This window comes from Egicoccus halophilus (assembly GCF_004300825.1).
GTDB classification, from domain to species: Bacteria; Actinomycetota; Nitriliruptoria; order Nitriliruptorales; family Nitriliruptoraceae; genus Egicoccus; species Egicoccus halophilus.
Genome location: NZ_CP036250.1, coordinates 3,155,687 through 3,612,983, shown reverse-complemented (window position 1 = coordinate 3,612,983; position 457,297 = coordinate 3,155,687). Strand labels below are relative to the sequence as shown.

The following is a 457,297-nucleotide window of genomic DNA, read 5'->3' as shown; positions in this document are numbered from 1 at the left end:
GTCGACTGGCTCTCGGGCTGTGCACTCGGGCTGCGGCGGGCCGCCTTCGACGCGATCGGGGGCTTCGATCCCGCCTACTTCCTCTACGTCGAGGACGTCGACCTCGGCGTGCGCCTGCGGCGGGCCGGCTGGCGGCTGCGCTACGAGCCCTCGGCCTCGGTCGTCCACGGCGTCGGTGCCTCCACCTCCCGGCGACGGCGGACCTGGTCGCTGGTCACCCACGCCCGCAGCCTGGACCGCTTCTACGGCCGCCATCTCGCGACCACCCGGCCGCGACGGCTGGCGCGGCCACTGGTGCGGGCCGGGCTCGTCGGGTGGGTCGTCGCGACCCTCGTCCTCGAGCGCCTGCTCGGGCGGGGGCGCAGCACCACCGGGGAGTGAGGGCCCGGGTACGGTTCGACGCCCGTGTCCCCTCTCTCGGCAAGCGAGCGACATCGGTGACCGCAGTCCGTGAGGCCATGATCGTCGCCGGGGGCGCCGGCTCGCGGCTGCGGCCGTTGACCGAGACGACGCCCAAGCCCCTGCTGCCCTTCTGCGGCGGGCCGTTCCTCGAGGGGGTCGTGCTGCGACTCGCCGCGGTCGGCGTCGACCGGGTCCTGCTGGTGGTCGGTGCCGACACGGCGCCGTTCGAGACCTTCGCCGGCAGCTTCCGCGACCGTGGGGTGCAGGTCGAGGTCGTCCCCGAACCCGAGCCGCTCGACACCGCCGGTGGGGTGCGCAGCGCGCTGGACCGGGTGAGTGGCACCTTCCTCGTCCTCAACGGCGACATCCTCACCGACGTGGACCTGGCGGCGGCGATGACGACCCACCGACGTACGGACGCCGATGCGACGCTGGTGCTGACGCGGGTCGAGGACACCTCCTCGTTCGGGGTGTGTGTGCTGGACGGCGACCGCATCACCGACTTCGTCGAGAAGCCGACCCCCGGTTCGCTTCCCGGGCAGGACACGGTCAACGCCGGCACCTACGTGCTCGAGCCGGATGCCCTGGCACGCTTCCCCGACGGTCGTCTCAGCTTCGAGCGCACCGTGTTCCCGGACCTGGTGGCCACCGGTGCGGCGGTGCACGGCCACGTCGGCGAGGCGGTGTGGGCCGACCTCGGCACACCGGAACGGTTCCTCGCCGGGCAGCGCCTGGCGTTGCGGGGGGCGCTCGCGTGGCCGACGTTGCAGGCCGTCGACGACGACGGGCACGGGGTGCGCGTCGCTGCGGGGGCCGTGGTCGAGCCCGGCGCGCAGCTCGAGGGGCCGGTGCTCGTGCAGACCGGCGCCCGCGTCGAGACCGGTGCCCAGGTCGGGCCCGACGTCGTGCTCGGCCCGGGGGTGCAGGTGGCTGCCGGCGCCCGGCTGCGGGACACGGCCTTGTTCGCCAGCAGTGTGGTCGAGGCGGACGTGCACGCCGAGGGGCTGCTCGCCGGCACCGGGGTCCGGCTCGGGCGGGGGGTTCGCGCCGGCCGAGGGGTCGTGCTCGGCGACGGTCAACGCATCGCCGCGCACACCGAACTGACGCCGGGCCTGCGACGTCCCGCGCCCGGAGCGTGAGCACGCGGCCGTGGTAGAACCGCCCCTCGAACACCGGACGCCGACCGTCGTCGACGGGGCTGGCGGGGCGTCCCTGCTCGCCGGTCGGCGTCCCGGACCGGTCGATCCGTCGTGGCGGTGCACTCGATGACCCTGCATCCCCCGTTCGACGAGCCCGCCGCTCGCCGCGCGGCGCGCGCGGCCTCGGGCAAGCTCATCGAGCTGTGGCGGGCACGTGAGCTGCTGTTCCAGCTGGTGCGCAAGGAGCTCAAGGTCCGCTACAAGAACTCGACGCTCGGGTTCCTGTGGTCGATGATCACCCCGGTGCTGATGACCATCGTCTTCAGCGTCGTGTTCACCCTGGTGGTGCCGATCCCCGTCGACGACTTCCCGGCCTTCTTCGTGGCCGGCTACCTGCTGTGGCAGTTCTTCCAGAACTCCTGCCGGGGGGGCACCGACTCGATCGTCGGCAACGGCGACCTCGTCAAGAAGGTCTACTTCCCGCGCGAGGTGCTGCCGCTGTCGCACGTGCTGAGCCAGCTCGTCCACCTGCTGCTGGCGCTGCTCGTCATCAGCCCGTTCCTGATCTACACCCGTGGCCTCGGCGTGCTCACGCACCTGCCGGCGACGCTGCTCGCGGTGGTGCTGCTGGCGGTCTTCACCAGCGGTGCGGCGATGTGGTTCGCCGGCGTCAACGTCGCCTTCCGCGACCTGCAGGAGCTGTTCATCGTCATCTTCCAGGTGTGGTTCTACGCCACCCCGGTGCTCTACCCGCTGGCCCTGGTGCAGGCGTCACCGGCCCTGGACCGGCAGTCACTGGGGTGGGTCCCGACCGCGCTGCAGTTCAACCCGATGACGTGGTTCGTGGAGGTGTTCCGCGAGCCGCTGTACGGACCGGTCGTGCGGCGCGGGGTCGACGACATCGCCTCGTCCGCCCCCGGATGGCCGTCGCTGACCGCCCTGGGCATCGCGGCGGCGTACGCCGTCGCCGCGTTCGCCATCGGTTACGCGGTGTTCCTGCGTCGTTCGCGCACCTTCGCCAAGGAGGTGTGAGATGCGCCGCAGCATCGGCCAACTGGCCGGCATCCAGGTCGATCCGTCGCGTCCCGCGGTCGTCGTCGACGGCGTCTCGGAGACGTTCCGGCTGTTCCACGAGCGGCCCGGAGGACTCAAGGAGCGGCTCTACCGGCTGCGGCGGACGTCCTACACCGACTTCAACGCGGTCGAGGACGTCAGCTTCTCGATCGACCACGGCGAGTCGGTGGCCGTCGTCGGCCACAACGGGTCGGGCAAGTCGACGCTGCTGAAGCTGCTCGCGCGCATCCTGCCGCCCGACGAGGGCACGGTGGTCACCAACGGTCGGGTGGCCTCCCTGCTTGAGCTCGGTGCCGGCTTCCACGGCGACCTGACGGGCCGGGAGAACATCTACCTCAACGGGGCCATCCTGGGGCTCAACCGCGCCGAGATCGACGAGCGCTTCGACGAGATCGTCGACTTCGCCGGCATCCGTCCGTTGCTCGACACCGCGGTGCGCACCTACTCGTCCGGGCTCTACGTGCGTCTCGGCTTCGCCATCGCGGTCACCGTCGACCCGGACATCCTGCTGGTCGACGAGGTGCTGGCCGTCGGCGACGCGGAGTTCCAGGACCGCTCGCTCGAGCGCATGCGCACCTTCCGCGACGCGGGCAAGACGTTCGTGCTGGTCAGCCACGACCTCGACGCGGTCCGGGAGATGTGCGACCGGGCACTGGTCATGGAACACGGCCGGGTGGTGTTCGACGGCCCGGTCGCCGAAGGCGTCGAGCTGTACCGGCAGCGGGTCGCGTCCGCCTCGGCGCCGCCCGGACCGCGGCGTCGCGACGCGCGCCGGGTCCGCGTCGACGAGGTCGCGCTGGTCGGGCCCGACGGCCAGGTCGCCGACGAGATCGCACCCTCGACGCAGCTCACCGCCCGGGTGCGTCTGTGTGCCATCGCCGAGGTCGACGTGTGCAGTGTGGGGCTGATCGTCACCCGCGGTGACGGCACCCATCTCTACGAACTGCACACCACCTGGCAGGGCGTGGGCGTCGGTCCGCTCAGCGAGGGGCAGGAGGCGGTCGTGGACATGCGCTTCACCGCGCACCTGCTCGCCGGCCACTACGCCATCACGGTCTCCGTCACCGACGTCGCCGGCCGGGAGACCTGGGCCGTGCAACCCGACGCCGCCCGGTTCTCGGTCGCGCCGGCGCCCGGCGGCGCGGGGCTGGTCGACCTCGCGGCGACCACGTCGGTGTCGGAGGGGCCGGCGCGCCGGCTCAACGACGCGACCCAGACGGCACCGATCCCGCTGGCGCGCCTGGAGCGTCGCCGGCGCCTGAACCCGTGACCGACCGGTGAGGGTCGTCGCGCTGGTCGTCAGCTGGAACGCCGCCACGCAGCTGTCGGACTGCCTCGCGTCGCTCGACGCCCAGACCCATCGCGACCTCGAGGTGGTGGTGGTCGACAACGCCAGCGCGGACGGCACCGACGAGGTGCTCCGCGCGGCGATCGCCGCACCCCGTCGACATCCCTTGCGGGTCGTGCGCAATCACGCCAACCGCGGCTTCGCGGGAGCGGTGAACGACGGGCTCGACGCCACCGGGGACGTCGATGCCGTCCTGCTGTGCAACGTCGACGTGGACGCCGACCCGACCTTGGTCGAACGGTGTGTCGCCGTGCTCGCGGCCGACGAGCGGGTCGGGTCGGTGCAACCCAAGCTGCGGCGGTTCGTCGCGGCCGCCGACGGCACCGCCGTGCTCGACACCACCGGTCACGTGCTGACCGACGCCCGACTCGTGCGCAACCGCGGCGAGGGCGAGCGTGACGTCGGGCAGTACGACACTCCCGGCGAGGTCTTCGGCGCGTCCGGGGCGTTGGTCCTGCACCGACGGGCCATGCTGGACGACGTCGCCTGGCGGCGGCCCGACGGGCGCCGCGAGGTCCTCACCGAGGACCTGTTCGCCTACTTCGACGACGTGGAGCTCGACTGGCGGGCGCGGCTGCTCGGCTGGCGGGCCTGGTACGAGCCGGCGGCCGTCGGCCGACACGAGCGCGGCGGGTCCGGTGTGCGCCGGACGCCGACGGTCGAGGCCCTCAACTGGGCCAACCGGGTGCTGGTGGTCGCGACCTGCGACGACGCCCGCGCCCTGCGGCGCGTCGCGCCGCTGGTGACCGTCACCACGCTGCTCAAGACGCTCGAGCTGGCGCTGAGTGTGCCCTCGGCGCTCGGGCCGGCGCTGGGGCGACTGCGGTACCTGCGTGCCTGCGTCTGGCGGCGGCGGCAACTGCAGGCCCGGGCGCGCGTGCCGGCGGCCGCGGTCGTGTCCCGCTGGGTCGAGCCGTTCCGCTGGCGCCCGTGGGTGCGGACCTGGTGGCGGCGGGTCACCGGACGCGCGCTCGGGGTCTGACGCGACGCGGCCCGGACCGTCGCCGGTCCGGGCCGCGTCGCCGTGCGGGCGCGTCCTACTCGTCGGTCGCGTCGGCGTCGGTGTCCGCCGCGTCGTCCGCGTCGGTGTCCGGCGCGTCCGGAGCGGTGTCCTGCGCGGTGTCCTCGTCGGGCTGCTCGGCACCACCGGTGTCGATCTCGCCCTCCTCGGCCGAGTCGGTGGCGTCCTCGTCGGTCTCGACGCCGCCGTCGCTGGGCACACCCTCCATCAACTGGTCGTCGATCGGGGCCTCGACGTTGTCGCCGACCTCGATGTCCTCGTACTCGAGCACGTCCTCGGGGAACGGCCCGAACACCCGCTCGGGGGCGATGCCGTGCATGCCGAAGTGGTCGATGACGAACGCGTTGGCGACGTCCTCGTCCCAGGTGTCGCAGTCCATGGCGACGCCCCAGGCACGGAAGGCGATCGCCTGACCGGAGCTGATGCCCGGTTCGGTGTAGGGCGAGACGAAGATGCCGACGCCACCGCGGTCGACGCGGAAGCCGTTGGCGTTGAGGGTCTCGCTCCAGGTGCCCATCTCGTCGGTGACGCCCCCCTCGACCTGGTCCGGGTCGTACCAGGCGATGACGGACCCGTGCTCGAGGTTGTGGGTGGTCGAGCGCTCGTCGAGCTGGCTGCCGGCACCGGCGGTCACGAGCGGGTGGAACTGGACGGTGTGGGGACCCGAGTGGGTCGGACGCACGTCGCCGTAGATCGCGTCGGCGGCCGGCGCGGCGTTGGCCTCGAAGTGCGTGCGGTCGGGCAGCGGCTCCCGGTCGACGAGGACCTCGCACCCGGCGGCGGCGCGGGCGTCGGCGACCTCCTCGGAGTTGATCAGGATCGCCTCGTCGATGGCGGTGGGCCCGCCGAGGAAGGCCTGGAGCACCACGGCGCCCACGACACCGACGATCACGGCGGTGATGAGGCCGTTGCGGATCGTGGAGGTCTTGCGCTTCTTGGCGGCCTCGGCCTCCTGGCGCTTGCGCTCCTCGCGCGCCTGGTTGCGGCGCTCCTTGTTGGTGAGACGTTCGCGTTCGGCCACGGGGGCAACACCTCGTCGAGCGGGGAAGGACACACGGGGGGGAGCCTACCCGCCGAACGGCCGTGGCCCCCGGCGGACGGTTGGCCCGCGCACAGGTGTCGCGTGTCCGGGCCGGTGCGGGTCAGCGCTCGAGCAGCAGCCCGTCGCTGGAGCCCGGTTCGCGCGGTCGGGGTGGCGGGCCGGCCGGGTACCCGACCGCCACCATCCCGACCGGCTGCCAGCTGTCGGGCAGGTCGAGCACGTCCCGGACCGTCGGGGCGCAGAACGCGGTCGAGGAGATCCAGGCGGCACCGAGCCCGTGACCGGCCAGCACCACCTGCAGGTTCTGCAGCGCCGCGCCGGTGGACAGCACGAACAGGTCGCGTTCGGCCGTGCGCCGGCGTCGGTCGGGATAGTCGTGGGCACCGTCGAGGAGCACGAAGGGCGCCAGCAGCTCCGGTGCGGCCCGCAGGACCGCGTCGGAGCGGGCGATGCGCCGCTCGACGGCGTCCGCGGCGACGCCGTCGGCGGCGAGGTCGGCGCGCCAGCGCCGGGCCATGGCGTCCAGCAACCGTGCGCGCGTGGACGAGCGCAGGCGGACGATGCGCCATGGCCGGGTGCCGTGGGGGGCTGGCGCGCGCGACGCGGCGACGACGGCGGCGTGCAGGGCCTGCGGTGGCACCGACCGGTCGGGGTCGAGACGGCGCACCGTGCGTCGGGCGGCGACGGCCTCCTCGGCCGCGGTCGGCCCGCCGGTGCGGAAGGCGTCCTGGGCGGCCGGCCGCACCAGGTCGCGTCCGGTGCCCACCGGAGCCGGCGGCAGACCGCGCACGAGCACGAACGGGGTGCCGCTGGCCTTGGAGCGCACGAGGTCCGCGGCGCCGGCGACCTCGTCGGCGACGGCGGCCTCGGTCACCTGCAGCGGGCGGCCGTCGAGATCGACGCCACCGCGTTCGTCGCGCAGGGCGGCGGTCCCCGCGACGCCGAGCGCGACCTCGGTCTGGCCCAGCCGCCACGGGCGGCCGAAGGTGTCGGTCACCACGATCCCGACCCGGATGCCGGCGCGGTCGCGCACCTGTCGGCGCAGACGTGCGGCGGAGGCGTCCGGATCGGCCGGCAGCAGCAGGGCGAGGTCGTCGCCGGACACGTTGGACGCGTCGATGCCGCCGTTGGCGGCGACGAACCCGTGCGGCGTCTGCGTGACCAGGACCCCCGGCGTGTCGGCGACGACCCGGTCGGCGAGCCGGCGGGCCAGCTCGCGACGTGCCTGGCGGGGGTCGGCCGCCGGCGGCAGCGGTTCGGAGGCGTCCTCGACCAGGCTGACCACCTTCGAGGCGACGCACACCACGTCCCCGTCGCGCAGTTCCACGCCGGCCGAGGCCGCGGCGTCGAGCAGCGCGCCGGCGAGGTCGTCGCCGGCGGCGAAGCGTTGGCTCGTCGGCAGTGCCACGATCTCGACGCGCGGGGTCATCGGCCCACCTCCTCGGCCAGTTCGAGACAGGTGCGCGCGAGCGCGGCGGCCACCTCGACGTCGTCCATCAGCGTGGGACACGCGACACACCGCACGCCGGTGGCGGACACGCTCGCCACGGCGTCCGCGTCCCGGGTGTCGACGACCCACCCGTCGAGCAACGTGCCGTAGTGGGCGGCGACCCCGGCGGCGCTGACCTCCGCGCCGACCGTCGGCAGCAGCCGGTCGGCCATGCCGCGCACGACCCGTCCACCGATCACGGGGGAGACCCCGATCACCGGGGCCGTGGTCGCCCGCAGGGCGGCGGCGACCGCCGGGACGGCCAGCACCGGTCCGACCGACACCACCGGGTTGGAGGGGGCGAGCAGCACCGCGTCGGCGTCGAGGAGCGCCTCGACGACGCCGGGCGCGGGCTCGGCCGCCGCTGCCCCGGCGAAGACGACCTCGGCGACCCGGGGTTCGGCCCGCTCGCGCACCCAGTACTCCTGGAAGTGCAGGTCTCGACCGTCCCGCGTGCGGATGCGGGTCTCGAGCGGGTCGTCGGTCGCCGGCAGCAGGCGCACCTCGACGCCGAAGGCGCGGCGGATCTCGTCGGTGACGACCGACAGGGGCGCGCCGGTCGCGAGCCGGGAGGTCCGGTGCAGATGGGTGGCGAGATCCCGGTCACCGAGCGTGAACCAGGCCTCGGTGCCGAAGCGGCGCAGTTCCTCGGACACGGTGGAACGCTCGTCGGCCCGCCCCCACTGCTGCTCGGGATGGACCACGCCCCCGAGCCAGTAGGTGATCGAGTCGAGGTCGGGACAGATCCGCAGCCCGTGCAGCGTGAGGTCGTCGCCGACGTTGACGATCGCCACGACCTCGTCGGCGGGTACCGCCGCGGTCAGCCCCCGCAGGAACCGCGCGCCGCCCACGCCTCCGGCCACCACCGCGTACACGCCGAGTCCTCGTTCGCGAGCCGAGCACCGTAGTGGGCAGCGGGCGGCGCACCGCACCGGGGTCCGGGAGCGATTGGTCGCGGGTGGCGGAGGGAGATCGCCGTCCCGCGACTCGCCCGCGCGAGGAACCTGTACACCCTGTCCGTCAGAACCTATACACAGCCCTTGACGAAACCTGTACAGATTGCTTCGCTGCCGAGGCGCTCGGTTCCGGCGAGCGCCACGCGAGACGGACACGCCAGCGCCCCGCAGCGGGCAGGAAGTCGGACCCATGTCGAGCACGACCGCCGTCGCCAGCACCAGGACGCACGATCGCCGCGCCGTGGTTCCGACCGTCGACATCTCGGCGGCCACGAGCGAGGAACTGCTCGTCCGCAGCGCCGAGGGGGACCAGCCGGCGTTCGCGGCCCTCTACGACCGGGTGTGTCCGCAGGTGCTCGGTGTCGCCCTGCGGGTGCTGCGCGACCGTGCCCTCGCCGAGGAGGTGACCCAGGAGGTCCTGGTCGAGGTGTGGCGCAAGGCCGACCGCTTCGACCCGAACCGGGGGACCGCGTCCGGATGGATCACCACGCTCGCCCACCGTCGCGCGGTCGACCGGGTGCGTTCGGAGCAGGCGAGCCGCGATCGTGATCAGCGGGTCTCCCGGCGTGACCAGGTCCGCGCCTTCGACGAGGTCGCCGCAGAGGTGGAGGTCCGCCTCGAGCACTGGCAGGTCCGCCGCGCGCTCGCGGAGCTGAGCGAACGGCAACGCGAGGCGATCGAGCTCGCGTACTTCGCCGGCCACACCTACCGCGACGTGGCCCGGGTGCTCGGCATTCCGGAAGGCACCGCCAAGAGCCGACTCCGCGACGGTCTGCTGCGGCTGCGCCAGGCGTTGGAAGGGCACGTCTAGGCGTCGGCGCGCCGACGCCCGCGCCGGAGCAGTCAGTCCTCGCCACGACCCCGCCGTCCTCGGACGGCGGGGTCGTCGGTGTCGCCACGCACGACCGTGCATGGCGCGCGGTCGACGCCGCGAACGTGCGCACGGCGCGCCGCACCCCACGGATGGGGCCGCTGAAGGCGGTCGAGCCCAACCGGTGGTGGTCTCCGGCTTGACACGGCGGGAGATCTGCGAAGAATGACGTCCGTGTAGTTCACCGGTTGTCGTCGAGATCAGGAGCCAGCGTATGGGGGCCATCGCGGAGCTGAGCGCTCGGCTGGCGTTCGACGCCGACGACCGCGAGTGGATGCTCGAGGCGAAGTGTCTCGACGCCGATCCGGAAGCCTTCTTCCCGGAGAAGGGCGGGTCGACCCGGGAGGCCAAGCGCATCTGCACAGCCTGCCCGGTGCGCGACGAGTGCCTCGAGTTCGCCCTGAGTAACGACGAGCGGTTCGGGATCTGGGGCGGTCTGTCGGAACGGGAACGTCGACGGGCCAAGCGCCTGACCGCGTGAGGGCCTGATCGCGCGAGGACATGACCGCGCGGGGACGTGAGCTTGATGACCGGCGTCGTGGCGCGCTCACGGCGCCGGTAGCGGCGTGCCACGGGTCCCAAGGACCCGTCGGTCGGCCTGTGGTACCGTTCCGCCGCGCTCCGAACCGGGGCGCGGAAGACGGCTGGATCCGGCCACCGCACGACGTCGACGTCGTGGCGACGGCCGCCCGCCGACCGGTTCCCCCGCCCGGCCGCGCCGTGGCACGCCCCGCCGTGTCGACGGCGACGCGGCCCGTCCGACGGATTCAGGAGCGCCCGCGATCGTGCCGGCTTCCTCCACGTCCCCCGCCGTGCTCGTCGTGCTCGTCACGCACGACGGCGCGAGCTGGCTGCCGCGAACCCTGGCGGCCCTGGCCGAGCAGACCCACCCGAGCGTGGACATGGTCGCGGTCGACAACGGCAGTACGGACCACACCCGGGAGATCCTGCTCGATTCCCTGCGCCCCGAGCAGGTCCTGGTCGCCGAGCGCGACCTCGGTTTCGGGGCCGCGGTCTCGATGGCGCTGGACGCCCGGCCGGCCGCGACGCGGACCGGCGGGGCGCCGTACGTGCTGTTCCTCCACGACGACACCGCCCTGGCCCCCGACGCCGTCGAGCGGTTGGTCGTGGCGATGGAGGCCGACCCGCGGCTCGCGATCGTCGGACCCAAGCAGCGGATCTGGGGTCGGGAGGACGAGCTGCAGGCGGTCGGGTGGACCGTCGACCTCACCGGGCGGGCCGACTCCGGGGTCGACGAGGGTGAGCTGGACCAGGGGCAGCGGGACAACGAGCGGCGCACCCTGTACGTGTCGACCAGCGGCATGCTGGTCCGGCGCGAGGTCTTCGACGCGCTCGGGCGATTCGATCGCCGCTACCACCTCTTCCGTGACGACCTCGACCTGTGCTGGCGGGCCTGGCTGGCCGGTCACGACGTCGAGGTGGTCCCCGACGCCGTCAGCGCCCACGTCGCGGCGGCGACCAATTACCTGCGTCTGGGACAGACCCGGTTCATCGGCCCGCGGTACTTCGCCGAGCGGAACACGCTGGCGACGCTGCTGAAGAACTACGGACCGGCCCGCCTGGCCCTGGTCGTACCGCTGTACTTCCTGGTCGGCATCGCCAAGGTCTTCGGCTTCCTGCTCACGCGGCGGGTGTCGGACGCGTGGCAGACGGTGCGGGCGTGGCTGTGGAACGTCTGGCACCTGCGCGAGACGCTGCGGCTGCGCCGGGAGGTGCAGTCCGCCAGACGTCGCGCCGACGGCGAGCTGCGCGAGCTGTTCGGTCGCGTCATCCCGCGCGTGCGGGCCTACGCCGAGGCGATCGGGGAATGGGTCGCCGGCGGGGACGTCGACAGCGGCGGATCCCTCGCCGGTACGCGTCCGCCGGCCGACGGCCCGCGGCGATCCGCCCCCCGTCGGTTGGCAGCGGCCGTCAAGCGCCGACCGGTGCTGGCGGTCGGCACGGTGTTGAGCCTGGTGGTGCTCGTCGGCGCGTGGCCGCTGCTGCTCCCGGGGGAGTTGCGTGGCGGCGAGCTCGCTCCCTGGCCGGTGACGCCGGCGGCGTTCCTGACCGACTACGCCGCCGGCTGGCACACGGCCGGGGCGTTCGGGACCGCGGAGGCGCCCTCGCCCGCGCAGGCGCTGCTGGGGCTGTTGCACCTGCTCGTGTTCGGCAGCTCCTACGCGGCCCCGCGCCTGCTGCTGCTCGGGCTGCCGCTGGTGGCGTGGCTGTTCGCCCTGCGGGCCGCACAGGGGTTCTCCCGACGGCGCCTGCCGCGGGTCGTCGCTGCCACGGCGTACGTGTTGTCGCCGCCGGCGCTGGCCGCGCTGTCCACGGGACGCGTCGGGGCGCTGGTCGTGCTGGCCGCGCTGCCCGGCATCGTGGCGGCGGGCACGGTCCTGGCCCGCCGGTCCTCGTCGCCGTCGCGCGCGTGGCGGGCCGTGGCCGCCGCAGCCCTGCTGTCGGCGATCGCCGCGGCCTTCGTACCGCTGGTCCTGCCGGCCGTGGTGCTGGCGGGTGCGCTCGTGGTCGCGATCGGATGGGCGCGACCAGGGGCCGCCGAGCCCGGGTGGCGACGTGCACTCGCGCTGCGCGCCCTCACCGCCGCACTGACCCCCGTGGTGCTGCTGCTGCCGTGGAGCTGGCAGGCCTTCGTCGACGGTTCGGTGTTCGCCGGCGGAGGGCCGTCGGGTGTCGGTGGCGGGCTGGAGGCGACCGACCCGCTGTGGCGCTGGCTCAGCCTCACACCGCAGCTCCCGGGCATCGTCCCCTACGTCGGTGGCGCGTTCGTCCTGGCCGGGCTGCTCGGTCTGGTGCTGGGTACGCCCCGACGACCGGGGCTGGTCGCCGGGCTGTGGACCGTCGCCCTCGTCGGCGCGGGAACCGCCTGGCAGCTGGCCCGCGACGGCGCCACGACGTGGCCGGGGGTGCCCCTGCTGCTCACCGCGCTCGCCTTCGCCGGACTGCTCGCCCTGGCCTTCGCGACCGCGGAGGCGCAGCTCACCAGCCATGCGTTCGGGTGGCGTCAGCTCGCAGCGTTGACGACCGGCCTGGCCGTCGCCGTCGGACTCGCCGTGATCGCCGCCGAACTCGCCCGCGGACCGTGGGGGGCGTACGTGGTCGACGAGCCGGCGCTACCGGCGTTCGTGGCCTCGGCGGCGGAGGAGGAGGGCAGCTTCCGCGTCCTGGTGCTGGCCGACGGCGACGACGGCGTGCGCTGGGAGGTCGTCGAGGCGTCCGGTCCGACCATGGCGGCGTACGGCGTCGACGACGCGGCCGTTGCCCGCACGCTGGTCGGTCCGGTCGTCGAGGCGACCCTCGGAGGCGCCGATCCGACCGCCACCCGCGCGCTCGGGCCGCTCAACGTCCGCTACGTGCTGGTCCCGGCGGGAGCGGTCACCGAGCGCCTCGACGCCGTCCTGCAGGCCCAGCTCGGGCTGGAGCCGCGGCCCATCGGCGAGGGACGCCTGTTCGCGGTGCCGGACTGGTTGCCGCGGGCGGCGCTCGTCGGTGGGGTCGACGCGGAGACGTTGCTCGCCGGGGAGCTGCCCGCGACCGCCACGGTGACGCCGCTGCAGGCCCGCCCCGACGGCAGCTGGCGTGGCAGCGGTCAGGACGGTGATCTCGTCGTCCTCGCCGAGCCCGACCACGGCGACTGGTCGGCACGTCAGCTCGGCGCGGGCCGGTTGTCGCCGGTGACCGACGGCGACGGTCCACTCGTGTTCGAGCAGCTCGACGGGGACGGGATCGTGGAGCTGACCCACCTCGGTGACGGTCCGCGCGCCGTGGCCGTCGCCGGCCAGCTGCTCGTGCTGCTGCTCGTGATCTCGTTGGCGTTGCGCCCGCCGCGCTTCGCCCGACGCCGGCAGCCGGGAACCCCACCACCGACCGCACCGCCGAGCACGCCGAGCCGGACCCCGGAGGTGGTCGCGTGAATCGCCGACGTACGTGGACCGCCGCGGTGCTCTCGATCGTCACGGCCGCAGCCGTCGTCCTCGCCGACCGGGTCCTGCCACCGCCGGAGCCCGCCCCGGCAGCCGTCCCGTCGGTCGCCGAGGTGGCCACTGCGGGGGCCTGGACCTGCGCCGTCGGTGACGCCCGCGCGGGCACGGAGCTGGCCGTGACCGCCGCCCGTCCGGGCGAACTCGGCGCGGGTCCCGGCGTCGTCGAGCTGTACGCGCTGGCCGCGGACGAGGCCGATCCGGTGTCCCTGCCACCGGTCTTCCCCGGGGCGCACGTGCGCACGGGGCTCGAGGGTGACCAGGACACGGCGACCTTCGCCCGCTGGCGTGAGGCGCCCGTCGCGGTGGCCCGGGAGTGGCGGCTGGACGAGGGCGACGACCTGCCGCCGGCCACGGTCGCCGGACCCTGCGCGTCGGCATGGTCCGACCGGTGGGTGCTCCCGGGGATGAGCACCGACGGCGGCAACGACGCCCGCCTGCGGATCGCGAACCCCTTCCCGACCGACGCCACCGTGGCGGTCGGTTTCGTGACCCCGCAGGGCCCGCAGGAACCCCTGGCACTGCAGAACCTCACCGTTCCCGCCGACGGCACCCTCGAGTTGCCGGTGACCGAGTCGATGCCCGAGCAGCCCGACCTCAGCGCGGTCGTGCGCGTGCTCTCCGGCCGCGCCGTGGTCGAGGGCTACCAGCTCGCCAGCAGCGAGATCGGCGGCATCGACGGCGCGTCGTTGCTGGGCGCGAGCCCGGCATCGGCCGAGACGTGGACGGTGCCGTGGGTGTCGGGTCGGGAGGGCGACGCCTCCTGGCTCTGGATCGTCAATCTCGGGGACCGACCGGCTCCGGTGGAGCTGACGCTGCACACCGCCGAAGGTGGCGTCCCGCCCGAAGGGCTGCCCGAGGTGACCGTGGCCCCGGGGCAGCTGCGGCGGGTCGACCTGCGCGGCACCTTCCCGGAGGGGGTGACCGCCGGGGCCCTCACGGCCCGGTCCGACGGCACCCCGATCCACGTCGCGGGCGCGGTGCAGCGTTCGGACGAGGATCCGGCCCGCACCGGATTCGCGGTCCAGCTCGGCGCCCCCGAGGCCGACGATACGTGGGTGGCCTCGGGCGGAGACACGACCGGTCGCCTCGAGCGGCTCGACGTGGTCAACACCGGCAGCGAAACGTCCCGGTTCACCGTGACCCTGTTCAACGGCTCGACCGTGCTGCGGCCCGCGGAGCTCGCCGAGCTGGAGGTCGCGCCCGGTCAGCACCTGTCGGTACCGCTGTCCGAGGCGCTGGGTGAGGTGGGGGACTGGTCGGCGCAGCTGGCGGTGGACGAGGGGGCGCCGGTCGTGGTCGGTCGGGTCGGCATCCGCCGTGCCGACGCCCTGCACCTGGTGGCGCATGCGGCGACTCCCGAGGCCGCCTGGTCTCCGTCCAACGTGCCCGTGCCCGTGCGTGCGGAGCCCGGGATCGTGCAACGGCTGGGCGCCGACGGCGACCCGTCGGTCCCCGACGCGCCGTCCTTGGACGCGCCGCCCGCCGCCGACGGAGCTGCCGGTTAACCGAACCCGAGCTCGTCGAGCCGGTCGTCGTCGATGCCGAAGTGGTCGGCGAGCTCCTGCACGACCACCAGTTGGACCAGGTCGACGAGGTCGTCCCGGCTCGTGGCGCGGGCCTCGAGCGGACGTCGGTACAGCGTCAGGCGGGCCCTGGCGGAGCTGCCGCGACGACGTGCCCGCCCGGGATGCAGCCGGCGCAGGTCACTGAGGCTGACCGCTGCGTCTCCGTCGCGGACCACGGGGACCTCGGCGACCGCCAGCTCCACGTCATCGAGGTACGACCGCAGGGCCTCGGGCAGGGCCCCGATGGCGTCGTCGAGCAGGCGGTCGAAGCGCTCGACCCCGGCCACGCGGAAGCCCTCGACCGGACGACGTCGGCGGTCGGCGGGAGAGCGGCGGGAGCGGGCGTGACGGTCGGACACCGGGCGATCCTAGCGGCGCCCGGGAGCGCCGACGTCGGCTGGTCGGGGCCACCGGCAGATCGGGCGACCGGTGTGCTTCGGGGAATTCCAGTCGTGTGATTCACTACGCGACGTGTCTTCCTCCGGAGAGCTCCGTGCCGGCGTCCAGCGAGGCGCCGTCGTCCGCCCCCTCGCCCTGGCGGCCGAACGAGCATGCTCGCGGCCGAGTTGTCCCGCGCCGGCCAGCGCCACGCTGACCTTCAACTACGCCGAGCGTGAGGCCTGGATCACGGACCTGGCCGCGTCGCGTCTCCCGCAGTCCTACGACCTGTGTGCTCCTCACGCCGAACGGACCCAGCCGCCGCACGGCTGGGACCTGCGTGACCGGCGGGAGGACGAGGACGGGTCGTCGTCGGGGGCAGGTGCCGGCGCCCTCGGTGGACCCGACACCGTCGCCGTCCTGGCCGCCGCCCTGCGAGCCGTTCCCGACCTGCCCGTCGCCGACGTGTCGTCGTCCGGGCGCACCGGCGACGTCGACGCCGCCGAGGGCAGCACTTCCCCGGTCCTCGGGGCGTCGACGACGTCGCAGGAGGATTCGACGACGTCGCAGGAGGATTCGACGACGTCGCAGGAGGATTCGACGACGTCGCGCACGGGATCGACGGCCCTGCCGACGCCGGCACCGGCGACGCGTGCGGGATCGACGGCCCTGCCGGCTCAGGCACCGGCACCACGGGAGGATGCGGACGGCGGTGCCGAGTCGGCCGCACGGCCGCGTCCGGTGCTCGCCGCGCGTCGGCGCACGGCGCCGTCCGGGGACCCCGCCACCGACTGGTGACGTTCGGGCGGGGACCACGCGCCTGGGAAGTAGGCTCGCGGCTCCCCGACGACAGGATCCCGCCCGTGCCGGTCGACCCGGACGTACTGCACGCCATCGTCAAGGCCTACGACGTCCGTGGTCTGGTCGGTGAGCAGCTCGACGCGCCGCTGGCCCGGGCGCTGGGAGCGGCCACGGCGCACGTGCTGCTGCCCGACGGCGGGCGTCTGGTCGTGGGGCACGACATGCGGCCCTCCTCGCCGTCGCTCGCGCACGCGTTCACCGACGGTGCGACCGCACGCGGTGTCGACGTGGTCGACATCGGCCTGGCCTCCACCGACCAGCTGTACTTCGCCTCCGGGATCCTCGACGCGGCGGGAGCGATGTTCACGGCCAGCCACAACCCGGCCGGCTACAACGGGCTCAAGCTGTGCCGGCCGGGGGCCGTCCCGGTGGCGATCGACACCGGGCTCGGCGACATCCGCGACCTCGCGCCGACGGTGGACGACCTGCCGCCCGCCGAGCGTGCGGGGCAGCGCTCCGAGCAGGATCTCACCGACCGGTTCGCCGCCCACGTGCGCTCGTTCGTCGACCTCGACGCCCTGGGGGCCGTGCGGGTCGCCGTCGACGCCGGCAACGGCATGGCCGGACACGTGTGGCCGGCCGTCGTCGAGGGACTGCCGTTCGAGACCACGCCCCTGTTCTTCGCGCTCGACGGCAGCTTTCCCAACCATCCGGCCAATCCGCTCGAACCCGAGAACCTGCGGGATCTGCAGGCCGCGGTGGTCGCCGGGGACCATGCGGTCGGCCTCGCCTTCGACGGCGACGCCGACCGGGTCTTCGCCGTCGACGAGCGGGGGCGGCCGGTGTCCTCGTCGTTGATCGGCGCGGTCGTGGCCGACCGGCTGCTCGCGCGGCATCCGGGCGCGACGGTGCTGTACAACCTGATCTGCTCCGACACCGTGCCCGAGACCATCGAGGCGGCCGGTGGCCGGGCGGTGCGCACGCGCGTGGGGCACTCGTTCATCAAGCGACGCATGGCGGAGACCGACGCCATCTTCGCCGTCGAGCATTCGGGGCACTACTACTTCCGGGACAACTTCCGGGCGGACTCCGGCATGATCGCGGCGCTGGTGCTGCTCGAGGCGGTGGCCGACGCCGGAGCCCCGCTGTCCGAGGTCGTCGCTCCCTACGACCGCTACGCCGCCTCGGGGGAGCGCAACTACGCCGTGGCCGACCAGGCGGGCGCGCTCGAACGGGTGGCGGCAGCGTTCGCCGACCGCGGTAGCGTCGACACCGAGGACGGTCTGACGGTGGTCACCGACCGCGGTTGGTTCAACCTGCGGCCGAGCAACACCGAGCCGCTGCTGCGCCTCAACGTCGAGGCGGCCGACGAGCAGGGCATGGCCGCCCTGCGCGACGAGGTCGCCGAGCTCGTGCACTGACGACGACGGTGCCTGAGGCACCGTCGTCGGCCCGTCCGTCCCGCCGCCCGCCGGCACGCATTCCAGGAGAGATTCGTGGCCCTCGACGAGCGCCTGCTCGACATCCTCGTGTGTCCGGCCTGTCAGGCCGGTGTCGAGTACAAGGAACGCCGGCACGTGGTGGTGTGCACCGGTTGCGGCCTGCAGTACCCGGAGCGGGAGGGCATCCCCGTCATGCTCGTCGACGAGGCCACCCGCGGCCGCCGCACGGAGGGCTGACGCCGGCGCCACGGCGAGGGCGCCTGTCCGCCGTCCACAGGCCGGACGGTCGCGGACGGGCGTGCCGGCCGCGCTCCTGCTCGGCTGGGTGTCGTGTCCGCCCGCGACGTCCTCGAGCTGCTCGTGCCCAGTCGATGTCTGGGTTGTCGGGCGCGCGCTGCGCTGCCCTGGTGCGCCCGTTGTGCGGCGGTGGTCCGACCGCTGGGCGCCGGCTGCGAGCGGTGTGCGGGGGCGAGGACGGCCGGTCATGCGTGCTGGCCGACCGGCGCGCCCATCGCCACCACGACGGCGGTGTTCGACTACCGCGGTCCGGTCGCGGCGGCCGTGGTCACGGCGAAGCTGGCCGGCGCCCGGCGCGGTTGGCGACCGCTGGGACGGTTGCTGGCCGAACGGGTCGCGACGTGCCCACCGGAGCTCGACGCGGTCACCTGGGTGGCCACCGCCGCGGCGCGACGTCGTGCGCGCGGCGTCGACCACGCCCGGTTGCTGGCCGCCGAGGTCGCCGACCGCCTCGAGGTGCCGCTGCTCGACACCCTGCACGCGCGGGCGCCGCGCCACGGTCCGGACCGGTTCACCGCCCGCCTGCGCCTGCCCGGAAGTGACCTGCTGCTCGTCGACGACGTGCTGACCACGGGGGCGACGGCGTCCCGCGTGGCGGGCGTGCTGCGCGATGCGGGCGCGGGACGCATCCACCTGGCGGTCCTGGCCCGGGCGGGAAGTCACGCCCTGGTCGACGTCGGCGCCACGGTGCCACCCGGTGCGCCCGGGCCGGACGGCGGTGTGCGCCGGGTCCTTGGACCCCGGTGAACGCGGCGGACCGACTGCTAGCGTCGGCCGGGCACGGACGGGAACGTCGAGTCCCGCCGAAGACGCCGACGGCCCCGACGTGGCACCGCGGCCCCACGCCGCGGTGGATCGACACCGCGCGCGGTGCGGCCGGACGGCCCAGTCGCTCGTCGTACCCGGGTGGTGACCCATCCGCACCCTGCCGGGTGCGGCCCAGTCACCCCGACCGGGGTGCGAACGAGGAGGAGCCGTGCGGATCACCGTCAAGGGCAAGAACCTCGATGTCCCGGAGCACGTGCGGGATCACGCGATCACGAAGCTGTCGCGTGTCCGGCGCCTGTTCGACCGGTTCATCGACATGGAGGTCGTCTTCCGCGAGGAGACCAACCCCCGTATCGAGGACCGGGTGCGTTGTGAGGTGGTGCTCCACGCCAAGGGCAAGTACCTGCGGGCGGCGGCTGCGGCGCCCGATCCCCTGACGGCAGTCGACCGGGTGGAGGCGAAGCTCACCCGGCAGGTGCGCAAGCTCAAGACCCGCCGGGTCACCCGACCCCGGCAGCAGACGCCGGCGGTCGAGTTGGCCGGCGTCGCGCCGATCCGCGAGCAGTCGCGGGAGGACGAACGGCTCACCTGAACGAGCCAGGTTGCGGGTCGCGACGGGCGTGGCCGTCGCGACCCCGGGCCGACCCTGACCGGCTCCGACGAGAACGCGGACACGCGGTCTGCGCGCCCGTACGGGCGGGTGGCGCCCGAATCATCCCGCCGGAGCAGGGGCTAGACTCGGAAAACTGCAATCCCGCTATCCCGGTGCGCGCGCCGGCCGTCGAGGGACGAGGACGGTCCCTCCGCTCGGCGGGACGCGCGCGGCGAAAGCACAACGAGGACACCGTGGCCGACGACCGTATCCGCATCCTCATCGCGGACGACCACGAGCTGTTCCGTCGTGGCCTGCGCATGGTGCTCGAGGACGAGGAGGACATCGAGGTCCTCGCCGAGGCCGGCGACGGCGCGGCCGCCGTCGAGCTCGCCCGCGAACACGCGCCCGACGTCGTCGTCATGGACGTGCGCATGCCGGCGCTCTCGGGCATCGAGGCGGCCAGCCGCATCAAGGAGGAGGAGCCGGGCGCCAAGATCCTCGTGCTGACCATCAGCGACGAGGAGGACGACCTCTACGAGGCGATCAAGGCCGGTGCCAACGGCTACCTGCTCAAGGAGATCTCGATCGACGAGATCGGCAACGCCGTGCGCTCCGTCCACGGTGGGCAGTCGCTGATCTCGCCCTCGATGGCCAGCAAGCTCCTCGACGAGTTCGCGGCCATGATCAAGAAGGACGAGGAGAAGGAGCAGGTCCCCGCGCCGCGGCTGACGCCGCGCGAGATGGAGGTCCTGCAGCACGTCGCCCAGGGCATGAACAACCGCGAGATCGCCAAGGCGCTGTTCATCTCGGAGAACACGGTCAAGAACCACGTGCGCAACATCCTCGAGAAGCTGCACCTGCACTCGCGCATGGAGGCGGTCGTCTACGCCGTGCGGGAGAAGCTGCTCGAGATCAAGTGATCCGGGCAGACCGGGCCGATCCCGGCCCGGGCTGCCGTGCGGGCCGCCACGACCGGATCTGCGCCGCCTCCCACCACGGCCCGCGTGCACCCGCGGGCCGTCGCGTACCATCGCCGGGGGTCTCCTCGGCATGCGCGTCGGCGCCCGCCGGGGACCCACGTAGCTCGAGCCGCGATCGAGGAAAGCCGCCGGCATGGTGATGGACAAGCTCCTGCGCATGGGGGAGGGCCGCAAGGCCAAGCAGACCCAGAAGATCGTCGACCAGGTCAATGCCCTGTCCGACGACATGGCGGCCCTGTCCGACGGGGATCTGCAGGCCAAGACCGACGAGTTCCGGGCCCGGCTCGCCGACGGCGCCGATCTCGACGACCTCCAGGTCGAGGCCTTCGCCGTGGTCCGCGAAGCCGCCTGGCGCGTGCTCAAGCAGCGGCCCTACGACGTCCAGGTGTTCGGCGGTGTCGCGCTGCACAACGGCAACATCGCCGAGATGCGCACCGGTGAGGGCAAGACCCTGACCTCGACGATGCCGGTCTACCTCAACGCGCTGGCCGGCGAGGGCGTCCACGTCGTCACCGTGAACGAGTACCTGGCCAAGCGTGACGCCGAGTGGATGGGTCGCGTGCACCACTGGCTCGGGATCACCGTCGGCGTGGTGCACTCCGGGCAGACCCGGGACGCCAAGCGTGCCGCCTACGGCTGTGACGTCACCTACGGCACCAACAACGAGTTCGGTTTCGACTACCTGCGCGACAACATGGCGCTGGACAAGCGGCTGCAGGTGCAGCGCGGTCACTTCATGGCGTTGGTGGACGAGGTCGACTCGATCCTGGTCGACGAGGCCCGCACCCCCTTGATCATCTCCGGTCCGGCCGAGCAGTCGGCCGACCTCTACCAGGTCTTCGCGCGCCGGGTGGCACCCAACCTCACCAAGGGTGAGGAGGGCGACCGGCCGGGCGAGGCCACCGGCGACTACGTCGTGGACGAGGCCAAGCGCACGGTCGCTGTCACCGAGGACGGGGTGTCGAAGGTCGAGCAGCTGCTCGGCATCGAGAACATGTACGAGTCGGTGAACACCCCGCTGATCCACCACCTGCAGAACGCGCTGAAGGCCAAGGAGCTGTTCAAGCGCGACCGCGAGTACATCGTGGTCGACGGCGAGGTGAAGATCGTCGACGAGAACACCGGCCGTGTCCTCGACGGGCGCCGCTACTCCGAGGGCCTGCACCAGTCGATCGAGGCCAAGGAGGGCGTGAAGGTCAAGGAGGAGAACCAGACCCTCGCGACCATCACGCTGCAGAACTACTACCGCACCTACGACAAGCTGGCCGGTATGACCGGTACGGCCAAGACCGAAGAGGTCGAGTTCCTCGAGATCTACGAGCTCGGGGTGGTCGAGGTCCCGACCAACCGTCCGGTGCAGCGCGACGACCGGGCCGACCTGATCTTCAAGACCGAGAAGGCCAAGTTCGCCGCGGTCGCGGAGGAGATCCAGGAGCGTCACGAGGCCGGTCAGCCGATCCTGATCGGCACCACGTCGGTCGAGAAGTCGGAGTACCTGGCGACGCTGCTGACCCGCATGGGCATCAGGCACGAGGTGCTCAACGCCAAGAACCATGCCCGTGAGGCGCACATCGTGGCGCAGGCGGGACGCCTCGGCGCGGTCACCGTGTCCACGAACATGGCCGGTCGTGGTACCGACATCGTGCTGGGCGGCAACGCCGAGGAGGTGGCGCGCCACGAGACCGCGCAGCTGCCCGACGACCTGCCGCCCGAGGAGCGTGACGCGGCCTACTTCGAGGCCATCGAGCGGCTCGAGGCCGAGTTCGGGGCCGAGGGCGAGAAGGTCAAGGAGCTCGGCGGGCTGTACGTGATCGGTACCGAGCGCCACGAGTCCCGACGCGTCGACAACCAGCTTCGCGGTCGTTCCGGCCGTCAGGGGGATCCGGGCACCAGCCGGTTCTTCCTCTCGCTCGAGGACGACCTGATGCGGCTGTTCAACGCCGCGGCGGTCGAGCGCATCATGACGCGGCTCAAGATCCCCGAGGACGTGCCGATCGAGCACAAGTGGGTCACCCGCGCGGTCGCCAACGCGCAGCGGCAGGTCGAGAGCCTCAACTTCGACCGCCGCAAGAACGTCCTCAAGTACGACGACGTCATGAACGAGCAGCGCAAGGTCGTCTACGGCCAGCGCCAGTCACTGCTCGAGGGCGACGTCGAGGCCATCAGCGAGCTGTCGCAGAAGTACGTCGAGGACACCGTCGAAGGGCTCGTCGACGAGCACTGCCCGCCGGGCGTCTACCCGGAGGAGTGGGACCTCGACGGCCTGGCCGAGCGCCTGCAGATGGTCTACGACACGACGTTCGACTTCGGCGGGCTCGACCTCGAGACCGTCGACCGGGACAAGCTGGTCGAACTCCTGATCGACGACGCCTTCGACGCCTACGAGCGTCGCGAGGCGGAGGTCGGCGGCGAGGAGGTCATGCGCGAGATCGAGCGGCGCGTGATCCTGTCGGTCGTCGACCGCAAGTGGCGCGAGCACCTCTACGAGATGGACGCCCTGCGCGACGGCATCGGCCTGCGGGCGGTCGGTCAGCGCGACCCGCTCACCGAGTACCAGCGCGAGGCGTACGACTCCTTCGTCGCGATGATGTCGGGGGTGAAGGAGGAGGCGACGACCTACTTCTTCCGCCTGCCGATCCGTCAGGAGGCCGAGGGCGGCGAGGGCGGCGAGGGCGGCGAGGTCGAGTCCCGACCCGCCGGCGGAGCCGCCGGAGCCCCGACCGAGGGTGACGTCTCCGGCAACGGCGGTGCGCCGTCCAACGGTGACGCGGGCGGCGACGCACCCGACGGCGACGCGGCCCACGGCGACGCACCGGCGAGCCCCACCGAGCGCGTCGAGCAGGCGATCCCGTTGGGTGAGCAGCGCCGTTCGGCCGCGCGACTGACCTACACCGCGGGTGCGCCCGCCGGCTCGGCCAGCTACGCCGTCTCCGCCGGGTCGACGACCGCGTCGGTGCGGACGGACGACGCCGGCCGGTCGGTGGAGCAGAAGTCCGACGGTTCCACCGTGCGCCGGGTGGCCGCCGGAGACACCTACCGAGCCTCGGAGAAGGTCGGTCGCAACGACCCGTGCCCGTGCGGCAGCGGCAAGAAGTTCAAGAAGTGCCACGGGGCCGAGGAAGGCTGAGCCGGTGGGGAGGACGCCTGACGCGGTGCGTCAGGCGTCCTCGCCGGCCAGGACCTCGTCGAAGCTGTCACGCGGCCGCCAGTCGGGCGGCAGTGTCGCCGTCGTCAGCGGAGCGAGTCCGGACTCCGGGGCGGTGAGCTCCACCGCGCGCCACTGACCGAGGTGTCGCTCGATGCGCACGGCGACGGCGGTCGTGCGGGGTCCGCAGCGCACGAGCACCGCGGCCTCGCAGACCCGTGGGGTCGGGGAGGTGGCCCGGACGCGGACGACGCGGCCCAACGGCGCCCGCCTCGGCGCGGGCGGCAGCTGGTCGGCCAGGCGCTGGTAGACGCTCGGAGACACCAGCGGCTCGAGCTGTCGCAGCGTGCGCCGCCCGGCGCGAACCTCGAGCCAGGCGCGCACCAGCAGGCCGGCGAGCCGCTGCGGGTCGGGCGCCGCGGGGCGTCGAGGGCCGCGACCGGGCCGCCCGGCGGGTGGACGGCCCGGTGCGGGTGCGGTGGGCTTCATCGTCGGTCCTCCTGCGCGTCGGGATCGATGCCGTAGGTGGTGTCGGGCCCACGCCCGAAGCGGGAGGGCAGGGCCTCCGAGAGGGGCAGCCCGGCCACGACGTACTCGTGCTGGTGTCGTCGCAGCCAGACGACGTGGTCCTCGTTCCCCTCGGCGGTGGTACGCCGGATCGAGGCCAGGACCGGCCAGCCCGCGGTCTGCTGCAGTCCGCGTAGTTCGGCGTCGACGAAGCCGGCCGTGTGCAGGGCGGCCTGCGCTGCCGGCCAGTGCTCCCGGTCGATCTCTTCGGTGACGGGCGGCGAGGTCGGGGTCAGCTCGGGCGGCGGCAGGTCCCACGGGGCGCCGGCCGGCCGCGGCTGGTCGCCGGACTCGTCGACCGGGACCGCCAGCCGGCGCAACGTCACGCGGTGCGGGTCGCCGGTCTCCAACACGGTGGCGACCAGGGTGACCACGGCGGCGCCCTCGCTCTCGCGCTCGATCGCCTCGACCACCAGGTGTTCGGCGTAGTGGCGTTCGTCGGGCGTGGCGGGCAGCGGCAACTCCAACACGGGTGCGACGCCGGTCAACCACGCCCGGGCCACCGCGAGCGCCACGACGACGGCACCACCGTCACCAGGCCGGTCGCGGTAGCCCCCCCACTGCTCGACGACCAGCTCGTCCAGCGCCAGCGCACCGGTGTGGTCGGTCTCCCCGGATCCGTCCGTCCCCGATCCGTCCGTCCCCGACCCGCCGTCGGCGCTCGTCGTCGGTGCGGTCGTCGCTCGCTCGTCGCCGGGGTCCGGCGCGGGAGCGGTCCCGGGCGGCTCGTCGATCGCCGGTGCGGTCGTGGTCGCGTCGGGGGTGGTGGACCGCTCGGGTGCCGTCGCAGCGTCGGGCTCCCCGGCGGCGCCACGCCAACCGACGAGGACGGCGACCAACACCCAGGGGACGGCCGCCATCATCAGCAGCCGGTGCACCCGTCGCCGTGGGGGCGGGTCGTCGGCGTCGGGCACGTCCATCCAGTCGGGCAGTTCGTCGCGCATCGGTGCAGGCCTCCTCGTCGCGCCGGCACGGCGTCTGGTGCGGGCGTCGGTGGGGGCGACGCGACGCCCGCACCGGGCCGCCGTCGGGGCGAGGACAACGTAGGCGGGGGAGCGATGGATGGCAACGAAAAGACGCGAAAAGATGTGAAGAGGACCGATGTGACATCGAGAACCGCCGTGGTACCCGGCGGTCGTGGCCAGTCGTCACCCGACCCGCGTTACGCTGGCGTACCCCGTCGCAGGAGCGCCGTCGCGCGTGAGTGATCTCCCCGCTGCCGAGATCGGCGACGGCCGGCAGGCCGACGGCTCGATCGCCCGCGCCGAACTGTCGGAGAGCGAGCGCCGGGAGCGCTTCGAGTCCGAGGTCCTGCCGCACCTCGACCGGCTGTACTCGGCCGCGCTCCGCTACACCCGCAACGGGGCCGACGCTGAGGACCTGGTGCAGGAGACGGTGGTCAAGGCCTACCGCTCGTTCCACCAGTACCGGCCGGGCACCAACCTCAAGGCCTGGCTGTACCGGGTGCTGCACACCACCTACATCTCGATGTACCGCAAGGCCCAGCGTCGGCCGCAGGAGGACCTGCAGGAGACGCTGGAGGACTACTCGTTCTACGACGAGATCGCGCGTTCGGGCGGACGCTCCGCCGAACGCGAGGTGCTCGAGTCGCTGACGGCGGACGAGGTCAAGCAGGCGCTGGCGGACCTGCCCGAGACCTTCCGGCTCGCCGTGTACCTCGCCGACGTCGAGGGCTTCGCCTACAAGGACATCGCCGAGATCATGGACACCCCGGTCGGCACGGTGATGTCGCGACTGCACCGGGGAAGGAAACAACTGCAGCGGGCGTTGTCCGGCTACGCCCTCCAGCGGGGCCTGATCGACGAAGCGGAGGTGGACGCGTGAGTGCCGGCAACGTCCCCGACTGCGGCGCGCCGTGCCAGGAGGCGCTCGCACAGCTCGAGCGCTATCTCGACGGCGAGCTCCCCGACACGACGCTCGAGCAGATCAAGACCCACCTGGTGGCCTGCTATCCCTGTACCGATCGGGCATCGTTCGAGGAGCAGTTGCGCGCGATCGTGCGCCGTGACTGCGTCGACGCCCCGCCGCCGTCGCTGCTCGTGCGCATCCGTGAGCACCTCGCCACCGTCGACGACGAGCGCTGACGACCGCCCGCGCGGACCGCGACGTCGGCTCACCGGGCCGGGCCACCGACGCCGCTAGGCTCCGGGGCCGTTGGCGTCTGGCAGTCGAGGGTTCGCCGTGTCCGATCGTCCCGTCGTGGTCACCGGCGCCGCCGGCTTCATCGGTTCCAACCTGGTGCTGCGGCTGCTCGAGGACGGTCACCGGGTCATCGGGGTGGACGACCTCTCGACGGGCGCGCTCGGCAACCTCGCGGTGGCGAGGGAACGCCACGCCGGGCGCTTCGAGTTCGATCGCCTCGACATCCGCCAGGGCGGTCTGCCCCGCCTGTTCGAGCGCCTCGACCCGGAGGTCGTGTTCCACCTCGCGGCGCAGGTCGACGTGCGTCGCAGCGTCGAGGACCCGGTCCACGACGCCTCGATCAACGTCCTGGGCACCCTGGCGGTGCTCGAGGCGTCCCGTGCGGTCGACGTGCGCAAGATCGTCTACGCGTCCTCCATCGGGTCCTACGGCGAGCCGAGCGAGCACGAACTGCCCGTCGACGAGTCGTTCGACCGGCCGGCACTCTCGCCGTACGGGGTGTCCAAGCGCGTGGCGATGGACTACCTGCGCTCCTACGAACTGCTCCACGGGATCGACTGGACCGCGCTGACGCTGGCCAACGTCTACGGCCCGCACCAGACCACCGCGGGCGAGGGCGGGGTCGTGGCGACCTTCGCCGGTCGCATGCTGGCCGGGCAGCCCTGCACCGTGTTCGGCGACGGCGAACAGACCCGGGACTTCGTCTACGTCGACGACGTCGTGCATGCGCTGGTGCTGGCCGCGGACCGGGCGCCCGGCCGACGCCTGTTGATCGGGACGGGGGAGCGCACCAGCGTGCTCCAGCTGTTCCGTGCCCTCGCCGCGGCGACCGGCTACCCGCACGAGCCGGTGCATGCGCCCGCTCGCGACGGCGAGGTCCACCACAGCTGTGTCGACGCCAGGGCGGCGGCGCGGGAGCTGGGCTGGAAGCCGTGGACCACCCTCGAGGAAGGGCTGGCCGCGACCCTGGCCTGGGCGGCTGGCACATCGCGCGCCTGACCTGCCCCGCCGCGCACGGTGGCCGGATACCTTTCGCGCTCGAACGGCGGAGGCAACGGTGACGTACACCCACGAGGTCGGCGAACGGTTGCGGCGTGTGCGCATCGACCGAGGGCTGTCACTGCAGGACGTCGAACGCCGCTCCGACGGCCGGTGGAAGGCCGCGGTCATCGGCTCCTACGAGCGCGGTGACCGCAACATCACGGCCACCCGCCTGCTCGAGCTGGCCGAGTTCTACGGCGTCGCGCCGGGCGAGATCCTGCCGGGCGAGGCCCCACCGCGGCATCCCGACGAGGCGGCGGGACTCGTGATCGACCTGGAGCGGCTCGACGCGCTGGGCGACGGCTGGCAGGCGTTGCGGCGCTACTGCGAGTCGATCCAGGTGCAGCGGGGCGACTTCAACCGCCGGGTGCTCTCGGTCCGCGGCGACGACCTGCGGGCGCTCGCGGTCATCCAGGACGTCCCGCCCGACGAGTTGGTCGAACGCCTGCGCGAGCTCGGGGTCCTGCAGGACGCCTGAGACGGCTCGCGGCGGTACCCGGTCCGCTCAGTTCTGCTCGCCGGCGACCTCGTCGCACAACGGGCTCTCGCTCACGGCGGGCTCGGTCGCGTCGTCGCACGCCTCGGCCAGGAACACGTGCGGCTCGACGTCCCCGAGCGCGTCGGGGTGCTCGGCGGACGCGGCCGTGAACGACGCGATGTCGTCACAGGCCGCCACGGCCGCCATCAGTGCGGCCTGCCCGTCCTCGGCCGTCTCGGCGTCGGCGAACGCCTGCTCGCAGGCCTCGCCGGCCGCAGCCGGGTCCTGTTCGGCCGTCTCGTCGTCCCGCGGCGGTGGCGCGTCGCTGGCGTCGGTCTCCTCCGGACCTCCCGAACAGGCCGCCAGGAGCAGGCCCGCGGCGCAGGTGGTGAGCAGTCGGGAACGGCGCAGGCGCATGGTCGCGATACCCCCGGGGGTCGGCGTGCGATCGGGCAGAGCCGCAGCATGGCCGCGCACGCGAGCGCGCGCAGCCGCCGGCAGCGTCCCGATGGTCGGGGTGGCGGTGCCCGGCTCGGCCATCGGTCGGTGCGGCTACCCTGCCCCGCATGGACGATTCCTCGAAGCGTGGATCCGGTTCCGGTGGCCGAAACGGTCGCCGGAACGCCGGCGACGGTGCCTCCCGCGGTGGTGGGGGCACGCGCGGCGGCGCCCGGGGTGGTGCCGGAGGCGGGCGTGGAGGTGCCGGTGGGCAGGGGGGTCGTCACGGCGCCCCCGCCGGCCGCCGCGGTGGCCGCTCCGCACCGACCGAGAACGAGACCGTCAGTCAGCTCGCCGGTCCGCTCGAGAAGGTGCTCAAGCGGCTCCCGGAGACCCAACGCCGGGTCCTCGAGCTGCGCATGGGGCTGACCGACGGGCACCCGCACGACCTCGCCGACACCGCCCGCACCCTGGGGCTGTCGATGAGCGAGGCCCGTGACATCGAGAAGCGCGCCTTCGAGCACATCCGCGAAGCCGTACCGCTGCAGCAGTTGCAGCGCTTCCTGCCGCGCTGACGTGTCGTCGCTCCAGGAGCTGGTCGAGAACCACGGTGGCCTCTTCGGCGCCGCGGTCGACACCCTGCAGGCGATCGTCTCCGACTGGCAGATCCTCGCCGACCTGTCGTTCGCGGACCTGCTGATGTTCTGTCGCGACCCGTCCAGCGGTGAGCTGACGGTCGTGGCGCAGATGCGCCCCTACACGGCGCAGACCATCTACTACGACGATCTGGTCGGGACCGTCTTCGGCCCGCAGGAGCGGTCGGCCGTCCAGCGCGCCTTCGACGGCGGACGGATCGTCCGTGACGGCGAGCCGGACTGGTCCACCGGGGTGCCGGTGCGCGAGGAGGCGATCCCGGTCCCCTTCGAGGGCGAGGTCATCGCCGTGGTCACCCGGGAGGCCAACCTCTCGATGGTGCGCGCGCCGTCCCAGCTCGAGCTGACCTATCTCCAGGTCGCCAACGAGCTGTCCAACATGCTCGCCGACGGTTCGTTCCCCTTCCCCGGCGAGGACCCCGAACGCGAGCTCGCCCCCCGGGTCGGTGACGGCCTGCTCCGGGTCGACCCGAGCGGGACGGTCGTCTACGCGTCCCCGAACGCGATCAGTGCCTACCGGCGACTCGGGGTCGTCGACAACATCCTGGGCCGCAACCTCGGGGACTTCGACCTCGACGACGTTGCCGTGCTCGAGGCGTTGGCGGACGGGGAACCGCTCGAGTCCGAGGTGGAGGCCAGGGGCGCGGTCGTCCTGCGGCGTCTGCTACCGCTCACGCGTGAGCACCACGTCCTGGGGGGCCTGATGCTCATCCGGGAGGTCACCGAGCTGCGGCGTCACGAGCGATTGCTGCTCTACAAGGACGCCACGATCCGCGAGATCCACCATCGCGTGAAGAACAATCTGCAGACGGTGGCGTCACTGCTCCGGCTGCAGTCGCGGCGGTTGACCTCCGACGAGGCCCGCGACGCGCTGGGGGAGTCGGTCCGCCGGATCTCCTCGATCGCCCTCGTGCACGAGACCCTCTCGCAGGACTCACGGCAGCGGGTCAGCTTCGACAAGGTCGCGCAGCGGCTGATCGACATGCTCTCGACCGGCCTGACCGATCCGGAGCGGCCCGTGCGCATGCTGCTGGACGGCGGTGCGGGTGAGCTGCCCGCCGAAGTGGCCACCCCGCTCGCCCTGGTGCTCTCGGAGCTGTTGCAGAACTCGGTCGAGCACGCGTTCCCGACCCGCGGTGGCGACATCGTCGTCGCACTCGAGCGACGTTCGGCGAGTCTGCACCTGGAGGTGTGTGACGACGGCGTCGGCGTCCCCGACGGCTGGTCGCTGGAGCGCGATGCCAACCTCGGGCTGCGGATCGCCGCGACCCTGGTGGAGTCCGAGCTCGGCGGGACGCTGGAGGTGCGCCGACGCACCGACGCGACGGGAACGGTCTGCGAGTCCCTGCTGCCCCTGCCCCGCTGAGGCCGCCCGGGCCGTCCGTCGCCGGACACGCGTCGACCCCGGTCCGCGTGGCGCCGTCGGGGCGCCGCACGGTTGCCGGGGTCGTCTCGCGTGCTGCGGGTGCGGGTGCATCGTGGGCCCGTCCTCGCGTCGTTCGCGCGGGGCCCGCGTCGTGTCAGCTCGCCATACGGCGGCGGCGCTGACGGGCACGCTTGAGGGTGCGGCGCTCGTCCTCGGTGAGGCCGCCCCAGATGCCGGCGTCCTGGTTGGTGCTCAGTGCCATCTCGAGGCACTGCTCACGGACGTCACAACGGGTGCAGACCCGCTTGGCAGCGTCGGCCTGCTCGACCGCCGGGCCGGTCGTCCCGATCGGGAAGAACAGCTCCGGGTCCTCGTCGATGCACGCGGCGCGGCTTCGCCAGTCCATGGGTCTTCTCCCTGTCGACGTCGCCGAGGTCCCCGGGCACGCCTCGGGGCCGGGCGACGGAGAACGTCAGGTGGGTGGGGTGGGTGGGGCCGGGCCCGAGCAGGAGGCGACCGCCAGGTGGCCTCCGCCGTGTGAACTCGCGAAGAACTCGCTCACCGAGGGGGACCTGCGGGGCACGGCCGTCGGCTTGTGAACGAATTCTCGAACCCGGAACGGGACCGTAACGTTCCTGGAGCACAAGTCAAGGGGTTGGTCGGAGGAGTGCTTGCCGTTGCGTGCAGGCGAGCGATGACCGCACGAGCCGGGCCGGGCGCCGAACGCGACGCGGGCCGCCTGTGCCGATTGGCCCGGAACGCGGCGTTGGGAGGGGCCAGGCAGCGGACAGCCGCGACTGCGGCGCGGACGACGACGCTCAGGCGAGCACGCGGAGCGCGTCCGGGACGGCCGCGAAGGTCACCTGGAGGTGCTCACCGGAGTAATCACCGTCCACCATCAGTGGCAACGGCTCGGGTGACGAGAGGGTGAACGCCGCCAGGTCGTGGACGTAGTCCAGGCCCTTGGCCCGCACGTGCTCGCCGTCGCGGAAGACCCGGTTGAGGATGCGCAGCAGCGCGACGGTGGACACCCGCCGGATGCCCACCAGGTCGAGGCCGAGATCGAACGACGCCCGGGGGTGGACGTGCATCGGCCGCGGCCCGAGGAAGGTGTAGGGATCGGTGTTGGCCACGACCGCCACCAGGTACGGACCCGCGACGCTGCCGTCGGCGTGGTGCAGGGTGATGCGCGGGCATCCGCGGCCTTCACCCACGAACCACTCGCGGGTCGTGGAGGCCACGAAGGCGGCCTGACGGAACACGCGTTTGACCTGCGGGTGCTGTTCGACGTGGCGGACGACCGCGGCGTCGAAGCCGAAGCCGGCGTTGAACCCGAACCAGCGCTCGTTGGCCCGTCCGAGCGTGATCCGGCGGGTGCGGTCGGCCCGCAGGTGCTCGAGCAGGACCGAGGTCGCCGCGACCGCGTCGTTGGGCAGCCCGAGCGAGCGCGCGAGCACGTTCGCGCCCCCGCCAGGGATGATCCCGAGCCGGACGTCGGTGCCCACCAGTGCCTGCAGGACCTCGTTGGCGGTGCCGTCGCCGCCGAGGGCGAACACCGCGTCGACCCCTTCGTGCACGGCGCCGGCGACGATGTGCGTCGCATGTCCGCGTTGCTTGGTCGGCTGCACGTCGAGCTCGACCGCCGACGCCAGCGCCGAGGCGATGACGTCACGGACCCGGTCGTCGGTCGTGGTCGCGTTCGGGTTGAACAGCAGCAGCGCGCGCACCGGGCCCGTCAGTCCAGGGCCGTGGCGAGGTCGGCGAGCAGGTCGTCGACCGACTCGATGCCCACCGAGATGCGCAGCAGGTCGTCGGCGACCTCGAGGTCGGTGCCCACCACCGAGGCGTGGGTCATGATGCCGGGGTGCTCGATCAGGCTCTCGACGCCGCCGAGCGACTCGGCCAGGAAGAACAGGCGCGTGCCCTCCGCGACACGGCGGGCGGCCTCGACCCCGCCGGCGACCCGGAAGCTGATCATGCCGCCGAACCCGGTCATCTGCCGGGCCGCGAGCTCGTGACCCGGGTGGTCGGACAGACCCGGGTAGAGGACCTGCTCGACCCGGTCGTGGTCGGCGAGGAACTCGGCGATGCGGCCGGCGTTGGCACAGTGGCGGTCCATGCGCACACCGAGCGTCTTGATGCCACGCAGGGTGAGCCACGAGTCGAACGGGCCGGGCACCGCGCCGACGGCGTTCTGCAGGAAGGCGAGGTCGGCGGCGGTCTGCGCGTCGGTGCACGCCGCGCCCCCGACCACGTCCGAGTGCCCGCCGAGGTACTTGGTGGTGGAGTGCACCACCAGGTCGGCACCGAGGTCGGTGGGGCGCTGCAGGTAGGGCGTGGCGAAGGTGTTGTCGGCGACCAGCCAGGCGTCCCGGTCATGGGCCAGCTCGGCCAGCGCGGCCAGGTCCAGCACCTTCAGCAGTGGGTTCGAGGGCGTCTCGGCCCACACGAACCGGGTGGTCGGCCGGAAGGCCGCCGCGACCGCGTCGAGGTCGGTCAGGTCGACCGCGGACACCTCGATGCCGTAGCGGGCGTGCACCTTGCTGATCAGGCGCCACGTGCCGCCGTAGACGTCGTTGGCCATGACGACGTGGTCGCCGGGAGCGAGCAGGCGCAGCACCGCGTCCTCGGCGGCGAGACCCGAGGCGAAGCACACCGCCTGCTCGGTTCCCTCGAGGCTGGCCAGGCACTCCTGCAGGGCGGTGCGCGTCGGGTTGCCGGTGCGGGCGTACTCGTAGCCGGTGTGCTCACCGACGCGGGGCTGGGCGAAGGTGGAGGTCTGGTAGATCGGGACCACCACCGCGCCGGTGCGCGGCTCGGGTTCCTGACCGACGTGGATGGCGCGGGTCTCGAACTGCATCGCGGAAGCCTTCAGCGGGTGGCGAGGAACGTCAGCAGGTCGGCGCGGGTGAGCACGCCGACGGCGCGGCCGGCGTCGTGCACGACCACCGCCGGCGCGCCCGTGGCCAGGCCCGCCAGCACGTGGTCGAGCGCGTCGTCGGTGGCGGCGGTCGCCAACGGGGGCTGCATGACCTCGATGACCGGCTTGCTCATCGCCTCCGGGTCGCGCAGCGCCGCGTCGAGCAGGGCGTTCTCGCGCACCGAGCCGAGGATGTCGTCGGCGGTCGCGTCGTCGTGGACCCCCTCGCGGAACACCGGCATCTGGCTCACGCCGTACTCCTTGAGCAGCGAGATCGCCTGGGACACCTGCTCGCCCGGGTGCAGGTGGACCAGGGGCGGCAGCTCGGCGCCCTTGGCGTGCAGCACGTCACCCACGGTGCCGGCACCCGAGGCGTGCTCGACGAACCCGTGCTCGGCGAGCCAGCGTTCGTCGTAGAACTTCGACAGATAGCCGCGGCCCGAGTCGGGCAGCAGGACGACGATGGTCGCGTCCTCGGGCTGGTCCCTGGCGTACTCGAGCCCGGCCCACAGCGCCGTCCCGCACGAGCCACCGACGAGGATCCCCTCCTCACGGGCGCAGCGGCGGGCGGTCAGGAACGAGTCGCGGTCGCTGACCCGGTACCAGTGGTCGACGATCGCCGGATCGAAGGTCTGCGGCCAGAAGTCCTCGCCGATGCCCTCGACGAGGTAGGTGTGGACCTCGTCACCGGAGTACAGCGAGCCCTCCGGGTCGGCACCGACGATCTGCACCGACGCGTTCCTGTCCTTCAGGTAGCGCCCCACGCCCGTGGCGGTCCCGCCGGTGCCGACGCCGCACACGAACGCGTCGATCAGCCCGTTGGTCTGTCGCCACAGCTCCGGGCCGGTGGAGAACACGTGGGTCTGCGGGTTGGCCTGGTTGAAGTACTGGTTGGGCTTGAACGCGTTGGGCTGGGCGGCGAGCCGGTCGGACACCGAGTAGTAGGAGCGCGGGTCGTCGGGTTCGACCGAGGTCGGGCAGACCACCACCTCGGCGCCGTAGGCCCGCATCAGCGAGATCTTGTCGGTCGAGACCTTGTCGGGCACCACGAACACGCACCGGTAGCCCTTGCGGGCGGAGGCGATCGCGAGGCCGACGCCGGTGTTGCCGGAGGTCGGCTCGACGATCGTGCCCCCGGGATGGAGCACCCCGGCCGCCTCCGCCGCCTCGATCATCGCGATGCCGATGCGGTCCTTGACGCTGCCGCCCGGATTGAGCATCTCGAGCTTGGCCAGCAGCGTCGGGCCGACGTCCTTCGACAGCCGGTCGAGGCGCACGAGCGGCGTGTCGCCCATGAGCGCGAGCAGGTCGGGTGCGACCTCCCGCCCGCGTTCGTCGACGTGCCGGCGCGGTCCTGCCAGCGGATCGTGGTCGATGCCGACCGTGCGGGAGTACAGGGAACGGTCGGACACGTCGAGGGGGGCGGACATGCAGGCCTCGCAGGCGGTCGGTGCGCCCGACGGCGCGACCCCGAGGGTCGACCCGTGCCGTCGCGAACCGTCGTGAGCGCGGTGGACACACCCGAGCGTAGTGCCCGGCCCGACCGCGACCGACACGCGGACGGGACGTGTGCCCGTGACCGGCCGGCCGGCCTCCTGCCGGTCCTGTGCTATCGATGCACCCGAATGCAGGAGGAGTGGCATGGCCAGTGCGACCGCGGCGGGAGGCCGGCGCAGCGTCGATCGCCTGGCGCGTGCCGGCTTCACCGCGAAGGGCGTGCTCTACGCCGTGCTGGGTGTGCTCGCCGTTCGGTTGGCGGCCGGTAGCGCGCCCGAGGAGGTGGACCAGCAGGGGGCCATCACCCTCGTGGCGCGGCAGCCCTTCGGTCGCGCGTTGGTGACGGTGCTCGCGCTCGGCCTGAGCGGCTACGCGCTGTTCCGTGCCTGGCAGAGCGTGCGGGGCGCCTCGGCGCGCGTCAGCTCGCTGCCGGGCTGGCTCGCGCGGCTGACGTTCGCCGCCCGGGCGGCGTTGTACGGGACCCTCGCGGTGCTGGCCTGGTGGGAGGCCTCGGGTCAGGGCCACGGGGCCGAGGGCGCCGAGGAGAGTCTGACCGCCCTCGCCCTGGCTCGACCGGGGGGACGGCTGGCCGTCGCGGCGGTCGGGTTCGGGGTGCTGGTGGTCGGGGTGGTCCAGCTGCGCGAGGCGTGGAGCGCGGCCTTCCGCGACCACGTCGACGTGCAGGCACTGGCGGGTCGCACCCGCCGTCGACTCGAGTTCGTCGGTCGCGTCGGCTACGCGGCCCGGGGGGTGGTGTTCCTGCTCGCCGGTGGCTTCGTGGGGCTGGCGGCCTGGCGGCACGACCCGGAGGCCGGCGTGGGTCTCGACAACACGCTGCAGCAGGTGGTCGAGGCGCCCTACGGCCGTCTCCTGCTCCCGTTGCTCGGCGTCGGCCTGGTCGTGTTCGGCGCGTTCTGCCTGGTCGAGGCCCGCTACCTGCGGCCCGTGCACGCGGACTGAGTTCCCGGTGTCCCGGCGGCACGGCCCGGTAGCGTGCGCGCCGGCCGTCGACCGCGGCCGCCGCGTCGTTGCGAGGGGGTCCCGGTGACGGATGTCGAGGTCACGCCGGACGGTTCGCCGGTACCGATCTACCTCGCGATCCCGGCGGAGCGCGACTTCGCCCCGGTGCTCGACGACCTCTACCCCGGCGCGAGCGTGCTCGACCTGGGATGCGGGGTCGGACGGCTCGCCAACGAGCTGGCGCGACGCGGCCACGAGGTGGTCGGGGTCGACGAGTCCGCCGAGATGCTCGCCCACCTCGCCCCGGGCGTCGAGGGCGTGCAGGCCCGCATCGAGCAACTCGACCTCGGCCGCCGCTTCTCGGCGGTGGTGCTGGCCAGCCACCTGGTCAACACCGCCGACCGCGACGAACGGCGCGCCCTGCTGCTGGCCGTCGCCCGACATCTGGCCCCGGGTGGGTCGGCCTACCTCGAGCACTGGAACCCGGCGGCGATCGACGACCTGCGTGACGGTGAGGGCACGGCCGGCGAGGTCACGCTGCGGTTCCGGCTGCTCGAGCAGCGCGGGGCGAGCTTCGACGCCGCAATCACCTACGTGCTCGGCGAGCGGGAGTGGACCCAGCACTTCACCGCGGAGGTCCTCGACGAGGACGGGCTCGACGCCTCGCTCGCGCAGGCCGGACTCGAGCGGTTCGGGCGGCTCGACGAGAAGTGGTTGCTCGCCACGCACTGACGCCACACACACGGACGCCACCAGCACGGACCGCTCGCCGTGGTTCCCGCCGACCCCCACCGACGACGGCGGCGCCGGAACGCACGAACGGCCGTCGAGCATCGCTCGGCGGCCGGCCGGTGGTACCCCCGGTAGGAATCGAACCTACGCTTCTGGCTCCGGAGGCCAGTGCTCTATCCACTGAGCTACGGGGGCGGGTCGTTCGCGACGGCGCGGGGCCGCACCGGCACCAGCGTTCGCGGACGCACACCGTAGCACGCACGCCAGACGGCCCGAACGCGCGGCCCGAGCGCACCGGCACGGCGGTCGGGGAGACGCGACCTGACACGCGTGTCGACGGGATAGCGTTCGCGCCCGGAGGTGAGGGGCCTTGGTGCGCGTGCTCGCTGTGGACGACGATCCCACCATCCTGCGTCTGCTCCAGGTGAACCTGGAGATGGAGGGGCACGAGGTGCTGCTCGCTGACAACGGGCGGGTGGCGCTGGACACCATCCGTGCCCAGCAGCCCGAGGTCGTCCTGCTCGACGTGATGATGCCGGAGATGGACGGGTTCCAGGTCTGCGAGGCCGTGCGCGCCGACCCCGAGCTGACCGCCACCCCGATCGTGTTCGTCTCGGCGCGGGCCCAGCAGGCGGACCTCGACCGCGGTTTCGCCAGCGGTGCGGACGCCTACATCACCAAGCCGTTCGACCCGGTGGACCTCGTCGAGACCATCGAGCGGCTCGCGGCCGGCCGCCGCTGACGGGCACACGGTGCACGTCGTGGCCGCCGACCCGTAGGCTGCCCGCCCGGTGCGTCCGCGGCGCGTCGCCGACGTCGGTGCCCGACGCCCGTCGTCGTCCTGCGGCGATCCCGAGTTCCTGTCCGTCCCCTCTCCCGCCGGAGCGTCGCCATGGCCCGCCCCGAACTGCTCGACCCCGTTCTCGCCGACCTCGCCGGCCGGATCCGATCGGCGCTGGGAGCGGCCGGCCTGCCCGAGGCGGACCCCGATCTCGAGCGCCCACGCCAGGCCGAGCACGGGGACTGGGCGACGACCGTTCCGCTGCGGCTGGCCAAGCCGGCCAAGCGCCCGCCGCGGGAGATCGCGCAGGCCATCGTCGACCACCTCGAACTGCCCGACGCCGTCGAGGCCGTCGAGATCGCCGGGCCCGGCTTCGTCAACTTCCGGCTCGCGCACCGCTACCACCAGGACCTGGTCCGGCACGTGATCGCGCAGGGGGAGGCGTTCGGTCGCCGCCACCGCGACGCCCGGGAGCGGGAGACGATCAACCTCGAGTTCGTCTCGGCGAACCCCACCGGCCCGCTGCACGTCGGCGCCGGTCGGTGGGCCGCCGTCGGCGACGCGATCGCCGCCCTGCTCGAGGCCGACGGGCACGAGGTGACGCGCGAGTACTACGTCAACGACGCGGGGGAGCAGATCCGGCGCTTCGGGGAGTCGGTCGTGCTCACCGCCCGCGGACTGCCGCTCGGCGAGGGCCACTACCGCGGCAGCTACCTGCCCGAGCTCGTCGAGCAGGTGCGGGCCGAGCACGGCGAGGACGTCTTCGAGCACGTGCCCGACGCCGACATCGAGCTCGGTGGTGGGGTCGAGCACGACGGTGCCGGCGAGGACGGGCTGGTCGAGGACGCCGCGACCGGCGCCGACCCGCGGATCGACCCTCGCATCGGCGCCCGGGTCGGGGTCCTGGCCGTCGAGGCGATGCGCCAGCGCATCGCCGGCCAGATGCACCAGCTCGGGGTCGACTTCGACGTGTGGTTCTCGGAGCGCACCCTGCACGACACCGGGTCGATCGACGCGGCGATCGCCCAGCTGACCGACGACGGACGCACCTACGAGTCCGAGGGCGCGACCTTCCTGCGCACCAGCGAGTTCGGGGACGACAAGGACCGCGTGATCGTGCGCTCCGACGGTCGCCCGACCTACTTCGCGGCCGACTGCGCCTATCTGCGCGACAAGTGGGCCCGCGTGACCGGCGGCGACGCCGGTGGGGGCGGGCGGCTGTACTACCTGCTCGGGGCCGACCACCACGGCTACGTGGGACGGCTGCTCGCCGCCGCGGAGTGCCTGGGCATCCCGCGCGAGCGGGTCGAGATCCGCATCGGCCAGCTGGTGAACCTGCTGCGCGGTGGGGAACCGGTGCGCATGTCCAAGCGCACCGGCGAGATGATCGCCCTCGACGAGGTCGTCGACGAGGTCGGCGCGGACGTGACCCGGTACCACTTCCTGCGCCAGGGCCTGGACACGATGGTCGACTTCGACCTCGAGGTGGTCGCGCAACAGTCGATGGAGAACCCGGTCTACTACGTGCAGTACGCCCACGCGCGCATCAACTCCCTGGTGCGCACCGCTGACGAACGCGGCTTCGAGGCGGGTGCGCCCGAGGACGCCGAACTGTCCCGGTTGACCCACCCGGCGGAGGTCGAGCTGCTGAGCGCCATGGCCCAGCTGCCGATCGTGGTCGACGACGCCGCCGAGCTGCGCGCCACCCAGCGCCTGGCCCGCTACGCCGAGGACCTGGCCGCGACCTTCCACCGCTTCTACACCGAGTGCCGGGTGCTGGTCGAGGGTGACGAGGCGCTGAGCCGGGCGCGCTACTGGCTGGCGGTCGCCGCCCGGCAGGTGCTGGCCAACGCGCTGGGCCTGCTGCGGGTCACCGCCCCGGAACGGATGTGACGATGACTGCCGGACCCTGGCCCCTGACGGCCGAACGGGACGCCGACGGGGGACTGCACGTCGGTGGTGTCGCCCTGTCCGAGCTCGCCCGCGAGCACGGCACCCCGCTGTGGGTCGTCGACGAGGCCGACCTGCGCGAGCGGTGCCGCACCTACCGCGCGGGGTTCCCGGGTGTCGAGGTCGCCTACGCGTCCAAGGCGTGGTGCACCACCGCCGTCCTGCAACTCGTCGACGAGGAGGGCCTGCTGGTCGACGTCGTCTCCGGTGGGGAGCTGCACACGGCGCTGGTCGCGGGGGTGGACCCGTCGAGGATCGTGCTGCACGGCAACAACAAGTCGCTGGTCGAGCTCGACCGGGCGCTCGAGGTCGGCGTCGGGCGCATCGTGGTCGACTCGTTCGAGGAGCTCGACCGGCTCGAGCGGCTCGCCGCCGCGCGCGACACGATCGCGTCTGTCTGGCTGCGCATCACGCCCGGCATCGACGCGCACACGCACGAGTACGTTCGTACCGGACACGACGACTCGAAGTTCGGGTTCACGCTGTCGCTCGGTCTGGCCGACCGCGCCGTCGCCCGCGCCCGGGACCTCGAGCACGTCGAGGTCGTCGGCCTGCACGCCCACATCGGCTCGCAGATCTTCGGTACCGATCCGTTCGTCGCCAACGCCGAGGTGATGCTCGACCTGCTCGCCCGCTGGCGCGACGAGCTCGGCGTGACGCTGGCCGAGCTCAACCTCGGCGGCGGCATGGGCATCCGCTACACCCACGAGGACCATCCGGTCGAGGTGGCGCGCTACGGCGAGGCGGTCCTGCACGCGGTGGACGAGCGGTGCCGGCGACGGGGACTCGAGCGGCCGCGGTTGGTGGTCGAACCCGGCCGCGCGATCGTCGGCCCGTCCACGCTCACCCTCTACGAGGTCGGGACCATCAAGGTGCTGCCCGGTCTACGGACCTACGTCAGCGTGGACGGGGGCATGTCCGACAACATCCGTCCGGCGCTCTACGACGCCGAGCACGAGGTGGCGCTCGCCAACCGGCTCGGGGCCGACGACCCGATCTCCACCACGGTGGTGGGCAAGCACTGCGAGTCCGGTGACCTCGTCCGCGAGCACGCGTCGTTGCCGGCCGACGTGGCCGTCGGGGACCTGCTCGCCGTCGCGGCCACCGGTGCCTACACCGAGTCGATGGCGTCCAACTACAACCGTCTCCCGCGCCCCGCCGCCGTGCTCGTCCGCGACGGCCAGGTCCGCACGATCATCCGACGCGAGACGCTCGACGACCTGGTCGCACGCGACGTCCCGTTGCGCTGAGCGGCGGGGACTCCGAGCTGGAAGGACGAGGCCGTGGGCGGCAGCGGAGGTCTGCGCCGGGTCGACGAGCGGTTGGGCCTGGCCGTGCTGCGCACGTCGCTGTCGGGTCGGTCGCTGGTCACCTACGCACGCGACCACGTCAGCGTCCGGACCCCGTCGCGTCCCGACTTCCGCGACGGCAACACCCTCGACCTGCTGGCGGTGCCGACCCCCGACGACCTCGAGCGCTGGACGACGCGCTTCGACGAGACGATCGGTGTCCTCGGTGCCCGGCAGGCCCGCCTGCGGTGGGAGGTGCCGCTGCCCGACGACGCGCCGCCGGCCGCTCCGACCCCGGACCCGGCGTTGCGACGCGCGGCCGACGTGCTGGGGTTGCACCTCGAACCCCTGACCGTGCTGCTGCTCGACGAGCTGCACGCCCCCCCGGCCGCGCCCGTCACGATCGCACCCGTCCCGCCGCCGTCGGCGGTGGACCCGCAGCCGACCGACCGTCGTTGGCACGCGGCGACGGTGCTGTACCGCTACGACGCCGACGACGTCGGTGATCCCGAGCGGTGGCGGGCCTGGGACGAGGAGTTCGTCGCCTGGAGCGTCGACGTGCAGCGGGAGCTCGCGACGGCCGAGCGCGCCCAGGTGTGGGTCGCGCAGCGGCACGGTGCTCCGGTCGCCCGCGCCACGCTCGTCCACGACCGCCAGGGGCTCGCGGCCGTCGAGGACGTGATCGTCCACCCCGTGCACCGGGGGCTCGGGGTCGCCGCCGCGCTGACCCACGCCGCGGTCACCGGCCATCTGCACCTCGAGCCCGACGCACGCGTCGGGGTCGGTGCCGAACCGGGCGGACGTGCCGAACAGATCTACCGCCGCCTCGGCTTCGTCCCGCACGCCACGGTCTGGACCGCGACCGGCCGTCACCTGCGCCCGTAGGCTCGGCGTGTCCCGCGGACGGGCACGGGCGGGCTGGTGCGCACGGATAGGCTCGCGTCCCTCTCGCACCGTCGACACGAGGCACGCCCCTTGGACCGTGTTCTGCGCATCGGCCTGCTCGGCTGTGGCACCGTCGGGGGCGGTGTCGTCACGCTGCTGTCCGGCGAGGTCGACGACATCACGGCCCGGACGGGCGCGCGTCTCGAGGTGGTCCGCATCGCGGTCCGCGACCTCGACAAGGCGAGCGCCCGGGGACTGCCGGTGTCCCGGGACGTCTTCACCACCGACCCCTCGGCCGTGGTCGAGGACCCGGACGTCGACGTGGTCGTCGAGGTGATGGGTGGGCTCGACCCCGCGGGGGGCCTGATCCGTCGGGCCCTCGAGCTGGGCAAGCCGGTCGTCACCGCGAACAAGGAACTGGTCGCCGACGCCGGGCCGGAGCTGTACGAGGCCGCACGGGCTGCCGGTGTCGACTTCGCCTACGAGGCCGCCGTCGCGGGGGCGATCCCCATCATCCGCCCCCTGAAGGAGTCGCTGGCGGGCGATCGCGTCACGCGGGTGGTCGGCATCCTCAACGGCACGACGAACTACATCCTCACGAAGATGAGCGAGGAGGGTGCCGACTACGCCGAGGTGCTGGCCGACGCGCAGAGGCTCGGGTACGCCGAGGCCGACCCGACCGCCGACGTCGGTGGCCACGACGCCGCCGCGAAGTGCGCGATCCTCGCCTCGTTGGCGTTCGACACCGTCGTGCATGCCTCCGACGTGTTCCGCGAGGGCATCGCCGCCATCACCGCCACCGACCTGCGCGTGGCCGACCGGCTCGGCTACGTCGTCAAGCTCGTCGGGATCGCCAGCGAGGTCGACGACCGGGTCGGCGCCCGCGTCCATCCGGTGTTCCTGCCCAAGGAGCACCCGCTGGCCAGCGTCCGTGACGCGTTCAACGCCGTGTACGTCGAGGCCGAGGCCGCCGGTCAGCTGATGTTCTACGGCCGTGGGGCCGGCGCGATGCCGACCGCCTCGGCCGTCGTCGGCGACGTCATCGACGTGGCGCGCAACCTGCTGCAGACCGCCCGCGGCGCCGCCGAGTCGGTGCACCGCGCGAAGGCGATCCGCCCCATCGAGGACCTGCAGACCCAGTACTACGTGCTGCTGGCCGTCGACGACCAGGCCGGCGTGCTGGCCGACGTGGCCCGGACCTTCGGTGACCACGGCGTGTCGATCGCGCAGGTGTGGCAGGAGGGTGCGGGCGACTCGGCCCAGCTGGTGCTGATCACCCACCGGGCGCGGGAGGGCGACCTGCAGCAGACCGTCGGTGCCCTGGCCGCGATGACCAACGTCCGCAGCGTCGCCAGCGTGCTGCGGGTCGAGTCGGAGGTGTTCGCGTCATGACCGGCCTGTCCGTCCCCGGATCCGGCGCCGAGCAGCGCGGCCCCCACGTCTGGCGGGGCATCATCGAGGAGTACCGCGACCGCATGCCGGTCACCGACGCCACGCCGGTCGTGACCCTGCGCGAGGGCGGCACCCCGCTGATCCACTCGGAGGCGCTCTCGGCGCTGACCGGGTGCGAGGTGCACCTGAAGTTCGACGGTTCCAACCCCACCGGTTCCTTCAAGGACCGGGGGATGACCATGGCCATCACCAAGGCCAAGGAGGAGGGGGCCGAGGCCGTCCTGTGTGCCTCGACGGGCAACACCTCGGCCTCCGCGGCCGCCTACGCCGGCAAGGCCGGGCTCACCTGCGGGGTGATCATCCCCAAGGGCAAGATCGCCATGGGCAAGCTCGCCCAGGCGTTGGTCCACGGTGCCAAGGTGATCCAGATCGAGGGCAACTTCGATCAGGCGCTGACGCTGTGCCGAAAGCTGGCCGACACCTATCCGGTCGGGCTCGTCAACTCGGTCAACCCCTACCGGATCGACGGCCAGCGCTCCGGTGCCTGGGAGATCGTCGACCAGCTCGGCCGGGCGCCCGACGTGCACTGCATGCCGGTCGGCAACGCCGGCAACATCACCGCCTACTGGCGTGGGTACCGCGAGTACGCCGCCGACGGGCTGACGGGGGGCCTGCCCGTGATGCGGGGCTACCAGGCCGCCGGAGCGGCACCGCTGGTGCTCGGCCACCCGGTCGAGAAGCCGCAGACGATCGCCACCGCGATCCGCATCGGCAACCCCGCCTCCTGGGAACCGGCCGTCGAGGCCGCCCGGGACTCGGGGGGCTCGATCCGCTCGGTGACCGACCGCGAGATCATCGCCGCCTTCCGTCAGCTCGCCCGCGCCGGCGTGTTCGCGGAGATGGCCTCGGCCTCGTCGGTCGCCGGACTGCTGCAGTTGCACGCCGCCGGGGAACTGGAGCCCGGGCAGACGGTCGTGTGCGTGCTGACCGGGCACGGGCTCAAGGACCCGGAGTGGGCGATCGCCGGGGCGGCCGACCCGGTGACCATCCCCGCGGAGCTCGACGCCGCAGCCCGCGAACTCGACCTCGTGTAGCCGCGGGCCGGCGGTCGACACCGCGTGACGGCAGGACCGGCGCTCGACGCTCCGGGCACGAAAGGGACAGCGGAGGTGCGAACTCGCCGCGCGCGGCTCGTGGTGGCCCTGGGGGCCGTGCTCGTGGTGTGGGGGGTCGCCGCGGGAGTCCTGGCCGGGACCGCGGCGCTCGAGTTGCGCGAGACCCGTGCACAGCTGTCGGCCACGGAGCGTGCGCTGCGCTCGACCGACCTCTCCGGTGCGCGCGCCTCGCTGGCACGGGCGACCGAGGGGGCCGGAACGGCCGCCTCCCGGCTCGGCTCCCCCCTGCTGGCGCCGGCCCGTGCGCTGCCGGTGGTCGGTGACGACCTGCGCTTCACGGTGCGCCTGAGCGAACGGCTGCACGAGGTCGGTGCACCGGCCACCGAACTGCTCGCGGTGGCGTCGGCGATCGTGCACGACGAGCGTGACTCGGGCGGCGTCGGGGTCGTCCCGGTGGCCTACGTGCAGGAGCTCACGCCGCCGTTGCGTGCCAGTGCGCTCGCCCTGCGACGGGCGGTCAACGACGTGGGAGCCACGGCGGAGCACGGGCTGCTCGGGCCGGTGCTCGACGTGCGCACCCAGTTCCTCGAGGTCGCCGGCCCGGCCGCCGAGCTGCTCGAGCAGGCCGCGGACGTCGCCGAGGTGGTTCCCGGATTCTTCGGCGCCGACGAGCCGCGTCGCTACCTGCTGGTGGCCTCGACGCTCTCGGAGCTGCGCGGGTCCTCGGGCCTGCTCGGTTCCTACGCGCTGCTCGAGGTCAGCGACGGGGCACTGCGTTTCGGGGAGTTCCACGACAGCGGCGACGACCCGTGGCTGGCGCGCGAGGTCGGGGGTCCGGCGGACTGGTACGTCGAGCGCTGGAGCCGCGTCGGCGCGTTGCGGCACTGGCACAGCGCCAACTTCACCGCCGACTTCCCGAGCGCCGCGCGCACCGTGCTCCAGCAGTGGGAGGCCCGCGGCAACGAGCCCGTCGACGGGGTGATCCTGGCCGACAGCCGGACGTTCGTCGGGGTCGCCGAGCGTTCTGGCGGGCTCGACGTGCCGGGGATCGGCACGCTCGAGCCCCATCGGGTGCAGGAGTTCGTCGGCGTCGAGGCGTACGGCGTGTTCGACGACCAGGAGCAGCGCAAGGCCGTGCTCGGCGCGGTCGCCGCCGCGACCTTCACCGAACTGCTCGCCCTGCTCGAGGACGAGGACGTGGTCGCGACCGCCGAGCTGCTGGCCGGGCTCGCCCGCGAGGGCAGCGTCCGGGTCTACTCGGTCGACGAGGACACCCAGCGGGTGTTCGACCAGGTCGGGGTCGGCGGCGCACTGGCTGCGGCGCCGCAGGAGTTCGCCGGGATCCTGGTCAACAACGTGGCCGGCAACAAGGTCGACTACTTCGGCGAGCGACGGGTCCACCACGAGGTGTCGCTCCGGCCCGACGGTGGAACGCGTGCGCGCATCGAGGCGACGTTCACCAACACCGCACCGACCGACGGGCTGCCGGACTACGTCCTCGGCCCGACCGTGGACCACCTCGGTCCTGGCGACAACGAGTCGCTGGTCACCTTGGTGTGCGGCACCGGCTGCCAGATCCTGCACGCACCGGGGGGTGCGCCCGCCCGCGGGAACGAGGCCGGTGCGACGGCCGTCGACGTGCGACTGCAGGTCCCCGCCGGCACGTCGCGCTCCCTGAGCTTCACGACCCAGACACCGCACGGCTGGCAGCGACGCGACGACGGCGGCATCGAGGTGCCCGTGCGGCACCTGCTGCAGACGACCGTCCCCGGGGTCACCTACACCATCGAGGTGCGGGTACCCCGCGGCTACTGGCCCGTGGACCTGCCCGAGGGTGCCGAGCACGCCGACGGGCGGGTCCGACTCGACGGGCACGGCGTGGGAGACCTCGAGGTTCCCGTGCGCTTCGCCCGGCTGGCGGCCGCCGGGGGGAGCTGAGGCCGGCCAGCGGCCTCGGCCGTTCGGTCATGCGGACAGGGACGGCGGCCGACGAGACGCACTGCTACGTTCCGGTCGGTCCGGACATGTTCTTCGCTGCGTTCCGGGTGGGTCCTCACGGACTCCAGAACGACTCAGAACGATGATCGGGGACGGCATGCGTCGACGGCTGACGGGGCTCGGAGTGGGGGCGGTCCTGCTGTCCTTCTCGGTGGCGCCAGCGGCCGTGGCACAGGTCGAGCCCTGCTATCCGGTGCCCGTCGAGGGTTGCCCGACCGACGACGGCGGGCTGGAGACCCCGCCCGAGGTCGACGACGAGGTGCTCGACGCACCTCCGCTCGAGGGCAGTTCCCCGGACGGTCCGGAAGGAATCGGTGACGGTGGGGTACCCGTCGCCGTCGGTGACGGTGAGCTGAGTCGGACCGGCGGGGACGCCGGCACGCTCACGGCCGTCGCGTTCCTCCTGCTGGCGGCAGGTGGCGTACTGCTGCGTCGGCTGACTCCCAGCCGCGTGCGCGGGAGCTGATCGCAAACCACGAGCTGACGCCGGAGCGTTCGATTCGAACCACGTGGCTGCTTCCGTCGGGATCCCGGCGGGTACCTCACCCACGCGTTCGTCTCGCACACGGGCCGGCTCTCGTACGGGGACGGGCGACATGCACCAGGAACGACGGTTCTTCGTCGACCCACCGGGTTCGCTCGGTGGCGTCCGCGACGACTACCCCCGGCTGGTCACCACCGACGACCTCGACCGGATCGAGGCGTCGGATCTGATCGAGGCACCGGAGGGCCCCGCCGCCGATCCTGCGGCGACGGAGCGGACCGAAGCCGAGGGGACCTCGCGAGCCCTGCCCCTGCGGCGCATCCTCGTGTTCGCCGACGCCGCGGCGTTGCTGGTGGGCTGGCTGGTCGCCCAGTTGGTCTTCGACCTGCGCACGGCGGGGGCGGAGACGGCGCCGGGCGGTCTGCGCGTGCTGGCCACCGTCGTCTTCGGGGTCGCGGCCGGGTTGTTCCTGTTCTCCGCCAACGGCCTGTACCGGCGCCGGGTCTGTCAGGTCCGCAGCGTCGAGGTGGCGCGGCTGCTCCGGGTCGTGGCCATGCTGACCGCACTGGCCGCCGTCGTCTCCGGCGGCGCCGGCACGGAGACGGCCATGCTCGTCGCCGGTACGGCTGCCGGCGTCTGGACCCTCGTGCTGCTGGTGGAACGCGGGTTCCTCCGGGAATGGATCCAGGGCTGTCGCGCGAGCGGCGAGTTCCGCGCGCCGGTCGTCGTGGTCGGCGCCGGCGACGACGCGCTGGCCACTGCGAGCTTCCTGGCCGAACATCCGGTACTCGGCTTCGACGTGTTGGGTGTGGTCGGACCGGTGCCACCTGGCACACCGGAGGGGCCGGCCTGGCTCGGCGACCACGAGGACGTCCGTGACGTCGCCCTGACGCACGGTGCCACCGGTGTGGTCGTCGATGGTGGCAGCCTCACGGGACGGCAGCTCAACGACACCCTGCGCCAGCTGGCCGACACCGACCTGCACGTGCACCTCTCGAGCGGTCTGCGTGGGGTGGACTGGCGGCGGATCACGGTCTCGCCGCTGGCCGACGAGACCTATCTCCACATCGCGCCCACCCGACTGAGCCAGGCGCAGCGGCTGGCCAAGCGGATCCTGGACGTCGGGGTGTCGGCGGGCGTGCTGCTGCTCGGTCTGCCGTTGCTCGCGGTGATCGCGCTCGCGGTCAAGGTCGCCGACGGCGGGCCCGTGTTGTTCCGTCAGACCCGGGTCGGTCAGGACGGCGAGCCGTTCACGGTGCTGAAGTTCCGCACGATGGCCGTGGACGCCGAGCGTCGCCTCGCCGAGCTGCAGGCGGGCAACGCCCGTTCCGGACCGTTGTTCAAGCTCGACCGGGATCCGCGGGTCACCCGCGTCGGACGGCTGCTGCGGGCGACCAGCCTCGACGAGATCCCGCAGCTGTTCAACGTGCTGGGCGGGTCGATGAGCCTGGTCGGGCCGCGTCCGGCGCTGCCGGAGGAGACCGTCCACTTCGACCCGGAGCTGGCCTCACGCACCCGGGTCAAGCCGGGCGTGACCGGGCTGTGGCAGGTCGAGGCACGGGACCTCGCGAGCTTCGACCTCTACCGGCGCTACGACCTGCTCTACGTGGAGAACTGGTCGCTCTCGCTCGATCTGGCGGTCATCGCCCGGACGGCGACCTCGGTCGTGGTCCGCGGCCTGCGTGCCCTGGTCCCGCAGCGGGGCGCGCCGCTCGAGTAGCCGGCGACCCCCGGGGGCGGTCGAGGACCGGTCCTCGGCGTCGGCTGGGTCGCGGTCTCGCGAGGACCACGCCGTCGCTACGCTCCGCGGCGCCGAGCGGCCGGAGGGGTTCGAGCATGCAGACGTCGACGGCTGGGGCGACGGGGGTCGCGGTCACGGCCCGGGTCCCCGCGACCACGGCCAACCTCGGCCCGGGCTTCGACGCCTTCGGGCTCGCGCTGGCGTGCGAGCTCGTGGTCCGTGCCGTGCCCGGCGGCGACGGCCCACGGGTGACCACGCGTGGCGAGGGCGCCGGTGAGGTCACCGAGGGCGACGACAACCTGGTGTGGCGCAGCCTGGAGCGGCTGTGCGTGGAGCAGGGTGTCGAGCCACCACCGGTGCGGCTCGAGGTGGTCAACGCCATTCCCCTGGAGCGTGGGCTGGGCTCGTCCTCGGCCGCGATCGTCGCCGGCCTCGTGCTGGGCCGAGCCCTGTGTGACGTCCGCGTCGGTGACCGTCAGCTGGTCGAGCTCGCCACCGAGATCGAGGGGCACCCCGACAACGTCGCGCCGGCGCTGCTCGGCGGCCTGGTCGCCTGCGCGCGCGACGACGACGGGAGCCTGGTCGTGCGTCGTCGCAACCCCGCACCCGGCCTGCGTCCGGTGGCGTTCGTGCCGCAGGCACGGCAGGCCACGACGGCGGCGCGCGCCGTGCTCCCGGCCACGCTGCCGCGCGCGCAGGTCGCCGAGCAGGCCGCCCGTGCCGGTCATGTGCTGGCAGGCCTGCTGGGTGCATGGCCCGTGGCTGCCGGGGCGGCCGGCGACCGACTCCACGAGCCCGCACGCCTCGAGGTGATGACCGCCACCGGCGCCGTGCTGGCGGCGCTGCGCGAGCGGGGTCTGCACGCCTTCCTGTCGGGCGCCGGCCCCACGGCGGTGTGCCTGCTCGACGGGACCGCGGGTGTCGAGCTCGCCGAACTGGAGGCGATCGGCCGGGCGCACGACGTCACCGTCCGGTCGTTGCGGCCGGATCTGCGGGGCGCCTTCGCCTGCGCGGACGGCGGCTGCGCGCTCTCCGGGGTCCAGCGGACCTGTGCGCACTGCCCTCGTCAGGGGTTATGATGCGCCCCGTCGCCGCACCGATCGGTTGCGGACCGATCTTCTGCGCAGATCACCTCCCCGGTCGACGGGCGTCGACGTCCTTGCATCCGCCGCCGTCGCGCGGCGCCATTCGCCGACGCGCCCCGGGTGGGGACGAGCGTCCGCGTCCTTCCTCGGGAGCCATTCGTGAAGCTCTTCCTCGACACGGCCAACCTCGACGAGATCGCACAGATCAACCGATGGGGTGTCCTCGACGGCGTGACGACCAATCCGACGCTCGCCGCCAAGGAGGGCAGGGACTTCGCGTCGATGATCAAGGACATCTGCGCGGAGGTGAGCGGTGACGTCAGCGCCGAGGTCGTCTCCACCGACACGTCGAGCATGCTCGACGAGGCCCACAAGCTCGCCGACATCGCCGACAACGTCGTGATCAAGCTGCCGCTGATCCCGGCCGGTCTCGCCGCCTGCTCGCAGCTGTCCAGCGAGGGGATCCGGACCAACGTCACGCTGTGCTTCTCGCCGACGCAGGCGATCCTGGCGGCCAAGGCGGGCGCGACCTACGTGTCGCCGTTTCTGGGCCGGCTCGACGACATCGCCAACGACGGCATCGCGCTGCTGACCGAGATCTGCGAGATCTTCCGCGTCCAGGGCTACGAGACGGAGGTACTGGCGGCCTCGCTGCGCAGTCCCCAGCACGTCGCCCAGGCCGCGCTGGCCGGCGCCGACATCGCGACCCTGCCCGCCAAGGTGTTCGAGCAGATGGTCAAGCATCCGCTGACCGACATCGGGCTCGAGCGCTTCCTCGCCGACTGGGACGCCTACCTGCAGGCGATGGGCTGACCCGCTGACGGCCCAGCCGCACCGCCGCTGCCCACGCCGCGGCGGTGTCGCCGCCCGCTGCTCGACCGTTCGAACACGGAGACCCGTATGGACCGCTCGACGCTGGAGCGCAAAGCGCTCGCCGAGCTCCGCCAGATCGCCTCGGCCCTGGAGCTCAAGGGCTTCCAGCGGATGAAGAAGGCCGACCTGGTCAGCCTCATCATCGACGCCGGCGGCGCCGCGGTCGCCGCAGCACCCGAGGCACCGGCCGCCGGTGAGAACGGCGAACCCTCGCAGCCGCAGCTGACGCCCGACGAGTCGGCGGCGGCGGACGAGCCCGTCACGGAAGGCCCTGAACGTGTCCGGGCCCGTGCCCGGACACCGGAGCGGCCGTTCCGCCCTCGCACCGAGCCGCGCCCCGCAGGCGACGACGACGCCCCCCAGGAGCGCACGGGCCGCACCGGCCGCGACGAGCGCGAGGACACCCGCGGACGTCACCGCGACGGTGACGACGGCCGCGACGGGCGCGAGCGCAACGGCGAGGGCGAGCGGGCCCGGGACGAGAGCGACGACGACGCGGGCCGGGGCAAGCGCGACCGCCGCCGCAAGGGACGCAACGGCCAGGACACCTCGGACGACGCCGAGGTCCGCGAGGGCATCCTCGACCTGCTCCCCGAGGGGTACGGCTTCCTGCGCTGCACCGGCTACCTGTCGGGCAGCCGGGACGTCTACGTCAGCCAGTCCTTCGTGCGCCGCTTCGAGTTGCGCCGCGGGGACCGGGTCGCCGGGCCGATCCGTCGCAACAAGAACAACGACAAGTTCCCCGCCCTGGCGCGCATCGACGCCATCGAGGGCGAGGCGATCGACGAGCGTTCCCTGCCGCGCAAGCGGGTCGAGTTCAAGGACCTCACGCCGCTGTTCCCCGACGACCGCCTGGTCCTCGAGACCGACGAGTCGTCGCCGATCTCGATGCGCATCGTCGACATGATGGCCCCGATCGGCAAGGGGCAGCGTGGGTTGATCGTGTCGCCGCCGAAGGCGGGCAAGACGACGATCCTCAAGCAGCTCGCCAAGGCGATCGAGACCAGCAATCCGGACGTCCACCTGATGGTGGTGCTGGTCGACGAGCGTCCCGAGGAGGTCACCGACTTCGAGCGCTCCACCGACGGTGAGGTCATCTCCTCCACGTTCGACCGGCCGGCCGAGGACCACACCCAGGTCGCCGAGCTCGCCATCGAACGGGCCAAGCGCCTGGTCGAGAGCGGTCGTGACGTGGTGGTGCTGCTCGACTCGATCACCCGGCTCGGTCGTGCCTACAACCTGGCCACGCCCGCCAGCGGGCGCGTGCTGTCGGGGGGGATCGACTCGGCGGCGCTGTACCCGCCCAAGAAGTTCTTCGGTGCGGCCCGCAACATCGAGGACGGCGGCAGCCTGACGATCATCGCGACGGCGCTGATCGAGACCGGTTCGAAGATGGACGAGGTGATCTTCGAGGAGTTCAAGGGCACCGGGAACATGGAGTTGCGGCTCGACCGGCGCATGGAGCAGAAGCGCGTCTTCCCCGCCGTGGACATCCAGGCGTCGGGCACCCGCCGCGAGGACCTGCTGCTCGGACGTGACCAGCTCGAGACGGTCTGGAAGCTGCGTCGTCTGCTGTCGTCGATGGACAACGAGGCCGCGCTGCACCTGCTGATCGAGAAGCTGCGCGCGACCAGGAACAACGCCCAGTTCCTGCAGATGATCTCGAAGTCCAACCTTTCCTGACGTCCGGTTCGCCCACCGGTGCGGCGCGTCCGATCGATCAGCGCACGGGTCGAGGGCACGCTACGGTGGTCGACGTCGCGTCCGAACGGGGCCTCAGGTTCCGCATCTCGTCGAACATCCGGTTCGGTGCGCGTGCAGATTGGAACTGGTACATGCCAGAAGGCACCGTCAAGTGGTTCAACGCCGACAAGGGCTTCGGGTTCATCAGCCCGAGCGACGGCGGCGATGACCTGTTCGTCCACTTCTCCGCGATCCAGTCCCAGGGATACAAGTCCCTGGACGACGGACAGCGCGTCAGCTTCAACGTCGGTCAGGGCCAGAAGGGCCCGCAGGCGACCGAGGTCGAAGCCATCTAGGCATTCGACCGACGCGCGAGCGATCCGGATGTTCGGGCAGGTCATCGACCTGCGAGGACGACGAGATCGAGACGAGCCCCGCTGGCTGACAGCGGGGCTCGACGCGTTCACGGCAGGTACCGGTCGGGAGAGGAAGCCTCATGGGAGCCGAACAGCCCACGGACGGCCTGCGGGAGCTGGCGAGTGCGGTGCACGCCCTCGCCAAGGCGGTCGAGGTGCTCGCGCGGGCACAGGGTGACGTCGAGGCCGCCAACCTCGCCGGGGAGGCGAAGCGCGAAGCGCACTACCTCTGCTGATGCCCGGGTGAGCGTGCACGTCCGACGTTTCGCAGGACGTCGACGGCGCTCGTGAGCCCGTCCACCTGCAGGCGGGCGACGGCAACGGTGTGCGCGAGGCGGGAGAGCAGTGCCAGATCGCGACCTGGCTGCTCCTGCCGGCTGAACGAGCATCCGAGCAGCAGCCGGACCGCGTCGAGCGGGGCCACCGGCACGAGTCGGGACGCCGCACCCGGTACGTGGCGGGGGAGCACGACGGCACGGACGGGACGGCGCTCGCGCACCGGGTCGGGGACGGGCAACTGCCACTGGTCGGGCAGCAGTGCGGTCACGGCCGGCGGCGGATCCGGCCGGTGCTGCGCGAACAGCTGCCACGATCCTGGATCGAGCGAGATCGGACGCGCATAGGGCTGCACGGTCAGGTCGTCGTGGACGATCGCGTACTCGTCGCTGAGGTAGCCCCACCCCGCGTCGACCAGCGCGCGGACCAGCGTGCTCTTCCCCGACTCGGACGCGGCGGCGAACACCACCGCGCCGTCGCCGCGGTCGGCGACGGCCGCGTGCAGGACGCAGGCGCTCGTCGACCGGCGCGCCGCCTCGTTGACGGCGTGCAGGAGGTGGGCGAGTGGACGGGACGGCTCGTCGGCGCGGATCAACAGCCGATCGTCGGCGTGCAACGTCGCGGGTCGGGCACGCACCGCCAGTCGGTAGTGCGACGTGGGCACCGTGGTGCTCGCCGTGGCCAGCGGCGCGAGCACGGTGTCGAGGTGGCGCGTCAGGGACGGTTCGTCGGTGACGACCGTGAACGCGTGGGCGACGGCCAGGAACGGTCCGATACGCGGCTCGCCGGTCGCCCCGCCCCCGGTCGCCTTCCCCGCGGTCACGGGTCCCCGGCCAGCAGGCCGGCGTCGCGCAGACCGTCGAGCGTCGCGAGGAGCCAGGCGCGAACCGCGTCGGCGTCGGAACCGTCGGCCGCGTCCTCGACGAGCTCGTCGAGCGTGGCGGCGCCGTCGAGTTGCGCGAGCAGCAGGCCGGCATCGCGACGCAGCAGCAGCAGCTCGCTGGTGCGTGTGTCGAGCACCAGCACACCGTCGGTCGTCTCGGTGAGGACGACCGACGGCGAGCGTCGGGGCCGCCGCTGGGACACCGACCGGGCTACGGGGTCGGCACCGGCACCCGCAGCAGGTAGGTGCCGTCGGCCTCGGCGACGACGGGCGCGGAGCAGGCAGCGGCGGGGCCGCCGCTGACGGCGGCGTCCTCGAGCGCCACGTGCAGGATCTCGAGTCCCGCGGGTGGGGTGAAGCGCAGGCCGTCGTCGACGCCGAGCGGGCTGATCGTGCCGTCGAAGCGCTGGCCGTACAGGCGCAGCCCTCCGGTCCGCCCGATGGTCTCGTTCAGGCCCAGGCAGTCGTCGCTGCGGCCGAGGTCCTGCCACGCACCGCCGTGGTGGCGGAGCGCATAGACGACCCGTCGCGGTGAGGGGTCACGGAAGGCGACCTGCACGGCGGACGGGGCGCGGTACACCGGCGGCAGCGGTTGCGGCGGGGCGGCGACGTCGCTGGCGGTCGCGAAGGCGGGGATCCGGCCGAGCCCCTGCACCAGCGGTGTGGCGACACTCAGCGACAGTCCCAGTCCGGCGGCGCGTTGCAGCACGTCACGTCGGGAGAGCCCGTTGCCGTCCATCTCGGTCATCGCGTGCTCCCTCGTCGTCGTCGGCCCCCACGGGTGGCGCGACCCCCGCCGGTCCACGCGGTCGCGTGGCCGTCTCGTGCGCCGCCGTGGCCGTCCCCGCCGAACGTCGACGCTCCGCGCTGTCTAGCACCTCGTCCCTCCGCACCGGGGCCGGTTCGGCGCGACGTGCGCCCGGTGTGGCCGAGGCCCGCCTGGACCCGGCGAGGTGCCGGAACGCGACGACGGGCACCGGTCGCCCGGTGCCCGTCGACGAAGGTGGTGCGGTCTCAGCGGCGCATCAGCAACTGCAGGACATACCAGAACAGCAGCGCGATGGAGCTGAACAGGTGCATCGCGGCGATCACCTCGGTCCCGGGGGGGAACGACCGGTAGATCTTCTGCGTGTCGTACAGGATCGCGCCGCCGGCGAAGCCGATCATGGCGACCACGAACAGCGTGCCGAGGCCCGAACCGGTCAGCACACCGGCCACGATGGCGACGAGCGCGAGGATGCCGCCCCACTTGAGCAGCGTGCCGAGGAAGCTGAAGTCCTTCGAGCTGCGCACGGCGACCAGTGACAGTCCACCGAACGCCAGCACGGAGAGCAGTGCGGCGGTGCCGACGGTGCCCTGCAGCTCCGGCCGCTGGGTGGCGATGTAGAGCGGCGTCGCGAACAGCAGCGCGTTGGCCAGCACCAACAGGCCGTACCCGGCCCACTGCTGTCCGGGCGTCCGGGCGCTGACGCTCAGGCGACTGGCGAGCCAGGACACCAGCATGAAACCGCCCAGGATCAGCAGCCAGTTCGTGCCGACGACGAGTTCGTAGATGACGGCGGCCGGCGGCGTCGCGAACAACACGTCGCTGAGCAGCACGAACGAGATGCCGATGAAGGCGACGATGCCGAGCACCAGGTTGGTGTAGACCCCGCGCATGAAGTCGGCGCGGACGTCGACGGACTGCTGGGCGATCGGCGCGTGCGGCAGAGCGGCGCCCGGCGGCGGGGGCGGCGTGAACGACTGGCTCATGAAGGTTCCGTGTCTCCTCGTCGTCGGCGCGTCCGCGCCGGAGAAAGGGGAAGTCAGGTTCCGTAAGGCTACCGTTCCCGGCCCCGTTCGGACAGGGAATGCGCCACGGGGACGCAGGCAGCGCCGCACGACCACGACGTCGCGGCGCAAGCGCGACGTGCCCGCCGGTGTGGCGCGCATCGCCGCGGGGAATGTCGGACCGGTGCCGGTCGTTGGGTCGCACGTCGGCTCGAACCCCTGGCGGGGTGGTGCCCCCGACTGCTAACCTGACCAGGTGCGCGCCTCGGGCGCGCTGTCGTGTGAGCGGGCCGACCTCGCACGCGGGACTCCAGCAGCGTCCCGACTCGCGAGACCAGCACGCGTCTTCGCGCGCCCCCACACGAGTCGACCACCCCCCACGCCGTCCACTCCCGCGGTACCCGTGCCGCACGGAGGAACCCATGAAGCAGGGCATCCACCCCGACTACTCGGTCGCGACCGTCACGTGTTCGTGCGGCAACTCGTTCGAGACCCGCGCCACCGTCGACAAGATCAGCGTCGAGCTGTGCAACCAGTGCCACCCGTTCTACACCGGCAAGCAGAAGCTGGTCGACACCGGTGGCCGCGTCGACCGGTTCAAGCGTCGCCTGGAGAAGGCGCAGGGCTGAAGCCTGGAGAAGGCGCAGGGCTGAAGCCTGGAGAAGGCGCAGGGCAGGCCTTCTGATGCACCCGTTCGAGAACGCCGTCGGCGAGTCGCCGACGGCGTTCTCGTGCGTGGAGACGAGCTCGTCCAGCGACCGGCACGGTCGCGGCCGGGCCGGGCGTCCATCCGACGGGGGTGGGGCGCTCCGGATTCCTGTCAGGCGGCGGACCGTCGTCCATGCGCGGTGGACGCCGTCATGAGGCGGTCGGGCCGGACGAGGTGAAGGAACGGGAACATGACGACGTTGGTGACGGGTGCGACCGGTTTCATCGGCCACGAGGTGGCCCGCCAGTTGGCCGCCGCCGGCGAACGGCCGCGACTCGTGGTGCGGCGGCGCGCCCGTGGGCCGCTGCTGCACGGTCTGGACGCGGACATCGTCCATGCCGACCTGCGGGCGCCGGAGACCCTCGCGCGGGCGGTGGCGGGTTGTGACCGCATCATCCATCTCGCCGGTCGGGCGGTGTTCGAGCCGGCCCGCAAGCTGGTCGACTCCTTCGTGCACGGGACCCGGCACCTGGCCGAGGCGGCGGCGGACGCCGGCGTGGAGCACCTGCTGTTCGCCTCGTCGCTGTTGGTGCACGCACCGACCGACGAGCCGATCACCGCGGACACGCCGCCGGATCCGGTGACCGACTACGGCCGCACGAAGTGGTTCGTGGAGCGCAAGCTGGCCGCCTTCGGGGCGCGAACCGGGTTGGCGGTCGGCAGTGTCCGGCTCCCGCACGTCTACGGACCCACCGACCAGCTGTTCGGCCGGGTGCACCGGCGGGTGCTGCTCGTCCCTGGCCGCACCTCACGGCCGTACGCGCACCTGCACGTCACGGACGCGGCACGGGCGCTGATCCGTGCCAGCGAGCAGCGCTGGCAGGGTGCGAGCGCCATCGGTGACGCCCAGCCGGCCGGCTGGGACGAGGTGCTCGGTCACCTGCAGGCGCGCATGCCCGACCTGCGGGTGGTCCGTGTCCCGGAGTCGCTGGCCCGCGTCGGAACGACGCTGCTCGCGCCGGCGGTCGCGCTCCGGCGCCAGCCGACCCTGCAGACGGTCGACGCCGTGCGCAGTTGGAACTTCTCGATGCCGGTGGCTCCGGATGCGCTGTGGCCGCAGCTCGGCATCACCCCGCGGTATCCCACCTACCGCGAGGGGATCGACGCGACGCTCGACAGCTACGTGGCCTTCCGCTGGCGCCATCCGGTCGAGGACCGCTCACGCTGACGACGCGGTCTCCGGTGTCGCGGTCGTCGGCCGGGGCGCCGTCGCCGCGGACGTCGGTGACGCCGGCTGGCGCGCCCCCCCGGCAGCGGCGAAGCTGGGGACATGGACACGCTCGAACTGCGACGGTTGCGCCTGCAACGCCAGGGGCTGACGGTCCTCGACGGCGTGGACCTCACGGTGGCGGCCGGAGAACGGCTCGCCCTGCTCGGCCCGTCGGGGGCCGGCAAGTCGACCCTGCTGCGGGTCGTCGCCGGACTCGAGCCGCCGAGCTCGGGCGCGGTGCTGCTCGGAGGCGTCGACGTCACCTCGGCGTCGCCGGGCGAGCGTGACGTGGTGTTCGTCGCCGAGGACGCGCCGCTGCTCGACCACCTCGACGTCGAACGCAACCTCGGGTTCCCGCTGCGCGTGCGGCGGCGTCCGGCCGAGGAGGTCGCGGACCGCACCCGCGCCGAGGGTCGCGCGTTCGGCATCACCCACCTGTTCCGGCGCCGACCCCGCCAGCTGGCCGCGGGCGAGCACAGCACGGTGACCCTCGCGCGTTCGCTGGTCCGGCGCGGACGGGTCCTGCTCCTCGACGAGCCGTTCTCCCGACTCGACGTGCACCGCCGTGACGAGCTGGCGCACGAGCTGGTCGCGGTGCAGCAGGGGTACGGGGTCACGACCGTGATCGCGACCCACGACCAGCGCACCGCCGGGGTGGTCGCCGACCGGGTCGCGGTGCTCGACGGGGGACGGCTGCGGCAGGTGGACCGTCTCCAGGCGCTGTTCGACCGGCCGGCGGACACCTTCGTGGCCCGCTTCGTCGGTGAGCCCCCGATGAACCTGCTGCCGGGTGTGCTGGGCGAGCGGGTCGATCCGGGCGCGTCCCGGGTCGCGGTCGTGCCGAGCCGGCCAGGGTGGCGGCCGTCGGGAACGCTGCTGGTCGGCGTGCGTCCGACGGCACTCGCGCCCTGGCGGGCGACCGACGCCTGCCAGCTCGCCGGGACGGTGCGCACGGCGGCGTTCGTCGGCGCGGCCGTCGAGGTGCGTCTCGACACCCCGGCCGGCGAGGTCGTGGCGGTGCTGGCGACCCCGGGGCCGCGCGTCGGTGATTCCCTGACCCTGGGTGCGCCGGCGCGCGCCGTGCACCTGTTCGACGCCGTCACCGGTCGTGCCCTGCGCCACGGGGTCTGAGGCACGCGGGGCGGTCTTCGAGCGACCGTCCGCGGGTTGTCGCGGTGGGCCGACCGGTACCGTGCCCGTCGCGGGCACCGGTCCGCCGACCGCGCCGCCCTCCGTCCCGCCAGGAACCCGTGTGAGCTCCGACGTCTCCCCGCTCCGGCCCGAGCCGCTCGCGGCGGCGCCGCACTACTACGGCGGTCAGGCGGTCATCGAGGGCGTCATGATGCGCGGCGCCGACCGCTGGGCCGTGGCGGTGCGCCGGCCGGCCGGGGACATCTGGCTCGAGTGCCACGCCGTGTCCGACCTGCCGCAGCGACGCCCGATCCTGGGCAAGCCGCTGGTGCGCGGTTGTTACGCGCTGGCGGACTCGCTGGCGGTGGGCATGCGGGCGCTCGGCATCTCGGCGACGCAGGCCTTCGACGACGAGGACGGCGAGGAGGAGCTCGGCGGCGGCGCGATCGGGGCGTCGCTGCTGGTCGCCCTGCTGCTGTTCGTCGGCATCTTCATCTTCCTGCCCTCGGCCGGGACCAAGGCGGTCGACGCGCTCGTCGGCGGCCACCTCGGCGACGGTGTGTGGTTCCACCTCGTCGAGTCGTTCGTTCGCATCGTGATCTTCCTCGGCTACCTGTGGTCGATCTCGCTGCTCGCCGACATCCGACGGGTGTTCCAGTACCACGGCGCCGAGCACAAGACCATCGCCGCCTGGGAGCACGGGGAGACGCTCGAGCCGGAGACGGTCGACCGCTACTCCACCCTGCACGTGCGCTGCGGCACGAACTTCCTGATCATGGTGATGCTGCTCGCCGTGGTGATCTACACGCTGGCCGGGGTGCTGGTGCCGCCGCCCGAGGGTGCGGGCCTGCTGGTCAGCATCCTCTACCACGTCGCGCTGCGGGTGGTGCTGCTGCCGGTGGTCGCGGGGCTGGCCTACGAGGGCTTGCGGCTCGGCGCCGCCAAGGGCGAGCACCCGCTCGTGCGGGCGTTGATGCAGCCCGGCCTGTGGCTGCAGCGGATCACGACCAAGCCGCCGACCCGCGACCAGATCGAGGTCGCCATCCGCTCGTTCGAAGCGGTCGTGCCGGCCGAGTTGCGCGAGGGCCGGGTCCCCCACACGCTGGACAGCCCCGTCGTGCTCGCCCGCGACGGCCTGCCGGTGACGCTGTCCGACGCCGACGTGCGCGTCGACGGCGCCCCGGCGGTGACCCCCGACCGTGGGACCGACCCGGCCGATGCGCCGTTCGACGAGGGCTGATCGACGTGTTCGACAAACTCGACCAGCTCGAGGCGCGCTTCCGCGACCTCGAGGCACAACTCGCCGACCCCGACGTGGTGTCGGACGGTCAGCGCTACACCGTGGCGGCCAAGCAGCACGCGGAGCTCGCCGAGGTCGTCGCGGCCTACCGTGCCTGGCGCGACACCGGTGGGGACGTCGACGCCGCGCTGGAGATGCTCGCCGAGTCCGAGGGTGACGACAAGGCCATGGTCAAGGCCGAGCTCGACGAGCTCACCCAGCGGCGGGGTGAGCTCGAGGACCGCCTCCGGCTGCTGCTGGTCCCGAAGGACCCCCACGACGACAAGGACGTCATCGTCGAGATCCGGGCTGCCGCCGGTGGTGACGAGGCCGGCCTGTTCGCCGCCGAGCTGCGCGACATGTACCTGCGCTACGCCCAGCGCCAGGGGTGGCGCACCAACGTGCTGTCGGCGTCGGCCTCCGGGATCGGCGGGGTCAAGGAGGCGATCCTCGAGATCGCCGGCGGGGACGCCTACGCCCACCTCAAGCACGAGTCGGGGGTGCACCGCGTCCAGCGGGTGCCGGCCACCGAGTCGCAGGGGCGCATCCACACCTCGACCGCGTCGGTGGCCGTGCTGCCCGCCGCCGAGGAGGTCGACGTCGAGGTCAACACCAACGACCTGCGCATCGACGTCTACCGCTCGTCGGGCCCGGGCGGGCAGAGCGTGAACACCACCGACTCGGCGGTGCGCATCACGCACGTGCCGACCGGGCTGGTGGTCGCGTGCCAGGACGAGAAGTCCCAGCACCAGAACCGCGACAAGGCCATGCGCATCCTGCGTTCACGGCTGCTGCAGGCCGAGCAGGAGCGCCAGGCCCGGGCCCGCGCCGACGATCGGGCCGGGCAGATCGGCACCGGGGACCGCTCCGAGAAGATCCGCACCTACAACTTTCCGCAGTCGCGGATCACCGACCACCGCATCGGGCTGACCGTGCACAACCTCGCCGACGTGCTCGGTGGGGAGCTCGACGCGGTCGTCGCGGCGCTGCGTCAGACCGAGCGCGAGCACCGGCTCGCCGCGCTCGAGGACGGCGACGGACACCCGGCATGACGCCGGTGGACCGCGCGACCGTCGAGGCGGTCGCCGCCCGTCTCACCGCTGCCGGCGTGCCCACCCCCGCCGTCGACGCGCGTTGGCTGGTCGAGCACGTGGTCGAGGTGGCCGGATCCTGCACCGGGTGCGGTGCGGCGCTGCTCGACGGACTGGTGGCGCGCCGGGCCGCACGCGAGCCGCTGCAGCTGGTGCTCGGCCGCAGCTGGTTCCGTGAGCTCGAACTGCTGGTCGCCCCCGGCGTGTTCGTGCCGCGACCGGAGACCGAGATCGTGGCCGGCGTGGCGATCGACGAGGCCCGTGGGCTGGACGCGCCCATCGTGGCCGAGCCGTGCACCGGTACCGGCGCGATCGCCCTGTCCGTGGCCGTGGAGGTACCCGGTGCGCGGGTGGTGGCCACCGACCTCGACGCGGCGGCGGTGGACCTGGCTCGCGACAACCTCGGGCGCGTGCTGGCCGGCGACGCCGGCCCGCCGCTCGTCGCCGACCAGGTGGAGGTCCTGCCCGGCGACCTGCTCGAACCCTTGGCACCCAAGCTGCGGGGGCGCCTGGACGTGCTGGTGTCCAACCCGCCGTACCTGCCGGCCGCCGACCGCGGCAGCTGGGAGCCCGAGGTGGGTGACCACGACCCCGACCGGGCACTGGTCGGTGGTGTGGACGGCCACGAGGTCGTCGACCGCCTGCTCGCCCTCGCCGTCGACTGGCTGCGGCCCGGGGGCCTGGTGGTGCTCGAGATCGACGACCGGCGCGGCGCCGACGCCCGCACGGCGGCCTCCGCGGTCGGACTGACCGACGTGGCACTGGTCCACGACCTCACCGGCGCCGAGCGGGCGGTCGTCGCCCGGCGCCGTCAGGAACGGCCCCCGACGTCGGGACACCCCACGCGCGGCTAGCGTGGGTGGCTGCCACGACACGAGGAGCGAGGTGCGCGTCGTCGTCACCGGGGCCGGGGGACAACTCGGTCTCGACCTGCTCGACGTCTTCGAGGACGCGGTCGGCCTGAGCGCCGCCGACCTCGACGTCGCCGACGAGCCGGCCGTGTGGGCCGCGGTCCGAGACCATGCGCCGGACCTGGTGGTCAACGCCGCCGCCTGGACCGACGTGGACGGTTGCGAGGCGGACCCGGCCCGCGCCCACCGGGTCAACGCGCTCGGGCCGTGGTGGCTGGCCCGGGCCTGTCGGGCGGCGGGTGCCGCGCTGGTGAGCGTCTCGACCGACTACGTCTTCGACGGCACCGCGCCCGACGGCGTCGACGGTCGTGGCCTGGCCGAGTTCGACCCGGTGTGCCCGATCAACGCCTACGGCCGCAGCAAGGCCGCGGGGGAACAGCTCGTGCGCGAGACGTTGCCCGAGCACTACCTCGTGCGCACGGCCTGGGTGTGTGGTGCCCGCGGTGCCAACTTCGTGCGCACGATGTTGCGCCTGGGCCGGGAACGCGAGGTGGTGCGCGTCGTCGACGACCAGGTCGGCTCGCCGACCTGCACCCGCGACCTCGCCGCTGCCATCCGTGAGCTGGCGGTCAGCGGCCGGTACGGGACCTACCACCGCACCAACGCGGGGCGGTGTTCCTGGTACGACCTCGCCGCGGTGACCTTCGAACTGGCCGGCATCGAGGTCGACCTGCAGCGGATGGGCAGCGACGAGCTCGACCGGCCGGCGCCGCGCCCCGGCTTCTCGGTGCTGGACAACCTGCACGCCGAGGCGAGCGGGCTGCTGGCGCTGCCCCACTGGCGCGACGGCCTGACCCGCCTGCTCGCCGAGATGGGGGAGCTCGCTGCGCCGGCCGACACCGTCGCCTCCCTGCCCGCCCCCACACGACAGGCCTGCCCGTGACCGTCCGGCGCACCGACATCGAGGGTCTGCTCGTCGTCTCCTGGCCCGTGCACGAGGACGGTCGCGGGTTCTTCCGGCAGACCTACCAACGCAGCGAGCTCGAGGAGGCGCTCGGTCGTCCGGTCGCGTTCCGACAGGGCAACCACGCCCGCTCGGCCCCCGGCGTGCTGCGCGGCTTCCACGCCGAGCCGTGGGACAAGCTCGTCCAGGTCGTGCGTGGCCGGGCGATGGCCGCCATCGCCGACATCCGGCCCGAGAGCCCCACGTTCGGCCAGGTCCGCACGTTCGAACTCGGTGACGGCGTGGAGCGGATCCGGCTGTTCGTCGCCGCCGGACTGGCCAACTCCTACTGCACCCACGGTGACGACGACGTCGACTACCTCTACGACGTGACCGAGGAGTGGTACCCGGGTGCGGACAAGCGCGCCGTCGCCTGGGACGATCCGGACCTGGCCGTGGCGTGGCCGGTCGCGCGTCCACAGGTCTCCGAGGCCGACCGGGCCAACCCGACCCTGCGTGAGCGGTTCCCCGACCATCCCGCCTTCGCGTCCGCGACGCCGCGACGCCGCGACCGGACCGGTGCAGGCGCGCACGTGGTCGGGCATGCGGGTGACGAACAGGAGTCCGTGCGATGAAGGCCCTCGTCCTCGCGGGCGGCGCCGGTACCCGGCTGCGTCCGCTGACCCACACCAGTGCCAAGCAGTTGGTCCCGGTGGCCAACAAGCCGATCCTGTTCTACGGGCTCGAGCAGATCCGCGACGCCGGCATCACCGACGTCGGCATCATCGTCGGGGACACCCGGGCGGAGATCGAGGCGGCCGTCGGTGACGGCACCGCGCTCGGGATCACCCCGACCTACCTCCCGCAACAGGCGCCGCTCGGGCTCGCGCACGCGCTGCTGACCGCGGCCGACTTCCTCGGCGACGACGACTTCGTGATGTTCCTCGGCGACAACCTCGTCGAGGGCGGTATCGCCGACGCGGTCGAGACCTTCCGGCGCGAGCGCCCCGACGCGCAACTGCTGCTCAAGCAGGTGCCCGACCCGGAACGCTTCGGCGTCGCCGAGCTCACGCCGTCGGGGGACATCGCCCGGTTGGTCGAGAAGCCCGCCGAGCCGCGCTCCGACCTCGCCCTGGTCGGCATCTACCTGTTCACGTCCAAGATCCTCGACGCCGCCCGCCGCATCGAACCCTCGGCGCGTGGTGAGCTCGAGATCACCGACGCGATCCAGCGGCTGCTCGACGACGGCGCACGCGTGCGCTCGTCGCTGCTCGAGGGGTGGTGGCTCGACACCGGCAAGAAGGACGAACTGCTCGACGCCAACCGGATCGTGCTCGGGTCGATCGGCCGGTCGGTCGCCGGCGAGGTCGACGCGGACTCGGAGGTGGTCGGTGAGGTGATGGTCGAGGCCGGTGCCTCGATCGTGCGCTCGACGGTGCGGGGGCCGGCGGTCATCGGCGCCGGCTGCCGGATCGTGGACAGCTTCGTCGGCCCGTTCACCTCCATCGGCGCACGCACCTGCATCGAGTCGAGCGAGGTCGACTTCTCCGTGGTGCTCGAGGACTGCCTGGTGCGGGGCATCTCCCGCCTCGAGGGGTCGCTGCTGGGCCGCAACGTCGAGCTCACCCGCACGCGGCGTCGACCGGCGGCGCACCGGTTCCTGCTCGGCGACCACAGCCAGGTCGAGATCGAGGGAGGCTCCTGAATGCACGTGCTCGTCACCGGCGGTGCCGGGTTCATCGGCAGCAACTTCGTCCGCCACGTGCTGTCGACGACCGACGACGTGCGCGTCACCAACCTCGACGCGCTCACCTATGCGGGCAACCTGGCCTCCCTGCGCGACGTCGAGGACGACCCGCGCTACGCCTTCGTCCGGGCCGACGTGTGCGACGCCGAGGCCATGGACGCGGCGATGCGTGACGTCGACGCGGTGGTGCACTTCGCGGCCGAGAGCCACGTCGACCGTTCCATCGACGGGCCCTCGGCGTTCCTGCGCACCAACGTGCTCGGTGCCGGCGTGGTGTTCGAGGCGGCGCGCCGTCACGGGATCGAACGCACGCTGCACATCTCGACCGACGAGGTCTACGGCTCGATCGACACCGGCTCGTTCGTCGAGTCCGACCCGCTGCACCCCAACAGCCCCTACTCGGTGTCCAAGGCGTCGGCGGACCTGCTCGCCCAGTCCTACGCGACCACCTACGACCACCCGATCACGATCACCCGCACGGCGAACAACTTCGGCCCGTACCACTACCCGGAGAAGCTGATCCCGTTGTTCGTGACCAACCTCATCGACGGCGGCACCGTGCCGTTGTACGGCGACGGCGGCAACGTGCGTGACTGGACCTACGTGCTCGACAACGCCGCCGCCCAGTGGCTGGTGCTCACCCAGGGCGCGCCCGGCGAGGTCTACAACGTCGGTGCCGACAACGAGCGCTCCAACAAGGAGCTGACCTACCGCCTGCTCGACCACTTCGGGCTGGGGGAGGACCACGTCGAGTTCGTCGCCGACCGACCCGGGCACGACCGCCGCTACAGCATCGACAGCAGCAAGGTCCGGGCCCTGGGCTGGGAGCCCGCCACCAGCCTCGACGAGGCGCTCGAGCGCACGATCGCCTGGTACCGCGCCAACGAGTCGTGGTGGCGGCCGCTCAAGCAGGCCGGTGCGTCGCAGCGCCGTGGCCGGGCCCAGTAGCGTTCGGCTGTCCACCCCGTCCGCCCGAAGGAGACCGAGGCCGTGACCGGCGAACTGCTCGACGTCACCGGCGACGGCCGCGAGGACGCCGTGCTGCGCGCCACGGAGGCCCTGCGGGCCGGTCAGCTCGCCGTCCTGCCGACCGACACCGCCTACGGGGTGGCGGCCGACGCCTTCAACACCCGGGGCACCGCCCGGATCTTCGGCACGCGCGACCAGCCGCGCCGGACACCGCTGCCGGTGCTGGTGCGCTCGCCCAAGCAATTGGCCGGCCTGACCACGGTCGTGCCCGAGGCGGCCGAGCGGCTGGTGGCCGCCTACTGGCCCGGCGCCCTGACCATCGTGCTGTTCGCCGAGCCGAACCTGCGCTGGGACCTCGGTCGCAACGAGGGCACCGTGGCGGTCCGCATGCCCCTCGACGACGTCGCCCTCGCCGTGGTGCGGGCGGTCGGGCCGGTCGCGATGACCGCGGCGTCGCGCTGCGGGGAGACGGCACCGGCCACCGCGGCCGCGGCGCGCGAGGCGTTGGGGGAGGCGGTCGAGGTCTACCTCGACGACGGGCCGCGCCCCGCAGCGGCGGCTTCCACGATCGTGGACCTCACCCGTCGGGAACCGGCGGTCCTGCGCGCCGGCCTGCTCGACGCCGACGAGGTGCTGGCCGTCGCCCGCGGGGAGCTCGACCCGTTCGCGGCCACGATGCCGCCGCCCGACGAGGACGCCGTCGGACCGGCGTCGACCGGTGCGAGCGACGTCGCGGCGGTGCCCGACGAGGACGGCGAGGACCCGCTCGACGACGCACGGCCGGTGTGAGGCGGGCACGCCCCACGGTCGCGACCGGTCCCCGGGGCGTCGGCGCCGGACTGTCCGCGGGCAGTCCCCGCGGGTAGATTGGTCGCGCCCTCCCGGCGCCGTCCCGCGCGCCCTGCACCCATCCGTCGAACGTGGAGCGATTGCGTTGACCACCTTCTGGGGTCCGGACTTCGACCAGCTGCGAGCCCTGGACCCCCAGGTCGCCGACGGGCTGATCACCGAGCTCGACCGGCAGCGCAGCAAGCTGCAGCTGATCGCGAGCGAGAACTTCGCCTCGCCGGCGGTGATGGCGGCGCAGGCGTCGGTGCTGACGAACAAGTACGCCGAGGGCTATCCGGGCAAGCGTTACTACGGCGGCTGCGAGGAAGCGGTCGACCCGCTCGAGCAGCTCGCCATCGACCGGGCCAAGCAGGTGTTCGGGGCGGCGCACGCCAACGTGCAGCCGCACTCCGGCGCGAGTGCCAACATCGCCGCCTACTTCGCCACGGTCGCCCCGGGCGACAAGGTGCTGGCGATGTCGTTGCCGCACGGTGGCCACCTCACCCACGGCATGCCGATCAACTTCTCCGGCAAGTGGTTCGACGTCGTGTCCTACGGGGTGCGCGAGGACGACCACCGCATCGACATGGACGAGGTGCGCCGGCTCGCGCGCGAACACCGTCCGAAGCTGATCATCGCCGGTTGGTCGGCCTACCCGCGTCAGCTCGACTTCGAGGCGTTCCGCTCGATCGCCGACGAGGTCGACGCCGTGCTGATGTGCGACGCCGCCCACTTCATCGGCCTGGTCGCCGCCGGCGTGCACCCGAGCCCGGTGCCCTACTGCGACATCGTGACCTTCACCACCCACAAGACGCTGCGTGGCCCGCGCGGGGCGATCATCCTGACCAACGAGCAGTGGGCCAGGAAGATCGACAAGGCGGTCTTCCCCGGCACGCAGGGCGGACCGCTGGAGCACGTGATCGCCGCCAAGGCCGTGGCCCTCAAGGAGGCCATGGACCCGGGCTTCAAGGAGTACGGCCAGCGCATCCTCGACGACGCCCGCGCCCTGGCGGCGGGGCTGGTCGAGCGTGGCTACCGGGTCACCTCCGGAGGCACCGACACGCACCTGTTCCTCGCCGACGTCACGCCGCGCGGGTTGACCGGGGCGGAGGCGGAGGCGCGCTGCGACGCGGCGGGGATCGTGCTCAACAAGAACGCGATCCCGTTCGACACCCACCCGCCCGCGGTGGCCTCGGGCATCCGGGCCGGTGCGTCGTGTGTGGCCACCCAGGGGATGGGCACCGCCGAGATGGCCCGGGTCGCCGAACTGATCGACCGGGCGTTGACGGGCGCGGAGTCCGAACTCGGCGCCGTGCGGGCCGAGGTGGGCGAACTCGTCACCGCCTTCCCGGCCTACCCGCAGGCCGGGCCGGTGCCCCCGACCTCGGCCTGAGCGTGGACAGCCCCCTGCTCCACCACCTGGTGGTGGCGCTCACGGCGTTCGTCGTCACCGCCGGGATCACCCCGGTGGTGGTCCGGCTGGCACGCCGGCTGGGGGCACTGGACCATCCCGGCGACGGGCGTCGGGTCCACACGCGCGCAGTGCCCACCCTCGGGGGCCTGGCGATGCTGGCCGGGGTGCTGGCCGCCCTCGCGGTCGCCTGGGCGCTCGGCGGCCCGTTCGCACCGCTGTTCGCCTCGACCTCCGAGCCGGTGGCCCTGCTGGTCGGAGCGCTGGTGATCGTGCTGGTCGGTGTCGCCGACGACCTCGTCGGCCTGCCGCCGACGGTGAAGCTGGCCGGGCAGATCGTGGCCGCGCTCGGTGTGGTGCTGTTCGGCATGCAGCTGGTCTACGTGTGGGTGCCGGGTGTGGAGATCGTCGCGCTGTCCAGCGACCTGGGGCTGGTGGTGACGATCCTCGCGCTGGTGGCGATGATCAACGCGGTCAACCTCATCGACGGGCTCGACGGGCTCGCCGCCGGCGTCTGCGTGATCGCCGCGCTGGCGTTCTTCGCCTTCAGCGTGGCGACCGAGGGCAGCGGGATCCGCGAGACCCTGGTCCCGTCCTCGGCCACGCTGATCGCGGCCGTGGTGGCCGGCATCGGGGCCGGCTTCCTGGTGCACAACTGGCACCCGGCACGGATCTTCATGGGCGACACCGGCGCGATGCTGCTCGGTCTGCTGCTCGGCGCGGCCGGGGTGTCCTACACCGCACGCTCCACCTCGCCGTCCAACACCGACTTCTACGGCTCGATCCCGCTGCTCGTGCCGGTGCTGGTGCTCGCGATCCCGTTCCTCGACTCGGCGTTCGCGGTCGTGCGCCGGGCGCTGCAACGCCGGCCGCTGGCGACCGGGGACCGCGGCCACCTGCACCACCTGCTGATCGCGTTCGGGCACTCGCACCGGCGGGCGGTGCTGGTGCTGTACTACTGGTCGGCGCTGCTGGCGTTCGGCTCGGTCGGCCCCACGTTCGTGCCCATGGTGCGTCTGCTGCCGTGGCTGCTCGTCGCCGCCGGCGTCGGGCTGGCGCTGACGGCACTGGGGACCCAGGCCCGTGGCGAGGACACCGCACCGGAGGCGGGGACCCGCCCCGGGACGCGCGACGACGGCGCGCCGCCGGCCCCGCCACGTCGACGGACCACCGCCTGAGCGACATCCGGTGCCGGCCGACGCACGCCACGTCGCGCCCTGTAGCGCACGGACGGGGACTGCCGCACGTCGCCTGCTCGTGCTTTGGCGCCCCTTCTCGTCCGCTGCTATCGTCCGGCCCGATCGCGCCCACCCCTTGGTGTGCGCCCGAGCCGTGACGCGTGTCGTTCCCGTCGTGGCGCATCCCACCGATCGGTCCCCGGCTGATGTCCCTGCTCTCCTCGTCTGCGCCCGAAGGCCGTCGCACCTCCGTGCGCCGGGACCTGGGTGAGTCGATGGTCGCCCTCGACCAGGGCTGGAGCATGGGCACCGAGTTGCTGTCGGGCATCCTGGTGCTCGCCGGCCTCGGCTGGCTGATCGATCGTGCGCTGGGGACCACGCCCTGGTTGTTCGCCATCGGTGCGCTCGCCGGCTTCGCGGCCGGCCTGTACCTCGTGTGGTTGCGTGCCCAGCGCATGGACGCCCGCGAGGCGGCAGGACGGGACGACCATGGTCGCTGACCCCACGCGCGCCAGCGCCTGGCGCCTGGCGGTTCGGACCTGGCGGTTGCTGGCGGTCCTCGCCGCGAGCGCGGCACTCGTCGGGGGCCTGACGGCCGGCGCGCCGGCCGCCTGGTCGGCCGTCGTGGGCGTCGCGCTGGCGGCCGTGCTGTTCGGGCTGTCGGTCCTGCTGCTGGTCTGGATCGTGTCGCGACCCTCGGACGCCAGTCTCGGTCTCCTCGTCGGAGGCCTGGGGATCCGCCTCGCGGCCTACCTCGTCATCCTCGACGCCGCCTCCGGCGCCACCTGGTTCCACGCCGAGGCGCTGGCGGTCGCGGTCGCGATCGCGCTGGCCGTGACGATGGTGGCCGAGTTCGTGTGGCTCACGCGTTCCCCGCAGTTGTTCAACGTCGACCCCGATGCCCGTCGCCTGCCGACGGTCTCGGCCGCTACCCGGAGCTGACGCTGTGACACCGTTCCTCGCTGTCGAGGTTGAGTACGGAGGCAACTTCGACGGGGCGCTGGATGACATCAACGCCCTGTTCGACATGCCCGCCATCTTCGACCTGGGCGTCTTCTCGATCAACCGCACCGTGTTGATCATGTGGCTGGCCACGGCGTTGGTCTTCGCGCTCTTCGCGGCGGCGTTCCGCGACTCCAAGGTCGTGCCGGGCAAGCTGCAGTCCGCCTGCGAGCTGGTCATCGACTTCGTCCGCAACATCGCGCTGGACATCATCGGTCCCAAGGGCGTGCGGTTCGTGCCGCTGCTGACGACGTTCTTCATCTTCATCTTCGCGATGAACCTGATGAAGATCACGCCCGGCATCATGCTCCCGCCGACCTCGCGCATGGCGGTGACCGGCTTCCTGGCCCTCACCGCGTGGGCGGTCTACGTCGGCGTCGGGATCAAGAACCACGGGTTCTTCGGCTACCTCAAGGAAGTGTCGGTCCCGCCGGGCACGCCGCTGGCGATCCTGCCGCTGCTCGCGATCATCGAGTTCGTGTCGAACCTGATCCTGCGCCCCTTCGCGCTGGCCATCCGGTTGTTCGCCAACATGGTCGCCGGCCACATCCTCGTGGTGATCACGCTGGTGACCGTCCACGTGTTCCTCTACCCGCGACCCGGCCTGCCGGTCGGCATCCTGGCGCTGGGGATCTCGCCGCTGGTGTTCGCCTTCGAGCTGTTCATCATCGGCCTCCAGGCCTACATCTTCACGCTGCTCACCGCGGTGTACATCAGCTCGTCGCTGGAATCGCACTGATCCCGGCGGCGTCCCACGCCCCACAACCACTCGTTCCACGACGCCGCGCCCCCAACGGGTTCGGCAAGGAGAAGCAACACGATGGAGAACCTCGGTAACGGGCTCGTCTTCGGTCTCGCGACCCTCGGTCCCGGCATCGGCCTCGGCATCCTGATCGGCAAGGCGATCGAGTCCATGGCGCGTCAGCCCGAGGCGGCCGGCATGGTCCGGACCACGATGTTCATCGGCATCGGCGTCGTCGAGGTCCTCGCGCTGCTGGGCTTCGTCCTCGCGTTCATCATCTGAACGTCGCACGCCACCGTCAGGAGTCAACGTGATCACGCTGCTCGCCGTCGCCGCAGAGGACGCCTCGGGGGCCCAGCTGCTGGTTCCGGCCGCACCGGAGCTGATCTGGGGTTTCGTCGCCTTCGCCCTGCTCATGCTCGGGATGATGAAGTTCGTCTTCCCGAAGGCCAACCAGGTGCTCGAGGAGCGGTCGGCCGCCATCCAGGGCAAGATGGAGGACGCGGACGCGAAGCTGGTCGAGGCCGAAGAGGCCCGGCGCAACTTCGACGCCCAGATCGCCGACGCCCGCGGTGAGGCCAACGCCATCATCGAGGACGCCAAGGCCACGGCCGAGTCCCTGCGCCGCGACATCGTCGCGAAGGCGGAGACCGAGGCCGCCGCGATCGTCTCGCGGGCGCAGGCCGACATCAACGCCGAACGCGACCGCGCCCTGCAGGAACTGCGCATGCAGGTCGGCGCCATCTCCGTCGAGCTCGCCTCGCGCATCGTCGAGCGCGAACTCGACCCCACGACCCACCAGTCGCTGGTGGACGACTACATCCAGCGACTCGCCAGCCAGAACTGACCCGACGTCGTCGCGCCCGGACCGGACCACCCGGCCGGGCCGCCCGCAACGCCGAACCGACCGGCTCCACGGTCGCCAGGCGACGGGCGCAGCCGACGCTCACCGGACCAACGAGGACCGGCCCATGACGACCCAACGGACGGGCGCCTACGCGCAGGCCGTCGTCGCCCTCGCCGAGGGCGAGGACGCCCTCGACGCCGTCGGCACCGAGCTGCGCACCATCGCCGCGGCGGTGGAGGGCAGCGAGGACCTGCGGCAGCGGCTCATCGACATCAACCTGCCTCTCGGGCAGCGGCTGAAGTTCGTCGAGTCCGACGTGCTGCGCGCCGCGCACCCGGCGACCCGCAGTGCGCTGGCGATGATCATCGCCGCCGAGCGCGCCTCCGAGCTGGGCGAGATCGCCGAGGCCGTCGCGACCCGCTCGGCCGAGCTCCGCTCGCGCGAGCTGGCCGAGGTCTACGTCGCCGCGCCGCTCGACGCGACCCGCCAGCGTGCGCTGGTCGAGGCGCTCGAGCGGGCCACCGGCAAGCGGCTGGACGTGCAGGTCCACGTCGACCCGACGGTCGTCGGTGGCGTGCGGGCCAAGATCGGTGACACCGTGATCGACGGGTCGGTCGCCCGCCGTCTGCAGGACCTGCGCACCCGCGTCGGGCGCTGACACGCGCCCCCGACGGCCCCGATCGCGGGCCGAGACACGCAAGGATCAACACATGGCTGACCTCACGATCCGCACGGAGGACATCACCTCCGCGATTCAGTCGATGCTGGAGGGCTACGAGCCGGGCCTGACCACCGAGCAGGTCGGCCGGGTGCTCGAGACGGGCGACGGCATCGCCCGCATCTCGGGCCTGCCCGGGACCCTGGCCAACGAGCTCCTCGACTTCGGCGGGGGCGTGTTCGGCATGGCCATGAACCTCGACGAGCACGAGATCGGCGCGGCCGTCTTCGCCGATGCCTCGCGCATCGAGGAGGGCATGTCGGTCCGGCGCACCGAGCGGGTGCTGTCCATCCCCGTCGGTGACGCGATGCTGGGCCGGGTCATCGACCCGCTGGGCCGCCCGCTGGACGGCAAGGGCCCGCTCGACGAGACCCGCCTCGACGGTCAGCGTCCGCTCGAGGTGCAGGCGCCCGGCGTCGTCGACCGCCAGCCGGTCGGCCAGCCGATGCAGACCGGCATCAAGGTCATCGACGTCATGACGCCGATCGGCCGCGGTCAGCGCGAGCTGATCATCGGCGACCGTCAGACCGGCAAGACGGCGATCGCGCTCGACACCATCATCAACCAGAAGCAGCTGTGGGGCACCCCCGACGCGGTCAAGTGCATCTACGTCGCCATCGGGCAGAAGAACTCCACCGTCGCCGAGGTCGTCGCGACCCTCGAGCGCTACGGCGCGATGGAGTACACCACCGTCGTCACCGCTCCGGCCTCCTCGCCGGCGCCGTTCCAGTACATCGCCCCCTACGCCGGCGCCGCCATCGGTGCCAACTGGATGTACCGGGGCGAGCACTCGCTGATCATCTACGACGACCTGTCCAAGCAGGCCGACGCCTACCGTCAGCTGTCGCTGCTGCTGCGCCGTCCGCCGGGCCGTGAGGCCTACCCGGGTGACGTCTTCTACCTCCACAGCCGGCTGCTCGAGCGTGCGGCGAAGCTGTCCGACGAGCTCGGCGGCGGGTCGATGACCGCCCTGCCGATCGTCGAGACCAAGGCCAACGACGTCTCGGCCTACATCCCGACCAACGTGATCTCCATCACCGACGGGCAGATCTTCCTGGAGACCGACCTGTTCTTCCAGGGCCAGCGCCCGGCGATGAACGCCGGTGTCTCGGTCTCGCGGGTGGGTGGCTCGGCGCAGCGGCCGGCGATGAAGGCCGTGTCCGGCACCGTGCGGCTCGAGCTGGCGCAGTTCCGGGAGCTCGAGGCGTTCGCCCAGTTCGGCTCCGACCTGGACAAGGCCTCGCAGCAGCAGATCGCCCGTGGTCAGCGGGTCGTCGAGATCCTCAAGCAGCCGCAGTACCAGCCGCTGCCCGTCGAGCTCCAGGTCGCGTCGATCTTCGCGGTCACCAACGCCAAGCTCGACGACATCCCGGTCGGCGACGTCCGCCGGTTCGAGTCCGGGCTGCACGAGTTCCTGCAGTCGCGCCACGGCGAGCTGCTCGGCACCCTGCGGACCTCGAAGCTCAACGACGACCTCAAGGCGCAACTGTCGGACGCGATCGACACCTACAAGTCGACGTTCACGGCCACCGAGCAGGCACCCGAGGAGGAGCGCAACGACGGGTGGGACGCCATGGCGTCCACCAGCGAGGCGGTCACCGAGGACAGCGTGCCCGCGGGCGGCTCGAGCGCTGCCAGCTGACGACGGCACGGGTCGGACCCTCCCGCGGTCCGACCCGTCCCTCGACCCACCAGGAGACCCCAGTGGCAGGTAGCGGCCAGATCCGCCAGCTGCGACGGCGCATCCGCTCCGTCAAGAGCACGCAGAAGATCACGCGTGCCATGGAGATGATCGCCGCGTCGCGGATCCTCAAGGCGCAGCGGCGCGTGCAGGAGGCACGTCCCTACGCCGAGCAGATCACCGAGGTCATCAAGGGGCTCGCGCTCGCCAACGAGGTCCGCAACCACCCGTTGCTGCGTGCGCCCGAGAACCCGGTGGGACGCGTCGCGGTGCTGGTCAACACCTCCGACCGGGGGCTCGCCGGCGCCTACAACGCCAACGTCATCAAGGCCGCCGAACGGACCATCCGCCAGGAAGAGGCCGCCGGCAACACGGTCGAGCTCTACGTCGTGGGCAAGAAGGGCATCGGCTACTTCAGCTACCGCGGCCGCCGGGCGGCCGCGTCGTGGGAGGGCGTCTCCGACGAACCCCGCCTCGACGCCGCCGCCGGCATCGCCGAGGGGCTGATGAACCGGTACGCGACCGGCGAGGTCGACCGCGTCTGGGTGGTCTACACCGACTTCAAGTCCTCGATGACCCAGCAGCCGGTCCGCATGGAGCTGTTGCCGGTCAAGACCGAGGAGTTCGAGGGCGGCGAACAGATCGCCCCCGAGATCATGTTCGAGCCGAGCCCGGCGGAGCTGCTCGACGCGCTGATCCCGCGCTACGTGGACGCCAAGGTGTTCCACAGCCTGCTGGAGTCGTCCGCGTCCGAGCACGCCGCGCGCCAGCGCGCGATGAAGTCCGCGACCGACAACGCCGAAGAGGTCGCCGGCAAGCTCTCCCGGGTCATGAACCAGGCCCGCCAGGACCAGATCACCACCGAGATCTCCGAGATCGTCGGTGGTGCCGAGGCCCTGGGCCAGGCCAGCTGACCAACCCGCGTACCGATCGAAGTTTCGGTGGCCCGGCAGCAGCCGCGCCGGTCACCCAACAAGGAGCGAAGAGATGGCGACCCAGACCGTCGGGGTCAACGAAGGCCGCATCGTGCGGGTCATCGGGCCGGTCGTGGACGTGGAGTTCCCGCCCGGTGAGCTGCCCGAGATCTACAACGCGCTGACCTTCGAGCGCACCTACCAGGGGGAGACCCGCACGCTGACCGCCGAGGTCGCCCAGCACATCGGTGACCGGCGCGTGCGTGCGGTGTGCATGCAGCCGACCGACGGCGTCGCCCGTGGGTCGTCGGTGGCGGACACCGGTGCGCCGATCTCGGTCCCGGTCGGCACCGGCATCCTCGGGCACATCTACAACGTGCTCGGCGAGCCGCTCGACGCCCCGGTCGACTCGATCCAGGCCGACACCCGCTGGCCGATCCACCGCGACCCGCCGCCGTTCGACGAACTCGAGTCGCAGGCGACGATGTTCGAGACGGGCATCAAGGTCATCGACCTGATCGAGCCCTACGTCCAGGGCGGCAAGATCGGCATGTTCGGCGGCGCCGGCGTGGGCAAGACGGTCGTCATCCAGGAGATGATCAACCGGGTCGCCCAGCAGCACGGTGGTGTGTCGGTGTTCGCCGGGGTGGGGGAGCGCACCCGCGAGGGCAACGACCTCATGCTCGAGATGCGGGAGTCGGGCGTCCTCGACAAGGCGGCGCTCGTCTTCGGGCAGATGGACGAGCCGCCGGGCGTGCGTCTGCGCGTCGCGCTGTCCGCGCTGACCATGGCCGAGTACTTCCGCGACGAGATGCACCAGGACGTGCTGCTGTTCGTCGACAACGTGTTCCGGTTCGTCCAGGCCGGCTCCGAGGTGTCGACACTGCTCGGCCGCATGCCCTCCGCCGTGGGCTACCAGCCGACGCTGTCCAACGAGATGGGCCAGCTGCAGGAGCGGATCACCTCGACCAAGGGTCGTTCGATCACCTCGCTGCAGGCCGTGTACGTGCCCGCCGACGACATCACCGACCCGGCGCCGCACACCACCTTCGCCCACCTCGACGCGCAGACGGTGCTCTCGCGCGACATCGCCTCGCTGGGCATCTACCCGGCCGTCGACCCGCTCGACTCCACCTCGCGCATCCTCGACCCGGCCATCGTCGGCGAGGAGCACTACCGCGTGGCGACCGGCACCCAGGAGGTCCTGCAGCGCTACAAGGACCTGCAGGACATCATCGCCATCCTGGGTATCGACGAGTTGTCCGAGGAGGACAAGGTCGTCGTGTCCCGGGCCCGCAAGGCGCAGCGGTTCTTCTCGCAGAACTTCTACGTCGCCGAGCAGTTCACCGGCAACCCCGGCGTCTACGTGCCGGTGCAGGACACCATCCAGGGCTTCAAGGCCCTGATCGAGGGTGAGCTCGACGACGTGCCGGAGCAGGCCTTCCTGTACTCCGGCGGCGTCGACGACGTCCTGCGCAAGGCCAAGGAACTGGGCGCCTGATGGCCACCACCATGCACGTCGAGGTCGTGTCGGCGGAGCGCCACGTGCTCTCCGCCGACGCGGTCGAGCTCTACGCCCGCTCCGTCGAGGGCGAGATCGGCATCCTGCCGGGCCACCAGCCGGCACTGATCGAGCTCGACATCGCCCCGGTCCGCGTCAAGCTCGAGGACGGCACGTGGGAGACCATCGCGGTCCACCACGGGCTGCTCTACGTCGGGCGGGACGGCCTGATCGTCCTCGCCGACGTCGCCGAGCCCGCCAGTTCGATCGACGCCGCACGGGCCGAGACCGCACTGCGCGAGCTCGAGGGCCGTCAGGCCGCCGGTGACGACCCGGTGCTGCGCGCCTCGATCCAGCGCGCCCGTACCCGCTTGACGGTCGCCGACGGCTGACCGAGCGACGCCTTCCACGCCTCGACGGCGGCCCCGGGTCGGGGCCGCCGTCGTCGTCGATGCTGTTGGTCGCGTGCTCGCGACGGTCGGCGGGTCTGCGGCCGCGCGGTCGCAGCGTGCCGGATGCCGGGCCCGGGTAGTCTCGGCGGTCATGCTGGATCCCACCTCCTCCACCGACGTCTTCGTCGTCCGCGGCGGTGCCCCCCTGCGGGGCACCGTCCGACTGTCGGGCGCCAAGAACAGCGCGCTGAAGCTGATGGCCGCCGGCATCCTGTGCGACGGCACGCTCGAGCTCGGGGCCATCCCGCGTATCGCGGACGTGCCGGTCATGGCCGAGGTCCTGCGCGGCATCGGGCTCGGGGTCGACCTCGACCTCGCCAACGAGCGCTGCACGATCGACGCGTCGGTGGAGCCGGACTGGCGGCCGCCGCGCGACGCCGTCACCCGCATCCGGGCGTCGATCTCCTGTCTCGGCCCGCTGGTCGGCCGCACCCGTCGGGCCCGCATCGCCCTGCCCGGCGGGGACAAGATCGGTGCCCGCCGCATCGAGATGCACGTGCGGGGTCTGATGGCGATGGGTGCCGAGGTGGAGGAGCGCGCCGACGAGGTCGAGGTCGTCGCCCGCGAACTGCACGGCGCGATCCTGACGTTGGACTTCCCGAGCGTCGGCGCCACCGAGAACCTGGTGATGGCGGCCGTGCTCGCCGACGGCACCACCGTGCTCGACAACGCCGCCCGTGAACCCGAGATCCAGGACCTGTGCCGGATGCTGGTCGCGATGGGCGCCCGCATCGACGGCATCGGGTCGCCGACGCTGGAGATCGAGGGCGTCGACCGGCTCGCGCCGATCTCCTGGGAGACCTGCCCCGACCGCATCGAGGCCGGCACGTACGCCGTCGCCGCCGCGCTGACCGGCGGCGACGTGGTGATCGAACGGGTCCGTCCGGCCGATCTCACCCTGCCACTGCTGAAGCTGCGCTCCGCCGGTGTCGTGATCGAGGAGGGCGGCGACTCGTTGCGGGTCAAGGCCGGCGACCTCGACCCGGTCGACTTCGTGACCCTGCCCTACCCGGGGTTCCCGACCGACCTGCAACCGCAGATGATGGTGCTGCTCACCCAGGCCGAGGGCACCTCGCGCTGCACCGAGAACGTCTTCGAGTCGCGGTTCTCGTTCGTCGACGAGCTCGCGCGGATGGGCGCCGACATCCAGATCGACGGCCACCACGCGCTCATCCGCGGCCCCGCCCCGCTGGTCGGCGCGACGTTCACCGGCCTCGACGTGCGCGCCGGTGCGGCGGGCACGCTGGCCGGCCTGGTCGCCCGCGGCACCACGGTCGTCCGCGACGTCCACCACGTCGACCGCGGCTACGCCGACTGGATCCCACGTCTGCAGGCGCTGGGCGCCGACGTCGAACGCGTCCCCGCCAGCGATGTGGATGCCTGACCGCGACCTCCGGAGGACGCCCCGGCGGCACCGTCGGGCCGCGTTCGCCGTGCTGGCAACGGCGCTGGGCGTGCTGCTCGCCCCCGCCGGCGTGCTGCCCGAGGGCGCTGGCGTCACGGCAGCCACCCTCGCGGGTGACACCCTCGCGGGACAACCGTGGACCGGGACCGGTGTGCTCCGGGTCCAGGCCGCCGACGACGGCGTGGTGGGGGTCGGCGACGAGATGCGCGGGGTACGTCGTCACCTCGACACCCTCGAGTTCCGGGCCGGCTCGTCGGGAACGCTGCTCGTCAACGAGCTCGGGATGGAGGACTACGTCGCCGGTGTCGCCGAGATGCCCTCGCGGTGGCACCTCGAGGCGCTCCAGGCCCAGGCCGTCGCCGCCCGCACCTACGCCTGGTACTCGATCGAGCTCGGCACCTTCTCCCACTACGACATCTGCGCGACCGTCGCCTGCCAGGTGTTCCGCGGCGCCGAGGTGGTCCTCGACGACCTCGGGGACCGGTGGCGCGAGGCCGTGGACGCCACCGCCGGACAGGTCCTCGTCGACGACGCCGGCGCGCCGATCCTGGCCCGCTACTTCTCCACCTCGGGTGGTCGCACCTACCCGAACGAGCTCGTGTTCCCCGCCGAGGGGCCGCGTCCGTTCCTGGTCGGCACCGAGGACCCGGCCGACGCCGTGTCGCCCTACCACCGCTGGACGGTGCCCTTTACCCGCGCCCAGTTCGACGACATCGTCGCCCGCGGCGAGACCCTCGGACCGGCCGCGCCCGTCGTCGACGTCCGCCGTGAGGGCGACGTCCACGACCCGTTCGCCGACGTCGTGGTGACCGGAGCCGACGGCACCGAGGTCCGCGTCGGGGTGCGCACCTTCCGCGAGTTCGTCAGCCGCATCGCGGCCGAGCGCCACCCCGACGAGTTCCCCGGCGTCCGCGGCGACGGGCTGCGGCGACTGCCCGAGACGTTGCCCTCCAGCCGGTTCACGATCGACCTCGACGACGACCACGTCATCATCGAGGGGCGCGGCTGGGGCCACGGGGTCGGCATGGGGCAGTACGGCGCGCTCGGCCGCGCCGAACAGGGACAGGACCACGCCGAGATCCTCGCCGCCTACTACGACGGCCGTCGACCGACCTCCAGCGCCGCCCTGCCCGAACGCGTCCGTGTCGGCCTCGACGTCGCCGACACGTTCACGTTGCGGCCCTCGCAGACCATGCGGATAACGCTCGGCGACGAGGTGGTCGAGGAGACCGCCATCGGCACCTGGACCGTCACCCGCGTCGGTGAACAGTGGACGCTGACCCCTCCCGAGGGCCACGACGCCGCACTCGACGTGTCGGCCACCCGCCCCGCCGCCGGGATCGACCTCGGGGACGCCGTCGTGGTCGAGGTCGAGGTCAACCGGCCTGCGCTACTGCGTCTCTCGGTCCGCGACGCCGACGGGAACGAGGTCCTCTCGCGTGATCTCGGCGCCGCCGACCCCGGCTCGCACGCCGCCAGCTGGCGCTACGAGGACGCCGGCGGTGCGGCCGTGCCGGCCGGCGACTACGCCGTCGCCCTGCTCGCCCGCGACACCGACGGCTCGGAGGCCGGCAGTCCGCTGACCGTCACGGTCGGCGACGACCAGGCCGCGGCCGTTGCCGAGCGCATCGGCACCGGCGACGCGACCTCGGGTCCAGGCTCGCGGGTGGTCGCCCTGCTCGCGGCAGCCGTCCTCGCCGTCCTGCTCCTCCCGCTCGTCCTCCGCCGTTCCCGCAGGAGTCCGTCATGAGTCACCTCCCGCCACCACCCGGTCCGCCGCCGGCCGGCCCGTCGGGCCCTCCGCCGGCCGGCTCCCCCGGTGCGGACGGCGACCCGGCCTGGCCCGGCGGCGGCTACCGCGACGGTGCCCGCGCCGCCGACGCCTTCCCGGTGCCGTTCTCGGCCGTGGACGGTGCACTGCTGGTCGTGTGGATGATCCTGGCGCAGTTCCTCGTCATCCTGCCGGCGGCCGTGCTCGGCTTCGTCAGCCAGGACGACACCGCCACCATGATGCTGCTGGCGTTGGTGTCGCAGGCGGTCGGGCTCGCGGGCGCGCTGGCCTACCTGCAGGCCCGGGACCGGCTGTCGTGGCGGTTGCTCGGACCACGGCCACCGACCTGGACCCGGGCGGCCTACGGGATCGTGGTCGGCATCGCCGGTTTCCTCGGCGTCAACGCCGTCATCGCGCTGGTGCTGCAACTGATCGGCCCCGTCGACCCGCCCGAGCAGCAGCTGTTGACCGACCTGACCGCCGGCGGTGCGACGACCGTGCTGGCGGTCGTGGTGGCCGTGGTCATGGCCCCGGTCGTCGAGGAGGTCATCTTCCGCGGCGTGCTCTTCCAGGCGCTCAAGCGACGCCTCGGCCTGTGGCCCGGTGCGCTGGTGTCCGGCCTGGTCTTCGCCGCCGTCCATGTCGAGGTGCAGCAGCCCGTCTACAGCGCCGGGCTGCTCGCGTTGGGCGTGGCGCTGGCCTGGTCGCTGCACCGCTTCGGCAACCTCGTGGTCCCGATCGTCGCCCACGCCGCCTTCAACGCGGTCTCCGTGGGGCTGACGCTGCTCGGCGGCCAGTTCCTCGACACCGTCTGACCCCGTCTCGCCGCGCCGGGCGGGCACAAGGTCCTGCGGTCTCCCGGGTGTCGCGCCGTGCGGGTTCCCGCGCCCGCGACGAAGGACCGCGCGCAGCGCGCCGGCTCAGTGCCGGACGAGGCGTTCGGCGAGGGTGCGACCGGTGGGAGGACGGCCGGTGCGGGCGGCCTTCGCGTCGAGGCGGGCGAGGGAGTGCTGCAGGTAGCGGGCGGCGAGCCAGCGCAGCGGTTCGGGCTCCCAGCGGCGCGGGCGGTGGCCGACCATCGGCAGCTCGGCGTACTCGGTGGTGCCGGTGACGATCAGGTCGGCGAGCACCCGCCCGGCGAGGTTGGTCGCGGCGACGCCCTGGCCGGTGTAGCCGTTGGCGGTGGCGATGCCGGTGCGTGGATCGTGCCGGAACGCGGGCAGCCAGTCGCGCGGCATCGCCAGCGGCCCGCCCCACCGGTGCTCGACGCGCACGCCGGCGAGATCGGGGAACCAGGACGTGAGCTGCCGGGCGAGTTCGTCGTGCGTACGGTCGTGGCGGTCGAAGGCCGGGGCGACGGCCGAGCCGAAGTGGTACGGCGCCCCACGGCCACCGAACAGGATCCGGCCGTCGACGGTGCGCGACAGGTAGTCGACCGTGTAGCGGTGCGAGGACAGCGCCTCGTGGCCCTGCCAGCCGATGCGGGCCCACGTCGCGTCGTCGACCGGTTCGGTGAGCACGACCAGCGAGTAGATCGGCAGCACGTCCCGGGCGCGGCCGGGCAGCTGCGGCAGCCACGCCTCGGTGGCGAGGACGGCCGTGTCGGCGGTCACGACCCCGTGGTCGGTGACGACCTGGACCGCGGGCGGTCCGGGGCGCAGGTCGGTGACCCGGGTGCCCTCGACGATGCGCACGCCGGCGTCCTCGAGCCGGCGGGCGAGGCCGCGCACGAGCCGGCCCGGATGGTGGACGGCGCCGTACGGGTCGTGCAGCGCCCCGAGGGCGTCGGCGACCCGGACGCGGGCCGCCAGTGCGTCGGCGTCGAGCAGCGTGACCCCGTCGCCGAGCCCGAGCCGGACCAGCTCGTCGAGTCCGGCGTGCAGGGCGGGAACCTCGGCGCGGCCGCGGGCGATGCGCAGGATGCCCCCGCGACGCAGCTGCGCGTCGATGCCGGCGCGGTCGCAGACGGCCGCGATCTCGTCGATGCTGTCGCGCACCGCCCGCACGGTTGCGGCGGCGATGCCGGGGGAGGCGCGCCGGGCCAGCTCGCCCGGGGTGACGCCCACGCCGGGGGACAGCCAGGCGCCGTTGCGGCCGGACGCGCCGAACCCGACCGTCTCGGCCTCGATCACCACGACGTCGAGGGCCGGGTCGCGCTCGCGCAGGTACCAGGCGGTCCACAGGCCGGTGTAACCACCACCGACGACCGCGACGTCGGCGCGCCGGTCGCCCTCGAGTGGTGCGCGGGGCGTCAGGTCGTCCGCCGAGGTGGCGAGCCAGTAGTTGGTCACGTGGGCTCCCGGGCCGTCGTTCGGGCATGCAGCTCGAGGGCGAGGCCGTACTCGAGCAGGTGGTCGCCGCCGCGCGGGTCGCGGCCGGTGAGCTCCCGGATCCGGTCGAGCCGGTAGGTCAGGGTGTGCCGGTGCACGCACAGCTCCGCGGCGGCCGGGCCGGGTCGGCAGCCGTGCGCGAGGTAGGCGCGCAGGGTGTCGACGAGGCGGGTCGCCTCGCGGGCGTCGTGGTCGAGGACGGGGCCGAGCACCGAGGTGACGAAGTCGGTCGCGCCGAGGTCGTCGCGGATGCCGGCCAGCAGCCCGGACAGACCGAGCTGGTCCACGTCGTGCACGGCGGTGCCGTCGTCGACGCGCAGCGCCACGCTGGCTTCCCGGATGGCGGCACGCAACGCCTCGGCGCCCGTCTTCACCCGACTGCGCCCGACCCGCGGTCGCGGCCAGCCGCGGGCGCGCAGCGCCTCGACGATCCGGGTGGCCGCGTCGGGGTGGTCGCCGCCGGTGGGGCCGTCGTCGGTGTCCCGGCCGTCGTGGTCGTGGGCGCGGGCGTCGTGCCCCCCAGCATCGGTGTCGGCCGGAACGGGGACCAGGGCGAACCACGTCTCCGCGAGTCGGCCCACGACGGGGCGGCCGAACGGGAGCAGGGCGTCCTCGACCACGGCGGCCAGCTGGGCGTCGCCGACGCCGTCCGGGCGGGCGACGGCCAGCACCCGGTAGGCGGCCGGTGGTGGGACGCCGAGCCGTCGCAGCGCCCGGGCGACGAGGCCGGGGGTGTCACGTCCGGCGGCGACCTCCTCGAGCAGCTCGTCGACCCGGGCACGCTGTGCCTCGCGGACCGATCGGCGTCGGGCGCGCTCCAGCGACACGCCCGCGACACCCTGCTCGAAGAGCAGCGTCTGGTGCTCGATCAGCGACTCGGCGGTCACGACGGCGACGACCGCCTCGAGCTCCTGTCCGATGCGGACCGTGGCGCTGGTCACCAGCTGACCGTCGGGCAGCGTCGCGGCCGGTCCCTCGGCGGCCGCGGCCTTCCACAGCAGTTCGGGTGCAAGTCCGTCGAGTCGCCCGTCGGGGTCGTGGCGGGCGAGCTCCGCACCCGCGAAGTCGAAGGCGAGCAGGGCCGTCGTCGGCATCGCGCGACCGACCGTGGCCAGCACGCCCCGGAGCCCGTGGTCGGCGACGACCGCGGCCAGCACCTGCCGGTGCAACGTGACCGCGCTGCGCAGGGTGGCGAAGTGCTCCTCGAACACCGCGCGAGACACCCGGCGGGTGACGGCGAGGAAGGGCACCTCGTAGGGCACCGTGAACAGGGGCAGCGCGGCGCTGTCGCAGGCGGCCACCATGGTGGCCGGTACCTCCTCGAGGCTCACGCCGGTGCCGAACCCGACGGCGACCACACCACGTCCGGCGAGCCCGGCGATCAGGCGCTGTTGCAGCGACGGGCTGTCCTTCACCCCCAGACCGGTGGTGAGCAGCAGTTCCCCGCCCTCGAGCCAGGGGGTCGGGTCGGGCGTGTCGGCGATGTGGGCCCAGCGGATCGGGCCACGCCGGTCCAGTCCTGCCCGGCCGGCGACGAGCTCGAGCCCGAGACCGGGATCGGCCAGCAGTTCCGACGGCCAGAGCGGCACGGGACCCTTCGGGTCGAGGACCGCCGGAGCGTACTGCCCGGACCGTCGCGTTTCGGGCGCGGTCGCGCCGGATTCCGTCGTACCCACGTCGCGACATCTCCCTCGGCCGCTCGGCACACGCTACGGCGGTCCTCCCGGGGCGGCATCGGCCGAACCCACGACCGTGCGCGGGATGCGTACGACGATCGGCCAGGCGCCGCGACGATCCGTGCAACACTTCGCCAGGTGGCCAAGGCCACACCCGCGACCAGCGCCGGACGGCCAACGACATCGATCGCCGGCCGGTCCTACGGTTCGCGGCGCGAGATCGGAAGCCGGTGTGCGGCGGAGCCGGTGACGCGGACGAGGGAGACGTCCGTGGCAGGCATCGTGGCAGCGGGCAGGAGCGGACCGGGAGGTCGAGCCAGTGCGCAAGGTGCAGAACGTGATCGGTGGCGAGCTGCGCGATCCGGTCGCCGGCGAGACCATGGACCTGGTCGACCCGTCGACGGGACAGGTCTTCGGCAGCGCGCCGCGGTCGGGCCCACAGGACGTCGACGACGCCTGTCGTGCGGCCGCCGACGCCTTTCCCGGCTGGCGGGACGCGACGCCGTCCGAGCGCAGCCGCGCGCTGCTCAGGATCGCCGACGCGATCGAGGAGCGCGGCGAGGAGCTGGTCCGGCTCGAGTGCGAGAACACCGGCAAGCCGTTCCAGCTCACGATGGAGGAGGAGCTGCCGCCGGCCGTCGACCAGATCCGCTTCTTCGCCGGCGCCGCGCGGGTGCTGGAGGGCCGTTCCGCCGGCGAGTACCTGGCGGGGCACACCTCCTACGTCCGTCGGGAGCCGATCGGGGTCTGTGCGCAGGTGTCACCGTGGAACTACCCGATGATGATGGCGGTGTGGAAGTTCGCGCCGGCGCTCGCGGCCGGCAACGCGGTCGTGCTCAAGCCCAGCGACACCACGCCGGTCTCCACGGCCTGGATGGCCGAGCTCATGCAGGAGTTCCTGCCGCCGGGGGTGATGAACGTCGTCTGCGGGGACCGGGACACCGGCCGCAGTCTGGTCACCCACGAGATCCCACAGTTCGTGTCGGTCACCGGTTCGGTCCGTGCGGGCATGGAGGTCGCCGAGGCGGTCGCGCGTGACCTCAAGATCACCCATCTCGAGCTCGGCGGCAAGGCGCCGGTGATCGTGTTCGACGACGCCGACGTCGAACACGCGGCCGCCGGCATCGCCGGGGCCGGCTACTTCAACGCCGGGCAGGACTGCACCGCCGCGTCACGGGTCCTGGCCGGCCCGCGCATCCACGACGACCTCGTGGCGGCGCTGGCCGAGCAGGCCCGGGCGACCTCGACGGGCGCGCCGAACGACGACGAGGAACCCGACTACGGGCCGCTCAACAACGCCGACCAGCACGCACGCGTGCGGGGCTTCTTCGACCGGGCTCCCGGCCACCTCGAGGTCGTGGCCGGCGGCTCGCCGTTGGTCCGCGACGGCTTCTTCTTCGAGCCCACGGTCGTGGCCGGCCTGCGCCCCGACGACGAGATGAGCCAGACCGAGATCTTCGGTCCGGTGCTGACCGTGCAGCGCTTCGACGACGAGGACCAGGCGCTGCGCTGGGCGAACGGCGTCAAGTACGGCCTCGCCTCCAGTGTCTGGACCCGGGACCACGGGCGGGCCATGCGCATGGCCAGAGGGCTCGACTTCGGCGCGGTGTGGATCAACACCCACATCCCGATCGTGGCGGAGATGCCCCACGGCGGGTTCAAGCACTCCGGCCACGGCAAGGACCTGTCGATGTACGGCCTCGAGGACTACACGCGCATCAAGCACGTGATGTCCGACATCACGATCTGACAAGGACGCCGGTATGAGCACCGCGGAACTGGGCACGGGCAACCTGTGGCTGCACTTCACCCGCACCTCGGACTGGCTCGGCGACGCGCCGTCGATCCCGACGATGGACCGTGCCGAGGGCTGCTACGTCTGGGACACCGACGGCAAGCGCTACCTCGACGCACTCTCGGCGCTGTTCTGCGCCCAGATCGGCTACGGGCACCCGTCGATGGGGCAGGTCGCGCGGGCGCAGATGGACCGGCTGCCGTTCGCGACCAACTGGTCCTACGCCCATCAGCCCGCGATCGACCTCGCCGCGGCACTCGCGGAGCGCTTCCCGGGGGACCTGAACCACTTCTTCTTCGTCAACTCCGGCTCGGAGGCCGTGGAGTCGGCGGTGAAGATGGCCCAGCAGTACCACCGGCTCAACGGTGAACCCGAACGCACGCAGGTCATCAGCCGCAACTACGCCTACCACGGCACCACGCTCGGGGCGCTGGGCGTGACCGGGCTGGCAGGACTGCGCGAGCCGTTCGAACCGCTGCGTCCCGTGCACCACTACGTGCCCAACACCAACGCCTACCGCCCCCAGCACGACGACCCGGCCCAGGCGGTCGAGGACAAGATCCTCGAGATCGGCCCGGACCGGGTGTCGCTGGTGATCGCCGAGCCGGTGCAGAACGCCGGTGGTTGCTTCACCCCGCCGGCCGACTACTGGCCCCGGCTGCGCGAGATCTGTGACCGCTACGGCGTCCTGCTCGCCTGTGACGAGGTGATCACCGGCTTCGGGCGCCTCGGGTACTGGACCGGCGCGGAGAAGTACGGCGTGGTCCCCGACCTGCTCACCTTCGCCAAGGGCGTCACCAGCGCCTACCTGCCGCTCGGTGGCGTCGGCTTCAACGAGCGCATCAGCAAGCTGTTGCAGCTCGAGAAGACCACCATGTTCGTCCACGGCGCGACCTGGGGTGGTCACCCGGTCGCCGCCGCCGTCGCCCTGGAGAACCTGCGGCTGTTCGACGAGCTCGGGGTGCTCGACAACGTCCGCGCCAACGAGAGCTGGTTCGAGGAGCAGCTGCGTGGCCTGTACGAGCGCCACGAGATCGTCGGCGACGTCCGCGGCACCGGCTACTTCTGGGCGCTCGAGCTGGTCAAGGACCGCGAGCACAAGGTGATGTTCGACGCCGTCGAGTCCGAGCAGCTGCTACGCGGCTTCCTCTCGGCGCGTCTGCTCGAGCTCGGGATGATCTGCCGCGCCGACGACCGCGACGAACCCGTGCTCCAGCTGTCCCCCCCGTTGATCGCCGACCGGGAGACCCTCGGCGAGATCATCGGGATCCTCGACCAGGTGCTGGGCGAGGCAGCCAAGCGCATGGTGGCCCTGTGAGCACCGGACCGGTGGTGCAGGCGCCGTGCGGCCACGCAGGAGCGAGCGCATGAGCGAGACCCGCACGATCGGTGTGCCCAGCGAGACCAAGGACCGCGAACGTCGGGTGTCGTTGACGCCCTCGGCGGTCGCCTCGGTCGTCGACCGCGGTCACCGGGTCCTGGTCCAGGCCGGTGCCGGCACGGGCGCCGGGTTCGACGACGACGCCTACACCGACGCCGGCGCGGAGCTGGTCGCCGACGCCGGCGAGGTCTGGGCCGCGGAGGTGGTCGTCAAGGTCAAGGAACCGCAGCCGGACGAGTTCGCGTTCTTCCGCGACGACCTGACCCTGTTCACCTACCTGCACCTGGCGGCCGAGCCGGAGCTGACCCGCGCCCTGGTCGAGTCGGGGATCCACGCCTACGCCTACGAGACGCTCACCGACCGCACCGGGCTGCCGCTGCTCGCGCCGATGTCGGAGATCGCCGGGCGGGCTGCGGCCATCGTCGGCGCGGAGAAGCTCTCGGCCGCGCAGGGCGGTTCGGGGACGCTGATGGGTGGTGCCGCCGGCGTGCCGCCGGCCAAGGCAGTCGTGATCGGGCTCGGCGTGGCCGGCACGATGGCGGCCCGGGGCCTGCGTGGGCTCGACGCCCACGTGACCGGGGTGGACGTCGACCTGCAGCGTCTCTACGAGCACCACCTCGACGGCACGGTCGACGCGACCCAGATCAGCGAACCCGCCGCCGTGGCTGCGCACGTGCGCGAGGCCGACCTGGTGGTGGGGGCGGCGCTGGTGCCCGGTGCCCGGGCACCGGTCGTGGTCGACGAGCAGATGGTGGCCTCCATGCGGCCCGGGTCCGTCGTGGTCGACCTGGCCATCGACCAGGGCGGCTGCATCGCCACGGCCCGGCCCACGTCGCTGTCCGAGCCGACCTACGTCGAGCACGGCGTCGTCCACTACTGCGTGACCAACGTGCCGGGGCAGTTCCCGCGCACCGCTTCGGCCGCCCTGTCGGCCGCCGTCACCCCGCGGCTGCTGCAGCTGGTCACCGATCCCGACGACGCGTCGTTGTCCGGGGCGCTCAACGTCGCCGACGGTGCCCTGGTGCACCCGGTGGTCGCCGAGACCTTCCCCGACCTGCCGCGGGCCTGACCGCGTGACCCCGCCCGCGCCGACGGCCGCCCGCCACGCCAGCCACTGGCTGCGGGACGCCGACGGCGCGGCGGGTCCGCCGCTCACCGGCCGGCACCTCGCCGACGTCGTGATCGTCGGCGGGGGGTTCACCGGCCTGTGGACGGCGCTGTCCCTCACCGAGCGCGAACCGGGCCGGCGGGTCGTGCTGCTCGAGGCCGAGCGGGTCGGCCACGGTGCGTCGGGACGCAACGGCGGTTTCGTCGAGCCCTCGCTGACCCACGGCATCGCCAACGCCCGGCGTCACTTCCCCGACGAGGTGGCCGAGCTGACCCGACTCGGCCACGAGAACCTGCACGGGCTGCTCGCCGACGCGGCCCGCTTCGGGGTGGCCGACGCGGTCGAGCGCACCGGCCTCCTCGAGGTCGCCACCGCGCCCTGGCAGGTCGACGAGCTCGCCGAGGCCGCTGCCCTGCACGCCGAGGTGAAGGAGCACGCCGAGCTGCTCGGCGCCGACGCGGTCCGCGCCGAGGTGGACTCACCCACCTACCTGGGCGGACTGCACCTGCCCGACGGTGGTGCGCTGGTCGACCCGGGTCGACTGGTGCGGGCGCTGGCCGCCGAGGCGATGCGCCGGGGGGTGCAGGTCTGCGAGGGCAGCCCGGTCGTCGGGTTCACCCCCGCCGGTCCGGACGTCGTCGTGCGCACCCCGCAGGGACAGGTGCTGGCCGGTGCGGCGGTGCTGGCCACCAACGCCTACAGCCACCGGGTGCTGCGCCGCACCGCCCGCCACTTCGTGCCCGTCCACGACTACGTGCTGCTGACCGCGCCGCTGAACGCCGAGCAGCTGGCCAGGATCGGGTGGCGACGCCGCCAGGGCATCGCCGACGCCGGCAACCAGTTCCACTACTACCGGCTCACCGCCGACGACCGCATCCTGTGGGGCGGGTACGACGCGGTCTACCGGTTCGGCAACGGGGTCGGTCCGCGCTTCGACCATCGCCGAGCGACCTACGACCTGCTGGCCCGCCATTTCCGAGCGACCTTCCCGCAGCTGGCCGACGTGCGGTTCGAGCGCTGGTGGGGCGGGCCGATCGCGACCACCACCCGGTTCACCGTCACCTTCGGCGACGCGCTGGGTGGTCGGGTGCACTACGCGCTGGGCTACACGGGACTCGGTGTCGCGGCGACCCGGTTCGCCGGCCGGGTCCTGGCCGACCGGCTCACCGCGGCCGACTCGCCGCTGCTTCGCCTGGCCTTCACCAGCACCTCGCCGGTGCCCTTCCCGCCCGAGCCGTTGCGCTGGGTGGGGGTGCAGGCCACCCGTTCCGCGATGGCCCGGGCCGACCGTCGCGGCGGTCGGCGGGGTTCGTGGCTCGCACTCCTCGACCGTTTCGGCATCGGATTCGACTCGTGACGGGCAGACTGCCGCCTGCTCCGGTTCCCGCCCCGCGAAAGGACCGCCGTGTCTGACGTCTCGCTCGAGACCGGTCGCCCCCCGGTGGACGCGACCGCGTCCGCCACCGGTGTGGCCGTCGCCCTGCACGGGGTGACCAAGCGGTTCCCCGGACCGAAGGGTGCCGAGGCGGTGACCGCCGTGGACGCCATCGACCTCGACATCGCCGACGGCGAGTTCTTCAGTCTGCTGGGGCCCTCGGGGTGCGGCAAGACGACCACGCTGCGGATGATCGCCGGCTTCGAGTACCCGACGGCCGGCTCGATCCGCATCTTCGGCGACGAGGTCGGGCTGCTGCCGCCCAACCGCCGGCCGGTCAACACCGTGTTCCAGTCCTACGCGTTGTTCCCGCACCTGAGCGTGGCCCAGAACATCGCCTTCGGCCTCGAGATGCAGAAGGTCGACAAGCGCGAGGTGCGCCAGCGGGTCGCGGAGGTCATCGAGCTGGTGCAGCTGCAGGGTCGGGAGTCGCGGCGGCCCAAGCAGCTCTCGGGTGGGCAGCAGCAGCGGGTGGCGCTCGCCCGCGCACTGGTCAACCACCCCAAGGTGCTGCTGCTCGACGAGCCGCTCGGAGCGCTGGACCTCAAGCTGCGCCAGGCCATGCAGCTCGAGCTCAAGCAACTGCAGGAACGGGTCGGCATCACCTTCGTCTACGTCACCCACGACCAGGAGGAGGCGCTGACGATGTCCGACCGCATCGCGGTCATGGACGGTGGTCGCCTGCTCCAGGTCGGGGCACCCACCGAGATCTACGACCGCCCCCGCACCCGGTTCGTGGCCGACTTCATCGGGGACACCAACCTGATGCCGGCGACCGTGGTGGACACCGACACGGTGCGGTTGGTCGACGGCACACCGGTACGCGTGGCCTCGGGCCGACCGGAGGGTGCCACCTGCACGCTCGCGATCCGGCCCGAGCAGATCGGGTTGCGATCTCCCGAACACGACCGGGATCCGGCCCTCGACGCCGTGCACGGGCGGGTGCAGCGGGTGACCTTCCTCGGCAACGCCACCAGCTACGAGGTGGTGGCCGACGGCGACGCGGACCTGCACGTCCGGGTCCGACAGGGCAATGCGCCCGGCATCGAGCACTTCGCCGTCGGTGACCGGGTGCGGGTGCGCTGGCTGCCGGCCAGCGCGACCGTGCTCGAGGACTGAACGGAGCCGGACCATGTCGACGACCGTTCCTCCCCCCGACGTCCAGCCCGACCTGCACGACGAGCCGCCTCCGCCGGGGCCCGGGCTGGAACGCGACGCCGAGAAGGCCGCCTCCCGACGCGGCTTCCTGATCGGGCTTCCGGGGCTCGCCTATCTCGTGGCGTTCTTCGCGGCCCCGCTGCTGATCGTGGTCGTCTACTCGTTCGCGAGCCGCTCGCCGCGGGGCGCCACCGTGCTGGCCGGCTGGAACCTCGACTCCTACGCGCGGCTGACCGATTCGCTGGTGCTCACCATCGCGTGGCGCTCGTTGTGGATCGCCGTCGTGACGACGCTGATCTGTCTGGTGCTGGCCTATCCGTTCGCGTACTACCTGGCGACCCGGCCCGTCAGGGTCCGGGCGCTGTTGCTCGTGCTGGTCATGATCCCGTTCTGGTCGAACTTCCTCGTGCGCACCTACGCCTGGCGGATGTTGCTGGGCAGCGACGGACCTCTGACCCGGCTGCTGCAGACGGTCGGCATCGACGCGACGCTGCTGTTCACGCCGACCGGCGTGATGATCGGGCTGGTGTACGGCTACCTGCCGTTCATGATCCTGCCGCTGTACGCCGCGGTCGAACGCCTCGACCACTCGCTGGTGGAGGCGGCCCGGGACCTGTACGCCAGCGGCTGGCAGGCGTTCTGGAAGGTGACCTGGCCCCTGTCGCGGCCGGGGGTGATCGCCGGATCGATCCTGGTGTTCATCCCGTCGTTCGGGGCCTACGTCACGCCGGAGATCCTCGGCGGGCGCGGCTCGACGATGCTCGGCAGCTACATCGCCCGCCAGTTCATCGGGACCGCGAGCGACTGGCCCTTCGGCTCGGCGCTGTCGGTCGCGATCCTGGTCGTGATGCTGGCCGCCGCGACGGCCTACTTCCGCGCCGGAGGAAAGAACCTATGAGCGGCGGTGAAGGCCCCCTGTGGGGTTTGGAGGGGCCTTCAGCGGTCTCGGAGGATGGACGGAGCGGCGGGAAAGGCCCCCTGTGGGGTTTGGAGGGGCCTTCAGCGGTCTCGGAGGATGGACGGAGCGGCGGGAAAGGCCCCCTGTGGGGTTTGGAGGGGCCTTCAGCGGTCTCGGAGGATGGACGGAGCGGCGGGAAAGGCCCCCTGTGGGGTTTGGAGGGGCCTTCAGCGGTCTCGGAGGGGGCAGCATGAGTGTGCTGGAGATGCCGGGTGGGGCGGGGGCGGAGGTCGCCGACGACTCGCTCGCCAGGCCGCGCCGGGGGGTCGATCGGGTGCTGGCCGGCAACGCGTGGCTGGTGTTCGCCTTCCTGTACCTGCCGATCCTGGTCCTGATCGTCTACTCGTTCAACGACAACGAGCGGGTGGGTGTGTGGACCGAGCCGTCGTTGCGCTGGTACGGCGAACTGGTCGGCAACACCCGCGTGATGGACGCGCTGCGCAACTCGCTGGTCGTCGCGGCGGTCTCGACGGTGGTGGCGACGGTGCTGGGAACGCTCGCCGGTCTGTCGATGGAGCGCTTCCGTTACCGCGGGCAGCGCATGTTCGACGGGCTGCTGTACCTGCCGGTGATCATCCCGGACATCACGATGGCCGTGATGCTGCTGCTGTTCTTCGTGCAGGCGTTCGATCTGATCTTCCTGGCCACCGGCGTGCAGTTCAGCCGTGGGCTCGGGACGATCATGCTGGCCCACGTCGCGTTCAACGTCTCCTTCGTGGCGCTGGTGGTGCGTGCGCGGCTCGCCGGGTTGGACGGGGCGTTGGAGGAGGCTGCGGCCGACCTGTACGCCAGCCGCTGGCAGGCGTTCCGGCGGGTGACCCTGCCGCTGATCGCCCCAGGGGTCGCCGGTGGTGCGCTGCTGGCGCTGACGTTGTCGCTCGACGACGTGGTGATCACCGAGTTCGTGAGCGGCGCGGGGGCAACGACCCTGCCGGTGTACGTGTTCGGTTCGCTGCGCCGGGGGGTCACGCCGCTCATCAACGCGGTGTCGGTCCTGATGTTGGTCGGGTCGATCCTGCTCGTGCTGTTGTCACTGGCGGTGTCGCGGCGTCGGGAGGACGCGGGGGAGTGAGGCCGGGGCGGCCCACGCCGCCCCGGGGACGAGTCAACGGTTGCGAGAAGAGGGAAGGGAACGTCGTATGAGGATTCGCCTGCTGGCAACGCTGCTGGCCAGCGCCCTGGTCCTGGCCGCCTGCGGTCGCGAAGTCGGTGGTGAGACCGCCGACGGGGCCCCCGAGGGCTCCGAGACGGCCGCCGAGGACGGCGACGACTCCTCCGGTGGCGGTGACGCGTCCGCGGCCGGCGCCGAGTGCGAGGTCGACGAGGTCGACGGGGACCTGCTGTTCTACAACTGGTCGGAGTACATGGACCCGGACCTGCTCACCGCGTTCGGCGAGCAGTACGGCGTCTCCGCCACCGAGGACACCTTCACCTCCAACGAGGCCCTGCTGGCGCAGATCCGCGCCGGTGGCGCCGACTACGACGTGATCGTCCCGTCCGACTACATGGTCGAGATCATGATCGAGGAGGGCCTGCTGCTCGAGCTCGACGCCGAGGCGATCCCGAACTCCGACAACGTCGCCGAGGACTTCGCCAACCCGCCCTACGACCCGGAGCTGGCCTACTCGCGGCCCTACCAGTGGGGCACGACCGGGCTGGGCGTGAATCTCGAGGCGACCGGCCCGGACCCGGAGCCGACCTGGGGCTGGCTGTTCGACCCGCAGCTGCGCGACGGGCTGGACCTGTCGATGCTCGACGACCCGCGCGAGAGCATGGGAGCCGCGCTGTACTACCTCGGCCACGACCCGAACACCACCGACGAGGCGCAGCTCGAGGAGGCGGCGCAGCTGATCGAGGAGAACACGCAGATCGTGACGTTCACCTCCGACCAGTACTCCGAGCTGCTGCTCACCGGCGAGACCGACATCGGGCAGGGCTACAGCGGCAACATCCTCGACAACATCGGTGACGACGAGAACTACGCCTACCTGATCCCCGAGGAGGGCGCGACGATCTGGACCGACAACATGGCGATCCTGACCTCGTCGAACAGCCCGTGCACGGCGCACACCTTCATCAACTTCATGCTCGACGCCGAGAACGGCGCGCAGCTGACCAACTACACCTACTACGCCTCGCCCAACGAGGCTGCGACCGAGTTCATCGACGAGGAGGTCACGAGCAACCCGGCGATCTACCCCGACGAGGACGTGCGCGAGAACCTGTACTTCCTCGAGAACACCGGGGAGGCCGAGGTGCTCTACACCGACCTGTTCACCCGGGCGCAGGGGTGAGCGGGGGGATGGCGTCGCTGCTGTCCCACCATGTCGGTGGCCGGCGGTGGTCCGACGACGACGCCCGGCGCGGGGAGGTGTTCGACCCCGCGACCGGGCGGGTCTCCCGCCACGTGCCGCTCGCGTCCGCGTCGACGGTCGCGCGCGTCGTGGAGGTCGCCCACGAGGCGTTCACCACCTGGCGCTGGTCGACGTTGGCGCAGCGGACGCGGGTGCTGTTCGCCTTCCGGACGCTGGTCGACGCGCACCGCGACGAGCTCGCGGCGCTGATCGTCGCCGAGCACGGCAAGGTGCACGACGACGCGCTCGGTGAGGTGCAGCGCGGCCTCGAGGTGGTCGAGTTCGCCTGTGGGATCCCGCATCTGCTCAAGGGCGGGCACTCCGTCGAGGTCTCCTCGGGTGTCGACAGTTGGTCGTTGCGTCAGCCGCTGGGCGTGGTCGCCGGGATCACGCCGTTCAACTTCCCGGCGATGGTCCCGATGTGGATGTTCCCGCTCGCGATCGCGTGCGGGAACACCTTCGTGCTCAAGCCCAGCGAGAAGGACCCGTCGGTGTCGGTGCGGCTCGCCGAGCTGTGGACCGAGGCCGGCCTGCCCGACGGGGTGTTCAACGTCGTCCACGGCGACCGCGAGGCGGTCGACGCGCTGTTGACGGCACCGGACGTCGCGGCGGTGTCGTTCGTCGGATCGACCCCGATCGCCCGGCACGTGTTCACCACGGCGACCACCCACGGCAAGCGGGTGCAGGCGCTGGGCGGGGCGAAGAACCATCTGGTCGTGCTGCCCGACGCCGACGTCGAGCTGGCGGCGGACGCGGCGGTCGCCGCGGCGTTCGGCTCGGCCGGCGAGCGGTGCATGGCGATCTCGGCGGTGGTCGCCGTCGGCGACGTCGGTGACCGGCTGGTCCCGGCGATCGCGAACCGGATGGCGGCGTTGCGCGTCGGACCCGGTACCGACCCGCAGGCGGAGATGGGCCCCCTGGTCACCGCGGAGCACCGCGACCGCGTGGCCGGCTACGTCGCGACCGGCGCCGACGAGGGCGCCGAGGTGGTCGTCGACGGACGCGGGTTGACCGTGGAGGGCGCCGAGGACGGCTTCTGGCTCGGGCCGTGCCTGCTCGACCACGTGACCCCGGACATGGCCGTCCACCGTGACGAGATCTTCGGGCCGGTGCTCTCGGTCGTGCGCGTCGGCACCCACGCCGACGCGATCGCGCTGGTCAACGCCAACCCGTACGGCAACGGCACGGCGGTGTTCACCGACTCGGGGCGTGAGGCGCGCCGCTTCCAGCAGCAGATCGAGGTCGGCATGGTCGGTGTCAACGTGCCGATCCCGGTGCCGATGGCCTACTACGCGTTCGGCGGTTGGAAGGACTCGCTGTTCGGCGACACGTACGTGCACGGCACCGAGGGCGTGCACTTCTACACGCGCGGCAAGGTCGTCACCGCCCGCTGGCCCGAGCAGGGCGCTGGCACCGCGGCCGCCGGCACGTCGAGCCTGCACTTCCCGACCTCCGACTGATCTCCGCCCGCGAGACAGGGGACCCAGGCAGATGCCGCCTGGGGGGCAACGAGTGAGCGAAGCGAGCGAGACAGGGGACCCAGGCAGATGCCGCCTGGGGGGCAACGAGTGAGCGAAGCGAGCGAGACAGGGGACCCAGGCAGATGCCGCCTGGGGGGCAACGAGTGAGCGAAGCGAGCGAGACAGGGGACCCAGGCAGATGACGAGCGAATCCCGCGGCATGTGGATCGGCGGCGAGCACGTGGTCGCCGACCGTTGGATCGAGAGCTTCGATCCGGCGACCGAGGAGGTCATCGGCCGGGTACCGGCCGGCGGTGCGGCGCAGGTCGACCGGGCGGTGGCCGCAGCGAAGGCGGCGTTCGACGACTGGCGCTACCTGGCCGCGAACGACCGCGCGGAACTGCTGCACGAGGCGTACGCGCGCTCGATGGCGCACCACGGCGAGCTGGTCGAGCTCCTCACCCGCGAACAGGGCAAGCCCCGGCCCGAGCAGGAGGAGGAGGCGGAGTGGGCGCTGACCTCGCTGCGCTACTACGCCGAGCTCGGTCGCAACGGGCTCGGTCGGGTGGTGCCCTCGGCGGAGCCGCGCACGCAGCTCAACCTGGTGCTCAAGGAACCCTACGGGGTGGTCGGGGCGATCGTGCCGTGGAACTATCCGCTGCTGCTGCTGGGCTGGAAGCTCGCGCCGGCGCTGGCGGCCGGCAACACGGTGGTGGTCAAGCCCTCGGAGTTGACCTCGCTGGTCACCCTCGAGTGGATCGAGCGCTGCTTCGACCACTTCCCTCCCGGCGTGGTGAACGTGGTGACCGGTTCCGGTGCCGAGGCGGGCGAGGCGCTGGTGCGCCATCCCGACGTGCGGGTCGTGGCCATGACCGGGTCGGTCGCGACCGGTCAGCGCATCGCCTCGGTCGCCGCCCCGCTGATGAAGCACCTGCATCTCGAGCTGGGCGGCAAGGACGCGTTCGTGGTGGCACCCGACGCGGAGCTCGAGCCCGCGGCGGACGCGCTGGCGTACTCGGCGCTGCTCAACAGCGGACAGGTGTGCACCTCGTCCGAGCGGGTGTTCGTGCCCGCGGCGCGACGCGAGGAGTTCGCCGAGGCGTTGACCGCCAAGGTCGGCGAGCTGCGGCTCGGGCACGGGCTGGACGCCGGCACGGACCTCGGGCCGCTCGCCGACGCGGCGTTCCGCGACAAGGTCGACGCGCACGTGCGCGACGCGGTCGACCGGGGCGCGCGGGTGCTCACCGGTGGGCAGCGGCCGGACCGGCGCGGGTGGTTCTACGAGCCGACCGTGCTGGTCGACGTCGACGACGACATGGTCATCATGACCGAGGAGACGTTCGGTCCGACGATCCCGGTGGCGACCTACGACGGTTTCGACGAGGTCATCGACCGGGTCAACGCCTCGGAACTCGGCCTCGGCGCCACGTTGCGTTCGTCCGACCCGCTGCTGATCAAGCGCTTCTACGAGCGCGTGAAGGCCGGCACGGTGTGGATCAACGATCCGTTGACCGACAACTACGCGGGACCGTTCGGTGGCATGAAGATGACGGGCGGCGGCCGTGAGCTCGGCCCCGAGGGGCTCGAGACGTTCCTCGAGACCAAGCACGTGCACTGGGACTTCGACCAGGCCTCCAAGGACTGGTGGTTCCCGTACCGCTGAGGCACGCCGGAGCACCGTTCGCGGGCCGGTGGGGAGTCGGCGGCTTCGACGGCGTTCCGGAGGCGGACCGATCCCACGATCACGACCGCACGTGTCCTGCGGTCCCCGGCAGCACGCTCTCCGGCCGGGCGCGAGCGCCACGACGGGGGAGTAGGTTGGAACGACGGCGCGGGAGGTGCCGGGAAGACGGACGTCCGCAGGACGGCAAGGAGACTTCGGGATGACGGATACCGAGACACGTACGGCGCTCTACATCGGTGGCCAGGTCCGGAAGACCTCGGAGGTGCTCGAGGTCCTGGACCCGGCCAAGCCCGGCCGGGTGGTGGGCACGGCGGCCGCCGCGTCCGAGGCCGACGTCGCCGAGGCCGTCGCCGCAGCGAAGGCGGCGTACGACGACTGGTCGGCACGGTCGGCACAGGACCGCGCCCGGATGATGAGCGAGGCGATCGCCGGCATCGCCGACGACCGTGACCAGGACGCCGCGATCCTGTCCCAGGAGAACGGCAAGGTCCGGATGGAGGCGTGGATCGACACCCTCGTCTTCGAGTTGCGCTGGCAACTGGCGCTCCAGCACGCCGACGAGGTGGAGGCCACGACGGAGCTCGAGCCGGCCCCCGGGCTGCCCGTGACGACCGAGATCGGCTACCAGCCGCTCGGCGTCGTGACGGTGATCGTGCCCTTCAACTGGCCGATCGCGATCCTGGGTGCCGCGCTGCCGCATGCACTGCTCGCCGGGAACACCGCCATCGTCAAGCCGCCGCCGTCGACGCCGCTGGCGATGACGAGGTTGGTGCAGCGCATCGCGGAGAAGCTGCCGCCGGGCGTGCTCAACATCGTCACGGGCCGCGACGAGCAGATGGCCGGCCTGATCCAGAACGTCGACGTCGCGAAGGTGTGCTTCACCGGCTCGGTCAACGGCGGCAAGAAGATGATGGAGATGGCGTCGCGCACGCTGACGCGCGTGACGCTGGAGCTGGGCGGGAACGACGCCGCGATCTTCTGTGAGGACGCCGTCATCGACGACACCCACCTCGACCGGCTCTTCGCCGCCATCTACGACACCACCGGCCAGATCTGCATGAACGCCAAGCGCGTCTACGTCCACCGCTCACGGATGGACGAACTGGTGGACGGCCTGTCCCGGCGGCTCGAGCAGACCGTGCTCGGCTACGGCCTGGACGAGGGCACGACGATGGGCCCGCTGCACCAGCGCGCGCAACAGGAATTCGTCACCGAGCTGATCCAGGAGGCCAAGGACTCCGGCGCGAGCGTGCTGGAGTTCGGCGAGCTGCCCGGCGGTGAGCTGGAGGGTGGCAACTTCGTGCGGCCGGCGATCGTCGTCGACCCGGACCCGAAGCTGAAGGTCGTGACCGAGGAGCAGTTCGGCCCGGTGGTGCCCGTTCTGCCCTTCGACTCCGAGCAGGAGGCGATCAGTGCGGCCAACGACACCTGGGGTGGCCTGTGCGGCTCGGTGTGGACGGCCGATCCGGAGACGGCCACACGCATCGCCCGGCAACTGGTCTGCGGCTACGTGTGGGTGAACGACCACGGCGCCACCCGCCTCGACCTGCGGGCACCGTTCGGTGGGATGAAGCAGTCCGGCTTCGGCCGGGAGCAGGGCATCCACGGCATCCGCGCCTTCCAGGACACCCGTTCGATCGCCAACATCGATGACGAGGCGCTCGCCAACGCCGCCCACTGAGGACGCTGCCCGAACGCGTGTGGCCTGGCCGCTTCGGCCAGGCCACACGCAGGTCCTCGGTCCGGTCAGACGTTCTCGTAGAGAATCAGGCCGGTCGCGGTGTTCGAGGCCGCCACGTGGTAGTGGCGATGCACCTCGCGGACCTTCTCGTCGAGTGCGCCTCGCATGATGAACCACATCACGAGTTCGACGCCCTCGGTGCCGGCCTGCCGGATGTAGTCGGTGTGCGTCAGGTCCAGCAACGACTCCGGGTCCGGGCCGATGCGGTCCATGAAGTCGCGGTCGAACTCCTCGTTGATCAGCCCGGCCCGCGCGCCACCCAACTGGTGGGACATGCCGCCGGTGCCGAGCACCGCCACGCGCAGGTCCTGGTCGAAGGCGTCGATCGCCCGCCGGATTGCCTGGCCGAGCGCGTAGCAGCGCGCGCCGGTCGGCGGGGGAAACTGGGTGACGTTCACCACGATCGGGATCACCGGGCACGGCCACTGCTCCACCTTGCCGAACAGGATCGACAGCGGCACCGTGAATCCGTGGTCGACCGTCATCTCGTTGACGATCGTCATGTCGAACTCGTCGAGGATGAGCGACTCGGCCAGGTGCCAGGCCAGCTCGGGATGCCCCTGCACGGTCGGCACCGGACGCGGTCCGAACCCCTCGTCCGCCGGCTCGAACTCGTCCGCGACCCCGATGGCGAACGTGGGGATCATCTCCATGCCGAAGGCGTTCGCGTGGTCGTTGTACACCAGCACGCACACGTCCGGCGTGTTCGCCGCCATCCATTCGCGGGCCCGCTCGTAGCCAGCGAACAACGGTGCCCAGTACGGTTCCTCGGTCTTGCCGTGGTCCATGGCGGCCCCGATCGGGGGCACGTGCGAGCTGGCGACGCCCGCGATCACCTCAGCCATCGTGTTTGCCTTCCTCCGCTGAGCATCATCTCGCGGAACTCTTCCTCGGACATGCCCGACATCTGTCCGCCCATGTACTGCATGGAGCAGCCGTCGAAGACGCACAGCTTCCAGATGTAGAACACGTTGCCGCCCAGTTCGAGCAGACGGTTCCAGTCGCGCTCGAGGACGGCCTGACGCTGCTCCTCGGACAGCTTGAACCGGTCGAGATAGGTGGTCTCGTCGGTTCGGAACTCGTCCCGACTCGCCGACTCATCGAGGGTCTTCAGGAACTTGTTCAGGGCGTAGCCCTGCCGCGCGCGGCGCCCGTCGAAGACGTAGGTGCCGGGGATGTCGTCGTACTCACGCTTCACGGTCGTCATGGTCGCGTCTCGCTCCTCCGGCCGACAGTGCCACCGATCTTGGGGTCCCCGCAGACAAAAGTCAACAACATTGTGGACAATCTGGCCGGTCCCCGTCTAGGGTGTCCGCATGACCAGCGATACCACGAACCTGTTGATCGTCAGCGCGCACGCCGCCGACTTCGTCTGGCGTGCCGGCGGGGCCGCCGCCCTCACCACCGCCCGAGGCGGTCGTGTCACCATCGTCTGCCTGTCGTACGGCGAGCGCGGTGAGTCGGCGCGCTACTGGCGCCAGGGGCTGGACCTCGAGCAGGTCAAGGCGGCCCGCCACCGCGAGGCCGCCGCAGCCGCCGAGGTGCTCGGAGCCGAGTTGCGCACGCTCGACGTGGGTGACTACCCGATCGTCGAGACGGACGAGCTGCTCGACGAACTGGTGCGCATCTACCGTGAGGTGCAGCCGACGGCCGTGCTCACCCACACGACGGTCGATCCATGGAACACCGATCACCCACTGGCGAGTCGGCTCGCGCAGAAGGCCCGAATCATCGCCCAGGCGCCGGGGTACCAGCCAGGGGAGAAGGTGCTCGGGGCACCACCGGTGTTCCTCTTCGAGCCGCATCAGAGCGAGTACTGCGAGTTCCGGCCCGAGGTGCTGCTCGACATCACGGAGGTGTGGCCGACCAAGCTGGAGGCCATGCGGTGCATGGAGGGCCAGGAGCACCTGTGGGACTACTACACCGACGTCGCCAAGCGGCGCGGCGTGCAGGCCCGCCGGAACTCCGGTCCCAACCTCGGTCTGACGACCGACGCCATGGCCGAGGCCTACATGCGGGTCTTCCCGCAGGTCGCCGACCAGCTCGCCTGACACCCGGAGGCCCCATGCGAAGGAACGTCGTCGTGCGCAGCATCGACCGCGCCGACCCGAATCTCGTGGCGGAACTCGGTGCGGCGGGCGTGGCGACCGTGCACGAGGCGATGGGGCGCACGGGTCTGCTCGGTACGGAGCTGTCGCCGATCCAGCGGGGGGCACGGATCGCCGGCACCGCCGTGACGGTCACGTGCCAACCCGGCGACAACCTGATGATCCACGCGGCGGTCGAGCAGGTGACCAACGGCGACGTGCTGGTGGTCACCACCACCTCGCCGTCGACGGACGGCATGTTCGGCGAACTGCTCGCCACCTCGTTGCGCGCGCACGGGTGCGTCGGGCTCGTGATCGATGCGGGCGTGCGCGACGTCGACGAGCTCAACGAACTCGGCTTCCCGGTCTGGACCCGAGCCGTGTCGGCGCAGGGAACGGTCAAGGCCACCCCGGGCTCGGTCAACGTGCCGGTCGTCTGCGCCGGCGGCGTGGTCCACCCCGGTGACGTCGTGGTCGCGGACGACGACGGTGTCGTGGTCGTTCCCCGGGCCGGAGCGGCCGCGGCGAGCCAGGCCGCCCAGGACCGACTCGAACGGGAGGCGGCAACCCGACAGCGTCTCGCGGCCGGGGAGCTGGGACTGGATCTGTACGGCCTGCGTGCGCGCCTGGACGAACTCGGGGTCGCCTACGTCGACCGACTCGACGACTGAGGGGGGCGTCATGGCGCGCGAAGGAGGCCGGCCGCTCGTTGCGTGTCTACGCGACGACATCATGCTTGGTGTGCTGGGGCCGGGGCAGCGGCTGGTGGAAGCCGAACTCACGGAACGCTACGGCGTGACCCGCGGTGCCGTGCGACAGGCGTTGATGAGCCTGGAGGGCGAAGGGCTGGTCGAGCGTGAGCGCAATCGCGGTGCCCGCGTCCGCGCCATCAGCCTCGACGAGGCCATCGAGATCACCGAGGCCCGAGCCGTGCTCGAGGGCTTGTGCGCCGCGAAGGCGGCACAGAACGCCACGGGCAGGGAGCGTGCCGAGTTGCGGCGCCTGGGCGAGGACATGGCGGCCGCCGTCCTGGCCGAGGACGTCATGCGCTACAGCACCGCCACCCAGGACCTGCACCGCTACGTCCGCGAGATCGCACGCCAACAGACGGTGGCGGACCTGCTGAAGCGACTGCGCTACCAGAGCGTGCGGTACCACTTCAGTGTTGCGCTGCTCCCGGGACGCCCCAGCGTCGGGTTGGCGGAACACCGTGGGGTGATCGAGTCGATCGTCTCCGGTGACGCCGACGTGGCCGAGGACGTCATGCGCCGGCACGTGTTCAGCGTGATCGACGCGCTGCAGGCCCTCGCTGGCCGTAGTGGCGACGGCCTCCACCTCGCCAGCGCGCACGGCGGAACGCGGCTTCCGACATGAATGGTTGAAATAATGTTGACAATCTTGTCCCCGTCCGGCAGGTTTCCGGGGCAACGACATCGGTCGTAGACCGTCGGCGCGCTTCGCCGACACGGCACAGGGACGAGCGTCGACGACGTGGGAGCGGCCTCCGCCGGAGTGCCCGTCGACCACGCGCGACGGGGCCGGGAGGAGAATCTGGTGAGGATGTACAGCAACGCGAGCAGAGGGCGTCGGACGATCGCTGCCACGATGGCGATGGGTCTGGTGCTCGTGGCCTGCGGCGGTGATGACGACGACGCGACGGACACGGCTGCACCGACCGAGGACACCGCCGACACCGACGGGGACACGGCCGGTGAGGATGCCGGTGACGACGGCGCTGCCGCGCCCGACGCCGACGCCTTCGCGGACGCGCCGGAGGTCGAGGTCGTCTTCGGTCACCCGTTCCCCGACCAGCACCACCTCGCGGTGAACGTGCTGCAGCCGTGGATGGACGAGGTCACCGAGATGACCGACGGGACGGTGAGGTTCGACGTCCAGCCGGCCGGCGCGCTCTCCGGACCGCCGGACAACTACGAGCACCCCGCAGCAGGGGTGACCGACATGGGCTGGGCGCTGCACGGGTACACGCCGGGGCAGTTCCCGATCACCCAGGTGATCGAGCTGCCGTTCGTGTTCGGCTCGGCGGTCCAGGGCACCGAGGTCCTGTGGAACCTGTACGAGGAGTTCCCCGAGTTCCAGGACGAGTACGGCGAGGTCCAGGTCCTGGCGCTGTGGGCGCACGACGTCGGTGACCTGTTCACGACCAGCACGCCGGTCGAGTCCACCGACGACGTCCGTGGCCTGAGTATCCGTACACCCGCCCCGATGCAGAACGCGCTGATCGAAACCCTGGGCGGCTCCGCCGTCGGCATGCCCGCGCCGGAGCTGTACGACTCGCTCGACCGCGGCGTCATCGACGGCCTGCTGATCGGGCACTCCGGTGTCCCGACCTTCGGCCTCGAAGAGGTCGTCGGTCACGTGACCCGCGGGAACTTCTTCGTCGGCACCATGTTCCTCGTGATGAACCCGGCCACCTGGGACGCCATGTCGCCCGAGCAGCAGGCCGTGTTCCAGGAAACCGCGTTCGAGGACCTGTCGATGAGGCTCGCCGAGGACATGGACCAGGTCGGCGGTGAGGCGGTCGACCAGTTCGAGGAGTGGGGCTTCGAGATCCACGAGCTCGACGAGTCCCAGCTGCAGGAGTGGCGTGACGCCACGGCGGACGTGCCACAGAGCTGGATCGACTCCATGGGCGACGACGTCCAGGCCCAAGAGATGTACGACCGGATGCTCGAGCTGGCAGGCGTCAACTAGCACCACGTCCGAAGCAGTGAGCGCAGGGGGCGGGCCGGCCAGCCGGCCCGCCCCCTGCACCGCGTTCAACGGGAGATGGCCGTCATGGAACGTCTCGTCGCACGGTTCGCCGGCCTGACCCGAGCGCTCCACTACGTGTCGGGGGCGCTGATCGTCGGCCTGATGCTGATGATCGTGGGCAACGTCGTGGGGCGTTGGCTCTTCAACCGGCCGATCCGCGGGACCGTGGAACTGACCGAGATCGGCATGGTCGCGATCGTGTTCCTCGGCTTCGCCTACGCCCAGGTGCGCGAGGACCACATCCGGGTGGACCTGGTGTACGAGAAGTTGGGCCGTCGTGGACGGGTCGGGCTCGGCCTGTTCGCCGCCGCGGTCAGCCTGGTCACGGTCGCCCTGATGGCCTGGCGCCTGCACGACTACGTCGGGATTCTCGAAGCCTCGCGGCGGACGACCAGTGCCCTGTCCATCCCGCTCTACTGGGTCGCCTGGGTCGGGGTGGTCGGACTGGTGATCTATGCGGTCGGCGTCCTGACCACCGCCTTCGAGCGCAGCCGGGGACCGGACGACCCCGATCCCGAGGACGGGCAGCTGCCCATCGACCTGCCCACCACCGACGACGAGCGCTGACCCATGTCCTCAGAACTGATCGGCCTGTTGGGCTTCGCCGTCCTCATCCTGTTGCTGGTCGCGCGGGTGCCCGTGGGCATCGCCATGATCCTGGTCTCCGTGGCGGGATACGGCCTCGTCGTGCGTCCCGACGCGGCGCTCGCTCGCCTGGGCTCCGACGCGTTCGCCAGTACGGCCAGTTACACGCTGAGCGTGATCCCTCTGTTCGTCCTCATGGGGTTGCTGTTGGCGCAGGCGGCGCTGGGCCGCGACCTGTACCGCTTCCTCGACGGCTTGCTCTGGCGCGTGCGTGGGGGCCTCGCCCTTGCCACCATCGGGGCATCGAGCCTGTTCGGCGCGGTGAGCGGCTCCGCCACCGCGTCGGCGTCGACCATGTCGCTCGTCGCCATGCCCGAGATGCGTCGATACAACTACGACGAGGGGCTCGGTGCCGCCTGCATCGCCGTGGGCGGGACGCTCGGCTCACTGATCCCGCCGAGTGCCGTCCTCGTGCTCTACGGCATCCTGACCGAGGAGAACATCGGAGCGCTGCTCATCGGCGGGATCCTTCCAGGCCTGATGACCACGTTGCTGTTGATGCTCACCGCCTATCTGCTGGTCCGACGACGCCCGCAACTCGCCCCCGGTGCCGAAGGTCACGTGCAACGCAGCCCGATGCGCACACTCGTGCTGCGGGTCTGGGCGGTGCCAGCCATCTTCGGTCTGAGCATGGGCGGGATCTACCTCGGCGTGTTCACCCCCACCGAGGCCGGTGCCGTCGGCGCGTTCCTCGCCCTGGCGTTCAGCGTGCTGTCGGGGCGGTTGAGTTGGAGCGGATTCATCGAGGCCGTCAGCCAGACGGTGCGCCTGAGCGCGATGATCTTCCTCGTCGTGATCGGCGGCCGGATGTTCGGCTTCTTCCTGTCGGCCACCGGGATCCCCCGCACGCTCGGCGGCTTCATCGGCGACCTCGAGGTCGCCGGCTGGGTGGTGGCGGCGGCGATCCTGCTGCTGTACGTGGTGCTCGGTGCGTTCATGGACGAGATCGCGATCCTGGTGATCATGACGCCGATCATGTACCCGATCGTCATCGACCTCGGCTTCGACGGGGTCTGGTTCGGCGTACTCAGCATCATGATGCTCCTGACAGGTCTGCTGACGCCGCCGGTCGGGATCATCAGTTTCGTCGTCAGCCGGGTGGCGGACGTCCCGCTCGAGAAGGTGTTCCGCTCCGTGGCGCCGTTCTGGCTCGCGCTGGTGGTCGCTGCCCTCCTGGTGATCTTCTTCCCGCAGATCGTGCTGGTCCTGCCCGGGTTGATGGGCTGAAACGTGTCGGGGTCGGCCTTCGCGTCCCCGTGAGAGGAGTTCCGATGAGCATCGTCGTCTGCACGCCGGGTGGTCCGGCAGAACAGACCCTGGTCGCGGCCGGGGAGGAACAGGCGCGCCAGGCCGCTCGTGGCCTGGTGCTCGTTCGCCACGTCAAGCTCCAGGATCTCGAACATGCGACCGGTGTGGACCGGGAGATGACCGCGGCGGCCGACGTGCGGACGCAACTCGAGGCCACCGCCGCAGCCGTGGGCCGGCGAGGTGTCGACTGTCGGGCACACGTCGTCACCAGCAGCGACGACAACCCGAGCACGGTGCTGATCGATGCGGCTGCCGACGCCGAGGCGACGCTGCTCGTCATCGGGGTCCGGACGCGCTCCCGGGTCAGCAAGCTGCTCCTCGGAAGCACGACCCAGGACCTGCTGCTCGCCGCCGGGCGCCCCGTGCTGTGCGTGCCATTGGAGGCACGGCGCTGACGCGCGAGTGCCCGGAGCAAGTACCTCCGGGCACCGGGCTCACGTGGCCTGCCGTGGTCAGCGCTCCTGTCGTCAGCGCTCCTGAGGATGCTGCGCCAGCGGCTCGACGACGATGTCCACCCACGGGAAGAACGCCAGCGACGAGAGCGCCTCGTGAAGTTCGGTGGCGTCCCTGGCCTCGTACCAGCCGATCGAGGAGCGCGTTCCGGGCACCCGCCACAGCTTCTTGAGCAGCCCGGCCTCGCGCAACTCGGCAGCGCGGGCCCGTTCGGCCTGCAGCAGTTCGCGGCGGCGTTCCTCCGGCGTGTCCGCCGGCAGGTTGTTGGTCGTGCGGACGAGGAACTCCATGACGTGTCCTTCGGTCAGGCGGTGACGTGCCGCTCGGTGGCGACGCGCAACAATGCGTCGACGAGCAGGTCCGGGGACGTGGCGATCACCTCGTGATCGGCGTCCAGGCTCTCCACCTGCCAGCCGAGCCCGGCGGCGCGCTCGGCTGCCCACCCGAACGGCGTGTTCCAACCGTCACAGGCCAGGTACGTCCCCTCGACCGAGAGCTCGGAGGCTCCGAAGTCCGCGGTGTCGGTGTAGGTCTTGAAGGGGTGGTCGACCAGTCGTGGACGCAGCCAGGCGGCCGCCTCCTCGTCGGTGACGCCGAGGTTCTGCAGCGGGCGCGGCGGTACCCGCCAGCCGTCGCCCTTCTCCTCGGCCGACTCGCGGTAGTGCGCCGCGGCATGTGACGGCAGCAGATCGACGGCCCGCTCACCGCGCTGCGGGACGAAACCGTCCACCACCACCAGCGCCCCGATCCGCTCGGGCACCGCCGCGGCGGCCCCGACGACGACCATGCCGGCGTAGCTGTGCCCGACCAGGACCACGTCGTGCAGATCCTCGTACTCGAGCACGGAGGCCACGTCACGGACGTGGGTGTCGAGGCCCACCATCGGGTGGGTCAGGTGCGCGCGGTGACCGAGACCGGTCAGGGTCGGCACGACGACCTCGTGGCCGGCGGCGCGGAGCGCCGGTGTGACGCGTTGCCAGCACCAGGCACCGTGCCACGCGCCATGGGTGAGTACGAACGTGCGCGCCATGTTGCCTCCGCGAGTGACCGGGAACCCGACCCAAGTTGCTGCCAACAAGATTGTCAACAATACCGTGCGCCGCGCTAGGGTCGCCGCACGCTACGGGTGGTGGTTGAGTTTGGAGGCACCGGTCCGCTCCGAGGTCCGCGCGGTGGGCGGCGGCGCGCTGGTGTTCGGCATGGTGTTCCTCGACCGTCTCGCGCCGCTGTACCTGATCGTCGTGATCCGCGAACAGGAAGGCCTGGCGGCGCACCAACTGGCGCTCGTCCCGCTCACCATCGGGTTGGGCTGGGCGGTCGCGATGGGGGTCGGACGTTGGCTCAGCGGACGACTCTCCGACCGCTCCCGCATCGCGTTGGGGGCCGGCGGCGCCGGCCTGGTGCACGTGGCGTCGGCCCTGGTCGGCGGCTGGCCGGCGTTCCTCCTCCTGCGGTTCCTCGGCGGCGTCCTCGCCGGGACGGTCGCCCCGCCGCTGACGGGGCTCATCTTCGCCTGGGCCCCCCGTCGACGTCGCGGACTCGACGCCGGCATCCTGTTCTCCGCGACGCGACTCCTCGGCAGCCTGGTCGCACCGGTCGTCGTGCTCAGCGTCGCCGTTCGCGCCGACTGGCGCTCCGCGTTGCTGACGGCCGCCGTCCTGCTGCTCGCCGCAACGGCGGCCTTCTGGCTGATCACGCCTCCCGCGCCCGCCGCGTCCGAGGCGATCGAGACGACCGCGGCACAGCGCCGGGAGCAGGCGCGCCCCGTCCTGGCGCGACACGGCCGCCGCAACATCACCCTGGCAACGGTGTTCGGCATCCTGTTCGCGTGCTGGCTGAACGTGGTCAGTCAGACCGGTCCCAGCGTCGTGGTCGCCTCCCTCGACGTCACGCCGGACACGGCCGGTGCGATCGTCGGGGCGTTCGGCATCGGCGGCTGGCTGGCGGCCCTGTTCGTGCCGATGGCCTCGGACCGTGTCGGGCGCGGGCTGGCCGTCGGCACGAGCACGGCGGTCGGCGGCGCCGCCGGCCTCGGACTCAGCCTGGTGCTCGCCGTGGGCAGCGCGCCCCCCTGGGCACCGGCGGTGCTGTTCGCGTTCGGCGGCCTCACCCTGGGGGCCCTGCCGCTGGCCCTGTCGGTCATCCCCGGCGAAGCGGTGCTCCGGGGCGACCCCGGTCGCGCGGTGATCTGGCCCGTGTTCGGCGCGGAGGTCGTCGGCGCTGCGGTGCTGCCGGCCGTCGCGCTCCTCGGTTTCCTGCCGGAACGCGCCACCCTCACCATCGCCGCCGGGGCGCTGCTCGCCAGCGCGGCCCTGGCAAAGGCGCTGGTCCCGCCGGACCGCGACGAACAATCCGCCGAGGTGCCGGTGCCCCCCGCCTGACCGGAAGGCGCACCAGGGTGGACGACCGGACGCGACGACCTCGGCCTAAGGTGTCGCACCCGTCGAGACCGAGGCACCGCGCATGCACGATCGACTTCCCCCCTTCCGCGCCGACCACGTCGGCAGCCTGCTGCGGCCGCCGCAGCTGCTCGAGGCGCGCCAACGTCACGCCGCCGGGCAACTCGACGCGGCCGGCCTGCGTGCGGTCGAGGACGATGCCGTCCGGGAGGTCGTGGCACTCCAGCAGGAGGTGGGCCTTCCGGCCGCGACCGACGGCGAGTTCCGGCGCTCGTCCTGGCACATGGACTTCATCTACCGCCTGGGCGGCATCACGCAGGCCAACGGGAGCATCGAGGTCCATTTCGACAACGAGCAGGGTGGCGTCGACTTCACCGCCGCTGCGCTGGCGGTCGCGGGCCCCGTCCGCCTCGAGGAGCCGATCTTCGCCGACGACTTCGCGTTCACGAAGGCGCTGGCCGACGAGACCGGCATGGTGACGAAGCTGACGATCCCGTCGCCGAGCATGGTGCACTACCGGGGTGGACGGGCGGCGATCGATCCCGACGTCTACGCCGACGAGGAGCCGTTCTGGGCCGACCTCACGGCGGCGTACCGCGACGAGCTGCAGGCCCTGGCCGAACGCGGCTGCCGGTACCTGCAGCTCGACGACACCAGCCTGGCGTACCTCAACGACCCCCTCCAGCGCGCCAGGATCGCGGAGATGGGCGGCGACGCCGAACACCAACACGAGCACTACATCCGGCACCTCAACGAGGCGGTGGCCGACCGCCCCCGCGACCTGCGTGTCACGACGCACCTGTGCCGGGGGAACTTCCGCTCGTCCTGGGCGGCCACGGGCAGCTACGACTTCGTCGCCGAGGCGCTGTTCAGCGAGTTGGACGTCGACGGGTTCTTCCTCGAGTTCGACGACGAACGGTCCGGTGGGTTCGAGCCGCTGCGCTACGTCCCGCCCGGCAAGCAGGTCGTGCTGGGACTGATCACCACGAAGCGACCGGAGCTCGAGTCGAAAGACGACCTCAAGCGTCGTGTCGACGAGGCGAGCCGGTTCGTGCCGATCGAGCAGCTGTGCCTCTCGCCGCAGTGCGGCTTCTCCTCGACCGTCGACGGGAACTCGCTGACCTTCGACGACCAACGCGCCAAGCTCGAGCTCGTGGTCGAGACCGCGCAGGAGATCTGGGGCTGACGAACCGCCTGGCCGAGCCGCCCCGCCGGGATGGGCGGCCCGTCACCGAGGAGGACACCGTGCGGATCACCAAGTACCCCCAGTCGTGTCTCGTGGTCGAGGCCGGCAACGGTGCCCGGTTGCTGCTCGACGCCGGGTTCCACGTCACGCGCCGCCGGGCGCTCGACGAGCTCGGCAGCATCGACGCGGCCCTGTACACCCACCAGCACCCCGACCACTTCGGCGAGGAGTGGGTCGGGCCGCTGCTCGAGCGCGGTGTGCCGGTGTTCGCCAACGCCGAGGTGAGTGCCATGATCGGCGACGGTGCGACCACGGTCGTCGCCGGGGCGACGTTCGAGGCGGCCGGGGTCCCGGTCGCGGCACACGACCTGCCGCACATGCCGATGGTCGACGGCCGCCCGGGACCGGCGAACCTCGGCTTCGTGGTGGACGACCGGCTGCTGCATCCCGGCGATGCGAAGGACCTGCGCGGCGTGGTCGCCGAGGTGCTCGCCACGCCGATCGCCGGTCCCAGCTGCAGCGCCCGTGACGCCTACCGGATGGTCGAGGCCAGCGGCGCGCGGGTCTCGGTGCCGGTCCACTACGACCACTTCCTCGCGGATCCCGCGCTGTTCGCGAAGCAGTGCCCGATCGCCGAGGTGGTCGTCCTCGCGGACGGCGAGTCCACCGAGATCTGACCGGCGTCCACGACGCCTTCGGGGCGGGGCCGTGTGGCCCCGCCCCGAAGGTCGGTCGCGCGGGTGGGAGTCAGCCCTTGAAGCCCGGCGCCTTCATGCACTTGAAGCTCGTGGCCTGGTCCGGGTCGCCACGGAAGTAGCGCGACCAGGTCGGCCACTCGCAGGCCGGGCGGGTGCGGTCGGTGCCGCGCTCCTGCAGCACCACGTCGCGGGGCGCCCTGCCGTCGGTGACCCAACGGTCGAGGAGCGCCAGCCAGTCGACGTCGTTGGGTCCGGCGCCACCGCTGTGGTCGGCCTTGGGCACCGCGTAGGCCCGGAAGAACTTGTCGGTGCGACCCTTGTTGAGCGCCTCGGTCACGGAGGCGTGGTAGTCCAGCCCCGCGAAGGCGCTGCGGCCGTTGTCGCCGAGGTTCTCCTGCAGGATCAGCTTGCCACCACTGGCGTGGAACGCGGACAGGTCCGGGTCGGTCGCGTCGAGCAGCTCGGAGACCTCGAGGATCCGCTCGCGCCACTCGGGCGCGTTCGGGTCGAACCCGACCGTGTCGAAGTCCGGATCCTGCGCGATGAAGTAGCGGATGAAGTCGGCTCCGAGGTTCACCGTGAACCCGGGCGCACCGTTGGCCCCCATGACCCAGAACGGCCAGTCGTTGGCTTCGCCGCCGACCGGGAAGCCGGGGTAGCCGGCCACGCCGTTGGCGAGCGCGTACTCGAGCACCAGGGGCGCGTGGAACTGCTCGACGACGTCGATCTGCTCCTGCGTCAGGCAGCCGGCGGTCTCGCCCGCCTCGCACAGCAGCGCCTCGAAGTCGACGTCGCAGTCCTGCGGTCGGCTGATGATCCCGTCCACGAGGCCGTCGAGCCCGTCACAGGTGGTGCGGGTCGTCGCGTCGAGCAGGGCGATGCCGGCCGCGTCGATCCAGCCGCCGTCGAGGATCGGCTCCGCGAGCGCGTTGACGAACAGTTGCTGGCCGGTGAAGTTCACGACCGGGACGCGGCTGAACACCCCGTCGTAGTCGGTCGGGAACCGCTGGGCGACCATCAGTCCCTCGCGGCCGCCCTGGGAACTGCCGACGAAGTAGGTCTGCCCGGGGGTGTGGTCGTAGTGCGTCTCCATCAGCGAGACCGCGACGTCGCGGGTCTTCTTCAGGGCCGCGTAGGCGAAGTTGACCAGCGACTCCTCGATCAGGGCGAACGAACCGCCGGGATGCTCGGCGCTGCTGTGGCCCGAGTCGCTACCGAAGGTCGCGTAGCCCTGCTGCAGCGGGGTCGGTGTCCCGGCCGGGGCCGACGGGACGCTCCCGGTCCCCGTCACCACGGTGCCGTTGTAGCCACCACCGCCGAAGTGGACCGCCTTGCCGTTCCAGTCCAGGGGAAGATTGACCCGGAACCGGATGTCGGGCGCGTCGGCGGACACCGGCGCGATGCGGCCCTCGACGAGGCAGTACGCCCCCGCGGTGTTCGGGGAGGCGACCCGAGCCGTGGTCACCTCGGCTCCTGAGGTGGGGAGTCCGATGTCGTCGGCGGAGATCGCCGTGCCGACGAGGTCCTCGCAGGACGTCCCGGTGTCGGCGACCGCGGGCACCGCGGTCGTGACCAACCCGATGGTCGACAGGGCGGCCAGGCCGGCTCGCCAGCGTCGTGGTCGGTGCTGCGCTCCAGGTGTTGCGGGCATGTCGCTCCCTCTCCCTCGAACGGGGTGTCCCCGCTCTCGACGCGCGAACCTCCCGTTCGCACGGGCCGAGCTAGGACTTGCGGCAATGTTGTCAACGATTTTGTTGACGGAATGGAGCGGCGGGAGCCGGAGGGGTCGATTGCATGCAGCTTCATCACTGTGTGCGCTCATCGCTCGCTCAGGTCCCGCCGTGATCGATACGGATTTCGGGCACGCTGCTCGGAATTTCCGTCTGAAGCGAGCCAGTCTCGCCCCGCAGTGGGCGGGCGGGGCCGCCGGCATGCCGTCCGAGGACACCGGTTCGGTTGCATGCAACGGGCGGGTCATGTCATCATCGGGGGGACGTGGGTCGCAGCGGAGGTTCCGGGCGTCGCGACGCCAAGGCCAGGGAGGGTGCGCTCGTGAGTTCACTGCCCGAACCGCCCGCATCGCAACGGATCAAGGCGCTGTTGACGTTGCGGGAGATGTTGCTCGGTGGTGCGTTCGCCCCCGGCGAGCGACTGTCCGAGATCCCACTGTGTGCCCGGCTCGGGGTCTCGCGCACGCCGTTGCGGCTGGCCCTCATCAGCCTCGAGCACGAGGGTCTGGTGCGCCAACATGCGTCGGGTGGCTACCTGGTGCAGGACTTCAGCGTCGCGGACGTCGCGGACGCCATCGAGCTGCGCGGGGTGCTCGAGGGAACCGCAGCTCGGTTCGCGGCCGAACGCCTCGACGACCCGTCGTACCTGCTCCCGCTGCGGGAGGTCGTCGAGGAGGCCGACCAGCTGCTCGACGGCGAGGGCGGGACGGAAGGGATCTTCGAGGACTACGTCGCGCTGAACGAGCGGTTCCACGCGCTGTTGCTGGGGCTGGCGTCGAGTGCGGTCCTGCAGCGATCGCTCGAGCACGTCCTGGCACTGCCGTTCGCGTCGCCGAACGCGCTGGTGCGGGGGCAGGGGCGCGGTGCCCGTCGCTGGATGACCATCGCCCAGGAGCAGCACCGCGTGATCGTCAACGCCATCGCTGCCCGCGAAGGTGCCCGCGCGGAAGCGGTCGCGCGGGAGCACGCGCGACTCGCGCGACGCAATCTCGAGCGGGCGTTGGCGTCCGACGAACCCCTCGCCGCTGTGATGCCGGGCGGGTCCCTGGTCCGGGCGGCGGCTCCCGCCCACCCATGACGAGCCGTACGAACCAGAGTGTTGACGAGTATCCCTGCCCCACCACGTTGGGGCGCGAGCCAGCTGGACGATGGGAGCGACGATGAGCGAGAGCCACTCCGTCGGTGGGCGCCCGGACGAGCCGGGTGACGAGGACACCCCCCGGCCGACCGTCGCCCCGATCGACCTCGCCGGCCTGGTGCGCAACATCGGCTACGAGGTCATGCCGTTCAAGAAGACCGAGGCGTCGGTGCTGCAGCACGTGCCCAAGGACGTGCCGCTGACCGTCACCGCCGCCGAGGGACGAGGGCTGGATGCCACGCTCGACCTCGCCGTGGCCCTGGCGCGGGCGGGCTACCGGGTGGCACCACACCTGGCGGCGCGACTGGTCGAGGACCACGGGCAGCTGCGGCGCATCACGGAGCGTCTCGACGAGGCCGGGATCCGCTCGCTGTTCGTGATCGGCGGTGACGCACCCGAGCCTCACGGGCCGTTCTCGAGCGCCAAGGAGCTCATCGACGCGCTCGACGGCATCGGCTTCTCCTACGAGAACCTGGGCGTCGGCGGCTACCCGGAGGGTCACGCCAGCATCCCGGAGGCCGCGTTGGACACCGCGTTGCACCAGAAGGCCACCCACGCCGACCGGATCATCACCCAGATCTGCTTCGCCCCCGACACGATCGCCGCCTGGGCGTCGCGACTCGAGCAGGCCGGCGTGCACGTGCCCATCCACCTCGGGGTGCCCGGGCCCGTGAACCGACAGAAACTGATGCGGATCTCCGCGGGCATCGGCCTCGGACAGTCGGCGCGGTTCCTGCAGAAACAACAGAACCTGGTCTGGCGGCTGCTGGTGCCCGGCGGTTACAACCCGACGCGGTTGCTTCGGCGACTGGGCAAGACGCTGAGTCAGACGCCGACCTACGTGTCGGGGCTGCACATCTTCACCTTCAACGAGCTCGAGCGCACCGAGGCCTGGCGGCAGAAGCTGCTGGCGTCCGTGCGCGCCTGACCGCAAAGGAAGTCAGATGCGAGGGGACGAGGACACCGACGTCGGGCGACTGATCATCAAGGGCCCCGATCAGCCCGGTGTGGTCGCGGCCGTGTCCGGAGCGCTCAGCCGGGCGGGTGCGAACATCGTGTCGCTCGATCAGTTCTCGAGCGACCCGGAGGGCGGTCGGTTCTTCCAGCGCACCGAGTTCCACCTGCCGAACCTGCAGGTCCGCCGCGCCGAGCTCGAGGACGTGATCGCCGAGGAGGTGGGGGCGAAGTTCGGTCTCCACTGCACGATGCTGGAGGTCAAGCGACGCAAGCGCACCGCCATCATGGTGTCGAAGCTCGACCACTGTCTGATGGATCTGTTGTGGCGTCACCGGCGCGGGGAACTGGCGATCGACGTCACGATGGTGATCTCGAACCACCCGGACCTCAGCGAAGAGGTTCGTCGCTTCGGCATCCCGTTCTTCCACGTCCCCGTGGCGAAGGGAGCGAAGCCCGAGGCCGAACGCGAGCAGATGAAGCTGCTCAAGGGCAACGTCGACCTGGTCGTCCTGGCCCGCTACATGCAGATCCTCTCGGGGGACTTCCTCGAGGAGCTCGCCGTCCCGATCATCAACATCCACCACTCCTTCCTGCCGGCGTTCATGGGCGCATCGCCCTACCAACGGGCGAAGGAGCGGGGCGTCAAGTTGATCGGTGCGACGGCGCACTACGTGACCGAGGACCTCGACGAGGGGCCGATCATCGAGCAGGACGTCATCCGTGTGTCCCACGCCATGAGCACCAAGGCGCTCCAGCGCTTCGGCGCCGACGTCGAACGTCAGGTGCTCGCGAGGGCCGTCGGGTGGCACGCGGAGGATCGGGTCCTGCGGGACGGCAACTCCACGGTCGTGTTCTGATCTACCGCAGCACCCCGGCACCGGTTGGTGATCGTGCACGACTTGCCTTCCGGTCCGGGACCAACTGGTGACACCGCGGACGACAAGGGAAGTGGCATGAGCAACGAAAGTCTGAACGACCTCCTGCGCAGCGCGGGCGATCCCGTCGAGTTGCTGCGCAACAACCAGGTGGGCCGGTACGTCTACCCGACCAAGCCGCCGGAGTTCTCCAACTGGATCGACGAACAGCGGGCCTGGACCGAGGACTGCATCCTCTACGACCAGACCTGGCACATGGACAACATGTACGTCAAGGGACCGGACGCCGAGCGTCTGCTCCGAGACCACGGCATCAACTCGTTCAAGAACTTCACCGTCGGCAAGGCCAAGCAGTACGTGCCCGTCAGCCCGGACGGGTTCGTCATCGGCGACGGCATCCTGTTCCACCTCGAGGAGGACCTGTACGAGTTCGTGGGCCGCTCCCCGGCGCCGAACTGGGTGCACTACAACGCCGAGGCCGGTGACTACGACGTCGAGATCACCCGTGACCCGCGTGCGCCCTCCATCACGCTGGGCAAGCCGGTCAACCGCACGCAGTACCGGTTCCAGATCCAGGGCCCCAAGGCCGAGCAGCTGATCAAGAAGCTGACCGGGGGCGACCTGCCGAACATCAAGTTCTTCAACTTCGACTCGGTCACGATGGCGGGCCGACGCCTGCCCGCCCTGCGCCACGGCATGGCCGGTCAGCCAGGCCTCGAGGTCTGGGGTCCGTACGAGGAGTACGACGAGGTCCGCGACGCGATCCTCGAGGCCGGTGAGGAGTTCGGCATCCGCCCCGTCGGCGCCCGCGCCTACTCGACCAACACGATCGAGTCGGGCTGGATCCCCTCGCCGCTCCCGGCCATCTACACCGGTGAGAAGATGTCGGGCTACCGCGACTGGGTGCCGGCCAACAGCCTCGAGGGGCGCGGCGGCACCCTGGCGGGCAGCTTCGTGTCCGACGACATCGAGGACTACTACCTCACGCCGTATGAGATGGGCTACGGCCACATGGCGAAGCTCGACCACGACTTCGTCGGCCGCGACGCGCTCGAGGCGATGGACAAGGAGTCCCAGCGGCGCAAGGTGACCCTCGCCTGGAACGCCGAGGACGTGCTGAAGGTCTGGGCGTCGCTGCTGAGCGACGAGGTGCCCTACAAGTACCTCGACCTGCCGCAGAGCGTCTACGGCTCGGCCAGCTACGACCGCGTCGTCCACGACGGCAAGGACATCGGTCTGTCGCTGTTCACCGGCTACACCTACAACGAGCGCCGCTTCCTGTCGCTCGCGGTCGTCGACCCGTCGCTCGAGGTCGGCAGCGAGGTGAAGGTCGTCTGGGGCGAGCCCGACGGCGGTTCGCGCAAGCTCAGCACCGAGCGTCCGCACCGCCAGATCGAGATCCGCGCCACCGTCAGCCCCGTGCCGTACTCGCGTGAGGCCCGCGAGCACTACGCCGAGGGGTGGCGTACGGCCGGCCGCGCCTGAGCGGACGACGGTTCGGGGGCCGGGCTTCGTCCGGTCCCCGAACCGTCGCCACCACCCGGACTCCGACCTGTATCGAGGAACACATGACCGCCAGGATCATCGACGGCAAGGCACTCGCACAGCAGGTGCGGGCCCGGATCGCGGACGACGTGACCCGCTTGAAGGCCGAGCACGGCATCCAGCCCGGGCTGGCCGCGGTGCTGGTGGGCGAGGACCCGGCGTCGAAGGTCTACGTCGGCATGAAGCACCGGGCAACCGAGGAAGCCGGGATGCTCAGCCGGCAGGTCGTGCTGCCCTCCGACACGTCACAGGCGGACCTCGAAGGGCTGGTCGACGACCTCAACGCCGACGAGCAGATCGACGGGATCCTCGTCCAGCTTCCGCTGCCGGAGCACCTCGACCCGCAGCCGATCCAGGAACTGATCGATCCCGGCAAGGACGTCGACGCGCTCAACCCCTACACCGCGGGTCGCCTCGCCGTCGGTGATCCGACCTTCCTCTCGTGCACGCCCTACGGCGTCCTCGAACTGCTCGACCACGCCGGGGTGGAGACCGCGGGTAGCCATGTGGTGATCGTCGGACGATCCAACCTCGTGGGCCGCCCGCTGTCGGTCATGCTCACCCTCAAGGGGCGCGACGCGACGGTGACGCTGGCGCACTCGCGCACCCGGGACCTCGGCGCCGTGTGCCGCACGGCGGACGTGGTCGTCGCTGCCGTGGGACGCATCGGACTGATCACGCCGGACATGGTCCGTCCCGGCGCAGTGGTCATCGACGTCGGCACGAACCGCGGCGAGGACGGCAAGCTCGTCGGCGACGTCGACTTCGAGGGCCTGCGCGAGGTCGCCGGTGCGATCACGCCCGTGCCCGGCGGGGTCGGGCCGATGACGGTCACGATGCTGCTGCAGAACACCCTCGAGGCGGCGCGCGCCCGCCGCGGTCTGCCGCGGCGCTGAGCACACCCCGCGCATGACCGACCAGGGCCCGTCCGCGAGGTCGGTCCCCACGGACCTCGAGGAGCGACGGTGAGCTCCGCGCTGAGCGCGCGTATGGCCGCGCACTTCGAGCGCCGTCGGCACGGGCAGCGGCCCGGACGGCGACGCCTGCGTGTGCTGGCGGGCATGCTGGGGGACCCGCAGGACCGCTACCGCTGCCTGCACGTGACCGGCACCAATGGCAAGACGACCGTGACACGCCTGGCGAGCGCGGTGCTGTCCGCCAACGGCCTGCGCGTGGGCGCCTTCACGTCCCCCCACCTCGAGGACGTCAGGGAGCGGATCGCCGTCGACGGCGAACCGGTCACCGAAGCCACCTTCCTCGCCGCGCTCGACCGTGTCGAGGCCGCGGTCGCGCGTGCCGAGCGTCACCTCGGCGAGCGGATCACGTTCTTCGAGCTGATGACGGCGACGGCGTCCGTGCTGTTCGCCGATGCCGGGGTCGACGTCGCCGCGGTCGAGGTCGGCATCGGTGGCCGCCTGGACCCCACCAACGTGCATCACGGCGAGGTCGCCGTCATCGCGTCGATCGGGCTCGACCACCCCGAGCTCGGCAGCACCACGGCCGAGGTCGCCGGCGAGAAGGCGGGCATCCTCGAGCCGGTGCGACCGCCGTCGTCGGCCCGATGGACGCCGCCGCCACCGCCGTCGTCGCCGACCGTGCCGCGGCGACGGGGACCCGGCTGCTGGCCTACGGCGAGCACGTCGAGGTCCTCTCGTGCCGGGACGACCTCGACGGGCAGGACCTCGTCGTGCGGATCGGGAGCGCCACGTACCGGGCACGACTCCCGCTGCGTGGCGCTCACCAGGCGGTCAACGCCGCCCTGGCGCTGGCCGCCGTCGACACCCTGCTCGGCCCGGCACGGCCGCTCGACGTCGCCGCGACGCAGGGAGCCCTGGCGGCGGCGCAGGTCCCCGGCCGCACGGAACGCCTGACGTGTCCGGGACGGCCGGACGTCGTCCTGGACGTCGCGCACAACGAGGACGCGGCGCGGGCGCTCGCGGCCGCCATGGCCGACCAGTGCGCCGACGTCCCGCTTGCGCTCGTGGTGGCCGCCTCGCCCGGCCGGGACCTGGCCCGCTTCCTCCGACCGCTCCTGCCGCTGGCCAGCGCCGCCTACCTCGTGGCGTCCGAGCGCAGGAGCGAAGGGGCGGCGGCACCCGACGCACCGCTGATACGGGTCGTCTCCGTGACCGATGCCCTGGCGGCGGCCGAACGGCACGTCGGGCCCGACGGACGGATCCTGGTGACGGGGACGCACCGACTCGTAGCTGCCGCCCGCGGGGAACTGCGGCCGACGTGGTCGACTGGCGCCGCCGCGGGGTGGGACGACACCCGACGTTACGCTGCGCCATGACCATCCCCATCCGTGACACCGCCGCCGTCGACGTGGCGGCCTACCTCCGACGCATCGGCGTGGACGGCGAGGTCGCACCCGACCTGCCGACGTTGTTCCGGATCGTCGAGCGGCACACCCGGACGATTCCCTTCGAGAACCTCGACCCGCTGCTGGGCCGAGGCGTCTGCCTGGAGCCGGCGGTCCTGTGGGACAAGCTCGTCCGTCGTGGCCGAGGCGGGTACTGCTTCGAACACAGCGGGTTGCTGCACGCGGTGCTCGACGAGCTCGGCTTCGCGGTCACCGCGCTGCTCGCACGGGTGCGTTGGGGCCGCCCCGACGGGGTGTCCGCGCCCCGGACCCACCAGGTGCTGCTCGTCGAGTTCGCCCCGACGTCGTACCTCGTGGACGTCGGCTTCGGTGGGCCGACCCCCACCGCGCCGCTGGCGCTGGTGCCCGACCGGCCCCAGGCGACCGGGCACGAGCCCTGCCGGCTGCGCCGCGACGGTGAGGTCGTCACCGTGGAGGTGCGGCGCGGTGCGGGCTGGCGCCCCGCCTACGACGTCGAACTGCAGCCGCAGTCGCGGGCCGACCTCGAGGTGGCCAACCACTACACCGCCACACATCCCGCCTCGCGCTTCACCACGGCGCTGCTGGGCGCCCGCGCCCCCGCCGGCCGGCGCATCGCCCTGGCCGACCTCCGACTTGCCGTGCACCACGCCGACGGGCGCAGCGAGCAGCGGCAGCTGACGAACGTCGACGCCCTGCGTGCGGCCCTCGAAGAGGACCTGGCCGTGACGCTGCCCGCCGACCTCGACCTCGCGGCACTGTTCGACCGGCTGGCCCCGACCTGACGGGCAGCGCCACGAGCCGCTCGGCCGACGCGTGCTCGCCGCCGGAGGTCAGATCGGCAGACCGACGTAGTTCTCGGCGAGACTGGCACGCGCGGCCTCGAGTTCCTCGAGCAGGCCGAGCTCGGCCTGCTGGATCTGGAAGTCGAACGCGTCGGTGTCGGGGAACCGGTGCAGAACGGTGGTCATCCACCAGGAGAAGCGCACGGCCTTCCACACGCGCCGCAGTGTGGTGGCCGAGTACTCGTCCAGGCCGGTGGTGCTGCCGGCGTCGTAGTGGTCGACCAGGGCCCGGCACAGGTAGACGACGTCGCTCATGGCCAGGTTCAGTCCCTTGGCGCCCGTGGGCGGCACGATGTGGGCGGCGTCGCCGGCGAGCAGCAGCCGGCCGTGGCGCATCGGTTCGGCGACGAAGCTGCGCAGTGGCGCGATCGACTTCTCGATCGACGGGCCGGTCACGAGCTGCTCGCCGGCCTCCTCGGGCAGGCGCGCGACGAGTTCGCTCCAGAAGCGGTCGTCGGACCAGTCGTCGGGGGAGTCCTCGAGCGGGGCCTGGACGTAGTAGCGCGACAGGTTCTCGTTGCGCATGGAGCACAGCGCGAAGCCGCGCTCGGAGTTGGCGTAGATCAGCTCGTCGGACACCGGTGGGGTCCGCGAGAGGACGCCGAGCCAACCGAACGGGTAGACGCGCTCGTAGGTCGTGAGCACGTCGGCGGGGATCGCGGACCGGGACGGACCGTGGAAGCCGTCGCAGCCGGCGATCCAGTCGGCCTCGAGCCGGTGAGCGACGCCGTCCTTGCGGTAGGTCACCGACGGCCGGTCGCTGCTCACGTCGTGCAAGGCGACGTCCTCGGCGTCGAAGACGATCGCGCCGTCGTGGGTGTCGAGGGCGCCGTAGAGGTCGTGCTGGACCTCGGTCTGCCCGTACACTGTCACCGATCGGCCGGTGAGGGCCGTGAAGTCGATCCGCAGACGACGGCCACCGAAGGCGAGGTGGACACCCTCGTGCTCGAACCCCTCGCGGTGCAGCCGTTCACCGAGGCCGGCCTCGGTCAGCGTCTGCACGCTGCCGTGCTCGAGCACGCCGGCTCGGATGCGCGAGAGGACGTAGTCGCGGCTGCGCCGCTCCAGGACGACCGACTCCACGCCGTGGCGGCGCAACAGGTGCGACAACAGTGACCCGGCCGGGCCGCCGCCGATGATGGCGACCTGCGTGCGCTGCGTCCGTTCGCTCATCCTTGTCTCCATGTCCGACGGCCGGTCAGTTCGGCCGATTCGCCAGGGCGTGCTCGATGTCCGCCGCCGCGCGCAGCAGCGCCGGCACGAACCGCTGTTGGAGTTCCTGCTTGCCGGTGCGGTTGACGTGGGTGCTGACGTTGACGGCGGCCACGGTGCGTCCGGTCGCGTCGCGCAGCGGCGCGGCAATGGAGCGCACGCCGATCTCGAGCTCCTGGTCGACCAGGGCATAGCCTCGCTCGCGGACCTCGGACAGCCGTGTCCGTAGCTCGTCGGGGTCGTCGACCGTGCGGGGCGTCGGGTCGCGGCGGTCGCTGCGCGCGAAGATCGCGGTGGCCTCCGCGTCGGGCAACGCCGCCAGCAGGGCCCGGCCGAGCGACGTGCGGTAGGCCGGGAACCTCGTGCCCAGCCCGATCGAGACCGTCATCACCCGCTTGGCCGGCACGCGCGCCACGTAGACCACCTCGGTGTCGTCGAGCACGCCGACCGACGACGCCTCGCTCACCCGTTCGCTCAGGGTCTCGAGGTAGGGCAGCGCCAGTTGCGGGACGCCGAACGACGACACGTAGGCGTAGCCGAGGTCGAGCACGCGTGGGCTCAGGGCGAACCGGTCGCCGACCCGCCGCACGTAGCCGAGCTCCTCGAGGGTCATCAGGAACCGCCGGGCCGTCGCGCGGTTGAGTTCCGTGGCGCGGGCGACCTCGGCGAGGGTCTGCTCGGGCGCCTCGGCGGTGAAGCTGCGGATCACCCGCAGCCCACGTTCGAACGCCCGCACCGACTCGCTCATCGTGGGCCGGTCCGGTTGACACCTCGGGAGGCGACTGCTTGCATGGCGTTCGTTCCGTGAACATCGGTTCGCAGTGCGAACGAGACGCTAGCACGACGGCCGCCGACGGGACAAGGCGGAGGAAGCAAGCTCGAAGCGGCGAGTTCCGCAGGGACGAGGACCCCGATGACCGACCAGCGTGCCGAGTACGGGATGCGGGTGCGTCGCGAGGTCCTGGGCGACGAGCACGTGGACCGGGCCGTCGCGGCGACCACCGACCTGGACGCGCCGTTCCAGGACTACATCACCGGTGCGGCCTGGGGCGACGTCTGGGGCCGCGAGGAGCTGGACCGGCCGACCCGGAGCCTGGTGACCCTCGCGCTGCTCGCGGCGCTCGGCCACGAGCGCGAGTTCGAGATGCACCTGCGGGCGAGCCGCAACACCGGTGCCACCCCGGAGCAGATCCGCGAGGTGCTGCTGCACGTCGCGCTCTACGCCGGGGTGCCCGCCGCCAACACGGCGTTCGCCGCACTCAAGCGGGTCCTGGGAGCGGACCCCGCCGACGACGAGGAGGCATCGTGAGTACCACCGACGCCAGCTACCGCCGCCGCGACGACGCGGCCTACCCGCCGCTCGACCATCCCGACTACGGCTCGACGCGCACGCGGCACCCGAAGCAGCCGCCGGTCCCGCTCGAGCACACCCTGTCGGAGGTGACCGGTCCCGGCCCCGCGCTCGCCGAGGTCATGCCCCAGGACGCGGACCTGACGACCAACGCCGGCACCGGCGCCGAGGCGATGGGCGAGCGGATCATCGTCACCGGCCGGGTCCTCGACGAGGACGGCACGCCACAGGCGAACACGCTGGTCGAGATCTGGCAGTGCAACGCCGCGGGCCGCTACATCCACGAGGGCGACCAGCACCCCGCCCCGATCGACCCCAACTTCATCGGCCGCGGCCGTTGCGCGACCGACGAGGACGGCACCTACCGGTTCCTCACCATCAAGCCGGGCGCCTACCCGTGGCGCAACCACCCCAACGCCTGGCGGCCGGCCCACATCCACTTCTCGCTGTTCGGCCCGGCACTGGTGACGCGCCTGATCACCCAGATGTACTTCCCCGGCGACCCCCTCCACGAACTCGACCCGATCATGGGCTCGGTCCCGCGGGAGCACTGGCACCGGATGATCGGCGACTACGACCACTCGATCACCCAGGAGGAGTGGGCGCTCGGCTACCGCTTCGACATCGTCCTGCGCGGACCCGACGCGACCCCCTTCGAGGCCGGCGGCGCAGGAGCACTGGCATGAGCGCGACCGAACCGACCCCCGAACTGCTGCCGCAGACCCCGTCGCAGACCGTCGGGCCGTTCTTCCACTACGCGCTCACCGAGGAGCCGATCGACCGGCTCGACCCCGACGGGCAGGCGGGCCAGGCGATCGTCGTGCACGGCACCGTGCGTGACGGCGCAGGAGACCTCGTTCGTGACGCGATGATCGAGGTGTGGCAGGCCGACGGCGGTGGCCGCTACCGCCATCCCGCCGACGGGCGGTCCGCCGACGTGCCGAGCTCGTTCATCGGCTTCGGTCGGGTCGCGGTCGCGAAGGAGACCGGCGAGTTCTCGGTGACGACCGTGATGCCGGGAACGGTCCCGGGCCGTGGTGGCACGGTCCAGGCCCCACACCTCAACGTCCACGTCTTCGCCCGCGGCCTGCTCAACCACCTGCACACCCGCGTCTACTTCGAGGGGGCGGCGGCCAACGACGCCGACCCGGTGCTCACCGGTGTCCCGTCCGAGCGACGCCACACCCTGCTGGCCCGACCCGACGGTGAGCAGGACGGCCTGCGCCGCTACCGGTTCGACGTGGTCCTCCAGGGCGAGGGCGAGACCGTCTTCTTCGACGCCTGAGGAGCCGAGCGCATGGCCGACATCGTCTCCCTCCCGGACGCCATCGCGGCGCACGTACGTGATGGCGACACCGTCGCCATGGAGGGCTTCACGCATCTCATCCCGTTCGCCGCGGGGCACGAGATCATCCGGCAGGGCCGACGCGGGCTGACGCTGGTCCGGATGACCCCGGACCTGATCTACGACCAGCTCATCGGCGCCGGCTGTGCCAGCAAGCTGGTGTTCTCGTGGGGCGGCAACCCGGGTGTCGGGTCCCTCCACCGCCTCCGCGACGCGGTCGAGCACGCCTGGCCGAACGCGCTCGAGATCGAGGAGCACAGTCACGCGGCCATGGCCGCTGCCTTCCACGCCGGTGCCGCGGGCCTGCCCTTCGGGACACTGCGCGGGTACGCCGGGTCGGACCTGCGTCGCGTCAACCGCAACGTCCGCTCGGTCACCTGCCCGTTCACCGGCGAGGAGCTCGCGGCCGTCCCCGCCCACCGGCCCGACGTCAGCATCGTCCACGCCCAGCGCGCCGACCGGCACGGCAACGTGCTCGTCGAGGGCATCGTCGGCGTGCAGAAGGAGGCGGTCCTGGCGGCGGAGCGGTCGGTGGTCACCGTCGAGGAGGTGGTCGATGACCTCGCTGCGCCCAGCCCGAACTCCGTGATCCTGCCGTCATGGGCCGTCGACGCGGTGGCCGTCGCCCCACGCGGCGCCGCGCCGTCGTACGCCCACGGCTACTACGACCGGGACAACGCCTTCTACCAGTCGTGGGACGCGATCTCACGCGACCGCGAGACGTTCGAGACCTGGATCCGCGAGCACGTGCTGGAGGCAGGCACGGCCGACGCGGGCGGAGCATCGACATGAGCGACTACACCTCCGACGAGCTGCTGACCGTCGCGGCCGCTCGCGCGTTGCGCAACGACGACGTCTGCTTCGTCGGCATCGGCGCGCCGTCGGCCGCCTGCAATCTCGCCCGGCTCACCCATGCGCCCGACATCGTGCTCATCTACGAGTCCGGCACGTTGCAGACGCGCCCCGACGTGCTCCCGTTGTCCATCGGCGACGGCGAGCTGTGCGAGACCGCGCTGACCACGGTGCCGGTCGTGGAAATGTTCCAGTACTGGCTCCAGGGGGGACGCATCTCCAAGGGGTTCCTCGGCGGCGCGCAGATCGATCGCTTCGCCAACATCAACACCACCGTGATCGGTGACTACGACGCGCCGAAGGTCCGCCTGCCCGGAGGCGGCGGCGCGCCCGAGATCGCCGGCTCGTGCGGCGAGGTGCTGATCACGGCCAAGCACTCGACGCGCACCTTCGTCGAGGCGGTCGACTTCGTCACCTCGCTCGGTCACGGCCGAGGTCCCGACGACCGGCGTGCGGCCGGGCTCTCGACCGCCGGGCCGGTGCTGGCCGTCACCGACCTGTGTCTGCTGGAACCCGATGCACGGACCCGGGAACTGGTCGTCACCTCGCTGCACGAGGGCGTCACCCGCGCACAGGTCGAGGAGGCGACGGGCTGGCCGGTCCGGTTCGCCGACGAGGTGGCCACGACCCCGCCGCCGAGCGACGAGGAGCTGCGGGTGCTGCGCGACCTGCACGAGCGCACCGAGCGGGCCCATGCCGGCAACTGACCACGAGTGGTCCGACGGTCTGCTCGAGGCCGGTCTCGGTGACGCGGAGGTGGCCGCCGTCGTCGGCTGGACGGCACGCGTCCGTCGGATGGTGGAGGTCGAGGCGGCACTCGGCCGGGCGCTGGCCGGCGCCGGTGTGATCCCGGACGGGGCCGGTGACGCGATCACCCGCGCGTGCGACCCGGAGCGGCTCGACCTCGACGTCCTGGCGCGTCGGGCGGCTCGGTCGGCGACCCCCGTCATCCCGCTGGTGGCCGCACTCGCCGAACAGGCCGAACCGCTCGCGGCCGCCTGGCTGCACCATGGCGCGACGAGCCAGGACGTCGTCGACACGGCCACGGTCCTGCAGCTGCGGGAGGCGCTGGCGCTCCTCGACCGCCGCCTGGCCGACGCGGCCGACCACGCCGCCGAACTCGCCCGCCGGCACCGCGACACCGTGATGGCGGGCCGCACGCTCGGCCAACAGGCGGTGCCGACGACGTTCGGTCTGCTCGCCGCGCGCTGGCTCGGCGCGCTCGCCCGCCGGCGCGAGCAGCTGGCGGTGCTACGGACCCGCGTGCTCGTCGTCCAGCTCGGCGGTTCGGTCGGGACCCGTGCGGTGTGGGCCGACCGTGCCGACGCCGTCGTCGAGGCGCTGGCGGGCGAACTGCAGCTGGCGGTTCCGGACCTGCCCTGGCACGCGGAGCGTGACCGCATCGCCGAGCTGGCCGGCGCGCTGTCGGCGGTGGCCGCCGTCGTGGGAACCGTGGCCACCGACCTGGTGCTGCTCGCGCAGAGTGAGCTCGGCGAGGTCGCCGAGGGCGCCGGCGAGGGGCCCGGCTCTTCGGCGATGCCGCACAAGCGCAATCCCGTGCACGCCACCGCGGCCCGGGCGGCGGCCCGCCTGGCGCAGGGCGAGTGTTCGCTGTTGCTGCAGGCCACCGCCGGACACGAACTCGAACGCGCCGCCGGTGCCTGGCAGGCCGAGTGGGTCGCGCTGCCGTCCGCGCTGGTGCGGACCACCGGGGCCGTCACCCGGTTGGGCGCGGCACTGCAGGGACTCGAGGTCGACCCGGCTCGCATGCGTGCCAACCTCGCCGCCAACCTCGGTCTCACCGGCTCCGAGGCGCTGGCGACCGTGCTGTCGCCGGCCCTCGGGCGGGTCGACGCCCAGGCTCTGGTCGGTGAGCTCGCCGCGCGCGCGGCCACGCAACGGCGTGCCCTGGCCGAGGTCGCCGCGCAGGACGAGCGGGTACGCGCCGTTCTCGCGCTCGACGAGCTCACGGCGGCGCTCGACCCGACGGCCGTGGTGGCACAGGTCGCTCCGCTCGTCGACCGGGCCCTGGCCGCATACGCGCGTCCACGCCCGACACCGGAGGTCCCATGAGCGAGCGAACGGTCCGGACCGACGACGGCGTCGCGCTGCACACCCGGCTCGACGGGCCGGCCGACGCGCCGTACCTGCTCACGATCAACTCGCTCGGCACCGACCTCACGACCTGGGAGGCCCAGGTCGCCGACTGGGCGACCACCCGCCGGGTGCTGCGCTACGACCAACGTGGGCACGGTGCGTCGTCCGTACCCGCCGGCCCGTACACGATCGACCGACTCGGCCACGACGCGTTGGCCGTGCTCGACGCGTACGGGATCGAGCGCGTCGACGTGTGCGGGCTCTCGCTGGGCGGTGTGGTGGCGCTGTGGCTGGGCGCGCACGCGCCCGATCGTGTGTCCCGACTGGTCCTGGCCGACACCGCCGCACGGGTGGGCACCGAGCAGGGATGGCGCGAACGAGCGGCGCTCGTGCGCGAACAGGGCATGGACGCGGTCGTCGACCTCGTCCTCGGCCGCTTCTTCAGCCCGGACTTCCGCCGCAGCGGGGCCCCGGCGCTGGACGCCGTCGCGACGGCGCTGCGCGACACCCGACCGGAGGGCTATGCCGCGAGCTGTGAGGCGCTGGCCACCGCCGACCTGCGCGAGGTGGCCGGACGGGTCGGCGCCCCCGCGCTGGTGCTCGTCGGCACGGCCGACGAGGCGACACCGCCGAGCGACGCGCGGGCGCTCGCGGACCGTTTGCCCGCCGCCACCTATGTCGAGTTGCCCGTCGCCGGTCACCTCGCCAATCTCGAGCAGCCCGAGGCGTTCTCCGCACAGGTCGCCGACTTCCTCGCCGCCACCACTTCCTCGTCAGGAGACATCCATGCGTGATGCCGTGATCTGCGAACCGCTGCGAACCCCGGTCGGGCGCTTCGGTGGAGCGTTGCGCGACGTGTCGGCGCCGCAGTTGGCCGCCACCGTGATCCGCGCGCTGGTCGAGCGGACCGGCCTCGACCCCGAGCGCATCGACGACGTCATCCTCGGCAACGGCTATCCGAGCGGCGAGGCACCGGCGATCGGTCGCGTCGCTGCGCTCGACGCCGGTCTGCCCGTCGACGTGCCGGGCCTCCAGCTCGATCGCCGCTGCGGGTCGGGCCTGCAGGCGGTCATCGACGCCGCGATGCGGGTCCAGACCGGCGTCGCCGAGGTCGTGCTGGCCGGCGGTGCCGAGTCGATGAGCTCGGTCGAGTTCTACACCGACCGCATCCGTTGGGGGGTCAAGGCCGGGGGCGTGGAGCTCGCCGACCGCCTCGCCCGCGCCCGGGTGACCGCCGGTGGTGAGCACCACCCGGTGCCCGGAGGGATGCTCGAGACCGCCGAGAACCTGCGTCGCGACCACCGCATCGACCGCGAACGGCAGGACGAGCTGGCGCTGCGGTCGCATCAGCGTGCCGTCGCCGCGCAGCAGGACGGTCGCTTCGACGACGAACTGGTGCCGGTCGAGGTCCCGCAGCGCAAGGGCGACCCGGTGGTCGTCGACACCGACGAGCACCCCCGTGCCGACACCACCCTCGAGACCCTGGCGAAGCTCCGCCCGGTGATGGGACGGCAGGACGAGGAGGCGACCGTCACGGCCGGCAACTCCTCGGGACAGAACGACGGCGCGGCGATCTGCGTGGTGACCACGCCGGAGCGGGCCGAGGCGCTGGGCCTGCGGCCGCTGGCCCGTCTGGTGACCTGGGCCGTCGCCGGGGTGCCGCCGAAGACCATGGGCATCGGCCCGGTCCCGGCGACGGCCGCCGTGCTCGAGCGGGCCGAAATCGGGATGGACGAACTCGACCTGATCGAGCTCAACGAGGCCTTCGCCGCGCAGGTGCTGGCCGTGACCGACACCTGGGGCGTCGACCCGATCGGTGACGAGCGCTTCAACCCCAACGGCTCGGGGATCTCGCTGGGCCATCCGGTGGGCGCCACCGGTGCCCGGATCCTGGCGACACTGCTGCGTGAGCTCGACCGCCGGGAGGCCCGCTACGGCCTCGAGACGATGTGCATCGGCGGCGGCCAGGGCATGGCGGCCCTCTTCGAGCGGGTCCGGTGACGTCCGCCCCCGCCACGGCCCGAGGTGATCGCGACGACGCAGGAGCTCGCAGAATGAAGGTGCTGGCCGGTGTGCTCGACACGCCCGAAGGGCGTGCAGCGGTGGATGCGGCGGCCGAGGCGGCCCGAGTCCGCGAGGGTGAACTGCTGCTCGTCGTGTACGTGCCGAGCCCGCACGACAGCCAGGCGAGCCGCAGTTTCGGCTCGGAGATGGATGCGGCACGCCAACGAGCGGAGACCGTCGCCGCGCCGCTGCGCGAACGAGGCCTGACCGTGTCGGTGCACGCGCCGGTGGGCCCGGTCTCGGCGTCCGAGGCGATCCTGCGCGTCGCGCAGGACCAGGCCGTGGACCTCGTCGTCATCGGGCTGCGGCGGCGATCCCGGGTCGGCAAGCTGGTCCTGGGCAGCAACGCCCAGGACGTGCTCCTCGGTGCCGAGGCCGCGGTGCTGGCCGTCAAGGCCGGCGCGGACGACTAGCGAGGTGGGCACGGCCCCCTCCCGTCCTGGCTCCCGTCAGCCGGGCGGAGCACCCGTGGCTCGGCGTCGCCGACGCTGCGGTGGTGGGGGGTGACCGTGCCAAGCATGACAACTGCTTGACACATGGACACTTCATTGCATTGAATGGCGGTGCCGGGTCGACGGGAGTGGTCCGGTGAGTCAGGCGCGAGGCCGAGCCCGCGACCTCTACAGGGAGAGCTCCATGGCACGTGCAAAGAGACGGGGACGCTCCAGGCGGCCGCTGGCCGCGTTGGCTGCGGTCGCACTGGTGGCGATCAGCTGTGGCGGTGGGGATGCCGGTTCCGAGCCGGCCGGAGACCTCACGGCCGACGAGGACGGTGGTGTGACGGCCACGGACGACGACGCGACGGCCACCGAGGACGACGCGGCGGCCACCGACGACGACGCGGCGGCCGAGGACTTCGGGGACGACGTCACGTTGACCTTCGGGCACCCCTTCCCGCCCACCGACCCGATGCAGGTGAACGTCTGGGAGCCCTGGGTCGAGGAGGTCCGGGAGGCGACCGGCGGCACCGTCGACATCGAGATCCACGCCGGAGGTGCCCTGGCGCCCGGCCCGCAGGTCTACGAGAACGTGGTCGCCGGGGCGCAGGACCTGGGCTGGACCATGCCCGGCTACACGCCCGGTCGATTCCCGATCACGCAGATCATCGAGGCCCCGTTCGTCTTCGACGGTGCCATCGAGGGCACCGAGGTCGCCACCGAGCTGTGGAACGAGTTCGACGCGTTCCAGGAGGAGTTCTCCGACACCAAGGTCCTGTCGCTGTGGGCGATGGACACCGGGGACCTGTTCACGCGTGACACCCCCGTCGAACAGCTCGAGGACCTGGAGGGCCTGACGATCCGCAGCCCTGCCCCGCTGCAGAGCCAGGCGCTCGAGGCGATGGGCGCCAACGCGGTCAGCATGCCGGGTCCGGACATCTACGACGCGGTCGAACGTGGGGTCATCGACGGCTACAAGCTCGCCAACTCCGCCACCCGCGTCTTCGACCTCGGTGGGACCACCGCCTACCGCACGATCTGCAACTGCTACACCGGCGCCTTCGTCCTCGCCATGAGCCAGCAGGCCTGGGACCGGCTGTCGCCGGCGCAGCAGGATGCCCTCGAGTCACTGACCGGTCCGGACCTCGCCATGCGCCTCGCCGAGGGTCACCAGGGCGCCGCCGACGACACCGAGGCGACCTACTGGCCCGAGAACGACGTCGAGTCGATCGAGCTCGACCCCGAGGAGTTCGACCGCATGCGGGACGCCGTCCAGCCGGTGTTCGACCAGTGGATCCAGGAGATGGAGTCCGCGGGGGTCCCCGGACAGGAGATGGCCGACCGGCTCTTCGAGCTGACCGGCGCAAACTGACCGGCGACGACACGCGGACCGCACACATGACGACGGGTGACCCCTGGCATGCCTGAACCCTCACCCAACGGCGACGCGGACGCGGCAGACGCCGCGGCCGCCGCCGGCGCACCGGCCGGCCTGACGCTGCAGGACCTGCAGCGTCAGCACGGGGACCGGTTCGGCCAGGGGCTCGCCCGCGTCACCATGGTGCTGCACGTCGGCGCCGGCGTGACCCTGGTGGCACTGCTGGCCTGGACCGTCACCGACATCGTCGGGCGCTCGTTCTTCGGCAACCCACTGCGTGGAACGGTCGAGTTGACCGAGCTGGCCGTCGTCGTGCTGGTCTACCTCGGACTGGCGCGGGTCGAGAGCCAGGACGCCCACATCTCGGTCGACCTGCTCTACGTGCGGCTCGGCCGGCGCGCGCAGCTCGGGCTCCGGGCGTTCGCGGGCGTCGTCGGCTTCCTGGTGGTCGCGGTGATGACCTGGCGTCTGTACGTCTACGCCGGACAGCTCGATGCCGGTGGCTACACGACGGGCATCCGGCGGGTGCCGCTGTACCCGGTGGCGCTGCTCGGCGTCGCCGGCGCAGCCGCCTTCGGCCTGTCGATCCTCACCAACCTCGTCCTGGTCGTCCGCTCGCTCGTGCGGGGACGCTGACCATGGCGAACGAACTCGTCGGCCTCGTCGGCTTCCTCGTGATGCTGGCGCTGATCGCGCTCCGGGTGCCGGTCGCGATCGCCATGATCGGCGTCGCCGTCGTCGGCTACGCCTACATCGTCTCGCCGGACGCGGCGCTGGCACGTCTCGGCGCCGACGCGTTCCGGGGTGCCTCGCTCTACAGCCTGTCCGTCATCCCGTTCTTCATCCTGATGGGCATGGTGCTGGCCAACGCCAACCTGGGTCGGGACGTCTACGTCGCCCTCGACCGCTTCCTGTGGCGTGTGCGCGGCGGCCTGTCGGTCGCGACCATCGCGGCGTCGACGATGTTCGCGTCCGTCAGTGGCTCGAGCATCGCCTCGGCATCGACCATGTCGCGGGTCGCGGTGCCCGAGATGCAGCGCTACGGCTACGACGACGGGCTGTCCGCCGCGTCGGCTGCGGTCGGTGGCACGCTCGGTTCGCTCATCCCGCCGAGCGCGCTGTTGGTCCTGTACGGCGTGCTGACCGCCGAACCGATCGGTCAGGTGCTGATCGCGGGCTTCCTGCCCGGACTGATGACCGCCCTGATCCTGATGGTGACCGCCTGGCTGCTGGTGCGGCGGCGACCGTCGCTCGCCCCGACCCAGCCCGAGCGCCCCGAGATCACCGTTGCCGGGGCGGTCCGACTCGTGTGGGCGGTTCCCGCCATCTTCGCGATCAGCATGGGCGGGCTGTACTTCGGCGTGTTCACCCCGACCGAGTCCGGCGCCGCCGGGGCCTTCCTGGCCCTGCTCTACGCCCTGGCGACCCGACGGCTGACGCTGCGCCGCTTCTACGCCGCGGTCAACGACAGCATCAAGGTCAGCGCCCAGATCTTCCTGCTCATGATCGCCGGGCAGATGTTCGGCTTCTTCCTCGCCGTGACCCGGATCCCCATGTGGCTCGGACGCACGATCAGCGACATCGACCTCACACCGTGGCTGGTCGTCGTGATGATCTTCGCGATCTACTTCGTCCTCGGCGCCGTCATGGACGAGATCGCGATCCTGGTGATCATGACGCCGATGATGTATCCGGTCGTCATCGACCTGGGCTACGACGGGATCTGGTTCGGCGTCCTCACGATGATGATGCTGCTGACCGGTCTGCTCACCCCGCCGATCGGGCTGATCACCTTCGTCGTCTCCGGTCTCACGGGCATCCCGCTGAGCAAGGTCTTCCGGGGGCTGACGCCGTTCTGGCTCGCGCTGTGCCTCGCGATCCTGCTGGTCATCGCCTTCCCGGCGATCGCGACCTACCTGCCCTCGCTCATGCAGTGAATCGTTCCCCCACATCCCGAGACAAGGACGAGGACATGACCGACATCGACCTGCACGACCGCGTGGTCATCGTGACCGGCGCCGGCGGCGGCCTCGGGCGGAGCCACGCGCTCTCGCTCGCGGAGCGTGGTGCCCGCGTCGTCGTCAACGACCTCGGCGGTGGCGATGGTCAGGTCCCGTCGGCGGCGGCCGTGGTCGACGAGATCGAGGCGGCCGGTGGCACGGCGATCGCCGTGGAGGCGTCCGTCGCCGAGCGTGCGAGCGCCGAGGACATCGTGGCCCGCGCACTGGACGCCTTCGGTCAGGTCGACGGGCTGGTCAACAACGCCGGCATCCTGCGCGACCGGTCGTTCGCGAAGATGACCGAGCAGGAGGTGCGTGACGTCCTCGAGGTCCACCTCCTCGGGGCCTTCCACCTCACCGCCGCCGTCTGGCCCCACTTCAAGGAGCAGGGGTTCGGTCGCATCGTCAACACGACCTCGCCGGCCGGGCTGTTCGGCAACTTCGGTCAGGCGAACTACGCCTCGGCCAAGATGGGGCTGGTCGGCCTGACCCGGACCCTCGCCATCGAGGGTGCCCGGGCCGGGATCAACGTCAACATCGTGGCGCCGCTCGCCGCGTCGCGCATGACCGAGACGATCCTGCCGCCGGAGGCGCTGGAGAAGCTCGACCCCGCGCTGGTGTCCCCGCTGGTGACCTGGCTCGTCGCTCCGGCGTGCGGGCACTCCGGCGGGGTGTTCAGCGCCGGCGGCGGCTTCGTCGGACGAGTCGCGGTCCTGCAGGGACGCGGCGTGGTGTTCGACGGGGAGCTGCGCCCCGAGGACCTCGCCGAGCGGTGGGACGAGGTGGTCGACGTCGCCGACGCCGTCGAGTTCGACGGTGGCGCCGCGCAGCAGGGCGACTGGGTGCTGGGCCAGGTCTGACGACCACGAGACATCAACGACACGGCTCCGGCGCGCGCCGGGCCGAACGACACGAGAGGAACGAACGATGGCCGAGACACGGATCGTCGAAGGACGTGAGGGGCTCGAGGCCCTGGTCGGGCAGCAGGTCGGCGCGACCGACTGGATCGAGATCAGCCAGGAACAGGTCGACCAGTTCGCCGACGCCACCGGCGACCACCAGTGGATCCACGTCGACGTGGAGCGCGCGGCCGACGGCCCCTTCGGTGGCACCATCGCGCACGGGTTCCTGACCCTGGGGTTGATCCCGCGGGTGCTGACGAGCGTCGTCGACGTCCAGGGATTCTCCATGGTGGTCAACTACGGACTGGACAAGGTGCGCTTCCCGGCACCGGTACCGGTCGGGGCCAAGGTGCGTGGCGTCGTCGTGCTCGACGAGGTCAGCGAGGCCGGCGCCGGCGTGCAGGTCGCCTACCAGATCACCATCGAGGTCGACGGCAGCGAGAAGCCGGCCTGCGTGGCGCGCTTCCTCGAACGCCGATTCGCCTGACCGACCCTTCGGAGCCGACGTGACCACGCTGGACCTCGACGCCCTGGTGGCCATCGACGTGCACACGCACGCCGAGGTCTCCGACGACGGCCATCCCTCGCTCAGTCCGGAACTGGAGGCGGGCAAGGCGGCCTACTTCAAGGCCGACACGCCGCAGCCGACGGTCGACGAGCTCGCGGCGTACTACCGGGAACGTCGGATCGCCGCCGTGGTGTTCACCGTCGACGCGCAGGCGGCCACCGGCCATCCACCCATCGCCAACGACGAGGTGGCGGAGGCCTGCGCGCGCCACGCCGACGTCCTGATCCCCTTCGCCAGCCTGGACCCGCACCGCGGGCGCGCGGCGGTGGACGAGGCGCGGCGGCTCGTCGAGGACCACGGCGTCCGTGGCTTCAAGTTCCATCCGTCGCTGCAGGCGTTCTGGCCCAGCGACCGGATGGCCTACCCGCTCTACGAAGCGATCGAGGAGCTCGGCGTCCCCGCGCTGTTCCACTCCGGACAGACGGGGATCGGCTCGGGCCTGCCCGGCGGTGGGGGTATCCGGCTGAAGTACTCCAACCCCATGGAGCTCGACGACGTCGCCGTCGACTTCCCGGACCTGACGATCATCTGTGCACACCCGTCGGTTCCGTGGCAGGACGAGGCACTCGCCGTGGCGGCGCACAAGCCCAACGTCTACATCGACCTGTCGGGCTGGTCGCCGAAGTACTTCCCACCGCAGCTGGTCCGCCAGGCGAACTCCCTGCTCCGACACAAGGTGCTGTTCGGCTCGGACTATCCGGTCATCACCCCCGACCGATGGCTGCGTGACTTCGAACAGTTGGATCTCAAGGACGAGGTCCGGCCGTTGATCCTCAAGGAGAACGCGATCCGGGCGCTCGGACTCGCGTGACCCACGAGGACACCCCACGACGCGGATCGCCGGTCGGCCGGCAGGAGGACGTGCATGCAGGACCAGGGACTGGGCTCGTGGCCGCGGCGGCGCGCCCGCATCGGCGCGGCGGATCTGGCCGTCGTTCACGGTGAGGAACGACTGACCTACGGCGACCTCGAACGGCGGGTGCGCCGGCTCGCCAACGCCCTGGCGTCGACCGGCGTCGGGCGAGGTGACCGCGTCGCCTATCTCGGACCGAACCATCCGGCCTTCGTGGAGACGCTGTTCGCCACCGCCGCGCTCGGGGCCGTGTTCGTGCCGCTCAACACGCGCCTGGCGGCGGCGGAACTGGCCTACATGGTCCGTGACGCCGGCGTGCACACGCTCGTCAGCGACCAGCGGCTCGCCACGGCCATCGAGGCGACGCTGACCCTCGCTCCGGTCGGGCACCATGTCGTCGTGGCGCACGCGGACGGCGACGTCCCCGCTGCACCGGTCGCGGCCACGGACTACGCGTCGTTCGTTGCCGGCGGGGCGTCGACCCCGGTCGACGAACCGGTGGAGCTCGACGACCTTGCCATGGTGATGTACACGTCCGGGACGACCGGGGAGCCCAAGGGCGTGATGATCACCCACGGCAACCTGGCCTGGAACACCTTCAACGTCCTCATCGACGTCGACGTCTCCACCGAGGAGGTGACGTTGGTGAGCGCGCCGCTGTTCCACACCGCGGCCCTCAACCAGACCTTCCTGCCGACGTTCGTCAAGGGCGGCACCAGCGTGCTCGTCGGGGCGTTCGACCCGGCCGAGACGCTCGAACTGATCGCGCGACACCGGGTGACCTGGATGTTCGGGGTACCGGCGATGTTCCAGGCGCTCACCGCCGCGCCGGGGTGGGCCGAGGCCGACCTCTCGTCGGTCCGCGCCGTCGAGGCGGGCGGGGCCCCCGTGCCCGAGGAGCTCATCCGGACCTACCAGGCGCGTGGCCTGACGTTCATGCAGGGCTACGGCATGACCGAGGCGTCCCCGGGCGTGCTCTTCCTGCGGGCCAAGGACAGCCTGCGCAAGGTCGGCTCCGCCGGTGCGCCCTGCTTCTTCGTCGACGTGGACGTGGTCGACACCGACGGTCGCTCCGCGGCCCCCGGTGTCGCCGGCGAGGTGGTGGTGCAGGGCCCGAACGTCATGCGGGGCTACTGGAACAAGCCCGACGCGACGGCGGCCGTGCTCGACGAGCAGGGATGGTTCCGGTCGGGTGACGCCGCGGTCCGCGACGACGAGGGACATCTCGCGATCGTCGACCGCATGAAGGACATGTTCATCTCCGGGGGCGAGAACGTCTATCCCGCTGAGGTGGAGAACGCGCTGTACGAGCATCCGGCCATCGCCGAGGTGGCCGTCGTCGGCGTCCCCGACGAGCGCTGGGGTGAGGTGGGGCGGGCCTACGTCGTCCTGCGTGACGGCGCGAGCTTCGACCTCGACGAGGCGGAGCGCTTCCTCGACGGCCGGCTGGCCCGCTACAAGCGACCACGGTCGGTCGAGGTCGTCCCGTCGCTGCCGCGCAATGCGAGTGGCAAGCTGCTCAAGAAGGCCCTGCGCACGAGCGACGGCTGACGCCGGCGAACAGGGAGTCGTCGAGCGCGTCGGCTCAGCCGTCACCGCGGGCGAGGCGTTCGAACTGCTCGGCCGCGGGACCGGCGAGCGCGGCGTAGGTGGTCAGGAACACCTGGCGGGCGACTCCGCGCGGGAACCCGTCCGGCAGGAACGTCGCCGGCAGGTCCGGGTCGTCCCGGACGAGTCGACGCCAGTCGTCCACCAGCTCGGTCCGCTGCACCAGGGCCTCGGCGGGCGACACGCCGCCTCGCCGCGCCCGTTCGTGCAGCGGCTGGTACCGCTGCAGGTAGCCCTGGTAGGCGATCGCCAGGTCGTCGAGTTGCCAGGCGGCCTGCAGTCGGGCGCGTCCGTCCTCGAACAGCTCGACCTCCCGGCTGCGCAGCACGAGCGCGTCCGAGATGTCGAGTTCCGCGAGCTGGTCGCGGACCGCCTGGACCCGATCGTGCGGCGTCACCCAGGTGGCGTCGTAGATCGGCCAGAAGGTCAGCCACCGCAGGCGGGCCCGCAACAGCCGGCGCAGGTCGCCGTCGTCCAGCGGCAGCGAGAACGCGACCAGGGTCCAGGTGCCGTCCCAGGGTGGCTGCTGTTCGATCGCGAAGATGCGCTCTGCGCCGCGCTCGAGCAGCTGCAGGCTGCGCTCGGTGGGGGCATAGCTGGTCCGCCGGCCCTCCTTGGTGCGCTCGAGCAGCCCACGCTGCGTGAGCCGGCTGAGCGTCGCACGAGCGTTCGCCGGGGCGATGTCGAAGGCCTCGAGCACGCGGACCAGGCCAGCCGAGGGGAGCGGTGCACGTCCCCGCCGCCAGTAGTCGCCCAGCAGGGTCACGAGCAGCCGCTGCGAGCGGGCGCGTCCGAGCGCACGCGGCTGCAGGCTCGGAGCCGGCGAGGTCAGGAACTCGCCGACCTCGACGGCCTCGAACACGTCGGTCATGGACACTTCCCCGTGCAGTCGAAGGGTCCCGGGCCGCCGGCGCGGTACGCCGTCGGCCGAGACCGCCCCGTGAAGTCTACGCGCGCGGGTGGCCAGGACCCGGTCGGGCCCTGGCCACCCGCGCGGCTCCGATCAGAAGCGCAGCCAGGTGCCTTGCAGCGGCACCTGCCCGACGCCAGGCTGTGACCAGTCACAGACGCCGTCGGGGAAGACGGCCTGCAGACGGGCCCACTGCTCGTCGGTGAACTCGACGCCGTAGGACGCCCGGTCGAGCGGCTGGAGCTGGCACTTCAGCACGTCCGACGCGGTCGGCCCACCGGCGACGACCCGCGGGTTGCGGTGGTAGGGGAACAGCTGGTTGCAGGCCGCGGACGGGTCGAGCGTGATCGGTTCGTCGATCCGCGTGCCGTCCGCCGCGACGCAGTGGTCGACGAGCCCGTCGGGCCGCGACTGCCGCGTGAGCTCCACCGCGTCGAGTGTCGGGCGGGTCTGCTCGAGTGCGGTCCTGGCCGTCAACCAGGCGTCCATCGCGGCCAACGCCGCCTCCCGTGCCTCGCTGGCCCGAGCACCGCTCGCGGTCGTCACGCTCACGTGGTTGTCGGCGTGACCGTTGGCGGCGACGAGACGCTCACGCATCGTCCAGGACCGGAACCGGTCGTGGAAGTCGCCCTGGAGGTCAGTGTACCCCCGGAACTCGATGATCGGCGTCCACTGCAACCCACCGTCGAACTGATTCACCCGACCGGTGGCGTAGGCGATCTCGAGGGCGTCGACGTCGGCCGAGGTGCGGTGGGCGGTGCGGTTGCCCTCGACGTCCAGACCGCCGATGCCCTCGTTGAGCGTGACGAACTGCTCCGGGGTGATCGTGCCGTCCTCGAGCGTCCGCAGGCCGTACTGGACACCGACGGTGTCCGGGACGATCGGTCGGCCGAAGCCGGTCGCCGGGTCGACGCCGTAGACGTTCGACACGAAGTCGGCGATCGCGCAGCGGATGCCGTCGGGGTTGTCGGTCGGGTGGTAGCGGTCGGCGGGCGGGATGTGTCCGGGGCAGGACGCGGGCCAGTCGACGCCGTCGAAGAACTGGTACCCGAAGCACGTCCCGGAGGTGGCGAAGCCGGTGACGGCGGTGCGCTGCGCCGTGGACAACCCGGCGGCGCCGGCCGCCTGGGAGATGAACCGGCACTCGTGGCCACTGACCGTGGTCGAGCGCTCGTCGGGGTAGCCGATCTCCCCGATGACGCCGTCGAGGATGCCGGGGTAGGCGTTGGCGATCAGCAGTTGCTGCATCGTGCCGGCGGAACCACCCCAGCCCATCGTGAAGCGGGGCACGCCGTAGGTCTCGGTGACGTGCTCCTTGACCATCATGGCCGTCTCGGCAGACGTCACGTCGTTGCAGTTGTTCGCGAACACGTTGAACGTCGCGCTGGCGACCGCGTACCCCTGACGCAGCAGCAGGTCGTTCTCCACGCCGCCGGTGTTGGTCGCCTGGGTGTGACCGATGCCGCAGGCGCCGCCGAAGGTGTAGACCAGCCGCTCGTTCCAGCCGGGCGTGGCGGTCCAGGGGTCGGGCACCGGGGTACCGGGCTCGTGCAGCAGGGCGACCTCGTAGACGGCCCGGTTGATCGTGCCGCGTTCGACGCGGACGATGTAGGGCACGGTCTCGCCGTCGGACGTCGTGGTCGTCGCGAGGTTGCTCGGAAGGCTGCCGTCGGCGGGCAGGTTCGCGAAGGTGTTGTTGGTCGTGCGGTACCGGTAGGTGACCTGGGCCTCCTCGACGTGGCAGTTCTCGTCGACGGGACCGAGGTTCCACGGGTTGCCGGATGCGGTGCAGTACAGCGGGATGTGCGGACCGGAGAACACCGGGCCCTCGGCGGGGTGGTTGACCAGGGTCAACGTCGCCGACGGGCGACCGCGGCCCTGGCCGTTGGCGCGCACCTCGAGCTCGTTCTCCCCGAGGGTCAGGCCGTCGACGAGGCCGAGCAGTGTGCGTCCGTCCTCGACCGGACGGAAGGCGTCGCGGACGTCGCGGCCGTCGACCGTGACGCGCACCTGGTGGACCGGCACGTTGCGGGGGACCTCGATCCGGACCAGGGCGTCGCCGCCGCTGACCGAGTCGGCGCGCCCGCCGGCCACCTCGACCTGGAACTGCTTGTCGGGTTGGTTCAGCCCCGGTGGGGTGCCGACGGGGGTGTTCGGTGCGGCCGCGGCCATCGGTGCGGCCGCGGCCAGCACGAGCGTGACGCTCGTGACGAGCGCACGGCGGAGCCGTGCGGTGGTGACGTGCATGGGGTCGCTCCCTCTCCCGAGAACTCGTGCGGGCGATCTCCCGACGCCCGCGAGGACCTCGGCGGCCCTCACCGGAGAAACAATGCGAAACAGACCCTCATGTCAAGCGAAATGCATTGCTTTTGCCGGAGTCGTGCGGAACACTCGCTCCCGGGCCTCCGCGCGGCGTCGGCCGGTGTCGTCCTGCGCGGACGCGGATCCGCCGGCGCGCGCCGCGCGAGCACCCGGCGCGACCCGCGCGGCGGCGGCTGGTTCGGCGCCGACCGCGTACGGCCGGCGCGGTGGGTGTGTCCGACGCCTCCGGGGTCGCCCCGTGGACCGGGCGGGGGACCGGCGCGTGGCGAGCTGTCGGTCAGACCAGCGACAACTGGGCGTGACCGCGTTCGAGGTCCAGCAGCGCCTGCTTGCGCGTGAGGCCGCCGCCGTAGCCGGTCAGCGTGCCGTTGGCGCCGACCACGCGGTGGCAGGGCACGACGATGCTGATCGGGTTGCGGCCGTTGGCCAGTCCGACCGCCCGCGACGCGGTCGGCTGGCCGATGCGTGCGGCGAGCTCGCCGTAGCTGATCGTCTCGCCGTACGGGATCTCGCCGAGCGCCTGCCAGACCCGCTGCTGGAACGGCGTTCCGGTCGCGAGGGCGAGCGGCAGGTCGAACGTGCGCCGCTCGCCGGCGAAGTACTCGGTCAGCTGTCGCGCCGCCCCGGCGACCGCGGTGTCGTCGCGCGGACCGAAGCCGTCCGACGCGGGGAGGTGCCGCTGGGCGTCGAGGTAGCAGCCGGTCAGCGCACCGTCGTCGTCGACGACGAGGGTGACCGGACCGATCGGGGTGTCGAGGACGCCGTGTCGCATGACGGTCCTTTCCGGTGGCGGCTCAGGCCGCGGGCAGACGGTTGACGGGATGGTCCCCGGTGGCCCACAGGTACTGCACGGCGTAGGCGCGCCACGGACGCCAGGCGGCCGCGTGCCGGGTCAGGCCACCGGGGCTCGCGGGCAGCCCGAGCCGCTCCGCAGCGACCCGGACGCCGAGGTCGCCCGGCAGGAACGCGTCGGGGTCGCCGAGCCCCCGCATCGCCACCGTCTCGACCGTCCAGGGCCCGATCCCGGGCAGGGCGAGCAGGGCGGTGCGCGCCGCCGCACGGTCGGCACCCGGCCCGAGCTCGACACGCCCCTCGGCCACTGCCGTGACCAGGCCGCGCAGCGCGGCGCGCCGGGACGCCGGCAGCCGCAGGTCCTCGTCGGCGACCTCGCGCAGTGCCGCCGGGGTCGGGAACAGGCGGGTCAGCCCGCCGGCCGGGTCGTGGACGGGCTCGCCGACGGCGACGGCGAGCCGTGCCGCGTGGGTCGCCGCGGCGGCGGTCGACACCTGCTGTCCGAGCACCGCCCGCACCGCGAGCTCCTCGGCGTCGACGCTGCGGGGCACGCGTCGGCCCGGCGCCGCACGGACCAACGGTGCCAACGCCGGGTCGGTCGCCAACACCTCGTCGACGGCCTGCGGGTCGGCGTCGAGGTCCAGCAGCCGGCGGCAGCGGGCGATCGCCGCCGTCAGGTCGCGCAGCTCGGTCAGGTGCAGCGCGCAGGCGACGTGGTCACCGGCGGGACGCAGCGCCACCACGCCGGGGCCGCCGGGCAGCCGTAGCGTGCGCCGATAGGCGCCGTCGCGCCACTCCTCGACCCCGGGCACGGCGGTCGCCGCCAGATGGCCGAACAGGTTGTCCGGGTGCAGCGGCGCCCGGAACGGCAACCGCAGCGCCAGCGCCCCCGGTGCGGACGAGGTGCTGCCTGCGTGGGCGCGCCGGCGCAGCTCGCCCGGCGAGCTGGCGAACACGGCACGCACCACGTCGTTGAAGGCGCGCACGCTGCCGAACCCGGCCGCGAACGCCACCTCGGTGAGCGGCAGGTCGGTGGTCTCGACCAGGACGCGGGCGGTCTGGGCCCGTTGGGCCCGGGCGAGCGCGAGCGGGCCGGCACCGACCTCGGCGCGCAGGTGGCGTTGGACCTGGCGGACGCTGAAGCCGAGCCGGGCGGCGAGCCCGCCCACGCCGTCACGGTCGACGACCCCGTCGGCGATCAGGCGCATGGCGCGACCGACCACGTCGGCGCGGTGGTCCCACGCCGGCGACCCCGGCGTCGCGTCGGGACGGCATCGCTTGCAGGCCCGGAACCCGGCCTGCTGGGCGGCCGCGGCGGTGGGGAAGAAGCACATGCGGTCGGGGTGCGGCGGCACGGCCGGGCAGCTCGGACGGCAGTAGATGCCGGTCGAGCGCACGCCCGTGACGAACCAGCCGTCGAAGCGGGGGTCGCGCGCCCGCACGGCACGTGCACAGCGGTCGAGGTCGTCGTCCATGAGGCGCAGGATGCGGCCTCGCCCGCGCGGGGTCCAGCAGGTTCGCGACATCGAGGTGCGGGCGCGCTGGGTGCGGACCCGGCGCGTCGAGATCGGTGGCCGTCCCGCGACGACGGTCACCCGGGCGGCGCGTCAGGTCGTGAACGACCCACCGACGAGGCGCTGGCCGGGGTCGTCGGGGTCGGGCTCGCCGTGCTCGGCCAGGACCTGCTCGGCGTAGCGTTCGGCGTCGTCGCGGGGCTCGTAACCCAGCGCCCGGGCCGCGTCGAGCGACCACCAGTTGCGGGTGTTGGCCGACACGCCCCACACCACCGCGAACCCGGGGGAGGGCACCGTCAGCGCCGCCTCGACCAACCGACCGGTGTCGTCCGGGGACAGCCAGGTCGACAGGCTGCGCACGTCGATGGGTTCGTCGCGGCAGGTCCCGATGCGCAGGCACACGACGTCCATGCCGTGACGGTCGACGTACATCGAGCCGAGCGCCTCCGAGGCGACCTTCGCCACCCCGTAGAAGGTGTCCGGGCGCGGGAACAGCCAGTCGGGGGCCTCACCGCCGTCGCGTGGATGGAAGCCGACCGCATGGTTCGACGAGGCGTACACGACCCGCGGGATCCCGGCCTGGCGGGCGGTCTCGAGCACGAGGTGGGTCGCGGCGATGTCGTCGGCGGCCGCGTCGAAGGCCATCGGCTCGCCCGTCGCGGCGGCGAGGTGGACCACCGCGTCGACGTCGCGGCAGGCCTCGCGCAGCAACTCGGCGTCGAGCACCGAGCCGGTCACGACCTCCTCGCCGTCGACCGGGTCCGGCACGTCGTCGACGTCGAGCAGTCGCAGCACCCGTCCGTCCGCGGCGAGCCGAGGTCGCAGGTGGCCGCCGATGCGTCCCGCCGCGCCCGTGATCAACACCCGTTGCATGCCGCCTCCCTCGCGCCACCATCGCTTCGCGTCGTCGACCGTAGACGGTGTGGGACCGTGCGCGGCGAGGGCTGCCTGTGCATTCGGGCGTCCGACACGGGACACTGTGCCCCTGCGACAAGACAGGAGCAGGTGTGGCGAAGCGTCCGCCCGTCGAGGACCAGGGCGACGAAGGGCTGGAGGTCGGCCCGCCCAAGCGTGCCGCCGCCGGCCTGCCCGGCGTGGCGTGGTCACTGCGGCACGCCAACGACCAGATGGGCCTGCGACGGGCCGCGGTCACGCTGCCCAAGCTCAACCAGCGTGACGGCTTCGACTGTCCCGGTTGCGCCTGGCCCGAACCCGACCGTCGCCACCTCGCCGAGTTCTGCGAGAACGGGGTCAAGGCGGTCGCCCACGAGGCCACCCTGCGGCGCGTCGACCGCGACTTCTTCGCCCGCCACCCGGTCAGCGAACTGCGCGAGAAGTCCGAGCACTGGCTCGGCCAGCAGGGCCGGCTCACCGAGCCGATGGTCAAGCGGGCCGGAGCCGACCACTACGAACCGATCGGCTGGGACGAGGCGTACGCGCTGATCGGCTCGCACCTGCGGGCGCTCGACAGCCCCGACGAGGCGGTGTTCTACACCTCGGGCCGTACCTCCAACGAGGCCGCGTTCGTCTACCAGCTGTTCGTGCGCGCCTTCGGGACCAACAACCTGCCCGACTGCTCGAACCTGTGCCACGAGTCCTCGGGTGCGGCGCTCACCGAGACGCTCGGCGTCGGCAAGGGCACGGTGCAGTTGGGCGACCTGGTCGACACCGACCTGATCTTCGTGATGGGTCAGAACCCGGGGACCAACCACCCGCGGATGCTCTCGACGCTCGAGGAGGCCAAGCGCAACGGTGCCCGCATCGTCACCGTCAACCCGTTGCCCGAGGCCGGTCTGCTGCGCTTCGACAACCCGCAGACCGCCCGTGGTCTGGCGGGGCACGGCACCGAGCTCAGCGACCGCTACCTGCAGGTGCGCCTCAACGGCGACCTCGCCCTGTTCCAGGCGCTCAACGCCGGCCTGCTCGCCGCCGAGGACGCCGCCCCCGGGACGGTCCTCGACCACGAGTTCCTCGCCGACCGCACGTCCGGGTTCGAGGCGTTCGCGGCGCACGCCCGCCGGCTCGACTTCGCCGACGTCGACGCCGCCACGGGCCTGACCCGCGACGAGATCGCCGACACGCTCGCCGAGGTCCTGCGGGCCAAGCGCATCGTGGTCTGCTGGGCCATGGGGCTGACCCAGCACCGCAACGCCGTGGCCACCATCCGCGAGATCGTCAACTTCCTGCTGCTGCGCGGCAACGTCGGCCGTCCGGGCACCGGCGTGTGCCCCGTCCGCGGACACTCCAACGTGCAGGGCGACCGCACGATGGGGATCTACGAGAAGCCGTCGGACGCCTTCCTCGACGCGCTGCGCGACACGTTCGACTTCGAACCGCCGCGCCGTCACGGGGTCGACGTCGTCGACGCCATCCGGGCGCTGCGCGACGGACGGGCGAAGGTGTTCCTGGCGGTGGGCGGCAACTTCGTCGGCGCCTCGCCGGACACGGCCGCGACCGAGGCGGCGATGGCCGGCGCCGCGCTGACCGTGCAGGTCTCGACCAAGCTCAACCGCTCGCACGGGGTCTGTGGTCGCGAGGCGCTGATCCTGCCGACGCTCGCGCGACCGGAGCTCGACCTGCAGGCGTCCGGGCCGCAGATGGTCACCGTCGAGGACTCCATGAGCCTCGTGCACCCCTCCAGCGGTGCCCTGCCGCCGGCTTCCGAGCACCTGCGGTCCGAGGTGGCGATCCTCGCGGGCATCGCGCAGGCGACCCTCGGCGAGGACGGGCCGGCGATCGACTGGCGCGGCTTCGCCGACGACTACGACCTCGTCCGCGACGCCATCGCCGAGGTCGTGCCCGGCTTCGAGGACTTCAACCGTCGGTTGCGCACCGTCGGCAGCTTCCTGCTGCCCAATGCCGCCCGTGACGCCGCCGACGAACTCGACACGGCGACCGGGCGGGCCCAGTTCTCGGTCAACGAGCTCGAGGTGCTGCGGGTCCCCCCGGGCCGGTTGCTGCTGCAGACCATCCGCAGCCACGACCAGTACAACACGACCATCTACGGCCTCGACGACCGCTACCGCGGGATCAAGCAGGGGCGGCGGGTCGTGTTCGTCCACCCCGACGACCTCGCGTCGTTGGGACTCACCGACGGCGCAGTGGTCGACCTCGTCAGCGAGTGGACCGACGGCAGCGAACGGCGCGCCGAGGCGTTCCGTACGGTCGCGTTCCCGACCGCGCGGGGCTGTGCCGCGGCCTACTTCCCGGAGACCAACGTGCTGGTGCCGCTCGACTCGACCGCCCGGACGAGCAACACGCCCACCTCGAAGTCGGTGGTCGTGCGCCTCGAGCCGGTGGACGCGGCGGCTGCTCCGACGGCGTCGGGCGCGGGTACGTCGGCGGCGTCGGGCGCGGGTACGTCGGCGGCGTCGGGCGCGGGTACCCCGGGGGCGTCGGCGTGAGTGCGACCACGACGATCAAGGTCCGCTTCCACGAGCTCGACCCGAACGGGCACGTCAACCACGGCGTCTACGCCAATTACTTCGAGACGGCCCGCATCGAGCTGCTCGACGGACTCGGGTTCGGACCCTCGGTGCTCGCCGAGCGCGGCGTCCACCTGGTGGTCGTGGAGCTCCGGCTGAGATTCCGTCGTCCGGCACGTGCCGGGCAGACGCTCACGGTCGAGACAGGCGTGAAGGAGCTGCGGCGGGCCTCGTCGTGGTGGTACCAGCGCCTGGTCGACGAGGCCGGCGAGTTGATCGCCGAGGCCGAGGTCCGCTCGTCCGCCACCGACGCGTCCGGTCGCCCCATCCGCCCGCCCACGGACCTCGCCGAGAAGCTCGCGACCCTCCAGGTCTGAGCAGTGCAGGTGCGCTGCAGGGAGGACGTGCGGTCACGCCGACTCACGCCGCGGCGTCAATCGTTGGTTGACGACCGTCGCGGGGCGACGTAGCGTCGACGCATGCCGCCACCTCACGACGTCGACGACCACCCCGGCCCGTCGCCCTGGGGCGGTCCGGTCTCGCTCGAGGCGCTGCTCGACGGGATCGAGCGGGCGTCGTCGGACCCGCTCGCGCAGGTGACGAGCGCGGCGCTGGCCGCCCAGCACCTGCAGGCACTCGCCGACCGCCTGCTCGACCACGTCGTGCTGCGCGCACGGGACCACGGCGCGTCGTGGCGGGACATCGGCGACCGACTCGGCGTGAGCCGGCAGGCCGCCCAGCAGCGGTTCGCCCACGCGAACATCGACCCACCCCGGGACACGACCCTGGGCTTCGAGCAGTACACGCTGGAGGCCCGCAACGCGGTTCTGGCGGCGCACGAGTCCGCACTCGCCCACCACCACGACCGGGTGACGTCGAAGCATCTGTTGCTCGGCCTGCTCGACACCGGCGCCGCCGCCGCGCTCGCCGCCGTCGGCGGCGACCTCGCGCTCCTGCGCGACGTCGTCCGCGCGTCGCTGCCCGGCCCCGTCGACGCCGCGCCCGAGCTCGTCCCCTACGACGAGGACGCGACACGCGCCCTGGCCGCCGCGCTCGAGCGCGCCGGCACCCGACCGGTCGGCACCGACGCCGTGCTGCGCGAACTGCTCCGTGACGACGAGGTCCGCGGCCTGCTGGCCGACGCCGGCCTCGACGTCGTTCAGGACCCCGGGGCCAGCGACCGGTAGAGCTCCGCGGTCTGCCCGGCGATCGCGGTCCAGCTGAAGTGCTCCTCCACCCGGCGGCGACCGGCCGCACCCATCCGCGTGGCGAGCTCCGGGTCGGCCAGGCAGCGCGCGACCGGCGCCGCCAGCGCGTCGGCGAACGCGGACGGGTCGGTCGGCGAGCCGATCGCGTCGTCGCCCGGCGCGAAGTCCACCAGCCAGCCGGTCTCGTCGCGCACCACGATCTCCGGGATCCCACCCACCGCGGAGGCGACCACCGGCAGTCCACACGCCATCGCCTCGAGGTTGACGATCCCGAACGGCTCGTAGATCGAGGGGCACACGAACACCGCCGCGCCGCTGAGCACCTCGAGCAGCTCGTCACGTGGCAGCATCTGCTCGATCCACACCACGTCGACCGGTGCGTCGGCCAATGCCGCGACCCGGGTGCGGAACTCCTCGGCGATCTGGGGCGTGTCCGGTGCGCCGGCGCACAACACCATCTGGCTACCGGCCGGGAGCCGCTCGGCGACGTCGAGCAGGTGGGTGACGCCCTTCTGCCGGGTGATGCGGCCCACGAACACCGCGTACGGCCGGTCCGGGTCGATGCCCTGCGCGAGCAGCGTCCCGGTGCCCGTCACCCGCCGCCAGCGCTGCGGGTCGACGCCGTTGTGGATCACCACGACCCGGTCCGGATCGACGTCGGGGTAGCAGGCCACCACGTCGTCGCGCATCCCGTGCGAGACGGCGATCACCGCGTCGGCGCCCTCCAGCGCGGTCCGTTCGCAGAAGCTCGACAGCGCGTACCCGCCGCCGAGCTGCTCGCGCTTCCACGGCCGCAGCGGTTCGAGCGAGTGAGTCGTCGCCACGTGCGGGATCCCGTACACGAGCTTGGCCAAATGCCCGGCGAGATTGGCGTACCACGTGTGGCTGTGGACCACCTCGACCCCGGCGACGCCGGCGGTCATCGCGAGGTCGGCCGACACGGTGCGCAGCGCGGCGAGCTCGGGCGCGTCGCCGGCCAGCGCGTCCCACTCCCGGTAGGTGCCGGCGACCAGCGGGTCCTCGCGCGGTGCGCCGAACGCGTGCACCTCGAGGTCGACCAGGCCGTCGAGCGCCCGTGCCAGCTCGGCCACGTGCACGCCCGCCCCGCCGTAGATCTCCGGCGGGTACTCCTTGGTCAGCAGACCGACACGGGGGGCGGGGCTCACGGCGACTCCTCGGGCGGCGGGATGACGTCACCCTTGCCGATCACGACGATCCCGCCGTCGGAGACGTGGAAGCGTTCGCGGTCGGCCTGTGGGTCCACCCCGATGCGGGAGCCCGGCGGCACCACGACGTTCTTGTCGAGGATGGCGTTGCGCACCACGGCGCCGCGGCCGACGTCGACCCCGTGCAGCACGACCGAGCGCTCGACCAGCGCGCCGGTGTGCACGCGGACGCCGGGGGAGAGCACCGAGGCCCGCACCGTTCCGCCGGAGACGACCACCCCCGAGCACACCATCGAGTCGGTCGCCGCGCCGCGACGGTCCTCGTCGTCGAACACGAACTTGGCCGGCGGCAGCGGGTCGTGCCAGGTGAAGATCGGCCAGTCGAGGTTGTAGAGGTTGAAGATCGGGTGGACGCTGATGAGGTCCATGTGTGCCGAGTGGTAGGCGTCGATCGTCCCGACGTCACGCCAGTAGCCCCGGTCGCGCTGGGTCGAGCCCGGGACGTCGTTGTCGTGGACGAAGTCGTGGACGGCGGCCTGTCCGCGTTCGACCATGGTGGTGATGATGTCACCACCCATGTCGTGCGTGGAGCCCTCGTCGGCCGCATCGACGTGCAGGGCGTCGATGAGTGCCGCGGTCGTGAACACGTAGTTGCCCATCGAGGCGAACACGCTGTGCGGGTCGTCGGGCAGGCCCTTGGCGTTCGTCGGCTTCTCGTGGAAGGCGACGATGCGGCCGTCCTCCCCCGGTTCGATGACGCCGAACGCATGCGCCTGCTCGACCGGCACGCGCAGGGCGGCGACCGTGGCCTCCGCGCCCGAGTCGATGTGGCGCTGCACCATCTCGGCGGCGTCCATGCGGTAGAGGTTGTCGGCCCCGAACACGCAGATGTAGTCGGGCGCCTCGTCGCGGATGATGTTGAGGTTCTGGTAGATGGCGTCCGCCGAGCCCTGGAACCAGCTCTTGCCGGTGCGCATCTGCGCCGGCACCGGCGTGACGTAGTTGCCCAGCAGCGGCGACATCCGCCACGTCTTGGCCAGGTGGGTGTCCAGCGAGTGGCTCTTGTACTGCGTGAGCACGACGATCCGGCGATAGCCGGAGTTGACGAGGTTCGAGAGGGCGAAGTCGACCAGTCGGTAGTTGCCGCCGAAGGGCACGGCCGGCTTGGCGCGGTCACGGGTCAGCGGGTACAGCCGCTTGCCCTCCCCGCCGGCCAGGACCACGCCCAGCACCTTCGGTCCTCGGGCCGCCATCACGATCGCTCCCACGTCGATGCGTGGCGAGACTAGGGGCGCGCAGTAGCGTCCGCGCCATCGAGGAGGTGACAGCATGGGCAGTCCGGTGGCGGAGACGCTGTTCGTCGTCCCCGATCCGACGCGCGCGGCGGTGTGGACCGGGACGGGGATCACCACCGACGCGGTCGCGGTCGCCGGCGGGCGGATCGTGGCGCTCGGGAACGAGGCGAGGCAGCGGCGTGGCTCGCGCACGGAGGTCGTCGAGCTGCACGACGCGACCCTGCTGCCAGGGTTCCGCGACGGCCACCTGCATCCGCTCAACGGTGGCGCCGAGACGCTCGACTGCGACCTGGTCGACAGCGTCGACGTCGACGAGGTGGTGCGTCGGCTCGCCGCCTTCGTGGCCGCCCACCCCGACCGCGAGGCGACACCGTGGGTGCTCGGCTGGGGCTATCCGCCCGAGATCCTGCCGGGCGGCGTCGGACGGGTCGAGGTGCTCGACGCGGTGGTGGGGGACCGGCCCGCGGCGTTGTGGTCCTCGGACCACCACATGGTGTGGGTCAACCGCCGGGCCCTGGAGGTCGCCGGCATCACGGCCGCGACCCCCGATCCGCCGCGCGGCACGATCGTGCGTGACCGCGACGGTCACCCGGTCGGGACCCTGCTCGAGGCGGCCGAGCACCTGCTCGACGCCCACGTCCCGCTCCGCGGCGTGGACAAGGAGGCCCGCGGTCTGGAGGTCGGCCTGCAGCGCATGGCCTCGGCGGGCCTGGTGTTCGGCCAGGACGCCTGGTGCGTGCCGGCGATGTACGCGGCCTTCCGCCAGGTCGCCGGCGCCGGCCGGCTGACCGCCGACCTCGACCTGGCCTGCAAGGTCGAGGCGGACGGTTGGTCGGCCCAGGTGGCGGTGTTCGCCGACCTGCGCCGCGAGGCCGGACGCGACCAGGCCCGCCGGCGTCGCGACGGCGTGCCGGGCGGGCGCCTGACGGCGACGACGGTGAAGTTCTTCGTCGACGGGGTCATCGAGGGCGGGACCGCGGCGCTGCTCGACCCCTACCTGCCGCTGCCCGGGACGGCAGGCCACGGCGGTGGGCAGGGCTGTGGGGCCGGACACGACCACGGCATCGCCAACTGGGACCTGGCCGAGCTCGCCGACGCGGCCACCGCCATGGACGCCGCCGGGTTCCAGCTCCACCTGCATGCCATCGGTGACGCCGGCATCCGCCTGGCCCTCGACGCGATCGAGCAGGTGGCGCGCCGCAACGGCCCACGCGACCGGCGACCGGTGATCGCCCACACCCACCTGGTCCATCCCGACGATCTTCCGCGCTTCCGCGCCCTCGGTGCCGTCGCCAACTTCGAGCCCCTGTGGGCACAGGACAACGAGATCATGCGGGAACTGACCGTCCCACGTCTCGGCGCCGAGCGCAGCCGGTGGCAGTACCCGATCGGGTCGCTGATCCGCGACGGTGCGGCGGTCTCCTTCGGCAGCGACTGGCCCGTGTCGTCGCACGAGCCGCTCGACGGCATCGCCGTCGCCGTGACCCGCCGGGCGCCCGGCCGTCCCGACGTGCCGGCGTTCCTGCCCGACCAGCGGATCGACCTCGACGCCGCGCTTCGCGCCTACACCCTCGGCACGGCCCATCAGGCCGGCGACGAAGCGCAGGCAGGCACCATCGCGGTCGGGCGACGGGCCGACCTCGCCCTCACCTCGCAGGACGTCCTGCGTGTCCCGGCGCGCGAGCTCGGTGACGTCGAGGTGGCCGGTACCTGGCTCGCCGGCCGACGGGTGCACCGCTCGTCGGATTGAGCGGCACGGAAACCTCTTGCCAAAGCGGAAAGTAGTTGCTCTACTGGCGTCACCGACGACGGCAGGAGTTGCCCATGAACGCGTCCCGACCCCACCCCACCCCCGACGAGGCGCGTGAGCGCCTCGACGTCAGTAGCCGCGGAACGTTGCGCAACCGGCGCGACCGTCGCATCCACGCCACCGGCACCGCCGTCATCGGCGTGGTGATCGCGTCGACGCTCGCGACACAGAACGTGGTGGGCCCGCGCGGCGACATCGTGCGCAACGTGGCCCTGCTCGTGCTGGTCCTCGGCGCCATCGTGTGGATGGAGCGTGCCGCCACGACGGTGCCGCGACGCGTTCGTCTGCTCTCGCGCGTCGGCGTCGGCCTCTCCTTCGTCCTCGGCCTCACGGTGGCGCTGCCGTGGCTGAACCTGCGCGCCCAGACGGAGCCGAACACCTGGGCGATGGCCCTCGGCGCCGCCGCCGTCATCGCCGTCCCGGCCCTGGTCTCGGCCGTCGCGATCGCGACGGGGCGACGATGAGTGCGGCCGCCGGCCGCCACGCCCGCCACGAGCTCGACGATGTGATCCATGCCCCGGTCCGCTTCAGCATCGTGGCCGCTCTCGCGGATGTGGACGAGGCCGAGTTCGCCGCCGTCCGCGATGCTGTCGAGGTGTCCGACTCGGTGTTGTCGAAGCAGGCCGCCCGCCTCGAGGAGGCCGGGTACGTGAAGCTGCGCAAGGGCTATGTCGGCAAGCGGCCACGCACCTGGTTGTCGCTGACCCGTGACGGCCGGGACGCCTACGGCCGGCACCTCGGCGCACTGCGGGCGATCGCCGAGGGCTCGGGTGCCGCGGACGCGTGATCCCGGCCGACGAGCCCGGTCCGGTTCGGAAATGCGCTGCGGCACTCCCTAGGCTCGGGCGCGCTGGAGCGGTGTTGTCGAGGAAGGCGTTGCCATGGCGGACCAGATCGTCGAGAAGATCAACAAGGTCGGGATCGTCGGCTGCGGGACCATGGGTTCGGGCATCGCCGAGATCGTGGCCCGCAACGGTTTCGAGGTCGCCTTCCTCGACATCGACGGTGCCGCGGTCGACCGCGGGTTCGAACGCATCCGCGCCTCGCTGGACCGTCAGGTCGGACGCGGCCGGCTCGAGGAGTCGGCCCGCGACGAGACCCTCGCGCGCATCCACGGCGACACCGAGTGGGACTCGCTGGGCAACTGCGACCTCGTGATCGAGGCGGTCCCGGAGGTCCTGACGATCAAGCAGGAGACCTTCTCCCGCATCGATGCCGTCGCCCGTCCCGACGCGATCATCGCCACCAACACCTCGTCGCTGCCGGTGATGGACATCGCCGTGCACACCCGCCGTCCCAACCGGGTGCTGGGCTTCCACTTCTTCAACCCGGCGCCGGTCATGAAGCTGATCGAGCTGGTGCGCACGGTGGTCACCGACGAGGCCGTGGTGGAGGTCGCCAGCCAATTCGCCGAGACCATCGGCAAGTCGCCGGTCGTCGTCGGCGACCGCCGCGGCTTCATCGCCAACTCACTGCTGTTCCCCTACCTCAACCAGGCCGTGTGGATGGTCGAGGGCGGCTACGCCACCAAGGAGGACGTCGACGCCGCGATGCGCTTCGGCGCCGGTCTGCCGATGGGGCCGATCGCGCTGACCGACCTGGTGGGGGTCGACACGTTCGTCGGCATCATGGAGGCGATCCACTCGCAGTTCGACGACACCCGTTTCGCGCCGCGGCCGATCCTCGCGCAGCTCGCCGCCGCCGGCTTCACCGGCCGCAAGGCCGGTCGGGGCTTCTACAGCTACGAGGAGGCCGGCAGCTCGCGGGTCGTTCCCGACGCCGACGTCCGTGACGCCGCCGTCCCCGCGGCCATCGAGGGGTGGCAGACCGTCGGTGTCGTGGGGACCGGCACGATGGCGGCCGGCATCGTCGAGGTCTGTGCCAAGGCCGGCTTCGACGTGGTCGTGCGGGGACGCAGCCGGGAGAAGGCCGAGGCGGTGGCCGCCGCGGTGGCCAAGTCCATGCAGAAGATGGTCGACAAGCAGCGCCTGTCCGAGGAGGACATGGTCACGGCCCTGCAGCGCATCCGCCCCACCTCCGAGCTCATCGACCTCGCCGACGCCGACCTCGTCATCGAGGCGGTGGCGGAGGACCTCGCGGTCAAGAAGGAGCTGTTCGCCGAGTTGGCGCAGGTGCTCAAGCCCGACACCGTGTTGTCGACGACCACCTCGTCGCTGCCGGTGATCGACTGCGCGATGTCGACCGACCGTCCCGACCGCGTCGTCGGCCTGCACTTCTTCAACCCGGCCGCGATCATGAAGCTGGTCGAGATCGTCACCACCGTCCGCACCGAGGCGACCGTCGTGGAGCAGGCGCGCGCGTTCGTCGACCGCATCGGCAAGGTCGGTGTGCTGTGCGGTGACCGGGCCGGCTTCATCGTCAACACCCTGTTGTTCCCGTACCTCAACGACGCGGTGAAGATGCTCGAGTCGCACTACGCGACCGCGGAGGAGATCGACACCGCCATGAAGCTCGGTGCGGCCTACCCGATGGGGCCGTTCGAGCTCATGGACGTCGTCGGACTCGACGTCACGCTGGCGATCATCGAACGGTTGCGTGCCGAGTACCGCCAGCCGTCCTACGACCCCGCGCCACTGCTGCGGCACATGGTCGACGCCGGATTCCTCGGCCGCAAGGTCGGACGCGGCTTCTACGTCTACGACTGATCGCCGGTACCCCGGTCTCCGCACGCGTCCACGCAGGCAGAGCGAGCGTCGGGCGGCGGCCCGGCCGTCGTCCGCGCGCCCGCCCCGGAGGTTGGAGATGGGTCTTCCCCCCCGTCCCGACCCGTTCCTGCCGGTGCTGGCGGGGTACGAGGTCCAGCGCGTGCCGGCGTTCCGCGCCACGAAGGACTACGTCTGTCCGGACTGCGGGAACACGATCCGGCGCGGTGAGGGGCACGTGGTCGCCTGGCCGGAGGGGCTGGTCGTCGACCGCCGCCACTGGCACCTGCACTGCTGGCGGCTGGCGTCCAATCGCGGGTACGCCTGAGCGGCGACCTCCCGTGTCGTGGGGCGCCGCGGCCCCCGAGGCCCGGTGACGCCGGTAGCCTCCCCGCCTCCCGTTGGCGAGGCATGTGGTGAGCAAGCGGCAACACTCCAAGCAGTTGGACAAGGCCCGGGCCAAGCGGCGCGCCGACGCCCTGGCACGCCGCGAGCGGCGCACGCGCATCACCGTGGTCGTCGTCGTGGCCCTGCTGGTGGTCTCCCTGGTCGGCGTCGGACTGGTGCTCGGCGGTGACGAGCCGACCCCCCAGGTCGACGACGTCGAGACGCCCGTCGGCGAGGAGCCGGAGACGGCGGCCCCGGCCGTGGAGCCCTGCCCACCGGCCGACGACGCCCCCGAGGTCGACGCGACCATCTACGACGAGCCGCCGCTGGCCGACCTCGACGCGGACGTCGACCTCGCCGCCACGATGGCGACGACCTGTGGCGACGTCGTGCTCGACCTCGACGTCGACCGCGCCCCGAACGCGGTCGCGAACCTGGTCGGACTGGCCGAGGACGGCTACTACGACGGTGTCCTGTTCCACCGCGTGATCGACGGCTTCGTGATCCAGGCCGGTGACCCGGCCGGCACCGGCTGCGGGCAGGAGGACTGCACCCCGACCGGCTTCGACCCGGACGCGCCGACCTACCCCGGCTACACGATCGAGGACGAGACCTCGGCGGCGGACGACTTCCCCGAGGCCCCGACCGGCGGGGTCGAGTACCCGCGCGGCACCGTCGCGATGGCACGTACCGACGCCCCCGACTCGACCGGCTCGCAGTTCTTCGTGGTCCAGGGCGACCCGATCGTCCTGCCCGATGCCAGCTACATCGTGGTCGGCACCGTGACCGAGGGCATGGACGTCGTCGACCGGATCGCCGGCCAGCCCACCGAGCCCGGCGACCGGCCGGTCCAGGAGGTCCGGATCACGTCGTTCACCGTCGAGCGGGGCTGATGCCGTCGGCACGGCGCGGACCGGCCAGTAGGCTCGGTGCCCCGCGTGCCCGTGCGCACGCACGACCGACCGCGCAGTCCGTACTCACAGGAGGCCCCGTGGCCAAGCAGTGGAGCTCCCCGCCCGAGATGACGATCGACCCGTCGACGTCGTACACGGCGACCATCAGGACCAGCCGGGGTGACATCACCGCCAAGCTGTACGCCGAGGACGCCCCGGCGACCGTCAACAACTTCGTCTTCCTCGCCCGCGAGGGCTTCTACGACGGCGTGATCTTCCACCGCGTCATCGAGGGCTTCGTCATCCAGGGTGGGGACCCGACCGGGACCGGCACCGGCGGACCGGGCTACAAGTTCGCCGACGAGCTCGACTCGGCCCGCAAGCACGGCTACCGGATGGGCACGCTCGCGATGGCGAACGCCGGTCCCGACACCAACGGCTCGCAGTTCTTCGTCTGCCACCAGGACGTCGGCCTGCCGCCGTCGTACACGGTGTTCGGCAAGGCGGTCGACGGTCTCGACGTGGTCGACGCCATCGCGACCACGCAGACCGACGCCCGGGACAAGCCGGTCGAGGACGTGGTGATCAGCACCATCGAGATCACCGAGGGCTGACCCTCCGCAGACGACGACGGCGCCCGGCAGCGATCGCTCCGGGCGCCGTCGCGTGCGCAGCGCGGTCGCGTGCAACCATGCGGGCGGCTCGTGCGTCACGCTCTGTGTGTGGCGGGCTCGCCACGGTGAGGAACTGGTACGCCCGGGACGTCCGGGAGAAGTGACACGTACGTGGGGCGACGCAGGTGGCTGGCAGGCGTGCTGCTGGCCGGGGCCACGCTCGTGGCGACGGGGTGTGCGCAGGTGGCGGTGTCCACCGCGACCGCGCAGCGGGCCGAGGTGGCGACCGAGGTCCGCATCGACGACGACCGGCTGGTGCTGCGCTCGCCCGACGGCGAGGAGCGCGTCGTCGCCGAGTCACCCGAACCCCTGGTGCACGCGGCCGTCCGACCCGGGACGCGTGCGCGGCAGACGGTGCTGGCGGTGACCCGGGCGCAGGACGCCGAACGGCCCCGCTACGAGTTGCGCTACGTCGTCGTCGACGGGGACGAGACCACGGACCTGTACTGGTTCCCGTGGCGGCTGCAGGTCACCGAGGAGCTCACCGAGGTCGTCGACGTGGTGCCGACACCGGTGTGGGCACCCGACGGTGACACGGTGGCCTGGCTCGAGTGGGGTCCGGACGGGACGGTGCTGCGCACGGTCGGTTGGCACGACGAGGAGGTCACGTCCAACCCCTCCGACGACGCGGCGGCCTACGCGCTCGCCGAGGTCCCCGCGGGTGCCCAGCTCGAGGCCTGGGAACTCGACGCCGACCGCACGCCGGTGCTGACCGCCAGCGACGGCACCTCGCGGTGGCGCATCCGGCTCGACCTCGGCGCCACGGCGCGTGCCGAGGCGACCGTCTGACTCAGGCTGCCGCCTGCAGCGTCTCGCCGAGGTCGCGCAACGTCGTCGTGTCGCCCTCGCGCAGCCGTGCCAGGGCCGACTGCTCGAGCTGGCGGACCCGCTCGCGCGAGAGGTGGACCAGTTCGCCGATCTCGCGCAGCTGCCGCGGCTCGCCGTCGCGCAGGCCGTAGCGCAGCTCCAGGATGCAGCGTTCGCGTTCGGGCAGCGTCGCCAACGCCTCGACCAGCCGGGCCCGGAGGTCGGCGACCTCCGTGTCGACCTGCGGGTCGACCGCGCCGGGGTCCGCCAGCAGGCTGCCCAGCGTCGTGTCGCCGTCCTCGCCGACCGGCAGGTCCAGCGAGGTGACCGGCCGCAGCGCGGTGCGGACGTCGCGGACCCGTTCGACGGGCAGGTCGAGCTCGGCGGCGACCTCCTCGTCCTCCGGCTCGCGCAGCAGCCGGTCCCGCAGCGTCTGCTCGGCCTTGCGCACCCGGCCGGCCTGCTCCCACACCCGCGAGGGCGCGCGGATGGTGCGACCGCGACTGGCCAGGCCCCGCTGGATCGCCTGACGGATCCACCACACCGCGTAGGTGGAGAACTTGTAGCCCTTGGTGGGGTCGAACTTCTGCACCGCCCGGATCAGGCCGAGATTGCCCTCCTGGATGGCCTCGAGCAACGGGAGGTCGGCGCCGGCGTACTTCTTGGCGGTGGGAACCACCAGGCGCAGGTTCGACTCGACCAGGCGGTCGAAGGCGCGTTCGCCCTCGGCCACCACCCGACGCAGCCGCCGCCGACGACCCGGGTCGTCGGTGCCGGCCAGCAGCCCGCGGGCGGCCTCCCCGGCCTGGAAGCGCTTGGCCAGGTCGGCCTCGTCGACCGGATCGAGCAGCTCGTGGCGGCCGGCACGTTCGAGGTAGGCACCCAGCGGGTCACGCAGCGTGACGCCGGACAGATCGTGCGGCCCGCCCGCGTGCGAGGCTGCGGCGTCGACCTCGGCGTCCGGGCGCGGGTCCCTCCCGACGTCGCCGTCCGGCGTGGGCTGCTCGCCCTCGACGTCCTCGACGATGGCGATCCCGAGGTCGAGCAGCTCCTCGACGAGGTCGTCGACGGCCCCGGCGGCATGCACGTCGGGGTCCTGGATCGCGAGCAGTTCCGAGCGTCGCAGGTGACCGTGTTCGGCCGCCCGGTCGAGCAGCTCGGCCCGGGTCGCGTCCGAGACGCCCTCGAACAGGTCGGTTCGCATGCCTCTCCGCCTCTCGCGAACCCCCAGCATGGGGGGTGGGCAGCGCGACGCCACCCGACGTCGCCCCCGTTCGGCCCCCGGACGTCGCGCGCGTCACGCCGGGTAGGTGACCACTATCCGGACCGGGTTGCCCTCCCGGGTCTCGAGGCGGCGCAGTGCGTCGGGGAAGGCCTCGATCGGCAGCCGGTCGGTGACCGAGCGGGACAGGTCGAGCCGGCCGTCCTCGACCAGGTCGTACAGCTCCCCGAGGTCCTGCTGGGTGTAGCCGAACGAGCCGACGAGCTCGGTCTCCTGCGCCACGAACAGCGCGACCGGCACGGTCCGGATCGCCTCGGGACCCAGTCCGACGATCGTCGCGCGACCGCCGGGCCGCAGCGCCTTGACGGCCTGGTCGACCGTGTCCCGGTGGCCGACGAACTCGAAGCTGCGGTCCACCCCGCCCTCGGTCAGCTCCCGGATGCGTCGTGCCACGCCGTCCTGGCGGGCGTCGACCACCTCGTCCGCGCCCCACGCGAGCGCCCGTTCGAGGTTGGCCTCGGCGACGTCGACGCCGACCACGGTCGCGCCGGCCAGCTTGGCGAGCAGCACCGCGTGCATCCCGAGCCCACCCAGCCCGATCACGGCGACGGTCATCTCCGGGCCGACACCGCCGCGCTTGAGCGCGTGGTACGGCGTCGCGACGGCGTCGGTCACGATGGCGGCCTGGTCGAAGGGCAGGTCGGCCGGCAGCGGGACGAGGAAGCGGGCGTCGGCCACGGCGTACTCGGCCTGCACCCCGTCGACGTCGACGCCGGCGACCCGGGTGGTCACGCACAGGTTCTCGCGACCGGCCCGGCAGTACTCGCAGCGACCACAGGGGCGGGACATCACCCAGGCCACGCGGTCGCCGACCTGCCAGTCGCCAACCCCGTCCCCGACCGCGGCGATCACTCCGGCCGGCTCGTGGCCGAGGATCTGCGGCAGTCGCGGACCGTGCGGGGTGACACCGGCCACGACGTGCAGGTCGCTGGCGCAGATCCCACAGGCGCGTACCTGCACCAGCACCTCGCCGTCGGCGGGTGCGGGGACCGGCACCTCGTCGATGCGGACGTCCTCGGGGCCCTCGGGGGACCGGGGGCGGTGCAGGCGCGCGGCGCGCATCGTGTCGGGCAGGCTCATGCGGGCGTCTCCGGGCGACGGGGCGGCCCGCACGCTAGAGGACGCGACCACCGTCGCGTCAGTCGCGCGGTGCCGCCGGCGGTGGGGGTGGGGGTGGCGGACCGTTGTCGCCGACGTCGTCACCCGGCCACGGAGGCAGGTCGTCGAGGTTGACCCGCTGCGGGCGCACGCCGCGGTCGTAGTCCTTCATCCGGCGCGGGTAGCCGACCTTGGCCGCGTCGTAGAGCGGGATGTTGACGCGCCCACAGAACTCGGTCGCCTGTCCGCGGTCACGTACCGGCCGGCGCAGGTACTCGCCGTCGTCGGCGATGAGCAGCAGGGTGGTCGAGTAGATGGCCGTCTTGGGCTCCAGGTACGCCTCGACCCCGGCCCGGCTCTCGACGAAGCCCTCCAGTTCGCGCAGCGTCGCGCGGCTGGCCTTGTCCGTGCTCGGACTCGGGGCCGAACGCTTGGACTCGCCCTTGAACCAGGCGCGCAGGCGGTCGGAGAAGCCCATCGGGCACCTCGTCGGGATCGTCAGGGGAGCGGGGCGGCAACGCTGCCGAGGCTACCGGCGGCGCGCCGGGTCGTCGGGCGGTGCCGGGCGGTACGCGGGTCAGTGCGCGTCGTCCTCGACCAGTTCGACCAGCACCCCGCCGGTGCCCTTGGGATGCACGAAGGCGACCGTGTGCCCGCCGCCGCCCGGACGCGGCTCCTCGTCGATCAGCCGGACGTCCTGGTCGCGCAGATGGTCGAGCGCGTCACCGACCGACGCGACCCCGAACCCGAGGTGGTGCAGACCCGGCCCGTTCTTCGCGAGGTACTTCGCGATCGGCGAGTCGTCGCGGGTGGGTTGGAGCAGCTGCAACCAGACCCCGCCGACGTCGAGCATCGCCTCCTCGACCCCGTCGGAGTCGACGCGCTCGCGGTACTCGGGGACCAGGCCGAAGGCGCGCTCGTAGAAGGCGAGCGCCTCGTCGAGGTCGGGGACGGCGATCGCGATCTGGTCGACTCGGGTGACCTGCATGGGGGCTCCTGCACGGCTCGAGAACCCGGACGTCGACGCCCGGAGGAGCATCGTGCCCGCTCGCGGCGGCACGACGCCAACCGAATCGGCGCGACGCCCGGAGGTTCGCACCGTTGCCCCGTGTCGTGCTCGCCGGGCGTCGGTGCGCGCGGCACCTTTGCCGTCATGACGACGACCACCGCCACCGCCCTGTCGACCCCGCCGGCCGCCGCGCCGTGCCCGGTCGCCGAGGTCATGCGTCGGGTGCACGCCCAGCTGCGTGCCGGGACGGCACCCTCGTTCGAGTCGTTGCTCGCGTTCGGCGAGCCGCGGGCGCGCGCCACCGTCTGAGCATCGCCGCACCGCGCACCGCGGGCGGTTTCCGCGGCCTGCCGGACGGGCCTACCATGCGGGTCGGGCCCGTGCCGCGGTCGGCGGCCGGGCGACCACGCGCATCAGGGAGGCCGCTGTGAACGAGGTCGTCGTCGTCGGGTACGCACGGACCCCGGTGGGCAAATTCGGTGGCGGGCTGTCGTCGCTGTCGGCCATGCAGCTGGGCGGCCGGGCCGTCGCCGGCGCGCTCGCCGCCGGCGCCGTGGACGCCGACCAGGTCGGCTACGTCGTGATGGGCCACGTGCTGCAGGCCGGACAGGGCCAGATCACCTCGCGGCAGGCCGCCGTCGAGGGCGGCGTCGGCATGAACATCGCCGCGGAGACGATCAACAAGGTCTGCCTGTCGGGCATGACCGCGATCGCCCGCGCCCGCGACCTGATCCGCGTCGGCGACTTCGACCTCGTCGTCGCCGGCGGCATGGAGTCGATGTCGCAGGCGCCCTACGTGCTCGACAAGGCCCGCTTCGGGCTGCGGATGGGCGACGCGACGCTGACCGACGTGATGATGCACGACGGGTTGACCTGCGCGTTCGACGGCTGCGCGATGGGCCTGGCGACCGACAACCACCAGACCGACAAGAATCTCGGCATCTCGCGTGAGCAGCAGGACGCGTGGTCGGCCCGCTCGCACGAGCGTGCCGCCCGGGCCTGGAAGGACGGGCTGTTCGACGACGAGGTCGTGTCCGTCGAGGTGCCCCAGCGCAAGGGCGACCCGGTCACCGTGGCCCAGGACGAGGGCATCCGTGAGGGCACCACCGCCGAGTCGCTCGCCGGGCTGCGGGCCGCGTTCACCAAGGACGGCACCATCACCGCCGGCAACGCCTCGCAGATCTCCGACGGCGCCGCCGCCCTGGTGCTTGCCAGCCGCGCCAGGGCCGATGCGCTCGGGCTGCCGGTGCTCGCCACCATCCGTTCGTGGGGCACCGTCGCCGGGCCCGACACCTCCCTGCACCACCAGCCCTCGGCGGCGATCCGCGACGCCGCCCGCCGCATCGACGTCGACCCGGCCGCCTTCGACCGCTACGAGATCAACGAGGCCTTCGCCAGCGTCGCGATCGCCTCGACCCGCGACCTCGGCCTCCACGAGGACACGGTCAACGTCAACGGGGGCGGGATCGCGCTCGGCCATCCGATCGGCGCGTCCGGTGCCCGCATCGTCGTCTCGCTGATCACCGCGCTGCGCCAGCGCGGTGGCGGCACCGGTGCGGCCGCCCTGTGCGGCGGCGGTGGCCAGGGCGACGCGCTGCTGCTGTCGGTCGACTGAGTCCCCGGTGGCCGCACCGCGCGTCGACCTCAACAGCGACCTCGGCGAGTCCTTCGGGGCCTGGGTGCTGGGCGACGACGCCGCGGTGCTGGCCTCGGTGACCAGCGCCAACGTCGCGTGCGGCTTCCACGCCGGGGACCCGAGCACGCTGCGTCGGACGTGCGCCGACGCGGTCTCGGCCGGGGTGGTGATCGGCGCCCAGGTCGGCTATCCGGACCTGGTCGGCTTCGGCCGTCGCTTCCTCGACATGCGTCCCGACGAGCTGACCGACGCGGTGCTCTACCAGCTCGGCGCGCTGGAGGCATTCGCCCGGGTCGCCGGCGACCGGGTCCGCTACGTCAAGCCGCACGGGGCGCTCTACCACGCGGTCGTCGACCACGAGGAGCAGGCGCAGGCGGTCGTCCGCGCCGTCGCCGCCTACGACCGCGACCTGCCCGTGCTCGGCCTGCCCGGTTCGGCGCTGCTGCGCCATGCCGAACAGGCCGGGCTGCGTCCGGTCGCCGAGGGCTTCGCCGACCGGGCCTACACGTCCGACGGCCGACTCGTGCCGCGTGGCGCGGCCGGCGCGGTGGTCGAGGACCCCGACGAGGTCGCCCGGCGTGCCGTCGCGATGGTCGTGGACGGCGAGGTGACCACCGTCGACGGCGGCCGTGTCGAGCTGGAGGTCGCCTCGTTGTGCGTGCACGGCGACACCCCCGGCGCCGTCGAGCTGGCCGCCCGTGTCCACGCGGCGCTGCGCGACGCCGGCGTCGCGATCGAGCCGTTCGTCGCATGAGGCTGCTGCCGTACGGCGACCGGGGGGTGCTGGTCGAGCTCGCCGACCTCGACGCCGTGCTGGGACTGCACGCCGCCCTCGCCGCCGACCCGCCCGCCGGGGTGGTCGACCTCGTCCCGGCCGCCCGGACCCTGCTGGTCCGCCTCGACCCGGCGGTCGCGAGCGTCGCCGCGGTCGCCGCCGCGGTGCGGGCCGTCCGGCCCGTGCCGGACGTCGACCGCGACGGCGGGCAGGTCGAGGTGCCCGTCACCTACGACGGCGAGGACCTCGACGAGGTCGCCCGGCGCACCGGCCTGGACGTCGACGGGGTGGTCGCGGCCCACACCGGCCAGACGTGGACGGTCGCCTTCGCCGGGTTCGCGCCCGGCTTCGCCTACCTGGTCGGCGAGGACGACCGGTTGCGGGTCCCGCGACGCGACGATCCCCGCACGCGCGTACCGGCCGGGGCGGTCGGCCTGGCGGACGCCTTCAGCGGCGTCTACCCGCGCGTCTCGCCGGGTGGGTGGCAGCTGATCGGCCGCACCGAGACGTCGATGTGGGACCCCGACCGGGCCCCGCCGGCGCTGCTGACCCCCGGCATGCGGGTCCGTTTCGTGGTGGCGTCGTGAGCGGCGGCCTCGAGGTCCTGGCGAGTGGACCGTTGGCGACGGTGCAGGACCTCGGCCGGCCCGGCCACGGCGGCTGGGGTGTCCCGGGCGGCGGGGCGGCCGACCGGGCGGCCCTGCGGCTCGCGAACCGCCTGGTCGGCAACCCCGAGGGGGCCGCCGGCCTGGAGGTGACGCTCGGCGGCCTGCAGGTCCGGGCGGCCGGCAGCCTCGTGGTCGCGGTCACCGGGGCGCGGGCCCCCGCGACCGTCGACGGCGCGCCGGTCGACCATCGGGCCGCGGTGCGGCTGCCGGCCGGCGCCACGTTGGCGCTCGGCACGCCCCCGACCGGCCTGCGGAGCTACCTGGGCGTCCGCGGCGGGCTCGACGTGCCGGCGGTGCTGGGCTCGCGCGCCACCGACGTGCTGTCCGGGCTGGGACCGGCCGTGCTCGCCGCAGGGGACCGGCTGCCGGTCGGTGCGGCGGACGGGGCGGTCCCGCCGGTCGACGTGGCACCGCGCCGGGACCCGCACGGCGGGGAGGTGACGTTGCGGCTGCGGCTCGGGCCGCGCGCCGACTGGTTTCCCGCCGACGCCCGTTCGGCGTTGACGGCGACCGCGTGGACGGTCACGCCGGACAGCAACCGGGTCGGGCTGCGCCTGGACGGACCGCCGCTGGAACGTGCGCACGACGACGAACTGCCGACCGAGGGGCTGATGGCCGGCGCGGTGCAGGTCCCCCCGTCGGGACGGCCGACGCTGTTCCTCGCCGACCACCCGGTCACCGGGGGCTATCCGGTCATCGGCGTCGTGCTCGACGGCGACCTCGATGTGGCCGGGCAGCTGCGCCCCGGCCAGAGGGTGCGCTTCCGCGCCGTCGCGAACCGCGACCTGAGCACTGCCGGAGGCGTCGGCACCTAGGCACCCCTCTCCCTACGGTTGCTGCCACGCCGGCCGACCACCTCATCGGCAGCGATGTCGGGGTGGCGGGAACCGTCGAACGGCTCTTCACTGGACGGCGGGATGCGGCACGGCAGGGAGCGGGTGGATGGGTGAGCTGGTGCGTGGGTCGTTGGCGGACGTGGTCGCGCTCGACCTGATCACGCCGGCCATCCCGGTGTTCGTCGCGCTGATGGTGCTCGAGATGTACGTCCTGCACCGCGAGCAGCAGCTCGAGGACCTCGAGGAGCGCGCCGAGCAGGGGCGGCTCGTGGCCGGCTACGAGCTGCGCGACACGCTGTCGAGCCTGACGATGGGGCTCGGCAGCCTGGTGGTGCCGGTCCTGGTGACCTCGCTGCTCGGCCTCGGCGGGTACCTGCTGGTGTGGAACCTGACGCCGCTCGACCTCGGCTCGGGATGGCTCGCATGGGCGGTCGCACTGGTCGGCAAGGACCTCGGCTACTACGCCTTCCACCGGGCCAGCCACGAGAACCGGTTCCTGTGGGCGGCTCACGTGGTCCACCACTCGAGCCAGCGCTACAACCTCTCGACCGCATTGCGCCAGAGCTGGACGCCGCTGACGAGCTGGGTGTTCTACGTGCCACTGGTGCTGCTCGGCGTCAACCCGGCGATCCTGGTCATGAGCGGCGCCATCAACCTGCTCTACCAGTTCTGGATCCACACCGAGGCGATCGGCACGCTGCCACGTTGGGTCGAGTACGTCTGGAACACGCCGAGCCACCACCGGGTGCACCACGGGTCCAACCCGCAGTACCTCGACAAGAACTACGGCGGCATGCCGATCGTCTGGGACCGGTGGTTCGGCACCTTCGAGCCGGAGGTCGAACCCGTCCGCTACGGGCTGACCACCAACATCGAGACCTACAACCCGCTGCGCATCGCCACCCACGAGTACGCGGCGATCTGGCGGGAGGCGCGCGCCGACACCTCCTGGCGGACCCGCCTCGGGCGCGTCTGGCACGGTCCGGGCTGGCGGCCCGCTCCCGCGCCCGCCGTCCCGGTCGAGCGTTGAAGCGCGGGAGGCGCGTGGCGGCTGGCTAGCCTGCCGGGTTCGACGACGCGAGCTGGCGGTGACGGACGGTGGGGCAGACGGTCGAGGAACTGGTCGCCGGGCTCGAACGGGGGGAGCGTCGGGCGCTGGCCCGCCTGCTGACCCTCGCCGAGGACGGCGCACCCGAGCGGCTGCGCGAGGTCGTCGCCCGGCTGCACCCGCACACCGGCCGGGCGCGGGTCATCGGGATCACCGGCTCGCCCGGGGTCGGCAAGTCGACCCTGACCAACGCGATCGCCGCCGCGCTGCGGGCACAGGACCGCTCGGTCGCGATCCTCGCCGTCGACCCGTCGTCGCCGTTCTCCGGCGGCGCGCTGCTCGGCGACCGGGTGCGCATGCAGTCCCACGCCGCCGACCCGCACGTGTTCATCCGCTCCATGGCGTCGCGCGGCCACCTCGGCGGACTGTCGTTCGCCACCCCGCAGGCGGTGCTGGTGCTCGACGCCGCCGGGTTCGACGACGTCATCGTCGAGACGGTCGGGGTCGGGCAGTCCGAGGTCGAGATCGCCGCCACCGCCGACACGACCGTCGTCGCGCTCGCCCCCGGCATGGGCGACGGGATCCAGGCCGCCAAGGCCGGCATCCTCGAGGTCGCCGACGTGTTCGTGATCAACAAGGCCGACGCGTCGGGCGCCGGCAAGCTCGAGTCCGAGCTGCGCGGGATGCTCGAGATGGGGCACGCGCTCGCCGACGCCGACACCCCGGCCGGCTGGTGGCCGCCGATCGTGCGGACCGTCGCCGTCCGTGGTGAGGGCCTCGACGACGTCCTCGACGCCTTCGGCACCCACGACGCGTGGCTGGCGTCGAGCGGCCGGGGCGAGCAGCGGCGTCGCGAGCGGGCGCTGCACCTGGTGCGCGAGATCGCGCTCGAACAGGTCCGGCTGCGCTTCGCCCGCCTCGACGGTGGCGACGACCCGCTGCTCGAGGAGCTCGCCGACCGGGTCGCGACTCGCCAGCGCGATCCCTACGCTGCCGCCGACGATCTGCTGGAGGCACTCGACGGGGGAGAAGCGTGAGCGACGAGCAGCTCGCCCAGGAACTCGAAGCGGCGGAACGCGCGTTCTGGAGCGCCGGCGGGGACGTCGAGTTCTACCGCGATGCCGTCGCCGACGAGCTCCGGTGCGTGTTCTCCGTCGGGATCCTCGACCGTGACGCCACCCTGCGCGGGGTCGCGCAGGGTGCGCCGTGGACGGACCTCGAGCTCTCGGAGCTCACCGTCACGCCGATCGCCGAGGACGCCGCCGCGCTCGTCTATCGGGCGTCCGCGGTGCCCGGCGGCGGTGGCGGGCGCTACGAGACCTACGTCACCAGCACCTACGTGCGTCGCGACGGCCGGTGGCGCCTGCTGCTGCACGCCCACGTCCCGGTCGCCGACGGCTGACCGCACACGCCATCACGTCGTGCGGCGCACCAGTCGTCGCCACGCCAGCCGGCCGAGGACCGCCAGCTGGGCGGCCCCGGCCGCCACCAGCAGGACGGGCGGTGCGGCCCCGGTGTCCGCGGCGTGCAGGACGTACACCGCGGACGCCGTCGGCAGCGGGGCGGCCAGCCAGCCCAGCGGGACGCCGAGCGCCCACACCAGCACGGGCAGGGCGAGCGGCAGGGTCGCCGCCTTGGTGACCGCCAGCCCTTCGAGCCGGTCGCCGGCGAGCCCACCGACGAGCAGCGCCACGACCGCGGCGGCCCCGCCGGTGAGCAGGCCGACCGCGATAAGCACCCCGGCCCCGTACCCGCCGTGCAGGGCGAGCGCGAGTGCCGCGATCGTGCCGCCGGCGCCGCCGGCCCAACCGAGCCGGACCGCCAGGTAGGCCGACAGTCCCGCCGGGGACACCGCCAGCGCCGGCAGCACGCCGCACTCGCGGTCCTCGAGGACGAGCAGCCCCGCCATCGTGCCGGAGAACAGCGGCACGGTCACCGCGGCCAGGAACGCCGCCAACGCCGGCCGGGCCGCGGTGACGTCCACGCCGACGCTGCCGTCGAGCCAGCGTTCGACCAGCGGCAGCCCGAGCGCGACCACGCCCACCATCGCCAGCGGCGCGACCGCCAGCAGCCGCAGCATCGGGTCGCGTCCGAGTGCCCGTCCGTCGGCCACCGCGAAGCTGCGTGCCGCCGCCAGGCGTCCGGCACCGCGGCGAGATCGGACGTCGCCGCCTGCTCCGGTGGCGGTCACGGCTGGCCTCCGCGGCGCCACAGGTCCTCGGCGGTGCGCCGGACCGCGATCCGGGCCAGACCCACCGCCGTCACGATCGGGACCACCACCGCGGCGGTCGTCGCGACCGGACCGGGTGGCGGACCGCCGACGCCGGCCTGCAACAGCAGCAGCGGACCGTGGGTGGGCGACAGCCAGCCGACCGCGTCGGGCACCCACCCGGCCAGCGCGGCCAGCGGCAGGGCCGCCGGCAACAGCGGCACCTGGAGGCGGAACAGGTAGTCCGTGACCGTCGTGGTGCGGGTCGCGACGACCAGGGCCACCAGCAGCACTGGCACGCAGAGCAGGGCCACGCCGGTGACCAGCGGGGCCGGGGCGATCGCCGGCGGGCGGGCGACCGCGACGATCACCAGGCTCGCCGCCAGCGCGAGGACCGTCAGCCAGCCGACCCGTGCGGCCACGTAGGCGGCCGGTCGCACCGGTGACACGGCGAGCGCCTCGAGGCTCCCGTGGCTGCGTTCGAGCAGGACCAGCCCGCCGACGAACAGCAGCCCGACGATGCCGGCGTCGAGGTAGAGCACCGGCGCGAGCAGGTCGGTCCGCAGCCCGGCCGGGACGGCGGCGAGGAGCCCCGACCAGGTCGCGGCGACCACGGCGACCGCCGCGACGATCCCGTGGCGGACCAGCAGCCGCGCCTCGAGGCGCAACAGGGGGACCAGGTCGGCACTCACGCGTCTGCCCGCAGCGACTGGCCGGTCAGGCGCACGAACACCTCGCCCAGCGTCGGCTCGGTGGTGTGGACGGTGGCGAGCGCCGGGTCGCGCAGCCACGCCAGCACCTCCGGGTCGCTGCCGGCCGCGTGGAGCGGCCGCGCCAGGCGGCGGCCGTCGTCGGTGGTCAGCACGATGCCGCGCTCCCCGGCGGCGAGCACCAGTTCCCGGGGCGTCCCGCTCGCGGCGAGCCGACCCTGGGCGAGCAACGCGACCCGGTCAGCCAGCGCGGTGGCGAGTTCCATGTCGTGCGTGGTGAGCAGCACGGCGGCACCCCGGTCGCGTTCGTCGGCCACCACCTGGCGCACCAGCGCCGAGGAGGCCGGATCCAGCCCGCCGGTGGGCTCGTCGAGGAGCAGCACCTCGGGCCGGTGCAGCAGCGCGCGGGCGAGGTCGAGGCGGGTCCGCATGCCCTTCGAGTAGGTGCCCACCCGCTGGTCGGCGTGGTCGGCCAGCCCGAGGCGCCCGAGCAGATCGTCGACGTCGCGGGCGCGCGTGCCGCCGCCGAGCGCGGCGAAGAAGGTCAGCTGCTCCCGGGCGGTCAGCTTCGGGTACAGCGCCGGCTGTTCGAACGACACGCCGATCCGGGCCCGCTCGGCGGGGCGCAGCGCCGTCGGCGCGACGCCGAGCACGCGGACGTGTCCGTCGCCGCCTCGCAGCCGGCCGGTGAGCACCTGCTGGGTCGTCGACTTGCCGGCACCCGACGGGCCGAGGAAGCCGAGCACCTCCCCGGGGGCGACGCGGAAGCTGAGGTTCTCGACGGCCGCCGTGGCGGCACCGGGGTAGCGGTAGTGCAGGCGCTCGACCACGATCACCGCGGTGGTCGCGGCCGCGGCCGGTGCGGCGGGCAGGTCGAGGGGGGGCACGGCGGCGGTCCGGGTCGGAAGGTCTCCACCTTCGCTCGAAGTGGCAGTCACTGTCAACTGTCAGTCATTGCCAGAGCTGTTAGGGTCGGGTCCATGACCTCCCCCCCGCCGGCCACCCGCCGGGAGCGCAACCGGACCCGCACCCGTCGGGCGCTCGTCGACGCCGCCCTCGAACTGTGCGCCAGCGACGGGTTCGAGGCGGTCTCGGTGGACCGGATCGCCGACGCCGCCGGCGTGTCGCCGCGGACGTTCTTCCGCTACTTCCCGACCAAGGACGAGGTCCTCTTCGCCGACTACGAGGACGAGTTCGACGTCTGGTCCATCGTCACCGCCGCGCACGTCCCCGGCGAGACGGTGCTCGACTGCATCCGACGCGGGACCCACCAGGTCGCCGCCGACTACCTCGCCCGCCAGGAGCACTGGGACCGCTGGTTCGGGGTCGTCGCCGCCGATCCGGTGCTGCAACGCCGGTTCCTGGCGGCGCGGGCCCGCCTGCAGCAGCGCGCCGCCGCCGCCATCGGCCGCATGCTCGGGATCGACCCGTCGCTCGACCCGCGACCGACCGCGCTGGCCGCGGCCGCGATGGCGACGACCGACGCGGCGCTGCGCATCTGGGAGGCCTCGGGGCGAACGCGACCGCGCCTCGAGGTCGTCGACGAGGCCCTCGACGGCCTGCTCGAGCTCACCCCGCTGCTGGCGTCCCCGACCCGGCCGCCCGCGCCGTCGTGAGCTCGCGCTCCAGGACCGCGAGCGTCGCGGAGAGTCGCTCGTCGGTCGTGCGCAGGTTCCCCAGCGCCAGCCGCAGCACGTAGCGGCCGTCCAGCTCGGTGTGCGACAGGTAGGCCTCGCCGGTGGCGTTGATCCGCGCGAGCCAGGCGCGGTTGAGCCGACGGCGGGCGTCCTCGTCACCGCCGAGGTCCTCCGGGGCCGCGCGGAAGCACACCGTGGACAGCGGGGCGGGCGCCATCAGCTCGAGGTCGGGATGCTGCTCGACCCAGGCGACCACCCGCTGGGCCTGCGCGACGTGCTCGCGGATGCGGGCCGCCAGCCCGTCGGCGCCGAAGTAGCGGATCACGAGCCACAGCTTGAGTGCCCGGAAGCGGCGGCCGAGCTGGACGCCCCAGTCCATGTAGTCGGTCACGCCCTCGTCGTCGGTGGTGAGGTACTCGGGCACCAGCGAGAAGGCGCGCGTGAGCCACGCCGGTTCGCGGACGAACAGGGCCGAGCAGTCGATCGGCGTGAACAGCCACTTGTGCGGGTTGGTCACGAACGAGTCGGCACGCTCGACCCCGTCGAGCACCCACCGCAGTTCGGGGCAGATCGCCGCCATGCCCCCGTAGGCGCCGTCGACGTGGAGCCAGATCGGGTGGCCGAGCTCGGCGACCAGCTCGTCGCGCAGCTCGGCGACCGCCCCCACCGGGTCGATCGAGGTGGTCGAGGTGGTGCCCACCGTCGGCACGAACGCGAGCGGCCGGTAGCCGAAGCGCAGGTCCTCGCGCACCGCCTCGCCGAGCGCGGTCACGTCCAGTCGGTGCTGCGCGTCGGTCGGGACGGTGCGCACGCCGTCGCGTCCCAGGCCGAGCGTGATCGCAGCCTTCTCCACCGACGAGTGGGCGTGCTCGGAGGTGTAGATGCGCAGCAGCGGGACGTCCGCACGTCCGGCGAGCCCCCGCTGGCGCACGTCGAGGCCGGCCTGCTCGCGGGCGGCCGCCAGCGCCAGCATGGTCGACATCGACGCGCTGTCGGTGACGATCGCCCGCAGACCGGCCGGCAGCCCGAGCAGCTGCCGCAGCCAGTCGAGCACCAACTCCTCGAGTTCCGTCGCCGACGGCGAGGTCCGCCACAGCATGCCGTTGACGTTGAGCGCGGCCGACAGCGCCTCGCCGAGGATGCCGGGACCCGAACCGGTGATGGCGAAGTAGGCGTGGAACGCCGGATGGTTCCAGTGGGTGATGCCCGGCAGCAGTACCCGCTCGAGGTCGTCGAGGGCCGCGTCGAACGGTTCGGGCGCGCGCGGTGGCGTCGCCGGCAGCGCCTCGCGGACCTCGCCGGGGCGCACCTGGGCGAGGACCGGACGCTCGCCGACGCCCTCGAGGTAGTCCGCGATCAGATCGACCACGGCGTGCCCGTGGCGGCGGAAGGCGTCGGCGTCCATGTCCCCGAGACCGGACTGTGCCGGGTCGAGGCCGTCGCGCGCCGGCTCGGCGGACGCGGTCATGCGCGCTCCGCCGCGCCGCGCGTGCCCGGTGACCGGTCGCCGAGCGGCGCGTCGGTGACGGACTCGGCGTCGGCGTCGGTGTCGGCCGGAGCGTCGTCGGCGACCACGGCATCGGGTGGGGTGCTCTCGACCGCGTCGGCCTCCACGGGCCCGGCGTCGGTCTGGATCTCGTCGGTCCGGAGGTCGTCGGTCCGGGCGTCGGCGCTGCGGGGGTCGTCGGTCCGGGCGTCGGCGCTGCGGGGGTCGTCGACCGGGTCGGCCGCCATCGGAGGAGTCGTCGGCCCCGGGGGCGTCGCCAGCCGCGGCGGCGTGCTCGATGCCGTGGGGAACGAGAAGGTCGGCAGCGCCGCGGGCTCGGGTGCCACCGGATCCTCGACCACGGTCGGCTCCACGACCGGGTGCGCGAACAGTTCGATCGTGTCGCGCTCCGGGGTCTCCTCGGCCAGCAGGAGCAGGGTCGGCACCGCACCGGCGAGCGCGACGAGGCCCGCGACCAGGGCGATCCGGCGCAGCACCCGCCGCCGGGGACGGCGTCGCGTCGGCCAGGCCGTCGTCAGCTCGGCCCAGATCGCGTCGCGTTCCTCCTCGCACAATGGCACGATCGGGTCCGGCACGCGCGAGGTCCCGGCGATGTCGAGCAGCCAGTCACGCACGACGGTGTCCGCCGGCATGTGGGGCAGCTCCTGCAGGGCGGTGACGAACACGTCGCGGGTCGCGGCGATCGGGTCCGGCTCGTCGCGCACGGCACTGCGGACGGCGGGGCCGTGCCGGTGGAGCAGCACCGCGAAGGCCGGTGCCCACCCGGCCTGGGCCGACGCCAGGTTCTCGGCGTCGGTGCGGTCGCCATAACGCACGCGTGGCTACTTTCGGGACGGGGTTCCGCCGGAGCGTATCGGCGAGGGGGCGCCATCCCGTGTCGGCCGCACCGCGTCACGGTCGAGCGGGGGGCGTCATGCCGACGGCGTCCGCGGCGGTGGCGTCGGCTCCGGGGCGGCGAGCTCGCGCAGGGCATCGGGCTGACCGGTGAGCACGACCAGCTCGTCACCGGCTTCGAGCACGGTGTCGCCGCTGGGGACGACGACCGTGCCCGCCCGCCGGACACTGGTCAGGACGCTGCGCTGGGGCCAGGTGACGTCGCGCACGGCGCACCCGGCCATCGGCGACCCCGGTTGCAGCACCAGCTCCACGAACCCGACTCCGGCCAGGTCCCGCAGTCGGCCCGACGCCGCCCGCTGTTGGGCGCCGACGCTGCGGGCGATCCCACGCTGGTAGGCACGCACGACGTCGGCCCGTCGCAGGACCCCGACGACCTGTCGGGTGTGGCCGTCGACGACCGGCAGCCGACCCACGTCGAGGCTGGCCATCCGACGCACGGCACGGAAGGCCGGGTCGTCGGGCGTCACCGTGAGCACCCGCCGGGTGGCGACCTGTCCGGCCGTCGTTCCCGGCCGGACCAGGTCGGAGATCGCCACCACGCCGACCAGCCGCGCGTGCGCGTCGACGACGACGAGCCCGTGGGCGCCGGTCTCGACGAGGCGGCGGCGGACCGTGTCGAGGTCGGCGCCCTCGTCGACGACGTTGCCGTCGACGGCGGACATGACCTCACCCACGGTCACGGTCTGCAGGACGTCGACGTCGTCGACCTGCCCGAGCACCACGCCGCGTTGGCGCAGCTGGTGGGCGTAGATCGAGTCCCATCCGAGCAGCTCGGTCACGAACATCGCGATGCCGACCGCCAGCATCAGCGGCAGGACCAGGTCGTAGCTGCCGGTCAGCTCGAACACGATCAGGATGGCGGTCAACGGCGCCCGGGCCGTCGCGGCGAACACGGCCGCCATGCCGACCAGGGCGAAGGCCCCGGGGGCCACCTCGGCACCCAGCAGCTGCGAGGCCGCGATGCCGAACGCCGCCCCGAGCGCGGCGCCGGTGAACAGCGTGGGTGCGAAGGTTCCCACCGCCGCCCCCGAGCCGACCGCGAACAGCGTCGCGACCAGCTTGGCGAGCAGCAGCACGAGCAGCAGACCGGCGGTCGACCACGACGCGCCGAAACCGCCGTCGAGCATGGCCTGGATCGGTTCGCGGACACCGTCGACGCCGGGCAGGTGCGAACCCTCGCCGAGCACCTCGGGGAACGCCAGCGCGACGATCCCGACCCCGAGGCCCCCCAGGGCCACGGTCACCGGGACGCCCAGGTGGGGGCGGAGCCCGGCGAAATTGCGACGGGCGAGGTCCTCGCCGAACCGGAAGCCGCTGGCGACCGCGACGGCGGCGAGGCCGAGCGCGGCGTACAGCAGCAGCTCGGCGGCCGGCCCGAGCGAAAAGCCGGCGCTGGCCTGGAACAGCGGCAGGCTCTCGCCGACGAGCTGGCGGGCGGTCACGGCGCTGACGACGGACGCGACCACGACCACCTGCAGGGACCCGGCGCGTCGGATCCCGCCGAGCAGCAGTTCGATGGCGAACAGCATCCCGCCGATCGGGGCGTTGAACGTCGCGCCGATCCCGGCGGCCGCGCCGGCGGCCACCAGCGAGCGCATCCCGTCCTCGTCGAGACGCACCCCACGGCCGACCGCCGAACCGATCGCGCCGCCGATCAGCACGATGGGGCCTTCGCGACCACCCGAGAGGCCGGTGCCGAGCGAGATCCCGGTCGCCGCCGTGCCGGCCAGCGGGATCCGACGGCGCAGCTGTCCGCCGCGCAGTGCGAGCGACTCCATGGTGGGGACGACACCACCACCGCTGCTCTCGGGAACGACCTTCCACACCAGCAGGCCGACGAGCAGACCGCCGATCGTCGGCACCACGAGCAGCTGCCAGTCGGGCACCTGCGTCGACCAGGCGAGCCGTTGCACCAGTTCGACGGTGCTGATGAGCAGCCAGACGACCACGCCCGTGCCCAGGCCGGTCGCCGCGCCGAGCCCGAGCATGACCGGTTCGACCGCGCCCGGCCGTGACACGCGCCGGCCGAGGGCGTCCGCCACCGCGCGGAGTCGTACCTGCATCGTGCCGTCGGTCCCTTCACCTCGAGCGGCCGCGACGCTACCGCCCCCCACCGGCGACCCAGGACACGGTCGGCTGCAGTCAGCAGTTCGGCGGTGACGGCCCGCGTTGCGCGGGGTCCCTTGGATCGCCGTAGGCTTCGCCAGCGGGCGGCACCGTCCGCGGGAACGGTGGTGCCGGTTGAACCGCTCGGTCTTCCACCGACTCCGCGGAGGCGCAACGGTGCGTGTCGTTCATCGCCGTGTCCGGCGACTGCTCGGCCCGGTGTTGCGGCCGCTCACGCGGCGGTGGCGTTCGTGGCGGTGGCGATGGCAGCGGGTGTACGCGGCGCTCGACGACGCCACGGGTGCGCTGCCGGCGGTCACGGCACTGCGCACGGCCCGGGTGCTGCTGCTGCCGCGCCGGCGGATCCTGTTCCAGCCCGCCACGCCCAGCCGTCACCAGATCGCCTGGCGTCTGCTGTTGCTGTGCGGCTACCGGATGGTCGAGTCGTCCGACGAGCGCCACGACGTGGTGTTCGCCCACGACCCGCGCACGTCGCACCCGCCGGTGCGGGTTGCCGGGAACCGGGCGGCACGCATCGTGAACGCGGACGCCACCGACGTCGCCAAGCGGACGGTGGCAGCCCGGTTCGCCGAGGTGTTCGGTTACGCGCTGCACGTCGACCCGACCACGCACCAGGGACCCGCGATCCGCAAGTCCAACGAGAACTACCGCCACGACGCCGTGGTCGTGACCTGTCCGTACCGGCCCGCTCCGGACGAGGATCCCGACGAGGTCACCTACCAGCGTTATGTCGACACCCGCGCCGCGGACGGATGCTTCGAGGACCTGCGCGTCCCCGTCTACGACGGACAGGTGCCGTTGGTCTACCGCAAGCACCATCCCGACACCGCGACCCGGTTCTCCGAGTTCGCCCACTCCGAGGTGGTCCTCGACCCCCGGACGCTGCTCTCCGCGCAGGAGCTCGCCCGCATCGGTGAACTCGCGCGGGCACTGTCGGTCGACTACGCCGAGATGGACGTGCTGCGTGACACCGCCGATGGCCGCATCTACGTCGTCGACGTCAACCCCACGCCGGCCGGTCTGTACAAGGGTTTCACCCAGCAGCAGCGACGGCTCGCCCTGCAGACGCTGCGTCCCGCGTTCGCCGCCCTCGTCGAGCGTCGGTGCCGCTGATCGCCGACCGCGCTCGTCCGCCACCGGCCGGCTTGGATCGCCTCAACCGTCCAGGACCCGCAGCAACGCGTCGGCGTAGGCCTCCTCGGCCGTGGGTGCGGCCACCTCGAGCAGCTGGCGGCCGACCCGCACCGTGCACCGCCAGCCGTCCTCGGCCCGCACCAGCGAGAGCATCGCCTCGCCCAGCGCCTCGCGCAGCTGCGACTCGCGCGGCACCCAGATCGCCTCGGCCTGCTCGACCGCGTCGAGCGCCCACTCGGTGGTGCCGTTGAAGGCGATGAGACGACCGGCGGGGGAGGAGCGGACCTCCACCACCATCTCCGAGATGGTGAACACGTCGTCGTCCATGCCCCGGTCGGGGAGCACGAAGCGGTCACCGTCGGCCGGGGTCCAGGACAGCCCCGCGTCCCGCAGGTGCCGGGCGGTCGGTATCGGGATCACAGGATCAGGTCGCCTCGTCGGGTGGCCACGACGCTAGGGGCTCGCGACGACGGCGACCGGCGCTAGCGTTCGCGGCCGGCCGCTGTCCGCGGCCTCGACGACACGACCGGGGGGAGCACCGTGCCCGTGCTGGTCACCGGCGCCGCTCGTCCCCTGGCGCGCCGACTCGCGGCACGGCTGCTCGCCGAGGGCGGCGAGGTCCGTGCCTACGGCACGGGTGACACCTCGCCGTTACGTGCGGCCGGCGCGTTCGTCGCCACCGGCACCGCGGACGACGAGGGACGGCTCGAAGCGGCGCTGGCCGACGTGCACACGGTCGTGCACGTCGGCGGCGGACTGCTCGGCAGCGACCCGACCGCCGACGTCGCCGCCGCGCGCGTGCTGGCGACGGCGGCCGGCAACGCCGGTGTCCGTCGGGTGATCGTGCTGTCGGTGGCGGGCGCGTCCCCGGACGCGGCCGACGCCTACCGGCGCGCGCGGGGCCGGATCGAGCAGGTGATCGCCGAGGCCGCCCCCCCGAGCGTCGTCGTCCGGACCTCGCTGCTCGACACGCCCGCGATGCGCGACGCGTTGGCGACCGGCGGGTTGCCGTCCGCGGTCCGCGACGTGGTGGTCGCGCCGGTGACGGTCGACGACCTGGCCGAGCTGGTGGTCGCGTTCGACCGTGCCCGCTCGCGGGCGACGACGGGCCACCTCGTCGTCGGCGCGGACGGCCCGAGCCGGTTGACGGTCGGTGCCTGGCTCGAACGCCTCGGGGTCCGCCGGCCCGGCAGGGGTTCGCTCGTCGGACGTCGACTGCCCGACCCGGACCGCCTGCGGCTGCTCGCCGACGCACTGCTGCACGGCCCGTGGCACAGCGAGCCACCGGCGGTGCTCGAAGGCTGGGGGTTCGCGGGACTGCATCCCACCCCGCCGCCGGTCGGCGGCTGAGCCTCAGCGCTCGACGGCGCGCAGCACCCGGGCGACCTCGGGGGCGAGGTTGCCTTCCGGAGCGCTCCCGCGGTCGCCGAAGTGTTCGAGCAGGAAGGCGTCGGCGAAGGCCGCGTCGAAGCGCTCGCAGTCCGCGCCGACGTGCCAGGCGCGCAGCGCGAGCGGTGCGCTGAGTGGCGCGTCCTCGAACGGGGCGACGAGCACGCCGCCACCGGCGCGGTTGCCCAGGCCGGCACGGTTGCGCTGCTCGGCCCAGTCCTGCAGTGCGGTGAGGTCCTCGGCAGCGATGGCCGCAGGGTCGTACCAGGCGACGATCCCGCCGTGCTCGAGGTTGTGGACGACGGCGCGCTCGTCGACCGGTCCGTCGTAGACGCCGACGGCCAGCCAGGAATCGAGGTGCGGGCCCGAGGTGGCCGGCCGCTGGGCGTAGAGCTCCGTGGCCGGGGGCGCGCTGGCCGCCTCGAGGTGGGTCGGCGGCCCGAGGTCGTCGAACACCCGCTCCTCGCAGCCCGCGACGGTCCCGCCGGCCGCCGCCGCGGTGGCGTCGACGACCTGGGGCCCGTTGTCGCAGCCGGCGAGCAGCACACCGGCGGTCAGCGCACCGACGGTGAAGATCCTGCGCACCAACGCACCCCTCCCGGGCGGCGACGAAACGACGATCGGCGTGCCCGGGCTCCCGCTCCGCGCACGACCGCGGCATCGTAGGTGGCCGGGGGCGTCGCCCTGTCCGCCCGGGCGCGGTGGGCGCGGGCCGCCTGACCGGCGGCCGGTTAGCGTCGACGGCCAGCGTGCAGGAGGCACACATGCGAACCCCCCGACGTCTGGTGGCCGTGGCCGCCACCGCCGCGTTCGTCCTGGCCGGCTGCGAGGGCGGCGAAGCCGAGCAGCCCGGTCCCGAGCTCGGTGAGTTCGACGACTCGGTGGTCGAGCCGACCGACCCACCCACCGAGTACTGACCCCGCGACGCACGACGGCCACCGCGATCGCGGTGGCCGTCGGCGTGCTCGGGTGCCGGTCCTACTCGAGCTCTTCGGTGGGCGTGTCGATGAACGGCATCATGCCGCGGAGCTCGCGCCCGACCCGCTCGATCTCGTGGTCGCGGCCGGCCTTGCGCATCGTGGCGAAGGTCTCGCCGCCGCCCTCGATCTCCGCGACGAACTGGCGTGCGAACGTGCCGTCCTGGATCTCGGCGAGGACCTGCTTCATCGCCGCCCTCGACTCGTCGCCGATCACACGCGGTCCCGAGACGTAGTCGCCGTACTCGGCGGTGGTGGACACCGAGTGGCGCATCCAGCTGATGCCGCCCTCGTACATCATGTCGACGATCAGCTTGAGCTCGTGCAGGCACTCGAAGTAGGCCGCCTCGGGCTGGTAGCCGGCCTCGACGAGGGTCTCGAAGCCCGCCTGCACGAGGTGGCTGACGCCGCCGCACAGCACGGCCTGCTCGCCGAACAGGTCGGTCTCGGTCTCCTCGGCGAAGGTGGTCTGCAGCGTGCCGGCGCGCGTCAGGCCGAGCCCGGCGGCGTAGGACTTGGCGAGCTCGAGGGCGTCACCGGAGGCGTCCTGGTGCACGGCGACCAGCCCGGGAACCCCCTGGCCCTGCTCGTAGGTGCGTCGCGCGATGTGCCCGGGCGACTTCGGGGCGACGAGGAACACGTCGACGTCCTCGGGCGGGCTGATCAGTCCGTAGTGGACGTTGAACCCGTGGCCGAAGACCAGCGCCTTGCCGCCGGTGAGGTGTTCGGCGAGGCCGCCCTCCCACATGCCCTTCTGGTGGGTGTCGGGGGCGAGGACCACGATCACGTCGGCCTCGGCAGCGGCGTCGTTCGTGTCGAGCACGCGCAGACCCTGCTCCTCGGCGCGGGCGCGCGAGGACGAGCCCGGTCGCAGACCCACCCGGACGTCGACGCCCGAGTCCCGCAGGTTGAGGGCGTGGGCGTGTCCCTGACTGCCGTAACCGAGGATGGCGACCTTGCGCCCCTGGATCAGGGAGAGGTCGGCGTCCTGGTCGTAGAAGATCGTGGCCAATGTGTGCTCCTCGCGAGCTGCCGTCGGATGCGCCGTGCGGGCGGTCACGGGCGCGCGGCAGCCTACGGGTGCCGGCCGAAACGGCCACAACGGGCGTCGGCGGAGGGCGCGCGCCGCGAGCCGCCGAGCGCCCATCCACCTCCCGCCACCCCCGCCACCCCCGTCACCGGCCACCCCCGCCACCCCCGCCACCCCCGCCGCGCCCGGTCGCGCCCGGTCGCGGACGCACGTGCGTCGTGGTCCGCGCCGGGCCGGTCGCGGACGCACGTGCGTCGGGGCCGTTCTCCGTGCGTGCGTCGTCATCCGACAAGGCCGGCCCGTCGACGCACGTGCGTCGTCAGCGCTGGTCGCGCAGGCGCAGGACCAGCAGGGCGAGTTGCACGTCCAGGCGGCGCCGGGCGTCGGTCATGAACGGCCCGAGCAACGACTCGAGCTTCTCGATCCGGTAGCGCAGCGTGTTGTAGTGGAAGTGCAGTCGCCTGGCCGCCTCGGCGACGTTGCCGCCGGTGTCGAGCAGCGCCTGCAGCGTGGTGCGCAGGTCGAGCGCCGCCTCGGTCTCCGTGGCCAGCTCGCCCAGTACCTCGGTCGCGAAGGCGTACAGCTCCTCGCGGTCCTCCACCAGGGCCAGCAGCCGGTAGGCGCCGAGGTCGTCGAAGTGGGTGACCGCGCCCCGGCCGGCGATCTCGCGCCCGAGCGCCACCGCCTGCGACGCCTGCTCGTACGCGCGGGCGACGTCGCGCACGTCCTCGACCGGACGTGACAGGCCGGCCGAGACCGTTCCGCCGGCGGCCTTGCCGGCGCGGGCCACGAGGTCGGCGACGAACGCCCGGGCCTCGGCGCGCCCGTCCTCGGCGGTCGCTTCGGCCGGGGCCTCGAACGCGGCGGTGAGGACGACGACCTCCGCGCTGAAGCGAACGACCGCCGCGGCCGGGTCGCGGGCGAGCACCGCGCCCCGGATCGTGCTCGCCAGTGGTGGCCGTCCGCGCACCGCCGCCGGGCGCTCGACGCCGGGGCGGTCGTCGAGACGCACGACCAGGGCGATCAGGCGGCGGTCGAGGTCCCAACCGAACCCGGCCGCCCGCCGCAGCACGTCGTCGGGGTCGTCGACCCGCCGCAGCAGGTCGTGCACGAGGTCGGACTGGTACTTGCTCTCGACCGCCTGCAGTTCCATGCGCTGGGTGAGGGCGAGCGCCGCGACGGTGGCCGCCGACTCGAGGGCCAGCAGGTCGTCGGTGCGCCGGCCGTCGCGGGGTACGGCGACCACGTGACCGTGCTGGCGCGGTCCGGCCACGATCGGGACGGCGACGCACGGCCGCTGCTCCCGGCCGTCGATCCGCACGTGCCGGGCGTCCTGGGCGACGACCAGCCGCTCGCGGGGGGGCGGGTCGAGTTCGTCGCATCGGGCCGAGGCCAGCACGGTGCCGTCGAGGCCGACCACCGCCGCCGGCATGTCGAGCAGCTCGGCGAGGTCGGCGGCGATCGCGTCGACGCCCTCGCCGCGCAGGACCACCTGCAGGAAGGCGCGGTGGACCCGCTCGGCGCGCGCGAGCTGCTGCGCCTGGCGGTCGAGCATGGCGCCGAGCACGTCGTTGAGCACGTCGTCGAACGCCACGTCGGGCAGCTGCACGATCGGGAAGCCGCGGGCGTCGGCGGCCTCGAGGACGGCCGCCGGCAGCTCGTCGAGGTAGCGGCCGAGCTTGACACCGAGCCCGGCCAGGCCGCGCGCGTCGAGGTCGGCGACCAGCCGGGGCAGCTCGTCCGGGCGCTCCCGCAGCGGGTAGCCGGTGGTCAGCAGGAACTCGTCGGGCTTGACGAACGCGAGGACGTCGGGGACCTCCATGACGTTGAGCCGGGTCACCGTGCGTCCGAGGCCCGCCGCACCCGCCAGCACCTGCGCGCCGGCCAGGATCGGGGTGGTCAGGACCTGCTCGAGGGGCAACGCCGTCGGCGTCGCCCCCGAACGCGCGCCACCGCCCGTCGCCGTCGGGGCACCGGGGTCCTGCGGCGAGCGGGCGCCGCTGCCGTTGCCCGGCCCGTCGCCGGGAACGTCGATCGGGGCGTCCGTCGTCGTCATGCGGCTGCCCTCCTCGACGCTTCCGGTCCGACGGGCGACGGCCCGCCCGGCGCGCCGTCTCCCGTCGACGTTGGCAGGTCACGCTAGCCCCTGCGGGCCCCGGTCGTCGGATGTGCACATGTCGGGGGCGGCGGCCGTGCGACTAGCGTCGTGTCGCCACTGCCATCGGGCAGCTGTCGACCCGTGAAGGAGTTCCCATGCCGTTCGAGGTCCGCAAGATCGAGATCAAGAGCGTGACCGATGCCTCGGGGCTCGGCGAGCTGATCGACGAGGGCGTGTTCGCCGCCGACGACGTCATCGCGGTCATCGGCAAGACCGAGGGCAACGGCGGCGTCAACGACTACACCCGCATCCTCGCCGACCAGGCGTTCCGCGGTGTGCTGCTCGACAAGGGCAGCCGCCCCGAGGACGAGGTCAAGCAGATCCCCATGGCGTGGTCCGGCGGTTGCGACGGCGTCATCACCCCGCACGCCACCGTCTTCGCCCGGCTCCCCGACGAGCGCGGTGTCGACACCGACGACAAGCGACTGTCGGTCGGGTTCGCGATGTCCGACGTGCTGCTGCCCGAGGACATCGGCCGGCCCGCGATGGTCGAGAAGGTCGCCGAGGGCGTCAAGCGGGCCATGGCCGAGGCCGGCATCACCGATGTCGCCGACGTCCACTACGTGCAGACCAAGACCCCGCTGCTGGTGCAGGAGACCATCCAGGACGCGCACCGCCGCGGCGAGACGGTGTTCACCGAGGACACGCTGTACTCGATGGACATCTCCAACGGCACCACCGGCCTGGGGATCGCCTACGCGCTCGGTGAGGTCGACGAGGTCCCGCCCGCCGAGGAGATCTGCCGAAACACCGACCTGTACTCGAGCGTGGCGTCGTGCTCGAGCGGCGTGGAACTCGACCGTGCGCAGATCGTCGTGGTCGGCAACGCGGCCGGCGCGCGCAGCCGCTACCGGGTCGGCCACAGCGTCATGCAGGACGCGCTGGACCAGGACGGCATCTTCGAGGCCATCCGCAACGCCGGGCTCGAGCTCCCGGAGCGCCCGCACCACACCGACCTCGGTGACCGGCTCGTCAACGTCTTCCTCAAGTGCGAGGCCGACGCCAGCGGCGAGCTGCGCGGGCGCCGCCAGCTGATGCTCGACGACTCCGACGTCCACCACCACCGCCAGATCAAGGGTGCCGTCGGTGGGGTCACCGCCAGCGCCGTCGGCGACTCGGCCGTGTTCGTCTCCGTCGGTGCGCTGCACCAGGGCCCGCAGGGTGGGGGACCGGTCGCCGCGATCATCCGCGTCGAGGACTGATCCTCGTCGACCTCGCCGAGAGCACTGGCGCGTCCTCAGCAGGATGTGCCAGTGCTCTTCGCATGTGTCGGGTCCTAGGTTCCTTTCGCGTTCGACCGGACAGTGTCCGGAGCAGGACGTAGGGTTCCACCGTCGCCGTGCCGCTGGGAGGGGTGCGGGCGACACCGAGAAGGGGACCTGGCGGGCCCCCCGCCAGCGACGCGGCATGGCCGCAGGAAGAGGGAGCACATGAGTGCTGGAGCGCCCGTCCGACCGGAAGGGCTCAATTACGGACTCGACGAGACCCCCAAGCCACTGCCCAAGGCGGTGGGGCTCGGGATCCAACACGTCCTGACCATGTTCGGCGCCACGATCGCGGTGCCGTTCATCATCGGTGGCGCACTCGGCTTCCAGGGAGCCGAGCTCGCCGTGCTGATCAGTTCGGTGTTCATCGCCTCCGGGGTGGCCACCGCGGTCCAGGTCGCCATCGGTAGTCGCCTGCCGATCGTGCAGGGGGTGTCGTTCGCCTTCCTCGGACCGTTCTTCGCCATCGCCGCCACCTACCAGGGTGCCGAGGGCATGCAGGTCATCGCCGGCATGGTCATCGTCGGGGCCCTGATGCCGCTGATCCTCGGCTACGGCGGACTGATGGGGGTGCTGCGTCGCTTCATCACCCCGATCACCATCGGTCCGGTGATCGCGCTCGTCGGCCTGTCGCTGTTCGGCGCCGCCGCCGACAACTCCGGCCAGCACTGGCCGCTGGCACTGACCACGCTGGGCCTGATCTTCCTGTTCGCCCTGGCGCTGGCGCCGCGGGTCCGGCTGTTCTCGCTGTTCCCGATCCTGCTCGCCGTCCTCGCGGCGTACCTGATCGCGCTGGTGTCCACCGCCCTCGGGGTGTTCGAGGAGGGCTCGGCCGCCGCCGTGAGCTTCGCGGCCGTCGCCGACGCGCCGGCGTTCCGTGGCTTCGAGGTCGGTGGCGGCGGGCTGATCTTCCCGTGGGGCACGCCGATCTTCGACTTCACGTTCATCGTCGCCATCCTGGCCGCCTACCTGGCCTCGTCGATCGAGTCCTTCGGCGACTACCACGCGATCTCGCGCATCGCAGGCGTCGGCGACCCCGACGCGCGCACCATCAACCGCGGCATCGGCGCCGAGGGCATCGGCTGCGCGCTCACCGGCGTGTTCGGCGGGTTCTCCTCGACGTCGTACTCGGAGAACATCGGCCTGGTCGGCCTCACCCGGGTCGCGAGCCGCTCGGTGGTGCTCATCGGCGCCGGCGTGCTGGTCGTGCTCGGCCTGATCGGACCGATCGGGGCCATCATCGCCACGATCCCGATCCCCGTGGTCGGTGGCGTGTACCTGGCGTTGTTCGGCCTCATCACCGCGGTGGGGCTGTCGAACCTGCGACGGGCCGACATGGACTCGCAGCGCAACCTGATGATCGTCGGCTTCCTGCTGTTCGGTGGCCTGGCGTTCCCGGCCTACTTCGGCAGCGAGGCGGCCGCGGACTTCAGCTTCTTCGGCATCGGCTGGGCGACCACGTTCGTCGCCTCGATCGGGTCGAACGCGATCGCGGTCGCGGCCGTGCTCGGCATCCTGCTCGACAACCTGATCCCGGGCACCCCCGAGGAACGTGGCATCGTCACCAATCCGCTGGGTTCCCACCGTCGCGACGGCGCGCGTTCGCGCAGTCGCCGCTGAGTTCGTGGATCGTCACCGGGGCCGCGCCACGAGCGCGGCCCCGGTCGTTCCCGGGGCCGCGAGCCCGGACCCGTCGCGACGATCCGCGCCAGCGTCGGTGGTCGGGATGTGACGAGCGAGGGGTGGACGCCTCGGTGGAAGTCGCCGAAGCCGCTGCGGACCGCCCCCTCGTAGGCTCGCGCCACCATCCGGGGAGGTCGGCGTCCTGCAACCGCGTACCGTGCTCGCGTTCGGCGGCAACGCCATCGCCCCCCAGGGCGCCGGCACGGCTGCGGAGCAGACCGAGCGGCTCTGGGCGACGATGCGCCAGGTCGCCGAACTCGTCACCGAGGGGCGCAGCGCCCTGGTGCTCACGCACGGCAACGGGCCGCAGGTCGGCAACGTGCTGATCAAGAACGAACTCGCCCGTGACGTGGTGCCGCCGGTCCCGCTCGACTGGTGCGTGGCCCAGACCCAGGCCACGATCGGCTTCACCATCGCCGACACGCTGACGCACGAGCTCGACCGGCGGGGGATCGCCCAGCCGGTCGTCCCGGTCGTCAGTCGGGTGCTGGTCGACGCCGACGATCCCGGGTTCCAGGCCCCCAGCAAGCCGATCGGCCCATGGCTCGAGGACGGCGACGAGGTCGCCCGGCGCGAGGGCGAGGGGCTGCGGTTCCTCGCCGACCCGGACCGCGGCTGGCGCCGGCTGGTGCCCTCGCCGCAGCCCCGCCGGTCGGTGGACCGGGCCGCGGTGGAACTGCTGCTCGACGACGGGGCCATCGTGGTCGCCAACGGCGGCGGCGGCATCCCGGTCGTCGACGACGGCGAGGGGCCGCTGCACGGCATCGAGGCGGTGATCGACAAGGACCTCGCCGGGGCGCTGCTGGCCGAGGAGATCGACGCCGACACCTTCGTGATCCTCACCGACGTCCCCGGCGTCGCGGTCGACTTCGGCACGCCGCGGCAGCGGTGGCTCGAGACGGTGACGGTGACCGAGCTGCGCGCCCACGCCGACGACGGACAGTTCGGTGCCGGCTCCATGGGTCCCAAGGTCGCCGCCGCCTGCGCGTTCGTCGAGCGCACCGGGCAACGGGCCGCGATCGGCGCCCTCGAACACATCGTCGCGGTCGTGCACGGACGGGCGGGCACGCAGGTGGTGCCGGCGTGACGGGCCCGGCACGCGGGTCGGCCGCACCGGCTCCGAGCGTGCTGGGCGCCGGTGCGAGCGAGGCCGTCCATGACCTCGTGACCGGCCCGCCCACCGACGTGCGGGTCCTGGCCTGCTTCCCGGCCGCGACCTACCTCGACGTCGGCGGTCGGGTGCTCGCCGTGGCCACGGCCGACGGCGTGCACCATCCCAACGCGCTCGCGCTGGCGGTCGCGACCGCCGCCCGGCCGTTCGCCACGCTCGCCGCCGCCGACGTCGGCCGGCTCGGCCACGGCCGCCTCGAGCTGCCCGGGCTGACCGTCACCGTCCGCCGCTGGTGGTCGCCACGACCGGCGCTGGCCCCGGTCGCGGCCGCGCGCCTGCACACCCGGGCCGAGGAGCTCGCAGCGCTGCTCGCCGCCACCGCACCGGCGCTGCCGCCCGACACCGCAGCACGGACGGACCGGCTGACGGCCGCCCTGGCCCACGACGAGCCGTCCGCCGCAGCGGACGCCGTCGCCCTGCTCGGTCTCGGTCCCGGCCTGACGCCGACCGGTGACGACCTGCTGTGCGGGCTGTTCGCCGCCGTCGACCGCCTGGCGCCGGCGCTGACCGCCAGCGGTGCCGACACGGCAGCGCTGGTCGCGCGGGTACGACGGGCGGCCGACACGGTCGTCGGGCGTGCCCCCAGCGCCACCACGGCCATCTCCGCCGGGTTGCTCCACCACGCCCGCCGTGGCGAGGTCTGTGCACCGGCGGCCGCGGTGCTGCACGGCCTCACCGGCACGGGCCCGCTGCCCGAGGCCGTCGGGGCGCTGCTCGCCGTGGGCGCGACCTCCGGTCGGGACCTGGGCGTCGGCCTGCTCGCCGGTACCCGCCTGGTCCTCGCCGCCGCCGCCGGCACGACCACGACCACCCCCACCACGCCCGCTCCGTTCGCCGCCCGCCAGGAGGCCCGCTGATGGCCGATCACCTCGACGTCCGCCGGGGCGTCTACCACGACTCCGTGAGCCTGCTGCAGGTCAGCCGGCGTGTCGCCGACGTCGACGGCGTCGACAAGGCGTTGGTCGCCATGGCCACGGAGCTCAACCTCGACGTCCTGGCCTCGATGGGCTTCGCCGTCCCCGACGCCGGTCCCAACGATCTGCTCGTCGCCATCCGGACCGACGACGACGCCGTCCTGGAGGCGGCCCGGGCCGAGGTCGACGCCGCCCTCGCCGCCAGCCAGGGCACGGGCTCGGCCGGATTCGGTGACGCCCCGCCGCCACGGACCGTGGCGGCCGCGGTCCGCGCCGGCGACGTGGACCTCGCCCTGGTGTCGGTGCCCGGCGAGCACGCGTTCGTCGAGGCGATGGACGCGGTGCGGGCCGGGGTGTCCGTGATGGTCTTCAGTGACAACGTGCCGGTCGAGCAGGAGGTCGCGCTCAAGACCGCCGCCGCCGAGCAGGGTGTGCTCGTGATGGGGCCCGACGCCGGCACCGCGATCGTGTCCGGGGTCGGGCTCGGGTTCGCCAACGTCGTACGTCCCGGCCCGGTCGGGATCGTCGCCGCCTCGGGCACGGGCGCGCAGCAGTTGACCTGCCTGCTCGACGACGCCGGCATCGGCACCAGCCACGTGCTCGGGGTGGGCGGGCGCGACCTGTCCGCCGCCGTGGGAGGTCGCTCGACGCAGCAGGCCATGGCGGCGCTCGACGCCGACCCGGCCACCGAGGTGGTGGTGGTGCTGTCCAAGCCGGCCGACCCGACGGTCGCCGCGGAGGTCCGACGGGTCGCCGAGCACCTCGACACCCCGGTCGTGTTCGCGCTGCTCGGACCCGACGCCCCCGACCTGACGGCGGCGGCCGCCGAGGTGGCGACGGCGCTCGGTCGGGAGGCGGGCGAGCCGGCGCAGTGGCCCGCGCCGACCGACCGGCCCGGTCCGTACACGGAGCTGCGCGGGCTGTTCGCCGGCGGGACGCTGCGCGACGAGGCGATGGTCATCGCGGCCGCCGCCCTGGAGGCGCCCGTGCGCTCCAACATCCCGCTCGCCGACGACCTCGCGTTGACCGACGGGCTCGACACGCCCGGGCACGTGTTCGTCGACCTCGGTGAGGACGAGTTCACCCTCGGGCGTCCGCACCCGATGATCGACCAGCGGCTGCGGCTCGAACGGCTCGCGGCGGAGGCGGCCCGGCCCGGGGGACGGGTGGTGCTGCTCGACGTCGTGCTCGGCCACGGCGCCCATCCGGATCCGGCGGCCGAGCTGGCCCCGGCGATCGCCGATGCCATCGCCTCCGGCGAGGACCTCGCCGTGGTGGTCTCGCTGTGCGGGACCGTCGGGGACCCGCAGGACCGCGACCGGCAGGCCGCCGCGCTGGTCGAGGCCGGCGCGTCGGTGCACCTGAGCAACGCCGCCGCGGCCCGCACGGCCGTGCAGCTCGCAGGAGGACGCGCATGACCACCGAGACCTCACCCCTGGCCCGGCTGCTGTCGGCCGAGCCGACGATCGTGACCGCCGGCGTCGAGCTGTTCGAGACCAGCCTGCGCGACCAGGGCGTCGCCCCGGTGCCCGTCGACTGGCGTCCGCCGGCCGGTGCGGCCGCCGACCTCGCCCGCATCGCGGCCGACCCGCGCACCGCGGACGCCAACGCGACGGCGCTGGAGCGCATCACCGCCGCCGAGCCGCACTGGGTGGGCATCACCACCGCCCGGGACGCCGTCGGGATCGAGACCGGGCAGTTCCTGCACGCCGGTCCGCCGATCACCTGGGAGCGGGCGAGCGGCCCGCTGCGTGGTGCGCTGATCGGCGCGATGCTCTACGAGGGCATGGCCGACACACCCGAGCAGGCGATCGCAATCGCCGAGCGCGGTGAGCTCGAGCTCGCGCCGTGCCACTCGCGTGCGGCGGTCGGACCGATGGCCGGCGTCGTGAGCCCGTCGATGCCGATGTTCGCGGTCGAGAACGGCGCCTTCGGCAACCGGGCCTACTGCACCCTCAACGAGGGTCTCGGCAAGGTCCTGCGCTACGGCGCCTACGGCCCCGAGGTGATCGAGCGGCTGCAGTGGATGCAGCAGGTGCTGGCGCCTGCGATGGACGCGGCCGTCGGCCGGCTCGGGTCGCTCGACCTGCGCGCCCTGATCGTGCAGGCGTTGCAGATGGGCGACGAGCTGCACAACCGCAACCGCGCCGCCTCGGCGCTGTTCGTACGTGAGGTCGTGCCGCCGCTGCTCGAGGCCGGGATCGACCCGTCGGAGCTCGCCGACGTGGTGCGGTTCATCAACGGCAACGAACACTTCTTCCTCAACCTCGGGATGCCCGCCGGCAAGGCCGCCGTCGACCCGGCCCGGGACCTGCCCGGCTGCACCGTCGTGGTGGCGATGGCCCGCAACGGCACCGACTTCGGCATCCAGGTGTCGGGCACGGGGGACCGCTGGTTCACCGGACCCGCGCAGGTGCCCGACGGGCTGTTCCTCGGGGACTACGGGCCCGAGGACGCCAACCCCGACATCGGTGACTCGACCATCACCGAGACCTCCGGTGTCGGTGGCTTCGCGATGGCGGCCGCGCCCGCGATCGTGCGGTTCGTCGGTGGCGAGGTCGGCGACGCGCTGACGGCGACCCGGACCATGTACGACCTCGCGCTCGGTGAGCACCCGCACTACCAGATCCCGATCCTGGAGTTCCGCGGCACGCCGGTCGGCATCGACGCGACGCGGGTGGTGCGCACCGGGATCGTGCCGGCGGTCAACACCGGCATCGCCGGTCGCGAGGCAGGCGTCGGACAGGTCGGCGCCGGGTTGGTCGAGCCGCCGATGGAGGCGTTCGTGCAGGCGGTCGCCGCGCTCGCGGCCAGCTGAGCCCACCGGGCGAAGCCGGCCCTGCGCGGCCTCGCGCGCGTTACGCTGCCGTGCATCGCGGCCAGCGGACGGCCGCACCGGGGTCGGGGCCGAGGTGGACGAGCTGGCGGCGGCGGGCTTTGCGCTGTTCGAGGCGATGAGCGACCTCGTGGTGCTCCTCGAGGTCCTCGGCGACGAGGACGACGTACTGGTGGTCGCGGCCAATCAGGCCGCGACCGACGCCATCGGTGAGGGGGTGTCGCTCCCTGGTCGCCGGGGCAGCGAGCTCTACACCCACTCCGACCTCGCCGACGTGGTCGGCCGGGCACGGCAGGTCCTCGCCACCGGAGAGCCGCTCACCTACCAGGCCGTGCGGGAACTGGCGGAGGGACGTCGTGTGGCGGCGGCCACGATGATCCCCGTCGGCGCGTCCTCGCGGGTGGTGGTCCACGGGCGGGACATCAGCGACCAGGTCGAGTCGTACCGGCGGCTGGCCGAACTCGAGGAGCTGGCCGAGATCGGCAGCTGGCAGTGGAACATCCGCGACGACGTCGTGACCTGGTCGCCGCAGTACCGCCGCATCGTCGGAGCGACGCCGGGCGAGCCGGCCTCGATGGCCCGCAGCCTCGAGCTGGTGCACCCCGACGACCGCCGCCTGGTCGCCGAGCGCGTGGACCTCGTCAGCCGTGGCGCCGACCGGCCCCGCGGTCTGACCTACCGGATCGTGCGTCCCGACGGCGAGGAGCGGGTCGTCCAGGCACGTGGCGAGGTGGTGGCCGGGGACGACGGTCGGCCACTGCGCATGTTCGGCACCACGCAGGACGTCACCGAGGAACGCCGGGCCGAGGCGGACCGCCAGCGGCTCGAGGCGGCGCTGACCGATCAGCGTCGCGCCATCGAGCTCAACGACAACGTCGTGCAGGGCCTGTGCGCCGCCTGGCTCGCGTTCGAGCTCGACCGGGTCGAGGAGGGCATCGCCCTGGTGCGACGCACGACCCGCGACGCGCAGCAGTTGGTCACCGGCCTGCTCACCGGCGCCGCCAGTGACGGAGGTCCGTTCGCGCCCGGTGACCTGGCCCGTGTCGCACCGGCCAATCCGGCGTCGGTCGCCGGTGAGCGTCCGGATCCGGCGGGGGCGACGTGAGCTGGCGCCTGGTGGTCGCCGACGACGACGCCACGCTGCGGCGGTTGCTGTGCCTGCTGCTGGAGCGTGACGGGCGCTTCGAGGTCGCCGCGGAGGCCGGGGACGGGCAGCAGGCGCTGGACCAGGTCGCGGCGACCGACGCGGACCTGCTGCTGCTCGACCTGGCGATGCCGCACATGGACGGGCTGGAGGTGCTCACCCGTCTGGACCGGCAGGCACGCCCGCGGGTGGTGGTGCTCACCGGGTTCGCCGAGGAGCGCCTGTGCCAGCAGGTGCTCGACCTCGGCGCCCACGCCTGCCTGCAGAAGGGCTCCGACTTCGCTGCGCTCCTCGACCGCCTCGCCGAGGTCGCCGCCGCCTGACTTCGGCCGGTCAGCGCTGCGGACAAGTCCGACAACACGGCCGGGCCCGGCCCTCTCCGCGACCACGGCATCGTGCACCTGCGGCGGTGGGTCGCCCGGGCGCCGCGGGCAGGGCCTCGCCGGAGCCGTCCGTGCGTCCTGGTCCGCACCGCCCGACGCGCGGACGCACGGATCACGCTCAGCGCCGCCGCAACCGCCGATCCGTGCGTGCTCATCTGCACAGGACCGGCTTCCGACGCACGTGCGTCGCACCGGCGTGGATGTTGGGTCGAGAGGTACGCATCGCGACCGCCGGGCCGGACCGTCGAGATGCGTCCGCTGTCACCACGTGTGCCGGGCCGGTCTCGACAACGCCCGCTGCCGAACTGACCGCCACCGGAGTCCGGCGGTGCGCGAAGCGATCCGGGGCAGCAGGTCGGACATGCTCGGGTTTCGTCCGGTGGCGGGCGTGCCGTTGCCCGACGTCCGGCTGACCGTCACCTCGGGGCAACGGGGGAGTCACCCGTCCTGCCTAGCGTCCCCGGCGTTCCGGCAGCGCACCGGCGTGCGCCGGCTCCCGGCGACGCCTGCTGCCCGCCGGAAATCTGGATCGAAAGGTGTCGGCGTGCGTGCCGAACGTCCTCCCTTGAACCTCCGACGGGCGCGGTGGACGCGTCCGCTCGCCCTGCTGGCCCTGGCCGGCGCGACCGTCGGCGGTCCGCTCGCCGGGGCTGCCGCCGCCGATCCGCTCGAGGAGCGGGTCACGACCTCCGACGCGTGGTGGTCGCCCGCCGCCCAGCTGTCGTCGCTCGCCGCGTCGCCCACCACCATCCCGGTCGCCGAGGAGCGGCACCAGGTCGCCCCCGGGGTCGAGCTCACCGAGTTCGAGCGCCTCGACCCGGCCGGCTGGCTGCGCGGGGACCTGCTGCGCGTGGACCTCGCTGACGAGCGGGTGTCGGTCGACCTGTTGACCAGCGGGGCGGTCGCCGGGACCGCCCGCCTGTCGGACATGGCGGCGCGTGCCGGCGCGGTCGCCGGCGTCAACGGCGACTTCTTCGACATCAACAACACGGGTGCGGCCATCGGCCCGGCGGTGCAGGACGGGGAGCTCGTCAAGGGCGGCGTCCCGAACCGATCGCGGGCGTTCGGGATCACCGACGACCGCCTCGGCCGCGTCGTGGACGTGTTCCTCGACGGTCGCGTCACCCTCCCCGACGGCACGTCCCGGACGCTGACGGGCTTCAACCAGCACCAGCTCGCCGCGAACGGCATCGCGCTGTTCACCGGGGCCTGGGGCACCGCCACCCGCGCCGGGGTCGCCTCCGGTGCCGCGCGGGTCCACGAGGTCGTGGTCGCCGACGGGCGTGTCGTGGCGACCGGGGCCGCCGTGACCGACGCGGCCGTGCCGGTCGACGGCTTCGTGCTCATCGGGCGTGACGCCGGCGCCGACGCGCTCGCCGGCCTCGTCGTCGGGGACCCGGTGGCGGTCGAGTACGGCCCGCGGGTCGAGCCCGACGGCCGCCTGACCGCCGCCGTCGGTGGCAACCAGGTACTGCTTCGTGACGGTGCGGTCGTCCGCTCCACCGACACGGCCGTGCACCCCCGCACGGCCGTCGGCGTCAGCGAGGACGGTCGCACCCTGTTCCTGCTCACCGTGGACGGCCGCCAGGAGGCCAGCCGCGGCACCACCATCGAGGAGACCGGCCGGCTGCTGCAGGAGTTCGGCGCGCACAGCGGCCTGAACCTCGACGGCGGTGGGTCGAGCACCATGCTGGCCCGTCACCCCGGTGGCGAGCCGCGACTGTTCAACGCGCCCTCGGACGGCGTCGAGCGGTCGACCCCCAACGGCCTGGGCGTCTTCGTGGCCCCGGGCAGCGGCGAGCTCACCGGCCTGCGCATCGAGCCGGCGGTCGACGTCGAGCACCCGACCCGGGTCTTTCCCGGCCTGTCGCGCACGTTCGGTGCCGTCGGCCACGACGAGACCTTCTCGCCGGCGACCACCACCCCGGTGTTCGCGGTCGACGGCGACCACGCCACCGTCACCACCGACGGTGTCGTGACCGGTCGCACGTCCGGTCCGGCGACCCTGCGTGCCACCGACGGTCCGGTCACCACCACCCTCGACCTCGACGTCCTCGACCCGCTCGAGCGGATCGAGGTCGTGCCGGGGCGCGCGTCGCTGGCCGAGGCGGACGCGTCGACCGTGGTCGTCGTCGACGGCTTCGACGCCGACGGCACCCGCGCCCGCATCGAACCCGCCGACGTGACCGTCACCCTCGCCGACCCGGACGTGGCCGAGGTCACCCCGACGGTCGACGGCTTCCGCATCACCGCGAAGGTCGACGCCGGCGGGACGCTGGCGACCGTTGCGGCCGCCGACACGCTCGCCTACGTCCCGGTCACCGTCGGGCTCGCCGACGCCACGATCGCGGACACCACCAGCACCGCCGGTTGGACCACCACGCACGCCCGGGCCGCGGTGACCCTGCGCGTCGGCGGCGGCGGACCCACCGGGCAGGACGTGCTGCGACTCGGTTACGACTTCACCCGCGACACCGCCACCCGCGCCGCCTACCTCGGCCGGTCCCCGTACGTCGAGATCGAGGGGCAGCCGCAACGTCTCGGGGTCTGGATCGACGGTGACGGGAACGGCGCCTGGCTGCGTGGCCGGATCGTCGACGCCGCCGGGACGCTGCACACCATCAACTACGCCGCCCAGATCGACTGGACCGGCTGGCGCTACGTCGAGGCCACCATCCCCGACGGGGTCGCGTACCCGATCTCGTTCCGGGACCTGTACCCGGTCGAGACCCGTCCGGCCGCCCAGTACCAGGGCGAGATCGGCGTGTCCGGCCTCGTCGCCCGGGTGCCGACGACGGTCGAGGTGCCCAGCGTCGCCCGCGCCGCGGACCCGCTGCTCGTGCAGGGACGCGACGTCGCCGGCGAGCGCTGGACGTTCGCCGTCGTCGCCGACTCGCAGTTCGAGGCCGCCCACCCGCAGGGGATCAACGTGGAGCTCGCGCGCCGTACGCTGCGCGCCGCGAGGACCGCCGACCCCGACCTGATCGTCATCGCCGGTGACCTGACCGAGCTCGGCCACCCCGCCGACATGCGCCTCGCCCGTCAGGTCCTCGACGAGGAACTCGGCGACGACGTGCCCTGGTACTACCTCCCCGGCAACCACGAGCACTACGGCACCGGCAACCTCGACGCCTTCTCCGCCGAGTTCGGTCCCGGCCGCCACGTCGTCGACCACCGTGGCGTGCGCTTCGTGCTGGCCAACACCGCGTTCGGCACCTTCCGCGGGTCGGACTTCGCCGGTCTGGTCGAGCTGCGCGAAGAGCTCGAGGCGGCGGCGACCGACCCGGCCGTCGAGCACGTCGTGGTCATCGGCCACCACCCGACCGTGGACCCCAACCCCCAGGCCGCCAGCCAGCTGACCGACCGCCGCGAGGTGGCGCTGCTCGAGCGTTGGTTGACCGAGTTCCGCACCGCTTCGGGCGGCAAGGGCGCGGCCTACATCGCCGGGCACGCCCACGTCGCCGACCTGCGGCGCGTCGACGGGGTCCCGTACCACGTCGTGCCGCCGGCCGGGGCGAAGATCTACGGGCCGACCGACGCCGGCGGGTTCTCCGGATGGGCGCTCTACGGCGTCGACCCGACCGCGACCGGCGGCAACGCCTCGATCACCGACGACCCGTGGCTCGAGGTCGCGCTGCACCCGCTGGTCGAGGGGCTCGAGCTCGAGGCACCGACCACCCTGCGTGCCGGCCAGACGGTGGAGCTGCACGCCCGTGGGGCGCTCACCCAGGGACGGTCGTTCCCGCTGCGGGCGCCGGCGACGGTGACCTGGCGCGGTCGCGGCCTCGCGCTCGCCGGTGACCCGACCACGCCGATCCAGCCCGGCCGGCCCGTCGCGGCCGTGCTCGACCCCGAGACCCTGGAACTCACGGCCGTGCGTCCGGGTCGGGTCGAGCTCGTCGTCGAGGCCGACGGTCAGCTGGCCAGCGTCGAGCTGACCGTCACCGGCCCGCCGGCGGACCGGCCGGTCCCGCCGGCGCGTGTCCCGGTCGGCGCCGGCGCCCGGTGAGCCCTCAGCCGGCGCTGGTCGCGCGGACCCGCTCGACCAGCGCCGGCACGACCTCGACCAGGTCGTCGGCCAGTACGGCGTCGGCGACCCGGTCGTAGGGCGTCGGTTCGGCGTTGGCGACCACCAGCCGGGCGCCGGCCTCCAGCGCCGTGCGCGGCAGCAGTGCGACCGGATGCACCGCCAGCGAGGTGCCCAGCGCCAGGAACACCTCGCAGCCGACGGCGGCGTCGTGGGCCCGCTGCAACCGGGCGGGGTCGAGCGGCTGCCCGAACGAGACCGTGGCCGCCTTCAGCAGCCCACCGCACCGCGTGCAGTGCGGGTCGTCGTCGCCGTCCGCGACCCGTTCGAGGACGGCGGGCATCGGGTGGCGGTCGCCGCAGTCGAGGCAGTGCACGAACCGGTTGGTCCCGTGGATCTCGACGACCCGGTCGGGATCGTTGCCGGCGTCCTGGTGCAGGCCGTCGGTGTTCTGCGTGACCAGCGTGTCGAGCCGACCGAGCCGTTCGAGCTCCGCCAGCGCGACGTGGGCCGCGTTCGGCCGCGGCCGCAGACCGGCGCCGGCCAGGCGTTCGCGCCAGATGTCGCGGCGGGTGTCGGGCTCGGTCAGCCACACGTCGATCGACGATCGTCGCTCCGCGGCCGGGTCCCGGGTCCACACGCCCTGCGGGCCGCGGTAGTCGGGGATGCCCGACGCGGTCGACATGCCGGCGCCGGTCAACACGACCACCCGGTCCGCATCTCGCAGCCACGTGGCCACCTCGTCGACGAGCACGAACGTCCCCCTCGGCACGGCGTCGTCCGGCGACGCTAGAGGCAGCGGGTGCACCGCGATCCCGCCGACCCCGGCCGGGTGGTCCGTAAGCAGCGACGCGACGCCGGCCAGCACGTCGACCCGAGGTCTCGGCACGGTCGCACAGCGCGCCCCCGGCTGATTCGGCAGAGGTTGACGACCACGGTCGGGATGGCCGTTCGCTAGCGTCGGACGCTCGTCGGAGCAGGGAGCCCGCGGATGCGAACGAGTCACGCCACGTGAAGCCGCCCGCCTTCGCCTACCACGCCCCGCGCTCGATGGACGAGGCGCTCGACCTGCTCGACCAGCTCGGCGGCGACGCGAAGGTGCTCGCCGGTGGGCAGAGCCTCGTCCCGCTGCTCAACATGCGCCTGGTCGCGCCGGCCGCGCTGGTCGACATCCGCCACCTCGCCGCACTCGACGAGCTGACCGTCACGGACGGCGCCGTGCAGGTCGGCGCCCGTGTGACCCATCGTCGGCTCGAGCAGGACGCCGACGCGGCCGCCGCCCTGCCGCTGCTGGGCGACACGCTCCGGCTGGTCGCCCACCCGGTGATCCGCAACCGGGGCACCAGCGTCGGCTCGGTCGTCCACGCCGACCCGGCCGCTGAGCTGCCCGCCGTGGTCGCCCTGCTCGACGCCGAGCTGGAGATCCGCTCGACCGCCGGCACCCGCACCGTCGCGGGTACCGACGTGTTCGAGGGGCCGCTCGAGTCGGCGCTGCGGCCGGGGGAGCTCGCCACCGCCGTGCGCTTCCCGGTCCGACCCCCCCGCACCGGCGACGCCGTCGAGGAACTGGCCCGCCGGCACGGCGACTACGCGCTGGCCGGCGTGATCGCACGCGTCACCCTCGACGACGACGCCCGAGTGGCGTCCGCCCGCGCCGCGTTCTTCGGTGTCGGGCCGCTGCCGGCGGTGGTCGCCCTCGACGCGCTCGTCGGCCAGCCCGCCGACGCGTTGGCGACCGACGACGCGGTCGCGGCCGCCCGCGACGCCCTCGACCCGGACGACGACATCCACGCGACGGCCGCCTACCGCCGCCACCTCGCCGGGGTGCTGCTGGAGCGGGCGCTCGGGCGCGCCGCCGTGCACGCGCGAACCGACCTGGAGGTGCCGGCATGACCGACCAACTGCACGAGGTCGCCGTGACCGTCAACGGCGTCCACCGCAGCGTGCCCGTCCCCGCCCGACGGCTGCTGTCGGACTTCCTGCGCCACGACCTGCGCCTGACCGGCACCCACGTCGGCTGCGAGCACGGGGTCTGTGGCGCGTGCACGGTGCTGCTCGACGGCCAGCCGGTGCGCTCGTGCCTGACGCTGGCGGTCGCCGTCGACGGCGCGACGCTCACCACCGTCGAGGGACTGGCGGCCGAGGACGGCACGCTGCACCCGGTGCAGCAGGCGTTCCGGGACTGCCACGGGCTGCAGTGCGGGTTCTGCACGCCCGGCATGGTGATGAGCGCCTGCGGCTTCCTCGCCGACGACCCGGATCCCGATCCCGACGAGGTCCGCGAGGGCATGGCCGGCAACCTGTGCCGTTGCACCGGCTACGCCGGCATCGTCGACGCGGTCGGCCAGGCGGCCGGCGCGCTGCGCGACTCGGGGGCCGACCCGCGGGCCCGGCACGTCGTCCCGTCCGGGCCCGGGCACGCCGACACGACGGGGGAGCGACCGTGACCACGCGCCAGTTCGGTGCCTCCGTCGCGCGTGTCGAGGACCCGCGCCTGCTGCGCGGCGAGGGGCGCTACCTCGACGACCTCGGGCACGACGCCCTGGCCGTCGCGATGGTCCGCAGCCCCCACGCCCACGCCCGGATCCTCGACGTCGACGTGACCGACGCCATCGAGGTCGACGGGCTGGTCGCGATCTACACCTTCGAGGACCTGCCCGAACGGCTCCAGCAGCCGCTGCCGCTGCTGATCCCGCACCCGTCGCTGACCGCCCCGGTGACCCAGTACGCGCTGGCCAACGGCGAGGTGAACCACGTCGGCGAGGCGATCGTCATGGTGGTCGCCACCGACCGCTACGTCGCCGAGGACGTCGTCGGCCGCATCCGGGTCGACTACGAGGTCCGCGACGCCGTCGTCGACATCGAGTCGGCCGTCACCGGCGGACCCGACGTGCACGACGCGGTGTCGGGCAACGTCGCCGCCGAGCTGACCCAGACCATCGGGGACGCCGAACAGGCCCTGTCGTCGGCGCCGCACCGGCTGCGGCTGCGCCTCGACATCGAACGCTCCGCCTCCACGCCGCTCGAGGGCCGCGGGGTGCACGCCCGCTGGGACGCCGACGACGCCTCGCTGCGGGTGCACACCTCGACGCAGGCGCCGACCAGCGTCCGCGCCGCCATCGCGACCTTCCTCGAACTCGACTTCGCCCAGGTCGAGGTGGTCGTCCCCGACGTCGGCGGCGGCTTCGGCGTGAAGATCATGCACCCGTGGCCCGAGGAGCTGCTGGTGCCGTGGGCGGCCCGGCTGCTCGGACGCGAGGTGAAGTTCACCGAGGACCGGCACGAGCACTTCGTCTCGGCCAACCACGAACGCGGCCAGGTCCAGCACGTCGAGGTCGGCTTCGACGACGAGGGCCGCATCCTCGGCCTCGACGTCGATTTCCTGCACGACCACGGGGCCTACATCCCCTACGGCCTGATCGTTCCGATCATCACCTCCACGCAGCTGCTCGGGCCCTACCGCATCGAGCACTACCGCGTCCGGTTCCGCAGCGTCTACACCAACAAGACGCCGGTCTCGCCCTACCGCGGCGCCGGTCGTCCGCAGGGCTGCTTCCTGATGGAGCGCACCGTCGACGCGATCGCGGCCGAGCTCGGGCTCGACCGCGCGCTCGTCCGGGAGCGCAACTTCATCCAGCCCGACGAGATGCCCTACGCGTTCGGACTGACCTTCCAGGACGGGCGCGACTACACCTACGACTCCGGCGACTTCCCGGCTTCGCTCGACAAGCTCAGGACGCTGGTCGACTGGGACGGGTTCGCGCAGCGCAAGGCGGCGGCCGCCGCCGAGGGCCGCCTGCTCGGCATCGGGCTCGCCTGCTACGTCGAGGGCACCGGGGTCGGCCCCTACGAGGGCGGCCACGTGCTGATCGAGCCCAACGGCACGGTGCAGGTCGCCACCGGCCTGGGCACCCAGGGGCAGGGCCACCAGACCGTGTTCGGGCAGATCGTCGCCGACGAGCTCGGCGTGCCGCTCGAGCACGTCCGGGTCGTCACCGGCGACACCCGCCGGTTCGGCTACGCCGTCGGCACCTTCGCCTCCCGGGCCGCGGTGATGTCGGGCAACGCCGTGCACCTCGCCGCGACCAAGGTCCGCGAGAAGGCGTTGCAGCTGGCCTCCGACGCGCTCGAGGTCGACGTCGAGGACCTCGAGCTCGCCGACGGGCGGGTGCAGGTCGTCGGCAGTCCCGGCACCGGCCTGCCCCTGTCGATGCTCTCGACGCTGTCGAACCCGCTGCGCTACGCCTTCGACGAGCACGCCAAGGCCGCGACGCAGTTCGCCGGTCCGAGCGACCCGGACCGTCCGCCGGTCGCCGAGGGGCAGCAACCCGGCCTCGAGGGGACCGACTACTACTCGCCGGTCCGTTCGACCTTCGCCAACGGCATGCACGCCGTCGAGGTCGAGGTCGACCCGGCCACCTCCGACATCTCGATCCTGCGCTACGCGGTCGTGCACGACTGCGGCAACCTGATCAATCCCAAGATCGTCCAGGGACAGGTGCTCGGCGGGGTCGCACAGGGGGTCGGCGGCGCGCTGTACGAGCGCATGGCCTACGACGAGCACGGGCAGCTGCTCAACGCCTCGTTCATGGACTTCCTGATGCCGTACGCCACCGAGGTCCCGACGGTCGAGATCGACCACCTCGAGACGCCCTCGCCCCTCAACCCGCTCGGCATCAAGGGCGCCGGCGAGGCCGGCGTCATCCCCGGCTCGGCCGCGATCGCCGCCGCGATCGAGGACGCCACCGGGGTGCCGGTGCGGGCCATGCCGATCTCGCCCTCGCAGCTGCACGAGCTGCGCCAGACCGCAGGAGGTGCCGCGTGAAGGTCACCGGTTCGTACACCCTCGCCGCCCCCCGCCAGCAGGTGTGGGACGCACTGCAGGACCCCGCCGTGCTCGCCCGCACCATCCCCGGCTGCGAGGCGCTGGAGGTCACCGGCGACGACGAGTACGCCGCGACCATCACCGCCGGGGTCGCCAGCGTCAAGGGCACCTACCAGGGCCAGGTGCAGCTGCGCGACAAGCAGACGCCCTCCAGCTACCGCCTGCACGCGCAGGGTGCCGGTGCGCCGGGCACGATCCGCGCCGAGGCGCAGATCGCCCTCGACGAGACCGACGACGGCGCGACCCGCATCACCTACGACGCCGATGCGGTGGTCGGCGGGATGATCGGCGGCGTCGGCCAGCGCATGATCGTCGGGGTCGCCAAGAAGACCGCCGGGGAGTTCTTCGCCGCGGTCGAGCGCGACCTGCAGGGTGGGCCCGCCGCGGCCGCGCCGGAGCCGGTCGCCGGTGAGACCACGGCCGCCACCGCCACCGCCCCGGCGTCGACGGCGCCCGCGTCGACGGCGCCCGCGTCGCCGGCTGCCGGGTCGCCGGCGTCCGGGTCGCCTGCGGTGGGGCAGGTCTTCGGCGGGCCACCGGCGGCGACGGCCGCGCCCGGCCGCTTCGGTGAACTGCTCGCTGCGGTGGGCCTCGGCGCGCTGATCGCGCTGGCCGGCGTGCTCGTCGGCCGCCGTCTGCGCCCGTGACCGCCACCGTGCCATCGGTCGCCGAGCTGCGCCGCCGCCTCGACGCCGGCGAGATCACCGTCGTCGAGGTCGTGCGCGGCTGCCTCGACGCCATCGCCGACCGCGAGGAGCAGCTGCAGGCGTGGGTCCACCTCGACGCCGAACTGGTGCTCGAGCGGGCCCGGGTCCTCGACGCGCTGCCACCCGAACGGCGCGGCCCCCTGCACGGTGTGCCGGTCGGCGTGAAGGACATCGTCGACACCGCCGACCAGCCGACCGGGCACGGATCGCCGATCTACACCGGCAACGAACCGGACGCCGACGCGGTCGCGGTCGCCCGCCTGCGGGCGGCCGGGGCGGTCGTGGTCGGCAAGACCGTCACCACCGAGTTCGCCCTGTTCCAGCCGGGTCCGACCCGCAACCCCCACGGGATCTCCCGGACGCCGGGCGGGTCATCGAGCGGGTCGGCGGCCGCGGTCGCGGCCGGGCAGGTGCCGCTGGCGATCGGCACCCAGACCGCCGGGTCGATCGTGCGGCCGGCGTCGTTCTGCGGCGTCTTCGGCGCCAAGCCGACCTTCGGGGCGGTGCCGCTCGACGGCGTGAAGCTGTGTTCGCCGAGCCTGGACACGGTCGGCCTGCTCGGCAGCGACGTGGACGGGATCGCCGTCGGGCTCGGCGTGATGGCCGACGACCCGGAACGGTTCCGGCCGGTCGACCTCGGCGAGCGGCCGCGGATCGGGTTCGTCCGCACACCGTGGTGGCACGAGGTCGAGCGGGGCGAACGCGGCCGCATCGAGACGGCGGTCGAGGCGCTGGCCGGCGACCTCGACGTGGTCGAGGTCGAACTGCCGGCCGAATTCGCCGGGCTGGTCGACGCGCAACAGGTGGTCATGGGTGTCGAGGTGCTCGACGCGCTGGCGTTCGAGATCGAGCATCACGGCTCGCGCCTGAGTGCGCGGCTACGGGCCTACCTCGACGACGCCCGTCGGATGCGTGACGAGTTCGACCAGGCGGTCGCTCTGCGCGAGTCGTGTCGCCGTCAGTTGGATGCGGCGTTCGGTGAGCTGGACGTGTGGCTCGCCCCGAGCGTGCTGGGCGAGGCGCCCGATGCGGCGACCACCGGTGACCCGCTGCTGTGCCGGCCGTGGACGCTGCTCGGCACGCCGACGGTGGCGGTCCCGGGTCTGCGCGGCGGGGACGGCCTCCCGCTGGGGCTGCAGACCATCGCCCGCCCGGGCGACGACGGCCGCGCCCTCGGCGCCGCACGCCTGGTCTCGGAACGCCTCGCCGCCGGAGAGCGCTCGCAAGGGCGCTGACCGCCCACGCGGTCCGCACGGACGTCCCGCAATGCACACGGCCGTGGGCTCCGCCCGGGGTACGGAGGAAGGACCAGACGTGACGCGCGTGGCCGTGATCGGTGGGCACGGGAAGACGGGGCGAGCCGTGTGCGCCCGTCTCGACGACGCGGTGGCGCTGGGCCGCGCCGATTGGCCGGACCTCGCCGGCGCGATGGACGGCTGCGACGCCGCGTACGTGATCGCCCCGAACCTGCATCCGGACGAGCCCGGCTACGTCGATCGCGCCCTCGGTGCGATGACCAGCGCCGGGGTCCGGCGAGTCGTCTACCACTCGGTGGCCGCCCCCTACGCCCCGGCCATGCCGCATCACCTCGGGAAGGCGGAGGGCGAGGACCTGGTCCGTCGCTCCGGTCTGGCATGGACGATCCTGCAGCCCGGTGCGTACCTGCAGAACCTCGATCTGTCCCGCGGTCCGGTCGAGGTGCCCTACGACGTCGACGCCCCGTTCGGGTTCCTGGACCTCGACGATCTCGGCGCCGCGGCGTCCCTCGTGCTCACCCGGCCCGGGCACGAGGGTGCGACCTACGAACTCGCGACCCGTCGTGCGTCCGTGGCCGAGCTGGCCGCCGAAGCAGGGCTCGAGGCCACCAGGATCGCCGACCCGGGCGACCACCCGTGGCTGACGGCGATGTTCGCCTACTACGACGCACATGGGCTGCCCGTGGGAACCCGCACCCTGGAGGCGCTGCTGCGCGGCACGTGAGCCGGCACCGGATCGTTCCGCGGAGGTGCCGGGTCTGCGCGGCGGCGACGGCCTACCGCTGCGGCAGGAGATCATCGCCCGCTCGGGCGACGACGGCCACGCCCTCGGCGCGGCCCGCTCATCGCCGAACGCCTCGCGCGTGAACGCTCCCGCGGAAGCGCCGACAGCCCACGCGGTCCGCACCAAAATCCCCGCTGTGAGCGCTTCCGCGGAAGCGCCGGCGTCGCCGGTCCGCGCATAGTTGGCGGCTGCGGCGCTCGCCTCGGCCACCGGCCCGCACCCGCGCAGCAGTCCCCGTTCTGCGCGCCGCCGCAGAAGCGCAGCCGGTGCCGCACCCGCGCACAGTTGCCGGTCTCACCTCGGCGGAACCGCTCCGGTCAACCCGAGTAGCAGGCCTCTCTGCGTGGTTCAGAGGAACGCCGCTGCTGGCAACCGTGTCGTTCAAACACCACCTGCCCATGGGGGGTCTTCCCCTTCGGGCCATCGCGATAGCGACGGCGCTGGCGAACTTCGGCGCCGCGGCGATGTGGTCGATCATGGTGCTGTTCGCCACCGAACTGCTCGACATCTCCGAGTTCGGCTTCGGCATCCTGCTCGCTGTCGCTGCCGCCGGCGGACTGCTCGGCGCGCTCACCGCCAGCCGGCTGGTGGCTCGGTTCCACCGGCGGCAGGTCATGCTCACCGCCATCGACGTCAACGCCGCGACCAGTGCGGCGGTCGGCCTGGCACGTGGGCCGATCCTTGTGGGAACGATGCTGTTTCTGACCGCGGCCGCCATCGCCGTCAACAACGTCGTCTCCCGGTTGCTGCGTCAGGCCATCCCGCCCGCACGGATTCTCGGCCGCGTCATCACCGGCGTGCGGGTCGTCGGGCTTGGGGCCGCACCCCTGGGTGCCCTCGCCGGCGGCCTTCTCGCACGCTCCGCCGGACTGCGAGCGCCGTTCTTCATGGCCGCCGCCGCGGTCGCCGCAGCGGCCTACGTGATCGCCGCAGCACTCACACGCAGCCGGATCGACGATGCCATCGCCTCGAACGCCGACCTGCTCTCCGACTGACACGCAGATGGTTAGTACGGGCGTTAGGCGGAGTTCGCCAGGTGATCTTGCTTCTCGATCTGGGAGACCCGCGACGGCGTCACGCCGAGGAGTTGCGCGACATCGCGCACGGTCAGCCCCGCCGCCCGGAGTTCGGCGACCGCGGCAGGGGTCCGGCGGCGCGCTCGGTCGCTCAGCTCGGCCAGGGCACGACGCAACTCAAGCGCCTCGAGCGTGTCGTCGGACACGTCGACGCGACGGAGGTCCGGGGAGATGTCGACCTCGAACGCATCACCGTCGATGTCGAGGACCAGCGCGATGGCCTCGCGGATCGCGGCATCCGCCTGGTCGAGCCGGCGTGACTGCGAGGCGACCTCGCGGCCCTCGACGTCGTACGCCACGAGCGACCACCAGTCGCCGTCACGGGTTGCGGTGACGCGGTAGGTGCTCACCTCCACCACTCCTCTCCGAGCTTGGCTGCCGCCTGCCGCATGATCGATCGGGCGGTGCCTTCGGCGATCTCGCGGTGGTTCGGGATCGGGATGCGTAGGCCGTCGAGTGAGAAGACCTCGTGACCGCCGGCGTTGCGCAACGACGCGAACTCCAGACCCGCGTCGTTGGCCGCGTCGCGGAGCTGTCTGATGAGGTCACGTCGCTTCATGAGCGTAAGTGTAGAAGCTGAACGAAGTCAAGTGCAGGCGATGAACTTACCTGTGCACAACCGCCGGTATGACTATGTGCGGGCGGACGCCGAAGTCGACGCGCACGTAGTCACGGCGATGTGCGCTCGGGTCAGTTGGCGTGCGCGGCGACCTCGCGGTCGAGTCGGTCGCCGAGGCGGTCGGTTTCGACGTCGAGGTCGTACTGGGCCTGAAGGTTGAGCCAGAACCGCGGGGTGGTGCCGAGGCGGCGGGCTAGCCGTAGGGCGGTGTCAGCGGTGACGGCGCGCTTGCCGTGCACGATTTCGTTGATGCGACGGGGTGGGACGCTGATGTCCTTGGCGAGCCGGTACTGCGACAGCCCGGTCGGTGCGAGAAACTCCTCGAGGAGCACTTCGCCGGGGTGGACGGGTGGGAGCTTCGTCTCCATGGCCACCTCCTAGTGGTAGTCCACGATCTCGACGTCGTAGGCGTTGCCGGCCTCCCATCGGAAGCAGATGCGCCACTGGTCGTTGATGCGGATGGAGTGCTGTCCTTGCCGGTCGCCCTTCAGCCGTTCGAGTCGGTTGCCGGGAGGGGCGCGCAGGTCGATGAGTTCCTCGGCGGCATCGAGCATCCGCAGCTTGCGCAGGGCAGCCTTGCTCAGTTCAGGAGGCCACCTCTTGACCCGCTGCCGCGCAGCGAGGCGTTCGGTGTCGCGGTCGCGGAAGCTGCGGATCATCGCTCGAATAATAACGCGACACGTTACGTACGGCAATGGTCGATCCCGCGGTTGTGCGCGGTACTGCATCGAGAGCCGCCCGCACATCGTCACGGTTCGGTGCGCGATCGCCAGTACCCAGGTCTTCGTCGCGTGTGAGCCACCGCGAGGACCCGCAGCTCCCTGGATGCGGCCAGGTACACGACGCGGTAGGGGAAGCGGACTACAGGCATCTGGCGCACCTCAAGGTGCGCGGGCACACCGGGAACCGATGCTCCAGCTTCCGGCCAGGTGGCGAGGTGGTCGACGGTTGCAAGGAACGTCTGCCCCAGACCGGAGCGCTGAGCCTCGTACCACAGCGCCGCTGCTTCGAGTTCGTATGACGCTTCCGGCTCGAAGGTGACCGGCCGACTCACCCGTCCGTCAGCGCCCGGCGAACGCGGTCACGCACGTCGGTCCACGCCTGGCCCTGCGACTCGCCCGCCGAGATCCGTCGTGCGCGCCGCTCGAGTTCCTCCGCCCACGCTTGCTCAACTGCAACGTCGTCACCCTCAGGAGGTCCCTCGAGGCTGACCAAGAGCTCAGCAACAAGGTCGGCCCGCTCCGCCTCGGGCAGCGAGAGAGCCTCGCGAAGCAGTGACTGGGCGTGTTCGGTCATGAGGTGAGCGTACCCTCGACCCGCAACCGGCTGAGCGTGGAATCCACAGCCGTCACCACACCGCAAGTGGCCACAGGGCACGGCGCGGTCACGCTATGGCGCTATGTGCGCATCGGCGGCGTACGCGCCGCGACACGCTCGGCCGCCGACGCCCGCGGTGCCCTCGAGCAGACCGGGTGGGAGGTCCTCGAGACCGAGGTGCCGCTGCGCGAGGCGATCACCCAGTCCGCCGGCGACGACGTTGCACATCCGGCCTTCGCCGATGTGGCTGCCGAGATCGGCCTCACCGCCATCCCGACCAGTGCCAGGAGCTGAGATGCCTGCCAAGAAGCTCGACCTCGCCGCGGCCGCCTCGACCAAGCAGCCCACCGCCTACCGGTCCCACGACCGCGCCGGCCAGAACGCCGCCACCCGAAAGCCCAAGCGCGCCACCGTTGACTTGCCCGGTGACGTCCACACCGCCTTCGTCGTTCGAGCCCGCGGTGAAGGACTCAGCAATCAAGCCGTCTTGGCTGCGCTCGCCACGGCATACGCCAATGGTGACGAGCGCGCACAGGCGCTGGTGTTCGAAGCGCTTGGGGGATAGTCGCAGCCCGCTGGGGCTACTGACATCAGTAGTCACTGAGGTCAGGAACCTGGCGGGTGGGGAGAAACAACCTCGGCTTTCCGCGCACGATTGCAGGACTCGACGGTGACCCCCCGTCGCGGCGCGCTGGCAACTGAAGATGAACTTTCCCGAATTGGCGCAATAGGGGTGATTCTTGCGGGCTAGTGTCCGCCGGGTACCGGTTGGACTTCCCCCCGCGGGCCGGACACCGGCTTATGCGGCCACCGTCGACGGTAGCGACTGGGTCTGCCGTTGGTGCTGTTCGTAGAGGGCTGGCGGGATCATCCCGATCGTGGAGTGCCGCCGTCGATGGTTGTAGCGATGGACCCAGACAAAGATCGCCCGGCGGGCGGCGGCTCGGGTCGGTAGGTGCAGCCGGTGGATGAGCTCAACCTTCAACGTCGCGAAGAAGCTCTCAGCAACCGCGTTATCGAGGCACGAGCCGGTCCGCCCGCACGACTGGGTGACACCCAGGTCGCGGCACGCGGTTCGAAACGTCTCGGAGGTGTACTCCGAGCCGCGGTCGTGATGAAAGATCGTGCCGTCCATCTTGCGTCGCCCACGGGCGGCGACCGCCATCTCGAGCGCATCGACGACCAGCGTCGCGTCGTGGCGGTCACCCATGGACCAGCCGATCAGCCGCCGGGATGCCAGGTCGATCACGGTGGCCAGGTACAGCCATCCCTGACCGGTGCGGACGTAGGTGATGTCACCGGCCCAGACGGTGTCGAGCAGTTGCGGCTGGAACCTACGGCCGACCAGATCCTCGATCGCCGGCGCGGCCTCATCCGCTTTGGTCAACGACCGACGACGCCGGGGACGATGGCCCTGCAGCCGTTCCTGGCGCATCAGCCGGGCGGTGCGCTTGCGGTTGAGCACCCACCCCTTGTCCACCAGCTCAGCGGTCATGCGCGGCTCGCCGTAGGTGCCGTCCGAGGCGGCGTGCAGATCACGGATCTCGTTGATCAGCCGCGCTTCGTCCCACTCCGCCTCGGTCGGCCCCTCGCCGCGCTCGAGCCAGGCGTAGAACGCCGAGCGTGACACACCGGCGGCGGCGCAGGCAGCGTTGACGTTGAACCCTTCGGCCTTCCGGGCGGCCACGCAGCGATAGCGCGTCACTGCGGTGACTCCTTCACCCAGAAGGCCACGGTTCGTTTGAGCAGATCACGCTCCATCCGAAGCTTGGCGTTCTCCGCCTCGAGCTCCTTCAATCTGGCGCGCTCGTCAGGTGCGATGCCGCTGCCGGCGGCCTGTTCGTCCTGGTGGCGACGCACCCAGTTGCCCAGCGTGGAGTCGTAGATCCCCAGCTCCGCGGCGACCTCCGCGACCGGGCGGCCGGTCGTGAGCACCAGGTCGACCGCGTCGCGCTTGAACTCGTCGGAGAACTTGCGGCGCGGTCTTGGTTGTCGTCGTTCGTTGTCGTGTCCCATGCGGACATCCTGTCATCCAGGGTGTCCGGCTGCAGGGGGGAGGTCCAGGTCGGCATCGGTGTCGGCTGCGAAGACGGGAAACGGGGTAGGGGGGGTCTTGATGTCGCGTGCGCTTGTTGGCGTGTTGTCGGTGGCGTTGTGGCGGTGGGGGTGACCCCGGTGTCCGCACAGGTGGCGCCGAGGCTTGCTGCTCCTGAGGTGTTCGAAGCGGTAGGGGAGAGCGAGCTTCCTGCGGACACCGGCATGCCGGCGGGTGAGCCGACGCCGGTGGTGCGGGTGGGCGAGCTTCTCGAGGCACGCACGGCGACCTCGGCGACCTTTGAGCTGTCGGACGGCTCGTTTGTGACCGAGATCGCGGCCGGTCCGGTACATGCCCGTGACGGGTCGGGCGGCTGGGTCGAGATCGACACCGACCTGGAGCGTACGGCCGACGGGTTTACGCCCAAGGCGGTGGATCACGAGCTCGTGCTGCCGGGGGCGGTGGACGAGCCGGCCCGGTTCGAGACCGAGCAGGGCTGGGTCGAGTTCGCGTTCGAGGCGGCGGGGGAGGCCGTGGGGGTGGCCAGCCTCGTCGAGGACGTCGAGGATGTCGTGCCGGTGGTGGATGGCGCGGCGGTGACCTGTCCGATGGGTGAGGTCGACCTGCGGTTGACCGCCACGCCGTCCGGGGTGAAAGAAGAGGTGGTGTTGGCGGATGCGTCCGCACCGCGGGCGTATAGCTGGCGGTTGGCTGCTGCGCCGGAGCTGACGGCGACGTTGACCGAGGGGAACGAGGTCGAGTTCGTCGATGCGGAAGGCGAGATCCAGTTCTGGGTGCCGGCGCCGTTCATGATCGACGCGTCGGACGACTTCGACGTGCGCTCGAGCGATTTTGAGGTGTCGTTGGAGCGTGACGGTGACGAGTGGGTGTACGGGCTGGTCGCCGACGATGACTGGCTGGACGCGCCGGAGCGGCAGTGGCCGGTCACGATCGATCCGACGTTCACCAATTCGCCACGCTACGACTGCGTGTTGACGTCGTCGACCTTGGCGGACAAGCCCTACTGTGGTGCGGATGGGCTGCGGGTCGGGAGGATGGCGTCGGGTGCGATCCGGCGCACCATCGTCAACTTCGACATCGCGATCGCCTGGGCTATCGCGAGCCGTGAGCCGGTGCACGTGATGGGTGCCGAGCTGTCGATGGCGTTGACGGCCGATTCGGGTCCACGGTTCGACACGAGCTTGCGGCCGTTGACCGAGGAGTTCAACAACGGCGCGACGTGGAACCAGCGGACCGCGAGCGCGGGGTGGTCGACCCCTGGTGCAGGTGGCGGCGCGGTCGGTCCGGAGATTCCTGGGTCGGGTCGTGGTGCGCTTGCGTCAGGATCCGATCCGTTTTGGGGTTCGGAGCCGGGCCGGGTGTTTTGGTATCCGACCCGACAGGTGCAGCAGTGGTTCGACTATGGCTACTCCAACGGTGAGCTGGTCGGCGAGCGGGAGTTCGGGTTCCGTCTGGCGGCCCGTGACGAGACCGCGGTGGGGGAGATGCGGTTTCACTCCTCGGAGGCGGCCCGCTGGCAGGACTACCCGCGTTTGAAGGTGCAGTGGTCGCGGGGGATCGGCGCGACCGACCAGACCACGTTCGTGGGCGAGACCTCGGTGTCGGACCGTTCGTCGTATGCGGTCAACGCGGCCACGGGCAACCTGTATGTCACCGCCACGGACCTGACGATCGCCGGGGTGGCCGGTCACGATCTGACGGTGGACCGGGCCTACAACTCCTCCCGCCGGATTTCCACCAGCGAGCACGTGGACTCGTCGTCGGAGTATGTCGGGGCGTTCGGGGCGGGTTGGACCTCGATGATCGATCCGCAGGCACGCATCCGGACCTACCAGGCGAACAACCGGATCACCTACACCCACCCGTCGGGGTGGACCCAGGCGTTCATCGACCGGACCGGCAACGGCAGCTACGTCTCGACGCGGAACTCGTCCAAGCTGCGGATCACGCTCGATGCGAGCAACCCGGCCGAGATGTTCACGGTCGAGGACCGGGCGACCAAGACGACCGAGGTGTTCACCAGTGCGGGCCGGCTGCGGCGCATCATCGACCGCAACGGCAACGAGATCGTGTTGGGTGCGGACGCGGCCGGTCGGGTCTCGAGCATCACCGACCAGGTCCGCGGGTCGTTTCTCACGGTGACCTACAACGCTGCCGGGCTGGTCAGCCGGATCACCGATCACACCGGCCGCCGTTCGGTGTACTCCTACAGCGGTGCGAACCTGACCTCGCAGACGTTGCAGAACAGCAGCGGGGCGAGCGTGGGTGGGGTGCACCGCTACATGTACGGCACGTCCGGGCAGATGTCGCGGATCACCGATCCCAAGGGTGCCCACCACGACATCACCTACAAGCCGACCAACGCCGTCATCAACGGTGGTGGGGTGGCGACGGTCACGCGGCCGCGAGGTGGGACCACCACCTACAGCTACACGACACCGTTGGACTGGTCGGACTTCGAGCAGGGTCCGACGCAGACGGACGTGACCGATGCGCGGAGCAACGTGACCCGCTACCTGTCGGATAGGCGTGGTTGGGTGACCCGGGTGACGGACGCGCGTGGGAACCGCCGCTCGTCGGGGTTCGATGCGTTCGGCAATGTCGCTTCGTTCACCGACAGCAAGGGTGGGGAGACGACCAACAGCTACACCGATGACGGGCTGGGGTTGGTGTCGTCGTTGACGGCCGGGGGCCGGTTGCACGAGTTCGATCTCGACAACGCGGCTGAGCCGTTCCAGCCGGGCGGGTATGACAATCCGGAGGGCAAGCTGACCGGGTACGGGTACACCGCGTCGGGCAATGTCGAGCGGGTCACCGATCCGGTGGGCGGTGAGGTGTTCATCGAGCACAACTCGGTCGGCAACGTGTTGTGGGTGACCGATGGGCGGGCGACCAGCCGGTCGCAGACGACCTACCGTACGGTCTACAGCTACGACCAGGATCACCGGTTGATCAGGATCGCTCCGCCGGGTGGGCGTCGTCGGGTCACGATCGACGCCTACGACGCGCTGCACCGTCCGATCCGGATCACCGACGGGTCGGGGACCTCGGTCTACACTTACGACCTGTTGGGGCGGACCACGTCGGTGACCTATCCCGACGGGCAGCAGATCGTGTTCGGCTACGACGCCAACGGCAACCGGACCAGCCGCAGCGATGCGAGCGGGACGGTGTACGACGCGGACGGCAACATCACCCGTGAGACGTTCCCGGACAGTCGTGGCACGATCGACTACGTCTACGACGCGGTCGGCAACCTCACGTCGATGACGGATGCGGCCGGCACGGTCGGCTACGCCTACAACGCGGTGAACCTGCCCACCACGATCACCGAACCGGGCGGGCACGTCATCCGCTACGTCTACAAGTCCAACAGCGACGAGATCGACGAGGTGTCGTTTCCGACCGGGACCACCCGCGTCACCCAGAAGATGGAGTACTTCGGCGACGGCGAGATCGAAGAGATCATCGCGGAGCGGGGCACGTCGACGCTGGCCGAGGTGGCCTATACCTACACGCCCACGCCCAAGGGTGCCGACACCACCGGATCGTTGCGCAGGACCCGCGTGCTGGACAACGGCAACGGCACCGGCAACGAGACGACCACCTACGGCTATGACGACGCGGGCCGGCTCGAGCGGGCCACGACCGGGCAGTCTGGACAGTCCAGCCACTTCTACGAGTACGACCGTGCCGGCAACCGGACCCGCCATCGTGTCACGGTCGATGGTGTGCAGCAGAGCACCACGTACTTCGGCTACGACGCCGCGTCGGAGCTGTGCTGGTCCGGCCCGATTCCTGCCGGGACCGTGTCGACGGCGAACTACTGCACCTCCAACCCGTTCGGGTCGACCCGCTACGTCCACGACGCGGCCGGGAACCTGATCTCGGGTGGGGGCTACCAGCTCGGCTACGACCGGGCCAACCGCACCACGACGATGACCACCCCCACCGGTGGTGCGCTGCCGGCCTCGTATGCCGGGGCAGGACAGGCCGAGCGGCTCACGGCCGGTCCGGCGACGTTTGTCTCGTCACTGCTCGGCGTCACCGGCATGGTCGAGACCGGTGCACGCACCGCCTGGACCCGCGGCCCGGACGGGACCCTGCTCGGCCAGCGCCGCACCATCGGCGGGGTCACCACCCGCTCGTACTACCTGACCGACGGGCTCGGATCGGTCATCGCGGTCGTCAACCAGACCGGCACGGTCACCAACCGCTACGACTACGCCCCCCTACGGCGAAACCGACGAACGGTGCCCCACCAGCGCCTGTGTCGACAACCCGTGGCGGTTCGCCGGCGAATACCAGGACACCCAGACCGGGCTGTACAAGATCGGGCACCGCTACCTCGCACCCGAGCTCGGACGGTGGACCCAAGCCGACCCCGCCGCCAACCGCATCAACCCGATCCAGCCGTCCGAAACCAACCCCTACGCCTACGCCGGCTGCAACCCCGTCAATTACACCGACACCACCGGGCTCAGCGCCCAAGGCGCGCTCTGCGCAGCCCAGGTCGGGAATCTCTTGGCAAGCAGCTTCCTATTGTCGTTCGATTATACCGCCCTAGTTTTTGCTCTCGCAGGCGGAGCGTCTATGGCAGCGGCTGCGGCAGCGTTTGGCCTCGCCCTCGGAGTCGTAGGGATGGTGTATGGGATCATGTCCACCAATGAGGCGTGCTGATGGCCATCGTCATCGCGGTTAGTTTCGGTGTCGCGTCTCTAGTCTCTTTGGCTGCTGCGATCCGTGTTCTGTTCGGGAAGCGTGTTGAGCGTGACCGAAGTGAACGGACGCAGAGGATCGCTGTTTGGGTACTAGTTGCCATTGGTGCAGGTGTAATGTCGGTAGGGCTCCTGATATCAGACGGCGATGTTTCTTCGCCGTACTTCGGAATAAGTCTGGTATCGGCGGTCATAATAGGCGGGGTTGTCCCTGTGCTAGCCTTTCGGATTGAGGGACATCAGATGTTGCACGGTCGTCGTAGCGAGTGAGCGCAGGTGTCGAGTACTGGCTCCTCGGTTTAGGCTGATCGAGCGCCGGACTTGGAATTCTCACGTGGGGTATTCCCGGTGCTTACCGGGGTTCCAAATCGCCACGTAAGGAGCGCAGCGCCATGGGTCCACCCTCCACTGGATTCTGATTGCCATCATCTGCACCGTCGGGATCGCCGTCGGGATAGGCATCGACATCAGAAACAAGCGTGAGTACGGGACGACCAAGCAGTGGAAAATTCGGGCGATCAAGCGTGAGCGGGAAGCGCAACAAGCAGACGATAGGGAGTCTGGTGGCAGTTGAGCCGACTGAGGAAGACGTCGCTGCATCACACCCGAAGTGGCGGTCGGTTGGCCTGATCGTGGCCGGATTGGCGTTCACGTACACGGCGATCACCATGGATGACGAACTCGTCTTGCGCGCCATTCCCGCGCTGCTGGCCGTGGTGTCGTTCGGTCTTTCCGTGTTCTGGCTGATCAAGTACCCGAAAGCTCCTTGGTTCTAGAAGGGGTCGGTGCCGGGCTGCTGCGGAGGCGCTGCTTTGCGCGATCACCTCAGAGTTGGGGAGATTGAGCTCGGCGCTCCAGTGACTGACGAACCGGCTCAGCTCCAGGTCGGCTCCATTCCGCCAGTCACTCGGTGGCCGGATGTGGTCGGGTGACGATCTGGCGGTAAATGGTGGCTCGGCTGACGCCGAGGTGTGCGGCGATGCGTTCGACGGGGAGGCCGTCGGCGTAGAGCTGGCGGCCGAGCCGTTGTTTGTGTGGGGTTATGACGGTGGGTCGGCCTCCGCGTCGGCCTTGTTGGCGTGCGGCTTGGAGGCCGGCGTGGGTGCGTTCGCGGATGAGTTCTCGTTCGAACTCGGTGTCGGCGGACATGAGATTCTCCCCGTAGGCGGACAGCGGACCTCCCCGGTGGCGGACACGAAAGCTCCCCGCGGACATCAGATCTCCCCGGTGTTGTCCATCGTGCTCGTCACGGTTGTCGTGAACGAGTGATCCCTCCCGGTACGACGGCGGTGCTGAAGCGTCGCCGACCAGGAGGGATCGGGATCAAGTCTGCCGGAGAGATCATGGAGATTTTGGAGGCCTACGACCTCGTGGGCACCTACCGCGGCGCGTCCAGGTTGGCTGGCTGCGACCACCACACCGTCAAGCATTACGTCGAGCGCCGTGCCGCGGCTGCCGACCCGTCGGCCAGCGTGCCGCGGCCGTCGATGATCGACGGCTACCGGGCCAAGATCGAAGAGCTCGTCGAACGTTCCGAGGGCGACATCCGGGCCGATGTCGTGCACGAGCGGCTGACCGCGATGGGGTTTGACGGCACCGACCGCACGACGCGCCGGGCGGTTGCCGAGGCCAAGTACCACTACGCGGCGGGACGACGTCGGGTGTATCGGCCCTGGATCACTGAACCGGGCGGCTGGTTGCAGTTCGACTGGGGCACCGGACCGAGGATCGCCGGGCGGGCGACGCTGCTGTTTTGTGCCTGGCTGGCGTGGAGCCGTTTCCGGGTGGTGATCCCGGTGTGGGACCGCACCCTGCCGACCGTGCTGTCGTGCCTGGACGAGACGTTCCGTCGGGTGGAGGGCATCGCGACCTACACGTTGACCGACAACGAGAAGACCGTCACGGCCGAGCATGTCGCCGGGATCCCGGTCCGCCATCCCGACATGGCCGCCGCGGGCCGCCACTACGGCACCCAGATCACCACCTGCGTGCCGGCCGATCCGGAGTCCAAGGGCGGCTCGGAAGCGACTGTGCGGATCGCGAAGGCGGATCTGGTCCCGACCACGGCGAACCTGCGCGACGCCTACCACAGCTTCGCCGAGCTGCGGGCTGAGGCCGCCATGTGGTGTGAGCACATCAACGCCCGCCCGCATCGTGAGACCGGCCGGCCCCCGGTCGACATGCTCGCCGAGGAACAGGCACGGCTCCACCCGGTGCCCCGTGACCCCTACGTGGCCGCGTTGGGCGAAACCCGGGTGGTGTCGCGCAGTTCGGTGATCTCGCTGGGTGGGGTGCGCTACTCGGTCCCACACCAGCTGATCGACCAGACCGTGTTCGTCCGCGTCGACGGCGACGAGGTCGTCATCGCCCACCAGGGCCGTGACGGCGTGACCGAGGTCGCCCGCCACCTGGTCTCCACCCCCGGCACGCCGCGGCTGGATCTATCGCACTACCCGCCCCGGTCGGCGTCGAAGATTCTCGAGCACCGCCCGGCGCCTCGCACGCCGGGCGAGGCCGCGTTCCTCGCGCTCGGGCCGGGAGCGGCGGCCTGGTTGACCGCCGCCGCTGCGGCCGGGACCGCGCGGGTTCGGATGAAGATGAACCAGGCGGTCGAGTTCGCCGCGGTCTACGACCAGGCCGAGGTCGACGCCGCGCTGGCTGCCGCCGCGCAGGCCGGCCGGTTCGCCGAAGGCGATCTCGCCTCGATTCTGCGGCATCGGCGTCGCAGCAACGGTGACGGGGTCGTGGTCCCGCTCGTCGAGGGGCACTCGCTGCAGACCGGCACGTCGCGTTGGGCGGAGGTCGGCCGATGACCGTCTCGAAGTCCCAAGCCCTCGACGCCGAGGTCGAAGCGCTCGCCCGACGGCTGCGGCTGCCCTACCTGCGCAAGGCCGCCGTCGACGTGCTGCCCACCGCCAAAGCGCAACGTTGGGAACCTGCCGAGCTCGTCCGGGTCCTGCTCGCCGAGGAAGCGCAAGGCCGGGACGCCGCCACCATCCGCAACCGCCGACGCCGGGCCGGGTTTCCGACCGGCAAGACCTTCGACACCTGGCGCGAGACCGCCTCGACGATCCCGGCGGCGACCCAACAGGCGCTACGCACCCTCGAATGGGTCCGGCGGGCCGAGAACCTGGCCGTGGTCGGACCGTCCGGGACCGGGAAGTCACACCTGCTCGAAGCCCTCGGTCAGGCCGCAATCGATGACGGGCTGATGGTCGCGTGGTTCACCATCGAGTCCCTCGGCCGGCTCGTCACCCGACATCGTGCGGACGACTCGGTCGCCAAAGCCGTCAACCGGGTGTTGAAGGCCGACCTGGTCGTCATCGATGACATCGGCCTGCTCCCCGTCCCCGCCGAAGCCGCCGAAGCGCTGTTCCGCGTGATCGATGCTGCCTACGAACGCCGCTCGGTCGCCATCTCGAGCAACATCCACCCCGGCGGGTTCGACCAGCTGCTGCCCACCACCATCGCCACCGCCGCGGTCGACCGGTTCATGCACCACGCCCACGTCGTGGTCACCGACGGCGACTCCTACCGGTTCGCCCAAGCCCGCGACGGCAAGGGGGTGACGCCCCTGGCCTGACCCCGTGGGGAGATCTCATGTCCGCGGCTGGGGAGAACTGCTGTCCACCACCGGGGAGGTCTCACGTCCGCCACCGGGGAGATCCCGATGTCCGTTGACACTCGGCGAGGGCGCCGAAGAGGTGGAAGGTGAGCCGGCCGGTTGGGGTGGTGGTGTCGATCGCTTCGTGCAGTGATCGAAGTCCGACCTGGTGCTGCTCGAGGGTCTGTACCTGGTCGATGAGGTCGCGGAGTGATCGGCCGAGCCGGTCGAGGCGCCAGACGACCAGGGTGTCGCCGGCGCGGAGGTAGTCGATCGCGGCGGTCAGCTGGGGGCGGACTGCGGTGGTGCCCGGGTGTGGTCGGTGAAGATCCGCTCGGCACCCGCGGCGGTCAACGCGTCGAGCTGCAGCTGCGGGTCTTGCTCGGTGGTGGAGACTCGGGCGTACCCGACGATGGCCATCCCGTTGTCCTCGCGTCTCACAAGCCGTCACGGCAGTCGTGACGTGAGACGAATTATGGACATGAGTTGTGACACAGCCCTGGAGGCTTGACGTCGGGGGCGGGCGTCGTGTCTCACAAACGTTCGTATTTGAGTGGGGAACCGGTGGTGCATGGCCCGGCCGAACTGGCAGATCTCAGCCGGGGTGGTCGATCCAGACGGGTGCGTCGGTGTCGTCGGCGTAGCGCCACTGGTCGGTGGTGCCGTCTTGGCGGGTTTCGGGGGTCTTCCTCTTGGTAGTGGGTGACCCGGTCTCGGATGCTTGGTGAAGACACGTACGGCCTCGATGCTCGAGGTGTCTAAGCCAACCGAGCGACCGAGGCCGTACGCGTGTCCCAACCTACCCCTGTCCAGGGGAGGAGCGAGCTGTTGCTCGCCCTGCCCGAGTTCATCCTGACCGACGCCCGCATCGACGAGCACGACGAGCTCGTAGCCGTCGTCGAACTGCCCCGCGGCGTCCAGCCCTGCAGCCGCTGCGGGACGCTCGAACGGCACCCGCTGCACGACTGGCGCCGCCACACCGTCCGTCACCTGCCGGTTGCTGGACGCGCGACGAGGGTGGTGTGGCGCAAGCGGCTGCTGGCCTGTGTCGAGGGCTGCGGCACCTTCGTCGAGCGGACCCCTTCGGTCGCGCCTGGTGCGGTCTGGAGTCGTGCCGCCGCCCGGGCGGCGGTGGCGATGGCGGAAGCGAACACACCGATCGACACGATCCCTGTCGCTTCGGCGTCGGGTGGAACACCGTGATGCGCGCCGTCCTGGCTGCGGCTGACCAGGTGGCGAAGGTCTCACCGACACGGGTGGGGATCGATGAGACGGTGATGACCACCGGCCGGCTGCTTGAACGTCGCCGGCAGTTTCTCACCGCACTGGTCTGTCTGGACACCTCCCTGGTCGTCGCGGTCTCCCAAGGGCGTGACAAGGGCTCTGCGACCGCGCTGCTGGCCGAACACGCCCCCGACGCCAAGGTTGTCGCGTGTGATCTGTTCTCCGGGTTCAAGGCGGCCGCCGACACCCTCGAAGACGTGACCGTGGTCGCCGACGTGTTCCACCTCGTCAGGCTCGCGCTGCACGCGCTCGATGAGGTCTGACGACGCCGTCAGCAGCAGATCCACGGCCACCGCGGTCACAAAGATGATCCGCTGTTCAAACTCCGCCGCGTCCTGCGGGTCGGCCAAGAACGGCTCGACGGGCAGGTGCTCGCGAAGATCTTCGACCGGCTGCGTGCCGAAGACACCGACGATGAAGTCGCGGCCGCCTGGATCGCGGTCGACCTACTGCGGCGGATGTACCAGGCGCCCGATCGTGACACCGCCCACCGCCGGCTCGTCACGTTCTACGAGTCTTGGTCGAAATCGACGAGGTGATCCGGCTCGCCAAGACCATCGACACCTGGCAGAAGGAGGTCCTCGCGTTCTTCGACACCCGCGCCTCCAACGCCCCGACCGAGTCCGCCAACGTCAAGATCAAGTCCATCCGGCGGGCCGCCCGAGGTTCCGCAACTGCGGCAACTACGCGGCCCGGATCCGGCTCCACGCCGGCCAGCCGCGTAGGGTCCCGACGACCACGAGGATCAGGTCCTACAGCTTCACCACCGCGGCGTGACCCACCTCAGTGGGGAAGACCCGGTTTCGGACGTGAACCGCATAGGGGGTCGAGCGTGTAGGTCCGACGCTGGCCGTTTTTGGCAGGGGGTGCACGAGGTCGTTGGCGAGGTGTTGTGAACGGCTGCCGTTCTGCCTGTTATGTCCCGCTACTTAGATTCCTTCGACGTCGGCAATCGAAGTGGTCTTCGAACTCTTCGGGTGAGAAGTAGCCATCAAATGTATAGATCTCATCTGTACGCAAGTCATCCCAGTTGAATAGGATGCCAGTTTCTATTCTCGTAGTTCGGACGGTCAGCGAATAGTCCGCGTCGTCGCGAACGGTGAACTTATCATCGACGTGAACATCGATACTGTTCGGCGGATCACTCAATGAGATAGCCACGGTTTGATCCGGCAAATCGTCCGCCGGTCTGTCGGGGTATATGCCCGTCGCATGAAGATGGACGTCGGTTCCGTAATCATCTACATTGCCAGTCCATGTTTCCATTATTATGTCAGTTACCGCATCCCCTTGGCACAGGGCGTAACGTATAACGAGATCGCGAGGATTCCGTTCAGACGTGGTGATAGAAATGCCAATTGACGGAACAGGTTCGCTAGGAAGACAACCCGCCAGGATGATGGAAACGACGATTAGAAACCACATTTTCACCGTCAGCACCAGTCATAATTCCCGGCTTTGAGGCCGGCTTGCCGTTCTGCCCAATTCCGGCACGGGTTGGTGCCCCCCGCCAGGTAGGCAAGCGGGAACGCAAAGCCCATGACTGCCCATTGTGTGGCGTGCCTCGATTCATGCCGCAGTAGCGATGGACTAACACTCCGGTCTCTCGTCAGAAAGACGTTTCCTACTTGGGTTCCGCCTCGAGCGTGACCTCCACGCATGCCCGTGCATGTGATCATGAGTCCTCGCTGGCGGGTGCAGGTGCCTCCCCACGCGCGCCCCCAGAGGTATGCGCCGGCAGTGAACGGTGTGTTCCGAGCGGCGCGGACCACATGGCCCGTCCGGCGGATACCGCGGTACCAGCGTCCGACCAGTCGGCTCCAGCGTGCGCGTTTTCCGTCGAGGTCGGTGCAGTTGATGGGGTCGGCGTAGCAGTAGTCGTAGGCGGAGGCGGAGCCGCCGATGACGGGGTCGATCTGGAGGAATCGGCCGAGTTGGGGGAGGTAGGCGCGTACGCCCATGAGGATCGCGCCGGAGGCGAGTACGGCGGCGCGTTGCTTACCGCCGAGCCAGTGGTAGCGGCCGGTGATGGTGGTGGTGTCGAGTGGTGCGCCGTATTCGTCGGTGATGCTGGTGGCGAGCACGGTGGTGCCGGGGATTGCTGCTTGTGGGTCGTTGCCCACGTTGGCGATGACGGAGCCGAACAGGTCGGTGAGCTGTTCGGTGATGGTCGTGGTCGCGCCATCGGGGGAGGTGATGGTCGCGGCCAGGTCGCCGGTGATACCGGTGACGTGTCGGGTCCAGCCGAGGCCGGGGTGGTCGATCCAGGCGGGTGCGTCGGTGTCGTCGGCGTAGCGCCACCGGTCGGTGGTGCCGTCCTGGCGGGTTTCGGACGCGAACCGCATCGCGGGGTCGAGCGTGTAGGTCCGACGCTGGCCGTTTTGGGTCAGGGAGTGCACCAGATCGTTGGCGTAGTAGGTCGCGTCGAGTTGTCCGTGGCCCTCGAGCAGTCCGGCAGGAACCCGGGTGGTGCGGCCGAGCCCGTCGTAGACGGTGCCTGACAGCAGCCGGTCGGCCTGGTCGTAGGCGTAGTCGGTGGTGGTCCGGGTGTCGAGATCACAGTTGCCGTCGGCGCCGGCACGGGTCACGGCTTTCGACGAGCGGTTGGCGTTGGCACCGGCCGCGCCGTCGAAGGCGTACTCGCGGATCTGGCAGGCCGCGCCGGCATCGGTCGCGGTGATCAGACGTCCGGCGCCGTCGTAGCGGTAGCTGCGGGCCATTCCGGCACGCACGTGGGCTACCCACCGGCCGTGGATGTCGACCGTGACGTGCTCGTCGAACGACAGACAGCCGCCCGGACCGCAGTTACGGGTCTGGGTGATCTGCTGTCCGACCGGGTTCCCGGCCGGGTCGAGGGTGGTCTGGTGCCGCCAGCCTGCCGGGGTGGTCCAGCGACGCAACGTCCCGTCACCGTCGTAGTCGGAGACCGACGCGGTGAAGCTGCCCACCTGCGAATCGGTGACTGCGGTGGTGTAGCCGGTCGTGTCGTCGTAGGTGAAGCTGCGGGTGCCAAGACCATCACCGACCGAGGCGACACGTCCGAACCGGTCGTAGCGGGTCTGGCCGTGTGTGCCGACACTGTCGGTGTAGCTGGTGAGCCGTCCGAGCCGGTCGTAGCTGCGCACGAGCGTGCGGCCATCCGAACGGGTCTCGGAGACCGCCCCGGTCGCGGGGTCGTAGACGGTGGTGGTTTCGGCGACCGCGGTACCGATCGTGCTGCCAGCACCGGCCGTCACCGCAACGCGGGTGACCCGGCCGGCCGTGTCGTAGCTGGTCGTCGTGGTCCGCACGGTCGTGCCGCCACCCGCGCGAGGAACACTCTCCGCGACCTGGGTGGGCTGCAACAGCCGGTTGTAGCCGGCCGTGTGGATGGTCGCCAGCCCTGGCAGTCCGGACGCCATGGCCGGCTGCGCTGCCGGGGTGATCAGACACACCTGCCCGTGCCAGTCCGGCCGGCCGCCACACTGCGGATAGGTCGGGTTCGCCGGCGCGGTGTAGCGCACCGTACGCAGCGTGCCAGGACCACCACCATCGGCCTCGGACGGCTGCCGCCGCTCGATCTCGCGTCCCTCATCGTCGTAGCGGGTCACCGTGACCAGCCCCAGCCCGTCCGGATCGAGGGTCTGGCGGGTCGCCAGCCGCAACTTCCAGTCGTACTCGGTCTGGGTCAACTGTTCGTCGACCACCTGGCCGCTGGTCAGGAGCGCACCGACCCAGCTCGAGGTCGGCAACGTCGCGGTCTCGGTGTCCGAGCCATCCGCCGTCGGGATCTGCGGATAGTGGTGGCGGGTGTGGCGACGGGCCAGCTGCAGTTCACCATTGGACAGTTGCACCTGATGTTGCGGTCCGAGCTCGCGCTCCAGCCGCAGACCCGAAGCATCGAACAGCCGGACCGTGGCCAACAGCCCGGCTGCTGCCTGCGTGTCCGGCTCGGTCAACGCCTGCGCCCGGTTCGCCGGGGTGAGCTCACGGACCACGTTGCCGTACACGTCATGTTCGGTGACCGAGATCCGCCCGCCAGGCGAGGCGACGTTCACGCTACGGCCGTTGCGGTCGAGATAGTGCACCTCGGCCCGGGCATAGCCGGCCGCGGTCAACGACGCGGCCGAGGTCGAGGACGGAACCTGTTCGGGCGGGAACACGGCCGTGACGTCCGTGGGCAGGTTCCGGCCAGCCTGTCCCCACCGGTCCAGCTCGGTGTCACCCATCGGATGCGGCGCACCCGACCCGGTACGGGGCACGTCGTACACCAACGTCCACCGGTTGACCCCGGATCCCGGCTCGGCACGCTCGACCGCCTGCAACCGGCCCGCCTCAGGGCCCGAGGACGCGGCATACACCAACGTCCACGGCTCGACCCCAGGCGGGGTGAGCGTGGTCAGCCGTGCCGTGCTCCCGGCATAACCGAACGTGGTCGCAAGCTGAGTCGACCGGGTCGTACCCGTCCGCGGATCGACCACACCGACCAGCCGACGGGCCGCGTCATACTCGTAGGACACCAGCACGTCACGCACCGCCCGGGTGTTGGCCGCATCCCACGTTTCGAGCTGCACGGACTGCAACCGCGATGTCGAAGCGTTGGGCGGGTCATACACCAGATGCAGCGCCCGACAGCCCGGTCCGGGCTGTCCACAGGCTGCTCCGGCAGGGCCGGGAGCACGCAACGTCGTGGGGCGCAGCATGCCCCCGATCCTGCTGTAGGTGATGCTGGTCGCGGCCGCGTCCGGGGTGTGCTTGACCACCTCCGGCACGAACGATTCGGCCTCGTGGGACCGGAACGTGACCTGCATGCCGTCCAGATCGCTCAACACATACTGCGATCCCCGATGGGTCAACGTCAGGTCCTCGAACCCGGCTTCGACCGCCTGGTAGCGGTGCCCACCATCGTGGGCTTCGGGCGTGTCGAACCAGAACTCCGCCCCTTCGACGTCCTCGACGACCACGAACGGCGCCGGCGTGCTCGCCGAGGCATGCTCCGGCGTCTCGAGCAGCCGGAAGCCGGCTCCGGCGTCGAGTACCGGCACGCCGGAGGTCCAACCCGCACCGAACAGCGGATCGATCTGCGTCAGGTCTGCACGGCTGTTGTAGCTGCGGGTCACGGTCAGATCGGTCGTGGTCCCGGTGACCGACACGTCCGCGTCGGTCATCGAGAAGTTCCCGGTCAGCAGGTTCGCCTGGCCCGGCCCGAGCGGCACCGTGCCATAGTCCTTGCCCGCACCCAGCTGGTCCAACGTGACCTTGGCGACCTTCGAGGCCGACCCGTCGTCAAACAGCGCCCGGACCTGCACCGGCCCGTCCACGCTCCCCACCGTGGCGGCCAGATCCCACACCAGCTCGCGCGACGTTCGATACCGGCCTGCTGCCTCGCCCGCCATCTGTTCGCTCAACGGCTGAACCGACGAGGTCAGCGGCACCGAGGGCGAGCTGGCCAACGCCAACCTGGCGGCGGGGACCGTCGTCCACGCGTCGCTGTCGCTACGTCGCCACTGGAACGTGGCCGTGCTCAACCGCACCGGCCCCATCGCCTGCAACACCATGCGCCGCTGGGTCCGGTCGCCCGTCTCGGGGGCGACCAGGCTGCCAGCCGAGATGTTGACCTGGAACCGGCGGATCGTGCTCCAGTTGCCGACCCGGTCACGCGCCCGCACATGCAACCACCAGATCCCGCCCTCGACGTTCGCCTTGGCGAAGCTCGTGGCTGTCTGCAGCGGGCCGCTCGGCGTGGTCCAACGATCCTGATCGAACTCGACCGCGTAGCCAGCTACCCCCGAACCGTTGTTCCCATCGGTCGAGACCGTCCAGTCGAACGCCACCGAGGTCACGTCCGACTCCGTTGCCACCTCATGGGTCGTCGAGGAGATCCTCGGTGTTATCGGACGGGTCACGTCCGGAACCAGATGGATCCACGACGAGTACTCCCGCGAGTACAGCTTGCCGTCGAACCCTCGGGCACGCCAGTAGTAGCTCTGCCCGTCGGACAGCACACCGGCAGGCACCCGGCCGGTCGATGAATGGCAACTCACGCCGCTGTTGCCGTTGACCGTGGCCACACGCGTCGACTTCGTGGCGTCGAACACCTCGAACACCACCCGGCCCGACGTGCCGGCGTCACCATCACAGAACGTCCCGCGCAGCATCGGCGTCAACGTCGGGACATAGGCGACCGTGCCGGTCGAGAACTGGCTGTCGTCCGACGCCCGGCCCGCGACCAGATTCGGGTACGTGTTGTAGGTGACCGTCAACTTCGGCCGCTGCGAACCGGTCGCGTGCTCAGACGAATAGAACTTCTTCCAGCCCGCGTTGTCCGTCTCGTCCGCGGCGAGCAGCATCAGCCCGTTGTTCGTCTCGCCGTTCACCCACTGGCGGACACGATCGGTCACGTCGAACGACGCCCACCCGGCCGCACACGCACTCGAGTGGCCGCGAGCGAACGACGCCGACGCATACACCGTCGAGGGCGAGGCCGGCTGATTCGACCAGGTCGTCGAACTATTGAACGGCGCCGACAACCGCCGGACGTTGACCTGCCGTGCCGTGCACGACCACGAGTGGAAGTTGTACAGCTGAAGCGAAGCCGACTCGACGTCCTTGCCGGCCAGCGGCGCAGGATCGAACTGGATCAACGTACGCGCTCGCGACGTCCCGCCGTCATAGGTCCCCACCCGCAGCTCGGTCGCCGAGGCCTGCGGCGTGCTCGCCAGGTTCGACTGCACGAAGGTGTCTTGCGCGATCGCCAACGACGCAGTCGGATCGATCGTGATCGGCAACTGCACCTGCGGATCCGACAGGAACCCGAAGTCGGGCGTGATTTCCAACACCGTGCGGCCACCCCGCCGTACCAACCGATGCTCGACCTCCGCTACCCGAGCCGGCTCGTCTGCCTGTTCGTTGCGCTCAGCTCCCCACATGTACAGCCCATCGACCACGATGACCGCCTCGTCATCGGCATCGACCAGCTCCAGCCCGCCCTCAGCCGGCTCGACAACCTCCAGGCGCTCAGCCGAAACCTCGAACCTCCACGTCACCGGTGCTGCGGGACGCTCGTGCAGCACGAGCCGCTTGGCGTACCCCGCCGGCAACGCCTCGAGTTCTAGATCGAGCCCCGGCTGGACCTGACGGTAACGAGCCACGTTGCCGTCCAACTCCGGTGAGGGCAACGACAGACCGGACCAGTCGAACGTCACCCCCTGCCCCTCGCCGTCACCCAACTCCACCATCGGGCCAACACCCCCGGCCGAGAACGACACCTCCGCCGCAGTCACCCGAGGAACCACCGCCCCCTCGGAGCGCTGCAAGCGCGTGTCGATCTCCCGCCAGGCCCCCGCATCGCCGGCCTCCACATCGAACACCCGCTGCGGACCGAAATGCACCTCATCGGTGAACGTGCCATCAGGATTCGCAAACGTCTGCGAAGTCTCCGACGTCGCCGACTCCACCAGCACCCGCTGCCCCGAACCCACCGCCGACAGCGACGCCGCCAATGCATCTTCACGCACCGGCACCACCGCGCCCGAGGCCACCGGCGACTCCGGCTCCGCCGCCACCGACTCCGAGACCTCCATCTCGGCATCCACCGGCTGCGCCACCGCCGCCACCGGCGCCACCGCCGCCACCAACGCCCAGATCAGCAGCACCACCAGCGGACCACGAACGCGCACGACCAGCACCTGAAACCCCTCAACCCCCGACGCGGCCACCCCGGCCACATACCGAAGCGAATGCTCACACACCTGCGAAGGTCCTCACGCGCCACCCCGCACCACGAGCCGGCCACGGTCACTGCCCAAATGGCCACTGGCCGCCTTCAGTTACCTCTCAGCTGCCAAACAGCGAAATTTCAGGTGGGTTGCGCGCGCGAGCACCAGACGCACGAAGCTTGGTTCGTGGATTCTGCAACAGTTGTAGAAGGTCTCCCAGTGCAGCCAGTGCAGCCAGTGCAGCCAGTGCAGCCAGTGCAGCCAGTGCAGCCAGTGCAGCCAGTGCAGCCAGTGCAGCCAGTGCAGCCAGTGCAGCCAGTGCAGCCAGTGCAGCCAGTGCAGCCAGTGCAGCCAGTGCAGCCAGTGCAGCCAGTGCAGCCAGTGCAGCCAGTGCAGTGGGCCGCTCCGCAGTCGATGCGGAACCCTAGGTTCGGTCCGGCACCCACCAGGAGCCCCGCGATGGAACAACGGTTGAGCCTCGTGACGCTCGGTGTCGCTGACCTCGGCCGCGCACGCCACTTCTACGAGCAGCTGGGATGGCGCGGCCAGGAGGTCGAGGAGACCGTCTTCTTCCAGGCGGGCGCCATCGGCCTCGTCCTGTGGGGTCGCGACAAGCTCGCCGCGGACTCGGGTGTCGAGGACACCGGAGCCGATGGCTTCGGCGGCATCGCGCTCGCGCACAACGTTCGTTCACCAGCGGAGGTCGATGCCGTCGTCACCGCCGCCGCGGACGCGGGAGCCACGATCACCCGGCATCCGGCCGAGACGTTCTACGGTGGGTACGCGGGCTGCTTCGCCGACCTCGACGGCCACGTCTGGGAGATCGCGTACAACCCCGGGTTCGCTCTCGACGACGACGGTTCCATCACGATCCCCGACTTCGGTGCGGGAGCCTGACACGGGGCCTCGGTGTGACCTCGCCGGCGGTGCGCGGGCTCGGGTCAGCGCGCCAGCGCTCGAAGTCGCGGCTGTGGTGCGGCCACCTCGAGCCCCGTTGCCGTTCCCGGTCAGGCAGCGTCGACGGCGAGCCCGTCGAGGTAGGTGTCGAGGTGCCGGTGGGCGATCGCTCGTTCCTCGGCAGGGTCGAGACCGAGTGCCAACGGCCGGCAGAACCGGATGGAGGCGATGGCGATGTCGCCGGCGCCGACCTCCCGTCCGATCGCTCCGTCGCGCCGGGCCGCTTCGGTCAGTCGCTCGAGCGCCTCGGCAGCGGCTGAGCGCTGTTCGGGCCAGTCCGTGCCGTCGAGCATCGGATAGATGACGTTCACGACGCCGAGGCCGGTGTCGATGGCGCCGTGCAGGTAGCGGCGGAGGGCTTCGCGACCGTCCTTCGACTCGGCGAGTGCGGTCTCGCCGAGGTGGACCGTGCGGTCGAGCACGTCGAGGACCACGGCACGCAGCAGCGCCTGCTGATCCGGGAAGTGCCGGTAGAGCGTGCCGATGCCGACCTCGGCCCGCTGGGCGATCGCATCTCTGGACGGCTCGCCACCGAGCTCGAGTATGAGCTCGACGGCACCGTCGAGGAGTCGTCGCCGGTTCCTTCGTGCGTCGGCCCGCATCGGCGCATCTCCTCCGTCGCCGTCACGAATGAAACGGAGTATATTCCTCCACCTATGGGGGGTCGCCCGGGAAGGGCAACATGAGCGAACGGCAGCGCCCCACGACGTCCGTCACCGAGTCCGTCGAGAGCTCGACCGGCGCGGCCTACGTCCCGGTGACGGTCGACCGCTGCGATCACGTCGAAGGGCCGTTCTTCCACGGGACCAGGGGGATCTTCGAGGTCGGTGACGAACTCGTCCCGGGCCATCCCTCGAACTACCACGAGGGTCGGGTCTCGAACCACGTCTACTTCGCGGGGCTGCTCGAAGCGGCCATCTGGGGAGCCGAACTGGCCACGGCGCTCTCCGGGGACGGTGGGCGGGGCCGCATCTACGTCGTCGAACCCACCGGCCCCTTCGAGGACGACCCCAACGTCACCAACAAGCGGTTCCCCGGCAACGTCACGCGTTCCTACCGGACGCGGCACCCGATGCTCGTCCTCGGCGAGGTGCACGACTGGGAGCGCCACCCGCCGGACGCGGTGCAGGGCATGCTCGAGCACATCGCCCGGCTCCGCGCCCAGGGACTCGACGTGATCGAGGACTGACACCGGATCGGCGACAGGCGAGGTCGTGGTGGGGTGCGGCTCTGGCGTCGCCGTCACCGAACACCATCACGGCCTTGGCGACGACGGGCGCACGGCCGTGGTCCCCGGCACGGTGGTCGACTGCCTACGGGCTGCGCCTCCCGTACCGATGCGGCCCCATAGCGTCGTCTCCGCCGTCGTGCCTGGGTCGGAAGGAACCGACATCGCTGCTGCCCGCAATGTCCGCCGGGCCACCGCTGTGCTGGCCGCGGCCGCGCTCGTTCTGGGCGGATGCGAGACCGGGGACGGCCAGCCGGACGGTGCGGGATCCTCGACGGGCACCAGCGAGTCGAACGGGTCGGCCGACGGCGACGGATCGAGCGGCGACGAATCGAGCGATCAGCCGGCCACCGACGCCGATGCCGACGACGGTCGATCCACCGACGACGACGGGAGCCTCGAGAGCGCCGATCCCGAGCCCTCCGACGAAGGAAGCCCGCAGGCCGACGATGTGGACGACGAGCCGGGCGATGGCGACCCGTCGGAGGAGGGCACCAGCCGGGCCACGTCGGAGGACCCGCCAGCGGACGGCGACGATGCGGACCTGGCGAGCGTCGAGGTGTACTTCGCAAACCACGACCGGGACGTGGAACCGGCCGTCTTCTCGGTGCCTCGTGAGGTCGAGGGACCGGACGTGTTGACGGGCGCGATCGAGGAACTCCTCGCCGGGCCGACCGAGGACGAGGTGTCGGAGGGCTACCGCAGTCTGTTCTCCGACGAGACCGCCGGAATGCTGCACGAGGTCACGCTCGAGGATGGATCGGCGCACGTCTCGTTCGATGCGGAGCTGCGCGACGTGATCCCCGGCGCGTCCTCCTCGACCGGGTCGACGCTGCTGCTCGATTCCCTGGACGCCACGTCCACGCAGTTCTCGACGGTCGATGATGCGGTCTACAGCCTCGAGGGTGACGTCGAGGAGTTCTATGGGTGGCTCCAGCGCGTTCCGCCAGAGGCGACCGCAGACCGCGACCGCCACGAGGACGACGCCGATCCGGACGGTGACGCCTGGACGACCGAGACCTCGACGGAGCAGCGCGAAGGGACGCGGCTGGTCGTCACCGACCTCCGCGTCGGGGTGCACGACGGCTTCGACCGGGTGACCTTCGAGATCGAGGGCGACGGAGCGCCCGGCTGGCGGATCACCTACGACGACGAACCGCAGCAGTCCGCCTCGGGCCAGCCGGTCGAGCTCGCGGGTGACGCGGCCCTGTTCGTGTCGCTGACCAACGTCGCGTACCCGATGGACGCGCCGGTGGAGCCACGGGAGGGGCCCGAGCGGGTCGAGCCGTCGGCGACCGCTGCCGTGGTCGAGGTGCTCGACGACCTCATCTTCGAGGCGCACCACGACTTCTGGATCGGTGTCGACGGGCAGCGGCCGTACCGCGTGCAGCTGTTCGAGGACCCGACCCGCGTCGTGATCGACATCGCCACCGGCGAGACGGAGACGAGGCCGTAGGCCAGGCGCAAGACCTCCGCGTGGCGCCCGGCGCGCCCGTCGCACGCACCTACGGGCGCCGGCCGCCCAGTGACCGTATCGTCCGTTGGAACTAGTCGTCAGCGGGTGGATGCCTGCGGCGCGACGGTTTCGCGGGTCCGGGCACGGGGAGGGAGCGGACATGCAGACGCGGGGGGAGGCGTCCCACGAGCGCATGGGGCGGTGGGTCGGCGGTGGGCTGTTGGTCGCCATCGGGACGACCAACCTGCTGCTCGGGTTGATGATCGTGCCCGGGGTCGGGTCGCTGCTGCAGACCCCGCTGCAGAGCGGCGTCGGGCTCGTGCTGCTCGGGCCCGTGCTCGTGCTGCTCGGTGCGGCCGTGCTGCGCGGCTCGCGGGTGGCCGCGCTGGTCGGCGCGGTGGCCGCCGTGGCCCTGCTGGTGATGCAGAACGCGCTCGCTCCGGGCGAGCCGGGTGCGGTCGGCCGGACACTGCTGCTGGCGCTGCTCGCCGTCGCGCTGGGCGCGGTCGTGCGCGGCCACCGGGAGCCGACAGCCGCCGGTCGTGGCAACGTCACGGCCTGATTTCTTCGGTAGAACTGACCAAGGAAGGGAGTTCCTTCGGCGAACTTCGCCGGAAGACGGGCCGCCCGGGCTCGTTAGCATCCGGCGGGGTCGAACCGTGAGGGAGCCGTGGCCGAGACAGCAGCCGAACACCGCCGGGGCATCCGGATCGGCATCGACACCGGTGGCACGTTCACCGACGTCGTCGCCGTCGAGTCCGCCACCGGGCGCATCGTCACCACCAAGACGCCGTCGACGCCGGCCGACCCCTCGGTCGGGTTCCTCGACGGCGTGCGCAAGGTCCTGGGCCTGCTCGAGGCCGGCGGCGAGGACGTCACCGGCGTGTCGCACGGCACGACGGTGGCGACCAACGCGCTGCTCGAGGACGCGGTCGAGACCGTCGGGCTGATCACCACCGAGGGGTACCGCCACATCCTCGAGATCGCCCGCCAGTCCGTCCCCGACGGCTACGGCAACAGCTACTTCTGGGTCAAGCCGGACCGGATCGTGCCGGTCGACCTGGTCCGCGAGGTCGGCGGACGCCTCGACCACACCGGCCGCGAGGTCCGCCCGTTCGACGAGGACGGTGCCCGGACGGTGGCCCGCTGGTTCCGGAAGCGTGGCATCGACACCATCGGGGTGTGCCTGCTGCACGCCTACGCCAACGACGTCCACGAACGCCGACTGCTCGAGATCCTCGTCGAGGAGCACCCCGACGCGGTCGTGTCGCTCTCCAGCGAGGTGCTGCGCGAGTACCGCGAGTACGAGCGCACCGTCACGACGCTGGTCGACGCGTCCGTGAAGCCGAAGGTGACCCGCTACGTGCGCAACATCGCCGCCCGCCTCGACGAGGCCACCGGTGACGGGCGCGACGTGCCGTTCTACGTCATGAAGTCCAACGGCGGGGTCATCAGCGCCGACGAGGTCGTGCACCAGCCGATCACGACGGTGCTGTCGGGCCCGGCCGCCGGGGCGCTCGGCGCGGCCCTGGTCGCCAGCGAGGCCGGCTACGACCGCCTGCTGACCTGTGACGGCGGCGGCACCTCCACCGACGTGTCCGTGGTCCTCGGCGGCGAGCCGACGCTCACCACCGAGGGCTCGGTCGGCCGCTTCCCGTCCAAGATCCCGATGATCGACATCGTCACCGTCGGTGCCGGCGGGGGCTCGATCGCCTGGATCGGTCCGGAGGGGACCCTCAAGGTCGGGCCACGCTCGGCGGGCGCCGACCCGGGACCGCTGTGCTACGGCCGTGGCGGGACCGAACCGACCGTCACCGACGCACACGTGTACCTCGGTCGCATCCCGCCGCACCTGCTCGGCGGCGAGATCGCGCTCGACCGCGACGCCGCACAGGCCGGCATCGAGGCGCTGGCCGGCAAGCTCGGGCTGTCGCCGCAGGACGCCGCCCGCGGCATCCTCGAGATCTCGGCCTGGAACCAGGCCAACGCAATCCGCCAGGTCACCGTCAAGCGCGGCCTGGACGTGCGCGACTTCCCGATGGCCGCCTTCGGTGGGTCCGGGCCACTGCTGGTGTGCCGACTGATCGACATCCTCGGCCTGCCGGCCGTTCTCGTGCCGCGCGACCCGGGCAACCTGTCGGCGTTCGGGCTGCTCACCGTCGACGTCAAGAACGACTACGTGCAGACCCACGTCGTCCGCGACGACGCGCTCGACCGCGACGAGCTGTCGGCGGTGTACGGCGCGCTGCAGGCGCGGGCCGCCGACGCGCTCGACCGCGAGGGCTTCCCGACCGACGCACACCGGTTCCAGCGCACCGCCGACCTGCGCTACGACGGCCAGGCCTTCGAGGTGCGGGTGCCCGCGCCCGACGGCCCGGTCGACGCCGCCTTCCAGCGCGCCGTCGTCGACGCCTTCCACGACGAGCACGAACGCCTCTACGGCTACGCCTACCGGCCCACGCCGGGCGACGAGGGCAGCGCCCACCGGCACCGCCACGCGGTCGAGTGGGTCAACCTGCGCGTCACCGGGATCGGCCCGATCGAGCGGCCCGTGCTGCCACGGCTCGAAGCCGGCGACGGCGACCCGGGACGGGCACGCACCGGCGAGCGCCCGGTGGTGTTCGGCGGGGACGCCGTGGACACCCCCGTCTACGCCCGCGAGCACCTGCTGGCCGGCGACGTCGTCGTCGGCCCGGCGATCGTGGAGGAGTTCGGCTCCACCGTGCCGGTCCACCCGGGCTTCACCGCCCGCGTCGACGAACTCGCCAACCTCGTGCTGGAAGCGGAGGGCACCGACCGATGAGCGCCACCGACACCACCGCCGCGGTGGACCCGATCGTCCTCGAGATCGTGCAGGGCACCCTCGCCTCCATCGAGAAGGAGGTCGAGGACGCGATCGGCCGCACCTCGCGTTCGCCGATGATCCGCGACGCCCACGACTACCGGGCCGGCATCCACGACGCGAAGCTGCGCAAGCTCACGGGCCGGTCGTACTCGGCGCTGGTGCACCCGGTCGCCCGCGACTTCCCGCTGGACACCATGCGGCCCGGCGACGTGTTCTTCCACAACGACGTCTACCTGTCCGAGGGTGGCATCGGCCACCTGCCCGACCTGTGCGTCACCGTCCCGGTGTTCGCCGCCGGCGGCCCCGACGCCGAGCCGCGGGTGGTCGCGTTCGTGCAGGCCTTCGGGCACCACGACGACATCGGCGGGTGCGTGCCCGGCTCGATGCCCTCGGGTGCCCGCAGCGTCTACGAGGAAGGGCTGATGGTCCCGCCGATCAAGCTGTGGGACCAGGGCGTGCCCAACCAGGCGGCGCTGACGATCATGACCCGCAACTCGCGCATGCCCGAGTCGCTGGCCGGTGACCTCGACGCCGAGTGCTCGGCGTGCCTGATGGGCTCGCGGCGGCTGAGCGAACTGTTCGAGCGCTACGGCGTCGACGTCGTCGAGGCCTGCTTCGACGCGATCGTGGCCAACAACACCCAGACCTACCGGCGCGAGATCCTGCCGAAGATCCCCGACGGGACCTACGTCTGGGAGGACTACGCCGAGCACGACGGGGTCGACGAGCCCAAGCTGCACCGGCAGCGGATCACGCTGACCAAGGAGGGTGGCGACACCGACGAGGCCCGGCTGATCATCGACTTCACCGGCACCTCGCCGCAGGCCAAGGGCCCGATCAACCACGTCGGCGACGCCGCGGACGGCAACTTCCTCAAGAAGTGGCTGGCACCGATCCTGCGCAACCTCGCCGACACCCCCGAGCGCATGGCCGAGCTCGACGTCAACGAGGGCATCGTCGACCTGATCGAGATGCGCTTTCCCGAACCGGGCACCCTGCTCACGCCGATCTTCCCGGCGCCGACCAACGCCCGCACGTTCGTGATCCTGCGCCTGCTGGGCGTGCTCGCGGGTGTCCTCGCCAAGGCCACCGACGGGCGCATGCCTGCCGACCAGGAGACGATCCGCTACACCGGCGTCTACGGCGAGCGGCCCGACGGCACCTCGTACCTGATGCGCGAGGTGCTCGGCGGCGGGTCCGGTGGGCGCTACTACGCCGACGGCGAGGACACGATCCACGTCGTCCCCGACTCGCGCAACCTGCCGACCGAGTTCACCGAGTCGCGCTTCCCGTTCCGGGTCGAGAAGCTCGGCCTCGCGGTCGACTCGGGCGGTCCGGGCACCTACCGCGGCGGGCTCGGCTACGAGAAGTGGATCCGGATGCTCGAGCCGGCGTCGTTCATGTCGATCGCCGACCGCTCGATCCTGGCCTGCTGGGGCGTCAACGGCGGTCGCGCCGGCGCACCGTTCCAGGTCACCGTCGACCCCGGCGGTCCGAACGAACGCGAGCTCGAAGGGCTGGTCGACGACGAGCCGATCGCCGCCGGCGAGGTGATCCGCGTCCGCACCACCGGCGGTGGTGGCTGGGGCGACCCGCTCGAACGCGACGTCGACCACGTCCGCCGCGACGTGCAGTGGGGCAAGGTCAGCCGCGAGGGTGCACACGACGACTACGGCGTGGTCGTGACCGGCACCGACGACGACCCCGAGGTGGACCACGACGCGACCGTGGCGCTGCGTGCCCGGCTGCGCGAGGAACGCGGCGAGATCGCGACGTTCTTCGACCGCGGCCCCGGCTACGCGACCCTCGACCCCGACGGCGCCGCGTACCCCGAGGTGGACCTGCGCTGATCCGCGCCGCGTACGCGGTCGGGGGACGGCGCAGAACGGCCGGCCGCGTCGTGCCGCGTCCGCAGGTCGTCCGAGCTTTCCCGAGCCGGCGAGGACAGGGACGACTAGCGTCCTCGGGCACGCGGACCGCAGGTGTCCGGTCGCCCATCACCATGGCCGTGTGGCTGGGGGAGACGCCGGTATGGACGTCGCGACCTGGGTCGAGAACTATCGGGTCGCGTGGGAGCGCGCGGACGTCGAGCTCGCGTCCTCGCTGTTCACCGACGACGCGACCTACCGCAACGACGTGTTCGCCGCACCCAACGTCGGTCGTGCCGGTGTGGCCGAGTACTGGACGCGGGTCACCTCGCGGCAGTCGGACGTCGAGGTGCGGATGGGACGACCGTTCGGCGTCGACGGACGGTTCGCGGTCGAGTTCTGGACCAGGATGGCCGTCGACGCCGAGGACGTCACCGTCTCGGGCACCCTGCTGCTGCTGATGGCGGACGACGGACGTTGCCGTTCGCTGCGCGAGAACGTCAACGTCGCCGAGGGCCGGGTCGACCCGCCGCCGGAGTGGGGCACCTGACGTCGGGCCGCCCCCCGCCGACGACCACTAGGCTCGGTCGTCCATCACCGGCGGACGGGAAGACCATGAGCGCGCAGGCAACCGGAGCGGGACCGCTCGCGGGCATCCGGGTCGTCGACCTCTCCCGTGCCCTGTCGGGCCCGTACGCGACGCTGATGCTGGCCGACGCCGGCGCCGAGGTCGTCAAGGTCGAGCGGCCGGGCGCGGGCGACGACACCCGCGGGTGGGGGCCGCCGTTCGTCGGCGAGGACGAGTCCGAGTCGGCCTACTTCCTGTCCATCAACCGGTCGAAGCAGTCGGTCACGCTCGACCTCAAGGACGCGGACGACCTGGCCCGACTGCGCACGCTGATCGCGGACGCCGACGTGCTGGTCGAGAACTTCCGGCCCGGCGTGATGGACCGGCTGGGGCTGGGGAGCGACGCGCTCGAGGAGCTCAACGACCGCCTCGTCGTGCTCTCGATCACCGGCTTCGGCGAGGGCGGCCCGGACGGGCAGCGCTCCGGCTTCGACCAGATCATCCAGGGCGAAGCCGGTCTGATGGGCATCACCGGCCCGAAGGGTGGCGAGCCGACGAAGATGGGCGTGCCCATCACCGACATCCTGTCGGGGATGTTCGGGGCCTACGGCGTGGTCGCGGCGCTGCACGAGCGCGAGCGCACCGGCAAGGGCCAGCGCGTCACCACCTCGCTGCTCGCCGCCGCGGTGGCCGTGCACACCTTCCAGGGGACCCGCTGGACGCTGGCGGGGGAGGTCGCGGAGCCGGGCGGCAACCGGCACCCGACGATCGCGCCGTACGGGGCGTTCACCTGCGCCGACGGGTGGGTCAACGTCGCGGTCGGCTCGGAGGGCCTGTGGCAGCGCTTCGCGCCGCTGGTCGGGATCGACGTCGACGACGAGCGCTACGCCACCAACCGGCAGCGCGTGGCCAACTGGGACGAGCTCGAGGCCGAGATCAACGCGGTGCTGGTCGACGACCCGGTCGGGACGTGGATGGCCCGGTTCAACGACGCCGGCGTCCCGGCGGGCCGGATCCGTTCCATGGACCAGGTCTATGACTGGGACCAGCTCGAACACCTGCAACTGATCGACCGTGTGTCGCACCCCAGCGCCGGCGAGCTCGCGCTGCCCGGTGCGCCGGTCGCCTGGTCGCGTTCCGGCCGCCGTCCGCCCGAGCCACCGCCGCTGCTGGGCCAGCACGACGACGAGCTCCTCGGTGACCGCGACGAGGGCCGCTGACGTGCCGCCGGCCGGCGCGTCCGTCATCATGGGCGAGATCCGCTACCTCGACGAGCTGGCGCGCGGCAGGGCGATGGCGAAGATCCTGCGCGGTTAGCGGCGCCGAAGGCGAGAGGGGCGGGCTCCCACGCGTCGAGATGCGGACCTGCAAGGCACTGCGCGGGACGCCTGCTCCGCCCGTAGGTGGGTGCCACTCCACCCGTCGGGGGAGGCGTGAACCCACCCGCGGACCGATGTGCCCGGAGCTCGGGCGGCGCAGGATGCGCCGACCGAGATCAGGAGCCGCTGCCCGTGTCGCAGACGTTCGCCGAGGTGTTCGCCGCCCACCACCACAGCGCGTTGCGGCTGGCGACGCGGCTGACCGGTGGGGACGTCGACCTCGCCGAGGACGTCACGGCCGAGGCGTTCGCCCGGATCCACCGCTGCTGGCGTGACGGCATCGACCACCCGCGGGCCTACGTGCACCGGGCCGTGGTCAACACGGCCACCGACCGGTTCCGGCAGCGTGGTCGGGAACGGGACCTGCTGCCCCGACTGTTCGAGCCCGAGGGCGTCACCGCCCACGACGAACAGCTCGCGCAGCGTGACGCACTGGTGGACGCCCTGGCCGGGCTGCCGGTCCAGCAGCGCACGGTGCTGGTCCTGCGCTACTTCGAGGACCGCTCCGAGGCCGAGATCGCCGCGCTGATGGGCACCAGCCGGGGTGCGGTGAAGTCCAGCGCCGCCCGCGGCCTGTCCCGCCTGCGTGCGCGGTTGGCCGGGCCGCCACGCCGCGAAGGTGCCGCGACCGCCGAGCCCGCCGACGTCGCGGCCGCCTACGTCGCCGACGCGGACGTCGCCACGCTCGACCGAGCCGCTTCCGACGCAGCGCGTCCGGCCCTGGCCGCGTGACCGGCGGGGACGCTGCGACGCACGCCCGGGTCCGCGCGGCGGTCTGACCGCTCGCCCCGTTCGCTACGACACCTCGACCTCAGGCGTGGACCCCGCGGAGCAAGGCCTCGCCATCGACCCACGGGTGACGGCCCGCCCGGCCGGGACGTGGCCCCGACGAGCGTCGCGGTGTGGCTCCGGCGAGATAGAACGGGCTCGCGTAGGCCACCGCGTAGTCGTTGCACGGGTGCCCGGCGGGTCCTGGTGTCGCGTTGGGACGGCTGGGGTCGGCGATGCGCACGACGGCCCACGAGGTCGTGCGACGGTCGACGGGCGCGCTGACGCGGATCGGTCGGCGCTCGCGCGGCGCGGGCACCTCGATGCGCTGCGTGTGCACCACCGTCGGGACCTCGTCACCGGAGGTCAGCACCTGGACCTCGAGTGGCATCCCGGCCCGCTCGGCGCCCCAGTCGAGGTCGATCTCGAGGTCGAGGCGCGGTGCGTTGCCCGGCACGGTGCCGCCCATGCGGGTGTTGCCGGACGCGCCGACGTCGAGGCGCAGGCCCCGCTCGCGGGTGGCGAACATGCGGCGCGACTTCATGGCGGCGAACACGCCGTCGCGCGTCAGCCGGTCGAGCCACAGCCCCGTCCGACCCTTGTCGTCGGGTTCACCCCAGTTGGTGCCGTGCTCGTCGGTCACACCGGTGAGCCCGACGTGCCAGCCGGCGTCGAGGCAGGCCACCAGCGGCGAGGGCAGTCCCTGGGCGAAGTTCTTGAACAGGTAGTCCTCGTTGCGGTTGAGGATCTCCATGGAGACCATCCGGTCGCGGACCCGCTCGTCGTAGGCGAACGCGTCGAAGACCTCGGGTTCACGGTTGGGGTGGTTGAAGCCGGCGATGCCGTCGGCCCCACCGCCGAGCGCCGACGAGGGCGAGCGGCGCAGCCACTCGTAGAAGCCGGCCATGCCGTCCGGTCCGGCGTCGCGCACCGCGTCGAGCAGTTCCGCGCCGCCCGGCAGGTCGGCCAGCGGTCCGAGCAGGGCGCGCAGGCCGTCGAGGGTGATGCCGATACGGGCGAGACCCTCGGCGGTCAGCCCGCCGGTCTCGAGCGGGTCGGTGACGTCACGGGTGAACCAGACGTTGATGTGACCGAGGTACGGGCTCGACCACTCGAAGCCGCGCAGGGCGGTGAACCGGTGCGGGTCGTCGGCCGCGTCGGCGTACTCGGCCGTGCGCTCGAATTCCCCGCCGGTCATCCCGAGCGTGGAGCTGCAGGGGTCGGTCTGCCCGAAGGGAGGATCGGGGACGAACGCGCACACGCCCGGGGCGCTCAGCGCGACGGCGGCGACCGTGTGGTCGGTGAGCGCGGCGACGTCCAGGCCGGCGTGGCGCATCGAGGTGTGCGCCCGGCGCGGGTCACCGGCGGCGTCGGAAAGCTGCGTGTGGTTGTGCAGGTCCGCGTGCGCGACCCGCTGACGGCCGCCGAGGCGCGACAGACGTCGGTCCCCACCATCGGGTCCAGCGGCCGGGCGAGCGCGGTGCCGGGCATCATCGCGAGCGCCGCGGCAGCCGCTCCGGCCTTGAGCACGGTGCGGCGGTCGACGGCGTGACCGTCCCGGTGCGGGTGGTCGTGGGAATGGACGTGCGACATCGGACGCGCTCCGGCTCTCGCTGGGGGCACCCGGCAGCGCGCCCCCTGAGACCGCGCTGCCCGGCACCCGGGACCTGCCGGACGCTACGGCCAGGAGGTGTCGGCCCGGTGACGTGTCCGCAACGGGAGGTTGAGCGCGCGGCGACCGGCGGGTCGACGCACGCCGCGACGAGGGCCGTGCCCGCTGCGGTGCCGGCGAGTAGCGTGAGGGGCCGTGCCGAAGCGTCTTCCGACCAAGCGAGAACCGTCGTGCCCACCCCCACGCCCCACATCAGCGCCGCCCCAGGGGACTTCGCCGAGGCGATCCTGCTCCCGGGAGACCCGTTGCGCGCCAAGCACATCGCCGAGCACCACCTCGACGACGCCCGCGAGGTCACCGCGGTGCGCAACGTCCTCGGCTACACCGGCTCGTACCGGGACATGCCGGTGTCGGTGATGGGCACGGGCATGGGGATCCCGTCCGCGTCGATCTACAGCTCCGAGCTGATCACCGAGTACGGGGTCAAGCGACTGGTGCGCGTCGGCTCCTGCGGGGCCGTGCAGGACCACGTGCAGCTGCGCGACGTGATCCTCGCCGTCGGCGCCTGCACCGACTCGCAGGTCAACCGCGCCCGCTACGGCGGCCTCGACTTCGCCGCGACGGCCGACTTCGGCCTGCTGCGCACGGCCGCCGAGGCCGCGGAGGCCGCCGGGTTGCCCTACCGCGCCGGCAACGTGCACTCGAGCGACCTGTTCTACGACCCGCGGGCCGCCACCGGCTACTTCGACCGGATGAACGCGATGGGCGTGCTGGCCGTGGAGATGGAGGCCGCCGGCATCTACGGCGTGGCCGCGGAGAACGGGGCACGTGCCCTGACGGTGCTCACCGTCAGCGACCACATCCGCAGCGGCGAGGCGACCACGTCCGACGAGCGCCAGACCACCTTCGACGACATGGTCCGCATCGCGCTCGACGGCCTGGTGCTCGACGCCGAGCGCGCCACGGCCTGAGCGGCCTCACGCGCCGGCGGGGTGGACCCCGCCGGCGCGGCCGTTGCGGTCGGCGAGCAGCCCGGCGAGCGTCGACAGGGCGATCTCCGCGGGCGTCTTCGAGCCGATGTCGAGGCCGATGGGCCGCCGGACCGTCGCGATGAGGGCCTCGTCGACGCCTTCCGCGGCGAGCGCGGCGTGGTGCGGCCCGTCGTGGCGGGGCGAGCCGAGGATCCCGATCCAGCGTGGCCGGGCCCGCACCAGCGGCGCCATCACCGCCCCGAGGTCGCCGCGGTGGTGGTCGGTGACGACCACGTCCGCGTCGTGCAGCGACACCTGTGACGGGTCGTGGTGCACGGCGTCCGCACCCGCCCGGTGTCCGCGGGTGACCAGCGCCCGGTCGGGTTCGAGCAGCACCGTCTGGAATCCGACCTCACGCCCCCAGTGCAGCAGGTAGGACGCGACCGCGCCGGCGTACACCGCCACCAGCCGCCGGGCAGCTTCCGGCATGTCGCCGGTGTCCGCTGCCGTACCGTGGGCCACCTCGCAGGCCCGATCGGTCGCGTCCGCCATGACACCCGCCTCCTGGTCGCTCGCGTGTCACCGTCCGGCCGACGATACTGCGTGCCCCTGACCCCGACCCGTGGAGTGTCGATGCGAGCCCGTCCCGACGGTCCGGTCGCGCTCGCCGATGCGCTCGCGCAGCGCGCCTACCTCGCCGACCGGGGCCTGGCCACCGCGCTGCACCTCGCCGGTCGGCTCGGCCGGCCGCTGCTGCTCGAGGGGGACGCCGGGGTCGGCAAGACCGAGGCCGCCAAGGCCGTCGCGGACGTGTTCGGCGCCACGCTGGTGCGCCTGCAGTGCCACGAGGGGATCGACCGCTCGCAGGCGCTCTACGCGTGGGACCATCCGCGCCAGTTGCTGCACCTGCGGGCGCTCGAGGCGTCCGGTGAGCGGCCCGATGCGCACGAGCAGTCCCTCTACACCCGCCGGTTCCTGCTGGCGCGGCCGCTGCTGACCGCGTTGGAGCTCGGCCGCGACGCGGTGCTGCTCGTCGACGAGGTCGACCGGGCCGACGACGAGTTCGAGGCGTTCCTGCTCGAGGTCCTCAGTGACTTCCAGGTCACCGTGCCCGAGCTCGGCACGATCCGGGCGCCGCAGCCCCCGACGGTGATCCTGACCTCCAACCGCACCCGGGAGCTGTCCGAGGCGCTGCGGCGGCGTTGCCTGTACCACTGGATCGACCACCCGGACGTCGAACGGGAGGCCGCGATCGTGCGGGTGCGGGTCCCGGAGGTCCCCGACGCCCTCGCGCACCGGATCGCCGGCGTGGTGGCCCGGTTGCGGGCACTGGACCTGCACAAGCCGCCCGGGGTGGCCGAGACCGTCGACTGGGCGCGCGTCACCGCCGACCTCGGTGGGGAGCTCGACGTCGCGTCGGCCGCCGACACCCTCGGCGTCGTGATCAAGGACCGCGACGACCTGACCGCGGTCCGCAGGGTGCTCGCCGAGGTGGTCGAGGCGTCGCGGTGAACCGCGCCGGCGACGACGATCCCGGCGCCCGGGACGCGGGGGAGACCGCCCGCGTCGACGCTGCGGGCGACGCCGACGGCGCGGACCACGTCGCGGCACTGGCCGCCGGGCTGCGCACCGGCGGTGTCGAGGTCGGCGGCGCCCAGGTCACCGCCTGCGCGCGTGCGCTGGTCGAGGTGGCGCCCGACGACGTCGACGGCCGCTACTGGGCCGGCCGGGTCACGCTGTGCTCACGACCCGGTGACGTGCCGGTCTACGACCGGGTGTTCACCGCCGTGCTCCGTGGCGGCGGGACACCGCCACCGTCCTCCTCGCCGGCCGAGACGCCGGTGGACCCGTCGGAGGAGGCGCAGCAGGCGGGCTCGGACCGACCGGGCGGTGCGGGCGGTGACCCGCCCGACGACGACCTGCGGGCCGGTGGCGTCGCCATGGCACACGAGCGGCTGCGCCATCGGCGGTTCGACCGGCTCGCGCCCGACGAGCGGGCCGAGGTCGACCGGCTGGTGGCGGCCCTGCCGGTCGCGCTGCCGGCCCGGCGGACCCGTCGACGCCGTCCCGGCCGCGGCGAGGACCTCGACCTCGCCCGCACGCTCGACCGGGCGATGTCGCTGGAGGGGGAGGTGCTCGAGTTCGCCCGGCTGGTGCGCCGGCAGCGCGCGCGCCCGCTGGTGCTGCTGCTCGACGTCAGTGGCTCCATGGCGCCCTACGCGCGGCCCCTGCTGCGGCTGGCCGTGGCCGCCGGCGCCGGCCGACGTCGTCCCCGACCGCGGGTCGAGGTGTTCGCGTTCGGCACGCGGCTCACCCGGTTGACCGACGTGCTGGACGCCCGCGACCCCGATGCCGCGCTGGCGGAGGCGGCCGCCCGGGTGGTCGACTGGGACGGTGGCACCCGCATCGGCGCGAGCCTCGACCGGTTGGTGCGCGACCACGGCCGCCGGGGGTTGTTGCGAGGTGCCGTGGCGGTGGTGTGCTCCGACGGGCTCGAGCGTGGCGCCACGCCCGAGGCGCTGGCCGCGTCGGTGGGGCGGTTGCGCCGCAGCGTGCACCGGCTGGTGTGGGTCAACCCGCTGGCGGGGGACCCGCGCTACACGCCGACCCAGCGGGGGATGGCCGCGGCCCTGCCCCACCTCGACGTGTTCCTGCCCGGCCACGACCTCGGGTCGCTCGAGGACCTCGTGGCCGTCCTGGCGACCCTGCGCTGATCCGACGCGAGCCGCGTCAGCCCGCGACCGTGACCGGTCCGAGCGCGACGAGCTGTTCGGCGATCAGCTGGTGCCCGTCGTTGCTCGGGTGCAACCCGTCGACCGAGATCAGACCCTCGTCGACCGGGTCGGTCAGACCGTCCTCGCCGTGGAAGGCGTCGTGGACCTCGGCCACGGTGACGCCGCGGGCGTCGGCCGCCCGCAGGATGGTCTCGTTGACCTCGTCGAGGGTCGGACGCAGCCGGTCGAGGTGCTCGCCGACCCGCGGGTCGCCGGCGAAGGGGACGTACAGATCGAGGGTTCGCACGTCGGTGTCGTCGCCGACCAGGGCCGCGACCTCGTCGAGGATGTCGTCGAAGCGCTCGGCGAACCGCTCGGCCGCGTCGCGCAGACAGGCGAGCTCGTCCTCCCCGCCGCAGTTGCCCGACAGGTAGGTCGGCAGCACCCGCAGCAGGTCGTTGCCGCCGATGTCGAGGGTGACCAGGTCGGCGTCGGCCAGCGCGGCCTGCACACCGTCGTCGTCCTGCAGCGACGACAGCAGGTCCTGGCTGGTCCAGCCGTCGACGGCGAAGTTGGTCACCTCGACGTCCGCGCCGGTGTCGTCGCGGACCAGCTCGGCGTACTCCTCGACGTACGAGGTCGTGGCACCCGCCCCGGTCGCCAGCGAGTCGCCCAGCGCGACGTAGTCGATCGTGCCGGCGGACCCCGCGGACGCGTCGTCGTCGCCGTCGGGTTCGTCACCGCCGGCGGCGTCGTCCTCGATCGCCTCGCCGGTGTCCTCGGCCGGCGCGTCGAGCTCGCCGGTCGGGGCGTCGGGTACCGGCGCGTCGGTCGTCGAGACGTCGTCGGCGGATCCGTCGTCGCACCCGGCGAGCAGCAGGGCGAGCACGGCCGTGGGAGCGAGCAGTCGGCGCAGGGAAGTCATGTCCCCACGGTAACCCTCGTCGGTGTCCGACCGGCCAGGATCAGGACGCGGTGCCCGGCTCCAGCAGCGTCCGGGTCATCGACCCCATCGGGTCGTTGCGGGTCGACAGCCGGCGCACGGTCGGCAGCAGCTGCTCCTCGAACACGTCGAGCAACCGGTCGAGCTCCTGCACCGGCGCATCGTGGTGGTCGACCCGCACGTCCCACAACGGGTACTCCTCACGGTCGACGACGAGGATCGTCGCCGACAGCGCACCATCGGTGTCCGCACCGGTCTTCTCGCCGGCGACCAACGCGGCGTACACGCGACGGGCGAGCTCGGGACCGTCGGCGTCGAGGTAGCCCTGCAGGGTCGCGTCGAGCGTCTGCGGACCGACCAGCCGATTGCCCTGGACACTGACGTGGTCGAGCGTCAGGTGCCCGGACCAGTCCGGGCAGGCCGAGCCGGTCCAGGCGGCGCTGCGCCCTTCGGCGTCGACCACGCCGACCTGGCGCGCCTCCCGGCCCGGGTCACCGCGCAGCAGCAGGTCGAGGGCCTCCTTCGCCGCCCGACCCGCCTCGAGCAGTTCGAGGCCGTCGAGTCCCAGGTAGGGGTTCATGGCCGCCTGGCTCGCGACCGCTCCGGCACGCCGACGGGCGTGGGACACCAGTTTGCCGACGGCGGGCTCGGCGGTGACCGCGCCCACCGCCAGCTGGCCGGTGGTGGGGTCGTGGACGGTGATGGAGAAGGTCACGGGTGCCTCGGCTGACGTCGCGCGGTCGGGGTACGTCCAGCGTTCGAGGCCCGAGGGGCCGTGCGCTGTCGTCCGCGGCCGTCGTTCGGACAGCGCCACGCCGTCCGGCCTGTCCGTCAGACCCCGTAGCGGCGGCGGCGGGCGGCGAGGCGGTCGGGATCACGGTCGAGCTCGTCGAGGGTCGCGGCCAGCTCGGCGCGCAGGGCGGTGGCTGCCGTGTGCGGATCGAACGTCGTCGGTCCGGGCACGACCCGGTCGCAGATGCCGTGTCGGCGCAGTGCGGACGCGGTCGGGCGCAGCAGCGGTGCGACCTCCTCGGCGCGGGTCGGGTCGCGGTGCAGGATCGAGGCGGCCCCCTCGGGCGCGATCACCTCGAACACCGCATCGTCCTGCATCAGCAGCCGGTCGCTCGCGGCGATGGCGAGCGCCCCACCCGAGCCGCCCTCACCGGTGACGACCGCCACGGTCGGCGCGTCGACCGACAGCACGGCGACGAACGTCTCCGCGATCGCCGCGGCGAGGCCGGCGGTGTCCGAGGCGGGGGAGGGGTCGGCGCCCGGCGTGTCGACCAGGCTCACCAACGGCAGCCCGAAGCGGCGGGCGAGCTCGGCGGCGCGGCGCAGCTTGCGGAACCCGGCGGCGGTCGGTTGCCCCGGCCGGCGCCCGTCGACGGCGGCGACGCCACGGCGGTCGAACCCGACCACCACCACCCGGCGCTGCCCGAGCCTCGCGACGGCCGTGACGACCGCGGGGTCGTCCTCACCGGCCCGGTCGCCGTGCAGTTCGCGGGAGGCGTCGAACACGGTCGCGAGCAGGTCACGGGCCGAGGGACGGTCGGTGCGGCGGGCGGCGCGCACGGCCTGCCAGGCGTCGTGCTCGACGACCGGTTCCTCGACGTGGTCCGCCCGCGGCAGCGCACCGTCGCGCACGGCCGGGTGCAGCAGGTCGACCCAGGCGGCGAGCCGGTCGAGCGCGTCGCCCTCGTCGGTCACCTCGTCGACCAGACCGGCACCGTGGGCGGCCTCGGCGGTGTGGCTGTCCTCGCCGACCGGGACGCCCGTGAACGCCTCGACCACGCGCGGGCCGGCGAAGCCGACCGTCGCGCCCGCGTCGGCGACGACGACGTCGGCGAGCGCCCCGTACGAGGCGTGCACCCCACCGGTCGTCGGGTGGGTGAAGTGCGCGAGCACGGGAACGCCGGCCTCGCGCAGCCGCCGGACCCCCTCGCTGGCGCGGGCCATCTGCACCAGCGAGTGCATGCCTTCCTGCATGCGGGCGCCACCGGAGGCGGTGACGGCCACGAACGGCAGGCGTCGCTCCAGGGCGACGGCCATGGCGCGGGCCACCCGGTCCCCGTGGACCTGCCCCATCGAGCCGCCGAGCACGTCGAAGCGGCCCATGGCGACCACGACCTCGTGCCCGCCGAGGCGGGTGAGGCCGACGGTGACCGACTCCGCGCCCGCGTCGAGCCGGGCCAGCCGGTCCGCGTAGCCGGGGAAGGCCAACGGATCCGGCGTGCGCGTCGGCCGCGCCGGGACGTCGGCCAGCGGCGGCAGCGGACGCAGGTCCGCGCGTCGGAGCGTCCGCGGCGGGGCCGGGTGGGCCATGGTGCTCATCGGGCGTCCTCCTCGGCGGCGCGCAGACGGCGACGCCGGTCGGGTGCGGAGCCGTCGGGCACGGGCTCCTGGTCGAAGGTGTCGGCCGCCGGGTAGATCTGGAACAGGCGAAGGTCGGCGACGTGGTCGAGATGGGCGCGCATCGCCTCGGCGGCGGCCGGCGGGTCCCCGGCGACGATCGCGGCCGCGATGGCCTCGTGGTCGGCCAGCGAGCGTGGCGGACGGTCCTGTTGGGACAGTGACTCGCTGCGGGTCTCGGCGATGGACTCGTGCAGCCGGTCCATGAGTTCGGTGAGCACGGGGTTGTGCGCGGCGGCCGTGACCGCACCGTGGAACGCCCCGTCGCCCTCGAGGCCGATCTCCCCGGCCGCCACCTCGTCGCGCATCAGTCGCAGCCCGGCCTCGATCGCGGCGAGGTCGCCGGCGTCGCGGCGCTCGGCGGCCAGGGCCGCGATCGGGATCTCCAGGGTGCGGCGGGCCTCGAGGACGGCCGGCAGCCGGTTGCGGCGGTCGAGCACCTTCGCGAGCGGCCCGGAGGTCGGGTCGAGCCGACGCAGGAAGGTGCCACCGCCGTGGCGCACCTCGACGATGCCCTGGGTCTGCAACGCCACGATCGCCTGTCGGACGGTGGTGCGCGACACGCCGAGGCGACGGGCCAGCTCACGTTCGCCCGGCAGCTTGTCGCCCTCGCGCAGGTCCGACTGCACGACGTGGGACAGCAGCCGCTCGGCGATCGCCTCGTACAGCGGGGCGCGCAGCAGCGGGCGCAGGGCCGGCGTGGCGGCGGTGCCGGGTTCCACGGTCATGGGGGCGTCTCGGGTTCGGTGTCTGGGTCGGTGGCTCGAGTCCGGCGTCCCGGGGGTGGCGGGCGGCCGTCGACGCGCGGACCGGAACCTGACACGCGCGTCAAAGTGGTTCAGTGACTGGACCAGTATGCCATTGGGGGCGGTGGAACGGAAACCGTCCCGCTGCCGGGAGCACGAGCCGGTCTGGCTAGGCTCGGTGCCAACCGGCACGGGAGCGCGTCTGTGGGAGAATTCGTCCGTCTCGAGGTGGACGCCGAGCGTCGCGTCGGCACCATCCGGCTCGACCGACCGCCGATGAACGCGATCTCGAACCAGGTCTGGCTCGAGATCGGTCAGTGCGCCCAGGAAGCCGCCGACCACCCCGAGGTCGGCGCCGTGGTCGTCTGGGGCGGACCGAAGGTCTTCGCCGCCGGGGCCGACATCAAGGACTTCCCGAGCGTCGACTACCAGGCCATGAGAGCGGTCGGCGGGGTGTTGCAGCGCTCGCTCGACACCCTGGCGCGGGTGCCGATGGCGACCATCGCCGTCGTCAACGGCTACGCGCTCGGTGGCGGCTGCGAGGTCGCGCTCGCCTGTGACTTCCGCTTCGCCGCCGACAACGCCAAGCTGGGCCAGCCCGAGGTGCTGCTCGGTCTGACGCCGGGCGCCGGCGGCACGCAGCGCCTGCCCCGCCTGGTCGGCCTGTCACGGGCCAAGGAACTGCTGTACTCCGGTCGCATGGTCGCCATGGACGAGGCCCTGCGCATCGGCCTGGTCGACGAGGTGCACCCGGCCGACGACGTCTACGACCGTGCCGTCGAGGTGGCCGCCCGCTATGCCGCCGGTCCGTTCGCCCTGCGCCTGATCAAGCAGGCCGTCGAGGAGGGCACCGAGCAGTCGCTCGACCAGGGCCTGCGCCTCGAGCAGTCGCTGTTCGCCGAGGCCTTCGGCACCGACGACGCCCGCATCGGCATCGCGTCGTTCCTGGAGCACGGTCCCGGCAAGGCCGACTTCACCGGCCGCTGACGCTCCATGCACCGTCCCGCCGAGGCCGCGACCGCCGGCGCACGGTCGGTGGGTCGGGCGGGACGTCGGGTCGAGGGTCCCGGTCAGGTCGGGACCTGCGGCGGGCAAGCACGGGTCGTGTGCCTGGAGCGGCACACCCGGGGGTGGTCGACACTTGCTGTCAACGGCACCCCACCAGAAACGGTGCCACGGCCACCGAAAGAGGCCCACGATGAGCACCCAGGTCACCGAACCCCGTACCGGCACCGCCCCACCGGTCGAGCTGAAGCTGCGCCCGAACCTGCTGTTCACCATCGTCGCGATCGGCGCGATCGTGGTCGGCGCGTTCTCCGCGCTGGGCGGCATCGGCGGGGCGATCTACACCTACCAGACCGCCGCGGTGGAGAACATCGTCACCCCCGACGACGCGGTCATCCCCGGCATCGACGTGCGTGGCCCGATCTCGATGTGGGTCCAGTCCGACATCATCACCTCCCACCAGCTCGCGGGCACCGACGGGCTGCGCTACGCCGAGATGGAACGGGTCGTCCCCCAGATCGACGAGGCCACCGGTGAGGTCGTGCTCGACGAGGCCGGCGAGCCGGTCATGGTGCCCAACGAGGCCCGGATGTCCTGGATCACCGCGACCAGCCTGACCAGCGTGCTGGCCCTGGGGATCCTGTCCTACGCCTTCTCGGCCTTCGCGTTCGTGGTCGGGCTGACCCTGGTCGGGCTCGGGCTGGTCGTGCTCAAGCTGCGCCGCGACGCGGTCGCCTTCGCCTGACACCTGCACCACCCGACGTCTCCGCACACGACGGATCGGCAAGCTCCCCAGATCGGCAAGCTCCGCAGATCGGCAAGCTCCGCAGGGGTGGGGTCGCACGAGGGCCGGTGGCATCCGCCACCGGCCCTCGCTGCCTGCACCCGCGCCGCGGGCGCTTCGGACCGGGAGGCCACCGGCCACCACGGCACGTCGACGAGCCGGTCGCACGGCCTAGGGTCCGGTGACGTTTCGACGACCCCGGAGGGACCAGCATGGCGGGACACATCGTGGTGACGGGCGGGAGCGGCAAGCTCGGTCGGGCCGTCGTCCGGGACCTCGTCGAGCACGGTCACGACGTGGTGAACCTCGACCGGCAGCCGCCAGCGGACCCGGTCGCGCCGTTCACCCGCATCGACCTCACCGACGGTGGTCAGGTGTTCGAGGCCATGCGCGGCATCGACGAGCGGCACGGCGGCCTCGACGGCGTGGTCCACCTCGCCGCGATCCCGGCGCCGGGTCTGGCGACCAACACGGCCACGTTCGCCAACAACGCCCTGGCGACCCACCACGTGTTCTCGGCCGCCCGGTCCGCCGGGATCCGCAACGTCGTGTGGGCCTCGAGCGAGACGGTGCTGGGGCTGCCGTTCGAGGCCCCACCGCCGTACCTGCCGATCGACGAGGAGTACGCCCCGCGCCCCGAGTCGACCTACTCGCTGGTCAAGACGCTCGAGGAGCAGATGGCCGCCCAGTTCTGTCGCTGGGACCCGCAGCTGAAGATGTACGGCCTGCGGTTCTCCAACGTGATGGCTCCCGAGGACTACGCGGCCTTCCCGTCCTGGCAGGACGACCCGACGGCACGACGCTGGAACCTGTGGTCCTACATCGACGCCCGTGACGGCGCGCAGGCGGTGCGTCGGGCGCTGCAGCACGACGGCACCGGCAGCGAGGTGTTCGTCATCGCCAACGCCGACACCGTGATGACCCGCCCGAGCGCCGATCTGGCGGCCGAGGTGTTCCCCGACGTGCCCTGGCGCCGCGAGGTGTCCGGCACCGAGACGCTGATGGACATCGGCAAGGCCCGTCGGGTCCTCGGCTACGAGCCCGTGTACTCCTGGCGCACCTCCTGAGGGGTTCGTGTCGCTCCCGACCGGGGCAGGCGAGCCGTCGGCGCTACCGTCTGCGGCTCGCCGCGCTCGTCTGCGCCAGGAGGCCGCCTTGCCCGCCGAACTGCACGCCGTGCCCGACACGGCCACGATGGACATCAAGCAGAAGCAGGAGGCCTACCACGACTGGGAGGCCAAGACGTACGAGGAGAAGTTCTCCATCTCGTACGACGAGCGCTGCATCGACTACGCGCGCGACCGCTTCCGCAAGGTGGTGCCCGACGGCGCGGTGTTCCACCGGGTCCTCGAGGTCGGCGCTGGCACCGGCTTCTTCCTGATCAACCTGGCGCTGGGTGACTGCCTCGGCGACGCCACGCTCGAGGCGACCGACATCTCCGAGGGGATGCTCGAGGTCTGCCGACGCAACGGCGCCGAGCACGGACTGTCGATCGCCACCCGGCAGGGCGACGCCGAGGCGCTGCCCTACGACGACGACAGCTTCGACCTCGTCATCGGACACGCGTTCATCCACCACCTGCCGGTGCCCGGCATCGCCATCCGCGAGATGCACCGCGTCCTCAAGCCCGGTGGCACGCTCGTGATCGCCGGTGAGCCGACCGAGCTCGGCGACAAGCTGTCCTGGATCGTCAAGCGCAACACCTACCGGGCGTTCCGGGCCGTCACGGCGCTGCCCGGCCTGACGAGGTACCGCAAGCCCGGCATCGTCGAGTCCGGCGGCAGCGTCGAGGACGCCGTGCTCGCCGGCCTGGAGCACGAGGTCGACCTGCACACCTTCCGTCCCGGCGACGTGGAGAAGATGGCGCGGCTGGCCGGGTTCACCGAAGCCCGCGTGGTCACCGAGGAGCTGACCGCCAACTGGGTCGGGTGGGCCGTACGCACGATCGAGGGGGCGATCCGCCCCGGCGTGCTCGGCATGCGGTGGGCGTTCGGCGCCTTCCACGCCTACAACCGGCTGCACCGCTTCGACGACGAGGTGCTCGCGCGGTTCGTCCCCCGCGACATCTTCTACAACCTGATCCTGCACGCCCGGAAGTGACCGTGCCCGACGACGCCGCCGACGCGGCCGCCACGCCCGCGAACGCCCCGGTGCCCGATGCGGCCCCACCGGCGCACCTGGGGCCGGACGTGCCCACGTCCGCCGCGGACGTGGAGGAGGCCGCGCGCGCCGCGCTGCACGAGCACACCGAGGCGACGGTCCGTGCCGAGACGGCCCGCGAGGGGCACCGGCGGGCCAGCCGCCTGGTCGCCGACCTGCTCGCCGAGCGGCCGTTGCCCGACCACGTCCGGCGGCCGCCCATGCGGCTGCACTACCCCCGCTGGGGTTGGCGGCAGGCCGTCCGCCACGCGGTCGAACGCCGCATGCTCACCCCGCAGTACCTCCGGCTCTACCAGCGCCACGCCTGGCACCGCGCCCGCGCCGCCGCGACCGGCAACCACGTCGTGTTCCAGGGCGTGGTGTTCACCGGCCGGCGGGTCGAGTTCCGCGGCCGCCCGGGGCACGGACGGCTCGTGCTCGGGCCCTGGTGCTGGATCGGTGACGACAACAAGCTGCGCGCCCACGAGGGGCAGCTCACCCTGGGCGCGAAGGTGGTGATGGGCCGCGACAACGTCGTCAACACCTACCTCGACGTCGAGATCGGGGACGCCTCGATCCTCGCCGACTGGATCTACGTCTGCGACTTCGACCACCGCTTCGACCGGCTCGACGTGCCGATCAAGGACCAGGGCATCGTCAAGTCCCCGGTCCGCATCGGCGGCGACGTGTGGGTGGGGGAGAAGGCCACGGTCCTGCGGGGCGTCGACGTCGGTCGGGGTTCGGTGATCGCGAGCCACTGTCTCGTCAACGTCGACATCCCGCCGTTCTCGATCGCGGTCGGCGTGCCCGCGCGGGTCGTGAAGTCGCGCCTGCCGGAGGGGGTCGACCCGGAGGAGGCCGCCGACCGACTCCGGCGCGGCCTGCCGATCCCGGGGGACCCGATCGGTTGACCGCCCCGCGGCGGCGCCGGGGCTCCTAGCGTGTCGGCCATGGACACCCGCGATCTGCTCACTGACGCCTTCTCCCGCCTCGCGCCGCTGACGCGCGAGCTGGTCGAGGGGGCCGACGGCGACCTGCTCCACGCCCGCCTCGATCCACAGGCCAACACGCTGGCCTGGCTGCTGTGGCACACCGCCCGGCAGCAGGACGTGCAGGTGGCCGCACTGGCCGACCGCGAACCGGTCTGGACGGCCGAGGGCTGGGCCGACCGGTTCGACCTGCCGCTGGACGTGGACGACTTCGGCTACGGCCACGAACCCGACGACGTCGCGGCCGTCCGGGTCGCGGATCCGACGCTGCTGTCGGGCTACCAGGACGCGGTGGCCGCGATGGTCGACGCCCACCTCGCCACACTCGACGCCGACGCGCTCGACCGGGTCATCGACGCGTCCTACGACCCACCGGTCACCGTGGGCGTGCGGCTGGTCAGTGTCGTCGGGGACGCACTGCAGCACCTCGGCCAGGCGGCGTTCCTGCGCGGCGTGCTCGAGCGACGCCAGGAGCGGATCGCCGACGACTTCGACCAGCGGGCGGCGACCTGGGACGACGACCCGACGAAGGTCGAGCGGGCCCGCTTCGCCGCCGAGGCCGTCCTCGCCGCGGTCGACCCGCGGCCCGACGCGCGGGTGCTCGAGTACGGCGCCGGCACGGGCCTGCTCGCTCAGCACCTCGCGCCGCGGGTCGGACCGCTCACGCTCGCCGACCCCTCGTCCGGGATGCGCGCCGTCATGCAGGCCAAGGTGGAGCGCGGGATCCTGCCGGATGCGCAGGTCGTCGACCTCGACCTGTCGCAGCCGGTCGATGACGTGGGTCCGTTCGACCTCGTCGCCCTGTTGCTCGCGCTGCACCACGTCCCCGACCCGGCGCCGGTGGTCGCCAACCTCGCGGAGGTCCTCGCACCCGGCGGCTCACTCGCGATCGTGGACCTCGAGCCCGAGGACGGCTCCTTCCACGGCGAGGGGTTCGAGGGCCACCCCGGCATCGACCCGGACCGGCTGCGCACCTGGTGCGAGGCCGCGGGACTCGGCGAGGTGGACGTCGTGCCGTGCGGGACGATGGAACGCCACGGGCAGGACTATCCGCTGTTCCTCGCGACCGCCCGCCGCCCGGCGCAGCGGTGACGACCCACGCCGCAGCCGACCGCTGCGGGGTTCACCGGGCGAGCGGGCCGGGGCCGAGCTCGGCGTCGTTCCCTTCGACGGCCGTGGCAGGCGACGCCGGCGACGACACCGCCGCTGACGCTGCCGTCGGGCCGTCGGCGGCCTCGGCAACCTCGGCGGCGCGGATGGCCTCGATGGTCCGCCGCGAGCGCTCGCGGCGCGCCAGGTCGTCGGACTGTTCCTGGTCCTTGGCCCAACGCAGGAACAGGGCCGCGATGATGCCCCACAGCACGAACCCGCCGACGACGTTCATGACGATGCCGGCCGCCTGCTGGTCCTGGATGGCGTCGAAGCCGAGCCACAGCGGCGGTGCGAGCTCGTACAGGCCGTACAGCGGCAGCGGGTTGAAGGTCAGGAACGCCGCCGGCACGAACATCAGCACGCTGCTGGCGAACAAATAGAAGGCGCGCACCGGTTCGTGGATGGCGTTGCGGTCCGGTTCGCGGCGCAGCGCCGGCCACCACCAGATCAACGCCGCGGTCAGGTGCAGCACGTCGATGGTGAACGACCCGAGCTGGTTGGTCTTGAGGGTGTCGATCACGATCGGCACGTGGGTGCCGAACAGCACGGCGTTGAAGATCAGCAGTGCGTTGGGCCACCGGGTCAGCGAGGACACGATCTGCTGCCGGCGCGAGCCCCACGGCAACCAGCGGTCGAGCAGCCACGTCGGTAGGCCGGCCAGCAGCAGCGGCGCCGCGACGAACGAGTACACGACGTAGCGGGCGATGCCCAGCGTGGCGAGGTAGCCGACGCCGAGCTGCCCGATGGGCCACTCGGAGACGAGGAACACCGCCAGCACGCCGAGGCACCACTTGCGCAAGCGGGCCCGGTCGAGCGGCTGTCCGGCCCGCCGGTGGGCGAGGACGTAGCTGCCGATCATCGCACCGGCGACCAGCCACACGCCGATGAACGGGGTGTAGCGCCAGGTCCAGACCTGACCGGTCGACGAGCACCACCAGGCGACGTTGTTCATGCCGCGTCCTCCGCCGCCTCGTCCTGCGCCGCCGACCACTGTTCGACGATCCGGGGCAGGTCGAACACCCAGTCGGAGCGTCGCGCGCCGAACGGCCACACGCGTCGCGCCTCGCCGTCGGCGTCGAACCCGACGATCTGCGCCGGGTGGCCGATCAGGTCGCCCTCGCCGCGCGGGTCGGGACCCTCCACGACCGGGCCGGGCAGGTCGAGTTGCCGCAACGCGTCCTCGACGACCGGCAGCTCGGCGTGCAGGCCGAGGAAGCGGGAGTCGAAGCTGGCGAGGTACTCGTCGATGCGCGCGGGGGTGTCGCGCTCCGGGTCGACCGACACGAACACCACCTGGACCTGTTCGGTGGTCGTCCGCGTCTCGCGCATGCCGCCGGCCAACACCGCGAGGTGCACCGGGCAGATGTCCGGACAGCTCGTGTAGCCGAAGAACAGCAGCGTCGGGGTCCCGGCGGTCGCCTCGCGCAGGTTCACCTCGTTGCCGTCGGTGTCGAGCAGGGTGACGTCGGGCATCTCCCGCTCGACCTCGAGCGGCACGCCGTGCCACCCGTCGGACTGGCGTTGCAGTCCCTGGGCGGAGATGGCGGTCGCCGTGGTCGGCTCGCACGCCGCGACCAGCAGGGTCAGGGCGAGCAGGGGGAGCAACAGGCGGCGGAGGGTCATGGCTGGCGCGTTCCTGCCGTCGTTCGGCGGCGAGGCGGGTCAGCCGTCGGTGCCCGCCGTCGTCCCGTCCTCGTCGAACGCGTTCTCGGCGAGGTCGAGCATCGAGACCACCTCGACCGGGATGGTCACCTCACCGGAGCGTTCGAAGTGGAGCGTGAGATCGAAGGTACCCCCCTCCGTGACGGTCGCGTCCGGCACGACCAGCATGAGGTGGAGCCCGCCCGGGCGGAAGCGCACCGTCTCGCCCGCGGGGATGTCGACCTCGTCCTGCAGGGTCATCGAGGCCCGTCCGTCCTCGACCTCGGTGAGGTGCACCTCGACCCCGGCGGCCGCGTCGGTGTCCGCGCGCTGCAGCGTGTCGTCGGCCGTGCCGCCGTTGGTGATCTCGACCACCACCTGCGACGAGCCGGCGGCCGGCTCGGCGGCCTGGGCCGGGCTGATCTCGAGTTCGGGATCGCCGTTGCCGCCGGCACACGCCGACAGCGCGAGCGCGCCGAGCAGCGCCGCGAGACGGAGGCGGGGGGGAGGGGTGCGGACCACGCCGAGGATGCTCGCACGCCGCTCGTCGCGAGGCAAAGCGAGCGACGGCGACGGGCGCGCAAGCGATCCGGGACTTCGTACCCGGGCGGCAGGAGGGGCTGGCGTCCTACACTGGCAGGTCGGGGGCGGACCGGTATCCGACGACGCGACGGCGGCAGTGATGGAACTCGACGGCACACTCGTGGCCGTGCTGGGGCTGCTGCTGGTCCTGCTCGGGGCCGCCGGTGCCACGGTCACGCAGCGTCACTTCGAGGAGCGGGGACGCTCGCAGCGGGCGCCGTTGTTCCTGGTGCCGTTCGGGGTGCTCGTCGGCGCCGGCGCGGCGCGCCCTTCGCCAGGCTCGACGACCCGGTGGGGACCGTCGGCGCGATCGTCGACGGCGTCGGCCACCACCCGGGACGCAAGGCGATCGAGGAGGTGCGGGTCAACGCCCGCGCCGTCGGGATCCCGTTCGCACGCTGCGACGAGGTGCTCGAGCTGGTCGGGCTCGAGGCGGCGGCACACAAGCGGGTGGGCGCGTTCAGCCTCGGCATGCGCCAGCGGCTCGGCATCGCGCTGGCGATGCTGGGCGACCCGAAGGTGCTGCTGCTCGACGAGCCGGCGAACGGCCTCGACCCGCAGGGCATCGTGTGGGTGCGCCAGTTCCTGCGCGGACTGGCCGACGAGGGCCGCACGGTGTTCGTCTCCTCGCACCTGATCAACGAGGTCGCCCGGCTCGCCGACGACGTGATCGTGATCCGCCAGGGCCGGATCGTGACCGAGGCGCCCGTGGCCCAGCTCACCGCCGCGGCCGGTGGGGCGGCGGTGGTGGTCGCCAGCCGCGACGACCGGCGCCTGCACGAGGCGCTGGTCGCCCATGGCGCCGAGGTCGTGGCCGGCCCGGAGGGGTTGACGGTGCGTGGCGTGGACGCCGACCAGGTCGGCGACGCGGCGCTCGCCGCCGGCGTGGCGCTGCGGGAGCTGCGACCGCTCAAGGCCGAGCTCGAGGACGTGTTCATGGAACTGACCGGCGGGAGTGAGATCGCATGAGCCAGACCGCCACGGCCACCGGGTGGCACCTGCTGGCCGCCGAGACCCGCAAGCTGCGCACCGTGCCCACGACCTGGGTGTTGACCGGCATCGGCTGGGCGCTGGTGGCGCTCAGCGGGTTGCTGCCATTCGTCTTCCCGGCGTTCGGGACCGAGTTCACCGGCTCGTCGGCGCAGGTCGCCGAGGTGATCGACGCCATCGGCGGCAACTCGATGATCGTGCTGATCGTCGGGCTGCTGGCGGTCACGACCGAGTTCCGACACGGCACGATCGGCCGCACCCTGCAGCTGGTGCCCTCCCGGCTGACCGTGCTCGGCGCGAAGCTGGCCGCCGGCGCCGTGTACGCGGTGCTGTTCGTCGTCACCAGCCTGGCGTTGGTCGCGGCGCTGCTGCTGGCGCTGGCGGTGGCGCACGGGGAGGCGTTGCAGTGGGGACCGGAGGTGACCACGGCGCTGTGGCAGGCGTTCGTGGGGCTGGTGCTCACGGCGCTGTTCGGCGTGGCGCTCGGGGCGCTGCTGCGCAGCCAGGTCATCGCGATCACGGTCGCGCTGCTGTGGGTGTTCGTGGTCGAGCAGTTCGTGGCCTTCACGCTGCCGCGGGTGGGGCAGTGGCTGCCCTTCCAGGCCCTCAACTCGGTGTTCATCACCGAGGAGGCCCGCGCGCAGATGCCGCCGAACATGGCCTTCCTCGAGCCGGGCACGGCACTGGCGGCCTTCGTCGGCTACGTGGTGCTGTTCACCCTGGCGGCGGCGATCCTGATGCGGGCCCGCGACGTCTGACCGCGCGTCTGACCGCGCGGAGGCCGGCTCAGCCTGGTGGGTCCAGTGCGGCCAGCAGGGCGTCCACGCGCGTCGGCGCGCGATCGACCGCCCGCAGCCGCTCGGCCTCGGCGTCGGGCCCGCGGTCGGCCTCGACCAGATCCGCGAGGTGGGCCACGGCGTCGGCGTGGCCGCGGACGCGCCGTTCGCCGTAGTCGGCCGTGTTGCCCCGCAGGACCATGTACGGCCAGTCCGAGGTGGTCAGCAGCGCGAGCTCGCGTGCGAGCTGCTCGCGCAGTTCCGGGACGCCGCGGCCGCCGGCCAGCGCGGTCCGGGCCCGCACGCGTGCGTCGTCGAGCGTCTGCCACATCGGCCGCGTGGCCGCTCCCACCCAGCTGGCGTGGTGCTTGGCGTAGCCCCACGACGACTCGGGCAGGGCCAGCCGTCGGCGAGGTGGTCGCCGCTGCCGCCGGGAGGCGAGCGTGGTGGTGGTCAGGGCCGGGTCGTCGGCGACCCGGCGCAGCAGCGTCTCGAGCCAGGCCGGGCCCTCGAACCACCAGTGCCCGAACAGCTCGGTGTCGTAGGCACACACGACCACCCCGTCGGGACGGGCGGCGAGCGTCTTGCGCAGGACGCCGGCGAAGTGCTCGGCGTGGGCCTGCACGCGGGCGGCAGCCGCCGCCGGTTCGTAGGGCTGCTTGGCGTCCGAGGGCAGATGGCGGTCGGTCACCCGCCACGACGGCTGGGTGCCGAACGTGCCGTGGGCGTGGAAGTCGCGGTACCAGACGTCACCGGGGTAGCCGGAGGCGGCCGACCACACGTGGCCGCCGACCTCGAGGTCCCGGGGGAACGCAGCCACGTCCGAGTCGCCGATCAGGACGCCGGTGAAGCGTTCGGGCAGCTGCGCCGCCTCGGCGTCGGTGAGGAACTCGGCAGCGACCCAGTCCCGGTCGGCATGGCCCGCGCCACGCCACAGCGTGGCGGTGTCCAACAGCACGTGGTCGATCCCGGCCGCGGCGTAGTGCTCCTCGAGACCGGGAAGCGGAGGACCGCGACGTGGCAGGGTCGGGGAGCCGGAGGCGTCGACGTGCAGCGGCGGAGCGGTCGGGTCGGCGACCGGACCACGGGGGCGGTACCCCATCTCCGGGGCCCACAGCCCGCGGGGGCGCTCTCCGGCCCAGTCGACCTGTGCGGCGAGGCCGTCGGCGAGCTGCGCGTCGATCTCGGCCGGGTCCGGCACCAACGGCAGGTAGGGGTGGGTCGCCGGGCCGCCGAGCAGCTCGATCACACCGGCCCGGGCGAGCTCGGCCCACACCGTGGTCAGCCCGCCGCGGGACTCGACGTCGGTGTGGTAGGCGAGCAGGTCGGCGAAGTGGCGCCAGTAGTAGGTGGCCAGCTCGACCACCTGCGGCCCCAGGTGCCGGTGCCAGCGCTGCTCCTCGCTGCGCCACTGCTGTCCGGCCAGCCAGGTGCCGAGGTCCCTGGCGAGGCGGGGGTCGCGGACCTGGGCGGCCACGGTCGGGGTGACGCCGAGCGTGAGCACGTCGCGTCGGCCGTCCTCGGCGAGCCGTTCGAGGACCCGGGTCACGGGCAACCACGAACCGGACCAGGCCTGGAACAGCCACTCCTCGCCGACCGGCCACACCCCGTGGCCGGCGAGCAACGGCAGGTGGGTGTGCAGGACGAGCGCGAACTCCCCGGACGGGGCGGGGGTCATCCGGGCACCCGGCAGACGGCGACGAGGTCGAGGCTGGCGTCGAGGTCGTCACCGTGGACCGCGAAGGCGGCGGGCGTCACGGCGTGCACGGTCCGGCGCAGCCAGTGCGGCCACCGCGCCGGGTCCGTCGCGGCCAGCAGGTCCGGCAGCGGACGGCCCGCTGCCACCTCGATGCTGGTCAGCCACGCGCCGGCGTGGACACCCAGCAGACGCTGCACCTCGAGGCCGGCGTCGGTCAGCTCGTCGTGCAGTTCGGCGGCGGTGAACTCCCGGGTGTGGAACGGGTTGACCGGGACGTCGCTGCCGGAGGTGAACGTGAGCCGGTTCGGGGTGGCGATCATCACCGTCGCACCGGGGCGGGTCACGCGACGCAGCGAGCGCAGGTAGCCGGGGATGTCGTAGAGGTGCTCAACGACCTGGAACGAGACCGTGAGGTCGATCGCGTCGTCGGCCAGCGGCAGAGCCAGCAACTCGGCGGCGTGGACCTCCACCGCCGGGTGCGTGGCGGCGTAGGCCGTCCGGGCGTGGGCGACGACCGTGGGGTCGAGGTCGACGCCGACGACCCGTGCGGCGCCGGCACCGGCCAGCATCGCCAGGCCGTACCCCTCGCCGCAGCCGGCGTCGAGTACCACCTCGCCACCGGTGAGCGAGGCGACGGCGAGCTCGTAGGCGACGACGTGCCGTTGGAACCAGTAGTTCTCGTCGGCGATGCCGGGCAGGGTGCGCTCGCCGGTGAGGACGAGCCCGTCGGCGGCGCCCGCCGGGGCGTTGCCGGGGCCGACGGCCGGGGCTGGATGGTGGTCGCTCATGGCGGCAAGCCTACGGTTGGCGGCGAAGGACCCCGTAGTCGTGTGTGCGCCCCGATCGTGGTCGGGCGCGGACCGTCGGACAGCACGGGGATTTGACTTTGAGCGTCCGCTCCAATTCGATCGCGGGCGAGAGCGAGAGAGCAACCCGGGCCCGTCACGTCCGTGGCGCGCCGGACGACGAGAGGGAAACGACGACATGAAGGTCATCGTCCCGGTCAAGCGCGTGCCGGACACGGCAGGCGAGAAGAACATCGACCCGAACGACAAGACCGTGGATCGGGACGGGATCGAGTCGGTCCTGTGCCCGATCAACGAGTTCTCCATCGAGGAGGCCGTGCGGCTCAAGGAGTCGCAGGGCGCCGAGGTGAAGGTCCTGCTGATGGGCCCGGAGTCCGCGCAGCCGATCGTGCGCAAGGCGCTGAGCTACGGGCTGGACTCGGCGGTGCAGATCACCGACGACGCCGTCGCCGGCTCCGACGCGATCGGGACCGCCAAGGCCATCGCGGCCGCGCTGAAGAACGAGGAGTTCGACCTCGTGATCTTCGGCAACCAGGCCACCGACGCCCGCACCTGCGTCGTGCCGGCCGCCGTGGCGGAGATCCTCGGGCTGCCCTCGCTGACCTACGCCCGCCACCTCGAGGTCGACGGGGACAAGGTCGTCGTCCACCGCGAGCACGAGGAGGGCTACGACGTCGTCGAGTCGACCCTGCCGGCGATCGTGTCGGTGGTCGAGGCGATCAACGAGCCGCGCTACCCCTCCTTCAAGGGGATCATGGCGGCGAAGTCCAAGCCGCTGGACGTCAAGTCGGCCGCCGACATCGGACTCGACACCTCCGAGGTCGGCATGGCCAACGCCAACGCGGTGATCACCGAGTTCGAGCACCGTCCGCCGAAGGAGGCCGGGACCATCGTCGAGGACGACGGTTCGGGCGCCACGGCCGCGCAGCTCGCCGACTGGATGCAGTCCAAGAAGTTCGTCTGATCCGGGTCGCGGCCGCTTCCGCATCGACGCAGGAGGCTTCCCTGCGCTCGGCGGTCCCGAACGGTCAGCGGCCGCACGACATACCCGGTGAAGGCCGGGTCAGAGAGGGAAAGAGACATCCATGGGTGAGCTGCTCGTACTGATCGACCACGCCGAGGGCCAGCCGCGCAAGCTGTCCCTGCAGATGCTCACGGCGGCCAACCAGGTCGCCTCGCAGACCGGTGACACGGTGTCGGCCGTGTGGCTGGGCGAGGGGGCGTCCGGCGCGGCCGACGTCCTGGGGCGCCACGGCGCGACCAAGCTGTACGCCTGGGACTCGCCGGACGCGCTCGGCTACGTCACCCTGCCGCAGGTCGAGGCCCTGCAGCAGGTGATGGAGACCTCCGGCGCCGAGATCCTGTTCTTCGCGTCGACCAACCTGATCAAGGACGTCGCCGCACGCCTGGCGATCCGGGTCGACGGTGGCGTCATCACCGACGCGACCGGCGTGGAGGTCGCCGACGGCAGGATCGTCGCCACCAAGGAGATCTTCGGTGGGGAACTGATCACCAAGTGCACCTTCGCCGACGGCAGGAAGCAGATCGTCGGTATCTCCAACAACGCCTTCGCCGCCGAGGAGACCGGTGGCGGCGCCGCCGAGGTCGTGAACCTCGACGTGTCGCTGTCGGAGGCCGCCACGGCCGCCAAGGTGACCAACGTCGAGAAGCAGGTCACCTCGGACCGGCCCGACATCGCCGAGGCCGCGGTCGTGGTCGCCGGTGGGCGTGGGCTCGGTGACGAGCAGGGCTTCGAGCTGATGGAGCAGCTCGCCGACGTGCTCGGCGCCGGGGTCGGCGCGTCGCGTGCCGCGACCGACGCCGGTTGGTACCCGCACCGCTACCAGATCGGCCAGACCGGCCGCACCGTGTCGCCGATGCTCTACATCGGCTCGGGCATCTCCGGTGCCATCCAGCACCGGGCCGGGATGCAGACCTCGCAGAACATCATCGCGATCAACAAGGACGGCGAGGCACCGATCTTCTCGATCGCCGACTTCGGCATCGTGGGCGACCTGTACACCGTCGTCCCGAAGCTGATCGAGGAGCTCCAGGCGCGCAAGGGCTGACACGTTGCTCACCGACGCGGGCACCCGTTCCGGGTGTCCGCGTCGTCGTTTCCTCCTGCCGCCCGAGGTGCCGCCGGCAGGGGCTGATCGGCGCCATCCGTGCGCCCTGATCCGCACTGCCCGACGTGCGGACGCACGGATCGCGCCCAGCGCCACCGCGACCGTCGATCCGTGCGTGCTCATCTGCACACGCCCGGCTTCTGACACACGTGCGTCGCGTCCGAGATCCCGGCGTCGCCTCGCTCAGGGCAGGTCTGCGGCATCCAGGGCGCGCGCCACGCCGTCGACGTAGCTGCCGCCGAACAGCCGGACGTGGACGAGCAGGGGCGCGAGGTGCAGGGCGGGGCGGCGCTGCTCCCACCCGTCGGGGAGCGGGGCGGCGGACGCGTAGGCGTCCCAGAACGGCCGTGGCGGGGCGCCGAACAGCGTCAGCATGGCGAGGTCGGTCTCACGGTCGGCGTGGTGGACCGCCGGGTCGATCAGCCAGCGCCCGTCGACGACGTTGCCCGTCCACAGGTCGCCGTGCACGAGGCTCGGTGTCGGCTCGTGGGCGTCGAGCAGGGCGGGCAACGGCCCGTCGCAGGCGGCGGCCAGCCGACGGGCGAGGGCGGCCGGCAGGACCTCGAGGTGAGGGCGGATCCGGCGTTCGACCACGAAGGTGCCGGACGTCGGGCACCAGCCGTTGGCCTGCGGCAGGGGGCCGATGACGTTGTCGCGGTGCCAGCCGAAGGCCGGGCCGTGGTGCCCGTGGACCCTGGCGAGCGCCGCGCCGAGCCCGGACCAGTCGGGTGGCCCTGACACGTGCTCGAGCACCAGCACGTGCGCGTCGACCCCGAGCAGCGCGGGCGTGGGCGCCCCCGCGTCGGCCAGGGCGCGCAGCCCCTCGGCTTCCAGCCCGGCGTCGTACGGCGTGGCCTTGACGACGACCTCGCGGCCGTCGGTCAGCGTCGCCCGCCAGGCCTGCGCGACGTCCCCACCACCGAGCGGCGAGGCCTGCACGACATCCGGCAGTCCGGCGGGCAGTGCGGGTGGCGCCGCACTCATCCGACGGACTGCCGGCTCGGGCCCGGGGTGCCGTGGTCACCGGCCTGGGGATGATCGGGTGCGACGGCGGGGGCCGCGGGCAGGACGGCCGCCTCCGCCCCGGTCGCCTCGGTGCCCTCGGCGCGGCGGATCAGCACGATGCCGGCGACGATGCAGGCGCCACCGAGCAGCTGCGACGGGCCCGGCAGCTCGGACAGCAGCACCCAGGCCACCAGCACGGCCGCCAGGACCTCGGTCAGGCCGACGAACGACGCCAGGCGCGTCCCGAGCCGCTGCACCGCCCCGATACCGGCCAGGTAGGCGATGCTGGTCGAGCACACGACCAGCCAGGCCGCCGGCAGCCACCAGCCCGTCGGTCGGCCGGCGAGCACGACGTCGCCGTTCGTGAACGCCATCGGCACCAACCCGACCAGCCCGGCCAGCCCCAGCACGAGCGCGCCGACGAGCGTGCCGCCGGCGGCCATCACCACCGGGGGCAGGTCGTCGTGCTGGCGGGCGGAGAGCACGAAGAAGGCCGCGACGCAGACGGCAGCCACCATGCCCCAGGCCACCCCGACCGGGTCGATCGTTCCGGCTCCGGTCAGATCGAGCACGAACACCAGGCCGAGCATCGTCAGCGCCGCGCCGACCAGGGTCGTACGCGAGGGGAGCGTGCGGGTGCGCGCCGCCGTCCAGGCCACCAGCAGCACCGGTGCCGTGAACTCGAGCAGCAGGGCCACGCCCACGTCGAGGGTCCGCACCGCGTTGAAGAACGCGAGCTGGACGCCGGCCATGGCCACCGTGCCGTAGACGAGCAGGGCCCGCAACGACGGTCCGGAGACCCGCAGGTTGCCGCGCCGGACGACCGCGGCGACGGCACCCAGCAGCACCGCGGCACCGCCGATGCGCACCAGCACGGCGGCCCCGGCCGTCCAGCCGGCGTCGATCAGTGCCTTCGCCATCGGCCCGGACGAGCCGAAGGTCGCCGCCGACAGCAGCGCCATCGACACGCCGACGCGCAGGTCGGGCACGGAACGCGGCGTGGTGGCGTTGGACATGGGCGTCTCGAGACGGCACGGGGGAGCATCGGCTCCCGGTCGGAGCGACGACCCGATGGAAGTCAGCACCATCGGCGCGGTACGGTCATGACGCTACGCGAGCCGGGTGTCAGGAGTCAACATGCAGTTCGCCCATGACACCGAGGTGGCGTTGGACGGCGCCGCCGCCCTGGTCAACACCGCCCGGGGGGGCGAGGAGCGACTGACCGATCCCGACGCGTTGGCCACGTTCCTCGATCGGGAGCGCTACAGCGGCACCCGCCGCGGCGACGGGGCCGAACTCGCGACCGTCCGCGACCTGCGCGACCGCATCGCCCGCCTGTGGGACACCGAGGACGTCGACCAGGTGGTCGGGATCGTCAACCGGGTCCTCAGCGACGCCCACGCCCTGCCGCAGCTGATCCGTCACGACGGCTGGGACTGGCACCTGCACCTCACCCCGCGCGACGCCCCGCTGGTCGACCGCATCGGCACGGAGATCGCGATGGCGGTCGCCGACCTGATCCGCGCCCAGGACCTCGAGCGGCTCAAGCGCTGCGCCGGAGAGGACTGCGACGCGGTGTTCGTCGACCTGTCCCGCAACCGCTCGCGTCGGTTCTGTGACCTCGGCAACTGCGCCAACCGTGCCCACGTCGCCGCCTACCGGGCCCGCAAGGCCGGCCGCGCCGACTGACGTCTGCGCCGGGACGGTGCGGCGACCTGCCTCAGCAGACGTCGACGACCTCGGCGCCGGTGATCGTCAGCAGCGTCGTCGGGACCAACGGGAAGACCGTGGAGGGCGTGCCGGCAGCGGCCCAGATCTCCTCGTGCGCGGTCAGGTCCCGGTCGCACACGACCCGGAGCGGACCGGCGTGCCCGAACGGTGGCGTCCCGCCGATGGCGTAGCCGGTCGCGTCGCGCACCTCGTCGGCGCTGCCCTTGCGGAAGCTCGCCGCACCGAGGGCGGCGCGGACCCGGTCCTCGTCGACCCGGTTCGCGCCCGAGGTCAGCACCAGCACCGGCTCGTCGTCGGCCATGAACACCAACGACTTGACGATCTGCGCCACGTCGCACCCGATCGCCGCGGCCGCGTCGGCGGCGGTGCGGGTGCCCTGCGGGAACTCACGGACGTCCGGCGCGAGGCCGTGGGCGGCGGCGGCCTGGGTGAAGCGTTCGACGGCGGCGGTGGCCATGGTTGGTCTCCGGGTGGCTCAGAGGGCGACGGTGGCGGTCAGCGGCTCGTGGCCCGGGATGACCGTGACCCGGACCTCGAGGGAGCTCCCCTCGGGCGGGACGGGCCGCAGGCGGACCTCGCCGTTGGAGAAGGAGCGGTCCCCGCGCCCGACGGCGTCGAGCACCTCCAGCGGTCGGCCGTCGAGGTGCACCTGCCAGGCGTCGACCGGCGGGACCCGGCGCGGAAGCGGGCGGGTGGCGCCGACGTCGATGCGGGCGAAGCGCAGGTCGGCCCACTGCGGCCACACCTCGAGGCTGAGCAGGACGACGCGCTGGCCGGCGACCGTGCCGAGGTCGACGGTCAACGGCACGACGCGCACCGGGGCGTCGGGCACGGCCAGGCCCTCGGGCAGGTGCGGTGCGCTCACGTGCGGCTCCGGTCGAGGTGGTGCGGGCGGCGTGCCCGGCGGGGAACGCTACCGTCGCGGGCGTGACCGTCCTGCTCGACCATGCCGCCAGCACGCCGCCGCGCCGCGAGGCGCGCGCGGCGTTGCAGCGCTGGCTCGACGCGGCCAACGCCTCGGCCACCCACGCCGCCGGCCAGGCCGCCCGCGTCGCAGTCGAGGAGGCACGCGAGCAGGTCGCCACGGCCCTGCGCTGCTCGCCGCACGAGGTGGTGTTCACCTCCGGCGGCACGGAAGCCGACAACCTCGCCGTGAAGGGGATCGTCTGGGCCGCACGCGACCGGGACCCGGCCCGCACCCCGCACCTGGTCACCACCGCCGTGGAGCACCCGGCCGTGCTCGCGCCCGCCCGCTGGCTGGCCGAGCGCGGCGACGCGACCCTCGACGTCGTCCCGCCCGACGCCGACGGCCGCGTCCCGGTCGAGCGGGTCCTCGACGCGGTCCGCGCCGACACCTGCCTGGTCAGCGTGATGACCGCCAACAACGAGCTCGGCGCCGTCAACGACCTCGCGACCCTCGGTCGGGAGCTGCGCGCCCGCGGCATCGCGTTGCACACCGACGCGGTGCAGGCCGTCGCGACCCTCGACGTCGACATGACCGGGTGGCAGCTCGACGCGCTGGCGTCGTCGGGCCACAAGTTCGGTGCGCCGCAGGGCGTCGGGGTCGCGGTGCTGCGCCGCGGCCTGGCCGTCGTGCCGCTCACCCATGGCGGCGGGCAGGACCGTGGCGTGCGCTCGGGCACCTTCGCGGCCGGGTTGGACGCCGCCTACGGCGCCGCGCTGACGGCCGCCGTCGCCGACCGCGCCGGTCTGCGGGACCGCCTGCGGTTGCTGACCGACCGCCTGGCCGCCGGGCTGCTCGCGCTGGACGGGGTGCGCCGCAACGGCCCGACCGATCCGGACCACCGGCTGGCGTCGCACCTGCACCTCTCGCTCGACGGCGTGGACGGTGCCGCGTTGACGGTGGCGCTCGACCGCGCCGGGCTCGCCGCGTCCTCGGGCGCCGCGTGCGGCGCGGGTGCCGCGACCGCGAGCCCCGTGCTCGAGGCCTGCGACGTGGTCGGCACGCCCCTGCGGCTGTCGCTCGGGTGGACCTCCACGGACGCCGAGGTCGACCGCGCACTGGACGTGCTCACCGACCTCGTCCCGCGACTGCGGGCCGGCACCGCCGCCGCCGGCGCGGCCGCCGGTGTGGTGGGGGCCTGAACATGGCGCAGGTGCTGGTCGCCATGTCGGGCGGCGTGGACAGCGCGGTCGCGGCCGCGATGCTGGTCGAGCAGGGCCACGACGTCACCGGCGTGCACCTCAAGCTCGCCGACGTCGCGCTCGAGGACCAGGTCCCCGGGCACGGCTGCTGCACGCTGGACGACGCGCAGGACGCCCGTCGGGCCGCGCAGGTGCTCGGTGTCCCCTTCTACGTGTGGGACCTCGCCGAGCTGTTCCGCACCGAGGTGCAGGACCCGTTCGCGCAGGCCTACGCGGCGGGGGTGACCCCCAACCCGTGCGTGACCTGCAACGAGCGGGTCAAGTACGCCGGGCTGCTCGACCGGGCGCTGGCGATGGGCTTCGACGCGCTGGCGACCGGCCACCACGCCCGCCTGCGCCGCCACGGTGAGGTGGTGCGCGCGCCCGGCCCCGACACCCGGCTGCACCGCGCCGTCGACCGGCGCAAGGACCAGTCCTACGTGCTCTACGTCGCCACGCCCGGGCAGCTCGACCGGACGCTGCTGCCGGTCGGCGAGGTGGCCAAGGACGAGGTCCGCACGCTGGCGCAGTCGTACGGGTTGCGGGTGGCCGACAAGCGCGACAGCTACGACGTCTGCTTCATCCCCGACGGCGACACCGCCGGCTACCTCGCCGAGCGCCTGCCGTCGCGCCCCGGACCCGTGGTGGACCTCGACGGACGCACGCTCGGTGAGCACGCGGGCGTGTGGCGTTACACGGTCGGTCAGCGACGTGGGCTGAACCTCGGCACCCACGAGCGCCGGTTCGTCGTGGACGTGGATGCCGCCGACGACACCGTCGTCGTCGGGCCACGCGACGCGCTCGCGTGCCGGTGGGCCGAGCTCGACGCGCCCACCTGGACGACCGGAGCGCCGCCGCACGGTCGCGTCCGGGTGCAGGTCCGCGCCCATGGCGCCACCGTCCCCGGCCGCGTCGAGGTCGGCGACGCCGGCCGGGTGCGCCTCGAACTCGACGAGCCGGTCCACGGGCTCGCGATCGGCCAGGCCGCGGTCGTGTACGACGCTGGCGACGTGATGTGCCTCGGTGGGGGCCGGGTCGCCCGCGCCGACCGCCCCGCCGGCCTGCCGGTGCGCTGACGCGGGGCGCGACTCGCGGCGACGCACGTGCGCCCGGGACCGCGGCGATGCGGATCACGACGCACGTGCGCGTGGGACGGCGGCGGATCACGACGCACGTGCGCCCGGGACTGCGGCGATGCGGATCACGACGCACGTGCGTCCAGCCGCGGGCGTCAGGTGCTGACGGCCTGCTGCACGGCGAACCAGTGCAGGGTGATCGCCACCAGCGTCAGGGCGTGGAACACCTCGTGGTAGCCGAACCAGCGCGGCCACGGATCCGGCCGGCGACGGGCGTAGACCACCGCGCCGAGCGTGTAGAGCAGCCCGCCGGCGGCCACCAGCACCGCCACCGTGGTCGAGTGGCGCCACAACCACGGCAGCGTGATCACCCCGACCCAGCCGAGCGCGACGTAGGGCACGATCCGAGCCCACGGACGGGCGTGGTGGAAGACGTTGCGCACGACGATGCCGGCCGTCGCGCCGACCCACACCAGCGCGAGCAGCACCGTCCCGAACGTCGGCGGCATCGTGGCCAGCACGATCGGGGTGAAGGTGCCGGCGACCGCGAGGAAGATCGTCGAGTGGTCGGCGCGGCGGAGCGCTGCGACCATCCGTGGCGACCAGTTCGGCACGTGGTAGGTCGCGCTCGTGGCCAGCATCGCCGTGACGCCACTCGCGTAGATCATCGCGGCGAGGCGCAGGACGGGCTCGGTCGTCGAGCGCCACAGCAGTGCGGTCGACGCTGCCATCAGCACGGCACCGACCAGGTGCAGCCAGCCACGCAGGCGCGGGCGAGCCCGGCCCTGGGGCTCGGCGACGGGGGAGACCACGGGGAAACGACCTCCGGCGGGGAACCTACGGCTGCGTAGGCTATGCCGGTGTGTCGGCGTCCGGCACTGTCTGATCGTGCGTCCGGGACCCGGTCCGCTGCGCTGCTCCCGGTGTCGCCGTGCGGCCCTCGTCGAGCGGGCCGGGCTGCCGCGGGGAGGTGGGGGTGACCGCCGAACGCCCGCGCGACGTCGCGTCGTTAGGCTGGCGCGATCGGTCGGACGAGGGAGCGCGCGTGCAGCTGGGAGCGCAGGGTCAACGGGTGCTGGGCTGCCTGGTCGAGAAGGCGCTCGCCACCCCCGACCACTACCCGCTGTCGCACAACGCGCTGCGGTCGGCCTGCAACCAGACCACCGGACGGGACCCGGTCGTCGACTACGACGACCGCGACGTCCGCGCCGGCCTCGACGACCTCAAGGCGCAGCAACTGGTCCGCAGCGAGTACGCGCGCGGGTCCCGGGTGCCCAAGGCCGCCCACCGACTCGAGGAGCAGCTCGACCTCGACCGCCCGCAACAGGCCGTGCTGGCGCTGCTGCTGCTGCGGGGAGCGCAGACGCCGGGGGAGTTGCGCTCGCGCGCCGGCCGGCTGCATCCCTTCGCGTCGGTCGAGGCGGTCGAGGAGGTGCTGCGCTCGCTGGCCGAGCACCGCTTCGGCACGCTGGTCGAACGGCGCGCCAGGGAGCCGGGCCGCCGCGAGGCCCGCTGGGCCCACCTGCTCGGCGAGTCCGAGTCGGCGACCGCCGTGCCGCCCGACGCCGCGTCGACGACCGCCGCGTCGACGAGCGTCGCGCCGACGACCGACGGGCCCGTGCCGACCGCCGGTCCGCGCGGTCGCCACCGCACCTTCGCCGACGCCGTGGCCGCGGGGGATCTGCACACCGCCGTCGCGCAACTCGCCGACGACGTGGTGTTCCACTCGCCGGCCGTGCACCGGCCGTACCGGGGCCGGGAGGCGACGGCCGCCGTGCTACGGGCCGTGACCACGGTGTTCGAGGACTTCCGCTACGTCGACGAGCTCGACGCCGGCGACCGGGTCGGGCTGGTGTTCGCCGCGCGCGTCGGCGACCGCGAGCTCGAGGGCTGGGACTACCTGCGCTTCGACGAGGCCGGCCGGATCGTCGAGCTCACGGTCATGATCCGTCCGCTGTCGGGGCTCGAGGCCGTCGTCGAACGCATGCGCACCGCCCTGGGAGGTTGACGGCGGCACCGTCCGAGGCGGACGGCGGACGGCGAGACGGCGTCGAGTCAGCGCAGGTCCTCGCTCACGACCTCGACGGCCGTCGTCATCAGCGCCGCGACCTCGAGTTCGTCGAGCGGCTGCCGCGTGTCGGCCGCGGCGGTCACCACCACGTGGGCGTCCGCGTCGTCGTCGACCGGTTCGAGGTACCAGCTCAGCGTCAGCACGCCCGGCTCCGAGCCGCCCTTGAACCCGGCGTAGGACCAGACCTCCGGGTCGATCCCCGTGCCCGGGTTGGCCGCGAGGATGTCGCGCACCGGAGCGGTCGGGTCGCGCCGCCCGACCTCCGCCAGGGCGACGTGGGCTCGGCAGAGGTCCTCGGCGGTCGCGAACCACTCGAGCGTGTCGACCTCGATCGGGGTCGTCCACGCCTCGGGCGCCACGTCGAGCGGCTCGCCGCCGAGCTCGTCGAGCAGCTGCCGCCGCACCGGTTCGTCCGCGTCGACGAAGGCGGAACGTCGGCCGGCGTCGACGCCGAGCTTGAGCTGGAACAGCTCCCGGGTGGTGATCAGCGGCTGGTTGCGTGACGGGTCGTGGTGGCCGTAGCGCGCCAGCGCCTGCTCGACCGCCTCGCGCCCCACCCGGTCGATCAACAGGTCGGTGGCGGTGTTGTCGCTGATCTCGACCATCGCCAGGGCCGCCTCGCGGACGGTCACCTCCGTGCCGTCCGGTTCGTCCTGCAGGCGTCCGCTCGGCAGGCTGCGCAGGCGGTCGCGGACGACGAGCGTCTCGTCCCAGTCGAGCTCCCCGGCGGTGACGGCGTCGGCCACCGCACCCAGCACGTACAGCTTGAACGCCGAGGCGATCGGTACCACCACGTCGGCGTCGTCGGCGAACACCGGCGTGCAGGTGCCGTCGCGCACCTCGGCGACCAGCACCGCGCTGGTCTCGGCAGCGGCCTCGAGCCGTTCGGCCAGCGCCTCGAGGTCGGGCGGGGTCTCGACGTCGGACGCCGGTCGCAGCAGCAGCCCGGTGAAGCGGTGGGGCGGGTCCGGCTCGACGGCGGCCAGCACCTCGAAGTCGGCGCCGCCGGCCTCCAGCACGCGCATGCGGCCCTCGAGACCGTCGGGGGCCGCGTCGACGTCGGTCACCGTCCAGTCCCCGCGGAACTGGGCGAACACCTGCCGGAGCTCGGCGACCGACACCTCGGCGAGGAAGGCGTCGTCGAAGCGGGCGTCCACGGCCGCGTCGTCGGGCGGCCCGTCCGCCAGGACGTCGAGCAGCCAGCGCAGCTGTTCGCCCAGCGGAGTGTCGGGCAGCACCACCGCATCGGCGTCGGCCGGGGCGGGTGCCGCCTCGTCCCCCGGCGGCGGATCGGACGGCCCGGGCCCCCCGTCGTCGCACGCGACGCCCAGTGCCGCGATGACGACCAGGACGGTGGCGGCACGTCGACGGGCCAGGAGCACGGACGCAGACCTCGGGGAAGGCACCAGGACGATCAGGACGACCATAGGTCGGGGGAGGCGGACCGTGCCGAGGCTCTAGCGTGGCGCGCACCCGATCTCGTCGGCGACGGGCACGGCACGTCGCGCCGGCGTCCTGGAGGAGCCCGCATGCCCGCCACCGCACGCGTCGAGCGGCCGAGTCTCGTCGCGCGGGTGCTGCTGGGGATCGGGGCGGTCGGCGTCGTCGCCGGGCTGCTCGGCACGGTGGTCGGACTCGGCTTCCTGACCTCGCTCGACCGGGCCCTGCAGGACAGCCTCGGGGTGACCACCGACGCCGTCGACGCGCTGGGCGGGTCGGTCGAGGTGGCCGGGGACACGCTGGCGATCCTCGAGCGCACCCTGAGCACGACCGCCGCGACGACCCGTGACCTCGGCGTCGGGTTGCGGGACGCCGAGGCGGTGCTGACGGCGACCGCGGAGCTCAGCGAGCAGGACCTCGCCGGCAGCCTCGAGGCGGTGCAGGGCAGCCTTCCGGCGCTCATCCAGGTCGCCAGCGTCATCGACACCACGCTGGGGGCACTGAGCGCGATCCCGTTCGGCCCGGACTACGACCCGACGCAGCCGTTCGACGACTCCCTGCGGGCGGTGCAGGTGGAACTCGACGGCGTGCCCGACTCGTTGCGCGAGCAGGCCGGGCTGATCCGGGAGGGGGCCACGAGCCTGGGTGCCGTGCGGGAAGGCACCGGCGACATCGCCGACGACCTCGAGGAGCTGCAGACGACGTTGGCCTCCGCGAGCGGGCTGGTGGGGTCCTATGCCGCGACCGCTGCCGAGGCGCGGGCGGTCGTCACCGACAACCAGGCGGCACTCGAACGGCAGCTGGCCTGGGCGCGGGTGCTCGTCGTCGTGCTCGGCCTGAGCTTCGTGGCCGGGCAGCTCGTGCCGCTGGGGCTCGGATGGCTGCTGCTGCGCCCCGCGCGGCTCGAACGTCTGCTGCACGGCACCGGCCCCGAGTGGTCCGGGTCGGGCAAGTAGCCTCACCGCCGCCCGAAGCCACCACACGCAGGAGGGCGAACGCCACCGTGGCCGCTGCCGTCCCCGCCCACCTCGCCGAGGCCCGCACCCGCCACGACGAGCTGTCCCGCCGCGTGCGCGACGCCCGCTACCGCTACTACGTGCTGTCGGACCCGCCGATGTCCGACGCCGAGTTCGACGCGCTGTTCGCCGAACTGCTCTCGCTCGAGGAGGCGCACCCGCAGCTGGCCACCGGCAACTCGCCGACCCAGCAGGTCGGGGCGCCGCTGGACACCGCGTTCCCGCCGTTCCGGCATCCGCAGCCGATGCGGTCGCTGGACAACGCCTTCTCGCGCGACGAGCTCGAGGCCTGGCTGCAGCGGGTGGTGCGCGGTCTGGCCCCCGACGCCCCGCTGGCGCTGGTGTGCGAGCTCAAGATCGACGGCGTCGCGGTCAACCTGGTGTACCGCGACGGGGTGCTGGAGACGGCCGCCACCCGCGGGGACGGCAGCGTCGGGGAGAACGTCACCGCCCAGATCGCCACGATCGCGGCGGTGCCCTACCGGCTCGCGACCGAGGACGTCCCGACGCTGGTCGAGGTCCGTGGCGAGGTGTACTACCCGCTCGAGGCCTTCGAGGCCATGAACGCCGCCCGGATCGAACAGGGCGAGGAAGCGTTCATGAACCCGCGCAACGCCGCGTCGGGCGCCCTGCGGCAGAAGGATCCGGAGGTCACCCGGCAACGGCCGTTGTCGGTGTGGTGCCACGGGTTCGGGGCCGTCGAGGGGATGCGGTTCGGCCGCTGGTCGCAGGCGTTGGCGTGGTTGCGCGACGCCGGGCTGCCCACCGCGATCGAGACGCGGGTGGTCGAGGCGGGGGACGGGGACCACACCCGGCTGCTCGACGAGGTGTGGGACTTCGTGGCGCACTGGACCGAGGCCCGCCACCGGGTGCCCTACGAGATCGACGGTGTGGTCGTGAAGGTCGACGACCTGGCCCAGCGCGAGGAGCTGGGGTTCACCGCCCGTGCGCCGCGTTGGGCGATCGCCTACAAGATGCCGCCCGTCGAGCAGGAGACCACGCTCGAGCGCATCGAGGTCAACGTCGGGCGGACCGGCAAGGTCACGCCGTACGCGGTGCTCGAGCCGGTCGTGGTCGCCGGCACCCGCATCACCTACGCGACCCTGCACAACGAGATCCAGGTCCACGCCAAGGACGTCCGCGAGGGCGACCGCGTGATGGTGCGCCGTGCCGGTGACGTCATCCCCGAGGTCGTCGGGCCGGTGCCGTCCAAGCGCCGGCCCGACGCGCAGCCGTGGTCGATGCCCGCGACCTGCCCGTTCTGCGGCCAACCGCTGACCCGGCCCGAGGGGGAGGCCCACCACGTCGACGAGAACGTCGACTGCCCCAACCGGCTGCTCGAGTCGCTGTCGCACCTCGCCGGTCGGGGCGCACTCGACATCGAGGGGCTGGGGGAGCAGACCGTGGAGCTGCTGGTCGAACGCGGCCTGGTCACCAACCTCGCCGACGTGTTCCGCCTGCCCGAGCACCGCGAGGAGCTGCTCGCGCTCGAGAAGTGGGGCGAGAAGCGGGTCGACAACCTGCTGGCCGGCATCGAGGAGGCCCGTCAGCGGCCCCTGGACCGGGTGCTGGTGGCCTGCAACATCCGCCACCTCGGCCCCACCTACGCCAAGCTGCTGGCGTGGGCGATGGGGTCGTTGGAAGCGATCCGGGCCGCCACGCCCGACGAGCTGGAGGCGATCGACGGGATCGGCCCGACCATCGCCGCGGCCGTGCACGCCTGGTTCGCCACCCCCCGCAACGCCGAGCTGGTCGACGAGCTCGTCGCGCTCGGGGTAACCACCCGGGCCGAGCAGGCAGCGGTCGAGGAGCCCGGCGTCGACGCCGAGCTGCTCGCCGGCCGGACCTTCGTCGTGACCGGGACGCTCGAGGGCTTCACGCGCGACGAGGCCAGGGCCGCACTCGAGGCCCGCGGCGCCAAGGTCACCGGCAGCGTGTCGAAGAGGACCACGGCCGTGGTGGCGGGTGAGAGCCCCGGATCGAAGCTCGCCAAGGCCGAGGACCTCGGCGTGCCCGTGCTCGACGAGGCCGGTCTGCGCGCCGTGCTCGGCACCGGCGAGCTGCCCGGCTGAGCGTTCGGGCGGCCGGACGGGTGGTGCGCGGTGGCCGACGGGCGTTGTCCGGCCGGGTGGGCCGGTGCCGGCGTCGGTGACGAACGTCGGTCACGTTGGCCGTGCCGACCCGACGGAGCAGCCATGCGACGCGACCACCGCACGACCGTGACCAACGTCCTCGTGATCGGTTCGGGCGGGGCCGGCCTGCGGGCCGCCATCGCCGCCCACGACGCCGGACGTGAGGTCACGATCGTCGGCAAACGGTTGCGCACCGACGCCCACACCGTGCTGGCCGCGGGCGGCATCAACGCCGCACTGGGCACCGTCGACCCCGAGGACACGCCACGCTGGCACTTCGTCGACACCTGGAACGAGGGCTACCACCTGGCCGATCCGCGCAAGGTCGAGCTGCTGGTCGAGGAGGCGCCCGAGCGCATCCGAGAGCTGGCCGAGTGGGGCATGCCGTTCGCCCGCACGGACGGGGGCGAGCTCGACCAGCGCTACTTCGGAGCCCACCGCTACCGGCGCACCTGCTACGCCGGTGACTGGACCGGCCGGGCGATGCTCGAGACCCTCCACGAGCAGGTCCGCGAGCGTGGCATTCCCATCGTCGAGCGCACCTACGTCAGTTCCCTACTGGTCACCGAGGGCACCTGCTTCGGCGCGCTGACCTTCGACCTGTCGTCGGGGGAGCGGGTCGTGCACCTCGCCGACGCCGTCGTGCTCGCCGGCGGCGGCCACACCCGTCTGTGGCGCCGTTCCTCCTCGCGGCGCGACGAGAACAACGGCGACGCGATGTACCTGGCACTGGCCGCGGGCGCCGAGCTCGTCGACCTCGAACTGGTGCAGTTCCACCCGACCGGCATGACCCATCCCGAGGAGTGGGCCGGGCAGTTGGTCACCGAGGCCGTGCGGGGCGAGGGCGGCCACCTGAAGAACGCCGACGGCGAGCGCTTCATGGAACGCTACGACCCCGAACGCCTGGAGCTGTCCACCCGCGACCGGGTCGCGCTGGCCAACTACACCGAGATCCGCGAGGGCCGCGGTGGGCCCAACGGCGGCGTGTTCCTCGACATCAGTCACCTCGACCGCGCCACCATCCGCGAGAAGCTGCCGCGCATGCACCGGCAGCTGATCGAGGCCCAGATGCTCGACATCGCCGAGCAGCCCATCGAGGTGGCACCGACCGCGCACTACTCGATGGGTGGCGTGCACGTCGACCCGGCGACCGGGGCGAGTGGCGTTGACGGACTGTTCGCTGCGGGCGAGATCACCGGTGGGCTGCACGGTGCCAACCGGCTCGGTGGCAACTCGCTGACCGAGACGGTCGTGTTCGGCCGGCGTGCCGGCGAGGCCGCTGCCGTCCACTCCGACGAGCTGTCGGTCCAGCTGCGGTCCAAGCCGGCCGTCACCGCCGCGCTCGAGGAACTCGACGCGTTCGTCCACGAGGGGGACGAGGTGGTGCGGGTCGGGCAGCGTGAGCTGCGCGACATCATGTGGGAACACGTCGGTGTCGTACGCGACGAGCAGGGTCTCGACGCCGGTGTCGAGCGCCTCCTCACCCTGCGGGAGCTGATCCCGTCCCTGGACGTCCAGCCCGACAGCCAGGGCCACCAGGACCTCGCCGGGGTCCTCGACCTGCGCGGTTCGATCGTCTCGGCCCTGGCGACGGCGCAGTGCGCGAAGCAACGGCGCGAGACCCGTGGTGCGCAGCAGCGCGAGGACCATCCCGACCGCGACGACGAGCACCAGTTGGTCAACTACCTGGTGCGCCTCGACGACGCGGGCGAGCTCGCATGCTCGTCCCAGCCCCGGGTCGAGGTACCCGACCACCTCGCCGACTGGGCCCGACCGGCCGAGGCGGTCGACGCCAGCGACCGCCTGCTCGAGTGACCGCGGTCGGGCGGGCGTCGGGCCGGGCGGGTCAGGGCCGCAGCATGGCCGGGTGCAGGCGGCTGGCACGTCCGCGGCGGTAGCGCTTCGCCGGACGGCCGCCCTCGGGGCCGGGAGCGGCGGTGCCTTCGACCTCGACCACGAAGTCGCGGGCCGACACCACCTTGCGCCGGAAGTTCGCGGCGTCGAGGTCCACGCCCCACACCGCCTCGTACACCCGGCGCAGCTCGCCGAGGGTGAACGGCTCGGCGACGAACGCCGTGGCCAACGCGGTGTACTCGAGCTTGGAGCGGGCCCGCTCGATCGCGTCGGGCACGATGCGGTCGTGGTCGTAGGCGAGCGGCGGACCGCCGCCGCCCGCGAGCGCGCCGACGTCGAAGAACGCGGCCCGCCCGTCCGCCAGCGGGCCGCCGTCGACGACCGACTCGACCGTCGGCGTCAGGGCGAGGTAGGCGACCGACACGACCCGGCCGCGTGGGTCGCGGGACGGATCGCCGTAGGTCCGCAGCTGTTCGAGGCGGGCGTCGGGAGCCCGCAGTCCCGCCAGCTCGCGCAACGCGCGGTGGGCGGTGTCGTCGAGGCTCTCGTCGTCGCGGACCCGACGTCCCGGCAGGGCCCACTGGCTGGTGTAGGGACCCGCGTCGGGATGCACGAGCAGCAGTTGCAGTCGTCCCTCCCGCACGGTCAGCAGCGCGACGTCGACCGCGACGGCGCAGGTGGACACCGGCGCGGTCGCGGCGGTGCCCGGCGCCGGGGAGCGATCACGGCTCACGCCGCGACGACCTCGACGCCGGCGTCGCGCAGCTCGGCCAGGGCGCGGTCGGCGTCGCCGGGCGCGACCTCGACGAACCGGGTGGCCGCCAGCGGGTAGACGACCTCGTAACCGAGGCGGGAGGCGTCGAGCGCGGTCGCCTTGACGCACACGTCGCCGGCCAGGCCGGTGACCACCACCCGGCGCACGCCGGCCTCGTCGAGGAGCCGGCCCAGCTCGGTCGCCGACTCCTCGCCGCTGATCGGGTCGCGGACGCTGAAGCCCGAGTAGCCGTCGCCGCCGTCGACGCCCTTGCGCACGACCGGCCCGTCGACCCGGAGCTCGGGGTGCAGCTCGGCACCCCAGGTGCCCTGCACGCAGTGGGTCGGCCACACCCCGCCGTCCTTGGCGAAGTGCGGGGTGGTGTCGGGATGCCAGTCCTGGGTGTAGACCACGAACGCGCCGGCGGACCGGGCGGCGTCGATCTGGGCGTTGACGACGTCGACGACCTGCTCACCGCCCTCGACGTAGAGACCCCCGTCGGGATCGGCGAAGTCGTTCTGGACGTCGACCACCACGAGGGCGGTCGTCGGATCGAAACGGTCGCTCATGAGCAGGCCTTCGGGTCGAGGCGGGCCTCGGGATCGTCGTCGAACTCGGTCGGTATCGCCACCGGTCCGTCGGGGAGCGCCGTCGCGTCCGAGCCGAGCTCGGCGAGTGCGGCCCGCAGGCGCTCCTGCGCCGCGCCCAGGTCGTCGGGCTCGACCCGCTCCCCGTCGACGACCAGCGGCCGCTGCAGCGGGCGGACGTCCCCCGACGGGGGTGGGGCGGTGAAGGGGCGGATCACCTCGGCGACGGCACGACCGTCCCGGCGACGGCGCCAGGCGGCCTTGCGTCCCCCTCGGGTCGCCTTGTCGCCGCCCGCCTTGGCGACCGGCCGGCAGATCCCTCCGGGGCGCTCGGCACGGGCGACCAGCTTGTAGACGAGCCCTGCCGTCGGCGCCCCCGAGCCGGTGACCACCGAGGTGCCCACGCCGTAGGCGTCCGCGGGCGCGTCGGCCAGCGCTGCCAAGGAATGTTCGTCGAGGTCGCCGGAGAGCACGATCCGGGTCCGGGTGGCGCCGGCCTCGTCGAGCAGCGCCCGGGCGCGCCTGGCCTCGGCGGCGAGGTCGCCCGAGTCGATGCGGACCGCGCCGAGGTCCGTCCCGGCCACCCGCAGCGCCGTGCGCAGGCCCTGCTCGGTGTCGTAGGTGTCCACGAGCAGCGTCGTCCCGGGTCCCAGCGCGGCGACTTGCGCGGCGAACGCCGCGGCCTCGTCGTCGTGCAGCAGCGTGAAGGCGTGGGCCGAGGTCCCCAGGGTCGGCAGGCCATGGCGACGGCCGGCCTCCAGGTTCGACGTCCCGGTGAAGCCGGCGAGGTAGGCCGCCCGCGCCGCGGCGACCGCCGCCTGCTCGTGCGCGCGACGACCGCCGAACTCGAACAGGGTGCGGCCCCCGGCGGCGGTGACCATGCGGGCCGCCGCCGACGCCACCGCGCTGTCGTGGTTGAGCACCGAGAGCACCAGGGTCTCGACGACCACGGCCTCGGCGAAGGTGCCGTGCACCGTCAGCACGGGCGAACCCGGCAGGTACACCTCGCCCTCGCCGTACCCGGAGATGCTCCCGCCGAAGCGGTAGCCGGCCAACCAGGCCAACGTCGGTTCGGAGACGACCCCGGCGTCGTCGAGCCAGCCGAGCACGTCGTCGTCGAAGCGGAAGTCGACCAGCGCGTCCAGCAGCCGGCCGGTTCCGGCGACCACGCCGTAGCGGCGTCCGGCCGGCAGCCGGCGGGCGAAGACCTCGAAGACGGACGGGTGCTCGCCGCGGCCGTCGCGCAGCGCGGCGTCGAGCATCGTGAGCTCGTACCGGTCGGTCAGCAGTGCGGTCGACGGAGCGGTGTGGGTCACGGACCACCTCACGTCGGCGCCGCCGGTCGTGGGGCGCCGGGAAGGACGGGCGGGGACGGATCGAGCGGGGAGCGGACGAAGGCCTCGACCGTAAGACGCCGGTGCCGATCTTGTCAGCACGTGCTGCCGACGAACGATCCACCCGGCCACCCGGCCTCGACCCGAGGCGTCCTCGAGGGCACGACCAGGAGAGCTCCGTGCGGCTGTTGCTCGTGGAGGACGACCTCGACCTCGCCGCCCTGTTGCGTCTCGTGCTCGGGCAGGCCGGCTTCGAGGTGTCGCTGACCGACCGCGTCGAGGGCGTGGTCGGTCACGCGCGTGCGGTCGAGGCGGTGGTCACCGACGGCGCCCTGCTCGACGGGACGGCGGACGACGTGCTCGCGGCGCTCGCGGCCGACCCGGTCACCTGCTCGCTGCCGGTCGTGGTCTGCTCGGTGCGGCCCGACGCGGTCGTCCACCCGCAGGTCGTCGGTCGCCTGCGCAAGCCACTCGACGCCGTCCACCTCGGTGTCCAGCTGCGCGAGCTGCTGGCCGACCCGGCCGGTGCCGACGCACCCACGCCCGCCACCTGGTCCACGGCCGCCGCGGCGCCGGACCCGGCCGACGCGACCGACGTCCACGACCGGCCCGCTGCGCCCGACCCGCCCGCTGCGCCCGTCGCGTCCGCGAGCCCTGAGACCGCGGCCGCACCGGAGGCGGTCTGCCTGCGACAGCGTGGCCTGCAGGAACTCGAAGTTCGTGCGCGGATGATCGGGGACGCCGGCGCGGCGGTGCTGTGCGGTGACCTCGACGACCAGCTGCGCGAGCAGGCCCGGGTCGCCGCCCACCGCAGCATCGGTCTGGCCGGTGCGCTCGGCGAGCTCGACCTCGCCGCACCGGGGCGCCGGGCCGAGCAGCTGCTGCTCGAGCCGCGGGCGCTGCGGATCGCCGACGCGGTGCTGCTGTGCCAGGTCGCCGCCGAACTGGAGGACGGCGCCCGCTCACGCGTCGAGACCGCGCCGGAGCGCGACGCCCGCGGGCAACGCGCCGTGGCCGGGGGACGGGTCGCCATCGTCGACGACGACGACGTGCTGGTGGCGCTGGTGCGCCGACGGCTGGAGCTGGCCGGCCTCGAGGTCCTGGCCTACGGCCACGGCGGCGAGGCGTTGCGCGAGCTGCGCACCGGGGACCCGATGCCCGACGTGCTGCTGCTCGACATCGACCTGCCGGGCCTCAACGGGCTCGCCGTCCTCGAGGGGCTGGCCGCGGCCGGCGCTCTCATCCAGCTGCGGGTCGTGCTGGCCACGGTGCACGACAACGACGCCGAGCTGGCGCGCGCCCGGGCGGTCGCGGCCGACCTCGACCACCTGCCCAAGCCCTACGACCTCGACCGGCTGCTCGAGCTCGTCGCGGCCCGCAGCCGGAGCTGACCGTGGAGCTGATCGACGTCGTCCTCGTCGCGACCCTGTTGCTGCTGGCCGTGGTGCTCCTCGGCGCGCTCGACCTCGTGCTGGGCACCTGGCGGCGGCGTCGCCACGGCGGTCGCCGCCGCGAGGCCGAGCGCGACCTGCTGGCCGTCGTGGTCGACGCGCTCGCCGGCGCCGACCACCTCGACGGCGCACGTCGGGCCATCCGGGAGGCGGAGCCCGCCGTGGCCGAACAGGTGTGCCTGGCCGCCGGTCGGATCGTCGGCGAGGAGGAGCGCGCGCTGCTCGCGGAGCTCGCCGCGGCCGCCGACGTCAACCAACGGGCCCGGCGCGAGCTGCGTTCGCGCCACTGGTGGCGCCGGCTGCGGGCGGTCCGCCTGCTGCACGTCGCCAGCGACGACCCGGCGGACCTGCAGGTGCTGGCCGACCCGCACCCCGAGGTACGTGCGGCCGCGCTGCTGTGGTTGTCGGACCGGCCCCGACAGCTGGGGGAGCGTCCCGTCGTCCTGCCGCCACGACGTCCGTCCCGCGACGCCACCGAGCTGCTCGCCGACGCGCTGGTGTCCGACGCCGCCCTGGTGCGGGTCGCCGCCAAGCACGTGTGCGTCAAGGCGGACCCCCCGCCCCTGGCGGTGCTCGAGCGGGCACTCGAGCTGGCGCGCCGGCCCGAGACCCACCCGCTCGCGGCGGTCGCCCCCCTGACCACCATCGCGGCGCTCGGCGGATCGGTGCCGCTGTCCTTCGACGACTTCCTCGCCTCGGACGCCGCGCCGGTGCGCGCTGCCGCGATCCGGGCCGTGGCCGCGACCGCTCCCGAGCAGACTGCGCTGCTCGCCCGCCGTCACCTCGCCGACGAGCAGGTCGTGCGCATCGCCGTCGCCGACGTGGCCGGCCGGGACCCCGCGGCCGGCGCGTTGCTGCTGGCCCTCGCCGAGGACCCCGCCTGGCAGGTGCGCCAGGTCGCCCGCCGGACCCTGGTGCGCTCGGGACCGGTCGGACGCGCGCTGCTGCGACGGCTGCAGCAGGCGGTGGCCTGATGGCGATCCGGATCCTGGAGTCCGTCCTGACCGCGACCGCGCTCGCGGCGTTGGTCTACTTCCTGCTCGTCAACGGGACCTACTCGTTGCAGCTGCTGCTGGCCGGTCGGGAGCTCAAGCAGCGCCGTCGTCGGCTCGACCTGGCCACCCTGTCGTGGTGGCACCGCACCCCCGACGCACCGCGGCTGTCGGTGCTCGCCCCGGCCTACAACGAGTCGGTCACCATCGTCGACGCCGTCGAGGGCATGCTGACGCTGGAGTACCCCGACCTCGAGGTGGTCGTCGTCAACGACGGCTCGCCCGACGACACCCTGCCGCGGCTCGTCGACGCGTTCGAACTGGTGCCCGACCCCTACGCGCCGAGTGCGTCGGGGGTGCTGCCCACCCGCCCGGTGCGCACCGTCTACCGTTCGCGCACCCACAGCAACCTGGTGGTGGTCGACAAGGACAACGGCGGCAAGGCCGACGCGCTCAACGCCGGCATCGGGGTCGCGTCGGGCGACCTGTTCGTCGCACTCGACGCCGACACCATCGTCGCCCCCGACGCGCTGCTGCGCATGGCCCGTGCCTTCCTCGAGACCTCGGGCAACGTCGCCGTCGGCGGCACCATCCAGCCGATCAACGGCGACGAGGTGCGTGACGGACGGGTGGTCAACAAGGCCGTCGACCGGCGCTGGTTCGGTGGCGTGCAGAGCGTCGAGTACGTCCGCGCGTTCTTCATCGGCCGACTGGGCTGGAACCGGCTGGGCGGCAACGTCATCATCTCCGGCGCCTTCGGCGCGTTCCACCGCCCGACCGCGGTTGCCGTGGGCGGCTACCGACACGACTCGATCGGTGAGGACTTCGAGCTGGTCGTGCGGATGCGGCGACACGGCTACGACACCGGGGGCCCGCACCGCGTGCAGTTCCTGCCCGACCCGGTCGCCTACACCGAGACGCCGGTGACCCACCGGGTGCTGCGCAACCAGCGCATCCGTTGGCACCGTGGCCTGCTCGACACCCTGTGGACCCACCGCGACGCCATCTTCCGTCCGCGCTACCGCGGTATGGCGTTCGGCGGGCTGGGGTTCTTCACCCTGGTCGAGGCGGTCGGCCCGATCGTCGAGGCGCTCGGTCTGCTCGCCCTGCTGATCGGGCTGCCGTTCGGGCTGATCGACGTCGAGTTCGCGCTGCTGTACTTCGTGCTCGCCTACCTGTGGGGCGTGGCGTTGAGCATCGGCTCGCTGGCGGTCGAGGACCGCTCCACGGCCTCGGAGCTGCGGGTGCGCGACCGGGTCTGGCAACTCGTCGCCGCGGTCTCGGAGCCGCTGTGGTTCCGGCAGCTGTCGCTGTTCTGGCGGTTGGAGGGCACCTGGCGGTGGTTGCGACGCGACGAGCGCACCTGGGGGACGATGACCCGCACCGGCTTCGGCACGCAGCGCCCGACCCGTGCGTGACCGCAGCCGGGGGGCCCACCTCGCGCCGGTGCTGCGGCCCGACGGCTTCGCCGTCTGGTGGTGGCTGAGCGTGCTCGCGGCGGCGGCCGTCCTGGCGTTGCTGCTCGGCCCGGACCTGCCCGCCGCGATCGTGGCCGCCGGTCCGGGGTTCTGGCTGCTGTTCGGCTTCGTCGTGCTCGGTGAGCTGCGCCCGGTCGTCGCCTCCGGCCGCGTCGACCCGGAGGGGGTCACGCTCAGCACCGCGTTCCTGTTCGCGGTCCTGCTGCGGTGGGGGCCGGAGCTCGCCCTGTTCAGCGTCGTCGCCGCCGCCGCCGTCGGGGAGACCGCGCGCCGCAAGCGGCTGTTCGCCGCCAGCTTCAACGGCGCCCAGTACGTGCTCTCCTACGGGGCCGCCTGGGCCGTGCTGCACGCCGCCGGGTGGCAGGCCAGCCCGCAGGCGCCGGCCACGCTCCCGCCCGGCGCGCTGTGGCTCGTCCTGCTCGCCGCGGGCGTGTACCACCTGATCAACCTCGGGGTGGTCGGCACGGCGATCGGACTCGTGGAGCGTCGGCCGGTCCGGGCCGCGGTGTTCGAGAACGTCGCCTACTTCACGATGACCACCGGCGCCGTCCTGGCGCTCTCGCCGCTGGTGGTGGTCGTGCTCGCCGTCGACTGGGCGTTCCTGCCGCTGTTGCTGCTGCCGCTGTTCCTGCTGTGGAAGACCGCCGCGATGTCGCTCGAGCGGGAGGAGCGCTCGCTGCACGACGGACTGACCGGTCTGGCGAACCGGACGCTGCTCGCCGACCGGGTGCACGCCCACCTGGCCGCGGGACGGCCCGGCGCGTTGTGCCTGCTCGACCTCGACCGGTTCAAGGAGGTCAACGACACCCTCGGCCACGCGGTGGGCGACGACCTGCTGGTGCGGGTGGCCGAGCGTCTGCGGGACGCCATCGGTGACCAGGGGATCGCGGCCCGCATCGGCGGCGACGAGTTCGTGCTCCTGCTCGAGTCGGCCGACGAGGCCGAGGCGCTGGCGACGCTGAGCTGCCTGGGCCGGACGCTGCTGCAGCCCTACGAGCTCGGTGGGGCCCGACTGGAGGTGGAGGTCAGCATCGGGCTCGCGATGCTGGGCACCCACGGGGGTGACCTCGAGGTGCTGCAGCGCCACGCGGACGCGGCCATGTACGCCGCCAAGGAGGCCGGCGACCTCGTCGCGGTGTTCCGTCCCGGGCTGCAGCAGTCGGTCCCCTCACGGCTGTCGCTGCTGGCCGAGCTGCGCGGCGCCACCCAGCGCGGTGAGCTCGAGGTGCACTACCAGCCGCAGGTGGCCGTCGTCGGCGGTGCCCCGCGGGGCATGGAGGCGTTGGTGCGCTGGCGCCATCCCCAGCGCGGACTGCTGCCTCCCGCCGAGTTCCTGCCGCTGGCCGAGCGCACCGCCGTCATGCGCTCGGTGACCTCCGCCGTGCTCGAGCAGGTGCTCGGGCAGCTCGCGGTGTGGCAGCAGGCGGGGCTGGCCGTCCCGGTGGCCGTGAACGTCTCGCTGCACGACCTGGCGGACCCGGCGTTCGCCGGTCGGGTGCGCGACGGGTTGCGCGACCACGGCGTGCCGCCCGACCTGCTGACGCTCGAGATCACCGAGGAGGCACTCGTCGGTGATCCCGGCCGCGCGTTGGCGACGCTGGACGCCTGCCGCGCCACCGGCGTGGAGCTCTCGCTCGACGACTTCGGCACGGGACACTCCTCGCTGCTGCGGCTCAAGCGGCTGCCGGTGTCCGAGGTGAAGATCGACCGCTCCTTCGTGCGCAGCCTCGACGAGGCCCCCGACGGGCCCGACGCCGCCATCGTGCGTTCGGTCGTCGAGCTCACCCGCGGCCTGGGGCTGCGTTGCGTCGCCGAGGGCGTCGAGACACGCCGCGCGCTGGCCGTCCTGCGCCGCATCGGCTGCGACGTCGCCCAGGGGTTCCTCGTCGCCCGCCCGCTGCCGAGCGGAGAGGCGACCGAGTGGCTGCGCGGGGCGCTGGCCCGCGGCTCGCGTCCCGGCGAGGACCGCGCGGGACGGTCGACCACGAGCGCTAGCCTGCGTGGCGGTCTGTCCCCGCTCCGGTAGGAAACCCGTGTCCCTCTCCGCCGACGAGGTCCGCCACGTCGCCCGTCTGGCGCGCCTCGCGCTGACCGACGACGAGGTGGACGCGCTCGCGCCCCAGCTGTCCGACATCCTCGCCTATGCCGAACAGGTCGGTGAGGTCGCCGCGCAGGACGTCGAGCCGACCACGCACCCGTTCGCGTTGCGCGACGTCAGCCGGCCCGACGAGCCGCGGCCCTCGCTGCCGCGCGAGGACGTGCTCGCCGCCGCGCCGCACGCCGAACAGGACCGGTTCGCCGTGCCCCGGATCGTGGCGGAGGAGGGCTGACGATGGAACTGATCGCGCTCAGTGCCGCCGAGCTCGCCCAGCGTCTGCAGGCGATGGACGTCTCCGCGCTGGAGGTCGTCGAGGCCCACCTCGACCGCATCGCGGCCGTCGACGGCGTCCGCGCCGAGGGCGAGGTCTGGTCGGCGAGCAGCCCCGAGGACCTCGACCAACGCGACGTGCACGCCTACCTGCACGTCACGGCCGCCGCCGCCCGCGAGCACGCCGCCGACGTCGACCGCCGTCGCGCCGCCGGCGAGGAACTCGGCCCGCTGGCCGGTGTCCCGCTCGCGCTCAAGGACGTGCTGACGATGCGCGGCGTGCCGACGACCTGCGGGTCACGCATGCTGGAGGGCTGGGTGCCCCCGTACGACGCGACCGTCACGACCCGGCTCCGCGAGGCCGACGTGGTCGTGCTCGGCAAGACCAACATGGACGAGTTCGCGATGGGCTCGTCGACCGAGAACTCCGCCTACGGAGCGACCCGCAACCCGTGGGACCTCGGCCGCGTGCCGGGTGGCTCGTCCGGCGGGTCGGCGGCCGCGGTCGCCGGGCTGATGGCCCCGCTGTCGATCGGGACGGACACCGGTGGCTCGATCCGCCAGCCGGCCGCGCTGACCGGCATCGTCGGGGCCAAGCCGACCTACGGCACGGTCTCGCGCTACGGGCTGGTCGCGTTCGCCTCGTCGCTGGACCAGGCCGGACCGTTCGCCCGCACGGTCGAGGACGCCGCCCGGTTGCAGACGCTCATCCACGGCCACGACCCGCGCGACGCCACCTCGGTGACCGACACCCCGGCGGACCTGCTCGCGACGCTGCGCGACGGCGTCGAGGGTCTGCGCATCGGGGTGGTCACCGAACTGCAGGGGGAGGGCTACGAGCCCGGCGTGCGTCGCGTGTTCGACGAGGCCCTGCAGCGCTTCGAGCGCCTCGGCGCGGAGATCGTCGAGGTGTCGTTGCCGCACGCCGGCTACGGCCTGCCCGCGTACTACCTGATCGCGCCGTCCGAGGCGTCGTCCAACCTCGCCCGCTTCGACGGCGTGCGCTACGGCCTGCGGGTCGACGCCCCGACCGCCGAGGAGATGAACGCCGCCACCCGCGCGGCCGGCTTCGGCCCCGAGGTCAAGCGGCGCATCATGATCGGTACGCACGCGTTGTCCAGCGGCTACTTCGACGCCTACTACCTGCAGGCCTCGAAGGTCCGCACCCTGATCGCGCAGGACTTCGCCGACGCCTTCGCGCAGGCCGACGTGCTGGTCAGCCCGACCTCGCCGACGGTGGCGTTCGGGCTCGGCGACAAGAGCGCCGACCCGCTGGCGATGTACCTCAACGACGTCGCGACCGTGCCGGCGTCGTTGGCCGGGATCCCGGCGCTGTCGCTGCCGGCCGGCACCGCCGAGGCACCCGACGCGCCGCGGGCCTCGCTGCCGGTGGGGCTGCAGATCATGGCGCCGCTGCTGCGTGACGACCTGATGTACCGCGCCGGATGGGCGTTCGAGCAGGACCTCGGATTCCTTCCGGTCCCTGCCGGTGACACCGCTGTGGAGGTTGGCTGAGATGACCGCGACCGACCTGGGCGAGATCTCCGCGACGACGGCCGCCGAACACGGCGCGCCGCTGCTCGAGGGCGACACCGGCGAGTGGGAGCTGGTCGTCGGCCTCGAGGTCCACGTCGAGTTGAACACCCGCACGAAGATGTGGTGCGGCTGTGCGACGCAGTTCGGTGGAGAACCCAACACCAACGTCTGCCCGGTGTGCACCGGCCAGCCCGGTGCGCTGCCGGTGGTCAACGCCCAGGCCGTGCAGGACGCGACGCTGCTGGGCCTGGCGCTCAACGGCGAGATCGCGCCGGTGTGCCGCTTCCACCGCAAGAACTACTTCTACCCGGACCTGGCCAAGAACTACCAGATCAGCCAGTACGACGTCCCGCTGGTGCACGACGGCTGGCTCGAGGTCGAGGTGCCCGACACCGAGGACCCCTCGGCGGCGCCGGTCGTCCGCCGCATCCGCATCGAGCGGCTGCACATGGAGGAGGACACCGGCAAGTCGATGCACGTCGGCGCGACCGGTCGCCTCCACGGCGCCGACCGCTCGCTGATCGACTACAACCGGTGCGGCATCCCGCTGCTGGAGATCGTGTCGCGTCCCGACGTCCACGACCCCGACACCGCGCAGGCCTATCTGCGTGAGCTGCAGGCGATCGTGCGGGCCACGGGCGTGTCCGACGCTCGGATGGAGGAGGGCTCCATCCGCTGTGACGCCAACGTCTCGGTGCGCCGTCCGGGGGACGCGCTGGGGACCCGCACGGAGATCAAGAACCTCAACTCGGTGCGCTCGCTGGGGCGGGCGATCGCCTACGAGGCCCGCCGCCAGATCTCGGTGCTCGAGGACGGCGGCCGGATCGTCATGGAGACCCGGCACTGGGACGAGGGCCGCGGAGTCACCGAGACCCTGCGCGTCAAGGAGTCGGTGACCGACTACCGCTACTTCCCGGACCCGGACCTGGTCGAGATCACCTCGTCGTCCGCGCAGGTCGACGAGGTGCGCGCCCGGCTGCCCGAGCTGCCGGCGGCCACCCGGTCCCGCCTGCGCGAGGCCGGCGTCGCCGCCGACCAGGCCGCCACGATGGTGGTCACCGGGCTCGTGCCCTGGTTCGACGAGGCCGTGCAGGCCGGTGCGTCGGCGTCCGCGGTGGCGAACTGGCTCACCGGTGACGTCGCCGGGCAGCTGTCCTCGGAGGGCGTCGAGCTCGCCGAGTCGGGGCTCACCGGCACCCACGTCGCCGAGCTGATCGGTCTGATCGACGACGGCACGCTGTCGACCAAGCTCGCCAAGCAGGTGCTGACCGGCGTGATCGCCGCACGCGGGGCCAGGGGCCCGGCGCAGGTCGCCGACGAGCAGGGCCTGAAGCAGGTCTCCGACGAGGGCGAGCTGCGTGGCATCGTCGAGCAGGTGGTGGCCGACAACGCCGGCACCGTCGAGGCGATCCGCGGCGGCAACGACAAGGCCATCGGCGCGCTCGTCGGGCAGGTCATGAAGCAGACCCGCGGCCAGGCCGACCCCCGCAAGACCAACGAACTGCTCCGCGAGGTCATCGGCAGCTGAGCGCGGCGTCGTCTGCGGCGCACGTGCGGCGTGGTCCGGACGTCCCCGGTCCCCGACGCACGTGCGTCGTATCCTGCCGGGCCGTGAGCACGCGGCCAATGCACCCGTACGGCGCGCCCTCGGGCGCGCAGCGGCTCGTGCTGGCGATGGACCGCGACGGGCCGTTCTGCGTGTGGTGCTCACGGGAGTTCTCCGACCTGGTGCGCCCGACCCGCGAGCACGTCGTGCCCCGCGTCAAGGGCGGACCGAGCATCCCGGAGAACGAGGTCGCCGCCTGCGCCCGGTGCAACCGCGAACGCGGGCACGCCTCACCGGTGCAGTGGCTCGACGAGGTGGTCGCGCGCGGGCGCACCCCCCGACCCGAGGTCCTCGAGGCGTCGCTGCGCCGCCTGGCGGACCACATCGAGCGCCACGGGGGCCTGCGGCGCATCCGGGGCTACCTCGCGACGGAACTGCGCAAGCTCGACAAGCGCTGAAGCCGTCGTGGGCCGGACACGGACGACGCGCCTCGCGTACGCACGGGCAGCCCCCGACGACGCCCGAGCGCCGCCGACCCGGCACCCTCGGCGGTTCGTCGAGACGACTGCGGAGGAAGCATGCGGGAGAACGTGGGCGACACCGACCAGCGGCTGCGGTTCGTGGGAGGCACGGCACTGCTGGCCGCCGCACTCGGGCCGCTGGGGGCCCGCCGGGGGCAGCTCGCGGGCCTGCTCGCCCTGGTCAGCGGCGCGCTGGTGCTGGAGTCGGCCGTGACCCGGACCTGCCCGCTCAACGCGGCGCTGGGCATCGACACCCGCTGAGACGGCCGTCCGCGGACCGACGAGCGTCCGCGCGTCGCCCGTCGCCGACCCCGTCGGGCATCTGCCTCCGCTGCGGCCACGAACCCGGGGACGGCCCCGGCGACGTGCCGCGAGGACCGGCGGCGGTGCACCCGGCGTCGGGGGTTCCCCTACCCTGACCGACTGCACGTGTTCAGCGCGCAGGGAGAAGCCCACGTGGTGCTCGAGACCATCGAATCGCCGGCCGACGTCAAGGCGTTGCCCGCCGATCAGATCCCGCTGCTGGCGGAGGAACTGCGCGCCGCCATCGTCGCGGCCGTCGCACGCGTGGGCGGGCACCTCGGCTCGAACCTCGGCGTGGTGGAGCTCGGCATCGCCCTGCACCGGACGTTCGACTCGCCCCACGACCTGTTGGTGTGGGACACCGGGCACCAGGCGTACGTGCACAAGATGCTCACCGGCCGCCGGGAGATGTTCGACACCCTGCGTCAGGCCGGCGGCCTGTCGGGCTACCCGAGCCGGACCGAGTCGCCGCACGACCTGGTGGAGAACTCCCACGCCTCGACCGCGTTGTCGTGGGCGTTCGGGGTCGCCCGTGCGCAGCAGGGACTGCCCGTCGCCGAACGTCGGCGGGTCGTGGCGGTCCTCGGCGACGGGGCGTTGACCGGCGGGATGGCCTACGAGGCACTCAACAACCTCGGGCACCACCAGCTGCCGGCCATCATCGTGCTCAACGACAACGGACGGTCCTACGCGGAGACGGTCAGCCGCCTCTCCGAGCGGCTCGCCGACCTGCGCACCGACCCGCGCTACCGCAAGGTGCGGGGCCGGTTCGACCGGCTGCTGGACCGCCTGCCGCTGATGGAGCGCCTGACCGACGCCGGGCTCGAGGCGGTCAAGGCCGCGGTCTCCGAGGCGCCGGCGCTGCAGTCGTTCGTCGAGGCGCTCGGGGTGCGCTACCTCGGCCCGTTCGACGGCCACGACGTCGGCAAGCTCGAACACGCCCTGGCCACCGCCGCCCGGCTGCAGACCCCGGTGCTGGTGCACGTGCTGACCCAGAAGGGCAAGGGCTACGAGCCCGCGGAGACCGATCCGGAGAAGAAGCTCCACGACACCTCCGCGTTCGACATCGCGACCGGCCGCTCGACGGGCACCAAGCCGCGGTCGTGGACGCAGGCCTTCAGCGAGGCCGTGCTCGAGCTCGCCGACGAGCGCGAGGACCTGATCGCCATCACGGCCGCGATGCCCGGTTCGACGGGCCTGCTGCCGCTGGCGCAACGCCACCCGGACAAGCTGCTCGACGTCGGCATCGCCGAACAGCACGCCGCCACGGCGGCGGCCGCGCTGGCCTACGCCGGCCGCCTGCCGCTGTTCGCGGTCTACTCCACGTTCTTCTCCCGGGCCTTCGACCAGGCGAACCTCGACGTCGGCCTGCACGACGCCCACGTGCTGTTCGTCTTCGATCGCGCCGGCATCACCGGCGACGACGGTCCGAGCCACCACGGCATCCTGGACCTGTCGTTGGCGCTGCGGATCCCCACGATGACGGTGCTGACGCCGTCGTGCGAACAGGACCTGCAGGCGCTGCTCGGCGTCGCCGCCGGACTCGAGGGTCCGGTGACCCTGCGGTTCCCGAAGGGGGCCGCGGTCGAGGGGACGACCATCGGCGTCGACACCGTCGACCGGGGGCTCGGCCTGGCGGCCCGGCGGCTGCGCGAGGGCGACGACGTCTGCGTCCTGGCGGTCGGTGACCGGGTCGGTCCGGCGCTCGAGGCGGCGGAGCTGCTCGCCGAGGCCGGTCACCAGGCGCAGGTGTGGGACGTGCGCAGCGTGCGTCCGGTCGACGCCACGATGCTCGACGCGGCCGCGGCGGCGCCGCTGGTGGTCACGGTCGAGAACGGTGTCGTCGGTGGTGGCGCGGGCACGGAGCTCGCGGACCGGCTGACCGAGCGGGCCGGCGTGCGGGCCGCGCCACCGGTGCTCAAGCTCGGCGTCCCCGACGGCTACCTGCCGCACGGCAAGCCGGACCGGATCCTGGCCGAGCTCGGACTGGACGCGCCGGGCATCGCCGCCGCGACCCGCAAGGTGCTCACCGACGACTGACGCGGGGCCCGGCCTTGCGGGCGGTCGTGGTCGGGATCTGTCGGTCGGAGATGAACGCTCGGTTGCCGGCTTCCACCTGCGAGTCGGTTGCAATAAGCTCGGCGACTCCGAACGTCGACCGAGCCGAGAGCCCCAGGTGGCAGCGATCAACACGACGCCGCCCCGATTCCGGGGTGTCGAGCCCGGTGCCGGCCGTCCCGGCAGCGACGACCTCGGGCGGCAGCAGGAGCGTCGACGGGGGGCGTTCCTGCTGACCGCGCTCGGGCTCGCGCTGGCAGCGAGCCTGGTGCTCGCGGTCGGCATCGGCGCGGTCCGCATCGCCCCCGCGACGGTGGCGGGCGTCGTCGGCCACGTCGTGCTCGGCGTGCCGGGGACGCCACCCGGGACCGGCTCCGAAGTCGCGATCGTGTGGCAGGTCCGCGTCCCACGCGTGCTGTTGGCCGCCCTGGTCGGGGCTGGTCTGGCGGTCACCGGCGCCACCCTGCAGGCGATGGTCCGCAACGTGCTCGCCGACCCCTACCTGCTGGGGGTCACCTCCGGTGCCTCGACGGGCGCAGCGGCCGCCATCCTGTTCGGCGTCGGTGCCGCCTTCGGGGACAACGCCCTCGCCGGCAGTGCCTTCGTGGGGGCGATGGGCGCCTCGCTCGTGGTGTTCCTCGTGGCCCGGGCCGCCGGACGGGTGACCTCGGTCCGGCTGTTGCTGGCCGGGGTGGCGGTGGGCTATGCGCTGTACGCCGCCACCAGCTTCCTCATCTTCGCGGCGGACTCGGCCGAGGGCGCACGCTCGGTGATGTTCTGGCTGCTCGGCTCGCTCAGTCTCGCCCGCTGGTCCTCGCCCCTGGCCGTCGTCGCGGTGGTGGTGCTGGGCACCGTCGCACTGCTGCTGGTGTGGAGCCAGCGGCTCGACGCGTTGGCCATCGGTGACGAGACGGCGCTGACCCTGGGGGTGTCGCCCACGCGGCTGCGTGCGCAGCTGCTGGTCGTGGTGTCGCTGTGCGTCGGTGCCGTGGTCGCCGCTGCCGGCGGCATCGGCTTCGTCGGCCTGGTGATCCCGCACGTCGCCCGGCGGCACGTCGGCGCTGCCCACCACCGTGTGCTGCCGGTGTCCGCCCTGACCGGTGCCATCTTCCTCGTCTGGGCCGACGTGGTGGCCCGGACGGTGCTGCAGCCCCGCGAGCTGCCCATCGGGATCATCACGGCGCTCGTCGGGGCGCCGTTCCTGCTCCTGCTCGTCCGACGGTTCCACGCCGCGAGCGCCTGACGACCGACCTCCCGACCGCCACCCCGGCCTCCCTCCGTGCTCGACCTCGACCCAGGACCGCGCCCATGCCCCGCACCCGGACCACGTCCGCCGCGCTCGTGCTCGCGCTCTGCCTGGCCGCGTGCGTCGGCGGCGAGCCCACGCCGCCGGTGGCTGGCGACACCGACCCGGCCGCGGACACGACCGCGACCGTCTACCCGCTGACCGTCGACAACTGCGGTGTCGAGGTGAGCTTCGAGGCACCGCCCGAGCGCGTGGTCCTGCTCAACAGCGCCCCGGTGGCGGCGCTGGCGGCGCTCGACGTGCTCGACCGGGTCGTCGCCCGCGCCGGTGCCTTTCCCGAGGAGTACTACACCGACGAGGTGAATGCGGCGATCGCCGGGATCGACTCGATCGGTGAGGGGCTCGACACCAGCGGTCATCTGCAGATCTCGCAGGAGGCGGTCCTCGCGGCCCGACCCGACCTCGTGCTCGGCCTGCCCGACGGCATGACGCGCGAAGGTCTCGCCGCTGCCGACGTGCCGTTGATCATCGAACCGGCGATGTGCCCGCAGGGACTCGACGCGCCGACCTTCGCCGACATCGAGGCGCAGGTCGCCACCTACGGTGGGATCTTCGACCGCCGGGAGGCGGCCGCGGACACCGTCGCCTCGTTGCGGCAGCGGGTTGCGGACGCCACGGTGTCGGCTGGCGGGGCGGTCGACGGGCAGCGCACCGCGGCGGTGCTCTATCCCACCGTCGGCGGCGGCACCGGGTACGCCTACGGAAACCGCAGCATGGCGCATCCCCAGCTCGAGGCCGCTGGCTTCGCCAACGTCTTCGGTGACGTCGACGAGCGGGTGTTCGAGGTCACCCTCGAGGAGGTACTCGACCGCGACCCGCAGATCCTGGTCCTGCTGCACGTCGACGGCGAGCCGGGACCGGTCGAGCAGGCGGTCGTGGACCTGCCCGGCGCCGACACCCTCACGGCGATCCGCAACGGCGACGTCCTGGTGCAGCTGTTCAACTTCACCGAGCCTCCGACGCCGCTGTCGGTCGACGGGCTCGAGCGCATCGTGGACGCCTTCGGGGACCGGCGGTGATCGAGGCCGCCGGGGTCAGCTTCGACTACGGGGACACCACCGTCCTCGACCAGGTCGGCCTCGAGGCGACCGCCGGGCAGGTCGTCGGTCTGATCGGCCCCAACGGCAGCGGCAAGACCACGCTGCTGCGCACCCTGTACGCCTCGCTGCGGCCGCGCACGGGTTGCGTCGCGGTCGACGGCGACGACGTCGGCGCACTGCGGACGCGCGAGGTGGCCCGCCGGCTCGCGGTCGTGGTCCAGGAGGGCGCGACCGACCTGCCGGTCACGGTGGCCGAGATGGTCCTGCTCGGCCGGTCGCCCCACCTCGGCAACTTCCAGCGGCCGGGGGAGGCCGACCACCGACGGGCCGCCGCGGCGCTGCGGCAGGTCGGTGCCCGCCATCTCGCCGGGCGTGTCTTCGCCGGCCTGTCCGGGGGCGAGAAACAGCGCGTGCTCATCGCCCGGGCCATCACCCAGGGGGCCGACCACCTCCTGCTCGACGAGCCCACCAACCACCTCGACGTCCGCTACCAGCACGAGATCCTGCAGCTGGTACGTCAGCTCGAGGTCTGCACGGTCGTGGTGCTGCACGACCTGAACCTCGCCGCGCGCTACTGCGACCGACTGGTCCTGCTGCAGGACGGCCGCGTGGTCGCCGCGGGCACTCCCGACGAGGTGCTTCGCCCCGAGGTCCTCGAACCGGTCTACGGGATCGGGGTGCGCCGCGTTCCCGACCACGGTCGGGTGCAACTGCTCTTCTCCCCGCTCGACGACAGGAACCAGCCATGACCGTGCCCGCGTCGACGACCGGCGTGCAGGACCGCATCACCGCCTACTGGGACCACCGGGCCGATGCCTACGACGCCCACCAGGAGCGCGTGCAGACGCCACCGGTCCGCGACGCATGGCGCCGCATCTGGGGCGAGGTGCTGCCGGACGCGCCTGCCGACGTGCTCGACCTGGGCACGGGCACGGGGGAGGTCGCCGTCTTGCTGGCCGGGCTCGGTCACCGGGTGACGGCGACCGACCTCGCGGCGGACATGCTCGACATCGCCCGTCGGCGCAGCGCCGGGCTCGCGCACCCGCCGCAGTTGCAGGTCGGCGACGCCGTGGCGCCGGACCTCCCTCCGGCGTCGTTCGACGTGGTCACCTGCCGCTACGTGCTGTGGACCCTGCGTGAGCCCGTGGCCGCGTTGACTCGCTGGCGCGCGTTGCTGCGTCCGGGAGGGCGGCTGGTCGTCGTCGACAGCACCTGGTTCCCGACCGGCATCCATGCCGAGGGCGACCGTCGCCCGGACGGGCCACCCGAGTTCGCCGACTTCTACGACCCCACGGTGGCCGCCGCGCTGCCGCTGGCCGAGGCCGGCAGCATCGAGCCGAGCGTCCGGGCCGTTCGCGACGCCGGTTTCGTCGACGTCGAGGTGACGCCGCTGCACGAACTCGAACGGTTGCAGCGCGCCGCTGCGGTCGACTCCGACCACACGGTGCGTCTGCAGTACCGCATCACGGGTCGGTGCCCCTGAGCCGTCGGCGACGGGCGGCGACGGGCGGGCGTGGCCCTCGACGGTCGGATCCCGGCTCGCGGGCGGAGACGACCTGAGCGGCGCGATCCGCGCACATCGCCGTGCGAGTTGCGCGGACCGGGGCGATGGGCGACCATTCCTCTGCACGCCCGCACGGGCGTGCGACGGACCTCCCAGGAGCGGTGGGTGCTGCGGGACGAGATCAGCCGGGTCGGGCGCGTCGGCGCCCTGCTCGTCGTTGGTCTCGTCGTCGTTGCGTAGCGCGTACTCGGCCCCCCGAGTACGCGCGAACCTCCCGGACCGGGAGGTTCTTGCGTAGGAGGGGTCGCCACGGGCCGTCGGTGGCGGACGCCGCCGGTGGACGTCGCCAGCGGACCTGGGGCCAACGCAGGAGCAAGCGCATGTCGGGTGGGAAGCACACCGCCCCGGGCACGCAGGTCGTGACCGGTGCGCAGGCCGTCATCAAGAGCCTCGAGGCGCTCGGTGTCGACGTCGTCTTCGGCTATCCGGGCGGCGCCATCATGCCGGCCTACGACCCCCTGCTCGACGCCGAGTTGACCCACGTGCTCGTTCGCCACGAGCAGGGCGCGATCCACATGGCCGAGGGCTACGCCCACGCCACCGGTGAGGTCGGCGTGTGCATCGTCACCTCCGGTCCGGCGGCCACCAACCTCGTCACCGGGCTCGCCGACGCGCACATGGACTCCATCCCCGTGCTGGCGATCACCGGACAGGTCGCGCGCAGCGCCATCGGCTCGGACGCCTTCCAGGAGGCGGACGTGACCGGCATCACGATGCCGATCACCAAGCACAACGAACTGGTGCAGAGCCCCGAGCGCATCGCCGCGGCGATCAAGGAGGCCTACCACGTCGCCCGCTCCGGGCGTCCCGGCCCGGTGCTGGTCGACATCCCCAAGGATGTCCTCAACGCCACGCTGGTGTGGGAGTGGCCCGAGCGGGTGGACCTGCCCGGCTACCGCCCGACGGTCCGTGGTCACGGCAAGATGATCCGCGAGGCGCTGCAGCTGATCGCCCAGGCGCAGCGTCCCGTGATCTACGCCGGCGGTGGACTGGTGCGCGCCGGCGCGGACGAGGAACTGCACGCGTTCGCCACCCGGCTGGGCCTGCCGGTGGTCACCACCCTGATGGCCCGCGGGGTGTTCCCCGACACCCACGAGCTCGCGGTCGGCATGCCGGGCATGCACGGCCACTACGCCGGTGTGAAGGCGCTGCAGCAGACCGACCTGCTGGTCACCCTCGGGGCCCGTTTCGACGACCGGGTCACCGGCAGCCTGGAGCACTTCGCCCCCCACGCCAAGGTGATCCACGTCGACGTCGACCCGGCCGAGATCGGCAAGAACCGGGCCGTGGACGTCCCGATCGTCGGTGACGTCAAGGTGGTGCTCGGTCAGCTGCTCAAGGTGCTCGACGACAAGGCCGACGACGCGTCGTTCGCGCCCGACGCGGCCGACTGGCGCCGGCACCTCGCCGAGATGAAGCGGGACCACCCGCTGCGCTTCGAGCAGCCCGAGACCGGGGTGCTCAAGCCGCAGACCGCGATCCGGGCCGTCCACGAGACCTGGGGCGACGAGGCGGTCTACGTCTCCGGGGTCGGCCAGCACCAGATGTGGTCGGCGCAGCACATCCCCTACACGCGCGGCCGGCAGTGGATCAACTCCGGCGGTCTCGGGACGATGGGGTTCGCCGTGCCGGCCGCCATCGGCGCCAAGGTCGGGGTCGGACGCGACACCCCGGTCGTGGCCATCGACGGTGACGGCTGCTTCCAGATGACCTTCCAGGAGCTCGCGACCGCCGTACAGCACGACATCCCGGTCGTGTTCTGCGTGGTCAACAACGGCTACCTCGGCATGGTGCGCCAGTGGCAGCACCTGTTCTACGACGACCGGCTCTCCCAGGTCGCCCTGCCGCAGGACTGCCCGGACCTGATGAAGCTGGCCGACGCGTACGGCATCCCCGGGTTCCGGGTGCAGACCGTCGACGAACTCGACGCCACGCTCGCCAAGGCCCACGAGATCACCGACCAGCCGGTGCTGGTCGAGTTCCGGGTCGACCCCGACGAGATGGTGTTCCCGATGGTGCCCAGCGGTGCCAGCAACGACGAGGTGCTCGAGTCCGCCGACGAGTGGCGCGCCCGGCTCGCCGCCTCCGGCCAGTAGGAGACGACGATGGATCGCCACACCCTGTCCGTGCTGGTCGAGAACAAGCCCGGTGTGCTGACCCGCATCGCCGGCATGTTCGCCCGGCGCAACTACAACATCCACTCGCTGGCGGTGGGGCCGACCGACGACCCGCGGGTCTCGCGGTTGACGCTGGTGGTCGGCACCGAGGCGGTGCAGCTCGAGCAGATCGTCAAGCAGCTCAACAAGCTCGTCCACGTGCTCAAGATCGTCGAGCTCGACGCCGGTGAGTCGGTGCAGCGGGAGCTGCAGCTGGTGAAGGTCGCCGCGGACGCGGCGACCCGCAGCCAGATCATCGAGCTCGCCGACGTCTTCCGCGCCAAGATCGTCGACGTCGACCACGACTCCATCACGATCGAGGCGGCCGGCAACCCCGGCAAGCTCGAGGCGATGATCGAGCTGCTCGAGCCCTACGGGATCCGGGAGATGGTGCGCTCGGGCACCATCGCGTTGGCCCGTGGCACCAAGTCGATCACCGACGGTGCAAAGCTGCGCATGCAGCGCGTGGTGTGACGCCGAGAACCGAGGAGTCCACCGTCATGCCGCCGTTTCCCGCCGCGACGGCGCCCGAGCGGCTGTTGCTCGGTGCCGGACCGAGCCCCGTCGATCCGCGGGTGCTCGCGGCGCAGGCCCAGCCGACCGTCGGTCACCGTGACCCGTTCGCGTTCGCGGTCGCCGAGCAGGTCGCGGACATGCTGCGCACGGTCTTCCGGACCCGGAACACCGCCACGCTGGCCGTGGCGGGCACCGGCACCGCGGGCATGGAGACGGCCATGCTCAACCTGGTCGAACCGGGCGACACCGTCATCGTCGGGGTGAACGGCAGCTACGGCGCCAGGGTCGCCGACCTCGCCCGCCGCGCGGGTGCCGAGGTGGTCGAACTGGAGGAACCCTGGGGCCGCGCCGTGCCGGCGGAGCGCATCGAGTCCGCGCTGCGGGCCCATCCCGAGACCCGGGTGGTCGCGCTGGTGCACGCCGAGACCTCCACCGGGGTGCACCAGCCGCTGGCCGAGGTCGGCGCGCTGCTGGCGGGAACCGAGGCGCTGTTCGTGGTCGACGTGGTCACGAGCCTGGGCGGGGTCCCGTTGGAGGTCGACGCCTGGGGGATCGACGCGGCGTACGCGTGCACGCAGGGCTGCCTGTCGGTCCCGCCGGGACTCGCACCGGTGACCTTCTCCGAACGGGCCGTCGACCGGCTGCGGCAGCGTGCCACCTCGGTCCGCTCGTCCTACCTCGACCTGACGGGGGCACTGGCCTGGTGGGGACCCGAGCACGACGACCACCACGCCGTTCCGGTCAACGCCCTGCTCGGGTTGCACGAGGGCCTGCGGATCGTGCTCGAGGAGGGGCTCGAGACCCGTTGGGCCCGCCATGCCGAGGTGGGGGAGCTCTTCCAGGACCACGTCCAGGATCGTGACGCGGTGCTCCTCGCCGACGCCGGACACCGGTTGCCGCAGCTGACCACGCTCGCGTGGCCGGCCGCCGTCGACGCGGCCACCCTGCGCCGCCGGCTGCTCGACGAGCACGGCATCGAGGTCGCCGGTGGTACCGGCGGGTTCGCCGAGCGCGGCTGGCGGGTCGGGCTGATGGGGCAGGCCGCCCGCCACGAGGTGGTCGACCGCCTCCTCGACGCGGTCGACGAACTGCTCGAGGGATGAAGCCGGCCGACGCCCGCGAGCGCCGTGACGAACGGCCCGACGGCACTCCGCTGCGGCTGACCTGGAAGTGGCGGTCGATCGCCCTGCTGGTGATCGCGCTGGTCAACCTTTGTCGGTGGCGCGTGCGGGTGCACGACCTGCACCACGTGCCGCCCCGGGATGGGGCGGTGCTCGCCTTCAACCACCACAGCTACCTCGACTTCGTGATGGTGGCGTGGGCGCCGGTGCGTCGCCTCCGGCGGCCGGTGCGCTTCCTCGCCAAGCGCGAGATCTGGGGCAGCCGGTGGCTGGGCTGGCTCGTGCGCGCCGCCGAGGCGGTCCCCGTCGACCGCCAGTCGAGCGTGGCCCGCGCCGGGGCGTTCGACGCCGCCGCCGCGGCGTTGCGCCGGGGCGATCTCGTGGCGGTCGCGCCCGAGCAGACGATCTCGCGCTCGTTCGAGCTGCTGCCGTTGCGCACCGGGGCGGTGCGCATGGCGCAGGCCGCCGGGGTGCCCGTCGTCCCGGTCGTCGGTTGGGGCTCGCAGCGCATCGCCACCAAGGGGCGCCTGCCCCGGCCGGCGTTCGGCACGCCGGTCGTCGTGCGCTACGGGCCGCCGCTGCATGTCGGTGCCGACGAGGACCCGGTGGCCGCGACGGCGCGCCTCGCGGCCGCGATGGACGCGCTCCTCGACGAGGTGGTCCGCGAGTACGTCGACGGCACCCCTGCCGGAGCCTGGTGGGTGCCCGCCCGCCACGGGGGCGGGGCACCCGACCATGCCGAGGTGGTGCGCGACCACACCTCGCGCACGCGCCGTTGGGACGGGGGTTCCGGCGGTCAGGGCGACGCCACGCCCTGAGGCGTCGCGTCCGGCCCGCCGGCCGCCGACAAGTCGGTGATCCCCGTGACGTCGGCGGGACACACCTCGATCCGACCCTTGCCGCCGTGCTTGGCGGTGTACATGGCCGCGTCGGCACGCTGGATCAGCCGCTCGGCCGTGTCGCCCGGGGCGGCCACGGCCACGCCGATCGAGGCACCGACGCGCGCGTCGCCGAGGTCGGTCGTCAACGGCCGGCCGACCGTGACCAGTACCCGATGGGCGAGGGCGACGGCGTCCGCCGCCGCGCACACGACCACGAACTCGTCCCCGGCGAGCCGGCCGACCAGGTCGTGCTCGTCGGCCTCGGCGAGCAGGCGGGTGGCCACCTCGGCCAGCACCCGGTCGCCGACGGCGTGGCCGAGGGTGTCGTTGACGGCCTTGAACCCGTCGAGGTCGACGAACAGCACGGCCAGGTCGGGACCGCCCGCCAGTCGTGGCTCGCTCGACCGCGCGAGCCGTTGCTCGATCGTCCGGCACACCAGCGCCCGGTTGGGCAGCCCGGTCAGCGTGTCGTGCAGCGACTGGTGGCGCAGCAGGTCCTCGACCCGCCATCGCCGCAGCGCCGCCTCGGTGAGGTCACGCGCGGTCCCCAGGTAGGGATCGGCGGCCCGGGCGGTCGCCACGTCGTCGAAGCGCACCCGTAGCGTCCCGAGCTCGGCACCGAGCGCCAGCCGACGCTCGTCGGTGGCCAGCGGGGCGTCGTCACCGGGCAGCTCGAGCGTGACCCGCCCTCCGAGCCCGTCGGCGAGCGCCTGACGCAGGCGCGCCACGTACTCCTCGGCGTCGCCGGCCACGATGGCCGCGTGCCCGACGTCGGACAGGCTGGCCTGGCCGCGCGCCTGGCCGGCGAGTTCGGCGGCGACCCGTTCGCGCTCCAGCAGCAGCTTGCTGGCCCGCCACAGCACGAGGGCGACGCACAGGATCGCCGCCAGTGCGGGCACCCGCGAGGCCACCCGGTGCTCGAAGAGCATCACGGTCGGCAGGCTCACCAGGGCGAGACCGATGACGGCCAGCCGCCCCGCCGAGTACCCCCCGGGCGCCGGGGCGCCGAGCTCCGCCGCCGAGGGATGCAGCAACCCGGCGGCGATGCAGACGTAGCAGACGAGCCACAGCACCCGCAGCGGGGCGGGCTGGGTGCCGTCGACGAGCGAGGGCAGGAACGTCACGTTGGCGACCAGCGACGCGAAGGCGGCGACGGCGAAGAACCACGCCGAAGGCGAACGGTGGGCGCCGCTGACCATGAGTCGGATCGTGGCGGCGGCCATGGCGGCCTGCAGGACCGGCAGCGTGCCGTAGACGACCGCGGTGACCGGGTCGTCGGTGGTGGCGATCAGCGGCATCGCCACCGTGTCGAACAGGACCGCCGCGGCGGCGACGGCCACCACGGCGGTGTCCACGCGCCCCTCGAGGTCGTGACCGCCCATCTTGAGGTCGGCCATCCGCAGCATGGCGACGCTGACCAGCACGTACGCGCCCGCGTAGGCGACGAGGTTCGCGCCCGCCATGGGATGCGGCGGGGCGAAGCCGAGCGGTGCGAAGATCAGGACCGAGCTGAGGGCGAAGCCGCCCATGCCGAGCCGGACCAGCCCGTAGGTGTCGGGATGGCCGCTGCGGTGCAGCCGGCGGGACCAGCAGGCGGCCGCGAACGTCACCGCCGAGATGGCGATCCACAGCAGCTGCATCGGGTCGCTCTGCGGGAGCAGCGCGACGAGGGGCAGCAACGCCGCCCCGAGCAGCAGGCTGACTCGCCACGCCCAACGGTCCATGTCGCAGACGACGGCCGTGGGTGGGTGGGCTGAAGCGGTGCGCTCAGTCCGACCGTTCGGCGATCGCCTCCGCCTGAGCCAGGACACGGCGGGCTTCCTCGACGTGGAGGTGCTCGACCATGCGGCCGTCGACGGTGACCACGCCGCCACCGCCGGCGGCCCGGGCCGACTCCCAGGCGGCGACGAGCGTGCGGGCGTGGTCGAGCTCGGTCGCCGACGGGGCGTACACCCGGTTGCAGGCGTCGAGCTGCCTGGGGTGGATCAGGGTCTTGCCGTCGAAGCCGAGCTCCCGGCCCTGGCGGCACTCCGCCTCGAAGCCGTCGGCGTCGTCGAGGTCGTTGAACACCCCGTCGAGCACGACCTTGCCGACGTCGCGCACCGCCAGCACCGCCCAGGCCAGCGCGGGCAGCAGCGGGGCGCGGCCGGGGACGTGCACCGCCCGCAACTCCTTGACCAGGTCGTTGGTGCCGAGGACGAAGCCGACCAGGCGCTCCGAGGCGGCCACGATCTCGGTCGCGCGCAGGATCGCCGACGGCGTCTCGATCATCGCCCACAACAGCGTCGTGTCCGGCGCGCCGGCGGCCTCGACGGCGGCTTCGATGCCGCGCACGTCCTCGGCCGAGCCGACCTTTGGCACCAGGATCGCGTCGGGTGCGGCCGCAGCCAGCGCGGCCACGTCGTCGGCGAACCACGGCGTGTCGAGGCCGTTGACGCGGGCGACGACCTCCCGCTGGCCGTACCCGCGACCGGCGACCGCCGCGGCCACCCGGTCACGGGCGGAGGCCTTGTCGTCGGGGGCGACGGCGTCCTCGAGGTCGAGGATGAGACCGTCGGCGGGCAGGCCGGTGGCCTTCTCGAGGGCCCTGGCGTTCGCGCCGGGCATGTACAGCACGCTGCGCCGGGGCCGGTGCGGGTCGAAGGCGCTCACAGGTCGTACTCCCGGGCGAGGTCGGGGTCGCGTTCGGCCAGGGACCGGGCCAGGTCGAGGACGACCTGGCACTGCTTGTAGGTGGCGTCGTCCTGCATCTTGCCGTCGAGCATGACCGCTCCGGTGCCGTCCCCCATCGCCTCGACGACCCGCTTCGCCCACGCCACCTCGGCCGGTTCGGGGGAGAACACCTGCTTGGCGATGCCGATCTGGACCGGGTGCAGGCTCCAGGCGCCGACGCAGCCAAGCAGGTAGGCGTTGCGGAACTGGTCCTCGCAGGCCACGGTGTCCTTGATGTCGCCGAACGGGCCGTAGAAGGGCAGGATGCCGGCCACGCCACAGGCGTCGACCATGCGGGCGACCGTGTAGTGCCACAGGTCCTGCTGGGCGGTGGCACGGCTGGCGTCGACGTCGCCGTCGGGCGGATCTTCGCGCACGAGGTAGCCGGGGTGGCCGCCGCCGACCCGGGTGGTCTTCATGCGTCGGTCGGCGGCGAGGTCCGCCGGCCCGAGCGACAGCCCCTGCATCCGGGGCGAGGCGAGGCAGATCTCCTCGACGTTGGCGACCCCACGGGCCGTCTCGAGGATGGCATGCAGCAGCAGGGGGCGCTGCAGCCCCGCCCTGGCCTCGAGCTGGGCGAGCAGCCGGTCGGCGTAGTGGATGTCCTCGGCACCTTCGACCTTGGGCAGCATCACGACGTCGAGCCGGTCACCGATCTCGGCGACCAGGGTGGTGAGGTCGTCGAGCACCCAGGGCGAGTCGAGCGCGTTGACGCGCGTCCACAGCTGGGTCCCGCCCGACGGGTCCCAGCTGCGCCCGACCTCGACCAGCCCGGCCCGCGCCGCCTCCTTGTGCTCGGCGGCGACGGCGTCCTCGAGGTTGCCGAGCAGGATGTCGACCTTGGGTGCGAGGTCGGGCACCTTGGCGACCATCTTCGGGTTCGACGGGTCGAAGAAGTGGATCATCCGCGACGGGCGGAACGGGATCTCGCGCACCGGGTCGGGTGCGCCGATCGCCAACGGGCGGAAGAAGTCCTTCGGGCTGCGCATGGCGCTCCTCGCGACGACGGCCGACGCCCACGACGCTAGGAGCCGGCCGGCCCCGCGCCGAAATCGGCCGCAGTTTGCAGCGGCCGACCGTGGGCGACGACGATGCGCCACGACCGATCCAGGAGCACCGCATGCCGACCGCCGACTTCGGCCGCTTCCTCGACGACTTCGAGGTGGGGGACGTCTACAAGCACTGGCCCGGGAAGACGATCACGCAGGCGGAGGACATCCTGTTCTGCTCGATCACGATGAACCAGCACCCGCTGCACAGCGACGACAACTACGCCGCCGCCGCGACCTCGCACGGCAAGGCGATGGTGGTCGGCAACCTGGTGTACTCGATCGTGCTCGGGCAGTCGGTGCCCGACGTCTCGGGCCGGGCGATCGCCAATCTCGAGGTCGAGTCGCTCAAGCACGCCAACCCGACGTTCCACGGTGACACGATCTACTCGGAGACCGAGGTGCTCGAGGTCCGCGAGTCGCGCTCCAAGCCGGATCGTGGCGTGGTCAAGGTCCGCACCATCGGCTACAAGCAGGACGGCACGGTCGTGTGCGAGTTCGTCCGCAGCGTGCTGGTGCCCAAGCGCGGGCACGGGTTCGACGGGCAGCCGGGACGCCCCGAACCGCAGGTCTGACGAGGAACGCCGGGCGCCTGCTCGGCTCACCGGACGGCGACCTCCGCGATTCGACCGCGGCGCCGCACGTCCACGTGACGTTGTGACCCGACGTTGTGGCCAGGACGTGGGCACGCACGTCAGGCCCACGCCGACAGGCCCCTGGGGCGCGGGGGTGTCGGCGTGGGTGACGTGGTGCGACCGGTGTGGGAGCGCACCGGCCGCCGGGTGGTCGAGGTCCGCAGCTCAGAAGGGCAGGGGCCTGCCGTGCTGGTCGAGCGGCACGGCCGGTCGGGCGTCGTGCGGCGGGCCGGTCCCGGTCGGCGGGTCCGTGCCGGTCGGCGGGTCCGGGTCCGGCAGGTCGGCGGTTGGCAGGCGCCAGGTGGCGGGAAGGGTGTCGACGGTGAGGCCGGTGCGGGGGTGATGCCAGGTGCGGGTGCCGTCGGCCCGGCCGGTCGCGGTCCAGCCGTCGCGTTCCTTGGTGCGGTTCGCGGTCCGACACAGCGGGCCGACGTTGGCGACATCGGTCGTGCCGCCCGGCCGCTCGCGGCCGGCCGGCTGCCAGGGCACGGCATGGTCGAGATCGCACGCCGTCACCGACACGTCGCAGCCGGGTTCGGTACAGGTGTCGTGGACGGCGAGCAGCGCGTCGGCGAGCCATGCGGGCGCGCAGCGGCTGCGGCGACCGACCCCGACGACCGCGCCGGCGTCGTCCACGACCACCGTCCGCAGCAGGCCGGGACGCTCCTCGAGCAGGCGGGTCGTCGCGGCATGGTCGAGGCGGAGCCGCCCGCCGGTAAGCCGGGTCAGCAGCTCCGCCGACAGCCGCCCGTCGCACAGCTGCTCGAGCGAGAGTCTGGCCACCAGCCGCACCGGCACCCGCCCGCCACCGACCGCAGCGTCGCCGGTCGCGTCTCCGGCGGGGTGGGCGGCCGCGTGTTCCAGGACGTCGACCAGCCGCTGCAGCCGCCGTCGGCCACGATCCCGGGCCTGCTCGCGCACCCGCTGCGGGTCGCCCGCCCGGCCGAACCCGTCGCGTGCCCCCGGACCGGCCGGACCCGGGTCGGTCGCGGCGGCCAGCAGCGCAAAGTTGGTGCCGTTCGCCTCGCCGAAGAAGCGGCCGCCCGTGCCGTCGAGCCGCGGCTGCAAGACCAGCGACTCGTCGGGCACCTCGGGCCCACGGTCCTCGTCGGGATCGGGATGACGTGCGGTCAGGTCGCGCACCAGCCAGCGGGCCAGGCCGGCCATCGCCTCCGGGTCCGCCCCCTCGCAGCGGTCGACCAGCCGGTCCACCGCCGCGTCCAACGCGACGTCCAGCCGGCGCGGCAGCCGGCCCACCTCGCCGACCAGTACCTGCAGCTGCGGCCACGACACCCGCCCGGCGTCGAACGCGTCCTTCAACGCCGGCAGCCGCCGCAGCACGTCCGCCGCCGCGAACAGGGCCCGCCGTTCGGTGCTGGTCCGCCGGCCCACGATCAGCAACCACTGCTCGAGCGGCACCCCGGTCACCGCCTCGGTCGCACCGGTGTCCTGCAGCAGGATCAGCGTGTCGAGGACCGACGCGACCAGTCGATCGACCTGCCGCAACGCCTCCAGCATCGCTCCGAGCGCCGGCAGTTCGTCGAGGACAGGCAGGTCCACCCCGGCCACGCCCGTCGTCGACGTCGGCGCGCCGACCGTCGTCGGAACGGTCGGCCGCGGCGCAGACGTGGTGGCGTTCATGGCTGCAGTATCGGCGCCCCCGAGCGATCGGTCCGATCGGATCCGGGCCAGCCTGTGGGAAACCGAGGCCGGGCTCGGCGCCACCCGAAGGCGACTGGCCACCACACGACGTTGGCGTCCCGCGCGCGTCCACGCGCTCGACGCGCGCCGTGTCGGGCGTGGGACGTCGCCGCGGCGCGCTGGGCGCCGCGGCGATCCGACGCTCGCATCCGGGGCAGTACCGTCCGCGGCATGACCACCTCCGCCCCTGCTCCCACCCCGCAACGCACCGACACCTCCCCGATGGTGCTCGCCCGTGGCCTGGTGAAGTCCTTCGGCGACTTCACCGCCGTCCGCGGCATCGACGTCGAGGTGCCGCGCGGTGAGGCGTTCGGCTTCCTCGGGCCGAACGGCGCCGGCAAGTCCTCCACCATGCGCATGATCGGTGCCGTCTCGCCGGCGACCGAGGGGACGCTGCGCGTCCTCGACATGGACCCGGCCACGCACGGACCCCAGATCCGGGCCCGGCTGGGCGTCGTGCCGCAGGAGGACGCGCTCGACCAGGAACTGTCGCTGTACGAGAACCTGCTCATCTACGGGCGCTACTTCGACCTGCCCCGCAAGCTGTTGCGAGAGCGGATCGCCGAGCTGCTCGACTTCGTCCAGCTCGCCGACCGGCGCGACGCGAAGGTCGACGCGCTCTCGGGTGGCATGAAACGACGACTCGTGATCGCCCGCTCGCTCATCAACGACCCGGAGCTGGTCCTGCTCGACGAGCCGACCACCGGGCTCGACCCACAGGCACGGCACGTGCTGTGGGACCGGTTGTACCGGCTCAAGCAGCGCGGGGTCACCCTCATCCTCACGACCCACTACATGGACGAGGCCGAGCAGCTGTGCGACCGGCTGGTCGTCATGGACGGCGGTCGCATCGTCGCCGAGGGCTCGCCTCGCGAGCTCATCGCGACCCACACCTCCCGCGAGGTGGTCGAGCTGCGCTTCGCCGTCGGTGCGCAGGAGGCGGCGCTGGAGCACCTCGACGGGCTCGCCGAGCGCATCGAGGTCCTGCCCGACCGGGTGCTGTTGTCCACCGACGACGCGGACGCCACGCTCGCCGAGGTGTACGGCCGCGGGCTGTCACCGGCAGGCACCGTCAGCCGGCGCAGCACCCTCGAGGACGTGTTCCTGCACCTCACCGGCCGCCGGCTGGTCGACTGATGGCGCGCGCCGTCACCCTCCGCGTCGTCGAGGGCCATGCCCGCCAGTACCGCCACACCTGGCGAGGCACGACCTTCTCCACCCTCGTCACGCCCGTGCTGTTCCTCAGCGCCATGGGGCTGGGGCTCGGCAGCCTCGTCGACGCCTCCGCCACGCAGACCCTGGGTGGCGTCGACTACCTCACCTGGCTCGCCCCCGGCCTGCTCGCGGCCGCCGCCATGCAGAATGGCGCCGGCGACGGCTCGTTCCCGGTCATCGCGGGCATCAAGTGGGAGAAGACCTACCAGGCGGCGCTCAACACCCCGGTCCGGCCGGCGGACCTCACGCTCGGAAACCTGCTGTGGGCCGTCGTGCGGGCAAGCGTCGCCGCGCTCGTCTACGTCGTGGTCGCCACCGCGTTCGGTGCCATGCACCTCGGCCGGGGCCTGCTCGCGATTGCGCCGGCGGTCGTCACCGCAGCGGGGTTCTGTGCCTGGATCAGCGCCGTGACCGCGCAGATGAAGACCGACCAGGGGCTGGCGGCCATCCAACGCTTCTTCGTGATGCCGCTGTTCCTGTTCGCCGGCACGTTCTTCCCCGTCTCGCAGCTGCCCGACGCGATCGAACGGTTCGTGTGGCTCGTCCCGCTGTGGCACGGCGTCGAGCTCGCCCGGGCGCTCTCGCTCGGTACCACACCGACCGGGCCGTGGGGCGTCCACGTCGCGGTGGTCGTCGGCTTCCTCGCCCTCGGTGTCGTCCTGAGCGTGTGGAGCTTCGGCCGGAGGTTGCACCGATGAGCCTCGACGCACCCGCCACCTCCGGGCGGTCGCAGGCGCTGCCGTTGCGGACCACGCCGCCGGTCCTGCTCGGCCGGGGGGCGCGGCTGGTCGAACGCAACCTGCTCGCCTACCGCCAGGCGTGGCTCGTGTTCGTCAGCGGGCTCGTCGAACCCGTCTTCTACCTGTTCGCCGTCGGGGTCGGCATCGGTGGGCTCGTCGGCAGCGTCGAAGTCGCCGGGATCGGCGAGGTGCCCTACGGCGTGTTCGTGGCCCCCGCCCTGCTCGCCGCCTCCTCGATGAACGGCGCCGTGCTCGAATCCACGTTCAACGTCTTCGCCAAGCTCAAGTGGGGCAAGCTCTACGACGCGATGCTGGTCACGCCGATGCAGCCGCGCGACATCGCGGTGGGGGAGCTGACCTGGGCACTGATGCGCGGCGGGGTCTACGCGCTCGGGTTCCTGCTCGTCGCCTGGGTGACCGGACTGGTGGTCTCCCCGTGGGCGTTGCTGGCCCTGCCGGCGTCGGTGCTGATCGGCTTCGGGTTCGCCGGTATCGGGCTGCTCGTCACCACCTACCTCAAGAGCTGGCAGGACTTCGACCTGGTCACCATGGCCCTGCTGCCGCTGTTCCTGTTCTCCGCCACCTTCTATCCGATCGAGGTCTACCCGGCGGCGCTCCAGCCGATCGTGTTCCTGTCCCCGCTGACCCACGGCGTCGCGCTGGTCCGGGGGCTGATGCTCGGCGACCTCGGCTGGGCCCTGCTCGGACACGCGGCCGTGTTCGTCGTGCTCGGCCTCGTGGGCCTGCGGCTGGCGACGCGGCGCTTCGCCGCCTTGCTGGTGAGCTGATGGCCGGACCGTCGAGGTGAGCGGCCCACCGGCGCCCGGCGACGGCGAGGCCGGCCGTGGTTCGCCGTCGCGGCGGCGGGTGCTGACCCACGACGAGGCCCTCGTGGCGGCCCGTCGGCGCTTCCTGCGCACCGGTGATCTCGTCATGACTCGGCTGCAAGCCGACCTCGCGGTCGGCCGCGCCACCCTGTACCGCGTGGTCGGCAGCCGTGACCAGCTGCTGGGCGACGTCCTGCACGACCTCGCCATCCGCACCTTGCGGGCCGTCGTCACCGAGGTGGACCGGTGCGGGCTCACCGGGGTCGAGCGGCTGCTGGCCATCTCCCGCGAGTTCGAGGCCCGAGTCGCCGGCTTCGCACCGCTGCAGCGGTTCCTCACCAGCCAGCCCGGCATCGCGCTGCCGGTGCTGGTGACCACGGCGGGGCGCGTGCACGAACGGATGGTCGACGCCTGGACCGACCTGCTGCGCGAGGCGGCCCAGCAGGGCGAACTCACCCTGCCCGAGGCACCGCGCGAGACCGCCTACCTCTACGTCCGCGTCGGCGAGTCGCTGCTCTACGCCGACGTGCTGGCCGGCGCCCGCCCCGACCACACCGCTGCCGACCGACTGCGACGCGCCGTCCTCGGCGCCGGCTGACCGGCACGCGGGCTCGCGGGCCCCGCGTCGTCACGACGCCGCAGGCGTCCGCGCTCGTAGGATGACGGCGGTGCCGGACATCGGGGAGGCGTGTCGAGAGCCCGCGTGGTCGTCACGGTCACGGCCGTGGGAGCGCTGGTGCTCGCCTGCGGCGGCACGGATCCGTCGGCCGACGGCACCCTGTGCGCCGAGGTGCAGCGGGTCGTCGACGAGCTGGCCGACCTCGAGGTGCCGGTCGGCGAGGTGAGCGGACCGGACGTCCAGGCGTACCGGGTCCTGGCCAGCCACCTCGTCGTCGCCGCCGGCGGCGACCCCGACGGCACCCCCACTCCCGAACTCGCGACGGTCGTCCGGCGAGCGGGGATGGCCGGGACCTCGCAACCGTCCACGACCGAGTTCCTCGCCGGTCTCGAAGCCAGCCACGACGCGTGCGCCGACCTCGGCATCGCGCTGGACCGTCGTTCCCTCGACGCGGTCGGGGGACGCTGATGTCGGGGGACGCTGATCCCGACGCGTCCCTTCCCAGCGCGCCTGACCCGCGGAGTTCGGGCCGGGTCCGACCGCCTAAGGTCGCGGCCCGCCGTCGAGGACGAGGTAGATGTCGGCCGTCAACCACTCGCTGCTGCGCCACCGGACCCGGGCGGTGCGCGAGGCCGAGGAGCGCGAGCACCTCTCGCCGCTCGCCACGCGGGCGGCCGACACCCGCGGACGCGACCGCGACGAGCCCGAGGACGCGTACCGGACCGCCTTCGAACGCGACCGCGACCGGATCCTGCACAGCAAGGCGTTCCGTCGCCTCAAGCACAAGACGCAGGTGTTCCTCAACCCCGACGGCGACCACTACGTGACCCGGCTGACCCACACCCTGGCCGTCGCCCAGGTCGGCCGCGCCATCGCCGCCACCCTCGCGCTCAACGAGGCCCTGACCGAGGCGATCTGCCTCGGACACGACATCGGCCACGCCCCGTTCGGGCACACCGGCGAGACGGCGCTCACCCCCTACGTCGAGGGGGAGTGGCAGCACGCCATCCATGGCGTGCGGGTGGTCGAGGTGCTCGAGCCGCTCAACCTCACCTGGGAGGTCCGCGACGGGATCCGGCAGTCGTCGTGGAAGAACGACCCACCGCCGGCCACCGCGGAGGGTCTCGTGTGCCGCTTCGCCGACCGCATCGCCTACCTCGCCCACGACGCCGAGGACGCCCTGCGTGCCGGGGTGATCACCGTCCAGGACATCCCCGCCGACCACCGGGCGCGCTTCGGGGAGCCCGGTCGGGACTGGATCGAGTGCATGGTCGACATGGTCGTGTCCGCCTCGGTCGAGGCCGGCGAGGTCACCATGCGCCCCGACGAGCTGGCCGCCATGACGGCGCTGCGCCGTTGGATGTTCGACCACGTCTACCTGCGCCCACAGGCGCAGCGCCACTCGGAGCGCGCCGTCCGGGTCATCCGGGATCTCGTCGACTGGTTCGCCCAGCGCCCCGACGACATCCCCGAGTCCTACCGGGTCCCCGCCGTCAGCGACGTCCAGGCAGCGGTCGACTACGTCGCGGGCATGAGCGACAAGTACGCGATGACCCTGCACGACACCCACTTCCGACCCGCCGGGCTCTACTAGGTCGCGGCCGGTTCCTCGGGCCCGGGGCACGTGGCCGGTGCGCTCGGCGTGTGCCGGACTGGTCACCGGCCGCCGACGGGACGCTGCGTGGTCCGCCGGCCGGTTCCTCGGGCCCGGGGCACGTGGCCGGTGCGCTCGGCGTGTGCCGGACTGGTCACCGGCCGCGGACGGGACGCTGCGTGGTCCGCCGGCCGGTTCCTCGGGCCCGGGGCACGTGGCCGGTGCGCTCGGCGTGTGCCGGACTGGTCACCGGCCGCCGACGGGACGCTGCGTGGTCCGCCGGCCGGTTCCTCGCGCCCGGGGCACGTGGCGGGTGCGCTCGGCGTCCGCGGGTACGGTTCGCGGTCGTGGATGCCCCGACCGTTCGAGACGCGACCGCCGCCGACCTGCCGGCGGTCGCCGCGATCTACACCCACTACGTCCTCAACACGACCACGACGTTCAACACCCAGGTGCGTACCCCGCGCGAGTGGACCGAACGCTTCGAGCACGACGTGCGCGGCGGTCGCTACCACCTGCTGGTGGCCGAGCGCGACGGCATGGTGTCCGGTTACGTCGAGACCCAACGCTTCCGCCCCAAGCCGGCCTACGACCGCTCGCTCGAGCTGTCCATCTACGTCGCCCCCGACACCCAGAGCCGGGGGACCGGCGGTGCGCTGCTCGGTGCGCTGCTCGCACGGCTGGCCGACACGGAGTTCCACCGGCTCTACTCGGTCATCGCGCTGCCCAACGAGACCTCCGTCCGGTTCCACGAGAAGTGGGGTTTCGCACACCGTGGCACCCTGACGGAAGCCGGACACAAGTTCGGGCGTTACCTCGACGTCGCCTTCTACGAAAGAGCGCTGTGAGCGACGACGCCCCACCGAACGCCACCCCTCTCGACCCGTCCGCGGTCTACGACCGTGTCGGTGGGCTCGAGGCCTTCGAGCAACTGGTCGACGCCTTCTACGGTCGCGTCGAGCAGGACGAGGTGCTGCGCCCGCAGTACCCCGACGACCTCGAACCGGGCAAGCGGCACCTCGCGCTGTTCCTCGCCCAGTACTGGGGCGGCGGCGACCTGTACTCCTCCGAGCGTGGTCATCCCCGCCTGAGGATGCGGCACGCGCCCTTCGACGTCACGCCCGAGGCCGCGCTGCGGTGGGCGACGCACATGTCGGCGGCGATCCGCGAGCTGCGCTTCCCGTCCGACGTCGAAGCCCTGCTGCTCGGCTACGTCGCGCGCGCGACCCCGACCCTGGTCAACCGCCTCCCCGACGACGTCACCGAGCTGCCCTCGCGATAGCGAGCGGCCTGCCCCGGCCGACCAGCCGGGCACGCGCCGCCCGGTGGGACGCCGATGTCGACGTGCCGGAGGTGTCGAGGACCTGGCACGCCCTCACCGCCACGCACAAGCCCTCACCGCCGCGCACAGGCCCGCACCGCCACGCACGACGACCGCGGCGCACCGCGCCGGCGGCCGCAACGTTTCCCCGCCCCCGAACGCGACCACCCGGCAGGCCCGCATACGCTGCCGGCCTCCCGCCCGCGTCCCTCCCTCCCCGCTGGAGTTCCCCCGTGAGGATCCTCGTTGCCGACCCGCTCGCCGAGGCCGGCGTCGCCGCCCTCGCCGAGCAGCACGACGTCGACGTCAAGACCGGCTTGTCCAAGGACGAGCTGCTCGAGATCGTCGACGCCTACGACGCCATCGTCGTGCGCTCGCAGACCACCATCGACGCCGACGTCTTCGCCGCCGCGTCGAGCCTGAAGGTCGTCGCCCGCGCCGGCGTTGGACTCGACAACGTCGACGTCGAGGCGGGTACCAAGCACGGCGTCATCGTCTGCAACGCCCCGCAGTCCAACATCGTCTCCGCCGCCGAGCACACCGTCGCGCTGCTGCTGTCGCTGGCCCGCAACATCCCCCAGGCACACGCCGCCCTGGTGCAGGGCAAGTGGGAACGCTCGAAGTGGTCGGGCACCGAACTGCACGACAAGACCCTCGGCGTGCTCGGCCTGGGCCGCATCGGCACGCTGGTCGCCCAGCGCTGCCACGCCTTCGGTATGCGCCTGGTGGCCTACGACCCCTTCGTCGCGCCGGATCGGGCCGCCCGCCTCGGTGTCGAGCTGCTCGACACCGTCGACGAGGTCCTCGAACGGGCCGACTTCGTCACCGTGCACCTGCCCAAGACCCCCGAGACGGTCGGTCTGCTCGACGCGGACCGCCTCCGGCGGATGAAGCCCACCGCCCGGCTGCTCAACGTCGCCCGGGGCGGCATCGTCGACGAGCAGGCGCTGGCCGACGCGCTGCGCGACGGGGTGATCGCCGGCGCCGCCGTCGACGTCTTCGCCTCGGAGCCGACGACCGAGTCGCCCCTGTTCGGGTTGTCCAACGCCGTCGTGACCCCGCACCTGGGCGCCTCCACCGAGGAGGCCCAGGACAAGGCCGGGACGCAGGTCGCCGACTACGTCAACCTCGCGCTCGCCGGTGAGTTCGTCCCCTCCGCCGTCAACGTCCAGGGCGGACCCGTCGACGAGGACGTCAAGCCCTTCCTGCCGCTGGGCGAGAAGCTCGGTCGGCTGCTCACCGCGCTCGCCGAGGACGGCCTCGGCGGCGAGGTCACCGTCGAGTACTGCGGCCAGCTCGCCGACCACGACGCCCGGGTGGTGGGCCTCAGCGTGCTCAAGGGCATGCTCGGCGCCGTCGCGAGCGAGCCGGTCACCTTCGTCAACGCCCCGCTGCTGGCCGACGAGCGCGGCATCCGTGTGCGCGAGATCTCCGACCCCCACAGCGAGGACTACGTGTCGCTGCTGCGGGTCTCCGGCACCACCCGTGACGGTGCCGCCCTCCGCGTGGCCGGCACGCTGCTCCAGCCCGGCAGCCGCGAACGGCTCGTCGAGGTCTGGAACACCCCCGTGGACGTCGACCCCGCCGCGCACATGGCGTTCTTCCGCTACGAGGACCGGCCCGGCGTCGTCGGCGCCGTCGGGACCGGGTTCGGCGAGGCCGGCGTCAACATCGCCGCGGCGCAGGTCGGACGCACCACCGCCGGCGGCGAGGCCATCATGGCCCTCTCCCTCGACGAGGCCGTCCCGCAGGACGTCCTCGAGCACATCACCGAGCAGATCGGCGCCCGCGAGGGCCGCAGCATCAGCCTCTGATCGGGTTGCCGCCGGTTCCTCGCTGCCCGTGCGGGGGACCGGCGGTCGGCGTGCGCCGGACTGGTCACCGGCGGCGGCGCGTGCTGCGGTCCGTCAGGTGACGGTGTTGCGCCGGTGGTGTTCGGGGCGGTCCCACGCGCGGGTCGCGAGCACGTCCGCGAGCACCTCGACGGCGTCGTGGACGTCGACGTGACGCACGTACAGCGGCGCGAACCCGAACCGGACCAGGTCCGGCGGGCGGTGGTCGCCGATGACGTCACGGGCGATCAGCGCCTGCGTGAGCGCGTACGCGTGCGGGTGCCGTAGCGACACCTGCGCGCCGCGCCGCGCCGCCTCACGCGGGGAGGCGAGCTCCACCTCGTCGCCGCAGCGCTCGGTCACCAGCGTGACGAACGTGTCGGTCAGGCTGCGAGCCTTGGCGTCCAGCGTCGCCGGCGAGACGTCCGCGAACGGTGCCAGCGCCTCCTCGAGCGCCGCCGTCGAGAGCACGTGCGGCGTGCCGGCCAGGAAGCGCTCGGCGCCGTCCGCCGGCGCGTAGGTGGTCCCGAAGTCGAACGGTCGGGCGTGGCCGAACCAGCCCCGCACCGGCGTGTCCGCCTGCGTGTGCCAGCGACGCGCCACGTAGAGGTAGGCCGGTGCCCCCGGTCCGCCGTTGAGGTACTTGTAGGAGCAGCCGACCGCGAAGTCGGCGTCCCAGGCGTGCAGGTCGACGTCCAACGCGCCCGTCGAGTGCGCGAGGTCCCACACCGCCATCGCCCCGACCCGGTGGGCCGCCGCCGTCAGCGTCGCCGCGTCCGTGCGGGCACCGGAGCGGTAGTCGACGTGCGTCAGGAACAGGACCGCCACCTCGTCGTCGAGGGCGGCGGCGACCGCGTCGGGTGCGACGGCCCGGACCTCGAGCCCGTCGCCCAGCGCCGCGAGTCCCTCCGCCACGTACCGGTCGGTGGGGAAGTTCGTGTCGTCGGTCAGCAGCACGCGACGCTCCGGGCGCAACCGCCGCGCGGCCGCCAGCACCTTGAACAGGTTCACGGAGGTCGAGTCCCCGACCGCCACCTCGTCGGCGTCCGCGCCGACGAGCGGGGCGATGCGCGCGGCGACCCGCCGCGGCAGGTCGACCCACCCGGCGGCGTTCCAGGACCGGATCAGCCCCTCGCCCCACTCGCGGACGACCACCTCGTCCAGGCGTGCGGCGACGGTCCGGGGGAGCACCCCCAGCGAGTTGCCGTCGAGGTAGACCAGGCCGTCGGCCAACGTGAACGCGCCCCGCCGGTCGGCGAGCGGGTCACTCGCGTCGAGCTCGAGACAGACCGTGCGGTCCATGCAATCGCCTCCTCGCTGGTCGCAAACCGCCGCACCGTAGCCCCGCAGCCGCTGTGCGCGGAGCTTCGGACGCCGGCCCCGTTCGCCGTTCGGCCGCGGACAGGGGAGGGGGTCCTTGACAAGACGCTGACGTCGGTGTCAACTCGGGATCGCCCTGAATCTGACGTCGGTGTCAGGTCCAGTGGGGTCCGGGCCTCGCGGTTCCCGCCGTCGTTCGCGTCGTCGCCCGACCGCACCGACCGCGCCAGTCCGTCGCCTCGCCCCACCCCGCCCCGCCCTCCCGCCCGTCCCCCCAGGAGTTGCCCGTGCGTCTCGCGTTCGTGTTCCCCGGCCAGGGATCCCATCGCGCCGGCAGTCTCGACGCCTGGGCAGGACACCCGGCCGCCGCGGTCGTCGACACCGTCGCCGACGCCATCGACCGCGACGTGTGGGCCCTGGCCGCCGACGCCGGGACCGGCGCCCGCACCGCCGACGCACAGCCGACGATCCTGACCGCCTCGCTGGTCGCCTGGCGGGCACTGCTCGACGGCGGCGTCGCGCCCGACGTCGTCGCGGGCCACAGCCTCGGCGAGGTCACCGCCGCCATCGCCGCCGGCGTCGTGCCGGTCGCCGACGGCGCCCGCGTGGTCGCGGCGCGAGGTGCGGCCATGGGCCGCGCCTGCGCCGCCAATCCCGGCAGCATGGCCGCACTGGTCAAGCTCCAGCCCGACGCCGTCCAGGTGCTGGTCGACGAGGACCCCGACCTGGTCGTCGCCAACGACAACGCCCCTGGACAGGTGGTGCTGGCCGGAACCCCCGAGGCCGTCGAGCGCATCCGCTCGCGTGCCCGTGAGGCCGGTGGACGCGCGCTGCCCCTGGACGTCGAAGGCGCGTTCCACTCGCCGGCCATGGCGCCGGCCGTGGACGACCTGCGCGAGGCGTTGGCCGCCCTGCGTCCCGCCGACCCCCGCGTGCCGCTGGTCACCGGCACGTCCGCCGAGGTGCTGCACGAGGCACAGGCGGTGGTCGACGCGCTCGTCGACGGGGTGCTCGCACCGGTGCGTTGGCGCGAGGTGCAGGGCCGGCTCGCCGAGCTCGGGGTCACCGACCTGGTCGAGGTCGGGCCCGGCGGCGTGCTGGCCGGACTCGCCAAGCGCACCGTTCCCGACCTGCAGGTCCACGCGGCCGCCACGCCCGACGACGTCGCCGACGTGGTCGAGCGCTTCGCCGGCGTCCGCGCCTGACCACCCCCGCACAGGAGCCACCCCGATGATCCCGATCCCCGCGCTGTCCGTCGTCACCTCGCCGGTCGACGGACGTGTCCGCACCCTCGTCGCGGCCGACACGCTCGTCCGCCGCGGCGACGTGGTCGCCACCGTCGAGGGCGCCTACGGCCCGGCCGAGGTCCGCGCCGCGTGCAGCGGCCGTATCGGTGGGGCACTGGCCGGCGCCCGCCAGACCGTCGCGGCCGGCGAGGGTGTCCTGTGGGTGCGCCGGTGACCGAGCGTCGCCGCCGGACGAGCCTGCCCGTGACCATCGCCGGGCTGGGTGCCTACCTGCCCGAGCGGGTCGTCACCAACGACGACCTCGCCGCCGCCGGTCTGGACACCTCCGACGCCTGGATCCGGTCGCGGACCGGGATCGCCCAGCGCCACTACGCCGCTCCCGAGCAGGCCACCTCGGACCTCGCGGTCGAGGCCGGCAAGGCGGCCCTGGCCGACGCCGGCCTGGGGACCGACGACGTCGCGGCGGTCATCGTGGCGACCACGACCCCCGACCACATGGTGCCCGGGACCGCCCCGCTGGTCGCCGCGGCGCTCGGCACCGAGGTCGGCGCCTTCGACGTGCAGGCCGCCTGCAGCGGGTTCGTCTACGCCCTGCGCGTCGGTGCCGCCCTGACGGTGGCCGAGGACGCCCCGGTGCTCGTCATCGGCGCCGAGACCCTCAGCCGCATCATCGACCCGACCGACCGCGGGGTCTCGATCCTGTTCGGTGACGGGGCCGGCGCCGTGGTCCTGGTGCCCGACGCGAACGGCAGCCTGGGGCCGTTCTCCCTCGGCGCCGACGGCCGCGACCCGTCGATGCTGTGGACCCAGACCGGCGGCACCCGCACCCCGGTGAGCCACGACGTGGTGGACGCGCGCACGCACTTCCTGACCATGCGCGGCGGCGACGTCTACCGCAACGCCGTGGCACGCATGACCGCTGCGTCCCGCGACGTGCTCGAGCAGGCTGGACGCACCATCGACGACGTCGACCTGTTCGTCGGCCACCAGGCCAACGTGCGCATCCTCGACGCGGTCGCCCAGCGTGTCGGCATCGAGGCCGCCCGCTGTCACGTCACCGTCGACCAGCACGGCAACACCTCGGCGGCCTCGGTGCCCCTCGCCCTCGCCGACGCCCGTGACCGGGGCCGGCTGCACCCGGGCGACACGGTGCTGTTGACCGCGTTCGGGGCCGGCCTGACCTGGGGCGCCTGCCTGTTGACCTGGAACCCGTCCCCGACCCGCGACGAGAGCTGACCATGACCCGCATCGCACTCGTGACCGGCGGCAGCGGTGGCATCGGCGCGGCCACGTGCCACGCCCTGGCCGCCTCCGGGCACACCGTGCTCGTCGGCTACGGCAGCAACGCCGATGCAGCCGGGAAGGTCGCGGCCGACGCCCCCGGCGAGGCGAGCCCGCTGCACGTCGACGTCACCGACGAGGACTCGGTCGCCGCCGCGGTCGCCCACGCCACCGAACGCGGCACGCTCGCGGTCGTGGTCAACAACGCCGGCGTCGCCGACGACGACCTGCTGCTGCGCCTCGACCCGGCGCGTTTCGACCGCACCATCGAGGTCAACCTGCGCGGCGCCTACCTCGTCTCGCGTGCCGCGATGCGGCCGATGCTGCGGGCCCGGTTCGGGCGCATCGTGAACATCGCGTCGGTCGTCGCCCTGCGCGGCAACGTGGGGCAGACCGCCTACGCCGCCTCCAAGGCCGGACTGATCGGGTTCAGCAAGTCGTTGGCGCGCGAGGTCGGCCGCAAGGGCGTCACCGTCAACGTCGTGGCACCCGGCTTCGTCGCCACGCCGATGACCGACGCGCTCGGTGACGAAGCCCGCGAGGCGCTGCGCTCGCAGGCGCCGACCGGCCGGGCCGTGGAGCCCGACGAGGTCGCGGCGACCGTCGCCTTCCTCGCCTCCGACGTGGCCGGCTCGACCACCGGCGCCGTCATCCCCGTCGACGGCGGCGCCGGTATCTGACGATCCCGGCCGCTCCCTCCCCGTACGCACCCGTTCGCTCGTTCTCCGGCCCCCGCGGGTCGGTGCCCTGCCCGACGCCCCGTCGGGAACCGAAGATCCACAGGAGATCGCCATGAGCCAGGACCTGTTCGCCACCTTCCAGACCATCCTCGTCGACACCTTCGGCGTGCCGGCCGACGACGTCGCCCCCGACGCCACCTTCGAGACGCTGGGCCTCGACTCCCTCGACGTCGTCGAGCTGACGCTGGTCCTCGAGGAGGAGACCGGCGTGAAGCTCGAGGACGAGGAGCTCGAGGACGTCCGCACCGTCCAGGACGCGATCGACAAGGTCGCCGAGAAGCAGCAGGCCGCGGCCTGACCGATGACCACGGGGGCGCACGTCCACCCCGCCCGCCCGATCGGGCACGAGAGGAGTCCGCGATGAACTCGCAACGCAACGTCGTGGTCACCGGCATGGGCCTGGTGACACCGGCCGGCCGTGGGCTGGCGGACGCCTGGAACGGTGTCCTGGCCGGCAAGGCCGCGGCCGCGGTGGACGAGCAACTGGCCGCGGCCGGCACGCCGGTGACCATCGCCTGTCGCGTGCCGGCCTACGACGCCGACGCCGAGATCGGCCGCGGCGCCAAGCGGCGGCTGGACCGCTTCACCCACCTCGGCGTGATCGCGGCCCGCGAGGCGGTGGCACACGCCGGGCTCGGGGATCCCGACGCAGAGGATCCCGAGCGCATCGTCGCCACCGACCCCGACCGCGTCGGCATCCTGCTCGGCTCGGGGATCGGCGGCGCGGAGACGTGGGCGGAGGAGTACCCGCGCTTCCTCGACAAGGGTCCCAGCCGGGCCAGCCCGATGTTCGTGCCGAAGATGCTGTCCAACACCGCGGCCGGCACCGTGGCCATCCGCACGGGCGCCCGCGGGGTGAACATGACGGTCAACACCGCCTGCGCGGCCGGGGCCTCGGCGATCCACGTCGCCCGCGACCTGATCCGCTCCGGCGTGGCGGACGTGGTGCTCGCCGGTGGCGTCGAGGCCGGCATCACCGCCCTGTCCATCAGTGCCTTCGCGCAGATGGGGGCCCTGTCCCGCAACCCCGACCCCGCTGCGGCGTCGCGTCCCTTCGACGTCGACCGCGACGGGTTCGTGATGGGCGAGGGCGCCGGGGTGCTCGTGCTCGAGTCCGAGGAGCACGCGCGCCGCCGTGGCGCCACCGCGTACGCGGTCGTGGCCGGCGCGGGTGCGTCGGCCGACGCCTTCCACGCCACCGCGCCACCCGAGGACGGCGGCGGAGCGGTGCTCGCCATCCGCCGTGCCGTCGAGGACGCCGGGATCGACCCGGCCAGCATCGGCCATCTCAACGCGCACGGCACCTCGACCCCGCTCAACGACGCGGCCGAGGCGCGGGCGCTGCGGGCGGTGTTCGACGACCACACCGACCGCATGGTGGTCACCTCGACCAAGGGCGTGACCGGGCACCTGCTCGGCGCGGCCGGTGCGGTCGAGGCGATCTTCGCCATCCAGGCCATGCGCGAGGGGCTCGTGCCGCCGACCGCCAACCTGACCAACCAGGATCCCGACATCGCGCTCGACGTCGTGACCGGCGAGCCCCGCACGGTCGAACTCGACGCCGTGCTGTCGACCTCCATGGGCTTCGGCGGGCAGAACGCCGCCCTCGTCCTCACCCGCGCCTGACCGCGACCTCCCGAGGTATTCCGTGACCGACACCCTTTCCGTCGAGACCCCCGCGCTCGACCCGACCGCGCTGCAGCCCGGTGACGGTGCCCGTGTGCGCCTGTCCCGGCTGCTCGACCGCGACAGCTTCTTCGAGCTCGGTTCGCAGCGGCAGCACCGTGCCAACCAGTTCGGCCTCGACAAGCGCCGGCCCGACACCGACGGCGTGGTCGCCGGCACCGGTGCCATCGGCGGTCGGCCCGTCAACGTCTACGCGCAGGACCGTCGTGTGCTCGGTGGCTCGCTCGGTGAGGCCCACGCCGACAAGATCGCCCGCACGATCGAGCAGGCGGGCCGCGGTGGTGTGCCGGTCGTCGGCATCAACGACTCGGGTGGCGCGCGGATCCAGGAGGGCGTGGCGGCCCTCGACGGGTACGGCCAGGTGTTCCGGGCCAACGTCGGTGCCTCCGGACGTGTTCCGCAGCTCGCGCTGATCCTCGGCCCCTGTGCCGGCGGGGCCGTGTACTCGCCGGCCCTGATGGACTTCACCGTCATGACCGACGAGTCGTACATGTTCCTCACCGGCCCGCGGGTGGTGAAGGCGGTCACCGGTGAGGACGTCGACGCCCGCTCCCTCGGTGGACCCGAGGTCCACGGCGAGCGCTCGGGCTGTGCCTCCTTCGTCGTCGACGACGACGAGGCAGCGTTCGCGCTCACCCGCGACCTGCTCGGCTACCTGCCCTCGTCCTCGTCCGCGCCGCTGCCGGAGCTCGTCCCCGAGGCACCCGCGTCGGTCGACCTGCGCGACGTCGTCCCCGTCGACGGCCGTGAGCCCTACGACGTGCGCGACGTCATCGGCGGCATCGTCGACGGTGGGAGGTTCCTCGAGGTCCAGGAGCACTGGGCTCGCAACCTCGTGGTCGGCTTCGCCCGCGTCGACGGGCGCACCGTCGGGGTCGTGGCCAACCAGGCCAAGTGGCTCGCCGGGGTGCTCGACCTGACCGCGTCGGAGAAGGGCGCCCGCTTCGTGCGCTTCTGTGACGCGTTCGGCATCCCACTGGTCGTGATGGTCGACGTCCCCGGGTTCCTGCCCGGCACGGCCCAGGAGAACGGCGGGGTGATCCGCAAGGGCGCCAAGCTGCTGCACGCGTTCGCCTCCGCCACCGTGCCGCGGGTGACCGTCGTGCTGCGCAAGGCGTTCGGCGGCGCCTACATCGTGATGAACTCCCGCAGCCTCGGTGCCGACGCGGTGCTCGCCTGGCCGAACGCGGAGCTGGCCGTGATGGGCGCCGAGGGGGCCGCCGACATCATCTTCCGCCGGCAGCTCGACACCGAACCGCACCGTCGCGACGAGATGGTCGACAGCTACCGGGCCGACGCGATGCACGTCGACCTCGCCGCCCGTCGTGGCAGCGTCGACGAGATCGTCGCACCCGAGGAGACCCGCGACGCGCTCGTCGCCGTGCTGCGCTCGCTGCGCGGCGCGCGGCAGCCCGCGTTCGTGCACGACAACCTGCCGCAGTGAGTGCGTCCCTGCCCGTACCCCCGGCCGCCGCGCCGTTGGGCGGGCCGGCCGGCGGGCCGGGATTCCCGTCCACGCCGACGGCGATGGTCCCCGGTGCCCGATCGGTGGTCCGATCGGCGCTGCGGCCGGTGCTCCGACGGTGGCTGCGGTTGCAGATCGAGGGGACCCGCCACGTCCCGGACGACGGGCCGGTGCTGATCGCCTCGAGCCACCAGTCCCACGCCGACTCGCTCGCCCTCGGGGTCGCCGTCCGCCGACCGGTGCACTTCCTCGGTGACGTACGGCTGACGCAGTGGCCGCTGCTCGGCCCGTTGCTGCCCGGGCTCGGCATGGTGCCGCTGCGCCGGGGGGAGGGCGACGCCGAGGCGATGGCGGTCCTGCGCGGCCTCGTCGCCGACGGCCGGGCCGTGGCCGTCTACCCCGAGGGCTCACGCAGCCGTGACGGTCGCGTGCACCGGCTGCGCAGCGGACTGGGCCGGCTGGCCGCCGAGACCGGCGTCCCGGTCGTGCCCGCGGCGGTGGCGGGCATCTACGACGTGTGGCCCATCGGCGCCCGGCCCCGCCTGCTCGGCGGCGAGGTGACGGTGCGTTTCGGACCGGCGCTGCCACCCCCGGCGGCCACACCACGTGCCCGTCGCGAGTTCAACGACGACCTGCAGTGCCGACTGGCCGCGCTGGGGCGCACCACGTGCGCCGACGACTTCTCCCCGTTCGCTGGGGGAGCGGTCGGATGACGCTTCCACCGCCCACCGCGACGCTGGTCACCGGCTGTGACGTGGTCGACATCGCCCGCCTCTCGGCCGCGATCGACCGGCGGGCCGGGTTCCTCGAGCGGGTCTTCACCGACCGCGAGCGTGCCGACGCCCGCCGCGGTGACGTCGCGGCGGGCTCGCCGGTCGAGCGCTCCCGACTCGCCGCCCGCTTCGCGGCCAAGGAAGCCACCCGCAAGGCCCTGGGGGACCTGCGGCTGCCGTTCCACGCGGTCGAGGTCCGCACCGCGGCGTCCGGAGCGCCGCAGTTGTTCGTCCACGGCCGGCCGAGCCCGCTCGCCTGCTCGCTGGCGCACGACGGGGGCGTGGCCATGGCCGTCGTCGTCGGCCCCGCCTTCGATGCTGCGACCGACTGAACGACACGACACCGCCGCCACCAGACCACGATGTCCTCGCACAAAGGCTCCGTCATGCTCCTCGCCGGCAAGAAGCTGCTCCTCACGGGCGTCCTCGACCCCCGTTCGATCGCGTTCGCCGTCGCCGAGACCGCGCTCGGCGAGGGGGCCGAGGTCGTGCTGACGGGCTTCGGCCGCACCCGCCGCCTCACCGAGCGTTCGGCGAGGCGGCTGCCGGGTGACGTCGAGGTGCTCGAACTCGACGTGACCCGTCCCGAGGACATCGCCGCGGCCGCCGAGCAGGTGGCCGAGCGCTGGGGCCGTCTCGACGGGCTGTTGCACGCCATCGGCTTCGCGCCCGCGAGCTGCCTGGGCGGTGGATTCCTGGACGCGCCCTGGGAGGACGTGGCCACGGCGTTGCAGGTGTCGACCTATTCCTACCCCGCACTGGCCAACGGGTTCGCGGACCTGCTCGGGCAGGCCGGTGGTGGCTCGGTGGTCGGCCTCGACTTCGACGCCCAGGTCGCCTGGCCCGGCTACGACTGGATGGGCGTCGCCAAGGCCGGCCTGGAGTCGGCCAACCGTTACCTGGCCCGTGAACTCGGTGCCCGCAACATCCGGGTGAACCTGGTCGCTGCCGGCCCGCTCAACACCATGGCGGCGCGGTCCATCGACGGGTTCGCCGACTTCGAGACGGTCTGGAAGGAGCGCGCCCCGCTGGGCTGGGACCTCGCCGACCCGACGCCGGTGGCCCGGACCGTCTGTGCGTTGCTGTCGGACTGGGTGGTGGGGGTCACGGGAGAGATCCTGCACGTGGACGGCGGTCTGCACGCCATGGGGGCAGGAACGCCGACCGCTCCGGCGGCAGAGCTGGGTTCGTCCTGAACGTCAATGCCGGTCAGGGCCGTGTGGACGCTGGTCGAACGGAAGGGACGGCCCCGCCATCGGTGCGTCCGGCCGGGAAACGTCCCCGTCGGCCGGTGTGGCGGCTCCGCCTTCGTCGGCGGCACCACCGAAACTCGTGGCACGGACCCTGACCTGCGAGCGGAGGAAGAATCATGGGTGGACTGGCCATTCTGTTGCTCATCCTGGCCCTGATCATCGGCGGCATCGGCCTGTTCGTCGAAGCGCTGTGGTGGCTGCTGATCATCTCGGTCGTGCTGTTGATCGCCGGCGCCATCTTCGGGCGCAGCCGGAGTCGAGGTGGCGGGACCAGCGTCTGACCGGCGTGGGAGCACCACGCCACCGACCACGACGACGCCGCGCCCTGCCAGGGCGCGGCGTCGTCGTGTGGTGGGTGCCCGGTCGGGCGGGCCGAGCCGGCGCTCAGCTCCGGTCGGCCGGTGCCTTGACCGCCAGGACCGGGCAGTCGGCCTGGAGCAGGATGTCCTGCGCGTTGCTGCCCAGGACCAGCTTGCCGACCGGCGAGCGGCGGCGGATGCCGATCACGATCAGGTCCGCCTGCTCGTCGCGGGCCGCCTGCAGCAGGTCCTCGTCCGGCGCGTTGCCGCGGACGAACTCGCGCAACGCGTACCGGACGCCCTCCTGCGCCAGTTGCTGTTCGAGCCGTTCGAACTCGTCGCGGTAGGCGACGATGTCGGCCTCGTCGTCGCGGGACCCCCCGCGGAACGAGTGCACGACCAGCAGTTCCGCATCCCGCAACCGCGCTTCGGCGACGGCCGCGTCCAGCGCGGCGCGACCCTCCGGTGAGCGCAGGAAACCGACGACGATCCGCATTGGTGACTGTCCTCCCATGACCCGCCCGTCGGGTCGTCGGCATGCTAGTGCCGGCGACCCGCGCGCGACGGGTCGCGCGCCGGTCGCCGCCGTGCGGTCCCTGCGACCTCAGGGTGCGCTCCGTCGTCCACGCCGACTAGGGTCCTCGGTCACACGGCTCGGCCCGAGCCGTGGGATCGGGACGAGGGCGGTGACCCCGCGCGCGTCCCGGTGGAGCGAGCGCCACCGGCGGGCCGCCTGTGCGGCAGATGGTGGTGCGTGGCGGCGCCAGGGAGCTGCGGCGTCGTCGCGAACGGTCGGGCGTCGCCGGTCATCCCGAGTGCCGCCCCAACAACGAGGAGTGGGCACGTGGCCGACGCTGCCATCGATCCCCGGGAGCTGTTGCCTCCCGACGAACCCGTGCACCTGTTGGACCCGGACGGGACCTACCACGAGGATCCCGAGCACCCGATCGACCTGGACGACGCGGGTCTGCGGGAGCTGTACCGGTTGATGCTGGTCACCCGCAAGGTCGACCGCGAGGCGATCAACCTGCAGCGCCAGGGCCAGCTCGGCGTGTACGCGTCGTGCATGGGCCAGGAGGCCGCCCAGGTCGGCTCCGCCTACGCGCTGGGCGAGGAGGACTGGATCTTCCCGTCCTACCGCGAGCTCGGCGCCGCGCTCGTGCGCCAGTGCGACGCCGCCGGTCTGCTGCACCTCTACCGCGGGACGTGGCTCAGCGACCACGACCCCTACAAGCACCATTTCGCGCTGATGTCGATCCCGATCGGCACGCAGGCCCTGCACGCGACCGGGTTCGCCATGGGCGCCCGGCTCGACGGCAACCCGATCGTCACGATGACCTACTACGGGGACGGCGGCACGTCGGAGGGCGACCCGCACGAGGCGATGACGTTCGCCGGCGTGATGAAGTCGCCGGTCATCTTCTTCGTCCAGAACAACCAGTACGCGATCTCCGTGCCGCTGGACAAGCAGACCGCTGCGCCGACGTTGGCCCACAAGGCCGTCGGCTACGGACTGCCGGGCCGCCGCTGCGACGGCAACGACGTGCTGGCGACCTACGCGGTCACCAGGAAGGCCGTGGAGCGCGCCCGCAGCGGTGAGGGCCCGACCTTCATCGAGGCGCTGACCTATCGCATGGAGGCGCACACCACCTCCGACGACCCGTCGCGCTACCGCACACAGACGGAGCTCGACGAGGCCGCCAAGACCGACCCGATCGTACGGATGCGCAACTTCCTGCAGCAGCGGGACCTGTACGACGCCGAACTCGAGCAGGCCGTCGAGGACCAGGCCAAGGAGGTCGCCTCCTACGTGCGTGCGGGCATCTACGACGCGCCGCACGGCGACCCGATGGAGCTGTTCGAGCACGTCTACGTGGATCCGACCGGGCACTTCGAGGGGCAGCGCGAACAGCTGCGGGCCGAGCTCGACGCGGCGCAGGAGGGCTGAGGATGGCGGTCACACTCGCACAGGCGATCAACCAGGCCCTGCACGACGCGATGACCGAGGACGAGCGCGTGCTCGTCTTCGGTGAGGACGTCGGCAAGCTCGGCGGCGTCTTCCGGGTCACCGACAAGTTGCAGGAGACCTTCTCGGAGGCCCGCTGCTTCGACACCCCGCTGGCCGAGTCCGGGATCATCGGCACCGCCATCGGCCTGGCCATGTACGGCTACCGGCCGGTGCCGGAGATGCAGTTCGACGGCTTCACCTACCCGGCCTTCGAGCAGATCGTCAGCCACCTGGCGAAGATGCCCAACCGGTCGCGTGGCACGGTCAAGCTGCCCGTGACCATCCGCATCCCCTACGGCGGCGGCATCGGCGCGGTCGAGCACCACTCCGAGTCGCCCGAGGCGTACTGGGCCCACACCCAGGGCCTCAAGGTGTTCACGCCGGGCACGCCCGACGACGCCTACTCGATGATGCGGGCCGCCATCGCGATGGACGACCCGGTCATCTTCCTCGAGCCCAAGCGTCGCTACTGGATGAAGTCCGAGACCGAACTGCCGGTGCAGACCGAGGCGCCGCACCGGGCGGTCGTCCGGCGCGAGGGCACCGACGTGTCGGTGTTCTGCTACGGCCCGATGGTGCGCACGGCCATGGAGGCTGCCGAGGCGGCGGCCGACGAGGGCTGGTCGCTCGAGGTCGTCGACCTGCGCTCGCTCAACCCGCTGGACACGCCCACCATCGTCGCGTCGGTGCAGCGCACCGGCCGCGCGGTCGTGGTGCACGAGGCGGCGCAGACGCTGGGCATGGGCGCGGAGATCGCGGCACGGATCCAGGAGCGGGCCTTCTACTCGCTCGAGGCCCCGGTCCTGCGCGCCACGGGCTACGACACGCCCTACCCGCCGGCCAAGCTCGAGGAGTTCTGGCTCCCGGACGTCGACCGGATCCTCGACCTCGTCGAGCGGACGCTCGCCTACTGATCCCGATCGCGCGGGGCGCCCCGGCGGGGCGCCCCGACGCGGTCGTGCCCAAGCCGTGCTCGAGGCGCCCACGGCGGCGCCGTCAAGGTGGGAATCGCAAATGGCAGACGTGAAGGACTTCAAGCTGCCCGACCTCGGGGAAGGCCTCGAGGAGGGCGAGATCGTCGAGTGGCACGTCGCGGTCGGCGATGTGATCGAGCTCAACCAGACCGTGGCCTCGGTCGAGACGGCCAAGGCCGTCGTCGACGTGCCCTCGCCCTTCGCCGGCCGCGTGGTCGAGCAGGTCGGCGAGGTCGGTGAGGCGTTGCAGGTCGGCACCGTGTTCCTGCGCATCGACCTCGACGTCGAGGGCGGCGCCGTGGTCGAGGACGAGCCGGCAACGCTGGCCGCGACCGAGGCATCCCCGGCACAGGGCGGGTTCGAGGCAGGTGCCGCCGCCGCCGCCAAGTCCGTGGAGGAGAACGCCGGGCTCTACGGCGAGGTCCACCAGGGCGAGGCGGGAGCGAAGTCGACCGGCCTCGACGCCGACGAGGAGCCCCAGCCGCTGGTCGGTTACGGACAGGGCAAGGGTGGGGCACGCCGCCGCCGTCGGGGTGGCGCCGCGGCCGACGCGGCGGACGACGGTCAGGCGCAGGCCGCGCCGGTCAGGCCGCTGGCCAAGCCGCCGGTGCGCAAGCTCGCCAAGGACCTCGGCGTCGACCTGGCCGACATCGCGCCCGGGTCCGGCCCCGAGGGCGTGATCACCCGCGAGGACGTCCACGCCGCCGCGAGCGGCGGCCAGGGCGCCCAGGCGACGGCCGCCGCCACCCAGACCCCGGCGAGCGCGCCGGCGCCCACCGCGGGCGTGGCCGCCGCGTCGGCCGCGGATCCGTTCGCCGGCTTCGCCGGCGGGGGCGAGAAGGTCGTGCCGGGCTTCCGCGGGCGTACCCCGGGCGAGGTGGAGCCGATCCGCGGCATCCGCAAGCGGATCGTGGAGAAGATGGAGGTCTCGCGCCGCGAGATCCCCGAGGCCACCTGCACCAAGTGGGCCGACCTCACCGAGCTGTGGGAGCTGCGCAAGGACCTCACCGAGCAGGCCCGGGCCGACGGCTTCGACGTCAAGGTGACCCCGTTCGCGCTGATCCTGCGCGCGGTGGTGCTCGGACTGCGGCGCTTCCCGACGCTCAACGGGATGATCGACCGCGAGGCGGGCGAGATCCGGCTCCACGAGCACGTCAACCTCGGCTTCGCGGCCGACACCGACCGTGGCCTGGTGGTGCCCAACATCAAGGACGCCCACGGCAAGTCGACGCTGCAGATCGCCGCCGAGCTCAACCGGCTCGCCACGGCGGCCCGGGACGGCTCGATCGGTGCGGGGGACATGACCGGTGGCACCTTCACCGTGTCCAACTACGGGGCGTTCGGCAACGACGACGGCAACCCGATCATCAACCACCCCGAGGGCGCGATCCTCGGCGTGGGCGCGATCGAGGAGCGGCCGTGGGTCGTGCAGGGCGAGCTCGCCGTGCGGCGCACCTGCAAGTTCTCGCTCGTGTTCGACCACCGCATCAGCGACGGCGGCGAGGCCGGCCGGTTCGTCACCTACGTGGCGAACCTGTGCGAGAACCCCGCCCGTATCCTGCTGCACAGCTGAGGAGGACGACCCATGCACGACATCGTCGTCGTCGGTGGCGGCCCGGGCGGGTACGCGACCGCCTTCCGCGCCGCCGCCCGTGGTCTGGACGTCGCCCTGGTCGAGTCCGACAAGGTCGGCGGGACCTGTCTGCACCGCGGCTGCATCCCGTCCAAGGCGCTGTTGCACGTGGCCGAGGTCCTCGAGGAGGTGCACCGGGCCGACATCATGGGTCTGAAGGTCTCCTACGAGGGGCTCGACGGGGACGCACTGTCCGGCTTCCGAGACGGCGTCATCACCCGGATGTTCAAGGGGCTCGACTTCCTGGTGTCCAAGCGCACCACCCGCCACGCCGGCCGCGGACGCCTGCTCCAGGGCGCCGACGGCCGGGTCGAGGTCGAGGTGAGCGCCGGGGACGGCTCGACAACCCGGGTGCAGGGCCGTCATGTCGTCATCGCCACCGGGTCGGTGCCGCGCGGCCTGCCCGGGGTGGAGATCGACGGGGAGGTCGTGCAGACCTCCGACCACGCCCTGTGGTTCACCGAGCCGCCGGCGCGTGCCGTGGTCATCGGTGCGGGGGCGATCGGCATGGAGTTCGCCTCCATGTGGCGCCCCATGGGCAGCGAGGTCACGGTCGTCGAGGCGCTCGAGCGCGTCCTGCCGCTCGAGGACACCGACAGCTCGGCCGCAATCGCCAAGGCCTATGCCGCGCGTGGCATCGAGGTGCTGACCTCGGCACGGGTGCAGTCGGTCGAGCGCGACGGGGACCTCGCCCGGGTCGAGGTCGAGGTGGACGGCGAGCGCCGCGTCCTCGAGGTGGACCGGGTACTGGTCGCCACCGGGCGCGGCCCCAACACCGCCGACATCGGCGCCGACGAGCTCGGCCTGCTCGACGAACGGGGTTTCGTGACCACCGACGAGTGGGGCGCGACCAAGCTCGACGGCGTGTGGGCGGTCGGTGACGTCCGTCCGACGCTCGCGCTCGCCCACGCCGCCTTCGCCGAGGGCTTCGTGGTGGCCGATCGGATCGCGCTCGCGTCCGGCGTCGAGGGCGACGGCCTCGACGCGGTCCAGCCCGTCGACCACACGCACACGCCGCGGGTGACCTACTGCCACCCGGAGGTCGCCTCGGTCGGGTTGACCGAGGCCGAGGCCCGCGAGGCCTTCGGGGACGCGGTGGCGACCGAGACCAGCTCGTTCAAGCACAACGCCAAGGGCATCCTGGCCGGCACGGACGGGTTCGTGAAGGTCGTGCACCGCACCGACGGCACGCCGACGGGTGCGACCGGTTCGGGCGGACCGGTCGTCGGCGTCCACATCGTCGGTCCGCACGCCACCGACCTCATCGCCGAGGCGACCCTGGCGACGACCTGGGAGGCGCTGCCGGTCGAACTGGCCGCCATCACCCACGCCCACCCGTCGCTGTACGAGGCCATGGGTGAGGCGTTCCAGAGCGCGGCCGGACTCCCCTTCCACGGCGCCTGAGCGTCGTCGGTGCCGCCCGCACGGCTCGACTGGACGCCGCTGGCCGACGCGCCGGAACTCCGCGACGAGTTCCGGCGCGTCGAGGCCGGGCAGGTGTCGCCCTTCCTCGCCGCGGCGACGGCCCGGCACCGCGCCCACCTCGACGCGGTCGCAGCCGACAGCCAGTGGCTCGGGCGCCTCGACGGAGCGCCGGTGGCCGTCGTCCGCGCCGTTCGGCTCGCCTGGGACGGAACCAGCGCCGGGGCGCCCGTCGGCGGGGCCGGGGACGTGGTGGACGCCGCCGAGCTCGCCGACCGGCGTGGCGATGCCGACTGCCTCGCCGTCGCCGACGTGACCGTCGCGGCCGATCACCGGGGGCAGGGGATCGGCAGCGGGGTGCTGCGGATCCTGCCCGAGCTGGCCGCCGGAGCGGGGCTCGAACGCCTGCTCGTGCTGGTCCGTCCCCACGACAAGCGGCATCATCCCCTGGTGCCCTTCGCGCGCTACCTCGCCGCCACCGACGCGGCGGGGCGCCCACGCGACGGCTGGCTGGCCGCTGCCTGGGAGGCCGGGATGCACCCGGTGCTGGTGGTGGAACGCTCGCTCCAGGCCCGCGCACCGCTCGCGGACGTGGAGCGGTTCTATGGACGTGCCGTCCCGACGTCGGGGCCCTACCTGCTCCCGGGTGCGATCAAGCCGGCCGTCGTCGAACTCGAGCGCGACGAGGGGCGCTACCGCGAGCCGCATCTGTGGATGGCGCCGGCCGGCCACCTCGCGCAGCGGCACGTGGATCCCTCACTCCTGCGCGTGCCGCAGGACGCCTGGCGCCGGTCACTGGCGGCGGCCGGCGTGGTCGTGCACGGCCGGCGGCACCGACGGCCGCGTTAGGACGCGGGTGCCTGCGTGGCCTGGTGCACCATCGCGCGACCCACCGTCGTCATCATCTCGCCGACCATGGCGGCCAGTTCGGGTTGCGCCAGGGACGCCCGGAGCATGCCGGAACTGACGGCGAGCAGCACCCGCGCGTACTCCTGCGCCGGCAGGCGGTCCTCCTCGACCCCCAGCTCGTCGAGGTGACGCCGCATCAGTTCGCTGACGCTGGCCAGGATGCGGCGTTGCCGTTCGGCGACGCGTTCGCGCACCTGCTCGTTGCGCGCCGCGTAGAGCAGGAACTCCGTCTCGAGCAGGAACCACTCCCGGTCGGCCACCTCGACCTCGGGCTGCTCGCCGTCGAAGAGCCCGTCGCGCTCGTCGGCGGGTCGCTCGAACAGCAGCTGTTCGGTCGAGGCGATCGCCGTCTCGATGCGGCGGTCGAGCAGTTCGAGGAACAGCTCCTCCTTGGAGGCGAAGTTCGAGTAGACCGCGCCCTTGGTGTAGCCGGCGGCCTCGGCCACCAGGTCGACCGACGCGGCGTGGTAGCCACGCTCGGCGAAGACCCGGGCGGCGGCGTCGAGCAGTTCGTCGCGGGTGTGTGCCCGCTGTTCCTCGCGGCGACTCGGTCGGGTGGTCGTCACGGCGCGCTCCTTCGGGTCTGGCGGCCCGGCTGTCGTGTCAACGGGGATCGTCGTCGGCGGCGTCGGTGTCACCGGAGCCGGCGGCGCCCAGCTCGGAGGACCCGGGACGCGAGCGGGTCGGGTCGTGGGGACGTGAGGACGCGGGACCGGTGTCGTCCCCGGGACGCTGCCGAGCATCGGCGTGCTCGGCGTGCTCGGCGTGCTCGGCGTGTCCGGTGTGGTCCGGATCCCCGGCGTCGGCGGCGTGGTCGGTCGGCCCGGTTGCCGTGTCCGGCGTCGCGGTCACCGGTCGACGTTGCCACCACCACAGGCCGATGGCCCCGCCGATGACCACGAGCAGCGCGATCCAGTTGTTGCGCGACCAGCCGAGGTACCGCTCGGCGGTGTCGATGCGCAGCGCCTCGATCCATGCCCGGCCGATGCCGTAGCCGATCAGGTAGACGAACAGCAGTCCGCCTCGGCGGACGCGACCGGTGCGGTCGATGCGCAGCAGGACCAGCACCAGCAGGGCGTTCCAGATCGATTCGTACAGGAACGTGGGGTGGAACGTCTCGAACTGCTCGAAGCCGGGCCGCCGGTGCGCCGGCTCGACCTCGAGCGCCCACGGCAGGTCGGTGGGGCGCCCGTACAGTTCCTGGTTGAAGTAGTTCCCCCAGCGCCCGATGGCCTGCGCCAGCGGCAGCGCCGGTGCGATCGCGTGGGCGAAGCCGGCGACGTCCATCGACCGCGCACGGGCGTAGAGGAGTCCCGCGAGGCTGCCACCGAACAGCCCACCGAACAGCGTCAACCCGCCCTGCCAGATCGCCAGGATCTCCTGCGGGTTGGCCAGGAAGTGGTCCAGACGCGGGATGACGTAGCCGATGCGGGCGCCGACGAAGCCACCGGCCAACGCCACCAGGGCCGCCTTCTCGGCCACGTCGGCGTCGCCGCCCAGGCGCTGGTAGCGGGCCACGGTCAGACGCAGGCCGAGGTAGGCGCCCAGGGCGATGAGCACCCCGTAGAGACGGACGTCGAGCGGTCCGAGTTCGAACCCGCCGGTGCCCGGCGGGGGCGGGATGGTGGCGAGCAGCGGCAGCACGATGGTCCTCGGACGACGGGAGTCGTCCGGGGACGGTAGCCGGCGGCCGGTGTCCGGCTGGACCGTCGCGCCGAAACGGGCGCGCAGTGCGGCCGTCCCGGTTCAGACGGCGAACAGCTGGGCCAGCTCGGCCGGCGGTGGCGTCTGGAGCTGGTCGTAGCGGCAGGACGTCGGGTCGCGGTCCGGCCGCCACCGCAGCAGGCGGGCGCCGTGGCGGAGCCGGTCGCCCTGCAACTGCTCGTAGGCGACCTCGGCGACCAGCTCGGGGCGCAGCGGCTGCCAACTGGTGTCCTTGGCCTGGTTCCACCGCGAGGGTCCCCGCGGGGTCCCGGCCACCCCGTCGCCGTCGGCCCAGGGGTGCTCGCCCAGCGGGGCCTCGTCGGTCGGCCGGTAGGGCGCGAGTTCCTCGACGAGCTCGCGACGTCGTCCGGCGGCGAACGCCGCTGCGACGCCGATGTGCCGCAGCGTTCCGCCGTCGTCGTACAACCCCAGCAGCAGTGACCCCACCCCCTGGCCGTCCTTGTGCCAGCGGAAGCCACCCACCACCACGTCGGCGGTGCGCTGGTGCTTGACCTTGACGAGCGTGCGTCGGCCCGGGGTGTACGGACCGTCCGCCGGCTTGGCGATCACCCCGTCGAGTCCGGCGCCCTCGAAGCGGGCGAACCAGTCGGCCGCCGTGGCCGGGTCGTCGGTGACCGGGGTGAGGTGCACCGGTGCCTCGACCCGGCCGAGCACGTCGGCCAGCCTGGCCCGCCGAACGGTGAAGGGCGCGTCCAGCAACGTCTCGTCCTCCAGCGCGAGCAGGTCGAAGGCCACGAAGCGGGCCGGGTCGCGTTCGGCGAGCATCCGCACCCGGGACGCGGCCGGATGGATCCGCTCGGACAGCGCGTCGAAGTCGAGCACGCCGCCGCGGGGGACCACCAGTTCGCCGTCGACCACGCACCGTGGCGGCAGCAGCCGGCGCAGCGGTGCCGACAGTTCCGGGAAGTAGCGGTCGAGCGGCTTGCCGTTGCGGCTCTGGAGCACCACCTCGTCGCCGTCGCGGAAGACCAGGCACCGGAAGCCGTCCCACTTCGGTTCGTAGTACAACCGACCGGTCGGCAGCTCGCGGGCGAGCGTGGCGAGCATGGGGTCGACGGGGGGAGCCAGGGGCAGGGGCATGGACGTCCTCCGGGGGCACCGGCCGGCGGCGGGGAGGACAGCCTGCCATGCTCGGACGCCGACGGGGTCCTGATCGGGGGCGGACGCCGACGTGGACGCTGCCCGACGACCGAGGAGCGACCGTGCCCGGCCTGCCGGTACGCGTGCATGGATGGTGGGAGGACCTGCAGGACTCGTTGTGGCTGTTGCCGGCCGTCGGGGTCGTGCTCTCGATCGCGCTCGCGCGGATCCTGGTGGCCCTCGAGCCCGAGGGGGGCGGCGTCCCGGACGCGATCGCCTTCACGGGCAACGCGGCCGGCGCCCACGAGGTGCTCGGCCAGCTGACCGGTGCCACGTTCACCGTGATGGGCGTGGTGTTCTCGCTCACGATCGTGGCCCTGCAGATGGCCTCGTCGCAGTTCTCGCCCCGCCTGCTGCGGACCTTCCTCAAGGACCGCAGCGTCCAACTGGTGCTCACGGGCCTGGTCGGCTCGGGGGTGTTCCACGTCTCGGTGCTCCGGCACGTGCGCTCGCCCGAGGAGGGCGAAGCCTTCGTGCCCGAACTCGCGACCACCTTCGCGTTGCTCTACGCCCTGGTCGCCGTCGGGCTGGTGGTGTACTTCCTGCACCACCTGTCCAGTCAGCTGCGGGTCGAGGTGATCATGGCCTCGATCCGGCGCGAGACGCTCGGGCACCTGCGGGAGCTGGCCGCCGACCGCGGGGACCTGCCCGACGCCCCGCCGCCGGAGCCGCCGGCCACGGCCGGCGTGGTACGGGCACGCACCGGCGGCTATCTGCAGACGGTCGACGCCGCGGCCCTGGTGGCGGTCGCCGAACGGCACGGCGTGGTGGTACGGCTGCGTCCGCTGCCGGGTTCGTGGGTCGCCAAGGGCACCACGCTGGCCTGGGTGTGGGGCGTCGACGGGCGTCCGCCGTCGGCGGACGACGACCGCCTCGCGCCGGACCTCCACGGGGCGCTGCACCTGGGACCCGAGCGCACCGAGACCGGCGACATCGCCTTCGGGATCCGCCAGCTCGAGGACATCGCGGGGCGGGCGCTGTCGACCGGCGTCAACGACCCGACGACCGCCGCACAGGCCGTCGGACAGATCGGCGCGGTGCTGATCGTGCTCGCCGACCATCCGCTGGGTGCCGACCTCGGACACGACGACCAGGGCAGGATCCGTGTCGCGGCCCCGCGGCCAACGTTCGCCGACCACCTCGAGCTCGCCGTCGGGCAGGTCCGCCGCTACGGCGCCACGGAGCCGGCCGTGCTGCTCGCGGTCCTGCAGGCACTGACCGACGTGGCCGAACGCGTGGCCGATCACGGGGACCGGGCGGCCGACGTCCGCGACCAGGTGCGACGCACCGTCGCGCTGGCCGACCTCGACGACCCCGCCGACGAGCAGCGCGTGCGTACCTGCGCCGACGTGGCGTTGCGCACGCTCGACGAGGGGCGCCGCCCGCCGACGGTGCAGTCGGAGGTGTGACGTCCGCGTCGACCGGTCAGCCCGCCAGGGGCAGCCGGGTGGCGGTCGCGAGCACCTCGTCGCGGGGTTCGCGCCCGATCCCGGGCGTCGTCGGGACGGCGAGGTGGCCGTCGACGAGCACGAACGGGTCCGTCAGGTCCTCGCGGAAGTAGCGGTCGGAGGCGGAGGTGTCACCCGGCAGTTCGAATCCGGGCATCGCGGCGACCGCGACGTTGAGTGCCCGACCGATCCCGGTCTCGAGCATGCCGCCGCACCACACGGGGATGCCCCGGTCCCGGCAGGCGTCGTGGATCCGTACGGTCTCGAACGGACCTCCGACCCGGCCCGGCTTGACGTTGACGATGCGGCAGGCCCGCAGCGCGAGGGCCTCGACGGCCCGCGCCGCGTCGGTGATCGACTCGTCCAGGCACACCGGCGTACGCCACCGGGCGGCGTGGGCGGCGTGGGCGAGCAGTCGATCGGGAGCGAACGGCTGCTCGATCTGCAGCAGCCCGAGCTCGTCGAGCGCGTCGAGGGCAGCGACGTCGGCCGGCGTGTCGGGGTCGTAGCCGGCGTTGGCGTCGACCTGCAGTCGGAGTCGGGCACCGAACCGGGTTCGCAGGGCCTGCATGGGGGCGACGTCGCTGCCGCGGGCCACCTTGGCCTTGACCCGCACGTAGCCGGCGTCGAGGTAGCCCTCGACCTGTTCGAGCAGCTCCGGGATCCCCCCGTCGGGGATCCCGACCGAGACCCCGGCCGCGACCCGGTCGCGGGTGGCGCCGAGGTGCACGGCCAGGGAGCGTCCGGCGGCACGCAGCTGTGCGTCGAGCAGCGCCGACTCCAGCGCGGCACGCGCCATGCGGTGCCCGCGGACGCCGGCGAGGCGCAGGCCGACGTCCTCGGCCCGCAGGGTGCGTCCGGGGGCCAACAGCCGGGGCACCAGCTGGTGCTCGAGGACGTGCGCGGCGCCGCCGGTGTACTCCTCGGAGTAGACCGGCGCCGCCGGGGTCACGCACTCGCCCCAACCCTGCGCCTCCCGCGCCCGGACGTGGACGAGCAGGGCGTCGCGTTCGTGCTGCACCCCGAACGAGGTCCGGAACGGGGTGACCAGCGGCAGCGAGACCCGCACGAGCTCGAGGCGCTCGACGGTCACCGCCGGCAGGGCGGCGCTCATGCCCGAGCCGCCAGCTCGTGCACCGCGCGGTCGGCGCTGAGCACGTACCAGCCGTCACGGGTGCAGCCGGTGACCCGCAGTCCACGTCGCACGGCGTGCCCGAGGGTCGCCCGCAGCGCGGCGGCCCAGGCGACGGCGAGGTCGGGGTCCTGCCCCCGTATCGCCTCGATGTCGGCCGGGATCTGCACGAGCAGCCGCTCGGCATCCGTGGGCGTCAGGTGGGGCGTGCCGTCGGGTTCCTGGCGCAGCAGCGGCGCGGCCCCGGCACGGCGCATGGCGGTGACGTCGGGCTCGGCGGTCCGGCCCGTCGCGGCGGCCTGCACCCGGGGCGCGCCCAGCTCCCAGTCGACGATCAGGCGGTCGGTGGGAGCGCCGGCGTTGCGGGCGTCACGCAGCCGACCGTAGTGGTCCTCCGCGTATCCACTCACGCCGGCGCCCAGTACGACGAGGTTGAACACGGCGTTGCGGCGCACGAGCGGATCGAAGGTCCATCGCACCCGTCGGATGCCGCGCTGCAGCGCCCAGCCCCGCTGGTGCCACTTCAACGCCCGGCCGACGCCGGCGCCGGCGGCGCCCGGCGCCACGCCGGTGACGTGCGAATGCAGGAACACCTCGCCGTCCTCGGCCAGCCCGACGAAGGCGGCGGTCGCCCCCACCAGCTCCACGCCACGCAGGGCACCCGAGACCTGCCCGCCGGCGCCGGCGAGTGCCGTGAGCGCCTCGGGCGGCAGGGTCCCGCCGCTGGTGGCGTCCCGGCCCCACACGGCGTCGAACAGGTCCGTGACCGCCGGCATGTCCGCGTGGCCGTGGCGCTCGACCACGTGTACCCCGGCGGCGTCGGCCGCCCGCGCGGCCGTGGCCAACGCCTGCTCGATCATGCCCGCCTCGGCCATGGACGCCCTCCTGCGTGGCGGGGCACGCTACTGCGCCGCGAGCGGCGTGGAAGCGGGTGGGCGCGAACGCGGGCCCGACGACCGGGTGGCCGGCAGTTCCGCGGAGCGCACTTCGTGATAGCTGAATACATGCTGAAGGTGTGCGCTGGCGCGAGCGAACGGACTAGTACGCGTTGACAGGGTACGAACGGGCTACTTGTGTCCGCGTCGCGACCGTCCCGGGTGGTGGTCGAGGGGGTCCGTACCGCGGTGGGAACGCGGACGGACGCACGTGAGGACTCCGGCGCCTCGAGGGGAGGTCGTCGGTCCCGGGGCGCATGTCGCATACCAGGAGAGTCGCATGCGCAGCAGAACGCTCGGGGCGGTCACCGCCCTGTCGCTCGCCGCGACCGGCCTGTGGGCCGCGCCCGTCAGCGCGAACCCCACGACCGGATCGCCGGCGTACCAGTTCCTCACCGGGCCCAACGAGGGCGAACCCGAGGAGATCGCGCTCGGATACTTCCGCGACGAGGCGGCGCTGTTCGAACTCGCGCCGGCCGACGTGGCCGAGCTCGTGGTCCGCTCGAGCTACGAGAGTCAGCACAACGGGGTCACGCACGTCAACGTCAACCAGCAGTACGCGGGGCTCGAGGTGTTCGGCGCCGACACCACGATCAACATCGCGGCGGACGGCAGCGTCGTCCATGTCGGTGGCTCCGCGGTGTCCGGGCTGCCGGGCGCCCGCGCCCGCGCCGCGGGCCCGGCCCCCGAGCTCGACCCGGTCGACGCCGTCGAGTCTGCGGCCGAGGAGCTCGACCTGCCCGAACCGGTCGGTCTGGAGCAGCTGCCGGTCGTGATGAGTGCCGACCTCGACGCCGACGCGCTGGTCTCCGACGGCGGCATCTCCGACGAGCCGATCCCGGCCAAGCTCGGCTGGCAGCCGCACGAGGACGGCCTGCGCCTGGCGTGGCAGGTCGTGATCGACGACGCCACCGACGTGCACCTGTGGAGCGCCGTCGTCGACGCCGCCACCGGTGACCTGCTCGACCTCGACGACTGGACGATCGAGCACGACCACGACGAGACGGCGTCCCGCATCGGCCGTGACCACGGCCACGACCACGACCACGACCACGGTGACGCCGACGCGACCTCGCTCGCGAGCGCGTCGTCGCGCTCCTCGGGCCCGATCGTGACCCCGAACCCGGTGAACGACGGGTCGAGCTACCGGGTGTTCGCCCTGCCGTTCGAGAGCCCGAACGACGGCGGACGCACCCTGGTGACGAACCCGGCCGACGCCGACGCCTCGCCGTTCGGCTGGCACGACGTCTCCGCCACGCCCGAGCCGGACTACACCATCACCCGGGGCAACAACACCAACACCTACACCGACTGGAACAACAGCAACAACCCGACCAACGCGCGGTTGTCCGTGGTCGTCGACGAGCCCTCGGGCGCAGCCGGTTCCTACACCGCGGTCGCGGCCTCGTTCGGCCCGTCCACCCCGGCCGGCGGCGTGCACGGCGACATCGTGCCGGCCAGCGACGGGACCGACGCCCCGACCCTCGGCTGCCAGCCGTTGGTCGACTTCCCGGCCGGCGCCATCGCGCTGATCGACCGGGGCGACTGCCCGTTCGTCGACAAGGTCGGCCACGCGCAGGCGGCCGGGGCGGTCGGTGTCGTCGTCGCCAACAACGTGGCCGGCAACCCCACCGCCATGGGCGGGGCCGACCCGAGCATCACGATCCCGTCGGTGATGGTCACCCAGGACGCCGGTGCGGCGATCCGGGCCGGGCAGCCCGCGACCGGCAGCATCGAGAGCCAGGTCTTCGCCTCGCAGCCGGAGGGCGGCGACCGCCTGACCTTCGACTTCGGGCTCGACCTCACGCAGCACCCGCACGAGTACTGGGAGGCCGCCACCACCAACCTGTTCTACTGGTGCAACGTCGCCCACGACGTGTTCTGGCACTACGGCTTCGACGAGCCGTCGGGCAACTTCCAGCACAACAACTACGGGCGTGGTGGCGTCGGCGGTGACGCCGTCAACTGCGAGGCGCAGGACGGCGGCGGCTTCAACAACGCCAACTTCTCCACCCCGGCCGCCGACGGCGGTGCGCCGCGGATGCAGATGTACCTGTGGAACCGCGACGAGCCCTTCCGCGACGGTGACCTCGAAGCCGGCATCATCCTGCACGAGTACAGCCACGGCATCTCGCTCCGGCTGACCGGTGGCCCCGGCGTGAACTGCCTCGGCGGTGACCAGCGCATGGGTGAGGGCTGGAGCGACTACCACGGTGTCGTCACGCTGATCGACCCGGCGCTCGACGACCCGGACGGTCCCCGCGGCATGGGTCCGTACGCGTTGTGGCAGGACGAGCCCCCGCGTCAGGGCGCCGGCATCCGTCCTGCGCCGTACTCGCGCAACATGGAACTCCAGCCGTTCACCTACGGCAGCGTCGGCACCGGCGCCTGGCTCAACGGTGGGACGCTGGCCGCGCCGCACGGCGTCGGCCACGGCTGGAACACCATCCTGTGGGACATGACCTGGGACCTGATCGACGTCCACGGATTCAACCCCGACGTCTACGGTGACTGGTCGACCGGCGGGAACAACCTCGCGCAGCAGCTGGTCATGGACGGGCTGAAGTTCCAGGGCTGCAACCCGAACTTCGTCACCGGCCGTGACGCGATCATCGCAGCGGAGACCGTGCTGACCGGTGGCGAGAACTTCTGCACCCTGTGGGCGTCGTTCGCCCGGCGTGGGCTCGGCTACAGCGCGTCGTCGGTGAACAACAGCCGGGCTGCGGCCGTCGAGGGCTTCGACACCCACCCGGACTGCGTCCGGAGCTTCATGACGCCGATCTCGGCGACCGGGATGACGGTCCGGGACGCGGGTGAGGTGATCCCGGCACGGTTCGACCTCGGTCGCAACCAGGGGCTGGACGTGTTCGCCGCCAACGCGCCGTTCTCGCGGCAGGTCGACTGCGACACGCGGCAGGTCGTCAGCGAGGGTGAGTTCCACACGCCGCGGGCCCGTCCCGTGGCCACGCAGATGCCCGGCAACAGCGGGCTGAACGTGAACGCGCGTGGCGTCTACAACTACCGATGGGAGACCGACGCCGACTGGGCCGGGACCTGCCGTGAGCTCGTGTTCACGATGCAGGACGGCATCCAGTACCGGGCCTTCTTCCGCTTCGAGTAGGCCCACCACCGCACCACTCGCGGGGGCGTCCGGGGAACCGGGCGCCCCCGCTCGTGTGTACCGGCCGGCCGGGTTCAGTCCCCGGTCGGCGCCGACAGCGGTTCGCCGGGGCCGACCTCGACCAGGTAGGTCAGGGTCCGCGGCGGGCAGTCCTCGGGATCGTCACAGGCCGGCTCGCCGTCCACGTGCACCTCGGCGCGCCCTTCTCCGACCGCGCGCAGCAGCCACTCGGCGTAGCCGGGATCGACGAGGTGGTCGACCGTGGCGACCTCGAGCAGCGCCGCACCGGTCCGGGGCGTGTCCCAGCTCCAGTCGTGCGCGAGCCGGAGCACGACCTCCTCGCCGGGGGCGACGGCGACCTCGGCCCCGTCGTCGCGTTCGGTGAGCACGATCGCCCCGGGCGGGGGAGACAGGCCCGGATCGGCCTCCTCCTGCTCCCCGTTCCCCTCGGCGTCCGGCGCTCCCGCGTCCGGCTCGTCCGCGCCGGGGTCGCCGGTGCCCGGTTCGTCCGCCGCGGGGTCGTCGGGAGCCGGGTCCGCGGGCGCGGGTCCGGCCCCGGGTGTGGTCGCGCCGTTGCCGCCCTCACACCCGGCCAGCAGCGTGAGGAGCGTGGCCGTAGCGACCAGTCGCGGTCCGAGGGAGCGCACCGGTGCCTCCTGTCCGGGTCCGACCACCGTAGCGACGGTGCCACGGTCGCCGACCCGGCCGCTCGGCGCGCCGGGCACCGGCCGCAGGTGTGCACCGAACGCGGCCGGCGCACGCGCAGCGCGCGGCACCATTTGCGTTCGTGCCCGACCGGCCGACACACTCGGATCATGCGCACTGTCAGCAGCCCCGTTCTGGACCGGCTCGACGCCGGCCGTGGGCTGCAGCACGCGCTCGAGCTCCTTCTCGGGCTCGTTGTCGTTCTGCTCATCCTTTGATGCCGCGGCGCCGTTTCCACCCCTGACACACGGCGACGCGGAGGCACATCGAAGGGGATCCAACGAAACGGATCAGCCGCACACGCGGCGAGCAGACAGGACAACTTCATGGGCCGCCCCACGGACGTATCCCAGGCCGCCAGCGTCGTCCCCGACGGCGTGACCATCTTCGACACGACGCTGCGCGACGGTGAGCAGTCACCCGGCATCTCGCTCGACGCCCGCGAGAAGGTCGAGATCGCCGAGCAACTCGCCCGACTGCAGGTCGACGTGATCGAGGCCGGCTTCTCGGCCGCCTCGCCCGGCGACTTCGACGCGGTCAAGGCCGTCGCCGAGATCGTGGGCAACGCACCCCGCGCCGCCCAGGGACCCGGCGGTTCGCAAGGGGAGTCCGACCACCGCGAGCCGCCGGTCATCGCCGCGCTGGCCCGCGCCATCCCGGCCGACATCGAGGCGGCGGCCAAGTCGCTGGCCCCCGCCAGGCGCCACCGCATCCACACCTTCCTGTCGACCTCCGACATCCACCGCAGGTACATGCTCCAGGCGTCCGAGGACGAGATCCTCGCCCAGGCGGTGCGGGCGATCGAGCTCGCCCGCACGTTCACCGACGACGTCGAATTCAGCCCGCAGGACGCCACGCGCACCGACTTCCCGTTCCTGGTCGACATCGTCGCCGCGGCGGTCGAGGCCGGGGCCACGACGGTCAACATCCCCGACACGGTCGGTTATGCCCTGCCGCACGACTTCGGCGGCTGGATCGCCGAACTGCACCGGCGCATCCCCGACATCGCCGCCAAGGACGTCGTGATCAGCGTCCACTGTCACAACGACCTCGGCCTCGCGGTCGCCAACTCCCTCGAGGCGGTGCGCAACGGCGCCCGGCAGATCGAGGTGGCGGTCAACGGCATCGGCGAGCGCGCGGGCAACTGCTCGCTCGAGGAGGTCGTGATGGCGATCCGTACCCGGGCCGACCTGCTCGGTGTCGATCACGCGCTGCACACCCCGGAACTGACCCGGACCTCGCGCCTGGTGTCCAGCCTCACCGGTTACTCCGTGCAGAAGAACAAGCCGGTGGTCGGCGCCAACGCCTTCGCACACGAGTCGGGTATCCACCAGCACGGCGTGCTGGCCGACCGGCTCACCTACGAGATCATCCGCAGCGAGGACGTCGGTGCCGACGGCTCGCAGATCGTGCTCGGCAAGCACTCCGGCCGGCACGCCTTCTTCAAGGCCGTCGAGGACCTCGGGTTCGAGCTCGACGAGGCCGAGGCACAGAACGCCTTCCGGCGCTTCAAGGACCTGGCGGACCGCAAGGGGATCGTCAGCTCCGAGGACGTCGCCGCGATCGTCATCGCCGAGACGCACGTCAAGGCCGACGACGATTACGAACTCGTCTCCCTCGCCGTCACCGGCGGGACCGACGCCGAGCCGAGCGCCACCGTGGTGGTCCGACTCGCCGGCGCCGACGTCGCGGCCGAGGCCGGCCGGGACGTCGGTGCCACGGTCACCGCCGAGGCGAGCGGGGACGGCATGGTCGACGCAGCCTGCGGCGCGATCCGCCGCGCGGTCGGCCGGGACGGGGTCGCACTGGTCTCGTTCCAGGTGGCGGCCGTCACCGGGGGCATCGACGCCCTCGGCGAGGTCACCGTCACGGTGGCAGTGGAGGACGGGCAGCGCTTCACCGGGCGCGGCGTCTCCACCGACATCGTCGAGGCGAGCGCCCGCGCCTACGTGGACGCGCTGAACCGTTCGCGTCGACTCGTCCACCGCAGCTCGGAGTTCCGGCCGTGACCCGGCCGACGGCAGCTGCCAGCGAACAGCCCATCGACACCCAGGGGTCGTTCCCGGCCCCGCATCCCGAGGAGCACCACGCCATGAACAACGTCATCCGTCTCAACGTCCCGCCGGACCAGACCGTCGAGGACGAGGCCGCCCTGGTCGCCGCCGTCGCCGCCTCCTACACCGAGTCGACCGGCTCGGACGACGTGACCGTCGAGGTGCGTCGCAGCGAGGAGGTCGACTACCGCGCCGTCGCCGCGATGCAGTCGTCGCGCTGGGCGGGCTGATCGCCGTCGTCGACGCGGTCACGGGGTCGCCGGCCCTGACGGTGCCGTCGCCGGGGCGCTCGATGCGCCCCGGCCGGCCCGGCCCGTGACCGTTCCCGCGGGAAGAGAAGAGGCCTGATGAGCACGCCGAGGACCATCGTCGAGAAGATCTGGGACCAGCACGTCGTGCGGTCCGCCGAGGGACAGCCCGACCTGCTCTACGTCGACCTGCACCTCGTCCACGAGGTGACCTCACCGCAGGCCTTCGACGGCCTGCGCGTCAACGGTCGTAGCGTGCGGCGTCCCGACCTGACGCTCGCGACCGCCGACCACAACGTCCCCACCGACCCGCGGCAGGTCCGTGGGGAGCTACCGCTCGAGGACGAGCTGTCGGCCGCGCAGCTCGAGGCGTTGCGGCGCAACTGCGACGAGTTCGGCATCCGGCTGTTCCCGATGGGCAGCCGCAACCAGGGCATCGTGCACATCATCGGCCCCGAGCTCGGGCTCACCCAGCCCGGCGCCGTGATCGTGTGCGGAGACTCGCACACCGCCACCCACGGGGCGTTCGGGGCGCTGGCGTTCGGCATCGGCACCAGTGAGGTCGAGCACGTGCTCGCCACGCAGACGCTGCCGCAGCGGTTGCCCAGCACCCTGGCGATCGAGGTCGACGGTGTGCTGCCGGCCGGGACGACCCCCAAGGACCTGATCCTGCACATCCTCGGGGTCATCGGTGTCGACGGGGGCACCGGCCACGTGATCGAGTACCGCGGCCGGGCCTTCGAGGAGATGTCGATGGAAGGCCGCATGACGGTCTGCAACATGTCCATCGAGGGCGGGGCGCGCGCGGGCCTGGTCGCGCCCGACGAGACCACCTTCGCCTACCTGAAGGACAAGCCCTACGCGCCGCAGGGCGACGACTGGGACGCGGCCGTCGCCGCCTGGCGCGAGCTGCGCACCGACGAGGGCGCCACCTTCGACCGCGTCGTGCACATCGACGCCGCCGACGTGGTCCCGACCGTGACCTGGGGCACCACGCCGGCGCAGTCGGTGCCGGTGACCGGATCCGTCCCGCGGGTCACCGACGCGCCCGACGAGAGCACCGCCAAGCAGTGGCAGCGGGCGCTGGACTACATGGGCCTGGTCGGTGGCGAGGTGATGACCGACATCGAGGTCGACACCGTCTTCATCGGTTCGTGCACCAACGGACGCCTCGAGGACCTGCGCGCGGTCGCCGAGATCGTCGCGGGTCAGCGGGTCAGGGACGGGATCCGGGCGATGGTCGTGCCGGGCTCCGGACTGGTGCAGGCCGCGGCCGAGGCCGAGGGGATCGCCGACGTGCTGATCGAGGCCGGCTTCGACTGGCGCTCGCCGGGGTGCTCGATGTGTCTGGGCATGAACCCCGACCAGCTGGCGCCGGGGGAGCGGGCCGCGTCGACGTCCAACCGCAACTTCGAGGGCCGGCAGGGGTTCAAGGGCCGCACCCACCTGGTGTCGCCGGCCATGGCGGCCGCCGCGGCACTCACCGGCCGGCTCGCCGACGTCCGCCAGCTCGTGACCCAGGAGGCGACGGTCTGATGGAACCGGTCACCGTGGTCCGGGGCCGTGCCTGCCCCATCGACGCCAACGACGTCGACACCGACGCGATCATCCCCAAGCAGTTCCTCAAGCGCGTCGAGCGCACCGGGTTCGGGCCGTTCGCCTTCTCCGAGTGGCGCTACCTCGACGACGGCAGCCCCAACCCCGACTTCGCGATGAACCGACCCGAGCACGCGGGCGCGAACATCCTGCTCGCCGGGCGCAACTTCGGCTGTGGTTCGTCGCGCGAGCACGCGCCCTGGGCGCTCGAGGACGCGGGGTTCCGCGCCATCATCGCGTCGAGCTTCGCCGACATCTTCCGCACCAACTGCGGCAAGATCGGGGTGCTCGCGGTCCAGCTCGGCGAGCCGATCGTCCGGCAGCTCTTCGCCGTGGTCGACGCCGACCCGTCGGTGGAGATCACCGTCGACCTCGAGCAGCAGCTGGTCCGCGTCCCGCAGGTCGGGGACCTCGCCGGGGTCGACGCGCACTTCGACATCGACCCGCACACCCGGCACTGCCTGCTCCACGGTCTCGACGACATCGGTCTGACGCTGCAGGACGCCGACGCGATCGATGCCTACGAGGCCGACCGTGCGGCCTACAAGCCCCGCGTCCCGGCCCGCTGAGCCGCGTCGACGTGCGTCGTCCGGTTCCCGGGTCCGGCTCCGTGCCGGTCCGGGCGAGCGGGCGTCGTCGGACCGGGGTCCGGGACCACGACCGTGGTCAGGGTGCGGCGACGCCGTCCCGGGCCGGGCCCCCGTTCGACCGCCCGCAGCACCACCGCGCGAAGGTCGGCGGCGAACGCCTCGAACTCGGCGTCGTCGGCCCACAACGCCAGATGGCGGTAGCCGAACCCGTCGTGCGCCGGGTCGGCCGCCGGGTCGTCGAGGTAGTCGGTGACGGCCCGCAGCAGGCCGGCCGCGAACGTGGTGAACGCCGCGCGATGGTCGTCGGGGGAGAGGTCCGCGATCTCGTCGGCGGTCAGGGGCGACGCGGCCGCGGCCAGGCGGTAGGTGCGCTCGACCGTTCCACGCACGGGCCGCTCGGCGACGACCTGTAGCGCGCCACCGTCGAGCAGTCGCCTGACGTGGCGGTACAGCGTCGCCGTCGCGACCTCCGGCAGGGCGGCGGCGAGATCGGCAGTGGTCACGTCGCGCCCGGCTGCGGCCTGCAGGATGCGCAGCCGCAACGGGTGTAGCAGCAGGTCCGCCCGGTCGTCGCCCACGTTCACGTCCTCGCTCGCCGGGGCCGTCGACGTCTTTGGTGTTGCCGCCGGCCGGAACCTTACCGTATTATTCTCATTGTTGATAACGTTCCGCGACGGGTGCGGGACGTTTCGGTCCGACCGGCGATCGCGCCGGTCCTGCGAGAAACCGACACCTCCATGCGTTCGCGCGAGCTGACCTTCGTCGTCGACGGCCTCACCCTGCACGCCACCCTCACGCTGCCGGACCGGGACGACCGGTCACCGGCAGCCCTGCTGATCCCCGGCTCCGGCCAGGTCGACCGCGACAGCGACCACCGCAAGCTGCCGTTGGGGGTCACCCGCGAGCTCGCCACCGCACTCGCCGAGGCCGGCATCGCGAGCCTGCGCTTCGACAAGCGGGGCGTGGGCGCCAGCGAGGGAGACTTCCTCACGGCCAGCTTCGACGACAGCCGCGCCGACGCCCGGGCGGCGCTGGCTGCACTGCGCGACCAACCGGACGTCGACCGCGAGCGTGTGCTGCTCGTCGGCCACAGCGAGGGAGCCGTGCACGCCGCGTCGCTGGCTGCCGAGGACGGCGGGCTGGTGGGGGTCGTGCTGCTCGCCGGGACGGCCACCACCGGCGCCGAGGTGCTGCGCTGGCAGGGGCGGCAGATCCTGCCCACGTTGCCGGCGCCGGTGCGCGGGTTGCTGCGACTGCTGCGCCAGGACCCGGCCAACGCCCAGGAGAAGCTGTTCGCGAAGCTGCGGGCCTCGGACGCCGCCGTGCAGCGCGTCCAGGGCGCACGGATCAACGCGGCCTGGATGCGTGGCTTCCTCGACCACGACGCGGCGTCCGACCTCGCCCGGATCACCGCGCCCGTGCTGGCGCTGACCGGCAGCAAGGACCTGCAGGCGAACCCGGCCGACCTGCCGCGCATGGCGGCGCTCGTGGCGGCACCGATCGAGGTGCTCGAGTTGCCCGACCTCAACCACATCCTGCGCCACACCGCGGGCGCGCCCTCACTCGGGTACAAGCGGCAGGTCCGCTCGCAACCCCTCGATCCGCGCGTCACCGCCCACGTCACGCGCTGGGCCGCGGAGCGCGTCGGCCAGCCCGCCTGAACCAGGGCGCTCGGCGCCGTGGCCGCGCTCGGGTCAGGGGGTGCGGCCCTCCACCAGCGCCACCAGGTTGTCGGCCGAGCGCGCGATCTGCCGGCGGATGGTGGCGCCGGCGATCCGGCGGCCGACCGGGAGCCGGTCGAGCGCCACCTCCAGGGTCGCCTCGACGTCGGTGGTGGCGGGGTCGACCTCGACCAGCTCGACCCGCAGGCGGACCGGGAACGGCGACGCCATGCGCCACCCGTAGGCGGTGGGAGCGTCCCAGACGTCGACGGTCTGCTCGACGTCCATGGTCATGCCGAGCAGGGAGCCGGTCACGGTCAGCCGCCGGCTGACACCCGGGTCGCCGGAGGCGCTGGCGCGGGACACGAACGGCGCCCAGCGCGGTGCGTCGTCGGGCGAGACGAGCACGTCCCAGCAGTCCTCGATCGGTGCGTCGGCACGGCGCTGCTCCGTGAACCGGTCCATGATCGGCCCCTCCGTGGCGTTCAGACCTCGACGGCCAGCTCGTCGACGAACTCGCCCCCCACGGCGGCCAGTGCGTCCGGGGTGACGAGCAGTTTCAGCGCGCGGCTGCCGCCGCCGACGATCACGCGGTCGAGGTCACGGATCCGGGCATCGAGGTACAGCGGCACGTCGGCGGGGAGCGCGAATGGCGTCACCCCGCCGATCTCCATGCCGGTGACCTCCCGCGTGAGCTCGGCCGGCGCGAACGACAGCTTGCGGACCCCGAGCAGCTTGCGGACCCGCTTGTTGACGTCCAACCGCGTCGTCGCGAGGACGAGACAGGCGGCGAGCACCGGTGGCTCGTCCCGCGAGGCGACCAGGATGCAGTTGCCGGAGGCTGCCGGGTCGTAGCCGTAGTGGGCGCAGAACTCGGCCGTGTCGGCGAGGTCCGGGTCGATCTCGATGGCATCGAACGGCGTACCGGTCGTCTCGAGCGCCCGCAGCACCTCGGCCTCCACGGCACGGGACGGGTCCACGTCGCCTCCTTGATCGTTCTCGCTTTTCGGGTCAGCGCAGCCGCGCGCGCAGCTCGGCGATGCGGTCCAGCGCGGGCACGACCTCGTCGGCACCGGCCGAGGGGAGCCACAGGCTGACCGCGTCCACACCGAGCCCGGCGAGCTCGCGCAGGCCGTCGAGGTCGGGCCGCGTACCGTAGACGTGCACCGTCGGGGACCCGTCGCGGCCGGCCCGCTCCCAGCCGTCGCGCAGTCGCGGCAGGCCCTCGCGGGTCGCCGAGGCGCCCATCGGCATCCAGCCGTCGGCGACGTCCACCAGGTCCGCGAGCGTGCGCGGGCCGAGTCCGGCACCCAGCAGCACCGGCGGGTGCGGCGCACGCGACGGTTTGGGCCAGGCCTGCGACGGTGCGAGCTGCGCGTGCGGTGCGTCGACCGATGCGACGTCCTCGGTCCACAGGGCCCGCAGCACCCGCAGCCGGTCACGCACGACGTCGCGGCGGTCGGCCCACGCGACCCCGTGTGCCTCGAGCTCGGGCCGGTTCCAGCCGTAGCCGACGCCGAGCACGAAGCGGCCGCCGGACACCAGGTCGAGGCTGGCGACCTCCTTCGCCGTCACGATCGGGTCCCGTTGCGCCACCAGGCAGATGCCCGTGCCCAGCTCGATGCGCTCCGTGACGGCCGCGGCGGCGGCCAGCGCCACGAACGGGTCGAGCGTGCGCCGGTAGGGGTCGGGGAGCGGCTCGCCCGACGGGTGCGGGTCGTGGGCCAGCGGCATGTGCGTGTGCTCGGGGACGAACAGGTGGTCCAGCCCCCGCTCCTCGACCGCGCGCGCGAGATCGACCGGCGTCGGCGTGCGGTCGGTCAGGAAGATCGCGACCCCCAACCGCACGTCAGTACCCCAGCTCGACGTGGACTGGCCCGAGCAGGTCCTCGCCGTCACCGAAGCGCTGCACGTTCTCGCGGATCCGGTTGGCCAACAGCTTGCGCCCCATCTCCGGGGTGTTGCCGACGTGCGGGGTGACGATCGCGTTCTCGAGCGACCACAGCGGGTGCCCTTCGGGCAAGGGTTCGGGATCGGTCACGTCGAGCGCCGCACCGCCGATGCGCCCCTCGCGCAGCGCGGCGACCAGGTCGTCGGTGACCACGTGACGGCCGCGGGCGACGTTGATCAGCCAGGCGTGGTCGGCCATGGCGTCGAGTGCGGCCGCGTCGATCACCTGCTCCGTCTCCGGCGTGAGCGCCAGGGCCAACACGACCAGGTCGCGACCCTCGAGCGCCTCGTGCAGCCGGTCGAGGGTCAGGACCTCGGCGACCCCGTCGATCGGTTCGGCATGGCGTCGCACGACCGTGAGGTGGGCGCCGAACGGCCGCAGCAGCCGCACGAGGGAGGTGGTGATGGCCCCGCCGCCGAGGATCGTCACCCGGCCCCCGAGCAGGTTGACGCCGTACGGGCCCGACCAACGGCTCGCCCGGGCGTAGCGGCCGATGCCGCGCATCCCCGCCAGCGCGAGCGCCAGCACGTGCTCGGCGACCGGCTCGGCGTACACGCCCTTGCCGCAGGTCCAGGTCCGGTCGTCGTCGAGCACGTCGACGAACGGTTCGATGCCCGCCCACGGCAGCTGCACCCAGCGGATGGCAGGATGGGCGTCGAGCGCGGCCCGCAGCGCGCCCGGATCGCTCGAGTCGGTCCACATGACCGCGTCCGCACGGTCGACCTCGACGAGGTGGCCACCGCCCTCCTCGACCGCGTCGCGCAGCAGTTGCGGACTGGACTCGGGCAGGACGGCGATACGCGGACGGGCCACGGCGAGCTCCTCTGTGTGCTCGGCCCCGTTCCCGGAGGCCGGGCGCATCGACGCTAGCCCACCGGGGCCCGAGCGGCCTCGGCAGGCCGACGGCCAGCGGACCGGGGAACGGGGGGTGGCGGGCGGGGTATCGTTGCCTCCTTGCGCACCCCGAGGACCGCAGACGTGCACGACGGCCCCATCGGGGTCTTCGACAGCGGGCTCGGTGGACTGACCGTGCTGCAGGCCCTCGCGGACCTGCTCCCGCACGAGGATCTCGTCTACTTCGGCGACACCGCCCGCTACCCCTACGGCGACCGGACCGCGCCCGAGCTGCGCCGGTTCAGCGACCAGATCGCCGACCTGCTCGTCGCGGCCGGGGCGAAGATGCTGGTGGTCGCCTGCAACTCGGCGACCGCCGCCGCCCTCGAGCCGCTGCGCGCGCGGTTGACCGTGCCGGTCATCGGCGTGGTCGAGCCGGGTCTGCGGGCGGCGGCCAAGGTGTCCCGCAGCCGCAGGACCGTGGTCATCGGTACCCGGATGACCGCCGCCAGCGGCATCTACGAGCGCACGGCCGCCGGGCTCGACCTCGCGCTCGATCTCGAGGTGCTCGCGTGTCCCGGGTTCGTCGAGCTGGTCGAGGAGGGTCGCACCGACACGCCCGAGGCCGTCCGGGTCGTGCACGACCGGCTCGCGCCGCTGCTGCGGGCCCGCACCGACACGCTCGTGCTCGGCTGCACCCACTACCCGCTGCTGGCGCGGGCGATCGGCCGGGTCGTCGGTCGTCACGTGACGTTGGTGTCGAGCGCCGACGAGACGGCCTTCGAGGTCCGCGACCTCCTGCAGCGCACGGGTTGGCTGTCCCAGCGGCGCCGCGACGGTCGGCGCACGTTCGTCACCTCCGGCAGCCCGTCGCGGTTCGCCGAACTCGGCCAACGCTTCCTCGGGACCCCGCTCGACGACGTGCGCGGTCACGTCTGGGACGTCACCGGCCGGCGCGTCAGCGCCTGACGCCACGCACACCACGGACCGACGCGGCGTCCGGCGACCTCAGGACCTACGCGGCGCCTCGTACGCACGGGCGAGCAGCCGGTCGCGCACGGCGTCGTCCTCGGTGGCGGCGACCACCGTGCGGGCCATCGCGAGCGCCCCGTCGCGAACGGCCCGGTCCGCCGTGGGGGTCACGCACGCCGCGGTGAACTCCGGCTGGTGGTTGACCGCGCCCCGCGCGTCGATGCCGAGCATCGGGTGGATGGACGGCATCGCGAGCGACACGTTGGCCATGTCGGTCGATCCCGCCAGTGCCGTGTCCTCCTGCTCGGGGGAGGGGAACTGCCGGCCGATCGCCTCGGCCTCGGCCGTGTAGAGCTCGCACAGTGCCTGGTCGGCGAGGAACTCCGAGTAGGCGGGCCCCGGTTCGTCGAAGCCGACGGTCGCCCCGGTCGCCAGCGCTCCCGCCTCGAAGCAGCGCTGCACCCGCGGGTACAGGTCGGCCAGTTCGGTCAGGGTGCGCGAACGCACGTACCAGGTGCCGCCGGTGCGGTGGGGAACGATGTTGGGCGCGTCGCCGCCGTCGGTCACGATGCCGTGGATGCGGTCGGTCGGACGGATGTGCTGGCGCAGCAGGCCGATGCCGACCTGGGCCACCGTCAGCGCGTCGGCGGCGTTGACGCCGAGCTGCGGGTAGGCCGAGGCGTGGGCCGAGCGGCCGCGGTAGCGGACCTCGAAGTGCTGCACGGCCAGGCACGTCATCTGCGCGGCCTCGAAGGGGGCGGGGTGCACCATCATCGCGGCGTGCAGGCCGTCGAAGGCGCCGCCGTCCATCATCAGCACCTTGCCGCCGCCACCCTCCTCGGCGGGCGTGCCGAGCACCACGACCTCGATCCCGAGGTCGTCGGCGACCTCGGCGAGGGCGAGCCCGGCACCGACGGCCGCGGCGGCGATGACGTTGTGCCCGCACGCGTGGCCGATGCCGGGCAGGGCGTCGTACTCGGCACAGATCCCGATGCGCAGGGGGCCGGAGCCGGCGCGGGCGACCACCGCGGTGTCGAGACCGGCGACCCCGTGCTCGACCGTGAAGCCGCCGGCGGCCAGCGTCTCGGCCACCCGTTGCGAGGAGCGGTGCTCCTCGAACCCGACCTCGGCGTCGCCGTGCACGCCGTGCGACAACGCGACCAGCTCGTCGCGGCGGCCGTCGGTGGTCGTCTCGAGTCGCTGACGGGCGTCCATGGGCGCTCCTGGCGTCGTCGGGTCGGCTGGTCCGCCGGTCGCGCGTCGGCACGACGGCCGTACGACGGCGCGTCGGTCGCGGGCGTCCGGCGGCGCTAGGGTCGACGAACCTACGTGACCGACCCCGAGGTTGCCGGTGCCCACCCCCCACCGCCGTCGTGTGACCGCGGTCGCGCTGGTCTGCGCGTGGGTGCTGAGCGGGTGCGACGACGGGCAGGACCCGCCACAGACGGCCGACGGGGGCGCGACGGAGGAGGCCCCGGCGGACGCCCCCGGGTCCTCGACGGCCGCGCCGGCGGCACCGGTGTACGCCGTCTCCGGCCGCTCGCTCGACGGCGGGGAGATCGATCTCGGCGACCTGCGCGGCCGGGCCGCCGCGCTGTGGCTGTGGACGCCGTGGTGAACGCAGTGCAACCGTGAGGCCCCCGCGGTCGCGGAGGCGCTGGCACGCTACGGCGACCGGGTCGAGGTCGTCGGCATCGCCGCGCAGGACGACGACGCGGCCATGCACGACTTCCGCGACCGCCACGGGCTGGCCGACATGACCACACTGGTCGACGACGACGGTTCGGCGTGGTCCGCGCTCGGCGTCCGCGTGCAGCCGGCGTGGCTGTTCGTCTCCCCGGACGGGGAACTCGACCGGGTGCTGGGCGAGCTCTCCGCCGAGCAGATCGACCGCCGCCTGGCGGTCCTGGCCGCCGCGGCGGGCGGCGATGGCGACGGCACGGACGGGGCGGCGGGCGGCGCGGGCGGCGACGGATGATCCGGGTCGTGGCCTTCGACCTGATGGACACCGTGGTCCGCGACCCCTATCGCGACGCGCTGCGCGCCGCGACCGGGCTGTCGCTCGACGAGCTGTTCGCCCGCCGGCCGCCGGGTGCGTACCCGGCACTGGAGCGCGACGAGCTGGCCGAGTCCGACTACTGGTCCAGCTTCGCGACCTGTGGCATCGCCGTCGACGCGGACGCCTTCCACCGCACCCGGCTCGCCGGCACGACCTGGTTGCCGGGCATGGCCGAACTGCTCGACGGACTCGACGGTGTGGTCGTGCGGGCGACCGCGAGCAACTATCCGCGGTGGATCGACGGCCTGGCGGGGACCCTGCTCGCGGGACGATTCGAGCGTGTGCTCGCCTCCTGTCACCTCGGTGTCCGCAAGCCCGCCGCCGGCTTCTACACCGCACTGCTCGGGGCGCTCGACGTCGGCGCCGACGAGGTGTTGTTCGTCGACGACCGCGAGGAGAACGTCACCGGTGCGCGCGAGCTGGGCATCGCGGCCCACCGCTACCGCGACGCGGACGGGGTCCGGGCCTTCCTCGCCGAGCACGGCGTGCGGCCCGGGGACGTCTCACCGGACGGCGCCGGATCGACGTAGCCGACGAGCGGCCAGCAGGAGCACCATCGACCCGACGAGCAGGCCGACGGCGAGCCAGACGGGCACGGTCACGAAGGCGGCGTCGCGCGCCTCGAGCCAGGCCCGCAGGGTCGTGCCGACCACCGCTCCGGCGAGGCACAGGCCGAGCACGGCCCAGGTGAACGCGGCCCCGTCCAGCCGGTGACGGAACCGGCGCAGGACGTTCGCGCTCACCGCGGCGCCGGCGATCCCGCCGGTGTAGGCCAGCGCCGCGGGCGCGAAACCGAACCGGTCGTGGCCGAGCAGCGGTGCCAGCAGCACGAGCAGCGCGGGCACGAGCAGCACCGCGGCCGCGAGCTGCAGTGTGACGTCGAGCACCGGCCGCCGCAGCCCCGCGACGAACCAGTCGTTGGCGAACGCCTCGAGGTCGGTCCCGACGACGTCCTCGATGCTGCCACCGCGTTCGGTGACGGTGACGAGGTGGTCGCGCAGCTCGGCGGCGTGGCGTCGACGCTCGCCGAGCGGCATCCCGACGCGGTACCAGTGCCGGCGGGCACGACGGACGGTCTGCTCGATCCGTCGCTCCATCGGCGGCGGGTCAGCCAGTGGGCGTTGTGAGGACATGGTCGTCTCCTCGGGCGAGCACGGCGTCGACGCCGCCGGTCACGGTGCGCCACACCGCCCGGGCCGTCGCCAGCTCCTCGTGTCCGGCGGGCGTCAGGCGGTAGTAACGGCGGGGCGGTCCGCCGGCGGCCGGGACGCGGTAGCTCTCGACGTGTCCGCGCTTCTCGAGCCGTGACAACGCCGGGTAGATGGTCCCGTCCGCGACCAGCGGCAGCCCGGCGTCGCGCAGGGCGGTGGCCAGCTCGTAGCCGTAGCGGTCGCGTTCGGCCACCAGCGCGAGCAGGCAGGCGTCGAGGATGCCGCGCAGCAACAGCGACGTCCGCGAGGTGCCCGCATCGGCCATCCGGCGCTCCTCCCGGACCCGCTCCCTTGCACAGCAAGGTAGAGGTGTCGCGCGCAGCCGTCCAGTGGCCGCGACGGTGCCGGCCTCACGTCAGTCGGCGGTGCCCAGCGCGGCACGCACCGGCGCCGGCAGGGGCTCGAAATCCGTCCGGCGCCGTGCGGTCGGGTCGATCGCCCGCAGCTCCCCGGTCGCCAGCCACCACAGCAGGACGAGCGTCGGCCAGGTGTCGGGCAGTGCCGCCGCCCAGTCGCGCGCCGCCGCGCCCTGGTCGGCGTGACCGTCGCACCAGCCGTCCTCGCCCAGCGCGAGTCCACAGTCGCGGCACACGGCCGTCCAGGACACCGGTCCGCACAGCGGCAGCAGCCGGGGGGCGCCCCCGCAGCGGTCGCAGTCGCCGGCCTCGACCACGGCGGGACCGACCTCGGTCCCGGCGAGCCAGGGAGCGAGCTCGAGCAGCGCGCGCCGCAGCGCCGGCGGGTCGACCTCCGTGTCCCGCATCATCGTCCGGCACGGACGAACGTCGCCGCGTACCGGTCGTGGATCCCGACGTCGGCCGGCGAGCGCGCGATCGTGACCGCGATCACGACGCTGACGACCACGGCGACGAGCTGCCCGACGACGGTCGGCAGCAGCGACGTCAATGCCCACAGGTTGCGCACCGCGGACGGGCCCATGCCCGGGGGCCGGCCGTCCGGGCCGACCACCCGCAGCTGCAGCAGCCGCTTGCCCAGCGTGCCGCCGGTCGCGTCGGCCACGACGAAGTAGACGTAGCCGAGCAGGGCGGAGGTGACGGTCACGACCCGGTCCGTACCGTCGGGACCGCCGAGCAGGAACAGCGGCACCAGCACGGCGAGGATCACCAGCGCGTCGACCAGCTTGGCGACGAAGCGGTTGCCGAGCGCCGCCGGTTCCCCGGGCAGGGTGGTGGAGGCCGGCACCGTCAGGTGCGCATGACCGCGGTACCGGCGACGTTGTCGTGCACCCCACGGTTGTGGTCGTTCGCGCCGATCGTGACGATGATCGCGATCGTCGCGATCACGCTGAGCGGACCTCCCAGGAGCGGGATCAGCCCGAACAGCATCCACGCGTTGCGCTTGGCGGCCACGTCGACCGGCGGGTTGGCGCCGCTGGCGACCACGACCCGCAGGTTGAGCAGCCGCTTGCCGAGCGTCGCGCCCTGGTTGGACTCGAGGAACACGAAGTAGCCGAACCACAGCAGGCTGAAGACGGCGTTGCCGATCCAGGTGTCACCCCCCGGGGCGACCCCCAGCAGACCGAACAGGCCGAGCACGATGCCGGCCGGGATCCCGACGATCAGCACGTCGAGCAGACGGGCGCCGATGCGGGCGCCCAACCCGGCCGTCCCCGCGAAGGCGGGCGCAGGGCCGCCGCTCGGACCGGTCGGTGGAACCTCTGACTGGTAGCTCACGATGCCCTCGTCGGCCGACGTGTCGTCGTCCGCACCCTACGCGCTGCGGGCCGGTCGACGCGGGCGTTGTCGCGGCGGGATCGCCTCTAGGATCCGCGCTCCACCGACGGCGACCGACGAGGGGACCATGACAGACCACCGGATCGCGATCCTGGGCGGCGACGGCATCGGGCCCGAGGTCGTCGCCGAGGGATGCAAGGTGCTCGACCATCTCGAGCAGCTCGAGAACTTCACCACCGAGCGGGTCGAGTACGACCTCGGTGGACGCCGTTACCGCGAGACCGGCGAGGTGCTCGACGACGCCACGCTCGAGGAGTTGCGCGGCTTCGACGCGATCTACCTCGGCGCCGTCGGCACCCCCGACGTGCCCCCCGGCGTCATCGAACGCGGGCTGCTGCTCAAGCTGCGTTTCGCGTTCGACCAGTACGTCAACCACCGGCCGGTCAGGCTCTACCCGGGCGTCAGCAGCCCCGTGGCCGGGCTGACCCCCGAGCGCTGCGACTTCGTGGTCGTACGCGAGAACACCGAAGGGGTCTACGCCGGTGCGGGCGGGCGTCTGTACGCCGGGACGGCCCAGGAGGTCGCCACGCAGGAGTCGGTGAACACCCGTCACGGCGTCGAGCGGGTGCTGCGGTTCGCGTTCGAGCAGGCCCGCTCGCGGCGCGGCCACCTCACGCTGGTGCACAAGACCAACGTGCTCGTCCACGCCGGCGCGCTGTGGATGGAGACCTTCGAACACCTCGGCGACACCGAGTACGACGACGTCACCCGCGACTACGTCCACGTCGACGCCGCCTGCCTGTACTTCGTCACCCAGCCCGAGCGCTTCGACGTGGTGGTGACCGAGAACCTGTTCGGCGACATCATCACCGACCTCGGCGCGGCGGTGCAGGGCGGGATGGGCCTCGCGGCCTCCGGCAACCTCGACCCGACCCGCCGGGCGCCGTCGATGTTCGAACCCGTCCACGGCTCGGCGCCCGACATCGCCGGCACCGGTCGAGCCGACCCCGTGGCCGCGGTGATGAGCCTCGGGCAGATGCTGGCCTTCCTCGGTGAGGATGCGGCCGCCGCGCGGATCGACACGGCCGTCGGGGTGCTGCTGGGCGAACGCGGTGGATCGTCCGGTTCGGCATACTCGACCGCCGAGGTGGGCGACCGGCTCGTGGAGTTGGTCGCACGCTGAGCGTCGGCAGGGGAGGCCGGCGACCGACGAGCCGGGAGGAACGACCGACATGCCGTTTCCGACGTCCGACAAGATCTGGATGGACGGCGAACTCGTGGACTGGGACCGTGCCACGGTCCACGTCCTCACGCCGACGCTCCACTACGGCTACGGGGTCTTCGAGGGCATCCGGGCCTATCCCACGGATGCCGGTCCGGCCGTCTTCCACCTACGGGCGCACCTCGAACGGCTGCTGCAGTCCGCCAAGATCTACCCGCCGCTCGACACGATCCCCTACACGGTCGACGAGTTGTGCGAGGTCGTGTGCGACCTCATCCGCGTCAACGGCCACGAGGGCGGCTGCTACATCCGGCCCACCATCATCCTCGGCTACGGCGAGATCGGCCTCAACCCGCTCCCGTCCAAGCCGCAGACGATCGTCGCCACGTGGGAGTGGGGCGCCTACCTCGGCGAGGACTCGGCGGTCAACGGGGTCAGGGTCGGCATCAGCTCCTACCGCCGCATCGGCAAGAACACCATCCCGCCGGCCGGCAAGGCCAACGGGCAGTACCTCAACTCCTCGCTCGCGAAGGTCGAGGCGCTGCGGGCCGGCTACGACGAGGCGATCATGCTGTCGGAGGACGGCTACGTCGCCGAGGGCACCGGGGAGAACCTGTTCGTCGTCCGCGACGGTGCGGTGCTGACCCCGCCGCTCGCCGACGGCCCACTGGGCGGCATCACGCGAGCCAGCGTCATGACCATCGCCCGCGACCTCGACATCGACGTCCACGAGACCAGCCTCGTGCGCACCGACCTGTACCTCGCCGACGAGGTCTTCCTCACCGGCACCGCCGCGGAGCTGACCCCGGTGCGTGAGGTCGACGGCCGCGTGGTCGGCCCACGGGGACCGGTGACCGAACGGATCCAGTCCGCCTTCCTCGACGCGATCCATGGGCGGAACGACCGGTACGCCGACTGGCTGACGGTCGTCGACTGACGCAAAAATCGGTCGTCGACTGACGCAAAACTCGGTCGTCGACTGACGCAGACTCGTCTCGTCGACTGACGCAGACTCGTCTCGTCGACGGACGCATCCTGCTGCGTCGACCCGTCCGCCCGCCGACCGGAGAGCCACGAACGTGCCGTCGCTGCGCGCCCGCCTCGTCCGACAGGGTCTGGCCACCTCGGTCCGGCTGATGCGTGCCCGCGGATCCGGTGCTCCGGATCCCGACGGGCCGCTCGAGCAGCTCGAGGCCTACGCCCTGCGGATGCGGGAGCAGATGGAGGAGCTCGGCGACCGCCTGCCGCTCCCCCGGACCGCGTCCTGGGAGGCGTGCGACCTGCCGGGGGTGCTCGGTGAGTGGGTCCGCGACGAGGCCGCCGGGGACACCGACCGGGTCGTCCTCCACGTCCACGGCGGGGCGTACGCGATGGGGTCGCCGCGCAGTCACCGCGGCCTGGGAGCGTCGCTCTCGCGCACCGCCCGGGCGCCGGTGCTGCTGCCCGAGTACCGGCTCGCGCCCGAGCACGTGTACCCGGCCGCGTTCGAGGACGTGCTGAGCGCCTGGAACTGGCTCACCGGCGAGTACGGCGCCGAACCGGGTCGCGTCGCGGTCAGCGGGGACTCGGCCGGCGGTGGGCTCGGCCTGTCGCTGCTCGTCCACCTGCGTGACCAGGGCCGACCCCTGCCCGGCTGCTACGTCGGCATGTCGCCGTGGACCGACCTGGCCGGCACCGGCGGCTCCATGCAGGAGCTCGACGAGATCGATCCCTGGCTCACGGCCGGACTCGTCGCCCCCGCCGCCCGGGCCTACGCCGGTGAGCTCGAGCTCGACGACCCGCGCATCTCCCCGCACTACGCCGACCTCACCGGCCTGCCGCCGATGCTCGTCCACGTCGGCGGTCACGAGATCCTGCGCGACGACGCCCGCCGGCTGGTCGCCCGCGCCCGGCAGGCCGGTGTCGACGCCTCGCTGGGCGAGTTCCCCGGTCTGTGGCACGTCTTCCACGCCTTCCCCGGCTTCCCCGAGTCGCGCCGGGCCCTGCGGGAGATCGGCGCCTTCATGCGTCGTCACACCGGCGACGACGTCGTCCTCGCCCACCGTCGGTCGGCCTGAGCGGCTCGGCGCGACGAGCACCGGGTGGTGCTCGTCCGCATCGGCGACTAGCGTTGGCCGGCTCGCCACCTCCAGGAGCCTGCCGTGGCCACCGACGTCCGGATCGGTCGTATCGACGCCGACACCCTGCCCGACTTCCGGCGCGTGTTCGCGCAGACCTTCGGGCACAGCATGTCCGAGGAACGGCTCGGCCAGCTGCGCCCGTGGCACGAGCGCGACCGGATGGTCGCCGCGTTCGCCGGCGACCAGGTCGTCGGGACCTCCGGCGCCTACACCTTCGAGCTCTCGCTGCCCGGCGCCGAGCCCGTCGGCTGCGCCGGCGTCACCGTCGTCAGCGTCCGCGCCGACCACCGTCGCCGTGGGGTGCTGACCCGCATGATGCGCCAACTGTTCGAGGACGCCGACGAACGCGGCGAGCCGTTCGCCGCCCTGTGGGCGTCCGAGGCGCCCATCTACGGCCGCTACGGCTTCGGTCCGGCCGCGCCGACGATCACCCTCGAGGTGCCCCGCGCCGCGCGGCTGCGGACGCCGGTCGACGTGTCCGAGGTCGAACTCGTCGACGCGGCCACCGCGACCGACCTCCTGCCGACCGTGTACGACGCCGTCCGGCGGCACCGTCCCGGCATGCTCGGGCTCGGCGAGGGGTGGTGGGAGCGGCTCGTCGACGACGACCCCGGTGACCGCCACGGTGCGGGGGAGAAGCGCTTCGCCCGCCTGGGCGACCGCGCCGTCGCCGTCTACCGCCTCAAGGGTGACTGGGCGGACGGCCTGCCGACCGGCACCGTGCAGCTGCACGACCTGTATGCGCGCGACCCGCAGGCCGCCGCCACGATGTGGCAGTTCGTGCTCGACACCGACCTCGCCACCACCATCAGCGCCCACCGGTGGGCCGTCGACGAGCCGCTGCCGCTGCTGCTGGCCAACGAGGGACTCGCCAAGCGGCAGCTCGAGTGGCCGCTCATGGTCGCCCTGGTCGATCTTCCGACCGCGCTCGGTGCCCGCAGCTATGCGGTCGATGACACGCTCACGCTGCGCGTCCACGACCCGTTCCAGGCCCGCAACGACGGCACCTGGCGGCTCGCGGTCACCGACGGGCGCGCGACCTGCGAGAGCACCGACGCTCACGCCGACCTCGAGCTGTCCGCCGACGTGCTCGCGGCGCTGAGCCTCGGCGGACAGCGCGCCACCGCCTACGCCGCTGCCGGGCGGCTCGAGGTCCTCACGCCCGGCGCCGCCGCCCGCCTCGACCGTCTCGTCGCCACCGACGTCGCCCCCTGGCACCACGTGATGTTCTGACCGTTGCCACCACCTTCGTCTCGCTGCGCTCGTTGCCACGCCTCCGCTCCCACCCGTCGCCGGAGTCCGTCATGTCCGAACTACCGCTGCACCGCGTTCCGCCCGAGGAGTACCTCGCCTTCGCACGCTCGGTCTCCCGCAACTTCTACGAGGACGAGAGCGACGACGACCTCGCGCCCTGGCTCCGGCTCCTGCGCGAGCCGGCCGGGGACTTCCGCGGCTGGGCCGTGCGGGACGGCGAGCAGATCGTCGGCAACTACGGCATCTACACGATGGACGTCTCCGTGCCCGGCGGTGCGCGCGTGCCCATGGCCGGCGTCACCGCCGTCGGCGTCACCCAGACCCATCGCCGCCGCGGGATCCTCGGCCGTCTGATGCGCGCCGGCCTCGACGACGCCGCCGAACGCGGCGAACCGGTCGCCATGCTCTACGCGTCCGAGTCCGCCATCTACGGCCGCTACGGGTTCGGGGTCGCCGTCCCGATGCTCAACTACCGCATCGACCGCGGCATCCGCTTCCGGGACGCGGTCGACCCCACCCTGGTGCGGCCCGCCACGCCCGAGCAGGCGCTCGCCGAGTGGCCCGCCGTCCTCGACGCCGTCCGCGACCACCGACCCGGTGCCGCCACGCGCACCCCGGAGTGGTGGCGCAACACGCTCGTGCACGACCCCGCCAGTTGGCGCCACGGCGCCAGCGGACGCCGCCTGGTCCACGTCCCCGGCCGCGGCTACACCAGCTACCGCATCAAGGACGACTGGAAGGACAACCTGCCGGCGGGCGAGGTCCGCCTCGCCGAGGTCGTCGCCGTCGACCCCGAGGCCGAAGCCGCCCTCTGGCAGCACGTCACCGACCTCGACCTCACCACCACGGTCACTGCCGGTCTTCGCCCGGTCGACTGCCCGCTGCCCGAACTCGTCACCGACCGGCTGCGGCTGCGACCGACCGCGGCCTCGCCCCTCTACGCCCGCCTCCTCGACGTCGCCGCCGCCTTCGACGCCCGCGCCTACGCCGTCACGGACCGTCTCGTCCTCGACGTGACCGACGACCTCCGCGACCAGGGCGGCACGTGGTCGCTCGACGCGTCCCCCGGCGGTGTCGAGACGCGTCGCACCGCCGACGCCGGCGACCTCGCCCTCCCCGTCGACGCGCTCGCGTCCGTCTGGCTCGGCGGCGTCAGGGCCGTACAGCTGCGTGACGCCCGACGCCTCGTGGAGCACACCCCCGGTGCCGCCGCACGCCTCGACCGCCTCGTCGCCACCGACCACGCCCCCTGGATGCCGTTCGAGTTCTAGACCGGGTCACGCCGGTTCTTCGCGGCGAAGTCGGGCCCGAGGCGCGGACGTGCGGTTTCCCGTGCCGGCGACGGAAACGGTGGTGCGTTCGTGTCGTCGGCAGCCGTGACCTCGCGTTTCCCCGCGCCGGCGACGGAAACGGCAGCCGGCGAAGGTGACTGGGTCGAGCTGCGCGCCGACGGCGGTGCGACGATCGCGTTCCAGCCGGTCGGGGACGACTACCGGCCGCCGCAGTGGCCGGGTCAGGACCACCCGCAGCAACTGCACCTCGACTTCGACGTCGTCGACCTCGACCGCGGCGAGGAACAGGTGCTCGCCATCGGTGCCCGCAAGGCCGGGCACCAACCCGGCGGGGACGGGTTCCGGGTCTACCTCGACCCCGCCGGTCATCCCTTCTGCCTCGTCCACGACGCCTCGGCCTGACACCGCCCGTCGGCCGGGCGCGACGGAGCGCGCCCCGGGCTGGCTAGGTTCCCGGCCCGAGACGACGCGGAGGTGGACGTGGCGGCTGGTGACATCGACCGCAGCGACCCGGCGCGGCGCGCCTGGATCGCGGAGGCCGTGCGGCTGCTCGAGGCCGACGCCAACCGGTCCGCGGACACCCACCTGCACGTGTTCCCGCTGCCGCCCGACTGGGGGATCGACCTCTACGTCAAGGACGAGTCGGTCCACCCGACGGGGTCGCTCAAGCACCGGCTCGCCCGCTCGCTGTTCCTCTATGCCCTCGCCAACGGTTGGCTCGGGCCCGACACCACCGTCGTCGAGGCGTCGTCAGGATCGACCGCCGTCTCGGAGGCGTACTTCGCCCGCCTGCTCGGGCTGCCGTTCGTGACCGTCGTGCCACGCACGACCTCCCCCGCCAAGATCGCGGTCATCGAGCGCTACGGCGGGCGCTGCCACCTCGTCGAACGCGCTCCCGACATGTACGACGAGGCGCGGCGACTGGCCGACGAGTGCGGCGGCCACTACCTCGACCAGTTCACCTACGCCGAGCGGGCGACCGACTGGCGCGGCAACAACAACATCGCCGAGTCGGTGTTCCAGCAGATGGCACGCGAGCGTCATCCCGTCCCGACCTGGATCGTGGTCGGGGCCGGGACCGGAGGGACCTCGGCGACCTTCGGGCGCTACGTCCGCTACCGCCAGTACGACACTTGGGTCGCCGTCGTCGACCCGGACGACTCGGCCTTCCTCGGCGGCTACGCGACCGGTGACGCCGGTCACACCACCGGCCTGCCCTCGCGCATCGCGGGCATCGGCCGGCCGCGCGTCGAGCCGAGTTTCGTCCCGACCGTCATCGACCGCATGCTGCACGTCCCCGACGCGGCCAGCATCGCGGCCATGCGTGCCGCCGCCGAGCCGCTCGGTCACCCGGTCGGCGGGTCGACCGGCACCAACCTGTGGGGCGCGTTCCGTCTCGTCGCCGAGTTGCGCGACGCGGGAGACACCGGCTCGGTGGTCACGCTGCTGTGCGACGGCGCGGAGGCCTACACCGACACCTACCTCGACGACGGCTGGGTGGCCGCGCAGGGCCTCGACCCGGCCCCGTACGCCGCCACCATCGCGACCTTCCTCGCCGGCGGTGCCTGGCGCGAGCCCGCGCCGGCGTCGTCGCTACGGTGACACCAACGCCTCGACCGAGCCAAGGAGCAGGCCATGTCGCACGTCTACAAGAAGGTCGAACTCGTCGGGTCCAGCCGTGAAGGCGTCGACGACGCCATCCGTCGGGCCGTGAGCAAGGCCTCGGAGTCGCTGCACAACCTCGACTGGTTCGAGGTCAAGGAGATCCGCGGGTGGATCCAGGACGGCAACGTCCAGCACACCCAGGTGACGCTCCAGGTCGGGTTCCGCATCGACGGGGACGCCGACGACTGAACCGGTCGGACCGATGCGCGTTGCCGCGCACCGGGCGTGCGAGTCGACAGTGCCGCGACGCGGTCGCTACCGTCGTCGTGCACGTCACCACCGGGAGCACACGATGCGTGCCGCCACCACCGCACGGGGCCGACGTCCTCGTGTCGTGCGCCGGCGCAGCGCACTCGCCTCCGCGATCATTCCGCCGCTCCCGTAGCCGGTGTCGACCGGGTTGCGGGAGCGGCCCGGTCACGGTCCCTCCTGCTCGTCCGGTCGCCCACGTGTCGACCATCCAGGAGACCCCCGTGACGGACGCCACCGCGCACAGCCCGCTCCCGGCCCCGGCAGCAGGACTGGACCTGTACGACACGACGCTGCGGGACGGCACCCAGCGCGAGGGCGTGAGCCTGTCGGTCGAGGACAAGCTGCGGGTCGCCCGCCGCATGGACGAGCTCGGCGTGGCCTACATCGAGGGCGGCTGGCCGGGCGCCAACCCGAAGGACACCGCCTTCTTCGCGCGCGCCGCCGACGGCGAACTCGCGCTCGAGCACGCCACCCTGGTCGCCTTCGGCATGACCCGTGGCGCCGGGCGTCCCGCCGAGGCCGACCCGCTGCTGCAGGCACTGGTCGATGCCCGCACCGAGGTGATCTGCCTCGTCGGCAAGTCCTGGGGCTACCACGTCGACGAGGCACTCGGGGTCCCGCGTGCCGAGAACCTCGCGATGGTCGCCGACTCGGTCCGGCACCTCACCTCGCTCGGCAAGCGCGTGTTCTTCGACGCCGAGCACTTCTTCGACGGCGTCGCCCGCGACGGCGCCTACGCCCGCGAGGTGGTGACCGCCGCGGCCGAGGCCGGCGCCGAGTGCGTGGTGCTGTGCGACACCAACGGCGGCGCGATGCCCTGGGACGTGGCCGAACTCGTCGGCGGCCTGGTGCACGACCTGCCGAGCTCGGTCGGCCTGCACTTCCACGATGACGGTGGCTGCGCGGTCGCCAACTCGCTGCTGGGCATCGAGGCCGGCGCGACCCACGTGCAGGGCACCGCCAATGGTCTCGGCGAGCGGTGCGGCAACGCGAACCTGTTCACGATCCTGGCCGACCTGCAGCTCAAGCGGGGTCTGCGGCTGGTCCCGCCCGACCGGCTCGAGCGGCTCACCGAGATCAGCCACACCGTCGCCGAACTGTGCAACCAGACCACCCCGTCGGTCGCCCCCTACGTCGGGCACACCGCGTTCAGTCACAAGGCCGGCCTGCACGCCTCCGCGCTGGCCAAGGCACCGGACATGTACCAGCACGTCGAGCCCGAGGACGTCGGCAACCGGCAGCGTCTCGTCGTCAGCGAACTCGCCGGCCGCTCCAACATCGTGCTCAAGGCCAGGGAGCTGGGGGTCGCCGTCGACGACGAGCAGGCCCGCACGGTGCTGGCCGAGGTCAAGCGGCGGGAAGCGGCAGGGTGGACCTACGAGGCGGCGGACGCCTCGTTCGACCTGCTGCTGCGCCGGGTCACCGGGTCCCTGCCGGCGGCCGACGAGCCGTTCCGATCGCGTCACTACCGGGTCAGCGTCGCCGGTGGTGCCGACGAGGCCTCGGCCGCGACCGAGGGGCCGGCCGAGGCGATCCTGGCCGTGGAGGTCGCCGGACAGCGTCGGCTCGGGGCAGGGGAGGGAAACGGGCCCGTCGACGCGCTCGACCGGGCGTTCCGCAACGCGGTGAACGGCACCTGGCCGCAGCTCGACCGGGTGCACCTGTCCGACTACAAGGTCCGTGTGCTCGAGGCCTCCGCCGGCACCGACGCCGTCACGCGGGTGCTGGTCACCTCGACCGACGGCGTGGACGTCTGGGACACCGTCGGCGTGCACCCCAACGTCGTCGAGGCGTCGTGGCTCGCGCTCTCGGACGCCTACACCCATGCGATCCTGCGGGTCCACTGGCAGCAAACAGCCGAGGTCTGACGGCGGGTAGCGTCCGTCTTCTTCCCCGCCCCGAGCGTCCCAGGAGCCCTCCCGATGGCCCGCATCGTCCGCTTCGTCCATGCCCAGACCGGCCCGTCGCCGCGTTACGGGGTGCTCGAGGACGACGGGCAGGTGGCCGTGATCGAGCCGCACCCCTTCACCCGGTTCACCCCGTCCGGGGCACGGGTCCCGCTCGAGGGGCTGCACCTGCTCGCGCCGGTCATCCCGTCCAAGATCGTGTGTGTCGGCAAGAACTACCGCGACCACGTCGCCGAGATGGGTGGGGAGGTCCCCGCGGAGCCGCTGTTGTTCCTCAAGCCGTCCTCGTCGGTGATCGGTCCGGGTGAGCCGATCCGACTGCCCACCGACCTCAGCGACGAGGTGCACCACGAGGCCGAGGTGGCGGTGGTGATCGGCAAGCTGCTGCAGCGGGTCACGCCCGAGCAGGCCCTCGACGGCATCCTCGGTTACACGGCCGCCAACGACGTCACCGCCCGCGACTGGCAGCGTCGCGAGAGCCAGTGGTTCCGCGGCAAGGGCTTCGACACCTTCTGTCCGCTGGGTCCGGCGATCGCGACCGGCCTCGACGCCGCCGACCTGCGCGTGCGGTGCTGGGTGGACGACGAGCTGCGCCAGGACGGCACCACCGCCGACCTCGTGTTCGACGTCGCGCGGCTGGTCGCCGAGGCGTCCCAGGTGGTCACCCTGCTGCCCAGCGACGTGCTGCTCACCGGAACGCCGGCCGGGGTCGGTCCGCTCCTGCCCGGGCAGCGGGTGCGGGTCGAGATCGACGGTGTCGGCACGCTCGAGAACCCGGTCGTCGACCGGCAGGCCGGCGCGACCGCCGAGACCCGCAGCAACGGCCACGACACCCCGTGAACGTGCGCCGGGGCGCCGCCCGGGTCAGTTCGCCAGTGCGATCGCGAGGTTGAGCCCGGTGGCGTAGAAGATCCACGCGAGGTAGGGCAGCAGCAGGACACCGGCCAGCATCGAGCGCTGCCAGAACTGCACGAGCGTCCCCACGACCAGCACGTCGAGCAGCAGGATCACGGCGACCGCCGGCCAGAACGCCCCGGCACCGAAGAACACGCCGGGCCAGACGGCGTTGACGACCAGCTGCGCGGCCCACAGCGTCAGCGGCCCCCGCGCCGCCGCCAGCCCGCCCGACGTGCGCCACACCTGCCAGGCGGCGATCGCGATCAGCAGGTACAGAACCGGCCAGACGATGCCGAAGGCCTCCTGCGGTGGCGCCCACGCCGGACGGTCCAGCGCGAGGTAGCGCTCGCCGACGTCGTCGCCCTGCAGCAGGTTGCCGACGAATCCGGCCGCTGCGGCGACGACCACGAGGACCAGCAACGCCACCACGTTGCGCCGCGTGTCACCCGTCCGCGACCGCTGCTCGACCTCGACCCCCACCGTTGCCTCCTCGACGATTGTCTGCATCGTGCAGGTACTGGCTGGGCTCCGTCGGCGACCGCGCGGGCCGTTCGGCCGGTTCCGTCCGGTCCGCCGAGGTCGGCCTGCCTCGAGTGCCGACCGGTGCGTCGGGAGGGGCCCGGGACACCGGGCCGCGAGCGGTTGATCCGCCGGCGTCGTGGCCGACGGGCGTGCGAGTCCTTCCTCACCCATCGGAGATGGCACGTGAAGCAGTTCGCCTGCGGGGACGTCGTCCCCGGCTGTCAGGCCTCGTTCGTCGGCATCGACGACGAGGCGATCCTCCTGCAGGTCGGCGCGCACGCCCGCGTGGACCACGGCCTGGTCGAGATCCCCGACGCCCTGGCCCAGTCGGTGGTCGACCACATCGCGCTGGTCTGACGGTCGCGCCCGAGGTCAGCCGGTCGCGCTCGCTGCCGGCTGACCGCTGCCCGCGGCCAGGCGCTCGAGCAAGCGTGCGACCGGCACGATGCCGACCGCCGTACCGCGGCCGTCGGTGACGATCACCGGATCCGACCAGTGTCCGCGGGCGCGGGCGACGCTGCGTCGGGCGACCTCCCGGATGCCGTCCGAGGGCTTGGCCACACACAGGTCGACGGTGCGGCGCCGACCCGGCAGGAACACCGCGACCGGTCGGCGTAGGTCGTCGATCTCCACGGCGACGTCACCGGAGAAGGTCAGCACGTCCCCGACCCGGTCGGTGGGACGTTCGAGCAGCGTCACACCAACGAGGTCTGCCGCAGCACGGCGATGCGCTCGAGGATGGCGCGCGCGACGTCGAGCGGGATCTCGGTGGTCCAGCTCCACGCCGGCCGACCGAGCAGATGGCCCTGCCCGAGAGGCACGCCCGCGGTGACGAGCTCGTCGAGCTCCCCGCGGGTCTCGATGCCCTCGCCGAGGACCCACGCGTCGATGCCGTCCGCGATCTCGCCGACCGCCCGCAGCAGCACGCGCTTGGCCGGGTCGTGATCCAGGTCCTGGACCAGCGAGCGGTCGAGCTTGATCAGGTCGGGTCGCAGGCGCAGCAGCGTCTGCAGGCCCGCGTAGCCCGATCCGGCGTCGTCGATGGCGGTGCGGGCGCCGGCGCTGCGCAGGAGCTCGATCCCGTCCAGCACGGGTGCGAGGTCGTCGATCGCGGCGTGTTCGGTGAGCTCGACCACCACCCGGTCGAGCCGGCCAGCGCTCAGCAGGACCCGCTGCACGTCGACGTCGGTGACGTGCACCGGTTCGAGATTGACCGTCAGGAACGTGTCGGGCGGCAGGTCGGGCAACCGGGCCATCGCCACCTCGAGCACCGTTCGCGACAGCGCGGGCCCGATCCCGAACCGTTCGGCGGCGGCGAACCACCGGTCGGGGGTCGCCTCCGGCCGCCCGGGGAAGCGGGCGAGGACCTCGTGACCGACGACGGTGCCGCGCTGCAGGTCGACGATCGGCTGCAGGGCCAGTTGGGGCGTACGTCGGCCGCCGATGGTCGCCGCCAGCGCGTCGCGCCAGTCGAGGTCGGTCGGATGCACCCGTCGTCCTTGCCGTCCGGTGGCTGCCGGCCCAAGGTCGCCGTCGGGTCGGCGGTCGTTCTGTCGGCATGTCGGCGGGCGGGGACCCCGCTCGAGGACTGCGGCGCCGACCGGTTCGCCGGGGGAGCGGCAGCGTGGAAGGATGCGGCGTCCCTCCGGCCGACAGGACCCGTGCCCGTGTCGATCCCCAACGTGCTCGCCGCCCGCTACGCCAGCCCGCCGATGCGCGAGCTGTGGTCGCCGCGGGGCAAGGTCGTGCTCGAGCGCCAGCTGTGGCTGGCCGTGCTGCGGGCGCAGCGCGAGCTCGGCGTCGACGTCCCCGACGGAGTCGTCGAGGACTACGAGGCGGTCGTCGAGCAGGTCGACCTCGAGGCCATCGCCGCCCGCGAGCGCGTGACGCGCCACGACGTCAAGGCGCGCATCGAGGAGTTCTGCGCCCTGGCCGGCCACGAGCACGTGCACAAGGGCATGACCTCGCGTGACCTGACCGAGAACGTCGAACAGCTGCAGGTCCGCCGTGCGCTGGAACTGGTACGCGACCGCTGCGTGGCGAGCTTGGCGCTGCTCGCGGACCGGGCCGCCGAGCACACCGGGCTGGTGATGGCCGGACGCAGCCACAACGTCGCGGCGCAGGCCACCACGCTCGGCAAGCGGTTCGCCAACGCCGGCGAGGAGTTGCTGCAGGCCACCCGCCGGATCGAGGAACTGCTGGACCGCTATCCCCTGCGCGGCATCAAGGGTCCGGTCGGTACGCAGCAGGACATGCTCGACCTGCTGGGCGAACCCGAACGGCTCGACGAACTCGAGGTGCGGGTGCAGCAGCACCTCGGCTTCGCGGCGCGGCTCGACAACGTCGGCCAGGTCTATCCGCGCTCGCTCGACCTCGACGTCGTCGCGGCCCTGGTCCAGGTCGCCGCGGGGCCGTCCAGCCTGGCGACCACGATCCGGCTGATGGCGGGGCAGGAGCTGGCCACCGAGGGCTTCCAGCCCGGTCAGGTCGGTTCGTCGGCCATGCCCCACAAGATGAACTCGCGTTCGTGCGAGCGGGTCAACGGCCTCAAGGTCGTCCTCGACGGCCACCTCGTGATGGTGGCCGGCCTGGCCGGCCACCAGTGGAACGAGGGGGACGTGTCCGACTCGGTGGTGCGGCGGGTCGCGCTGCCCGACGCGTTCTTCGCCCTCGACGGCCTGTTCGAGACCTTCCTGACCGTGCTCGTCGAGTTCGGCGCCTACCCGGCGGTCGTCGAGCGTGAACTGACCCGCTACCTGCCGTTCCTGGCGACCACGAAGGTGCTGGTCGCCGCCGTGCGTGCCGGGGTCGGACGCGAGAGCGCCCACGAGGCGATCAAGGAACACGCGGTCGCGTCGGCGCTGGCCCTGCGCGAGACGGCGCAGGCCGACAACGATCTGCTGGACCGGCTCGCCGCCGACGAGCGGATCCCGCTCGACCGGGCGGCCCTGGACGCACTGCTCGCCGACCGTCTCGGCTTCGTCGGCGCGGCCGGCGAGCAGGTCGCGCGGTTCGTCGACGAGGTGGCGGAACTGACCCACCGTCACCCGCAGGCGGCGACCTACCGGCCCGGCGCGATCCTCTGACGGGCCGCGACGAGGTCCGGCGTCAGGTCGCGGCCGCGAGCGCCTGGCACGCCCGGTGGACCCACCGGTCGAGCAGGTCGTCGATGGCCGTGTACAGGCCGAGGTCCAGCGGGCGTGTCAGGCCGTGCAGGACCGCCTGCGGCGTGCGGGACGGGTCGAGGTCGGCCGTGACCGACATCGCGGTGCCCTCGGCGTTCCGGCGCAGTCGCGCCTCGACCAGCCAGGCGTCCCGTCCCGTCTCCACCGACAGGCGCAGCAGCTCCTGCTCGACCACGTCCAGCACGTGCACGTCGTAGGTGGTCAGCCGCTGCCCCTGTCGGCGGCTGAGCACCATCCGGGCGCCCGGCTCGAGGGCACCGGACCCGTCGAGTTCGACCAGGTCGAGCTCGTGGTCCTCGACGACCAGCCCTTCGACGTCGACGAGTCGTGCCCACAGGTCCCGAGCGGGGATGCACACGTGGCAACGGCGGGTCACGGCGCTCATCGGTGGCTCTCCCGGCGTGGACGACGGCTCGTTCCCGACGGTAGGACCCTCGTGGTCGGGTGACCCAGGGTCCAAGGTCCCGAACCTGCCGAGCTCGGCCCTACCATCGGCGCCCCGTCCCTTTCGCCACCGTGCGACCTCGAGGTCCTGCCGTCGTGTCTTCCGCTCCCGCCCCGCGCGTCCGCTTCTGCCCTGCCCCCTCCGGTTGGCTTCACGTCGGCAGCGTCCGCGCCGCCCTCTACAACCACCTCCACGCCCGCCGGCACGGCGGCACGTTCGTGTTCCGCATCGAGGACACCGATGCCTCGCGGGCGACCGAGGAGTCGATGCGCTCGATGATGGAGGCGATGGCCTGGATCGGGCTCGCCCACGACGAGGGCCCCGAGCTCGCCGGCGACGGTTTCGTCACCCGCGGCGAGTACGGCCCGTACCGGCAGTCGGAGCGGACCGCGCTGTACGGCGCGGTCGCCCGACGCCTGGAGGCCGCGGGTGCGACCTACCGTGACCATCGCACCGCCGAGGAGCTCGAGGCGTGGCGGGAGGCGCAGCGGGCCGGCCAGGGCGAGGGCCCGCCGGTCGTCAAGGCGTCCAGGTTCGAGCACACCCCCGAGGAGCTCGAGCGGTTCGCCGCCGAGGGGCGCCCGGCGTCGCTGCGACTGCGCACCCCGGAGTCCGGGACGGTCGCGGTCGACGACCTCGTGCGCGGCGAGGTGCGCTGGGACTGGGCACAGATCTCCGACCCGGTGATCGCCCGCTCCGACGGCAGCGCGACCTACCCCCTGGCGAACTCCGTCGACGACCTCGCCCAGGGCATCACGCTGATCTGTCGCGGCGAGGACCTGCTGTCGGTCACCCCGCGCCAGGTGCTGCTGCACGAGTTGCTGACCGCCGACGACGGCGAGGGGTCGACGATCCTCGACGCCGCCCTGGCCGAGGTGGGGCTGCCGGCACGGGACCCGTCCTGGACGCGCCCGCAGGCCTTCGCCCACCTGCCGATGGTGGTCGGCATGGACCGCAAGAAGCTGTCCAAGCGACACGGGTCGGTGTCGATCCAGGAGTTCGCCCGGCAGGGGTTCCTGCCCGAGACGTTGCGCAACTACCTCGCCCTGCTGGGTTGGGCCCCCAAGGACGGTCGCGAGCGTCTGGACGACGACGAGCTCGTGGCCGAGTTCGAACTCGCCGCGGTCGGACGTTCGGCGGCGGCGTTCGACGTCGACAAACTGACCGCCTTCAACGGCGAGCGCATCCGCGACCTGGACCCCGACGAGCTCGCCGAGCGGCTGGTGCCCTTCCTCGACGGCACCTACGGTGACGAGGCGCTGGTCGACACGCCGCCGAGCGAGCAGCAGGTGGCGGTGCTGCGCGGGCTCGTGCCGCTGGTGCAGGAGCGCATGCAGCGTCTCGACGAGGTGCAGCGCTACGCGCCGGCCTTCCTGCGCGAGGCGGTCGACTTCGAGGCCGACAGCGTGACCAAGGTGTTCGGCAAGGCGGGCTCGGTCGAGGCGATCGAGGCCGCCGGGCGGGTGCTGGCCAACGTCGACTTCGACGTCGAGGCCATCGAGTCGGCGTTGCGCGGGTTGCCCGAGGAGCTGGGCATCGGCTTCGGCAAGGTCGCACAGCCGATCCGGGTGGCGGTGACCGGCTCGTCGGTGAGTCCGCCGCTGTTCGAGTCGATCGAGTTGCTGGGGCGCCAGCGCACGCTGGCCCGCCTCGAGGCCGCGCTGCCGGTGGCCCGGGACGCCCGCGGCGAACGCTGACGGGACGCGACCGCGGCGGTCGGGGCGTGCGCGCGCCGGCCGCCGAGGGTGGCGCTTTGCGCCGACGCACCCGGCCGCGTACCCTTCGCGACCGCGCACCGACCACGGCGGCCCACGTCACCCGAGCACCAGATCGGGACCCCGACGCGGGATCGACCGCCACGCCGGTGCCGAGCCCTTTCGGGGGTGGTGTAATCGGTAACACGACTGGTTCTGGTCCAGTTATTGAGGGTTCGAGTCCTTCCCCCCGAGCTGGTCGAGGGCGCTCCGGCGCCAGTTCGACCCGGTGACCGACTTCGGTTAGTCTCCGCCCGCCTCACCTCAGGTGAGGCAACGTCCGGCCCCCGTCGTCTAGCGGCCTAGGACGCCGCCCTCTCAAGGCGGTAACGCCAGTTCAAATCTGGTCGGGGGTACGTGAAACGCAGAACATGAAATGAGGGCCCACATTCGTGGGCCCTCATTTCTGTTCCTCGCGCGGTTCCGGCTCGGCCAGCAGTTCCGGCGCGTACCGCGCCAGGATCGCGCGCGCGAACGCGACCTTGTCCTCCGCTCGTTGCCCCTGCGGGTGGGCGCTGCTCCACAACTCGAGGTTCTCGAGCTGGTTGTCGGTCCGGACACCGTTGCGGTGGTGGACCGTTTCGTCTGGGAACAGCGGTCGGCCGAGCGCTCGAGCCATGACGAGCCGATGCTCACCGACCTTGGTCTCCCCAGAGGTCAGCCAACGCTCGTCGGGCGCCACGGGAACCACCCAGTAGCCGTGGTGGAGGAGCCCTGGCCGGTCACGATGCGGATCGGTTGGTCCGGCTTCGCGTCGCCGGTGTTCAACAGGCGGCGGTAGTGCGTGTTGCACAGCCCGCGGGCGTATCGCTGTCGGTCACAGCCGTCGACCGAGCACCGGCCCGCACGGCGGACGGGAACGTGGGCCTGTACGTCCCCGGTTGCCCGCCAGCGCTGGTAGTGCGCATGACACCAGCCACGCGTCTTGGCCTCGCCGTGACAACCTTCGACGCTGCAGATGGACAACCGTTCGCCGCGGATGGGGCTGCCGGTGCGCAGCCAACGCTTGTAGTGCATCGCGCACCAGCCGCGGGCGTAGGTCGTGCGGTCGCAGTCGTCCTCTCGGCATCCCACCTCGGGTCCTGACCCGCCCCCACGGATCGTCCGGCCGCCGGTCGGCGGCCCACCGGCAGTCTGCCAGGCGACCCGGACCGCGACCGTCCCCGATGGTCGCGGACCGGGGACGGCCCGGCGTCCCGCCGACGTGGCCGGCGTCAGTTGAGGTAGTTGTCCACCGTCTCGGGGTCGCGGACCTCGGCCTCGTCGGGATCCTCGTCGAACTCCTTGGCGGCGCGGCGCTGGCGTAGCAGGTCCCAGTGCTGGTTGAGCTCGGTTTCGATCTCGTCGAGTCGGGCGCGGTCCTCGGCGGACGTGTCGCCGTCGCGCAACCGGTCCTGCTCGGCCACGAGTTCGTCGATGTGGTCGACGATCGCCTGTTCGTCGCGCTGTTCGTCGCTCATGCGGTGCTCCTGTCGAGGTCTCCCTGCGACGCAACCGCGTCGGGGGCCTGCGTGCGCGCCACCGACGCCGCCGTGGGTACGGCCTCCTCGGTCGACCTGATCCACCACCCCGCCGCCCGGTCAGGGACGGCCGGGGCGTTCGTTGCCGCGGCGGTAGTTGCCCGTGACCCGCGCGAGGGCGTGCTGCGCGGTGTCCGGATCGCCCTCGAGGCGGCTGCGCAGCCGTTCGGCACGGCGTCCGGCCACGACGGCGACCTGCCGTCCGCCGCGGAACACCAGCACGCGCCCGTCGCGGGTCAGCTGCCAGTCGAACGGGTCGTCGTCCAGCCCCATGTCCCATCCGGTCGGTTCGCGTGCGTGACTACCGTCGCACCTCGGACGCTCCGGCGAATCGGTCGAGCGCCTCGACGACCGCCTCGTCGAGACCGCGGCCGTGCCCGCCCCGGTCCACGACGCGCAGGTCGCTGCCCGGCCAGGCCCGGTGCAGTTGCCAGGCGTTGTCGAGCGGCGCCTGCAGGTCCAGGGTCCCGTGGATCGGCACCGCGGGCACCCGACCGAGCGCGCGCGCACCATCGAGCAGCACCCGTGACGGTGTCCTGGTCACGCAGTGCTTCGGGCAGCGCGGCCAGCTGCTGCTCGCGTGCCTCGGGGAAGAAGGCGCCGACCCCGCCGGTCACCCAGTCGACCTCGCCGTGCCGGCCGCTGGTGACGGCGAACAGCACGGCCGCCCGCACCCGCTCGGGATGACGGACGGCGTAGGCCAGGCCCAGTGTCGAACCCCAGGACGCGCCGAGCAGCACCCAACGGTCGACGCCGAGGTGGTCGCGCAGTCGCTCCAGGTCATCGAGCAGCTGGTCGGTCGTGTTCGCTCGGAGTCCCGCGACGTCCTGCCCGGCATGGGGCCGCGAGCGGCCGCAGCCACGCTGGTCGAACAGCACGACGCGGTAGCGCTCCGGGTCGAAGAACTGGCGCCAGCCCGGTCCGCAGCCCGACCCGGGGCCGCCGTGGACGACGACCGCCGGGATGCCCGCGGGCGTGCCGCACTCTCCCAGTACACCTCGTGGCCGTTCCCGACCGGCAGCCATCCGTGGTCGTACGGCTCGATCGCCGGGTACCGCGGCATGCGACCTCTCCCCGCCGACGTCCGCGGTCGACGCTAGCGCCTCACAACCGGCCGGACTCGATGATGCGCTGCAGGAACTGCCGCGTCCGGGGGTGCTCGGGGGCGGTGAACAGCTGCTCGGGTGGGGAGAGCTCGCAGATGCGCCCCTCGTCGAGGAACGCGACCCGGTCGGCGACGTCGCGGGCGAAGCCCATCTCGTGGGTGACGATCAGCATGGTCATGCCGCGGTCCTTGAGGTCGCGGATGACGGCCAGCACGCCACCGATCAGCTCCGGGTCGAGCGCGGCGGTGACCTCGTCGAGCAGCAGCACGTCCGGGTCGGTCGCCATGGCCCGCACGATCGCGACCCGCTGCTGCTGTCCGCCCGAGAGCCGGTCCGGATAGCTGTCGGCGAACCCGCCCATGCCGAACAGCTCGAGCAGTTCGTGCGCGCGGGCCTCGGCCTGCCGGCGCCCCACCCGGTGCACCTTGCGGGGGGCCAGGGTCACGTTGTCGAGCACGGTCAGGTGGGGGAACAGGTTGTAGGACTGGAAGACGATGCCCACCCGCTTGCGCAGCTCGCGCTCGGACAGCTCCCCGGTCTCGAGCGGCACGCCGTCGAGCAACACCGAGCCGTGGTCGTGGTCGACCAGCCGTGCGACGCAGCGCAGCAGGGTCGACTTGCCCGAACCGGAGGCGCCGATCAGGCACACCACCTCGTGCTGGGCCACGGCCAGGTCGACCTGGTCGAGCACCAGGCGGTCGCCGTAGTACTTGGTCAGACGCTGCACCTCGACGCGGGGGCGCATCAGAACGTCCGTTGCAGCCGGCGCTGCATGTCACGCCGGGCGTAGTAGTCGGTGAACCGTGCGAGCGGCACGCTGGCGAGCAGGAACAGTCCCGCGGCGACCAGGTAGCTCGAGTAGTTGAACGTGCTCGACGTGTAGATCTGGGCCTCGCGGACGGCCTCGCGCACACCGATGACGCTCAGCAGCACGACGTCCTTCTGCAGCGAGACGGCGCCGTTGAGCAGCGCCGGGGTGACGTTGCGGATCGCCTGCGGGACGATCGCGAACCGCAGCGTCTGCCACTGCGAGAGCCCCAGTGCCTTGGCGGCGGCCCGTTGTCCGCCGTGCACGGCGTCCATGCCGGAGCGGTAGACCTCGGCGGTGTAGGCCGAGTAGCTCAGCACCAGCGCCACGGTGCCCCAGAACAAGCTGCTGCGGCTGAGCCCCGGCAGTTGCAGCGCCGGGATGCCGAAGCCGAACAGCAGGATGAGCAGCAGCGAGGGCACGCCGCGCAGCAGGTCGACGAACACGACCGCGCCCAGCCGCAGCGGCGCGGCGACCGGCCCCGTGAGCGACCGCACCACGGCCACCAGCAACGCGAGCACGAGGATGGCGACCTGCGCGACCGCGAAGATGCGCAGGTTGAGCCAGAAGCCGTCGAGCACGCGGGGGAACGCCGCCCGCATGGCGTCCGGGTCGAAGAACTGGGCCTGGATGCGGGGCCACTGCGGCGAGGTGGTCACCCACCAGCCGAGCAGCGCCAGGACCGCGGTCGTGCTCACGCCGCCGACGAGCAGCGGGCGGACGCTCTCACGGGTCACCGCACGCTGCCGCGCCGGCGGGGGCGCCGGCGCGGCAGGGCGGGGTGGGATCACTCGGTCAGCGTCGGGATGTCACCACCGCCGGCCAGCCACTCGTCGGCGAGCTCGTCGAGCGTGCCGTCGTCGCGCAGCGACTCGAGGGCCTCGTCGACGCACCCGACCAGCGGGTTGCCGTCGGCGAACAGCAGCCCGAGGCCGTCGTCCATCGGCTCGCCCGGCAGGATGCCGGCGATGACGGACCCCTCGACCTGGACGGCGGTGACGAACAGGGCACCCGGCAGACCGAACACGGTCGCGTCGATCTGGCCACCCTGCAGGGCCTGGAACACGCCGGCCTGGTCGTCGTAGACGGCCACGTCCTGCGCGCCGACGACGTCCTCGATGTAGGCGAGGTCGGTCGTGCCGACGACGGCACCGAAGCGGACGTCGTCGAGGTCGTCGAGCGAGCGGGCGGTCGCCGCGTCGCTGTCGGCGAGCGTGACCAGCGACTTCTCGACCTCGTAGTAGGGGACGGAGAAGTCGACGACCTGCTCGCGTTCCTCGGTGATCGAGTACTGCTGGATGTTGAAGTCGTAGGCCTTCTCGCCCGGCGCGATCGCCTCGTCGAACCCGGTGCGGACCCAGTCGACCTCGTCGTCGGCGAACCCGAGTTCCTCGGCCAGCGCGTACACGACCGCGCTCTCGAAGCCCTCGCCGCTGGACGGGTCGTCGTCGAGCATCCAGGGCGGGAACACCGGCTCGCCGGTCGCGACGGTCAACCGGCCCGGCTGCTGCAGGTCGGGGTCCTGTGGGCCGCAGGTGGACGGGTCGGCACCGGCGACCGCGTCGTCGGCCGTGTCGCCGGTGGCGTCGTCGCTCGCGGCGTCGTCGGTCGTGGCGTCGTCGGTCGCGGCGTCGTCCGGCGCCGAGTCCCCGGTGGTCTGCGTGGTCTCGGTGGTCGCCGTCTCGTCGGTCGTGTCCCCACCGCACGCACCGACCGTCAGTGCGAGGACCGCCAGTCCGGCAGCGCTCGTGCGCATGCTCACGTGTGTCTCCTCCTGGGCAAGGGAGGCGGCCCGCGATGACGGGGCGCCTGTCCGCACGTCCGGTCGCCCGGGCACCTGCGGGGAACGGTCGCGACGGGACTGGACCCGACACCTGACATCCGACGACCGAGCCGCGGACGCTAGCCCGACCGCGCCGCGGGGGAGGCAACGGCGGCAAGGAAAACGTGCCGATCCCCCCGGCGGCAGCCGCCCGGCACCGCCGCCGTTCGGATGCGTCCGGACACCGGCACCCTTCGCGCGGCGGACCAGGTCAGATCGGCGGCGGCAGTTCCCCGGCGTGCAGCGCCCGCACCGTGGCGATGGTGTCGGCCTGCCGCGGCGCCTTGTCGGGTCGGTACCCCCGAACGCGGGCGAAGCGCATCGCCAGCCCGGCGGGGTACCTCGGCGAGCGCACCAGCCCGTCGAGGGCGATCTCCACCACCAGTTCCGGGCGCACGTGCACGACCGGTCCGTCCCGCGTGGTCTGTCGCGCCAGCAGCTGCTCGGTCTGCCAGCCCAGCAGCTCGTCGGTGAGCCCCTTGAACGTCTTGCCGAGCATGACGAAGCCGTCGGTGTCCGGGTCGTAGGCCCCGAGGTGGAGGTTGGACAGCCAACCGCGTCGACGACCCGAGCCCCACTCGGCGGCGAGCACCACCAGCTCGAGGGTGTGCACCGGCTTGACCTTGCGCCAGGCGGCACCACGTCGGCCGGCCTCGTAGGGCGCGTCGAGGTCCTTGACCATCACGCCCTCGTGCCCCGCCTCGAGTGTCGCGCGCAGGAACGCCTGGGCGTCCGCGGCGTCCGAGGTGACGAGCTGGTCGATGCGCAGGGCCGCGGGCACCGCCCGCGCCAGCACCTCCAGCCGGTCGCGCAGCGGCAGGTCGAGCACGTCGCGGCCGTCGAGGTGCAGCACGTCGAAGAAGCGCACCTGCAACGGCACGTCCGCCGATGCCGCCTCGAGGTCGTGTTCGCGTCCGAAGCGCTGCATCGTGTCCTGGAAGGCGCGCGGCCGGCCCTGCCCGTCGAGGGCGAGCGTCTCCCCGTCGAGCACCACCGCCTGCAGCGGGAGGGACCGGGCCACGGCCACCACCTCCGGCACCCGGGAGGTCACCTCGAGCCGGTTGCGGGTGAACACCCGCACCCGGTCCCCGTCGCGGTGGACCTGCACGCGGGCGCCGTCGAGCTTCGCGTCGACGACGACCTCGCCGAGCTCGCCCACGGCCTCGGCGACCGACGTCGCCGTCCGCGCCAGCATCGGCTGCAGCGGCGTGCCGATCTCGAGCCCGAACCGGGCCAGGGCGTCGGCACCGCCGGTCAGGGCCGCCACCGCCGTCCGGCGCAGGTCACCGGTCAGCATCGCCGCGCGTCGCACGGCCGCCTCGGGCACGTCGGCCGTGGTCGCGATCGCCGGGGTGAGCACGCCCGCCAGCGCGCCCTGGCGCAGCTCACGCAGCACCAGCCGCCGCAGGTAGTCCTGCTCGTCGGCGGTGGCGCGGCCGAGCAGGTCGCGCAGCAGCGCGAGCCGGCGTGCCCGCGAACCGGTGCCGGCCGCCACGTCGGCGATCCGTTGCAGGACGTCGTCGACCTCACGGACCGTCAGGGTGGCCGTGTCCGCCGCGGCGACCTCGACACCACCCACGGCGGAAGGACCGAGATCGAGCCGGTCCTGACGCGGTTCGCCCGACAGGAACGCGACCCCGGCGGCCAGTTCGTCGCCCGCCAGACGCCGCAGCGCCGCCGTCAGCAGGGCCGTCTTCGCCTTGCGGCTGCGGGTCGCGCCGACCTCGGCCGACACGGCCACCAGCTCCGAGAACAGCACCGCCCCACCTCTCGCCGCCACGGGGGCAGGTCTAGCCGGCGCCCACCTCGATCGCCGCCAGATCGGCGGCCGGACGGGCGAGCAGGGCCAGGTCGAAGCGGTCGAGCTCGCAGGCCAGCTCGACGTCGACGGCGGGCAGCCAGTCGGGGCCCTGCGGGTCGACGAAGCGGCGACCGGCGTCGCTGGTGGGCACCCGGGCGAGGAAGGGGCGCGGATCGGGGTCGTCGCCGGCGACCCGCGCGGCGATCAGTTCGGCCGCGGCGAGGTCCTCGTCACCGTCGCGTCCCAGCGACGCGCCGGTCACGACGTAGGTGACCTGTCCGACGCCAGCGGCACGCAACCGTCGGGCGGTCGCCCCGGCCGTGACGAACGACGCGGCGAACAGCAGCGGGCTGTCCTGACAGCGCCACAGTCCCTGGGTCCCGGCGGACGTGCGGTGCACCAGGGTGCGGCCGGTCAGGTCCGTCCGGGACACCTCGCTGGGCGAGTTGCCCAGGTCGAAGCCGTCCAACGGCCGGCCGCCCTCCTCGCCGGCGAGGACCACCTCGCCGAGCTCGGGACGGTTCCGCAACGCCCGTGCCCGCTGCGGCGTGTCGACCGCCAACACCCGGGTCACGCCGCGGTGCAGTGCCCAGGGCACCGTCGTGAAGGCGCGTAGCACGTCGATCACGACCACGGCGTCGTCGGGGGCCGCGGCGTCGAGGTCGACGAAGCGGGCCCGCGTCATGCCGGGGCCTGCAGGAACGCCCGCAGGCGCACGTCGGCCGCCACCAGCGCGTCGACGGGCACGTACTCGCCGCGCTGGTGGGCCTGCCCGGTCAGTCCGGGCCCGTAGTTGAGTGCCGGGACCCCGACCTCGGCGAAGCGGGCCACGTCGGTCCAGGCCTGCTTGGCCGCCACCGGCGCGTCGACACGGCGGACGAAGGCCTGGACGATCGGGTCCGAGAGCCGCGGCGGCGCCTCGGGGGAGCGGTCGACGACCTCCACCGACGCGCGTCCGTCGACCCGCTCCCGCAGCTCCGCCTCGGCCTGCTCGACCCCGCGCGACGGGGCGAAGCGGAAATTGACGTTCACCATGAATGTGCCCGGGACCACGTTGCGGACCGGGGACGACGCCGGACGCGGACCGGGCTCGAGCCCAGGGGTCCAGGCCTGGGTCGCCGACCAGACGTCGCGGTAGGCGATGCCGTCGACCTCCACGTCGCGCACGTGGTCACGGTCGAGCTCGGCCAGGAACTCCCCGGCCATGGTGAGCGCGTTGCGGCCGTGCCAGGGGCGGGCGGAGTGGGCCTGCTGCCCCTCGAAGGTCAGCACCGCGTGCAGGCCGCCGAGGCAGCCGAGCTGTACCTCGCCGTCGGTCGGCTCGAGCACGATCGCCAACGCCGCCCCGCGCAGCCAGGGCACCTCGGCGAGCACCTCGCGCAACTCGTTGGCGTCGGCCGCACCCTCCTCACCGGCGTAGAGCACCAGCGCCAGGTCGTAGGGCGACGCCTCGCGCAGGTCGTGGTCCTCGAAGGCCGCCATCGCGAGCACGTTGCCGGCCTTCATGTCCGACGCGCCGCGCGCCACGACCACCTCGGCCCCGTCGCGGGACTCGACGCGGGGTTCGAGGTCGGCGTCGGTGGGCGGGACCACGTCGAGGTGGCCGACGAGCAGCACCAACGGTCGTGCCGGCTCGCCCCGGCGGCCGTCGACGACCACCGAGTGCCCGACGCGCAGGACCTCCTCCCCGAGCTCGGTGTAGCGGGCCACCACCGTGTCGGCGATCGGTCCCTCGTCGCCGGTCGTGCACACCTGCGCACAGTGCTCGAGCAGGCGGCCGACGAGGTCGTCGCGGGTGGAGGCGGACAGGTCGGTGCCGGTGCCGGCGCTCATCGTCGGCCTCAGTCGTTGGCGTGCAGGGCGGCGTTGAGCCCGCCCCAGTCGGCCGACTCGCCCGCGCGCTGCCGGACCAGCACGGCGCCGGTGACCGAGTCGCGCAGGAACAGCAGGCCGTCCTGACCGGACAACTCCTTGGCCTTGACCACCGACCCGTCGGGGAGGGTGACCTTGGTGCCGGCGGTCACGTACAGCCCGGCCTCGACGACGCACCGGTCACCGAGCGAGATCCCGATGCCGGCGTTCGCGCCGATCAGGCACTGTTCACCGATCGAGATGACCTCCTTGCCGCCGCCCGAGAGCGTGCCCATCACCGAGGCGCTGCCGCCGAGGTCGGAACCGTCGCCGAGCACGACCCCGGCGGAGATGCGCCCCTCGACCATCGACGCGCCGAGCGTGCCGGCGTTGAAGTTGACGAAGCCTTCGTGCATCACGGTGGTGCCTGCGGCGAGGTGGGCGCCGAGCCGGACCCGGTCGGCGTCACCGATCCGCACCCCGGAGGGCACGACGTAGTCGGTCATGCGCGGGAACTTGTCCACGCTGCTCACCCGGACCCGGTGGCCGCGGGCCTCGAGCGACAACCGCAGATCGGTGAACCCGTCCGGGTCGCACGGGCCGAGGTCGGTCCACACCACGTTGTTGAGCAGCCCGAACGCACCCTCGAGCGAGGCGTCGTGCGGACGCACGAGCCGGTGCGAGAGCAGGTGCAGCCGCAGGTAGACGTCGGAGGCGTCCACCGGGGGTGCCTCGAGCGACTCCAGGAAGGTCACCACGGCACGTCGCTGCGTGCGGGTGTCGACCGGCGGGGTCACCGAGGCCGCCGCGACGGCGTTGCGCACCGCGTCGGAGACGGTCTGCTGCCCGGTCACCGCCTCCGCGGTGGCGTCGTCGAGCACGACGGTGCCGGCACCGCCCTCGTGGCCGACGGCGGCCGCCAGCGCGGCCGCCGCCGTCGGGGCGTCGCCGAGCTTGACCAGCGGGTACCAGGTGTCGAGCACCTTGGTGCCCTCACCGGCGGTCGAGATGGTGGCCAGGCCGATGCCGAAGGCGGCGATCGTCGTCATGCGGGGTCCTCGCGGTCTCGGGTCGGGAGCAGGGTGGGACCGGGTCCGGGTGGGGCGTGGGGCGGGTCGGGCCGAGCCTAACGGCTGTGTCAGACTGCCTCCGGGCCAAGCCCGACCGAGTGGCAGCAGCGACGGTTCGCGACGACCGCAAGGAGGCACCCCGCGCGTGCGGCATCCCTTCCTCGACGACCTGCCCGTCGCCGTCGCCCACCGCGGCGGGGACCACGTGGGTGCGGAGAACAGCCTGGCCGCGTTCGAGGACGCCGTCGCCCTCGGCTACCGCTGCCTGGAGACCGACGTGCACGTCTCGCGCGACGGGGTACCGGTCCTGCACCACGACCCGACGCTGGACCGGGTCACCGACACCGTCGGGGCGATCGCCGGGCTCGACTGGGTCGAGGTGTCACGCGCCCGGATCTCCAGCCGGGAACCGGTCGCCAGCTTCGACGAGGCGATGGCCGCCTTCCCGCAGGTGCGCTGGATCGTCGACGTGAAGGACGACTTGGCGGTCGACCCGCTCGTCGCACGCCTGCGTGGCGACGACGACCTGCTGCAGCGGTTGTGTCTCGGTTCGTTCTCCGACGACCGACTGGCCCGGGCACGGGCGGCCCTGGGGGAGCGGCTGTGCACCTCGGCCGGACCTGACGAGGTCCGGCGGCTGCGCCGGGCGTCGTGGTGCCGACTGGGCCGGCGGGTGCCGTTGCACGCCGACGTGCTGCAGGTCCCGGTCCGTTCCGGTCGCGTGCCGGTCGTCGACCGGCGGTTCGTCGCGGCCGCCCACTGGTCCGGCCTGCCGGTGCACGTCTGGACGGTCAACGAGCCGGCCGAGATGCACCGACTGCTCGACCTGGGCGTCGACGGACTGATCAGCGACCGCACCCGCGACCTGCGCGAGGTCCTGCGCGCTCGCGGCGCCTGGCCCGGCTGACGTCCCGGAGCGCCCCCGGTAGCGTGCAGCGGTCGTGCCGGCCCGACCGGCGCGACGCCGCCTGCCCGCTCACGCGCCCGGACCGACCGTGGACGAAGTCACCCCGCCCGACACCGACACCGACGACGGCCTCGGGCCGCTCCCGGACGCCGACGGCAACGTCGTGCCCCCGCCACCGGCGGCCGGGGACGACACCGCGCCACGTCGGCCGTTCGAGTTCGCCGCCATCGGGCTGATCGGCTTCGGCATGGGCTCGGCCGACATCGTCCCGGGCTTCTCGGGCGGCACCGTCGCGCTCGTCACGGGCATCTACCAGCGGCTGATCGACAACGTCCGCCAGGGCGCCGGGGTCCTGTCGCTGCTGCTGCGGGGGAAGCTGCCCGCGGCCGGTCGGACGTTCACCTCCATCGAATGGGGGTTCGTCGTCAGCCTGCTGGTCGGCATCCTCGGCGCGATCGCCCTGCTGTCCGCCACCCTCGAACGGCTGCTCGAGCAGCGTCCCGTGCAACTCTCGGCAGTGTTCCTCGGGCTGGTGCTCGGCGCCACGGTGCTGGCCTTCCGGGAGATCCGCGCCCCGTCCGCGATGCACGCACTGCTCGGCCTCGCCGTCGCGGTGGCCACGGCGGTCGGTCTCGGGTTCACCGCCGGCGTCGTCGCCGAGCCGTCCGTGGCCTACCTGTTCCTGTGCGGCTCGATCGCGATCTGCGCGATGATCCTGCCCGGTGTCTCCGGATCGTTCCTGCTCGTGCTCCTCGGCGTCTATCAGCCCGTCATCGGCGCGGTCAGTGCCCGCGACCCGGTGCCGCTGCTGGCGGTCGCCGCCGGCGGTGTCGTCGGCCTCGCCGCCTTCTCCACCCTGCTGCACTGGCTGCTGCGTCGTCACCACGACGCCGTCCTGGCCGGGCTGATCGGGCTGATGGTCGGCTCTGCGCGGGTGCTGTGGCCGTGGCCGTCGGCCACCGGCGTGGGGGATCCCGCCATCGGGGCGCCCGTCGCTGCCGACCTGCCGCTGACCGCCGGCCTCGCCGTGGGTGCCTTCCTGACCGTGCTCCTCTTCGGCGCCCTCGCCCGGCGCGTCGCTGCGGACACCTGAGCTCAGACGGGCAGGCGGCCGGCGTCGATCGCCGCGGCCCACCGGTCGACGGCCTCGCGGCAGCCCTGCACCGTCGGGACCAGGGCCAGGCGCAGCCAGCCGGCCCCGGCCGGACCGAACGCGCGGCCGGGGGAGGCGACGATGCGCTCGGCCAGCAGCGCCTCGGCGTAGGCGGCATCGTCTCCGCCCGGCGCCCGGAACCACACGTAGAACGTCGCCTCCGACCCGCTGATCTCGATACCTGCGTCCCGCAGGAAGCCGAGCACCACGTCGCGCTTGGCGGCGAACACGGCCCGGCGTGCGTCGACGTGGGTCTGGTCGCGCCACGCCGTCGTGGCCGCGACCTGCACGAAGTCCGGCGACGCCGTACCGATGTTCGGGCGCAGCAGGCGCAGCCGGCGGATCAGCTCCGGATCGCCCACGATCGCGCCCGAGCGGTAGCCGGTCATCCCGGAGCGCTTGGACAGCGACACGAACGCCAACACGTCGGTGAAGTCCCCGTCGCAGGCTTCCAGCACGCTCGGCGGGGGACGTTCGCCGAACCAGATCTCCTGGTAGCACTCGTCGGAGGCCAGCAGCAGGCCGTGCTCCCGCGCGTGCGCCACCTGGTCGCGGTAGTAGTCGACGTCGACGCTCGCCCCGGTCGGGTTGTGGGGGTAGTTGACCCAGGCGAGGCACGCCGCCCGCAGGCGGTCCGCGTCGAGCGTGCCGAGGTCGAGCCGCCAACCGTCCGCGGCCGTGAGCGTCACCGGGTCGGAGACGCCGCCGGCGAACAGCGCGCCCCGGCCGTAGACCGGATACCCCGGATCGCCCCACACCACCCCACGGCGCGCGCCGTGCGGGTCCAGCACGGCCAGGGGGAGGTGGAAGATGGCTTCCTTGCTGCCCGCCGAGGGCAGCACGTGCACGTCGGGGTCCACCTCGACGCCGTGGCGGGAGCGCAACCAACCGGCGACCGCGGTCCGCAACGCCGGTTGGCCGGCCGCGGTGGGGTAGCGGCTGACCGGCCCCACGGCGTCGACGAGCGCGTCGCGGATGAACGGCGGCGTCGGCTCGTCGGGATCGCCGATGGCGAAGTCGGCCAGCACCCCGCCGTCGGCCCGCAGGGCGTTGGCCAGCTCCTGCAGGCGCGCCAACGGATAACCGCCGAGTTCGTCGAGCGCCGGGTTGCTGGTGGCCATGGGCCCCTCCCTGTCGGTCGCGGACCTTCTGCCGCGCGAGCGCGCGTCGGGCCCGGAGGGTAGGTCGACGGACGCTCGGTAGGCTTCCCGCGATGGACGACTCGCTTCGGACGATCCTGGTGCGCTGCACGGGGCGCGACCGCCCCGGCATCACGACGGGGCTGCTCGGGGTGCTCGCCGACACCGGTGCCCACCTCTACGACATGGAGCAGGTCGTCGTCCGCGAACGCCTCACCCTCGACCTGCTGATCGGCGTCAGCACCGGGGACAACGCGCTCAAGGACCTGTTGTTCCACGGTTGGGAACAGGGCTTCCAACTCGACTTCGAGGTGGTCGAGGAGGCCTCGCAGCGGGCCACCAAGCCACGCTTCGTGGTCACCGTGATCGGACAGACGCTGCTGCCGGCGGCGCTGGCCGGCGTGACCGGCGCCATCGCCGAGGGCGGCGGGAACATCGACCGCATCCTGCGGCTGTCGCGCTACCCGGTCGTGTCCTACGAGTTCGTGGTCGTCGACGGCGACGTCGAGACGATGCGGCACGCACTCGTGGCCGCCTCCCGACGGCACGGCGTGGACGTCGCCATCCAGCGCGAGAGCCTCGAACGGCGAGCCAAGCGCCTGGTGATCATGGACGTCGACTCCACGCTCATCCAGGACGAGGTCATCGAGCTGCTCGCCGACATCGCCGGCTGCGCGCAGGAGGTCGCCGACATCACCGCGCGGGCGATGAACGGGGAACTCGACTTCGAGGCCTCGCTGCGCGAACGGGTCGCGAAGCTGGCAGGAACGCCCGTCGCCGCTTTGGGCGAGGTCCGCGACCGGCTCCGACTCACCCCGGGCGCGCGGACCTTCGTGCGCACCCTCAAGCGGCTCGGCTACACCGTCGCGATCGTCTCCGGTGGCTTCACGGCGGTCACCGACGAACTCGCCCGCGACCTCGACCTCGACCACGCCGTCGCCAACGAGCTCGAGATCGTCGACGGCGTGCTCACCGGACGGGTCGTGGGCCAGGTCGTCGACCGTGCGGGCAAGGCGGCCGTCCTGCGCCGCATCGCCGAGGCCGAGCACATCCCGCTCGAGCAGACCGTGGCCGTGGGCGACGGCGCCAACGACCTCGACATGCTCGCCACCGCCGGGCTCGGGATCGCCTTCAACGCCAAGCCCGTCGTGCGCGACGCTGCCGACACCGCCGTGTCCGTCCCGTACCTCGACGCGATCCTGTTCCTGCTCGGGATCCGGCGCGAGGAGGTCGAGGCCGCGGACGAGAAGGATCCCGGCCTCGTCCGTGACGGCCTCATCCCCGTCCCCGGGACCCCACCGGTCTGAGTCGAGTTGCCGTCGGTTCCTGCTGCCGGGGGCGGTGGGCGCGGGCCGGGCGGAAACCCGGCGGCGGGCGAGCGCGTCAGGCGGCCGGGGGCAGCTCGGGGGGAGGGTCGGGGTCGTCGACCGGGGCGTCGGCGACCAGCAACTGCTCCAGCACGTCGGTCCGCCGGGAGATGCGCATACCGGCACGGCGGTAGAGCTGCACCGCTCCGTCGAGCGAGACGTCGTCCACCTCGAGGCGTACGCCGGTGAGTCCGCGCTGACGGAAGGCCGCGAACGCCGCCCGCAGCAGCGCCATGCCCACGCCGTGGCCCTGCCAGGCCGGGGCGACCGCGAGGTCGCGGATCCAGCCTTCCTCGGCGGCGCCCTGGGCACCCGCGCGGCACCAGGCGAACCCGATCACGCTCGGACGGTCGAGGGGGCCGTCGTCGGTGACGCCCAGGCCCGGCGCGGCCTCGGCGACCAGCACGAGCGAGGGGTCGAGCCCCGGGTCGCGCCGCACGTGGGACTCGACCCACTCGTCGAGCTCGAGGGGCAGGAACTCCGGGTTGTCGGCGAACGCGTCCAGGTGGACGCCCCACACGGCGGCGTCGTCGCGGCCCGGCACGAAGGGCCGGCAGCGCACGCCGTCGGGCCAGTCGGGTGCCGGCGGGGCGGCGTGCAGGTCCAGGCGCAGCTCGAGCAGGTGGCGGACCGGCACGAACCCCCGGGCGGCGTAGAAGGCCCGCGCACGGGCGTCGCCGTCGACGACGGTCGTGCGCAGCACGGCGGTCGCCTGTCCTGCGGCCCAGGCCTCGTGGCGGGCGCGGTCCTCGGCGTGGTCGAGGAGGTAGCTCGCCAGCCCGTGTCCCTCCCAGTCGGGACGGACGGCACCCTCGACGTGCAGGTCCAGTTCGTCGGTCCACGGGTCGACGTCGACCTGGAACTCGAGCGCCGCGACCAGCGGAGCGGCCTCGCCCGGACGCTCCACCAGCAGCACGTCCTGCGGGCCGCCCAGTTCCAGCCAGCGGACCCGCAGGTCGGCGGGGCGGATCGTGGCGCCGCCGATGCGTGCGGTCGAGCACGCCGCGTACAGCCCGGCGACGGCGAACACGTCGTCCCAGGTCGCACGCCGCAGCGAGAACCCGTCCGGCGGCGTCGGGAGGGCGAGGGTGGGCAGGTCGTCGGACACGTGACCATGCTAGGGGCGACTACCCTGCGGGAGCTGTCACCCGCCCCTGCCAGGAGCGCATCTGTCGTGCCCCGCGTCGCCGTCCACCACCTGACCCCCACCCGCCGACTGCCCCTCATCGAGGAGGACGGCCTGCGTACGCGCGCGGACCTGTCCGGCCTGTACGGCCCGCCCAGCGAGTTCGACGCGGCCGCGCCGGGCACCTTCGCCCACGGCAAGCGGGTCAGCGCGTGGCTGTCGCTCGACCACGCCAAGGCCACCGCCGACGAGTACGGCCGAGGCCTGATCAGCTACACGGTCGACCCGGCCAAGACGCTCGCCGCCCCGGCGTCGCTGCGCGCCTCCGCCGACCCGGAGACGTACTGGGCCGAGGCCAAGCCGCTCAAGGAGTGGCTGGACGGTGACGTGCCCGACGACCTCGAGGTCCACCAGAACCTGCCGGTGCGCGTGAAGTACCTGCACCTGCACGCACCGTTGGTCGGCGAGGACGAGCTGGGTCCGTACGCCCCGCTGGTCGCGGCGGTGGCGGACGAGGACCGGCTGTCGGCGAAGGCCCTGATGCACCTGGCCGTGATCGCCTCAAACGGTGACTTCGACTCCGAGGCCTTCACCGCCGCGTGCGCACTCGCCTGGCGTGACGAGCCGGACCCGGACCGGATCGTTCGCGAGCTGATCGAGACCGACCCGGACAAGGTCGCCTCGGCGGCGCTGGCCGAGCACGGGGCCACGGCTCCCGACGCGGTCGCGGTGCTGCGCGCGGCGCTGGACGAGACCCGCGAGTGGTCGGACCAGAACGGGGTCGACCACGGTCAGGGGTTGTTCGCGCGAACGGCACTGATCCTCGACGAGCTGCCCGCCAACGCCTGACCGGTCGGTTCGGTGTTCGCGACCGGTCGGTTCGGCGCCCCCGCCGCTACGGAAGCGGTTCGCCGTCGTCCGTGTGCGCGTTGCCGGTGGCGTGGGCGGCCGCTGACGGTTCGGTGTTCGCGACCGGTCGGTTCGGCGCCCCCGCCGCTACGGAAGCGGCCGCAACGGCTACAGACTCACGATGCCGAGGCGGGTGAGGTGGGGATCGTCCTCGTCCCCCTGGAGCTCGAAGCGGATCCGCTGTCCGACGCGCAGCTCGAACAGGCCGGAGGCGTCGAAGGTCTCCCGGTCGTAGCGGTACTCGCGCAGCCGGTCGTCGAGCACCGTGCCGGTACGGGTCGCGGGGTCGTAGCTGCGGACGGTGCCCTGCGGCATGGCCGGCCCTCTCCTGGCGCTGGCGTGCGGTGTGGCGGGCGAGGATAGCCGCGCACGCGCCGTCAACCGGCTTCTGCCTCGCGCCGTGACCAGCCGACGAGCACGGCGCGGGTGGCGGGACCCAGCGGCCCGGTGGCCAACGACTCCAGGTCGCCGGCGGTGTCGACGTCGGCCGCGAAGCCGGCGCGCCGGACGGTGACCACGTCGAGGCCGCGACGGCGCGCCTCGGCACGGTGGCGCCGGGCGGAGAACGGCCCGTAGGCCGTCGGCAGGATGCTGCCGGGGCGCCGCAGCAACGCGCCGGTCCCGCCGTCGTCGGTGGGGGCGACGACGACGTCGGCGTCGACGTCGAGGACGGCGCGGACGTCGGCGACGGTGAGGCGTGGCAGATCGGCGGGAACGACCAGCAGCGCCGGGTTCCCCTCGAGGGCGCCCTGCGCATGACGCAACGCGGCGTCGAGCCCTCGGGTGCCGGGCGGATCGTGGACGACCTCGGCGCCGAGTGCGGACGCGGCGGCTGCGGCGGCATCCCCGCCGGCCACCACCAGGAGCCGGTCGACGGGTGCAGCGGCGAGGGTGGCGCAGACGTCGGCGAGCATGGCACCGGCCAGCGCCGCCCGTTGCTGCGGGCTCAGCGTCGCGGCCAGGCGGGTCTTGCCCGTGCCGGGGGCGCGGAGGGGGACGAGCGCGACGGTGGGCGGGGACATCGGTGGGAGCCTAGCGAGGTAGGGTTCGGACGCAGGTCGCCCGGCATGGCGGGTCGGTGCGGCATCGACGACGACGGGAGAGCGTCTTCGTGGGCAGGACCGCGGTGATGGGTGCCGGCTCGTGGGGCACCGCCTTCGGCGTGATGTGTGTGGACGCGGGGGAGCCGACGACGCTGTGGGCGCGCCGCGAGGAGATCGCGACGGAGATCTGCGAACAGCACACCAACGGCGCCTACCTTCCCGAGACCCGGTTGCCGGACGCGCTCGAGGCGACGGTGGATCCGGAGCGGGCGCTCGACGGTGCCGACGTGGTGGTGCTGGCGGTCCCGTCGGTCGGCATCGAGGCGCAACTGGCCGCCTGGGGGCCGGCCATCCCCCGCGACGCGACGCTGGTGAGCCTGATCAAGGGGGTCGACGTCGAGACCCTGCGCTTCGGCAGCCAGTTGGTGTCCGAGTCGCTGGACTGCGATCCGGCCCGGGTCGTGGTCGTGTCGGGCCCGAACCTGGCCAGCGAGTGTGCCCAACGGCTGCCGGCGGCGACGGTGGCGGCCGGGTCGGTCGAGGCGCGCACGGAGCGCGTGCAGCGGGCGGTGATGGCGCCCTACTTCCGGGTCTACACCAACCCGGACCAGACGGGGGTCGAGGTCGGCGGCGCGGTGAAGAACGTGATCGCCCTGGCGGCCGGCATGGCCCACGGGTTGGGGTTCGGGGACAACACGATGGCGGCGGTGATCACCCGCGGGCTGGCCGAGATGGTGCGGTTGGGCGCGGCGCTGGGCGGGCAGGCGCTGACGTTCTCGGGCCTGGCGGGCGTCGGTGACCTGGTGGCCACCTGCACGTCGCCGAAGTCGCGCAACCGGACCGTGGGGGACCGACTCGGTCGCGGCGAGCGTCTCGACGAGGTGGTCGCGTCGATGAACATGGTCGCCGAGGGCGTGAAGTCGTCGCGGGCGATCCTCGGACTGGCCGAGCGGGCCGGGGTGGAGATGCCGATCACCCAGGGCGTGGTCGCCGTCTGTCATGCGGGGCACCACCCGAGCGAGCTCGTCGACGGGTTGCTGCAGCGTTCGGCCAAGCCGGAGCTGTACGGGCTCTGACGGTGACGCGACGAGCGGCCGCGCCGGGCGCGGCCGCTCGTTCGGGTCGGTCGGCGGCGGGGTCAGCCGACGTCGATGCCCAGCGCCTGCACGATCTTGCCGGTCTGCTCCATCACGCCCTGCGTGAACTCGGCCGCGTCGGGTCCGACCTGCTGGATGCGGTCCCAGGCGTCGGCGACCTCGTCGGGTGACGGCACGCTGTCGAAGGTGGCGCCCTCGCCCTCGAGGATGGCGACGCGGGCCATGTAGCCCCCGCCGACCGAGTAGATGCGTCCGGTGTCGGTGCAGGCCTCGGCGGCGAGGTAGGCCACCAGCGGCGAGACGTAGTCGGGCTCGAGCCGCTCCAGCAGCTGCGGCGGCATGATGTCCTCGGTCATGCGCGAGGCGGCGACGGGGGCGATGACGTTGGCAGTGATGCCGTACTTGGCGCCCTCGATCGCCAGCGTGCGGGTCAGGCCGACCAGGCCGAGCTTGGCCGCCGAGTAGTTGGACTGACCGAAGTTGCCGTACAGCCCGGACCCGGAGGTGGTGTTGACGATGCGGCCGTAGCCCTGTTCGCGCAGGTGCGGCCAGGCGGCGCGGGCGACGTGGAAGCCGCCGTAGAGGTGGACCTTGAGCACCAGGTCGAGCTGGTCCTGCTCGAGCTTGGCGAACGAGACGTCGCGCAGGATGCCGGCGTTGTTGACGACGACGTCGACGCGCCCGAACGCGTCGATGGCGGACTGGACGATGGCCTGGCCGCCCTCCCAGGTGTGCACGCCGTCGTAGTTGGCGACCGCCTCACCACCGGTGGCGCGGATCTCGTCGACGACGGCATCGGCCATCTCCGAGCCGCCGCCCTCCCCGGCACGGTTGCCGCCGAGGTCGTTGACGACCACCTTGGCGCCCCGGCCGGCCAGCAGCAGCGCATGGCTGCGGCCGAGACCGCCACCGGCGCCGGTGACGATGGCGACGCGTCCGTCGAAGTCGATCTGGGCCACGGGGAGACTCCCTCGATCCGGGTGACCGCTCCGCGGCCACCGGTTCCTCGCTCATCGGGCCGCACCCTAGCCAGGGGAGACGGCGGCGACGGAACCGTTCCGGTGGCCGTCGCTAGGCTGCCGGCGGCCTGCTGCCCCCGACGTCTGGCGAGAAGCCGTGGAACCGTCCCTGCCTCGCCCCGAGGGCGGCTTCGCGACCCGTGCGGTGCGCGGTGCCACGATCGTCCCCGAGGTGGTGCAGCAGCCGGTGTCGCCGGCGATCTGGCCGTCGGCGACCTGGGCGACCCCGACCTCCGCCGAGGTCGGTGACCTGCTGGTCGACGCGACGCCCGGCTACGCCTACGGCCGCTACGACAACCCGACCGCGACGACGCTGCACGGGCTGGTCGCCTCGCTGCACGAGGCTCCGGCGGCGTGGGCGTCGGCATCGGGGACCGCCGCGATCCACGCGGTGCTGTCGGTACTGCGGGGCCGTGGCCGGATCCTGGCGACCTCGCGGTTGTACGGCGGCACGTGGGCGCTGCTGCGGCGGTTGGCGGCCGAGTCCGGCTGGGAGGTCGACCACGCCGACCTGCTCACCGCCGAGCAGTTGCGTGCCGCGCTGCGCGACGAGCACACGGTCGTGCACGTCGAGACGATCGCGAACCCGTCGACCGCGGTCGCCGACCTCGCCGGCATGGCGGCGGTGTGCCGTGAACGCGGGGTCGCGCTGGTCGTCGACAACACGTTCGCCTCGCCCTTCCTGTGCCGGCCCCTGACGTTGGGGGCGACGGCGGTGGTCGAGTCGGCGACGAAGTACCTCGCCGGCCACGGTGACGTGGTCGCGGGCGTGGTGGCCGGCAGCGAGTCACTGGTCGCCGCGGTCCGGGAGCACGTGTTCGAGCTCGGGGGGTCGCTGGGGCCCTTCGAGGCCTGGCTGGTCGTGCGCGGCATCCAGACCCTGCCGCTGCGGATGCGGGCCGCGGGCGCGAACGCGCTCGCGATCGCCCGCGCGCTGTCGGCCACCGGTGTCGTCGGTCCGGTCCGCTATCCGGGCCTGGAGGATCATCCGCACCACCTGTTGTCGCGCGAGCTGTTCGGCGGGCGCGGCTACGGCGGGGTGTTGTCGTTCGACCTGCCCCACCGGGCGGCGGCCGAGGTGTTCGCCGACGCCTGCCGGGTGTTCGCCCGGGCGGCGTCGCTGGGTGGCACCCACTCGTTGGTGCTCCATCCGGCCTCGACCAGCCACCGTCAACTCGACGACGCCGCGCTGGCTGCGGCCGGTCTCGGGCCCGGAACGGTGCGGCTCGCGGTCGGGATCGAGGACGAGGACGATCTGGTCGCCGACGTACGTCAGGCCCTGGCGACCGCCACCGAGGGAGGTTCCCGATGAAGCGTGTCCTGCTGTTGTTCGGGGGCCGGTCCTCGGAGCACGAGGTGTCCTGTCTGTCGGCGCGGTCGGTGCTCGCGGCGGTGGACCGCGAGCGGTACGAGATCGTCCCGGTGGGCATCACCCGCGACGGGCGCTGGACGTTGACCGACGGGGTCGTCCAACCGGCCGCCGGCCGGGCGCTGCCCGAGGTCGCCGACGCCGGTCCGACGGTCGCGCTCGTCGGCGGTGCCGACGGCGCCCGCCTCGTGGAGGTCGACGAGCGTGACGACACCGCCCGGGTGCTCGGCCGGATCGACGTGGCGTTCCCGGTGCTGCACGGCCCTTGGGGCGAGGACGGCACCGTGCAGGGGCTGCTCGCCACGGTCGGGGTTCCCTACGTCGGCGCCGACGTGACCGCGTCGTCGATCGGGGTCGACAAGGGGGCGATGAAAGCGGCGTTCGCGGCGCGTGGCCTGCCGCAGGGGCCCTACGTGAGCGTGCACCGGCGCCGGTGGAGCGCCGACCCGCAGCTGGTCGCGGCGTCGCTCGAGGACCAGCTCGCCTACCCCTGGTTCGTCAAGCCGGCCCGGCAGGGTTCGTCGATCGGGATCGGCCGGGTCGCCGACCGTGACGGCCTGGCCGCCGCGTTCGAGGAGGCCTACCGCTACGACGACGTGGCGATCGTCGAGCAGGGGTTCGCCGCGCCCCGCGAGCTCGAGGTCGGGGTACTGGGCAACGAGGAGCTGGCCGTGACCGCGCCGGGGGAGATCCGCCCGTCGCACGAGTTCTACGACTTCGAGGCCAAGTACCTCGACGAGTCGGAGCTGGTGGTCCCGGCCGAGGTCCCTGCCGACGTGGCCGAGCGCATCGACCACCTCGCCCGCGAGGCCTACCGGGCCATCGGCTGCGCCGGCATGGCCCGGGTCGACTTCTTCCTCACCGACGCCGGTGAGCTGTTGGTCAACGAGATCAACACGATCCCCGGCTTCACCCCCAACTCGATGTTCCCGCGGCTGTGGGACGCCCAGGACCTGGCGTACCCGCAGCTGGTCGACCGGCTGCTCGACCTCGCGCTCGAGCGCGGCTGAGTCGCTCGCGAGCGATCCGGAGCGGCAGGCACCCGGAAGGGCCGTGGCGTGGTCCGTGGAGTGGTCCGCGCAGCAGCGGGACGGGCGGTCGCCGCGACCGCATAGTCGGCTACCGGCACGGATCGCAAGGGCGCGACTCGTCCGATCGGTGTCGGGTCCGGGCTTGCGCCGGCCGGGGGGGACCTGCGTACGGTGCCCGTGCACGGCGACCCCCGGTACCTGGCGGGTGTGGCGCCGTGATCGGCAACCTTGCGGGAGGTGATCTCCACGCTGGTGGGGCCAGCCCGAGCGGCCCCGACGCCGGCTCGTGGTCCCTGCGCGACCGGGGACCCGGCGGCGTTTCCCCCGGCGGCCGTCATGTCCGATCCCATCCGGTTCCGAGGCCCCGCGGCGTCCGACGCCGCGGACGTGTGGCGATTGGCCCGTGACAGCGGCGCGCTGGACCTGAACTCGCCCTACGCCTACCTGCTGTGGTGCACCGACTTCGCGACGACGACCGTGCTCGCCGAGGACGCGACCGACCGACGCGTCGGTTTCGTCGGCGGCTACCGGCCGCCGACCGACCCCGAGGCCGCGTTCGTGTGGCAGGTCGCCGTCGCCGCCGACCAGCGCGGACGCGGGCTCGGGCGCCGTCTGCTCGACGCGTTCCTGTCCCGTCCGGGCACCCGAGACGGCCGCTGGCTGACCGCCACGGTCACGCCGTCCAACGCGGCCTCGCTGGCGCTGTTCCGCGGCTACGCCGACGCCCGAGGCGTCGGCTGCGACGAGCACGAGCGGTTCCCCGCCGAGGTCTTCCCGGCCGAGGCGGGCGTGCACGAGCCCGAGCTGGCGCTGCGCATCGGGCCGTTGCCGCCGCGCTGAACGCCCCGACGTCGTGGCGGGTCGGCGCCACGCCGGCGTGGACTGCCATGGTCCCCCCCGGACCCGACCACGCCGACCTTCCCCGCCCGAACCTCCACCCGAGACCACCGTTCGACACGGCAAGGAGTTTGCGTGAACCTGATCATCGACCGTCACGAGTCCCAGGTCCGGTCGTACTGCCGGTCCTGGCCGGCCACCTTCGAACGCGCCCGGGGTTCGCAGGTGTGGGACACCGAGGGGCGCCGCTACCTCGACTTCTTCGCCGGCGCCGGTGCGCTCAACTACGGACACAACGACCCGGCGATGCGGCAGGCGGTCGTCGACTACCTGCTCGCCGACCACGTCGTGCACAGCCTCGACACCTACACCCCGGCCAAGGAACGCTTCCTGGCCCGCTTCGTCGAGGTCGTCCTCGCCCCGCGCGGCATGGGGGCGTTCAAGGTGCAGTTCCCCGGACCGACCGGGACCAACGCCGTCGAGGCGGCGATGAAGCTCGCCCGCAAGGTGACCGGCCGCGACCGGGTCATCGGCTTCACCAACGCCTTCCACGGCATGACGGTCGGTTCGCTGGCGGTGTCGGGCAACCTCGGCAAGCGCGGCGGCGCCGGCATCATGCTCGGTGCCGGGACCAACCTGCCCTACGACGGCTACTTCGGCCCCGACGTGGACACGGTCGGCTACCTCGACTCGTTGCTGGAGGACACCGGCAGCGGACTCGACAAGCCGGCGGCCGTGATCGTCGAGACCGTGCAGGCCGAGGGCGGCCTGCACACCGCCTCGATGACGTGGCTGCGCGACCTGCAGGCGGTCTGCCGCCGCCACGACGTCCTGCTCATCGTCGACGACATCCAGGCCGGCTGTGGCCGGACCGGCACCTTCTTCAGCTTCGAGCCGGCGGGTGTCACCCCGGACATCGTGACGCTGTCGAAGTCGCTGTCGGGCTTCGGGCTGCCCATGGCGCTCACCCTGTTCCGACCGGAACTCGACGTGTGGGAGCCGGGTGAGCACAACGGCACCTTCCGCGGGCACAACCCGGCGTTCGTGACGGCGACCGAGGCCCTGCGCTTCTGGGAGGACGACACCCTCACGCGGGAGGTGGACCGCAAGGCGGCGATGATCGCGCAGACGCTGGACCGTCTGGCCGTGGCGCACCCGGTGCTGGAGGTGGAGCGTCGCGGGCGCGGCATGGTGCAGGGTCTGGCCTGTGCCGAGGGCTTCGCCACACGCATCTGCGCGGCGGCGTTCGAGCTCGGACTGATCCTCGAGACGTCCGGCCCGCGCGACGAGGTGGTCAAACTGTTGCCGGCACTCACCATCAGCGACGAGGACCTCGACGAGGGACTGGAGTTGCTCGTCCGGGCGGTCGTCGCCGCCGTTCCCGCCACCGCCCCGGCGACCGCCGCCACCGCCACCCAGCCGGCCTGACACGGCCGGTGAAAGGGAGATCCATGATCGTCCGCAGCCTCGACGACCTCGTCGGCACCGACCGCGACGTCGTCGCCGAGACGTGGTCCAGCCGCCGCTTCCTGCTCGCGCAGGACGGCCTCGGCTACTCGCTCAACGACACGGTGCTGCACGCCGGCACGACCACCCGGATGCACTACAAGCACCACCGGGAGTCCGTGTACTGCATCGAGGGCAGTGGGGTGCTCACGAACCTCGAGACGGGGGAGGAGCACCCGATCGCGCCCGGGACCCTGTACGTGCTGAACGAACACGAGCGGCACGCGCTGCGCGCCGACACCGACCTGCGCATGGTCTGTGTCTTCACCCCGGCCCTGACCGGCCGCGAGGTCCATGGTCCCGACGGCGCGTACCCGCCGGCGACGGTCGACGACGCCGCGGCCGGCGACGCGAACGACCCCAGCGTATCCAGCAAGGAGCTCGCGCATGGCTAGCACCGAGACCGCCCGCCAGGACTTCTACCCCACCCGCGTCAGCGACCGGCCACAGCTGCTCGAGCGGAACGAGCCCGTGACCCGTGGCGGCGTCGACGACGGTCCGCTCGACCGTGCGGCGCTCGACGCCTTCGACCGCGACGGCTACCTCGTCCTGCCCGAGGTGTTCTCCACCGAGGAGATCGCCGGGATCCGTGGCCGGCTCGACGAGCTGTCGGCCGACCCGACGGTGCGGGCCGACGAGCGGACCATCACCGAGCTCGAGTCCGACGAGGTCCGCTCGATCTTCGAGATCCACAAGACCGACCCGACGTTCGCCGAGTTGTCGGCCGACCCGCGGGTCGCCGACGTCGCCCGGCAGCTGCTCGGCTCGGACGTCTACATCCACCAGAGCCGCATCAACGTCAAGCCCGGCTTCGTCGGCAAGGGCTTCTGGTGGCACTCGGACTTCGAGACCTGGCACGCCGAGGACGGCATGCCGCGGATGCGGTGCCTGTCGGCCTCGATCACGCTGACGGACAACTATCCGCACAACGGTCCGCTGATGGTCGTCCCCGGATCACACCGCACCTTCGTCACGACCGTCGGGCAGACGCCCGAGGACCACTACAAGGCCTCGCTCAAGAAGCAGGAGGTCGGCACCCCCGATCACGACAGCCTGCACGAGCTCATCGTCGGCCAGGGACGGGAGATCCGTCAGTTGACCGGCAGGGCCGGCTCGGTCGTGTTCTTCGACTGCAACCTCATGCACGCCTCGTCGGAGAACCAGACCCCGTTCCCGCGCAGCAACGTGTTCCTGGTCTACAACTCGGTCGACAACGCACTCGAGGAGCCATTCGCCGCGCCGAGCCGGCGTCCCGAGTTCGCCGCCGCGACCGAGTGGACCCCCGTGCCACGCGCGTGACGGTCACAGGTTGACGATGGGGCAGGTCAGTGTCCGGGTGATGCCGTCGATGGCCTGGATCCGGCTGACGACCATGCGACCGAGCTCGTCGACGTTGCCGGCCGACGCCTTGACGATCACGTCGTAGGGGCCGGTGACGTCGGCGGCCTCGGTGACACCGGGGAGCTCGCCCGCGGCGCGGGCCACGGCCGCTGCCTTCCCGAGTTCGGTCTGGATCAGGATGTAGGCCGAGACGTCGACCACGGCAGGCTCCCTTCGCTCGGCACCGTGCGCGAGCATGCCACGCTAGTCGTCGCCGGGTGGCGGTCGCCGACGGAGTCGGGTTCGACGCGTGCGGTCACGACCCCCGACGTGCGCGCACACGACGAAACGCCGTGTCGAGCGGTGCTCGACACGGCGTTCGCGACGGTGCGTGCCTCGGGGTCGGTGGCCCCGGGACGTGTCAGCCGGCGGTCTTGACCGGCGGACGGGTCACCTTGCCGGCCTTCAGGCAACCGGTGCAGACGTCGACCTTGACGGTCCGTCCGTTCACGAACGCCTTCACCCGCTGGATGTTCGGGCTCCAGCGCTTGCTCGAGCGGCGGTGCGAGTGGCTGACCTGCTTGCCGACCCAGGGCTTCTTGCCGCAGTAGCTGCAGACGGAGGCCATGATGAAGTCCTTCTCGAGTGCGTCGGACCCGGGCTGCGGCGCCGCGCGTGGGCGCCTTCCCTGGCGGGGTCCGACCGGGTGGTCCTTCGAAGCCGCACCGGCCACCATGGGCGGTCGCGGGTCCTTCGCCCCGGCGACGGCACCGTTGCGACGTCGTGCGGGGCACTGCTGCATCACCCCGCACCGCGAGGCGACCGCGCCAGCCTACCAGCGTCCGTCCAGAGCCGCGACCGCGGCGCCGTGCCGACGCTAGCCTCCGCGGCCAGGAACGGCGAGGCGAAGGACGTGGCGTGCCCGACGGCCAGGGAGCGCCCTTGGCGGCGGCCGAGCTGCCGGCCCTGCTCGAACGCGTGCATGCGGCGTTGGCGCAGCGGCGCCAGGCGATCGACGACCTCAACGTGTTCCCGGTGCCCGACGGGGACACGGGCACGAACATGACCCTCACGGTGAGTTCGGGCCTCGAGGCGCTGCGCGCGGCGGCGGACGCGCGCCCCCGCGACCAGGCCGCCGCCGTCGTGCGCGGCGCCGTCCGCGGGGCGCGCGGCAACTCCGGGGTCATCCTCAGTCAGGTGGTGCGCGCCATCGTCGAGGTGGTGGGCGGGGAACGCGACGTCGGTGCCGAGCACTACGCACGGGCGTTGGAACGGGCGCGTTCGCTGGCCTACGAGGCCGTGGCCGAACCGGTCGAGGGCACCATCCTGACCGTCATCGGCCAGGCCGCCGGGGCGGCCCGTCGGGCGGTGGAGGCCGGGGCCGACCTGGTCCGCACCTCGGCGGAGGTCGTCGCGGCCACCACCGAGGCCGTGGAACGCACCCGTGAGCAACTGGCGGTCCTGCGTGATGCCGGGGTGGTGGACGCCGGTGCCCGGGGGTTCGAGGTGCTCGTCGCCGCCGTGCACGGTCACCTCACCGGACAGGACCCGCCGCTGGTGGCGGAAGCGTCCGCGGATCGGCCCGATCACACCACCTGCGAGCGGTCGTACGCGTACGCGTTCGAGGTCCAGTACCTGCTCGACACCGACACCGACACCGACACCGACGCCGACACCGACGCCGACGCCGACACCGACACCGACGCCGACGACGTCGTGGCCCGCACGCTGCGTGCCCGCCTCGAGCGCCTCGGGGACTCGGTCGTGGTCGTCGCCGCCGGCGGCCTGCTCAACGTCCACGTGCACACCGACGACGTCGGCGCCGCGATCGAGGCCGGACTCGACCACGGGCGGCCCAGCGACATCGCGGTGACCCACTTCGGCGACCAGATCGCCGCCAACCGGGCCGCACGCCCGCGGCCGGCGCTGGGCGCCGTCGCGGTCCTGCACGGTGACGGGCTGAGCGCGTTGGCCCGGCGGACCGGTGCCGTGGTCGTCGCGGGACGGGCCGGCGACCTGCCGTCGGTGGCCGAGGTGCTCGACGCGGTGGCCGCCGTCGACGCCGCACGGGTGGTCGTGCTGCCCGGGCACCGCAACGCCGTCGCCGCGGCACGACAGGCCGCCGGCGTCGCCGCCGCGGAGGGTGGCCGGCGTCTCGACGTCGTGGAGGCGGCCTGCTCACCGCCCGCGGTGCTGGCCGCGCTGGCCGTGCTCGATCCCACCGGCCCGCCCGACCGGGTGCTGGCCGACCTCTACGCGGCGGCGGACGCGGTCCGGGCCGGCGAGGTCGTCGACGCGGTGCGCGACGCCGACACCCCCATCGGTGTCGTGCGTGCCGGTCAGGCGTTGGCGGTCGTCGATGGGCAGGTGGTCGCGGTGGCCGACGACCCGCTGGTGGCGCTCGAGGCCGTGTGCCGTGGGCTGGCCGTCGGCGCCGCCGAGGTCGTGACGCTGCTGGTCGGCGACGGGGTCGACGGCGAGGTGCGTCGGCGCGCGGTGTCCGTGGTCGCGTCGGCCGCCGACGGCGAACTGGAGGTGATCGACGCCGGGCAACGTCCGGCCCGGTTCTGGGTCGGTGTCGAATGAGCGAGCGTCCCCTCGCCCTCGACGACCGCGTCGACGCCCTGCCGGGTGTCGGCGCCAAGGCGCGCGGCGCGCTGGAGGAGTCGTTCGGCATCCGGACCGTGCGCGACCTGCTCGAACACTACCCGCGCAGGTACCAGGACGCCGGCGAGGTGCTCGACCTCGCCGAGGTCCGCGCCGGCGAGCCGGCCACGCTGATCGGCGAGGTGCTCACCTGGAACACCCGACGGATCCCGAAGCGCGGGCAGCGGCGCCCGCTCGAGGTCGCCGAGGGAACGGTCCGGCAGGCCAGCGGTCGCACGTTCACGGCCACCTTCTTCAACCAGAACTGGCGCGCCGGTCAGCTCGCCCCGGGCACGGTCGCGGCCTTCAGCGGCAAGGTCAAGCGCTTCCGCAACGAGCTGCAGTTGGCCAGCCCCGACGTCGAGGTCCTCGGCCGCGTCGGCGCGGGCGTCGACACCGACGCCGCGGCCGAGCGGCTTCGTCACCAGCGGCTGCTGGCGGTGTACCCGGCGACGGAGGCCTGGCCGTCGTTCAAGCTCGCGAACCTCGTCGAGACCGCCCTCGGGAGCCTGCCCGAGCTGCCCGACTGGCTGCCCGAGTCGTTGCTCGACGAGCTCGACCTGGTGACCTACGACGCCGCCGTCCGGGGGATCCACCAGCCACCGGACCACGCGACCCGCACGGCGGCGCGCCGTCGCCTGGTGTTCGACGAGCTGTTCGCGCTGCAGCTCGGGGTGCAGCGCCGCCGCGCCCGGCTCGAGGCCGAGGTCGTCGGTGTCGACAACGCGCCGGTCGTCGACGGCCGTGCACAGGCGTTCGTCGACGCCCTGCCGTTCCCGCCGACCGGGGCGCAGCAGCGGGCCTTCGCCGAACTCGCGCAGGACCTCGGCGGACCCCGGCCGATGCACCGGCTGCTGCAGGGCGACGTCGGTTCGGGCAAGACCGTCGTCGCGGTCTGGACGCTGCTCAACGCGGTCGACCACGGCCGGCAGGCGGCGTTCATGGTCCCGACCGAGGTGCTGGCCGAGCAGCACTTCCGCACACTGACGAACCTGCTCGCTCCCCTGGGCGTCAACGTGCTCGACGGCCTGCGCATCGAGCTGCTCACCTCGTCGACGACGAAGCGGGAACGGCAGCGCATCCTGGGCGAGCTGCTCGCCGGCCAGCTCGACGTGCTGGTCGGCACGCATGCGCTGCTCGAGGAGGGGGTGCGCTTCGCCGACCTCGGCGTCGTGGTCATCGACGAACAGCACCGCTTCGGCGTGGCCCAGCGGGTCCGGCTCAAGGAGAAGGCGGGAGGCCCGTCGCTGGACCCCGACGCACCCGACGTCCTGCCCGACGTGCTGGTGATGACGGCCACGCCGATCCCGCGCTCGCTGGCACTGACCGTCTACGGCGACCTCGACGTCACCGTGCTCGACGAACTGCCGCCGGGACGCGAGCCGATCACCACCCAGTTGATCACCCCGTCGCAGGCCGACCGGCGCGCCCGGCTCTACGAGTTCGTCCGACGCGAGGCGGCCGCCGGCCGACGGGCGTACGTCGTCTGCCCCCTGGTCGAGGAGGGCGAGCTGCCGGCGAAGGACGTCACGGGCGAGCACCGGCGGCTGGCCGGGGAGGTCTTCCCGGAGCTGACGGTCGAGCTGATCCACGGCCGCCTGCGTCCCGACGCCAAGGAGGCGGCGATGCGGCGCTTCCGCTCGGGGGAGGCCCAGGTGCTGGTCGCCACCACCGTCATCGAGGTGGGGGTCGACGTCCCCGAGGCCACCATCATGGTGATCGAGGACGCCGAGCGGTTCGGCATCAGCCAGCTGCACCAGTTGCGCGGCCGCGTGGGCAGGGGCGGCGGGCAGAGCTACTGCGTGCTGTTCGCCGGCTGGTCCGGTCCGGAGCTGCCCGAGCAGAGCCTCGAGCGTCTCGAGGCGGTCGCCGCCACCAACGACGGGTTCGCGCTCGCCGAGAAGGACCTCGCCCTGCGTGGTACCGGCACGCTGTTCGGTCGGACCCAGTCGGGGGCGATGTCCGACATCAGGCTGGCCGACATCGTCGGCGACCGCCCGCTGATCGAGGAGACCCGCCGGCGCGCGCGCGAGGTCGTCTCCCGCGACCCCGACCTGCAGGCACCGGCGAACCGGCCGCTGCGCGACGAGGTGACCCGCCGCTTCGAGGGGCGCGGGACCGAGGTCGTGGAGGTCGACGACACCGACGAGCTGGCGGCCTTCGCCGCGCTCGAGACCGGCTGACCCCCGGCGACTACCGTGCGCGCCGGACGCGAGGACGGGAGCGGCGCGTGGATGAGGTCGGGCTCGGGACACGACTGTGGGAGCCGCCCGAGGACGCGCGCGCGTGCACCACGATGGGGCGCTTCCTCGATTGGGCGCAGACGCGCACGGGACGGCAGCTGCCGACCTACGCCGACGCCTGGCAGTGGTCGGTCGAGGACCTCGAGGAGTTCTGGGCCGCGGTCGTCGACTGGTTCGACCTGCCGTTGACGACCCCCTACGAGCGGGTGCTGGCCGACGACGCCATGCCCGGTGCGGTGTGGCTGCCGGGAGCACGGCTCAACTACGCCGCGCAGGCGCTGCGCTGGCGCGGGGACGCGCCGGCGATCGTGGCCCGCTCGCAGACCCGCGACGAGTTGGTGCTCTCGCGTGAGGAGTTGCGCGACCAGGTCGCCCGCGCGGCCGCAGGGCTGCGCCGGTTGGGCGTCGGGCGCGGCGACCGGGTCGTGGGCTACCTGCCCAACGTGCCCGAGACGGTGGTCGCGTTCCTGGCCTGTGCCGCGCTCGGGGCGGTGTGGTCCTCGTGCGCACCCGAGTTCGGGGTCAAGGCGGTCGTCGACCGGGTCCGCCAGATCGAGCCGACCGTGCTGTTGGCGGTGGACGGCTACGTCTACGGTCGCCGCACGGTACGGCGTGCCGCCGAGGTGGCCGAGATCCGTGACGGTCTGCCCAGCCTGCGGGCCACGGTGGTGCTTCCGCAGCTCGGTGGGAGCGTCGCCCGCGAGGACTTCCCGGGAGTGACCAGCTGGGACGAGCTGCTCGCCGAGCCCGGGGAGCTGCACGTCGAGCCGCTGCCGTTCGATCACCCGCTCTACGTGCTCTACAGCTCCGGGACGACCGGTCTGCCCAAGGCCATCGTGCACGGCCACGGCGGCATCCTGCTCGAGCACGTCAAGATGCTCGGCCTGCACCACGACCTCGGTGAGGGGAACGCGTTCAGCTGGTTCACCACCACCGGGTGGATGATGTGGAACTACCTGGTGTCCGGGCTCACGGTCGGTGCCACCCTGGTGTTGTTCGACGGCGACCCTGGCCACCCCGACCTCACGACGCTGTGGCAGCTGGCGGCGGACACCGAGGTGGACGTCCTCGGGGTCGGGGCCCCGTTCCTGATGGGTTGCCGCAAGGCCGGCCTGCGACCACGCGACTCGTTCGATCTGTCGCACCTGCGCCAGATCGGCTCGACCGGCTCGCCGCTGCCGGCCGAGGGCTTCGGCTGGGTGCGTGAGGCGGTGGGGGAGCACGTCCAGGTGGTCTCCGCCTCCGGCGGGACCGACGTGTGCACCGCGTTCGTCGCCGCCGCACCGCTGCTCCCGGTCCACGCCGGGGAGATCCCGTGTCGCTGCCTCGGCGCCGACGTGCAGGCGTTCGCGCCCGACGGCACCTCGGTCGTCGGCGAACGGGGCGAGCTCGTCGTCACGCGGCCGATGCCCTCGATGCCGGTCGGGTTCTGGAACGACCCCGACGGCGAGCGCTACCGCGCGGCCTACTTCGAGGACTTCCCCGGCGTGTGGCGCCACGGCGACTGGCTCGAGGTCACCGAGCGCGGCACGTGCATCATCACCGGTCGCTCCGACGCCACCCTCAACCGCGGTGGTGTGCGCATGGGGACCTCGGAGTTCTACGCCGTGGTCGAGGACGTCGAGGGGATCCTCGACTCGCTGGTGGTCCACCTGCCCGAACGCGACCAGCAGCCCGACCGTCTGGTGTTGTTCGTCGTGCTCGCCGAGGGGCAGGCGCTCGACGACGCGCTGCGTGGGCGCCTGGCCGGCGCCGTCCGGGCCCAGCTCTCGCCGCGACACGTCCCCGACCAGCTGCTGGCCGTGCCGGCCGTGCCGCGCACGATCTCCAACAAGAAGATGGAGGTCCCGGTGAAGCGGCTGTTGGCGGGCGAGCCACTGGACCGGGTCGCCAACCCGGGCGCCATGGCCAACCCGGAGAGTCTCGACGCCTTCGCGGCACTCGCGGCGGATCCGGCCTGATACGAAACGCCCGGTTTTCGCGCGCTGAACGCACGGTGTCGAGGTCGGATCTGCCGGGCCCTTTCCTCCCCTTCGTACAGGCCGACAACGCCCGATCACGGGGGAATTCCGAGAATCCAGTCCCAGGGCGGAGTCGGTCGTACGGGGCCGATCGTGCAGGGTTGACCAGCCGAGGTCCGGCGCCTCCGGACCCGTTCGCGCGCGCTGGTCGCGCGCCCCGTCCCGAGGGCAACGGGGTTGCGCCGTCGCGAGCGCGTCGCCACCGTTCGCCGCCGCGCCGCCGGGGTGTCCGCACCCCGGGCACGCAGCGCCCCTCGAGCCGACCCACGTCTCGGCGTCCCCGAACCGGAGTTCCTCCGTGCTGCTTCGCCACGCCCGTACGACCCTCACCCTCGGCCTGGCGGCGGTCCTCGCCGCGACCACCGTGCTGACCTCGAGCTCGCCGGCGCACGCCGCGACCTTCCCCGACACCGCCGGCCGCGGCTTCGCTCCCGCCGTCGACGCGCTGGCCGACCGCGGTGTCGTCCAGGGCGACCGGCAGGGCCGGTTCAACCCCGAGGCCCAGCTGACCCGCGGTCAGATGGCGAGCATCCTCGCCGCCGCACTCGACCTCCCCGCGGCCGGGACGGCGCCGTTCGACGACACCGCCGGTCACGCACACGAGGCGGGGATCGCCGCGCTCGCCGAGGCCGGCGTCACCGACGGGTGCGGCGACGGGGCGTTCTGCCCCGACGCCCCGATCACCCGCGCCGCGCTCGCCACGCTGCTCGTGCGCGGCTTCGACGTCGCCCCCACCGGCAACCGGCACTTCGACGACGGTGGTGGCGTCCACGAGGCCTCGATCCACGCGCTCGCCGAGGTCGGCATCGCCGCCGGCTGCACCACCCCGGTGAGTGGCTTCTGCCCCACCGACGAGGTGCTGCGCTGGCAGTCGGCGTACTTCGTCGCCCGTGCGCTCGACCTCGTCGACCGGGTCCAGCTCGCACCGCTCGCGCAGCGCCAGACCCAGGAGGCCGAGCGTCAGGCCCAGCTCGCCGCCGAGCGCGAGGCCCAGCGCCGCGCCGAGGAGGAGGCCCGCCGTCGCGCCGAGGAGGAGGCCCGCCGTCGCGCCGAGGAGGAGGCCCGCGCCAGTGCCCAGTCCGAGCGCAACGCCGTCTGGGACCGTCTCGCCCAGTGCGAGTCCGGCGGCAACTGGTCCATCAACACCGGCAACGGCTACTACGGCGGCCTGCAGTTCTCGCTGAGCTCGTGGCGCTGGGTCGGTGGCAGCGGCTACCCCCACCACCACAGTCGTGACGAGCAGATCCGCCGCGCCGAGATGCTCCTCGAGCGTCAGGGTTGGGGTGCCTGGCCCGCGTGCTCGCGCAAGCTCGGGCTGCGTTGATCGAACTGCCGCCGCTTCCTTCTCGCCCGCGGCCCGGGGCCGAGCGGGCGAGCGGGGGCTCGACTCCCCGGTCACCACACGGACCCGCCTACGATGGCGGGTCCGTGTCGTCGTTGCGTCGAGGTCGCCCCCCGTGTCCGAGTCCGTCGTCCCACCCGTCGCCGAACGCCGATCCCACGAGGTCACGCGCCACGGTGAGACCTTCGACGACCCCTGGTTCTGGCTGCGCGAACGTGAGGACCCCGCCGTGCGGGCCCACCTCGAGGCCGAGAACGCCTACACCGATGCCCACCTCGGCCCGCTGGAGCCGCTGATCGACCGCGTCTTCGACGAGATCAGGCAGCGGGTGCAGGAGACCGACGCCTCGGTCCCGTCGCTCGACGGCGGCTGGCTCTACTACCGGCGCACGCTCGAGGGCCAGCAGTACGGCATCCGTTGCCGGCGTCCGGCGCCCGAGGGCGTCGGCGACGTGCGCGAACTGCCCGACGAACGGCGTCGCCCGGTCGACCCCACCGCCCCGCCCGAGGACGAGGTGGTGCTCCTCGACGAGAACGTCGAGGCCGCGGCCCACGACTTCTTCCGTCTCGGCGGCTACGCCGTCAGCCCCGACCACCGGCTGGCCGCCGAACTGGTCGACACCGACGGCTCCGAGCGCTTCACCATCCGGGTCCGTGACCTGGCGACCGGGGAGCTGCTCGACGACCGCATCGAGGGCGTGGCGTACTCGCTGGCCTGGTTCGGGGACTCGCAGACGTTCCTGTACGCCGTCCCCGACGACGCCTGGCGCCCGTTCCAGATCAAGCGGCACCGGCTCGGTACCGACCCGGCGACCGACGAGCTGCTCCACCAGGAGGACGACGAGCGGTTCTGGTGCGGCGTGGGTCGCACGCGCTCGGAACGTTTCCTCGCGATCTCCGTGGGGAGCAAGGTCACCAGCGAGTGGTACCTGCTCGACGCCGACGACGCGTCCGCGGCGCCGCGGCTGGTCGCCGAGCGCGAGCACGGTGTCGAGTACGACCTCGACCATCGCGGTGACCAGCTGTTGATCGTCACCAACGCCGACGGCGCCGAGGACTTCAAGCTCGTCACCGCACCGGTCGCCTCACCGGGCCGGGAACACTGGACCGAGCTCGTCGGGCACCGTGCCGGCGTCCGGCTCGAGGGCGTCGAGGCCTTCGCCTCCCATCTCGTGCTGCACGAGCGCACCCAGGCCCGCACGCAGCTGCGGGTGGTCGACCCGACGACGGGGGACGGCGAGGTGCTGGCCATGGACGAGGAGGTCTACACCGCCGCCACTGCGTCCAACCCCTCGTTCGACACCCGCGTGCTGCGCCTGGCCTACACCTCGATGACCACCCCGACCCAGGTGATCGACCTCGACCTCGACACCGGCGAACGGGTCGTGCTCAAGCAGCAACCCGTCCGTGGTGGCTACGACCGCGACCAGTACGTCTCGTGGCGCGAGTGGGCCACCGCCGCCGACGGCACCCGCGTCCCGATCAGCCTCGTGCGTCGGGTCGACACCGCGCTCGACGGCACCGCCCCCTGCCTGCTCTACGGCTACGGGTCCTACGAGATCTCGATCGACCCGGGCTTCTCGCCGGTACGACTGTCGTTGCTCGACCGCGGGTTCGTGTTCGCCATCGCCCACGTCCGCGGCGGCGGGGAGCTCGGCCGGCGTTGGTACGAGGACGGCAAGTTCCTCGCCAAGCCCAACACCTTCGCCGACTTCGTGGCGTGCGCCGACCACCTCGTCGGGCAGGCGATCACCGCGCGCGACCGGCTCGCGGTCCGCGGCGGATCCGCCGGCGGGATGTTGATCGGCGCCGCGCTCAACCTGCGTCCGGACCTGGCCGCCGCCGCCGTCGCCGAGGTGCCCTTCGTCGACGTGGTCAACACCATGTCCGACCCCTCGATCCCGCTCACCGTCATCGAGTACGACGAGTGGGGCAACCCCGAGGACCCGGCCTACCACGAGGTCATGCGCTCCTACTCGCCCTACGACAACGTGCAGGCCGCCGAGTACCCGGCGATGTTCGTGACGGCCGGCCTCAACGACCCCCGGGTGCAGTACTGGGAACCGGCCAAGTGGGTCGCCAAGCTGCGCACCACCGCCACCGGTGGCGGACCGATCCTGCTGCACACCGAGCTCGGCGCGGGGCATGCGGGCCGCTCGGGCCGCTACGACGCGTGGCGCGACGAGGCGCGGGTGCTCGCGTTCGTGATCGACCGGGTGCACCCGGACGTCGCGCCCGTCACCGACGAGCCGGCCTAGTGCGCGTCGTCGCCGGAGCCGCACGCGGTCGACGACTCGTGGCGCCCCGCGGGCTGGACGTGCGTCCGACCACCGACCGGGTCAAGGAGGCGCTGTTCTCCTCCCTGCAGCCGCGCCTGCCCGACGCTGCCGTCCTCGACCTGTTCGCCGGCGCTGGGGGACTGGGGCTCGAGGCGCTCTCGCGCGGGGCCGCCACGGTGACCTTCGTCGAGCGCGCCCGACCGGCGCTCGAGGCCCTGCGCCGCAACCTCGACGCGGTCGGGCTGCCGGGCGGGCACGTCGTGACCGGCGACGTCCACCGGGCCCTCGAGGGACCACTGCCCGGTGCACCGTACGACCTGGTGCTGGCCGACCCGCCCTACGAGCTGACCGACGACGAGCTCACGACCGTCCTCGACGTCCTGGTCGGCCACCTCGCGGGGCACGCCACGGTCGTGATCGAGCGGGCCGCCCGCGACGCGGCACCGCGCTGGCCCGCCGAACTGCTGCCCGAGGAGCCCCGCCGCTACGGTGGCACGGCGTTGCACCGTGCGTCCCGGGCCACCCCGGACGCCGATCCGAGCCCGTCGAGGAGGGCGCCATGACGGTCGCCGCGGTCGTGCCCGGCAGCTTCGACCCGATCACGCTGGGGCATCTCGACATCGTCGCCCGGGCGTGTGCCCGTTTCGACCGCGTCGTCGTCGCCGTGCTGGAGAACCCCCGCAAGCAGGGGCTGTTCACGGTCGACGAGCGGGTGTCGCTGATCCACGCCGTCACCGGGGATCTCGACAACCTCGAGGTCGACCGCTTCGAGGGCTTGCTGGTCGACTTCTGCAACGCGCGCGACATCGGGATCGTGTGCAAGGGCTTGCGGGCGGTCAGCGACTTCGAGTACGAGTTGCAGATGGCGCAGATGAACCACCGCATCGGCGACGTCGAGACGGTGTTCCTGTCGACCTCGCCGGAACACTCCTACCTGTCGAGCTCGCTGGTCAAGGAGGTGGCGCGCTTCGGCGGGCCCCTCGACGGCACCGTGCCCGACGTCGTGGCCGAGGCGCTGCGCGGGAGGTTCGCCGGTCCGGCGGCCTGACGGGGTGCCGGCCCCCGCCGCCACGTGCCTGACGACGCGCGCATCCGCAGCGCTACCCTCCGCGAGCGCCCCGTCCCCGTACCCCCCGCGAGGCTGACGATGACCGACCGCGGTGTGCCCCTCGACGTCGAGGCCAAGCTGCACCAGCTCGAGCGCCTCGTCGCGGAGGCGAAGGCGGTGCCGCTGTCCGCGTCGATCATGCTCAACCGGGCGGAGATCGACGGGTTGGTCGCCGACGTCCGCGACGCCCTGCCCGACGAGCTGACGCAGGCCCGACGGATCCTGCGCGAGCGCGACGACATCCTCGAACGCGCCCGCGCCGACGCCGAGCACATCGTCGAGGACGCGCGCGAGGACGCCGCCCGGCTGGTCTCCCACGAGCAGGTCGTGCGCTCCGCCGACCGCACGGCGGACCAGGTCGTCGAGGAGGCCCGGGAGCAGGCCCGCCAGATGCGGCTCGAGGCCGAGGACTACGTCGACGCCAAGCTGGCCAACTTCGAGGTGGTGCTGCAGAAGACGCTGACCGCGGTCGAGAAGGGCCGGCAGCGGCTGCGCGGCCGGCTCGACACCGACCAGCTCGCCGAGGACTTCGACGAGTTCGACGTCCGCACCGGGGACTGACCGGACGCACTCCCGGTCGCCTCGCCGTCGGCCGTGCCACGCCGCCTCGCCTCGCTCTGCCTGTCCGCCCCGCGCCGCCCCCGGTGCGCCCCCGGCCGGCGGCGCACCGGTGTGGTACCGTGGCCGTTCGCGTCGACGTGCCCCGGCCCTGCCGGGCCGTCCTGCGTGTCGCCCCGGTACCGGTCGCCCAGGTGTCGGTCGCCCGGGCCGTGTCGCCCCGACGACCTCGCCCACGGCACGACCGCGATGGGTCCGGTGTCCGGCGACGATGTCCGTCCTCCGAGCAAGGCCTTCGTTCGTGCGCGTCCCCGTCATCGAGCTCGTCGACCACCCGGGTGCCACCCGGGCGTTGTCGCATGCCGCCGCGGTGGAGGAGTTCGGCGAGGAGTCGTGGGGCGCCGCCGACGGTGCCATCCGCAGTGACATCGACCTCGACCTGCACCTCGATGCCGTCGTCGACGGCATCCTGGTCCGGGGACGGGTCGGCGCCGACCTCGAGCTGCCCTGCAGCCGCTGCCTGGTGGACCAGGCCGTGCGCGTCGACAGCGACGTCGCCGAACTCTTCGTCGACCCCGCCAAGCGCGAGGAGGACGACGAGGAGGACCCCGGCTACGAGCTGATCGACGACCGCACCGCGATCGACCTGTCGGTCATGGTGCGTGACGCGCTGCTCATCGACCTGCCCCTGCGCGTGCTGTGCCGCGAGGACTGCCAGGGCCTGTGCGAGGAGTGCGGCACCGACCGCAACCAGCGCGACTGCGGGCACCGGCCCGACGAGGCCCCCGATCCACGCTGGGCCGCACTGGCGGACCTCGATCTGCCCAACGAGTAGCCTTCCCTGTAACGACGCGTTCGCCGCGCTTCCGCCCGGCGTGCGTCCCCGACCGATCGCACGCCCCGCCACCCGGCGCGGGTGGCCGAGCACCAGGAGAGTCCGATGGCCGTTCCGAAGCGGAAGATGTCGCGTTCGCGCACGCGCCACCGCAAGGCCCAGTGGCTGCGCACCGCCGCGCCGACCAACGCCAACTGCAAGCGCTGCAAGGCACCGGTGCGTCCGCACACGGTCTGTGGCACCTGCGGCGCCTACGGCGGCCGGACGGTGCTCGAGGTCGAGTAGTGGGAGCGCGCACGGTGCCGACGCCGGGGCCCGTTCCCCGAGCATCCGGACCGGCGCGTGTGGGGACCGGCTCCCGTCGGGAGCCGGTCTCGTCGTGCGCGCACCCGGGGTGGCGATGAGCTCGCCGGCCGGGTTCCCGCCGGCGGCCGAGCTCGCGGCGCTCCTCGACGTCCACTTCGACGATCCGGCGCTGCTCGAGCAGGCGTTGGTGCACCGGTCGTGGGCGTTCGAGAACGGTGGGGCACGGACCAACGAGCGTCTCGAGTTCCTCGGTGACGCGGTGCTGGCGCTCGTGGTCACCGACGAGATCTACTCCGCCCACCCCGACGAGCAGGAGGGGCGGCTGGCCAAGGTGCGCTCGGCGGCGGTGAAGACCGGCTCGCTGGCCGGCATCGCGCGCCAGCTGGGGCTGGGTCGCTTCGTGCGCCTGGGGCGCGGCGAGGCCGGCTCCGGCGGGGCCGACAAGGACTCGATCCTGGCCGACACCCTCGAGGCGGTCATCGGTGCGACCTACCTCGACGGCGGTTTCGCGACCGCGTACGACCTGGTGCAGCGCCTGTTCTCGACGCGCCTGGCCGAGCTGGCGCGACGCGACGCGGCCCTGGACTACAAGACCGCCCTGCAGGAGTTGAGCGCGGCGCGCTTCGACATGCTGCCGCGCTACGAGGTGGCCGACAGCGGTCCCGACCACGAGAAAACGTTCGAGGCCACCGTTCTCGTCGACGGCGACGTGGTCGGCCGTGGGAGCGGCCGCAGCAAGAAGCAGGCGGAACAGACCGCCGCCCGCGAGGCGTACCGATCGCTCGTGGAGCGCGTCGACACCGACGGACGCGACCGGGTCGGCTAGTTTCCCGCCGATCCGGGACGGGCGTCGAGGGCGTCGCGTCCCGTGCCGACGAAGGGAGGACCCGGTGCTCGAGCTGCCCGAGGTCGAGGTGCTGCGCAAGGACCTGGAGAAAGAGGTCGTCGGCAAGAAGGTCAAGGACGTCGTCGTCGAGACCGACGCCCTGGTCACGTCCCTGCACGGCCGGGCGAAGGACTTCGTCACGGCGCTGTCGGGTCGCACGATCGAAGCCGTCCGCCGGCGGGGGCGGGTGCTGTTCCTGGACCTCGACGACGCGCACACCTGGCTGCTGGACCCGGGGGAACAGGGCTACCTGCACCGTCAGGCCGCGGCCGAGACCGCCGGGGCCGACACGCACCTGACGGTCGACTTCACGGTGGACTACGCCCTGCACCTGACCGAACCGGGGGGACAGGTCAGCGCACGCACGGGTGTGGTGGCGGCCGACCAGGCCCTCGAGGCGGCCGAGGTCGCGCCGGACGCGCTCGACCCACTCGACGACAACCCCACGTGGATGGAGTTCGGGCGGTTCCTGCACGCGGCCGACCAGCCGCTGAAGCTGCTGCTGATGGACCCGACGGTGATCGCCGGTATCGGGCCCGTCTACAGCGACGAGATCCTCTGGGAGGCGGGGCTGCGCCACGACCGCCAGTCGGCGTCGCTGTCCACCCAGGAGGTCCGCCGGCTCTACCGCGCGATGCAGGAGGTGCTGCAGGCGGCCATGAAGGCGGCCGGCTCCGGCCTCGACGAGTCCGACGCCGACGTCTCCAGCGACGACGACGGCGAGGCGGCCGAGCACCTGCACGTCTACGGGCGCGAGGGACTGCCCTGTCACCGCTGCCGCAAGCCGATCGCGCGCACGCGCATCCGCAAGGGCGTGCACACCTTCCACTGTCCTCAGTGCATGATCTGACGCCGTGTCGCCACCGGGCGCCGGCTCCGGCCTCGCCGCTCGCGGTTGACCGGGGCCGACCGGGGCGTCCGGTCGTTTCCCTCCCCGCGAGGGGTCGGGTACCATTCGTGCACCAACGGCCCGAGGTGGCCTGCGCGCGTCCGGTGGTCCTCCGTCGACCCGCGACACGACGCGACACCCGCCACGAAGTCGCCACGATTCGGTGTGCACCGGGAGGAGAAGGCATGGGCAAGGCCCTGCTCGGCACCCATGCGTCTCCGTCGAGCCTCCGGCTCCTCGACGAGGTCCGGGCCCTGCGTCAGCGGGTCGCGGAACTCGAGCGGGCGCTCGCGGAGGCCGAGGCGCTGGGAGACCGCGTGACGTCGGTCGACGCCCGCCGCGAGGTCGACGCCCGCGAGCCTGCCCGGACCTGACGCGGTCGCGCGTCGCGTCCGGGGCGCGCCCGGGACGGAGGAAGCGTGTTTCTCAGGTCCCTGACCATGCGCGGCTTCAAGTCGTTCGCCGACAAGACCCTGCTCGAGGTCGAGCCGGGGATCACGGTCATCGTCGGCCCCAACGGCTCGGGCAAGTCCAACGTCGTCGACGCGTTGGCCTGGGTGCTGGGCACCCACTCGGCCAAGAAGGTCCGCGGCGGGTCGATGTCCGACGTCATCTTCGCCGGATCGCCGACGCGCAACCGCGCGAACCAGGCCCGGGTCGAGATCGTCATCGACAACGCCGACGGTCGCCTGTCGGGCGCGGGGCTGGGCACCGCGGCGAGTGCCGCCGAGTTCAGCGAGGTCCGGGTCGCGCGCACCATCCACGCCGACGGGGACGCCGCCTACCAGATCAACGGGCAGGACGTCCGTGCGCTCGACGTCCAGGAGCTGCTCAGCGACACGGGACTCGGCCGGGAGCTGCACACGATCGTGGGGCAGGGGCAGCTCGACGAGATCCTCAACGCCAAGCCCGAGGAGCGCCGCCGCTACATCGAGGAGGCGGCCGGCATCCTCAAGCACCGGCGTCGCCGCGAGCGGGCCCTGCGCAAGCTCGACCAGGTCGACGGCCACATCGACAAGCTGCGGACCGTGCTGCGCGAGCTGCGCCGGCAGTTGCGGCCGCTGGAGCGGCAGGCCGAGGCGGCCGACCGCTACGCGCAGCTGCAGGCGGAGCTGCGCGACGTCAAGGTGCGGCGGGCCGCACGCGAGCTCGACCGGTTGACCCGCCTCGCCGCCTCGGAGGCGACCGACGACGGCGAGACGACGACCGCTCTGCAGCAGGCCGATCGCCAGCTGGCCACGCTCCGCGAGCGTCAGGGGGGCCTCGAACGCGAGCTCGCCCGCCTCGGTCCCGCCGCCGAGCAGGCGCAGCGGACCTACTACCGGCTGACGTCGCTGCAGGAGCGGTTGAAGGGGACCAGCGACCTCGTCGAGGCCAAGCGGCGCCACCTGGTCGAGTACGCCGAGGAGCCACTGGCGGGTCGACCTCCGGCCGAGCTGCGCGCCCAGGCGGAGCGTCTCGAGGCCCAACGGGTCGAACGTGGCCGTGACCGGGACGCCGACCGGCAGCGCTTCGAGGCCGCGGCGGCCGCCCGACGCGAGGCCGAGCAGGCCCGGCGTGCCCACGAGCAGGCCGTGCAGGCCCAGCGGCGCCGGCGCGCGGAGCAACGCGAACGGGTCCTGCGCTGGGAGGGGGAGGTGTCGGCCCTGCGCGGCGCCGTGGCGTCGGCCGAGGGCGAGCTCGGCCGGGTCGCCTCGACCCTCGACGGCCTCGACACCCGCGTCGCCGAGGCCGAGGCCGAGGTCGCCACCGTCCAGGGCGAGGTCCAGCAGCTCGACGTCTCCGAGGTCGCGCTCACCGACACCCTCGAGGCCGCCGAGCACGAGGTGGCCGAGGCCCAGCAGGTGGTCGACGACCTGGTCACCCGGCTCCGCGAGGTCGACGCCCGCCGGTCCTCGCAGGCGGCGCGGGCCGAGGCCCTGCGGGCCGCACTGGCCGAGACCGGGGGCGGGACGGCGGCGCTGCTCGCCGCCGGGCTCGACGGCCTGCTCGGACACCTCGCCGACCACGTGCGGGTCGAGGGCGGCAACGACGCGGCACTCGCCGCCGCGCTGGGGGCGTTGGGCGAGGCGGTCGTGGTCCGCACGGGCCAGGACGCGGCCGACGCCGTCGCCTGGTTGCGCGCCGCCGCGCCCGGCCCGGCGACCGTCCTCGCCGCCCGGGCACCACGCGCACCGCGCGACACCGGCCCGGCACGCCGACAACGCCTACACGACGCAGGCGCCGAGGCGGTGTCCGACCTGCTCGCCCCGGCGGCCGGTGTCGAGGACGCCGAGACGGTCGTCGACGCGCTGCGGCAGGTCCTGGCCGACACCTGGATGGTGCCCGACTGGCACCTCGCGGTGCGCCTGCACGGCGACGAGCCGGCGCTGACCTTCGTCACCCCCGAGGGCGACGTCGCCGGCCCCGCGGGCTTCCGCGGTGGTGCGTCCCCGGAACGCTCGGCGGTCGTGACCGCGACGGCCGCCGACGACGCGGAGCGCGACGCGGCGGCCTCGGCGGCCGAGCTCGACGAGCTGCGCGGGCAGCGCGACGGTGCCGAGCGACGCCTGCGCGAGGCGCGCGGCCGTCTGGCGGCGGCGACCGAGCGCATCAACGAGTCCGACGCGGCGATCACCGGCGCCGCCGAGCGGCTCGCGCGCCTGCACAAGGAGCTCGATGCGCTCGCGAGCCAGCGGGCCGTCGTGGCCGGGCAGCGCGAGGAGCTGGCGACCGTCCTCGAGCGCGACCGCGCGGCCCTGTCCGAGCTGCACGGCCGCGGCCCCGACGCCGAGCTCGACGACGAGGAGCTCGACGAGGGGCCCGACGAGACCGCCATCGAGCTCGACGACCGGGTCGAGCTCGCCCGCGAACGCGAGCTCGAGGCCCGCGTCCACCTCGAGCGCACCACCGAGCAGGTCCGTCATCTCGAGCTGCAGGCACAGGGGCTGCGGGCCGAGGCGGACGAGGTCGAGGCCGAGCTGGCCGAGGCCGCCCGCCGACGCGAGCTGCGCCGACAGGCCATCGTGCGCTGTGGTGAGCTGGCGCTGGTGGCCCGCACGGCCACCGAGGCGTTGACGCGGGCCGTGCAGTCCGCGGCCGCCGAGCGGGACCGGGTGCAGGCCGAGCTCGGGCGCGCGCGGAGTCAGCTCGGTCAGGTGCGCGACGAGGCGGGCCGCGCGGCCAAGGCGCTCGAGGTACTCCGGGAACGGCGCCATGCCGCCGAACTGCGGCGGGCCGAGGTCACCAACCGGCTGCAGCAGCTCACCGATCGCCTGCGCGGCGAGTTCTCGCTCTCGCCCGCCGAGGTCCGCGCCGAGCACCCCGACGCCGTCTCCTACGACGAGGCCGCGCTGGCCGAGCGCGAGGACGTGCTGGTGCGCAAGCTCGGATTGCTCGGCCGGGTCAACCCGCTGGCGCTCGAGGAGTTCAAGGCGCTCGAGGAGCGGCACGCGTTCCTCTCGGACCAGCTCGACGACCTTCGCCGGTCGAAGAAGGACCTCGAGGAGGTCGTCGTCGCGGTCGACGACCGCATCCGGGCCGTCTTCCGCGAGGCCTTCGACGACATCGCCCGGGAGTTCCAGCTGACGTTCGCCACCGTGTTCCCCGGTGGGCACGGGCGACTGGTGCTCACCGAGCCCGACGACCTGCTCGTCACGGGCATCGAGGTCGAGGCCCGGCCGCCCGGCAAGAAGGTCACCCGCCTGTCGCTGCTGTCGGGCGGTGAGCGGTCGCTGACGGTGCTCGCCTTCGTCTTCGCCATCTTCCGCGCCCGGCCGAGCCCCTTCTACGTGCTCGACGAGGTGGACGCCGCCCTCGACGACGTCAACCTGCAGCGTCTGCTGCGGGTCGTGCGCAGCTTCCGCGGTCACGCGCAGATCATCATGGTCACCCATCAGAAGCGGTCCATGGAGATCGCCGACGTCCTCTACGGGGTCACCATGGGGCCCGACGCGGTGACCAAGGTCGTCGCCGAACGACTGCGCGACCAGGCTGCGGTGGAAGCGCTCGAGCAGCGGGCCAGCGCCGCACCGACCCAGGCGGTGCAGGACGGCCCGGCCGCCGAGCCGGGCCGTCCCGAGACCGTCGGGGAGCCGGTGGGCGGCTGACCGTCCCTCCACGCCGCCGGTAGCGTGCCGGTGCCGTGTCCTCTTGCTGACCAGCGACGTCCAGGAACGAGTCGATGGAATTTCTCTTCGAGAGTCCCGAACTGCTCATCGCGCTGGTCGTCGGCGCCGCCGGCCTGGTCGGCGGGGTCGGGCTCGCCCGACGCCGTTCGGACGAGACCGACACGACGGCGCCCCCGCAGGACGCGACCGACGTCGCCACGCGGGAGATGTCGATCGAGGAGATCCGGGAGGTCTCCGGCGACACCGGTTCCACCGACGTCCTCGACCTGCCGGAGGTGCCCGACACCCCGGCGGAGCTGCTCGAGGAGCCGCCGCCGGCGCCGACCCTCACCCCCCGGGAGCGCTTCCGCCAGCGGCTGTCGCGCACGCGCAACGTGCTCGGTGCGTCGGTCGCCGACCTGTTCGGGCGCGGGATCACCGACGAGGCCTGGGACGGCCTCGAGGAGGCGCTGATCAGCGCCGACGTCGGCGTCACCGCCACGCTCGAGATCGTCGAGGACCTCAAGCGCCGCAGCCGCGAGGAGGGCGTGGTCACCGCCGAGGGCGTCGTGGCGCTGCTCAAGCAGGAGCTGCGCGACGCGCTGGGCTCCACCGACCGTTCGCTGGGTCGAGCCGACGACGAGGGGCCGACCGTGTGGCTGGTGACCGGGGTCAACGGCACCGGCAAGACCACCACGATCGGCAAGCTCGCGGCCGTGGAACAGCGCGAGCAGCGTCAGGTCGTGCTCGCGGCGGCGGACACCTTCCGCGCGGCGGCGGCCGAACAGCTCGGCATCTGGGCCGAGCGCACCGGCGCTGCCCTGGTCCGCAAGGACGAGGGTGCGGACCCGGCGTCGGTCGCCTTCGAGGGCTACGCGGCCGCCAACGAGCGCGAGGCGGACCTGCTCATCGTCGACACCGCCGGACGCCTGCACAACAAGCGGGAGCTGATGGACGAGCTCGGCAAGGTCAAGCGGGTGCTCGAGAAGCAGGCCGGACCGCTCGAGGAGACGCTGCTGGTCCTGGACGCCACCACCGGCCAGAACGGCATCAGCCAGGCGCGCGCGTTCCTCGAGGCCGTCGAGGTGACCGGCATCGCCCTGACCAAGCTCGACGGCTCGTCCAAGGGTGGCATCGTGGTGGCCGTGCAGCGTGAGCTCGGGCTGCCCGTCAAGCTCGTCGGCCTCGGGGAGGAGATCGACGACCTCGCCCCGTTCGACCCGGACCTGTTCGTCGACGGGCTGTTCGAGCAGCTGTAACCGGTGAGGCGGGCCGGTCGGCGCGCCAGCACCGTCAGGCGGCGAAGGCCAGCGCGTCGGAGAGCGCGACGACGAGCACGAGCACCAGGACCGCGACCACCAGCGTGGCGACGACCGGCCGACGCCCGCTGAGCGGCGACGCGGCGTCGTCGCCGGCGGGTGGCGGTGATGCCGCGAGGTCGCGGGAGAGACCAGCCTCGAGCCCCCCGGCCGGGGCGGCGGACAACGCGGCGGCCTCCAGGGCCGCGAGGTCGGCGGCGTCGGTCCCGAACTGCTCGTCGAGCAGCGCCAGGGCACGTGCATGGTCCTCGTCGGGGACCACGACCGCGGTGCCACCGACGCCGTAGGGGATCTCGGGGTGCAGCCCGCCGGCGTCGTCGCCGGAGACGTAGGCGGCGATGCCCTCCGACTCGAGCGCCGAGCGGGCCAGTTCCGCCTCCGTGCGACTCGTGAAGCGCTGGATCCTCGCCACCGTTGGCCCCCTCGCGTCCGGCGTACCGGCAGTCTGCCACGCCCACCGGCCGCCCGCCCACGGGCCAGGTCCGCGTCGCCCCGGTGAGCGGCGGAACGCGACCGCTACCCTCGGCGGCCGTACCCGCCCGACGGCAAGCCGAGGCCGCCCGTGTTCGACGCCCTGTCCAGCAAGCTCGAGATCGCCCTCGACCGCGTGCGCGGCCGCGGCCGGCTCGATGCGGCCACCGTCGACGCGACGCTGAAGGAGATCCGACTCGCCCTGCTCGAGGCGGACGTCAACTTCAAGGTCGTCAAGGGCATCGTCGAGCGGCTGCGCGAGCGGCTGGTCGGCGAGGAGGTCGCCAAGGCGCTCAACCCGGCGCAGCAGGTCGTCAAGGCCGTCAGCCAGGAGCTCGAGCGCGCGCTGGGTGGCGAGTCGGCCGGCCTCGCGCTGACGGGCAAGCCGGCGGTGATCATGCTCGCGGGCCTGCAGGGCTCCGGCAAGACGACCGCTGCGGGCAAGCTCGCCAAGCTGCTCAAGTCGAAGGGTCGCCACCCGATGCTGGTCGCCTGCGACCTGCAGCGCCCGGCCGCGGTGCAGCAGCTGAAGGTCAACGCCGAGCGGGTCGGCGTGCACGTCTACGCCCCGGTGACCGCCGGCGACCCCGTCCCGGTCGCGCGCGAGTCGATCGCCAAGGCCCGCGAGTCGGGCTGCGACGTCGTGATCGTCGACACGGCCGGTCGCCTGCACGTCGACGAGGAGCTGATGGGGCAGGCCGCCGCCATCCGCGAGGCGGTCCAGCCCGACGAGACCCTGTTCGTCATCGACGCGATGATCGGCCAGGAGGCCGTCAACGTCGCGCGCGCCTTCCTCGACGGGGTCGGCTTCGACGGCGTGATCCTGTCGAAGCTCGACGGTGACGCGCGCGGTGGTGCGGCGCTGTCGGTCCGCGAGGTGACCGGCAAGCCGATCAAGTTCGCCTCCATCGGCGAGAAGATGGAGGACTTCGAGGCGTTCCACCCCGATCGCATGGCGTCGCGCATCCTCGGGATGGGCGACGTGATGACGCTCATCGAGAAGGCCGAGGCGACCTACTCCGAGGAGGAGGCGCAGAAGGCCGAGACCGCCCTGATGTCGGGCGAGTTCACCCTCGAGGACTTCCTCGAGCAGATGCAGATGCTCAAGCGGATGGGGCCGCTGCAGGGCCTGCTCGGGATGATGCCGGGCATGGGCAAGCAGCTCAAGGACGTCGACGTCGACGACAAGCAGGTCGCCCGGGTGGAGGCCATCATCCGGTCGATGACGCCCAAGGAACGCCGCGAGCCAAAGATCCTCAACGGCCGGCGTCGCAAGCGCATCGCCGCCGGGTCGGGCACGACGGTCCCGGAGGTCAACCGCCTCGTGAAGCAGTTCGCCGAGGTGCAGAAGATCATGAAGTCGGCCTCGAAGATGGCCGGCATGCAGGGGACCAAGCCCAAGGGCGTCAAGGGCGCGAAGGCCCAGGCCGCGGCGCTGCGCCAGTTGCAGTCGGGTGGCCAGCTGCCCGGCGGCATGCCCCCGGGCCTCGGCGGTGGCGGCGCGGCCGGCGGCGGCCTCGGTGGGTTCGCCGGCCTCCAGCCGGCGCCGAAGAAGGGCAAGCGCCGCTAGGGGCCGTTGACCCGATCGGCCGACCGGGCGGCGTCCTCGCGCCGGTGGCGACGGTTGAGCGCGATCCCGCCGGCGACCAGGCCGACCGTCGCCAGCCCGAGCAGCACGAGCGCGAGCAGCCCGAGCCCCAGACCGATGGCCATCGTGGTTCCCCCGCGTGTCGGTGCGGACCGATCGGTCCGCGACGTGGGCACGCTAGCGCCCGGGTCGCGTTCCGGGTGGGCGCTGCGGTAGTCTCGCTGCCGTGCGCGCGGTTCGAGCCCTCGCTCCTGCCGCGCCCGACCTCGTCCCGACGGTCTCTGCCCCGCTACCCGCACGCCACGCGCGTCGGTCCGCGAGGGTCCGGATCGTCCCCACTGCCGGTGTGCGCCCGTGCGCCCGGCCCAGCACAGGAATGGCACCCATGGCCGTCAAGCTCCGCCTGCGCCGCGAAGGCACCAAGAAGCGTCCGTTCTACCGCGTCGTCGCCGCCGACTCGCGCTCGCCGCGCGACGGCCGCTTCATCGAGATCATCGGGCAGTACCGCCCGCTCGAGAACCCGTCGGGCATCGAGATCGACAACGAGCGCGCCCTGCACTGGCTGCGCAACGGCGCCCAGCCCACCGAGGCCGTCGAGAACCTCCTGCGCATCTCCGGCGCCTGGGAGGAGTTCAAGCCCGGCGACCGGCCGGCGCGTGACCGCTCGGCGCAGAACGAGCAGCCCAAGCTGTCGAAGAAGGCCCGCGCCAAGGCCGCCGAGGCTGCCGAGGCTGCCGCGAACGCGGCGCCCGAGGAGGCCACGGAGGGCGGCGAGTGAGGGCCGAGCGCGTCCTCGAGTTCGTCGCCAAGCAGCTCGTCGACCATCCGGACGAGGTGCGCATCGAGGTGGACGAGGACGACCGTGAGGTCGTGCTCGAGCTGCACGTCCACGACGACGACCTCGGCAAGGTCATCGGCAAGCGTGGCCGCACCGCCAAGGCGCTGCGCAGCCTGGTGAAGGCCGCCGGCTCGCTCGACGACGAGAACGTCACCGTCGAGATCGTGGACTAGGCGCGTGTCGTGACTGCTGACCTGGTCGTCGTGGGCCGTGTGGTGAAGGCCCACGGCATCCGCGGGGAACTCGTCATCGACGTGCTCTCGGACGTCCCGGGACGGTTCGACACCGGCGGATCGGTCGTCCTCGCCGGCGCCCGACGGACCATCACCGGCAGCCGCCCCCACCAGGGGCGGCTGCTCGTGCGTCTGGACGGTGTGTCCGACCGCACGGCCGCCGAGCGGTTGCGGGGCGCGGAACTGCTCGCGCCCGCGGCGGACGTCTCCGACGAGGAGACCTACTACGCCCACGAGCTGGTCGGCATGGCCGTCGTCGACGAGCAGGGAGCCTCGCTGGGCGCCGTGAGCGGGCTGATCGAGCTGCCCGAGGCGGCCGGTTACGACCTGCTCGAGGTGACCCGCGCCGATGGCGGCACCTGGCTGCTGCCGGCCGTCGACGACTTCGTCGAGATCGCCGAGGACGAGCAGGGCACCGAACGGCTGCGGCTGGTCGACCCGCCCGAGGGTCTGGTCTCGGGCGAGGCCGCCAACGCCGCGCCCGACGCGTGAGCGCCGGGATGCGCATCGACGTCCTGACGATCTTCCCCGACTGGTTCGACGGACCGCTGACCACCTCGCTGCTGGCGAAGGCGCACGCCGCCGGGCTGCTCGACCTGCGGGTGCACGACCTGCGGGCGTTCACCACCGACCGTCACCGCACGGTCGACGCGACCCCCTACGGCGGTGGTGCCGGCATGGTGATGCGCGCCGACGTCTGGGTCAACGCCGCCGAGGCGGTCTGGAACGACCTGCCGCCGGCCACGACCGCCGGTGCGCACGCGCCGCCGGCCGACGCGCCGTTCGTGGCCGGCGGTGAGCGGCCCCGGACGCTGTTGCTGACCCCGCGGGGGCGGCCGCTGACGCAGGCCTATGCCCGCGAGTTGGCCGCCGAGCCCCGGCTGGTGCTCTGCTGCGGCCGCTACGAGGGCATCGACGAGCGCGCCCACGACCTGGTCGCGACCGACGAGGTCTCGATCGGGGACTACGTGCTGTTCGGCGGCGAGGTGGCAGCAGCCGTCGTCATCGAGACGGTCACCCGCCTGGTGCCCGGCGTGCTCGGCAACCACGCCTCGCCCGAGGACGAGTCGTTCTCCTCCGGGCTGCTCGAGTATCCCCACTACACGCGTCCCGCGACGCTGCGCGGGCACGGCGTGCCGGAGGTGCTCACCTCGGGCGACCACGGCGCCGTGGCACGGTGGCGGACCGAGCGGGCCGAGGAGCTCACCCGCCGGCGCCGACCGGACCTGCTCGCCGCGCCGGACGACCACGGACCACGCGGGAACGGCTGACGGGCGGCCCTGCGCAGGCGGGTTGACCGCCACGGGCGGGGGACCGTATCCTCGGCGGTCGCAGCGCATGCTGGCTGGTCCCACCGCGCTCGCGCACGCCCGCATCCTCGACGCCTCGCCGTCGGGAGCGACCCTCCACCGTTCGAGCGGCCCTCCGACGCGATCGCTCGCCGCGGTGCCACCGCCAGCACTGCCGCGCCACCCACTCTCACCGACGGGAAACTGCCATGAACAAGGTCGACCTTGTCGAGAAGTCGCGCCTCCGCGACGACGTGCCCGACTTCGCGCCCGGGGACACCGTGAAGGTGCACGTCCGCGTCGTCGAGGGCACCCGCTCCCGCATCCAGGTCTTCGAGGGCGTCGTGCTCGCCCGCAAGAACGGCGGCCTGCGCGAGACCTTCACCGTCCGCAAGATCTCGTTCGGCGTCGGCGTGGAGCGCACCTTCCCGGTGCACAGCCCGGTCATCGAGCAGATCGAGGTCACCCGCCGGGGCAAGGTGCGTCGCGCCAAGCTGTACTACCTGCGCGACCGTGTCGGCAAGAAGGCCCGCATCAAGGAGAAGCGCGAGGCCGTCTGAGCCGAAGCGAGACCTCCCCGAGCGCTGTCGACGTCGAGGGTGCCGCCATCGCGGCACCCTCGACGCGTGTCCGGCCGACGTGGGCACGACGGTCAGCACGGTCGACGGGCACGGCGGGCGACATCGACCGCGGGCGCGCCCGCGCCCGGCGGTAGGCTTGGCGCTGTATGTCTGACCGCGACCCGTTCCCCGCCGACGGCGCCCCGGACGACACCTCGAAGACGACGTTCGGGGGTCCGGGGCACGCTGGGCCTGCGCCGGGCCACCCGACCGCCCCGGATCCCGCCATGCCGACCTCCTCGGACACGCCTTCGAACCCCGGCGTCCCGTCGCCCGACGGCGACCGCCCGCTCGGTGCCGATGAGGCCGCGGGGCCCGCCGGAAGCGGGCACGGCAGCACCGACGCGCGCGGAACGGGGGAGCCGCGGGACGCCGCGACGCCCGCGGAGTTGCCGGCCGACGACGACACCCGCGCGGGCAGCGGCGGCGGCGCCGGGTCGTTCTTCCGCGAACTGCCGGTCCTGCTCCTGGTCGCCTTCGTGCTGGCGTTCCTGCTGCGGACGTTCGTGCTCCAGGTCTTCTACATCCCGTCGACCTCGATGGCGCCGACCCTGCAGATCGACGACCGGATGGTGGTCGAGAAGCTGAGCTACCTGGCTCGCGAGCCGCGGCGCGGTGAGGTCGTCGTCTTCGAGGGCGAGACGTTCGTCGACCCGAGCCTCGACCAGGGGACCGGCGCCCGCATCGTGCGGGGCGTGGGACAGTTCCTCGGTGTCGTCCCGGCCAACGCCCGCGACTTCGTCAAGCGGGTCATCGGCCTGCCGGGCGACGAGGTCGTGATCGTGGACGGGCAGGTGTTCGTCAACGGCGAGGCGCTCGACGAGCCCTACGTGGTCTATCCGGACCTGTCCGACTACGGGCCGGTCACGGTGCCCGAGGACCACCTGTTCTTCCTCGGGGACAACCGACCCAACTCGTCGGACTCGCGCCGCTCGCTGGGCATGGTGCCGGCCGACCACGTGGTCGGCCGCGCCGTGGTCATCATCTGGCCCTTCGACAACGCCGGCGGGCTCACCGGGGTCCACCACGAGGTCGCCGAGACGGCCGCCGCCGACCCCGATGCGGCCGCCGCCGGCCCCGATGCGGCCGCCGCCGACTGACGCATCGCGTCAGGCGTCGAACAGCCGCAGCTGGTTGCGTCCGGCGATCGGTGCCCAGCTGTGGCGGTGCAACGCACACGGCCCGTGGACGTCGAGTGCGGCGACGTGGTCGGGTGACGGATAGCCCTTGTTGGCCGCGAAGGCGTAGGCGGGGTAGCCGGCCGCGAACTCGGCCATCATCGCGTCCCGGGTGACCTTGGCCACGATCGACGCGGCCGCGATCGACACACTGCGCCCGTCACCCCGCACCAACCGCTCGTTGTGCGTGCCGTAGCCGGCGAGGAAGTCCCAGTTGCCGTCGAGCAACACCACGTCGGGGCGCAACGGCAGCGCGTCCACCGCCCGTCGCGCGGCGCGGCGGCGCGCCTCGCTGAGCCCGAGCCGGTCGACCTCGTCGTTGCCGGCGTGACCGACCCCGATGCCCAGCGCGACCCGCCGCACCCTGGCCGCGAGGTGCTCGCGATCGGACGGGGCGAGCACCTTGGAGTCCCGCAACTTGTAGACACGGCGGTCACGCGGCAGCACGACCGCGGCGTAGGTCACCGGCCCCGCCCACGCGCCGCAGCCGACCTCGTCCACGCCGGCCACGACCGCGCCGGCATCCCAGTGGGGTCGCTCGGCGGCGACACCGGGCACCGGCACCCGACGCGTGCGCCGGCGACGCGACGCGGTCGTCGGCGGCGAGCTCGGGGTGGTGGCGGGGGCGGACACGGCGCGAGACCGTACCCGTCGGCGTCGTCCCGGGGTGGCGCCACGGCGGCCGGTACGCTGCCGGCCCGCCCCGCCCGCGTCCGCGAGGAGGCGGGCCGTCGTGGCGCGGCGCGCCATCCCGCCGATCGCCCGGCTCGCGCGTGCCCGCCACCGCCAGGAAAGCCACCTGAGATGAACCCCGACGACCTCGACGCCTACGAGACGGACCTCGAGCTCTCGCTGTACCGCGAGTACCGCGACGTCGTGCGGATGTTCCGGTACGTCGTGGAGACCGAGCGGCGCTTCTACCTCTGCAACGAGGTCGAGGTGGTGCCCCACGAGGGTCGCGACCTGTGGTTCGAACTGCGGCTCGCCGACGCCTGGGTGTGGGACATGTACCGCCCGGCACGGTTCATCAAGCACGTGCGGGTGTTGACCTTCCGCGACGTCAACGTCGAGGAACTGGTCCACGACGACCAGGACGTCCCGCCCTTCGAGTGACGGATCAGGAGCGAGCCGACCATGGGCTTCAACGCGACCCGCCGCTACCGCGACGACAAGCGCAACGACCTCTGGCTGCTGGTCGTGTTCGCCGTGCTGGTCGGCGCCGGGCTGTTGTGGGCGTTCGGGATCTTCTAGACCGCTCGTCCACAGCTCCGCCGCGATTCGTCGGCCGGGGGCACCCGAGCGGCACGTAGCGTCGCCGGCATGGACACCAACGGCACCTGCACCCGCCCGCTGCCCGCGACCGCGCTCGCCGGAGGCACCCGCGCGCTGGGCCGGCTCGGCGAGGACCTGGCCGCCCAGCACCTGCAGGCCGACGACCGGCTCGAGATCGTGGCCCGCAACTGGCGCCTGAGCGCCGGTGAGCTGCGCGGAGAGCTCGACCTGGTCGCCCTCGACCACCGGACCGGCACCGTCGTCGTCTGCGAGGTCAAGACCCGCCGCGACGCGCAGCACTTCGGCGGTGCGCTGCAGGCGGTCGGACCCCGCAAGCGGGCCCGGCTGCGGGCGCTGACCGGCGCGTTCCTGTGCGAGGCCGGTCTCGGTCTGCCCCATGCGCGCATCGACCTCGTCGCCGTCGACCTCGGGCGTCACCCGGTCCTGCACCACGTCCGGGACGCGCTGTGAACGCGCCCCACGGTGTCCTGGCCGTGACCCACGGGCTCGCCCTGGTCGGCCTGCGGGCCCGCACCGTGCGCATCGAGTGTGCGCTGGCGCCGGGCATCCCGAGCCTGCGGCTGGTCGGTCTCCCCGACGCGGCCGTGCGGGAGGCGGGGGACCGCGTCCGGACCGCCTTCGCCCGCAGTCGACTCCACTGGCCACGCGAGCGGATCGTGGTGAACCTCGCGCCGGCCGACCTGCCCAAGTTCGGCAGCGGGTTCGACCTCGCGATCGCCGCCGCCGTGCTCGTGGCCACCCGGCAGGTGCCCGCAGCGGCACTGGACGGCGCGTGGCTGTTCGGTGAGGTCGGACTCGACGGCAGCGTGCGGGCCGTGCCCGGGGTGTTGCCGGCCGCCGAGGGTGCCCGCCGCGCCGGCGCCGCACGCCTCGTCGTCGGCGACCCCGCCGCGCCCGAGGCGGCCCTGGTCGACGGGCCCGACGTCCTGCCCGTCCGCGACCTCGGCGAGCTGCGCTCGGTGTTGGCCGACGAGCAGCGAGCCCGACGGGCGAGCCCGGCCCCGTACGTGCTCCCCGGGAACGGTCCGGACCTGCGTGACGTGCGCGGTCAGGCCGTCGCCCGGCGCGCGGTCGAACTGGCGGCCGCGGGCGGTCACCACCTGCTGCTGGCCGGCCCGCCCGGATGCGGCAAGACGATGCTGGCCCGCCGGCTGCACGGGCTGCTCCCGCCGCTGTCGTTGCCGGCCGCCCTCGAGGTCGCCTCGCTGGCCTCGTTGGCGGGGGAGCGGGCCGCGGAGGACCCGCTCTCGCTCGAACCACCACTGCGTGAACCGCACCACTCGGTCTCGGCCGCCGGACTGATCGGTGGTGGCAGCGGCATCCCACGCCCCGGTGAGCTCTCACTCGCCCATCACGGTCTGCTGCTGCTCGACGAGCTGCTCGAGACGCCACGCTGGGTCCTCGATGCGTTGCGTCAGCCGCTGGAGCGCGGCGAGGTCCTGATCACCCGTGCCCGCGCCGCGGTGCGCTATCCGGCCTCGGTGCTGCTGGTGGCGGCCACCAACCCGTGTCCGTGCGGCTACCTGGGCAGCCCGACACGGGCCTGCACCTGCCGGCCGGACCGCATCGAGCGCTACCGCGCCCGGCTGTCGGGGCCGCTGCTCGACCGGCTCGACCTGCAGGTCGAGCTGCGACCGGTCGAGCGCGACCAGCTCGCCGGGCCGCCCGACGGCGAGGACACGGCGACGGTCGCCGCCCGGGTCGCCGACGCTCGCGAGCTCGCCGCCCGACGGTGGGGCGAGGGCGTTTGGAACCGGGACGCGCCCGCGGAGCAGCTGCGCAGCACCTGTCGACCGACGGCCCTGCGCGCACTCGCGCGCGCGGTCGAGGACCTCGGGCTGTCGGCCCGCAGCTTCGACCGCTCCCTGCGGGTCGCGCGGACCATCGCCGACCTCGACGACGCGGAACGGGTCGACACCGTCCACGTCGAGGAGGCGGTGGCCTACCGGCTGGCCGACGCGGTGGCCGTCTGATGAGCGCCTGTCAGGACGCCGCCCGCGTCGTGGGTGCGGTCGCGGCCCCCGGGACCGATCCCGACCGGCTCCTGGCGGTGCTGTGCTGGGCCGTGCGTCCGCGCCGCACGGTCGAGGGGCTACGCCGACGGTGCGCCGACCCGCAGGAGTCCGTCGGACTCGACGTCTCCGACCCGTCGGCGGCGCTGGCCGCGGCCGCCGGGCTCCCGGCCGCCCACCTCGCCGCCGCGGCCGCGGAGCTCGCGGGCGTCTGGCGCCGCCTCGGCGTCCGGGTCGCCCTGGTGGGCGACCCGGCCTATCCCCGGCGGCTGTCGCAGGGGTGGCCGACCACGCCGGCACCGGGCCTGCTCGCCTGGCGTGGGCAGCCCCCGGACGACGACCCGGCCGTCGCCGTGGTCGGTGCCCGGCGGGCCAGCGGCTACGGCCTCGGGGTGGCGGCGTGGCTGGCCGAGGCGGCCGCCGACGCCGGCGTCCGGGTCGTCTCCGGCGGCGCCCAGGGCATCGACGCCGCCGCACACGAGGCCGCCCTCGAGGCGCCGGGGGGCACCAGCGTGGTCCTCGGCTGTGGGCACGCCGTCGACTACCCGCGCCCGCACGCCGCACCCGGCGGCCTGTTCGACCGCGTCCTCGACCACGGCGGCACGCTGCTGAGCGAACTGCTGCCCCACCAGTCGGTGCACCCGGGCACGGTACGGGCCCGCAATCGCATCGTGGCGGGGCTGGCCGACGCGGTGGTCGTCGTGGAGGGCGGCGAACGCAGCGGGTCGCTGCTCACCGCCTCCGCCGCCGCCGACCTCGACCGGCCCGTGCTCGCCGTGCCGGGTGACGTGCGGCTGGCCGGTTCGGCCGCACCGCACCGGCTGCTGGGCGAGGGCGCGGCCCCGTGCACCTCACCCGCCGACCTGCTCACGGTGGTCGGACGCGGCGGCGTCCTCGGCGTGCCGGACACCCGATCGCCGACCGCGACCCCGGGCGCGACGGCGACCGCGGGTGCGGCCGCGACGCCGTCACCGTTGCCGGCGGCGGTCGAGCAGGTGTTGCGCGCGTCGTGGCCGCGTCCCGTGCGCCTCGACGACCTCGCCCGTCGTGCCGATCTCGCCGCGGGCCCGTTGCTCGCCGCGCTCACCCGTGCCAGAGTGCTCGGTCTCGTCGCCCAGTCCACCGACGGGGTGCGCCTGCGTCGGCCGCCGCCGGAGGCGCGCCCCGGTCGGACGGGGCGAGCGGTGCCCGACCGCCCGGCGCCCGAACGCTGCGACTGAGGACGCGACGGCCGACCAGCGGGGGCGGCCGCACGTGTCCGTCCGCCGTGTCGAAAGCCCGCGCATGACCCGCCGCCTCCACCCGCTGTTCGTCCTGCTCGCGACCGTGCTGGCCGTGGCCGTGACGACGCCCGTCGCCTCGGCGCAGACCGCGCCGGTCCCGCCGCCCTACGACGGCGTCGTGTCGATCACCTTCCCGGTGGCCGGAACCGTCGCCTTCCGCGACGACTACCACGACGCCCGTGGTGGCGGGAGCCGCGTGCACCGGGCCACCGACCTCGGCGGGGCCAACGCCTACGGGTTGCCCGTCCACGCGTCGATGGGCGGACGGGTGAGCTGGATCACCGGCGTCAACGGGGCCGCGCCGCACGCCACCGCCGGCTACGCCGTCACGGTCACCGGTGACGACGGACGCCGTTACAGCTACATGCACCTCGGACGCAACGACGGGCCGCCCACCGAGGCCTACGCCGTCGGCATCGCCGGCGGGGTGCGGGTGGAACGGGGGCAGCTGCTCGGCTACCTCGGCTACTCGGGCAACGCCTCGCCGACCTGGCCGCACCTGCACTTCGAGATCGAGGATCCCGCGGTCACCGATCCCTACGGCAGCCGGCGCATGAACCCGTACCCGAGCCTGCTCGCCGCCCAGCAGCGGGGGGATCTCCCGCTCGACGGACGCCGCTTCCTCGACGTCCCACCCACGGCCGCCCACCACGACGCGATCCTGTGGACGGCCGACGCACGCATCGCCTTCGGCTGCACGGACCGGCGCTTCTGCCCGGCCGACCGGGTCACCCGTGGGCAGCTTTCGTCGTTCCTGGCCCGCGCCCTGCGTCTGGCGCCGGCCGCCGGCCCCGGACCCTTCTCCGACGTCACGGCCACCCACACCCACGCGGCGTCGATCGCGGCCCTGCACGCGGCTGGCATCGCACACGGCGCCGCGGACGGCACCTTCGGCCCGGACCGGCCCGTGACCCGGGAACAGATGGCGTCGCTGCTGACCGCCGCCGCCGGCATCGAACCCGGTCCCACGGCCGCGAGCACGCCGTTCCCGGACGTCCCGCCGGGGTCGAAGCACGCGCCGGCGATCCTCGCGTTGCACGCCCGCAACATCGTGCACGGCGACACCGACGGCAGCTACCGGCCATCCGAGCCGGTCAGTCGCGCCCAGATGGCCAGCTTCCTGCAGCGCACGTTCTCCTGACCCGGCGCCACCCCCACGTCCAGGGTGCTTGACACCCGTCCGCGCCCCCGCCACGGTGCGCCGCCATGACGACCTCTGCGGACGCCACCGGTGACGACCGTGCCGCACCGCCCGCCCCCACCGGGCCCGTCGCGTGCGACGCGGCCGGCGGACCCGCGCCCGACGCCGAGGCCGATGGCCCGACGCTGGCGCCGCCGTGGGCAGCCGCCGTGGAGCTGTTGGTCGAGCACCTCGCCTTCGAGCAGGGTCGCAGCGACCACACCGTCGACGCCTACCGGCGCGATGCGCTGCACCTGGGTCGGACCTGCACCGGCTGGGGGGTCGTGGCGCCCGGCGAGGTGGAACTGCTGACGTTGCGGCGCTACCTCGCCGCACTGGCCGACGAGGGCTATGCCCGCTCGACCATCGCCCGGCGGGCGAGCGTGGTGCGTCGGCTGTTCGCACTGCTCGAACGCCGGGGCATCGTCGACACCGACCCCGCGGCGCTGCTCGCCTCGCCCCGCCAGGGCCGGCACCTGCCGCGGGTCCTGCGGGTCGACGAGGTCGACCGACTGCTCGACGCCCCCGACCCCGACACCGCGGTCGGCCGACGCGATCGCGCGCTGCTGGAACTGCTGTACGCCTCCGGTGCCCGGATCGGGGAAGCGTGCGGCCTCGACGTCGGCGGCGTCGACCTCGCGCAGGCACAGGTCCGACTGTTCGGCAAGGGCGCCAAGGAACGGCTCACGCCGCTCGGCCGCCCCGCCGTCGAGGCCCTGCGCGTCTACCTCGACCGGGCGCGGCCCGAGCTCGCCGGAGCCCGGACCCAGGACGCGCTGCTGCTCAACACCCGTGGCGACCGGCTCGGGACCCGTGACGCGCGCACCGCCGTGGAACGGGCGGGCCGGGCCGCGGGCGTCGGACACGTCACGCCGCACACGCTGCGGCACTCGTTCGCCACGCACCTGCTCGAGAGCGGTGCCGACATCCGGGTGGTCCAGGAGCTGCTCGGGCACGCCTCGCTGGCGACCACGCAGCGCTATACCCACCTCTCCCGCGGCCGACTGCGAGAGGTGCACGCCCTCGCCCATCCGCGTGCCCGGGCCAACCGGACCCGGTCGACCGACTCCTAGCATGGGCGACCGCTGAGACGAAGGGCCCCCGATGGAGACGCAGCGGGGCGCGGAGGCCGAGGTCCACGCGCTGTGGGAGCGCTACCGCGCCGACCACGACCCCGAGGTGCGTGAACGGCTGATCCTGCACTACTCGCCGCTGGTCAAGTACGTCGCCGGCCGGGTGGCCGTCGGCATGCCCGCCAGCGTCGATCACGCCGACCTGGTGTCCTACGGCATCTTCGGGCTGCTCGACGCGATCGAGAAGTTCGACCTCACCAAGGGTTACAAGTTCGAGACGTACGCGATCACCCGCATCCGCGGGGCGATCATCGACGAGCTGCGCTCGATCGACTGGGTGCCACGTTCGGTGCGCTCCAAGGCGCGACGCCTCGAGACCGCCATGCAGCAGCTCGAGTCCCGCCTGCACCGCAGCCCCACCGAGGAGGAGCTCGCGGCCGAGCTCGACCTGACGGTGGACGAGCTCCAGCAGACCTTGCAGAAGATCTCGCTCACCTCGGTCGCGGCGCTCGACGAGGTGTTCGACGCCGGTGAGGGCGACCGGGTCTCGCTCGTCGACACGCTGCAGGACCTGACCACGGTGGCGCCCGACGCCTCCTTCGAGGACGCCGAGACCAAGCAGCGCCTGCATGAGGCCATCACCCGCCTCAGCGACCGGGAACAGACCGTGCTCGGCCTGTACTACTTCGAGGGCATGACCCTGGGGCAGGTCGGCGACGTGCTCGGCGTCACCGAGTCGCGCATCTGCCAGATCCACACGAAGGCGGTGCTCTCGCTTCGCGCCAAGCTGGTCGACCGCGCCGTCTGACCGCGCCGGGCCGGCGTCCACAGCTCCGGCGACACGCGCCGACCGGCCGCGTCCCGGTCGCCGTAGGGTGGCGGCGTCCAGCGACCACGTGGGGGCGTGGAGATGTCAGACCGTGTCCACCTGCGCACCACGGCACGATCGTCGACCGACGGCCGTCGACACCCGAGCTGCCTCGCCCCGTCCGGTGGTCACGGTCGGCACCGGACCGGCGCTGCTGGCGCTGCTGGCGCTGCTGCTGCTGCCGGGAGCGCCCGGGTGGGCGCAGTCGGCGCCGGATGGGTTCGAGCACGGTCCTCCGTCCCCGCCACCCGACCGCCCGGTGGCGGCAGCCGCGGCCGGCGTCCGGCGAGCCCGGGTGGTCTACACCCCGCCGGTGCCGTTGGTCGTCCGGCGGCCCTTCGACGCTCCGGGCTCGCCCTACGGCGCCGGACACCGCGGCGTGGACCTGGCCGCCGCGCCGGGAACGGCGATCCCGACCGCCGCGGCGGGCACGGTCCGCTTCGCCGGCACGGTGGCGGGCACCCGTTGGGTGAGCGTCGCGCATCCTGACGGCGTGGTGACCTCCTACGGGCCGCTGACCGACCTGCGGGTCGACGCGGGCGAGCGGGTCGCGGACGGACAGCTGCTCGGCCGGCTCGCCGCCGGCGGGCACGGCAACGGCGACGACGGCCTGCACCTCGGCGCCCGGGTCGCGGGGGTCTACGTCGACCCGTTGACGCTGTTCGCCCCCGACAAGGTCCCGTCGCTGGTCGGACACGACCCGTGGCACGGGACCGAGCACCGCGCGCCGTCCTACGCGCCCTGGCCCGGCGGTCGGGCGCGGGGCTGGTTCGTCGCCGGCAGCCCGGTCGCCCGGCGGCCCGGGTACGCGCTCGCTCCCAACGCCCACCACCTGGTGCTGGTCGCCGGGCTCAACTCGACCACGCGGAGCCCACTGCTCGACGCCGACCACCTCGGCTACGACCCCGACAGCACCACCCGGTTCTCCTACGCGGGCCTGGACGAGCGCGGCGATCCGCTGCCCTACTCCGGACCCGACACCTGGGAGGGCGTGGACGCCGCCGCCCGCGCACTCGCCGAGCAACTGCGGGAACAGCAGCGCCGCCAGCCGTTCCGGCCCGTGGACCTGGTCGGTCACTCCCAGGGCGGGATCGTGATCATGCGCTACCTGCTCGCCTACCACGACCCGCACGATCCGACCCTGCCGGGCCTCGGTTCCGTGGTGACGATCGCCTCCCCCCACCAGGGGTCCGGTGCAGCCAGCGTCGGGCGCGCCGCTCGCGACCACAGCCTCACCTCGGCTGCCGTGGGCCTGGCGGCCGCGCTGTTCGATCCCGGGGGCACCGCCTGGTCGGGGATGTTCGGCCGCCCCGTCGACGAGTTGCGCACGGGCTCGCCGCGTCTGCGCGGACTGGCCGAGGACTACCGCAGCGCCCTGGACGCGGGGTACGCGGGGCCGCTCGCCGGCATCGACGTGCTCACGGTCAGTGGCTCGCGCGACATGACGGTCACGGCCGACCGTGCCCGCCTGACGGGCGAGCCGGAGCCCGACAGCGGCGTCACGGCCCAGCACCGGGTCCTGCCGGGCGGCCACGACGCGGTGCTGCACACCGAGGCGGTACGCCAGGTGCTGCACGGGTTCCTGCGGCGCGAGGCCCTGCCGGAGAGCCCGGGCGAGGTCGCGACCGAGTTCGGCCGGGTCGTCGGCACGACCCTCGACGAGGTGGGCATCGCGCTCGACGTCCACGACCGGGTGCTGCTCGTGCGACAGGTGCTGCGCCTGCGGCGAACGCCACCGACGATTCCCGGCCGGTAGACGCGCCACCCGCCCAGCGGCTACCCTCCCGGGCGTGCGGGTCCACCACACGGTGGGTCCGCCTCGTTTCGTTCCCATCATTTCATTCCACACGCTCGCCGACGGGCGACCCCGGTGCCCCGTGACGTCCACGGGGTGGGTCGGATCTCGTCGCCGTCGCCGCGCCCACGCGCGACCACGGCCCCGGAGGACGCGAGCGGAGGCCGAACCGAACCCGAGAGGATCCTTCGTGGCCGTCGTCACCATGCGCCAGCTGCTCGAGGCCGGTGTCCACTTCGGACACCAGACCCGGCGCTGGAACCCCAAGATGCGTCGCTTCATCTACGGCGAGCGCAACGGCATCTACGTCATCGACCTGCGCCAGACCGTCGGATACATCGAACGGGCCTACTCCTTCACGCGCGACCTCGTCGCCAAGGGTGGCACCGTGATGTTCGTGGGCACCAAGAAGCAGGCCCAGGAAACCATCGAGTGGCAGGCCAACCGCGTCGGCATGCCCTACGTCACGGAACGTTGGATGGGCGGCATGCTCACCAACTTCCAGACCATCAAGGGCCGCGTCGCCCGGCTCAAGGAGCTCGAGGCCATGGAGGCCTCCGGCACCTTCGAACTGCTGCCCAAGAAGGAGGTCCTGCAGCTCAATCGTGAGCACGAGAAGCTGCAGAACACCCTCGGCGGCATCCGCGAGATGGGCAAGCTGCCCGACGCGATCTGGGTCGTCGACACCGTCATCGAGGAGATCGCGGTCAAGGAAGCCAACCGCCTCAAGATCCCGGTGGTCGGCATCCTCGACACCAACTGCGACCCCGATCTGGTCCAGTACCCGATCCCCGGCAACGACGACGCGATCCGCAGCTCTGCGCTGTTGACCCGCATCATCGCCGACGCGTGCGCCGACGGGCTGCTGCTCCGGGCGTCGCGCTCGCCCGACGAGGAGCTGCGTGTGCAGGCCATGCAGGCGGCCGCGTCCGCCGGTGGCGGCCTCGACGTCTCCGAGCCCAAGGCGGAGTGGGAGATCGAGCTCGAGCGCCAGCAGGCCCAGGAGCAGGCCAGCAAGGCCAGCGCCGGCGACGCCCCGGGGGCCAACGCCCCTGCTGCCGACGCTCCTGCTGCCGACGCTCCTGCTGCCGACGCTCCGGCTTCCGACGCTCCGGCTTCCGACGCTCCTGCTGCCGATGCTCCGGCTTCCGACGCCCCCGCGGCGGACGCCCCTGCCGAGGACGGCAGCACCGGCGCCTGAAGTCGCCTCGCGACGCCGGTGTCCCGTTCCCCGACGGCCGCCGGCGTCGCCGCCCTGCACATGTACGCCGGCGTCGCCCCCGCTGGGCGACGCCGACCAGACGGATCAGGAAGGAACAGCCGTGGCCGTGACCGCTGCTGACGTCAAGAAGCTGCGCGAGCTCACCAACGCGCCGATGATGGCCTGCAAGAAGGCCCTCGACGACGCCGACGGGAACTTCGAGAAGGCCGCCGAGCTCGTCCGCGAGCGCACCGGTGCCAAGATGGACGCCCGCGCCGCCGAGCGCACCGCGTCCGAGGGCTTCGTCCACGCCTACCTGCACACCCCGACCCCGGGCATGCCGCCCAAGGTCGGCGTGATGCTGCAGCTGTCGTGCGAGACCGACTTCGTGGCCAAGAACGAGCAGTTCCAGAAGCTCGCCAAGGACCTCGCGATGCACATCGCGGCCGTGAAGCCCATGGTCGTCCGCGAGGACCAGGTGGACCCCGCGCTCCTCGAGAAGGAGAAGGAGTTCGCCCGCAAGGAAGCGCTCGAGCAGGGCAAGCCCGAGAACATCGTCGACCGGATCGTCGAGGGCAAGGTCAAGAAGGTCTACGAGGACTGGGTGCTGCTCAACCAGCCCTTCGTCCTGGACCCCGACAAGACCGTCCAGCAGAAGATCGTCGACGTGCAGGGCATCCTCGGGGAGAAGATCGAGGTCGCTCGCTTCGCCCGCTACGAGGTCGGCGCCTGACCCGTCGCGTTCCCACGCAACCACGACGCCCCCGGCTCCGCTCGCCGGGGGCGTCGCGCGTCGGCGCGCGGCCGTCCGGGCGGACCGGTGGTGGTCGCTAGGCTGTCGACCCGGCCAGCCCTGCCGACCGGGAGCCTGTCGTGACCAACCGCACCCCCTACAAGCGCGTGCTCCTGAAGCTCTCCGGCGAGGCGTTCTCCGACCCGAAGGTCAAGGGCGGCATCGACCCGTCGATCGTCCGCCAGGTCGCCCGGGAGATCGCCGACCTGCAGGCCTCCGACGGCACCGAGATCGGCATCGTCGTCGGTGGCGGCAACATCTTCCGTGGCAACTCGCTGTCCGCGACCGGCATGGACCGCAGCAGCGCCGACCACATGGGCATGCTCGCCACCGTCATCAACGCCCTCGCCCTGCAGGACGCGCTCGAGAAGGCCGGTGCCGAGACCCGGGTGCAGTCCGCCGTGTCGATGCAGGAACTCGCCGAGCCCTACATCCGGCGTCGCGCCATGCGCCACCTCGAGAAGGGCCGCGTCGTCATCTTCGCGGCCGGCCTCGGCGCGCCCTACTTCACCACCGACACCACGGCCGCGCAGCGGGCACTGGAGATCGGTGCCGAGGCCATCCTCAAGGGGACCGGCGTCGACGGCGTCTACGACAGCGACCCCAAGGTCAACCCCGACGCCACCCGCTACGACGAGATCGCCGCGATGTCGGCGCTCAACCAGGGCCTCGGGGTGATGGACGCCACCGCCATCTCGCTGTGCATGGACAACGGCATGCCGATCGTGGTCTTCGAGCTGCTGTGCGAGGGCAACATCCGCCGGGTCGTGAGGGGCGAACCGGTCGGCACGCTGGTGACCGCCGAGCGGGAGTGACCGGCGCCGCGGCGACCGCGACCGCTCCACGACACCTACGATCGCCGGGCGAGCCCGCCCGCACACGACAGGGACACCCATGAGCCTCGACGACATCGCCCTCGACGCCGAGTACCGGATGGACCAGGCGGTGGACAAGGTCGGCCAGGACTTCGGCTCGATCCGTACCGGCCGCGCGAACCCCCAGCTGCTCAATCGCATCCAGGTCGACTACTACGGCGCGCCGACCCCCCTGCAGCAGCTCGCGAACTTCTCGGTGCCCGAACCGCGGATCCTCGTCGTCAACCCGTTCGACAAGGGCTCGGTCAACCAGATCGAGAAGGCGATCCGCGAGTCCGACCTCGGCCTGAACCCGTCCTCCGACGGCGGGACCATCCGGTGCGTGTTCCCCGAGCTCACCGAGGAACGGCGCAAGGACTTCATCCGCATGGCCAAGCAGGCCGCCGAGGACGGCAAGGTCGCCGTGCGCAACGTGCGCCGCAACGCCCGCGACCAGATGCAGAAGCTCGAGGACAGCGGCGAGGTGGGCCAGGACGAGCACGACCGCTACGCCAAGCAGCTCGAGGAGCTCACCGCCCAGCACGTCGCCAAGATCGACAAGCTGCTCGAACAGAAGGAGAAGGACCTCCTCGAGGTCTGAGCCCGTGTCGGACGCCACCGAACCGTCGTCGGACGGCACCAGCCCGTCCTCGACGACGCGTCGACGCATCGTCGGCGGACGCGATCTGCCGCAGGCGATCGCCGTCGGGGCGCTGCTCGCCTTCCTCTTCCTCGGCTCGCTGGTGTGGCACCCGGCCGCCTTCACGATCGTCGTCGGTGGCCTGACCGTCATCGGCTACGTGGAGACCGGACGGGTCCTGCGCACCGTCGACCTGCACCTCGAGGTCGCGGTCGCCGTCGTGGCCACCCTCGTGATGCTGTTCGGCGCGTACCAGGCCGGGCACGCCGGCCAGGCCGTCGGCGTCGCCGTGCTGCTCGTCGGCGGCATCCTCGCCCAGCTCGCCGACGGTGGACGCCAGGACGTCGTGCGCACGCTGGGGGTCACCACCCTGCTCGGGTTGTGGGTGGGTTTCCTGGCCTCCTACGCCGTCCTGCTCGTCAACCGGCCCAGCGGCGGGACGCTCGTCGGGTTCGCCGTCGTCGGCGCGGCCATCTTCACCGACATCGGCGGGTACGCCTTCGGGGTCGCCGTCGGTCGCCACCGGATCGCGCCCTCGGTCAGCCCCAACAAGACCTGGGAGGGGCTGCTCGGCGGCGTGCTGACCTGCGTCGTGCTGCTGGCCGTGCTGCTGCCGCGATTCGGTGGGCTGTTCACCTGGCAGACCGCCGCCGTCCTGGGTGCCGCCTGCGGCGTGGCCTCGTTCGTCGGCGACCTGACCGAGTCGATGATCAAGCGCGACCTCGGCGTGAAGGACCTCGGCGAGGTGCTCCCCGGCCACGGCGGCGTGCTCGACCGGGTCGACGGCATCCTGCTGGCCCTCCCCGTCGGCTACTACGTCGTGGAACTGCTGGTCTGACCCGCGCTGCTGGCGGCCGCTCGTCGGCAGGGTGGGGGAGCGGGTGGTCCCCGCCGCCCGGCGCGCCACCGCGCTTCGCGCCTCGCGGTCGTCGCCGGGCGACGACGCGGTGCCACACGTGGTCGGCTGTCGTACCCTGCTGGCTCGGCGTGGTCCCACGTCGTCGATCGCCCGCTGTCCGAGGTCGTGAAACGTGTCCGAGTCCGCCGCCGTCGACCCGTACGCGCTCTCGCGTGACGAGCTGACCGCGTTGCTGGCCGACCTCGACCAGCCGCGCTACCGCGCCGACCAGCTGCACGCCTGGCTGGTGCGTGGCATCGACGACCCACAGGAGATGACCGACCTGCCCGTGGCGTTGCGCGAGCAGCTCGCCGAGCGCTTCGCACCCGCCCGACCCGAGCTCGTCGCGCACACCGTCGCCGACGACGGCCACACCCACAAGCTGCTGCTGCGCTACCCGGACGGTGAGGCGATCGAGACCGTCCTGATGCTCTACCCGAAGCGTGCGACGGTGTGCATCTCCACCCAGGCCGGTTGTGCCATGGGCTGCCCGTTCTGCGCGACCGGCCAGGCCGGGTTCCGGCGTCAGCTCACCGCGGGCGAGGTCGTGCGCCAGGTCGTGGTCGCCGACGCGGCGCTGCGCGGCGGCGGCATCGGCGACCAGCAGATCCCCGACGGCGCCCCCGACCACGTCACGAACGTGGTCTTCATGGGCATGGGGGAGCCGCTGGCCAACCTGTCGGCGACGTTGGCGACGGTGCGTTGGCTGCACGACCCCGACGGCTTCAACCTCTCGGCGCGTGGCATCACCGTCTCCACGGTCGGGCTGGTCCCGGGCATCCGCAAGCTCGCCGACCTCGGTCTGCCGTTGACGCTGGCGGTGAGCCTGCACGCCGCCACCGACGACCTGCGCGACGAGCTCGTGCCGGTCAACGTCAGCCATCCGCTGGCCGAGCTCGAGGCGACCGTGCGCGAGTACCGCGAGCGCACCAACCGGCGTGTCACCATCGAGTGGTGCCTGATCGGCGACGTCAACGACGACGACCGCCAGGCCGACGAGCTGGCCCGCATCGCCCGCCGCCTGCGCGCCCACGTCAACGTGATCCCGATGAACCCGACCCCGGGCGTGCGCTGGAAGGAACCCTCGCGAGGGCGCACCAGGGCGTTCGTCGACCGGGTCCGTCGCGGTGGGGTGGAGATCACCCTGCGCGACACCCGCGGACGTGACGCCGACGCCGCCTGCGGGCAGCTGTTGGCCACGTACACGCTCGGCGCCGGCAGTCGACTGCCGGCCGCCGTCGGGGCGGCGGACCGTGTGGACCTGCTCCAGGTTCCCGACGGACCGCGTCCGTGACCCGCCGTCGCGTGGTCCTGCTCGGCGCCACCGGCTCGATCGGCACGCAGGCCCTCGAGGTCGTGCGCGCCCATCCCGAGCGCTTCGAGGTCGTCGGGCTCGCCGCCGGACGCGACGCCGCCGCCGTGTCGGCCCAGGCACGCGACCTCGGGGTGCGCACGGTCGCCCTCGCCGACGTCGAGGCGGCCCGCACCCTGCGTGCCGAGCGTCCCGACCTCGAGGTGCTCGACGGCACCGCGGGGGTCGCCGAACTCGCGCGCCTCGACGCCGACCTGGTGCTCAACGGCATCACCGGCGCCGTCGGTCTCGAGCCGACGCTGGCCGCCCTGCACGCCGGCACGCCCGTCGGGCTCGCCAACAAGGAGAGCCTGATCGTCGGTGGCGAGCTGGTGGTCGCGGCCGCCGAGGCCGCCGGTGGTCGCGAGAGCCACCTCGTCCCCGTCGACTCGGAGCACTCGGCCCTCGCGCAGTGCCTGCGTGGCGGACGTCGCGACGAGGTCGGCCGGCTCGTGCTCACCGCCAGCGGCGGACCGTTCCGGGGCCGCACCGCCGACGAGTTGCGCGAGGTCACCGTCGACGACGCCCTGGCGCACCCGACCTGGGCGATGGGGCCGGTCATCACCTGCAACTCGGCGACCCTGATGAACAAGGGACACGAGCTGATCGAGGCCCACGAGCTGTTCGGCATCCCGTGGGACCGGCTCGACGTCGTGGTCCATCCCCAGTCGGTGGTGCACTCGATGGTCGAGTTCGTCGACGGCTCCACGCTCGCGCAGCTCTCGCCGCCCGACATGCGCCTGCCGATCCAGCTCGCGCTGGCCTGGCCGGAGCGGCTCCCGCACGCGTTCACCGCCTGTGACTGGACGCAGCCGTCACAGCTGACGTTCGAGCCGGTCGACCGCGAGACGTTCCGTGCCCTGGACCTGGCCGAGTTCGCCGGACGGCGCCGCGGGACCTGGCCGGCCGTCCTCAACGCCGCCAACGAGGTCGCCGTGGACCACTTCTTCGCCGGTCGGCTCGGCTTCCTCGCCATCCCCGAGCTGGTCGAGCGCACCCTCGAGGCCTGGGGGGCGACCTCGCCAGGTCACCCGCGGGACCTGGACGACGTGCTTGCCGCCGACGCCTGGGCGCGGCGCTTCGCCGGCCAGCCGCGCAACGTCTCGCCGAGCGTCGACGGAGGTTCGACATGAGCGGTGGAACCGCCATCACCGTGTTCGTCGTGAGCATCATCGTGGCGATCATGATCCACGAGGCCGGTCACTTCCTGACCGCCCGCTGGTTCGGGATGCGGGCCGAGCGGTACTTCCTCGGCTTCGGTCCCACGCTGTGGTCGACGCGCCGCGGCGAGACCGAGTACGGCGTCAAGGCGCTGCCGCTGGGTGGGTTCGTCAGCATCAAGGGGATGTCCCCGCTCGACGAGCGGCTGGCGCCGGTCGCCGACCAGGCCTTCGATCCGGCGGCCGTGGCCGAGGACCGCACCCGCGAGGTCGAGCTCGTGCCCGCCGGCGCCAGCGGGGTGGGGGAGGGACTGCCGCCCGACACCTGGCGACGGCTCGAGGACGAGTTGCGCCGACGCGGTGCGGGGCGGGAGCTGACCGAACGCCTCGTGCAGCGCACCCGCCTCAACCTCGGATCGAGCAGCGACCTCGGACTCGCGCGCTCGGTGTTCGCCGAGGTCGTCACCGGCGAGGTCAGCGACACCGGCCGGGTCGGGGACCTCCATCACCGCATCATGGAGGGCGACCGCGGCCGCTTCTTCGCCGACCGCCCGGCCTGGCAGCGCGCGATCGTGCTCGTGGCCGGATCGGTGATGCACTTCCTGATCGCGATCGTCGTCCTGCTCGGGATGTTCCTGTTCCTGCCGCAGCCGACCGGCGAGATCGGCACGACCGTGGACACGGTCGTCGCGGGACAGCCCGCCGACCGTGGGGGGTTGCAGGCCGGTGACCGGATCCTGGCGGTGCAGGGCGTGGCGTCCGACGACTACCTCGAACTGCGCGAGGTGATCCGCGACCGGCCGGGTCAGCCCACCGAGTTCGTCGTGTCGCGCGACGGCGCGGAGCTCGCGCTGACGATCACGCCGGCCGAGGCGACCGATCCGGAGTCCGGCGAGACGATCGGTCAGGTCGGGTTCCTGCCGGCCGAGATCACCGAGCGCTACTCGGTCAGCCGGGCCATCGAGGAGTCCTTCGTCGGTCCGGTCGGGTTCGTCACCCTGTTCGTGGCCTCGCTGACCGGCCTGGCCACCGTGTTCTCGCCCGCGGGGCTGGCCAACCTGCTCTCGCAGGCGTCGGGCACCGAGGACCGCGCCGTCGACGGGGCCGTGTCGCTGGTCGGTGCCGCGTCGCTGGCCGGACAGGCCAGCGCCGGGGTCCGCGGCCTGCTGACGCTGCTGCTGCTGATCGTCTCGGTCAACGTGTTCATCGGCATCTTCAACCTGGTGCCGCTCCCGCCGCTCGACGGTGGGCACCTCGCCGTGCTCGGCATCGAGCGCAGCGTCAACGCCGTGCGACGGGTCCGGGGACAGCCGCAGGACTTCAGCGTCGACCCCCGGGCGGTGGCTGCGGTCGCGGTACCGGTGCTCGCGGTCCTCGGCGTGGTGTTCGTGGCGTTGTTGTGGCTGGACATCACCAACCCGATCCGCCTGCCGGGATGACCGCGTCCCGGCATCCCGCCGGGGGCGGGCACCGAACCCGTCGGAACCGCCCGGGGTACCGTGGCGGCCTGACGCCCTCCGCGTTCGTCCGGAGTTCCACGTGACCACGCAGCTGCCCATCGTCTCCTCCGCGCCGGCGCCGGCACCCACCGGCCCGACCCGTCGTGCGACCCGCAAGATCACCCTCGGCCCGATCGAGGTCGGTGGGGACGCGCCGGTCAGCGTGCAGACCATGACCGTGACGCCCACCCACGAGGCGGACCTCACCCTGCAGGCGATCGCGGCGGCGCAGGCCGCCGGTGCCGACGCCGTGCGCGTCGCCGTGCCCCGCAAGGAGGACGCCGAGGCGCTCGCGCGCATCGCCGAGCACGCCCGCATCCCGGTCATCGCCGACATCCACTTCCAGTGGAAGTACGCGGTCATGGCGATCGAGGCCGGCTGCGCCGGCGTGCGCATCAACCCGGGCAACATCAAGAAGCACGACAAGGTCGCGCTGCTGGGTCGGCTGGCGGCCGAGGCGGGCGTCGCCATCCGCATCGGCGTCAACGGCGGCTCGCTCGAGCAGGAGGTCCTCGACGAGTTCGGCGGTCCGACGCCCGAGGCGATGGTCGAGTCGGCGCTGCGCGAGGTCCGGCTGCTCGAGGACGTCGACTTCTTCAACACCAAGATCTCGGTCAAGCACTCCGACCCGTGGACCATGATCCGCACCTACCGGCTGCTCGCGGAGCGCTGCGACTACCCGCTGCACCTCGGCGTCACCGAGGCCGGGCCGCTCAAGTCGGGGTCGATCAAGTCGGCGGTCGGCATCGGTGCGCTGCTGGCCGAGGGCATCGGCGACACCATCCGCGTGTCGCTGTCGGCCGACCCCGTCGAGGAGGTCAAGGCCGGCATCGCCATCCTCGAGTCGCTGCACCTGCGCGAGCGGGGGCTCGACGTCGTGTCCTGCCCGTCGTGCGGGCGCGCCCAGGTCGACGTTTGGACGTTGGCGGAGGACGTGCAGAAGGGGCTCGAGGGCCGGATCGACGTCCCGCTGCGGGTCGCGGTCATGGGTTGCGTCGTCAACGGTCCCGGCGAGGCCCGCGAGGCGGACCTCGGTGTCGCCGCCGGCAACGGCAAGGGCGAGATCATCCAGAAGGGGGAGCGCATCGCCACGGTGCGCGAGGAGGACATCGTCGAGGCGATGATCCACTACGCCACGGAGATGGCCGAGGAGATCCGCGCCGAGCGTGGTTCGGGGATGCCCACCGTCAACGCCTGACCGTCCCTGCAACGACGCGAGGCCGACGACCACGCCCCGTGGCGTCCACCCGGCGTTGCTGGTACGTTCGACGACCCAACCTACGCGTCGCATGCGCCGGTCGGCCCTCTGGGCCGGCCGTCTTCGTGAGACGCACCGTCCTGCGGGCCGACCGCCCGGCCGGTACGGCAGGGGACGACGACCACGACCGACCCGCAGGGGGTGACATGGCCACGACGGACGAGGCGCGACTTCCCGAGCGCGTCCGGGAGTTGGCATCCCCGCTGGCCGACGACCTCGACGTGGAACTCGTCGACGTGGAGGTCAAGGGGTCCGGTACCCGACGGCTCGTGCGCCTGGTCGCCGACGCCGAGGGTGGCCTCGACGTCGACGTGATCGCGGCGCTCTCGCGACGGGTCGGCTCGGCGCTCGACGAGCGCGACCTGATCCCGTCGAGCTACACGCTGGAGGTCACCTCCCCGGGTGTAGACCGTCCGCTGCGGCGTCCGCGCGACTTCGCCCGCAACGTCGGGCGCGAGGTCCGCCTCGTGCGCGAGCAGGACGCGCCGGGGGACCGCGAGGTGACCGGAACGGTGGTCGTGGCCGACGACAGCAGCGTGACGCTGGAGGTCGACGGGGACGAGGTCGTGGTCCCGCTCGCCGACATCGACCACGGCAAGGTGGTCCTGCCGTGGTGAAGCGGACGGGTACGAGCAGTGAGGAGGTAGGCGAATGAAGATCGACATCGACGCCCTGCGCCAGATCGAGCGCGAGAAGGGCATCGACTTCCTCACGGTGGTCGAGGCGTTCGAGACCGCGATGTCCTCGGCGTACAAGCGCTCCCCGAACGCGTCCGCCGACGAGGCGCGCGTGACGGTCGACCGCACGACCGGCGAGGTGGCCCTGTTCGCCCAGGAGCTCGACGACGAGGGCAACATCGTCTCCGAGTGGCGCGAGGAGCCCAAGGACTTCGGCCGCATCGTGGCGCAGACCGCCAAGCAGGTGCTCCTCCAGCGCCTGCGCGAGGCCGAGCGCGAGGTCACCTACGGCGAGTTCGTCGGTCGCGAGGGCGACATCGTGTCGGGCCAGATCAGCCAGCAGGGCAACGTGACCCTGATCGAGCTGGGTCGCACCGAGGCGCTGCTGCCCTACGCCGAGCAGATCCCCAACGAGCGGCTCGAGCACGGCGCCCACACCCGGGCGGTCGTGATCGAGGTCCGCAAGCAGGCGCGCGGGGCGCAGATCGTCGCCTCGCGCACCCACCCGGCGCTCGTCGTCGGCCTGTTCGCCCTCGAGGTGCCCGAGATCGAGGAGGGCATCGTCGAGATCAAGGGGATCGCCCGCGAGGCCGGCCACCGCACCAAGGTCGCCGTCATGAGCAACGACGCCAACGTCGACGCGGTCGGCGCGTGCGTCGGCCCCGGCGGCCAGCGTGCCCGGGCGGTCCAGAAGGAACTCCACGCCGACGAGCTCGAGCGCATCGACATCGTCCGCTGGGCCGACGAGCCCGAGGACGTGGTCGCCAACGCCCTGTCGCCGGCCAAGGTCAGCAACGTCTACCTGTACCCGGACGACGGCACCGCGATGGTGATCGTGCCCGACTACCAGCTGTCGCTGGCGATCGGGCGCGAGGGCCAGAACGCCCGGCTCGCCGCCCGACTGACGGGGTGGCGCATCGACATCAAGTCCGAGACGCAGTTCGCCGAGGAGCAGCGCGCCTTCCAGGAGGCGTTCGACCAGGGGCTCATCGACGAGTACGGCAATCCGCTGTCCGCCGAGGGCGAGGCTGCCATCGAGGCTGCGGTGCAGACCGCCGAGGCGGCCCGTCAGACCGCCCTCGACGAGGGCGAGCAGCCCGGTGCCGCGGGCGACGCCGCACCGGCAGCAACCGAGGAGTCGGGCGCCTAGCGCCAGGGACCGCACGTGGTACCGCTCCGGCGGATCCGCGTGCTGCCACGCCCGGTTCCGGACGTCCCGAACCAATGTCCGGGCAGCCAGGTCGAACCAGCAGCCGTCGAGGAAGTACCCTTGTCGCGCGAAGCCTCCCGTCAACCGGTCCGGACCTGTGTTGCCTGCCGTACCGCGCGCCCCCAGCGTGAGCTGCTGCGGTTGGCCCGGACACCCGACGGAATCCGTTTCGACACGAGTTGGCGCCTGCCCGGCCGGGGCGCCCATCTCTGCCCCGATCCCCGTTGCCTCGAGGTCGCCGCACGCCGTGGCGCCGCCGCACTCCGGCGCGCGCTCCGCGGCGGCTCCGAGGCAGAGGTGCTCGCGGCACTCGCGGCGATCCGCGACGACGGCCACACGATCAGCGCCCAAGGCGACGGCCCCGCGACGGGGTCCGACGAAGACGTGCAGCAGCACCAGGTGCCGGACGGCACCGTGAGGAGCGAGAACGCGTGAGCAACAAGGTCCGCGTCTACGAACTGGCGAAGGAAAGCGGCCTCCACAACAAGGAGGTCCTCCGTCGTCTGACCGACCTCGGCGTCGATGCCAGGAGCCACTCCTCGTCCATCTCGGACGGGGACGCGGCGAAGTTCCGGGAATCGCTCGGCAAGACCGAGGCCGAGCGACGTGCCGAGGAAGAGGCCCGGCGACAGCGCGAGCAGGCGGAACTCGAGCGGTACCGCTCGATCCAGGCCGCCGCGCCGCCGGAGGGCAAGAAGGCCGCCAAGGTCCTGCCGCCGCACCTGCGCAAGCAGCAGGAGGAGCAGGAGGCCGCCCGACGTGCCGCACAGGCCGTCCGGCCGTCGGCGCCCGAGGCGCCGGCCGCGGCCGAGCAGCCGTCGACGCCCCAGCCCACCGTCGGTGGGTCGGCAGCCGACCAGCCTGCCTCGACGCCGCCCGCGGCCGACCAGCCGCCTGCGGCCGGTGAGCCCGCGGCCGGTGGCCAGCCCGCGGCCGGGCAGCAGCCCGCCGCCGAGGGCTCGACGCCGCCGGAGGGCCCGGCCACGCCGGCGAGCCCGCCGCAGGCCCCGGCCGCCGATGCCGGTCGCGCGCCGCAGGCAGCCGCCGGCGGCGACGCCGGACGCCGCATGCCGGGTGCGCCACCGCCGCGGCTCAAGCCCGGTGAGGCGCCGCTGCGTCCGCCGTCGCAGCGTGGCCCGGTCCCGCCGCCGAGCGTGACCGGTGGCGGCGTGGCGCCGGTCCGTCGCAGTGAGAGCAGCCTGCCCCAGGAAGGTTCGGGGCGCCGGTCGATCCCGCCGCCGCTGCGCAAGGCGCCGGCGCGTCCGCAGCCCCAGCCGGGTGCTCCCGCCGGACGTGGTGGTCCTGCCGGTGCCGGCCGCGGTGGTCCCGGCGGTGCGCCGGGCGGCAACCGCGGCGGAGCTCCCGGCGGCGCCAACCGCGGCGGTGGCCGCGGGGCTCCGAGCGGGCCCCCGGGCTCGCCCTACCGTCAGCCGGTCGGTCGTGGTGGCCCCGGTGGCGGGCCGGGCGGTGGTCCCGGCGGTCCCGGCGGCGGCCGTGGCGGTCCAAGCGGCCCCGGGGGGACCGGTGGCCCGGGTTCGGGCAAGACCCGGCGCAAGAAGAAGAAGGAGAAGCAGAGTCCGGCCGAGCAGGAGCTCGCGCGTGGGCCGCGGCGTCGTGACGTGCCGATCGAGGACATGATCTCGGTCGAGCGCGTCGAGGTCCTCTCCGGCATCACCGTCGGTGAGCTCGCCGACAAGCTCGGGGTGCCCGGTGCGGCCCTGGTCAAGAAGCTGTTCGAGATGGGCGAGATGGCGACGGTGCAGCAGACGCTGCCCGACGACACCGTCGAGATCATCGGTGCCGACCTCGGCGTCGAGATCTACTTCATGTCCGAGGAGGAGCTCGAGTTCGGCATCGAGACCGCCGACGACCCGGAGAACCTCGAGGGGCGTCCGCCGGTCATCACCGTCATGGGCCACGTCGACCACGGCAAGACGCTGCTGCTCGACGCCATCCGCAACACCGACGTCGTGTCGGGCGAGGCGGGCGGCATCACGCAGCACATCGGCGCGTACCAGATCAGCAAGGACGGGCGTCTGATCACCTTCATCGACACCCCGGGTCACGAGGCCTTCACGGCCATGCGTGCCCGCGGTGCCCAGGTGACCGACGTGACCATCCTGGTGGTCGCCGCCAACGACGGCGTCATGCCCCAGACCCGGGAGGCCATCGCCCACGCGAAGGCCGCCGAGGTCCCGATGGTGGTCGCGATCAACAAGGTCGACCTCGAGGGTGCCGACCCGATCCGCGTCAAGACGCAGCTGACCGAGCACGACGTCGTCGCCGAGGACTTCGGTGGCGAGGTGCCCATGGTCGAGGTCTCGGCCAAGACCGGGCAGGGGCTCGACGAGCTGCTCGAGGTGGTGCTGCTGCAGGCCGACCTGCTCGAGCTGCAGGCCAACCCGGACAAGGACGCCCGCGGTCGTGTCGTCGAGGCCCACCTCGACAAGGGACGCGGTCCGGTCGCCACGGTGCTGGTGCAGAACGGCACCCTGCGCCGCGGCGACATCCTGGTCGCCGGCACCGCCGACGGCAAGATCCGTGCCATGTTCGACGAGAACGGCAACCAGGTCGACGAGGCCCTGCCGGCCCGTCCGGTGCAGATCATCGGCCTCAACGACGTACCGGAGGCCGGCGACGAGTTCCGTGTCGTGGACGCGGAGCGCTTCGCCCGCGACGTGGCCGAACGCCGCTCCGCGCGCGAGCGGCGCAAGGAGCTCGCCGACCGTCGGCCGAGCACCCTCGAGGAGTTCACCTCCGCGGTCCAGGCCGGCGACAAGGCGACCCTCAACGTCATCATCAAGGCCGACGTGTCCGGGTCCGCCGAGGCGCTCGAGGACGCCCTGCTCAAGCTGGAGCTCGACGAGGTCCAGGTGCGGGTCATCCAGAAGGGCGTCGGTGCGATCACGCAGGGCGACGTCCGGCTCGCCGAGGCCTCGGACGCGATCATCGTGGCGTTCAACGTCCGTCCGGGCCCCAACGCCCGCGACGAGATCGACCGCTCCGGCGTCGACGTCCGCACCTACCGCATCATCTACGAGGCGATCGAGGACATCGAACGCGCCGTCAAGGGTCTGCTCGCGCCCGAGTTCCGCGAGCAGATCATCGGCGAGGCCGAGGTCCGCGAGATCTTCAAGGTCCCGCGTGCGGGGTTCGTCTTCGGGTGCATGGTCACCCGCGGCGAGATCCAGCGCGACGCCGGCGTCCGCGTCATCCGTGAGGGTGTCGTGATCGCCGAGGACCGGATGACGTCGCTGCGACGCTTCAAGGACGACGTACGCGAGGTCCGCGAGGGCTTCGAGTGCGGTATCGGCCTCGAGAAGTTCCAGGACGTCAAGGAAGGTGACGTCTTCGAGGCGTACGTGACCGTCGAGGTCGCCCGCGACTGAGGTTGGTCGCCGCCGCCCCGGCCGCACGCGGCCGGGGCGGCGGGAACCACGGCCAGCAGGAGGAGGCCTCCGTGAGCTCCGGGGACGGACGAGTCCACTTCGGGGTCGCGCGGGTGGATCTGCACCTTCCCGGCGTCGACAGCCTCAAGGGCAAGCGCGCGCTGCTCAACCGGGCCAAGTCGGCCCTCGGCAACGAACTCGGCGTCTCGGTGGCCGAGGTCGGCGAACAGGAGCGCTGGCAGCGTGCCGTGCTCGGGGTGGCCGTGGCCGCATCGAGTGCCACCGGGGTCGACCGGGTGCTCGACCGCATCACCGCCGTGCTCGAACGCGACCCGCGCGTCGTCGTGCTCGGTCGTGCCGACCTCGCGGACACCCTCGACGCCGACGCGAGTGGCCTGCCGCCACTTCCCTGAGCATCCCACGCCCGGTGCGGCGACGCCCGGTGCGGTGGCGTCCGCTGCGGCACCCCCGCGGACCGACCCGAGGAGCCCACCATGGCAAAGAAGCGCAACCCCCGTGTCGACCGGGCCGTACGCGAGGCGGTCGCCGACCTGCTCGAGTCCGAGATCGCCGACCCACGCCTGCGGTTGATCACCATCACGGAGGCGGAGGTCACCCAGGACCACGAGGTGGCGACCATCTACTACTCGACGCTCGACCCGTCGCTGGTGTCGGGCGACCCGCGGCGCACCGGTGGGGACCGGCTGTTCGAACCCCACGAGGTCGAGGCGGGATTCGAGGCCGCCGCGCCCCGGCTGCGTGGGCTGGTGGGGCGTCGTGCGCGTCTGCGGACCTCACCCGAGCTGCGCTTCCGTCCCGACCCGGTGGTCGAGCAGGCCAACCGCGTCGAACAGCTGTTGCGCGAGCTCGGGCAGCAGAACGAGGCTGGCGACGAGGACCCCGCACCGTGACGAGCCGGGAAGGCCCAACGTGGCTCGAGGACCTCGACCCGGAGGTCCTCGACGCGGCGGTGCAGCGGCTCGCCGCGTGCGCGCACGCGGGGGGACGGATCGTGCTGGCCGCGCACGTCGGGCCCGACGGTGACGCGCTCGGTGCGGCCCTGGCGTTGCACGTCGCGTTGTCGGGTCTCGGGGCCAGGACCGTGCCGACCGTCGGCGAGGAGCCGCTGAAGGTGCCCGCGCCGCTGGCGGACCTGCCCGGTGTGCGCGACCTCGTGCCGCCCTCGGCACTGCCCGACCCGGCGGACGTGGACCTGCTGGTCACGCTCGACGCGGCGAGTCCGGCACGACTCGGCAGCATCAGCCGTCTGCTGGACGCGCGGGTGCCCACGATCGTCGTCGACCACCACGCGGCGAGCACCGAGTTCGGCGACCTGCGGCTGGTGGCCCCGCGGGCCGCCGCGACGGTCCTGGTCGTCGACGAACTGCTGCACCGCCTCGGGGTGCCGCTCACGATCGAGCTCGCGACCTGCCTGTACGTCGGGCTCGTCACCGACACGGGCCGCTTCGGTCACGCGTCGACGGACCGGGCCGCGATGGAGTTCGGTGGGCGGCTGATCGACGTGGGGGTCGCGCACGCGGAGCTGACCCGGCGGCTGTACGGCACCTCGTCGCTCGGGGAGCTCCGGCTGTTGGGACGCGCCCTCGACCGGCTCGCGTTCGTGGCGGACGTCTCGCTCGTGCACACCCACCTGACCCGCGAGGAGCTGGAGCGCACCGGGACCGGCCTGGAGGCCACCGAGGCCCTGATCGACGTGGTCCGCACCGCCGACGTGGCCGAGGTCGCGCTGGTGTGCAAGCCGGCGCCCGACGGCACCTGGCGGGCGTCGTTGCGCTCGCACGGCGGGGTCGACGTCGGCGCGGTCGCCGAGCGCTTCGGAGGCGGTGGCCACGCGTTCGCGTCCGGGTTCAGCGCCACGGGTCCGATCGACGACGTCGTCGCGGCGGTCGTCGCCGCACTGCGGGAGCACTGAATGGGTCGCCGACGCCGCAGCCCGGACGATCTCGACGGCGTGCTCGTCGTCGACAAGCCGGCGGGACCGACGTCGCACGACGTCGTCCAGACCGTACGACGTGCCGCCGGTCAGCACCGGGTCGGCCACACCGGGACCCTCGACCCGCCCGCGACCGGCGTGCTCGTGCTCTGTCTCGGCCGCGCGGCCAAGCTGGTCCGGTTCCTGCAGGCCGGGCAGAAGACCTACGCCGCCCGGATGGTGCTCGGCGTCACGACCTCCACCCAGGACGCCGAGGGTGAGGTGCTCGCCCGGGCTTCCGCGCGCGGGGTCGACGAACGGCGGCTGTGCGAGGCACTGACGCGCTTCCAGGGGGAGCTCGACCAGGTGCCGCCGATGGTGTCGGCGGTCAAGGTCGGCGGCGAGCGCCTGCACGAGCTGGCCCGCCGCGGCGAGGAGGTCGAGCGTGAGGCGCGGCGCGTCACGGTCCACGACCTGATGCTCGACGCCTTCGACACCAGCGACCCGGACCACCCCAGCGTGTCGTTGCTGGTGACCTGCTCGTCGGGCACCTACGTCCGCACGCTCGCCCACGACATCGGCGAGACCCTGGGGGTCGGTGCCAGCCTGCTCGCGCTGCGACGGCTGGCCAACGGCCCGTTCGGTGTCGAGGACGCGCACGACCTCGACACCGTGCGCGCCGCGGGCACCGACGGCAGCTTCCGGCAGCTGGTGCTGCGTCCCGAGGACGCGGTGGCGCGGGCGCTGCCCGGTGTCGAGGTCGACGACGCCGAACTGGCGCTGGCCCTGACCCAGGGCAAGCCGGTGCTGCCCGCGCAGGGCCGCGAGGGCGTCTACGCCGTGCGTCACGGCGATCGACTGCTCGGGCTGTACGCCGATCGCGGTCCGACCGCGCGCTCCGAACTGGTCTGGACGCGTCCGCACGAGCTGCACGCAGCAGGAGGAGCCGCCGGGTGAGCGAGGTACACCGCGCCGACGTCCACGAACTGGGTGAGCTGACCGCCGTCGACTCGGTGGTCACGATCGGCAACTTCGACGGCGTCCACCGCGGCCATCAGGTGCTGCTGCGACGGACGGTCGACGCGGCACGGGACCGCGACGCCCGGGCGGTCGCGATCACCTTCGACCCGCATCCCGCGGCGGTGCTGCGTCCGGGCAGTGAGCCGCCGCGACTGCAGTCGGTCGACGAGCGCGTCGCGGCCCTGTGCGCGCTCGACCTCGACCTGGTGGTGGTGCTCGCCTTCACCCGGGAGCTGTCGCACCTCTCCCCGCAGGCGTTCGTCGAGGACGTGCTGGTCCGGCCGCTGGGCACCCGTCGGCTGATCGTCGGGACGAACTTCCGCTTCGGGCACAAGGCCGCCGGTGACGTGGTGACGCTCGTCGAAGCCGGCGACGTCCACGGGTTCGAGGTCGAGGCCGTCACCCTGCGGGAACTGGAGCACCGTCCGATCTCGTCCACGCAGGTCCGACGCTCCCTCGCCGACGGGGACCTCGGCTGGGCGAACCTGGCACTGGGGCGGCCCTACGCGGTGCGCGGGGAGGTCGTCCCGGGGGACGGTCGTGGTCGCACCATCGGGGTGCCGACGGCGAACGTGGCGGTCGACGACGGCCGGCTCGTGCCCGCCAACGGCGTGTACGCCGGGACGGCCTCGGTCGAGGGCTCGTCGTGGCCGGCCGTCACCAACGTCGGTCGACGGCCGACGTTCGCGGGCGCGACCCGGACCGTCGAGGTCCACCTGCTCGACGCCGACCCCGATCTGTACGGTCGTGAGCTGACGTTCGCGTTCGAGCACCGCCTGCGCGACGAGCAGCGCTTCGACGGCGTCGAGGCCCTGGTCGCCCAGATCCACACGGACATCGCCACGGCGCGGGAGCTGCTCGGCTGAGGACGGCGCACCTCGTCCGGACAGACTGCACGAGGATCACATCCGTGGGTGGGGTCGCCCGACCGTGACGCGGTCACCTCCTCGGCCCCGACCGAGGCCCTCACGGCCGTTCGACGTCGGTGGTTCGGCGGTCATCCGTCCCCGCAGCACCCATGTTGGTCGCCCGGCCATGACACAGGCCATCACCGACACGCGTCCAGGAGCTGCCATGAGCCGCGACCCGAACACCGCCAACACCACCAACACGGCCGGCACCGCCGGCAAACACCCCGCCCAGTACCTGGCCCTCGCGATCGGGGTGCTCTACGTCCTGATCGGGATCGCCGGGTTCTTCGTGACCGGCTTCGACGGCTTCGCCGACCCGGACGGGGAGCTGCTGCTCGGGGTCTTCGAGGTCAACCCGCTGCACAACATCGTCCACCTGCTGATCGGTGCCGCCGGCCTGGCGCTGTGGAACCGGCTCGACCGGGCCCGCATCTACGGCTGGTTGCTCGCGATCGGCTACGGCGCCACGTTCGTCTACGGACTGTTCGTCGCCAACACCGACGACCAGGCCAACTTCCTGGCCCTGAACCAGCCCGACAACTGGCTGCATCTGGGCAGCGCCCTGGCCGGTCTCGCCATCGCCCTGTGGCCGGCGCGCGACCGCGACCACAGCGCCGCCGGGCGTCGCTGACCGACCGCACCGAGGCGCCGCACCCGGCCGCCGCCGACGACACGTCGGCGGCGGTCGCCGCTTGTAGGCTGCCGCGCCCGGGAACGCCATCGGATCCACGAAGCGACGCAGGAGTTCGACCGTGCCGCCCACCATCGGGGTCGTCGGGGGCGGGCAGCTCGCCCGCATGCTGCTGCCGTCCGCCGCCCGACTCGGCCTCCCCCTGGTCTTCCTCGCCCGGCCGGGTGACGCGGTCGGTGCCGTGTGGCCCGCGGTGCTCTCCGGCGAGCCGGACGCCGACGGACTGCGCCGGCTCGCCGCACGGGTCGACGTGGTCACGGTCGAGCACGAGCTGGTCGACCTCGACACGATGCAGACGCTCCAGGACGCGGGCACGCCCGTGCGCCCGTCCGCCGCGACCCTGGCGATCGCGACCGACAAGGTCCGCCAGCGCGAGGTGCTCGCCGCGGCCGGCGTGCCGGTCGCGCCCTGGACGCTGGCCGGCGACCTCGACGCGATCGGCGCCTTCGGCGACGTCCACGGATGGCCGCTGGTGCTCAAGCGGCCCCGCGGTGGCTACGACGGCCGCGGCGTGTGGGTGGTCGACGACCTCGACGCGGCCCGTACCGTCCTCGACGAGGTCGACGGTGACCCGCTGCTGGTCGAACCGAAGGTGACGTTGACCGGTGAGCTCGCCGTGCTGGTCGCCCGACGTCCCGGGGGCGAGACGGTCGTCTACGACCCGGTCGAGACCGTGCAGGTCGACGCGATGTGTCGCGAGGTGCTCCAGCCACCCCGGGTCCCCGCTGCCGTCGCCGCCCGGGCCCGCGAGCTCGCCGCCCTGGTGGCCGACGCGATCGGCTCGGTCGGCATGCTGTCGGTCGAGCTGTTCGTCAGCGGGGAGCAGGTGTTGCTCAACGAGCTCGCCGCCCGCCCGCACAACGCCGGCCACCTGACGATCGAGGGGACCGTCACCTCGCAGTTCGAGAACCACCTGCGCGCCGTCGCCGACCTGCCGCTGGGGTCGCCCGCGTCGCGGGGGCCGGCCGTGATGGTCAACGTCGTCGGCGGTCCCGTCGACCCGCAGCAGCGGCTGGCCGAGACGCTGGCCGCCGAACCGGCCGTCGCCGTGCACCTGTACGGCAAGGATCACCGGCCCGGGCGCAAGCTCGGGCACGTCACCGCGACCGGCGACGACCTCGAGACCGTCCGCGGGCGGGCGCTGCGAGCTGCCGACCGCCTGACCGCACCAGCCGAGGAGGCATCGTCGTGAGCGTCGCCGTCGTCATGGGCTCCGCGTCCGACCACCCCGTGATGGGTGAGGCCGCCGAGACCGTCCGCCGCTTCGGGGTGTCCTGCCTCGAGCAGGTGGTCTCGGCCCATCGGATGCCCGACGAGATGCTGCGGTTCGGGCACGAGGCCGCCGACCGCGGCATCGACGTGATCATCGCCGGAGCCGGGGGAGCCGCCCATCTGCCGGGCATGCTGGCCAGTGTCACCCACCTTCCGGTCATCGGGGTGCCGGTGAAGCTCAAGGCACTCGACGGACTCGACTCGCTGCTCTCGATCGTGCAGATGCCCCGCGGCGTGCCGGTCGCCACCGTCGCGATCGACGGTGCCGCCAACGCGGGCCTGCTCGCGCTGCGCATCCTCGCCACGCGCGACGCCGAGCTCGCCGCGCGGTTGCGCGCGCACCGCGAGGAGCTCGGTGAGGAGGCCCGCCGACGCGGCCGGGACCTGTTCGGCGAGGCCTGACGCTCCCGCGCCGCCGCGCGGCGGCCTACCGTCGTCGGCCGACGACGGCAGGAGTGGCTGGTGACGCCGGTGCCTTTGATCGACGCGATCTTCCTGGTGGGGGAGCGGCGGGGGCGTCCGCTGCACGTCGGCGGCCTGCAGCTGTTCGAGCCGCCCGCCGACGCCGGGCCCGACTTCACCAGGCAGCAGTACCGCGACGCACTGGCCCACGCGCCGGCGCCGCTGTTCCGACGCCGGCCGGTCCGTTCGCTCGGCGGGGTGGGTCCGTGGACCTGGGCCGACGACGACGACCTCGACCTCGAGTACCACGTGCGCCACTCGGCGCTGCCGCATCCCGGTGGCATCCGCGAACTGCTGACGCTGGTGTCCCGGCTGCACGGCACGATGCTGGACCGCAACCGGCCGCTGTGGGAGAGCCACGTCATCGAGGGCCTCGACGACGGACGCCTGGCGATCTACTCCAAGGTGCACCACGCCCTGATCGACGGCACCGGTGCGATGCGCTGGCTACTGCGTTCGCTGAGCACCGACCCCGACGCGCGCGGGATGGCACCGCCGTGGTCGTTGCCGGCCCGGCCGCCCAGCGAGTCGTCGACCGACGACGACGAGCCCTCGGGTGGTCTGCTGAGCTCGGTCACCGGCAGCGTCGCCGACGAGGTGAGCTCGCTCGGGCGCTCGTTCGGGCAGGCCTCCTCGACCGCGGTACGCGCGGTGCGACAGTCGCTGGAGGACCGCGCCACCGCGCTGCCCTACCAGGCGCCACGGTCCATGCTCAACCAGCCGATCACGGGGGCGCGCCGGTTCGCGGCCCAGTCGTGGCCGCTGGAACGGATCCGTGCGGTCGGCCGTGACACCGGCGCGAAGGTCAACGACGTGGTCCTGGCGATGACCGCCGGGGCGTTGCGCCGTTATCTGCTCGACCACGACGCGCTGCCCGAACGTCCGCTGATCGCGGCGGTGCCGGTGTCGCTGCGCGGCGGCGACGCGCCCGGACGCGGCAACGCCGTCGGGGTCGTGCTGTGCAACCTCGGCACCCACCTCGCCGACCCGATGGCACGGCTCGAGCTCGTGCACTGCTCGATGCGCGACGCGAAGAACGAGCTCGCCGACCTCGAACCGGCCGCGGTGCTGCTGCTGAGCGCGCTCAGCTTCGGCCCGGTGGCCTTCGGTCCGCTGTTCCGGTTCCGGCCCCTGCGCCGGCCGGCGTTCAACCTCGTCGTGTCCAACGTCCCGGGGCCGTCCGAGCCGCGCTACTACAACGGCGCCCGGCTCGACGGCATGTACCCGGCGTCGGTGCCCTACGACGGCCAGGCGCTCAACGTCACGGTCACCAGCCACGACGGGCAGCTCTCGTTCGGGCTGACCGGGTGCCGACGGCGGGTGCCCTCGCTGCAGCGGCTGCTCGACCATCTCGAGGCGTCGCTGACCGAGCTCGAGGAGGCGGCGTGAGCGGCGTGCCCGGCGGTCACGTTCCGACCGGGTCCTGGAGCGGAGCCAGCCGGTCGCCCCGCCCGAGCGCCGTCGCGGACGGAGGTGCCAGCAGGTAGCCCTGCACGAACCGGCAACCGGCAGCTGACAGGGCGTCGAGCTGTGCCGCGGTCTCCACGCCCTCGGCGACCAGTTCGATGTCCAAGGCGCGTGCCAGGGCGACGACGCCCTCGATCAGCGCGTCGGCGTCGGCGGTCTCGTGCAGTGCCGTCACGAAGCTGCGGTCGAGCTTGATCTGGTCGATGGGCAGACGCTGGAGCCACGACAGGGTCGAGAACCCGGTGCCGAAGTCGTCCAGGGCGATGCGGAGCCCGAGCCGGCGCAGCTCGGTCAGCTGCTCGACCACGCCGGGCAGGTCGACCAGCGACCGCGACTCGATGACCTCCAACGTCAGCTGGCCGGGTTCGAGGTCGGCTGCGGCCAGGGCCGCCCGGACCGTGCCGGGCAGGCGCCGGTCGACCAGCGTCTGTGCCGAGAGGTTGACCGCCACGTGGGACGGCTCGTCGGTGTCGGTCCAGGCACCGGCCGCGGCGGTCGCGGCACGCAGTGCCCACAGGTCGAGGTCCGCGACGCTGCCGCTGTGCTCGGCGGCCGGCAGGAACGCGGCCGGCGAGAGCAGGCCCAGTTGCGGGTGTGGCCAGCGGACCAGCGCCTCCTGGGCGGCGACACCACCGACGACGGTCCGTCCGTCGTGGTGATCGAGCCGCACGACCGGCTGGAAGTGCAGGGTCAGCTCGTCCTGGGTGATGGCGCGGCGCAGCTCGGCGACGGTCGAGCGGTCGACGGTGGCCCGGCGGGGGGCCTCGTCGGCGTCGGCCACCTGGTTGCGGCCCCGCTGCTTGGCGACGTACATCGCGGCGTCGGCGCGCCGCAGCAGCCGGTCGCCGTCGTCGTCGGCATGGCAGACGGCCACGCCGACGCTGGTGGTCACGCGCACCTCGCGGCCGTCGAGTCGGAACGGGGTCGCGAACTGTGCGGTCAGGCGATCGGCGATCTCGCGGGCCACGAGGTCGACGTCGGGTGCGCACACGACGATCGCGAACTCGTCACCGCTGAGGCGCGCGACCGAGTCGCCACCGCGCAGCAGGGAGCGCAGACGCGCCGCGACCTGCCGCAGCAGTTCGTCGCCGATGGCGTGTCCGAGCCGGTCGTTGACCTGCTTGAAGTCGTCGAGGTCGCAGAACAGCACCGCCACGGCGTTGGGTGCCGACGCGGTCTCGAGACACACCTCGAGGTCCTGCATAAACAGCGCCCGGTTGGGCAACCCGGTGAGTCCGTCGTGGTGGGCCTGGTGGCGGACCTGGGCCAACAGCCGGGCGTTGTAGAGCGCTGCGGCCGACTGCTTCGCCAGGCCGTCGAGACCGCTGGACGCGGCCTCGTCGGGCCAGGAGTCGGGTGCCTGCGGACCGTGGGCGGCGGTGAGCACGCCGAGCAGCTGGTCGCCGGCGATGAGCGGTACCGCCAGGACGTGGTCGGCGCCGGCCGCCTGCAGCAACTGGCGCATCGACGGGCTGGCCCCGGCGCGGCGCAGCAGGGCCGGTTCCAGACGGGTCAGCATCCGGGCCAGTTCGGGCGTGTCGTCGGGACGCAGCGCGGCCGCGAGCAGTGCGTCGTGCTCGTCGGCGGCCAGCCCCACGGTCGCCGAGGCCCGCAGCGAACCGACGGCCGGGTCCCACCGCAGCAGCGTGGACCGTCGGGCACCGGTGATGGCGGGCACGGCCTGGACCGTGACGGTGGCCACCTCGTCCTCGCTGCGGGTCAGCGACAACCGGTGCGCCAGGACGAGCAGGTCGTGCGCGCGGGCCTCCCCGCGCCGCGACGCCTCCGAGGCCAGCACGAGGTCCAGCGCGGCGGCGGCGTGGGCCGCATAGGAGGCCAACAGCGTGCGCTCCTCCTCGAAGCCGCGGTGGCTCGGGGCGTAGACCGCGGCGAGGCGCCCGTAGTGTCGCCGGGCGCTGGCCACGTCGACGACCACGATGTTGGGACCGAGGTACTCCCCGGCCAGCAGCCGCCGGCCCAGGTCGCCGGCCTCGGCCGGCTCGAGTCCGGCGCTGTGGACCAGCCGTTTGACGCCGTCGGCGTGCTGCACGGCCAGCAGGTAGGCCGGGGCGACGACCGCCGAGGCGGCCCGCTCGGTGATCCTCGCCAGTGCGGCGTGCAGGTCGTCGCTGTCCACCAGGTCGGACGCGGCCGACTGCAGCGCGTGCAGTTGCCCGCGCAGCGCCCGCAGCTCCGTGCTCGTCGGCGCCGGGATGGACGTCCCGCGGCGCCGCTGCCACCACCGCGGGCGGGTCCGCCAGGTCACCCGGTAGTGGCACGCGTCCGCGCCGTCGGACTCGCAGGCGAGGTGTTCGACGTGCGCCGCCGGCAGACCGAAGAAGGCCGGCACGGTGGAGATCAGCCCGCGTGCGTAGTCGCAGTCGAGCCGGGAGTGCACGTAGCCGTCGTGGAGGACGTAGACGATCTCGGCATGCTGCTTTCCGACCTCGAGCATCGTCATCGTCGAGGTGGTGGAGAACTTGGTCACCGCGCTCGGCAACTGGCGGAAGACCTGCTGCGGCGAGCCCAACGTCCGGATCAGCAGCACGATGGCGGGCGCGAGGCTGGTGTTGGCCAGCGCCGTCGCCCCGATCGCGAAACAGGCGTCGGGGTCGTCGAGCACCTCGACCGCGGCCGCGAACAGGCGGATCCGCGTGTCGTAGGCGAACCACCGCCGCTCGTCGGACAGTTCGGTCGACGTGAACGGGACCCCGGCCAGCGCGAGCAGGCGTTCGACGCCCTGCTCGCCGGCCCGCTGCCGCACGTGGCCGACGATCAGCGCCGTGGTCGCGGCGGCGGTCTCGCGTGTCTCGGCCGGCGCGTCCCCGACCGGGTCACCGCCCGCGCGTCGCCTGACTGCCATAGCGACGTCCCCGTCCGTTGTCGTCGATGTCCGCGCGGCAACCCGTGCTGCGGTCCACCCGACACCCGTCGGCCGGCAGGCGGACGGCAGCAGCACCCGGTCGACGCACCTCGCACCACGTGCGCCCACCGCTTGCCGGACGGCGGACGGCGGCTACACTGGGGACGCGCGGTCCATCGGGGCCGCGTTCACCGTGCCCGTTCGGGTGTCGGGGTTCCCTGATCGATGCTGCGCGCTTCGTGGCCGCACGCCTCGCAGATCCCCCGCGACGAGTGCTCGTCACCCGGCGAGGCAGGGCCCGACCACGACAGGAGAACCCCTTGGCTGCCGTCCTTCCCGACGACAAGCAGGAGATCATCGCCCGTTTCGCGCAGAGCGAGGGCGACACCGGCTCCCCCGAGGTCCAGGTGGCGCTGCTGACCAAGCGCATCAGCCACCTGACCGA

The 457,297-nt window shown here is 72.8% G+C and carries 443 protein-coding genes, 3 tRNA genes and 5 pseudogenes (2 of these 451 cut by a window edge); 323 read left to right on the top strand and 128 right to left on the bottom strand.

Annotation, left to right across the window (positions count from 1 at the left end; all coding sequences use genetic code 11):
- From ELR47_RS16460 to ELR47_RS16440, 5 genes are all read left to right on the top strand, one after another.
- Positions 1 to 381 carry the final stretch of a glycosyltransferase family 2 protein gene (locus ELR47_RS16460; RefSeq protein ID WP_165404152.1) on the top strand. It extends 516 nt beyond the left edge of the window, so the window shows 381 of its 897 coding nt (coding positions 517–897); the start codon falls outside the window, past its left edge; the stop codon is at positions 379 to 381.
- Between the two features lie 56 nt (positions 382 to 437).
- Entirely contained in the window at positions 438 to 1,541 is a 1,104-nt protein-coding gene (locus tag ELR47_RS16455) for a nucleotidyltransferase family protein (protein WP_130650873.1), read from the top strand.
- A 126-nt stretch (positions 1,542 to 1,667) separates the two neighbouring features.
- Complete coding sequence (locus ELR47_RS16450) at positions 1,668 to 2,573, top strand: ABC transporter permease (protein WP_130650872.1); 906 nt, start codon at positions 1,668 to 1,670, stop codon at positions 2,571 to 2,573.
- A gap of 1 nt (position 2,574) precedes the next feature.
- A complete protein-coding gene (locus ELR47_RS16445) occupies positions 2,575 to 3,885 on the top strand; it encodes an ABC transporter ATP-binding protein (RefSeq protein WP_130650871.1) in 1,311 nt (436 codons plus the stop codon).
- 7 nt (positions 3,886 to 3,892) lie between these two features.
- On the top strand, positions 3,893 to 4,945 hold the full coding sequence (locus ELR47_RS16440) for a glycosyltransferase (protein WP_130650870.1): 1,053 nt from the start codon (positions 3,893 to 3,895) through the stop codon (positions 4,943 to 4,945).
- Between the two features lie 55 nt (positions 4,946 to 5,000).
- Here the strand turns inward: ELR47_RS16440 and ELR47_RS16435 are convergent, their stop codons facing one another.
- The 3 genes from ELR47_RS16435 to cofD all read right to left on the bottom strand — a co-directional run bounded on the left by ELR47_RS16435 (position 5,001) and on the right by cofD (position 8,390).
- A complete protein-coding gene (locus ELR47_RS16435; protein ID WP_165404151.1) occupies positions 5,001 to 6,005 on the bottom strand; it encodes a DUF3105 domain-containing protein in 1,005 nt (334 codons plus the stop codon).
- Between the two features lie 121 nt (positions 6,006 to 6,126).
- On the bottom strand, positions 6,127 to 7,455 hold the full coding sequence (locus ELR47_RS16430) for a coenzyme F420-0:L-glutamate ligase (protein ID WP_130650868.1): 1,329 nt from the start codon (positions 7,453 to 7,455) through the stop codon (positions 6,127 to 6,129).
- Positions 7,452 to 8,390, bottom strand: a complete 939-nt coding sequence (cofD, locus tag ELR47_RS16425) for a 2-phospho-L-lactate transferase (RefSeq protein ID WP_205745325.1) — start codon at positions 8,388 to 8,390, stop codon at positions 7,452 to 7,454. The genes ELR47_RS16430 and cofD overlap by 4 nt, the downstream gene beginning before the upstream one ends.
- 271 nt (positions 8,391 to 8,661) lie before the next feature.
- Here cofD and sigK point away from each other — a divergent pair, with 271 nt between their 5' ends.
- From sigK to ELR47_RS16405, 4 genes are all read left to right on the top strand, one after another.
- The gene (sigK, locus tag ELR47_RS16420; protein WP_130650867.1) at positions 8,662 to 9,282 is read left to right on the top strand and encodes an ECF RNA polymerase sigma factor SigK; all 621 of its coding nucleotides are present in this window, start codon (positions 8,662 to 8,664) and stop codon (positions 9,280 to 9,282) included.
- 334 nt (positions 9,283 to 9,616) lie between these two features.
- On the top strand, positions 9,617 to 9,823 hold the full coding sequence (locus ELR47_RS16415) for a WhiB family transcriptional regulator (protein WP_205745566.1): 207 nt from the start codon (positions 9,617 to 9,619) through the stop codon (positions 9,821 to 9,823).
- Between the two features lie 304 nt (positions 9,824 to 10,127).
- Entirely contained in the window at positions 10,128 to 13,277 is a 3,150-nt protein-coding gene (locus tag ELR47_RS16410) for a glycosyltransferase family 2 protein (protein ID WP_165404150.1), read from the top strand.
- A complete protein-coding gene (locus ELR47_RS16405; RefSeq protein ID WP_130650864.1) occupies positions 13,274 to 14,851 on the top strand; it encodes a DUF5719 family protein in 1,578 nt (525 codons plus the stop codon). Before ELR47_RS16410 ends, ELR47_RS16405 begins: the two co-directional genes overlap by 4 nt.
- On the opposite strand, the gene ELR47_RS16400 is transcribed toward ELR47_RS16405, so the two are convergent.
- Positions 14,848 to 15,270 carry a metallopeptidase family protein gene (locus tag ELR47_RS16400; protein ID WP_130650863.1) on the bottom strand — a complete coding sequence of 141 codons (423 nt, stop codon included), beginning with the start codon at positions 15,268 to 15,270 and terminating at the stop codon, positions 14,848 to 14,850. The two genes, ELR47_RS16405 and ELR47_RS16400, sit on opposite strands and share 4 nt — an antisense overlap.
- A 70-nt stretch (positions 15,271 to 15,340) precedes the next feature.
- Here ELR47_RS16400 and ELR47_RS16395 point away from each other — a divergent pair, with 70 nt between their 5' ends.
- From ELR47_RS16395 to secA, 7 genes are all read left to right on the top strand, one after another.
- A complete protein-coding gene (locus tag ELR47_RS16395) occupies positions 15,341 to 16,087 on the top strand; it encodes a DUF3499 family protein (protein WP_165404149.1) in 747 nt (248 codons plus the stop codon).
- A 65-nt stretch (positions 16,088 to 16,152) separates the two neighbouring features.
- Complete coding sequence (locus ELR47_RS16390; RefSeq protein WP_130650861.1) at positions 16,153 to 17,511, top strand: phosphomannomutase/phosphoglucomutase; 1,359 nt, start codon at positions 16,153 to 16,155, stop codon at positions 17,509 to 17,511.
- 75 nt (positions 17,512 to 17,586) lie between these two features.
- Complete coding sequence (locus ELR47_RS16385) at positions 17,587 to 17,769, top strand: Trm112 family protein (RefSeq protein WP_130650860.1); 183 nt, start codon at positions 17,587 to 17,589, stop codon at positions 17,767 to 17,769.
- A 291-nt stretch (positions 17,770 to 18,060) separates the two neighbouring features.
- Positions 18,061 to 18,576 (top strand): ComF family protein, encoded by a 516-nt coding sequence (locus ELR47_RS16380; protein ID WP_165404148.1) that lies wholly within the window; start codon positions 18,061 to 18,063, stop codon positions 18,574 to 18,576.
- Positions 18,577 to 18,805: 229 nt separating this feature from the next.
- Positions 18,806 to 19,189, top strand: coding sequence for a ribosome hibernation-promoting factor, HPF/YfiA family (gene hpf / locus ELR47_RS16375; RefSeq protein WP_165404147.1), 384 nt, complete (start codon positions 18,806 to 18,808; stop codon positions 19,187 to 19,189).
- 254 nt (positions 19,190 to 19,443) lie between these two features.
- Positions 19,444 to 20,112, top strand: coding sequence for a response regulator (locus ELR47_RS16370; RefSeq protein WP_229730468.1), 669 nt, complete (start codon positions 19,444 to 19,446; stop codon positions 20,110 to 20,112).
- A gap of 193 nt (positions 20,113 to 20,305) precedes the next feature.
- Positions 20,306 to 23,299 carry a preprotein translocase subunit SecA gene (secA, locus tag ELR47_RS16365; protein WP_130650857.1) on the top strand — a complete coding sequence of 998 codons (2,994 nt, stop codon included), beginning with the start codon at positions 20,306 to 20,308 and terminating at the stop codon, positions 23,297 to 23,299.
- A gap of 30 nt (positions 23,300 to 23,329) precedes the next feature.
- On the opposite strand, the gene ELR47_RS16360 is transcribed toward secA, so the two are convergent.
- Both ELR47_RS16360 and ELR47_RS16355 read right to left on the bottom strand, forming a co-directional pair.
- Positions 23,330 to 23,806 (bottom strand): Rv3235 family protein, encoded by a 477-nt coding sequence (locus ELR47_RS16360; RefSeq protein ID WP_130650856.1) that lies wholly within the window; start codon positions 23,804 to 23,806, stop codon positions 23,330 to 23,332.
- Complete coding sequence (locus ELR47_RS16355) at positions 23,803 to 24,828, bottom strand: hypothetical protein (protein WP_130650855.1); 1,026 nt, start codon at positions 24,826 to 24,828, stop codon at positions 23,803 to 23,805. Before ELR47_RS16355 ends, ELR47_RS16360 begins: the two co-directional genes overlap by 4 nt.
- A gap of 256 nt (positions 24,829 to 25,084) precedes the next feature.
- Between ELR47_RS16355 and ELR47_RS16350 the strand changes: the two genes are divergently transcribed.
- From ELR47_RS16350 to ELR47_RS16335, 4 genes are all read left to right on the top strand, one after another.
- Complete coding sequence (locus ELR47_RS16350) at positions 25,085 to 25,729, top strand: sigma-70 family RNA polymerase sigma factor (RefSeq protein WP_276319911.1); 645 nt, start codon at positions 25,085 to 25,087, stop codon at positions 25,727 to 25,729.
- Positions 25,726 to 25,989 (top strand): zf-HC2 domain-containing protein, encoded by a 264-nt coding sequence (locus ELR47_RS16345; RefSeq protein WP_130650853.1) that lies wholly within the window; start codon positions 25,726 to 25,728, stop codon positions 25,987 to 25,989. The genes ELR47_RS16350 and ELR47_RS16345 overlap by 4 nt, the downstream gene beginning before the upstream one ends.
- A gap of 97 nt (positions 25,990 to 26,086) precedes the next feature.
- Positions 26,087 to 27,046: an NAD-dependent epimerase/dehydratase family protein gene (locus ELR47_RS19010; RefSeq protein ID WP_130650852.1), complete on the top strand. Its 960-nt coding sequence runs from the start codon at positions 26,087 to 26,089 to the stop codon at positions 27,044 to 27,046.
- 58 nt (positions 27,047 to 27,104) lie between these two features.
- Entirely contained in the window at positions 27,105 to 27,566 is a 462-nt protein-coding gene (locus tag ELR47_RS16335; RefSeq protein ID WP_130650851.1) for a transcriptional regulator, read from the top strand.
- Positions 27,567 to 27,593: 27 nt separating this feature from the next.
- On the opposite strand, the gene ELR47_RS16330 is transcribed toward ELR47_RS16335, so the two are convergent.
- Positions 27,594 to 27,983, bottom strand: coding sequence for a hypothetical protein (locus ELR47_RS16330; RefSeq protein ID WP_130650850.1), 390 nt, complete (start codon positions 27,981 to 27,983; stop codon positions 27,594 to 27,596).
- A 392-nt stretch (positions 27,984 to 28,375) separates the two neighbouring features.
- Here ELR47_RS16330 and ELR47_RS16325 point away from each other — a divergent pair, with 392 nt between their 5' ends.
- Together ELR47_RS16325 and ELR47_RS16320 are read left to right on the top strand one after the other, a co-directional pair.
- Entirely contained in the window at positions 28,376 to 28,579 is a 204-nt protein-coding gene (locus tag ELR47_RS16325; RefSeq protein ID WP_130650849.1) for a sigma factor-like helix-turn-helix DNA-binding protein, read from the top strand.
- A gap of 1 nt (position 28,580) precedes the next feature.
- A complete protein-coding gene (locus ELR47_RS16320) occupies positions 28,581 to 30,023 on the top strand; it encodes a sensor histidine kinase (protein WP_130650848.1) in 1,443 nt (480 codons plus the stop codon).
- Between the two features lie 154 nt (positions 30,024 to 30,177).
- Here the strand turns inward: ELR47_RS16320 and ELR47_RS16315 are convergent, their stop codons facing one another.
- The 4 genes from ELR47_RS16315 to ELR47_RS16300 form a co-directional block, all read right to left on the bottom strand.
- Positions 30,178 to 30,429 (bottom strand): WhiB family transcriptional regulator, encoded by a 252-nt coding sequence (locus ELR47_RS16315; RefSeq protein ID WP_130650847.1) that lies wholly within the window; start codon positions 30,427 to 30,429, stop codon positions 30,178 to 30,180.
- A gap of 412 nt (positions 30,430 to 30,841) precedes the next feature.
- Entirely contained in the window at positions 30,842 to 31,750 is a 909-nt protein-coding gene (locus ELR47_RS16310; protein WP_165404146.1) for a diacylglycerol/lipid kinase family protein, read from the bottom strand.
- An 8-nt stretch (positions 31,751 to 31,758) separates the two neighbouring features.
- Positions 31,759 to 32,883 carry a cystathionine gamma-synthase gene (locus tag ELR47_RS16305; protein WP_130650845.1) on the bottom strand — a complete coding sequence of 375 codons (1,125 nt, stop codon included), beginning with the start codon at positions 32,881 to 32,883 and terminating at the stop codon, positions 31,759 to 31,761.
- An 11-nt stretch (positions 32,884 to 32,894) separates the two neighbouring features.
- Positions 32,895 to 34,373 (bottom strand): cystathionine beta-synthase, encoded by a 1,479-nt coding sequence (locus ELR47_RS16300; protein WP_130650844.1) that lies wholly within the window; start codon positions 34,371 to 34,373, stop codon positions 32,895 to 32,897.
- A gap of 211 nt (positions 34,374 to 34,584) precedes the next feature.
- Between ELR47_RS16300 and ELR47_RS16295 the strand changes: the two genes are divergently transcribed.
- Both ELR47_RS16295 and ELR47_RS16290 read left to right on the top strand, forming a co-directional pair.
- Entirely contained in the window at positions 34,585 to 35,400 is an 816-nt protein-coding gene (locus tag ELR47_RS16295) for a DUF1206 domain-containing protein (RefSeq protein ID WP_130650843.1), read from the top strand.
- An 84-nt stretch (positions 35,401 to 35,484) separates the two neighbouring features.
- The gene (locus ELR47_RS16290; RefSeq protein WP_165404145.1) at positions 35,485 to 36,132 is read left to right on the top strand and encodes a class I SAM-dependent methyltransferase; all 648 of its coding nucleotides are present in this window, start codon (positions 35,485 to 35,487) and stop codon (positions 36,130 to 36,132) included.
- 120 nt (positions 36,133 to 36,252) lie between these two features.
- Here ELR47_RS16290 and ELR47_RS16285 read toward each other — a convergent pair.
- Positions 36,253 to 36,327: transfer RNA gene (locus ELR47_RS16285), tRNA-Arg, on the bottom strand.
- A gap of 178 nt (positions 36,328 to 36,505) precedes the next feature.
- Between ELR47_RS16285 and ELR47_RS16280 the strand changes: the two genes are divergently transcribed.
- The 14 genes from ELR47_RS16280 to ELR47_RS18520 all read left to right on the top strand — a co-directional run bounded on the left by ELR47_RS16280 (position 36,506) and on the right by ELR47_RS18520 (position 52,060).
- On the top strand, positions 36,506 to 36,874 hold the full coding sequence (locus ELR47_RS16280; RefSeq protein ID WP_205745323.1) for a response regulator transcription factor: 369 nt from the start codon (positions 36,506 to 36,508) through the stop codon (positions 36,872 to 36,874).
- A gap of 150 nt (positions 36,875 to 37,024) precedes the next feature.
- Complete coding sequence (locus ELR47_RS16275; protein ID WP_130650840.1) at positions 37,025 to 38,806, top strand: arginine--tRNA ligase; 1,782 nt, start codon at positions 37,025 to 37,027, stop codon at positions 38,804 to 38,806.
- Positions 38,728 to 40,113, top strand: a complete 1,386-nt coding sequence (gene lysA / locus ELR47_RS16270) for a diaminopimelate decarboxylase (RefSeq protein ID WP_370469409.1) — start codon at positions 38,728 to 38,730, stop codon at positions 40,111 to 40,113. The genes ELR47_RS16275 and lysA overlap by 79 nt, the downstream gene beginning before the upstream one ends.
- 33 nt (positions 40,114 to 40,146) lie before the next feature.
- Positions 40,147 to 41,037 (top strand): GNAT family N-acetyltransferase, encoded by an 891-nt coding sequence (locus tag ELR47_RS16265; RefSeq protein WP_130650838.1) that lies wholly within the window; start codon positions 40,147 to 40,149, stop codon positions 41,035 to 41,037.
- 90 nt (positions 41,038 to 41,127) lie between these two features.
- A complete protein-coding gene (locus ELR47_RS16260; RefSeq protein WP_130650837.1) occupies positions 41,128 to 42,429 on the top strand; it encodes a homoserine dehydrogenase in 1,302 nt (433 codons plus the stop codon).
- Positions 42,426 to 43,523 carry a threonine synthase gene (gene thrC, locus ELR47_RS16255; RefSeq protein WP_130650836.1) on the top strand — a complete coding sequence of 366 codons (1,098 nt, stop codon included), beginning with the start codon at positions 42,426 to 42,428 and terminating at the stop codon, positions 43,521 to 43,523. Before ELR47_RS16260 ends, thrC begins: the two co-directional genes overlap by 4 nt.
- A 75-nt stretch (positions 43,524 to 43,598) precedes the next feature.
- Positions 43,599 to 45,482, top strand: coding sequence for a DUF4012 domain-containing protein (locus ELR47_RS16250; RefSeq protein WP_165404144.1), 1,884 nt, complete (start codon positions 43,599 to 43,601; stop codon positions 45,480 to 45,482).
- Between the two features lie 142 nt (positions 45,483 to 45,624).
- Positions 45,625 to 46,008, top strand: coding sequence for a hypothetical protein (locus ELR47_RS16245; protein ID WP_130650834.1), 384 nt, complete (start codon positions 45,625 to 45,627; stop codon positions 46,006 to 46,008).
- Between the two features lie 130 nt (positions 46,009 to 46,138).
- A complete protein-coding gene (locus ELR47_RS16240) occupies positions 46,139 to 47,746 on the top strand; it encodes a sugar transferase (protein WP_130650833.1) in 1,608 nt (535 codons plus the stop codon).
- Positions 47,747 to 47,862: 116 nt separating this feature from the next.
- The gene (gene thrB / locus ELR47_RS16235; protein WP_130650832.1) at positions 47,863 to 48,846 is read left to right on the top strand and encodes a homoserine kinase; all 984 of its coding nucleotides are present in this window, start codon (positions 47,863 to 47,865) and stop codon (positions 48,844 to 48,846) included.
- Between the two features lie 165 nt (positions 48,847 to 49,011).
- Positions 49,012 to 49,665, top strand: coding sequence for a fructose-6-phosphate aldolase (fsa, locus tag ELR47_RS16230; RefSeq protein WP_130650831.1), 654 nt, complete (start codon positions 49,012 to 49,014; stop codon positions 49,663 to 49,665).
- 87 nt (positions 49,666 to 49,752) lie between these two features.
- Positions 49,753 to 51,408, top strand: coding sequence for a transcription termination factor Rho (rho, locus tag ELR47_RS16225; protein ID WP_130650830.1), 1,656 nt, complete (start codon positions 49,753 to 49,755; stop codon positions 51,406 to 51,408).
- 152 nt (positions 51,409 to 51,560) lie between these two features.
- The gene (locus tag ELR47_RS16220; protein WP_130650829.1) at positions 51,561 to 51,764 is read left to right on the top strand and encodes a cold-shock protein; all 204 of its coding nucleotides are present in this window, start codon (positions 51,561 to 51,563) and stop codon (positions 51,762 to 51,764) included.
- A gap of 140 nt (positions 51,765 to 51,904) precedes the next feature.
- A complete protein-coding gene (locus tag ELR47_RS18520; RefSeq protein ID WP_165404143.1) occupies positions 51,905 to 52,060 on the top strand; it encodes a hypothetical protein in 156 nt (51 codons plus the stop codon).
- Here ELR47_RS18520 and ELR47_RS16215 read toward each other — a convergent pair.
- The 4 genes from ELR47_RS16215 to ELR47_RS16200 form a co-directional block, all read right to left on the bottom strand.
- Positions 52,048 to 52,923: a hypothetical protein gene (locus tag ELR47_RS16215; RefSeq protein ID WP_130650828.1), complete on the bottom strand. Its 876-nt coding sequence runs from the start codon at positions 52,921 to 52,923 to the stop codon at positions 52,048 to 52,050. The two genes, ELR47_RS18520 and ELR47_RS16215, sit on opposite strands and share 13 nt — an antisense overlap.
- Positions 52,920 to 53,120 carry a PqqD family peptide modification chaperone gene (locus ELR47_RS16210; protein WP_130650827.1) on the bottom strand — a complete coding sequence of 67 codons (201 nt, stop codon included), beginning with the start codon at positions 53,118 to 53,120 and terminating at the stop codon, positions 52,920 to 52,922. The genes ELR47_RS16215 and ELR47_RS16210 overlap by 4 nt, the downstream gene beginning before the upstream one ends.
- Positions 53,121 to 53,194: 74 nt before the next feature.
- On the bottom strand, positions 53,195 to 53,731 hold the full coding sequence (locus ELR47_RS16205; protein ID WP_130650826.1) for a hypothetical protein: 537 nt from the start codon (positions 53,729 to 53,731) through the stop codon (positions 53,195 to 53,197).
- A gap of 266 nt (positions 53,732 to 53,997) precedes the next feature.
- Positions 53,998 to 54,735 carry a Bax inhibitor-1/YccA family protein gene (locus tag ELR47_RS16200; protein ID WP_165404142.1) on the bottom strand — a complete coding sequence of 246 codons (738 nt, stop codon included), beginning with the start codon at positions 54,733 to 54,735 and terminating at the stop codon, positions 53,998 to 54,000.
- A gap of 440 nt (positions 54,736 to 55,175) precedes the next feature.
- On the opposite strand from ELR47_RS16200, the gene rpmE reads away from it, so the two are divergent.
- From rpmE to ELR47_RS16070, 26 genes are all read left to right on the top strand, one after another.
- Positions 55,176 to 55,382 (top strand): 50S ribosomal protein L31, encoded by a 207-nt coding sequence (gene rpmE, locus ELR47_RS16195; RefSeq protein WP_130650824.1) that lies wholly within the window; start codon positions 55,176 to 55,178, stop codon positions 55,380 to 55,382.
- A gap of 270 nt (positions 55,383 to 55,652) precedes the next feature.
- Positions 55,653 to 56,630 carry an NAD-dependent epimerase/dehydratase family protein gene (locus tag ELR47_RS16190; RefSeq protein WP_130650823.1) on the top strand — a complete coding sequence of 326 codons (978 nt, stop codon included), beginning with the start codon at positions 55,653 to 55,655 and terminating at the stop codon, positions 56,628 to 56,630.
- A 102-nt stretch (positions 56,631 to 56,732) separates the two neighbouring features.
- The gene (locus tag ELR47_RS16185; protein WP_130650822.1) at positions 56,733 to 57,803 is read left to right on the top strand and encodes an ABC transporter ATP-binding protein; all 1,071 of its coding nucleotides are present in this window, start codon (positions 56,733 to 56,735) and stop codon (positions 57,801 to 57,803) included.
- 121 nt (positions 57,804 to 57,924) lie between these two features.
- Positions 57,925 to 59,043: a DUF1385 domain-containing protein gene (locus ELR47_RS16180; RefSeq protein ID WP_130650821.1), complete on the top strand. Its 1,119-nt coding sequence runs from the start codon at positions 57,925 to 57,927 to the stop codon at positions 59,041 to 59,043.
- Positions 59,044 to 59,048: 5 nt separating this feature from the next.
- Positions 59,049 to 60,134: a peptide chain release factor 1 gene (gene prfA / locus ELR47_RS16175; protein ID WP_130650820.1), complete on the top strand. Its 1,086-nt coding sequence runs from the start codon at positions 59,049 to 59,051 to the stop codon at positions 60,132 to 60,134.
- On the top strand, positions 60,131 to 61,027 hold the full coding sequence (locus ELR47_RS16170; protein WP_130650819.1) for a N5-glutamine methyltransferase family protein: 897 nt from the start codon (positions 60,131 to 60,133) through the stop codon (positions 61,025 to 61,027). Before prfA ends, ELR47_RS16170 begins: the two co-directional genes overlap by 4 nt.
- Positions 61,028 to 61,058: 31 nt before the next feature.
- Positions 61,059 to 61,967 carry a dTDP-4-dehydrorhamnose reductase gene (gene rfbD, locus ELR47_RS16165; protein ID WP_130650818.1) on the top strand — a complete coding sequence of 303 codons (909 nt, stop codon included), beginning with the start codon at positions 61,059 to 61,061 and terminating at the stop codon, positions 61,965 to 61,967.
- A complete protein-coding gene (locus tag ELR47_RS16160; protein ID WP_165404141.1) occupies positions 61,964 to 62,602 on the top strand; it encodes a dTDP-4-dehydrorhamnose 3,5-epimerase family protein in 639 nt (212 codons plus the stop codon). Before rfbD ends, ELR47_RS16160 begins: the two co-directional genes overlap by 4 nt.
- Entirely contained in the window at positions 62,599 to 63,672 is a 1,074-nt protein-coding gene (locus tag ELR47_RS16155; protein ID WP_130650816.1) for a glucose-1-phosphate thymidylyltransferase, read from the top strand. Before ELR47_RS16160 ends, ELR47_RS16155 begins: the two co-directional genes overlap by 4 nt.
- Entirely contained in the window at positions 63,673 to 64,662 is a 990-nt protein-coding gene (gene rfbB / locus ELR47_RS16150) for a dTDP-glucose 4,6-dehydratase (RefSeq protein ID WP_130650815.1), read from the top strand. It abuts the gene before it with no gap.
- Between the two features lie 42 nt (positions 64,663 to 64,704).
- Positions 64,705 to 65,472, top strand: coding sequence for an L-threonylcarbamoyladenylate synthase (locus ELR47_RS16145; protein WP_130650814.1), 768 nt, complete (start codon positions 64,705 to 64,707; stop codon positions 65,470 to 65,472).
- 145 nt (positions 65,473 to 65,617) lie between these two features.
- Positions 65,618 to 66,904: a serine hydroxymethyltransferase gene (locus ELR47_RS16140; RefSeq protein ID WP_308420338.1), complete on the top strand. Its 1,287-nt coding sequence runs from the start codon at positions 65,618 to 65,620 to the stop codon at positions 66,902 to 66,904.
- Positions 66,905 to 66,906: 2 nt separating this feature from the next.
- Positions 66,907 to 68,100: a glycosyltransferase family 4 protein gene (locus ELR47_RS16135; protein WP_130650813.1), complete on the top strand. Its 1,194-nt coding sequence runs from the start codon at positions 66,907 to 66,909 to the stop codon at positions 68,098 to 68,100.
- 161 nt (positions 68,101 to 68,261) lie between these two features.
- Positions 68,262 to 68,600, top strand: coding sequence for an AtpZ/AtpI family protein (locus ELR47_RS16130; RefSeq protein ID WP_130650812.1), 339 nt, complete (start codon positions 68,262 to 68,264; stop codon positions 68,598 to 68,600).
- The gene (locus tag ELR47_RS16125; RefSeq protein WP_130650811.1) at positions 68,590 to 69,042 is read left to right on the top strand and encodes a hypothetical protein; all 453 of its coding nucleotides are present in this window, start codon (positions 68,590 to 68,592) and stop codon (positions 69,040 to 69,042) included. Before ELR47_RS16130 ends, ELR47_RS16125 begins: the two co-directional genes overlap by 11 nt.
- 4 nt (positions 69,043 to 69,046) lie before the next feature.
- A complete protein-coding gene (gene atpB, locus ELR47_RS16120) occupies positions 69,047 to 69,841 on the top strand; it encodes a F0F1 ATP synthase subunit A (protein ID WP_165404140.1) in 795 nt (264 codons plus the stop codon).
- 81 nt (positions 69,842 to 69,922) lie between these two features.
- Positions 69,923 to 70,126 carry an ATP synthase F0 subunit C gene (gene atpE, locus ELR47_RS16115; RefSeq protein WP_130650809.1) on the top strand — a complete coding sequence of 68 codons (204 nt, stop codon included), beginning with the start codon at positions 69,923 to 69,925 and terminating at the stop codon, positions 70,124 to 70,126.
- Positions 70,127 to 70,154: 28 nt separating this feature from the next.
- Positions 70,155 to 70,691 (top strand): F0F1 ATP synthase subunit B, encoded by a 537-nt coding sequence (gene atpF / locus ELR47_RS16110; protein WP_130650808.1) that lies wholly within the window; start codon positions 70,155 to 70,157, stop codon positions 70,689 to 70,691.
- Positions 70,692 to 70,815: 124 nt separating this feature from the next.
- Positions 70,816 to 71,349, top strand: a complete 534-nt coding sequence (atpH, locus tag ELR47_RS16105) for an ATP synthase F1 subunit delta (RefSeq protein ID WP_130650807.1) — start codon at positions 70,816 to 70,818, stop codon at positions 71,347 to 71,349.
- Between the two features lie 52 nt (positions 71,350 to 71,401).
- Positions 71,402 to 73,051: a F0F1 ATP synthase subunit alpha gene (atpA, locus tag ELR47_RS16100; protein ID WP_130650806.1), complete on the top strand. Its 1,650-nt coding sequence runs from the start codon at positions 71,402 to 71,404 to the stop codon at positions 73,049 to 73,051.
- A gap of 62 nt (positions 73,052 to 73,113) precedes the next feature.
- Positions 73,114 to 74,004, top strand: coding sequence for a F0F1 ATP synthase subunit gamma (locus ELR47_RS16095; RefSeq protein WP_130650805.1), 891 nt, complete (start codon positions 73,114 to 73,116; stop codon positions 74,002 to 74,004).
- Between the two features lie 73 nt (positions 74,005 to 74,077).
- Positions 74,078 to 75,505 (top strand): F0F1 ATP synthase subunit beta, encoded by a 1,428-nt coding sequence (gene atpD / locus ELR47_RS16090; RefSeq protein ID WP_130650804.1) that lies wholly within the window; start codon positions 74,078 to 74,080, stop codon positions 75,503 to 75,505.
- A complete protein-coding gene (gene atpC / locus ELR47_RS16085; protein ID WP_130650803.1) occupies positions 75,505 to 75,897 on the top strand; it encodes an ATP synthase F1 subunit epsilon in 393 nt (130 codons plus the stop codon). Before atpD ends, atpC begins: the two co-directional genes overlap by 1 nt.
- 151 nt (positions 75,898 to 76,048) lie before the next feature.
- Entirely contained in the window at positions 76,049 to 77,341 is a 1,293-nt protein-coding gene (gene murA, locus ELR47_RS16080; RefSeq protein WP_130650802.1) for a UDP-N-acetylglucosamine 1-carboxyvinyltransferase, read from the top strand.
- Positions 77,334 to 79,112, top strand: a complete 1,779-nt coding sequence (locus ELR47_RS16075; RefSeq protein WP_165404139.1) for a SpoIID/LytB domain-containing protein — start codon at positions 77,334 to 77,336, stop codon at positions 79,110 to 79,112. Before murA ends, ELR47_RS16075 begins: the two co-directional genes overlap by 8 nt.
- A complete protein-coding gene (locus ELR47_RS16070) occupies positions 79,109 to 79,948 on the top strand; it encodes a CPBP family intramembrane glutamic endopeptidase (protein WP_130650800.1) in 840 nt (279 codons plus the stop codon). Before ELR47_RS16075 ends, ELR47_RS16070 begins: the two co-directional genes overlap by 4 nt.
- A gap of 105 nt (positions 79,949 to 80,053) precedes the next feature.
- On the opposite strand, the gene ELR47_RS16065 is transcribed toward ELR47_RS16070, so the two are convergent.
- Together ELR47_RS16065 and ELR47_RS16060 are read right to left on the bottom strand one after the other, a co-directional pair.
- Positions 80,054 to 81,424: an NAD(P)/FAD-dependent oxidoreductase gene (locus tag ELR47_RS16065; protein ID WP_130650799.1), complete on the bottom strand. Its 1,371-nt coding sequence runs from the start codon at positions 81,422 to 81,424 to the stop codon at positions 80,054 to 80,056.
- Positions 81,421 to 83,052 (bottom strand): PucR family transcriptional regulator, encoded by a 1,632-nt coding sequence (locus ELR47_RS16060; RefSeq protein WP_165404138.1) that lies wholly within the window; start codon positions 83,050 to 83,052, stop codon positions 81,421 to 81,423. The genes ELR47_RS16065 and ELR47_RS16060 overlap by 4 nt, the downstream gene beginning before the upstream one ends.
- Positions 83,053 to 83,518: 466 nt before the next feature.
- Here ELR47_RS16060 and ELR47_RS16055 point away from each other — a divergent pair, with 466 nt between their 5' ends.
- The 11 genes from ELR47_RS16055 (at position 83,519) to ELR47_RS16005 (ending at position 98,153) form a co-directional block, all read left to right on the top strand.
- Positions 83,519 to 84,889 carry a gamma-aminobutyraldehyde dehydrogenase gene (locus ELR47_RS16055; protein ID WP_370469410.1) on the top strand — a complete coding sequence of 457 codons (1,371 nt, stop codon included), beginning with the start codon at positions 83,519 to 83,521 and terminating at the stop codon, positions 84,887 to 84,889.
- A 13-nt stretch (positions 84,890 to 84,902) separates the two neighbouring features.
- Positions 84,903 to 86,252 (top strand): aspartate aminotransferase family protein, encoded by a 1,350-nt coding sequence (locus ELR47_RS16050; RefSeq protein ID WP_130650796.1) that lies wholly within the window; start codon positions 84,903 to 84,905, stop codon positions 86,250 to 86,252.
- A gap of 49 nt (positions 86,253 to 86,301) precedes the next feature.
- A complete protein-coding gene (ald, locus tag ELR47_RS16045) occupies positions 86,302 to 87,384 on the top strand; it encodes an alanine dehydrogenase (RefSeq protein WP_130650795.1) in 1,083 nt (360 codons plus the stop codon).
- A gap of 4 nt (positions 87,385 to 87,388) precedes the next feature.
- Positions 87,389 to 88,780, top strand: a complete 1,392-nt coding sequence (locus ELR47_RS16040; protein ID WP_130650794.1) for an NAD(P)/FAD-dependent oxidoreductase — start codon at positions 87,389 to 87,391, stop codon at positions 88,778 to 88,780.
- Between the two features lie 48 nt (positions 88,781 to 88,828).
- Complete coding sequence (locus ELR47_RS16035; RefSeq protein WP_205745322.1) at positions 88,829 to 89,977, top strand: ABC transporter ATP-binding protein; 1,149 nt, start codon at positions 88,829 to 88,831, stop codon at positions 89,975 to 89,977.
- 13 nt (positions 89,978 to 89,990) lie between these two features.
- The gene (locus tag ELR47_RS16030) at positions 89,991 to 90,914 is read left to right on the top strand and encodes an ABC transporter permease (RefSeq protein ID WP_130650793.1); all 924 of its coding nucleotides are present in this window, start codon (positions 89,991 to 89,993) and stop codon (positions 90,912 to 90,914) included.
- A gap of 250 nt (positions 90,915 to 91,164) precedes the next feature.
- Entirely contained in the window at positions 91,165 to 92,046 is an 882-nt protein-coding gene (locus ELR47_RS16025; protein ID WP_205745321.1) for an ABC transporter permease, read from the top strand.
- A 67-nt stretch (positions 92,047 to 92,113) separates the two neighbouring features.
- Positions 92,114 to 93,268: a polyamine ABC transporter substrate-binding protein gene (locus ELR47_RS16020; RefSeq protein ID WP_130650792.1), complete on the top strand. Its 1,155-nt coding sequence runs from the start codon at positions 92,114 to 92,116 to the stop codon at positions 93,266 to 93,268.
- 8 nt (positions 93,269 to 93,276) lie between these two features.
- Entirely contained in the window at positions 93,277 to 94,788 is a 1,512-nt protein-coding gene (locus ELR47_RS16015) for a CoA-acylating methylmalonate-semialdehyde dehydrogenase (protein ID WP_130650791.1), read from the top strand.
- A gap of 199 nt (positions 94,789 to 94,987) precedes the next feature.
- Complete coding sequence (locus tag ELR47_RS16010) at positions 94,988 to 96,451, top strand: aldehyde dehydrogenase family protein (protein ID WP_205745320.1); 1,464 nt, start codon at positions 94,988 to 94,990, stop codon at positions 96,449 to 96,451.
- Positions 96,452 to 96,671: 220 nt separating this feature from the next.
- Complete coding sequence (locus ELR47_RS16005) at positions 96,672 to 98,153, top strand: aldehyde dehydrogenase family protein (protein ID WP_130650790.1); 1,482 nt, start codon at positions 96,672 to 96,674, stop codon at positions 98,151 to 98,153.
- Positions 98,154 to 98,218: 65 nt separating this feature from the next.
- On the opposite strand, the gene ELR47_RS16000 is transcribed toward ELR47_RS16005, so the two are convergent.
- Both ELR47_RS16000 and ligA (ELR47_RS15995) read right to left on the bottom strand, forming a co-directional pair.
- Positions 98,219 to 99,058: a class III extradiol dioxygenase subunit beta gene (locus ELR47_RS16000; RefSeq protein ID WP_130650789.1), complete on the bottom strand. Its 840-nt coding sequence runs from the start codon at positions 99,056 to 99,058 to the stop codon at positions 98,219 to 98,221.
- Positions 99,046 to 99,420 (bottom strand): protocatechuate 4,5-dioxygenase subunit alpha, encoded by a 375-nt coding sequence (gene ligA, locus ELR47_RS15995; protein ID WP_130650788.1) that lies wholly within the window; start codon positions 99,418 to 99,420, stop codon positions 99,046 to 99,048. The genes ELR47_RS16000 and ligA (ELR47_RS15995) overlap by 13 nt, the downstream gene beginning before the upstream one ends.
- 109 nt (positions 99,421 to 99,529) lie before the next feature.
- On the opposite strand from ligA (ELR47_RS15995), the gene ELR47_RS15990 reads away from it, so the two are divergent.
- From ELR47_RS15990 to ELR47_RS15960, 7 genes are all read left to right on the top strand, one after another.
- Positions 99,530 to 100,264, top strand: a complete 735-nt coding sequence (locus ELR47_RS15990; protein WP_130650787.1) for a PIG-L deacetylase family protein — start codon at positions 99,530 to 99,532, stop codon at positions 100,262 to 100,264.
- A gap of 14 nt (positions 100,265 to 100,278) precedes the next feature.
- The gene (locus tag ELR47_RS18740; protein WP_130650786.1) at positions 100,279 to 100,971 is read left to right on the top strand and encodes a 4-carboxy-4-hydroxy-2-oxoadipate aldolase/oxaloacetate decarboxylase; all 693 of its coding nucleotides are present in this window, start codon (positions 100,279 to 100,281) and stop codon (positions 100,969 to 100,971) included.
- 10 nt (positions 100,972 to 100,981) lie between these two features.
- Positions 100,982 to 101,674 (top strand): GntR family transcriptional regulator, encoded by a 693-nt coding sequence (locus ELR47_RS15980; RefSeq protein WP_130650785.1) that lies wholly within the window; start codon positions 100,982 to 100,984, stop codon positions 101,672 to 101,674.
- A 186-nt stretch (positions 101,675 to 101,860) separates the two neighbouring features.
- Complete coding sequence (locus tag ELR47_RS15975) at positions 101,861 to 103,012, top strand: TRAP transporter substrate-binding protein (RefSeq protein ID WP_229730487.1); 1,152 nt, start codon at positions 101,861 to 101,863, stop codon at positions 103,010 to 103,012.
- Between the two features lie 84 nt (positions 103,013 to 103,096).
- Complete coding sequence (locus ELR47_RS15970) at positions 103,097 to 103,639, top strand: TRAP transporter small permease (protein ID WP_165404136.1); 543 nt, start codon at positions 103,097 to 103,099, stop codon at positions 103,637 to 103,639.
- Positions 103,640 to 103,642: 3 nt separating this feature from the next.
- Positions 103,643 to 104,944, top strand: coding sequence for a TRAP transporter large permease (locus ELR47_RS15965; protein WP_130650782.1), 1,302 nt, complete (start codon positions 103,643 to 103,645; stop codon positions 104,942 to 104,944).
- 44 nt (positions 104,945 to 104,988) lie between these two features.
- Positions 104,989 to 105,420 carry a universal stress protein gene (locus tag ELR47_RS15960; protein WP_130650781.1) on the top strand — a complete coding sequence of 144 codons (432 nt, stop codon included), beginning with the start codon at positions 104,989 to 104,991 and terminating at the stop codon, positions 105,418 to 105,420.
- Positions 105,421 to 105,492: 72 nt separating this feature from the next.
- Here ELR47_RS15960 and ELR47_RS15955 read toward each other — a convergent pair whose 3' ends face one another.
- Together ELR47_RS15955 and ELR47_RS15950 are read right to left on the bottom strand one after the other, a co-directional pair.
- Positions 105,493 to 105,768, bottom strand: a complete 276-nt coding sequence (locus ELR47_RS15955) for a muconolactone Delta-isomerase (protein WP_130650780.1) — start codon at positions 105,766 to 105,768, stop codon at positions 105,493 to 105,495.
- Between the two features lie 14 nt (positions 105,769 to 105,782).
- On the bottom strand, positions 105,783 to 106,508 hold the full coding sequence (locus ELR47_RS15950) for an alpha/beta fold hydrolase (protein WP_130650779.1): 726 nt from the start codon (positions 106,506 to 106,508) through the stop codon (positions 105,783 to 105,785).
- On the opposite strand from ELR47_RS15950, the gene ELR47_RS15945 reads away from it, so the two are divergent.
- The 3 genes from ELR47_RS15945 to ELR47_RS15935 all read left to right on the top strand — a co-directional run bounded on the left by ELR47_RS15945 (position 106,507) and on the right by ELR47_RS15935 (position 109,740).
- Positions 106,507 to 107,859 carry an MFS transporter gene (locus ELR47_RS15945; RefSeq protein ID WP_130650778.1) on the top strand — a complete coding sequence of 451 codons (1,353 nt, stop codon included), beginning with the start codon at positions 106,507 to 106,509 and terminating at the stop codon, positions 107,857 to 107,859. The two genes, ELR47_RS15950 and ELR47_RS15945, sit on opposite strands and share 2 nt — an antisense overlap.
- An 82-nt stretch (positions 107,860 to 107,941) precedes the next feature.
- Positions 107,942 to 109,063, top strand: a complete 1,122-nt coding sequence (locus ELR47_RS15940) for a 5-methyltetrahydropteroyltriglutamate--homocysteine S-methyltransferase (RefSeq protein ID WP_130650777.1) — start codon at positions 107,942 to 107,944, stop codon at positions 109,061 to 109,063.
- Positions 109,064 to 109,122: 59 nt separating this feature from the next.
- Positions 109,123 to 109,740: an MBL fold metallo-hydrolase gene (locus tag ELR47_RS15935; RefSeq protein ID WP_165404134.1), complete on the top strand. Its 618-nt coding sequence runs from the start codon at positions 109,123 to 109,125 to the stop codon at positions 109,738 to 109,740.
- Between the two features lie 70 nt (positions 109,741 to 109,810).
- Here the strand turns inward: ELR47_RS15935 and ELR47_RS15930 are convergent, their stop codons facing one another.
- Positions 109,811 to 111,412 carry a tannase/feruloyl esterase family alpha/beta hydrolase gene (locus ELR47_RS15930; RefSeq protein WP_165404133.1) on the bottom strand — a complete coding sequence of 534 codons (1,602 nt, stop codon included), beginning with the start codon at positions 111,410 to 111,412 and terminating at the stop codon, positions 109,811 to 109,813.
- A gap of 464 nt (positions 111,413 to 111,876) precedes the next feature.
- Between ELR47_RS15930 and ELR47_RS15925 the strand changes: the two genes are divergently transcribed.
- The 8 genes from ELR47_RS15925 (at position 111,877) to ELR47_RS15895 (ending at position 119,132) form a co-directional block, all read left to right on the top strand.
- Entirely contained in the window at positions 111,877 to 112,569 is a 693-nt protein-coding gene (locus ELR47_RS15925; protein WP_130651447.1) for a GntR family transcriptional regulator, read from the top strand.
- Positions 112,570 to 112,651: 82 nt separating this feature from the next.
- Positions 112,652 to 113,557 carry a methylenetetrahydrofolate reductase gene (locus ELR47_RS15920; protein WP_205745318.1) on the top strand — a complete coding sequence of 302 codons (906 nt, stop codon included), beginning with the start codon at positions 112,652 to 112,654 and terminating at the stop codon, positions 113,555 to 113,557.
- Positions 113,558 to 113,573: 16 nt separating this feature from the next.
- Entirely contained in the window at positions 113,574 to 114,443 is an 870-nt protein-coding gene (gene purU, locus ELR47_RS15915) for a formyltetrahydrofolate deformylase (protein WP_130650774.1), read from the top strand.
- Positions 114,444 to 114,539: 96 nt separating this feature from the next.
- Positions 114,540 to 115,946 carry a vanillate/3-O-methylgallate O-demethylase gene (gene ligM, locus ELR47_RS15910; RefSeq protein ID WP_130650773.1) on the top strand — a complete coding sequence of 469 codons (1,407 nt, stop codon included), beginning with the start codon at positions 114,540 to 114,542 and terminating at the stop codon, positions 115,944 to 115,946.
- 83 nt (positions 115,947 to 116,029) lie between these two features.
- A complete protein-coding gene (folD, locus tag ELR47_RS15905) occupies positions 116,030 to 116,902 on the top strand; it encodes a bifunctional methylenetetrahydrofolate dehydrogenase/methenyltetrahydrofolate cyclohydrolase FolD (protein ID WP_130650772.1) in 873 nt (290 codons plus the stop codon).
- A 69-nt stretch (positions 116,903 to 116,971) separates the two neighbouring features.
- On the top strand, positions 116,972 to 117,877 hold the full coding sequence (locus ELR47_RS15900) for a bifunctional folylpolyglutamate synthase/dihydrofolate synthase (RefSeq protein ID WP_130650771.1): 906 nt from the start codon (positions 116,972 to 116,974) through the stop codon (positions 117,875 to 117,877).
- Complete coding sequence (locus tag ELR47_RS18510) at positions 117,766 to 118,299, top strand: glutamate ligase domain-containing protein (protein WP_338031008.1); 534 nt, start codon at positions 117,766 to 117,768, stop codon at positions 118,297 to 118,299. Before ELR47_RS15900 ends, ELR47_RS18510 begins: the two co-directional genes overlap by 112 nt.
- On the top strand, positions 118,296 to 119,132 hold the full coding sequence (locus tag ELR47_RS15895) for an arylamine N-acetyltransferase family protein (RefSeq protein WP_130650770.1): 837 nt from the start codon (positions 118,296 to 118,298) through the stop codon (positions 119,130 to 119,132). The genes ELR47_RS18510 and ELR47_RS15895 overlap by 4 nt, the downstream gene beginning before the upstream one ends.
- 48 nt (positions 119,133 to 119,180) lie before the next feature.
- Here ELR47_RS15895 and pobA read toward each other — a convergent pair whose 3' ends face one another.
- A complete protein-coding gene (gene pobA / locus ELR47_RS15890) occupies positions 119,181 to 120,365 on the bottom strand; it encodes a 4-hydroxybenzoate 3-monooxygenase (RefSeq protein WP_130650769.1) in 1,185 nt (394 codons plus the stop codon).
- Positions 120,366 to 120,390: 25 nt separating this feature from the next.
- Entirely contained in the window at positions 120,391 to 121,152 is a 762-nt protein-coding gene (locus ELR47_RS15885; protein ID WP_130650768.1) for an IclR family transcriptional regulator domain-containing protein, read from the bottom strand.
- Positions 121,153 to 121,317: 165 nt separating this feature from the next.
- Between ELR47_RS15885 and pcaC the strand changes: the two genes are divergently transcribed.
- The 16 genes from pcaC to ELR47_RS15805 all read left to right on the top strand — a co-directional run bounded on the left by pcaC (position 121,318) and on the right by ELR47_RS15805 (position 135,802).
- Positions 121,318 to 121,713 (top strand): 4-carboxymuconolactone decarboxylase, encoded by a 396-nt coding sequence (gene pcaC / locus ELR47_RS15880; RefSeq protein WP_130650767.1) that lies wholly within the window; start codon positions 121,318 to 121,320, stop codon positions 121,711 to 121,713.
- Positions 121,710 to 122,441 (top strand): protocatechuate 3,4-dioxygenase subunit beta, encoded by a 732-nt coding sequence (gene pcaH / locus ELR47_RS15875; RefSeq protein WP_165404131.1) that lies wholly within the window; start codon positions 121,710 to 121,712, stop codon positions 122,439 to 122,441. The genes pcaC and pcaH overlap by 4 nt, the downstream gene beginning before the upstream one ends.
- Positions 122,438 to 123,040 carry a protocatechuate 3,4-dioxygenase subunit alpha gene (pcaG, locus tag ELR47_RS15870; protein ID WP_130650766.1) on the top strand — a complete coding sequence of 201 codons (603 nt, stop codon included), beginning with the start codon at positions 122,438 to 122,440 and terminating at the stop codon, positions 123,038 to 123,040. Before pcaH ends, pcaG begins: the two co-directional genes overlap by 4 nt.
- Positions 123,041 to 123,052: 12 nt before the next feature.
- A complete protein-coding gene (locus ELR47_RS15865; RefSeq protein ID WP_130650765.1) occupies positions 123,053 to 123,892 on the top strand; it encodes a CoA transferase subunit A in 840 nt (279 codons plus the stop codon).
- Positions 123,889 to 124,659, top strand: a complete 771-nt coding sequence (locus ELR47_RS15860) for a CoA-transferase subunit beta (RefSeq protein ID WP_130650764.1) — start codon at positions 123,889 to 123,891, stop codon at positions 124,657 to 124,659. The genes ELR47_RS15865 and ELR47_RS15860 overlap by 4 nt, the downstream gene beginning before the upstream one ends.
- Positions 124,646 to 126,025, top strand: a complete 1,380-nt coding sequence (locus ELR47_RS15855; RefSeq protein ID WP_130650763.1) for a lyase family protein — start codon at positions 124,646 to 124,648, stop codon at positions 126,023 to 126,025. Before ELR47_RS15860 ends, ELR47_RS15855 begins: the two co-directional genes overlap by 14 nt.
- Positions 126,022 to 126,843, top strand: coding sequence for a 3-oxoadipate enol-lactonase (pcaD, locus tag ELR47_RS15850; protein ID WP_205745317.1), 822 nt, complete (start codon positions 126,022 to 126,024; stop codon positions 126,841 to 126,843). Before ELR47_RS15855 ends, pcaD begins: the two co-directional genes overlap by 4 nt.
- Complete coding sequence (locus ELR47_RS15845) at positions 126,836 to 128,050, top strand: acetyl-CoA C-acetyltransferase (RefSeq protein WP_130650762.1); 1,215 nt, start codon at positions 126,836 to 126,838, stop codon at positions 128,048 to 128,050. Before pcaD ends, ELR47_RS15845 begins: the two co-directional genes overlap by 8 nt.
- Positions 128,051 to 128,103: 53 nt before the next feature.
- Entirely contained in the window at positions 128,104 to 128,526 is a 423-nt protein-coding gene (locus tag ELR47_RS15840) for a universal stress protein (protein WP_130650761.1), read from the top strand.
- A 223-nt stretch (positions 128,527 to 128,749) separates the two neighbouring features.
- On the top strand, positions 128,750 to 129,922 hold the full coding sequence (locus ELR47_RS15835) for a TRAP transporter substrate-binding protein (protein ID WP_130650760.1): 1,173 nt from the start codon (positions 128,750 to 128,752) through the stop codon (positions 129,920 to 129,922).
- Positions 129,923 to 129,970: 48 nt separating this feature from the next.
- Complete coding sequence (locus ELR47_RS15830; RefSeq protein WP_130650759.1) at positions 129,971 to 130,564, top strand: TRAP transporter small permease; 594 nt, start codon at positions 129,971 to 129,973, stop codon at positions 130,562 to 130,564.
- A 2-nt stretch (positions 130,565 to 130,566) separates the two neighbouring features.
- On the top strand, positions 130,567 to 131,865 hold the full coding sequence (locus tag ELR47_RS15825; protein ID WP_130650758.1) for a TRAP transporter large permease: 1,299 nt from the start codon (positions 130,567 to 130,569) through the stop codon (positions 131,863 to 131,865).
- A gap of 35 nt (positions 131,866 to 131,900) precedes the next feature.
- Positions 131,901 to 132,788 (top strand): SDR family NAD(P)-dependent oxidoreductase, encoded by an 888-nt coding sequence (locus ELR47_RS15820; RefSeq protein WP_130650757.1) that lies wholly within the window; start codon positions 131,901 to 131,903, stop codon positions 132,786 to 132,788.
- A gap of 67 nt (positions 132,789 to 132,855) precedes the next feature.
- Positions 132,856 to 133,317, top strand: coding sequence for a MaoC family dehydratase (locus tag ELR47_RS15815; RefSeq protein WP_130650756.1), 462 nt, complete (start codon positions 132,856 to 132,858; stop codon positions 133,315 to 133,317).
- A 28-nt stretch (positions 133,318 to 133,345) separates the two neighbouring features.
- The gene (locus ELR47_RS15810) at positions 133,346 to 134,209 is read left to right on the top strand and encodes an amidohydrolase family protein (RefSeq protein ID WP_130651443.1); all 864 of its coding nucleotides are present in this window, start codon (positions 133,346 to 133,348) and stop codon (positions 134,207 to 134,209) included.
- 54 nt (positions 134,210 to 134,263) lie between these two features.
- Positions 134,264 to 135,802, top strand: a complete 1,539-nt coding sequence (locus ELR47_RS15805) for an acyl-CoA synthetase (protein ID WP_130650755.1) — start codon at positions 134,264 to 134,266, stop codon at positions 135,800 to 135,802.
- A 34-nt stretch (positions 135,803 to 135,836) separates the two neighbouring features.
- Here the strand turns inward: ELR47_RS15805 and ELR47_RS15800 are convergent, their stop codons facing one another.
- From ELR47_RS15800 to ELR47_RS15780, 5 genes are all read right to left on the bottom strand, one after another.
- A complete protein-coding gene (locus ELR47_RS15800) occupies positions 135,837 to 136,730 on the bottom strand; it encodes a PaaX family transcriptional regulator (protein ID WP_130650754.1) in 894 nt (297 codons plus the stop codon).
- A 132-nt stretch (positions 136,731 to 136,862) separates the two neighbouring features.
- On the bottom strand, positions 136,863 to 139,016 hold the full coding sequence (locus tag ELR47_RS15795; RefSeq protein ID WP_130650753.1) for a DUF6351 family protein: 2,154 nt from the start codon (positions 139,014 to 139,016) through the stop codon (positions 136,863 to 136,865).
- A 352-nt stretch (positions 139,017 to 139,368) separates the two neighbouring features.
- Entirely contained in the window at positions 139,369 to 139,863 is a 495-nt protein-coding gene (locus ELR47_RS15790) for a methylated-DNA--[protein]-cysteine S-methyltransferase (protein WP_130650752.1), read from the bottom strand.
- Between the two features lie 22 nt (positions 139,864 to 139,885).
- On the bottom strand, positions 139,886 to 141,358 hold the full coding sequence (locus ELR47_RS15785; protein ID WP_130650751.1) for an AlkA N-terminal domain-containing protein: 1,473 nt from the start codon (positions 141,356 to 141,358) through the stop codon (positions 139,886 to 139,888).
- Between the two features lie 132 nt (positions 141,359 to 141,490).
- The gene (locus ELR47_RS15780; protein ID WP_130650750.1) at positions 141,491 to 142,270 is read right to left on the bottom strand and encodes an NAD-dependent epimerase/dehydratase family protein; all 780 of its coding nucleotides are present in this window, start codon (positions 142,268 to 142,270) and stop codon (positions 141,491 to 141,493) included.
- Between the two features lie 134 nt (positions 142,271 to 142,404).
- Between ELR47_RS15780 and ELR47_RS15775 the strand changes: the two genes are divergently transcribed.
- The 3 genes from ELR47_RS15775 (at position 142,405) to ELR47_RS15765 (ending at position 146,009) form a co-directional block, all read left to right on the top strand.
- Positions 142,405 to 144,801 (top strand): FdhF/YdeP family oxidoreductase, encoded by a 2,397-nt coding sequence (locus ELR47_RS15775; RefSeq protein ID WP_130650749.1) that lies wholly within the window; start codon positions 142,405 to 142,407, stop codon positions 144,799 to 144,801.
- Positions 144,798 to 145,199, top strand: a complete 402-nt coding sequence (locus ELR47_RS15770; protein WP_130650748.1) for an acyl-CoA thioesterase — start codon at positions 144,798 to 144,800, stop codon at positions 145,197 to 145,199. Before ELR47_RS15775 ends, ELR47_RS15770 begins: the two co-directional genes overlap by 4 nt.
- Positions 145,200 to 145,301: 102 nt before the next feature.
- The gene (locus ELR47_RS15765) at positions 145,302 to 146,009 is read left to right on the top strand and encodes a Clp protease N-terminal domain-containing protein (RefSeq protein WP_130651442.1); all 708 of its coding nucleotides are present in this window, start codon (positions 145,302 to 145,304) and stop codon (positions 146,007 to 146,009) included.
- Here ELR47_RS15765 and glgA read toward each other — a convergent pair.
- The gene (glgA, locus tag ELR47_RS15760; RefSeq protein WP_130650747.1) at positions 145,982 to 147,196 is read right to left on the bottom strand and encodes a glycogen synthase; all 1,215 of its coding nucleotides are present in this window, start codon (positions 147,194 to 147,196) and stop codon (positions 145,982 to 145,984) included. The two genes, ELR47_RS15765 and glgA, sit on opposite strands and share 28 nt — an antisense overlap.
- Positions 147,193 to 148,449: a glucose-1-phosphate adenylyltransferase gene (gene glgC, locus ELR47_RS15755; RefSeq protein WP_130651441.1), complete on the bottom strand. Its 1,257-nt coding sequence runs from the start codon at positions 148,447 to 148,449 to the stop codon at positions 147,193 to 147,195. The genes glgA and glgC overlap by 4 nt, the downstream gene beginning before the upstream one ends.
- Positions 148,450 to 148,525: 76 nt before the next feature.
- On the opposite strand from glgC, the gene ELR47_RS15750 reads away from it, so the two are divergent.
- From ELR47_RS15750 to ELR47_RS15715, 8 genes are all read left to right on the top strand, one after another.
- On the top strand, positions 148,526 to 150,241 hold the full coding sequence (locus tag ELR47_RS15750) for an amidohydrolase (RefSeq protein WP_130650746.1): 1,716 nt from the start codon (positions 148,526 to 148,528) through the stop codon (positions 150,239 to 150,241).
- Positions 150,242 to 150,315: 74 nt separating this feature from the next.
- Positions 150,316 to 150,765 (top strand): hypothetical protein, encoded by a 450-nt coding sequence (locus ELR47_RS15745; protein WP_130650745.1) that lies wholly within the window; start codon positions 150,316 to 150,318, stop codon positions 150,763 to 150,765.
- Positions 150,762 to 151,088, top strand: a complete 327-nt coding sequence (locus ELR47_RS15740; protein WP_130650744.1) for a winged helix-turn-helix domain-containing protein — start codon at positions 150,762 to 150,764, stop codon at positions 151,086 to 151,088. Before ELR47_RS15745 ends, ELR47_RS15740 begins: the two co-directional genes overlap by 4 nt.
- 94 nt (positions 151,089 to 151,182) lie before the next feature.
- Positions 151,183 to 152,967 (top strand): 3-hydroxyacyl-CoA dehydrogenase family protein, encoded by a 1,785-nt coding sequence (locus ELR47_RS15735; protein WP_188584359.1) that lies wholly within the window; start codon positions 151,183 to 151,185, stop codon positions 152,965 to 152,967.
- Between the two features lie 97 nt (positions 152,968 to 153,064).
- Positions 153,065 to 153,292, top strand: coding sequence for a hypothetical protein (locus ELR47_RS15730; protein ID WP_130650743.1), 228 nt, complete (start codon positions 153,065 to 153,067; stop codon positions 153,290 to 153,292).
- A gap of 88 nt (positions 153,293 to 153,380) precedes the next feature.
- Positions 153,381 to 154,244 (top strand): peptidylprolyl isomerase, encoded by an 864-nt coding sequence (locus tag ELR47_RS15725; RefSeq protein WP_130650742.1) that lies wholly within the window; start codon positions 153,381 to 153,383, stop codon positions 154,242 to 154,244.
- 98 nt (positions 154,245 to 154,342) lie between these two features.
- Positions 154,343 to 154,858, top strand: a complete 516-nt coding sequence (locus ELR47_RS15720; RefSeq protein ID WP_276319908.1) for a peptidylprolyl isomerase — start codon at positions 154,343 to 154,345, stop codon at positions 154,856 to 154,858.
- Positions 154,859 to 155,029: 171 nt separating this feature from the next.
- The gene (locus ELR47_RS15715; protein WP_130650741.1) at positions 155,030 to 155,707 is read left to right on the top strand and encodes a hypothetical protein; all 678 of its coding nucleotides are present in this window, start codon (positions 155,030 to 155,032) and stop codon (positions 155,705 to 155,707) included.
- A gap of 1 nt (position 155,708) precedes the next feature.
- Here the strand turns inward: ELR47_RS15715 and ELR47_RS15710 are convergent, their stop codons facing one another.
- From ELR47_RS15710 to mce, 4 genes are all read right to left on the bottom strand, one after another.
- Positions 155,709 to 156,929 (bottom strand): sigma-70 family RNA polymerase sigma factor, encoded by a 1,221-nt coding sequence (locus tag ELR47_RS15710; protein ID WP_130650740.1) that lies wholly within the window; start codon positions 156,927 to 156,929, stop codon positions 155,709 to 155,711.
- Between the two features lie 93 nt (positions 156,930 to 157,022).
- Complete coding sequence (locus ELR47_RS15705; protein ID WP_130650739.1) at positions 157,023 to 158,087, bottom strand: alcohol dehydrogenase catalytic domain-containing protein; 1,065 nt, start codon at positions 158,085 to 158,087, stop codon at positions 157,023 to 157,025.
- A 58-nt stretch (positions 158,088 to 158,145) separates the two neighbouring features.
- A complete protein-coding gene (locus ELR47_RS15700) occupies positions 158,146 to 158,583 on the bottom strand; it encodes an oxidoreductase (protein ID WP_188584360.1) in 438 nt (145 codons plus the stop codon).
- 99 nt (positions 158,584 to 158,682) lie between these two features.
- The gene (gene mce / locus ELR47_RS15695) at positions 158,683 to 159,093 is read right to left on the bottom strand and encodes a methylmalonyl-CoA epimerase (RefSeq protein ID WP_130650738.1); all 411 of its coding nucleotides are present in this window, start codon (positions 159,091 to 159,093) and stop codon (positions 158,683 to 158,685) included.
- Positions 159,094 to 159,258: 165 nt separating this feature from the next.
- Between mce and ELR47_RS18505 the strand changes: the two genes are divergently transcribed.
- From ELR47_RS18505 to ELR47_RS15660, 8 genes are all read left to right on the top strand, one after another.
- On the top strand, positions 159,259 to 159,423 hold the full coding sequence (locus tag ELR47_RS18505) for a hypothetical protein (protein ID WP_165404130.1): 165 nt from the start codon (positions 159,259 to 159,261) through the stop codon (positions 159,421 to 159,423).
- A 118-nt stretch (positions 159,424 to 159,541) separates the two neighbouring features.
- Positions 159,542 to 160,729, top strand: a complete 1,188-nt coding sequence (locus ELR47_RS15690; protein ID WP_130650737.1) for an acetyl-CoA C-acyltransferase — start codon at positions 159,542 to 159,544, stop codon at positions 160,727 to 160,729.
- 7 nt (positions 160,730 to 160,736) lie between these two features.
- A complete protein-coding gene (locus tag ELR47_RS15685) occupies positions 160,737 to 161,504 on the top strand; it encodes a LamB/YcsF family protein (RefSeq protein WP_130650736.1) in 768 nt (255 codons plus the stop codon).
- Positions 161,501 to 162,112 carry a 5-oxoprolinase subunit B family protein gene (locus ELR47_RS15680; protein ID WP_130650735.1) on the top strand — a complete coding sequence of 204 codons (612 nt, stop codon included), beginning with the start codon at positions 161,501 to 161,503 and terminating at the stop codon, positions 162,110 to 162,112. Before ELR47_RS15685 ends, ELR47_RS15680 begins: the two co-directional genes overlap by 4 nt.
- Positions 162,109 to 163,008, top strand: a complete 900-nt coding sequence (locus ELR47_RS15675; RefSeq protein WP_130650734.1) for a 5-oxoprolinase subunit C family protein — start codon at positions 162,109 to 162,111, stop codon at positions 163,006 to 163,008. The genes ELR47_RS15680 and ELR47_RS15675 overlap by 4 nt, the downstream gene beginning before the upstream one ends.
- A gap of 127 nt (positions 163,009 to 163,135) precedes the next feature.
- On the top strand, positions 163,136 to 164,059 hold the full coding sequence (locus tag ELR47_RS15670; RefSeq protein ID WP_130650733.1) for a sterol desaturase family protein: 924 nt from the start codon (positions 163,136 to 163,138) through the stop codon (positions 164,057 to 164,059).
- Between the two features lie 68 nt (positions 164,060 to 164,127).
- The gene (meaB, locus tag ELR47_RS15665; protein WP_188584361.1) at positions 164,128 to 165,114 is read left to right on the top strand and encodes a methylmalonyl Co-A mutase-associated GTPase MeaB; all 987 of its coding nucleotides are present in this window, start codon (positions 164,128 to 164,130) and stop codon (positions 165,112 to 165,114) included.
- A complete protein-coding gene (locus ELR47_RS15660; protein ID WP_130650732.1) occupies positions 165,111 to 165,479 on the top strand; it encodes a nuclear transport factor 2 family protein in 369 nt (122 codons plus the stop codon). Before meaB ends, ELR47_RS15660 begins: the two co-directional genes overlap by 4 nt.
- Positions 165,480 to 165,491: 12 nt before the next feature.
- On the opposite strand, the gene ELR47_RS15655 is transcribed toward ELR47_RS15660, so the two are convergent.
- The 3 genes from ELR47_RS15655 to ELR47_RS15645 are packed head-to-tail and all read right to left on the bottom strand — an operon-like array spanning position 165,492 to position 167,883.
- Entirely contained in the window at positions 165,492 to 166,268 is a 777-nt protein-coding gene (locus tag ELR47_RS15655; RefSeq protein WP_130650731.1) for a hypothetical protein, read from the bottom strand.
- Complete coding sequence (locus ELR47_RS15650) at positions 166,265 to 166,978, bottom strand: fluoroquinolone export ABC transporter permease subunit (protein WP_130650730.1); 714 nt, start codon at positions 166,976 to 166,978, stop codon at positions 166,265 to 166,267. The genes ELR47_RS15655 and ELR47_RS15650 overlap by 4 nt, the downstream gene beginning before the upstream one ends.
- A complete protein-coding gene (locus ELR47_RS15645) occupies positions 166,975 to 167,883 on the bottom strand; it encodes an ABC transporter ATP-binding protein (RefSeq protein ID WP_205745316.1) in 909 nt (302 codons plus the stop codon). The genes ELR47_RS15650 and ELR47_RS15645 overlap by 4 nt, the downstream gene beginning before the upstream one ends.
- A gap of 93 nt (positions 167,884 to 167,976) precedes the next feature.
- Between ELR47_RS15645 and ELR47_RS15640 the strand changes: the two genes are divergently transcribed.
- Positions 167,977 to 168,612, top strand: coding sequence for a TetR/AcrR family transcriptional regulator (locus tag ELR47_RS15640; RefSeq protein WP_130650729.1), 636 nt, complete (start codon positions 167,977 to 167,979; stop codon positions 168,610 to 168,612).
- Here ELR47_RS15640 and ELR47_RS15635 read toward each other — a convergent pair.
- The 3 genes from ELR47_RS15635 to ELR47_RS15625 all read right to left on the bottom strand — a co-directional run bounded on the left by ELR47_RS15635 (position 168,566) and on the right by ELR47_RS15625 (position 173,100).
- Positions 168,566 to 170,101, bottom strand: coding sequence for a pyridoxal phosphate-dependent decarboxylase family protein (locus ELR47_RS15635; protein ID WP_130650728.1), 1,536 nt, complete (start codon positions 170,099 to 170,101; stop codon positions 168,566 to 168,568). The two genes, ELR47_RS15640 and ELR47_RS15635, sit on opposite strands and share 47 nt — an antisense overlap.
- On the bottom strand, positions 170,098 to 170,955 hold the full coding sequence (locus ELR47_RS15630) for a hypothetical protein (protein WP_130650727.1): 858 nt from the start codon (positions 170,953 to 170,955) through the stop codon (positions 170,098 to 170,100). The genes ELR47_RS15635 and ELR47_RS15630 overlap by 4 nt, the downstream gene beginning before the upstream one ends.
- Positions 170,956 to 171,051: 96 nt before the next feature.
- Entirely contained in the window at positions 171,052 to 173,100 is a 2,049-nt protein-coding gene (locus ELR47_RS15625; protein ID WP_130650726.1) for a chloride channel protein, read from the bottom strand.
- Positions 173,101 to 173,320: 220 nt separating this feature from the next.
- Here ELR47_RS15625 and ELR47_RS15620 point away from each other — a divergent pair, with 220 nt between their 5' ends.
- Positions 173,321 to 174,277: an ATP-grasp domain-containing protein gene (locus ELR47_RS15620; protein WP_130650725.1), complete on the top strand. Its 957-nt coding sequence runs from the start codon at positions 173,321 to 173,323 to the stop codon at positions 174,275 to 174,277.
- Positions 174,278 to 174,319: 42 nt separating this feature from the next.
- Here the strand turns inward: ELR47_RS15620 and ELR47_RS15615 are convergent, their stop codons facing one another.
- A complete protein-coding gene (locus ELR47_RS15615; protein WP_130650724.1) occupies positions 174,320 to 174,718 on the bottom strand; it encodes a pilus assembly protein CpaE in 399 nt (132 codons plus the stop codon).
- A gap of 120 nt (positions 174,719 to 174,838) precedes the next feature.
- On the opposite strand from ELR47_RS15615, the gene ELR47_RS15610 reads away from it, so the two are divergent.
- Entirely contained in the window at positions 174,839 to 175,648 is an 810-nt protein-coding gene (locus ELR47_RS15610; protein ID WP_130650723.1) for an SDR family oxidoreductase, read from the top strand.
- Positions 175,649 to 175,651: 3 nt separating this feature from the next.
- Here the strand turns inward: ELR47_RS15610 and ELR47_RS18500 are convergent, their stop codons facing one another.
- Positions 175,652 to 176,272, bottom strand: coding sequence for a DUF3105 domain-containing protein (locus ELR47_RS18500; RefSeq protein WP_165404129.1), 621 nt, complete (start codon positions 176,270 to 176,272; stop codon positions 175,652 to 175,654).
- A 179-nt stretch (positions 176,273 to 176,451) separates the two neighbouring features.
- On the opposite strand from ELR47_RS18500, the gene ELR47_RS18495 reads away from it, so the two are divergent.
- Complete coding sequence (locus ELR47_RS18495) at positions 176,452 to 176,604, top strand: hypothetical protein (protein WP_165404128.1); 153 nt, start codon at positions 176,452 to 176,454, stop codon at positions 176,602 to 176,604.
- A 61-nt stretch (positions 176,605 to 176,665) separates the two neighbouring features.
- Here the strand turns inward: ELR47_RS18495 and ilvC are convergent, their stop codons facing one another.
- Both ilvC and ELR47_RS15595 read right to left on the bottom strand, forming a co-directional pair.
- On the bottom strand, positions 176,666 to 177,676 hold the full coding sequence (gene ilvC / locus ELR47_RS15600) for a ketol-acid reductoisomerase (RefSeq protein ID WP_130650721.1): 1,011 nt from the start codon (positions 177,674 to 177,676) through the stop codon (positions 176,666 to 176,668).
- 337 nt (positions 177,677 to 178,013) lie between these two features.
- The gene (locus ELR47_RS15595) at positions 178,014 to 179,750 is read right to left on the bottom strand and encodes a PucR family transcriptional regulator (protein ID WP_188584362.1); all 1,737 of its coding nucleotides are present in this window, start codon (positions 179,748 to 179,750) and stop codon (positions 178,014 to 178,016) included.
- A 197-nt stretch (positions 179,751 to 179,947) separates the two neighbouring features.
- On the opposite strand from ELR47_RS15595, the gene atzD reads away from it, so the two are divergent.
- From atzD to ELR47_RS15550, 9 genes are all read left to right on the top strand, one after another.
- On the top strand, positions 179,948 to 181,054 hold the full coding sequence (gene atzD, locus ELR47_RS15590; protein WP_130650720.1) for a cyanuric acid amidohydrolase: 1,107 nt from the start codon (positions 179,948 to 179,950) through the stop codon (positions 181,052 to 181,054).
- Positions 181,055 to 181,282: 228 nt separating this feature from the next.
- On the top strand, positions 181,283 to 182,737 hold the full coding sequence (locus ELR47_RS15585) for a uracil-xanthine permease family protein (RefSeq protein ID WP_130650719.1): 1,455 nt from the start codon (positions 181,283 to 181,285) through the stop codon (positions 182,735 to 182,737).
- Between the two features lie 220 nt (positions 182,738 to 182,957).
- Entirely contained in the window at positions 182,958 to 183,887 is a 930-nt protein-coding gene (locus ELR47_RS15580) for a carbamate kinase (protein WP_205745314.1), read from the top strand.
- Positions 183,884 to 184,828, top strand: a complete 945-nt coding sequence (locus ELR47_RS15575; RefSeq protein ID WP_130650717.1) for an oxamate carbamoyltransferase subunit AllH family protein — start codon at positions 183,884 to 183,886, stop codon at positions 184,826 to 184,828. Before ELR47_RS15580 ends, ELR47_RS15575 begins: the two co-directional genes overlap by 4 nt.
- Positions 184,828 to 186,303 (top strand): FdrA family protein, encoded by a 1,476-nt coding sequence (locus ELR47_RS15570; RefSeq protein WP_130650716.1) that lies wholly within the window; start codon positions 184,828 to 184,830, stop codon positions 186,301 to 186,303. The genes ELR47_RS15575 and ELR47_RS15570 overlap by 1 nt, the downstream gene beginning before the upstream one ends.
- Positions 186,300 to 187,703: a YlbE family protein gene (locus tag ELR47_RS15565; RefSeq protein ID WP_130650715.1), complete on the top strand. Its 1,404-nt coding sequence runs from the start codon at positions 186,300 to 186,302 to the stop codon at positions 187,701 to 187,703. The genes ELR47_RS15570 and ELR47_RS15565 overlap by 4 nt, the downstream gene beginning before the upstream one ends.
- Before the next feature lie 94 nt (positions 187,704 to 187,797).
- Complete coding sequence (locus ELR47_RS15560; RefSeq protein WP_130650714.1) at positions 187,798 to 188,826, top strand: PAS domain-containing protein; 1,029 nt, start codon at positions 187,798 to 187,800, stop codon at positions 188,824 to 188,826.
- Positions 188,823 to 189,188, top strand: a complete 366-nt coding sequence (locus ELR47_RS15555) for a response regulator (RefSeq protein ID WP_130650713.1) — start codon at positions 188,823 to 188,825, stop codon at positions 189,186 to 189,188. Before ELR47_RS15560 ends, ELR47_RS15555 begins: the two co-directional genes overlap by 4 nt.
- Positions 189,189 to 189,792: 604 nt before the next feature.
- Complete coding sequence (locus tag ELR47_RS15550) at positions 189,793 to 193,257, top strand: phosphodiester glycosidase family protein (protein ID WP_130650712.1); 3,465 nt, start codon at positions 189,793 to 189,795, stop codon at positions 193,255 to 193,257.
- Between the two features lie 4 nt (positions 193,258 to 193,261).
- Here ELR47_RS15550 and ELR47_RS15545 read toward each other — a convergent pair whose 3' ends face one another.
- Positions 193,262 to 194,047 (bottom strand): SIR2 family NAD-dependent protein deacylase, encoded by a 786-nt coding sequence (locus tag ELR47_RS15545; RefSeq protein ID WP_205745313.1) that lies wholly within the window; start codon positions 194,045 to 194,047, stop codon positions 193,262 to 193,264.
- A 239-nt stretch (positions 194,048 to 194,286) separates the two neighbouring features.
- On the opposite strand from ELR47_RS15545, the gene ELR47_RS15540 reads away from it, so the two are divergent.
- From ELR47_RS15540 to ELR47_RS15510, 7 genes are all read left to right on the top strand, one after another.
- Positions 194,287 to 195,168: an FAD binding domain-containing protein gene (locus tag ELR47_RS15540; protein ID WP_130650711.1), complete on the top strand. Its 882-nt coding sequence runs from the start codon at positions 194,287 to 194,289 to the stop codon at positions 195,166 to 195,168.
- On the top strand, positions 195,165 to 195,722 hold the full coding sequence (locus ELR47_RS15535; RefSeq protein WP_130650710.1) for a (2Fe-2S)-binding protein: 558 nt from the start codon (positions 195,165 to 195,167) through the stop codon (positions 195,720 to 195,722). The genes ELR47_RS15540 and ELR47_RS15535 overlap by 4 nt, the downstream gene beginning before the upstream one ends.
- The gene (gene cutA / locus ELR47_RS15530; protein ID WP_130650709.1) at positions 195,719 to 198,100 is read left to right on the top strand and encodes an aerobic carbon-monoxide dehydrogenase large subunit; all 2,382 of its coding nucleotides are present in this window, start codon (positions 195,719 to 195,721) and stop codon (positions 198,098 to 198,100) included. Before ELR47_RS15535 ends, cutA begins: the two co-directional genes overlap by 4 nt.
- A complete protein-coding gene (locus tag ELR47_RS15525; protein ID WP_130650708.1) occupies positions 198,097 to 198,807 on the top strand; it encodes an SRPBCC family protein in 711 nt (236 codons plus the stop codon). The genes cutA and ELR47_RS15525 overlap by 4 nt, the downstream gene beginning before the upstream one ends.
- Positions 198,804 to 200,102 (top strand): amidase, encoded by a 1,299-nt coding sequence (locus ELR47_RS15520; protein ID WP_130650707.1) that lies wholly within the window; start codon positions 198,804 to 198,806, stop codon positions 200,100 to 200,102. The genes ELR47_RS15525 and ELR47_RS15520 overlap by 4 nt, the downstream gene beginning before the upstream one ends.
- Before the next feature lie 79 nt (positions 200,103 to 200,181).
- Positions 200,182 to 200,847, top strand: a complete 666-nt coding sequence (locus ELR47_RS15515) for an SDR family oxidoreductase (RefSeq protein ID WP_205745312.1) — start codon at positions 200,182 to 200,184, stop codon at positions 200,845 to 200,847.
- A 458-nt stretch (positions 200,848 to 201,305) separates the two neighbouring features.
- The gene (locus ELR47_RS15510; protein ID WP_130650705.1) at positions 201,306 to 201,902 is read left to right on the top strand and encodes an MFS transporter; all 597 of its coding nucleotides are present in this window, start codon (positions 201,306 to 201,308) and stop codon (positions 201,900 to 201,902) included.
- Positions 201,903 to 201,925: 23 nt separating this feature from the next.
- Here ELR47_RS15510 and ELR47_RS15505 read toward each other — a convergent pair whose 3' ends face one another.
- The 5 genes from ELR47_RS15505 to ELR47_RS19445 form a co-directional block, all read right to left on the bottom strand.
- Positions 201,926 to 202,333, bottom strand: coding sequence for a helix-turn-helix domain-containing protein (locus ELR47_RS15505; protein WP_130649562.1), 408 nt, complete (start codon positions 202,331 to 202,333; stop codon positions 201,926 to 201,928).
- Positions 202,330 to 202,542 (bottom strand): type II toxin-antitoxin system HicA family toxin, encoded by a 213-nt coding sequence (locus tag ELR47_RS15500; protein WP_130649563.1) that lies wholly within the window; start codon positions 202,540 to 202,542, stop codon positions 202,330 to 202,332. Before ELR47_RS15500 ends, ELR47_RS15505 begins: the two co-directional genes overlap by 4 nt.
- A gap of 131 nt (positions 202,543 to 202,673) precedes the next feature.
- Entirely contained in the window at positions 202,674 to 202,970 is a 297-nt protein-coding gene (locus ELR47_RS15495) for a HigA family addiction module antitoxin (protein ID WP_130650704.1), read from the bottom strand.
- Between the two features lie 9 nt (positions 202,971 to 202,979).
- Positions 202,980 to 203,261: a type II toxin-antitoxin system RelE/ParE family toxin gene (locus ELR47_RS15490; RefSeq protein WP_130650703.1), complete on the bottom strand. Its 282-nt coding sequence runs from the start codon at positions 203,259 to 203,261 to the stop codon at positions 202,980 to 202,982.
- Positions 203,262 to 203,652: 391 nt separating this feature from the next.
- Positions 203,653 to 203,898: an addiction module protein gene (locus ELR47_RS19445; RefSeq protein WP_130650701.1), complete on the bottom strand. Its 246-nt coding sequence runs from the start codon at positions 203,896 to 203,898 to the stop codon at positions 203,653 to 203,655.
- Between ELR47_RS19445 and ELR47_RS15475 the strand changes: the two genes are divergently transcribed.
- Both ELR47_RS15475 and ELR47_RS15470 read left to right on the top strand, forming a co-directional pair.
- Positions 203,887 to 204,213 (top strand): hypothetical protein, encoded by a 327-nt coding sequence (locus ELR47_RS15475; protein WP_130650700.1) that lies wholly within the window; start codon positions 203,887 to 203,889, stop codon positions 204,211 to 204,213. The two genes, ELR47_RS19445 and ELR47_RS15475, sit on opposite strands and share 12 nt — an antisense overlap.
- A 1-nt stretch (position 204,214) precedes the next feature.
- Positions 204,215 to 204,484: a hypothetical protein gene (locus tag ELR47_RS15470; RefSeq protein WP_130650699.1), complete on the top strand. Its 270-nt coding sequence runs from the start codon at positions 204,215 to 204,217 to the stop codon at positions 204,482 to 204,484.
- 234 nt (positions 204,485 to 204,718) lie between these two features.
- Here the strand turns inward: ELR47_RS15470 and ELR47_RS15465 are convergent, their stop codons facing one another.
- Entirely contained in the window at positions 204,719 to 205,624 is a 906-nt protein-coding gene (locus ELR47_RS15465; RefSeq protein ID WP_165404127.1) for an IS3 family transposase, read from the bottom strand.
- Entirely contained in the window at positions 205,621 to 205,935 is a 315-nt protein-coding gene (locus ELR47_RS15460; RefSeq protein ID WP_130648066.1) for a transposase, read from the bottom strand. The genes ELR47_RS15465 and ELR47_RS15460 overlap by 4 nt, the downstream gene beginning before the upstream one ends.
- 243 nt (positions 205,936 to 206,178) lie before the next feature.
- On the opposite strand from ELR47_RS15460, the pseudogene ELR47_RS19470 reads away from it, so the two are divergent.
- The 3 genes and pseudogenes from ELR47_RS19470 to ELR47_RS15450 form a co-directional block, all read left to right on the top strand.
- Positions 206,179 to 209,028: pseudogene (locus ELR47_RS19470) on the top strand (DUF6531 domain-containing protein); the annotation flags it as partial.
- 1,237 nt (positions 209,029 to 210,265) lie between these two features.
- A pseudogene (locus ELR47_RS19435) lies at positions 210,266 to 210,655 on the top strand (RHS repeat-associated core domain-containing protein); the annotation flags it as partial.
- Positions 210,656 to 211,217: 562 nt separating this feature from the next.
- Positions 211,218 to 211,469: a hypothetical protein gene (locus ELR47_RS15450; protein WP_130650696.1), complete on the top strand. Its 252-nt coding sequence runs from the start codon at positions 211,218 to 211,220 to the stop codon at positions 211,467 to 211,469.
- A 127-nt stretch (positions 211,470 to 211,596) separates the two neighbouring features.
- On the opposite strand, the gene ELR47_RS15445 is transcribed toward ELR47_RS15450, so the two are convergent.
- Complete coding sequence (locus tag ELR47_RS15445) at positions 211,597 to 211,842, bottom strand: helix-turn-helix domain-containing protein (protein ID WP_205745562.1); 246 nt, start codon at positions 211,840 to 211,842, stop codon at positions 211,597 to 211,599.
- A 173-nt stretch (positions 211,843 to 212,015) separates the two neighbouring features.
- Between ELR47_RS15445 and istA the strand changes: the two genes are divergently transcribed.
- Positions 212,016 to 213,506, top strand: coding sequence for an IS21 family transposase (gene istA, locus ELR47_RS15440; RefSeq protein ID WP_130651227.1), 1,491 nt, complete (start codon positions 212,016 to 212,018; stop codon positions 213,504 to 213,506).
- Positions 213,503 to 214,276 carry an IS21-like element helper ATPase IstB gene (istB, locus tag ELR47_RS15435; RefSeq protein ID WP_130648905.1) on the top strand — a complete coding sequence of 258 codons (774 nt, stop codon included), beginning with the start codon at positions 213,503 to 213,505 and terminating at the stop codon, positions 214,274 to 214,276. Before istA ends, istB begins: the two co-directional genes overlap by 4 nt.
- A gap of 91 nt (positions 214,277 to 214,367) precedes the next feature.
- Here istB and ELR47_RS19430 read toward each other — a convergent pair.
- Positions 214,368 to 214,717: pseudogene (locus ELR47_RS19430) on the bottom strand (recombinase family protein); the annotation flags it as partial.
- Between the two features lie 408 nt (positions 214,718 to 215,125).
- Between ELR47_RS19430 and ELR47_RS15425 the strand changes: the two are divergent.
- From ELR47_RS15425 to ELR47_RS19425, 4 genes are all read left to right on the top strand, one after another.
- Entirely contained in the window at positions 215,126 to 215,500 is a 375-nt protein-coding gene (locus ELR47_RS15425) for a transposase family protein (RefSeq protein WP_130650694.1), read from the top strand.
- The gene (locus tag ELR47_RS15420; RefSeq protein WP_130650693.1) at positions 215,500 to 215,844 is read left to right on the top strand and encodes a transposase; all 345 of its coding nucleotides are present in this window, start codon (positions 215,500 to 215,502) and stop codon (positions 215,842 to 215,844) included. The genes ELR47_RS15425 and ELR47_RS15420 overlap by 1 nt, the downstream gene beginning before the upstream one ends.
- Positions 215,845 to 215,949: 105 nt before the next feature.
- Entirely contained in the window at positions 215,950 to 216,120 is a 171-nt protein-coding gene (locus ELR47_RS15415) for a hypothetical protein (protein WP_229730701.1), read from the top strand.
- Positions 216,117 to 216,419 carry a transposase gene (locus ELR47_RS19425; protein ID WP_370469432.1) on the top strand — a complete coding sequence of 101 codons (303 nt, stop codon included), beginning with the start codon at positions 216,117 to 216,119 and terminating at the stop codon, positions 216,417 to 216,419. Before ELR47_RS15415 ends, ELR47_RS19425 begins: the two co-directional genes overlap by 4 nt.
- 595 nt (positions 216,420 to 217,014) lie before the next feature.
- Here the strand turns inward: ELR47_RS19425 and ELR47_RS15405 are convergent.
- The gene (locus tag ELR47_RS15405; protein ID WP_130650690.1) at positions 217,015 to 223,248 is read right to left on the bottom strand and encodes a DNRLRE domain-containing protein; all 6,234 of its coding nucleotides are present in this window, start codon (positions 223,246 to 223,248) and stop codon (positions 217,015 to 217,017) included.
- A gap of 141 nt (positions 223,249 to 223,389) precedes the next feature.
- Positions 223,390 to 223,746: a hypothetical protein gene (locus ELR47_RS15400; RefSeq protein ID WP_130650689.1), complete on the bottom strand. Its 357-nt coding sequence runs from the start codon at positions 223,744 to 223,746 to the stop codon at positions 223,390 to 223,392.
- Between ELR47_RS15400 and ELR47_RS15395 the strand changes: the two genes are divergently transcribed.
- Positions 223,738 to 224,175 carry a VOC family protein gene (locus ELR47_RS15395; protein WP_130650688.1) on the top strand — a complete coding sequence of 146 codons (438 nt, stop codon included), beginning with the start codon at positions 223,738 to 223,740 and terminating at the stop codon, positions 224,173 to 224,175. The two genes, ELR47_RS15400 and ELR47_RS15395, sit on opposite strands and share 9 nt — an antisense overlap.
- Before the next feature lie 110 nt (positions 224,176 to 224,285).
- On the opposite strand, the gene ELR47_RS15390 is transcribed toward ELR47_RS15395, so the two are convergent.
- On the bottom strand, positions 224,286 to 224,837 hold the full coding sequence (locus ELR47_RS15390; protein WP_130650687.1) for a TetR/AcrR family transcriptional regulator: 552 nt from the start codon (positions 224,835 to 224,837) through the stop codon (positions 224,286 to 224,288).
- A gap of 80 nt (positions 224,838 to 224,917) precedes the next feature.
- Here ELR47_RS15390 and arr point away from each other — a divergent pair, with 80 nt between their 5' ends.
- The 9 genes from arr (at position 224,918) to ELR47_RS15350 (ending at position 234,311) form a co-directional block, all read left to right on the top strand.
- Complete coding sequence (gene arr, locus ELR47_RS15385; protein WP_130650686.1) at positions 224,918 to 225,424, top strand: NAD(+)--rifampin ADP-ribosyltransferase; 507 nt, start codon at positions 224,918 to 224,920, stop codon at positions 225,422 to 225,424.
- 25 nt (positions 225,425 to 225,449) lie between these two features.
- Positions 225,450 to 226,919, top strand: coding sequence for a GerMN domain-containing protein (locus ELR47_RS15380; RefSeq protein ID WP_130650685.1), 1,470 nt, complete (start codon positions 225,450 to 225,452; stop codon positions 226,917 to 226,919).
- A gap of 160 nt (positions 226,920 to 227,079) precedes the next feature.
- Positions 227,080 to 227,481, top strand: coding sequence for a hypothetical protein (locus tag ELR47_RS15375; RefSeq protein ID WP_130650684.1), 402 nt, complete (start codon positions 227,080 to 227,082; stop codon positions 227,479 to 227,481).
- A gap of 108 nt (positions 227,482 to 227,589) precedes the next feature.
- Complete coding sequence (locus tag ELR47_RS15370; RefSeq protein WP_130650683.1) at positions 227,590 to 229,722, top strand: hydantoinase/oxoprolinase family protein; 2,133 nt, start codon at positions 227,590 to 227,592, stop codon at positions 229,720 to 229,722.
- Positions 229,719 to 231,614, top strand: coding sequence for a hydantoinase B/oxoprolinase family protein (locus ELR47_RS15365; RefSeq protein WP_130650682.1), 1,896 nt, complete (start codon positions 229,719 to 229,721; stop codon positions 231,612 to 231,614). The genes ELR47_RS15370 and ELR47_RS15365 overlap by 4 nt, the downstream gene beginning before the upstream one ends.
- 181 nt (positions 231,615 to 231,795) lie before the next feature.
- On the top strand, positions 231,796 to 232,182 hold the full coding sequence (locus ELR47_RS15360; protein WP_130650681.1) for a nuclear transport factor 2 family protein: 387 nt from the start codon (positions 231,796 to 231,798) through the stop codon (positions 232,180 to 232,182).
- A gap of 65 nt (positions 232,183 to 232,247) precedes the next feature.
- The gene (locus tag ELR47_RS15355) at positions 232,248 to 233,420 is read left to right on the top strand and encodes a CaiB/BaiF CoA transferase family protein (RefSeq protein ID WP_130650680.1); all 1,173 of its coding nucleotides are present in this window, start codon (positions 232,248 to 232,250) and stop codon (positions 233,418 to 233,420) included.
- A complete protein-coding gene (locus ELR47_RS19185) occupies positions 233,398 to 233,517 on the top strand; it encodes a DUF2200 domain-containing protein (RefSeq protein WP_165404126.1) in 120 nt (39 codons plus the stop codon). The genes ELR47_RS15355 and ELR47_RS19185 overlap by 23 nt, the downstream gene beginning before the upstream one ends.
- A gap of 194 nt (positions 233,518 to 233,711) precedes the next feature.
- The gene (locus ELR47_RS15350; protein ID WP_165404125.1) at positions 233,712 to 234,311 is read left to right on the top strand and encodes an RNA polymerase sigma factor; all 600 of its coding nucleotides are present in this window, start codon (positions 233,712 to 233,714) and stop codon (positions 234,309 to 234,311) included.
- A 79-nt stretch (positions 234,312 to 234,390) separates the two neighbouring features.
- Here ELR47_RS15350 and ELR47_RS15345 read toward each other — a convergent pair whose 3' ends face one another.
- Complete coding sequence (locus ELR47_RS15345; protein WP_130650678.1) at positions 234,391 to 235,683, bottom strand: CehA/McbA family metallohydrolase domain-containing protein; 1,293 nt, start codon at positions 235,681 to 235,683, stop codon at positions 234,391 to 234,393.
- Between the two features lie 506 nt (positions 235,684 to 236,189).
- Here ELR47_RS15345 and deoD point away from each other — a divergent pair.
- The gene (gene deoD, locus ELR47_RS15335; protein ID WP_229730700.1) at positions 236,190 to 236,930 is read left to right on the top strand and encodes a purine-nucleoside phosphorylase; all 741 of its coding nucleotides are present in this window, start codon (positions 236,190 to 236,192) and stop codon (positions 236,928 to 236,930) included.
- Positions 236,931 to 236,936: 6 nt separating this feature from the next.
- Here the strand turns inward: deoD and ELR47_RS15330 are convergent, their stop codons facing one another.
- Positions 236,937 to 237,482, bottom strand: coding sequence for an XdhC family protein (locus ELR47_RS15330; RefSeq protein ID WP_130650675.1), 546 nt, complete (start codon positions 237,480 to 237,482; stop codon positions 236,937 to 236,939).
- 81 nt (positions 237,483 to 237,563) lie between these two features.
- On the opposite strand from ELR47_RS15330, the gene ELR47_RS15325 reads away from it, so the two are divergent.
- Positions 237,564 to 238,442 (top strand): AAA family ATPase, encoded by an 879-nt coding sequence (locus tag ELR47_RS15325; RefSeq protein WP_130650674.1) that lies wholly within the window; start codon positions 237,564 to 237,566, stop codon positions 238,440 to 238,442.
- The gene (locus tag ELR47_RS15320) at positions 238,439 to 239,644 is read left to right on the top strand and encodes a vWA domain-containing protein (protein ID WP_130650673.1); all 1,206 of its coding nucleotides are present in this window, start codon (positions 238,439 to 238,441) and stop codon (positions 239,642 to 239,644) included. The genes ELR47_RS15325 and ELR47_RS15320 overlap by 4 nt, the downstream gene beginning before the upstream one ends.
- Before the next feature lie 16 nt (positions 239,645 to 239,660).
- On the opposite strand, the gene ELR47_RS15315 is transcribed toward ELR47_RS15320, so the two are convergent.
- The 4 genes from ELR47_RS15315 to ELR47_RS15300 form a co-directional block, all read right to left on the bottom strand.
- Complete coding sequence (locus ELR47_RS15315) at positions 239,661 to 240,569, bottom strand: SGNH/GDSL hydrolase family protein (protein WP_130650672.1); 909 nt, start codon at positions 240,567 to 240,569, stop codon at positions 239,661 to 239,663.
- Positions 240,570 to 240,609: 40 nt separating this feature from the next.
- Positions 240,610 to 241,302: a DUF1028 domain-containing protein gene (locus ELR47_RS15310; RefSeq protein ID WP_130650671.1), complete on the bottom strand. Its 693-nt coding sequence runs from the start codon at positions 241,300 to 241,302 to the stop codon at positions 240,610 to 240,612.
- A gap of 116 nt (positions 241,303 to 241,418) precedes the next feature.
- Positions 241,419 to 242,918 (bottom strand): carboxyl transferase domain-containing protein, encoded by a 1,500-nt coding sequence (locus tag ELR47_RS15305; RefSeq protein ID WP_130650670.1) that lies wholly within the window; start codon positions 242,916 to 242,918, stop codon positions 241,419 to 241,421.
- Entirely contained in the window at positions 242,915 to 243,724 is an 810-nt protein-coding gene (locus ELR47_RS15300) for a FadR/GntR family transcriptional regulator (RefSeq protein ID WP_130650669.1), read from the bottom strand. The genes ELR47_RS15305 and ELR47_RS15300 overlap by 4 nt, the downstream gene beginning before the upstream one ends.
- 222 nt (positions 243,725 to 243,946) lie before the next feature.
- Between ELR47_RS15300 and ELR47_RS15295 the strand changes: the two genes are divergently transcribed.
- From ELR47_RS15295 to ELR47_RS15270, 6 genes are all read left to right on the top strand, one after another.
- Positions 243,947 to 244,729 (top strand): enoyl-CoA hydratase/isomerase family protein, encoded by a 783-nt coding sequence (locus ELR47_RS15295; RefSeq protein ID WP_130650668.1) that lies wholly within the window; start codon positions 243,947 to 243,949, stop codon positions 244,727 to 244,729.
- 211 nt (positions 244,730 to 244,940) lie between these two features.
- A complete protein-coding gene (locus tag ELR47_RS15290; protein WP_130650667.1) occupies positions 244,941 to 245,492 on the top strand; it encodes a hypothetical protein in 552 nt (183 codons plus the stop codon).
- A 251-nt stretch (positions 245,493 to 245,743) separates the two neighbouring features.
- The gene (locus ELR47_RS15285; RefSeq protein ID WP_130650666.1) at positions 245,744 to 246,598 is read left to right on the top strand and encodes an NAD-dependent epimerase/dehydratase family protein; all 855 of its coding nucleotides are present in this window, start codon (positions 245,744 to 245,746) and stop codon (positions 246,596 to 246,598) included.
- An 88-nt stretch (positions 246,599 to 246,686) separates the two neighbouring features.
- Positions 246,687 to 247,631 carry a class I SAM-dependent methyltransferase gene (locus tag ELR47_RS15280; RefSeq protein ID WP_130650665.1) on the top strand — a complete coding sequence of 315 codons (945 nt, stop codon included), beginning with the start codon at positions 246,687 to 246,689 and terminating at the stop codon, positions 247,629 to 247,631.
- Between the two features lie 2 nt (positions 247,632 to 247,633).
- Positions 247,634 to 248,581: an acyltransferase gene (locus tag ELR47_RS15275; RefSeq protein WP_205745310.1), complete on the top strand. Its 948-nt coding sequence runs from the start codon at positions 247,634 to 247,636 to the stop codon at positions 248,579 to 248,581.
- 39 nt (positions 248,582 to 248,620) lie between these two features.
- On the top strand, positions 248,621 to 249,751 hold the full coding sequence (locus ELR47_RS15270; RefSeq protein ID WP_130650664.1) for a mycothiol transferase: 1,131 nt from the start codon (positions 248,621 to 248,623) through the stop codon (positions 249,749 to 249,751).
- Positions 249,752 to 249,782: 31 nt separating this feature from the next.
- Here ELR47_RS15270 and ELR47_RS15265 read toward each other — a convergent pair whose 3' ends face one another.
- The 3 genes from ELR47_RS15265 to ELR47_RS18485 are packed head-to-tail and all read right to left on the bottom strand — an operon-like array spanning position 249,783 to position 251,974.
- Positions 249,783 to 250,763: a cytochrome c oxidase assembly protein gene (locus ELR47_RS15265; RefSeq protein WP_130650663.1), complete on the bottom strand. Its 981-nt coding sequence runs from the start codon at positions 250,761 to 250,763 to the stop codon at positions 249,783 to 249,785.
- The gene (locus tag ELR47_RS15260) at positions 250,760 to 251,434 is read right to left on the bottom strand and encodes an SCO family protein (RefSeq protein WP_130650662.1); all 675 of its coding nucleotides are present in this window, start codon (positions 251,432 to 251,434) and stop codon (positions 250,760 to 250,762) included. The genes ELR47_RS15265 and ELR47_RS15260 overlap by 4 nt, the downstream gene beginning before the upstream one ends.
- A gap of 39 nt (positions 251,435 to 251,473) precedes the next feature.
- The gene (locus ELR47_RS18485; RefSeq protein WP_165404124.1) at positions 251,474 to 251,974 is read right to left on the bottom strand and encodes a copper chaperone PCu(A)C; all 501 of its coding nucleotides are present in this window, start codon (positions 251,972 to 251,974) and stop codon (positions 251,474 to 251,476) included.
- A 351-nt stretch (positions 251,975 to 252,325) separates the two neighbouring features.
- On the opposite strand from ELR47_RS18485, the gene ELR47_RS18480 reads away from it, so the two are divergent.
- Together ELR47_RS18480 and ELR47_RS15250 are read left to right on the top strand one after the other, a co-directional pair.
- Positions 252,326 to 253,003 (top strand): ATP-binding cassette domain-containing protein, encoded by a 678-nt coding sequence (locus ELR47_RS18480; RefSeq protein ID WP_165404123.1) that lies wholly within the window; start codon positions 252,326 to 252,328, stop codon positions 253,001 to 253,003.
- On the top strand, positions 253,000 to 253,782 hold the full coding sequence (locus tag ELR47_RS15250) for a hypothetical protein (RefSeq protein WP_130650660.1): 783 nt from the start codon (positions 253,000 to 253,002) through the stop codon (positions 253,780 to 253,782). Before ELR47_RS18480 ends, ELR47_RS15250 begins: the two co-directional genes overlap by 4 nt.
- A 28-nt stretch (positions 253,783 to 253,810) precedes the next feature.
- Here ELR47_RS15250 and ELR47_RS15245 read toward each other — a convergent pair whose 3' ends face one another.
- Entirely contained in the window at positions 253,811 to 255,478 is a 1,668-nt protein-coding gene (locus ELR47_RS15245; protein WP_130650659.1) for a 1,4-alpha-glucan branching protein domain-containing protein, read from the bottom strand.
- Positions 255,475 to 256,287, bottom strand: a complete 813-nt coding sequence (locus ELR47_RS15240) for a class I SAM-dependent methyltransferase (RefSeq protein WP_130650658.1) — start codon at positions 256,285 to 256,287, stop codon at positions 255,475 to 255,477. The genes ELR47_RS15245 and ELR47_RS15240 overlap by 4 nt, the downstream gene beginning before the upstream one ends.
- Before the next feature lie 196 nt (positions 256,288 to 256,483).
- On the opposite strand from ELR47_RS15240, the gene ELR47_RS15235 reads away from it, so the two are divergent.
- Both ELR47_RS15235 and ELR47_RS15230 read left to right on the top strand, forming a co-directional pair.
- Positions 256,484 to 257,269 (top strand): electron transfer flavoprotein subunit beta/FixA family protein, encoded by a 786-nt coding sequence (locus ELR47_RS15235; RefSeq protein ID WP_130650657.1) that lies wholly within the window; start codon positions 256,484 to 256,486, stop codon positions 257,267 to 257,269.
- Between the two features lie 121 nt (positions 257,270 to 257,390).
- Positions 257,391 to 258,374 (top strand): electron transfer flavoprotein subunit alpha/FixB family protein, encoded by a 984-nt coding sequence (locus tag ELR47_RS15230; RefSeq protein ID WP_130650656.1) that lies wholly within the window; start codon positions 257,391 to 257,393, stop codon positions 258,372 to 258,374.
- Positions 258,375 to 258,617: 243 nt separating this feature from the next.
- On the opposite strand, the gene ELR47_RS15225 is transcribed toward ELR47_RS15230, so the two are convergent.
- On the bottom strand, positions 258,618 to 259,418 hold the full coding sequence (locus ELR47_RS15225; protein WP_130650655.1) for a fructosamine kinase family protein: 801 nt from the start codon (positions 259,416 to 259,418) through the stop codon (positions 258,618 to 258,620).
- The gene (locus tag ELR47_RS15220; protein ID WP_165404122.1) at positions 259,415 to 260,455 is read right to left on the bottom strand and encodes an EamA family transporter; all 1,041 of its coding nucleotides are present in this window, start codon (positions 260,453 to 260,455) and stop codon (positions 259,415 to 259,417) included. The genes ELR47_RS15225 and ELR47_RS15220 overlap by 4 nt, the downstream gene beginning before the upstream one ends.
- Before the next feature lie 121 nt (positions 260,456 to 260,576).
- On the opposite strand from ELR47_RS15220, the gene ELR47_RS15215 reads away from it, so the two are divergent.
- Positions 260,577 to 261,128: a CGNR zinc finger domain-containing protein gene (locus ELR47_RS15215; protein WP_130650653.1), complete on the top strand. Its 552-nt coding sequence runs from the start codon at positions 260,577 to 260,579 to the stop codon at positions 261,126 to 261,128.
- Between the two features lie 31 nt (positions 261,129 to 261,159).
- Here the strand turns inward: ELR47_RS15215 and ELR47_RS15210 are convergent, their stop codons facing one another.
- Together ELR47_RS15210 and ELR47_RS15205 are read right to left on the bottom strand one after the other, a co-directional pair.
- The gene (locus ELR47_RS15210; protein WP_130650652.1) at positions 261,160 to 261,627 is read right to left on the bottom strand and encodes a YbaK/EbsC family protein; all 468 of its coding nucleotides are present in this window, start codon (positions 261,625 to 261,627) and stop codon (positions 261,160 to 261,162) included.
- Positions 261,628 to 261,645: 18 nt separating this feature from the next.
- Positions 261,646 to 262,035, bottom strand: coding sequence for a hypothetical protein (locus ELR47_RS15205; protein ID WP_130650651.1), 390 nt, complete (start codon positions 262,033 to 262,035; stop codon positions 261,646 to 261,648).
- Positions 262,036 to 262,097: 62 nt separating this feature from the next.
- Here ELR47_RS15205 and ELR47_RS15200 point away from each other — a divergent pair, with 62 nt between their 5' ends.
- Together ELR47_RS15200 and mnmA are read left to right on the top strand one after the other, a co-directional pair.
- Positions 262,098 to 263,276 (top strand): cysteine desulfurase family protein, encoded by a 1,179-nt coding sequence (locus ELR47_RS15200; RefSeq protein WP_165404121.1) that lies wholly within the window; start codon positions 262,098 to 262,100, stop codon positions 263,274 to 263,276.
- 2 nt (positions 263,277 to 263,278) lie between these two features.
- The gene (gene mnmA / locus ELR47_RS15195; RefSeq protein WP_188584400.1) at positions 263,279 to 264,391 is read left to right on the top strand and encodes a tRNA 2-thiouridine(34) synthase MnmA; all 1,113 of its coding nucleotides are present in this window, start codon (positions 263,279 to 263,281) and stop codon (positions 264,389 to 264,391) included.
- A gap of 155 nt (positions 264,392 to 264,546) precedes the next feature.
- Here mnmA and trhA read toward each other — a convergent pair whose 3' ends face one another.
- A complete protein-coding gene (gene trhA, locus ELR47_RS15190; protein WP_130650649.1) occupies positions 264,547 to 265,203 on the bottom strand; it encodes a PAQR family membrane homeostasis protein TrhA in 657 nt (218 codons plus the stop codon).
- 233 nt (positions 265,204 to 265,436) lie between these two features.
- On the opposite strand from trhA, the gene ELR47_RS15185 reads away from it, so the two are divergent.
- Positions 265,437 to 266,399 (top strand): DUF480 domain-containing protein, encoded by a 963-nt coding sequence (locus ELR47_RS15185; protein ID WP_165404120.1) that lies wholly within the window; start codon positions 265,437 to 265,439, stop codon positions 266,397 to 266,399.
- Positions 266,400 to 266,446: 47 nt separating this feature from the next.
- On the opposite strand, the gene ELR47_RS15180 is transcribed toward ELR47_RS15185, so the two are convergent.
- The gene (locus tag ELR47_RS15180; protein WP_130650647.1) at positions 266,447 to 267,844 is read right to left on the bottom strand and encodes a serine hydrolase; all 1,398 of its coding nucleotides are present in this window, start codon (positions 267,842 to 267,844) and stop codon (positions 266,447 to 266,449) included.
- Between the two features lie 147 nt (positions 267,845 to 267,991).
- Here ELR47_RS15180 and ELR47_RS15175 point away from each other — a divergent pair, with 147 nt between their 5' ends.
- The 3 genes from ELR47_RS15175 to ELR47_RS15165 all read left to right on the top strand — a co-directional run bounded on the left by ELR47_RS15175 (position 267,992) and on the right by ELR47_RS15165 (position 272,865).
- A complete protein-coding gene (locus tag ELR47_RS15175) occupies positions 267,992 to 268,858 on the top strand; it encodes a hypothetical protein (RefSeq protein ID WP_130650646.1) in 867 nt (288 codons plus the stop codon).
- Positions 268,859 to 268,905: 47 nt separating this feature from the next.
- The gene (ligA, locus tag ELR47_RS15170) at positions 268,906 to 270,990 is read left to right on the top strand and encodes an NAD-dependent DNA ligase LigA (protein WP_205745308.1); all 2,085 of its coding nucleotides are present in this window, start codon (positions 268,906 to 268,908) and stop codon (positions 270,988 to 270,990) included.
- A gap of 123 nt (positions 270,991 to 271,113) precedes the next feature.
- Positions 271,114 to 272,865: an FAD-dependent oxidoreductase gene (locus tag ELR47_RS15165; protein ID WP_130650644.1), complete on the top strand. Its 1,752-nt coding sequence runs from the start codon at positions 271,114 to 271,116 to the stop codon at positions 272,863 to 272,865.
- A gap of 31 nt (positions 272,866 to 272,896) precedes the next feature.
- On the opposite strand, the gene ELR47_RS15160 is transcribed toward ELR47_RS15165, so the two are convergent.
- From ELR47_RS15160 to ELR47_RS15150, 3 genes are read right to left on the bottom strand one after another with little or no spacing between them, the layout of a single operon-like run.
- Positions 272,897 to 273,637 (bottom strand): NUDIX hydrolase, encoded by a 741-nt coding sequence (locus ELR47_RS15160; RefSeq protein ID WP_229730556.1) that lies wholly within the window; start codon positions 273,635 to 273,637, stop codon positions 272,897 to 272,899.
- Positions 273,634 to 274,227, bottom strand: coding sequence for an isochorismatase family protein (locus tag ELR47_RS15155; RefSeq protein ID WP_130650643.1), 594 nt, complete (start codon positions 274,225 to 274,227; stop codon positions 273,634 to 273,636). Before ELR47_RS15155 ends, ELR47_RS15160 begins: the two co-directional genes overlap by 4 nt.
- Complete coding sequence (locus tag ELR47_RS15150) at positions 274,224 to 275,561, bottom strand: nicotinate phosphoribosyltransferase (RefSeq protein ID WP_205745307.1); 1,338 nt, start codon at positions 275,559 to 275,561, stop codon at positions 274,224 to 274,226. The genes ELR47_RS15155 and ELR47_RS15150 overlap by 4 nt, the downstream gene beginning before the upstream one ends.
- 197 nt (positions 275,562 to 275,758) lie before the next feature.
- Between ELR47_RS15150 and ELR47_RS15145 the strand changes: the two genes are divergently transcribed.
- From ELR47_RS15145 to ELR47_RS15060, 18 genes are all read left to right on the top strand, one after another.
- Positions 275,759 to 276,970: a response regulator gene (locus ELR47_RS15145; RefSeq protein ID WP_130650641.1), complete on the top strand. Its 1,212-nt coding sequence runs from the start codon at positions 275,759 to 275,761 to the stop codon at positions 276,968 to 276,970.
- Positions 276,971 to 276,972: 2 nt separating this feature from the next.
- Positions 276,973 to 278,004: a hypothetical protein gene (locus ELR47_RS15140; protein WP_130650640.1), complete on the top strand. Its 1,032-nt coding sequence runs from the start codon at positions 276,973 to 276,975 to the stop codon at positions 278,002 to 278,004.
- The gene (locus ELR47_RS15135) at positions 278,004 to 279,440 is read left to right on the top strand and encodes a glycosyltransferase family 2 protein (protein WP_130650639.1); all 1,437 of its coding nucleotides are present in this window, start codon (positions 278,004 to 278,006) and stop codon (positions 279,438 to 279,440) included. The genes ELR47_RS15140 and ELR47_RS15135 overlap by 1 nt, the downstream gene beginning before the upstream one ends.
- Entirely contained in the window at positions 279,433 to 281,526 is a 2,094-nt protein-coding gene (locus ELR47_RS15130) for a putative bifunctional diguanylate cyclase/phosphodiesterase (RefSeq protein WP_130650638.1), read from the top strand. Before ELR47_RS15135 ends, ELR47_RS15130 begins: the two co-directional genes overlap by 8 nt.
- A gap of 7 nt (positions 281,527 to 281,533) precedes the next feature.
- Complete coding sequence (gatC, locus tag ELR47_RS15125; RefSeq protein WP_205745306.1) at positions 281,534 to 281,830, top strand: Asp-tRNA(Asn)/Glu-tRNA(Gln) amidotransferase subunit GatC; 297 nt, start codon at positions 281,534 to 281,536, stop codon at positions 281,828 to 281,830.
- A 2-nt stretch (positions 281,831 to 281,832) separates the two neighbouring features.
- Positions 281,833 to 283,383, top strand: a complete 1,551-nt coding sequence (gatA, locus tag ELR47_RS15120) for an Asp-tRNA(Asn)/Glu-tRNA(Gln) amidotransferase subunit GatA (RefSeq protein WP_130650636.1) — start codon at positions 281,833 to 281,835, stop codon at positions 283,381 to 283,383.
- Position 283,384: 1 nt separating this feature from the next.
- Positions 283,385 to 284,932 carry an Asp-tRNA(Asn)/Glu-tRNA(Gln) amidotransferase subunit GatB gene (gatB, locus tag ELR47_RS15115; RefSeq protein ID WP_130650635.1) on the top strand — a complete coding sequence of 516 codons (1,548 nt, stop codon included), beginning with the start codon at positions 283,385 to 283,387 and terminating at the stop codon, positions 284,930 to 284,932.
- A gap of 83 nt (positions 284,933 to 285,015) precedes the next feature.
- The gene (locus tag ELR47_RS15110; RefSeq protein WP_205745304.1) at positions 285,016 to 285,408 is read left to right on the top strand and encodes an HNH endonuclease; all 393 of its coding nucleotides are present in this window, start codon (positions 285,016 to 285,018) and stop codon (positions 285,406 to 285,408) included.
- A gap of 120 nt (positions 285,409 to 285,528) precedes the next feature.
- Positions 285,529 to 285,732 (top strand): YgaP family membrane protein, encoded by a 204-nt coding sequence (locus tag ELR47_RS15105; protein ID WP_130650634.1) that lies wholly within the window; start codon positions 285,529 to 285,531, stop codon positions 285,730 to 285,732.
- A gap of 168 nt (positions 285,733 to 285,900) precedes the next feature.
- A complete protein-coding gene (dxs, locus tag ELR47_RS15100; protein WP_205745297.1) occupies positions 285,901 to 287,814 on the top strand; it encodes a 1-deoxy-D-xylulose-5-phosphate synthase in 1,914 nt (637 codons plus the stop codon).
- Positions 287,815 to 287,959: 145 nt separating this feature from the next.
- Entirely contained in the window at positions 287,960 to 289,075 is a 1,116-nt protein-coding gene (locus tag ELR47_RS15095; protein WP_130651430.1) for a FecCD family ABC transporter permease, read from the top strand.
- 65 nt (positions 289,076 to 289,140) lie between these two features.
- Positions 289,141 to 290,157 carry an ABC transporter substrate-binding protein gene (locus ELR47_RS15090; RefSeq protein ID WP_130650633.1) on the top strand — a complete coding sequence of 339 codons (1,017 nt, stop codon included), beginning with the start codon at positions 289,141 to 289,143 and terminating at the stop codon, positions 290,155 to 290,157.
- Positions 290,154 to 290,927, top strand: a complete 774-nt coding sequence (locus ELR47_RS15085; RefSeq protein ID WP_130650632.1) for an ABC transporter ATP-binding protein — start codon at positions 290,154 to 290,156, stop codon at positions 290,925 to 290,927. The genes ELR47_RS15090 and ELR47_RS15085 overlap by 4 nt, the downstream gene beginning before the upstream one ends.
- Positions 290,924 to 291,661 (top strand): class I SAM-dependent methyltransferase, encoded by a 738-nt coding sequence (locus ELR47_RS15080; RefSeq protein ID WP_130650631.1) that lies wholly within the window; start codon positions 290,924 to 290,926, stop codon positions 291,659 to 291,661. The genes ELR47_RS15085 and ELR47_RS15080 overlap by 4 nt, the downstream gene beginning before the upstream one ends.
- Before the next feature lie 401 nt (positions 291,662 to 292,062).
- Positions 292,063 to 293,838, top strand: a complete 1,776-nt coding sequence (ilvB, locus tag ELR47_RS15075; RefSeq protein WP_130650630.1) for a biosynthetic-type acetolactate synthase large subunit — start codon at positions 292,063 to 292,065, stop codon at positions 293,836 to 293,838.
- Between the two features lie 9 nt (positions 293,839 to 293,847).
- Positions 293,848 to 294,372 carry an acetolactate synthase small subunit gene (gene ilvN, locus ELR47_RS15070; protein WP_130650629.1) on the top strand — a complete coding sequence of 175 codons (525 nt, stop codon included), beginning with the start codon at positions 293,848 to 293,850 and terminating at the stop codon, positions 294,370 to 294,372.
- A gap of 26 nt (positions 294,373 to 294,398) precedes the next feature.
- Complete coding sequence (locus ELR47_RS15065; RefSeq protein WP_130650628.1) at positions 294,399 to 295,517, top strand: pyridoxal-phosphate-dependent aminotransferase family protein; 1,119 nt, start codon at positions 294,399 to 294,401, stop codon at positions 295,515 to 295,517.
- A complete protein-coding gene (locus ELR47_RS15060; RefSeq protein ID WP_130650627.1) occupies positions 295,514 to 296,353 on the top strand; it encodes a lysophospholipid acyltransferase family protein in 840 nt (279 codons plus the stop codon). The genes ELR47_RS15065 and ELR47_RS15060 overlap by 4 nt, the downstream gene beginning before the upstream one ends.
- On the opposite strand, the gene ELR47_RS15055 is transcribed toward ELR47_RS15060, so the two are convergent.
- Genes ELR47_RS15055 through ELR47_RS15045 form a run of 3 tightly spaced genes read right to left on the bottom strand, consistent with a single transcriptional unit; the run spans position 296,332 to position 300,117 of the window.
- A complete protein-coding gene (locus ELR47_RS15055) occupies positions 296,332 to 298,140 on the bottom strand; it encodes a GGDEF domain-containing protein (protein ID WP_130650626.1) in 1,809 nt (602 codons plus the stop codon). The genes ELR47_RS15060 and ELR47_RS15055 overlap by 22 nt on opposite strands.
- Before the next feature lie 43 nt (positions 298,141 to 298,183).
- Positions 298,184 to 299,023, bottom strand: a complete 840-nt coding sequence (locus tag ELR47_RS15050) for an HpcH/HpaI aldolase/citrate lyase family protein (RefSeq protein ID WP_130651429.1) — start codon at positions 299,021 to 299,023, stop codon at positions 298,184 to 298,186.
- Positions 299,024 to 299,064: 41 nt separating this feature from the next.
- The gene (locus tag ELR47_RS15045; protein ID WP_130650625.1) at positions 299,065 to 300,117 is read right to left on the bottom strand and encodes an HpcH/HpaI aldolase/citrate lyase family protein; all 1,053 of its coding nucleotides are present in this window, start codon (positions 300,115 to 300,117) and stop codon (positions 299,065 to 299,067) included.
- Positions 300,118 to 300,248: 131 nt separating this feature from the next.
- Here ELR47_RS15045 and ELR47_RS15040 point away from each other — a divergent pair, with 131 nt between their 5' ends.
- Complete coding sequence (locus ELR47_RS15040; RefSeq protein WP_130650624.1) at positions 300,249 to 300,752, top strand: MaoC family dehydratase; 504 nt, start codon at positions 300,249 to 300,251, stop codon at positions 300,750 to 300,752.
- A 225-nt stretch (positions 300,753 to 300,977) separates the two neighbouring features.
- Here the strand turns inward: ELR47_RS15040 and ELR47_RS15035 are convergent, their stop codons facing one another.
- On the bottom strand, positions 300,978 to 302,453 hold the full coding sequence (locus ELR47_RS15035; RefSeq protein WP_130650623.1) for an HNH endonuclease signature motif containing protein: 1,476 nt from the start codon (positions 302,451 to 302,453) through the stop codon (positions 300,978 to 300,980).
- A gap of 231 nt (positions 302,454 to 302,684) precedes the next feature.
- Here ELR47_RS15035 and ELR47_RS15030 point away from each other — a divergent pair, with 231 nt between their 5' ends.
- From ELR47_RS15030 to serA, 9 genes are all read left to right on the top strand, one after another.
- Positions 302,685 to 303,650 (top strand): ABC transporter ATP-binding protein, encoded by a 966-nt coding sequence (locus tag ELR47_RS15030; protein WP_130650622.1) that lies wholly within the window; start codon positions 302,685 to 302,687, stop codon positions 303,648 to 303,650.
- The gene (locus ELR47_RS15025; protein WP_130650621.1) at positions 303,650 to 304,426 is read left to right on the top strand and encodes an ABC transporter permease; all 777 of its coding nucleotides are present in this window, start codon (positions 303,650 to 303,652) and stop codon (positions 304,424 to 304,426) included. The genes ELR47_RS15030 and ELR47_RS15025 overlap by 1 nt, the downstream gene beginning before the upstream one ends.
- Positions 304,423 to 305,256 carry an ABC transporter permease gene (locus tag ELR47_RS15020; protein ID WP_130650620.1) on the top strand — a complete coding sequence of 278 codons (834 nt, stop codon included), beginning with the start codon at positions 304,423 to 304,425 and terminating at the stop codon, positions 305,254 to 305,256. Before ELR47_RS15025 ends, ELR47_RS15020 begins: the two co-directional genes overlap by 4 nt.
- Before the next feature lie 16 nt (positions 305,257 to 305,272).
- Positions 305,273 to 305,893, top strand: a complete 621-nt coding sequence (locus ELR47_RS15015) for a QsdR family transcriptional regulator (protein WP_130650619.1) — start codon at positions 305,273 to 305,275, stop codon at positions 305,891 to 305,893.
- A gap of 105 nt (positions 305,894 to 305,998) precedes the next feature.
- On the top strand, positions 305,999 to 306,382 hold the full coding sequence (locus ELR47_RS15010; protein ID WP_130650618.1) for a hypothetical protein: 384 nt from the start codon (positions 305,999 to 306,001) through the stop codon (positions 306,380 to 306,382).
- A 109-nt stretch (positions 306,383 to 306,491) separates the two neighbouring features.
- Entirely contained in the window at positions 306,492 to 307,508 is a 1,017-nt protein-coding gene (locus ELR47_RS15005; RefSeq protein ID WP_130650617.1) for an HD domain-containing protein, read from the top strand.
- Between the two features lie 347 nt (positions 307,509 to 307,855).
- Positions 307,856 to 308,356, top strand: a complete 501-nt coding sequence (locus tag ELR47_RS18475) for a GNAT family N-acetyltransferase (protein ID WP_165404119.1) — start codon at positions 307,856 to 307,858, stop codon at positions 308,354 to 308,356.
- Complete coding sequence (locus ELR47_RS14995) at positions 308,353 to 308,790, top strand: globin domain-containing protein (RefSeq protein ID WP_130650615.1); 438 nt, start codon at positions 308,353 to 308,355, stop codon at positions 308,788 to 308,790. The genes ELR47_RS18475 and ELR47_RS14995 overlap by 4 nt, the downstream gene beginning before the upstream one ends.
- Before the next feature lie 272 nt (positions 308,791 to 309,062).
- The gene (gene serA / locus ELR47_RS14990) at positions 309,063 to 310,643 is read left to right on the top strand and encodes a phosphoglycerate dehydrogenase (RefSeq protein WP_130650614.1); all 1,581 of its coding nucleotides are present in this window, start codon (positions 309,063 to 309,065) and stop codon (positions 310,641 to 310,643) included.
- A 93-nt stretch (positions 310,644 to 310,736) separates the two neighbouring features.
- Here the strand turns inward: serA and kynU are convergent, their stop codons facing one another.
- Positions 310,737 to 311,963 (bottom strand): kynureninase, encoded by a 1,227-nt coding sequence (gene kynU / locus ELR47_RS14985; RefSeq protein ID WP_130650613.1) that lies wholly within the window; start codon positions 311,961 to 311,963, stop codon positions 310,737 to 310,739.
- Between the two features lie 305 nt (positions 311,964 to 312,268).
- Here kynU and ELR47_RS14980 point away from each other — a divergent pair, with 305 nt between their 5' ends.
- The 11 genes from ELR47_RS14980 to ELR47_RS18470 all read left to right on the top strand — a co-directional run bounded on the left by ELR47_RS14980 (position 312,269) and on the right by ELR47_RS18470 (position 320,707).
- Positions 312,269 to 313,186: an ACP S-malonyltransferase gene (locus tag ELR47_RS14980; protein WP_165404118.1), complete on the top strand. Its 918-nt coding sequence runs from the start codon at positions 312,269 to 312,271 to the stop codon at positions 313,184 to 313,186.
- 25 nt (positions 313,187 to 313,211) lie between these two features.
- A complete protein-coding gene (locus tag ELR47_RS14975) occupies positions 313,212 to 313,442 on the top strand; it encodes a hypothetical protein (protein WP_130650611.1) in 231 nt (76 codons plus the stop codon).
- Positions 313,443 to 313,471: 29 nt separating this feature from the next.
- On the top strand, positions 313,472 to 314,464 hold the full coding sequence (locus ELR47_RS14970) for a beta-ketoacyl-ACP synthase III (protein WP_205745294.1): 993 nt from the start codon (positions 313,472 to 313,474) through the stop codon (positions 314,462 to 314,464).
- Positions 314,465 to 314,466: 2 nt separating this feature from the next.
- The gene (locus ELR47_RS14965; RefSeq protein WP_130650609.1) at positions 314,467 to 315,189 is read left to right on the top strand and encodes a 3-oxoacyl-ACP reductase family protein; all 723 of its coding nucleotides are present in this window, start codon (positions 314,467 to 314,469) and stop codon (positions 315,187 to 315,189) included.
- Positions 315,190 to 315,301: 112 nt separating this feature from the next.
- Positions 315,302 to 315,547, top strand: a complete 246-nt coding sequence (locus ELR47_RS14960) for an acyl carrier protein (protein ID WP_130650608.1) — start codon at positions 315,302 to 315,304, stop codon at positions 315,545 to 315,547.
- Between the two features lie 62 nt (positions 315,548 to 315,609).
- Entirely contained in the window at positions 315,610 to 316,875 is a 1,266-nt protein-coding gene (gene fabF / locus ELR47_RS14955) for a beta-ketoacyl-ACP synthase II (protein WP_130650607.1), read from the top strand.
- Between the two features lie 22 nt (positions 316,876 to 316,897).
- The gene (locus ELR47_RS14950) at positions 316,898 to 318,379 is read left to right on the top strand and encodes an acyl-CoA carboxylase subunit beta (RefSeq protein WP_130650606.1); all 1,482 of its coding nucleotides are present in this window, start codon (positions 316,898 to 316,900) and stop codon (positions 318,377 to 318,379) included.
- Positions 318,376 to 319,113: a lysophospholipid acyltransferase family protein gene (locus ELR47_RS14945; RefSeq protein ID WP_130650605.1), complete on the top strand. Its 738-nt coding sequence runs from the start codon at positions 318,376 to 318,378 to the stop codon at positions 319,111 to 319,113. Before ELR47_RS14950 ends, ELR47_RS14945 begins: the two co-directional genes overlap by 4 nt.
- Positions 319,110 to 319,505 carry a holo-ACP synthase gene (locus ELR47_RS14940; RefSeq protein WP_130650604.1) on the top strand — a complete coding sequence of 132 codons (396 nt, stop codon included), beginning with the start codon at positions 319,110 to 319,112 and terminating at the stop codon, positions 319,503 to 319,505. Before ELR47_RS14945 ends, ELR47_RS14940 begins: the two co-directional genes overlap by 4 nt.
- A 30-nt stretch (positions 319,506 to 319,535) precedes the next feature.
- Complete coding sequence (gene fabI / locus ELR47_RS14935; RefSeq protein WP_229730560.1) at positions 319,536 to 320,369, top strand: enoyl-ACP reductase FabI; 834 nt, start codon at positions 319,536 to 319,538, stop codon at positions 320,367 to 320,369.
- 173 nt (positions 320,370 to 320,542) lie between these two features.
- On the top strand, positions 320,543 to 320,707 hold the full coding sequence (locus ELR47_RS18470) for a hypothetical protein (protein ID WP_165404117.1): 165 nt from the start codon (positions 320,543 to 320,545) through the stop codon (positions 320,705 to 320,707).
- A gap of 103 nt (positions 320,708 to 320,810) precedes the next feature.
- On the opposite strand, the gene ELR47_RS14930 is transcribed toward ELR47_RS18470, so the two are convergent.
- Positions 320,811 to 321,221, bottom strand: coding sequence for a universal stress protein (locus ELR47_RS14930; RefSeq protein WP_130650603.1), 411 nt, complete (start codon positions 321,219 to 321,221; stop codon positions 320,811 to 320,813).
- A gap of 348 nt (positions 321,222 to 321,569) precedes the next feature.
- On the opposite strand from ELR47_RS14930, the gene pdhA reads away from it, so the two are divergent.
- The 5 genes from pdhA to ELR47_RS14905 all read left to right on the top strand — a co-directional run bounded on the left by pdhA (position 321,570) and on the right by ELR47_RS14905 (position 327,611).
- Positions 321,570 to 322,673 carry a pyruvate dehydrogenase (acetyl-transferring) E1 component subunit alpha gene (pdhA, locus tag ELR47_RS14925; RefSeq protein ID WP_205745292.1) on the top strand — a complete coding sequence of 368 codons (1,104 nt, stop codon included), beginning with the start codon at positions 321,570 to 321,572 and terminating at the stop codon, positions 322,671 to 322,673.
- Positions 322,674 to 322,675: 2 nt separating this feature from the next.
- Complete coding sequence (locus ELR47_RS14920; RefSeq protein ID WP_130650602.1) at positions 322,676 to 323,647, top strand: alpha-ketoacid dehydrogenase subunit beta; 972 nt, start codon at positions 322,676 to 322,678, stop codon at positions 323,645 to 323,647.
- A gap of 100 nt (positions 323,648 to 323,747) precedes the next feature.
- On the top strand, positions 323,748 to 325,280 hold the full coding sequence (locus ELR47_RS14915; protein WP_130650601.1) for a dihydrolipoamide acetyltransferase family protein: 1,533 nt from the start codon (positions 323,748 to 323,750) through the stop codon (positions 325,278 to 325,280).
- Between the two features lie 12 nt (positions 325,281 to 325,292).
- The gene (gene lpdA, locus ELR47_RS14910) at positions 325,293 to 326,744 is read left to right on the top strand and encodes a dihydrolipoyl dehydrogenase (protein WP_130650600.1); all 1,452 of its coding nucleotides are present in this window, start codon (positions 325,293 to 325,295) and stop codon (positions 326,742 to 326,744) included.
- Positions 326,745 to 326,753: 9 nt separating this feature from the next.
- Entirely contained in the window at positions 326,754 to 327,611 is an 858-nt protein-coding gene (locus ELR47_RS14905; protein WP_130650599.1) for a GNAT family N-acetyltransferase, read from the top strand.
- Here ELR47_RS14905 and ELR47_RS14900 read toward each other — a convergent pair.
- The 3 genes from ELR47_RS14900 to ELR47_RS14890 form a co-directional block, all read right to left on the bottom strand.
- Entirely contained in the window at positions 327,608 to 328,237 is a 630-nt protein-coding gene (locus ELR47_RS14900; protein WP_165404116.1) for a TetR/AcrR family transcriptional regulator, read from the bottom strand. The two genes, ELR47_RS14905 and ELR47_RS14900, sit on opposite strands and share 4 nt — an antisense overlap.
- A gap of 37 nt (positions 328,238 to 328,274) precedes the next feature.
- Complete coding sequence (gene lgt / locus ELR47_RS14895; RefSeq protein WP_165404115.1) at positions 328,275 to 329,315, bottom strand: prolipoprotein diacylglyceryl transferase; 1,041 nt, start codon at positions 329,313 to 329,315, stop codon at positions 328,275 to 328,277.
- Between the two features lie 102 nt (positions 329,316 to 329,417).
- On the bottom strand, positions 329,418 to 330,476 hold the full coding sequence (locus ELR47_RS14890) for an ATP-dependent DNA ligase (RefSeq protein WP_130650596.1): 1,059 nt from the start codon (positions 330,474 to 330,476) through the stop codon (positions 329,418 to 329,420).
- A 122-nt stretch (positions 330,477 to 330,598) separates the two neighbouring features.
- On the opposite strand from ELR47_RS14890, the gene ELR47_RS14885 reads away from it, so the two are divergent.
- Positions 330,599 to 331,945 carry a DUF2254 domain-containing protein gene (locus ELR47_RS14885; RefSeq protein WP_165404114.1) on the top strand — a complete coding sequence of 449 codons (1,347 nt, stop codon included), beginning with the start codon at positions 330,599 to 330,601 and terminating at the stop codon, positions 331,943 to 331,945.
- A gap of 16 nt (positions 331,946 to 331,961) precedes the next feature.
- Here the strand turns inward: ELR47_RS14885 and menC are convergent, their stop codons facing one another.
- Both menC and ELR47_RS14875 read right to left on the bottom strand, forming a co-directional pair.
- A complete protein-coding gene (gene menC / locus ELR47_RS14880) occupies positions 331,962 to 333,077 on the bottom strand; it encodes an o-succinylbenzoate synthase (protein WP_130651426.1) in 1,116 nt (371 codons plus the stop codon).
- A 17-nt stretch (positions 333,078 to 333,094) separates the two neighbouring features.
- Entirely contained in the window at positions 333,095 to 333,991 is an 897-nt protein-coding gene (locus ELR47_RS14875) for a GNAT family N-acetyltransferase (RefSeq protein ID WP_130650594.1), read from the bottom strand.
- A gap of 340 nt (positions 333,992 to 334,331) precedes the next feature.
- Here ELR47_RS14875 and ELR47_RS19180 point away from each other — a divergent pair, with 340 nt between their 5' ends.
- A complete protein-coding gene (locus tag ELR47_RS19180; RefSeq protein WP_130650593.1) occupies positions 334,332 to 337,172 on the top strand; it encodes a M36 family metallopeptidase in 2,841 nt (946 codons plus the stop codon).
- A gap of 74 nt (positions 337,173 to 337,246) precedes the next feature.
- On the opposite strand, the gene ELR47_RS14865 is transcribed toward ELR47_RS19180, so the two are convergent.
- Positions 337,247 to 337,819, bottom strand: coding sequence for a hypothetical protein (locus ELR47_RS14865; RefSeq protein WP_130650592.1), 573 nt, complete (start codon positions 337,817 to 337,819; stop codon positions 337,247 to 337,249).
- 384 nt (positions 337,820 to 338,203) lie between these two features.
- On the opposite strand from ELR47_RS14865, the gene ELR47_RS14860 reads away from it, so the two are divergent.
- The 4 genes from ELR47_RS14860 to leuD all read left to right on the top strand — a co-directional run bounded on the left by ELR47_RS14860 (position 338,204) and on the right by leuD (position 342,344).
- Positions 338,204 to 339,886, top strand: a complete 1,683-nt coding sequence (locus tag ELR47_RS14860) for a 2-isopropylmalate synthase (RefSeq protein WP_130650591.1) — start codon at positions 338,204 to 338,206, stop codon at positions 339,884 to 339,886.
- The gene (locus tag ELR47_RS14855; RefSeq protein WP_130650590.1) at positions 339,883 to 340,161 is read left to right on the top strand and encodes a hypothetical protein; all 279 of its coding nucleotides are present in this window, start codon (positions 339,883 to 339,885) and stop codon (positions 340,159 to 340,161) included. The genes ELR47_RS14860 and ELR47_RS14855 overlap by 4 nt, the downstream gene beginning before the upstream one ends.
- A gap of 117 nt (positions 340,162 to 340,278) precedes the next feature.
- Complete coding sequence (leuC, locus tag ELR47_RS14850; protein ID WP_130650589.1) at positions 340,279 to 341,715, top strand: 3-isopropylmalate dehydratase large subunit; 1,437 nt, start codon at positions 340,279 to 340,281, stop codon at positions 341,713 to 341,715.
- Entirely contained in the window at positions 341,715 to 342,344 is a 630-nt protein-coding gene (gene leuD, locus ELR47_RS14845) for a 3-isopropylmalate dehydratase small subunit (protein ID WP_130650588.1), read from the top strand. Before leuC ends, leuD begins: the two co-directional genes overlap by 1 nt.
- Here the strand turns inward: leuD and ELR47_RS14840 are convergent.
- A complete protein-coding gene (locus ELR47_RS14840) occupies positions 342,317 to 342,943 on the bottom strand; it encodes a helix-turn-helix domain-containing protein (protein WP_130650587.1) in 627 nt (208 codons plus the stop codon). The genes leuD and ELR47_RS14840 overlap by 28 nt on opposite strands.
- Positions 342,944 to 343,102: 159 nt before the next feature.
- Between ELR47_RS14840 and ELR47_RS14835 the strand changes: the two genes are divergently transcribed.
- Positions 343,103 to 344,026 (top strand): alpha/beta hydrolase family protein, encoded by a 924-nt coding sequence (locus tag ELR47_RS14835; RefSeq protein ID WP_130650586.1) that lies wholly within the window; start codon positions 343,103 to 343,105, stop codon positions 344,024 to 344,026.
- A 33-nt stretch (positions 344,027 to 344,059) separates the two neighbouring features.
- On the opposite strand, the gene ELR47_RS14830 is transcribed toward ELR47_RS14835, so the two are convergent.
- The 4 genes from ELR47_RS14830 to ELR47_RS14815 are packed head-to-tail and all read right to left on the bottom strand — an operon-like array spanning position 344,060 to position 346,790.
- Positions 344,060 to 344,491, bottom strand: coding sequence for an SRPBCC family protein (locus tag ELR47_RS14830; protein WP_130650585.1), 432 nt, complete (start codon positions 344,489 to 344,491; stop codon positions 344,060 to 344,062).
- Positions 344,492 to 344,511: 20 nt separating this feature from the next.
- Positions 344,512 to 345,006, bottom strand: coding sequence for a YbaK/EbsC family protein (locus tag ELR47_RS14825; protein WP_205745289.1), 495 nt, complete (start codon positions 345,004 to 345,006; stop codon positions 344,512 to 344,514).
- A 31-nt stretch (positions 345,007 to 345,037) separates the two neighbouring features.
- Positions 345,038 to 345,874, bottom strand: coding sequence for a TIGR03619 family F420-dependent LLM class oxidoreductase (locus ELR47_RS14820; protein ID WP_130650584.1), 837 nt, complete (start codon positions 345,872 to 345,874; stop codon positions 345,038 to 345,040).
- A gap of 1 nt (position 345,875) precedes the next feature.
- Positions 345,876 to 346,790, bottom strand: coding sequence for a D-isomer specific 2-hydroxyacid dehydrogenase family protein (locus ELR47_RS14815; protein ID WP_205745288.1), 915 nt, complete (start codon positions 346,788 to 346,790; stop codon positions 345,876 to 345,878).
- Between the two features lie 165 nt (positions 346,791 to 346,955).
- Here ELR47_RS14815 and murI point away from each other — a divergent pair, with 165 nt between their 5' ends.
- Positions 346,956 to 347,780, top strand: a complete 825-nt coding sequence (gene murI, locus ELR47_RS14810) for a glutamate racemase (RefSeq protein WP_130650582.1) — start codon at positions 346,956 to 346,958, stop codon at positions 347,778 to 347,780.
- A 39-nt stretch (positions 347,781 to 347,819) separates the two neighbouring features.
- Here the strand turns inward: murI and ELR47_RS14805 are convergent, their stop codons facing one another.
- Positions 347,820 to 348,998 carry a M20 family metallopeptidase gene (locus tag ELR47_RS14805; protein ID WP_130650581.1) on the bottom strand — a complete coding sequence of 393 codons (1,179 nt, stop codon included), beginning with the start codon at positions 348,996 to 348,998 and terminating at the stop codon, positions 347,820 to 347,822.
- 136 nt (positions 348,999 to 349,134) lie between these two features.
- Between ELR47_RS14805 and ELR47_RS14800 the strand changes: the two genes are divergently transcribed.
- The 3 genes and pseudogenes from ELR47_RS14800 (at position 349,135) to ELR47_RS14790 (ending at position 350,372) form a co-directional block, all read left to right on the top strand.
- On the top strand, positions 349,135 to 349,401 hold the full coding sequence (locus ELR47_RS14800) for a hypothetical protein (protein WP_130650580.1): 267 nt from the start codon (positions 349,135 to 349,137) through the stop codon (positions 349,399 to 349,401).
- Positions 349,402 to 349,416: 15 nt separating this feature from the next.
- Positions 349,417 to 349,761 (top strand): annotated as a pseudogene (locus ELR47_RS14795) (TlpA family protein disulfide reductase); the annotation flags it as partial.
- On the top strand, positions 349,758 to 350,372 hold the full coding sequence (locus ELR47_RS14790; protein WP_130650578.1) for an HAD-IA family hydrolase: 615 nt from the start codon (positions 349,758 to 349,760) through the stop codon (positions 350,370 to 350,372). The pseudogene ELR47_RS14795 and the gene ELR47_RS14790, both read left to right, overlap by 4 nt.
- Here ELR47_RS14790 and ELR47_RS14785 read toward each other — a convergent pair.
- From ELR47_RS14785 to ELR47_RS14765, 5 genes are all read right to left on the bottom strand, one after another.
- Positions 350,346 to 350,975 carry a hypothetical protein gene (locus ELR47_RS14785; RefSeq protein WP_130650577.1) on the bottom strand — a complete coding sequence of 210 codons (630 nt, stop codon included), beginning with the start codon at positions 350,973 to 350,975 and terminating at the stop codon, positions 350,346 to 350,348. The genes ELR47_RS14790 and ELR47_RS14785 overlap by 27 nt on opposite strands.
- Positions 350,950 to 351,318, bottom strand: coding sequence for a PadR family transcriptional regulator (locus ELR47_RS14780; RefSeq protein WP_130650576.1), 369 nt, complete (start codon positions 351,316 to 351,318; stop codon positions 350,950 to 350,952). The genes ELR47_RS14785 and ELR47_RS14780 overlap by 26 nt, the downstream gene beginning before the upstream one ends.
- A 90-nt stretch (positions 351,319 to 351,408) precedes the next feature.
- Positions 351,409 to 351,819: a hypothetical protein gene (locus ELR47_RS14775; RefSeq protein WP_130650575.1), complete on the bottom strand. Its 411-nt coding sequence runs from the start codon at positions 351,817 to 351,819 to the stop codon at positions 351,409 to 351,411.
- On the bottom strand, positions 351,816 to 352,256 hold the full coding sequence (locus ELR47_RS14770) for an RDD family protein (RefSeq protein ID WP_165404113.1): 441 nt from the start codon (positions 352,254 to 352,256) through the stop codon (positions 351,816 to 351,818). Before ELR47_RS14770 ends, ELR47_RS14775 begins: the two co-directional genes overlap by 4 nt.
- Positions 352,257 to 352,258: 2 nt before the next feature.
- Positions 352,259 to 352,747 carry an RDD family protein gene (locus tag ELR47_RS14765; protein WP_205745287.1) on the bottom strand — a complete coding sequence of 163 codons (489 nt, stop codon included), beginning with the start codon at positions 352,745 to 352,747 and terminating at the stop codon, positions 352,259 to 352,261.
- Between the two features lie 127 nt (positions 352,748 to 352,874).
- On the opposite strand from ELR47_RS14765, the gene ELR47_RS14760 reads away from it, so the two are divergent.
- From ELR47_RS14760 to ELR47_RS14715, 10 genes are all read left to right on the top strand, one after another.
- Positions 352,875 to 353,930 carry a 3-isopropylmalate dehydrogenase gene (locus ELR47_RS14760; protein ID WP_130650573.1) on the top strand — a complete coding sequence of 352 codons (1,056 nt, stop codon included), beginning with the start codon at positions 352,875 to 352,877 and terminating at the stop codon, positions 353,928 to 353,930.
- A gap of 49 nt (positions 353,931 to 353,979) precedes the next feature.
- Entirely contained in the window at positions 353,980 to 354,906 is a 927-nt protein-coding gene (locus ELR47_RS14755) for a branched-chain amino acid transaminase (protein ID WP_130650572.1), read from the top strand.
- A gap of 142 nt (positions 354,907 to 355,048) precedes the next feature.
- On the top strand, positions 355,049 to 356,026 hold the full coding sequence (locus ELR47_RS14750) for an alpha/beta hydrolase (protein WP_130650571.1): 978 nt from the start codon (positions 355,049 to 355,051) through the stop codon (positions 356,024 to 356,026).
- Positions 356,027 to 356,110: 84 nt separating this feature from the next.
- Entirely contained in the window at positions 356,111 to 357,322 is a 1,212-nt protein-coding gene (locus ELR47_RS14745) for a GNAT family N-acetyltransferase (RefSeq protein ID WP_130650570.1), read from the top strand.
- Positions 357,323 to 357,393: 71 nt separating this feature from the next.
- Positions 357,394 to 358,614, top strand: coding sequence for a GNAT family N-acetyltransferase (locus ELR47_RS14740; RefSeq protein WP_130650569.1), 1,221 nt, complete (start codon positions 357,394 to 357,396; stop codon positions 358,612 to 358,614).
- Between the two features lie 105 nt (positions 358,615 to 358,719).
- Positions 358,720 to 359,037 carry a VOC family protein gene (locus ELR47_RS14735; RefSeq protein WP_130650568.1) on the top strand — a complete coding sequence of 106 codons (318 nt, stop codon included), beginning with the start codon at positions 358,720 to 358,722 and terminating at the stop codon, positions 359,035 to 359,037.
- A gap of 78 nt (positions 359,038 to 359,115) precedes the next feature.
- Positions 359,116 to 360,237 (top strand): L-cysteine desulfhydrase Cds1, encoded by a 1,122-nt coding sequence (gene cds1, locus ELR47_RS14730; protein ID WP_188584403.1) that lies wholly within the window; start codon positions 359,116 to 359,118, stop codon positions 360,235 to 360,237.
- A gap of 33 nt (positions 360,238 to 360,270) precedes the next feature.
- On the top strand, positions 360,271 to 360,489 hold the full coding sequence (locus tag ELR47_RS14725) for a dodecin (RefSeq protein WP_130650567.1): 219 nt from the start codon (positions 360,271 to 360,273) through the stop codon (positions 360,487 to 360,489).
- Between the two features lie 284 nt (positions 360,490 to 360,773).
- Positions 360,774 to 362,420 carry a citramalate synthase gene (gene cimA / locus ELR47_RS14720; RefSeq protein ID WP_130650566.1) on the top strand — a complete coding sequence of 549 codons (1,647 nt, stop codon included), beginning with the start codon at positions 360,774 to 360,776 and terminating at the stop codon, positions 362,418 to 362,420.
- 54 nt (positions 362,421 to 362,474) lie between these two features.
- Complete coding sequence (locus ELR47_RS14715) at positions 362,475 to 363,299, top strand: fumarylacetoacetate hydrolase family protein (RefSeq protein ID WP_130650565.1); 825 nt, start codon at positions 362,475 to 362,477, stop codon at positions 363,297 to 363,299.
- A 24-nt stretch (positions 363,300 to 363,323) separates the two neighbouring features.
- Here the strand turns inward: ELR47_RS14715 and ELR47_RS14710 are convergent, their stop codons facing one another.
- Entirely contained in the window at positions 363,324 to 363,863 is a 540-nt protein-coding gene (locus ELR47_RS14710; protein ID WP_165404111.1) for a TspO/MBR family protein, read from the bottom strand.
- A 198-nt stretch (positions 363,864 to 364,061) separates the two neighbouring features.
- On the opposite strand from ELR47_RS14710, the gene ELR47_RS14705 reads away from it, so the two are divergent.
- Positions 364,062 to 364,235, top strand: coding sequence for a DUF1059 domain-containing protein (locus tag ELR47_RS14705; RefSeq protein ID WP_130650563.1), 174 nt, complete (start codon positions 364,062 to 364,064; stop codon positions 364,233 to 364,235).
- Positions 364,236 to 364,250: 15 nt separating this feature from the next.
- Here ELR47_RS14705 and ELR47_RS14700 read toward each other — a convergent pair whose 3' ends face one another.
- Both ELR47_RS14700 and ELR47_RS14695 read right to left on the bottom strand, forming a co-directional pair.
- A complete protein-coding gene (locus ELR47_RS14700) occupies positions 364,251 to 364,577 on the bottom strand; it encodes a hypothetical protein (protein ID WP_130650562.1) in 327 nt (108 codons plus the stop codon).
- Entirely contained in the window at positions 364,574 to 365,368 is a 795-nt protein-coding gene (locus ELR47_RS14695) for an EAL domain-containing protein (protein WP_165404110.1), read from the bottom strand. The genes ELR47_RS14700 and ELR47_RS14695 overlap by 4 nt, the downstream gene beginning before the upstream one ends.
- A 171-nt stretch (positions 365,369 to 365,539) precedes the next feature.
- On the opposite strand from ELR47_RS14695, the gene purB reads away from it, so the two are divergent.
- Positions 365,540 to 366,964 (top strand): adenylosuccinate lyase, encoded by a 1,425-nt coding sequence (gene purB / locus ELR47_RS14690; RefSeq protein WP_370469416.1) that lies wholly within the window; start codon positions 365,540 to 365,542, stop codon positions 366,962 to 366,964.
- Between the two features lie 22 nt (positions 366,965 to 366,986).
- Here purB and ELR47_RS14685 read toward each other — a convergent pair whose 3' ends face one another.
- A complete protein-coding gene (locus ELR47_RS14685) occupies positions 366,987 to 367,448 on the bottom strand; it encodes a hypothetical protein (protein WP_130650561.1) in 462 nt (153 codons plus the stop codon).
- A gap of 155 nt (positions 367,449 to 367,603) precedes the next feature.
- Between ELR47_RS14685 and ELR47_RS14680 the strand changes: the two genes are divergently transcribed.
- From ELR47_RS14680 to ELR47_RS14670, 3 genes are all read left to right on the top strand, one after another.
- A complete protein-coding gene (locus tag ELR47_RS14680) occupies positions 367,604 to 369,205 on the top strand; it encodes a glutamate--tRNA ligase (protein WP_165404109.1) in 1,602 nt (533 codons plus the stop codon).
- 180 nt (positions 369,206 to 369,385) lie between these two features.
- Positions 369,386 to 369,457 (top strand) — tRNA-Gln (locus ELR47_RS14675).
- A gap of 88 nt (positions 369,458 to 369,545) precedes the next feature.
- Positions 369,546 to 369,618 (top strand) — tRNA-Glu (locus ELR47_RS14670).
- A 44-nt stretch (positions 369,619 to 369,662) separates the two neighbouring features.
- Here the strand turns inward: ELR47_RS14670 and ELR47_RS14665 are convergent.
- The 11 genes and pseudogenes from ELR47_RS14665 to ELR47_RS14615 form a co-directional block, all read right to left on the bottom strand.
- Positions 369,663 to 369,944, bottom strand: coding sequence for an HNH endonuclease (locus ELR47_RS14665; protein WP_205745284.1), 282 nt, complete (start codon positions 369,942 to 369,944; stop codon positions 369,663 to 369,665).
- Between the two features lie 532 nt (positions 369,945 to 370,476).
- Complete coding sequence (locus ELR47_RS14660) at positions 370,477 to 370,722, bottom strand: DUF2630 family protein (RefSeq protein ID WP_130650559.1); 246 nt, start codon at positions 370,720 to 370,722, stop codon at positions 370,477 to 370,479.
- A 120-nt stretch (positions 370,723 to 370,842) separates the two neighbouring features.
- Positions 370,843 to 371,055, bottom strand: coding sequence for a hypothetical protein (locus ELR47_RS14655; protein WP_130650558.1), 213 nt, complete (start codon positions 371,053 to 371,055; stop codon positions 370,843 to 370,845).
- Positions 371,056 to 371,083: 28 nt separating this feature from the next.
- Positions 371,084 to 371,845: pseudogene (locus ELR47_RS19420) on the bottom strand (alpha/beta fold hydrolase).
- Between the two features lie 41 nt (positions 371,846 to 371,886).
- Positions 371,887 to 372,633, bottom strand: a complete 747-nt coding sequence (locus ELR47_RS14645; protein ID WP_130650557.1) for an amino acid ABC transporter ATP-binding protein — start codon at positions 372,631 to 372,633, stop codon at positions 371,887 to 371,889.
- Positions 372,633 to 373,433: an amino acid ABC transporter permease gene (locus ELR47_RS14640; protein ID WP_205745282.1), complete on the bottom strand. Its 801-nt coding sequence runs from the start codon at positions 373,431 to 373,433 to the stop codon at positions 372,633 to 372,635. The genes ELR47_RS14645 and ELR47_RS14640 overlap by 1 nt, the downstream gene beginning before the upstream one ends.
- Positions 373,434 to 373,483: 50 nt before the next feature.
- Positions 373,484 to 374,452 carry an ABC transporter substrate-binding protein gene (locus tag ELR47_RS14635; RefSeq protein ID WP_229730578.1) on the bottom strand — a complete coding sequence of 323 codons (969 nt, stop codon included), beginning with the start codon at positions 374,450 to 374,452 and terminating at the stop codon, positions 373,484 to 373,486.
- Between the two features lie 277 nt (positions 374,453 to 374,729).
- Positions 374,730 to 376,277, bottom strand: coding sequence for an ATP-dependent DNA ligase (locus ELR47_RS14630; protein WP_130650555.1), 1,548 nt, complete (start codon positions 376,275 to 376,277; stop codon positions 374,730 to 374,732).
- A gap of 31 nt (positions 376,278 to 376,308) precedes the next feature.
- A complete protein-coding gene (locus tag ELR47_RS14625; RefSeq protein ID WP_130650554.1) occupies positions 376,309 to 377,004 on the bottom strand; it encodes a 2-phosphosulfolactate phosphatase in 696 nt (231 codons plus the stop codon).
- Complete coding sequence (gene dapE, locus ELR47_RS14620; protein ID WP_130650553.1) at positions 377,001 to 378,152, bottom strand: succinyl-diaminopimelate desuccinylase; 1,152 nt, start codon at positions 378,150 to 378,152, stop codon at positions 377,001 to 377,003. The genes ELR47_RS14625 and dapE overlap by 4 nt, the downstream gene beginning before the upstream one ends.
- An 8-nt stretch (positions 378,153 to 378,160) precedes the next feature.
- On the bottom strand, positions 378,161 to 379,219 hold the full coding sequence (locus ELR47_RS14615) for a DapH/DapD/GlmU-related protein (protein ID WP_130650552.1): 1,059 nt from the start codon (positions 379,217 to 379,219) through the stop codon (positions 378,161 to 378,163).
- A gap of 166 nt (positions 379,220 to 379,385) precedes the next feature.
- On the opposite strand from ELR47_RS14615, the gene ELR47_RS14610 reads away from it, so the two are divergent.
- Together ELR47_RS14610 and ELR47_RS14605 are read left to right on the top strand one after the other, a co-directional pair.
- Positions 379,386 to 380,147 carry a glycerophosphodiester phosphodiesterase family protein gene (locus ELR47_RS14610; protein ID WP_205745281.1) on the top strand — a complete coding sequence of 254 codons (762 nt, stop codon included), beginning with the start codon at positions 379,386 to 379,388 and terminating at the stop codon, positions 380,145 to 380,147.
- An 88-nt stretch (positions 380,148 to 380,235) separates the two neighbouring features.
- Entirely contained in the window at positions 380,236 to 381,240 is a 1,005-nt protein-coding gene (locus tag ELR47_RS14605; protein WP_130650551.1) for a DUF368 domain-containing protein, read from the top strand.
- A 2-nt stretch (positions 381,241 to 381,242) separates the two neighbouring features.
- Here the strand turns inward: ELR47_RS14605 and dapC are convergent, their stop codons facing one another.
- Complete coding sequence (gene dapC / locus ELR47_RS14600; protein WP_130650550.1) at positions 381,243 to 382,421, bottom strand: succinyldiaminopimelate transaminase; 1,179 nt, start codon at positions 382,419 to 382,421, stop codon at positions 381,243 to 381,245.
- Positions 382,422 to 382,513: 92 nt separating this feature from the next.
- Between dapC and serB the strand changes: the two genes are divergently transcribed.
- The gene (gene serB / locus ELR47_RS14595; protein WP_130650549.1) at positions 382,514 to 383,746 is read left to right on the top strand and encodes a phosphoserine phosphatase SerB; all 1,233 of its coding nucleotides are present in this window, start codon (positions 382,514 to 382,516) and stop codon (positions 383,744 to 383,746) included.
- A 76-nt stretch (positions 383,747 to 383,822) separates the two neighbouring features.
- On the opposite strand, the gene ELR47_RS14590 is transcribed toward serB, so the two are convergent.
- Positions 383,823 to 384,914: a GNAT family N-acetyltransferase gene (locus ELR47_RS14590; RefSeq protein WP_130650548.1), complete on the bottom strand. Its 1,092-nt coding sequence runs from the start codon at positions 384,912 to 384,914 to the stop codon at positions 383,823 to 383,825.
- A gap of 66 nt (positions 384,915 to 384,980) precedes the next feature.
- Here ELR47_RS14590 and ELR47_RS14585 point away from each other — a divergent pair, with 66 nt between their 5' ends.
- Positions 384,981 to 385,781, top strand: coding sequence for a hypothetical protein (locus tag ELR47_RS14585; RefSeq protein WP_130650547.1), 801 nt, complete (start codon positions 384,981 to 384,983; stop codon positions 385,779 to 385,781).
- A 168-nt stretch (positions 385,782 to 385,949) separates the two neighbouring features.
- On the opposite strand, the gene ELR47_RS14580 is transcribed toward ELR47_RS14585, so the two are convergent.
- Positions 385,950 to 386,156: a hypothetical protein gene (locus ELR47_RS14580; protein ID WP_130650546.1), complete on the bottom strand. Its 207-nt coding sequence runs from the start codon at positions 386,154 to 386,156 to the stop codon at positions 385,950 to 385,952.
- A 62-nt stretch (positions 386,157 to 386,218) separates the two neighbouring features.
- On the bottom strand, positions 386,219 to 386,863 hold the full coding sequence (gene cofC, locus ELR47_RS14575) for a 2-phospho-L-lactate guanylyltransferase (RefSeq protein ID WP_130650545.1): 645 nt from the start codon (positions 386,861 to 386,863) through the stop codon (positions 386,219 to 386,221).
- A 107-nt stretch (positions 386,864 to 386,970) separates the two neighbouring features.
- Here cofC and ELR47_RS14570 point away from each other — a divergent pair, with 107 nt between their 5' ends.
- Entirely contained in the window at positions 386,971 to 387,960 is a 990-nt protein-coding gene (locus tag ELR47_RS14570) for an NAD(P)H-dependent glycerol-3-phosphate dehydrogenase (RefSeq protein ID WP_130650544.1), read from the top strand.
- 62 nt (positions 387,961 to 388,022) lie between these two features.
- Here ELR47_RS14570 and ELR47_RS14565 read toward each other — a convergent pair whose 3' ends face one another.
- Positions 388,023 to 388,931 carry an SDR family oxidoreductase gene (locus tag ELR47_RS14565; RefSeq protein ID WP_370469417.1) on the bottom strand — a complete coding sequence of 303 codons (909 nt, stop codon included), beginning with the start codon at positions 388,929 to 388,931 and terminating at the stop codon, positions 388,023 to 388,025.
- A gap of 166 nt (positions 388,932 to 389,097) precedes the next feature.
- On the opposite strand from ELR47_RS14565, the gene ELR47_RS14560 reads away from it, so the two are divergent.
- The 6 genes from ELR47_RS14560 (at position 389,098) to thpD (ending at position 395,042) form a co-directional block, all read left to right on the top strand.
- On the top strand, positions 389,098 to 390,312 hold the full coding sequence (locus ELR47_RS14560) for a trans-sulfuration enzyme family protein (protein WP_130650542.1): 1,215 nt from the start codon (positions 389,098 to 389,100) through the stop codon (positions 390,310 to 390,312).
- Entirely contained in the window at positions 390,309 to 391,379 is a 1,071-nt protein-coding gene (locus ELR47_RS14555; RefSeq protein WP_130650541.1) for a D-alanine--D-alanine ligase family protein, read from the top strand. The genes ELR47_RS14560 and ELR47_RS14555 overlap by 4 nt, the downstream gene beginning before the upstream one ends.
- 357 nt (positions 391,380 to 391,736) lie before the next feature.
- Entirely contained in the window at positions 391,737 to 392,240 is a 504-nt protein-coding gene (ectA, locus tag ELR47_RS14550) for a diaminobutyrate acetyltransferase (protein WP_130650540.1), read from the top strand.
- A 132-nt stretch (positions 392,241 to 392,372) separates the two neighbouring features.
- Complete coding sequence (ectB, locus tag ELR47_RS14545) at positions 392,373 to 393,665, top strand: diaminobutyrate--2-oxoglutarate transaminase (protein ID WP_205745280.1); 1,293 nt, start codon at positions 392,373 to 392,375, stop codon at positions 393,663 to 393,665.
- A gap of 23 nt (positions 393,666 to 393,688) precedes the next feature.
- The gene (locus ELR47_RS14540; RefSeq protein WP_130650539.1) at positions 393,689 to 394,138 is read left to right on the top strand and encodes an ectoine synthase; all 450 of its coding nucleotides are present in this window, start codon (positions 393,689 to 393,691) and stop codon (positions 394,136 to 394,138) included.
- Entirely contained in the window at positions 394,131 to 395,042 is a 912-nt protein-coding gene (gene thpD, locus ELR47_RS14535; RefSeq protein ID WP_130650538.1) for an ectoine hydroxylase, read from the top strand. The genes ELR47_RS14540 and thpD overlap by 8 nt, the downstream gene beginning before the upstream one ends.
- Positions 395,043 to 395,045: 3 nt before the next feature.
- Here the strand turns inward: thpD and ELR47_RS14530 are convergent, their stop codons facing one another.
- Together ELR47_RS14530 and rpmB are read right to left on the bottom strand one after the other, a co-directional pair.
- Positions 395,046 to 395,285 (bottom strand): Lrp/AsnC ligand binding domain-containing protein, encoded by a 240-nt coding sequence (locus ELR47_RS14530; protein ID WP_229730564.1) that lies wholly within the window; start codon positions 395,283 to 395,285, stop codon positions 395,046 to 395,048.
- A gap of 199 nt (positions 395,286 to 395,484) precedes the next feature.
- Positions 395,485 to 395,691 carry a 50S ribosomal protein L28 gene (gene rpmB, locus ELR47_RS14525; protein WP_130650536.1) on the bottom strand — a complete coding sequence of 69 codons (207 nt, stop codon included), beginning with the start codon at positions 395,689 to 395,691 and terminating at the stop codon, positions 395,485 to 395,487.
- A 290-nt stretch (positions 395,692 to 395,981) separates the two neighbouring features.
- Between rpmB and ELR47_RS14520 the strand changes: the two genes are divergently transcribed.
- The 15 genes from ELR47_RS14520 to ftsY all read left to right on the top strand — a co-directional run bounded on the left by ELR47_RS14520 (position 395,982) and on the right by ftsY (position 415,522).
- Complete coding sequence (locus tag ELR47_RS14520; protein WP_165404108.1) at positions 395,982 to 397,649, top strand: DAK2 domain-containing protein; 1,668 nt, start codon at positions 395,982 to 395,984, stop codon at positions 397,647 to 397,649.
- Entirely contained in the window at positions 397,646 to 399,892 is a 2,247-nt protein-coding gene (gene recG / locus ELR47_RS14515) for an ATP-dependent DNA helicase RecG (protein ID WP_130650534.1), read from the top strand. The genes ELR47_RS14520 and recG overlap by 4 nt, the downstream gene beginning before the upstream one ends.
- 47 nt (positions 399,893 to 399,939) lie before the next feature.
- Positions 399,940 to 401,913: an acetoacetate--CoA ligase gene (locus ELR47_RS14510; protein WP_205745279.1), complete on the top strand. Its 1,974-nt coding sequence runs from the start codon at positions 399,940 to 399,942 to the stop codon at positions 401,911 to 401,913.
- 358 nt (positions 401,914 to 402,271) lie between these two features.
- Positions 402,272 to 403,297, top strand: coding sequence for a transglycosylase family protein (locus ELR47_RS19175; RefSeq protein ID WP_130650533.1), 1,026 nt, complete (start codon positions 402,272 to 402,274; stop codon positions 403,295 to 403,297).
- 133 nt (positions 403,298 to 403,430) lie between these two features.
- Positions 403,431 to 405,572, top strand: a complete 2,142-nt coding sequence (locus tag ELR47_RS14500) for a S9 family peptidase (RefSeq protein ID WP_130650532.1) — start codon at positions 403,431 to 403,433, stop codon at positions 405,570 to 405,572.
- Positions 405,572 to 406,156 (top strand): 16S rRNA (guanine(966)-N(2))-methyltransferase RsmD, encoded by a 585-nt coding sequence (gene rsmD / locus ELR47_RS14495; protein WP_205745278.1) that lies wholly within the window; start codon positions 405,572 to 405,574, stop codon positions 406,154 to 406,156. Before ELR47_RS14500 ends, rsmD begins: the two co-directional genes overlap by 1 nt.
- Positions 406,153 to 406,641, top strand: coding sequence for a pantetheine-phosphate adenylyltransferase (gene coaD, locus ELR47_RS14490; protein ID WP_130650530.1), 489 nt, complete (start codon positions 406,153 to 406,155; stop codon positions 406,639 to 406,641). The genes rsmD and coaD overlap by 4 nt, the downstream gene beginning before the upstream one ends.
- A gap of 99 nt (positions 406,642 to 406,740) precedes the next feature.
- Positions 406,741 to 407,262: an ATP synthase subunit B family protein gene (locus tag ELR47_RS14485; RefSeq protein ID WP_130650529.1), complete on the top strand. Its 522-nt coding sequence runs from the start codon at positions 406,741 to 406,743 to the stop codon at positions 407,260 to 407,262.
- 298 nt (positions 407,263 to 407,560) lie between these two features.
- The gene (locus ELR47_RS14480) at positions 407,561 to 408,094 is read left to right on the top strand and encodes a YceD family protein (RefSeq protein WP_205745277.1); all 534 of its coding nucleotides are present in this window, start codon (positions 407,561 to 407,563) and stop codon (positions 408,092 to 408,094) included.
- A 105-nt stretch (positions 408,095 to 408,199) separates the two neighbouring features.
- A complete protein-coding gene (rpmF, locus tag ELR47_RS14475) occupies positions 408,200 to 408,379 on the top strand; it encodes a 50S ribosomal protein L32 (RefSeq protein ID WP_130650527.1) in 180 nt (59 codons plus the stop codon).
- 94 nt (positions 408,380 to 408,473) lie between these two features.
- On the top strand, positions 408,474 to 409,226 hold the full coding sequence (gene rnc / locus ELR47_RS14470; RefSeq protein WP_205745276.1) for a ribonuclease III: 753 nt from the start codon (positions 408,474 to 408,476) through the stop codon (positions 409,224 to 409,226).
- Positions 409,227 to 409,290: 64 nt separating this feature from the next.
- The gene (locus ELR47_RS14465) at positions 409,291 to 410,136 is read left to right on the top strand and encodes a DNA-formamidopyrimidine glycosylase family protein (protein ID WP_165404107.1); all 846 of its coding nucleotides are present in this window, start codon (positions 409,291 to 409,293) and stop codon (positions 410,134 to 410,136) included.
- Positions 410,137 to 410,360: 224 nt separating this feature from the next.
- Entirely contained in the window at positions 410,361 to 410,549 is a 189-nt protein-coding gene (locus ELR47_RS14460) for a hypothetical protein (protein ID WP_130650525.1), read from the top strand.
- 45 nt (positions 410,550 to 410,594) lie between these two features.
- Positions 410,595 to 414,263 (top strand): chromosome segregation protein SMC, encoded by a 3,669-nt coding sequence (smc, locus tag ELR47_RS14455; RefSeq protein WP_130650524.1) that lies wholly within the window; start codon positions 410,595 to 410,597, stop codon positions 414,261 to 414,263.
- Between the two features lie 74 nt (positions 414,264 to 414,337).
- On the top strand, positions 414,338 to 415,522 hold the full coding sequence (gene ftsY / locus ELR47_RS14450; protein WP_130650523.1) for a signal recognition particle-docking protein FtsY: 1,185 nt from the start codon (positions 414,338 to 414,340) through the stop codon (positions 415,520 to 415,522).
- Between the two features lie 34 nt (positions 415,523 to 415,556).
- Here the strand turns inward: ftsY and ELR47_RS14445 are convergent, their stop codons facing one another.
- Positions 415,557 to 415,994 (bottom strand): putative signal transducing protein, encoded by a 438-nt coding sequence (locus ELR47_RS14445; RefSeq protein WP_165404106.1) that lies wholly within the window; start codon positions 415,992 to 415,994, stop codon positions 415,557 to 415,559.
- A 150-nt stretch (positions 415,995 to 416,144) separates the two neighbouring features.
- Here ELR47_RS14445 and ffh point away from each other — a divergent pair, with 150 nt between their 5' ends.
- Positions 416,145 to 417,623, top strand: a complete 1,479-nt coding sequence (gene ffh, locus ELR47_RS14440; protein WP_130650522.1) for a signal recognition particle protein — start codon at positions 416,145 to 416,147, stop codon at positions 417,621 to 417,623.
- Here ffh and ELR47_RS18465 read toward each other — a convergent pair.
- A complete protein-coding gene (locus ELR47_RS18465; RefSeq protein WP_165404105.1) occupies positions 417,620 to 417,766 on the bottom strand; it encodes a hypothetical protein in 147 nt (48 codons plus the stop codon). The two genes, ffh and ELR47_RS18465, sit on opposite strands and share 4 nt — an antisense overlap.
- Positions 417,767 to 418,026: 260 nt before the next feature.
- Between ELR47_RS18465 and rpsP the strand changes: the two genes are divergently transcribed.
- The 6 genes from rpsP to lepB all read left to right on the top strand — a co-directional run bounded on the left by rpsP (position 418,027) and on the right by lepB (position 421,721).
- A complete protein-coding gene (gene rpsP, locus ELR47_RS19255; protein ID WP_130650521.1) occupies positions 418,027 to 418,419 on the top strand; it encodes a 30S ribosomal protein S16 in 393 nt (130 codons plus the stop codon).
- Positions 418,416 to 418,652 (top strand): KH domain-containing protein, encoded by a 237-nt coding sequence (locus ELR47_RS14430; RefSeq protein ID WP_130650520.1) that lies wholly within the window; start codon positions 418,416 to 418,418, stop codon positions 418,650 to 418,652. Before rpsP ends, ELR47_RS14430 begins: the two co-directional genes overlap by 4 nt.
- Positions 418,653 to 418,661: 9 nt before the next feature.
- Positions 418,662 to 419,204: a ribosome maturation factor RimM gene (gene rimM, locus ELR47_RS14425; RefSeq protein WP_130650519.1), complete on the top strand. Its 543-nt coding sequence runs from the start codon at positions 418,662 to 418,664 to the stop codon at positions 419,202 to 419,204.
- An 8-nt stretch (positions 419,205 to 419,212) separates the two neighbouring features.
- Entirely contained in the window at positions 419,213 to 419,983 is a 771-nt protein-coding gene (gene trmD / locus ELR47_RS14420) for a tRNA (guanosine(37)-N1)-methyltransferase TrmD (protein ID WP_130651413.1), read from the top strand.
- Between the two features lie 227 nt (positions 419,984 to 420,210).
- The gene (gene rplS / locus ELR47_RS14415; protein ID WP_130650518.1) at positions 420,211 to 420,561 is read left to right on the top strand and encodes a 50S ribosomal protein L19; all 351 of its coding nucleotides are present in this window, start codon (positions 420,211 to 420,213) and stop codon (positions 420,559 to 420,561) included.
- Between the two features lie 287 nt (positions 420,562 to 420,848).
- Positions 420,849 to 421,721, top strand: coding sequence for a signal peptidase I (lepB, locus tag ELR47_RS14410; protein ID WP_130650517.1), 873 nt, complete (start codon positions 420,849 to 420,851; stop codon positions 421,719 to 421,721).
- A 9-nt stretch (positions 421,722 to 421,730) separates the two neighbouring features.
- Here the strand turns inward: lepB and ELR47_RS14405 are convergent, their stop codons facing one another.
- Positions 421,731 to 422,432, bottom strand: coding sequence for a ribonuclease HII (locus ELR47_RS14405; RefSeq protein WP_165404104.1), 702 nt, complete (start codon positions 422,430 to 422,432; stop codon positions 421,731 to 421,733).
- 171 nt (positions 422,433 to 422,603) lie between these two features.
- On the opposite strand from ELR47_RS14405, the gene ELR47_RS14400 reads away from it, so the two are divergent.
- From ELR47_RS14400 to ELR47_RS14255, 30 genes are all read left to right on the top strand, one after another.
- Positions 422,604 to 422,912: a DUF2469 family protein gene (locus tag ELR47_RS14400; RefSeq protein ID WP_130650515.1), complete on the top strand. Its 309-nt coding sequence runs from the start codon at positions 422,604 to 422,606 to the stop codon at positions 422,910 to 422,912.
- Between the two features lie 207 nt (positions 422,913 to 423,119).
- On the top strand, positions 423,120 to 423,542 hold the full coding sequence (locus ELR47_RS14395; protein WP_130650514.1) for a YraN family protein: 423 nt from the start codon (positions 423,120 to 423,122) through the stop codon (positions 423,540 to 423,542).
- Positions 423,539 to 425,065: a YifB family Mg chelatase-like AAA ATPase gene (locus ELR47_RS14390; RefSeq protein ID WP_205745274.1), complete on the top strand. Its 1,527-nt coding sequence runs from the start codon at positions 423,539 to 423,541 to the stop codon at positions 425,063 to 425,065. Before ELR47_RS14395 ends, ELR47_RS14390 begins: the two co-directional genes overlap by 4 nt.
- Positions 425,065 to 426,324: a DNA-processing protein DprA gene (locus ELR47_RS14385; RefSeq protein WP_130650513.1), complete on the top strand. Its 1,260-nt coding sequence runs from the start codon at positions 425,065 to 425,067 to the stop codon at positions 426,322 to 426,324. The genes ELR47_RS14390 and ELR47_RS14385 overlap by 1 nt, the downstream gene beginning before the upstream one ends.
- Before the next feature lie 64 nt (positions 426,325 to 426,388).
- Entirely contained in the window at positions 426,389 to 427,528 is a 1,140-nt protein-coding gene (locus ELR47_RS14380) for an S-layer homology domain-containing protein (protein WP_130650512.1), read from the top strand.
- 65 nt (positions 427,529 to 427,593) lie between these two features.
- Complete coding sequence (locus ELR47_RS14375) at positions 427,594 to 428,640, top strand: tyrosine recombinase XerC (protein ID WP_130650511.1); 1,047 nt, start codon at positions 427,594 to 427,596, stop codon at positions 428,638 to 428,640.
- Between the two features lie 31 nt (positions 428,641 to 428,671).
- The gene (gene whiG / locus ELR47_RS14370) at positions 428,672 to 429,448 is read left to right on the top strand and encodes an RNA polymerase sigma factor WhiG (protein WP_130650510.1); all 777 of its coding nucleotides are present in this window, start codon (positions 428,672 to 428,674) and stop codon (positions 429,446 to 429,448) included.
- 112 nt (positions 429,449 to 429,560) lie between these two features.
- The gene (locus ELR47_RS14365; protein WP_205745273.1) at positions 429,561 to 431,264 is read left to right on the top strand and encodes a peptidoglycan DD-metalloendopeptidase family protein; all 1,704 of its coding nucleotides are present in this window, start codon (positions 429,561 to 429,563) and stop codon (positions 431,262 to 431,264) included.
- Positions 431,265 to 431,493: 229 nt separating this feature from the next.
- Complete coding sequence (gene rpsB / locus ELR47_RS14360; protein ID WP_130650508.1) at positions 431,494 to 432,504, top strand: 30S ribosomal protein S2; 1,011 nt, start codon at positions 431,494 to 431,496, stop codon at positions 432,502 to 432,504.
- 127 nt (positions 432,505 to 432,631) lie between these two features.
- Entirely contained in the window at positions 432,632 to 433,237 is a 606-nt protein-coding gene (locus ELR47_RS14355) for a translation elongation factor Ts (RefSeq protein WP_205745272.1), read from the top strand.
- 140 nt (positions 433,238 to 433,377) lie between these two features.
- Positions 433,378 to 434,112, top strand: a complete 735-nt coding sequence (gene pyrH, locus ELR47_RS14350) for a UMP kinase (protein WP_130650507.1) — start codon at positions 433,378 to 433,380, stop codon at positions 434,110 to 434,112.
- A gap of 79 nt (positions 434,113 to 434,191) precedes the next feature.
- A complete protein-coding gene (gene frr / locus ELR47_RS14345; RefSeq protein WP_130650506.1) occupies positions 434,192 to 434,752 on the top strand; it encodes a ribosome recycling factor in 561 nt (186 codons plus the stop codon).
- 4 nt (positions 434,753 to 434,756) lie between these two features.
- On the top strand, positions 434,757 to 435,629 hold the full coding sequence (locus ELR47_RS14340) for a phosphatidate cytidylyltransferase (protein WP_130650505.1): 873 nt from the start codon (positions 434,757 to 434,759) through the stop codon (positions 435,627 to 435,629).
- A 193-nt stretch (positions 435,630 to 435,822) separates the two neighbouring features.
- Positions 435,823 to 436,983 (top strand): dual-specificity RNA methyltransferase RlmN, encoded by a 1,161-nt coding sequence (gene rlmN / locus ELR47_RS14335; RefSeq protein ID WP_130650504.1) that lies wholly within the window; start codon positions 435,823 to 435,825, stop codon positions 436,981 to 436,983.
- Positions 436,980 to 438,173 (top strand): 1-deoxy-D-xylulose-5-phosphate reductoisomerase, encoded by a 1,194-nt coding sequence (dxr, locus tag ELR47_RS14330; RefSeq protein ID WP_130650503.1) that lies wholly within the window; start codon positions 436,980 to 436,982, stop codon positions 438,171 to 438,173. The genes rlmN and dxr overlap by 4 nt, the downstream gene beginning before the upstream one ends.
- Entirely contained in the window at positions 438,170 to 439,639 is a 1,470-nt protein-coding gene (locus tag ELR47_RS14325) for a M50 family metallopeptidase (protein WP_130650502.1), read from the top strand. Before dxr ends, ELR47_RS14325 begins: the two co-directional genes overlap by 4 nt.
- A 100-nt stretch (positions 439,640 to 439,739) precedes the next feature.
- Positions 439,740 to 440,897: a flavodoxin-dependent (E)-4-hydroxy-3-methylbut-2-enyl-diphosphate synthase gene (ispG, locus tag ELR47_RS14320; protein ID WP_188584405.1), complete on the top strand. Its 1,158-nt coding sequence runs from the start codon at positions 439,740 to 439,742 to the stop codon at positions 440,895 to 440,897.
- A gap of 206 nt (positions 440,898 to 441,103) precedes the next feature.
- Positions 441,104 to 441,574, top strand: coding sequence for a ribosome maturation factor RimP (locus tag ELR47_RS14315; RefSeq protein ID WP_130650501.1), 471 nt, complete (start codon positions 441,104 to 441,106; stop codon positions 441,572 to 441,574).
- Between the two features lie 34 nt (positions 441,575 to 441,608).
- On the top strand, positions 441,609 to 442,784 hold the full coding sequence (gene nusA / locus ELR47_RS14310; protein ID WP_130650500.1) for a transcription termination factor NusA: 1,176 nt from the start codon (positions 441,609 to 441,611) through the stop codon (positions 442,782 to 442,784).
- A gap of 120 nt (positions 442,785 to 442,904) precedes the next feature.
- Positions 442,905 to 443,279 carry a YlxR family protein gene (locus ELR47_RS14305; RefSeq protein WP_130650499.1) on the top strand — a complete coding sequence of 125 codons (375 nt, stop codon included), beginning with the start codon at positions 442,905 to 442,907 and terminating at the stop codon, positions 443,277 to 443,279.
- Positions 443,276 to 446,233: a translation initiation factor IF-2 gene (gene infB / locus ELR47_RS14300; protein ID WP_130650498.1), complete on the top strand. Its 2,958-nt coding sequence runs from the start codon at positions 443,276 to 443,278 to the stop codon at positions 446,231 to 446,233. The genes ELR47_RS14305 and infB overlap by 4 nt, the downstream gene beginning before the upstream one ends.
- 71 nt (positions 446,234 to 446,304) lie before the next feature.
- Positions 446,305 to 446,646 (top strand): DUF503 domain-containing protein, encoded by a 342-nt coding sequence (locus ELR47_RS14295; protein WP_165404103.1) that lies wholly within the window; start codon positions 446,305 to 446,307, stop codon positions 446,644 to 446,646.
- A gap of 81 nt (positions 446,647 to 446,727) precedes the next feature.
- On the top strand, positions 446,728 to 447,144 hold the full coding sequence (locus tag ELR47_RS14290) for a ribosome-binding factor A (RefSeq protein WP_130650496.1): 417 nt from the start codon (positions 446,728 to 446,730) through the stop codon (positions 447,142 to 447,144).
- Positions 447,141 to 448,166 (top strand): DHH family phosphoesterase, encoded by a 1,026-nt coding sequence (locus ELR47_RS14285; RefSeq protein WP_130650495.1) that lies wholly within the window; start codon positions 447,141 to 447,143, stop codon positions 448,164 to 448,166. Before ELR47_RS14290 ends, ELR47_RS14285 begins: the two co-directional genes overlap by 4 nt.
- Positions 448,167 to 449,123, top strand: a complete 957-nt coding sequence (gene truB / locus ELR47_RS14280; protein WP_130650494.1) for a tRNA pseudouridine(55) synthase TruB — start codon at positions 448,167 to 448,169, stop codon at positions 449,121 to 449,123. It begins immediately after the preceding gene.
- On the top strand, positions 449,120 to 450,052 hold the full coding sequence (locus ELR47_RS14275) for a bifunctional riboflavin kinase/FAD synthetase (RefSeq protein ID WP_205745271.1): 933 nt from the start codon (positions 449,120 to 449,122) through the stop codon (positions 450,050 to 450,052). Before truB ends, ELR47_RS14275 begins: the two co-directional genes overlap by 4 nt.
- Before the next feature lie 208 nt (positions 450,053 to 450,260).
- Complete coding sequence (locus ELR47_RS14270) at positions 450,261 to 450,728, top strand: DUF4383 domain-containing protein (RefSeq protein WP_130650493.1); 468 nt, start codon at positions 450,261 to 450,263, stop codon at positions 450,726 to 450,728.
- Positions 450,729 to 450,849: 121 nt separating this feature from the next.
- Positions 450,850 to 451,980, top strand: a complete 1,131-nt coding sequence (locus ELR47_RS14265) for a 5-(carboxyamino)imidazole ribonucleotide synthase (protein ID WP_205745270.1) — start codon at positions 450,850 to 450,852, stop codon at positions 451,978 to 451,980.
- A 14-nt stretch (positions 451,981 to 451,994) separates the two neighbouring features.
- Positions 451,995 to 452,462, top strand: coding sequence for a 5-(carboxyamino)imidazole ribonucleotide mutase (purE, locus tag ELR47_RS14260; protein WP_130651408.1), 468 nt, complete (start codon positions 451,995 to 451,997; stop codon positions 452,460 to 452,462).
- 69 nt (positions 452,463 to 452,531) lie between these two features.
- Positions 452,532 to 453,911: a WS/DGAT/MGAT family O-acyltransferase gene (locus tag ELR47_RS14255; protein ID WP_130651407.1), complete on the top strand. Its 1,380-nt coding sequence runs from the start codon at positions 452,532 to 452,534 to the stop codon at positions 453,909 to 453,911.
- 16 nt (positions 453,912 to 453,927) lie between these two features.
- Here ELR47_RS14255 and ELR47_RS14250 read toward each other — a convergent pair whose 3' ends face one another.
- Positions 453,928 to 456,852 carry an EAL domain-containing protein gene (locus tag ELR47_RS14250; RefSeq protein WP_165404102.1) on the bottom strand — a complete coding sequence of 975 codons (2,925 nt, stop codon included), beginning with the start codon at positions 456,850 to 456,852 and terminating at the stop codon, positions 453,928 to 453,930.
- Positions 456,853 to 457,172: 320 nt separating this feature from the next.
- On the opposite strand from ELR47_RS14250, the gene rpsO reads away from it, so the two are divergent.
- Positions 457,173 to 457,297: the start of a 30S ribosomal protein S15 gene (rpsO, locus tag ELR47_RS18970; RefSeq protein ID WP_229730570.1), read on the top strand. Its footprint extends 148 nt past the window's final position; the window shows 125 of its 273 coding nt (coding positions 1–125); it begins with the start codon at positions 457,173 to 457,175; its stop codon lies beyond the right edge, outside the window.

Coding starts and splice junctions, on each gene's coding strand:
- ELR47_RS16450 (WP_130650872.1), top strand. CDS start 1,668: ATGACCCTGCATCCCCCGTTCGACGAGCCCGCCGCTCGCCGCGCGGCG.
- ELR47_RS16445 (WP_130650871.1), top strand. CDS start 2,575: ATGCGCCGCAGCATCGGCCAACTGGCCGGCATCCAGGTCGATCCGTCG.
- ELR47_RS16430 (WP_130650868.1), bottom strand. CDS start 7,455: ATGACCCCGCGCGTCGAGATCGTGGCACTGCCGACGAGCCAACGCTTC.
- sigK (WP_130650867.1), top strand. CDS start 8,662: ATGTCGAGCACGACCGCCGTCGCCAGCACCAGGACGCACGATCGCCGC.
- ELR47_RS16415 (WP_205745566.1), top strand. CDS start 9,617: ATGCTCGAGGCGAAGTGTCTCGACGCCGATCCGGAAGCCTTCTTCCCG.
- secA (WP_130650857.1), top strand. CDS start 20,306: ATGGTGATGGACAAGCTCCTGCGCATGGGGGAGGGCCGCAAGGCCAAG.
- ELR47_RS16360 (WP_130650856.1), bottom strand. CDS start 23,806: ATGAAGCCCACCGCACCCGCACCGGGCCGTCCACCCGCCGGGCGGCCC.
- ELR47_RS16355 (WP_130650855.1), bottom strand. CDS start 24,828: ATGCGCGACGAACTGCCCGACTGGATGGACGTGCCCGACGCCGACGAC.
- ELR47_RS16330 (WP_130650850.1), bottom strand. CDS start 27,983: ATGCGCCTGCGCCGTTCCCGACTGCTCACCACCTGCGCCGCGGGCCTG.
- ELR47_RS16315 (WP_130650847.1), bottom strand. CDS start 30,429: ATGGACTGGCGAAGCCGCGCCGCGTGCATCGACGAGGACCCGGAGCTG.
- ELR47_RS16305 (WP_130650845.1), bottom strand. CDS start 32,883: ATGCAGTTCGAGACCCGCGCCATCCACGTCGGTCAGGAACCCGAGCCG.
- ELR47_RS16300 (WP_130650844.1), bottom strand. CDS start 34,373: ATGTCCGCCCCCCTCGACGTGTCCGACCGTTCCCTGTACTCCCGCACG.
- ELR47_RS16295 (WP_130650843.1), top strand. CDS start 34,585: ATGGCCAGTGCGACCGCGGCGGGAGGCCGGCGCAGCGTCGATCGCCTG.
- ELR47_RS16275 (WP_130650840.1), top strand. CDS start 37,025: ATGGCCCGCCCCGAACTGCTCGACCCCGTTCTCGCCGACCTCGCCGGC.
- thrC (WP_130650836.1), top strand. CDS start 42,426: ATGACCGGCCTGTCCGTCCCCGGATCCGGCGCCGAGCAGCGCGGCCCC.
- ELR47_RS16245 (WP_130650834.1), top strand. CDS start 45,625: ATGATCGGGGACGGCATGCGTCGACGGCTGACGGGGCTCGGAGTGGGG.
- ELR47_RS16240 (WP_130650833.1), top strand. CDS start 46,139: ATGCACCAGGAACGACGGTTCTTCGTCGACCCACCGGGTTCGCTCGGT.
- thrB (WP_130650832.1), top strand. CDS start 47,863: ATGCAGACGTCGACGGCTGGGGCGACGGGGGTCGCGGTCACGGCCCGG.
- rho (WP_130650830.1), top strand. CDS start 49,753: ATGGACCGCTCGACGCTGGAGCGCAAAGCGCTCGCCGAGCTCCGCCAG.
- ELR47_RS16220 (WP_130650829.1), top strand. CDS start 51,561: ATGCCAGAAGGCACCGTCAAGTGGTTCAACGCCGACAAGGGCTTCGGG.
- ELR47_RS18520 (WP_165404143.1), top strand. CDS start 51,905: ATGGGAGCCGAACAGCCCACGGACGGCCTGCGGGAGCTGGCGAGTGCG.
- ELR47_RS16205 (WP_130650826.1), bottom strand. CDS start 53,731: ATGACCGAGATGGACGGCAACGGGCTCTCCCGACGTGACGTGCTGCAA.
- ELR47_RS16200 (WP_165404142.1), bottom strand. CDS start 54,735: ATGAGCCAGTCGTTCACGCCGCCCCCGCCGCCGGGCGCCGCTCTGCCG.
- rpmE (WP_130650824.1), top strand. CDS start 55,176: ATGAAGCAGGGCATCCACCCCGACTACTCGGTCGCGACCGTCACGTGT.
- ELR47_RS16190 (WP_130650823.1), top strand. CDS start 55,653: ATGACGACGTTGGTGACGGGTGCGACCGGTTTCATCGGCCACGAGGTG.
- ELR47_RS16185 (WP_130650822.1), top strand. CDS start 56,733: ATGGACACGCTCGAACTGCGACGGTTGCGCCTGCAACGCCAGGGGCTG.
- ELR47_RS16170 (WP_130650819.1), top strand. CDS start 60,131: ATGACGCCGGTGGACCGCGCGACCGTCGAGGCGGTCGCCGCCCGTCTC.
- ELR47_RS16155 (WP_130650816.1), top strand. CDS start 62,599: ATGAAGGCCCTCGTCCTCGCGGGCGGCGCCGGTACCCGGCTGCGTCCG.
- rfbB (WP_130650815.1), top strand. CDS start 63,673: ATGCACGTGCTCGTCACCGGCGGTGCCGGGTTCATCGGCAGCAACTTC.
- ELR47_RS16125 (WP_130650811.1), top strand. CDS start 68,590: ATGGTCGCTGACCCCACGCGCGCCAGCGCCTGGCGCCTGGCGGTTCGG.
- atpE (WP_130650809.1), top strand. CDS start 69,923: ATGGAGAACCTCGGTAACGGGCTCGTCTTCGGTCTCGCGACCCTCGGT.
- atpH (WP_130650807.1), top strand. CDS start 70,816: ATGACGACCCAACGGACGGGCGCCTACGCGCAGGCCGTCGTCGCCCTC.
- atpA (WP_130650806.1), top strand. CDS start 71,402: ATGGCTGACCTCACGATCCGCACGGAGGACATCACCTCCGCGATTCAG.
- atpD (WP_130650804.1), top strand. CDS start 74,078: ATGGCGACCCAGACCGTCGGGGTCAACGAAGGCCGCATCGTGCGGGTC.
- atpC (WP_130650803.1), top strand. CDS start 75,505: ATGGCCACCACCATGCACGTCGAGGTCGTGTCGGCGGAGCGCCACGTG.
- murA (WP_130650802.1), top strand. CDS start 76,049: ATGCTGGATCCCACCTCCTCCACCGACGTCTTCGTCGTCCGCGGCGGT.
- ELR47_RS16075 (WP_165404139.1), top strand. CDS start 77,334: ATGCCTGACCGCGACCTCCGGAGGACGCCCCGGCGGCACCGTCGGGCC.
- ELR47_RS16070 (WP_130650800.1), top strand. CDS start 79,109: ATGAGTCACCTCCCGCCACCACCCGGTCCGCCGCCGGCCGGCCCGTCG.
- ELR47_RS16055 (WP_370469410.1), top strand. CDS start 83,519: ATGGACCTGGTCGACCCGTCGACGGGACAGGTCTTCGGCAGCGCGCCG.
- ELR47_RS16050 (WP_130650796.1), top strand. CDS start 84,903: ATGAGCACCGCGGAACTGGGCACGGGCAACCTGTGGCTGCACTTCACC.
- ald (WP_130650795.1), top strand. CDS start 86,302: ATGAGCGAGACCCGCACGATCGGTGTGCCCAGCGAGACCAAGGACCGC.
- ELR47_RS16030 (WP_130650793.1), top strand. CDS start 89,991: ATGTCGACGACCGTTCCTCCCCCCGACGTCCAGCCCGACCTGCACGAC.
- ELR47_RS16025 (WP_205745321.1), top strand. CDS start 91,165: ATGAGTGTGCTGGAGATGCCGGGTGGGGCGGGGGCGGAGGTCGCCGAC.
- ELR47_RS16020 (WP_130650792.1), top strand. CDS start 92,114: ATGAGGATTCGCCTGCTGGCAACGCTGCTGGCCAGCGCCCTGGTCCTG.
- ELR47_RS16015 (WP_130650791.1), top strand. CDS start 93,277: ATGGCGTCGCTGCTGTCCCACCATGTCGGTGGCCGGCGGTGGTCCGAC.
- ELR47_RS16010 (WP_205745320.1), top strand. CDS start 94,988: ATGACGAGCGAATCCCGCGGCATGTGGATCGGCGGCGAGCACGTGGTC.
- ELR47_RS16005 (WP_130650790.1), top strand. CDS start 96,672: ATGACGGATACCGAGACACGTACGGCGCTCTACATCGGTGGCCAGGTC.
- ELR47_RS16000 (WP_130650789.1), bottom strand. CDS start 99,058: ATGGCTGAGGTGATCGCGGGCGTCGCCAGCTCGCACGTGCCCCCGATC.
- ligA (WP_130650788.1), bottom strand. CDS start 99,420: ATGACGACCGTGAAGCGTGAGTACGACGACATCCCCGGCACCTACGTC.
- ELR47_RS15990 (WP_130650787.1), top strand. CDS start 99,530: ATGACCAGCGATACCACGAACCTGTTGATCGTCAGCGCGCACGCCGCC.
- ELR47_RS18740 (WP_130650786.1), top strand. CDS start 100,279: ATGCGAAGGAACGTCGTCGTGCGCAGCATCGACCGCGCCGACCCGAAT.
- ELR47_RS15980 (WP_130650785.1), top strand. CDS start 100,982: ATGGCGCGCGAAGGAGGCCGGCCGCTCGTTGCGTGTCTACGCGACGAC.
- ELR47_RS15975 (WP_229730487.1), top strand. CDS start 101,861: ATGTACAGCAACGCGAGCAGAGGGCGTCGGACGATCGCTGCCACGATG.
- ELR47_RS15970 (WP_165404136.1), top strand. CDS start 103,097: ATGGAACGTCTCGTCGCACGGTTCGCCGGCCTGACCCGAGCGCTCCAC.
- ELR47_RS15965 (WP_130650782.1), top strand. CDS start 103,643: ATGTCCTCAGAACTGATCGGCCTGTTGGGCTTCGCCGTCCTCATCCTG.
- ELR47_RS15960 (WP_130650781.1), top strand. CDS start 104,989: ATGAGCATCGTCGTCTGCACGCCGGGTGGTCCGGCAGAACAGACCCTG.
- ELR47_RS15955 (WP_130650780.1), bottom strand. CDS start 105,768: ATGGAGTTCCTCGTCCGCACGACCAACAACCTGCCGGCGGACACGCCG.
- ELR47_RS15945 (WP_130650778.1), top strand. CDS start 106,507: ATGTTGCCTCCGCGAGTGACCGGGAACCCGACCCAAGTTGCTGCCAAC.
- ELR47_RS15950 (WP_130650779.1), bottom strand. CDS start 106,508: ATGGCGCGCACGTTCGTACTCACCCATGGCGCGTGGCACGGTGCCTGG.
- ELR47_RS15940 (WP_130650777.1), top strand. CDS start 107,942: ATGCACGATCGACTTCCCCCCTTCCGCGCCGACCACGTCGGCAGCCTG.
- ELR47_RS15930 (WP_165404133.1), bottom strand. CDS start 111,412: ATGCCCGCAACACCTGGAGCGCAGCACCGACCACGACGCTGGCGAGCC.
- ELR47_RS15925 (WP_130651447.1), top strand. CDS start 111,877: ATGTTGCTCGGTGGTGCGTTCGCCCCCGGCGAGCGACTGTCCGAGATC.
- ELR47_RS15920 (WP_205745318.1), top strand. CDS start 112,652: ATGAGCGAGAGCCACTCCGTCGGTGGGCGCCCGGACGAGCCGGGTGAC.
- purU (WP_130650774.1), top strand. CDS start 113,574: ATGCGAGGGGACGAGGACACCGACGTCGGGCGACTGATCATCAAGGGC.
- ligM (WP_130650773.1), top strand. CDS start 114,540: ATGAGCAACGAAAGTCTGAACGACCTCCTGCGCAGCGCGGGCGATCCC.
- folD (WP_130650772.1), top strand. CDS start 116,030: ATGACCGCCAGGATCATCGACGGCAAGGCACTCGCACAGCAGGTGCGG.
- ELR47_RS15895 (WP_130650770.1), top strand. CDS start 118,296: ATGACCATCCCCATCCGTGACACCGCCGCCGTCGACGTGGCGGCCTAC.
- pobA (WP_130650769.1), bottom strand. CDS start 120,365: ATGAGCGAACGGACGCAGCGCACGCAGGTCGCCATCATCGGCGGCGGC.
- ELR47_RS15885 (WP_130650768.1), bottom strand. CDS start 121,152: ATGAGCGAGTCGGTGCGGGCGTTCGAACGTGGGCTGCGGGTGATCCGC.
- pcaC (WP_130650767.1), top strand. CDS start 121,318: ATGACCGACCAGCGTGCCGAGTACGGGATGCGGGTGCGTCGCGAGGTC.
- pcaG (WP_130650766.1), top strand. CDS start 122,438: ATGAGCGCGACCGAACCGACCCCCGAACTGCTGCCGCAGACCCCGTCG.
- ELR47_RS15865 (WP_130650765.1), top strand. CDS start 123,053: ATGGCCGACATCGTCTCCCTCCCGGACGCCATCGCGGCGCACGTACGT.
- ELR47_RS15860 (WP_130650764.1), top strand. CDS start 123,889: ATGAGCGACTACACCTCCGACGAGCTGCTGACCGTCGCGGCCGCTCGC.
- ELR47_RS15855 (WP_130650763.1), top strand. CDS start 124,646: ATGCCGGCAACTGACCACGAGTGGTCCGACGGTCTGCTCGAGGCCGGT.
- pcaD (WP_205745317.1), top strand. CDS start 126,022: ATGAGCGAGCGAACGGTCCGGACCGACGACGGCGTCGCGCTGCACACC.
- ELR47_RS15845 (WP_130650762.1), top strand. CDS start 126,836: ATGCGTGATGCCGTGATCTGCGAACCGCTGCGAACCCCGGTCGGGCGC.
- ELR47_RS15840 (WP_130650761.1), top strand. CDS start 128,104: ATGAAGGTGCTGGCCGGTGTGCTCGACACGCCCGAAGGGCGTGCAGCG.
- ELR47_RS15835 (WP_130650760.1), top strand. CDS start 128,750: ATGGCACGTGCAAAGAGACGGGGACGCTCCAGGCGGCCGCTGGCCGCG.
- ELR47_RS15830 (WP_130650759.1), top strand. CDS start 129,971: ATGCCTGAACCCTCACCCAACGGCGACGCGGACGCGGCAGACGCCGCG.
- ELR47_RS15825 (WP_130650758.1), top strand. CDS start 130,567: ATGGCGAACGAACTCGTCGGCCTCGTCGGCTTCCTCGTGATGCTGGCG.
- ELR47_RS15820 (WP_130650757.1), top strand. CDS start 131,901: ATGACCGACATCGACCTGCACGACCGCGTGGTCATCGTGACCGGCGCC.
- ELR47_RS15815 (WP_130650756.1), top strand. CDS start 132,856: ATGGCCGAGACACGGATCGTCGAAGGACGTGAGGGGCTCGAGGCCCTG.
- ELR47_RS15805 (WP_130650755.1), top strand. CDS start 134,264: ATGCAGGACCAGGGACTGGGCTCGTGGCCGCGGCGGCGCGCCCGCATC.
- ELR47_RS15800 (WP_130650754.1), bottom strand. CDS start 136,730: ATGACCGACGTGTTCGAGGCCGTCGAGGTCGGCGAGTTCCTGACCTCG.
- ELR47_RS15795 (WP_130650753.1), bottom strand. CDS start 139,016: ATGCACGTCACCACCGCACGGCTCCGCCGTGCGCTCGTCACGAGCGTC.
- ELR47_RS15790 (WP_130650752.1), bottom strand. CDS start 139,863: ATGCGACACGGCGTCCTCGACACCCCGATCGGTCCGGTCACCCTCGTC.
- ELR47_RS15785 (WP_130650751.1), bottom strand. CDS start 141,358: ATGGACGACGACCTCGACCGCTGTGCACGTGCCGTGCGGGCGCGCGAC.
- ELR47_RS15780 (WP_130650750.1), bottom strand. CDS start 142,270: ATGCAACGGGTGTTGATCACGGGCGCGGCGGGACGCATCGGCGGCCAC.
- ELR47_RS15765 (WP_130651442.1), top strand. CDS start 145,302: ATGCCGCCACCTCACGACGTCGACGACCACCCCGGCCCGTCGCCCTGG.
- glgC (WP_130651441.1), bottom strand. CDS start 148,449: ATGGCGGCCCGAGGACCGAAGGTGCTGGGCGTGGTCCTGGCCGGCGGG.
- ELR47_RS15750 (WP_130650746.1), top strand. CDS start 148,526: ATGGGCAGTCCGGTGGCGGAGACGCTGTTCGTCGTCCCCGATCCGACG.
- ELR47_RS15745 (WP_130650745.1), top strand. CDS start 150,316: ATGAACGCGTCCCGACCCCACCCCACCCCCGACGAGGCGCGTGAGCGC.
- ELR47_RS15740 (WP_130650744.1), top strand. CDS start 150,762: ATGAGTGCGGCCGCCGGCCGCCACGCCCGCCACGAGCTCGACGATGTG.
- ELR47_RS15735 (WP_188584359.1), top strand. CDS start 151,183: ATGGCGGACCAGATCGTCGAGAAGATCAACAAGGTCGGGATCGTCGGC.
- ELR47_RS15730 (WP_130650743.1), top strand. CDS start 153,065: ATGGGTCTTCCCCCCCGTCCCGACCCGTTCCTGCCGGTGCTGGCGGGG.
- ELR47_RS15710 (WP_130650740.1), bottom strand. CDS start 156,929: ATGCGAACCGACCTGTTCGAGGGCGTCTCGGACGCGACCCGGGCCGAG.
- ELR47_RS15705 (WP_130650739.1), bottom strand. CDS start 158,087: ATGAGCCTGCCCGACACGATGCGCGCCGCGCGCCTGCACCGCCCCCGG.
- ELR47_RS15700 (WP_188584360.1), bottom strand. CDS start 158,583: ATGGGCTTCTCCGACCGCCTGCGCGCCTGGTTCAAGGGCGAGTCCAAG.
- mce (WP_130650738.1), bottom strand. CDS start 159,093: ATGCAGGTCACCCGAGTCGACCAGATCGCGATCGCCGTCCCCGACCTC.
- ELR47_RS18505 (WP_165404130.1), top strand. CDS start 159,259: ATGACGACGACCACCGCCACCGCCCTGTCGACCCCGCCGGCCGCCGCG.
- ELR47_RS15680 (WP_130650735.1), top strand. CDS start 161,501: ATGAGGCTGCTGCCGTACGGCGACCGGGGGGTGCTGGTCGAGCTCGCC.
- ELR47_RS15670 (WP_130650733.1), top strand. CDS start 163,136: ATGGGTGAGCTGGTGCGTGGGTCGTTGGCGGACGTGGTCGCGCTCGAC.
- ELR47_RS15640 (WP_130650729.1), top strand. CDS start 167,977: ATGACCTCCCCCCCGCCGGCCACCCGCCGGGAGCGCAACCGGACCCGC.
- ELR47_RS15635 (WP_130650728.1), bottom strand. CDS start 170,101: ATGACCGCGTCCGCCGAGCCGGCGCGCGACGGCCTCGACCCGGCACAG.
- ELR47_RS15625 (WP_130650726.1), bottom strand. CDS start 173,100: ATGCAGGTACGACTCCGCGCGGTGGCGGACGCCCTCGGCCGGCGCGTG.
- ELR47_RS18495 (WP_165404128.1), top strand. CDS start 176,452: ATGCGAACCCCCCGACGTCTGGTGGCCGTGGCCGCCACCGCCGCGTTC.
- ELR47_RS15595 (WP_188584362.1), bottom strand. CDS start 179,750: ATGACGACGACGGACGCCCCGATCGACGTTCCCGGCGACGGGCCGGGC.
- atzD (WP_130650720.1), top strand. CDS start 179,948: ATGCCGTTCGAGGTCCGCAAGATCGAGATCAAGAGCGTGACCGATGCC.
- ELR47_RS15585 (WP_130650719.1), top strand. CDS start 181,283: ATGAGTGCTGGAGCGCCCGTCCGACCGGAAGGGCTCAATTACGGACTC.
- ELR47_RS15570 (WP_130650716.1), top strand. CDS start 184,828: ATGGCCGATCACCTCGACGTCCGCCGGGGCGTCTACCACGACTCCGTG.
- ELR47_RS15565 (WP_130650715.1), top strand. CDS start 186,300: ATGACCACCGAGACCTCACCCCTGGCCCGGCTGCTGTCGGCCGAGCCG.
- ELR47_RS15535 (WP_130650710.1), top strand. CDS start 195,165: ATGACCGACCAACTGCACGAGGTCGCCGTGACCGTCAACGGCGTCCAC.
- ELR47_RS15510 (WP_130650705.1), top strand. CDS start 201,306: ATGGGGGGTCTTCCCCTTCGGGCCATCGCGATAGCGACGGCGCTGGCG.
- ELR47_RS15500 (WP_130649563.1), bottom strand. CDS start 202,542: ATGAAGCGACGTGACCTCATCAGACAGCTCCGCGACGCGGCCAACGAC.
- ELR47_RS15495 (WP_130650704.1), bottom strand. CDS start 202,970: ATGGAGACGAAGCTCCCACCCGTCCACCCCGGCGAAGTGCTCCTCGAG.
- ELR47_RS15490 (WP_130650703.1), bottom strand. CDS start 203,261: ATGATCCGCAGCTTCCGCGACCGCGACACCGAACGCCTCGCTGCGCGG.
- ELR47_RS19445 (WP_130650701.1), bottom strand. CDS start 203,898: ATGACCGAACACGCCCAGTCACTGCTTCGCGAGGCTCTCTCGCTGCCC.
- ELR47_RS15470 (WP_130650699.1), top strand. CDS start 204,215: ATGCCTGCCAAGAAGCTCGACCTCGCCGCGGCCGCCTCGACCAAGCAG.
- ELR47_RS15460 (WP_130648066.1), bottom strand. CDS start 205,935: ATGGGACACGACAACGAACGACGACAACCAAGACCGCGCCGCAAGTTC.
- ELR47_RS15445 (WP_205745562.1), bottom strand. CDS start 211,842: ATGTCCGCCGACACCGAGTTCGAACGAGAACTCATCCGCGAACGCACC.
- istB (WP_130648905.1), top strand. CDS start 213,503: ATGACCGTCTCGAAGTCCCAAGCCCTCGACGCCGAGGTCGAAGCGCTC.
- ELR47_RS15420 (WP_130650693.1), top strand. CDS start 215,500: ATGCGCGCCGTCCTGGCTGCGGCTGACCAGGTGGCGAAGGTCTCACCG.
- ELR47_RS15395 (WP_130650688.1), top strand. CDS start 223,738: ATGGAACAACGGTTGAGCCTCGTGACGCTCGGTGTCGCTGACCTCGGC.
- ELR47_RS15390 (WP_130650687.1), bottom strand. CDS start 224,837: ATGCGGGCCGACGCACGAAGGAACCGGCGACGACTCCTCGACGGTGCC.
- arr (WP_130650686.1), top strand. CDS start 224,918: ATGAGCGAACGGCAGCGCCCCACGACGTCCGTCACCGAGTCCGTCGAG.
- ELR47_RS15375 (WP_130650684.1), top strand. CDS start 227,080: ATGCAGACGCGGGGGGAGGCGTCCCACGAGCGCATGGGGCGGTGGGTC.
- ELR47_RS15365 (WP_130650682.1), top strand. CDS start 229,719: ATGAGCGCCACCGACACCACCGCCGCGGTGGACCCGATCGTCCTCGAG.
- ELR47_RS15360 (WP_130650681.1), top strand. CDS start 231,796: ATGGACGTCGCGACCTGGGTCGAGAACTATCGGGTCGCGTGGGAGCGC.
- ELR47_RS15355 (WP_130650680.1), top strand. CDS start 232,248: ATGAGCGCGCAGGCAACCGGAGCGGGACCGCTCGCGGGCATCCGGGTC.
- ELR47_RS15345 (WP_130650678.1), bottom strand. CDS start 235,683: ATGCGCCACGCCGGCCTGGACGTCGCCGCGCTCACCGACCACACGGTC.
- ELR47_RS15330 (WP_130650675.1), bottom strand. CDS start 237,482: ATGGCGGACGCGACCGATCGGGCCTGCGAGGTGGCCCACGGTACGGCA.
- ELR47_RS15325 (WP_130650674.1), top strand. CDS start 237,564: ATGCGAGCCCGTCCCGACGGTCCGGTCGCGCTCGCCGATGCGCTCGCG.
- ELR47_RS15315 (WP_130650672.1), bottom strand. CDS start 240,569: ATGACTTCCCTGCGCCGACTGCTCGCTCCCACGGCCGTGCTCGCCCTG.
- ELR47_RS15305 (WP_130650670.1), bottom strand. CDS start 242,918: ATGAGCACCATGGCCCACCCGGCCCCGCCGCGGACGCTCCGACGCGCG.
- ELR47_RS15300 (WP_130650669.1), bottom strand. CDS start 243,724: ATGACCGTGGAACCCGGCACCGCCGCCACGCCGGCCCTGCGCCCGCTG.
- ELR47_RS15290 (WP_130650667.1), top strand. CDS start 244,941: ATGAGCACCCAGGTCACCGAACCCCGTACCGGCACCGCCCCACCGGTC.
- ELR47_RS15285 (WP_130650666.1), top strand. CDS start 245,744: ATGGCGGGACACATCGTGGTGACGGGCGGGAGCGGCAAGCTCGGTCGG.
- ELR47_RS15270 (WP_130650664.1), top strand. CDS start 248,621: ATGGACACCCGCGATCTGCTCACTGACGCCTTCTCCCGCCTCGCGCCG.
- ELR47_RS15265 (WP_130650663.1), bottom strand. CDS start 250,763: ATGAACAACGTCGCCTGGTGGTGCTCGTCGACCGGTCAGGTCTGGACC.
- ELR47_RS15260 (WP_130650662.1), bottom strand. CDS start 251,434: ATGACCCTCCGCCGCCTGTTGCTCCCCCTGCTCGCCCTGACCCTGCTG.
- ELR47_RS15250 (WP_130650660.1), top strand. CDS start 253,000: ATGAGCCAGACCGCCACGGCCACCGGGTGGCACCTGCTGGCCGCCGAG.
- ELR47_RS15245 (WP_130650659.1), bottom strand. CDS start 255,478: ATGACCCCCGCCCCGTCCGGGGAGTTCGCGCTCGTCCTGCACACCCAC.
- ELR47_RS15240 (WP_130650658.1), bottom strand. CDS start 256,287: ATGAGCGACCACCATCCAGCCCCGGCCGTCGGCCCCGGCAACGCCCCG.
- ELR47_RS15235 (WP_130650657.1), top strand. CDS start 256,484: ATGAAGGTCATCGTCCCGGTCAAGCGCGTGCCGGACACGGCAGGCGAG.
- ELR47_RS15230 (WP_130650656.1), top strand. CDS start 257,391: ATGGGTGAGCTGCTCGTACTGATCGACCACGCCGAGGGCCAGCCGCGC.
- ELR47_RS15225 (WP_130650655.1), bottom strand. CDS start 259,418: ATGAGTGCGGCGCCACCCGCACTGCCCGCCGGACTGCCGGATGTCGTG.
- ELR47_RS15220 (WP_165404122.1), bottom strand. CDS start 260,455: ATGTCCAACGCCACCACGCCGCGTTCCGTGCCCGACCTGCGCGTCGGC.
- ELR47_RS15215 (WP_130650653.1), top strand. CDS start 260,577: ATGCAGTTCGCCCATGACACCGAGGTGGCGTTGGACGGCGCCGCCGCC.
- ELR47_RS15210 (WP_130650652.1), bottom strand. CDS start 261,627: ATGGCCACCGCCGCCGTCGAACGCTTCACCCAGGCCGCCGCCGCCCAC.
- mnmA (WP_188584400.1), top strand. CDS start 263,279: ATGGCGCAGGTGCTGGTCGCCATGTCGGGCGGCGTGGACAGCGCGGTC.
- ELR47_RS15175 (WP_130650646.1), top strand. CDS start 267,992: ATGCCCGCCACCGCACGCGTCGAGCGGCCGAGTCTCGTCGCGCGGGTG.
- ELR47_RS15165 (WP_130650644.1), top strand. CDS start 271,114: ATGCGACGCGACCACCGCACGACCGTGACCAACGTCCTCGTGATCGGT.
- ELR47_RS15155 (WP_130650643.1), bottom strand. CDS start 274,227: ATGAGCGACCGTTTCGATCCGACGACCGCCCTCGTGGTGGTCGACGTC.
- ELR47_RS15135 (WP_130650639.1), top strand. CDS start 278,004: ATGGCGATCCGGATCCTGGAGTCCGTCCTGACCGCGACCGCGCTCGCG.
- gatA (WP_130650636.1), top strand. CDS start 281,833: ATGGAACTGATCGCGCTCAGTGCCGCCGAGCTCGCCCAGCGTCTGCAG.
- gatB (WP_130650635.1), top strand. CDS start 283,385: ATGACCGCGACCGACCTGGGCGAGATCTCCGCGACGACGGCCGCCGAA.
- ELR47_RS15105 (WP_130650634.1), top strand. CDS start 285,529: ATGCGGGAGAACGTGGGCGACACCGACCAGCGGCTGCGGTTCGTGGGA.
- ELR47_RS15090 (WP_130650633.1), top strand. CDS start 289,141: ATGCCCCGCACCCGGACCACGTCCGCCGCGCTCGTGCTCGCGCTCTGC.
- ELR47_RS15080 (WP_130650631.1), top strand. CDS start 290,924: ATGACCGTGCCCGCGTCGACGACCGGCGTGCAGGACCGCATCACCGCC.
- ilvB (WP_130650630.1), top strand. CDS start 292,063: ATGTCGGGTGGGAAGCACACCGCCCCGGGCACGCAGGTCGTGACCGGT.
- ilvN (WP_130650629.1), top strand. CDS start 293,848: ATGGATCGCCACACCCTGTCCGTGCTGGTCGAGAACAAGCCCGGTGTG.
- ELR47_RS15065 (WP_130650628.1), top strand. CDS start 294,399: ATGCCGCCGTTTCCCGCCGCGACGGCGCCCGAGCGGCTGTTGCTCGGT.
- ELR47_RS15060 (WP_130650627.1), top strand. CDS start 295,514: ATGAAGCCGGCCGACGCCCGCGAGCGCCGTGACGAACGGCCCGACGGC.
- ELR47_RS15055 (WP_130650626.1), bottom strand. CDS start 298,140: ATGGACCGTTGGGCGTGGCGAGTCAGCCTGCTGCTCGGGGCGGCGTTG.
- ELR47_RS15050 (WP_130651429.1), bottom strand. CDS start 299,023: ATGCCCGGCGCGAACGCCAGGGCCCTCGAGAAGGCCACCGGCCTGCCC.
- ELR47_RS15045 (WP_130650625.1), bottom strand. CDS start 300,117: ATGCGCAGCCCGAAGGACTTCTTCCGCCCGTTGGCGATCGGCGCACCC.
- ELR47_RS15040 (WP_130650624.1), top strand. CDS start 300,249: ATGCCGACCGCCGACTTCGGCCGCTTCCTCGACGACTTCGAGGTGGGG.
- ELR47_RS15035 (WP_130650623.1), bottom strand. CDS start 302,453: ATGAACGCCACCACGTCTGCGCCGCGGCCGACCGTTCCGACGACGGTC.
- ELR47_RS15030 (WP_130650622.1), top strand. CDS start 302,685: ATGACCACCTCCGCCCCTGCTCCCACCCCGCAACGCACCGACACCTCC.
- ELR47_RS15025 (WP_130650621.1), top strand. CDS start 303,650: ATGGCGCGCGCCGTCACCCTCCGCGTCGTCGAGGGCCATGCCCGCCAG.
- ELR47_RS15020 (WP_130650620.1), top strand. CDS start 304,423: ATGAGCCTCGACGCACCCGCCACCTCCGGGCGGTCGCAGGCGCTGCCG.
- ELR47_RS15005 (WP_130650617.1), top strand. CDS start 306,492: ATGTCGGCCGTCAACCACTCGCTGCTGCGCCACCGGACCCGGGCGGTG.
- kynU (WP_130650613.1), bottom strand. CDS start 311,963: ATGGACCGCACGGTCTGTCTCGAGCTCGACGCGAGTGACCCGCTCGCC.
- ELR47_RS14975 (WP_130650611.1), top strand. CDS start 313,212: ATGATCCCGATCCCCGCGCTGTCCGTCGTCACCTCGCCGGTCGACGGA.
- ELR47_RS14965 (WP_130650609.1), top strand. CDS start 314,467: ATGACCCGCATCGCACTCGTGACCGGCGGCAGCGGTGGCATCGGCGCG.
- ELR47_RS14960 (WP_130650608.1), top strand. CDS start 315,302: ATGAGCCAGGACCTGTTCGCCACCTTCCAGACCATCCTCGTCGACACC.
- fabF (WP_130650607.1), top strand. CDS start 315,610: ATGAACTCGCAACGCAACGTCGTGGTCACCGGCATGGGCCTGGTGACA.
- ELR47_RS14940 (WP_130650604.1), top strand. CDS start 319,110: ATGACGCTTCCACCGCCCACCGCGACGCTGGTCACCGGCTGTGACGTG.
- fabI (WP_229730560.1), top strand. CDS start 319,536: ATGTCCTCGCACAAAGGCTCCGTCATGCTCCTCGCCGGCAAGAAGCTG.
- ELR47_RS18470 (WP_165404117.1), top strand. CDS start 320,543: ATGGGTGGACTGGCCATTCTGTTGCTCATCCTGGCCCTGATCATCGGC.
- ELR47_RS14930 (WP_130650603.1), bottom strand. CDS start 321,221: ATGCGGATCGTCGTCGGTTTCCTGCGCTCACCGGAGGGTCGCGCCGCG.
- ELR47_RS14920 (WP_130650602.1), top strand. CDS start 322,676: ATGGCGGTCACACTCGCACAGGCGATCAACCAGGCCCTGCACGACGCG.
- ELR47_RS14915 (WP_130650601.1), top strand. CDS start 323,748: ATGGCAGACGTGAAGGACTTCAAGCTGCCCGACCTCGGGGAAGGCCTC.
- lpdA (WP_130650600.1), top strand. CDS start 325,293: ATGCACGACATCGTCGTCGTCGGTGGCGGCCCGGGCGGGTACGCGACC.
- ELR47_RS14890 (WP_130650596.1), bottom strand. CDS start 330,476: ATGCCCCTGCCCCTGGCTCCCCCCGTCGACCCCATGCTCGCCACGCTC.
- ELR47_RS14875 (WP_130650594.1), bottom strand. CDS start 333,991: ATGGCCGAGGCGGGCATGATCGAGCAGGCGTTGGCCACGGCCGCGCGG.
- ELR47_RS19180 (WP_130650593.1), top strand. CDS start 334,332: ATGCGCAGCAGAACGCTCGGGGCGGTCACCGCCCTGTCGCTCGCCGCG.
- ELR47_RS14860 (WP_130650591.1), top strand. CDS start 338,204: ATGGGCCGCCCCACGGACGTATCCCAGGCCGCCAGCGTCGTCCCCGAC.
- leuC (WP_130650589.1), top strand. CDS start 340,279: ATGAGCACGCCGAGGACCATCGTCGAGAAGATCTGGGACCAGCACGTC.
- leuD (WP_130650588.1), top strand. CDS start 341,715: ATGGAACCGGTCACCGTGGTCCGGGGCCGTGCCTGCCCCATCGACGCC.
- ELR47_RS14835 (WP_130650586.1), top strand. CDS start 343,103: ATGCGTTCGCGCGAGCTGACCTTCGTCGTCGACGGCCTCACCCTGCAC.
- ELR47_RS14830 (WP_130650585.1), bottom strand. CDS start 344,491: ATGGACCGGTTCACGGAGCAGCGCCGTGCCGACGCACCGATCGAGGAC.
- ELR47_RS14805 (WP_130650581.1), bottom strand. CDS start 348,998: ATGGACGCCCGTCAGCGACTCGAGACGACCACCGACGGCCGCCGCGAC.
- ELR47_RS14790 (WP_130650578.1), top strand. CDS start 349,758: ATGATCCGGGTCGTGGCCTTCGACCTGATGGACACCGTGGTCCGCGAC.
- ELR47_RS14785 (WP_130650577.1), bottom strand. CDS start 350,975: ATGTCCTCACAACGCCCACTGGCTGACCCGCCGCCGATGGAGCGACGG.
- ELR47_RS14780 (WP_130650576.1), bottom strand. CDS start 351,318: ATGGCCGATGCGGGCACCTCGCGGACGTCGCTGTTGCTGCGCGGCATC.
- ELR47_RS14775 (WP_130650575.1), bottom strand. CDS start 351,819: ATGATGCGGGACACGGAGGTCGACCCGCCGGCGCTGCGGCGCGCGCTG.
- ELR47_RS14760 (WP_130650573.1), top strand. CDS start 352,875: ATGACAGACCACCGGATCGCGATCCTGGGCGGCGACGGCATCGGGCCC.
- ELR47_RS14755 (WP_130650572.1), top strand. CDS start 353,980: ATGCCGTTTCCGACGTCCGACAAGATCTGGATGGACGGCGAACTCGTG.
- ELR47_RS14740 (WP_130650569.1), top strand. CDS start 357,394: ATGTCCGAACTACCGCTGCACCGCGTTCCGCCCGAGGAGTACCTCGCC.
- ELR47_RS14725 (WP_130650567.1), top strand. CDS start 360,271: ATGTCGCACGTCTACAAGAAGGTCGAACTCGTCGGGTCCAGCCGTGAA.
- ELR47_RS14715 (WP_130650565.1), top strand. CDS start 362,475: ATGGCCCGCATCGTCCGCTTCGTCCATGCCCAGACCGGCCCGTCGCCG.
- ELR47_RS14710 (WP_165404111.1), bottom strand. CDS start 363,863: ATGCAGACAATCGTCGAGGAGGCAACGGTGGGGGTCGAGGTCGAGCAG.
- ELR47_RS14685 (WP_130650561.1), bottom strand. CDS start 367,448: ATGAGCGCCGTGACCCGCCGTTGCCACGTGTGCATCCCCGCTCGGGAC.
- ELR47_RS14660 (WP_130650559.1), bottom strand. CDS start 370,722: ATGAGCGACGAACAGCGCGACGAACAGGCGATCGTCGACCACATCGAC.
- ELR47_RS14655 (WP_130650558.1), bottom strand. CDS start 371,055: ATGGGGCTGGACGACGACCCGTTCGACTGGCAGCTGACCCGCGACGGG.
- ELR47_RS14645 (WP_130650557.1), bottom strand. CDS start 372,633: ATGCGCCCCCGCGTCGAGGTGCAGCGTCTGACCAAGTACTACGGCGAC.
- ELR47_RS14635 (WP_229730578.1), bottom strand. CDS start 374,452: ATGCGCACGAGCGCTGCCGGACTGGCGGTCCTCGCACTGACGGTCGGT.
- ELR47_RS14625 (WP_130650554.1), bottom strand. CDS start 377,004: ATGACGCGGGCCCGCTTCGTCGACCTCGACGCCGCGGCCCCCGACGAC.
- dapE (WP_130650553.1), bottom strand. CDS start 378,152: ATGAGCGCCGGCACCGGCACCGACCTGTCCGCCTCCACCCGCGACGAC.
- ELR47_RS14615 (WP_130650552.1), bottom strand. CDS start 379,219: ATGACGACGATCGCCGCCTTCGGCATCGGCCTGGCCACCATCTCGACC.
- dapC (WP_130650550.1), bottom strand. CDS start 382,421: ATGGCCACCAGCAACCCGGCGCTCGACGAACTCGGCGGTTATCCGTTG.
- serB (WP_130650549.1), top strand. CDS start 382,514: ATGGACGACTCGCTTCGGACGATCCTGGTGCGCTGCACGGGGCGCGAC.
- ELR47_RS14580 (WP_130650546.1), bottom strand. CDS start 386,156: ATGCCGCAGGGCACCGTCCGCAGCTACGACCCCGCGACCCGTACCGGC.
- cofC (WP_130650545.1), bottom strand. CDS start 386,863: ATGTCCCCGCCCACCGTCGCGCTCGTCCCCCTCCGCGCCCCCGGCACG.
- ELR47_RS14570 (WP_130650544.1), top strand. CDS start 386,971: ATGGGTGCCGGCTCGTGGGGCACCGCCTTCGGCGTGATGTGTGTGGAC.
- ELR47_RS14555 (WP_130650541.1), top strand. CDS start 390,309: ATGAAGCGTGTCCTGCTGTTGTTCGGGGGCCGGTCCTCGGAGCACGAG.
- ectA (WP_130650540.1), top strand. CDS start 391,737: ATGTCCGATCCCATCCGGTTCCGAGGCCCCGCGGCGTCCGACGCCGCG.
- ELR47_RS14540 (WP_130650539.1), top strand. CDS start 393,689: ATGATCGTCCGCAGCCTCGACGACCTCGTCGGCACCGACCGCGACGTC.
- thpD (WP_130650538.1), top strand. CDS start 394,131: ATGGCTAGCACCGAGACCGCCCGCCAGGACTTCTACCCCACCCGCGTC.
- rpmB (WP_130650536.1), bottom strand. CDS start 395,691: ATGGCCTCCGTCTGCAGCTACTGCGGCAAGAAGCCCTGGGTCGGCAAG.
- recG (WP_130650534.1), top strand. CDS start 397,646: ATGAGCGAGCGTCCCCTCGCCCTCGACGACCGCGTCGACGCCCTGCCG.
- coaD (WP_130650530.1), top strand. CDS start 406,153: ATGACGGTCGCCGCGGTCGTGCCCGGCAGCTTCGACCCGATCACGCTG.
- ELR47_RS14485 (WP_130650529.1), top strand. CDS start 406,741: ATGACCGACCGCGGTGTGCCCCTCGACGTCGAGGCCAAGCTGCACCAG.
- rpmF (WP_130650527.1), top strand. CDS start 408,200: ATGGCCGTTCCGAAGCGGAAGATGTCGCGTTCGCGCACGCGCCACCGC.
- ELR47_RS14460 (WP_130650525.1), top strand. CDS start 410,361: ATGGGCAAGGCCCTGCTCGGCACCCATGCGTCTCCGTCGAGCCTCCGG.
- ftsY (WP_130650523.1), top strand. CDS start 414,338: ATGGAATTTCTCTTCGAGAGTCCCGAACTGCTCATCGCGCTGGTCGTC.
- ELR47_RS18465 (WP_165404105.1), bottom strand. CDS start 417,766: ATGGCCATCGGTCTGGGGCTCGGGCTGCTCGCGCTCGTGCTGCTCGGG.
- rpsP (WP_130650521.1), top strand. CDS start 418,027: ATGGCCGTCAAGCTCCGCCTGCGCCGCGAAGGCACCAAGAAGCGTCCG.
- trmD (WP_130651413.1), top strand. CDS start 419,213: ATGCGCATCGACGTCCTGACGATCTTCCCCGACTGGTTCGACGGACCG.
- rplS (WP_130650518.1), top strand. CDS start 420,211: ATGAACAAGGTCGACCTTGTCGAGAAGTCGCGCCTCCGCGACGACGTG.
- lepB (WP_130650517.1), top strand. CDS start 420,849: ATGCCGACCTCCTCGGACACGCCTTCGAACCCCGGCGTCCCGTCGCCC.
- ELR47_RS14400 (WP_130650515.1), top strand. CDS start 422,604: ATGAACCCCGACGACCTCGACGCCTACGAGACGGACCTCGAGCTCTCG.
- ELR47_RS14395 (WP_130650514.1), top strand. CDS start 423,120: ATGGACACCAACGGCACCTGCACCCGCCCGCTGCCCGCGACCGCGCTC.
- ELR47_RS14385 (WP_130650513.1), top strand. CDS start 425,065: ATGAGCGCCTGTCAGGACGCCGCCCGCGTCGTGGGTGCGGTCGCGGCC.
- ELR47_RS14380 (WP_130650512.1), top strand. CDS start 426,389: ATGACCCGCCGCCTCCACCCGCTGTTCGTCCTGCTCGCGACCGTGCTG.
- ELR47_RS14375 (WP_130650511.1), top strand. CDS start 427,594: ATGACGACCTCTGCGGACGCCACCGGTGACGACCGTGCCGCACCGCCC.
- whiG (WP_130650510.1), top strand. CDS start 428,672: ATGGAGACGCAGCGGGGCGCGGAGGCCGAGGTCCACGCGCTGTGGGAG.
- frr (WP_130650506.1), top strand. CDS start 434,192: ATGAGCCTCGACGACATCGCCCTCGACGCCGAGTACCGGATGGACCAG.
- ELR47_RS14325 (WP_130650502.1), top strand. CDS start 438,170: ATGAGCGGTGGAACCGCCATCACCGTGTTCGTCGTGAGCATCATCGTG.
- ELR47_RS14315 (WP_130650501.1), top strand. CDS start 441,104: ATGGCCACGACGGACGAGGCGCGACTTCCCGAGCGCGTCCGGGAGTTG.
- nusA (WP_130650500.1), top strand. CDS start 441,609: ATGAAGATCGACATCGACGCCCTGCGCCAGATCGAGCGCGAGAAGGGC.
- ELR47_RS14290 (WP_130650496.1), top strand. CDS start 446,728: ATGGCAAAGAAGCGCAACCCCCGTGTCGACCGGGCCGTACGCGAGGCG.
- truB (WP_130650494.1), top strand. CDS start 448,167: ATGGGTCGCCGACGCCGCAGCCCGGACGATCTCGACGGCGTGCTCGTC.
- ELR47_RS14270 (WP_130650493.1), top strand. CDS start 450,261: ATGAGCCGCGACCCGAACACCGCCAACACCACCAACACGGCCGGCACC.
- purE (WP_130651408.1), top strand. CDS start 451,995: ATGGGCTCCGCGTCCGACCACCCCGTGATGGGTGAGGCCGCCGAGACC.
- ELR47_RS14250 (WP_165404102.1), bottom strand. CDS start 456,852: ATGGCAGTCAGGCGACGCGCGGGCGGTGACCCGGTCGGGGACGCGCCG.